Origin of the sequence: Pontibacillus salicampi, from assembly GCF_042434395.1 — a bacterium.
Taxonomy (GTDB): domain Bacteria; phylum Bacillota; class Bacilli; order Bacillales; family BH030062; genus Pontibacillus; species Pontibacillus salicampi.
In genome coordinates this window covers 1-461,373 of the sequence record NZ_JBHLTP010000003.1, presented here as the reverse complement: position 1 = coordinate 461,373, position 461,373 = coordinate 1, and the positions used below count along the sequence as shown (strand labels likewise).

Annotated in this window: 451 protein-coding genes, 9 tRNA genes, 2 rRNA genes, 1 other RNA gene, 3 riboswitches and 6 other annotated features (1 of these 472 only partly in view); of the genes, 87 read left to right on the top strand and 376 right to left on the bottom strand. The window is 40.1% G+C overall.

The genetic code is table 11. The features are described from left to right. From paaC to ACFFGV_RS03725, 7 genes are all read right to left on the bottom strand, one after another. Positions 1 to 501, bottom strand: the 5' portion of a protein-coding gene (gene paaC / locus ACFFGV_RS03755; RefSeq protein WP_377345235.1) for a 1,2-phenylacetyl-CoA epoxidase subunit PaaC. It extends 315 nt beyond the left edge of the window; 501 of the gene's 816 nt are visible here — the first part of the coding sequence; it begins with the start codon at positions 499 to 501; the stop codon falls past the left edge of the window. After that, entirely contained in the window at positions 498 to 851 is a 354-nt protein-coding gene (gene paaB, locus ACFFGV_RS03750) for a 1,2-phenylacetyl-CoA epoxidase subunit PaaB (protein ID WP_377345234.1), read from the bottom strand. Before paaB ends, paaC begins: the two co-directional genes overlap by 4 nt. A 14-nt stretch (positions 852 to 865) precedes the next feature. Continuing rightward, positions 866 to 1,834 (bottom strand): 1,2-phenylacetyl-CoA epoxidase subunit PaaA, encoded by a 969-nt coding sequence (gene paaA / locus ACFFGV_RS03745; RefSeq protein ID WP_377345233.1) that lies wholly within the window; start codon positions 1,832 to 1,834, stop codon positions 866 to 868. Positions 1,835 to 2,218: 384 nt separating this feature from the next. Continuing rightward, positions 2,219 to 3,019, bottom strand: a complete 801-nt coding sequence (locus ACFFGV_RS03740; RefSeq protein WP_377345232.1) for an MBL fold metallo-hydrolase — start codon at positions 3,017 to 3,019, stop codon at positions 2,219 to 2,221. Between the two features lie 263 nt (positions 3,020 to 3,282). Further along, on the bottom strand, positions 3,283 to 3,447 hold the full coding sequence (locus ACFFGV_RS03735) for a hypothetical protein (protein WP_377345231.1): 165 nt from the start codon (positions 3,445 to 3,447) through the stop codon (positions 3,283 to 3,285). A 34-nt stretch (positions 3,448 to 3,481) separates the two neighbouring features. Further along, the gene (locus tag ACFFGV_RS03730) at positions 3,482 to 3,868 is read right to left on the bottom strand and encodes an FAS1-like dehydratase domain-containing protein (RefSeq protein WP_377345230.1); all 387 of its coding nucleotides are present in this window, start codon (positions 3,866 to 3,868) and stop codon (positions 3,482 to 3,484) included. 118 nt (positions 3,869 to 3,986) lie between these two features. Continuing rightward, positions 3,987 to 4,715: a hypothetical protein gene (locus ACFFGV_RS03725; RefSeq protein ID WP_377345229.1), complete on the bottom strand. Its 729-nt coding sequence runs from the start codon at positions 4,713 to 4,715 to the stop codon at positions 3,987 to 3,989. 603 nt (positions 4,716 to 5,318) lie between these two features. Here ACFFGV_RS03725 and ACFFGV_RS03720 point away from each other — a divergent pair. Beyond that, positions 5,319 to 5,687, top strand: coding sequence for a PspC domain-containing protein (locus ACFFGV_RS03720; protein ID WP_377345228.1), 369 nt, complete (start codon positions 5,319 to 5,321; stop codon positions 5,685 to 5,687). On the opposite strand, the gene ACFFGV_RS03715 is transcribed toward ACFFGV_RS03720, so the two are convergent. Continuing rightward, a complete protein-coding gene (locus ACFFGV_RS03715) occupies positions 5,609 to 6,031 on the bottom strand; it encodes an organic hydroperoxide resistance protein (protein ID WP_377345227.1) in 423 nt (140 codons plus the stop codon). The genes ACFFGV_RS03720 and ACFFGV_RS03715 overlap by 79 nt on opposite strands. 209 nt (positions 6,032 to 6,240) lie before the next feature. Between ACFFGV_RS03715 and ACFFGV_RS03710 the strand changes: the two genes are divergently transcribed. Beyond that, positions 6,241 to 6,699: a MarR family winged helix-turn-helix transcriptional regulator gene (locus ACFFGV_RS03710; protein WP_377345226.1), complete on the top strand. Its 459-nt coding sequence runs from the start codon at positions 6,241 to 6,243 to the stop codon at positions 6,697 to 6,699. Between the two features lie 349 nt (positions 6,700 to 7,048). Here ACFFGV_RS03710 and ACFFGV_RS03705 read toward each other — a convergent pair whose 3' ends face one another. The 10 genes from ACFFGV_RS03705 to ACFFGV_RS03660 form a co-directional block, all read right to left on the bottom strand. Continuing rightward, positions 7,049 to 8,635, bottom strand: a complete 1,587-nt coding sequence (locus ACFFGV_RS03705; RefSeq protein ID WP_377345225.1) for a sodium:solute symporter family protein — start codon at positions 8,633 to 8,635, stop codon at positions 7,049 to 7,051. After that, positions 8,632 to 8,739: a symporter small accessory protein gene (locus ACFFGV_RS03700; RefSeq protein ID WP_377345853.1), complete on the bottom strand. Its 108-nt coding sequence runs from the start codon at positions 8,737 to 8,739 to the stop codon at positions 8,632 to 8,634. Before ACFFGV_RS03700 ends, ACFFGV_RS03705 begins: the two co-directional genes overlap by 4 nt. Before the next feature lie 195 nt (positions 8,740 to 8,934). Further along, positions 8,935 to 10,653, bottom strand: coding sequence for an assimilatory sulfite reductase (NADPH) hemoprotein subunit (gene cysI, locus ACFFGV_RS03695; protein ID WP_377345223.1), 1,719 nt, complete (start codon positions 10,651 to 10,653; stop codon positions 8,935 to 8,937). Positions 10,654 to 10,679: 26 nt separating this feature from the next. Continuing rightward, the gene (locus ACFFGV_RS03690) at positions 10,680 to 12,488 is read right to left on the bottom strand and encodes an assimilatory sulfite reductase (NADPH) flavoprotein subunit (protein ID WP_377345852.1); all 1,809 of its coding nucleotides are present in this window, start codon (positions 12,486 to 12,488) and stop codon (positions 10,680 to 10,682) included. 223 nt (positions 12,489 to 12,711) lie between these two features. Then, positions 12,712 to 12,828, bottom strand: a riboswitch (SAM riboswitch). 151 nt (positions 12,829 to 12,979) lie between these two features. Next, positions 12,980 to 16,306: a cell wall-binding repeat-containing protein gene (locus ACFFGV_RS03685; protein WP_377345221.1), complete on the bottom strand. Its 3,327-nt coding sequence runs from the start codon at positions 16,304 to 16,306 to the stop codon at positions 12,980 to 12,982. A 223-nt stretch (positions 16,307 to 16,529) separates the two neighbouring features. Further along, complete coding sequence (locus ACFFGV_RS03680; protein ID WP_377345220.1) at positions 16,530 to 16,919, bottom strand: hypothetical protein; 390 nt, start codon at positions 16,917 to 16,919, stop codon at positions 16,530 to 16,532. 169 nt (positions 16,920 to 17,088) lie between these two features. Next, on the bottom strand, positions 17,089 to 17,283 hold the full coding sequence (locus tag ACFFGV_RS03675; protein ID WP_377345218.1) for a helix-turn-helix transcriptional regulator: 195 nt from the start codon (positions 17,281 to 17,283) through the stop codon (positions 17,089 to 17,091). Between the two features lie 8 nt (positions 17,284 to 17,291). Next, positions 17,292 to 17,819 (bottom strand): DUF6773 family protein, encoded by a 528-nt coding sequence (locus ACFFGV_RS03670; protein WP_377345216.1) that lies wholly within the window; start codon positions 17,817 to 17,819, stop codon positions 17,292 to 17,294. 322 nt (positions 17,820 to 18,141) lie between these two features. After that, entirely contained in the window at positions 18,142 to 20,184 is a 2,043-nt protein-coding gene (locus ACFFGV_RS03665; protein WP_377345215.1) for a catalase, read from the bottom strand. A gap of 173 nt (positions 20,185 to 20,357) precedes the next feature. Further along, complete coding sequence (locus ACFFGV_RS03660; protein ID WP_377345214.1) at positions 20,358 to 21,134, bottom strand: 3-hydroxybutyrate dehydrogenase; 777 nt, start codon at positions 21,132 to 21,134, stop codon at positions 20,358 to 20,360. Between the two features lie 264 nt (positions 21,135 to 21,398). Between ACFFGV_RS03660 and ACFFGV_RS03655 the strand changes: the two genes are divergently transcribed. After that, positions 21,399 to 22,676: a GntP family permease gene (locus ACFFGV_RS03655; RefSeq protein ID WP_377345213.1), complete on the top strand. Its 1,278-nt coding sequence runs from the start codon at positions 21,399 to 21,401 to the stop codon at positions 22,674 to 22,676. Positions 22,677 to 22,806: 130 nt separating this feature from the next. On the opposite strand, the gene ACFFGV_RS03650 is transcribed toward ACFFGV_RS03655, so the two are convergent. The 8 genes from ACFFGV_RS03650 to ACFFGV_RS03615 form a co-directional block, all read right to left on the bottom strand. Then, complete coding sequence (locus ACFFGV_RS03650; RefSeq protein ID WP_377345212.1) at positions 22,807 to 24,108, bottom strand: dihydrolipoamide acetyltransferase family protein; 1,302 nt, start codon at positions 24,106 to 24,108, stop codon at positions 22,807 to 22,809. Positions 24,109 to 24,128: 20 nt separating this feature from the next. Further along, positions 24,129 to 25,112 carry an alpha-ketoacid dehydrogenase subunit beta gene (locus ACFFGV_RS03645; protein WP_377345210.1) on the bottom strand — a complete coding sequence of 328 codons (984 nt, stop codon included), beginning with the start codon at positions 25,110 to 25,112 and terminating at the stop codon, positions 24,129 to 24,131. A 13-nt stretch (positions 25,113 to 25,125) separates the two neighbouring features. Next, positions 25,126 to 26,124 carry a thiamine pyrophosphate-dependent dehydrogenase E1 component subunit alpha gene (locus ACFFGV_RS03640; protein WP_377345209.1) on the bottom strand — a complete coding sequence of 333 codons (999 nt, stop codon included), beginning with the start codon at positions 26,122 to 26,124 and terminating at the stop codon, positions 25,126 to 25,128. A 15-nt stretch (positions 26,125 to 26,139) separates the two neighbouring features. Next, positions 26,140 to 27,558 (bottom strand): dihydrolipoyl dehydrogenase, encoded by a 1,419-nt coding sequence (gene lpdA / locus ACFFGV_RS03635; RefSeq protein WP_377345207.1) that lies wholly within the window; start codon positions 27,556 to 27,558, stop codon positions 26,140 to 26,142. Positions 27,559 to 27,571: 13 nt separating this feature from the next. After that, complete coding sequence (gene buk / locus ACFFGV_RS03630; RefSeq protein WP_377345206.1) at positions 27,572 to 28,663, bottom strand: butyrate kinase; 1,092 nt, start codon at positions 28,661 to 28,663, stop codon at positions 27,572 to 27,574. Positions 28,664 to 28,691: 28 nt separating this feature from the next. Then, positions 28,692 to 29,786 carry a branched-chain amino acid dehydrogenase gene (gene bcd / locus ACFFGV_RS03625; protein WP_377345204.1) on the bottom strand — a complete coding sequence of 365 codons (1,095 nt, stop codon included), beginning with the start codon at positions 29,784 to 29,786 and terminating at the stop codon, positions 28,692 to 28,694. A 15-nt stretch (positions 29,787 to 29,801) separates the two neighbouring features. Continuing rightward, complete coding sequence (gene yqiS, locus ACFFGV_RS03620) at positions 29,802 to 30,707, bottom strand: phosphate butyryltransferase (protein ID WP_377345202.1); 906 nt, start codon at positions 30,705 to 30,707, stop codon at positions 29,802 to 29,804. A gap of 113 nt (positions 30,708 to 30,820) precedes the next feature. Beyond that, positions 30,821 to 32,902 (bottom strand): sigma 54-interacting transcriptional regulator, encoded by a 2,082-nt coding sequence (locus ACFFGV_RS03615; RefSeq protein ID WP_377345201.1) that lies wholly within the window; start codon positions 32,900 to 32,902, stop codon positions 30,821 to 30,823. 138 nt (positions 32,903 to 33,040) lie between these two features. Between ACFFGV_RS03615 and ACFFGV_RS03610 the strand changes: the two genes are divergently transcribed. The 3 genes from ACFFGV_RS03610 to ACFFGV_RS03600 all read left to right on the top strand — a co-directional run bounded on the left by ACFFGV_RS03610 (position 33,041) and on the right by ACFFGV_RS03600 (position 36,038). Next, positions 33,041 to 33,271 carry a DUF2627 family protein gene (locus ACFFGV_RS03610; protein ID WP_377345200.1) on the top strand — a complete coding sequence of 77 codons (231 nt, stop codon included), beginning with the start codon at positions 33,041 to 33,043 and terminating at the stop codon, positions 33,269 to 33,271. A gap of 118 nt (positions 33,272 to 33,389) precedes the next feature. Beyond that, positions 33,390 to 35,303: a DUF294 nucleotidyltransferase-like domain-containing protein gene (locus ACFFGV_RS03605; protein ID WP_377345199.1), complete on the top strand. Its 1,914-nt coding sequence runs from the start codon at positions 33,390 to 33,392 to the stop codon at positions 35,301 to 35,303. After that, positions 35,304 to 36,038, top strand: a complete 735-nt coding sequence (locus tag ACFFGV_RS03600; RefSeq protein WP_377345198.1) for a 3'-5' exonuclease — start codon at positions 35,304 to 35,306, stop codon at positions 36,036 to 36,038. A 27-nt stretch (positions 36,039 to 36,065) separates the two neighbouring features. On the opposite strand, the gene ACFFGV_RS03595 is transcribed toward ACFFGV_RS03600, so the two are convergent. From ACFFGV_RS03595 to ACFFGV_RS03460, 28 genes are all read right to left on the bottom strand, one after another. Continuing rightward, positions 36,066 to 37,415 carry an aspartate kinase gene (locus ACFFGV_RS03595; protein WP_377345196.1) on the bottom strand — a complete coding sequence of 450 codons (1,350 nt, stop codon included), beginning with the start codon at positions 37,413 to 37,415 and terminating at the stop codon, positions 36,066 to 36,068. Positions 37,416 to 37,643: 228 nt separating this feature from the next. Beyond that, positions 37,644 to 38,429, bottom strand: coding sequence for a sporulation transcription factor Spo0A (gene spo0A, locus ACFFGV_RS03590; RefSeq protein ID WP_377345195.1), 786 nt, complete (start codon positions 38,427 to 38,429; stop codon positions 37,644 to 37,646). Positions 38,430 to 38,822: 393 nt separating this feature from the next. Continuing rightward, complete coding sequence (gene spoIVB / locus ACFFGV_RS03585) at positions 38,823 to 40,112, bottom strand: SpoIVB peptidase (RefSeq protein WP_377345851.1); 1,290 nt, start codon at positions 40,110 to 40,112, stop codon at positions 38,823 to 38,825. A 214-nt stretch (positions 40,113 to 40,326) separates the two neighbouring features. After that, positions 40,327 to 42,057, bottom strand: a complete 1,731-nt coding sequence (recN, locus tag ACFFGV_RS03580) for a DNA repair protein RecN (protein ID WP_377345194.1) — start codon at positions 42,055 to 42,057, stop codon at positions 40,327 to 40,329. Positions 42,058 to 42,084: 27 nt separating this feature from the next. Continuing rightward, complete coding sequence (gene ahrC, locus ACFFGV_RS03575; RefSeq protein ID WP_377345192.1) at positions 42,085 to 42,534, bottom strand: transcriptional regulator AhrC/ArgR; 450 nt, start codon at positions 42,532 to 42,534, stop codon at positions 42,085 to 42,087. A gap of 105 nt (positions 42,535 to 42,639) precedes the next feature. Beyond that, positions 42,640 to 43,455: a TlyA family RNA methyltransferase gene (locus ACFFGV_RS03570; protein WP_377345191.1), complete on the bottom strand. Its 816-nt coding sequence runs from the start codon at positions 43,453 to 43,455 to the stop codon at positions 42,640 to 42,642. Between the two features lie 6 nt (positions 43,456 to 43,461). Then, positions 43,462 to 45,354, bottom strand: a complete 1,893-nt coding sequence (gene dxs / locus ACFFGV_RS03565; protein ID WP_377345190.1) for a 1-deoxy-D-xylulose-5-phosphate synthase — start codon at positions 45,352 to 45,354, stop codon at positions 43,462 to 43,464. Positions 45,355 to 45,373: 19 nt separating this feature from the next. Continuing rightward, complete coding sequence (locus ACFFGV_RS03560; protein ID WP_377345188.1) at positions 45,374 to 45,970, bottom strand: hypothetical protein; 597 nt, start codon at positions 45,968 to 45,970, stop codon at positions 45,374 to 45,376. 718 nt (positions 45,971 to 46,688) lie between these two features. After that, the gene (locus ACFFGV_RS03555; protein WP_377345187.1) at positions 46,689 to 47,573 is read right to left on the bottom strand and encodes a polyprenyl synthetase family protein; all 885 of its coding nucleotides are present in this window, start codon (positions 47,571 to 47,573) and stop codon (positions 46,689 to 46,691) included. 1 nt (position 47,574) lies between these two features. Beyond that, the gene (locus tag ACFFGV_RS03550; RefSeq protein WP_377345186.1) at positions 47,575 to 47,823 is read right to left on the bottom strand and encodes an exodeoxyribonuclease VII small subunit; all 249 of its coding nucleotides are present in this window, start codon (positions 47,821 to 47,823) and stop codon (positions 47,575 to 47,577) included. Beyond that, positions 47,801 to 49,171: an exodeoxyribonuclease VII large subunit gene (gene xseA, locus ACFFGV_RS03545; protein ID WP_377345185.1), complete on the bottom strand. Its 1,371-nt coding sequence runs from the start codon at positions 49,169 to 49,171 to the stop codon at positions 47,801 to 47,803. The genes ACFFGV_RS03550 and xseA overlap by 23 nt, the downstream gene beginning before the upstream one ends. Positions 49,172 to 49,173: 2 nt before the next feature. Beyond that, the gene (gene folD, locus ACFFGV_RS03540) at positions 49,174 to 50,040 is read right to left on the bottom strand and encodes a bifunctional methylenetetrahydrofolate dehydrogenase/methenyltetrahydrofolate cyclohydrolase FolD (protein ID WP_377345184.1); all 867 of its coding nucleotides are present in this window, start codon (positions 50,038 to 50,040) and stop codon (positions 49,174 to 49,176) included. Positions 50,041 to 50,065: 25 nt separating this feature from the next. Then, positions 50,066 to 50,455: a transcription antitermination factor NusB gene (gene nusB, locus ACFFGV_RS03535; protein WP_377345182.1), complete on the bottom strand. Its 390-nt coding sequence runs from the start codon at positions 50,453 to 50,455 to the stop codon at positions 50,066 to 50,068. 756 nt (positions 50,456 to 51,211) lie between these two features. Next, a complete protein-coding gene (locus ACFFGV_RS03530; RefSeq protein WP_377345181.1) occupies positions 51,212 to 51,622 on the bottom strand; it encodes an Asp23/Gls24 family envelope stress response protein in 411 nt (136 codons plus the stop codon). A gap of 19 nt (positions 51,623 to 51,641) precedes the next feature. Next, positions 51,642 to 52,997, bottom strand: coding sequence for an acetyl-CoA carboxylase biotin carboxylase subunit (accC, locus tag ACFFGV_RS03525; RefSeq protein WP_377345180.1), 1,356 nt, complete (start codon positions 52,995 to 52,997; stop codon positions 51,642 to 51,644). 12 nt (positions 52,998 to 53,009) lie between these two features. Next, entirely contained in the window at positions 53,010 to 53,498 is a 489-nt protein-coding gene (accB, locus tag ACFFGV_RS03520) for an acetyl-CoA carboxylase biotin carboxyl carrier protein (RefSeq protein WP_377345179.1), read from the bottom strand. Between the two features lie 499 nt (positions 53,499 to 53,997). Further along, positions 53,998 to 54,579: a SpoIIIAH-like family protein gene (locus ACFFGV_RS03515; RefSeq protein ID WP_377345178.1), complete on the bottom strand. Its 582-nt coding sequence runs from the start codon at positions 54,577 to 54,579 to the stop codon at positions 53,998 to 54,000. A 14-nt stretch (positions 54,580 to 54,593) separates the two neighbouring features. Beyond that, entirely contained in the window at positions 54,594 to 55,247 is a 654-nt protein-coding gene (spoIIIAG, locus tag ACFFGV_RS03510) for a stage III sporulation protein AG (protein ID WP_377345177.1), read from the bottom strand. Beyond that, entirely contained in the window at positions 55,247 to 55,873 is a 627-nt protein-coding gene (gene spoIIIAF, locus ACFFGV_RS03505; RefSeq protein WP_377345176.1) for a stage III sporulation protein AF, read from the bottom strand. The genes spoIIIAG and spoIIIAF overlap by 1 nt, the downstream gene beginning before the upstream one ends. Positions 55,874 to 55,886: 13 nt before the next feature. Beyond that, positions 55,887 to 57,065, bottom strand: coding sequence for a stage III sporulation protein AE (gene spoIIIAE / locus ACFFGV_RS03500; RefSeq protein ID WP_377345175.1), 1,179 nt, complete (start codon positions 57,063 to 57,065; stop codon positions 55,887 to 55,889). A 31-nt stretch (positions 57,066 to 57,096) separates the two neighbouring features. Next, positions 57,097 to 57,486 (bottom strand): stage III sporulation protein AD, encoded by a 390-nt coding sequence (gene spoIIIAD, locus ACFFGV_RS03495; protein ID WP_377345174.1) that lies wholly within the window; start codon positions 57,484 to 57,486, stop codon positions 57,097 to 57,099. Between the two features lie 15 nt (positions 57,487 to 57,501). Next, positions 57,502 to 57,705 (bottom strand): stage III sporulation protein AC, encoded by a 204-nt coding sequence (spoIIIAC, locus tag ACFFGV_RS03490; RefSeq protein WP_377345173.1) that lies wholly within the window; start codon positions 57,703 to 57,705, stop codon positions 57,502 to 57,504. Positions 57,706 to 57,912: 207 nt separating this feature from the next. Next, entirely contained in the window at positions 57,913 to 58,425 is a 513-nt protein-coding gene (gene spoIIIAB, locus ACFFGV_RS03485; RefSeq protein ID WP_377345850.1) for a stage III sporulation protein SpoIIIAB, read from the bottom strand. Next, a complete protein-coding gene (gene spoIIIAA, locus ACFFGV_RS03480) occupies positions 58,370 to 59,347 on the bottom strand; it encodes a stage III sporulation protein AA (RefSeq protein WP_377345172.1) in 978 nt (325 codons plus the stop codon). The genes spoIIIAB and spoIIIAA overlap by 56 nt, the downstream gene beginning before the upstream one ends. 330 nt (positions 59,348 to 59,677) lie before the next feature. Then, positions 59,678 to 60,241, bottom strand: coding sequence for an elongation factor P (gene efp / locus ACFFGV_RS03475; RefSeq protein WP_377345171.1), 564 nt, complete (start codon positions 60,239 to 60,241; stop codon positions 59,678 to 59,680). A 50-nt stretch (positions 60,242 to 60,291) separates the two neighbouring features. Further along, positions 60,292 to 61,353 (bottom strand): M24 family metallopeptidase, encoded by a 1,062-nt coding sequence (locus ACFFGV_RS03470; RefSeq protein WP_377345170.1) that lies wholly within the window; start codon positions 61,351 to 61,353, stop codon positions 60,292 to 60,294. Next, the gene (gene aroQ / locus ACFFGV_RS03465) at positions 61,331 to 61,798 is read right to left on the bottom strand and encodes a type II 3-dehydroquinate dehydratase (RefSeq protein ID WP_377345169.1); all 468 of its coding nucleotides are present in this window, start codon (positions 61,796 to 61,798) and stop codon (positions 61,331 to 61,333) included. The genes ACFFGV_RS03470 and aroQ overlap by 23 nt, the downstream gene beginning before the upstream one ends. A 91-nt stretch (positions 61,799 to 61,889) precedes the next feature. After that, positions 61,890 to 62,468: a YqhR family membrane protein gene (locus tag ACFFGV_RS03460; RefSeq protein WP_377345168.1), complete on the bottom strand. Its 579-nt coding sequence runs from the start codon at positions 62,466 to 62,468 to the stop codon at positions 61,890 to 61,892. Positions 62,469 to 62,559: 91 nt separating this feature from the next. On the opposite strand from ACFFGV_RS03460, the gene ACFFGV_RS03455 reads away from it, so the two are divergent. Then, a complete protein-coding gene (locus ACFFGV_RS03455; RefSeq protein WP_377345167.1) occupies positions 62,560 to 63,519 on the top strand; it encodes a DUF1385 domain-containing protein in 960 nt (319 codons plus the stop codon). 32 nt (positions 63,520 to 63,551) lie between these two features. Next, positions 63,552 to 63,953, top strand: coding sequence for an SA1362 family protein (locus ACFFGV_RS03450; RefSeq protein ID WP_377345166.1), 402 nt, complete (start codon positions 63,552 to 63,554; stop codon positions 63,951 to 63,953). 53 nt (positions 63,954 to 64,006) lie between these two features. Here the strand turns inward: ACFFGV_RS03450 and ACFFGV_RS03445 are convergent, their stop codons facing one another. The 4 genes from ACFFGV_RS03445 to ACFFGV_RS03430 form a co-directional block, all read right to left on the bottom strand. Continuing rightward, positions 64,007 to 64,897, bottom strand: a complete 891-nt coding sequence (locus tag ACFFGV_RS03445; protein WP_377345165.1) for a patatin-like phospholipase family protein — start codon at positions 64,895 to 64,897, stop codon at positions 64,007 to 64,009. 115 nt (positions 64,898 to 65,012) lie between these two features. Continuing rightward, positions 65,013 to 65,453, bottom strand: coding sequence for a transcriptional regulator MntR (gene mntR, locus ACFFGV_RS03440; protein ID WP_377345164.1), 441 nt, complete (start codon positions 65,451 to 65,453; stop codon positions 65,013 to 65,015). Between the two features lie 80 nt (positions 65,454 to 65,533). Further along, a complete protein-coding gene (gene splB, locus ACFFGV_RS03435; protein ID WP_377345163.1) occupies positions 65,534 to 66,565 on the bottom strand; it encodes a spore photoproduct lyase in 1,032 nt (343 codons plus the stop codon). Positions 66,566 to 66,707: 142 nt separating this feature from the next. After that, complete coding sequence (locus tag ACFFGV_RS03430; RefSeq protein ID WP_377345162.1) at positions 66,708 to 69,266, bottom strand: vitamin B12-dependent ribonucleotide reductase; 2,559 nt, start codon at positions 69,264 to 69,266, stop codon at positions 66,708 to 66,710. 470 nt (positions 69,267 to 69,736) lie between these two features. Here ACFFGV_RS03430 and ACFFGV_RS03425 point away from each other — a divergent pair, with 470 nt between their 5' ends. Beyond that, positions 69,737 to 70,108: a rhodanese-like domain-containing protein gene (locus tag ACFFGV_RS03425; protein ID WP_377345161.1), complete on the top strand. Its 372-nt coding sequence runs from the start codon at positions 69,737 to 69,739 to the stop codon at positions 70,106 to 70,108. A 49-nt stretch (positions 70,109 to 70,157) separates the two neighbouring features. On the opposite strand, the gene gcvPB is transcribed toward ACFFGV_RS03425, so the two are convergent. From gcvPB to gcvT, 3 genes are read right to left on the bottom strand one after another with little or no spacing between them, the layout of a single operon-like run. Continuing rightward, positions 70,158 to 71,612 (bottom strand): aminomethyl-transferring glycine dehydrogenase subunit GcvPB, encoded by a 1,455-nt coding sequence (gene gcvPB / locus ACFFGV_RS03420; protein ID WP_377345160.1) that lies wholly within the window; start codon positions 71,610 to 71,612, stop codon positions 70,158 to 70,160. After that, a complete protein-coding gene (gene gcvPA, locus ACFFGV_RS03415) occupies positions 71,605 to 72,951 on the bottom strand; it encodes an aminomethyl-transferring glycine dehydrogenase subunit GcvPA (RefSeq protein WP_377345159.1) in 1,347 nt (448 codons plus the stop codon). Before gcvPA ends, gcvPB begins: the two co-directional genes overlap by 8 nt. A gap of 21 nt (positions 72,952 to 72,972) precedes the next feature. Continuing rightward, entirely contained in the window at positions 72,973 to 74,076 is a 1,104-nt protein-coding gene (gene gcvT, locus ACFFGV_RS03410; protein ID WP_377345158.1) for a glycine cleavage system aminomethyltransferase GcvT, read from the bottom strand. 204 nt (positions 74,077 to 74,280) lie between these two features. Further along, a riboswitch (glycine riboswitch) is annotated at positions 74,281 to 74,373 on the bottom strand. Positions 74,374 to 74,588: 215 nt separating this feature from the next. Here gcvT and ACFFGV_RS03405 point away from each other — a divergent pair. Further along, positions 74,589 to 76,256, top strand: coding sequence for a DEAD/DEAH box helicase (locus tag ACFFGV_RS03405; RefSeq protein ID WP_377345157.1), 1,668 nt, complete (start codon positions 74,589 to 74,591; stop codon positions 76,254 to 76,256). Continuing rightward, positions 76,234 to 77,100 (top strand): YqhG family protein, encoded by an 867-nt coding sequence (locus ACFFGV_RS03400; protein WP_377345156.1) that lies wholly within the window; start codon positions 76,234 to 76,236, stop codon positions 77,098 to 77,100. The genes ACFFGV_RS03405 and ACFFGV_RS03400 overlap by 23 nt, the downstream gene beginning before the upstream one ends. A 27-nt stretch (positions 77,101 to 77,127) precedes the next feature. Here the strand turns inward: ACFFGV_RS03400 and ACFFGV_RS03395 are convergent, their stop codons facing one another. Both ACFFGV_RS03395 and ACFFGV_RS03390 read right to left on the bottom strand, forming a co-directional pair. Next, on the bottom strand, positions 77,128 to 77,304 hold the full coding sequence (locus ACFFGV_RS03395) for a YqzE family protein (protein ID WP_377345155.1): 177 nt from the start codon (positions 77,302 to 77,304) through the stop codon (positions 77,128 to 77,130). Between the two features lie 46 nt (positions 77,305 to 77,350). Beyond that, entirely contained in the window at positions 77,351 to 77,851 is a 501-nt protein-coding gene (locus ACFFGV_RS03390; protein WP_377345154.1) for a shikimate kinase, read from the bottom strand. Between the two features lie 161 nt (positions 77,852 to 78,012). Here ACFFGV_RS03390 and comGA point away from each other — a divergent pair, with 161 nt between their 5' ends. The 8 genes from comGA (at position 78,013) to ACFFGV_RS03350 (ending at position 82,050) form a co-directional block, all read left to right on the top strand. Further along, positions 78,013 to 79,008, top strand: coding sequence for a competence type IV pilus ATPase ComGA (comGA, locus tag ACFFGV_RS03385; RefSeq protein ID WP_377345153.1), 996 nt, complete (start codon positions 78,013 to 78,015; stop codon positions 79,006 to 79,008). Next, a complete protein-coding gene (gene comGB / locus ACFFGV_RS03380) occupies positions 78,974 to 80,035 on the top strand; it encodes a competence type IV pilus assembly protein ComGB (RefSeq protein ID WP_377345152.1) in 1,062 nt (353 codons plus the stop codon). The genes comGA and comGB overlap by 35 nt, the downstream gene beginning before the upstream one ends. Before the next feature lie 32 nt (positions 80,036 to 80,067). Continuing rightward, positions 80,068 to 80,388, top strand: a complete 321-nt coding sequence (comGC, locus tag ACFFGV_RS03375) for a competence type IV pilus major pilin ComGC (protein WP_377345151.1) — start codon at positions 80,068 to 80,070, stop codon at positions 80,386 to 80,388. Then, positions 80,375 to 80,827, top strand: a complete 453-nt coding sequence (gene comGD, locus ACFFGV_RS03370) for a competence type IV pilus minor pilin ComGD (RefSeq protein WP_377345150.1) — start codon at positions 80,375 to 80,377, stop codon at positions 80,825 to 80,827. The genes comGC and comGD overlap by 14 nt, the downstream gene beginning before the upstream one ends. Further along, a complete protein-coding gene (locus tag ACFFGV_RS03365) occupies positions 80,811 to 81,158 on the top strand; it encodes a hypothetical protein (protein WP_377345149.1) in 348 nt (115 codons plus the stop codon). The genes comGD and ACFFGV_RS03365 overlap by 17 nt, the downstream gene beginning before the upstream one ends. Further along, positions 81,127 to 81,570: a competence type IV pilus minor pilin ComGF gene (gene comGF / locus ACFFGV_RS03360; RefSeq protein WP_377345148.1), complete on the top strand. Its 444-nt coding sequence runs from the start codon at positions 81,127 to 81,129 to the stop codon at positions 81,568 to 81,570. Before ACFFGV_RS03365 ends, comGF begins: the two co-directional genes overlap by 32 nt. Further along, a complete protein-coding gene (locus ACFFGV_RS03355) occupies positions 81,542 to 81,916 on the top strand; it encodes a hypothetical protein (protein ID WP_377345147.1) in 375 nt (124 codons plus the stop codon). Before comGF ends, ACFFGV_RS03355 begins: the two co-directional genes overlap by 29 nt. 62 nt (positions 81,917 to 81,978) lie before the next feature. Further along, positions 81,979 to 82,050: transfer RNA gene (locus ACFFGV_RS03350), tRNA-Gln, on the top strand. 63 nt (positions 82,051 to 82,113) lie between these two features. Here ACFFGV_RS03350 and ACFFGV_RS03345 read toward each other — a convergent pair. Further along, a complete protein-coding gene (locus ACFFGV_RS03345; protein WP_377345146.1) occupies positions 82,114 to 82,500 on the bottom strand; it encodes a Spx/MgsR family RNA polymerase-binding regulatory protein in 387 nt (128 codons plus the stop codon). Positions 82,501 to 82,818: 318 nt separating this feature from the next. On the opposite strand from ACFFGV_RS03345, the gene ACFFGV_RS03340 reads away from it, so the two are divergent. Further along, complete coding sequence (locus ACFFGV_RS03340) at positions 82,819 to 83,061, top strand: DUF2626 domain-containing protein (protein WP_377345145.1); 243 nt, start codon at positions 82,819 to 82,821, stop codon at positions 83,059 to 83,061. Positions 83,062 to 83,140: 79 nt separating this feature from the next. Here ACFFGV_RS03340 and ACFFGV_RS03335 read toward each other — a convergent pair whose 3' ends face one another. Together ACFFGV_RS03335 and ACFFGV_RS03330 are read right to left on the bottom strand one after the other, a co-directional pair. Continuing rightward, positions 83,141 to 84,184 carry an SAM-dependent methyltransferase gene (locus ACFFGV_RS03335; protein ID WP_377345144.1) on the bottom strand — a complete coding sequence of 348 codons (1,044 nt, stop codon included), beginning with the start codon at positions 84,182 to 84,184 and terminating at the stop codon, positions 83,141 to 83,143. Positions 84,185 to 84,255: 71 nt separating this feature from the next. Beyond that, complete coding sequence (locus ACFFGV_RS03330; protein ID WP_377345143.1) at positions 84,256 to 84,882, bottom strand: MBL fold metallo-hydrolase; 627 nt, start codon at positions 84,880 to 84,882, stop codon at positions 84,256 to 84,258. A gap of 243 nt (positions 84,883 to 85,125) precedes the next feature. Between ACFFGV_RS03330 and ACFFGV_RS03325 the strand changes: the two genes are divergently transcribed. Then, positions 85,126 to 85,308, top strand: a complete 183-nt coding sequence (locus tag ACFFGV_RS03325) for a DUF2759 domain-containing protein (RefSeq protein WP_377345142.1) — start codon at positions 85,126 to 85,128, stop codon at positions 85,306 to 85,308. Between the two features lie 70 nt (positions 85,309 to 85,378). Here the strand turns inward: ACFFGV_RS03325 and ACFFGV_RS03320 are convergent, their stop codons facing one another. From ACFFGV_RS03320 to ACFFGV_RS03280, 9 genes are all read right to left on the bottom strand, one after another. Next, complete coding sequence (locus tag ACFFGV_RS03320) at positions 85,379 to 86,158, bottom strand: ABC transporter permease (protein WP_377345141.1); 780 nt, start codon at positions 86,156 to 86,158, stop codon at positions 85,379 to 85,381. A 39-nt stretch (positions 86,159 to 86,197) separates the two neighbouring features. Continuing rightward, positions 86,198 to 86,893 carry an ABC transporter ATP-binding protein gene (locus tag ACFFGV_RS03315; protein ID WP_377345140.1) on the bottom strand — a complete coding sequence of 232 codons (696 nt, stop codon included), beginning with the start codon at positions 86,891 to 86,893 and terminating at the stop codon, positions 86,198 to 86,200. Beyond that, complete coding sequence (locus tag ACFFGV_RS03310; RefSeq protein ID WP_377345139.1) at positions 86,894 to 88,009, bottom strand: YqgU-like beta propeller domain-containing protein; 1,116 nt, start codon at positions 88,007 to 88,009, stop codon at positions 86,894 to 86,896. An 88-nt stretch (positions 88,010 to 88,097) separates the two neighbouring features. Continuing rightward, on the bottom strand, positions 88,098 to 88,961 hold the full coding sequence (locus tag ACFFGV_RS03305; protein WP_377345138.1) for a M14 family metallopeptidase: 864 nt from the start codon (positions 88,959 to 88,961) through the stop codon (positions 88,098 to 88,100). Positions 88,962 to 89,066: 105 nt separating this feature from the next. Continuing rightward, positions 89,067 to 90,944 carry an LTA synthase family protein gene (locus tag ACFFGV_RS03300; RefSeq protein WP_377345137.1) on the bottom strand — a complete coding sequence of 626 codons (1,878 nt, stop codon included), beginning with the start codon at positions 90,942 to 90,944 and terminating at the stop codon, positions 89,067 to 89,069. A gap of 567 nt (positions 90,945 to 91,511) precedes the next feature. After that, positions 91,512 to 92,471, bottom strand: coding sequence for an ROK family glucokinase (locus ACFFGV_RS03295; protein WP_377345136.1), 960 nt, complete (start codon positions 92,469 to 92,471; stop codon positions 91,512 to 91,514). Positions 92,472 to 92,481: 10 nt separating this feature from the next. Beyond that, positions 92,482 to 92,682 (bottom strand): YqgQ family protein, encoded by a 201-nt coding sequence (locus tag ACFFGV_RS03290; RefSeq protein WP_377345135.1) that lies wholly within the window; start codon positions 92,680 to 92,682, stop codon positions 92,482 to 92,484. Between the two features lie 65 nt (positions 92,683 to 92,747). Then, a complete protein-coding gene (locus tag ACFFGV_RS03285) occupies positions 92,748 to 94,154 on the bottom strand; it encodes a spore germination protein (RefSeq protein ID WP_377345849.1) in 1,407 nt (468 codons plus the stop codon). Positions 94,155 to 94,279: 125 nt separating this feature from the next. Further along, positions 94,280 to 95,326 (bottom strand): M42 family metallopeptidase, encoded by a 1,047-nt coding sequence (locus tag ACFFGV_RS03280; RefSeq protein ID WP_377345134.1) that lies wholly within the window; start codon positions 95,324 to 95,326, stop codon positions 94,280 to 94,282. Between the two features lie 81 nt (positions 95,327 to 95,407). On the opposite strand from ACFFGV_RS03280, the gene ACFFGV_RS03275 reads away from it, so the two are divergent. Beyond that, a complete protein-coding gene (locus ACFFGV_RS03275; RefSeq protein WP_377345133.1) occupies positions 95,408 to 96,301 on the top strand; it encodes a hypothetical protein in 894 nt (297 codons plus the stop codon). Here the strand turns inward: ACFFGV_RS03275 and ACFFGV_RS03270 are convergent. From ACFFGV_RS03270 to rpmG, 5 genes are all read right to left on the bottom strand, one after another. Beyond that, the gene (locus ACFFGV_RS03270) at positions 96,277 to 97,824 is read right to left on the bottom strand and encodes a rhomboid family intramembrane serine protease (protein WP_377345132.1); all 1,548 of its coding nucleotides are present in this window, start codon (positions 97,822 to 97,824) and stop codon (positions 96,277 to 96,279) included. The genes ACFFGV_RS03275 and ACFFGV_RS03270 overlap by 25 nt on opposite strands. A gap of 283 nt (positions 97,825 to 98,107) precedes the next feature. Beyond that, positions 98,108 to 98,290 (bottom strand): protein YqgO, encoded by a 183-nt coding sequence (gene yqgO / locus ACFFGV_RS03265; RefSeq protein WP_512700583.1) that lies wholly within the window; start codon positions 98,288 to 98,290, stop codon positions 98,108 to 98,110. A 63-nt stretch (positions 98,291 to 98,353) separates the two neighbouring features. Next, on the bottom strand, positions 98,354 to 99,316 hold the full coding sequence (locus ACFFGV_RS03260; RefSeq protein ID WP_377345130.1) for an L-lactate dehydrogenase: 963 nt from the start codon (positions 99,314 to 99,316) through the stop codon (positions 98,354 to 98,356). A 125-nt stretch (positions 99,317 to 99,441) separates the two neighbouring features. Next, the gene (locus tag ACFFGV_RS03255) at positions 99,442 to 99,996 is read right to left on the bottom strand and encodes a 5-formyltetrahydrofolate cyclo-ligase (protein ID WP_377345129.1); all 555 of its coding nucleotides are present in this window, start codon (positions 99,994 to 99,996) and stop codon (positions 99,442 to 99,444) included. A gap of 93 nt (positions 99,997 to 100,089) precedes the next feature. Beyond that, positions 100,090 to 100,239, bottom strand: coding sequence for a 50S ribosomal protein L33 (rpmG, locus tag ACFFGV_RS03250; protein ID WP_138600785.1), 150 nt, complete (start codon positions 100,237 to 100,239; stop codon positions 100,090 to 100,092). Positions 100,240 to 100,449: 210 nt separating this feature from the next. Between rpmG and ACFFGV_RS03245 the strand changes: the two genes are divergently transcribed. Both ACFFGV_RS03245 and ACFFGV_RS03240 read left to right on the top strand, forming a co-directional pair. After that, entirely contained in the window at positions 100,450 to 100,836 is a 387-nt protein-coding gene (locus ACFFGV_RS03245; protein WP_377345128.1) for a hypothetical protein, read from the top strand. Positions 100,837 to 100,843: 7 nt separating this feature from the next. Next, positions 100,844 to 101,317: an endolytic transglycosylase MltG gene (locus tag ACFFGV_RS03240; protein WP_377345127.1), complete on the top strand. Its 474-nt coding sequence runs from the start codon at positions 100,844 to 100,846 to the stop codon at positions 101,315 to 101,317. 37 nt (positions 101,318 to 101,354) lie between these two features. Here the strand turns inward: ACFFGV_RS03240 and phoU are convergent, their stop codons facing one another. The 15 genes from phoU to ACFFGV_RS03165 all read right to left on the bottom strand — a co-directional run bounded on the left by phoU (position 101,355) and on the right by ACFFGV_RS03165 (position 113,463). Continuing rightward, positions 101,355 to 102,014, bottom strand: coding sequence for a phosphate signaling complex protein PhoU (phoU, locus tag ACFFGV_RS03235; RefSeq protein WP_377345126.1), 660 nt, complete (start codon positions 102,012 to 102,014; stop codon positions 101,355 to 101,357). Between the two features lie 34 nt (positions 102,015 to 102,048). Then, entirely contained in the window at positions 102,049 to 102,789 is a 741-nt protein-coding gene (gene pstB, locus ACFFGV_RS03230) for a phosphate ABC transporter ATP-binding protein PstB (protein WP_377345848.1), read from the bottom strand. A gap of 109 nt (positions 102,790 to 102,898) precedes the next feature. Further along, entirely contained in the window at positions 102,899 to 103,777 is an 879-nt protein-coding gene (pstA, locus tag ACFFGV_RS03225) for a phosphate ABC transporter permease PstA (protein WP_377345125.1), read from the bottom strand. A 1-nt stretch (position 103,778) separates the two neighbouring features. Then, on the bottom strand, positions 103,779 to 104,723 hold the full coding sequence (pstC, locus tag ACFFGV_RS03220; protein WP_377345124.1) for a phosphate ABC transporter permease subunit PstC: 945 nt from the start codon (positions 104,721 to 104,723) through the stop codon (positions 103,779 to 103,781). 111 nt (positions 104,724 to 104,834) lie between these two features. Further along, positions 104,835 to 105,845, bottom strand: coding sequence for a PstS family phosphate ABC transporter substrate-binding protein (locus ACFFGV_RS03215; RefSeq protein WP_377345123.1), 1,011 nt, complete (start codon positions 105,843 to 105,845; stop codon positions 104,835 to 104,837). A gap of 244 nt (positions 105,846 to 106,089) precedes the next feature. After that, positions 106,090 to 108,228, bottom strand: coding sequence for a peptidoglycan D,D-transpeptidase FtsI family protein (locus tag ACFFGV_RS03210; protein ID WP_377345122.1), 2,139 nt, complete (start codon positions 108,226 to 108,228; stop codon positions 106,090 to 106,092). Positions 108,229 to 108,305: 77 nt separating this feature from the next. Next, positions 108,306 to 109,568, bottom strand: a complete 1,263-nt coding sequence (locus tag ACFFGV_RS03205) for an MFS transporter (RefSeq protein ID WP_377345847.1) — start codon at positions 109,566 to 109,568, stop codon at positions 108,306 to 108,308. A gap of 222 nt (positions 109,569 to 109,790) precedes the next feature. Next, entirely contained in the window at positions 109,791 to 110,405 is a 615-nt protein-coding gene (locus ACFFGV_RS03200) for a superoxide dismutase (protein WP_377345121.1), read from the bottom strand. A gap of 439 nt (positions 110,406 to 110,844) precedes the next feature. After that, positions 110,845 to 110,917 (bottom strand) — tRNA-Phe (locus tag ACFFGV_RS03195). 41 nt (positions 110,918 to 110,958) lie between these two features. Next, a tRNA-Ser gene (locus ACFFGV_RS03190) sits at positions 110,959 to 111,051 on the bottom strand. Positions 111,052 to 111,065: 14 nt separating this feature from the next. Then, positions 111,066 to 111,142, bottom strand: a tRNA-Ile gene (locus tag ACFFGV_RS03185). A gap of 20 nt (positions 111,143 to 111,162) precedes the next feature. Beyond that, positions 111,163 to 111,238, bottom strand: a tRNA-His gene (locus tag ACFFGV_RS03180). Between the two features lie 35 nt (positions 111,239 to 111,273). Then, positions 111,274 to 111,350, bottom strand: a tRNA-Met gene (locus ACFFGV_RS03175). A 2-nt stretch (positions 111,351 to 111,352) separates the two neighbouring features. After that, positions 111,353 to 111,427 (bottom strand) — tRNA-Asn (locus ACFFGV_RS03170). Between the two features lie 380 nt (positions 111,428 to 111,807). After that, positions 111,808 to 113,463 carry a Na/Pi cotransporter family protein gene (locus tag ACFFGV_RS03165; protein ID WP_377345120.1) on the bottom strand — a complete coding sequence of 552 codons (1,656 nt, stop codon included), beginning with the start codon at positions 113,461 to 113,463 and terminating at the stop codon, positions 111,808 to 111,810. A 215-nt stretch (positions 113,464 to 113,678) separates the two neighbouring features. On the opposite strand from ACFFGV_RS03165, the gene ACFFGV_RS03160 reads away from it, so the two are divergent. Beyond that, entirely contained in the window at positions 113,679 to 114,170 is a 492-nt protein-coding gene (locus ACFFGV_RS03160) for a DUF1189 family protein (protein ID WP_377345119.1), read from the top strand. A gap of 50 nt (positions 114,171 to 114,220) precedes the next feature. On the opposite strand, the gene ACFFGV_RS03155 is transcribed toward ACFFGV_RS03160, so the two are convergent. Both ACFFGV_RS03155 and ACFFGV_RS03150 read right to left on the bottom strand, forming a co-directional pair. Beyond that, positions 114,221 to 116,023 (bottom strand): methyl-accepting chemotaxis protein, encoded by a 1,803-nt coding sequence (locus tag ACFFGV_RS03155; RefSeq protein WP_377345118.1) that lies wholly within the window; start codon positions 116,021 to 116,023, stop codon positions 114,221 to 114,223. Positions 116,024 to 116,117: 94 nt separating this feature from the next. Further along, complete coding sequence (locus ACFFGV_RS03150; protein WP_377345117.1) at positions 116,118 to 116,750, bottom strand: NfeD family protein; 633 nt, start codon at positions 116,748 to 116,750, stop codon at positions 116,118 to 116,120. A gap of 137 nt (positions 116,751 to 116,887) precedes the next feature. On the opposite strand from ACFFGV_RS03150, the gene yqfZ reads away from it, so the two are divergent. Next, complete coding sequence (gene yqfZ, locus ACFFGV_RS03145) at positions 116,888 to 117,280, top strand: protein YqfZ (RefSeq protein ID WP_377345116.1); 393 nt, start codon at positions 116,888 to 116,890, stop codon at positions 117,278 to 117,280. A 101-nt stretch (positions 117,281 to 117,381) separates the two neighbouring features. After that, complete coding sequence (gene ispG, locus ACFFGV_RS03140; protein WP_377345115.1) at positions 117,382 to 118,467, top strand: flavodoxin-dependent (E)-4-hydroxy-3-methylbut-2-enyl-diphosphate synthase; 1,086 nt, start codon at positions 117,382 to 117,384, stop codon at positions 118,465 to 118,467. A gap of 54 nt (positions 118,468 to 118,521) precedes the next feature. Here ispG and ACFFGV_RS03135 read toward each other — a convergent pair whose 3' ends face one another. Together ACFFGV_RS03135 and ACFFGV_RS03130 are read right to left on the bottom strand one after the other, a co-directional pair. Beyond that, on the bottom strand, positions 118,522 to 118,974 hold the full coding sequence (locus ACFFGV_RS03135) for a hypothetical protein (RefSeq protein WP_377345114.1): 453 nt from the start codon (positions 118,972 to 118,974) through the stop codon (positions 118,522 to 118,524). Positions 118,975 to 119,312: 338 nt separating this feature from the next. After that, positions 119,313 to 120,053: a lytic transglycosylase domain-containing protein gene (locus ACFFGV_RS03130; RefSeq protein ID WP_377345113.1), complete on the bottom strand. Its 741-nt coding sequence runs from the start codon at positions 120,051 to 120,053 to the stop codon at positions 119,313 to 119,315. A 190-nt stretch (positions 120,054 to 120,243) separates the two neighbouring features. Here ACFFGV_RS03130 and ACFFGV_RS03125 point away from each other — a divergent pair, with 190 nt between their 5' ends. Next, a complete protein-coding gene (locus ACFFGV_RS03125; RefSeq protein WP_377345112.1) occupies positions 120,244 to 120,525 on the top strand; it encodes a DUF2624 domain-containing protein in 282 nt (93 codons plus the stop codon). A 101-nt stretch (positions 120,526 to 120,626) separates the two neighbouring features. After that, positions 120,627 to 121,526: a deoxyribonuclease IV gene (locus ACFFGV_RS03120; protein WP_377345111.1), complete on the top strand. Its 900-nt coding sequence runs from the start codon at positions 120,627 to 120,629 to the stop codon at positions 121,524 to 121,526. 183 nt (positions 121,527 to 121,709) lie between these two features. Here the strand turns inward: ACFFGV_RS03120 and ACFFGV_RS03115 are convergent, their stop codons facing one another. After that, positions 121,710 to 123,026, bottom strand: a complete 1,317-nt coding sequence (locus ACFFGV_RS03115; protein ID WP_377345110.1) for a DEAD/DEAH box helicase — start codon at positions 123,024 to 123,026, stop codon at positions 121,710 to 121,712. 167 nt (positions 123,027 to 123,193) lie between these two features. On the opposite strand from ACFFGV_RS03115, the gene ACFFGV_RS03110 reads away from it, so the two are divergent. Beyond that, entirely contained in the window at positions 123,194 to 124,144 is a 951-nt protein-coding gene (locus ACFFGV_RS03110) for a 4-hydroxy-3-methylbut-2-enyl diphosphate reductase (protein ID WP_377345109.1), read from the top strand. A 132-nt stretch (positions 124,145 to 124,276) separates the two neighbouring features. Then, positions 124,277 to 124,465, top strand: a complete 189-nt coding sequence (locus ACFFGV_RS03105; RefSeq protein ID WP_377345108.1) for a hypothetical protein — start codon at positions 124,277 to 124,279, stop codon at positions 124,463 to 124,465. A gap of 294 nt (positions 124,466 to 124,759) precedes the next feature. Here the strand turns inward: ACFFGV_RS03105 and ACFFGV_RS03100 are convergent, their stop codons facing one another. From ACFFGV_RS03100 to rpsU, 22 genes are all read right to left on the bottom strand, one after another. Beyond that, positions 124,760 to 125,884, bottom strand: a complete 1,125-nt coding sequence (locus ACFFGV_RS03100; protein ID WP_377345107.1) for a Nif3-like dinuclear metal center hexameric protein — start codon at positions 125,882 to 125,884, stop codon at positions 124,760 to 124,762. Continuing rightward, positions 125,874 to 126,587 carry a tRNA (adenine(22)-N(1))-methyltransferase gene (locus tag ACFFGV_RS03095; RefSeq protein ID WP_377345106.1) on the bottom strand — a complete coding sequence of 238 codons (714 nt, stop codon included), beginning with the start codon at positions 126,585 to 126,587 and terminating at the stop codon, positions 125,874 to 125,876. The genes ACFFGV_RS03100 and ACFFGV_RS03095 overlap by 11 nt, the downstream gene beginning before the upstream one ends. 150 nt (positions 126,588 to 126,737) lie before the next feature. After that, the gene (gene cccA, locus ACFFGV_RS03090; RefSeq protein ID WP_377345105.1) at positions 126,738 to 127,118 is read right to left on the bottom strand and encodes a cytochrome c550; all 381 of its coding nucleotides are present in this window, start codon (positions 127,116 to 127,118) and stop codon (positions 126,738 to 126,740) included. Between the two features lie 100 nt (positions 127,119 to 127,218). Further along, positions 127,219 to 127,758 (bottom strand): hypothetical protein, encoded by a 540-nt coding sequence (locus tag ACFFGV_RS03085; protein ID WP_377345104.1) that lies wholly within the window; start codon positions 127,756 to 127,758, stop codon positions 127,219 to 127,221. Positions 127,759 to 127,978: 220 nt separating this feature from the next. Then, entirely contained in the window at positions 127,979 to 129,103 is a 1,125-nt protein-coding gene (gene rpoD, locus ACFFGV_RS03080; protein ID WP_377345103.1) for an RNA polymerase sigma factor RpoD, read from the bottom strand. Between the two features lie 47 nt (positions 129,104 to 129,150). Then, entirely contained in the window at positions 129,151 to 130,953 is a 1,803-nt protein-coding gene (dnaG, locus tag ACFFGV_RS03075; protein WP_377345102.1) for a DNA primase, read from the bottom strand. A gap of 538 nt (positions 130,954 to 131,491) precedes the next feature. After that, entirely contained in the window at positions 131,492 to 132,304 is an 813-nt protein-coding gene (locus ACFFGV_RS03070) for a pyruvate, water dikinase regulatory protein (RefSeq protein WP_377345101.1), read from the bottom strand. A 21-nt stretch (positions 132,305 to 132,325) separates the two neighbouring features. Continuing rightward, positions 132,326 to 132,955, bottom strand: a complete 630-nt coding sequence (gene ccpN, locus ACFFGV_RS03065) for a transcriptional regulator CcpN (RefSeq protein WP_377345100.1) — start codon at positions 132,953 to 132,955, stop codon at positions 132,326 to 132,328. A 141-nt stretch (positions 132,956 to 133,096) separates the two neighbouring features. Then, a complete protein-coding gene (recO, locus tag ACFFGV_RS03060; protein ID WP_377345099.1) occupies positions 133,097 to 133,852 on the bottom strand; it encodes a DNA repair protein RecO in 756 nt (251 codons plus the stop codon). A 79-nt stretch (positions 133,853 to 133,931) separates the two neighbouring features. Then, positions 133,932 to 134,075, bottom strand: coding sequence for a YqzL family protein (locus ACFFGV_RS03055; protein ID WP_377345098.1), 144 nt, complete (start codon positions 134,073 to 134,075; stop codon positions 133,932 to 133,934). Positions 134,076 to 134,308: 233 nt separating this feature from the next. Beyond that, complete coding sequence (gene era, locus ACFFGV_RS03050) at positions 134,309 to 135,214, bottom strand: GTPase Era (protein ID WP_377345097.1); 906 nt, start codon at positions 135,212 to 135,214, stop codon at positions 134,309 to 134,311. A 218-nt stretch (positions 135,215 to 135,432) separates the two neighbouring features. Continuing rightward, entirely contained in the window at positions 135,433 to 135,804 is a 372-nt protein-coding gene (locus tag ACFFGV_RS03045) for a diacylglycerol kinase family protein (RefSeq protein ID WP_377345096.1), read from the bottom strand. After that, entirely contained in the window at positions 135,779 to 136,246 is a 468-nt protein-coding gene (ybeY, locus tag ACFFGV_RS03040) for an rRNA maturation RNase YbeY (protein WP_377345095.1), read from the bottom strand. Before ybeY ends, ACFFGV_RS03045 begins: the two co-directional genes overlap by 26 nt. Beyond that, entirely contained in the window at positions 136,246 to 138,378 is a 2,133-nt protein-coding gene (locus ACFFGV_RS03035) for an HD family phosphohydrolase (protein ID WP_377345094.1), read from the bottom strand. The genes ybeY and ACFFGV_RS03035 overlap by 1 nt, the downstream gene beginning before the upstream one ends. A gap of 59 nt (positions 138,379 to 138,437) precedes the next feature. Next, positions 138,438 to 139,403 (bottom strand): PhoH family protein, encoded by a 966-nt coding sequence (locus ACFFGV_RS03030; protein ID WP_377345093.1) that lies wholly within the window; start codon positions 139,401 to 139,403, stop codon positions 138,438 to 138,440. A 3-nt stretch (positions 139,404 to 139,406) separates the two neighbouring features. After that, positions 139,407 to 140,594: a sporulation protein YqfD gene (yqfD, locus tag ACFFGV_RS03025; protein ID WP_377345092.1), complete on the bottom strand. Its 1,188-nt coding sequence runs from the start codon at positions 140,592 to 140,594 to the stop codon at positions 139,407 to 139,409. 17 nt (positions 140,595 to 140,611) lie between these two features. Then, complete coding sequence (gene yqfC / locus ACFFGV_RS03020) at positions 140,612 to 140,896, bottom strand: sporulation protein YqfC (RefSeq protein ID WP_377345091.1); 285 nt, start codon at positions 140,894 to 140,896, stop codon at positions 140,612 to 140,614. Between the two features lie 52 nt (positions 140,897 to 140,948). Next, complete coding sequence (locus tag ACFFGV_RS03015) at positions 140,949 to 141,518, bottom strand: YqfB family membrane protein (RefSeq protein ID WP_377345090.1); 570 nt, start codon at positions 141,516 to 141,518, stop codon at positions 140,949 to 140,951. Positions 141,519 to 141,543: 25 nt separating this feature from the next. Next, complete coding sequence (gene floA / locus ACFFGV_RS03010; RefSeq protein WP_377345089.1) at positions 141,544 to 142,539, bottom strand: flotillin-like protein FloA; 996 nt, start codon at positions 142,537 to 142,539, stop codon at positions 141,544 to 141,546. An 18-nt stretch (positions 142,540 to 142,557) separates the two neighbouring features. Continuing rightward, the gene (locus tag ACFFGV_RS03005) at positions 142,558 to 143,892 is read right to left on the bottom strand and encodes an NfeD family protein (protein WP_377345088.1); all 1,335 of its coding nucleotides are present in this window, start codon (positions 143,890 to 143,892) and stop codon (positions 142,558 to 142,560) included. A gap of 155 nt (positions 143,893 to 144,047) precedes the next feature. After that, positions 144,048 to 144,494, bottom strand: coding sequence for a GatB/YqeY domain-containing protein (locus tag ACFFGV_RS03000; protein ID WP_377345087.1), 447 nt, complete (start codon positions 144,492 to 144,494; stop codon positions 144,048 to 144,050). 16 nt (positions 144,495 to 144,510) lie between these two features. Further along, entirely contained in the window at positions 144,511 to 144,684 is a 174-nt protein-coding gene (gene rpsU / locus ACFFGV_RS02995) for a 30S ribosomal protein S21 (protein ID WP_377345086.1), read from the bottom strand. 363 nt (positions 144,685 to 145,047) lie between these two features. Here rpsU and ACFFGV_RS02990 point away from each other — a divergent pair, with 363 nt between their 5' ends. After that, entirely contained in the window at positions 145,048 to 145,983 is a 936-nt protein-coding gene (locus ACFFGV_RS02990; protein ID WP_377345085.1) for a Na/Pi symporter, read from the top strand. Between the two features lie 41 nt (positions 145,984 to 146,024). On the opposite strand, the gene deoC is transcribed toward ACFFGV_RS02990, so the two are convergent. The 13 genes from deoC to gpr all read right to left on the bottom strand — a co-directional run bounded on the left by deoC (position 146,025) and on the right by gpr (position 161,554). Then, positions 146,025 to 146,696, bottom strand: coding sequence for a deoxyribose-phosphate aldolase (gene deoC, locus ACFFGV_RS02985; RefSeq protein WP_377345084.1), 672 nt, complete (start codon positions 146,694 to 146,696; stop codon positions 146,025 to 146,027). Positions 146,697 to 147,130: 434 nt separating this feature from the next. Beyond that, positions 147,131 to 148,489, bottom strand: coding sequence for a tRNA (N(6)-L-threonylcarbamoyladenosine(37)-C(2))-methylthiotransferase MtaB (gene mtaB / locus ACFFGV_RS02980; protein WP_377345083.1), 1,359 nt, complete (start codon positions 148,487 to 148,489; stop codon positions 147,131 to 147,133). Between the two features lie 4 nt (positions 148,490 to 148,493). Next, positions 148,494 to 149,246: a 16S rRNA (uracil(1498)-N(3))-methyltransferase gene (locus ACFFGV_RS02975; protein ID WP_377345082.1), complete on the bottom strand. Its 753-nt coding sequence runs from the start codon at positions 149,244 to 149,246 to the stop codon at positions 148,494 to 148,496. A gap of 44 nt (positions 149,247 to 149,290) precedes the next feature. Continuing rightward, positions 149,291 to 150,229 carry a 50S ribosomal protein L11 methyltransferase gene (prmA, locus tag ACFFGV_RS02970; RefSeq protein WP_377345081.1) on the bottom strand — a complete coding sequence of 313 codons (939 nt, stop codon included), beginning with the start codon at positions 150,227 to 150,229 and terminating at the stop codon, positions 149,291 to 149,293. Positions 150,230 to 150,258: 29 nt separating this feature from the next. Then, positions 150,259 to 151,389, bottom strand: a complete 1,131-nt coding sequence (dnaJ, locus tag ACFFGV_RS02965) for a molecular chaperone DnaJ (RefSeq protein ID WP_377345080.1) — start codon at positions 151,387 to 151,389, stop codon at positions 150,259 to 150,261. A 197-nt stretch (positions 151,390 to 151,586) separates the two neighbouring features. Further along, positions 151,587 to 153,407, bottom strand: a complete 1,821-nt coding sequence (dnaK, locus tag ACFFGV_RS02960) for a molecular chaperone DnaK (protein WP_377345079.1) — start codon at positions 153,405 to 153,407, stop codon at positions 151,587 to 151,589. Positions 153,408 to 153,450: 43 nt separating this feature from the next. After that, on the bottom strand, positions 153,451 to 154,017 hold the full coding sequence (grpE, locus tag ACFFGV_RS02955; RefSeq protein WP_377345078.1) for a nucleotide exchange factor GrpE: 567 nt from the start codon (positions 154,015 to 154,017) through the stop codon (positions 153,451 to 153,453). A gap of 205 nt (positions 154,018 to 154,222) precedes the next feature. Continuing rightward, complete coding sequence (hrcA, locus tag ACFFGV_RS02950) at positions 154,223 to 155,269, bottom strand: heat-inducible transcriptional repressor HrcA (RefSeq protein ID WP_377345077.1); 1,047 nt, start codon at positions 155,267 to 155,269, stop codon at positions 154,223 to 154,225. 119 nt (positions 155,270 to 155,388) lie between these two features. Continuing rightward, positions 155,389 to 156,534, bottom strand: a complete 1,146-nt coding sequence (gene hemW / locus ACFFGV_RS02945) for a radical SAM family heme chaperone HemW (RefSeq protein ID WP_377345076.1) — start codon at positions 156,532 to 156,534, stop codon at positions 155,389 to 155,391. A 66-nt stretch (positions 156,535 to 156,600) separates the two neighbouring features. Further along, positions 156,601 to 158,427, bottom strand: coding sequence for a translation elongation factor 4 (gene lepA, locus ACFFGV_RS02940; protein WP_377345075.1), 1,827 nt, complete (start codon positions 158,425 to 158,427; stop codon positions 156,601 to 156,603). 433 nt (positions 158,428 to 158,860) lie between these two features. Continuing rightward, complete coding sequence (locus ACFFGV_RS02935; protein ID WP_377345074.1) at positions 158,861 to 159,211, bottom strand: DUF3679 domain-containing protein; 351 nt, start codon at positions 159,209 to 159,211, stop codon at positions 158,861 to 158,863. Between the two features lie 13 nt (positions 159,212 to 159,224). After that, positions 159,225 to 160,388, bottom strand: coding sequence for a stage II sporulation protein P (gene spoIIP / locus ACFFGV_RS02930; protein WP_377345073.1), 1,164 nt, complete (start codon positions 160,386 to 160,388; stop codon positions 159,225 to 159,227). 74 nt (positions 160,389 to 160,462) lie between these two features. Continuing rightward, positions 160,463 to 161,554 (bottom strand): GPR endopeptidase, encoded by a 1,092-nt coding sequence (gene gpr, locus ACFFGV_RS02925; protein ID WP_377345072.1) that lies wholly within the window; start codon positions 161,552 to 161,554, stop codon positions 160,463 to 160,465. A gap of 184 nt (positions 161,555 to 161,738) precedes the next feature. Here gpr and rpsT point away from each other — a divergent pair, with 184 nt between their 5' ends. Beyond that, positions 161,739 to 162,005 (top strand): 30S ribosomal protein S20, encoded by a 267-nt coding sequence (rpsT, locus tag ACFFGV_RS02920; protein ID WP_377345071.1) that lies wholly within the window; start codon positions 161,739 to 161,741, stop codon positions 162,003 to 162,005. Between the two features lie 93 nt (positions 162,006 to 162,098). Here rpsT and holA read toward each other — a convergent pair whose 3' ends face one another. Then, the gene (holA, locus tag ACFFGV_RS02915) at positions 162,099 to 163,136 is read right to left on the bottom strand and encodes a DNA polymerase III subunit delta (RefSeq protein WP_377345070.1); all 1,038 of its coding nucleotides are present in this window, start codon (positions 163,134 to 163,136) and stop codon (positions 162,099 to 162,101) included. 305 nt (positions 163,137 to 163,441) lie between these two features. Here holA and ACFFGV_RS02910 point away from each other — a divergent pair, with 305 nt between their 5' ends. Then, positions 163,442 to 163,579, top strand: a complete 138-nt coding sequence (locus tag ACFFGV_RS02910; RefSeq protein ID WP_377345069.1) for a YqzM family protein — start codon at positions 163,442 to 163,444, stop codon at positions 163,577 to 163,579. 123 nt (positions 163,580 to 163,702) lie between these two features. Here the strand turns inward: ACFFGV_RS02910 and ACFFGV_RS02905 are convergent, their stop codons facing one another. The 3 genes from ACFFGV_RS02905 to ACFFGV_RS02895 form a co-directional block, all read right to left on the bottom strand. Then, entirely contained in the window at positions 163,703 to 165,931 is a 2,229-nt protein-coding gene (locus ACFFGV_RS02905; RefSeq protein WP_377345068.1) for a DNA internalization-related competence protein ComEC/Rec2, read from the bottom strand. Between the two features lies 1 nt (position 165,932). Then, positions 165,933 to 166,520, bottom strand: coding sequence for a ComE operon protein 2 (locus tag ACFFGV_RS02900; RefSeq protein ID WP_377345067.1), 588 nt, complete (start codon positions 166,518 to 166,520; stop codon positions 165,933 to 165,935). Between the two features lie 66 nt (positions 166,521 to 166,586). Continuing rightward, positions 166,587 to 167,180, bottom strand: a complete 594-nt coding sequence (locus ACFFGV_RS02895) for a helix-hairpin-helix domain-containing protein (RefSeq protein ID WP_377345066.1) — start codon at positions 167,178 to 167,180, stop codon at positions 166,587 to 166,589. A 75-nt stretch (positions 167,181 to 167,255) separates the two neighbouring features. Between ACFFGV_RS02895 and comER the strand changes: the two genes are divergently transcribed. Continuing rightward, entirely contained in the window at positions 167,256 to 168,077 is an 822-nt protein-coding gene (gene comER / locus ACFFGV_RS02890) for a late competence protein ComER (RefSeq protein ID WP_377345065.1), read from the top strand. Positions 168,078 to 168,170: 93 nt separating this feature from the next. On the opposite strand, the gene ACFFGV_RS02885 is transcribed toward comER, so the two are convergent. From ACFFGV_RS02885 to ACFFGV_RS02850, 8 genes are read right to left on the bottom strand one after another with little or no spacing between them, the layout of a single operon-like run. Next, positions 168,171 to 168,920 (bottom strand): class I SAM-dependent DNA methyltransferase, encoded by a 750-nt coding sequence (locus ACFFGV_RS02885; protein WP_377345064.1) that lies wholly within the window; start codon positions 168,918 to 168,920, stop codon positions 168,171 to 168,173. Between the two features lie 2 nt (positions 168,921 to 168,922). Then, on the bottom strand, positions 168,923 to 169,291 hold the full coding sequence (gene rsfS / locus ACFFGV_RS02880; RefSeq protein WP_377345063.1) for a ribosome silencing factor: 369 nt from the start codon (positions 169,289 to 169,291) through the stop codon (positions 168,923 to 168,925). Positions 169,292 to 169,313: 22 nt separating this feature from the next. After that, entirely contained in the window at positions 169,314 to 169,877 is a 564-nt protein-coding gene (yqeK, locus tag ACFFGV_RS02875; RefSeq protein ID WP_377345062.1) for a bis(5'-nucleosyl)-tetraphosphatase (symmetrical) YqeK, read from the bottom strand. After that, entirely contained in the window at positions 169,855 to 170,433 is a 579-nt protein-coding gene (locus tag ACFFGV_RS02870) for a nicotinate-nucleotide adenylyltransferase (RefSeq protein WP_377345061.1), read from the bottom strand. The genes yqeK and ACFFGV_RS02870 overlap by 23 nt, the downstream gene beginning before the upstream one ends. Before the next feature lie 13 nt (positions 170,434 to 170,446). Then, entirely contained in the window at positions 170,447 to 170,737 is a 291-nt protein-coding gene (gene yhbY, locus ACFFGV_RS02865; protein WP_377345060.1) for a ribosome assembly RNA-binding protein YhbY, read from the bottom strand. A gap of 2 nt (positions 170,738 to 170,739) precedes the next feature. After that, positions 170,740 to 171,579 (bottom strand): shikimate dehydrogenase, encoded by an 840-nt coding sequence (gene aroE, locus ACFFGV_RS02860; RefSeq protein WP_377345059.1) that lies wholly within the window; start codon positions 171,577 to 171,579, stop codon positions 170,740 to 170,742. Positions 171,580 to 171,596: 17 nt separating this feature from the next. Continuing rightward, complete coding sequence (gene yqeH, locus ACFFGV_RS02855) at positions 171,597 to 172,697, bottom strand: ribosome biogenesis GTPase YqeH (RefSeq protein WP_377345058.1); 1,101 nt, start codon at positions 172,695 to 172,697, stop codon at positions 171,597 to 171,599. After that, on the bottom strand, positions 172,685 to 173,215 hold the full coding sequence (locus tag ACFFGV_RS02850; protein ID WP_377345057.1) for a YqeG family HAD IIIA-type phosphatase: 531 nt from the start codon (positions 173,213 to 173,215) through the stop codon (positions 172,685 to 172,687). The genes yqeH and ACFFGV_RS02850 overlap by 13 nt, the downstream gene beginning before the upstream one ends. A 462-nt stretch (positions 173,216 to 173,677) precedes the next feature. Between ACFFGV_RS02850 and ACFFGV_RS02845 the strand changes: the two genes are divergently transcribed. The 9 genes from ACFFGV_RS02845 to ACFFGV_RS02805 all read left to right on the top strand — a co-directional run bounded on the left by ACFFGV_RS02845 (position 173,678) and on the right by ACFFGV_RS02805 (position 180,518). After that, the gene (locus ACFFGV_RS02845) at positions 173,678 to 173,818 is read left to right on the top strand and encodes a sporulation histidine kinase inhibitor Sda (protein ID WP_377345056.1); all 141 of its coding nucleotides are present in this window, start codon (positions 173,678 to 173,680) and stop codon (positions 173,816 to 173,818) included. A gap of 285 nt (positions 173,819 to 174,103) precedes the next feature. Next, on the top strand, positions 174,104 to 176,437 hold the full coding sequence (locus ACFFGV_RS02840; RefSeq protein ID WP_377345055.1) for a Na+/H+ antiporter subunit A: 2,334 nt from the start codon (positions 174,104 to 174,106) through the stop codon (positions 176,435 to 176,437). 1 nt (position 176,438) lies between these two features. Continuing rightward, positions 176,439 to 176,777, top strand: a complete 339-nt coding sequence (locus ACFFGV_RS02835) for a Na(+)/H(+) antiporter subunit C (protein WP_377345054.1) — start codon at positions 176,439 to 176,441, stop codon at positions 176,775 to 176,777. Beyond that, positions 176,770 to 178,251 (top strand): Na+/H+ antiporter subunit D, encoded by a 1,482-nt coding sequence (locus ACFFGV_RS02830; protein ID WP_377345053.1) that lies wholly within the window; start codon positions 176,770 to 176,772, stop codon positions 178,249 to 178,251. Before ACFFGV_RS02835 ends, ACFFGV_RS02830 begins: the two co-directional genes overlap by 8 nt. A 7-nt stretch (positions 178,252 to 178,258) precedes the next feature. Beyond that, positions 178,259 to 178,735: a Na+/H+ antiporter subunit E gene (locus ACFFGV_RS02825; RefSeq protein WP_377345052.1), complete on the top strand. Its 477-nt coding sequence runs from the start codon at positions 178,259 to 178,261 to the stop codon at positions 178,733 to 178,735. A 29-nt stretch (positions 178,736 to 178,764) separates the two neighbouring features. Then, positions 178,765 to 179,046 carry a Na(+)/H(+) antiporter subunit F1 gene (locus ACFFGV_RS02820; RefSeq protein ID WP_377345846.1) on the top strand — a complete coding sequence of 94 codons (282 nt, stop codon included), beginning with the start codon at positions 178,765 to 178,767 and terminating at the stop codon, positions 179,044 to 179,046. Beyond that, positions 179,036 to 179,383 carry a monovalent cation/H(+) antiporter subunit G gene (gene mnhG, locus ACFFGV_RS02815; protein ID WP_377345845.1) on the top strand — a complete coding sequence of 116 codons (348 nt, stop codon included), beginning with the start codon at positions 179,036 to 179,038 and terminating at the stop codon, positions 179,381 to 179,383. Before ACFFGV_RS02820 ends, mnhG begins: the two co-directional genes overlap by 11 nt. 145 nt (positions 179,384 to 179,528) lie before the next feature. Next, positions 179,529 to 180,242: an RNA polymerase sporulation sigma factor SigK gene (gene sigK / locus ACFFGV_RS02810; RefSeq protein ID WP_377345051.1), complete on the top strand. Its 714-nt coding sequence runs from the start codon at positions 179,529 to 179,531 to the stop codon at positions 180,240 to 180,242. Between the two features lie 114 nt (positions 180,243 to 180,356). Beyond that, complete coding sequence (locus ACFFGV_RS02805) at positions 180,357 to 180,518, top strand: hypothetical protein (protein WP_377345050.1); 162 nt, start codon at positions 180,357 to 180,359, stop codon at positions 180,516 to 180,518. 194 nt (positions 180,519 to 180,712) lie between these two features. Here ACFFGV_RS02805 and ACFFGV_RS02800 read toward each other — a convergent pair whose 3' ends face one another. From ACFFGV_RS02800 to ACFFGV_RS02790, 3 genes are all read right to left on the bottom strand, one after another. Next, positions 180,713 to 180,949 (bottom strand): YrhC family protein, encoded by a 237-nt coding sequence (locus ACFFGV_RS02800; RefSeq protein ID WP_377345049.1) that lies wholly within the window; start codon positions 180,947 to 180,949, stop codon positions 180,713 to 180,715. Between the two features lie 76 nt (positions 180,950 to 181,025). Next, positions 181,026 to 181,718: a 5'-methylthioadenosine/S-adenosylhomocysteine nucleosidase gene (gene mtnN, locus ACFFGV_RS02795; protein ID WP_377345048.1), complete on the bottom strand. Its 693-nt coding sequence runs from the start codon at positions 181,716 to 181,718 to the stop codon at positions 181,026 to 181,028. A 30-nt stretch (positions 181,719 to 181,748) separates the two neighbouring features. Next, positions 181,749 to 182,405 (bottom strand): YrrS family protein, encoded by a 657-nt coding sequence (locus ACFFGV_RS02790; RefSeq protein ID WP_377345047.1) that lies wholly within the window; start codon positions 182,403 to 182,405, stop codon positions 181,749 to 181,751. A 371-nt stretch (positions 182,406 to 182,776) separates the two neighbouring features. On the opposite strand from ACFFGV_RS02790, the gene ACFFGV_RS02785 reads away from it, so the two are divergent. Further along, a complete protein-coding gene (locus tag ACFFGV_RS02785) occupies positions 182,777 to 183,025 on the top strand; it encodes a hypothetical protein (RefSeq protein ID WP_377345046.1) in 249 nt (82 codons plus the stop codon). Here the strand turns inward: ACFFGV_RS02785 and ACFFGV_RS02780 are convergent. The 18 genes from ACFFGV_RS02780 to ACFFGV_RS02695 form a co-directional block, all read right to left on the bottom strand. Further along, positions 183,022 to 184,743 carry a peptidoglycan D,D-transpeptidase FtsI family protein gene (locus ACFFGV_RS02780; RefSeq protein ID WP_377345045.1) on the bottom strand — a complete coding sequence of 574 codons (1,722 nt, stop codon included), beginning with the start codon at positions 184,741 to 184,743 and terminating at the stop codon, positions 183,022 to 183,024. The genes ACFFGV_RS02785 and ACFFGV_RS02780 overlap by 4 nt on opposite strands. A gap of 144 nt (positions 184,744 to 184,887) precedes the next feature. Next, positions 184,888 to 185,364, bottom strand: coding sequence for a transcription elongation factor GreA (gene greA, locus ACFFGV_RS02775; protein ID WP_377345044.1), 477 nt, complete (start codon positions 185,362 to 185,364; stop codon positions 184,888 to 184,890). A gap of 194 nt (positions 185,365 to 185,558) precedes the next feature. Next, complete coding sequence (gene udk, locus ACFFGV_RS02770) at positions 185,559 to 186,203, bottom strand: uridine kinase (protein WP_377345844.1); 645 nt, start codon at positions 186,201 to 186,203, stop codon at positions 185,559 to 185,561. A 344-nt stretch (positions 186,204 to 186,547) separates the two neighbouring features. After that, positions 186,548 to 187,123 carry an O-methyltransferase gene (locus ACFFGV_RS02765; RefSeq protein ID WP_377345843.1) on the bottom strand — a complete coding sequence of 192 codons (576 nt, stop codon included), beginning with the start codon at positions 187,121 to 187,123 and terminating at the stop codon, positions 186,548 to 186,550. A 190-nt stretch (positions 187,124 to 187,313) separates the two neighbouring features. Beyond that, positions 187,314 to 188,438, bottom strand: a complete 1,125-nt coding sequence (mltG, locus tag ACFFGV_RS02760; protein WP_377345043.1) for an endolytic transglycosylase MltG — start codon at positions 188,436 to 188,438, stop codon at positions 187,314 to 187,316. A gap of 355 nt (positions 188,439 to 188,793) precedes the next feature. Next, positions 188,794 to 189,075, bottom strand: a complete 282-nt coding sequence (locus ACFFGV_RS02755) for a DUF1292 domain-containing protein (RefSeq protein ID WP_377345042.1) — start codon at positions 189,073 to 189,075, stop codon at positions 188,794 to 188,796. Between the two features lie 5 nt (positions 189,076 to 189,080). Next, positions 189,081 to 189,497: a Holliday junction resolvase RuvX gene (gene ruvX, locus ACFFGV_RS02750; protein ID WP_377345041.1), complete on the bottom strand. Its 417-nt coding sequence runs from the start codon at positions 189,495 to 189,497 to the stop codon at positions 189,081 to 189,083. A 1-nt stretch (position 189,498) separates the two neighbouring features. Continuing rightward, complete coding sequence (locus tag ACFFGV_RS02745) at positions 189,499 to 189,762, bottom strand: IreB family regulatory phosphoprotein (RefSeq protein ID WP_377345040.1); 264 nt, start codon at positions 189,760 to 189,762, stop codon at positions 189,499 to 189,501. 89 nt (positions 189,763 to 189,851) lie between these two features. Further along, entirely contained in the window at positions 189,852 to 192,497 is a 2,646-nt protein-coding gene (gene alaS, locus ACFFGV_RS02740; protein ID WP_377345039.1) for an alanine--tRNA ligase, read from the bottom strand. A 369-nt stretch (positions 192,498 to 192,866) separates the two neighbouring features. Then, the gene (locus ACFFGV_RS02735; RefSeq protein WP_377345038.1) at positions 192,867 to 193,934 is read right to left on the bottom strand and encodes an AI-2E family transporter; all 1,068 of its coding nucleotides are present in this window, start codon (positions 193,932 to 193,934) and stop codon (positions 192,867 to 192,869) included. A gap of 75 nt (positions 193,935 to 194,009) precedes the next feature. Continuing rightward, positions 194,010 to 194,153, bottom strand: coding sequence for a YrzQ family protein (locus ACFFGV_RS02730; RefSeq protein ID WP_377345037.1), 144 nt, complete (start codon positions 194,151 to 194,153; stop codon positions 194,010 to 194,012). Between the two features lie 23 nt (positions 194,154 to 194,176). Further along, positions 194,177 to 194,365 carry a YrzR-like zinc ribbon domain gene (locus ACFFGV_RS02725; RefSeq protein ID WP_377345036.1) on the bottom strand — a complete coding sequence of 63 codons (189 nt, stop codon included), beginning with the start codon at positions 194,363 to 194,365 and terminating at the stop codon, positions 194,177 to 194,179. Between the two features lie 133 nt (positions 194,366 to 194,498). Further along, positions 194,499 to 196,829 carry an SF1B family DNA helicase RecD2 gene (recD2, locus tag ACFFGV_RS02720; protein WP_377345035.1) on the bottom strand — a complete coding sequence of 777 codons (2,331 nt, stop codon included), beginning with the start codon at positions 196,827 to 196,829 and terminating at the stop codon, positions 194,499 to 194,501. Positions 196,830 to 196,845: 16 nt separating this feature from the next. After that, positions 196,846 to 197,517, bottom strand: coding sequence for a tetratricopeptide repeat protein (locus tag ACFFGV_RS02715; RefSeq protein WP_377345034.1), 672 nt, complete (start codon positions 197,515 to 197,517; stop codon positions 196,846 to 196,848). 159 nt (positions 197,518 to 197,676) lie between these two features. After that, positions 197,677 to 198,789 carry a tRNA 2-thiouridine(34) synthase MnmA gene (mnmA, locus tag ACFFGV_RS02710; RefSeq protein ID WP_377345033.1) on the bottom strand — a complete coding sequence of 371 codons (1,113 nt, stop codon included), beginning with the start codon at positions 198,787 to 198,789 and terminating at the stop codon, positions 197,677 to 197,679. 13 nt (positions 198,790 to 198,802) lie between these two features. Then, complete coding sequence (locus ACFFGV_RS02705; protein WP_377345032.1) at positions 198,803 to 199,948, bottom strand: cysteine desulfurase family protein; 1,146 nt, start codon at positions 199,946 to 199,948, stop codon at positions 198,803 to 198,805. A 36-nt stretch (positions 199,949 to 199,984) separates the two neighbouring features. After that, on the bottom strand, positions 199,985 to 200,404 hold the full coding sequence (gene cymR, locus ACFFGV_RS02700; RefSeq protein WP_377345031.1) for a cysteine metabolism transcriptional regulator CymR: 420 nt from the start codon (positions 200,402 to 200,404) through the stop codon (positions 199,985 to 199,987). Continuing rightward, positions 200,337 to 201,071, bottom strand: coding sequence for a YczE/YyaS/YitT family protein (locus ACFFGV_RS02695; protein ID WP_377345030.1), 735 nt, complete (start codon positions 201,069 to 201,071; stop codon positions 200,337 to 200,339). The genes cymR and ACFFGV_RS02695 overlap by 68 nt, the downstream gene beginning before the upstream one ends. 255 nt (positions 201,072 to 201,326) lie before the next feature. Between ACFFGV_RS02695 and ACFFGV_RS02690 the strand changes: the two genes are divergently transcribed. Then, positions 201,327 to 202,601: a replication-associated recombination protein A gene (locus tag ACFFGV_RS02690; protein ID WP_377345029.1), complete on the top strand. Its 1,275-nt coding sequence runs from the start codon at positions 201,327 to 201,329 to the stop codon at positions 202,599 to 202,601. 184 nt (positions 202,602 to 202,785) lie between these two features. After that, on the top strand, positions 202,786 to 203,490 hold the full coding sequence (locus tag ACFFGV_RS02685) for an RsfA family transcriptional regulator (RefSeq protein ID WP_377345842.1): 705 nt from the start codon (positions 202,786 to 202,788) through the stop codon (positions 203,488 to 203,490). A gap of 54 nt (positions 203,491 to 203,544) precedes the next feature. Here ACFFGV_RS02685 and ssrS read toward each other — a convergent pair. From ssrS to ACFFGV_RS02665, 4 genes are all read right to left on the bottom strand, one after another. Further along, positions 203,545 to 203,735: non-coding RNA, 6S RNA (ssrS, locus tag ACFFGV_RS02680), on the bottom strand. Positions 203,736 to 204,154: 419 nt separating this feature from the next. After that, complete coding sequence (aspS, locus tag ACFFGV_RS02675) at positions 204,155 to 205,948, bottom strand: aspartate--tRNA ligase (protein ID WP_377345028.1); 1,794 nt, start codon at positions 205,946 to 205,948, stop codon at positions 204,155 to 204,157. Positions 205,949 to 205,951: 3 nt separating this feature from the next. Continuing rightward, positions 205,952 to 207,223, bottom strand: a complete 1,272-nt coding sequence (gene hisS / locus ACFFGV_RS02670; RefSeq protein ID WP_377345841.1) for a histidine--tRNA ligase — start codon at positions 207,221 to 207,223, stop codon at positions 205,952 to 205,954. 82 nt (positions 207,224 to 207,305) lie between these two features. Beyond that, positions 207,306 to 207,528, bottom strand: a binding site (T-box leader). 108 nt (positions 207,529 to 207,636) lie between these two features. Further along, entirely contained in the window at positions 207,637 to 207,813 is a 177-nt protein-coding gene (locus tag ACFFGV_RS02665; protein WP_377345027.1) for a hypothetical protein, read from the bottom strand. Positions 207,814 to 207,957: 144 nt separating this feature from the next. Here ACFFGV_RS02665 and ACFFGV_RS02660 point away from each other — a divergent pair, with 144 nt between their 5' ends. Next, positions 207,958 to 209,616 carry an N-acetylmuramoyl-L-alanine amidase family protein gene (locus ACFFGV_RS02660; RefSeq protein ID WP_377345026.1) on the top strand — a complete coding sequence of 553 codons (1,659 nt, stop codon included), beginning with the start codon at positions 207,958 to 207,960 and terminating at the stop codon, positions 209,614 to 209,616. Between the two features lie 74 nt (positions 209,617 to 209,690). Here ACFFGV_RS02660 and dtd read toward each other — a convergent pair whose 3' ends face one another. From dtd to ACFFGV_RS02625, 7 genes are all read right to left on the bottom strand, one after another. Continuing rightward, entirely contained in the window at positions 209,691 to 210,149 is a 459-nt protein-coding gene (dtd, locus tag ACFFGV_RS02655; protein WP_377345025.1) for a D-aminoacyl-tRNA deacylase, read from the bottom strand. 12 nt (positions 210,150 to 210,161) lie between these two features. Next, positions 210,162 to 212,375, bottom strand: a complete 2,214-nt coding sequence (locus ACFFGV_RS02650) for a RelA/SpoT family protein (protein WP_377345024.1) — start codon at positions 212,373 to 212,375, stop codon at positions 210,162 to 210,164. A gap of 233 nt (positions 212,376 to 212,608) precedes the next feature. Beyond that, positions 212,609 to 213,121 carry an adenine phosphoribosyltransferase gene (locus ACFFGV_RS02645; RefSeq protein ID WP_377345023.1) on the bottom strand — a complete coding sequence of 171 codons (513 nt, stop codon included), beginning with the start codon at positions 213,119 to 213,121 and terminating at the stop codon, positions 212,609 to 212,611. Further along, entirely contained in the window at positions 213,111 to 215,462 is a 2,352-nt protein-coding gene (recJ, locus tag ACFFGV_RS02640) for a single-stranded-DNA-specific exonuclease RecJ (protein ID WP_377345022.1), read from the bottom strand. Before recJ ends, ACFFGV_RS02645 begins: the two co-directional genes overlap by 11 nt. Before the next feature lie 64 nt (positions 215,463 to 215,526). Beyond that, positions 215,527 to 215,859 (bottom strand): LapA family protein, encoded by a 333-nt coding sequence (locus ACFFGV_RS02635; RefSeq protein WP_377345021.1) that lies wholly within the window; start codon positions 215,857 to 215,859, stop codon positions 215,527 to 215,529. 411 nt (positions 215,860 to 216,270) lie between these two features. Then, a complete protein-coding gene (gene secD / locus ACFFGV_RS02630) occupies positions 216,271 to 218,637 on the bottom strand; it encodes a protein translocase subunit SecD (protein WP_377345020.1) in 2,367 nt (788 codons plus the stop codon). A 111-nt stretch (positions 218,638 to 218,748) separates the two neighbouring features. After that, positions 218,749 to 219,075, bottom strand: a complete 327-nt coding sequence (locus ACFFGV_RS02625) for a post-transcriptional regulator (protein WP_377345019.1) — start codon at positions 219,073 to 219,075, stop codon at positions 218,749 to 218,751. 212 nt (positions 219,076 to 219,287) lie between these two features. On the opposite strand from ACFFGV_RS02625, the gene spoVB reads away from it, so the two are divergent. Beyond that, positions 219,288 to 220,844 (top strand): stage V sporulation protein B, encoded by a 1,557-nt coding sequence (gene spoVB, locus ACFFGV_RS02620; RefSeq protein ID WP_377345018.1) that lies wholly within the window; start codon positions 219,288 to 219,290, stop codon positions 220,842 to 220,844. A 76-nt stretch (positions 220,845 to 220,920) separates the two neighbouring features. On the opposite strand, the gene ACFFGV_RS02615 is transcribed toward spoVB, so the two are convergent. The 3 genes from ACFFGV_RS02615 to ACFFGV_RS02605 form a co-directional block, all read right to left on the bottom strand. Then, positions 220,921 to 221,601: a class I SAM-dependent methyltransferase gene (locus ACFFGV_RS02615; RefSeq protein WP_377345017.1), complete on the bottom strand. Its 681-nt coding sequence runs from the start codon at positions 221,599 to 221,601 to the stop codon at positions 220,921 to 220,923. A gap of 69 nt (positions 221,602 to 221,670) precedes the next feature. After that, complete coding sequence (locus ACFFGV_RS02610; RefSeq protein WP_377345016.1) at positions 221,671 to 222,330, bottom strand: YetF domain-containing protein; 660 nt, start codon at positions 222,328 to 222,330, stop codon at positions 221,671 to 221,673. A 62-nt stretch (positions 222,331 to 222,392) separates the two neighbouring features. Beyond that, entirely contained in the window at positions 222,393 to 223,694 is a 1,302-nt protein-coding gene (locus ACFFGV_RS02605; protein WP_377345015.1) for an ArsB/NhaD family transporter, read from the bottom strand. Positions 223,695 to 223,818: 124 nt separating this feature from the next. On the opposite strand from ACFFGV_RS02605, the gene ACFFGV_RS02600 reads away from it, so the two are divergent. Continuing rightward, complete coding sequence (locus ACFFGV_RS02600; protein WP_377345014.1) at positions 223,819 to 224,196, top strand: TIGR04086 family membrane protein; 378 nt, start codon at positions 223,819 to 223,821, stop codon at positions 224,194 to 224,196. A 50-nt stretch (positions 224,197 to 224,246) separates the two neighbouring features. On the opposite strand, the gene yajC is transcribed toward ACFFGV_RS02600, so the two are convergent. The 35 genes from yajC to ACFFGV_RS02425 form a co-directional block, all read right to left on the bottom strand. Continuing rightward, a complete protein-coding gene (gene yajC / locus ACFFGV_RS02595; protein WP_377345013.1) occupies positions 224,247 to 224,513 on the bottom strand; it encodes a preprotein translocase subunit YajC in 267 nt (88 codons plus the stop codon). A 21-nt stretch (positions 224,514 to 224,534) separates the two neighbouring features. Next, positions 224,535 to 225,671 carry a tRNA guanosine(34) transglycosylase Tgt gene (gene tgt / locus ACFFGV_RS02590; RefSeq protein ID WP_377345012.1) on the bottom strand — a complete coding sequence of 379 codons (1,137 nt, stop codon included), beginning with the start codon at positions 225,669 to 225,671 and terminating at the stop codon, positions 224,535 to 224,537. Between the two features lie 27 nt (positions 225,672 to 225,698). Next, positions 225,699 to 226,724: a tRNA preQ1(34) S-adenosylmethionine ribosyltransferase-isomerase QueA gene (gene queA, locus ACFFGV_RS02585; protein WP_377345011.1), complete on the bottom strand. Its 1,026-nt coding sequence runs from the start codon at positions 226,722 to 226,724 to the stop codon at positions 225,699 to 225,701. A 20-nt stretch (positions 226,725 to 226,744) separates the two neighbouring features. Then, positions 226,745 to 226,945: a DUF2905 domain-containing protein gene (locus tag ACFFGV_RS02580; RefSeq protein WP_377345010.1), complete on the bottom strand. Its 201-nt coding sequence runs from the start codon at positions 226,943 to 226,945 to the stop codon at positions 226,745 to 226,747. Next, the gene (ruvB, locus tag ACFFGV_RS02575; RefSeq protein WP_377345009.1) at positions 226,942 to 227,943 is read right to left on the bottom strand and encodes a Holliday junction branch migration DNA helicase RuvB; all 1,002 of its coding nucleotides are present in this window, start codon (positions 227,941 to 227,943) and stop codon (positions 226,942 to 226,944) included. Before ruvB ends, ACFFGV_RS02580 begins: the two co-directional genes overlap by 4 nt. Positions 227,944 to 227,958: 15 nt before the next feature. Beyond that, positions 227,959 to 228,573, bottom strand: coding sequence for a Holliday junction branch migration protein RuvA (ruvA, locus tag ACFFGV_RS02570; RefSeq protein ID WP_377345008.1), 615 nt, complete (start codon positions 228,571 to 228,573; stop codon positions 227,959 to 227,961). A gap of 471 nt (positions 228,574 to 229,044) precedes the next feature. After that, positions 229,045 to 229,590: a BofC C-terminal domain-containing protein gene (locus ACFFGV_RS02565; protein WP_377345007.1), complete on the bottom strand. Its 546-nt coding sequence runs from the start codon at positions 229,588 to 229,590 to the stop codon at positions 229,045 to 229,047. Positions 229,591 to 229,683: 93 nt separating this feature from the next. Then, positions 229,684 to 230,406: a YebC/PmpR family DNA-binding transcriptional regulator gene (locus ACFFGV_RS02560; RefSeq protein ID WP_377345006.1), complete on the bottom strand. Its 723-nt coding sequence runs from the start codon at positions 230,404 to 230,406 to the stop codon at positions 229,684 to 229,686. 339 nt (positions 230,407 to 230,745) lie between these two features. Further along, positions 230,746 to 231,384 (bottom strand): YhcN/YlaJ family sporulation lipoprotein, encoded by a 639-nt coding sequence (locus ACFFGV_RS02555; protein ID WP_377345005.1) that lies wholly within the window; start codon positions 231,382 to 231,384, stop codon positions 230,746 to 230,748. A gap of 100 nt (positions 231,385 to 231,484) precedes the next feature. Beyond that, positions 231,485 to 232,228, bottom strand: coding sequence for an NAD(+) synthase (gene nadE, locus ACFFGV_RS02550; RefSeq protein WP_377345004.1), 744 nt, complete (start codon positions 232,226 to 232,228; stop codon positions 231,485 to 231,487). A gap of 51 nt (positions 232,229 to 232,279) precedes the next feature. After that, positions 232,280 to 233,236 carry a phosphotransferase gene (locus ACFFGV_RS02545; protein WP_377345003.1) on the bottom strand — a complete coding sequence of 319 codons (957 nt, stop codon included), beginning with the start codon at positions 233,234 to 233,236 and terminating at the stop codon, positions 232,280 to 232,282. Positions 233,237 to 233,240: 4 nt separating this feature from the next. Continuing rightward, positions 233,241 to 234,326: a SafA/ExsA family spore coat assembly protein gene (safA, locus tag ACFFGV_RS02540; RefSeq protein ID WP_377345002.1), complete on the bottom strand. Its 1,086-nt coding sequence runs from the start codon at positions 234,324 to 234,326 to the stop codon at positions 233,241 to 233,243. A 501-nt stretch (positions 234,327 to 234,827) separates the two neighbouring features. Continuing rightward, complete coding sequence (gene pheA, locus ACFFGV_RS02535; RefSeq protein WP_377345001.1) at positions 234,828 to 235,718, bottom strand: prephenate dehydratase; 891 nt, start codon at positions 235,716 to 235,718, stop codon at positions 234,828 to 234,830. Between the two features lie 14 nt (positions 235,719 to 235,732). Continuing rightward, a complete protein-coding gene (thrR, locus tag ACFFGV_RS02530) occupies positions 235,733 to 236,182 on the bottom strand; it encodes a transcriptional regulator ThrR (RefSeq protein ID WP_377345000.1) in 450 nt (149 codons plus the stop codon). Positions 236,183 to 236,205: 23 nt separating this feature from the next. Then, on the bottom strand, positions 236,206 to 237,486 hold the full coding sequence (gene obgE / locus ACFFGV_RS02525; protein WP_377344999.1) for a GTPase ObgE: 1,281 nt from the start codon (positions 237,484 to 237,486) through the stop codon (positions 236,206 to 236,208). A 5-nt stretch (positions 237,487 to 237,491) separates the two neighbouring features. Continuing rightward, a complete protein-coding gene (locus ACFFGV_RS02520; protein ID WP_377344998.1) occupies positions 237,492 to 238,022 on the bottom strand; it encodes a Spo0B domain-containing protein in 531 nt (176 codons plus the stop codon). 196 nt (positions 238,023 to 238,218) lie between these two features. After that, entirely contained in the window at positions 238,219 to 238,509 is a 291-nt protein-coding gene (rpmA, locus tag ACFFGV_RS02515) for a 50S ribosomal protein L27 (protein WP_377344997.1), read from the bottom strand. A 14-nt stretch (positions 238,510 to 238,523) separates the two neighbouring features. Then, on the bottom strand, positions 238,524 to 238,856 hold the full coding sequence (locus ACFFGV_RS02510; RefSeq protein ID WP_377344996.1) for a ribosomal-processing cysteine protease Prp: 333 nt from the start codon (positions 238,854 to 238,856) through the stop codon (positions 238,524 to 238,526). Positions 238,857 to 238,869: 13 nt separating this feature from the next. Further along, positions 238,870 to 239,178: a 50S ribosomal protein L21 gene (gene rplU, locus ACFFGV_RS02505; RefSeq protein ID WP_377344995.1), complete on the bottom strand. Its 309-nt coding sequence runs from the start codon at positions 239,176 to 239,178 to the stop codon at positions 238,870 to 238,872. Between the two features lie 12 nt (positions 239,179 to 239,190). Further along, positions 239,191 to 239,261, bottom strand: a sequence feature (ribosomal protein L21 leader region). Between the two features lie 35 nt (positions 239,262 to 239,296). Beyond that, the gene (locus ACFFGV_RS02500) at positions 239,297 to 240,757 is read right to left on the bottom strand and encodes a ribonuclease E/G (protein ID WP_377344994.1); all 1,461 of its coding nucleotides are present in this window, start codon (positions 240,755 to 240,757) and stop codon (positions 239,297 to 239,299) included. Positions 240,758 to 240,773: 16 nt separating this feature from the next. Next, positions 240,774 to 241,643 (bottom strand): site-2 protease family protein, encoded by an 870-nt coding sequence (locus ACFFGV_RS02495; protein ID WP_377344993.1) that lies wholly within the window; start codon positions 241,641 to 241,643, stop codon positions 240,774 to 240,776. Next, a complete protein-coding gene (locus tag ACFFGV_RS02490) occupies positions 241,630 to 242,424 on the bottom strand; it encodes a peptidoglycan DD-metalloendopeptidase family protein (RefSeq protein WP_377344992.1) in 795 nt (264 codons plus the stop codon). The genes ACFFGV_RS02495 and ACFFGV_RS02490 overlap by 14 nt, the downstream gene beginning before the upstream one ends. A gap of 107 nt (positions 242,425 to 242,531) precedes the next feature. Further along, positions 242,532 to 243,329, bottom strand: coding sequence for a septum site-determining protein MinD (gene minD, locus ACFFGV_RS02485; RefSeq protein WP_377344991.1), 798 nt, complete (start codon positions 243,327 to 243,329; stop codon positions 242,532 to 242,534). Further along, positions 243,322 to 244,008: a septum site-determining protein MinC gene (gene minC, locus ACFFGV_RS02480; protein ID WP_377344990.1), complete on the bottom strand. Its 687-nt coding sequence runs from the start codon at positions 244,006 to 244,008 to the stop codon at positions 243,322 to 243,324. The genes minD and minC overlap by 8 nt, the downstream gene beginning before the upstream one ends. Positions 244,009 to 244,151: 143 nt before the next feature. Beyond that, a complete protein-coding gene (gene mreD, locus ACFFGV_RS02475; RefSeq protein ID WP_377344989.1) occupies positions 244,152 to 244,691 on the bottom strand; it encodes a rod shape-determining protein MreD in 540 nt (179 codons plus the stop codon). Further along, a complete protein-coding gene (gene mreC / locus ACFFGV_RS02470) occupies positions 244,688 to 245,593 on the bottom strand; it encodes a rod shape-determining protein MreC (protein ID WP_377344988.1) in 906 nt (301 codons plus the stop codon). The genes mreD and mreC overlap by 4 nt, the downstream gene beginning before the upstream one ends. Positions 245,594 to 245,605: 12 nt before the next feature. After that, a complete protein-coding gene (locus ACFFGV_RS02465) occupies positions 245,606 to 246,652 on the bottom strand; it encodes a rod shape-determining protein (protein ID WP_377344987.1) in 1,047 nt (348 codons plus the stop codon). A gap of 273 nt (positions 246,653 to 246,925) precedes the next feature. After that, positions 246,926 to 247,615 (bottom strand): RadC family protein, encoded by a 690-nt coding sequence (radC, locus tag ACFFGV_RS02460; protein WP_377344986.1) that lies wholly within the window; start codon positions 247,613 to 247,615, stop codon positions 246,926 to 246,928. Positions 247,616 to 247,635: 20 nt separating this feature from the next. Beyond that, positions 247,636 to 248,238, bottom strand: a complete 603-nt coding sequence (locus tag ACFFGV_RS02455; RefSeq protein WP_377344985.1) for a Maf family protein — start codon at positions 248,236 to 248,238, stop codon at positions 247,636 to 247,638. 213 nt (positions 248,239 to 248,451) lie between these two features. Beyond that, the gene (locus ACFFGV_RS02450) at positions 248,452 to 249,450 is read right to left on the bottom strand and encodes a hypothetical protein (protein WP_377344984.1); all 999 of its coding nucleotides are present in this window, start codon (positions 249,448 to 249,450) and stop codon (positions 248,452 to 248,454) included. Positions 249,451 to 249,728: 278 nt separating this feature from the next. After that, positions 249,729 to 250,493, bottom strand: a complete 765-nt coding sequence (locus tag ACFFGV_RS02445) for a hypothetical protein (RefSeq protein ID WP_377344983.1) — start codon at positions 250,491 to 250,493, stop codon at positions 249,729 to 249,731. Further along, positions 250,483 to 251,064 carry a PilN domain-containing protein gene (locus ACFFGV_RS02440; protein WP_377344982.1) on the bottom strand — a complete coding sequence of 194 codons (582 nt, stop codon included), beginning with the start codon at positions 251,062 to 251,064 and terminating at the stop codon, positions 250,483 to 250,485. The genes ACFFGV_RS02445 and ACFFGV_RS02440 overlap by 11 nt, the downstream gene beginning before the upstream one ends. 34 nt (positions 251,065 to 251,098) lie before the next feature. Next, positions 251,099 to 252,079 (bottom strand): type IV pilus biogenesis protein PilM, encoded by a 981-nt coding sequence (pilM, locus tag ACFFGV_RS02435; RefSeq protein WP_377344981.1) that lies wholly within the window; start codon positions 252,077 to 252,079, stop codon positions 251,099 to 251,101. An 8-nt stretch (positions 252,080 to 252,087) separates the two neighbouring features. Continuing rightward, positions 252,088 to 252,846: a prepilin peptidase gene (locus tag ACFFGV_RS02430; protein WP_377344980.1), complete on the bottom strand. Its 759-nt coding sequence runs from the start codon at positions 252,844 to 252,846 to the stop codon at positions 252,088 to 252,090. 14 nt (positions 252,847 to 252,860) lie between these two features. After that, positions 252,861 to 253,328, bottom strand: coding sequence for a prepilin-type N-terminal cleavage/methylation domain-containing protein (locus tag ACFFGV_RS02425; protein ID WP_377344979.1), 468 nt, complete (start codon positions 253,326 to 253,328; stop codon positions 252,861 to 252,863). Positions 253,329 to 253,582: 254 nt separating this feature from the next. Between ACFFGV_RS02425 and ACFFGV_RS02420 the strand changes: the two genes are divergently transcribed. The 3 genes from ACFFGV_RS02420 to ACFFGV_RS02410 are packed head-to-tail and all read left to right on the top strand — an operon-like array spanning position 253,583 to position 256,302. Then, entirely contained in the window at positions 253,583 to 254,125 is a 543-nt protein-coding gene (locus ACFFGV_RS02420) for a type II secretion system protein (RefSeq protein ID WP_377344978.1), read from the top strand. Continuing rightward, a complete protein-coding gene (locus ACFFGV_RS02415; RefSeq protein WP_377344977.1) occupies positions 254,067 to 254,708 on the top strand; it encodes a PilW family protein in 642 nt (213 codons plus the stop codon). The genes ACFFGV_RS02420 and ACFFGV_RS02415 overlap by 59 nt, the downstream gene beginning before the upstream one ends. A gap of 25 nt (positions 254,709 to 254,733) precedes the next feature. Then, positions 254,734 to 256,302, top strand: coding sequence for a hypothetical protein (locus ACFFGV_RS02410; RefSeq protein WP_377344976.1), 1,569 nt, complete (start codon positions 254,734 to 254,736; stop codon positions 256,300 to 256,302). Positions 256,303 to 256,341: 39 nt separating this feature from the next. On the opposite strand, the gene ACFFGV_RS02405 is transcribed toward ACFFGV_RS02410, so the two are convergent. The 10 genes from ACFFGV_RS02405 to ACFFGV_RS02360 form a co-directional block, all read right to left on the bottom strand. Beyond that, the gene (locus ACFFGV_RS02405) at positions 256,342 to 260,007 is read right to left on the bottom strand and encodes a vWA domain-containing protein (RefSeq protein WP_377344975.1); all 3,666 of its coding nucleotides are present in this window, start codon (positions 260,005 to 260,007) and stop codon (positions 256,342 to 256,344) included. Positions 260,008 to 260,082: 75 nt separating this feature from the next. Next, entirely contained in the window at positions 260,083 to 261,288 is a 1,206-nt protein-coding gene (locus ACFFGV_RS02400; protein ID WP_377344974.1) for a type II secretion system F family protein, read from the bottom strand. Position 261,289: 1 nt separating this feature from the next. After that, positions 261,290 to 262,330, bottom strand: a complete 1,041-nt coding sequence (locus tag ACFFGV_RS02395) for a type IV pilus twitching motility protein PilT (protein WP_377344973.1) — start codon at positions 262,328 to 262,330, stop codon at positions 261,290 to 261,292. 14 nt (positions 262,331 to 262,344) lie between these two features. Beyond that, positions 262,345 to 263,964: a GspE/PulE family protein gene (locus ACFFGV_RS02390; protein WP_377344972.1), complete on the bottom strand. Its 1,620-nt coding sequence runs from the start codon at positions 263,962 to 263,964 to the stop codon at positions 262,345 to 262,347. Positions 263,965 to 264,035: 71 nt separating this feature from the next. Further along, positions 264,036 to 265,340: a VanW family protein gene (locus ACFFGV_RS02385; protein ID WP_377344971.1), complete on the bottom strand. Its 1,305-nt coding sequence runs from the start codon at positions 265,338 to 265,340 to the stop codon at positions 264,036 to 264,038. Positions 265,341 to 265,360: 20 nt separating this feature from the next. Then, positions 265,361 to 266,140, bottom strand: a complete 780-nt coding sequence (locus ACFFGV_RS02380) for a PRC-barrel domain-containing protein (RefSeq protein ID WP_377344970.1) — start codon at positions 266,138 to 266,140, stop codon at positions 265,361 to 265,363. A 41-nt stretch (positions 266,141 to 266,181) separates the two neighbouring features. Then, positions 266,182 to 267,450, bottom strand: a complete 1,269-nt coding sequence (locus tag ACFFGV_RS02375; RefSeq protein ID WP_377344969.1) for a hypothetical protein — start codon at positions 267,448 to 267,450, stop codon at positions 266,182 to 266,184. Between the two features lie 163 nt (positions 267,451 to 267,613). Beyond that, a complete protein-coding gene (locus tag ACFFGV_RS02370) occupies positions 267,614 to 269,350 on the bottom strand; it encodes a GGDEF domain-containing protein (protein ID WP_377344968.1) in 1,737 nt (578 codons plus the stop codon). Positions 269,351 to 269,482: 132 nt separating this feature from the next. Next, positions 269,483 to 270,754, bottom strand: a complete 1,272-nt coding sequence (locus ACFFGV_RS02365) for a bifunctional folylpolyglutamate synthase/dihydrofolate synthase (protein ID WP_377344967.1) — start codon at positions 270,752 to 270,754, stop codon at positions 269,483 to 269,485. A gap of 86 nt (positions 270,755 to 270,840) precedes the next feature. Continuing rightward, a complete protein-coding gene (locus ACFFGV_RS02360) occupies positions 270,841 to 273,489 on the bottom strand; it encodes a valine--tRNA ligase (RefSeq protein ID WP_377344966.1) in 2,649 nt (882 codons plus the stop codon). Positions 273,490 to 273,615: 126 nt separating this feature from the next. After that, positions 273,616 to 273,851 (bottom strand) — a binding site (T-box leader). A gap of 197 nt (positions 273,852 to 274,048) precedes the next feature. Here ACFFGV_RS02360 and ACFFGV_RS20870 point away from each other — a divergent pair. Further along, the gene (locus tag ACFFGV_RS20870) at positions 274,049 to 274,237 is read left to right on the top strand and encodes a YszA family small membrane protein (RefSeq protein WP_512700582.1); all 189 of its coding nucleotides are present in this window, start codon (positions 274,049 to 274,051) and stop codon (positions 274,235 to 274,237) included. On the opposite strand, the gene ACFFGV_RS02355 is transcribed toward ACFFGV_RS20870, so the two are convergent. Then, a complete protein-coding gene (locus ACFFGV_RS02355) occupies positions 274,234 to 275,262 on the bottom strand; it encodes a phosphotransferase (RefSeq protein ID WP_377344965.1) in 1,029 nt (342 codons plus the stop codon). The genes ACFFGV_RS20870 and ACFFGV_RS02355 overlap by 4 nt on opposite strands. Positions 275,263 to 275,349: 87 nt before the next feature. Beyond that, on the bottom strand, positions 275,350 to 276,378 hold the full coding sequence (spoVID, locus tag ACFFGV_RS02350) for a stage VI sporulation protein D (RefSeq protein ID WP_377344964.1): 1,029 nt from the start codon (positions 276,376 to 276,378) through the stop codon (positions 275,350 to 275,352). Positions 276,379 to 276,515: 137 nt separating this feature from the next. On the opposite strand from spoVID, the gene ACFFGV_RS02345 reads away from it, so the two are divergent. After that, entirely contained in the window at positions 276,516 to 276,674 is a 159-nt protein-coding gene (locus tag ACFFGV_RS02345; RefSeq protein ID WP_377344963.1) for a hypothetical protein, read from the top strand. 147 nt (positions 276,675 to 276,821) lie between these two features. Here ACFFGV_RS02345 and hemL read toward each other — a convergent pair whose 3' ends face one another. Genes hemL through hemA form a run of 6 tightly spaced genes read right to left on the bottom strand, consistent with a single transcriptional unit; the run spans position 276,822 to position 283,090 of the window. After that, positions 276,822 to 278,114, bottom strand: coding sequence for a glutamate-1-semialdehyde 2,1-aminomutase (gene hemL, locus ACFFGV_RS02340; RefSeq protein WP_377344962.1), 1,293 nt, complete (start codon positions 278,112 to 278,114; stop codon positions 276,822 to 276,824). A gap of 20 nt (positions 278,115 to 278,134) precedes the next feature. Continuing rightward, positions 278,135 to 279,112 (bottom strand): porphobilinogen synthase, encoded by a 978-nt coding sequence (gene hemB / locus ACFFGV_RS02335; RefSeq protein WP_377344961.1) that lies wholly within the window; start codon positions 279,110 to 279,112, stop codon positions 278,135 to 278,137. A gap of 46 nt (positions 279,113 to 279,158) precedes the next feature. Then, positions 279,159 to 279,935 (bottom strand): uroporphyrinogen-III synthase, encoded by a 777-nt coding sequence (locus ACFFGV_RS02330; RefSeq protein WP_377344960.1) that lies wholly within the window; start codon positions 279,933 to 279,935, stop codon positions 279,159 to 279,161. Then, positions 279,935 to 280,864, bottom strand: a complete 930-nt coding sequence (gene hemC, locus ACFFGV_RS02325; protein WP_377344959.1) for a hydroxymethylbilane synthase — start codon at positions 280,862 to 280,864, stop codon at positions 279,935 to 279,937. The genes ACFFGV_RS02330 and hemC overlap by 1 nt, the downstream gene beginning before the upstream one ends. A 21-nt stretch (positions 280,865 to 280,885) precedes the next feature. Beyond that, positions 280,886 to 281,704, bottom strand: coding sequence for a cytochrome c biogenesis protein (locus ACFFGV_RS02320; RefSeq protein ID WP_377344958.1), 819 nt, complete (start codon positions 281,702 to 281,704; stop codon positions 280,886 to 280,888). Positions 281,705 to 281,719: 15 nt separating this feature from the next. Beyond that, positions 281,720 to 283,090 (bottom strand): glutamyl-tRNA reductase, encoded by a 1,371-nt coding sequence (gene hemA, locus ACFFGV_RS02315; protein ID WP_377344957.1) that lies wholly within the window; start codon positions 283,088 to 283,090, stop codon positions 281,720 to 281,722. A 237-nt stretch (positions 283,091 to 283,327) separates the two neighbouring features. Here hemA and ACFFGV_RS02310 point away from each other — a divergent pair, with 237 nt between their 5' ends. Continuing rightward, the gene (locus ACFFGV_RS02310) at positions 283,328 to 283,816 is read left to right on the top strand and encodes a LiaI-LiaF-like domain-containing protein (RefSeq protein ID WP_377344956.1); all 489 of its coding nucleotides are present in this window, start codon (positions 283,328 to 283,330) and stop codon (positions 283,814 to 283,816) included. A gap of 62 nt (positions 283,817 to 283,878) precedes the next feature. Here the strand turns inward: ACFFGV_RS02310 and yihA are convergent, their stop codons facing one another. The 21 genes from yihA to ACFFGV_RS02205 all read right to left on the bottom strand — a co-directional run bounded on the left by yihA (position 283,879) and on the right by ACFFGV_RS02205 (position 305,964). Next, positions 283,879 to 284,463: a ribosome biogenesis GTP-binding protein YihA/YsxC gene (gene yihA / locus ACFFGV_RS02305; RefSeq protein WP_377344955.1), complete on the bottom strand. Its 585-nt coding sequence runs from the start codon at positions 284,461 to 284,463 to the stop codon at positions 283,879 to 283,881. Then, positions 284,463 to 286,778, bottom strand: a complete 2,316-nt coding sequence (gene lon, locus ACFFGV_RS02300) for an endopeptidase La (RefSeq protein WP_377344954.1) — start codon at positions 286,776 to 286,778, stop codon at positions 284,463 to 284,465. Before lon ends, yihA begins: the two co-directional genes overlap by 1 nt. A 167-nt stretch (positions 286,779 to 286,945) precedes the next feature. Next, on the bottom strand, positions 286,946 to 288,619 hold the full coding sequence (gene lonB, locus ACFFGV_RS02295; RefSeq protein ID WP_377344953.1) for an ATP-dependent protease LonB: 1,674 nt from the start codon (positions 288,617 to 288,619) through the stop codon (positions 286,946 to 286,948). A 266-nt stretch (positions 288,620 to 288,885) separates the two neighbouring features. After that, positions 288,886 to 290,163 (bottom strand): ATP-dependent protease ATP-binding subunit ClpX, encoded by a 1,278-nt coding sequence (gene clpX / locus ACFFGV_RS02290; RefSeq protein ID WP_377344952.1) that lies wholly within the window; start codon positions 290,161 to 290,163, stop codon positions 288,886 to 288,888. A gap of 540 nt (positions 290,164 to 290,703) precedes the next feature. Next, entirely contained in the window at positions 290,704 to 291,990 is a 1,287-nt protein-coding gene (gene tig, locus ACFFGV_RS02285; protein WP_377344951.1) for a trigger factor, read from the bottom strand. 216 nt (positions 291,991 to 292,206) lie between these two features. Then, positions 292,207 to 293,205 (bottom strand): tetratricopeptide repeat protein, encoded by a 999-nt coding sequence (locus tag ACFFGV_RS02280; RefSeq protein WP_377344950.1) that lies wholly within the window; start codon positions 293,203 to 293,205, stop codon positions 292,207 to 292,209. A gap of 279 nt (positions 293,206 to 293,484) precedes the next feature. After that, positions 293,485 to 293,558 (bottom strand) — tRNA-Arg (locus tag ACFFGV_RS02275). Positions 293,559 to 293,664: 106 nt separating this feature from the next. Continuing rightward, positions 293,665 to 293,738: transfer RNA gene (locus ACFFGV_RS02270), tRNA-Gly, on the bottom strand. 95 nt (positions 293,739 to 293,833) lie between these two features. Beyond that, on the bottom strand, positions 293,834 to 294,361 hold the full coding sequence (locus ACFFGV_RS02265; protein ID WP_377344949.1) for a metallophosphoesterase: 528 nt from the start codon (positions 294,359 to 294,361) through the stop codon (positions 293,834 to 293,836). 11 nt (positions 294,362 to 294,372) lie between these two features. Next, complete coding sequence (locus tag ACFFGV_RS02260) at positions 294,373 to 294,966, bottom strand: XTP/dITP diphosphatase (RefSeq protein WP_377344948.1); 594 nt, start codon at positions 294,964 to 294,966, stop codon at positions 294,373 to 294,375. Between the two features lie 18 nt (positions 294,967 to 294,984). Beyond that, positions 294,985 to 295,749 (bottom strand): ribonuclease PH, encoded by a 765-nt coding sequence (gene rph, locus ACFFGV_RS02255; RefSeq protein ID WP_377344947.1) that lies wholly within the window; start codon positions 295,747 to 295,749, stop codon positions 294,985 to 294,987. A 208-nt stretch (positions 295,750 to 295,957) separates the two neighbouring features. Next, positions 295,958 to 297,043: a GerMN domain-containing protein gene (locus tag ACFFGV_RS02250; protein ID WP_377344946.1), complete on the bottom strand. Its 1,086-nt coding sequence runs from the start codon at positions 297,041 to 297,043 to the stop codon at positions 295,958 to 295,960. 269 nt (positions 297,044 to 297,312) lie between these two features. Continuing rightward, entirely contained in the window at positions 297,313 to 298,131 is an 819-nt protein-coding gene (racE, locus tag ACFFGV_RS02245) for a glutamate racemase (RefSeq protein ID WP_377344945.1), read from the bottom strand. 21 nt (positions 298,132 to 298,152) lie between these two features. Then, positions 298,153 to 298,620 (bottom strand): MarR family winged helix-turn-helix transcriptional regulator, encoded by a 468-nt coding sequence (locus tag ACFFGV_RS02240; RefSeq protein ID WP_377344944.1) that lies wholly within the window; start codon positions 298,618 to 298,620, stop codon positions 298,153 to 298,155. Positions 298,621 to 298,754: 134 nt separating this feature from the next. Continuing rightward, positions 298,755 to 298,979: a helix-turn-helix domain-containing protein gene (locus tag ACFFGV_RS02235; RefSeq protein ID WP_377344943.1), complete on the bottom strand. Its 225-nt coding sequence runs from the start codon at positions 298,977 to 298,979 to the stop codon at positions 298,755 to 298,757. A gap of 109 nt (positions 298,980 to 299,088) precedes the next feature. Beyond that, positions 299,089 to 299,751, bottom strand: coding sequence for a response regulator transcription factor (locus ACFFGV_RS02230; RefSeq protein WP_377344942.1), 663 nt, complete (start codon positions 299,749 to 299,751; stop codon positions 299,089 to 299,091). Beyond that, entirely contained in the window at positions 299,748 to 302,102 is a 2,355-nt protein-coding gene (locus ACFFGV_RS02225) for an ATP-binding protein (RefSeq protein ID WP_377344941.1), read from the bottom strand. The genes ACFFGV_RS02230 and ACFFGV_RS02225 overlap by 4 nt, the downstream gene beginning before the upstream one ends. Positions 302,103 to 302,171: 69 nt before the next feature. Further along, complete coding sequence (locus ACFFGV_RS02220; protein ID WP_377344940.1) at positions 302,172 to 302,642, bottom strand: acyl-CoA thioesterase; 471 nt, start codon at positions 302,640 to 302,642, stop codon at positions 302,172 to 302,174. Positions 302,643 to 302,743: 101 nt separating this feature from the next. Beyond that, on the bottom strand, positions 302,744 to 303,511 hold the full coding sequence (sdhB, locus tag ACFFGV_RS02215) for a succinate dehydrogenase iron-sulfur subunit (RefSeq protein ID WP_377344939.1): 768 nt from the start codon (positions 303,509 to 303,511) through the stop codon (positions 302,744 to 302,746). Positions 303,512 to 303,529: 18 nt separating this feature from the next. Beyond that, positions 303,530 to 305,281 carry a succinate dehydrogenase flavoprotein subunit gene (gene sdhA / locus ACFFGV_RS02210; RefSeq protein WP_377344938.1) on the bottom strand — a complete coding sequence of 584 codons (1,752 nt, stop codon included), beginning with the start codon at positions 305,279 to 305,281 and terminating at the stop codon, positions 303,530 to 303,532. 71 nt (positions 305,282 to 305,352) lie between these two features. Further along, positions 305,353 to 305,964 (bottom strand): succinate dehydrogenase cytochrome b558 subunit, encoded by a 612-nt coding sequence (locus tag ACFFGV_RS02205; RefSeq protein WP_377344937.1) that lies wholly within the window; start codon positions 305,962 to 305,964, stop codon positions 305,353 to 305,355. Between the two features lie 359 nt (positions 305,965 to 306,323). Here ACFFGV_RS02205 and ACFFGV_RS02200 point away from each other — a divergent pair, with 359 nt between their 5' ends. Then, positions 306,324 to 306,755, top strand: a complete 432-nt coding sequence (locus ACFFGV_RS02200) for a DUF2507 domain-containing protein (RefSeq protein ID WP_377344936.1) — start codon at positions 306,324 to 306,326, stop codon at positions 306,753 to 306,755. Between the two features lie 106 nt (positions 306,756 to 306,861). Here ACFFGV_RS02200 and ACFFGV_RS02195 read toward each other — a convergent pair whose 3' ends face one another. The 13 genes from ACFFGV_RS02195 to zapA all read right to left on the bottom strand — a co-directional run bounded on the left by ACFFGV_RS02195 (position 306,862) and on the right by zapA (position 322,354). Continuing rightward, on the bottom strand, positions 306,862 to 308,079 hold the full coding sequence (locus tag ACFFGV_RS02195) for a hypothetical protein (protein WP_377344935.1): 1,218 nt from the start codon (positions 308,077 to 308,079) through the stop codon (positions 306,862 to 306,864). Positions 308,080 to 308,256: 177 nt separating this feature from the next. After that, entirely contained in the window at positions 308,257 to 310,065 is a 1,809-nt protein-coding gene (gene uvrC, locus ACFFGV_RS02190) for an excinuclease ABC subunit UvrC (RefSeq protein WP_377344934.1), read from the bottom strand. 392 nt (positions 310,066 to 310,457) lie between these two features. Then, the gene (trxA, locus tag ACFFGV_RS02185) at positions 310,458 to 310,892 is read right to left on the bottom strand and encodes a thioredoxin (RefSeq protein WP_377344933.1); all 435 of its coding nucleotides are present in this window, start codon (positions 310,890 to 310,892) and stop codon (positions 310,458 to 310,460) included. Positions 310,893 to 311,020: 128 nt separating this feature from the next. After that, a complete protein-coding gene (locus tag ACFFGV_RS02180; RefSeq protein WP_377344932.1) occupies positions 311,021 to 312,001 on the bottom strand; it encodes an electron transfer flavoprotein subunit alpha/FixB family protein in 981 nt (326 codons plus the stop codon). 29 nt (positions 312,002 to 312,030) lie between these two features. Beyond that, entirely contained in the window at positions 312,031 to 312,804 is a 774-nt protein-coding gene (locus tag ACFFGV_RS02175; RefSeq protein ID WP_377344931.1) for an electron transfer flavoprotein subunit beta/FixA family protein, read from the bottom strand. Between the two features lie 19 nt (positions 312,805 to 312,823). After that, positions 312,824 to 313,597: an enoyl-CoA hydratase gene (locus ACFFGV_RS02170; RefSeq protein WP_377344930.1), complete on the bottom strand. Its 774-nt coding sequence runs from the start codon at positions 313,595 to 313,597 to the stop codon at positions 312,824 to 312,826. 14 nt (positions 313,598 to 313,611) lie between these two features. Then, the gene (fadR, locus tag ACFFGV_RS02165) at positions 313,612 to 314,202 is read right to left on the bottom strand and encodes a fatty acid metabolism transcriptional regulator FadR (protein WP_377344929.1); all 591 of its coding nucleotides are present in this window, start codon (positions 314,200 to 314,202) and stop codon (positions 313,612 to 313,614) included. Between the two features lie 141 nt (positions 314,203 to 314,343). Further along, positions 314,344 to 316,038 (bottom strand): AMP-binding protein, encoded by a 1,695-nt coding sequence (locus ACFFGV_RS02160; protein WP_377344928.1) that lies wholly within the window; start codon positions 316,036 to 316,038, stop codon positions 314,344 to 314,346. A gap of 893 nt (positions 316,039 to 316,931) precedes the next feature. After that, entirely contained in the window at positions 316,932 to 317,336 is a 405-nt protein-coding gene (locus ACFFGV_RS02155) for a DUF350 domain-containing protein (RefSeq protein WP_377344927.1), read from the bottom strand. 20 nt (positions 317,337 to 317,356) lie between these two features. Continuing rightward, positions 317,357 to 319,699, bottom strand: a complete 2,343-nt coding sequence (locus ACFFGV_RS02150; protein ID WP_377344926.1) for an endonuclease MutS2 — start codon at positions 319,697 to 319,699, stop codon at positions 317,357 to 317,359. A gap of 24 nt (positions 319,700 to 319,723) precedes the next feature. Further along, entirely contained in the window at positions 319,724 to 321,448 is a 1,725-nt protein-coding gene (gene polX, locus ACFFGV_RS02145; RefSeq protein WP_377344925.1) for a DNA polymerase/3'-5' exonuclease PolX, read from the bottom strand. A 77-nt stretch (positions 321,449 to 321,525) separates the two neighbouring features. After that, the gene (locus tag ACFFGV_RS02140; RefSeq protein ID WP_377344924.1) at positions 321,526 to 322,086 is read right to left on the bottom strand and encodes a CvpA family protein; all 561 of its coding nucleotides are present in this window, start codon (positions 322,084 to 322,086) and stop codon (positions 321,526 to 321,528) included. Beyond that, positions 322,079 to 322,354 carry a cell division protein ZapA gene (gene zapA, locus ACFFGV_RS02135; RefSeq protein WP_377344923.1) on the bottom strand — a complete coding sequence of 92 codons (276 nt, stop codon included), beginning with the start codon at positions 322,352 to 322,354 and terminating at the stop codon, positions 322,079 to 322,081. The genes ACFFGV_RS02140 and zapA overlap by 8 nt, the downstream gene beginning before the upstream one ends. A 143-nt stretch (positions 322,355 to 322,497) precedes the next feature. On the opposite strand from zapA, the gene rnhC reads away from it, so the two are divergent. Further along, complete coding sequence (gene rnhC / locus ACFFGV_RS02130) at positions 322,498 to 323,439, top strand: ribonuclease HIII (RefSeq protein WP_377344922.1); 942 nt, start codon at positions 322,498 to 322,500, stop codon at positions 323,437 to 323,439. Positions 323,440 to 323,617: 178 nt separating this feature from the next. On the opposite strand, the gene ACFFGV_RS02125 is transcribed toward rnhC, so the two are convergent. From ACFFGV_RS02125 to ACFFGV_RS02105, 5 genes are all read right to left on the bottom strand, one after another. Then, positions 323,618 to 324,118: a hypothetical protein gene (locus tag ACFFGV_RS02125; RefSeq protein WP_377344921.1), complete on the bottom strand. Its 501-nt coding sequence runs from the start codon at positions 324,116 to 324,118 to the stop codon at positions 323,618 to 323,620. Between the two features lie 36 nt (positions 324,119 to 324,154). After that, entirely contained in the window at positions 324,155 to 324,988 is an 834-nt protein-coding gene (locus tag ACFFGV_RS02120; protein WP_377344920.1) for a YitT family protein, read from the bottom strand. A gap of 332 nt (positions 324,989 to 325,320) precedes the next feature. Next, positions 325,321 to 327,753, bottom strand: coding sequence for a phenylalanine--tRNA ligase subunit beta (gene pheT / locus ACFFGV_RS02115; protein WP_377344919.1), 2,433 nt, complete (start codon positions 327,751 to 327,753; stop codon positions 325,321 to 325,323). 15 nt (positions 327,754 to 327,768) lie between these two features. Next, the gene (pheS, locus tag ACFFGV_RS02110; protein ID WP_377344918.1) at positions 327,769 to 328,803 is read right to left on the bottom strand and encodes a phenylalanine--tRNA ligase subunit alpha; all 1,035 of its coding nucleotides are present in this window, start codon (positions 328,801 to 328,803) and stop codon (positions 327,769 to 327,771) included. 56 nt (positions 328,804 to 328,859) lie between these two features. Then, positions 328,860 to 329,107, bottom strand: a binding site (T-box leader). 52 nt (positions 329,108 to 329,159) lie between these two features. After that, positions 329,160 to 329,897, bottom strand: coding sequence for a TrmH family RNA methyltransferase (locus ACFFGV_RS02105; protein WP_377344917.1), 738 nt, complete (start codon positions 329,895 to 329,897; stop codon positions 329,160 to 329,162). 124 nt (positions 329,898 to 330,021) lie between these two features. Here ACFFGV_RS02105 and sspI point away from each other — a divergent pair, with 124 nt between their 5' ends. After that, complete coding sequence (sspI, locus tag ACFFGV_RS02100; protein ID WP_377344916.1) at positions 330,022 to 330,240, top strand: small acid-soluble spore protein SspI; 219 nt, start codon at positions 330,022 to 330,024, stop codon at positions 330,238 to 330,240. Positions 330,241 to 330,488: 248 nt separating this feature from the next. Here the strand turns inward: sspI and ACFFGV_RS02095 are convergent, their stop codons facing one another. From ACFFGV_RS02095 to ACFFGV_RS02080, 4 genes are all read right to left on the bottom strand, one after another. Continuing rightward, positions 330,489 to 330,899: a hypothetical protein gene (locus ACFFGV_RS02095; protein ID WP_377344915.1), complete on the bottom strand. Its 411-nt coding sequence runs from the start codon at positions 330,897 to 330,899 to the stop codon at positions 330,489 to 330,491. Between the two features lie 189 nt (positions 330,900 to 331,088). Then, positions 331,089 to 331,289, bottom strand: coding sequence for a cold-shock protein (locus tag ACFFGV_RS02090; RefSeq protein ID WP_377344914.1), 201 nt, complete (start codon positions 331,287 to 331,289; stop codon positions 331,089 to 331,091). 329 nt (positions 331,290 to 331,618) lie between these two features. Next, entirely contained in the window at positions 331,619 to 332,704 is a 1,086-nt protein-coding gene (locus ACFFGV_RS02085; protein ID WP_377344913.1) for a M42 family metallopeptidase, read from the bottom strand. Positions 332,705 to 332,778: 74 nt separating this feature from the next. Further along, entirely contained in the window at positions 332,779 to 333,267 is a 489-nt protein-coding gene (locus ACFFGV_RS02080) for a dUTP diphosphatase (protein WP_377344912.1), read from the bottom strand. A gap of 236 nt (positions 333,268 to 333,503) precedes the next feature. Here ACFFGV_RS02080 and ACFFGV_RS02075 point away from each other — a divergent pair, with 236 nt between their 5' ends. Continuing rightward, a complete protein-coding gene (locus tag ACFFGV_RS02075) occupies positions 333,504 to 333,887 on the top strand; it encodes a sigma-w pathway protein ysdB (protein WP_377344911.1) in 384 nt (127 codons plus the stop codon). A gap of 21 nt (positions 333,888 to 333,908) precedes the next feature. On the opposite strand, the gene ACFFGV_RS02070 is transcribed toward ACFFGV_RS02075, so the two are convergent. From ACFFGV_RS02070 to citZ, 26 genes are all read right to left on the bottom strand, one after another. Then, positions 333,909 to 334,670 carry a GNAT family N-acetyltransferase gene (locus tag ACFFGV_RS02070; protein WP_377344910.1) on the bottom strand — a complete coding sequence of 254 codons (762 nt, stop codon included), beginning with the start codon at positions 334,668 to 334,670 and terminating at the stop codon, positions 333,909 to 333,911. A 154-nt stretch (positions 334,671 to 334,824) separates the two neighbouring features. Then, positions 334,825 to 335,403, bottom strand: coding sequence for a TVP38/TMEM64 family protein (locus ACFFGV_RS02065; protein WP_377344909.1), 579 nt, complete (start codon positions 335,401 to 335,403; stop codon positions 334,825 to 334,827). Positions 335,404 to 335,445: 42 nt separating this feature from the next. Next, a complete protein-coding gene (locus tag ACFFGV_RS02060; protein ID WP_377344908.1) occupies positions 335,446 to 335,715 on the bottom strand; it encodes a DUF1294 domain-containing protein in 270 nt (89 codons plus the stop codon). A gap of 114 nt (positions 335,716 to 335,829) precedes the next feature. After that, on the bottom strand, positions 335,830 to 336,186 hold the full coding sequence (gene rplT / locus ACFFGV_RS02055) for a 50S ribosomal protein L20 (RefSeq protein WP_377344907.1): 357 nt from the start codon (positions 336,184 to 336,186) through the stop codon (positions 335,830 to 335,832). 41 nt (positions 336,187 to 336,227) lie between these two features. Next, positions 336,228 to 336,425 carry a 50S ribosomal protein L35 gene (gene rpmI, locus ACFFGV_RS02050; protein ID WP_377344906.1) on the bottom strand — a complete coding sequence of 66 codons (198 nt, stop codon included), beginning with the start codon at positions 336,423 to 336,425 and terminating at the stop codon, positions 336,228 to 336,230. A gap of 44 nt (positions 336,426 to 336,469) precedes the next feature. Beyond that, positions 336,470 to 336,976: a translation initiation factor IF-3 gene (infC, locus tag ACFFGV_RS02045; protein WP_377344905.1), complete on the bottom strand. Its 507-nt coding sequence runs from the start codon at positions 336,974 to 336,976 to the stop codon at positions 336,470 to 336,472. Between the two features lie 86 nt (positions 336,977 to 337,062). Then, positions 337,063 to 337,188, bottom strand: a sequence feature (ribosomal protein L20 leader region). A gap of 365 nt (positions 337,189 to 337,553) precedes the next feature. Continuing rightward, positions 337,554 to 339,491: a threonine--tRNA ligase gene (gene thrS / locus ACFFGV_RS02040; protein ID WP_377344904.1), complete on the bottom strand. Its 1,938-nt coding sequence runs from the start codon at positions 339,489 to 339,491 to the stop codon at positions 337,554 to 337,556. 379 nt (positions 339,492 to 339,870) lie between these two features. Then, positions 339,871 to 340,734 (bottom strand): sporulation protein YtxC, encoded by an 864-nt coding sequence (ytxC, locus tag ACFFGV_RS02035; RefSeq protein ID WP_377344903.1) that lies wholly within the window; start codon positions 340,732 to 340,734, stop codon positions 339,871 to 339,873. Positions 340,735 to 340,964: 230 nt separating this feature from the next. After that, complete coding sequence (gene dnaI, locus ACFFGV_RS02030; protein ID WP_377344902.1) at positions 340,965 to 341,891, bottom strand: primosomal protein DnaI; 927 nt, start codon at positions 341,889 to 341,891, stop codon at positions 340,965 to 340,967. A 37-nt stretch (positions 341,892 to 341,928) separates the two neighbouring features. Continuing rightward, positions 341,929 to 343,341 (bottom strand): replication initiation and membrane attachment family protein, encoded by a 1,413-nt coding sequence (locus tag ACFFGV_RS02025; RefSeq protein ID WP_377344901.1) that lies wholly within the window; start codon positions 343,339 to 343,341, stop codon positions 341,929 to 341,931. Positions 343,342 to 343,443: 102 nt separating this feature from the next. Beyond that, the gene (nrdR, locus tag ACFFGV_RS02020; RefSeq protein WP_377344900.1) at positions 343,444 to 343,908 is read right to left on the bottom strand and encodes a transcriptional regulator NrdR; all 465 of its coding nucleotides are present in this window, start codon (positions 343,906 to 343,908) and stop codon (positions 343,444 to 343,446) included. 32 nt (positions 343,909 to 343,940) lie between these two features. Beyond that, positions 343,941 to 344,342: a cytosolic protein gene (locus tag ACFFGV_RS02015; RefSeq protein WP_377344899.1), complete on the bottom strand. Its 402-nt coding sequence runs from the start codon at positions 344,340 to 344,342 to the stop codon at positions 343,941 to 343,943. A 232-nt stretch (positions 344,343 to 344,574) separates the two neighbouring features. Next, the gene (gene speD, locus ACFFGV_RS02010; RefSeq protein ID WP_377344898.1) at positions 344,575 to 344,952 is read right to left on the bottom strand and encodes an adenosylmethionine decarboxylase; all 378 of its coding nucleotides are present in this window, start codon (positions 344,950 to 344,952) and stop codon (positions 344,575 to 344,577) included. 242 nt (positions 344,953 to 345,194) lie between these two features. Further along, a complete protein-coding gene (locus tag ACFFGV_RS02005; RefSeq protein WP_377344897.1) occupies positions 345,195 to 346,226 on the bottom strand; it encodes a glyceraldehyde-3-phosphate dehydrogenase in 1,032 nt (343 codons plus the stop codon). A gap of 169 nt (positions 346,227 to 346,395) precedes the next feature. Then, a complete protein-coding gene (gene coaE / locus ACFFGV_RS02000) occupies positions 346,396 to 346,998 on the bottom strand; it encodes a dephospho-CoA kinase (protein WP_377344896.1) in 603 nt (200 codons plus the stop codon). 15 nt (positions 346,999 to 347,013) lie between these two features. Then, a complete protein-coding gene (gene ytaF / locus ACFFGV_RS01995) occupies positions 347,014 to 347,673 on the bottom strand; it encodes a sporulation membrane protein YtaF (RefSeq protein ID WP_377344895.1) in 660 nt (219 codons plus the stop codon). A 331-nt stretch (positions 347,674 to 348,004) separates the two neighbouring features. After that, complete coding sequence (gene mutM / locus ACFFGV_RS01990) at positions 348,005 to 348,844, bottom strand: DNA-formamidopyrimidine glycosylase (protein WP_377344894.1); 840 nt, start codon at positions 348,842 to 348,844, stop codon at positions 348,005 to 348,007. A 12-nt stretch (positions 348,845 to 348,856) separates the two neighbouring features. Then, complete coding sequence (gene polA, locus ACFFGV_RS01985; RefSeq protein ID WP_377344893.1) at positions 348,857 to 351,496, bottom strand: DNA polymerase I; 2,640 nt, start codon at positions 351,494 to 351,496, stop codon at positions 348,857 to 348,859. A gap of 235 nt (positions 351,497 to 351,731) precedes the next feature. Next, the gene (gene hflC / locus ACFFGV_RS01980) at positions 351,732 to 352,667 is read right to left on the bottom strand and encodes a protease modulator HflC (protein WP_377344892.1); all 936 of its coding nucleotides are present in this window, start codon (positions 352,665 to 352,667) and stop codon (positions 351,732 to 351,734) included. Further along, positions 352,660 to 353,646, bottom strand: a complete 987-nt coding sequence (hflK, locus tag ACFFGV_RS01975; RefSeq protein WP_377344891.1) for an FtsH protease activity modulator HflK — start codon at positions 353,644 to 353,646, stop codon at positions 352,660 to 352,662. The genes hflC and hflK overlap by 8 nt, the downstream gene beginning before the upstream one ends. A gap of 290 nt (positions 353,647 to 353,936) precedes the next feature. After that, on the bottom strand, positions 353,937 to 355,688 hold the full coding sequence (gene pnpS / locus ACFFGV_RS01970) for a two-component system histidine kinase PnpS (RefSeq protein WP_377344890.1): 1,752 nt from the start codon (positions 355,686 to 355,688) through the stop codon (positions 353,937 to 353,939). Further along, positions 355,681 to 356,391 carry a response regulator transcription factor gene (locus ACFFGV_RS01965; RefSeq protein WP_377344889.1) on the bottom strand — a complete coding sequence of 237 codons (711 nt, stop codon included), beginning with the start codon at positions 356,389 to 356,391 and terminating at the stop codon, positions 355,681 to 355,683. Before ACFFGV_RS01965 ends, pnpS begins: the two co-directional genes overlap by 8 nt. A gap of 322 nt (positions 356,392 to 356,713) precedes the next feature. Continuing rightward, positions 356,714 to 357,190 (bottom strand): MaoC/PaaZ C-terminal domain-containing protein, encoded by a 477-nt coding sequence (locus ACFFGV_RS01960; protein WP_377344888.1) that lies wholly within the window; start codon positions 357,188 to 357,190, stop codon positions 356,714 to 356,716. Between the two features lie 87 nt (positions 357,191 to 357,277). After that, a complete protein-coding gene (gene mdh / locus ACFFGV_RS01955; RefSeq protein WP_377344887.1) occupies positions 357,278 to 358,216 on the bottom strand; it encodes a malate dehydrogenase in 939 nt (312 codons plus the stop codon). Positions 358,217 to 358,246: 30 nt separating this feature from the next. Then, positions 358,247 to 359,518, bottom strand: a complete 1,272-nt coding sequence (icd, locus tag ACFFGV_RS01950; RefSeq protein ID WP_377344886.1) for an NADP-dependent isocitrate dehydrogenase — start codon at positions 359,516 to 359,518, stop codon at positions 358,247 to 358,249. Positions 359,519 to 359,635: 117 nt separating this feature from the next. Further along, positions 359,636 to 360,751 carry a citrate synthase gene (citZ, locus tag ACFFGV_RS01945; RefSeq protein ID WP_377344885.1) on the bottom strand — a complete coding sequence of 372 codons (1,116 nt, stop codon included), beginning with the start codon at positions 360,749 to 360,751 and terminating at the stop codon, positions 359,636 to 359,638. Positions 360,752 to 361,483: 732 nt separating this feature from the next. Here citZ and ytvI point away from each other — a divergent pair. Beyond that, positions 361,484 to 362,620 carry a sporulation integral membrane protein YtvI gene (gene ytvI / locus ACFFGV_RS01940; RefSeq protein ID WP_377344884.1) on the top strand — a complete coding sequence of 379 codons (1,137 nt, stop codon included), beginning with the start codon at positions 361,484 to 361,486 and terminating at the stop codon, positions 362,618 to 362,620. 52 nt (positions 362,621 to 362,672) lie between these two features. On the opposite strand, the gene ACFFGV_RS01935 is transcribed toward ytvI, so the two are convergent. From ACFFGV_RS01935 to dnaE, 8 genes are all read right to left on the bottom strand, one after another. Next, positions 362,673 to 363,065, bottom strand: coding sequence for an FxsA family protein (locus ACFFGV_RS01935; protein WP_377344883.1), 393 nt, complete (start codon positions 363,063 to 363,065; stop codon positions 362,673 to 362,675). Between the two features lie 217 nt (positions 363,066 to 363,282). Next, the gene (pyk, locus tag ACFFGV_RS01930; RefSeq protein ID WP_377344882.1) at positions 363,283 to 365,043 is read right to left on the bottom strand and encodes a pyruvate kinase; all 1,761 of its coding nucleotides are present in this window, start codon (positions 365,041 to 365,043) and stop codon (positions 363,283 to 363,285) included. Between the two features lie 82 nt (positions 365,044 to 365,125). Next, positions 365,126 to 366,085: a 6-phosphofructokinase gene (gene pfkA, locus ACFFGV_RS01925; RefSeq protein WP_377344881.1), complete on the bottom strand. Its 960-nt coding sequence runs from the start codon at positions 366,083 to 366,085 to the stop codon at positions 365,126 to 365,128. Positions 366,086 to 366,459: 374 nt separating this feature from the next. After that, positions 366,460 to 367,422 carry an acetyl-CoA carboxylase carboxyl transferase subunit alpha gene (gene accA, locus ACFFGV_RS01920; RefSeq protein ID WP_377344880.1) on the bottom strand — a complete coding sequence of 321 codons (963 nt, stop codon included), beginning with the start codon at positions 367,420 to 367,422 and terminating at the stop codon, positions 366,460 to 366,462. A gap of 2 nt (positions 367,423 to 367,424) precedes the next feature. Further along, positions 367,425 to 368,279 (bottom strand): acetyl-CoA carboxylase, carboxyltransferase subunit beta, encoded by an 855-nt coding sequence (accD, locus tag ACFFGV_RS01915; protein ID WP_377344879.1) that lies wholly within the window; start codon positions 368,277 to 368,279, stop codon positions 367,425 to 367,427. A 91-nt stretch (positions 368,280 to 368,370) separates the two neighbouring features. Continuing rightward, complete coding sequence (locus ACFFGV_RS01910; protein WP_377344878.1) at positions 368,371 to 368,994, bottom strand: FadR/GntR family transcriptional regulator; 624 nt, start codon at positions 368,992 to 368,994, stop codon at positions 368,371 to 368,373. 44 nt (positions 368,995 to 369,038) lie between these two features. After that, positions 369,039 to 370,247, bottom strand: a complete 1,209-nt coding sequence (gene ystJ, locus ACFFGV_RS01905) for an NADP-dependent malic enzyme (RefSeq protein WP_377345839.1) — start codon at positions 370,245 to 370,247, stop codon at positions 369,039 to 369,041. Positions 370,248 to 370,443: 196 nt separating this feature from the next. After that, positions 370,444 to 373,785 carry a DNA polymerase III subunit alpha gene (gene dnaE, locus ACFFGV_RS01900; protein WP_377344877.1) on the bottom strand — a complete coding sequence of 1,114 codons (3,342 nt, stop codon included), beginning with the start codon at positions 373,783 to 373,785 and terminating at the stop codon, positions 370,444 to 370,446. A 174-nt stretch (positions 373,786 to 373,959) separates the two neighbouring features. Between dnaE and ytrH the strand changes: the two genes are divergently transcribed. From ytrH to ACFFGV_RS01885, 3 genes are all read left to right on the top strand, one after another. Beyond that, positions 373,960 to 374,292 (top strand): sporulation membrane protein YtrH, encoded by a 333-nt coding sequence (gene ytrH, locus ACFFGV_RS01895; protein ID WP_377345838.1) that lies wholly within the window; start codon positions 373,960 to 373,962, stop codon positions 374,290 to 374,292. After that, positions 374,292 to 374,810 (top strand): sporulation membrane protein YtrI, encoded by a 519-nt coding sequence (ytrI, locus tag ACFFGV_RS01890; protein ID WP_377344876.1) that lies wholly within the window; start codon positions 374,292 to 374,294, stop codon positions 374,808 to 374,810. Before ytrH ends, ytrI begins: the two co-directional genes overlap by 1 nt. Before the next feature lie 106 nt (positions 374,811 to 374,916). Further along, positions 374,917 to 375,111 (top strand): YtzJ family protein, encoded by a 195-nt coding sequence (locus tag ACFFGV_RS01885; RefSeq protein WP_377344875.1) that lies wholly within the window; start codon positions 374,917 to 374,919, stop codon positions 375,109 to 375,111. Positions 375,112 to 375,175: 64 nt separating this feature from the next. Here the strand turns inward: ACFFGV_RS01885 and ACFFGV_RS01880 are convergent, their stop codons facing one another. Next, complete coding sequence (locus ACFFGV_RS01880) at positions 375,176 to 376,129, bottom strand: DHH family phosphoesterase (protein ID WP_377344874.1); 954 nt, start codon at positions 376,127 to 376,129, stop codon at positions 375,176 to 375,178. Between the two features lie 127 nt (positions 376,130 to 376,256). Between ACFFGV_RS01880 and ACFFGV_RS01875 the strand changes: the two genes are divergently transcribed. Then, on the top strand, positions 376,257 to 376,562 hold the full coding sequence (locus tag ACFFGV_RS01875; protein WP_377344873.1) for a YtpI family protein: 306 nt from the start codon (positions 376,257 to 376,259) through the stop codon (positions 376,560 to 376,562). Positions 376,563 to 376,640: 78 nt separating this feature from the next. Here ACFFGV_RS01875 and ACFFGV_RS01870 read toward each other — a convergent pair whose 3' ends face one another. The 10 genes from ACFFGV_RS01870 to ACFFGV_RS01825 all read right to left on the bottom strand — a co-directional run bounded on the left by ACFFGV_RS01870 (position 376,641) and on the right by ACFFGV_RS01825 (position 385,475). Beyond that, complete coding sequence (locus ACFFGV_RS01870; protein WP_377344872.1) at positions 376,641 to 377,954, bottom strand: DRTGG domain-containing protein; 1,314 nt, start codon at positions 377,952 to 377,954, stop codon at positions 376,641 to 376,643. Between the two features lie 80 nt (positions 377,955 to 378,034). Beyond that, positions 378,035 to 378,271 (bottom strand): hypothetical protein, encoded by a 237-nt coding sequence (locus ACFFGV_RS01865; RefSeq protein WP_377344871.1) that lies wholly within the window; start codon positions 378,269 to 378,271, stop codon positions 378,035 to 378,037. A 241-nt stretch (positions 378,272 to 378,512) separates the two neighbouring features. Continuing rightward, positions 378,513 to 379,193, bottom strand: coding sequence for a metal-dependent hydrolase (locus ACFFGV_RS01860; RefSeq protein ID WP_377344870.1), 681 nt, complete (start codon positions 379,191 to 379,193; stop codon positions 378,513 to 378,515). 75 nt (positions 379,194 to 379,268) lie between these two features. Next, positions 379,269 to 380,816, bottom strand: a complete 1,548-nt coding sequence (locus ACFFGV_RS01855; RefSeq protein ID WP_377344869.1) for a polyamine aminopropyltransferase — start codon at positions 380,814 to 380,816, stop codon at positions 379,269 to 379,271. Positions 380,817 to 380,903: 87 nt separating this feature from the next. Next, positions 380,904 to 381,299: a DUF350 domain-containing protein gene (locus ACFFGV_RS01850; protein ID WP_377344868.1), complete on the bottom strand. Its 396-nt coding sequence runs from the start codon at positions 381,297 to 381,299 to the stop codon at positions 380,904 to 380,906. A 26-nt stretch (positions 381,300 to 381,325) separates the two neighbouring features. Beyond that, complete coding sequence (locus tag ACFFGV_RS01845; protein ID WP_377344867.1) at positions 381,326 to 381,991, bottom strand: DUF4247 domain-containing protein; 666 nt, start codon at positions 381,989 to 381,991, stop codon at positions 381,326 to 381,328. Positions 381,992 to 382,073: 82 nt separating this feature from the next. After that, the gene (locus ACFFGV_RS01840; protein ID WP_377344866.1) at positions 382,074 to 382,742 is read right to left on the bottom strand and encodes a PspA/IM30 family protein; all 669 of its coding nucleotides are present in this window, start codon (positions 382,740 to 382,742) and stop codon (positions 382,074 to 382,076) included. Positions 382,743 to 382,756: 14 nt separating this feature from the next. Then, positions 382,757 to 383,272 (bottom strand): DUF4178 domain-containing protein, encoded by a 516-nt coding sequence (locus tag ACFFGV_RS01835; protein ID WP_377344865.1) that lies wholly within the window; start codon positions 383,270 to 383,272, stop codon positions 382,757 to 382,759. Positions 383,273 to 383,479: 207 nt separating this feature from the next. Beyond that, a complete protein-coding gene (gene ald / locus ACFFGV_RS01830) occupies positions 383,480 to 384,595 on the bottom strand; it encodes an alanine dehydrogenase (protein ID WP_377344864.1) in 1,116 nt (371 codons plus the stop codon). A 112-nt stretch (positions 384,596 to 384,707) separates the two neighbouring features. After that, positions 384,708 to 385,475: an SDR family oxidoreductase gene (locus ACFFGV_RS01825; RefSeq protein ID WP_377344863.1), complete on the bottom strand. Its 768-nt coding sequence runs from the start codon at positions 385,473 to 385,475 to the stop codon at positions 384,708 to 384,710. Positions 385,476 to 385,541: 66 nt separating this feature from the next. Between ACFFGV_RS01825 and ACFFGV_RS01820 the strand changes: the two genes are divergently transcribed. Further along, positions 385,542 to 386,891, top strand: a complete 1,350-nt coding sequence (locus ACFFGV_RS01820) for a purine-cytosine permease family protein (protein ID WP_377344862.1) — start codon at positions 385,542 to 385,544, stop codon at positions 386,889 to 386,891. Positions 386,892 to 386,912: 21 nt separating this feature from the next. On the opposite strand, the gene ACFFGV_RS01815 is transcribed toward ACFFGV_RS01820, so the two are convergent. Next, complete coding sequence (locus ACFFGV_RS01815) at positions 386,913 to 387,071, bottom strand: hypothetical protein (RefSeq protein ID WP_377344861.1); 159 nt, start codon at positions 387,069 to 387,071, stop codon at positions 386,913 to 386,915. A 118-nt stretch (positions 387,072 to 387,189) separates the two neighbouring features. Between ACFFGV_RS01815 and ACFFGV_RS01810 the strand changes: the two genes are divergently transcribed. After that, complete coding sequence (locus tag ACFFGV_RS01810) at positions 387,190 to 387,636, top strand: universal stress protein (RefSeq protein WP_377344860.1); 447 nt, start codon at positions 387,190 to 387,192, stop codon at positions 387,634 to 387,636. A 64-nt stretch (positions 387,637 to 387,700) separates the two neighbouring features. Here ACFFGV_RS01810 and ACFFGV_RS01805 read toward each other — a convergent pair whose 3' ends face one another. The 9 genes from ACFFGV_RS01805 to ACFFGV_RS01765 form a co-directional block, all read right to left on the bottom strand. After that, positions 387,701 to 388,054: a helix-turn-helix domain-containing protein gene (locus ACFFGV_RS01805; RefSeq protein ID WP_377344859.1), complete on the bottom strand. Its 354-nt coding sequence runs from the start codon at positions 388,052 to 388,054 to the stop codon at positions 387,701 to 387,703. Positions 388,055 to 388,132: 78 nt separating this feature from the next. Beyond that, positions 388,133 to 388,291: an anti-repressor SinI family protein gene (locus ACFFGV_RS01800; RefSeq protein WP_377344858.1), complete on the bottom strand. Its 159-nt coding sequence runs from the start codon at positions 388,289 to 388,291 to the stop codon at positions 388,133 to 388,135. Between the two features lie 25 nt (positions 388,292 to 388,316). Continuing rightward, positions 388,317 to 388,404, bottom strand: a riboswitch (cyclic di-GMP riboswitch). Between the two features lie 313 nt (positions 388,405 to 388,717). Further along, a complete protein-coding gene (locus ACFFGV_RS01795; protein ID WP_377344857.1) occupies positions 388,718 to 389,215 on the bottom strand; it encodes a MogA/MoaB family molybdenum cofactor biosynthesis protein in 498 nt (165 codons plus the stop codon). Continuing rightward, entirely contained in the window at positions 389,215 to 390,042 is an 828-nt protein-coding gene (locus tag ACFFGV_RS01790) for an EcsC family protein (protein ID WP_377344856.1), read from the bottom strand. The genes ACFFGV_RS01795 and ACFFGV_RS01790 overlap by 1 nt, the downstream gene beginning before the upstream one ends. A 136-nt stretch (positions 390,043 to 390,178) precedes the next feature. After that, entirely contained in the window at positions 390,179 to 391,375 is a 1,197-nt protein-coding gene (locus tag ACFFGV_RS01785; protein ID WP_377344855.1) for an acetate kinase, read from the bottom strand. Between the two features lie 128 nt (positions 391,376 to 391,503). Further along, positions 391,504 to 392,487, bottom strand: a complete 984-nt coding sequence (locus tag ACFFGV_RS01780) for a class I SAM-dependent methyltransferase (protein ID WP_377344854.1) — start codon at positions 392,485 to 392,487, stop codon at positions 391,504 to 391,506. A gap of 146 nt (positions 392,488 to 392,633) precedes the next feature. Beyond that, positions 392,634 to 393,134 (bottom strand): thiol peroxidase, encoded by a 501-nt coding sequence (gene tpx / locus ACFFGV_RS01775; protein ID WP_377344853.1) that lies wholly within the window; start codon positions 393,132 to 393,134, stop codon positions 392,634 to 392,636. A gap of 109 nt (positions 393,135 to 393,243) precedes the next feature. Continuing rightward, positions 393,244 to 393,759 carry a GerW family sporulation protein gene (gene ytfJ, locus ACFFGV_RS01770; RefSeq protein ID WP_377344852.1) on the bottom strand — a complete coding sequence of 172 codons (516 nt, stop codon included), beginning with the start codon at positions 393,757 to 393,759 and terminating at the stop codon, positions 393,244 to 393,246. Between the two features lie 21 nt (positions 393,760 to 393,780). After that, positions 393,781 to 394,431: a DUF2953 domain-containing protein gene (locus tag ACFFGV_RS01765; protein WP_377344851.1), complete on the bottom strand. Its 651-nt coding sequence runs from the start codon at positions 394,429 to 394,431 to the stop codon at positions 393,781 to 393,783. 334 nt (positions 394,432 to 394,765) lie between these two features. Between ACFFGV_RS01765 and ACFFGV_RS01760 the strand changes: the two genes are divergently transcribed. Further along, on the top strand, positions 394,766 to 395,569 hold the full coding sequence (locus tag ACFFGV_RS01760; RefSeq protein WP_377344850.1) for an NAD kinase: 804 nt from the start codon (positions 394,766 to 394,768) through the stop codon (positions 395,567 to 395,569). Positions 395,570 to 395,637: 68 nt separating this feature from the next. On the opposite strand, the gene ACFFGV_RS01755 is transcribed toward ACFFGV_RS01760, so the two are convergent. From ACFFGV_RS01755 to refZ, 7 genes are all read right to left on the bottom strand, one after another. After that, a complete protein-coding gene (locus ACFFGV_RS01755) occupies positions 395,638 to 397,221 on the bottom strand; it encodes an amidohydrolase (RefSeq protein WP_377344849.1) in 1,584 nt (527 codons plus the stop codon). A gap of 125 nt (positions 397,222 to 397,346) precedes the next feature. Then, positions 397,347 to 397,541, bottom strand: coding sequence for an alpha/beta-type small acid-soluble spore protein (locus ACFFGV_RS01750; RefSeq protein ID WP_377344848.1), 195 nt, complete (start codon positions 397,539 to 397,541; stop codon positions 397,347 to 397,349). A gap of 76 nt (positions 397,542 to 397,617) precedes the next feature. Beyond that, positions 397,618 to 398,823 carry a tRNA uracil 4-sulfurtransferase ThiI gene (thiI, locus tag ACFFGV_RS01745; protein ID WP_377345837.1) on the bottom strand — a complete coding sequence of 402 codons (1,206 nt, stop codon included), beginning with the start codon at positions 398,821 to 398,823 and terminating at the stop codon, positions 397,618 to 397,620. 6 nt (positions 398,824 to 398,829) lie between these two features. Next, positions 398,830 to 399,969, bottom strand: coding sequence for a cysteine desulfurase family protein (locus ACFFGV_RS01740; protein ID WP_377344847.1), 1,140 nt, complete (start codon positions 399,967 to 399,969; stop codon positions 398,830 to 398,832). A gap of 137 nt (positions 399,970 to 400,106) precedes the next feature. After that, complete coding sequence (locus tag ACFFGV_RS01735; protein WP_377344846.1) at positions 400,107 to 400,412, bottom strand: hypothetical protein; 306 nt, start codon at positions 400,410 to 400,412, stop codon at positions 400,107 to 400,109. Positions 400,413 to 400,422: 10 nt separating this feature from the next. Beyond that, positions 400,423 to 402,117, bottom strand: coding sequence for a septation ring formation regulator EzrA (gene ezrA / locus ACFFGV_RS01730; RefSeq protein ID WP_377344845.1), 1,695 nt, complete (start codon positions 402,115 to 402,117; stop codon positions 400,423 to 400,425). A gap of 473 nt (positions 402,118 to 402,590) precedes the next feature. Beyond that, complete coding sequence (gene refZ / locus ACFFGV_RS01725) at positions 402,591 to 403,229, bottom strand: forespore capture DNA-binding protein RefZ (RefSeq protein ID WP_377344844.1); 639 nt, start codon at positions 403,227 to 403,229, stop codon at positions 402,591 to 402,593. 139 nt (positions 403,230 to 403,368) lie between these two features. Here refZ and msrC point away from each other — a divergent pair, with 139 nt between their 5' ends. Beyond that, positions 403,369 to 403,848, top strand: coding sequence for a free L-methionine (R)-S-oxide reductase MsrC (msrC, locus tag ACFFGV_RS01720; RefSeq protein WP_377344843.1), 480 nt, complete (start codon positions 403,369 to 403,371; stop codon positions 403,846 to 403,848). A gap of 74 nt (positions 403,849 to 403,922) precedes the next feature. Here msrC and ACFFGV_RS01715 read toward each other — a convergent pair whose 3' ends face one another. Beyond that, positions 403,923 to 405,815, bottom strand: coding sequence for a sensor domain-containing diguanylate cyclase (locus ACFFGV_RS01715; protein ID WP_377344842.1), 1,893 nt, complete (start codon positions 405,813 to 405,815; stop codon positions 403,923 to 403,925). A gap of 137 nt (positions 405,816 to 405,952) precedes the next feature. Continuing rightward, a complete protein-coding gene (locus ACFFGV_RS01710; protein WP_377344841.1) occupies positions 405,953 to 406,567 on the bottom strand; it encodes a hypothetical protein in 615 nt (204 codons plus the stop codon). Between the two features lie 295 nt (positions 406,568 to 406,862). On the opposite strand from ACFFGV_RS01710, the gene rpsD reads away from it, so the two are divergent. Together rpsD and ACFFGV_RS01700 are read left to right on the top strand one after the other, a co-directional pair. Next, positions 406,863 to 407,465: a 30S ribosomal protein S4 gene (rpsD, locus tag ACFFGV_RS01705; RefSeq protein WP_377344840.1), complete on the top strand. Its 603-nt coding sequence runs from the start codon at positions 406,863 to 406,865 to the stop codon at positions 407,463 to 407,465. A gap of 110 nt (positions 407,466 to 407,575) precedes the next feature. After that, on the top strand, positions 407,576 to 409,873 hold the full coding sequence (locus tag ACFFGV_RS01700) for an ATP-dependent DNA helicase (RefSeq protein WP_377344839.1): 2,298 nt from the start codon (positions 407,576 to 407,578) through the stop codon (positions 409,871 to 409,873). A gap of 100 nt (positions 409,874 to 409,973) precedes the next feature. On the opposite strand, the gene tyrS is transcribed toward ACFFGV_RS01700, so the two are convergent. Further along, positions 409,974 to 411,242, bottom strand: a complete 1,269-nt coding sequence (gene tyrS / locus ACFFGV_RS01695) for a tyrosine--tRNA ligase (RefSeq protein WP_377344838.1) — start codon at positions 411,240 to 411,242, stop codon at positions 409,974 to 409,976. Positions 411,243 to 411,299: 57 nt separating this feature from the next. Beyond that, positions 411,300 to 411,509: a binding site (T-box leader), on the bottom strand. Positions 411,510 to 411,633: 124 nt separating this feature from the next. Between tyrS and ACFFGV_RS01690 the strand changes: the two genes are divergently transcribed. Beyond that, complete coding sequence (locus ACFFGV_RS01690; RefSeq protein ID WP_377344837.1) at positions 411,634 to 414,729, top strand: transglycosylase domain-containing protein; 3,096 nt, start codon at positions 411,634 to 411,636, stop codon at positions 414,727 to 414,729. A 243-nt stretch (positions 414,730 to 414,972) separates the two neighbouring features. Then, positions 414,973 to 415,797: a bifunctional hydroxymethylpyrimidine kinase/phosphomethylpyrimidine kinase gene (gene thiD, locus ACFFGV_RS01685; RefSeq protein WP_377344836.1), complete on the top strand. Its 825-nt coding sequence runs from the start codon at positions 414,973 to 414,975 to the stop codon at positions 415,795 to 415,797. 125 nt (positions 415,798 to 415,922) lie between these two features. On the opposite strand, the gene ACFFGV_RS01680 is transcribed toward thiD, so the two are convergent. Beyond that, complete coding sequence (locus ACFFGV_RS01680) at positions 415,923 to 416,486, bottom strand: CGNR zinc finger domain-containing protein (protein WP_377344835.1); 564 nt, start codon at positions 416,484 to 416,486, stop codon at positions 415,923 to 415,925. Positions 416,487 to 416,610: 124 nt separating this feature from the next. Here ACFFGV_RS01680 and trxA (ACFFGV_RS01675) point away from each other — a divergent pair, with 124 nt between their 5' ends. The 4 genes from trxA (ACFFGV_RS01675) to ACFFGV_RS01660 all read left to right on the top strand — a co-directional run bounded on the left by trxA (ACFFGV_RS01675) (position 416,611) and on the right by ACFFGV_RS01660 (position 419,778). Beyond that, entirely contained in the window at positions 416,611 to 416,925 is a 315-nt protein-coding gene (gene trxA / locus ACFFGV_RS01675) for a thioredoxin (RefSeq protein WP_377344834.1), read from the top strand. A gap of 382 nt (positions 416,926 to 417,307) precedes the next feature. Further along, the gene (locus ACFFGV_RS01670) at positions 417,308 to 417,958 is read left to right on the top strand and encodes a GNAT family N-acetyltransferase (protein WP_377344833.1); all 651 of its coding nucleotides are present in this window, start codon (positions 417,308 to 417,310) and stop codon (positions 417,956 to 417,958) included. Between the two features lie 3 nt (positions 417,959 to 417,961). Further along, entirely contained in the window at positions 417,962 to 418,606 is a 645-nt protein-coding gene (locus ACFFGV_RS01665) for an acetoin utilization AcuB family protein (protein WP_377344832.1), read from the top strand. Further along, complete coding sequence (locus ACFFGV_RS01660) at positions 418,603 to 419,778, top strand: acetoin utilization protein AcuC (protein WP_377344831.1); 1,176 nt, start codon at positions 418,603 to 418,605, stop codon at positions 419,776 to 419,778. The genes ACFFGV_RS01665 and ACFFGV_RS01660 overlap by 4 nt, the downstream gene beginning before the upstream one ends. Before the next feature lie 269 nt (positions 419,779 to 420,047). Here ACFFGV_RS01660 and motS read toward each other — a convergent pair whose 3' ends face one another. From motS to ACFFGV_RS01625, 7 genes are all read right to left on the bottom strand, one after another. After that, on the bottom strand, positions 420,048 to 420,851 hold the full coding sequence (gene motS / locus ACFFGV_RS01655) for a flagellar motor protein MotS (protein WP_377344830.1): 804 nt from the start codon (positions 420,849 to 420,851) through the stop codon (positions 420,048 to 420,050). Next, entirely contained in the window at positions 420,841 to 421,665 is an 825-nt protein-coding gene (gene motP / locus ACFFGV_RS01650) for a flagellar motor protein MotP (protein ID WP_377344829.1), read from the bottom strand. The genes motS and motP overlap by 11 nt, the downstream gene beginning before the upstream one ends. A 51-nt stretch (positions 421,666 to 421,716) precedes the next feature. Beyond that, positions 421,717 to 422,715, bottom strand: a complete 999-nt coding sequence (gene ccpA, locus ACFFGV_RS01645) for a catabolite control protein A (RefSeq protein WP_377344828.1) — start codon at positions 422,713 to 422,715, stop codon at positions 421,717 to 421,719. A 337-nt stretch (positions 422,716 to 423,052) separates the two neighbouring features. Continuing rightward, the gene (locus ACFFGV_RS01640) at positions 423,053 to 424,108 is read right to left on the bottom strand and encodes a bifunctional 3-deoxy-7-phosphoheptulonate synthase/chorismate mutase (protein ID WP_377344827.1); all 1,056 of its coding nucleotides are present in this window, start codon (positions 424,106 to 424,108) and stop codon (positions 423,053 to 423,055) included. A gap of 399 nt (positions 424,109 to 424,507) precedes the next feature. Next, a complete protein-coding gene (ytxJ, locus tag ACFFGV_RS01635) occupies positions 424,508 to 424,831 on the bottom strand; it encodes a bacillithiol system redox-active protein YtxJ (protein WP_377344826.1) in 324 nt (107 codons plus the stop codon). 74 nt (positions 424,832 to 424,905) lie between these two features. Continuing rightward, positions 424,906 to 425,406, bottom strand: coding sequence for a YtxH domain-containing protein (locus ACFFGV_RS01630; protein WP_377344825.1), 501 nt, complete (start codon positions 425,404 to 425,406; stop codon positions 424,906 to 424,908). A 31-nt stretch (positions 425,407 to 425,437) separates the two neighbouring features. Further along, positions 425,438 to 425,860 carry a DUF948 domain-containing protein gene (locus tag ACFFGV_RS01625; protein WP_377344824.1) on the bottom strand — a complete coding sequence of 141 codons (423 nt, stop codon included), beginning with the start codon at positions 425,858 to 425,860 and terminating at the stop codon, positions 425,438 to 425,440. A 450-nt stretch (positions 425,861 to 426,310) separates the two neighbouring features. Between ACFFGV_RS01625 and ACFFGV_RS01620 the strand changes: the two genes are divergently transcribed. Then, positions 426,311 to 427,429: an aminopeptidase gene (locus ACFFGV_RS01620; RefSeq protein ID WP_377344823.1), complete on the top strand. Its 1,119-nt coding sequence runs from the start codon at positions 426,311 to 426,313 to the stop codon at positions 427,427 to 427,429. A gap of 40 nt (positions 427,430 to 427,469) precedes the next feature. On the opposite strand, the gene murC is transcribed toward ACFFGV_RS01620, so the two are convergent. From murC to ACFFGV_RS01585, 7 genes are all read right to left on the bottom strand, one after another. Then, on the bottom strand, positions 427,470 to 428,762 hold the full coding sequence (murC, locus tag ACFFGV_RS01615; protein ID WP_377344822.1) for a UDP-N-acetylmuramate--L-alanine ligase: 1,293 nt from the start codon (positions 428,760 to 428,762) through the stop codon (positions 427,470 to 427,472). A gap of 288 nt (positions 428,763 to 429,050) precedes the next feature. Next, the gene (locus ACFFGV_RS01610) at positions 429,051 to 430,166 is read right to left on the bottom strand and encodes a nicotinate phosphoribosyltransferase (protein ID WP_377344821.1); all 1,116 of its coding nucleotides are present in this window, start codon (positions 430,164 to 430,166) and stop codon (positions 429,051 to 429,053) included. A gap of 104 nt (positions 430,167 to 430,270) precedes the next feature. Then, positions 430,271 to 433,090 (bottom strand): DNA translocase FtsK, encoded by a 2,820-nt coding sequence (locus ACFFGV_RS01605; RefSeq protein ID WP_377344820.1) that lies wholly within the window; start codon positions 433,088 to 433,090, stop codon positions 430,271 to 430,273. A gap of 280 nt (positions 433,091 to 433,370) precedes the next feature. After that, complete coding sequence (gene ytpR / locus ACFFGV_RS01600) at positions 433,371 to 433,976, bottom strand: YtpR family tRNA-binding protein (RefSeq protein WP_377344819.1); 606 nt, start codon at positions 433,974 to 433,976, stop codon at positions 433,371 to 433,373. Positions 433,977 to 433,993: 17 nt separating this feature from the next. Then, entirely contained in the window at positions 433,994 to 434,809 is an 816-nt protein-coding gene (locus ACFFGV_RS01595; RefSeq protein ID WP_377344818.1) for a DUF1444 domain-containing protein, read from the bottom strand. Positions 434,810 to 434,964: 155 nt separating this feature from the next. Further along, a complete protein-coding gene (locus ACFFGV_RS01590; RefSeq protein ID WP_377344817.1) occupies positions 434,965 to 435,282 on the bottom strand; it encodes a thioredoxin family protein in 318 nt (105 codons plus the stop codon). 14 nt (positions 435,283 to 435,296) lie between these two features. Beyond that, complete coding sequence (locus ACFFGV_RS01585) at positions 435,297 to 436,331, bottom strand: PTS sugar transporter subunit IIC (RefSeq protein ID WP_377344816.1); 1,035 nt, start codon at positions 436,329 to 436,331, stop codon at positions 435,297 to 435,299. A gap of 263 nt (positions 436,332 to 436,594) precedes the next feature. Between ACFFGV_RS01585 and ACFFGV_RS01580 the strand changes: the two genes are divergently transcribed. Continuing rightward, positions 436,595 to 438,670 carry a methyl-accepting chemotaxis protein gene (locus ACFFGV_RS01580; protein ID WP_377344815.1) on the top strand — a complete coding sequence of 692 codons (2,076 nt, stop codon included), beginning with the start codon at positions 436,595 to 436,597 and terminating at the stop codon, positions 438,668 to 438,670. A 35-nt stretch (positions 438,671 to 438,705) separates the two neighbouring features. Here the strand turns inward: ACFFGV_RS01580 and ACFFGV_RS01575 are convergent, their stop codons facing one another. Further along, the gene (locus tag ACFFGV_RS01575; RefSeq protein ID WP_377344814.1) at positions 438,706 to 439,260 is read right to left on the bottom strand and encodes a hypothetical protein; all 555 of its coding nucleotides are present in this window, start codon (positions 439,258 to 439,260) and stop codon (positions 438,706 to 438,708) included. A 168-nt stretch (positions 439,261 to 439,428) separates the two neighbouring features. Between ACFFGV_RS01575 and ACFFGV_RS01570 the strand changes: the two genes are divergently transcribed. Continuing rightward, complete coding sequence (locus ACFFGV_RS01570; protein ID WP_377344813.1) at positions 439,429 to 439,869, top strand: YtoQ family protein; 441 nt, start codon at positions 439,429 to 439,431, stop codon at positions 439,867 to 439,869. 41 nt (positions 439,870 to 439,910) lie between these two features. Here ACFFGV_RS01570 and ACFFGV_RS01565 read toward each other — a convergent pair whose 3' ends face one another. Both ACFFGV_RS01565 and ACFFGV_RS01560 read right to left on the bottom strand, forming a co-directional pair. Continuing rightward, positions 439,911 to 440,423: a DUF84 family protein gene (locus ACFFGV_RS01565; RefSeq protein WP_377344812.1), complete on the bottom strand. Its 513-nt coding sequence runs from the start codon at positions 440,421 to 440,423 to the stop codon at positions 439,911 to 439,913. 87 nt (positions 440,424 to 440,510) lie between these two features. Next, on the bottom strand, positions 440,511 to 441,578 hold the full coding sequence (locus ACFFGV_RS01560) for a M42 family metallopeptidase (protein WP_377344811.1): 1,068 nt from the start codon (positions 441,576 to 441,578) through the stop codon (positions 440,511 to 440,513). A 144-nt stretch (positions 441,579 to 441,722) separates the two neighbouring features. Between ACFFGV_RS01560 and ACFFGV_RS01555 the strand changes: the two genes are divergently transcribed. Further along, a complete protein-coding gene (locus tag ACFFGV_RS01555; RefSeq protein ID WP_377344810.1) occupies positions 441,723 to 442,037 on the top strand; it encodes a PepSY domain-containing protein in 315 nt (104 codons plus the stop codon). A 38-nt stretch (positions 442,038 to 442,075) separates the two neighbouring features. Here ACFFGV_RS01555 and ACFFGV_RS01550 read toward each other — a convergent pair whose 3' ends face one another. Together ACFFGV_RS01550 and trmB are read right to left on the bottom strand one after the other, a co-directional pair. After that, positions 442,076 to 442,924 (bottom strand): YtnP family quorum-quenching lactonase, encoded by an 849-nt coding sequence (locus ACFFGV_RS01550; RefSeq protein WP_377344809.1) that lies wholly within the window; start codon positions 442,922 to 442,924, stop codon positions 442,076 to 442,078. A gap of 75 nt (positions 442,925 to 442,999) precedes the next feature. Then, entirely contained in the window at positions 443,000 to 443,644 is a 645-nt protein-coding gene (gene trmB / locus ACFFGV_RS01545; protein ID WP_377344808.1) for a tRNA (guanosine(46)-N7)-methyltransferase TrmB, read from the bottom strand. Between the two features lie 660 nt (positions 443,645 to 444,304). Between trmB and ACFFGV_RS01540 the strand changes: the two genes are divergently transcribed. After that, complete coding sequence (locus ACFFGV_RS01540) at positions 444,305 to 444,466, top strand: hypothetical protein (protein ID WP_377344807.1); 162 nt, start codon at positions 444,305 to 444,307, stop codon at positions 444,464 to 444,466. A gap of 177 nt (positions 444,467 to 444,643) precedes the next feature. Next, complete coding sequence (locus tag ACFFGV_RS01535) at positions 444,644 to 444,925, top strand: YtzH-like family protein (protein WP_377344806.1); 282 nt, start codon at positions 444,644 to 444,646, stop codon at positions 444,923 to 444,925. On the opposite strand, the gene ACFFGV_RS01530 is transcribed toward ACFFGV_RS01535, so the two are convergent. Both ACFFGV_RS01530 and ACFFGV_RS01525 read right to left on the bottom strand, forming a co-directional pair. Further along, on the bottom strand, positions 444,915 to 445,718 hold the full coding sequence (locus ACFFGV_RS01530; protein ID WP_377345836.1) for a phosphotransferase: 804 nt from the start codon (positions 445,716 to 445,718) through the stop codon (positions 444,915 to 444,917). The two genes, ACFFGV_RS01535 and ACFFGV_RS01530, sit on opposite strands and share 11 nt — an antisense overlap. 225 nt (positions 445,719 to 445,943) lie before the next feature. Then, on the bottom strand, positions 445,944 to 446,879 hold the full coding sequence (locus ACFFGV_RS01525; RefSeq protein WP_377345835.1) for a diacylglycerol/lipid kinase family protein: 936 nt from the start codon (positions 446,877 to 446,879) through the stop codon (positions 445,944 to 445,946). A gap of 233 nt (positions 446,880 to 447,112) precedes the next feature. Here ACFFGV_RS01525 and ACFFGV_RS01520 point away from each other — a divergent pair, with 233 nt between their 5' ends. After that, positions 447,113 to 448,120 (top strand): EAL domain-containing protein, encoded by a 1,008-nt coding sequence (locus ACFFGV_RS01520; protein ID WP_377344805.1) that lies wholly within the window; start codon positions 447,113 to 447,115, stop codon positions 448,118 to 448,120. Here ACFFGV_RS01520 and ACFFGV_RS01515 read toward each other — a convergent pair. Genes ACFFGV_RS01515 through ACFFGV_RS01495 form a run of 5 tightly spaced genes read right to left on the bottom strand, consistent with a single transcriptional unit; the run spans position 448,107 to position 453,181 of the window. After that, positions 448,107 to 448,970: a nuclease-related domain-containing protein gene (locus tag ACFFGV_RS01515; RefSeq protein WP_377344804.1), complete on the bottom strand. Its 864-nt coding sequence runs from the start codon at positions 448,968 to 448,970 to the stop codon at positions 448,107 to 448,109. The genes ACFFGV_RS01520 and ACFFGV_RS01515 overlap by 14 nt on opposite strands. Then, positions 448,971 to 449,537 carry an RNA 2',3'-cyclic phosphodiesterase gene (gene thpR / locus ACFFGV_RS01510; RefSeq protein WP_377344803.1) on the bottom strand — a complete coding sequence of 189 codons (567 nt, stop codon included), beginning with the start codon at positions 449,535 to 449,537 and terminating at the stop codon, positions 448,971 to 448,973. 13 nt (positions 449,538 to 449,550) lie between these two features. Then, positions 449,551 to 450,738, bottom strand: a complete 1,188-nt coding sequence (locus tag ACFFGV_RS01505) for an MFS transporter (RefSeq protein ID WP_377344802.1) — start codon at positions 450,736 to 450,738, stop codon at positions 449,551 to 449,553. Between the two features lie 23 nt (positions 450,739 to 450,761). Next, on the bottom strand, positions 450,762 to 452,162 hold the full coding sequence (gene pepV / locus ACFFGV_RS01500; RefSeq protein ID WP_377344801.1) for a dipeptidase PepV: 1,401 nt from the start codon (positions 452,160 to 452,162) through the stop codon (positions 450,762 to 450,764). Beyond that, the gene (locus ACFFGV_RS01495; protein ID WP_377344800.1) at positions 452,159 to 453,181 is read right to left on the bottom strand and encodes a potassium channel family protein; all 1,023 of its coding nucleotides are present in this window, start codon (positions 453,179 to 453,181) and stop codon (positions 452,159 to 452,161) included. The genes pepV and ACFFGV_RS01495 overlap by 4 nt, the downstream gene beginning before the upstream one ends. A 166-nt stretch (positions 453,182 to 453,347) precedes the next feature. Here ACFFGV_RS01495 and ACFFGV_RS01490 point away from each other — a divergent pair, with 166 nt between their 5' ends. Then, the gene (locus tag ACFFGV_RS01490) at positions 453,348 to 453,566 is read left to right on the top strand and encodes a DeoR family transcriptional regulator (RefSeq protein ID WP_377344799.1); all 219 of its coding nucleotides are present in this window, start codon (positions 453,348 to 453,350) and stop codon (positions 453,564 to 453,566) included. Between the two features lie 166 nt (positions 453,567 to 453,732). On the opposite strand, the gene ACFFGV_RS01485 is transcribed toward ACFFGV_RS01490, so the two are convergent. After that, entirely contained in the window at positions 453,733 to 454,470 is a 738-nt protein-coding gene (locus tag ACFFGV_RS01485) for a pseudouridine synthase (RefSeq protein WP_377344798.1), read from the bottom strand. Between the two features lie 13 nt (positions 454,471 to 454,483). Next, positions 454,484 to 456,118, bottom strand: a complete 1,635-nt coding sequence (locus ACFFGV_RS01480; protein ID WP_377344797.1) for a putative polysaccharide biosynthesis protein — start codon at positions 456,116 to 456,118, stop codon at positions 454,484 to 454,486. A gap of 111 nt (positions 456,119 to 456,229) precedes the next feature. Here ACFFGV_RS01480 and ACFFGV_RS01475 point away from each other — a divergent pair, with 111 nt between their 5' ends. After that, entirely contained in the window at positions 456,230 to 457,489 is a 1,260-nt protein-coding gene (locus tag ACFFGV_RS01475) for a BaiN/RdsA family NAD(P)/FAD-dependent oxidoreductase (RefSeq protein ID WP_377344796.1), read from the top strand. Positions 457,490 to 457,548: 59 nt separating this feature from the next. Here ACFFGV_RS01475 and ACFFGV_RS01470 read toward each other — a convergent pair whose 3' ends face one another. Both ACFFGV_RS01470 and ACFFGV_RS01465 read right to left on the bottom strand, forming a co-directional pair. Then, complete coding sequence (locus ACFFGV_RS01470; protein ID WP_377344795.1) at positions 457,549 to 458,715, bottom strand: acyl-CoA dehydrogenase family protein; 1,167 nt, start codon at positions 458,713 to 458,715, stop codon at positions 457,549 to 457,551. A gap of 79 nt (positions 458,716 to 458,794) precedes the next feature. Then, positions 458,795 to 459,973, bottom strand: coding sequence for a macrolide family glycosyltransferase (locus ACFFGV_RS01465; protein WP_377344794.1), 1,179 nt, complete (start codon positions 459,971 to 459,973; stop codon positions 458,795 to 458,797). Between the two features lie 170 nt (positions 459,974 to 460,143). Between ACFFGV_RS01465 and ACFFGV_RS01460 the strand changes: the two genes are divergently transcribed. Further along, positions 460,144 to 460,785, top strand: coding sequence for a fumarylacetoacetate hydrolase family protein (locus ACFFGV_RS01460; RefSeq protein WP_377344793.1), 642 nt, complete (start codon positions 460,144 to 460,146; stop codon positions 460,783 to 460,785). 239 nt (positions 460,786 to 461,024) lie between these two features. Here ACFFGV_RS01460 and rrf read toward each other — a convergent pair. Continuing rightward, positions 461,025 to 461,139: ribosomal RNA gene (gene rrf, locus ACFFGV_RS01455) — 5S ribosomal RNA — on the bottom strand. A 120-nt stretch (positions 461,140 to 461,259) separates the two neighbouring features. Beyond that, positions 461,260 to 461,373: ribosomal RNA gene (locus ACFFGV_RS01450) — 23S ribosomal RNA — on the bottom strand; the annotation flags it as partial.

Below are 461,373 nucleotides of genomic sequence, written 5' to 3'. Positions count from 1 at the left end.
TGTTAATTGAGTAAACCACGTTTGCCAGTGCATGAGATGATAATGTAACTCCATATTTACCTTCACAGCTATATGGGCTAAAGGTTCATAAGAGGATTGCTGCAAGGAAGCCATTTTCAGCTTTTTAGCTAATGTATAGCAATAATGTCTCGCAACCGCAAAAGCCCAATCATAATGTGGTTCTTTTAGATAATGCCCTGGACCATTTACTTCCTCTACGAGAATTGCGTTCTTTCGTTCAGCAGCAGTTCTCCCGTGGGCTAAATCGTTAGCCTTCCCCTCCCCTAATTGTTCTAATAGTTCATAGAACATAGTCGCATGCCCCATTGTATCTTGACTAATGGAGGAAAAAGCCACATCCTCCTCAATATGAGGAGCTAAGCCAAGCCATTCCGATCCACGATACGCTACCATAAAATCATCGTCCGCTAATTGATACAATAAATCTATCAGCGCTTTTTTATAGGAAGGGTTTGATAACAAATCCGTAGTATCCGTCATTTACTTTGGTCACCTCCCCACGATAAAATCTCTTTCTCATCCAGCATTTCTTGTTCATACTGACGCCATTTCTTTTTTAAATAGCCATAGCCTTTACTGTTTCGGTAGTCCTTATTGTCCAGCCGTTGCAGAGCTTGCCTTTCTTCCTGATCCATTTTCCTAATGTCAGATCTCTTCACAACCCAAATGTCGACTACTGGCTCCCTTCGCATGAAATTCTCCTGCGCCATCACCATAGCAATCTCTTCATTTGGTGCCAGTAAGCTGAACTGATGCTGAAAAGCTGCTTTATAGGTACGTTTACTAAAAACTTCATACTCCTGATAAAATGCTCTCTTCTTATCCTCCAAGCTGACGCTCCCCCTTACATTGCTTCGTTTGCTGGACTCAACGCTTCTCTTACCCATTCGTTATTATGATAGGACAATTCTCTTAAACGAAGACGTTCCTTAGATTTTGGTCCATTATTTTTAACAATCTCTTTAAAATAGTTCCAATCAGGTTGTTTATATACCCATAGCTCTGTTTCTTCATCGTAATACATAGAAGAATCAGGAAGATCTAAACCAATCGAAAGTGCTCTTGTGATATATTTGTTAAAGAAATCCTGACGGAGCTGTTCATTCGTTTTTGTTCGTATCTTATATTTAATTGTCGTATCCTGCTTAGATGACCCTGTGGTAGAAGCTTGCGCGGGACCAAAGAACATTAACAATGATTCCCACCAGCGATCCAATGAATCCTGAACCATCTTGCGCTGTTCATCTGTTCCTTCAGCCAACGCCATAATAATCGCCTCTCCGTGCTGTGCATGGAACACCTCTTCTGCACAAATACGCTGCAATGCTCTTGCATATGGACCGTAAGATGCGTTCAACATGTTTGTCTGGGTCATAATAGCAGCTCCATCAACAAGCCACCCTATTAAACCAGCATCCCCCCAGGTTGGCGCAGGCATATGGAATACATTATGGAATTTTAACCTTCCAGAAAAAAGATCCTGCATAATATCCTCACGATTTCTACCATATGGCTTCATTAAATCTTCAGCCACTCGAAGCAGTAATTGGCCATGCCCCATTTCATCCTGTACCTTTGCCATAATACCCAGTTTCCGTCTTAAGGTTGGAGCCTTTGGAACCCATTCCTTCTCCGGAAGCGCACCCATAATCTCACTTATGCCGTGCATAGAAATGAGCTTTATGAGTGTTTTACGATATTCTTCCGGCATCCAGTCATCCGCTTCAATCTTCTCCCCTGCATCTATCCGCTCCATAAAATGGGCGTGTTTCTCTTCTTCTGACAGTCGTTCAAATGTGGTAGTTATAGACATTCAAAACACTCCTTGATTAAATCTCCACGAAGCTATGAAGCCTTCATAGGTATTAAAGCGCTTTCATAAGTGAGCAAAAAAATAGCCCTTTCCGCTTATATAACGTTATATTACCGAGGCGCTTAATTTGTGTTATATTATTTACTTTAAAGATACAGGTAAAAAGGTAGTGTGTCAATACACTTTTCTGAAAATTAAAACAGAATGACCTGCACTACACATCGGAAATACATTTGGTTAAAGAGAGCTATTATTCCCTCCTTAACATGTTGAAACCACAGTAAGGGCGCTTTTACAGTAACTACAAAAGTCCACTAAAAAGGCACAGAGTGTGGCCTCTGTACCCTCCCATGTTCCTTTATTACAATTGTATAACCACATTTGTTACGTTTCTTGTAGAATCGATCGAATGATATGTTTGGAATCCCACTGCCGACTAGAATAGTATATTAAAGAAGGATTTTTCGGAAATAACTCTTTATTAATTTCAGATACCGGCTTACCTTGGTTATACATGTGATGTACTTTATCGCTTATTTCTTCTAAATACCTAAGCTTCATCGCTATCATCTCTTTACCATTAGAATGATAGCCAGAATGACAGCAATACATTTCCTCAAAGTCTAATTGTTGAACCGTTCTCAGGGAAGATATAATCTGAGGTATAGATTCTTCCTCCATTATTAACTTTGTTTTTGGAGTAACAAATAAATCCCCTGTGAACAATCTGCCATTCTCTTTATTAAATAGACACACATGGTGTTTTTCGTGACCAGGTGTTGGTATAATAGACCATTCATGATTTCTAGTATTTATCGTCTCTGGATAAGGGTGAGCATGAAAAGGCAGACGTTCTCCCCACATTAATTTTCTGTATAAAGGATAAGCTGCCTTCTTAGTACAATCCTCTATTGCACCTTCATGGATATAAATGGGAAGGTTATACTCCTTCTGCAGCCAAGCTGAGGTACCTGTATGATCCTCATGATTATGCGTGATACTAACAAAGTCAATATCATTAGAATATTCCTTATAAAATGGTATAAGCTTCTTTAAAAGCTTTGGTGCCCCTCCGTCAATTAACATCCCATCTATTATAAATTGATAAACGGACATGGAATAACCCAAAAACGACACTCTATTTAATAGTGCTGTAGTATGGTTAAATTGCTTAACTTCAATCATGGATGCATCCCCCCACACAAAACCTCTAATTCTATCCATTATGTTGCTGCTGAAGCTTCTTTGTTCTAATCTTTCCATCTAATCCAATAGCATCGCTGCTCTACTGTTGTTTTCTCCCTTCGAGCCAAAACTGATCTTATCAGCTATTTCCATAGGTCCCATTCAGAGCCAATAAAGTCTTCTACTTCCTCATACGTCATTCCTTGATCGATTTTGTCCTATTCTTTTACACATTTCACTGGCGAATATTCTGTATTTTCTTCTTATTCTACTCTCTTTAGTTGGGTGGATAATTCCTTAAGCAGATAAATGATTCTCACTAAACAGCCAAAGATAATGCCAAACCCAATGATGGAACCAAGTTCATGTAAGCTTAATAATAAGAAGCCGATTATACAGCCGGTTACGATTAAAAATGCTAAAAACACTACAGTACATCCTTCCTATAGACAATCTAGCATTTTATTGTAACACATCTTTAATAATGCCATAACTCGAACCTTTCATTACTTCCTTATTATCTTGGTTCGTATAAACAGTCTTCATCTCTATCTTTTTGTATCCTTCTCGTTGTTCTAATTTGTGTAAAGTCAATGCGCATGTAATAGTGTCTCCCGTAAATACAGGGAGGATAAATTCACTTACCATCTCTCTAGCAATATAATGTATATCTCCACCTATTTTCGTTCCGACACTGGCTGTTAATAATCCTTGTACCATTAGTCTCCCTTCCTCATCCGGCTCCACATGATGCCTGCCTAAATCTCCGGAAAGCTCCCCAAATGTTTGTACGTCTTCTTTAGTGAAGGTTCGGCTCCATGTAAATACGTCTCCCGCCTGAATATCCATTTATATTCCTCCTCCTATTTCGCTAATCTTACTATAGCACAAAAAATGAATGAATAATCAGTCATTTTATTCGTAAAAAAAGTATTTCTATAACAGAAATACTTCCTCCAAGCGTATTTTAATGAGAGGGATTCACAAGTTCACTATATTGTTGATGGATCGCATTAAGTAAAATGCGGACTACCGTTCCCTTAAATTGATCTGACACAGAAGCTTTCAAAGGGTTTTCATAATAGTATGCATTTAAGTCACTTCTATACATAAACCCGAGACTCTCCAGACCATGTACGATAGACAATGGTAAGCTGTCTAAACCTGTACGTGCTGTAAAATAGTGCGTAGGGTAAATCTTTACACCAACGTCATTTACAGTAGAGTGAATCACAAATAAATCGGTTGGCTGTTGTGTTATCCAAACACCTTTTGAAGAAATAGAAATACCAAAATATTCAATATTCGATATTTGTGCCAAGTTTATTCCATATATATCTAAGATAACTTGCATGGCTTCTTCTGCATAATCTTTATTATTTTTACCCTCAAAATAATGCTTCAGCACATCTGATTTTTTCATCTGCATAATTGCTTCATTTTCCTTTATCGTGTTAGGAAGATTCATGTTTTGCCGAACAGATGCCATTATCTCTTCTGGATAACGTGCCTTCACCAAAGACTGGTTCGTTGCCTTAGAAAATTCGTCACCCTCTGAATAATAAAGATAGGAGGATATTTCGTTCAAATCATATCCGTATATAGCAAGAACCGCCTTCTTAACCTCTTCTACTACTTCAGCTTTATTCTGGGATATGTAGTACGTTTCAAGCACTTCTACTTTAGGTTTATTCATCATAACAACTTCCTTTACAGTAGAATAATAATGTACAGCTTTTCCTTTTGATGCTGAACTGTTTACATTAATAAATAGATAGGAAGTGACGATCCTTGCCTAACTGATGTGAAATCTGTTTTTCAGGTAGTTATCTAATAGGAAAAAGTCCTCCAAATGAACCATTGCAATTTTCGAGAAACTTAAACAAAAATCATCATTATTTTTATTGTAACCTGAAATTAGTGAAAATGTAATATTATTTTTTGGGTTTTTTTATGAAGTTTGTATAAATAAATGAGGAAAAAGACCCCTTCACTATTCATAATAGGCAAATAGATTTCTCCATGTTAATACAATTACTCAAGCTTACCTATTTGTTTAAGAGTTTTTCATTCTCTTTTATTACTTATTTCTGTATTCGTATTTCCACGGGAGTCTCCGTGATCCAGCCCAATCAACTGCTCTTTCTATATTCCTTCCAAATTATCTCGAATCCAAGTCTTCCATTATATGATTTAACTTAACACCAAACAGATATCCTAAAAAGTATAAAAAAGGGTATTTATAGAAAATACGGAATTAGTATAATGCACTTCAGTACTTTGATGAGGAAGAGGCGGCATGAAGGAGAAAGGAGAGGATGGGTTGAAAATGAAAGTATGTAAAGCTCGAAAGGACAGGGCTATTAGCGGCGTTTGTGGAGGGATAGCAGCGTATTTCGGAATTTCTTCTTTTGCAATCAGACTATTATTCATTTTCCTGCCAGGAAATATAATTTTATACTTACTTCTTACTTATATCATGCCTGATGCTAGTCCCTCACTATTAATAAAAGAGGTAAAGCTTGTTGTCAACAAAATAACTAGAAGACACATTAAAAGGGATGTCGAAGCATCCCTTTTTTTGCTTATTTATTTAGTTTTGGTATTCAATGTAACCTCTATATTATTTCTTGTAGCTCTTGAATATGGGCATACCTGGTGGGCTTGATGAACAAGTTCTTCTGCTTCTTCCTGAGTTACTCCGCTGATTTCTGCATCGAGTTGAACTGCTAATCCAAATCCATCGCCTTCTTTACCAATACTTACTTTTGCAGTAATAGCAGATTCTATTTTCTTCTTGCTTTTGGAGGCTACTAATTGTAAAGCACTATCAAAGCATGCGGAATATCCTGCAGCAAATAATTGTTCTGGATTGGTTGCTCCCTCTTTTTCTTCACCGCCTAGAGACTTGGGCATGGATAAAGAAAAATCAATCGTTCCATCATTTGAGTTTACCGTACCTTTCCTTCCTCCTTGAGCTGTTGCTTGTGCTGTGTATAATGCTTTTTCCATTATAATCATCCTCTCTACATAATTGGTTTTGCACAATTTAATTTACTACAATCTTTTTACTTTGTCAAAAATTAAATTGCTCACAATGTAAATGGCGGCAATATTGTTATGTCACCTTACCTTTTGTATAATGATGGGAGAGCTCTGTTAAAAACCCATATTCATAGTCGGTGCATTTGATAGAGTTGATAAGAAAGGAGTGATTCCTTATGTCAGAAGATCATTTGAAATTAGAAAATCAAATCTGTTTCTCCGTCTATGCCACAGCACGGGAAATAACGAAATTATATAGACCTTTATTACAAAAACTTGATATTACCTACCCGCAATATCTGGTGTTGTTAGTATTATGGGAAGAGGATCAACTAACCGTAAAAGAGTTAGGAAGAAGATTATTTCTAGACTCGGGGACATTGACGCCAATGCTGAAGCGTATGGAGAATGCTAAGCTGTTACAGCGAAGACGATCACAAAACGATGAACGCAGTGTAATCGTCAGCCTTACTTCTTCTGGGAAGGAAGCTCAAAAGGAAGCGGACCTAATACCGCAGCTTCTATTAGATAATTTTGATATAGATGCTGACGAATTAACATCCATGAAGAACACACTATCGAAGCTGTTGCACTCTGCCTATGAAAAGAATACATCGTCATCAGAACACCTATAAGGGTTAAAACCCAATCATGGGAGAAGATAAGCCTATCGTTTCCCATTTCCAAGAGGTTAAATACTCGTATGTAGCATTGACATGTTTTTTCATTTTAGATAGTAACGAACTACCTGCATTCATAATCATAGAAGATTGCCAAAAATTAAAAACCAATATGAAAAGCTCCCTTTCCGCTTGAAGGATTGGGAGCTTTTTATGGCACTGATACATCTAATCATGGGGCAGCTGAAGAGTCGCTGTATAAAAACGTGCCAACTTACTACGTACGAATGATAAGCAAACAGCGTGCAGAAAAACAAAGGTTTTTCACCTGCTTAGGGAGACAAGCCTCATCCCAGTTTGATTATTACTTGGAAGAAACGACGTCTTTATGATGTGGATACTCTACACTAGTATTTTTGTCTACCATACTAACTACCACGAAAACCAATGTAGAGAGAGGCAGGGCATACATTAATGGGTCTATATGTGTCCAGGGGTATGCGAGCAGTGCTTCTTTTCCAAATATTGCATTAGATAATCCAATGACACCTGATTCTGAAACATGTAAAAACAAAAAGCCGAATACACTAATGGTAAACCCTGTAATAATACTAGATATTGCTGCTGCTTTTGTAGCACCTTTCCAGAATAGCGCTCCGATTAAAGTGGGTAAAAATCCTGCTGCACAAATTCCGAACCAGAATGCTGTCGCTCTAGCAATTACTCCACCAGGCAGGACATAAGCTAATAAAATAGCTGCTGCTACGCCTACAATTACTCCTAACCTTGTCATGCTGTGTTTCCCTTTTTGCTGTCCTATGTTTAACGTTCTCATAATATCCTCTCCGAATGCGGAGGCCTGTAGATGGATTAAAGAACTGACTGTCGTTATAGTAGCGGATAATAAGGTTAACGTAAATAAATAGATAAACCACTCGGGCATTACTTCATTAATATATCTTGGGATTACCAAGTCTGAATTACCACCTGCTGCAGTTATTGCTAATTGATTACTTGTTTCCACGAAATAAACGTTACTTAATGGTCCAATAATAAATGCAGATCCAGTCATAAAGAAAATAAAGATGCCACCAATTAATACAGAGCGATACAGTGCCCTGTCGTCTCTTACAGTCATACATCGCATCATTAATTGTGGCTGAGCTAATACTCCAATGCCTACGCCCATGATAATAGTACTTACGAGTGTCCACCATAAGGGCGACCCGAATACAGGCATACTAGTCCAGCCTTGATGCCCACCTGAAGAAAGAGATTCTGGAACCATGTTCTTCAGGGAGCTCAAGGCAGCATGCCCATCCATTACACCTCCAACAGCTTGATAGGTCACAAACAATAATACTACCATTCCAATAAGCATAATTACCGCCCCAAAGGCATCGGTGTACATTACAGCCTTTATCCCACCACTGATAACATACAGAGCAACTATGGCAGCGAGTAGAAATAATGACACATTGAAATTAATAGACAGGGATTCTTGTAAAAAACGACCGCCCCCAATAAGAACGATACTCGTGTAGGCAGGCATAAAAATAAAAATCATTGCTCCAGAGAAAATAGTAATAAATTTTGAATTATACCGTCTTCCAAGCAGCATAGGAAATGTAGTTGCATCTAGATCTAACGAAAGCTTCCTGATTCTCGTCCCAAACACAGCAAAAGCCACAAAAATCCCAAGAACAATATTTAAGAAGGCTAGCCACATTAGTCCCATACCAAATATGGAACCAACTCCTCCAAAGCCTACTAGAGCACTTGTGCTTATAAATGTTGCTCCATAGGATAATGCCATAACAACCGGGTTAATATTTCTTCCTCCTACTAAATAATCTGCCTGTGAGGTTGTCTTTTTATAGCCATAGTAAGCCAGCCCTGACATGATTCCAACATAGATAATGACAAGAGGGATTAGAACTGACATATTCATTCTTCATTTCCCCCTTTATTCCACATAATTAACCCAAATAGAATACAGCCAATGGAAGATACAATGGTTAACAGCCATACTAATGCAATAGACGTACTCTCCATTCCCAACACCTGCAACGCCTCCCCTAACATAGTGAATTAATAATTACCATTCATTTATCTGAATATTCTAAATTCAAGTGTAGCATTGGTTCTATAATAAAACCAATACGCAAAACATAGTTTTGTCATACGAAAAAAGTATAGAATAATAGAAAAAGCCTATGATGATCACTCATCATAGGCTTCGAATGAAAATTAACTATGAAATTCTGTGCCGGAATATACAGGCTCTACATACCCCGCTCTTACTACATAATCTCCAAAATGTTCATTGTCATTTCTGTGCTTAGCATATTGAGAGATAATAGGCTTGAGCGTTTCTAAAATTTCTTCTTCCCCAATATTCTCTCGATACATCTTATTAAGCCTTTCTCCGCTGAATCCAGCTCCTAAATACAGATTGTATTTTCCTGGGGCCTTACCGATAAAAGCAATTTCCCCAAGTGCTGGCCTGGCACATCCGTTAGGACACCCTGTCATACGAATTGTAATTTCTTCATCTCGCAGCCCTTCCTCTTCTAAGAGGGCTTCTATTTTATCCACTAAGGATGGAAGATAGCGCTCTGATTCTGCCATAGCCAACCCACAGGTAGGAAAAGCAACACAAGCCATCGAATTTTGACGAAGAGCTGAGTTCTGCTTTCCATCCGTAAGTCCATACTGATCTACGATTGCTTGAATTTCTGCTTTTTTATCGTCTGTTACGTTGGCTATAACCAGATTCTGATTAGCTGTCAATCGGAAATCCCCTGTATGGACGTGGGCTATTTCCCTGAGGCCCGTCATTAGCTTATACTCTTCTGTATCCTTAATACGCCCGTTCTGGATAAATAATGTTAAATGCCAGTTTCCTGCACCTTCTACCCAGCCATAACGGTCCCCGTTATGATCAAAATGATAGGAGCGTGGCTCTTCTATTTTCCAGCCGATACGTCGATCGAGTTCTTCTTTAATCCAGTCAACGCCCATACGGTCCACTGTGTATTTAAAACGTGCATTTTTTCGTTCTGAACGATTCCCGTAATCCCGTTGGATGGTTACGAGCTTTTCTACGACATCAACGATTTGGTCTACTGGTGTATAACCAATGACCCGTGCCAGTTGAGGATATGTGTTCGTGTCCCCATGGGTCATCCCCATACCACCACCAACTGCAACATTAAAACCGACAAGCTTTCCTTCTTCTAAAATTGCAATTAAGCCGATATCCTGTGAGAAGACATCCACATCATTAGAAGGTGGTACTGCAATACCTATTTTAAATTTTCTTGGCAAATAAGTTGGTCCATAAATGGGTTCTACCTCTTCTTCAGCCTCTCTTGTATCAAGAACTTTCTCCTCGTCTAACCAAATCTCGTGATAAGCCATCGTCTTAGGAATAAGATGATTACTAATGGCTTTGGACCATTCATACACGTCTGCATGAACCTCTGATTGATATGGATTAGGGTTACACATAACGTTTCGGTTAACATCTCCACAGGCAGCAATACTATCCATAAGAGCTGCATTCATTTGCTGAAGCGTATTTTTCATATTCCACTTCAAAATACCATGGGTTTGAAAGGCTTGACGTGTTGTTAATTTTAATGTTTCATTTCCATATCTGTTAGCGATATCGTCCATAACAAGCCACTGCTCCGGTGTCGCAACTCCGCCTGGAGTTCGAACTCGTATCATAAATTGGTAGGCTGGTTCTAGTTTTTTCTGCTTTCGCTCATTTCTCACATCTCGATCATCTTGCATGTAGCTTCCGTGGAATTTTAATATTTTTGTATCTTCGTCCGGAATACTGGCCGTAATTCTGTCCGCAAAGCTTTCCTCAAGCGTTCCACGTAAATAATTACTTTCTGTTTTAATGTGCTCCATTGCACTAGGAGGGCCGTGCTCTGTATGCTTCTTATCTGTAGACATCATACTACTCCTTTCAAGTTAGAATCTTAGTACACGTCACGTTGATAGCGTTTATCTTTTCTAAGCGTGGTGAGATACTCTTCTGCTTCTTCTTCACTCATGTTCCCTTCTTGTTCTAATACTGTTCGCAATGCTTTGTGTACGTCTTTAGCCATGTATGTTTCATCTCCACAAACATATACATGTGCCCCGTTCAAGAGCCATTGATATACGTCCTTACTTTTTTCAAGTATTCTGTGCTGCACATACACTTTCTCTTCTGTATCTCTGGAAAAGGCTACGTCCATTCGTGATAAGACTCCATCCTTTAACCATTTCTGCCATTCAATCTGATAGAGGAAGTCGGAAACAAAATGCTGCTCTCCAAAGAATAACCAAGTCTCTGAAGCGGATTCTTTTTCTTCCAGCTCCTCAAGGAATGCTCGATATGGAGCAACACCTGTGCCTGCGCCAATCATTATAACTGGTGCGTCTTGAGTTGGAAGCTTAAAATTCGGATTTTTCTGTACAAATATTGGCAGAGAATCACCTGGCTCTGAGCGCTCTGCACACTGGACAGAGCAAACGCCGCTTCTAGCTCTGCCGTGAGCATCATACCTAAGGGCCCCAATGGTTAGATGAACTTCATCCGGATTTGCAGCACCACTGCTAGCAATAGAGTATAACCTTGGTGGTATTTTCCTCAATAGGTTCACGAAGTCTGTAGGCGTTAGTGTCCATGGACCAAAATCTTTAAGTACATCGATAAGGTCCCTGCCATACATGTAGGTTTTCAGCTCTTCGTTTTGCTCCTCTTGTAACAGGGATTGCAGTTGTTCATGCTCTGTAAACTCCACCATCTTCCTTAATACAGGTTTCGTTACACTAGTGATTTCATAAACCTTTGTCAATGCATAGTGAAGAGGTTTCGTACTTCCTTCTTTATCGACTGGAACAGGCTGCTCTGCATCCCACTCCATTACATCTATTAATGTTTGAACTAATATCGGATCATTTTCAGGGAAGATACCAACTGCATCTCCTGGTTCATAAGTAATCCCTGAACCTTCCAAATCTAACTCAAGGTGACGAGTTTCCTTGTTAGAGCCCCGCCCATTTAAATAAATATTTTCTAGTATTTCAGCATGATATGGGTTACCTCGAGAATGTACAGCCTCGTCTTGTAGTGGTTTTGCCTCATCTGGCTCCTCTATTGATGCAGATGAAGGTGCCTCTACAACAGAAAGTACGGAGGAGAACCAAGCTTCAGCGGGCTCATCAAAATCTAAATCACAATCGACTCGTTCTGCGAGACGTTCTCCGCCTAACGCCTCTAATGTTTGATCAAAATCAATTCCGGTCTGACAAAAAAATTCATAAGAGCTATCACCAAGTGACAAGACAGAGAAACGCACGTCTTCTAATTGAGGCGCTCTCTTTCCACGCAGAAATTCATAAAATGATAATGCATTATCCGGGGGATCGCCATCCCCATGGGTACTAGTAATAATAAGAAGATCCTGTACCTTTTTCACATTTTTCGGTTTCATTTCATCCATGGAGGAGACAGTTACAGGAACATCCTTACCTTGTAGTCTATTACCAAAATCCTCTGCCAGCGCCTGAGCATTACCTGTTTGAGAGCCATATAAAATGGTTACCTCCCGTAACGGTACAGCAGATGCCTGATTATTTGCTTCCTCTGACCCCACCGCTTCACCTTCGGCTGGAACCTCGGTAACTGCAAGGTATCCGCTGAGCCATAATTTTTGTTTTTCATTTAATGAAGGAACAAGTTGATTTAATAGATCCGCCTGCTCTTTCGTAAAAGGACTATTTGATACTTGAAATGCCACCATACTCACCTCTCAGATTCATAATTTCACTAAGCTTTTCCATTGGTAACCTCATTATTCTTCTCAAAACACCCTAATCCAAGCAGTTTAGTTGGTTTTTTAAGTTAAAAGCAACCTGTGCTTCCACACACAGGATTACCTACTGCTATTTCATTTCCAAAACAAAAATACCTCTCTACCTAAAGCAAGAAGAGAGGGGAACATTTTTATGTATTCACAGCTCTTCTTATCTTTACAAGTACGATGGCACCTGCTGGAATTGGCACAGTATCCTTCTTCATAAAAATGACCCGTTGCCGAGGCTTCACCGGGCCAGTCCCTCCACCTCTCGAGATAAGAAAACATATATTAACTTTGTTAAATAATATGGATTACTGAAAATCTTATGCCTAATTTTAAGAAATGTCAATATATTATGATAAAATTCCTCTCATAAAATAAAAGAAAAGAAGAGAGCAGACTGCTTCAGCCAGCTCTCTTCCCCTTTCGTTCTAGTCTAATAGATTCACAACTTTTTTCACTGCATGCTTTTTCACTATACCGCCTGAAACCTTCACATGGTCTACTACTGTCTGATCACCAAACTCTGTTAAGAAGTGGGCCATTTCTTCCGTAACTTGATTTTTAATAAGCACCAAAGGCGCTTTGGAAGAGACCGCTAGAGAAGAAGCAGTTAACGCATCCGGAAAATTCTTACCCGTTGCAACAACGACTGTATCCGCTGGTGTATCTGCTCTGAACTGTTGAAGAAGCTTCACTAGCGTACCGTAGCGATCGGCTCCAGCAATTCTCTGCACCAGTTTATCTCCATTTTGTTTATGAATTTTGTCATACACCTTATTATCAATAACACCTGTTCCACCCGTAACCACTACTTGCTTATCTGCTAGGTAATTCAATGCTTCATTAGATACCTTCTCTTGCTTGGTTAATAGGATTGCCCAATCATCCGCTGCAGCGATAGGGGCAGCAGAGAGTGCATCTGCATATTTTTCTCCTGACGCAACAAACACTCCGTTTACCTCATCTAATGCATCTACAATTGCCTCATTTGTTTCATATCGATTATCCCCATGAATTCTTGTCACACTATAGGACTGTTGAGTTAAAGCCGTTTCTATAGCAGGGCTCACTGCTCCTGGTCCTCCAACAATGATAACCTCTTCTGCCTTAAGTCTTTGCAGTTCGTTCATCACTTCTTTGTTTAATTGCTTATCCGTTAGTAAGAGCGGTGCGTTTCCATATTGAGCTGCCAGTGGACCCGCTGACAATGCATCTGCAAAATCGCTTGATGTAGAAAGTACAACCGTTTTGAGCTGCTTATCCTTTGCAAATCCTTTTGGATAAAGGTCCTTCGATATCTCCACTGCCGTCTCTACCCTATTAGAACCTGCTAGCTCCTCCACTTCCACTTTGTGGTCATTGCTAACAATTTGAACTTTGGAAGTATGATATCCTTGCTCGTCCTTCTGTGGATCATACCCCCTCTCTATATTACCGCTAGCATCTACAGAGAACCAATTGATCATCGTAGATTCTGTTATAGTTAAAGTTTCTGCATCTCCTCTAATTCCATCTACTTGAATCGCTTTCGATTCCAATGTCGGCTTCGAGCCATCCATCGTGTAAAAGACGGTCGCAGGTTCGCTTGTTTCAAAGCTGACCTCTACAGCTCCCTTATATCTCCCGCTGCCTGGGAGCATGTTAGAAGTAGGGCCCTCCTTATCCTCCCCATACTTATTTGCAACTTCCATTAATCCGATTAGCCCATTTGAGAATTCCATCGCCTCTTCATATCCTTCTGCAAATTCCGGCTGGAATCCTACTAGTTCCCATTTGTTTTCCTCTGCGTTCCATAAATCCGCACCAACTTCAAAATTCCACGTGTAAATTCCTTTATCATACCAAAGGTTATCTGCGGAGTTTCCTGCCGCAGAATATAATACATCAGGTATCGGACCTGTTCTGCTTGGAAGAATGACGGTTCCTCGGTGCTTCTGAATCTCTTCTAAAATATGTCTGGATGCAGACCAGAAATAAGCTTCTTCCCCAGCGGTAGGACGTGGAAGCGTTTCTCTAGTTTCCGGCTTGTATGCTCCTGGCGGCCACATAAAATAACCACCATAGCTGTGTATGTTCATAGCAAATTTTATGTTGTCGTATTGATTAGCGAGCCAATCAAGGTTTTGTGCCTCCGGTTCCGAAAGCTCTTCTGGGCCAGCAAACCCATAGCTTGTACAATCAGTAGAAGCACCTGCATATCCGTCATATACAGACCCAACTGGGTGATTACGATTTAAATCTACACCCCAATAATTTCTAGCATTAGGATCTGTATAGGTGCCGTCTTTACAATAATTAGTCATGTTCTTCCGCTGCCAATTATAGTCATAGAAACTGTAATGTCCTCCGTCAGGATTTACGGTCGGAACAATGAAAATATCAAGGTTATCTAGTAATTCTTGTGTATCTTTATCATGCTGATAGTTTCTTAGTAATCGCTCCGCTGTCTCAATACTCACGAGGGGAGTAACCCATTCTCTAGCGTGTTCTTGGGAATAGGCTAAAACGCCAACCTTTGAACCATCCCGCTGTTTTCCTATTCTAATAGCTTTAACCAGATAAGGGTCATGGGTTACTTCATCAGGAGCACTTAAGCTATCTGTTAGTGTAGACTCCACCTCTTCAGCGATCCCTTTTCCTTCATTGTCGCGATATGTAGAAGCTTCTACTAAATCGCTGGCATTCTCATTTATTCCCTTTACTACATCATTAGCTGTGCTAATTGCCTTTCCATCCTTATCAGTTGCAAGGTTAACTATGATGTGATTACTGTTAACCTGTATAGATAACGGAGCATCCGCTTTTTCAGAAGCTTGGTGAGTCACTTTAATATCATTTCCACCTTCATGCCCGTAGGATTTGGATGTTACCACAACGGCAGTGTCTGTTTGCTCACCAAGAATAGCTTGACTATGCCTCCGATACCCATTTGTTTTATATGGCATCTCAATAATCTCAGCCAACTTAGGGAACTCTCTTGCTAATTGTTCCATTCGATTAGTTATTTCAGTAGGAGTCATATAGTGGTCAATAAATCCGGTGGCATAGTGATCATCCTTCACTGGCTTTCCATCTCCAAGCCAATTATTCACTTCATGAGTGGAAAAGCCACCAAGATTACTGGATATTTTCACCTTATCTGGTCTATAGTCAACAGGTACTAGAAAAGAATGATACATATACGTATTTTCATCTGATTTTCTCGACAGCGTGGCACTTCCTCCGTCACCTATTTTTGTGCCAGCACCTTTATCCCAAGAGCCAGTTAAAGCAACACTGGCAGCATCACCTGCACTAGTTTTCGCCTCGACGTATAGAAATGACCCATCTTGATTTGTAAAATAATCTGCTCGAATAACATCTACACGGTCAACAGTAGAAAGTAATTCGGCTTCCTTTTCCGCAGCCTGCTCTCTTTCCTTCTTAATTTTATTTATCTCTTCTTTCGTAGTGACCGTGGTGGTTTCAAACCCTTGCTCTTGTAAGTCTTTAAGCTGTGATGGAGTAACTAATACATCCATTTCATAGCCATCCCCATGTTCATGTAAATGTTCCATCACATCTGCCCCAGTTGCTATTAACTTGTCAAGCTCATCCCGATCCTCCAAATGAATACGAACCAGGTCCGCCTTCTCTTCCACGATTTTTTCCGACTTAGTCGTACTAGCAGTAAGCTTTGAAGAAGGTCCATAAGGGAATAGCGCAGCTAACATTAATACGAAAATAAGCCCGACACTAGCATACTTTCTATTCATCAAATACATCCACCTCCGGTATTTTATAGCTCCTATTCTTCCCTCCTTCCAACTATTTCGGAGCACGAAATAAGTATAATAGAATTCGTTGAAAAAAATTGTCGAAATAATCAATAAATTAAAGAAAAAAAGAAATCCATTCCTAAGCACTACATCACAGACTTAGAAATGGATATATATTACTATTCACTATACACCTATTCATTAAGTTGAATAAAATAGGTCAGGAAGGCACTTTTTGGCTCCATTTTCTTTTATAAACAATACTTTTAACCACTTTATTCAAAAGTACTGTAATCCCTAACAAAAACAAGATAGTCCAAATCATCGACAAAAGCCATGTCAGCCATTCAAAAGGAATCATTGTAGCAATGAGGCCATTCACACCCATAACCCCAGCCGTGGTAATTGCTACACCAGCCATAAAGATAAGTAAGATCGCCCCTACTTGCCATATTCGCAGCTTTCTAATTTCCTCCCATTGCATGGTACAAATTCCAACAATAGTAGCACCTAGAGAAATAAAATGAAGCCATGGATAGTCCCATACCCAGCTTGAAATGGAACAAACTGCTATAATCCCTAACATACTACTGATGATTTTAAATTTCATATGTATTCCCACCTTCAGTGTAAAATGGATAAAGTAATTATAGGAAATCGACTAATAGTAACTATTTCCATTAACCATCATCTTATCGAAACAAGCTTGTAATGACTAGTCCCAAACCGTTTATAAACAAAAAAGCAGCCTTTTGTCTCATAGGCCGCTTCCCTATTCATTACTCATCCCAAAATAGGTCATCCAATGTCTTATTTAACGTCTTACAAATAGAAAGACACAGCTGCAAGGTAGGATTGTATTTCCCCACTTCAATTAATCCAATGGTTTGTCTAGAAACTCCCACCTTCTCTGCCAGCTGCTGCTGTGATAAATCATGTTCTACTCGAGCCATTTTCAATTTTTTATTTTTCATTTTATCCATCACCGCTTATGCTCTATATCGTCATCCTGCTCTTCTGTAGCACTCGTATTTACCGCATCACTTTTTCGTTTAGCTAAACCGTATGGTAATACTATTATTAAAAACATTACAGGAAGATAAAAAGCTAAAGTTCCAAAGAACACAATTAAGAAATAGTACACCAATTCCGATCTAGTATCTGAAAATAGGATGGAATTCGTTGTTGCAAACACTAACGCAAGGAATACCCCTATGAAAACACTGAATATGACGGTCTTCGTATTCATATTCAGCTTATTTGTCCTATCATGTAATTCTACCTCATCTGACAATATCCCTAGCATTGCCGACCTCACCAAATAGTACACACTACTTGCAGCTAGGATAATTATTTCCGTAGTTGCATGTTCATTCGGATTGTTGCTTACTAGAAGCTTGTACCCAGATGACAATAGACATATAGCAATAATTATTACATATATTTCTCGATAAATCTTATTTTGCAGGTTTACAATTCTTTCATCCTGCTGTTTGTTACGAAACCACATTGTTTCTCCCCCTTTAAATGTCTTTAAGTAACATATTCGGTTTACATATTATGTATTATACTTTATATTTAACTTTTTGCAATATATATTGTACATAATGTTTATTATTTTTGTCACTTTCTATATTAGTTTAGAAAATGTTAAAAAATCCAGATACTCTATGACAAATACATAGGACCCATTCCTTAAACTACCTCGAACCTATGGCCTTCCCTATCTCACCATTATCTTCATTAACCTAATCTCAACAAGGTCTGGAATCGTCACAAAAAAACGACCTAGGCTTTTGCCCAGGTCGTTGTTGAACTACTCTTTTATAAACTTATACGAGCTCTCTGTCAAAGAATCGGTGGGACTTGATAGCTTCTGCAAACTGCGTAACGAATGCTTGTTTATCGTCTTCTGTTACAACTCCTTTGGCATTAGATACTCCGGCATTGGATAACAGCTGTTTTCCATCATGAGTTGCTGCTATTGGTTTGAAATGGGAGAAAGCCTCCTGCACAAAATACGTAGCATCTTGCTTGAATTTCTTGTTACTCTGTTCACCGCTTGCTACATAAATAGCATCAAAGAGTACAGATTCAGCTGTGAGGAATGTTGCATCCACTTCCACTTTCACGCCATCTTTACCTTCTTTCACACCTAGCTTGTCACTAATAATGTGAGGATTTACTCCTTTATTCTTCAAGTCAACAAGAATATCATGTACTTCTTGACCTTGGAAGCCATCGTCTACGATTACTGCAACGGCACGAGATTGAAGAGTGTACTTCGTAGTCGTCTGGCTAAGTGCTGGAGAACATTTTGTCACAGAAGAGCCGCCTTCCGTTGGTTTGGAAACTCCAATATTCTCCGCAACTGATTGTGCCAAATGTAGATTAATATGGGCAAGCATATTCACTACCTGTTGCTGTACTGATTCACTTACTACTTTACCTAGCTCAAAACTGTATGCGTTAATGATATGCTCTTTTTCATGGTCAGCCATACTGTTCCAGAATAGAGTAGCTTGACTAAAGTGATCTTTGAAGCTTTCACTTCGTGCCCGAATTTTCTTCCCTTCCACTTTTTCCTGATAATGAACATATCCGCCTTCTTCCTCTGATGCAGGGGCTGGTGTATTATCAGCTAATGAATTATTATGATAGGCTACAGAGCCTTTATTAATAGTCATTCGGTGCATTCCATCCCGTTGGTTATTATGAAATGGGCATTTAGGTCTGTTAATCGGAATCTCATGAAAATTTGGTCCACCAAGACGGGTTAACTGCGTATCTGTATAAGAGAACAATCTCCCTTGCAGTAGTGGGTCATTGGAAAAATCAATGCCAGGAACTACGTGTCCAGGGTGAAATGCTACTTGTTCTGTTTCAGCGAAGAAATTATCCACGTTCTGATTGAGAGTCATTTTCCCAATAATTTGTACTGGTACTTCTTCTTCTGGCCACACCTTAGTAGGGTCCAGAATATCAAAATCGAAGCTGAACTCATCTTCTTCTTTAATAATTTGTACGCCTAGTTCATATTCTGGATAATCCCCTTGCTCGATGGCAGTATATAAATCCTCACGGTGGAAGTCTGTATTTTTACCTCCTAATTTCTGTGCTTCATCCCAAACAATAGAATGAGTACCTAGGACAGGCTTCCAATGAAATTTCACAAAATGTGCTTCCCCTTTTTCATTAACTAAACGGAATGTATGCACTCCAAAGCCTTCCATCATACGATAGCTTCTTGGCAAAGCACGATCGGACATAGCCCAGATAGACATATGGGCAGATTCCTGATTATTTGCTACGAAATCCCAAAATGTGTCATGAGCAGAAGCAGCTTGCGGAATACCACTATTTGGTTCTGGTTTGACAGCATGAATTAAGTCAGGAAATTTAATAGCATCCTGGATGAAGAATATCGGCATATTGTTCCCAACTAAATCGAAATTACCTTCATCTGTGTAAAATTTCGTCGCAAAGCCACGTACATCTCGAGCTGTATCAGGAGATCCCTTAGAACCAGCAACAGTAGAAAAGCGCACAAATACCGGTGTTTGTCTCGATGTATCTGTTAGAAATCCTGCTTTTGTATATTCCTCGATAGATTCATATAGTTCAAATACACCATGTGCTGCGGAACCTCTAGCATGAACCGCACGCTCAGGAATACGTTCATGGTCAAAGTGAGTCATTTTTTCACGAAAATGAAAATCTTCCATCAAGGTAGGACCACGCTCTCCTGCTTTTAAGGAAAATTCGTCTTCACTCACTTTTAGCCCCTGGTTTGTCGTCATGTATTTATCTTTATCATTTACTTTAAACTGCTCCAGCTGCTCCACTTTCTTGCTCTGGTTTTCTTTATCACTCATATTGAGTTTCCTCCTATCATATGTAATCTTTTCTTTAATTTTCATTCCCTTTCATTATTTTCTAAAACTTGTTTTATTGATTATTTTTTAATAATCATTTTAATATAATCCTTTTATCAACATAACAAAAACCCCATGGGATACTACGCCCACGGGGTTTCGCGAAATCTATCTTATTGTGCAGTGTACCCACCATCTATGACGATTGCTTGTCCAGTTACACTTTTCGCTTTTTCACTAGCAAGGAACATCGTATAATCGGCTATTTCCTCTACTTCTAACAAACGCTTCTGCGGAACAAGTGGATAGATAACCTCTTCTAGAACCTTTTCTAATTCTACTCCACGATCTTTCGCTAGATCCTCTAGCTGGCCTCTAACGAGTGGAGTATCTACATAACCTGGTGCAACTGCATTAACCGTTACACCATATTCAGCCGCTTCTAGAGCTGCAACTTTTGTAAGTCCAATAACACCATGCTTAGCGCTATTATAGGCTGCTTTTCCAGAGAATCCAATAAGCCCATTAATAGATGCCATATTAATGATCCGGCCATAGCCCTGTTCCTTCATGATAGGCATTGCGTGCTTTGTAGCGATGAATGGGGCTGTCAGCATAATATCCTGCATCAATTTAAACTTTTCCGTTGGGAATTCTTCAATTGGAGATACGTGCTGTAAACCAGCGTTATTAATGAGTACATCTAGTCGACCAAAGGTTTCAACTGTTTCGTCAATGGCTGCTTTTAATTCAGCTTCATTCGTTACGTCAGCTTTAATCCCTTTCGCTTCATACCCTTTATCCTGAAGAGTTTTAGCTGCTTCTTGGACGCCATCTTCGTTTACATCAGAAAGGACGACCTTCGCTCCATTTTGTGCGAATACCTCTCCAATTTGATAGCCAATTCCTCGCGCGGAACCAGTAATAAATACAATTTGATTGTTTACCATAATGGAAACCTCCTGTAGTTCTACTAGATTGATAGTATATATTTCCTCTTAGGTACAAAGTACATTCTAGAACAGATATACCCCCAATTCCAAATAATTAAATCTTACATATAAAATTTTTAATATTAGTCGAATTAAGAATTATAGAACTTTCTTTAAATAGGTGCATGAGGATTTACCACCAGCCAAGACAGGTATACCATTAGGCGTGGTGTTTCTTAATTCATATAAAAATTTTATTACTATCAAGAGGAGGCAGACGATATGCTATCAATTTTAGTTGGACTAATCGCTCTCATGATAATGGCTTATCTTGGGTGGTCGATTTTATGGATTGCTCCCATTGCCGGTGCCATCGTAGCGATTTTATCTGGTATGAACGTATTTGAAGCATTTACTGGAGATTTCATGAAAGGATTCGCTGATTTTGCACAGGATTTCTTTCCTGTCTTCATGTTTGGTGCTATTTTCGGTAAATTAATGGAAGTGACAGGAAGCGCAAAATCTGTAGCAGAATCTATTACAAAGGTAGTCGGAGAGCAGCGCGCTATTTTAGGAGTACTGCTTGGGGCAGCCATTCTGACATATGGCGGAGTAAGCCTATTTGTGGTTGTTTTTGTTATGTATCCTTTATCTATTAATTTATTTCGAGAGGCAGATATCAGTAGAAAGCTCATTCCCGGAACGGTAGTGCTAGGTGCATTCACCTTCACAATGACAGCCCTACCGGGTACAGCGCAGGTTCAAAACTATATTCCGACGGAGTATTTTGAAACAACCATGCTTGCAGCTCCTATAATCGGCATTGTAACAGGACTTATTATGGCTGTAGGTGGATATTTCTATTTATCCTACCGTGCGAACAAATTAACTAATAATGGTGAAACATTTACAGAGCCAAATGAAGGGAAACAAGACACGAAAGACCGACAGCCAAATGTCTGGTTATCCTACTTACCCCTATTATCTGTTGTTATTAGTATTAATTTATTTAACCTAGAAATGGTTAAAGCTCTATTTATTGGTATTGCCCTTATTTTATTATTGAATCTATCCGTATTCCGCAGTTTTGTTGGCGCTATGAATGACGGCGCAAAGGGTGCAGTTACTGCAGTTGTAAATACGGGTGCCGCAGTAGGTTTTGGTGCCATAGTTAAAAATGCTCCAGCCTTTCCTGCAATCAAAGAAGCACTTCTAAATATGAAAGGCGGACTGTTATTCTCAGACGCAATTGCTACACAGGTTCTTGCTATGATTACAGGCTCAGCTTCAGGTGGGATGAATATTACCCTTAACGCGCTTGGATCTGAATATTATCAGCGTGCACTTGACATTGGCATGAACCCTGAGATTCTCCACCGTGTCACAGCCGTCGCCTCTGGGGCATCTATTCTGCCTCATAACGGAGCACTCCTAACTGTTTTTGCCATTACTGGTATGACGCACAAAGACTCTTACAAAGACATCTTATTTGTGGGACTCATCATCCCTATGATTGCCATGGTAGTTGGAATCTTGCTTGGCATGATTGGCATCGCGTAATACAATAGAAGACCATTAAAAAGCTATCCACTTGTATGTTGCATACAGATGGATAGCTTTTTTTATAATACTTATGGACAGGAGGGCTGAGAGATTACCGCCATGCTCCAGCGCTTTCTGCCATGCTGTCTTAATAAATGGAAGTGTTGTCTTTTGTCATGTTCTCTAATATTTCTTTCACGCGGGCTAAGAAGTTGCCAACGATTAATCCATCTAGGACACGATGATCAAGAGACAGGCACAGGTTCACCATGTCTCGAGCGGCGAACATGCCGTTCATGAAGACAGGACGCTTCACAATGGACTCTACCTGCAGAATAGCAGATTGTGGTGGATTGATTACGCCCATGGACTGAACAGAGCCAAAGGAGCCTGTGTTGTTGACTGTAAACGTTCCACCTTTCATATCGTCGTTAGTCAACTTACCATTTCTAGCTTTGTTGGCAAGCTCTGTAATGTCCTTGGCGATACCTTTAATACTTTTGTCATCTGCATTTTTGATAACAGGCACGAATAGCTCATTATCTTTTGCAACGGCGATGTTTAAGTTTATATCCTTGCGTTGGATGATTTTATCACCTGCCCATGTGCTGTTAAGCTCTGGGTATTCTTTCAGTGCCTGCGCAACTGCTTTTACAAAGAACGAGAAGAAGGTAAGACTGAAGCCTTCTTTTTGCTTGAATTCTTCTTTCAGCGAGTTTCGCATTTCCACCATATTGGTTACGTCTACTTCGACCATCATCCAGGCATGCGGGATTTCCGTTTTGGATTTGACCATATTTTGTGCAATTAATTTGCGTACACCTGTAACCGGGATTTCCACATCACCTGCCTGAGCAGACGGTTGTGGAGCAGCTGGTGCTTTTGTTTGTTGCTTTTCAGCAGCTGGTTGTGCAGTAGTGGGCTGTTCCGTTTGGGCTGGTTCTTCTTTAGGTGGTGCCGCTTCTTTAGGAATTTCACCAGATTCGATGATCTTCTCAATATCTTTGCGGGTTATTCGACCGCCGCGTCCTGACCCTTTTACTTGTTGTAAGTCAATGTCGTTTTCTTGTGCCATGGTTAGCACTGCAGGAGAATAGCGTTTTTTCATTGGCTTATCTTCCTCAGCTTCCTGCTCCGCTACAGGCTCTTTCTCCACAGGTGCTTCTGGCTTATCCTCTGTGGAAGAACCTTCTTCCTCTGCACCTGCTTCTTCTGTTTCGATATAGCACATTAGCTCTCCAACCTCGATGGTGTCCCCTTCTTGGGCTACTAATTCTACAATCTTACCAGAATAAGAGGATGGGACTTCTGCATTCACTTTATCGGTCATAACCTCAGCAATCGGGTCGTATTTCTCGATGGTGTCTCCAACTGAGACAAGCCAGGAACTAATCGTCCCCTCCGTTACACTCTCTCCGAGCTGAGGCATATTAATTTTTTCTTTCGCCATTCCAAACCCTCCTTAACCTATTAAAATTCAGCTAAATCACGCATGGCTTTCTCCACTTTATCAGGATTCATCATAAAGTATTTTTCCATCGTTGGTGCATACGGCATCGATGGTACATCTGGTCCCGCCAGACGCTTAATTGGTGCATCTAGGTCAAAGAGACAGTTCTCTGCTACTATGGCGGAGACTTCTCCAATGATGCTTCCCTCTAGGTTGTCCTCAGTAATAAGCAATACCTTCCCAGTTTTCTTGGCTGCTTCAATGATTGCTTCTTTATCAAGGGGATAAACGGTACGAAGGTCGAGTATATGGGCGTCAATGTCATCCTCAGCCAGTTTTTCTGCTGCTTGAAGGGCAAAATTCACACATAATCCGTACGTAATAACCGTAATGTCAGACCCTTCTCGCTTTACATCCGCTTTCCCAATTGGCAATGTATAATCTTCTTCAGGTACCTCACCTTTAATCAGACGATAGGCGCGTTTATGTTCAAAAAACAGGACAGGATCGTCATCACGTATAGCAGCCTTCAGTAACCCTTTCGCATCATATGGGTTTGACGGCATAACGATCTTGAGACCTGGTGTGTTTGCAAACACTGCTTCAACTGACTGCGAGTGATACAATGCACCATGCACTCCACCACCATAAGGGGCGCGAATAGTGATTGGCGTATGCCAATCGTTATTAGAGCGATAGCGGATTTTTGCAGCTTCAGATAAAATCTGGTTCACCGCAGGCATAATAAAGTCAGCAAATTGCATTTCTGCTACTGGACGCAGCCCATACATAGCTGATCCAATTCCAACACCGGCAATAGCAGATTCAGCAAGTGGGGTATCAATAACTCGAGCTTCACCAAATTCATCATATAACCCATCCGTCGCGCGGAAGACTCCTCCGCGCTTACCAACGTCTTCCCCTAGGACGTAAACTTTATCATCACGAGCCATCTCTTCATGAAGCGCTTTAGTTATGGCTTGGATATAGGACATTACTGGCATAATCTTCGCCTCCTTACTCTTTCGCCGCATATACGTACTTCAGAGCACTCTCTGGTTCCGCATAAGGGGCGTTTTCTGCATAGTCAGTTGCATCATTAATTAGTTTCTTCAGCTCTTCCTCCAGCTGTTGTTCCTTCTCTTCTGTTAAAACACCAACTTCTTGAAGGTATGCCTTAAAGGTGATTAGCGAATCTTTTTTCTTCGCTTCCTCAACCTCTTCTCTTTCCCGATAAGTACGGTCATCATCATCACTGGAATGGGCTGTTAATCGATACGATACAGTTTCAATCAACGTAGGACCTTCGCCATTTCTTGCACGATCTGCCGCTTCCTTCACTGCTTCATAAACTGCTAGAGGATCATTTCCATCGACAGTGTACCCTGGCATGCCATAGCCTTGAGCTCGATCAGAAACCTTCTCACAGGCAATTTGCTTTTCAACGGGTACGGATATGGCGTATTTATTATTCTCTACCATGGTAATAACAGGGAGCTTATGAACGCCTGCAAAGTTTAATGCTTCATGGAAATCTCCTTGGTTGGATGACCCTTCCCCTAATGTTGTCAGGGTAACAAAGTCCTTTTGCTGCATTTTCGATGCTAAAGCAAACCCAACTGCATGAGGAACCTGTGTTGTTACAGGTGAAGAGCCCGTAATAATTCTGTTCTTCTTTTGTCCAAAGTGACCTGGCATTTGGCGTCCACCTGAGTTTGGATCCTCAGCTTTCGCAAATCCAGACAGCATTAAATCCTGTGCTGTCATACCAAAGGATAATACAACACCCATGTCTCGATAATATGGTGCTACGTAGTCTTTTTCCCTGTCTAGTGCGTAGGAAGCCCCTACTTGTGCAGCTTCCTGACCCTGACAGGAAATAACGAACGGTATTTTACCGGATCGGTTTAATAACCACATCCGTTCATCTATTTTTCTGGCCAGTAGCATCGTGCGATACATGTCTAACACTTGTTCATCTGAAAGACCTAATTGGTCGTGGCGATTTTCAGCCATCATAGTCCCTCCTTATTATCCGTGAATTTGTTTTCCATCCACTGCTAAAGCTGCTTCCCCCATTACCTCTGACAGTGTCGGATGTGGATGGATGCTTTCTGAAATTTCCCATGGCGTTGCGTCTAATACCATAGCCAGCCCGGCCTCTGAAATCATATCTGTCACATGCGGTCCAATCATGTGGACTCCTAAAAGATCATTATTTTCCTCATTGGAAATAATTTTGACAAACCCATCTGATTCACCATAAACAAGTGCTTTACCTATGGCTTTAAAAGAGAACTTGCCCTTTTTCACCTTATAGCCTTGCTCCTTAGCTTGTTCCTCTGTCAGCCCAACACTCGCAACCTCTGGATTGGAATAAATGCAGGATGGAACCTGATTCATATCCATAGAATGAGGGTTTTGGTCGGCCATATGCTCTACAGCTGTTATGCCTTCATGAGAAGCGACGTGCGCAAGCTGCATGCCGCCAATTACATCCCCAATAGCATAAATGTGAGATTCCTTCGTCTGATAAAATTCATTCGTTACGATAGCACCATTCTCGACTTGAATATCCGTGTTTTCAAGACCAATATTCTTCACATTAGGAGATCGTCCTACTGACACAAGCATCCTGTCCGCTGCATATGATTTCGTCTCGCCTTTATGCTCAGCCTGGACTTCAATTCCATTGTCTTTCTTTAAGGTTTCAGGCAGCACCTTCGCACCTGTAACCAGTTTAACCCCTTTTTTCTTCATTAGACGGGTCATTTCCTTGGCAATTTCATGATCTTCAGTAGGCAATATACGCTCTGTATATTCCAGTACGGTTACTTCTACGCCAAAATCAGAAAGCATGGATGCCCATTCTATTCCGATAACTCCGCCTCCAACGATGACAATGGAGTTCGGTAATTCTTGCATACTCAACGCTTCGTCAGAGGTCATCACATACGATTCATCCACATCAAAACCTAGAGTACGTGGACTTGAACCTGTTGCTATGAGTACATTTTTAGGGATAAGCATCGGATTTTCTTCCCCGTTATTCAGTTCAACAGAAATGGTCCCGGCTGAAGGGGAGAAAATGCTTGGTCCAAGTATCCGTCCATACCCTTCATACACATCAATTTTCCCTTTTTTCATTAACCCTTCGACACCTTTATGTAAGGTATCAACAATGGATTGCTTGCGTTCCTGAACTTTCAAAAAGTTTAACGTAGGCTCGGTCGTTTCTACCCCATATGTATCTGCTTCCTTCGTTTGCTTAAAGACTTCAGCACTCCTAAGCAACGCTTTAGATGGAATACAACCTCTATGAAGACACGTTCCTCCAAGCTTTCCGCTTTCCACGATAGCTGTTTTCAAACCTAGCTGTGATGCGCGAACAGCTGCTACATAACCTCCTGTTCCGCCACCGAGAACTACTAAATCATACTCTTCTGCCATAGTTTTTCTCCTTTCACCCAATAGGGTTAGGATATGTTTTAGGTTGCTCTACTTCTCGAAGCACACGTAATGCTCCTTCATTCAGTGCTTGTAGTTCATTTTCTCCCGGATATATAAGACAGTCAGCAATCCAGTTTACTCTTTCTGTGATCATTGACACGAATTCTTTACCATAAGCTAGTCCACCAGTTAAAGCAATCGCATCCACCTTGCCGTGAAGAACGGAACTCATGGAGCCGATTTCCTTGGCAATTTGATAGGCCATAGCGTCATATACCTCTCTAGCTACCTCGTCGCCGGCTTCGATTCGCTTTTCCACGTCTAAAGCATCATTGGTCTCGAGATATGCCATTAATCCACCCTGTCCAACTAGCTTTTTCATAATTTCTTCTTTATAATACTCTCCTGAAAAGCACATAGAAACAAGGTCTCCAGCTGGGACGGTTCCAGCTCGTTCAGGGGAATAAGGACCATCTCCATGGAGACCATTATTCACATCAATAACCTTGCCTTCTTTATGGGCACCAACCGTAATACCTCCGCCCATATGGGTTACGATTATATTCAATTGGTCATACGGTCTCTCTAAATCCTCTGCCACTTTTCTTGCTACCGCTTTTTGGTTAAGGGCATGGAAAATACTTTTCCTCGGAATTTCAGGTACGCCAGAAAACCTAGCAATCGCATCCAATTCATCTACTACAACCGGATCTACGATAAAGGCAGGGATATTTAATCCGTTGGCTATTTCCTTAGCTATAATACCGCCAAGGTTGGAGGCATGTTCTCCATTATAGCCAATTTTCAAATCATGAAGCATATCTTCATTAACCAAATAGGTCCCACCTTCAATCGGTCGAAGCAGCCCTCCTCGCGCACAAACCGAATCTAATTTGGAGATGTTGATGCCCTCATGGTCGAGAGCATCAACAATCGTTCTTTTCCGAAATTCAAATTGGTCTATGATACGGTTATACTGAGAGGTTTCCTCTGTTTTATGCCGGATGGTTTCTTCAAAGATACACTGTTCATCTGCAAAAACACCGATTTTCGTAGATGTAGATCCAGGATTAATCACTAGAGTTCGAAAAGATTGTGTGTGCATCATCATTACCTCCAATGACTTGTTCCGTTTAGCGACGGCTTAAAATGTTATGACCATTTTGCAAAAAGGTGCTCTTTGTCTTACGCATTTTCTCAATACGCTCCTCTGCCATACGGTCTGCTGCTTTATATGTTGGGATATTGTCACGACGTGCAATCTCAAATACGCGGCTGACATTGTCATAAATAGCTTCCACGCGCTTCATCGCACGCTCACGGTTGTAGCCGTACAGCTCATCAGCAACGTTAATTACCCCGCCGGAATTAATAACGTAATCAGGTGTATAAACGATACCCATTTCATGGATACGGTCTCCATGAGTTGTTTCTTTCAGCTGATTATTAGCAGCTCCTGCAATTACTTTAGCCTTTAATTGAGGGATGGTATCGTCGTTAATAGTTGCCCCTAGCGCACAAGGAGCATAAATATCACAATCAACACTATATATATCTTCTGTATCGACTGCTTTAGCGCCAAACTCTTCTACTGCGCGATTTACGGCTTCCTTGTTAATATCCGTAACAATAAGCTGTGCACCTTCGTCATGCAGATGCTTACATAGGTTGTAGGCAACATTTCCCACACCCTGAACCGCTACTACTTTACCCTCTAGATTATCAGAACCAAAGGCTTCCATTGCAGCAGCTTTCATGCCACGATATACCCCATAAGCTGTTACAGGTGATGGGTTACCAGAAGAACCAAAAGCAGGCGAGATCCCTGTTACATAATCGGTTTCCTCATGAATAGTATCCATGTCGTACACGGTTGTTCCTACATCCTCCGCAGTAATATAGCGGCCATTTAAGCCTTGAATAAACCGGCCGAATGCACGGAACATCTCTTCGTTTTTATCTTGCTTAGGATCCCCGATGATGACTGTTTTTCCTCCACCAAGATTTAAGCCTGCAGCGGCATTTTTATAAGTCATTCCCTTTGCCAAACGAAGAGCATCTACAATGGCATCCTCTTCAGAAGCATAAGTCCACATTCTCGTCCCGCCAAGAGCAGGGCCAAGCGTAGTATCATGAATCGCGATAATTGCCTTCAGCCCAGATTGTTCATCCTGACAAAATAGTAATTGCTCGTAGTCATACTCTTTCATATAGTTAAAAATCTCCATTATTGTTTTCCTCCTCTATGATCTTTCAGATGTAAGTAACGCTAAGGCTAATGAATATAATTTACTCTCTGCTGTATCAGCGCGAGAGGTTAAGACAATCGGTGCTTTCGCTCCACTAATGACGCCTGCTACCTGTGCCTTGGCAAAATATATAAAAGATTTATAAAGTGCATTAGCCACTTCAATGGAAGGAGCAAGTAATATATCAGCTCTACCTGCAACCTCAGATTGAATCCCTTTTTGCTCAGCCGCTTCGATGGATACGGCGTTATCAAATGCCAGCGGACCATCGACGATGCAGCCCTTAATTTGACCGCGCCTTTGCATTTGGGAAAGGGTAGCACCATCCACGGTAGCAGACATTGCGGTGTTCACCACTTCTACTGCCGCCAGCGGAGCTACTTTTGGCATTTCTATTCCAATTGCATGGGCCACCTGTACTGCATTAGAAATAATTTGTGCTTTTTCCTCTAGGGAAGGCTCTATGTTCATACCAGAATCGGTTAGAATCGTAAACGTATCACGGTCGGGTACTTCAAACACAGCAACATGGGATAGGACATTACGCCCTCGTATGCCATATTCTTTATTTAACACCGCTTTTAGCACCATTTTTGTCTCTATGTTACCTTTCATCACTACATCCGCATTTCCAGATGATACAGCTTGTACTGCCTCTGTTGCTGTATTGTTGATATCTGGAACAGATAGAAGCTCTATTTCATCTCTTGTCACGTCCAAATCAATCGATGCTGCTATGCGCTGGATTTGGTCCACATCCCCAACCAATGTAAAATTGGCAAGTTCATGACCTAACGCAAGCTGAACAGCTTTCAAAACCCCTTCATCAGCTGCTTGTGCGATAGCTACTCGTTTTTTATGTTGTTTATCTACTTTGGAGAGTAACTGCTCTAATTTCATTTCTAACCCCTTCCATACATGGTTCACCATTTACATATGCAAAAAGCGTGCCAAAGTCTTTATATTTGAAAGCGCTTTATTTCAGCGTTTTACACCTTGCAATAAATTGCATGCTATGAAAAATCTTGCATGCTATTCTTGTCAATTTCGTACTTTTCCAGCTTGTAATACAAATTACGAATCGATATCCCGAGACTTTCTGCTGTTCGCGTTTTGTTAAATTGATTATAGCGATACGCTTCCAAAAGCACCTTCTTTTCAAAAGAATCAAGGGTTTCCTGCAACGCTTTACCATTCCAGCCTTCGACACTTGTAGGTTCCTTTAGATCTACGTTTTTCGGATGATTCCATAGCTCCGGTATATGACTGAGCTTTACCTCTTCTTCATGCATCGTCATATAAATCATAGCGCGACCAATAATATTCTCTAATTCTCTCACATTTCCAGGCCAGTCATACGCCTTTAAATAGTCCATTGCTTGCTCATCCACTTCATTTACATTCCTTCCATATTCCTGATTCAGCTTTTGAATAAGATGATTGACGAGAAGAGGAATATCTGACCTCCGCTCTTTCAATGAAGGAATAAAGATAGGGAGCCGGTTTAAGCGGTAGTATAAGTCTTCTCGAAAAGCTCGATTCATAATCGCCTTCTCTAAATTAACATTTGTTGCTGCGATAATTCTTACATCAATGTTGACCGGCTTCGTTCCACCTACACGAACAATTTCCTGCTCCTGCAATGCCCGCAACAACTTAGCCTGCATATTTAAGGACAGCTCTCCAATTTCATCTAAAAAAATACTTCCATTGTTCGCTTCCTCAAACAAGCCTCGCTTCCCACCTCGCTTGGCTCCCGAGAAGGCCCCTTCTTCATAGCCAAACAATTCACTTTCAAGAAGTGATTCAGCTATGGATGCACAATTGACACGAATAAATTTATTATGTCTCCGTGTACTCTCGTTATGAATGGCATGGGCAAACAATTCCTTCCCTGTACCAGACTCTCCTCTTAAGAGCACCGTGGCCGGCGTTTTCGCTCCAACCTTCGCTTGTTCAAGAGCGAGCAGCATTTCTTGGGATTGTCCGATAATGTCATGGAACGTATATTTAGCCTCGAGGTTTCGAATAATCTGCCGTGCTTTCCGAAGCTCACTCGTCAGGGATTGTATCTCTGAAACATCATGCAGAACACCTACACTACCTTTGAGCTTTCCGTCTACAATCACTGGGGCTACATTGACCAGAACTTCTTTTTTCGATGGGCCGACGCTCATGCGAACTCCCCGCACAGGTCGTCTTGTTTTCAGCACCCGCAAGTGCATACTCTCCCCTTCTGAAATATCTACCGTCGCCGGCTTTCCAACAATGTCTTTTTCAGTCAAACCAGTAATACGACTATAGGCAGGATTGATCATGATGCCCATACCATGCTCATCCACAACAGATATCGCCTCTTCTGAAGAATGAATGATTGCTTCTAGCATCGTTTTTACTTCTTTTAAGTCCGTAATCTCTTCCGCTAAATTTACGACTTCGGTAATATCCTTGAAAACCGAGAAGGCTCCCATCATTTCATTTTCAGCGCCAATTAATGGGATTCTAGTTGTCACAATCTTGCGGCCATTCTCAAGAATTAGCTTTTGGTTTACTTCTTTACGGCGCACCTTCATAACCGCAGGTAATCTTGTCGATGGGATTAGCTCTTGGATGCTTTTTTCTTTTGCTTGCTCTTTCTTCACATCTAAAATTCTTTCCGCACTTCGATTGACAAATGTCACCTGCTCATTAGCATCAATGACAACCATGCCATCATGTATGGAATTCAAAATAAGCTCTTGATTGTCCGTTTGTCGTTTTAATGCGGACAATAAGCTGTTCTTCTCTTCTAACAGCTCCGAGGTAATGTAAGCTACAGAGCCAGGGATTACTACAGTTTTCTTAGACCTTGCCTGAAGCAGCTCTTCAAATACTTCCTCATCTCCGGTTGCTTCAATGACAATGTCAATATCATGCTGAAGCCACACCTTCCAATTTTGGCCCGTCTGAATCCCTTTTTCCTTCGCTAACCGAATACCAGGAGCATCCTCTTTTATATCAATGACAGCTACGATATCCATCTTCTCTGTACCGCTTAACAGGGTTAGAAGAGCTGTTCCACCTTTACCGCCACCAACCACAAGTACTCTTTTCATCCGCATCCTCACCTTGCAAGTATTTGCATGATTTCACTATATCGGAACCTGCATGAATTAGCAAGCATGAATATTCTTTTCGCTTTACCATGCAATTTGCTATACTACAATGGAAATACTTATGAGGAGAGACCTATTATGGCCCGTTTGATTGCAGTGCTGATTTTATTTATTCCTGGTGCATTTTCTGTATTAGGAATTAAAATGATGAGAGATACGCTATTTGCCATTGAGTATCCACTTTTTTTTAGTCTATGGTTCCAATTTATTGTCGGTTTTTTATTATTTTTATTAGGTTTATTTTTTATCGGCGGTTTTATTTTATACCGGGATCGGAAGCAAGGTAAAACGAAAGGACGCTTTAAATAAGAAAGATAGGAGGATACATCTTTCCTCCTATCTTTAATCAGGCCCCGGGCTGTGACATTGCTATTCATACCATTATTTGCATACCGTTGCAGAACATATCTATATAGGAGGAAAGCTTTTGGAAAAATACTTAGAAATGTTTCAACATCAGCACCCGTTTAATTTATTAACAGATGACCAGCTGCAAAGAATGTTCAATGGAGCATCTTTGCAAACCTTTTCCTCCAATCAGTTTCTTTTTCATGAGGATGAACCTGAAGAGGAGATAAACATTCATTTTGTGCTGACCGGGCTTGCTAAAAACATTATGCACAAAATAAATGGCCAACAAGTATCCGTACGCTTTTACTATCCAGGAGATATTGTTGGGATTATGATTATGCTCACAAGCGGGGAGATGAAGTTCTCCGTACAAGCTATCGAGGAAACCAGTACCCTCCGCTTTAACAAGGGTAATTTCTTAGAGGTTATGTCTGAAAATCAAGCCTTTTCCAAAATAGTTATGGAGGGCATTAGCAACCTTATGCAAAGTTTGTATCATGAGGTGAAATATAAAACAAAGGATGCAAATGAGGATCAGCACGACCGTGAATTATTTAAGCAGCGCGTGGACACCTATGCAGAAGCGCCTACGCTTATCAATCCTAAAACTCCTCTAGTAGAAGCTGTTGAAAAGATGGAGGAATATAAAGCCGGCGGTCTCATTGTATGTAATGAGGAGCAGGAATTGATTGGTGTGTTGAATTACCAGGATATCTTTAAAGCATACCGTAACCATGATTTCACTAGTCTAGTGGAGGATTATGTGAAGGAAGAACCTTATTTTGTAGCAGATCGCGACTTCATTTACGATGCCCTATCCTATTTAAAGCACAATCCAGCGAGTATTATTCCGGTTTTAAACCGATTCAAAGTAGTAGGGCAGCTCCGTCAAACCTCGTTCTTAAATATGCAAGATTCTATATACTTCGATTTACGCTATCGCGTACAAAAAGCCCGCTCACTAGAAGAGGTGAAGGGCCTCTCACCAATGTATAACTCCTCCTTCCAACGGTTCGTATCTCAACTTCTGGAGGACCACATGCTGGCCTATGATGTGTGTGAGCTTATTTCGAGCTATAACGATGAAATTCATAATCAAATTATCCACCTCGCAGAACAGCAAATGCTGGAGGATGGATATGGCACCCCCCCGATTAACTATTGCTTTATTGTAATGGGAAGCGAGGGTCGTAAAGAGCAAGCGTTTAGTACGGATCAGGATAATGGAATTATATTAGACAACTATGAGCATATGGAAAATAAAGAAGAGATTGAACAATACTTTGCGAAATTCACGAAGAGCATCAACTATATGCTAGAGGAGTGCGGCTACCCCTTATGTAAGGGAGGTATCATGGCTAAAGAACCGAAGTGGCGGCAATCCTTGCAAGGATGGTTTACGTCTCTTCATGAATGGCTGGAGAAAATGGATGCGGCAGAAATTAGAGACTTCACTATTTTCATGGATTTTCGACCGATTGTTGGTGACTTTACGCTCGCCTACGAGCTTCGGAGCTATTTAACCAAACGGATGGAACGATCGCTTAACCTTCAGCAATTATTAATGAAGGATACGCTTCGATTCCGTGTTCCGATTCAACCATTTGGAAGAATTACTGCAACCGGAAAAACAAGAATGCTCAATATAAAGAAGGCTGCTATTATGCAAATTGTCAACGCTGTCCGAATTTATGCCGTTAAATATGGCGTAGAGGAAGTGAATAGCATTAAACGGCTGGAAGTATTAGTGGAAAATGAGCGTTTTCATCCAAGAGATGCTGAAAATGCCAAGCTCTCGTTACACCGGCTATTAAAATTCCGGCTGGAACAGAATTTAGAGGAGATACAATCAGAAGGTCCACTGACTAACGATATTAGCATTAATTCCCTTTCCCGTTCTGACAGAAAAATATTACGAGAAGCACTATTAATCGCGAAACGCCTCCAGCAAGTACTAGAGCTAAGCTATAATCGAAATCGGGTGGTCTAAATGTTTCCTATTGACTTGGAAATATTAAAATATGTACTATACGAAAGATATATCTTTGCCATTAAACAACGTCCCTTTCGCAAGACAGATGATTATATTTCTTTACAGGAAACGCTGGTCCATTACCGTAGAAAGAGAAGCCTGTTAAAGGAGCCGATACAAACTGCTCCATTTACTATTTTTGATCTAGAGACGACAGGTCTTTTTCCAGAATTAGGGCACGAAATTATATCGATAGGGGCTATAAGAATCAATGGTACACAACCATTAACCTATCAACGATTTCATCAGCATATTAAACCCATTCGACCTGTCTCAAAGCGCACAAGGGATTTAACAGGACTGACTAAAGAAGATTTAGCAAATGCCCCAAGCTTTCCGAAGGCATTTCAGGAATTTCTTCAGTTTTGTGAAGGCTCTATTCTTGTTGCCTATCCAGCAGCATTCGATATGCACTTTGTAGAAAAAATGCTGAAGCGCTGGAAGCTCCCCGTTACAACACCATACACCATTGATGCACAGGCTATAGCGAAACAAATATACCCTAACCAACGGACTCAGTTAGACCGAATGATCGCGGAGTTAGGCATACAGAAACTAGGGCGGCATCACGCTTTAAACGACGCCATAATGACTGCAGAGCTGTTTCAAGTATTATTAAACGAATGCCATCAACGAGATATCCACACGACACACGAACTAATGGAAATAGCTCAATCAATAGGAAAAAGCTGAATGCGGGAACACCCACATTCAGCTTTTTTACGCTTCAAAAAACGTTTGATATAACGATTGTACAGCCGCTTTGATACCTTCTTCTTTAATACCAAACATCATGGATACCTCAGAGGAACCCTGATTAATCATTTCTATATTGACTCCTGCGCTTGAGAATGCAGTGGATGCTTTACTCGTTACACCAATCGTGCTATTCATACCTTCTCCAACAATCATAACCATCGCAAGCCCTCTCTCAATGGTCACAGTATCTACACGAAGCTCTTCCTGAATTCGCTTCAGAACAATTGCTTCTTTTTCAGAGGATAGCTGGTTTTCCCGAAGGATAACTGACATGTCGTCAATCCCAGAAGGCGCATGCTCAAAGGAAATATCCTCTTCCTCTAAAATCTGCAGTAAATGCCGGCCGAAGCCCTTCTCTCTGTTCATTAAATACTTACTTACATAGATGCTTAAAAATCCGGCGTCACTCGCTATCCCTACCACAGGTCCATTCGTTAAATCTCTTGAAGCAGATATCATCGTTCCTCTGTTATCAGGATGATTTGTGTTCTTGATACTTACAGGGATCTTTGCTTTAAACGCTGGAATCAATGCTTCATCATGGAACACAGAAAAACCAGCATAGGAAAGTTCCCGCATCTCTTTATAGGTTAATTCATGAATTTCTTTTGGTTGATCGACAATATTTGGATTTACACAGTAAACAGAATCTACATCTGTAAAGTTCTCGTACAGGTCAGCTTTTACTCCAGCTGCCACAATAGCTCCTGTGATGTCAGATCCACCTCTCGGGAAAGCCATCAGCTTATTATCCTTTGTGTAGCCGAAAAAGCCAGGAATAACCTGGATCCCCTCCTTATCACGAAGACGATATAGGCGCTCATAGCTCTCCTCAAGCACCTGGGCCTTACCAGGTTCATCGCTTACAATAATTCCAGCTTCCTGCGGGTGTACGTAAGAGGATGGATGTCCAAGACTGTTTAAGTATAGGCTTAGGATTTGTGCTAATGTATCTTCCCCAGTCGCCTTCAAAGCGTCCATTTTATGAGTGTACACTGTTTCGCCATCCATGATGGACTGCAGCTTATCCCTTACCTCATCCACTAAGGTAGTCGGTAGGAAGAGTTCCTCCAAAATTTCTTGAAATCGAGCTAATATCGATTCCAGAATTGTACGATAATCTTCATTACTATTACTCAAATTCCCTAGTTGAATGAGCAAATCCGTTACCTTGGTGTCCTCCGCAAACCGCTTGCCTGGAGCGGACACAACAACAAATTTTCGTTCCGTATCTCTTATCAATATATCTGCTACTTTTTTCAGTTGAGACGCACTCGCCACAGAGCTGCCTCCAAATTTTGCTACTCTCATTATTCTCACCACTTCTTTACTTTTCATATAATTCATAATCTTATCATGAAAGCACAAAACTTGTCAGTTATTTTTTCCTAAATATTTTATTTCTCTACCACATTTATTTGTTAAAGGATTCACACTACACAAAAAAAGCCCGGCATGAACCGAGCTTTTTCGAATACTAATTATAATACGAATCAGGACAACCTGCACTATTGCTATAACGTATTGCTTCAGTTAAGTCTATACAGCCATATGCTCCAGACGTAACTTATCCGCCACCATGGCAATAAACTCAGAATTAGTTGGCTTTGCTTTGGTCATGGAGACCGTATAGCCGAACAAGGAGGAGATGGAGTCAATGTTGCCACGGCTCCAGGCTACTTCAATGGCATGACGAATTGCTCTTTCCACTCTTGAGGCTGTGGTGTTGTACTTTTTGGCGATGTCTGGATAGAGTACCTTGGTAATAGAACCAAGTAATTCGATATCGTTATACACCATAGAGATTGCCTCACGAAGGTACATATAGCCCTTTATGTGTGCTGGTACCCCAATCTCATGAATGATGTTTGTGATACTAGCATCCAGGTTTAATTTCTTTTCTGGTTTGCGTTCCTTGTTCATGCGGCTTCTACTTTCAAACTTCGGCTGTAATCCATGTACTTGCTGGATATGATCACGCAGATTATCTAAGTCAAATGGCTTAAGTATAAAATAGGAGGCACCTAAATCGACGGCCTTTTTCGTTACCTCTTCTTGACCAAAGGCTGTTAGCATAATAACGTTAGGAAGCTTTGCCTTGCCAAGCTCCTTCATACGGCTTAATACCGCAAGACCATCTACATGAGGCATAATGATATCTAAAACTAGAACATCTGGGTCAAGTTCCTCCAGCATGTCTAGGCACTCTTGTCCGTTGTAGGCAGAACCAATTACTTCGATTTCTGATTGTTCATCGAAATAATCCTCCAACATATTAACTAATTCTCTATTATCGTCAGCCAAGCACACTTTTATTTTTTCCACCACAGTTCCTCCTTAATCGGTTTTCTCTCCCGAATTCCTACTCAAACTGTTCGACACAAGTTCGAAAAACCCTTTAATATATTGAAAAATTAGTGAATATATCCTGTTTTCTACAGTATCCTCCATCATTCGTCGATTTTCGATAAGCAGCAGCATTCCCTTCACCGGTAAAACAGTTTGTCGAATTTTCTTTGTCTGTACCATTATGTTCATTATAACACGATGGTTAAGATTGGCAACGCGAACAAAGGGAGAACATACAGAAAAGTGAAAATTTTTATAAGAAACCAGTAGTCCATATTGTTAATACATCGGAAAACCGACTTTATCCGAACCTGTTTGTCCTTTCATGTTCTAATAAAAAAAGAAAAAGACAGGGAATTTTGCCTGCCTTTAACTCGCTTTATCTTGTTCATCTTTTTTATAAATATCAATTCCAGCTTCACTAAGCATCCATTCGATATGCACTCCATACCCGGAGGTTGGATCATTTACAAACACGTGTGTAACTGCGCCTACTACTTTTTCATCTTGAATGATGGGACTGCCACTCATTCCTTGTACAATACCGCCAGTCATTTCCAATAATTCAGGATCTGTAATTTTAATAATCATCCCTTTGGTTGCGGGGAATTTCTGAGGAACAGTACTAACTATTTCCACATCAAATTCTTTAACCTTTTCCCCTTTTACAACAGTCAATATTTTAGCAGGTCCTTCTTTCACCTGATGAGAGAGCGCGATAGGCATTGGATTGTCTCTGAGTCCATTGTTCACTTGCTTGTCTAACTTTCCAAAAATCCCAAACGGGCTGTTTCTTGTAATAGAACCAATCCGTTTCTCCTCTGTGGAAAATCTGGCATGCTTTTCTCCAGGAACTCCATTACTGCCTTTATTAATGGAGGTCACATTGGAGCGCACGATAGTTCCTTCATGAATCTCAATTGGCTTTTTCGTATCCATATCCGATATCACATGTCCTAATGCCCCATACTTTTGAGAGTCAGGATGGTAAAACGTCATGGTACCTATTCCTGCTGCGGAATCACGTATATAAAGACCGATGCGGTATTTTTTGTCCTTCTCATCATAAGTTGGCGTCAGTGTCGTTTGGATCGTTTGTTCATTTCGTTTTATCGTTAAGGCTAAATCGTTTTTGTTCTTCCCTGCCTCTTCCACAAATGGTGCAACATCCTTCATGTCGTTTATTTTTTCACCGTTAATTTTGAGCAGGATATCTCCTACCTCAATATTGGCATCTTCTCCAGGAGAAATTTTCCCTTTTGATGTTTCGACAAGGTGATGGCCAACAATTAAAACTCCAAGGGTGTGTAGCTTGACCCCAATAGATTGACCACCTGGAATTACTTTAAAGTCTTCTAACACATCGACATTTACCTTCTTTATCGGAAGACCAGCCAAATCATACATAACAGAGGATTCGCCTGCCTGGTTGCCTATGAGTGCATTCGTCTCATTTTGAGCTTCAACGATATCATCCCCTGCTTTAACAGTAACTCCACTAGATGCAAGGGTTGGAATACTTTGTTCTTGATGCTCGAACATAGTAATTTCTTTTGGTATGGAAAGATATTGGTTAACCGTCTTAGAGAACGGTAGAGCTAGCATTACTATCAGGAGCAGGAGTCCTATAGTGATTCGACCTATATTTGTTGCTTTCAATAAGTTCACTCTCCTCGCTCCTAACCCATATCTAATTTTTCTTTATCTGTATTTATAATGTGACCTTCGAGCACCTGTTTTAAACCCTGCAAACTTGAGAAAAACAAGGTAACTTTTCCTTATTTGTCTCTCCTTAACCAAAATGCCATCACAATTGGATATTTCGATATTAAACCTGAGAAAGCAAAAAAACTGCCAGCATGTGGCAGTTTTTTTAAGCGTGCTGTTTAAATTTGTCTGCTAAATCAAGCAGCTCTTTTGCATGAACCTTAGTCGTCTCCGTTAATTCAGCTCCGCTAATCATTCGGCTCAGCTCTTCCACCTTGCTATGTACGCTCAATTCTTCCACAATGGTCTTCGTTCGATCTTCTTCTACTTCTTTTCGAATATAAAGATGGGTATCTGCCATGGCTGCAACTTGTGGCAGATGAGATATGCAAAGCACTTGAGAGGCCGAGGATATGCCATGAATTTTTTCGGCTATTGCCTGGGCTACTCGTCCGCTAACCCCTGTATCAACCTCATCGAATATAACGGAGGTTACCCCCTGATGCTTTGAAAAGATTCGCTTTAATGCAAGCATAATACGCGATAATTCTCCTCCGCTGGCGACTTTATGAATGTCTTTTAACGGTTCACCCGGGTTCGTGGTAATCATAAATTTGACTTGATCATATCCATTAGGTCCCATTTTGACATGCTGGCTGTTCACCACTGGATCCTTATCGGTACCTTGAACTTTATCAAAATCAACATCAAATGCAGCCTTCTCCAAATATAAGTCCTTCAGCTCTTCCTGTATAGCTTTCCTTAAATGGTCTGCCGCATGTATCCGCAAATCATGTAAATGCTTTCCTTCCAAGGCAACATCTTCCGCTTTTTCCTTCATATCTGTTTCCAGCTTTTCCAGATGAGTATCCTTATATTTAATTTGATCAATTTCTTCTTCAATTTTGGCTGTAAGCTCAATAATTTCGTCAACGGACTGTCCATATTTCTTCTTTAAACGATTGATTTCGTTCAGTCTTGATTCAATTGAATCTAATTCTTCTTCATTGAACTCTAAGCTATCTAATTTATTTCGTAATTCATAAGAAAGCTCTTCTACCATATAATAATGGTTGGACAGCTCTTCAGCCTTTTTTGATATGTCATCATCATATTCGCTCGAGTTTTCTAAAGAGGATAAAGATAAGGAAAGCCAATCTAACGCCTTCTGTTCTCCGTGAAGAGCATAATAGGCATCATTTAATGATTTGTAGATTCGTTCAAAATTAGCTAACTGATTACGTTGTTCTGTAAGCTGTTCATCTTCTCCAGGTGACAAATTTGCCTCCTGTAATTCATTGTATTGAAATTCTAGCAGGTCCAGCCGCTGAGCCATTTCCTGTTCATTCTCGCTTAATTCCTTATGTCGTTTCTTTAAGGATTCGAATTGCTTGTACAAATCATTATAATCATGCTTTGCTTGTGGAATTTTATCCTGATCATATAGATCCAGAAGCTCGATATGTCGATCGACATCCATCAATGATTGCGTTTCATGCTGTGTATGTATATCAATGAGAGTACTGCCGAATTCCTTTAAAATAGCTAACGTGACTAGCTTTCCGTTAACCCGGCATATACTTTTTCCATTTGCACTAATTGTTCTGTTCAGCACAAGCATTCCGTCTTCCGAAATTTCAACGCCGAAATTCTCCGCTTTTTCATAGACCTTATGGAGATTATTGTCGACGAAAAATAGCCCTTCTATTTCTGCCTTTTTAGTCCCATAACGAACATACTCCGCAGAACCTCTTCCACCAGTTAACAGTTGAATAGCGTCAATGATAATGGATTTACCTGCTCCAGTTTCTCCTGTCAGTACGGTCAGTCCCTCTCGAAAGGAAATAGAGACTTCTTCTATAATAGCGAAGTCCTTTATGGATAATTCAGCTAACACAAGCTTGCACCTCGACTTTGTTTAGATTTACAGCATCTCCAGGAAGCGATCGCGAATGTACAGACTATCTTCCTCAGAACGGCATATGATCAAACAGGTGTCATCCCCACAGATGGTACCTAAAATCTCATCCCAATCCAAGTTATCCACTAATGCACCAATCGCATTAGCATTGCCTGGTAAGGTTTTCATCACTATGAAATGACCTGCTGTATCAATTCGGACAAATGCATCCACCATTAACCGTTTTAACTTCTCAAAGGGATTGAAACGCTGATCTGCCGGAAGGCTATACTTATACCGCCCATCCACCATTGGTACTTTCACCAGATGTAATTCTTTTATATCGCGGGATACGGTAGCCTGCGTCACGTTGTACCCGAGACTTTTCAACCTATCCACTAAATCATCTTGTGTTTCTATATCATTCTCCGCAATAAGCTCTCGGATTTTGATATGCCGCTGCCCCTTATTCATACTATCTCCCTCATTTCTTCCTGATTTAAACATACTACAGATTGATTACACTATCTACATCCGTCTCGAAAAAAGGGGCCACGGTATTGTAGCCCCTTTTATGCTTTATTTATGTGCATCATGTGCTTGTTTTACTACATCGTCGATATCAATAGTTGGTTGTATCTTTGGGGTACCTTCATCGCTTAAAGTAAGATGGGCAAGAAATTCAATGTTACCGTCCCCTCCTGTTATAGGAGAGAATGTTACATCCTCTACCGTGTACCCTGTCTCCACAGCAAACGAAAGAATGTCCTGCAAGACGTGCTTGTGCACTTTAGCGTCGCGTACAATACCCTTCTTACCTACTTGCTCTCTTCCCGCTTCAAACTGAGGCTTGATGAGGGTCACTACATCTCCACCAATGTGTAACAACGTCGCAAGTACAGGTAGGATAATTTTCAGGGAAATGAAGGAAACATCAATGGAAGCAATCTCAGCGTATCCTTCGGTTAAATCCTCAGGGGTAACATAACGAAAATTAGTCCGTTCCATCACAACGACTCGTTCATCATTCCGAAGCTTCCAGGCTAATTGATTATACCCAACATCAATAGCATAGCTTTTCACGGCACCATTTTGTAATGCACAGTCGGTAAATCCCCCAGTAGAGGAGCCAATATCCATCAATATTTTCCCCTCTACACCTATATCAAAGGTTTGAAGGGCCTTCTCAAGCTTGAGGCCTCCCCGACTAACGTAGGGAATAGCTTTCCCTTTTACATGTAATGAAATATCATCATTTACTTTTACACCTGGTTTGTCCATTGCGACATTATCTGAAAAGACAAGACCCGCCATGATGGTCCGTTTTGCTTTCTCTCTTGTTTCAGCAAGTCCCCTGTTGACCATGAGTGTATCTAGTCTTACTTTATTTGGCATTTATCTTCAAGCCCTTTGCTTCTTTTTTGGTAGCATTTCTTTTACTTTATTTTGAATTTCCTCTTGTGTTAAACCAATCTCTTGATAAAGGTCCTTGACACTGCCGTGCTCTATATATTTATCTGGAATACCCATTCTTTCAATGATTTGACCATAATATTTATGCTCTTCAACAAATTCAAGTACTCCAGAGCCGAAACCGCCTTTTAATATGGCTTCCTCAACGGTCAAAATCGGCACACCCTGAGTCATTAAGTCATGTAGCATTGCTTCATCCATTGGTTTAATAAATCGTGCATTGATTACTTTTGCATGGATGCCCTGTTTCTCCAGTGCCTTACTAGCTTCTAAGGCCATTGAGATGGTTGTACCAAATGTTAAAATGGCAGCATGCGTTCCTTCTTTTAGTACTTCCCAGGATCCAATCGGAATGGAATTGAATTCCTTGTCCATCTCCACACCTAAACCATTTCCTCTAGCATACCGTAACGCAATCGGCCCTTCATTATATTCCAAAGCCGTATGGACTAAATGCTGTCCCTCATTTTCATCCTTCGCCATCATCACTACCATATTTGGCAAGGAACGGAGGAAGGAAACATCAAAAACACCCTGGTGCGTTTCCCCATCAGCACCTACCAATCCAGATCGGTCGACACCGAAAAATACGTTTAAATTCTGTCGACAAACATCATGCACCAATTGGTCATAAGCACGCTGAAGGAATGTAGAATATATCGCTAAGAACGGCTTCATTCCTTGTGTAGCAAGACCAGCTGATAGGGTGGTGGCGTGCTGTTCTGCAATACCTACATCAAAGAGACGGTCAGGAAATTCTTCTTTAAATTTCTCTAACTTCGATCCCAAAATCATTGCAGGGGTAATAACTGCAATTCGTTCGTCGGTACGAGCCTTTTTACGAACAGCTTCACTAACCACCTCACTCCAAGCAGGAGGTGCGTCCGTTGGTTTAATCTTCTCCCCTGATTCAATCTTGTACGGCCCTACTCCATGCCATTTATCTTTCTGATCATTTTCTGCAGCATGATACCCTTTGCCCTTTTGTGTCATAACATGGATTAATACAGGACCATCCGTCTTTTTTGCATATTGAAGGTTTTCCATTAAATCATCAAAGCTGTGTCCGTCCACAGGACCATAATAGGTGTATCCCAGCTCTTCAAAGAACATGCCAGGTACCATGAAATACTTCATAGTATCCTTCACTCGTTCTGCTGCTGTAGCCAGCCTTCCTCCAACAGCAGGGATACGCTTTAATAACCATTCCATTTCGTCTTTAACCCAATGGTATTTCTTTGCACTTCTCATACGTCCTAACACATTATGAAGTGCTCCTACGTTATGGGCAATAGACATCTCGTTATCGTTTAAAATGACAATAATATTCTTCTTTTCATCACCTATGTGATTCAAAGCCTCTAATGCCATCCCGCCTGTCAAAGCTCCATCACCGATAATCGGTAAAATAGAGTGATCTTCTCCTTTCATATCCCGTGCAATTGCCATACCCATTGCAGCAGAAAGAGAAGTGGAACTATGACCTGTTTCCCAAATATCATGTTCGCTTTCATTCCGTTTAGGGAATCCACACAGCCCTTTATATTGGCGGAGCGTATCAAATTGGCTTGTACGTCCCGTAAGAATTTTATGAATATAGGATTGATGTCCGACATCAAACAATAGCTTGTCTTTCGGACTTTCAAATACAGCATGCAAGGCCAGGGTTAATTCTACCACGCCTAAGTTTGCACCTAAATGCCCGCCAGTAACAGACAGCTTCTCAATTAAAAACGTACGGATAGTCGCAGCAAGCTCCTCTAGCTCTTGATTAGAATACTGTTTTAAAAATGTAGGGTCTTTAATCTTTTCTAAATCCATTTCGGATCACTCGCCTTCATCATGAATTTCTTGAGTTTTTCTTCCCCTTAGAGATGATTGTTATCTTTAGTTTCCGTTCAATCAGAGATATAACACGAGCTGCAAAGAAAATAATAGCTGTTGAGTTATGCACTGCGAAAAACTTACCTAAAGCTTTGCCTCCTACGGTCATGGCTGCCACTATACTGGTAAAAATCACAGAAATGATGAGCTGTGTGCTCGACCCTTCCGTTTGCCCAAGTATGAAGGTAATTCGAATAACCACTAATGTAGAAGCTGTACCACTTATAACCCCTGCAATATCTCCAATCACATCGTTACAAAAACTTGCAAATCGATCCGCATTACGTACAATGGTTATTGCTTGTTTGGAACCGTTTACTTTTTCTGCTGCCATTGCGTGGAAGGGTACTTCATCAGCGGCAGTAGCTGCTATTCCAAGCATATCAAATAGCACACCGACGCATACAATAACAAATACGATAATAATACCAATTAGGTAATAAACATCGTTTAATATATAGTTAGAAATAACTGAAAAAATAGCCGCTAACACAAACGTGATAACGGCAATACCTAAACTGAAATGTATCGATTTCTTTAATTGTGTCTTCATTAGATAAACCTCTATCTGTTTATTAAATCACTTGTTTTATGTAGGAATAAATAATAACAGGATGGTAACCTAAAGGATAAAAACTGCGGCTTAGGTCCAGTAGGTTTTCCCAAGCAAATACCGTGTGTTGCCACATCGGAGGTTCCCCTTTAAATCTGCCTTAGCTCCGTCACCGAAAGCTAGACTGGATTGCCACTTAGTCCGCACTATAATCCCCTTTAGGTTTCCATCAGAACAGTCTAGGAGATTTCCTCGGCAGCCTTTAACTGATTCCTAGCCTCTTTTGCAGCGCTGATTTCATATGGTGGAGTAGACACCTTTGTAGTGGCCATCCACAAAGGTGTCTATAAACCATAATCCCCTCAGAGCCACTCAAGGCAGGCTACGCTGTGGGTGGTTTTTCCCAAAAAACCATCTCACAGGTTCATACCCCATTTCATAGGAGACGTTTGAGAACAGCCTCCCACGAGAATGGGCCTCCGCGGAAGCAGGGTCAACGCCCACATGCCATTGTGGATCGCCCCGCGACCTTAACTCCCAGCATCGACCCAAGGCTGGGCGCCTCAAGCCAACACAAGGAACTTCATCGATGTGCCCTTTGGCGGATTTTTAGGCCCGCCTTCAGAATCAGAGGGCCGACTAGAATACTGCACCATCCTGTTTTGTAATAATAATATATCATATTTTATTCATTTACTCAATCTACATAAACGTCTATTTAGTTGTTTCTGTTGCTAATGTAGTCAATTATATCCTCCAGATACGTACTATCTACTCCTGCTTTCCATAGAGCTTCTTTTGCTTTTTGGGCATAGTGTTCTTTTTGTTCTATTGCCCCTTCTAGACCAAGTAATTGAGGATAGGTGCTCTTGCGGTTGGATTCATCACTGCCAACCGGTTTCCCTAAATCCTGTTCATCCCCAATAACATCCAGTATATCGTCTTGAATTTGGAATAATAATCCTAAATAGCCTGCATATACCTCTATTTCTTTTAATTGGCTGTCAGTTGCCCCGCCAATATATGCACCACCAACTGCCGAAAAACGAAGCAGCTCTCCGGTTTTACGTTTGTGTATGGCTTCTAAATGCTTAATATCAAGTCTTTTATTCTCACCCTCCATATCCAGCATTTGTCCTGCCACCATACCCTCAGGACCACTGGCCTTGGATAGCTCTTTAATCAGATAAGATTTTTCCTGATCTGTTAATGCGTCCTGATTAGCGATTACATAGAAGGCCGTTGTTAATAACCCATCACCTGCGAGAATTGCAGTTGCTTCATCGAACTGCTTATGGTTAGTGAGCTGTCCTCTGCGAACATCATCATCATCCATAGCAGGAAGATCATCGTGAATAAGAGAGTACGTATGAATCATTTCCACAGCGCATGCCACTGCGAGAGCTCTATGGCTGGATTCCCCATACGCTTCACAAGCAGCAAGCATGAGAATTGGACGTATCCGTTTTCCACCAGCTCGTATTGAATACAGCATAGACTCCTGGAGCCTGGCCGGGATCTCCAGAGCATATACAAACTGCTCCAGCTGTTGGTTAATAAGCTCCATTCGGTTATCCATATACGTTTTTAGAGATTGGGTCACGTCATTCTTCCTCCTGTACGGAGAAGGACTCGAATTCACCTTGCTCGTTCATAACCTCTTGCATTTGTTTTTCTACATTCACTAATTTGTCGTTACAGACTTTAGAAAGTTTCATACCTTCCTGATAATAGGTTATGGCCTTTTCCAAAGGGACATCACCTTCTTCCAGCTTTTCCACAATTTCTTCCAATTGCTTCATCGCCTCTTCAAACGTAACCTCTTCTTGCTCAGTCTGTTTGTTTTCCGCCATGAAAATCCTCCTCCTCAATACCCCATACTTGGCAATCTAAAACACCGTCGTTGACCCTGACCTGCATCGGATCACCTGGCTGAATATCTTTAATGGACTTAATTACGCTTCCTTGTTCGTTAAACGGTACGGCAAACCCTCTTTTCATAATCTCTAACGGATTTAACAAAGTTAGCTTATTCAATACTTGTTGATAAGCATGAGATTTGCTTTTCGCCTGCTGCAGCATACTTCTTTGTAAACGCTTGGTTGCTAATTGAAGCTCCCCTTGCGCTCTGCCTTTCATTGTTTCTGGATGCTGCTGTTTTAAACGATTATATAGATTACGGAATCGCTCTCTTTTAATATTGGCTATATTCTGGTTGGCTTTTTGGAATTGTTCTACTAGACGGTCCAATTCCTGCTCTTTCTGTCGCAGCATTTGCTCTGGATAACGAAACGCATACGATTTTCGGAACCGGTTAAGCTGGTCCTTCCCTTGCTGCAACTCTAAATCAACAGCCCGCTGTAACCTTTTTGTCAATGTCTGAACAGTGTTGGCTACTTCTATTTGTGATGGTACAGCAATTTCTGCTGCTCCGGTAGGGGTCGGTGCTCTATAATCGGCTACAAAATCACTTATTGTAAAATCCGTTTCATGTCCAACTGCTGAAATCACAGGGATGACAGACTCACTTATGGCCCTTGCCACTTGTTCCTCATTAAAGGCCCAGAGCTCCTCAATAGATCCTCCCCCTCTACCAGCTATCATGACGTCATATCCGTTGAGCTCATTCACATAACGTATCATTCTTGCTATGGAAGGTGCTGCATTGTTACCTTGCACAAGTACGGGAAATACCGTTACCTTTGTCATAGGAAAACGCCGCTCTAGAGTGGTAAGGATATCTCTAACCGCAGCCCCTGTCGGGGAGGTAATGACAGCTATAGACCTTGGGAAGGGTGGCAGTGGCTTCTTCCTAGACTCATCGAATAAGCCCTCAGTGGAAAGCTTTTTTTTCAATTCTTCATAGGCTAAATAAAGAGCCCCTAAACCGTCGGGCTCCATTTGCTGAATATATAATTGGTACTGCCCAACTGGCTCATACACACCAATCTCTCCACGGATTAGGACGTTCATACCATTTTCCGGCTTAAACTGCAGAGAACGATTATTGCCAGCAAACATTACAGCATTCACTCGTGATTTATCATCTTTAATGGTTAGGTACATATGACCTCTGCTGTGATGTTTGAAATTAGAAATCTCACCTTTTAACCAAACTTGTTTCAAATGAGGGTCTGTTTCAAATTTACGCTTTATGTACTTGGTTAACGCTGAAACAGTTAAATAACGATTCTTCACCATTCTTAGCTCCTTGTTGTTACCTGATTCTTAAGCTTCGCTGCTTTTATGGTATTTTGCAGCAGCATAGTAATAGTCATTGGTCCAACACCTTTAGGAACAGGTGTGATATAAGCCGCTTGTTCAGAAGCGGACTCAAAATCAACATCTCCGGTAAGCGTCCCGTCCTCTAATCGATTAATGCCAACGTCAATAACAACTGCCCCTTTTTTCACATGCTCTCCTGTAATAAAGGCCGGCTTTCCTATAGCAACAATTAATATGTCTGCTTGGCGCAGCACATCGGCAAGGTCCTTGGTGCGTGAATGGCAATACGTTACGGTAGCATTCCGGTTCAATAGCATTTGCCCTATTGGCTTCCCAACAATGCGACTTCTACCAAGAACAACAGCATGCTTTCCTTCTATATCAATATTCTTTTCATCAAGCATAGTGAGAATACCCAAAGGCGTACATGGCAAGAAGGTATCCTTTTGTGCCATCATGCGACCAATACTAATTGGGTGGAATCCATCTACATCTTTGTCTGGGGATATGGTTTCAATCACTTCATCTTCGTTAATGTGTGCAGGAAGAGGGAGTTGTACCAATATACCGTGCACTTCATCATTACTATTTAGTTGTTGGATGAGGTGTAACAACTCTTGGTGGGAAGTAGTTTCAGGCAGCTCTATTAAGTCGGAGTGAATACCAATTTTGTGGGAAGCACGCTTTTTACCTCTTACATAGGAAAGAGAGGCAGGATCTTCTCCAACGATAATAACAGTAAGATTAGGGACAATCCCCTGTTCACTTAACTGCTCTACATCCTCTTTCATGCGTTCTCTCAATTCATCAGCTAGTTCTCTACCATTGATTATTTCTGCAGACATGTAACATATCCCCCATCTGTATATATTAGTCAATCATTTTACTTAAAACGCCGTTCACAAAGCTGCCTGACTTGTCATCGCCAAACACTTTCGCAAGCTCAACCGCTTCATTTAATGTTACTTTTTCAGGAATATCTTCTTCATAATCTAGTTCATAAACCGCCATACGAAGTAATGTCTTCTCTACTGATGCAATACGATTAAACGACCATTTCTCTAAGTGGTCCGTAATCTTCTGGTCAATCGTTTCTTTATGTTCTGCTACTCCGAATACGAGCTGATTCACGAATGCATCGTGGACTGGAAGCTCCTCTTCCTCCATAACATTCTGAATCGCTTCTTCTGGCGTAGCTTCATTCATATCCATTTGAAAAATTGCTTGAAATGCTTTCTCTCTTGCTGTATGACGATTCATAATCCATTCTCCTTTAAACGTATGTTTCCGTAAGAATGATACCATTTTAACAAAAGAAAAGCTAGAAAGAAAAGTGAAGGTTAGTTCGTCTGCATTCCCCAACACTAAATAATGGTGATCAGCTTACTGTTTGCTAATACGTTAACAAGTACCCTACCACGAACCACTTCATCCTTGCTAACCTGTCTTAATAACATTCTTCATCTTGAATTATTATAAACCCATTTATATGGGGTCTTGTGAATATATCTATACAGCTTCTTTGTGTGGAAGATTTGAAATGGTTATGTGTTATTTTTTTAATCACTTAGCTTGGTTCAAGAAATATTGTTTTAGCACATTTGGTTTAACACTATATAAAGATGGAGCATTTTCTTTGGCGTTGAGTGATTGGAAATAGCGTAGACTCCCTCGGAAAAATGTAGGAGACGAGACCTTGCAAGAAGAAAAAGGAATAACTCCTTTTCATTCTGAGGAGTGTTGGCCGAAGTAAGGAGGTTCGGTTAAACCCCTACATCCTATAGCAACACCGAACTACCCTACGTCGTGTGAGGCAGCGGAAAGCGAGCGCTTTTCAGGCCAAACCTTTCCCTGATAACCGGATAGGACCCATCCCTGAAAGCCATCCCGAATCCAAGTTTCTACTAATAAAGAAAAACCTGAAATCAATAATGATTAACCTATACTAGGAATGTAAATAAACTAAAAAAAGAACCAGAAAAGGAGTCCCCCCTGTTTCTGGTTCTTTTATAATATCTATTCCTCTTCTTCTGTTTCTTCCTCTGCGCTCTCTTCTTTTGGCTCCATTTGGACACCTACAATATGCACATTTATTTCTTTAATTTCTAAAGCTGTCATATTCTTTAATGCTTGACGAGCGTTGTCCTGAATTTGTTGAGCTGTTTGAGGAATAGAGATTCCAAAGTCCATTACTACATAAATGTCAATAACAATCCCATCTTCCGCAAGCTCCACCTTTACTCCCTTACCGTGATTCACTTTACCGAGACGTTCTGCTACACCAGTTGCAAAATTGCCACGCATGCTGGCAACTCCAGCTACTTCAGAAGCTGCTATACCAGCAATTACCTCAATCACTTCTGGTGCAATTTCGATATCCCCTAAAGTGGAGTTTTCCCCAACGTTCAATAGTGGTTTATCGCTCAAATGAACTCTCTCCTTTCTGTTATTCCTCTTCCATTATAGTATAAGTTTCAAGGAATTTTGTATTAAAATCGCCTTCTCTAAAGACGTCATGAGACATCATACGGTAATGGAAAGGAATGGTAGTATGAACACCGTCTATAACAAATTCATCCAGTGCTCTTTTCATTCTATCCATTGCTTCCTCTCGTGTATTTCCATATGTTACAAGCTTAGCAATCATAGAATCATAGTAAGGTGGAATCATCCATCCTGGATAAGCTGCACTGTCCACTCGTACACCGAATCCACCAGGAGGTAAATACATGTCAATTCTTCCAGGAGAAGGCATGAAATTCTTGAATGGGTTCTCCGCATTGATACGACACTCAATGGACCATCCTTCAAACGTAATTTCCCCTTGTGTATAGGTAAGTGGTTCATTGTTTGCCACATGAATCATTTCTTTAATAAGATCAACGCCTGTAACCATTTCTGTAACAGGATGCTCCACCTGTATGCGAGTGTTCATCTCCATGAAATAGAAACTTTCATTTTTCTTATCAAAGATAAATTCCACTGTACCAGCACCAGAATATCCAACAGCTTTTGCAGCCTGAACTGCAGCATCGCCCATTTCCTGGCGTAGATCAGGACCTAGAGCCGGAGAGGGGGATTCTTCAATTAATTTCTGCAATCTCCGTTGTATAGTACAATCTCGTTCTCCTAAATGGATTACATTTCCGAAGTTATCTGCCATTACTTGAATCTCAACATGGCGGAAATCTTCTATGTACTTTTCAATATAAAGCCCTGGATTTCCAAAGGCAGTTTCGGCTTCTTGCTTGGTAACCCGAACTCCCTTGATCAGATCTTCTTCATCTCTTGCAACGCGGATACCTTTACCACCACCGCCGGCTGTAGCTTTAATAATAACAGGATATCCAATGGATTCTGCAATTTGTTTTGCGTCCTCTTCATCCTTTATTAACCCTTCAGACCCTGGCACTACTGGAACACCTGCATCGCGCATTGTTTCACGAGCGACATCCTTTGTTCCCATCTTCCGGATAGCTTCGGCGCTTGGTCCAACAAAGGTGATGTTACATTCATTACATAACTCAGCAAAATCAGGATTTTCCGATAAGAACCCATAGCCAGGATGGATCGCATCTGATTCTGTCAATTTCGCTACACTCATAATATTGGTGAAGTTTAAATAGCTTTCACTGCTTGCTGTTGGTCCGATACAATAGGCTTCATCTGCAAGCTGGACATGAAGGGATTCCCGGTCAGCCTCTGAATAAACAGCAACCGTTTCAATTTCCATTTCCTTGCAGGCTCTTATTACACGAACCGCAATTTCTCCTCTATTTGCCACTAAGAGTTTCTTAATCACGTTTCCAACTCCTTACTTGGACTTTACTCGGAATAATGGTTGGCCATATTCCACTAATTGGCCGTTTTCAACTAATATTTCAACTACTTCTCCAGCTTGTTCTGCTTCAATTTCGTTAAATAGTTTCATTGCTTCTACAATACACACTACAGAATCCTGCTGTACCTTGTCGCCTACTTTCACAAATGGTTCTTCTCCTGGAGAAGAAGCCTCATAGAAAGTTCCGACCATTGGTGCTACTATTTCATAGTCGTAATTGCTAGCTGCTTCTTCTTGTGACTCTTCTGAAACAGGAGCAGCATTTGCAGGCACTTCAGTCTGTTGCGCTGGCGCCTGAACCGGCTGAGGGGAAGGCTGTGACTGTACAGGAGAACGCTCGATTACTTCTGTCTTATTCTTTTTCAAGACTACAGAAGCTCCTTCGCTCTCATATGTAAATTCGTCAATAGAGGATTCATCAATTAATTTAATTAGTTCTCTTATTTCTTGGATTTTAAGCATTTCTGTGCACCCCTTTGGATTTTATAGCTCTTAAAGATTTTATTAAGGAATTATGAAGACCTTATAACATTTTACGATAAAGGTACAATAAACTTCAACCTCATAGAAAGCGTTTTCTTCACTCTATCCTTCCTATATACTGGGTTGTCTGGAAAATATAAGATTATACCATAGTATACGTATTATGTGTCATTATAACCCATCATCCACTATTCTTTCTAATCATATCATATTCTAACCCCAGACCTCCCATTTAACCGACATCACATAAACTTAAAATCCATCCCCCCTAAAATTAATATCATGAAAAATATCGCCTTTGATACGAACCAAAAGAGATAAATACATAATCCCATGTAAGACATATGTTGACTCCAGATTGCTTTACCTCTCCATCCTGTAACAGCCCCCATTAGAGAGCCACGCTTTAGATACTCCTTTCATCTCATTCTTTACCGGAGTTTATGTTAAAAGAAAAAACCAGGCTGGGTACGCCTGGTTATTGCTCGTATGGTTGGAATTCCACATCGACTACCATGTTATCCCCAAATTCATCCTGCACCATATTCATAATGGTGACCGTTTCACCTTTTGATAGCTCATTTGCTTTTACTGTTACGAATACCTTGCTTTCTTGCGCTCTTACAAGCACGTCTGGATATTCTGCTTTAGCTTGAATGCTTTGTTCCACCAAGTCTTCCTTCGTGTTTAATTCCTCAATCTGACGAATTTGCGCAACTACTTCATTTGCTTCTGTAGCGGATACTTGTTCGGAGGAAAGAATTCCTTCTAACTCTTCCTTAAGTCTAGCTCTACTATCTTCAATCTGCATTCTCATAGATACAAAATATTCATCACTATTTGTTCCAGAAGCAAGATCTTGCCCTTCTGTCTGTGCTTCTGCTTCGCCTTCTGTTCCATCCTGGTTGTTATCAGCATTAGTCGGCTGTTCTTGCTGCTGTTCATCATCGACAAGTATCGCTACTTGATCTTCTGAAGGAGAGGTCATGTAATATACACTCAATACAATCATCAAGCTAAGCATGGTTAACAGCCAAACCGTTTGTTTCTTTAACATCATATATAATTCCTCCTTTATTTTCTCGGCATTACCGAGATGCGATGTGTAGGCACATCCAAGCTTCTAGATACTGCTTCTTTTATTGATTGCTGGATTTTCATATGATCTGCTCCTTTAGCAACTACCAGAACTCCTCTTACTTGAGGTTTTTCTGTTTTAATTAGGATTGGAGCCTCCTGATCCCCTTGCCTAGCAAGGACAACTTGTTTATCCTCTGTTACGTCTTCAATTTTTCTCTCTCCACCGCTCTTATCTGTTTCTTCTGTGGTTTGGGTACCGACGGTGGTGTTCTTTTCATACACTTTCACTTCGGTAGATTCCAGATTGACCATGACGTCTACCTCTGACACCCCTTGCATGCTATCAAGTAATTTTTCGAGCTCCTTCTCGTAATAGTCTTCCTTTTGGGAGAGAGAGCTCGTTTCTGCTTTATCTTTTTGAAGGAACGTTTCTTGGTCTGTTGCCTCGTCTTGTGTGGAGGGCTGCGTTACATCGGTAGGCTGTTGTTCTTCTTGACGTCCTCCAGGATTGAACATGTCACTTACAATAAGGATTAATAACCCAAATAAGGCAACAAGGATAACATAGGCCATTTTGGTAGGCTTATTTCCATCTTCTGACTTAAGTTTAAGTAATGATGTAAGCTTCTGTAATAGATTCTTTTTCATTAAACCCCTCCTTCCCACTGTAACGTTATTTTATCTTCAGGTATTTCCCATACCTCAGCGAGAAATGGTTTGACCGGGTGGGAAGTGTCAGGTTCGGGCTTCTTATCATTCTGGGAAGATTCCAAATTAATTTGGATTTGCTCTATTTCATCTCCCTGACGATCCATCGGCTCACTCGCTTCATTGGACAATACCACAGTGAGCTGTTCTAGAGTTTCAAGAGTAAGTTCTTCTTCAGATGCAAACTGGAAGGAAAAGTCTAGAATTTCGGCTTCATATTCATTCATCAGCTCCTCCTTCGCTTCCTTTTTTAGTTGGACAGCCATCTGTTCTAAAATATATGCACGTTGCGAGGCTTGTATTTCATTTTTCTTCACATCTATTAAATTTTCCATTTCTTCTACTTCAGATTGTTGATTCCATCCGTTTATTTCTTTAGAGAAAAAACGCTTCATATCTACCTCAAACAAATCAAAAATAGGTTGCATGAAGACTAGGATAAGTAACAAACCAACTACTAGCTTGATATATTTCCGGAGAGAAGAGTTGGGTAACAGAAGGTCTGTTACTAATGCTAATAAAAGAAAGAGTATGACCTGTGTAACCCAATTCATAATATAATCCAAATTACTCCCCCCTTTACCGAATCATCATAGTTAGGTTACTTGCAGCTACCAGGATCACAATCGCTAGGAAAAACATAAAGGTTACTACTAACAAAGCAGCAAAAACATAAAGGATATGCTTGCTTATGATCTCCATTGAACTAATTACCGGGCCGCCGCCTACAGGCTGAAGAATGGCAGCTGCTATTTTATATATAAGTGCCACAGCTAACACCTTGATAGCTGGAAATAATGCAAGCGCTAAGATAATTAGTACTCCGACCAGTCCGACTGTATTTTTCAATAACAAGGACGCACTCAGTACAGTGTCAGTAGCATCGGTAAACATTCTGCCTACGACAGGTACAAAGTTGCCGGTTACGAATTTTGCTGTTTTCATGGCGACACCATCCTGTATGGCAGATGTCGCTCCTTGAACTGAAATTACCCCTAAAAATATTGTCAAGAACACACCCATGATTCCCATCCCTGCATTTCTAAGAAGCTGGGCCAGCTGGGTAACTTTATATTCCTCATTTATTGTACTTACGATGCCCAGCAAAGCAGACAAGAAGAATAACGGCAAAACAACGGTTGATATTAATATACCGCTAGTGTTTATTAGAAAAATAATAACGGGGTGAAAAAAGGAAACGCTCATTAAATTTCCAAAGGTAGCCATGAGACCAAGCATTAATGGGAGCAGGGCAATCATAAAGCTACTCATCATTTCAATGGCATCCTTGGCGTAGGTGACTGCTAAATGAAAACTATTCAAGGCTAGTACAATGAGAACCATATAAATAATGGCATAAGCCACTTTACTAACCGCCTGATTTTCAAATGCGTTTTGCAATGACTGCAGAATCATACAGAACAAGGTGAGGAATAGTAAAGTTCCTAACAGCTTTCCGTTCATGAGGAACTCATAAAATAAATATCGCGCCAAACCTGTAAGCCATTCCTTGATAGATACAGAGTCTCGATGCTGCATAAACTCCAGAAATGTTCCTTTCCGAACCTCCGGTAAATACCCACCATACTCATCTACTACCTTTGTCCAGTACCCTTCGATTTCTGAAAACGATATATTCGATAAATTCGTGCTTGTCCATTCTGTTCCAGATGTCTGTGCATGCGTCAGTATATCAGGGAGGAAGATGAATGGAAGCATTACGAGAACAAGGAGCCAAACTTTATTTGTTCTACTCATGCCTCTTTCCGAAACTCCTTCCTTACAATTCTTAGGCTGGGATGAAACCAAGAATTGTTTCAATCACTGCCGTTAAGATGGGAACAGCTAGCACGAGGATAAATACCTTCCCTGCAAGCTCGATTTTGGATGCAACGCTGCCTAACCCAGCATCTCTCGTGATTTGTGCACCAAATTCGGCAATGTAAGCTATACCAATGATTTTAAGAATTGTCTCTACATACATTCCATTTACGTTTGCTTTTTGAGCTATATATTCTAATAATGAAAAGACCTGAGCAATTTGCTGTATCAACACAAGAAAGATGACAATACCTGTGAATAAAATGACGAAAAAGGCAACGGATGCTTTTTGATCTTTTAATACAACGACAATTAGACTGGCGACCAACGCAAAGGATACAATTTGAAAGATCTCCATTCCGACACCTTCCTGCTACTGAAATAAAAATACTGATTTGATTTGCTGAAATAAGTCTGCCAGATTGTCCATGACAATAAACAACACAATGATGAATCCAACTAGCGTTGCCCAATGAGCAATATCTTCTTTGCCCATCTGCTTTAATACCGTATGAATCATAGCAATAACGATGCCAATTCCTGCAATTTGAAATAAAATATATGCATCCCCAAGCATTCCTTGTGCCCCTTTCCTTCCTTCATTAAATAAGGCTCTACCCGTGTAAATAGTTCAAACAAATACGTTAGTAGGATAATAGGAACCAAGAATACTCACCCTTTCAGGCGATAAAATTAAATCCCTTGGCTATCCCTTAATGAATCAGCTGTGACTCTTATACCTTTCCCACCAATCCACCTGTACTAAGAGCTGCCTCTACCATAGCTAAATAAACAACAAAATGATTAATAATCCAGTTAAGAATCCTAAGCTTTTCACCATATTACTGTACCGCTGCTGCTGTTCCTGTGATTCCTCAAGCTCTCGCTCTAAATGAGACAACGCTAGCCGAATATGCTTCTGCTGTCCTGCGAAATCATGTTGACCTAACGTCTGGCCAAACTGTCTCATAATTTCCTTCTCGCCTTCTCCAAGAGAGCTCATTGCCCAATAATGATTTAATTTTTCTTCCCACACATCATATAAAGAGGCACTTGGCTGTTTTAATGCATCACTGAATTCCTTAAAAAACCAAGACATTGGGGCAGGGATTTGCTGGGATACTTTCTCACAGGCTACTGTAACGGGAGACTGTCCATACAAAATCTCTGCTTCTAGCACCTGCATTGCGTTTTTCAATTGGCGTATTTGCTTGGGTCTTTCGGTTAGGCGTCTCGCAAATTCAAACCCTCCCCACGTTGTAGCGCACAGTAGGATTATGGCGCCGATCCATTTCATCATCGATGCACCTCTTTTTATCTGAAATAGGTTGTCCCTGATGGTCTAGAATATGATGCTTAAACCCATTTGTATGCCACCCGCCAAGGACGATATATCGTTGAAACACGTTTTGTTGAAACAAGGGGCGGAGAGAGGGGCGTCTCGCAATTTGTTCATAGCTTTCTCCATGAACAGTAGATATCACCATCACCCCTGCATATACTGCCTCCATTAATGCCTTTACATCTTCCTCACTCCCTATTTCGTCCACCACTAGCACCTCTGGAGACATAGAACGAATCATCATCATCATTCCTTCTGCCTTTGGACAGGCATCCATCACATCTGTCCTAAACCCCAATTGATGCTGGGGCACCCCTTGAATACTTCCGGCTATTTCAGAACGCTCATCAATAATGGCTACTTTTTGCGCTGGATGTTTTGGAGTCCCTTCGCTAATAATTCTGGCTAAATCCCTTAGTAGTGTCGTTTTTCCTGTTTGAGGAGGGCCTATAAGAAGTGTATTAACATAATGATTTGGATATAATCTTGCAATGACATCGTTTGCAATGCCTATCTTTTCTCTGGCAATACGTATATTGAAGGAAGTGACGTGCCGAATGGCCTTCACATTGCCGTTCTCTGTGTTGACCTTCCCTGCTAATCCTACTCTATGTCCACCAGCGATCGTTATATAGCCTTCTCGCAATTCATCTTCTAAACGATAGATTGAATAGTCCCCTAATTGATTCAATACATGCTGACTATCCGACTGGCTTGGAATAATGTGAGGTAAGACCTTGTGTTCTCTGTTAAATACTAATTCCAGCGGTCTAGCAACTCTAAAACGGATTTCCTGCAGAGCTGACCACTCTTGTAGAGTTAATAGATTTAATTGCTGTTGAATAGACGAAGGCAAAATTCGGAGTATTTCCTCCACATACTTCCCTCCTTACACTTACATGCTTTTACTGTAATTTATGCCAGCTTGACCAATTTATGACCTGAAATGATAGAAGATAGGATGGGTTAGAAGAAATGGAAAGGAAACCTGCGGAAATCTCTGATAAAGAACTAGTCAGAATCAGCATGAGGCGATGAATGGGGAAGTGATAAGTAATTTGAATTCGATATATTGTATTAAAAAGAATTAGTAGTGTTTATGGGAGGACCTGCAGGTTTGTAAGTGAAAATACCTTCTGAACAATCTTTATCAAAAAAAACGCATACCCCAGAGGGATATGCGTTTCATTCTATTTAATGTAATTGCTTATTTATTGGAGCGTGATACATATTTCCCGTCACCAGTGCTAACGATGATTTTTTCTCCCTCATTAATAAAGAAAGGTACTTGTACTGTTAGACCTGTTTCTAATGTTGCCGGCTTTGTTCCACCACTTGCCGTATCACCTTTAATACCAGGCTCTGTTTCAGTTACTACAAGCTCTACGTTATTTGGCAGCTCTACACCAATCGTTTCTCCCTGATAGAATTGGATATTTAATTCCATATTCTCCTTCAGGAAATTTAACTCGTCTTGAATTTGATTCGTACGAAGTTCTACTTGCTCGAAAGTATCACTGTCCATAAAGGTATGCACATCATCTGCAGAATAAAGGTACTGCATTTTGCTGTTTTCAATATGAGCTCTGTTTACTTTCTCGCCTGCACGAAATGTTTTTTCCTGGATTGCTCCCGTACGGAGGTTACGCAGCTTGGAACGAACAAATGCTGCTCCTTTTCCTGGCTTAACGTGCTGGAATTCAACTACTTGCCAAATTCCGTTATCTACTTCAACCGTTAATCCCGTCTTAAAATCGTTTACTGAAATCATCTGATGTCCTCCTTAGTATAGCAATTAAGACGCCTTTCTATCAGGCTATCTTAAAGCTTAATGAGTTCTTTCGTGGATGTAGACAATCGTTCATTTCCATGTTCTGTTATGACCGTATCATCTTCTATACGACAACCACCAACATCTGGAACATATATGCCTGGCTCAACGGTTACAACCATGCCCGGCTTTAATGTTTCCTGTGAGCGGAAGGATAAGCCCGGTCCTTCATGCACATCTAGACCAATACCATGTCCTGTGGAGTGTCCAAAATAGGAACCGTATCCTTTTTCTTTTATAAAGTCTCTAGTTAGATCATCTGCTTCTTTAGCTGTTATACCTGCTTTTAATCCTTCCATTCCACGGAGCTGTGCCTGTAAAACAGTGTCATAAATAGTGTGAAGCTCATCGCTTATTTCACCAACAGCTACCGTACGCGTAATGTCAGAGCAGTATCCTTTATAAAGCGCACCAAAATCCAGCGTAACAAGTTCTCCTGACTGAATTACTTTATCAGATGCTACGCCATGTGGTAAAGCAGACCGATAACCAGAAGCCACAATTATATCAAAGGAAGAGGAGGTAGCTCCTTGCCTGCGCATGAAAAACTCCAGCTCATTTGACACTTCTATTTCTTTCACACCAGGTTTTATGTAGTTGAGAATATGTTCAAATGCCTTGTCTGCTATTTCAGCAGCTTCCTTTAATATCTTAATCTCATCTTCTGTCTTTATCAAGCGCAATTTTTCTATCTGACCACCTGTTGGTACGAATTCCGATTCCAGCACTCTTTGATAGGTTTCGAATTCAGCATAGGTTAAATGCTGTTTCTCAAAACCAAGGCGTTTGATCTCAAGCTCTTTAGCAATGCTTGCTACCTCTTCCTGAATCGGACCGGTATGCTGAACAATCTCATATTCGCTCACTTGCTCTGCAGCCTGCTTCGTATATCGGAAGTCTGTGATCAATATCGCTTTTTCCTTTGTGATGAAAACGACTCCAGCTGTTCCGGTAAAATTCGTCATATACCGACGGTTTTTACCATCTGTAATTAGTAAACCATCCAGGTTTTCCTTTTCTAACGCTTCTCTAATTCTTTGTATTTTCCCCATGCTTCTCCTCCTTATAAATATGGTCCAATAGCGCTTGTGCAGCTAATGAGTATCCCAATGAACCTAGCCCTACAATTTGACCAAATGATACCGGTGCTAACAAAGAGGTATGACGGAATGACTCCCGTTTATGTACATTAGAAATATGCACCTCAATCATTGGCAGCCCTACACCGGCGATAGCATCACGCAATGCTACACTGGTATGGGTGTACGCCCCAGGATTAAAAATAATACCACTCGCCGTGTTCATAGCCTCGTGAATAGCGTCTACCAGTGCTCCTTCGTGATTCGATTGATACGCTTTCACTGTCACACCATGTGGGTCACAAACAGATTGAACTTGCCGCTCAATATCCTGTAATGTGACTGTCCCATAAACACTAGGTTCTCGTGTTCCTAATAAATTTAAATTGGGACCATTAAGTAATAGTATTTCCTTCATACTTCCTCTCCTACTGTCATTCTGTGTTTATGCATTACAAAAAATATTCCGACACTTTCTTAGCATAACACAATCATTTTTCTTTAGGATACTAATTTCCACCTTTAGTCCTGCTTTCCCTTTGTTCATATTCATTATATTCATAAGAAATGGAATACCCGATAAAAGTTCCATATAAAATATATAAACACAGAGTAGTTACAATGGTATTACTGTCCATGTCTACAACAGAGGGTACTGCAGTAAAGATTGGATTAAGGACATAAAAAATAACTCCCCATAACGCTACTCCAAACAATATGGAGGGCATTAATCCTTTCCTTTTCCGCAGCAAACCAAAAAACAGCAAGGCTGTTCCAATAGACAGAATGCCAACCCCTATAATACCGATTAGTTCTGCCAAGAAGCCACCCGTCCAATCCGTTTGCAGCCAGGAGCGTACGATAAAGGAAGCCGCAGATACACTACTAAAGCTAATATAATACGTTATTGCTCCTATAAAACTCCATAACAGACCACCTATAAGACCCGTTAATACTGCTCTCGTAAGGGCTGACATCGGCTTCTCTTCTTTGTTCTGCTCTAATTGTTTACTTTGAAATTGTTGCTCTTGTTCTCCCATTTCCATCACCTCTATTTTGGTAGCATAGCCCAAAATGATAAATATCATGCTTTTTACCTTGAGGACTAGAGGATATCTCCATTTTCTAGTAAAATAGAGATTACAAAGCAATAACCAAACATCATAGGATGGTGGAGATATGAGCGAATCAAAACAAAACGTGTACGGCGGGCAGGCGGTTGTGGAAGGCGTGATGTTCGCAGGGCAATCCAGCTATGTTACAGCCGTTAGACGTAATGATGAATCCATTGAATATTTTGAACTAGAACGGAAAGACTCTAAAATAGCAAAGCGTTTAAAAAAAATACCATTCTTACGGGGGCTTGTTGCATTGGTTCAAGCTAGTGCGAATGGAACGAAACACCTCAATTTCTCAACAGAGCGGTATGATGTAAATCCAGAAGATGATGACACCATCCAAAAAGAAGAAGATACTTCAAAGCTGGCCATGATTCTAGGTGTAGGAGCTGTCGGTGTTCTATCTTTTATTTTCGGAAAGGTTATCTTCACTTTAACTCCAGCATTGATAGCAGAATTCTTTCGAGGAATAGTACCTGGAGAAACGGGGCAAGTACTACTGGAAGGATTGTTCAAATTTATCTTCCTACTTACTTACATCTATCTTATTTCACTCACACCATTAATTAAACGAGTATTCCAGTACCACGGTGCTGAACACAAAGTGATTAATGCATATGAAAATGGATATGATCTAACAGTAGACAATGTTCAGAAGAATTCCAGACTACATTACAGATGTGGCTCTAGCTTTATTTTGTTCACTGTTTTTGTTGGTATTTTAGTTTACTTGCTACCATTCATCGCAACAGAGCCGCTATGGTGGAGAATGGTCAATCGCTTGCTGCTATTACCCTTTGTCATTATGATTTCATTTGAAGTACTTCAGCTCACCAATAAGGTTCGTCACGTACCTGGATTAAAGCTATTAGGCTACCCTGGATTGTGGCTGCAGCTGCTTACCACGAAGGAACCTAAAGACGATCAGGTTGACGTTGCAATTCATTCTTTCAAAAAAGTACTAGAAAATGATAAAAAAGCAGCTAAAAGTGGTATACAAGGTAGTAAGGTAATCTCGTAACGGGATGTACATGCAGAAGGGAGGAAAACCTATTGTTTCAAAAGTTTGCAAAACCTCTTTTTTATACTATTATCAGCTTAGCGATTATTGGTATAGCATATAGACTATTTACAGATACCCAAGGCTTTTTTAAGCAAGTATTGTTCACAGTGGGATTTGCTGCTCTCATTATCGGAGTGGTTTACTTCTTTATCAATAGGCGTTCAGGTGGTCAATCAAATGAAATGAAGCGCTATCGAAAAGCAGTCCGTCAATCCAAGCAGAAATATGGAAAGACGAATTCCTCTAGCATTGCAAAAAAAGTAAAGCCTTCTACCCTTAAGCAAAAAGTTACATCTAATAAGTCGAGTAAATCCAAAGGGCGTAAAGATGTGCCTCATCTTCGCGTCATTGAAGGAAGCAAAAATAAAAAGAAAGATCGGGCATCCCTTTAGCAGATGCTCGATCTTTTTTTGATATAAAGGAAATGGCAAAGCACTGGCTTTTCCTATGGAAGCCAGCTTCTTAAAAATAAGTCCGCTTGTATCTCACCTAGTGTAATCAACTTCTGCTTTTGCTCATCTGACATATCAAAATCCGTCGTATCAACATCCTCCACTGGAATGAAAATAATGTCCACCGCTTCCGCCTTTGATATATGCCTCGCATCGTGCGCCTTCTTCATCGTACTAAAGAGAGCCTGGAACATCTCTATGGCATTCTTAATTTTTCGAGGTGGAATGTTATCTGTCGAGGTGCTTAGCTTCATGCCTAATATAGGGCGTATTCTTCTTTCGTTTGGGGAGGTAAAAACCCAGATAGGAAAATTACTCAGCAGTCCTCCATCTACCATTACACTCTTCACCGTACTCTTCCCCTGCAATCGTTCTGGAATAAAAAAATAAGGAAGGCCTGCGCTAATACGTACTGCTTTGGCGACAGAAAAATGATTTGGGTCAATTCCATACAGCCTTTCTAAATCGTCTGGGATGACTACCATTCGACCAAGGGTTAAATCCGATGCTATCACTTTGAGAGAACCTTCGGGCAGATCCTTAAAGGTATAAATATTTTGTTTGCCTAACTCCTCATAAATCCAATCCTCCAGCTTCTGACCTTTATTGATTCCTAAACGAAAATATAAGGAAAGCCATTTGGAGAAAGGAAACCAGTTTCCCATCATAGGAGGATCTAACAGCTTATCTAATTGGAGCGTATCAAAGAAGTTCCTAATTTGAGCACTGCTATAACCAGCTGCTATAAATGCCGCTATAATTGCACCTGCGGATGTTCCTGCTACACGATCAAACTTATACCCCTTCTCCTCGACCACTTTAAGGGCTCCAATGAAGGCAATTGCTTTAACACCACCGCCGGAAAACACACCATCAATGTTCACTCTCATCCCCCCTTGCCCACGTGCTTACCATTATCTATAGTGTAGGGAATAAGGAATTAGAACTGGTGGATAAGCCCTATTTAAACACAAAAAAATAACAGCCGATAAACAGCTGCTATTCCTCTATTTGTTCTTCTTGTTCTTCATTTTTTTGCTGTACTGCACGTAGCTGTTGAACACATTGTGGATTTTCCTCGAAGAATTGAACTAAGTCTCCAATACGATCTATGGAGTTCCAGCTTAAATGATGCTCTATTCCTTCTACATCATTATAGATATTCTCCTTGTTGACTCCTATAGTTTGGAGAAACTGTTCTAACAATTCATGTCGGTACACCAAGCGTTTACCGATTTTCTTCCCTTTAGCTGTCAGAATTAGTCCTCGATATTTTTCATAATTTAAGTATTGGTCTTTATCTAGTTTTTGTACCATTTTTGTCACAGATGAAGGATGGACTTCCAGGTTCTCAGCAATGTCGGATACTCTTGCGTACCCTTTATCTTCAATCAACATATATATTTGTTCAATATAATCTTCCATACTTGGTGTTGGCATGATAATCCTCCAATTCTGCCGTCCGATAATTCCTTAACTGTTAAAATGATACACTAGTTTAGACGGACTGACAAGATTTCTTAAGTAAAGTAAGAAATCTTACTCTTTGGAAAAAATTCATCCACATACTCTTGCATAACTTGTTTTATTTCCTCTTGTTGTTCTGTTGGATATACGTACTTTCCGATTCCATACCGGCCCCATTTATATTTACGCTGGTCCTCATCCATTTCTAACTTTGATTTAGGGTATCGCTGCAAAATGACTCGCTTTGCGGGCTTCGTAAAACGGTGCTGAATTAACTCAAACGTTAAATCTTCCTCGTCTACAGCACTTCCCTTCAATTGCTCATGGAGATTTTTAAACAATTGATAATAGCCTTCTTTCCAATCGTCCCCATAAATATAAATAGGAGCAACGATAAAGCCAAGCGGATAACCGGCATCTGCTACTTTTCGTGCAGCTTCCAGTCGTTTGTCTAGGGAAGAGGTGCCAGGTTCAAAATTCTTAATCACATAATCAGCATTGATAGAAAACCGAAATCGTGTATGTCCATTATGCTTAGCGTCTAGTAGATGATCGACATGATGATATTTCGTTACAAATCTGAGACGACCTTTTTCTTGTTGCCCCATGAATTCAATGGTTTTCTTTAATGAATGCGTTAAATGGTCAATGCCGACAATATCGGAGGTACATGCTGCTTCAAAGCGGGTAGGTTCGTCCCGCTCTGCAATATATTCTAAAGCTTGATTGAATATATCATCCAAATTCACATACGTTCGGATATACGGTTTTTTACCTAGAGTAGTCTGTAAATAACAATAGTGACAATGTCCCATACAACCTGTTGCTAGAGGGATAGCGTATTCAGCTGATGGTTTGGAAGTATCGAATTTCAATGTTTTGCGAACACCAATAACAAATGTATTTTTCGCATTGGCATATTGTCGAAGCTCATTGTCACCAGGAATACCACGTACCTGGTTGTGTGAGGTTGTTTCTCTAATTTCTATGCCTTCATCCTTAAATTTCTGATACAGCTCCTGAGCCAGCGGATACTCCATAGCGCGCGGCTCTATATAAACCAATTTCGGTGTAAATGGCTTCATGCAACATCACTCCTTTTAGGAGTAGTATGGGCAATCACTTCAGCTTTTCCTCTGGTAATGTCTGCATATGGTACTTAGAGGTAAAGGGCTTATGCACAAAAAAGCCTAGAGAAACCCCTTGGCATCTCTAGACTTCCATTCATTATAATCCACACTTCAACTGAGCACCACAGTTGGTACACGTATTACATCCTCCAGCATCTTGAATCTTCCCTTCTCGACAAACTGGACACGTGTTTCCTACCTCTGACCCAATGGTTACATCGGTTTTATCTAACTCATGGACTGTATCCATTAGAACAACACGAGGCTCTTCCTTCTCAAACAGCTCCTGCTGTTCTTCTAGTTGATTATCCTCTGCCTTTAACGTTAATACCTGTGCATCGCGACTTCCGTCCACATAAACGGTTCCGCCTTTTGCACCTCCCCTGTATAGACGCTGGTACACCTGCTCAACCTGCTCAACGGTGTAGCCTTTTGGAGCATTTACAGTCTTCGAAATAGAGCTGTCGACCCAGCGTTGAATAACGCATTGCGTATCAGCATGTGCTTCCGGAGAGAGCGTCATAGCTGTTACAAACCATTCAGGTAAATCTTCCGGATCCTGTTCAGGATGCTTGTCTAGATACTCTTGCACGATATCCGCTTTTACTTCAATGAATTTCCCTAGTCTCCCGCTTCTGAAATAAGAGAAGGAGAAGTATGGCTCGAGACCAGTGGATACGCCAACCATTGTTCCAGTAGATCCAGTTGGAGCTACTGTTAATAGGTGAGAGTTGCGTATTCCGTGATCGAGTATTCCTTGACGGATATCTGCTGGCATCCCTTCCATGTAACCTGTATCAATAAAGTTCTGACGAAGTGTGCGTGTTTCTTCCTCTGTTTCCCCTACTAAGAACGGGAAGCTGCCTTTTTCTTTAGCAAGTTCAATGGAAGCACGATAAGCAGTAGTTGCTATTGTTTCAAAAATCTCGTCAACTAACCGATTCCCTTCTTCAGACCCATAAGGTGTTTCTGTATATATCAATAGGTCGTGCAAGCCCATTACACCAAGACCCACGCGACGTTCTCCCAATGCTTGCTTTTTGTTTTCCTCCAGGAAGTATGGAGTTGCATCGATAACATTATCCTGCATACGAACGCCTGTTTTCACAGTTGCCTTAAGTTTTTCGTAGTCTACTTCCTTTGCCTCTTTATCCGCAAAGGAGGCAAGGTTTACCGCCGCCAGGTTACATACAGAGAATGGTGCTAATGGCTGTTCCCCACAAGGGTTTGTTGCTACAACCTTCTGTCCATAGCTTGTAGCATTCGTTTTCTCGTTAGCATTGTCAATAAAGAAAATGCCTGGCTCTGCAGAATAGGTTGCACAAATGTTAATTAAATCCCAAAGGGCACTCGCTTTCATCTTACGGTGTGTTTTCACGTTGTAGCCCATTGCTTTCCATTCACGAACATCCCCAACCTCATGCCACTTTTCGTTATATACCTGCATGTCTTCTGGAGAATAATTCTCTACATCTGGGAATCGAAGTTCATGGAAACTACCGTTCTCAACTGCTTCCATAAAATCATTCGTTAAACAAACAGAAATGTTGGCTCCTGTAAGGAATTCTGAATTGTGAACAGAATAGCTTCCGCCTTCCCGAAGCTTTTCCTCCGCTTCAGCGATTGCTTTATTCGTAAATCCACCTTGTCCTTCAATGGTTTTGTAGTTGACTATTCCTTGATATAAATCCCGTTCTGTTTCGGTAAGAGGTGTGAATTTCAATTTCGCCTCTGCCTTACGCTTAATTTCTTCATCCTCTGTTGTCTGTATCAGGAAACGAAGAATGCGTGGATTTTGCATTTTAGAAATAATAAATTCAATAATATCTGGGTGCCAATCTGCCAGCATAATCATTTGGGCTCCTCGTCTGGAGCCTCCCTGTTCTACAAGGTGAGTTAACTTTGCAATGTCATCCAACCACGATACAGAACCAGATGATTTGCCGTTTACACCTCTTGCCAGCGCATTACGGGGACGAAGTGTTGAACCGTTTGTTCCTACTCCCCCTCCTCGGGACATGATTTCCATTACCTGCTTGCGGTGATCGGAAATACCTTCTCTGGAATCTTGAACGAATGGCATTACATAGCAATTAAAATACGTAACATCTGTGTTAGCACCAGCACCATAGAGAACACGTCCGGCTGGGATAAAGTTCAGCTGAGATAGCTCCTCATAGAAATGCTGAAACCATTGCTGCTTTTTCTCTTCATCCGTTTCCACTTCAGCTAGCCCCGTTGCATTACGAAGAGCGATTTGCTCATAGAACACCTCTAATGGCTTATCAATTATATCTAAGGAGCGATTAATGATGCCTGTTTCCACTTCTTCCGGATTATCGAGTACGTTTACAAACTCAGGTTCTATCTTGACTGTAGCTCGGGAAGCTTCCCAATCTACTGTTTGAATATATCCAAGACCTCTGGCTGGGAACTTAGGATCTTCTTTTATGGTAAGAACGACGAAATCACCACTAGAAAGTGTTACTTTTTCGGTATCTTTAAATGCATATCGATCTAGCATTACTAAGCGTGATACCCCAGAATGGGTAATCTTCATATCTTCTGTAACGGGGTGAACTTGAGGGAACATCCCAATATCTTTGTTTAGTCGGTCCATATCTAACTGTTTCATGGTTTCATCCACGGCTTGCATCGACTCATCTCTCCTCTACCGTATATAGTCCGTTGAGTTTATGTATCTGTGTTGTAATGGATAGTATGAATGCTCAACTTTTACTATATATAACTTATCATAGAGACTAGCTTCTTTTCAATATATTGTGTTCGACATATTTATTTTACACTATATATTGTGTTTTTGAACAAAGGTGTCGCTATTTGTCAATTAAGAAAATCGGCGAAAATCAATGAAAATGGGAGAGAATTTGATGCTGGGTGTTCAAATTGGAATACATTACACTTTTTTTATATTTGCATGTTCAGCCAGAATGTTCCTTCTGATAATAGCGAAGACATTCTTCTTTCAGCAGATTTAAAAAATCTAAGTCATACGTTATAATGAAGAATGGTACAAGCATCATCCACGGGATGAAAAAAACTTTGAAAGTTGTTACACACAACACTATAATTAAGAAAGATGATAGAGAGATAGGGGGAAAAACAATGTGGTTTCTGTTAATTGCAGCTGCATTAATTATCGGCTATGCCGTAATCAGATATGTAAATCAGCGACGCTATCTTACTACGCTTACATCCGAACAATTTCGTGAAGGGTATCGGAAGGCTCAGCTTATAGATGTACGAGAGCCTAATGAATTTAAAGGTGGACACATCCTAGGCGCTCGTAATATTCCGGTTACGCAATTAAAGCAACGCTTACAAGAAGTTCGGAAAGACAAGCCTGTATATTTATATTGTCAGAACCAGGCTCGTTCTGCACGTGCAGCAAACATTTTGCGTAAAAATGGCTATCAGGATCTAAATCAGCTTCAGGGTGGCTTTAAAAAATGGGATGGCAAAATTAAATCAAGCTAAAAAAAACTCCTGACCACTCTTTGGTCAGGAGTCTTTGCTTTAGGTCATCCTATTTCTTACCATGACGGAGCACTGGCTTTCTTGCTGCTGTCGTTTCATCCATACGACTAACAACCGTCGTATGAGGGGCTTCCTGAACCATCTCCGGATTTTCTTCCGCTTCCTTTGCTATACTTCTCATCGCATCTATAAATTCATCTAGCGTTTCTTTCGCTTCCGTTTCGGTAGGCTCTACCATTAGGGCTTCTTCGACATTAATAGGGAAATAGATTGTTGGCGGATGATACCCGAAATCCAGCAAGCGTTTCGCCATATCCAGTGTCCTTACCCCTAATTTCTTCTGTTTCTTACCAGATAGTACAAATTCATGCTTACAATGCTGCGTAAATGGCAAGTCAAAATGCTTCTCTAGCTCCCTCATCATATAATTAGCATTGAGTACAGCATATTCACTTACTTGTCTTAACCCTTCAGGGCCCATCGTCCGGATATACGTATATGCACGGACATTTATACCAAAATTACCGAAATACGGCTTGACCCTTCCAATTGAATCAGGACGATCCTCTTCAAACACATACACGTTCTCTTCTTTTTTCAATATTGGCTTTGGCAGGAACGGCTCTAATTCTTCAGTTACTCCAACAGGTCCAGATCCAGGTCCGCCTCCACCGTGAGGACCGGTAAACGTTTTATGCAAGTTCAAATGTACAACGTCAAATCCCATGTCTCCCGGTCTGGCATAGCCAAGTATGGCGTTTAAATTAGCCCCATCATAGTACAGTTTTCCACCAGCTTCATGAACAATGGTTGCCATTTCCTGAATATGCTCTTCAAATAAACCAAGTGTGTTTGGATTAGTAAGCATCAAGGCTGCTGTGTGCTCATCCACTACTCGTCTTAAGTCCTCCAAATCTACTAACCCTCGTTCATTGGATTTTACAGTAATGGCTTCAAACCCGGCGACAGTAGCGGATGCAGGGTTTGTACCATGAGCAGAATCAGGAACAATTACTTTGGTACGGTGGTAATCGCCATTTTTCTCATGCAAGGCCCGAATCATCATTAAACCCGTCCATTCTCCATGGGCTCCTGCTGCTGGCTGGAGTGTTACCGTATGCATTCCTGTTATAATTTCTAATGAGGACTGTAGGTCATACATTAACTCTAGAGCACCTTGTACCGTTTCCGGCTGCTGTAATGGATGAATGTGACTAAATCCAGGCATCCTGGCAACATCTTCATTTATCTTTGGATTGTATTTCATTGTACACGAGCCAAGTGGATAAAAGCCGGAATCGACTCCATGATTTCGCTTAGATAGTGCAGTATAGTGACGCATTATTTGTAATTCACTTACCTCAGGAAGATCTGCATCTTCCGTTCTTACATAAGCATCCTCTATCTCTATATCCACTTCTGGAACATCTAGCTCAGGTAAGCTATATCCAACGCGGCCTGGTTGACTTCTTTCAAAGATAACTGGAAAATCCTCATTAAACATGAACATCCCTCAATTCTGTAACAAAGCTATCTATTTCTTGTTTGCTTCGTAATTCCGTAATAGCTACCAGCATACAGCCTTCCAATTGACTAGAAACAAGTCCTAAATCAAAGCCTCCGATAAAGCCTTTTTGCTGGAGGATGCGGTTAATATGGGTAACAGAATGCTTGCAATCCACTACTATTTCATTAAAGAACGGTCCAGTAAATCTCATCTCAAAGCCAGCTGCTTGCAATGTTTTATATGCATAGCGAGCTTTCTGCATATTCTGATAGGCCATTTCCTTTAAGCCTTGTTTACCAAGTGCTGTTAGAGCCACTGACGTAGCAAGTGCATTTAACGCTTGATTAGAACATATATTAGATGTAGCTTTATCTCGACGAATGTGCTGCTCTCTTGCTTGTAAGGTTAGTACAAACCCTCTTCTGCCTTCCTCATCCTTAGTTTGGCCTACGAGACGGCCAGGTACTTTTCTCATCAATTTACCTGTAGTAGCAAAATACCCGCAATGTGGTCCACCGAATTGTCCAGGGATGCCAAACACCTGGGTGTCCCCTACGACGATATCAGCACCGAAATCTCCTGGTGGTGCAAGATACCCAAGTGACAATGGATTACTAGATACGATAAACATTGTTTTATTCTGGTTGTGAAGCAGGGTCTGTACTTCTTTTAACGGTTCGATTTGTCCGTAGAAATTTGGATACGAGATAACCACACTAGCTGTATCCTCCAGCTCTTGTTCTAATGCAGCTAAATCTGTGAGCCCGTCCTTTTCATCAATTTCAATGACTTGGAGTCCTTGCCCTTTAGCATACGTATGAATAACCTCGATGGACTGTGGATGGGTTGTCTTGGAAACTAGAATTTTCTTACGTTTCGTATGACCCGCACTTAAGGTAACTGCTTCCGCTAGCGCTGTTCCTCCGTCATACATAGAAGAATTTGATACTTCCATTCCTGTAAGCTCTGAAATCATCGTTTGAAATTCAAAGATGGCTTGCAGCTCTCCTTGTGAAATCTCAGGCTGATATGGAGTGTAGGCAGTATAAAACTCTGAACGAGATAGAACATGATTCACGATGGACGGTATGTAATGATCATATACACCCGCCCCTAAAAAAGACACATTTTGCTTCGTATTGCTATTCTTTTCAGCCAAAGCGGCTAACTCATTCCACAATTCTGGTTCACTTGGCGCTTTCTTCAATGGTAGCTGCTGCCTGTATCTTATTTCTTCCGGAATATCTGCAAATAACTCCTCGGTAGAAGTAACACCAATAGACGAAAGCATTGCTTCTTTATCCTGATCTGTCATTGGTAAATATCTGTAGGTCATTCTTCTTATCCCCCTTCGTCATTACGACCGCTTGTATAGCGGTGTAGGCACTACTTTTGCCCGTAATGTCCTCTTTCTAATTTGCACGTTCACCTCTTGCCCTACCTCAGTGTAATGCGTTTCGAGTATAGCTAGACCAACCTTCTTATCCAATGTAGGTGAGTGAGTCCCAGTAGTAACAAACCCAACCTCTTCCTCTTCCACTAATACTGGATATCCATAACGGGGGATACCTTTCTCCAGCATCTCAATACCGACCAATTTCCTTGCTGGACCATGCTCTTTTTGATGCTTTAATACTTCTTTCCCAATAAAATCTGCTGCCTTATTTGTTTTAACTGCAAAGGATAGACCAGCCTCTATCGGGGTTATGTCGGCACTAAGCTCTTGCCCATACAACGCCAAATTAGCTTCAAACCGGAGGGTATCTCGAGCTCCCAGCCCAATTGGCTGTACTCCTTTAGCTTCTCCTGCTTTTAGGATGGATTGCCATAACGGCTGTCCCCCTTGAGGGGATAGGTAGATTTCAAAGCCATCCTCGCCCGTGTAGCCAGTTCTCGATACAATAGCAGGATAATCTATACCTTTAAAATAGACATGCTGCTTAAATCGGAAGAACTTAATTTCAGACAAGTCTTCTTCTGTTAATGTCTGTAAGATGTCTTCTGCTTCAGGGCCTTGTAAAGCCAATTGGACATAATCTTCTGACCGGTCGCCTACCACTACATTCTCTGTAGCGTGCTTTTGAAGCCATGTAAAGTCTTTCTCAGTGTTCGCAGCATTGACGACTAACAGGTACTCATTCTCTTTTAACTTGTACACGAGAAGGTCATCTACTGTTCCTCCATTCTCGTAACACATAATGGTATATTGAGCACGATTTGGGGTTAGTTTCGATACATCATTGGTGAGCATTTTTTGTAAAAACGCTTCGCTGTCAGGTCCAGTAACGAGGATCTCCCCCATGTGGGATACATCAAACAATCCTGCCTTATTACGAGTTGCATGATGCTCTTCCATGATAGAAGTAAACTGAACAGGCATTTCCCAGCCACCAAAATCTACCGTTTTGGCACCTGCCTTCGTAAATTCTGGATACAAGGGTGTTCTTTTTAAATGAGACATATACTACCTCCTGCGATTTGTTCTATCTGTAGTATGACTAGCATCACAATTTTCTGAAAATAATCCATAAAAAAACAGGGAAGCACTAAAAAGTGTCATTCCCTGTCCATGCACCAGAAAGTTTCGCAGTCATACGGAACATTTAAATCGATAACTGTTTTCTTCTTGGGTGGTCTGATTTCTATCAGACGCTCTCCAGAGCTGCGTCCTACAAGAGTCTTTTTGCCTGAGAGATTCGTAATGATAACTTGCTCCTTCGGCGCTGCATCATAGTGCAGTCTCTCCCCTTGTAATCATTCGCAATTATGAAAATGTAAAAAATAGGGCAACCTATTTCATATATACAGTAAAAATGTAAACAATAATTAAAAATTGTGTGAATGTACTGTCATTATATCATAGCAATTTGACGGTGTGTACCTATAAAACAAGGCATGTTTTTTTCCTGATTATGTATGAAGCCCATACCATTCCCGAAAGTAGTAGATTACTTATGACAAGAGGTGAACCCCATGACAAATGAGATACGCTGGAATACCACTCTAGATGAAAAGCTGGAATCAGACCTTCTATCGGATGGTCCTTTCTGTTCTTTTGAATTATTTAAGATGGCTTATGAAACGTCTAAAAAGCTAGCAACGCCTGACTTCAAGGGACTCCACTCGCCTCAATACTTACCTCAAATTGAATTTCTGCCTCACCAAATAAAAAGCGCTCAGACCGTGATTGAACAAATGAACGGCCGAGCTATTCTGGCAGACGAGGTAGGATTAGGAAAGACAATAGAAGCTGGATTAATTTTGAAGGAGTATATGATAAGAGGGCTAGTGAAAAAAGTGCTCATTCTAGCACCAGCTTCCCTAGTAAATCAGTGGGTTGGAGAGATGAATCAGAAATTTTATATACCTGCAGCTGCCCAAAGAAAGACACATATATGGGATTATGAGGTTGTTGTATCTTCCATAGATACAGCAAAACGTGCTCCACATCGGGAGATCATTTTAGATACGGAATATGACATGATTATTATTGATGAAGCTCACAAACTGAAAAATCATAAAACAAAAAACTATGAATTTGTTCAGCAGCTTAAGAAAAAGTATTGTCTGCTATTGACTGCTACACCTGTACAAAATCACTTAGTGGATATCTTTAATCTCGTATCTATACTAAAACCGGGACATCTAGGAAATTACGAAGACTTCACCAAGCAATTTGGAAAAAATAGAAATCAATTATCCAACGATGAACATCTAAAATCCCTCGTCAAAAAAGTTATGATCCGACATCGCAGGGAAGAAACTGGTGTCGATTGGACAAAACGCCACGTAGAAACTATTTCTCTCGAATTTTCAAAAGAAGAACAAGAAGCATATGATTTCCTATCCCGAATTACAAGTGGAGGTTTTGCATTTGCTAACATTACACTACTGAGAGAATTATGCTCAAGTCGCGAAGCATGCTTTCTATCTATTCAGAACATGCTAAAGAATGAGGACATTCACCCTGAACGGGCTGAACAATTAAAAGAGATGGTTCACTACATTGAACAAATGCCGCATCATTCCAAAGCTAAGAAAGTAGTGGAATTCCTATCGAACGCCAAGAAGGACGAAAAATTTATCATATTTACAGAATACCGCGCTACCCAATATTATTTGCAGTGGTATTTACAACAGCACGGAATAACCTCTGTACCTTTCCGAGGCGGATTTAAAAGAAGCAAAAAAGACTGGATGAGACACCTGTTCCAAACTCAAGCTCAAGTCCTTATTGCTACTGAAGCAGGCGGAGAAGGAATTAATCTGCAATTTTGCAGTAACATCATAAACTACGATCTACCTTGGAATCCTATGCGGTTAGAGCAGCGTATTGGCCGTGTGCATCGATTTGGACAAAAGGAAGATGTCCATATTTATAACTTCGCCGTACAACATACGATAGAAGACCATGTATTGTCCCTTTTATATGAAAAAATTAACTTATTCCAAAGAGTAGTTGGTAATCTAGATGCCATATTAGAGAAATTACATTTAAATGATATGGAAAGCGAAATTCAATCCATAATTTCCAAAGCGAGCTCACCTGGAGAGATGAAGGTACAGTTAGAAAACCTATCTTCTGTCATCTCCTATGCTCAGGACCAGGAGGTACAAGATGGAACAAGCGGAGCTTCATAACTTTTTAACGAATTATTTTATCGCTAACAATTGCGACATAATATGTAACCAAAACGGGGTTATAGAAGTACAATTGACAGAAGAGATGGATGAAATACTAATGAATCGCCCATTCTATTGGAACTATGTAAAAAGAGTGGGTGGTAAAGGAATACCGATGAAGGCAACATTTATTACGAACCCTGCTCGAAAGGAAGAAAAGGGGGAGTGGCTGCACTTTGGATCTCCCCGCTTGCACCAAATGTTTCAAACCTTAAAGAGCAAAGGGCATATAACGAAGCAGTTCGAACAAGTTAAAGGAACTGCTCAAACCCCGCTAGCTCCCTGGCTTTGTCTAAATGTGGCAATCCACTATCAAGGCAATCAGAAAAAGAATGATATACGATCCATTGGTATTCATCTAATTAACGGTGCTATCGTTCCTTCCTTTATGGAAAGAGTAGAACATGTACAGCTCTCTTCCACTATTGAGGATTATTGCTTCAAGCTTAGTCCAATTATACGGGTTGGAAGTGCTTTGAAAAGGCTAGAACAATACTTGCATCAAGTTATTCAACAAACGGATTTGTCTTGGGTGCAAGAAGCTCATCAAAAGATGGAAGAAGAGAAAGAGTTACTTGATTATTTTTATCGGCAGCACATGTCCGATGAATATCTCGAAGAAGAGGAAGAAGCTACAAGACAAACAGCACGTCAACAATATAAGGATGAACTTCACCATTTAGAAAATAGATTTCATCCCACCATTTCTTTGGAAGTGATCAATACCGGCTTATTTTATATAAGTCAGACAACAAGTACAGAAATGATGCACACCAACGAAAAGAAGGCCCGGATACACTAGTATCACGGGCTTTCTCGACGTATGATGTTATCGTTTTTTGAATAACGTCTTAAGTGCAAAAGGAAGCATACCAAACATTTTGTAGCTGACAGGCTCTTTATACTCCTGTTTTGTCCTTTTGCGCTCCTTCTTCTCATCTTGCGGCATGTCCATATAACGAACAATTTCCTGTGTCATAAACTTCACATAATCATTTGTAGACAATGCACTCACCTCTTGCTGAGCGTTTATGATTAGTATGTCCGCCTGACTAGGATTTCATAAGTAAGCTGTTTATTTTTTCTACAATTGCTTCCACGTCCATGTCATCGGTTTGGATAACGTAATCAGCCCATTCCTTATAGCGAGGCAGTCTTTTTTCATATAATGCTTTTCGCTTCTCCAAGTCCTGATTCCATAGGGGCCGCGTTTCATCCTCTTTTAATCGATCCACAATCGTTTCAAATGCTGTATGTAGATATATAATTATGCCGTTTTGGTTCATTATAACCTTGTTTTGAGGGCGTTCAACAATACCTCCCCCGGTTGAGATAACAGCATCCTTCATTGCCGCTCGTTCTAAAGCTGACGTTTCTTTCACACGAAAACCAGCTTCTCCTTCCCGGTTGAAAATGGCAGGGATAGTTTCCTGATTTACTTCTTCTACCAACTTGTCACTATCTAAACTTGGCTTATTTATCTGTTTTGCTAACGCTTCACCTATACTTGACTTACCGCTTCCCATAAACCCAATAAGAAAAATGGTTTTCATTACAGTTCTCCTCTCTTGCTTATGCTTTCGAATTATAATAAAGAAACAGGCAGATTTCCACCACTGAACAATTTTTTTATTTTTTTTTGAAATTAGGAGGATATAATCTATTTATGTCGAAAAGTAGTATCAAACCAAAAAAGGGAGGTGCATAACAACACATGAGCATCGCAGATCAATCAAAACAATTGTTAGCTGATGCCATCACTAGTATGGCTACGGACATTCATTTTTGTCCATACGGCACACAGGTATATATTTATTACCGCGTCCATGGCGGTAGGTTACACCGAAAGACCATAGCCCTATCTCTATATGAGCCACTGTTATCCTACTTCAAATTTGCTTCTGGCATGGATATTGGAGAAATACTCCACCCTCAAAATGGAATTCTCCCCTATGAGCATAATCATCAACACTACTCCCTACGATTTTCTACCCTGCCTGTTCAATCAACGGAAAGTCTCGCCATACGAATTTTGCCACAAAAAGCAGTTCCTTCACTTCGAGAATTATTTCTTTTCCCACATCAACTCCACCGCGTACAATCGTGGATTCGTTATGGAGCCGGTCTAATTTTATTTACTGGACCGACCGGGAGCGGCAAGACTACTACCCTGTATGCGTTATTACAGACTCTTTTGCGAGAGCATTCTTATCAAACCATTACTCTGGAGGACCCAATTGAAAACCAGCTAAAGGATATACTGCAGGTTCAAGTAAATGAAAAAGCAGGAATGGATTATAATGCCGGCTTAAAAGCCGCATTAAGACATGACCCAGACATACTGATGGTTGGAGAAATACGGGATGCTTCTACTGCCCATTTCGCGATTCGCGCTGCCCAAACTGGTCACCTTGTATTATCCAGTCTCCATGCAAAAAACGCATATGGTACCTTATTTCGTATGTTAGAAATGGGAATCTCCAATTCAGATCTTCAACAGACCCTCATCGGGATAGCATCACAGCAGCTTATTTCTATTGAAACAACCTCGAACATACAAAGATCCGCTATATTAGAGCTGTTAGAAGGAAAGCAGCTGGAAGAAGCACTTCTTGGCATTTCTCCGTATAACAGCCCTCATTACGTTACCTTTCATCAGCTAAGGAGGAAAGCCTATGCTCTTGGCTACCTATCGAAAGAAAGGGTTTAACCATTCAAAAAGAAAACCACCCCCTCTTTCATTACAAATTAAACTACTTACTCGACTCTACACTTTACTGCAAAGAGGATATCCGCTTCTGAAAGCACTCGATATTATGACACTGGACAGCTCGTTAAGAAAAATGGTGCTGGCAATAGAAGGAAGGTTAACAAACGGACTTCCTCTTCATACTACCTTTGAGGAAGCTGGCTTTTCTAAGTATGTTGTGTCATATTTGTATTTTTCCAATTCATATGGAAATGTACAGCAAGCTCTTCTGCAAAGCAGCTATTTATTAGAAAAGCAGCAATTATTCACTGCTTCCCTTCGCAAAGCTCTACAATACCCCTTGTTTCTTCTAGTTGTTATGAGCACTCTCCTTGTCTTCGTTAAATCTACACTCCTTCCTTCGTTTTTAGATTTATTTTCTTCCATGGAAATAAACCAATCTGCATTGCTTACTTTATTACATTCCATGAATGCCTTCTTATATGGCCTCCTCATTTTTTTATTTCTGAGCGGTCTCTCTTTGCTACTATGGAAGGCTTTATCACCACGAATCCCTTTATCTAAACGATTAAGCTATTATCAGCGAATACCGTTGTGTGTAACCATTCTGAAAACAGAGACGACGTTTCTATTCTCGTATCATCTCGGCTCCTTATTGGGAGCTGGATTATCCATTCAAAATGCCCTCAAAGTTATGCAGCAGCAAGGCCAGTTCCCCATATTACAGTGGTATGCCCAGCATTTGTATAAAGATTTAAGCGAAGGGAAGAGCTTTGCGGCTATCTTAAGAGACTATCCTTATTTCAGAAAAGAGCTAAGTGACATGGTTATGCGTAACCAAACCGATGGGAAATTGGAGATGGACTTAGATATGTATGCTGCTTGGATACTCGAGGAAGCCGTTAAAGTAACGAACACGATTCTTAAATGGATACAGCCAATCATGTTCCTTCTTCTAGGAGGGATGATACTGGCCATTTATGGTGCGATAATGATGCCGATGTTCCAATGGATGAATCAAATGTAATGTAGCCATTATGCAGAAAGGATGAATATAAAATGACCCTCTATCGAAACAATAAAGGCTTTACGCTCATTGAAATGCTCATTGTATTGATGATCATCTCTACTCTTCTGCTTGTTATGATTCCTCATATTTCCAAAAATAATGGGGTAGTGCAATCTAAGGGGTGTGAAGCATTTATCAAACTTGCAGAATCTCAGGCCTTTTCTTATAAAATGGAAAATGGCACATTTCCAACCTCAATGGAAACACTTGCTACCGAAGGTTATCTTCAAAGCTCCACTTGTCCAGGGGGCGAATCATTGCTAATTGGGACAGACGGAACCGTAACGGTACAAACTAGTGAATCCTCCTAAACAGGACAAGTCCTCTGGCTTTACTTTTCTCGAAATGTTAATCGTATTAGCTATCATGGGGGTATTACTTACTATTTCAATCCCTATGACAAATCGGTTGCAAACTTCATATAAAGAGCGCATGTTTCTGGAGCAATTCAAGGCAGATGTACTATTAACCCAGCAGCAATCCATGACAACGGGTGATCACTATAGGATTATCTTGTATGAACAAGAACGATATTATCGGCTATATTCAGAGAACAATCATCAGCTTATCCAGGAAAACCACTTACCGGAAGATTGGATTCTTCAAAGCTACACCATAGACAGGAAAATTCAATTTGATTCGAATGGTCGTATCCGCTCGCCTGGAACACTCTTTCTACGAACGCCCCAATCAACCTATCGAATAATATTCCCTTTAGGAAAGGGACGGTATTATGTTAAGGAATCATAAAGGGTTTATTGCTTTACAAAGTATATACACATTCTCCCTCTTCCTTCTCCTTACGTTAACATTGCTTCCTTTACTATTACTGTTGCAAAAGGAACATCAGCACTTACAAGATACAAGAATTGCCTATCATCATATTCAGGACACGTTGTATGATGCCATTCACGATGCTTCCAATACCTACCCGAAGCAATCGGTAAAAGATATTACAGAAGATTCGTACATTCTTATTACAATAGACCGCAAGGAAGGACTATTAGAAGGATGTGGAGAGTGGCGGTCCTATCGAGGAGGAGTAGCTCGTGCGTGCTTTTATGCTAAAGAAATATCATAATCAAGTGGGGTTTACATTAGCAGAATCACTATTTTCATTGTTCATAACATTGATGATTGTGTCTGCTCTTCCTTCCATTTTGCTAAACGTCAGTCACCATACGCCTTTTTCCTCCAATGCAGAAATGACAGTTAGACAATTTTTCCACTTCATTCAGGATGAGCTTTTATACTCTACTCACCACAACATAAGGAGTGACGGAATCGATTTTCAACAGCCGGATGGAACTACAGTCACCATTGACACATATGGCACGGTCCTTAGAAGAAGAGTCAATGGTGAAGGATATGAGACGTACCTCCATGAAGTAGCTTCCTTTCATGTGAAGGAACATAGCGAAAAGGAATTCACACTGCAAGTTGAGATACAAGGTGGTCATGTATATGAGAAAACGTTCTTCTCGTTTAAATAACAATTCAGGTGATGCTCTCCCACTCCTTCTGGTCATCCTGACATTTTTGTTTTTCCTACTTTCTGTCCTTCTCTATGAGCATAAGCATATTCAAGCTTTTACCACCAATGAAAAAGAATTAATCAGATTAAATACCCTCTTTCAAATGACCACTGCTACTGCTATGGATTCTATCTATAAAGCTTCTTTCAGCGAGCAACAAACGTATGTCTATTCTTTCCCTTACGGAGAAGGAACGGTGAAAGGACATCGTGTAAGCGATGGTAGATGGAGGTTAGTGATCTCTGTAGAAACTACGCAGCATAGTAAAAAAGCAATGACCTTGTACAGAAACATTCCATATTAAAAAAATGCTCCATGTATGTATAAGTCATAGGAAAGGATGACATGATAAGGTTGTAATCTTTTTGGGCTATAGCCAAGCGGTAAGGCAGCGGTTTTTGGTACCGTTATGCGCTGGTTCGAATCCAGCTAGCCCAGTACAACCTACAAGAAGAACCCTGACGCTTTCACAAGCAGCATCAGGGTTCTTCTTGTAGATTGTTACGAAATATTTGATAGCAGGAAATTTTCCTTCATATGTGTGATGCTGCGCAGTCCATCTTCATTATATCCAATTACAAGCTTATCTCCATCGGTAACAATAGGACGGCGTAATAGCTTAGGTTCCTTCATGACAAGTTCAATGAACTCAGAGATGGTTAGATCGTTTACATCTACGTCTAACGATTTATATGTTTTTCCCCGTGTGGCCAATATTTCATCTATTCCATTAGTGGTTAATCGTAAAATGTGTAATAGCTCATCGTAGCTTGGTGTTTCTCGAAAAATATGTCTTTCCTTAAACAGCACATTCTGATTGTTCAACCATTGCTTCGTCCTTCTACAAGATGTACAGCTTGGATAGGTAAAAAAAGTAAGTCCACTCACACTTCATCGCTCCCCTTCATGTAATTAGAAGTATCGTTTAGGTTATGTATATTGTATAACCGTTGTACAATATTTGTACACTTATTTGCCTTAAGTTTTTTCAAAAATATGTAGTTTATTTTCATGAAATAAGGGTAGGGTAATAAACATCAAGCCAATATTATTACTATTCAACACACATTAATGATCCATCACGATGGCCATAAGATTGTCAGAAAAGTTCATGATAAGGTTTTCACGTACTCATTTACATTTCCGCACCAGTCGTTTATAATTACGATGATAAGTCACCTTTGTGTTAAAGGAGGGGGATTCTATATGGATCGTATGTTTCGCGTCCTAGGTTTCTGGACAGGTATCTTTACGGTCATGTTTTTCGTCGGTGAACTACATGACGCTGCAATGCTTAGTTTAGTGCAAACCGTATTCTTTGTAGCTCTTAGCTATTTAAAACTATCTGAGCGTATGTACATGTACATATTTGGTGCTTATTTAACGCTATTCTTCATTGGATTCACTTACTACTCTTCATTTATTCTCACGCCGTCTTTCGGACACTAAGAATGGATGTAAACTGGAATAGCCAAGCGTGCACGAATACATGCTAAAACCCCTTAACGGTTTCACGTTAAGGGGTTTTTCATGTGATACCTTTTTGGTGAAGGCTTACATCAAAGGAGTTTGCAAGCTGGTCTCCCATTATAAAGGTGCGAATGGCTCTGTTTTGTTTCTGTTGTTCACTGAAAGGATTATGGGTTGAAGCTAGTTGAAGATGCTCTATAATCCCTTGCTCCATGAGGAATTCTTGTTGCTTAAACCGTCCCATATTTATCAACCCAACCTCCTCACATGCTTGATCCCACGTGTCCCAATGGACGTGATGAGTTAAATCCATAGAAGTGTGGTTGGATAGATAATCCTTGTATTGAATATGGTTTTGATAGCCCCTCAATGTACCTTCGCGCCGGGCAGGATGCTGTAATTCTGTATGGGTGTACCCATAATCTATTGTAGCTACCACTCCCCTTTTAAGCAGTGTAGCCAAGGATGCCGCGTAATAGGGCATATAAAGAGGAACCTCCAGCCGAAACCCTTCCGGCAGAATATATTGGTATTTGTTACAGAAATCCAATAACAAGTAGTCAGCCGGTCGTTTCATTTCTTGAAATTGTCCTTCCACTTCAGAAATACCTATTTCAAAGAAGGTGTCTCTCATTCTTTCCAAGACTTTTACAGGTTGAGCATCCAGCCATTCATTAGAGAATACGATCCCTTCCCAACCATCGCTCTCTTCCATTAGTTGCTCCAGACTCTCGTAAATAGTGCAGTATGTGAAATCCTGCAATACTTTCGCTGCCTCATCTCGGTGTTGATTGCTTCTTTCTACAAGAAAGTAATGATATTCTAGCTGATGTTCTTCTATGGTTGTACATACCTGCTTGGCGAAGCTACCATCTCCTCCTCCTATTTCACAAATATGAAGAGGAAGGGAATACGTTCTACTGGTTCGTATAAAGTAGAGAGCCATCAGCTGAGCGAACAATGGACTAATCGATACAGAAGTATAAAAGTCCCCAGCTTGTCCAATTTTCGCCTCTTTTTTTTCATAAAAGCCCTCTTGATGATACAATGCTCGCTCGATAAAAGTGTCGTATGGAATAAATGTGTCTTGTATAGGAATCACATCCTTATTATTCCAAAAATAAAAAGCAGCCTGTTAGGGCTACTCTTATCTATATGATTAGATATATTGTTTTATGATAGGAATGGATTACTTTGTTTTTCTTCGTCAACTGTCGTAGTGCTTCCATGACCAGGACAAACCGTGAAGGTACCAGGCAAGGTTAATATTTTTTGCTCTATACTGTCCATAAGCGTATTCATGTCGCCCCCGGGAAGGTCTGTTCTACCAATTCCGCCTTGAAATAAAGTGTCCCCTACAATAGCGATATGATCCTCCTGAAATAGGAAGGTTATACTGCCTGGTGAATGACCTGGTGTATGTCGTACTTCAAAGGAAAATTTGTCAATTGTCTGTGTCCCTTCTGTTAAGAAGTAATCTGCTGGTCTTGCAGTAACCGGTGGAGTCGCCATTGGGAAGAAGGAGGATCCGTTTTGATTAGCATCCATTAACCAATCCTTCTCAAGTTCGTGTACATACACGTCTATATTATAGCGCTCTCTTACTTCATCTACTGCTCCAATGTGATCAAAATGAGCGTGGGTTAAGAGAATAGCTGCAGGTGTAAGCTTTCTCCTCTCCACCATCCTAATTAACTTTTCTGCATCTCCACCTGGGTCTACAATTAATGTACGATCTCCTTCTACAAGTAAATAACAATTAGTACCGAGTGGTCCAAGGGGAAGCTGTTCTATTTCCATGGTATTCCTCCTAATATAGTGACAAATTGAATTTTTCGTAAGCGATTACGATTCCCGCGCTTACGGTATTTTCGTTGTTCTAAGTACTTAAAAAAAATAATTCCGAAAACTGCCATCTGTATCTCGACAAACAAACAAAAGTCGTTTAAAATGTATGAGGAGAATAGAAAAGATACATATTAATTGTAATAAACAACCACACCGTATTCAACGGTGATAGTGTAAAAGGGAGGTTTATCAACCATGACTTTGGCTATTATGATGCTACTTGTAACCATTCTTTGTGCATTGGCAGTATTCCGTGAATTTAAAACAAGAAACATGTTTGCTGTTGCATTCGCAGGTATTTCTACCCTTGTATTTGGATTCTTTTCCATCATGACGATTATCTCACAATTTACAAGCGGCGGCGGTGGCGGTCATTAATCCGCACCATTTATACGTTCCGTAACCATCCTAGTACAAGCACCTGTACTAGGATTTTTTATGCATCTTTCTAAGACGACGTTTCCGTACCCATATCTATTAATTGCATTCGGTCGTTATAGAAGTAGCGGTAGCTCATTAAGGTGACAAATATGGTACTTAGGGTGACCGCAGAAAAAATACTTAACGATATTACGAGCTGATACTTTATAGCGATAACAGGTTCTACCCCGCCTAGAATTAACCCTGTCATCATCCCTGGCAGCTGGACAAGCCCAATGGTTTTCAATTTATCTACATTAGGAATAAGCGAGGCATTCAATGTCTGTTTAATCAGTAACTTGGATGATTGGTTCGGTGTAGCGCCAAGGGCCAACGCTGCCAGGATTCTTCCTTTATTCTCTTTGAATTCACTTTTCATCCGATCAAGCGCTAACCCCATAGCCACCATACTGTTACCAATTACCATCCCGCTCATCGGTATGACTTCAGAAGGCGTAAACTCAATCATATCAGCTACTAACCACAGGGAGAGAACACTTCCTTCAATGAGAACAAGCCCCAATAAAATGGTCAGAAGGACGTTAGGGATGCCAGCCCCTTTCTTTCTAGCATGGAAGCTTGCTACCAACAACATTATTGTCAACATAAGCGGGATTCCAACTAATGGTGGAAGATCGAATAAATAGGTTAATGCGTAACCAATTAAAAATAGTTGCACCGTACCTCTAAGGGAGGACCAAATAATATCCTTTTTCAAACCAAGCTGATAATAATAGGATAAAGTTAACGGTACAAATACAAACACTAATAGAAATAATAAGGACGTGTTAGAAATATCCGGCGACATCTTCTTTCTCCTTCCGTTTATATTAGGTAGATGAACGTGCTAAGCTAAAAAATATTTCAAACTCTCTGATTGCGGGTTGTCCAACAGCTCATCAATGGGACCAACCTCCTCAATCCTACCATCAGATAGGAAGATTCCTTTATCTCCAAGTCTTCTAGCTTGCCGTAAATTATGGGTTACCATAACCATCGTTAACTGGTGTACTCGAATTAAGTTATTCAACACTTCTTCTATATCTTCCATTGTGTGTTGGTCTAATGCACTGGTTGGTTCGTCCAACAATAATACGTCCGGTTCATTAGCTAACGTCCTTGCTAAGGACACTCTCTGCTTCTCTCCGCCAGACAATTGGTCCACCACTCGGTGCAACATTTCCTTTGGAAGCTGCACATATTCTAATAATTTTTCTGCATATTCATCTTTCCACCTTTTGCATAGCTCAGGTCCATACTTGATATTGTCGAGTACCGTCCCAGGAAACAAATTAGGAGCCTGCAGTACTAACCCCGCTTCACGACGCAACGTTGGGATTTCGTATGTAGTAATATCTTTTCCTTTAAATAGGATAGTTCCCTCTTCTGGATCCTGAAGTCTGTTAAATAGATGCAACAGCGTACTCTTACCAGCTCCAGAAGGACCAAATACCACTACTTTCTCCTCTTTCTTCACCTGAAAACTAACATCTTGTAATGTATGTTTATGTATGTGTTGAAAATGATACAGAACGTCATCCATTTACCTTTCCCCTTCCTCTACATGCTGTATAACCCCACTCGGCACGTGCAGCACCTTTGTTCCTCTTTCCCCTACTAAACAAAGATTATTCGTGGAGCAAACTATCGGGGTATGAGTGGTATCTGTTACAATAACCTCTTCCCTATTTCTATCAATAGAAAATTGAATCAGCTCATATGGCTCGTTATATTCCAGCACAGATGCGGACCTTTTTGGTGCAAACGTATAAAAGTGGTTAGTATCAGGATTCCAATCATACGATGGAAGCCAGTAGTGTCCAGAATGGGTTTGGAGCATAGGGATGGAAAAACTGGCTACTATTTCGGAAGTTTGTTTATCCCAGAACTGAAAATGCAAAGTACCTTTATCATTTTCCCCTTCAGGACGAACAATCATGTAATAAGCTTTTTGTGCTTCAAAAGCAAGGACGTCTCTTTCAAAAGTGGTAGTAGTGCCTGTCAGAGTATCATATAACTCTAGATCCGCTACAAGGTTCAATCCTTTTCCCCAATTAAAACTTATTAGTTGGTGTTCATTCATCCATTTATTATAAGCATGCACTGGTAGTGGAGAATCTATTACCTCATCCTCCTGTATGTGAATATTGGTGACGCTTGAAGCTCCTTCTTCTAAATATGCTGTAAGCACACCACTCCCCTTTTGAAAGGAGTTCCAATTCCAGTCTGTTTCTAATGCTTGTATGCTCTGTTGATGAATGACCTTTCCATCATTATTAACAATGGTAATTAAAGAACCGCCATTAGGTGTTTTTTCCTCCATAAAAGTGTACATGAAATGTGGATCAGGCCGGACAGTTACTATGGGATTTTCCGTTTGATATATAGATGTAATCTCACCTGTTTCAAGTGACATTGTCTTTACGTGCCATCTTTCTCTTATAGAGGAATACACAATTGTGTCATCACCTATAAAACCATGTACGCTGGCAACACGACCATAGGGAATGTGTTGTATTTTCTGTGTAAGAAAAGAGGGGGACAGCTCCTTGTGAATTATAGACATCGTTTTTTGTTCGACATTATCACCTTGATGAATGACTGTTTGACATCCTGCAAGCAACCATAAAAAAAGAAGAAGCATTGTCGCTTTCTTCATCCAAGCTCACCTCTTTATATTTTCCTTTCCATGAAAATTATAACATTTCTCCTCCATTAGAAGGGAAGTTATTGCTTCTCGTCATTGATCAGTTTAGTTGTACACTTTTCAAACAAATCTCCTTGACTTGGTAGAAATACGTGGAAAAGCTTGATGTTGGTAACGGGTTAATCCCTTTTCCTACTTCTATCGTGTACCCTTCTTGCTGAAAATGATGAATAAACCAATCCTTATACCCAGCATGACTGTCCACGCCATGGACAGGTATGTATGCACTACATGCTCCAAGCTCACCTGCCACTGCATGGGATCGGTCTGGCTCCTGATGGTTGTATCCCCAATAAATGACCTCCCCTTGTGAATGAAAGCAGAGCATCCTGTGCCAGCAATAGCAATTCGTTAACTCATACATTGCTATACTTTCAGGCTCTGACAAAGGAGAGTACCCTGGAAAGTCTCGAAAAGATGGTTGCTTTGGCTTTCGTTGTTTCTCTAGCTCCCAGCCTGCTGGAAATTGGTTATTTAAATCAATTCCTCTAATATTTGCTTTCCAGCTTGTGTACGTTTTGTGCTGCTCCTTTTTATTAATTGATTCCACTAATGATCGATATTCAGCAGCGGCAGAAGACCCATAATGGACGAGGTCTACACCATCTGGGTTAACCATGGGAACTATAGACAAAAATGCATCGTTTTCATTCAAAATCATGCATATCTCCGTCCCATATACCTCTAACACATTCATTAATAATGGGGTAGTAATCCACTCATTCGCATGAAACGCCCCGTTCCAGTGGATTCCTTTCTTTCCACTCCCAAGCTGTAATTCGACTAATGGTTTCCCAAGTACAGAAGCACCTATTATTTGGGTGCGCATCGTTGGGTATAGTATCCCCAGCCTATCTATTTGTTCATACAAACGACTAGAGTCGTATAGGGTAAGAGATGACATAATATACACACTCCTCAATACATATTGGTTTGCCATATTATATGGAAAGCCACGGTATACAGAACAAAAAACATGCTACCCTTGGGGTAACATGCTTTTTTATACTTATTTAGTTTCCGTTTCACTTGATTCTTTATATTCAGCATTGTAGAACCGCAGTAAATCACCATAAATGACACTGTCGGAATAATCCAGCTCTGTTTGGGCTTTTGCCTTGAATGGTTCGCAATGAGTAGATTCCACCTCTTCCCCTGAGTCACGGTCATAGCATGTATCTCTCGTGTACAGATAATTTTCCGTAATAAAGCTTCCATCCCGCAACACAACGAAAGGATCGACATCATTAGTAAACAAGTCAGTACCGAAGCTGACGCCTTGCTCGCTGTCTATCCCCATCATATTTAGAATAGTTGGTTTTAAGTCCATTTGACCGCTAACCTTTGAAATAGTGCGATTATCCTCATGCCCAGGTATATGGACTATTAACGGAACACGCTGTAACTGCACATGCTCGTAAGGAGTAATTTCTTTGCCCAGGAATTGGCTCATAGCTTTATTATGATTTTCACTGATGCCATAGTGATCCCCATAAATAACAATAATAGAATCTTCGTATTCCCCAGCATCCTTTAAGTTTTGAAAGAATTGCTCTATTGATTCATCCATATACTTCACGGTTGTGAAATAATTATTCAGCGTACTGGAGCTGGAATCATATTTATCAATAGTTTGCTGCTCCTCAGGCATTTCAAATGGGAAATGGTTGGTGAGCGTAATGAATTTGGTATAATATGGTTCCTCCAGAGATTTGAGATGCTTAATAGATTGTTTGAAAAAGTCTTTATCACTTAAACCCCAGCCGATGGAGTTGTCCGGTGTTACCTCATACGCACTTTCTGAAAAGAATTCATCATATCCCAATGTGTCATACATCACACTCCGGTTCCAGAAACTTTTGTTATTGGCATGGAATACCGCCGAGGTGTATCCATGGTTACTAACAATCTCAGGTACTGCATTGGTTTCATTCTCAGAGTGTGTGAAGAATACAGCACCTCTTGAGAGCGGATAAAGTGAGGTTTCTACTACCCACTCCGAATCAGATGTTTTTCCTTGCTCTGTTTGATGGTAGAAGTTGTTAAAGTAATAACTGTTTTCAATTAAGTCGTTTAAGAATGGAGTAATTTCTTTTCCATTAATCTTTTTATTAATTACAAAGCTCTGAATCGATTCTGCTGATATATAGATGATATTCTTGTCTTTTGCTACTCCTTCCAATGGAGAAGGCTGATCGCTTTTCATGTGCTTATCTGTGTACTCTTCAATTTGTTTAATTTCACTTCCATCTGCCATAACACGTTGAGCCTTTGATTTGGAATGCAGTGCGATATCATACAGATGATAGTTGAAAACCCCTATATTCTTCACCAAATACTCACGATCAAACGTACGTACAAATAACATAGGACGCTCAATTTCTGCCAATACCACATTCCCTACTAATAATGCTACAGCAATAACTGACGCCCGTAGCTTAGCCTTCGTATGAAGTGGCTGCATATCTCGAGACACATACCTACTTAGAACATAAATAACAATTACATCTAAAAACATCCATATATCCTGAAGCTGGATGAGGGTTGTTATGCTTGAACCCAGATCTCCCACATTATTCGTTTGGAATAATACTGGAATCGTAAGAAAATCCGAAAAGGATCGGAAATATAATACGTTAAAATATAAAATAAAGGATAATAGCACAGCGATTCTTCTTGTATATTTAATTTGTCTGTTTACATTAAACCAGACTACTGCTGTAAACAACACCAATGCTGTAGCTACAGGATTAACTAACAGGATAATTTCCTGGAGGAAGTTGTCTATATCCAAATCAAATGTAAACCGGTATACCATATACGTTTTCACTGCGAATAACAACGCAGCTATAGCATAAAAGGGTAGCTTATTTTCTAAAGGCTTCATGTTACCTTTCCTCCTAAAATGTAAAAGGTCCATTAAGTTCAAATTAAGTTCCGTATAATTCTAATTAAATAAAGTACCACATAGCATAGTATTCTAAACAGGGTACTCTCTATATGACGGTTTGACCTTCAAAAAAGTTTCATAAACTCTTAACTATTTTTTTACATTTTCATCATACAATCCTGATTGTATAAAATTTCTCCTTAAAAAGGAACCCCCTATTTCACCTATAGGGCAACGTACTTGCTTATCCAACGTTCTTTAAAGGGAATGATACTATCCAGGTAATGAGGAAATGGGTTACAGTGAAAGATTTGGTCTCGAGATGGTTTTGCCAGAGGATTTTGAAAGAGCTTGTTGATGGCAGGGGCTGCGGTGTGTCCCCACACGAGATGGAGACGGCCATTGTTCCTGCAGGATGTAGCGACTTTAGGTGAACCTCCTTACTTTCGGCTTTTTCTCCTTTGTCTCCCACATAAGGGAGTTGTACAAAAAATCAACAGCAGGCTTAACTAGAGGCTTACATTAAAAACTCGCCAGATGTATTTCTGACGAGTCTTGTCCTACTTATTTTCTTTTGGCGAGGTATGCTGCTCCGATAACACCTGCATCATTACCGAGGGAGGCAATTTCAAATTCAACAGCCTGGGATGTTCTGGTTAGAGCGTAACGGTCGAAAGCCGCTCTTAATGGCAGCAGCAATTGATCTCCAGCCTTGGAAACACCACCACCAATAACAATTTTTGAAGGATTTAAAGCAATAGCAAGATTGGCAACTGCTCTACCAAGGTGGTCGATAACATATGCAAGGACATCCTGGGCTACTTGATCTTCTTCAGAGGCTGCCTGAAATACATCTCTTGCAGTAATAGAACCCTGTCTATCTAATATACTTGAGAGTTTAGTAGATTTACCATCTTTAATCTCTAAGGTTGCAATCTTAGCAATGCCACTAGCAGAAGCAACCGTTTCCAGACAACCATCCTTACCACAATTACATGGAAGAGGGTTTTCTGTCTCTACGGTCATATGGCCAATTTCAGCAACTGTTCCGTTCGAACCATGTAATAGCTGACCATTAGCAATAATTCCTCCCCCTACGCCTGTACCAAGTGTCACCGCAAGCATATGTTGGGCCTGATCTCCAGATCCTTTCCAATTCTCACCTAGTGCAGCCAGATTAGCATCATTCTCTACCCAGACCTTAAAGCCTGTGGCCTCTTGCAATTTCTCACTTAGGTGATAATTCTTCCAGCCAATATTGACGGCTTCGTGAACAATACCACTTTCCACATCAATAAAGCCTGGTGCCCCTACTCCAATTGCTGCAAAGTCTTTAGATTGAAGTGACTGTGCTATTAGTTGTTCCTCTATAGAAGCAGCGATATCCGGTACAATTCCAATTGCGCCCTCTTCCTTATCGGTAGGGATTTCCCATTTATGAAGAATATCTCCTTTATATGTAACGAATGCAATTTTAACAGTGGTGCCGCCAATATCGATCCCAATTAAATGCTGTTGACTCATATCCATCACCTCAGTTATTATCTTTTAATCTCGATGCTTCTTGCCTCAGCAGGAGTGTACTCATTTGAAACTCTTCTTTCGTAATACATTGCGCCTGAAATAAGTCCTTTACTTCTTGTTCCATCATTTCCAGGTCAGCCAACCGGTCACCTATGTAAATAAATGTTCCAAACCTTTTTAATAATTGTTGCACATCATATATTGTTCTCATTTATAATCACCACATTTATTATAGCAAGCGTGTTAAGGAAAAGAAACACAAGACCCTGATTCTGTTTACTTATCAGAGTCTCGTGTATGAAGAAAGGAAGGTCGCTTGTTTTTTAGTGGCATTGGAGAACGGAGCAACACGTCCCTTAGCGCTCTGTAGTTGAATGGTATAAACGGCCATAGATATGCAGTTCGAAAGGTGTTCATCCAGGTTAGATATAAAATCCAAATCGTTACTCCAATCATTAACCCCTTTACGTGGAAGAATGCAGTCAGAACAAGCAAGAACAGCCTTGTTAATCGATTTGCCAAACTCAGCTCATAGCTTGGTGTACAGTATGTGCCAATGACGGCTACTGCAAGATATAGCACTACTTCATTGGAGAATAACCCAACCTCAATTGCAACCTGCCCTATAAGAATTGCTGCTACAAGACCCAGTGCCGTAGCAAGTGCAGAAGGAGTATGAATCGCTGCCATGCGCAACGTATCTATGCCTATTTCTGCAATTAGGAATTGCGCAATTAAAGGCAACACCCCTATTTCAGAAGGACCGATGAAAGATAATTCCCTGGGTAATAAGGAAGGTTCCATGGAAAACAAATAATAGAGCGGTAAGATGAATAGGGAGGCGAATACTGCAAAAAATCTAACGATTCGTAAATATGCTCCCACGGAGGGTTTTTGACGGTACTCCTCTGCATGCTGTAGATGGTGCCAAAACGTGGCAGGGGTAATCATTACACTTGGTGATCCATCTATCATGAGTAAAATATGACCTTCGTATAAATGAGCAGCAGCTGTATCCGGCCTTTCGGTGTACCTGATTGTTGGATACGGGTTCCAATGCCTTCCACTTAAATACTCTTCTACTGTTTTTTCTGCCATTGGCAATCCATCTGTATCTATCAACTCTAAATTACTCTTTAAATGTTTTACATTATCCATATCCACTATATCTTCTATATAACAAAGACAAACATCCGTTTTAGACCGTCTGCCTATTTGCATGTATTCCATCCGTAAAGATCTATCTCTAACACGCCTCCTAGTCAAGGCTGTGTTAAAGATAATGGTCTCCACAAACCCATCTCTCGCTCCCCTGACCACTCTTTCCACATCAGGTTCCTGTGGGCCTCTCACTGGATAGGTCCTTGCATCAATTGTGATAATCTTATCATTCATACCCTCGACGAATAATGCTGTAGGACCTGCCAGCACCCAATCAGCGGCTTCATTTAAATCCTCTTTATAATCTAATTCGACGTATGGTAAATGAGTTCTTAATAACTTTTCGAAAGGGTCTGGCTCTAATTGTTCTGGGGAAAGCCTCGATAACAACTCCATCAAATAGTGCAATATCTCATCTTTGACAAAACCATCAATCATGAACATTGCCATACGTCGTCCAGCATATTCCAAGTCTAATTGAATAATATCAAAGCTCTTATCGACGCCCATTCTTTCTTTCATGTACTCTACATTATCATCGAAATTATCAAATAGCGGCTGTTTCCTTGTATCTTCCAGCAATCTCCTCACCTGACTTTTAAAAGGTTTAGTCTAAGTGTTTGCCCAAACCTATAAAAGCATACATCCTACACAAGTTCGGAAAAGATATAAAACCATAATAGCTGATACGTATGGTGGAGGGAGAGAACATGCGTCCTCTCTAATGCATGAGAGGCATCTATACCAGGTCCTACGAGCCCATGCTTCACATCTGCCCCAGCCCTTATAGCTGCAGAAGCATCGGAACCATAATACGGATAGATGTCTACTTCAAATGCTACGCTATGCTTTTGGGCCAGATGGACAAGATGTTGGCGCAAACCAAAATGGTACGGACCAGTAGCATCCTTTGCACATATAGAAGCTACATACTCTGTCGTTGTTTGACCATCTCCTATAGCGCCCATATCGACTGCGAGATATTCCACTGTTTGCTCAGGTATGGTTGCATTACCGCCATACCCAATTTCTTCATTATTAGAGATATAAAAATGAGTCGTATAAGGTAGAGTTTTGTTTTGCGCCTTTAGTTGAGCAGCAAGTTCCATAAGTATTGCAACACTGGCTTTATCATCCAGGTGTCTTGACTTAATAAACCCACTCTCTGTCCTCTCAAAACGGGGGTCAAAGGAGATAAAATCTCCTACATGAATTCCTAACTGTTTTACATCTTCCTTCGATGTAACTTGCTGATCTATTCGCACCTCGATATTCTCTTCATCCCGTTTAACCTGATCTCCATCCTTATATACGTGTACAGAGGTTTGATGCAAGAGAATCGTCCCTCTAAAAGCATGGCCACTAGCGGTATGGATAGTACAATATTCCCCCTCCACGCTATTCCACCGGAAGCCACCTATCATAGATAAGCGTAACGTTCCATCGGATTTTATTTCCTTCACCATAGCCCCTAACGTATCGACATGAGCCGTTAAGAGACGATGATGTTCCTGATTCTCGCCTTCCATTGTAGCAATGAGGGCGCCTTTATTCGTAATAGAAGTACTTGCTCCTGCTTCCTGAAAGAAACCCTCACAGTATTGAATGATATCTTTCGTATATCCTGACGGGCTAGGCATGTGGACTAATTTTTCTAAATATGTAGTTATGTGCTCCACTTCTTTAACATTCATTTTCAAAACCCCTTTCATATCTACTTATTCCTTATCATACATATGAAACACAAAGGATGTCCAAAAAAAAGGGGAAGAACGATGAAAAAAGCATATATGTATGTTGGGATTGGCATAGCTCTCTGCATCATTTTACTAGTAGTATCCAAACAATACTGGCTTCCGTTGGATGAAACAGTTGTAAAATATTTCCCATTAGATGACACAAAACAATTGGAACAAAGCTCTACTTCTTTAACCTTATTATCGGAAAGCGACAAAGACGAATATGATATTCAATGGAAAACCAATTCCACTTTAGCTGAACCTATTTATTTAAGACAGGATATTTCGCTTCTATATGCAAATGGTCATTTACGAGGCATATTGAGTAAGTGGAAGGAAAGCGGTCAAAATGTAGCTCTGGAATTGAATGTTCATGGAGAGGATAGCGGACATTACCAAGCGGTTACCTATCATCACGGAGAGGTTCATTATCCAGATGATAAAATAAAAAGCATCCAGGATATGTCACAAGCTGAATTGTATGTTGTGGATTCACCAATGACACCGCTGGAATCCTTTCAAAAACCAGAAAATAATACCCAAAGCGAATGGAAAAAGACGTTAGATCATGCTACAAATCAGCAGCTTTTATACGAATGGAATCAATTAATTAACCATTTTCAAATACCGAAGAATGATTACGAAAGTATTCCGTTAACTTCTTTACCTGATTATATATCAAAGCCCTTCCCGCAACTCAATCAGCAACAAACACAACAAGTGATTGGCCAGCTATGGGAAGGACTTTACAAGAATTATGTGTTAGATTTCGCAGTGGAAAGTCAAAAATCGTCTGATCAGACGTTCAAAAGTTATATCCCTCTCATACTCGCTGACAAAGGAGGCACACATCTGCTTGTCATATATGAAAATAGCAAGGGGAAGAAAATAAAACTCACGCAGCGCTATCCAGATTCTCCCAAAGATTGAATGATCTCTTTAGCTTTTTCGTTTCCAGGGTCAATACTCTGCGCTTTTTTTGCAAGCTTCAAAGCCTCTGATTGATTCTGTTCTACATCGCGGTAAATGATACTTAAATTGATATAGGCTTCAAAACGATTAGCGTTTAAGGAAATAGCTTTCTGATAATCAGCTTTTGCCTTCTCGTACTCCTTTTGACCATAATAGCCATTGCCACGAACGAAGTAGAGTAAATCGTTGTTTTCTTCGGTACGGGGTAACGCACGATTCGCTATATCAATAGCCTTATCAAATTCATCATTCTGAAGATAACCACTACCGACCTGTGCCTGAATAGCAGCATCATAATGATTGTCGGAATGGTTCAACCCATAATAGCCAAGCCCTGCAGCAACTACAGCAATAAGAGCTAAACTACCCAACTGTCTTCCCCAAGCTTTATTACGAGGGAGATGGACCATGCTGGATGCTAGGAAGCCGCCAAGTAAACCGCCTAAATGTGCGCCATTATCCACCTGTGGCATAACGATACTAAAGCCAATATTTAATACTAATATGATAATGACGTTCATCCCTATCGTTTGGAAGAATAATTTACGGTACACGACTCCAAAGAAAAGCAAAGCTCCAAATAGTCCGTATATAGCCCCAGATGCGCCGGCAGCAACGTTTGGTGTAAATGCGAAGCTTGCTAGTCCGCCAACAATACCGCCTATAAAATATATGGGAAGGAACCTGATACTGCCATACATTCGTTCCACTACACTACCGAGAACATACAGTGCAAGCATATTTAGCGTGATATGGAGAAAGCCGATATGGAGGAACATACTCGAAACAATGCGCCACCATTCCCCATCAATTATAGCTGGATTATACTTAGCTCCATACTCCACCAGTGTGTAAGTATCCGTGCTGCCACCATTCCACTCGATTATAGTGAACATTATCAAATTAATAGCAATAAGAAGATAAGTCAAAATTGGCTTGCCAAAAGCAAAGATCTCTTGTCTTTCTTTTCGTTTACGTTCATGATTATTCTTTATGGATTGCTGTAAATAGCCAATCATTTGCTCCATTTCCATTTCGGATGGCTGCTGGAAGTCTGGTTCAGGTAACGATAATGTATGATACAGCTTTTTCATTTCCTCCGCTCTTCCCATATGATCCAAATAAAACGTATGAAGTGTAATATTCTTGTTTTGATTTAGATTTCTCGTTTTACTTACTTCTTCCCAATCATCGACAGGAGGATATTGAGCAATATATACATTATGTATGACAAGTTTCCTACTCGCTAAAACCTTTTTAACTCGATTAACATTTTGCTCTAATAGACGTTGATCCTGTTTGATCTGATTTGCCCAATCAAAGGATTGGTGAGAAAGGCGAACAACATAGCTTGTATTTTTATCTCTTCTTTCCAACCATATTTCCTCTTTGTTCTCATCTAGCTGCAGCACTTCAAATTCATGATTGATCATAATATCTGAAGCTAATCTCCAAAAATAATAAGACTCTTCTATATACATATTCACCCTCCTCTCTTTATCTTATCATGGGATCAATCCTGTTATGAAAAAAAGACACTCATCTTTTTCCCTCTTCTCTAGAAACCCAACACAGTTTTTTAAAAAAAGATGTCTTCTTAATCGGCAGTCACGTTTCATTGTACATACATGTGGTCTTACAAATGATTTAGTAAATAGCTTTATCCATCATCCTCATTGATGATATATGTAAAAGCAGCTTTCTGTACTAAAAAACAAAAACCCCGTACACAAATTTGTACAGGGTTCTCTACATCCTATCATGTTACAAGGTGGATCTGCCCAAAATAGACGGTAGTATTTTCTCTCTTACATAAGGTACGCGCATGCTCCAAGAAACAGCTACCTTCCTCAGAACGTCCACGGTTAAAATCCCATTTAGAATCTTATATTTGTACCGGTTAATCATGACAGCACCGACTATTAGTAAAGCTAACCAAATAAGCATTCGCACTACTAACATCCTCCTGTTTCTGTTGGATAATGATAGTATGTGGTGGAATCAAGCTTCTTATTCTACCGGAGTTTTTTGTAAAACAGGAGCTAATGTTTCTTTTAACACATTGGCTGAATGAGTGAACTGTTCTTTCTCTTTTTCGTTCAATGTCAATTCCAGAACTTCTCGGACTCCGCTTCTATTCACCACGGCTGGAACCCCGATATAAATGTCATCCTGGCCGTATTCCCCGTTCAAATAAGCAGAAACAGTCAAAATGGAATTTTCATTATGAAGAATAGCTTTAGTCAGACGAACTAACCCCATAGCTATGCCATAATAGGTCGCTCCTTTTCGTTCAATGATATGATAAGCAGCATCTCGGACTCCAATAAACAAGTCCTCTAGATCCTCTTCCTTGTACTTTTCAGGATTATCTCTTATCACTTCATGGATAGATCGACCGCCAATATTCGCCTGGCTCCATACAGGAAGCTCAGAATCGCCATGTTCTCCCATGATATAACCATGTACGTTACGAGCATCTACTTCGAAATACTCCCCTAAGCTATAACGCAGTCTTGCCGTATCTAAAATAGTTCCAGAGCCTATAACTCGATGACTTGGTAAACCAGAGAACTTCCAGGTCATATGCGTCAGTACGTCCACCGGATTGGTTGCCACTACAAAGATTCCATTAAAACCGGCACCCATCACTTGGTCTACTATAGATTTAAAGATAGTTGCGTTCTTTTCCACTAAATCCAATCTTGTTTCCCCTGGCTTTTGATTTGCTCCAGCTGTAATGACTACAATATCAGCATCTTTGCAATACATATAATCTCCATACCAAATTTTTGTATAATTTGGCGCAAATGCTAAGCCGTGGTTTAGATCCATGGCATCGCCTTCTGATTTATCCTTGTTCAAATCAATCATCACTAATTCATCAGCTACCCCCTGGTTTAGCAAAGCAAATGCGTAGCTGGAGCCTACAAACCCTGTACCAATTAAAGCAACTCTATTGACTCTTTCCATGACAATCATCCTTTCGGGGAAGTATTTCGATCTATACTTAGATTGTACATTATTTCACAAACTATAAAAAGAAGCGAAAGCGCCTTCAATGTTGCAATTTTGTTAACATTTAACTTCTTACCTTTTTAATACAGCTTTCCCTTCTCTGTTACAAGGTGATCCACAGGAATGTCAAACGTTTCAAAGGGGAGATTTTCAGTTACTTGAGCATTTGCGGCCAGTGCGACGGTAGTATTAGGAAAGTCACTCAAATATCGATCATAATACCCTCCACCATATCCAATACGATACCCACTATAATCAAACAGCAGCCCAGGTACAATCATTAAATCTATGGCTTCCTTGGAACACTCCTTCGTTAGTTCTACCTTAGGCTCCTTTAATCCGTAAAAGACAATTTCTAATTGTTCAAAGCTTGTTAATGTGTAAAATAGCAGTTCATTTCGTTCAGGATAACATTTAGGAACCGCTATTTTCTTTCCTTCTTCCCAAGCTTTATGTATCAAAATGGTGGTATCCAATTCATGTTCTTGTGGGATCGTTGTGCCGATAACGTCAGCTCGCTTCCACATGCTAGTCTGAAATAGATTATCCATTATGGAGACAGAAAGCTCCTGTCGTTCTATAGCTTCCATTCCTTTCAGCAATTGGATGCCTTTCTTGCGCAGCCTTTTTTTCATTCCTATACCTCCTCCATGCTAAACCCAACACAAATAGCTTTTGTTATAGTAAAAAAGATAATAAAAAAACAGTAGGAGAATATCCTACTGTTCTTATTTAGTCTCGCGGTGAAGAGTATGCTTCTTCAAACGCGGGCTATATTTCATTAGCTCTAAACGCTCTGGGTTTTTACGCTTGTTTTTAGTAGAAATATAATTACGATCTCCAGTTTCAGTACAAGCAAGTGTAATATTTACACGCATTGTTATCCCTCCAGTTAAACTTTCATAGTAGGTCATGTAACCATTCTATCTTCAGACTTACTTATAGTATCAAAAAAACAGGGACATTTCAATATAAACCAACAAGTTTCCCTCATTTTTAAATTTCATTAAAGGATTAGTTTCCCTTGTTTTCACTATACCTGACTTATGATATAACTAACAAAGAGAGGAAAAAATGAGGTGACCTATTTGCTTTATACTATACTTACGTTATTTGTAGTATCCTTTGCTCTATACCTTATATCATTTGCAATGAAAAACAAATATAAGGAATTGGAGGACCAAGTGGAACAAATATCGATTTCCACCATGCAGGAGAATTATCAGTTAAAGAAGAAAATGAAGGTTTTGGAGGAAGAGCTGCTCATCGATGATTATTCCAACTCCTCTTACTCAACCAAAAAACAAGAATCTGTTCTAAAGAGTTCACAACCAGGCAGCTCACAGCCACCATTAGTCCAACGAGTATTACATATGTATGAACAAGGGTACACGACGAAGGACATTGCACAAGAAACATCTCTTCATGAACATGACATATTAACCACCTTAAGGCAATATTCCACGAAAGGGTAGTGTATGAATGAAACACACCATTAGAGCATTCGCATTCGGCCTATGTACAGCTACTGCTTTACTAGCCTTTACCTATTATGAAACACAAGAGGGCAGCGCCTCTAGTACTCCTACAGAAGAAGATGCCAGGCAGGTGTTAAAACAGGAGGGCTACCACATATTATCCACAAAAGATTACAAGGAGTTAGAGGAAGCTGCAAAGCAGGCTCAAAAGAAGCAAGATGATAATCAAGAGACGAATTCCGAGAAATCAGAATCAGGAAATAAAAAAAACATATTCTACTCCCTCACTATTGATAAAGGAATTTCCTCAAGCGAGATTAGTAAAAAGCTAATGGAAACAAATATTATTGAAGATGAAGAGGCATTTAATCAATATTTACAAATGAATGATTATAGTCGATTTATTCAAGTAGGGACATATGAAGTACATAACAACATGTCGTATAAACAGATCGCTAAAACCATTACGAATAAATAAAACGAAACCTGGGATGCTCCAGGTTTCGTTTTATTTATTATTCATTCAGATCAAAGGTTTCCCCTTTAACAATATAGAAAATATTCTCGCCAATATTCGTAATATGATCCGCAAAGCGTTCGATATACCTTCCAACAAAGGCTAATTGCATAATATGCTGGATATTTTGAGGATGATCAGCGGATAGCTCCATCAATTCTTTAGTAATCTTTCCATACATGTTGTCTACTTTATCATCCATATCTGCAAGAGTTCTCGCTAAGGAAATGTCTTCATGTTCGAATGCCTTCGTAGCAACATCAACCATTTCCATAGCCTGATTTGCCATCTCCCTTAAAGCGGGATTAATAGGAAGGTCATGTTCTTTCCCTAAATGAATCGTACTCTTCGCGATGTTAGTCGCATGATCAGCCATTCTTTCTAAGTCAGTAGACGTTTTAATGGCTACAATAAGCCTTCTTAAATCCGTAGCGACTGGCTGCTGTCTTGCAATTAAAAGAATAGCTTTCTCATTAATAGCAACTTCCTCTTGGTCTAAATATTGATCGTTCTCAATGATCTGCTGTGCTTTTTCCACATCGTGATCATATAAAGAATCAATGGACTGCTCAAATGCATTAACACAATTTACGGCTAACTTCTTAATATTAAATTGTAAACTGGCTAACTCATCATAAAATTGACCTCTTAACGCCATTGGTTAACCCCTTCCCAGGGCTACACTACTCTAATTAACCAAAACGACCTGTAATATAATCCTCAGTACGTTTATCTGATGGAGTAGAGAATAGTGTATTCGTATTTGCGAATTCTACTAGCTCTCCATTTAAGAAGAAGGCAGTATTGTCAGAGATACGTGCAGCCTGCTGCATGTTGTGAGTGACGATAATAATACTATAGTTTTCCTTTAATTCTTGAACTAATTCCTCTACTTTCGCAGTGGAGATTGGGTCTAATGCAGATGTAGGTTCATCCATTAGAATGACATCTGGTTCAATGGCTAAACAACGGGCAATACATACACGCTGCTGCTGTCCGCCAGAAAGTCCAAATGCATTTTCATGAAGTCTATCTTTTACTTCATCCCAAAGAGCTGCACCTTTTAAGCTTTTCTCAACGATTGCGTCTAATGTTTTCTTATCCTTGATACCATGTATTCTAGGACCATATACAATGTTTTCATAGATGGATTTAGGGAATGGGTTTGGATTTTGGAACACCATACCCACTTTTGTGCGTAAATCCTCTACTGGGTAGTTTTTATCATCAAATATATTTTTTCCACGATAATCTATTTCTCCAGAAGTTCTAACAACAGGGACCATTTCTACCATTCTATTGAGTGTTTTAATAAAAGTAGATTTACCACAGCCAGAAGGACCAATAATGGCAGTAACTTCTTTTTCCCCAATGTCCATATTAATATCATAAAGTGCTTGACTCTCTCCATACCATAGATTCAAATTTTTCACGGTATATACAGAGTCAGCAGCTTTGGTTTGTTCTTTCGGTGTTTGTGATTCCTGTTTATTTACTTGCGCCACGGGAATTCCTCCTCAAAAAATTCAAAGTATAATCTTCTTAGAAGCGTTTAGAGAATTTGTTACGAATTACAACAGCTATAGAGTTCATCACTAATAAGATTGCTAGTAATACGATAATACCAGCTGACGCAACTTCTTGGAAAGCCTGTTGAGGCTGTTGTGTCCAACTGAAAATTTGTATCGGCATTGCTGTGTAAGGATCCATAATATTGCCTGGCAGCGTGAATATTGCTGTAGATGCACCGACGATAAGCAATGGAGCTGTTTCTCCAATAGCACGAGATAGAGCTAGGATACTTCCCGTCAGTATTCCAGGAATAGCAGCTGGCAGCACTACACGACGAACGGTCTGCCATTTCGTAGCACCAAGTGCATAGGATGCTTGTCTGACATCCTGTGGTACAGAACGAACTGCTTCCTGTGCAGATACAGTAATAACTGGTAATACTAATAAGGCTAGGGACAATCCCCCTGCTAACACAACTTCCCCAATATTAAACACATAAACAAAAATAGTTAGACCTAGAAGACCAAATACGATAGATGGTACTCCTGCAAGGTTTTGAATATTAAGTTGAATAAATCTCGTTAATTTATTTTGCCGTGCATATTCTTCCAGATAAATTGCTGTACATACACCTAATATTATCGTAACTGGTGCTGTAACGGCCATCAGCCATAAAGAACCTATCACACCGGCTTTAATCCCTGCTCGCTCTGGGGATGCAGAGGTAAAACCAGATAGAAACTGCCAATCCAGTCCACCAATTCCTTGAGTCAATATGCGATAACCTAATGCGCCTAAGAAAATTAATCCTATTAACGTTGCAAAGAAAAAGACCCATCTTCCAATTTTATTCTTTACGATACGTTTCCCCATATTAGTTTTTACTGTTTGTTCGTCAACGTAATTCATTTTAATACTCCTCTCTGTATCGACGAGAAATATACTGTGCTATTAAGTTCATGACAAGAGTAAACACAAATAGTGTTGCCCCGACAGCATAAATACTGTAATAAATTGTACTTCCAAATCCAGCATCACCTTTTGCAACCTGAACAATGTATCCTGTCATCGTTTGAATAGACTGTGTAGGATCCATCGTAAATTTAGGGGTAGCACCTGCTGCGATAGCAACAATCATGGTTTCACCTATTGCACGAGAAATACCTAGTGCAAAGGAGGCTACAATTCCAGATAAGGAGGCTGGGAGCACTACTTTAAAGGTAGTTTCTAACCGTGTAGCACCTAATGCCATAGCACCTTGGCGCATAGTATTTGGAACAGCACTCATCGCATCTTCCGTTAACGAGGCAATCATCGGTACAATCATAATACCAACCACGATACCTGCACTTAATGCGTTAAAGAAAGATAGTCTTGGAATGATACTTTGTAGCACAGGAGTTACAAACGTCAATGCAAAGAAACCATAAACAACAGTAGGTACACCTGCTAGTACCTCTAATAAAGGCTTTAAAATTCTTCTCCATTTATCACTTGCATACTCACTCAAGAAAACGGCTGACGCAACACCAATCGGTATAGCTACAAGCATTGCAATTACCGTAATTAAAAGTGTTCCACTGACTAAGCCCATAATTCCAAATTCACCCTGCCACGGGTTCCAATATGTGCCGCTAATAAAGCTGAAGAAGTTTACTTGATCAAAGAAAGTAAATGCTTCACTTAGCAAAGTATAAAGGATACCTACTGTAACTAATACGGAAATAATGGAAGCTAGTAATAGTAATTTAGGAACTAGTTTCTCAATAAACATGAGGGAGCCACGATTCTTTCTATTCTCCTCAATGATTGCACCTACTGATTTTTCATTCATCTGCTTAGAGGTAGATGACATAAGTTTGAAATCCCCTTTCATCTCATTAACATAGCAAAAGCGAGGGGTACTAGCTCACCACTAGTGCCCCCTCACCCGAACCATTATAGTTCTATTAATCTTTTTCTTTAATTATTCAGATGGAGCCATTTCTTTTACTTTGTCAATTTGCTCTTGGTACTTCTCGTCTGGAAGAGCAACATAGCTTACTTCTTGAGCTGCTTCACCAGCATTGTTTAAAGTATAAAGAGTGTAATCTAGAACTTGTGGCTTTTCTAGAGCACTTTCAACAATGTAAGTGTACAATGGACGAGATAGTGGAGTGTAAGATCCATCTTGAATTGTTTCAGGGCTTGGCTTAACAGCTTCTGCATCTTCACCATCTTGGATTCCTAGAGCTTTAAGAGAGTCTTTGTTTTCTGCATAGTATGCATATCCAAAGAAACCAATAGAATACTCGTCGTTCTTAATACCTTGTACTAGAGTATTATCATCTTCAGATAGTGTTACGCCACTGTCTTCACGCATTGAATTTTCTTCAAGAATTGCTTCGTTGAAGTAGTCAAATGTACCAGAATCATGTCCTGGAGCATAAATTTTAATTTCTTCGTCTGGCCACTCAGAGTTAATATCAGACCATTTTGTTTTACCACTGTCAGCTAGGAAGATTTCTTTAAGCTGAGAAACAGTTAGTTTATCAATGAAATCAGCATTAGGATTTACTGCAACAGTAAGACCATCGTAAGCTAATTCTAGTGGATGAAGGTTAATTCCGTTCTCTTCTGCAATCTTTTTCTCTTCTTCTTTGATTTCACGAGAAGCGTTAGAAAGATCAATTTCACCCTTAGTAGATTTCTTGAATCCACCACCAGAACCGATAGAGTCAACTGTTACGTTTACTTCTGGCTGCTCTTTCTGATATTGCTCAGCAATGTAAACTGCCATTGGATAAACTGTAGAAGAACCTGCAACCTGAACTGTACCAGAAAGTTCTTCGCTAGAACCCTCTTCGGAGCTTGTGTTTTCACCTTCTGAACTACTATCAGATTCGCTGTCTCCACCTTCACTGCTTCCACAAGCTGCAAGAGCTGTAAGAGCAAGAATTAGAGTAAGTAGAAGTGCTAATTTCTTGAAACTCTTCATTTCAATTTCCCCCTAAAATGTTTGTTGAATTTTGTTGGTTGATTGCTTTATCAACTCACAATTCATATCTTAACCATACTCTTTTAATTCTATATAAACGAAATGTTAAGGTTATGTAAATGTGGTCAGGAAATTATGACATCTACCCTATTTTTTACACTGTTTCCATCGTTTTCTTTTCGACGTTAAAAGGCAGAAAGTTGCATATACTGCAACTTTCTGCCTTTATTTTTTAAAGATATGTTTAATCGGATGTACTTTCCGCAACTTCTTTTTCTTGTGAAACCTCATCTCCTGATGAGCGCTTCTCTTTCAGCTCGAAGTAACCGTCTAAAATATCCCTGCCTATCTTTTTGTTTACCTGATATTGACCATTAACAATGCCTGTATTCGGAACTACAACCGCAAAGGCTACCTCAGGATTATTGTAAGGAGCATAGCCCACGAGAGTGAGGTTTTCAATTTCCTTCGGTTCATACCTTAGAACATCCCCTTCACTGTCCCTTATCGGTTTCCAATAATTTGCCTGAGCTGTACCAGTTTTTCCAGCCGCCTCATACTCTGCATCCCGGAAATAATAGTGTGCTGTACCGCCCTCTGTGAATACTTCTCTAAAACCTTTTTGAACTTGCTCAATATATCTTTGCTCCATCGATACCTTGTTTAATACATTCGTATTGTAGGAATTCACAACCGGGCCAATTTGATTGCGTTCTGTAGTAGGCTCCCTTACTTCACTTACAATCCTTGGCTGCACACGATAGCCATCATTTGCAATGGTGGAAACATATTGGGCTAGCTGCATTGTTGTGTAGGTATCATACTGCCCTATCGCCAAGTCCATAATATTACCACCCATGAAATTATCACTTTTCTGTCCTGAGCCTTCCGTGTTGCTAGGAATATCGACTCCCGTCTTCACACCGAGACCAAATTGACTGTAATAATTTCGGAACACTTGAAAGCGGTCCGGGTAGAAGGTTAGCTTTTCATTTGGCTGATAGCTTTCGTCTCCACCCATTCTCATTCCAACATGATACATATATACGTTCGATGACTTCTTTAAAGCCTCAATATCTGTCACGTTCCCTAAATTCTGATAGGAGCTTTTCACAGGGGTGCCTTTCAGCTTTATGGGAGAATCATAAAACGATTGACCAAGGTCTATGACACCATAATCATACCCTGCCAAAAGAGTAGCTCCTTTGACAACGGAGCCTGGTGCTACTGGTGCGCTCACTGCTCGAATTCCACTATCATAAAACTCCTTGTCTTCTTTATCCCAAGTCTGACCTGATATGGCAAGAATTTCTCCTGTGTCAGGATCCATGGCAACTGCCATTGCTTCATTTAAGTATTGATTTTCCGTTGGGAATTCGCTTTTGGCTGCTTTTATATGTTTTTGCAAAGATTCATCCATTAGCTTCTGCAATTGGATATCTAAACTTAAGACAAGATCTTTACCTCGCTGCCCTTCCTGGACAACAGTTTCTTCGACTAAATTGCCATTTCTATCGGTCGTATATTGTATTTGTTTCTTCTGTCCTTTTAACAAGGACTCATACTCTTCTTCTATTCCACTTGTTCCTACACGATCGTTCCTACTATAGTTTCTGGACATATAGTATTCCAATTCATCTTTCGGGAGACCATCTGTAGTTATACTACCCAGATAATCCGTAAACGTCTGCTCGTAAGGATATTTGCGTTTCCAGTCTGTTGTAGCATTGATTCCTGGCAGTTCACTTAAATGCTCCGCTACCGTTGCGTATTCTTGCTGAGTAACATCTTCATTTTTAATGACGTGCGGTGTAAGGGAATAAGCTTTATCCAATTCCCTCTTAATCGCTATAACTTCAAGCTCTTTCTCCTTAAACGTCAAATCCTCCTCCGGATCAATACGCTCTAATAATATTTCATATGGAGAAGGTTCCCCTGCATTTTTTTCATCTTCCGTTCGTTCTTGCTCATCCTCAGTGAGACGATTTGAATAAGGATCATCTTGTGTTAATATCCAATAATCCTTCTTATCTCTTATCGTGACATCCCCAGTATCCATCTTAATCATTCCAGCCAGTTTTTGAGCAAGCTCCAAATGCTGCTCCTGCGTTGGTGATTGAGATGGTGTATAGGTAATAGAATATAACGGTTTATTATCCACGACAACATTACCGTAACGGTCGAACATCTTGCCTCTAGGTACTGGTATCTTAGTTGTTTGATTAGTTGTTTTATCAATTTCCTCTTGCGCATCGGCTCCAAATAAGATTTGTACAACGCCTAGTTGCAAAATCAAGCCAGCAAATAGCAAAAAGATGGCAAAAAAGAGAACATTTAACCTAAAGGGAAGATGAGATTTTTTCTTTTTATGCTTTGATGCCATTTCTCTCCCCCTAACTCAAAAGTACTTCATTATTATAGCATCTCAGCCTCCACTATACTATGCACCAGAATTCCCGATTACCTATTATCATTATCAGCAAGTTTATTTTTTACAAATACCGCTTCCTCACTTGTATCCTGTGTGAAACGGACGTCCTTTATAAAGAAATATATAACAAAGTGTCCTGCGCCTACAATCATTAGTACATAAGGAATAATTGTAGCAGGATCAAACAATGTCACAGCAATTAAGAAAAGAATTATTGATAACACCCTGCCCAGATTTAGGTATAGTTCTCTTACTACAATATATTCTATTCGCATTTCAGCAGCATGCCATGCTTTTCCAATAACGTCATAAGTTAAAGAAAGGTAAGGGACATAAATAATTGGATAGGACATACCAATAATTGCGGCGTATATTAACAACGTCGTATAGCTTAAATGGATGAGAATAAGGAATAAAGCAAGGTAAAGGGAAAGACCACCTATAAAGATAGACCATTTACGCAACCTCGGTTTAACTAAACGTGTAACTAGGTAGTAAAAGAGGAAAGCAAACCCCGAATAAACCAAATTAAATGTACCGAGCGCGAATTCACTCTGAGTTGTAATAAACACCCAAATGGCAATAACAAAAAGAAACGTGCCTTCTCTTAAACCTTGAAATATATGGGCATTCAATATTTTTTTCCAATTGTTATCACGCTTTCTTTCATGAATAATCCTTCTAAACGAGAAGTTCCCTTTCGCTGAACGACGTTTCAAGAAAAAGCTTGCAACGACTGCAATAATAAATAACGACAGAGAAATAGAAAATATGATGGTGTACCCTGTATTGGCCGTCATGCGAGAAATAACATATCCAGCTAACACAGGTCCTACCATACCACCGAAGGATTGAAGCAGTCCTAGAAAACCATTAAAAAAATCTCTAGTGTCTGGCTCTGTTATTTCAAACGTTAATACATTAAATGCTAACCAATAAAAACCATACCCTATACCAAGCACTGATCCCAAAACCAGCTTGTAGGTGGCTGCCTGCTCCCCGGCAAAAAGAACAGTGAGAAAGAATAAGGAAAGGAAAATAACCCCTAACCGAAGTACAATGACACGATCGATTCGCTTTGCCCATTTACCAGCAAGAATAAAGGTAAGAGGCTGCATTATATATATAGATAAATTATATAAAGCAATAGACACGTATTCTCCTGATTGCTTCCATAAATATATATTCACAAATGTATTAGATAAGAAGATGCCAAGGGCGTATAAGCCACCAATAAATAATAATAAAAGTAAATCCCTTGTTACCTCGACCTCACCAAGTAACGCGTTCATTCTTTTTTTCACATTCAACGCCTCCTGTTTCTCTCCATTAGTTTTTTGCAAAAGGTGTGGAGTTATGCAAAAGAGGAGTTGAATGTGACCGGCTTGTAGTTGACCTAATAATAGAAATATTATATAATTTGCATTAAGGAAACATTTATTCCTCGACGCAAAATAGAGCGCATAAAAATAACGCAGACCATCAAGGCCTGCGTTATTAGAAGGAAACAAATATTATTTTGCTTCGCTATAACGGCGTTCTACTTCATCCCAGTTTACTACGTTAAAGAATGCATTTACATAGTCTGGACGACGGTTTTGATAATTTAGATAGTATGCGTGTTCCCAAACATCAATACCGAAGATTGGAGTCTTACCTTCCATAATTGGAGAATCTTGGTTAAGAGTGTCCATCACTTCAAGCTCTCCGTTGTTATTTACTACTAACCAAGCCCAGCCAGAACCGAAACGACCAAGAGCTGTGTTAGTAAATGTTTCTTTAAATTGGTCAAAGCTTCCGAATTTCTCGCTGATTTTTTGAGCTAGCTCACCAGAAGGCTCGCCTCCTCCATTTGGAGACATGATAGTCCAGAATAGAGAGTGGTTAGCGTGTCCACCGCCATTACGGCGAACAGCAGTACGAATATTTTCAGGAACTGCATCAAGGTTGCCGATAAGCTGTTCAAGAGACTTGTCTTGCAGGTCTGCATGACCCTCAAGTGCACCGTTTAACTTAGTAACATACCCATTGTGGTGCTTAGTGTGGTGAATGTTCATCGTTTCCTTATCAATATGAGGTTCTAGAGCATCATATGCATATGGTAGTTCTGGTAGTTCAAATTTAGCCATCTTGAATCTCCTCCTTTAAAAATATGTAGCTTATTGGTTTTACACCATCAACTAAATGATGATAACCACCATTGTAAGCGTATCAAACGTCCTTGCCCCTTGCAAATAAAAAGCTTTAAAAGAAGCAATGCAACGTCCCATAAATATAGTATCCCAATATGAGGATATTAAAACATCATAAATGTTTGTTGTTTTTCAGTATAGCTTCCTTAAGTGGAAGACTTGAAGTTGAGGTATTATTTGTCTGTTGCTGAAAGGCGAGTTGAGTGATCGGAAATAGCACCACTTTCGATGCCATACGTTTCCCTGATAGGACCCATCTCTGAAAACCATCTCGAATCCAATTTTTTATACCAATTAAATGGATTAATTTAACATTCATATTGATATGTAAGAGCAAACAAAAAAGAGTAAACACATAGTGTTTACTCTTTACGTATGGCTCGGGACGGAATCGAACCGCCGACACACGGATTTTCAGTCCGTTGCTCTACCGACTGAGCTACCGAGCCGTTGTTACCAGTAATAATGTTTTCCCACAAAAATAAAAAAATGGCGGAGGAGGAGGGATTCGAACCCCCGCGGGGCGTTAACCCCCTGGCGGTTTTCAAGACCGCTCCCTTCAGCCAGACTTGGGTACTCCTCCGTACATAATAAAAATGGTGGACCCTGCAGGACTCGAACCTGCGACCGATCGGTTATGAGCCGATAGCTCTAACCAGCTGAGCTAAGGGTCCAACAACATATATTACGGTAATGGGGCGATTGATGGGGATCGAACCCACGTATGCCGGAACCACAATCCGGTGCGTTAACCACTTCGCCACAACCGCCATGATGTGTATGTACCTGTTTAACAATTATGTAATGGTAGCGGCGGAGGGAGTCGAACCCACGACCTCACGGGTATGAACCGTGCGCTCTCGCCAGCTGAGCTACGCCGCCATTGGCTCCAACGGCAGGATTCGAACCTGCGACCAATCGGTTAACAGCCGATTGCTCTACCACTGAGCTACGTTGGAATAAATATGTAATAACGGAAGTCCTTCTTACTGCCCGTTAAAATCGAAGCATTATTTATTTTACCAGCATTGATGCTGTATTGCAATAATAAAATAAATAATTTGTCTGATTTTGTATGTAGCAATAATAATTGCCTTCGTCTTTCAACGACGTATTCTAATATACCATCTCTTTCATAGGCAGTCAATACTTTTTGCAGGAATAAAATTTATCAAATAAAGACTCCATTCATTTCATCACTGTTAACGAAGACTTCTTCTGGATATTCATAGTAAAAAGTACTTATGTGGAGTAACAGAACACCCATATTGTCCTTTAAATGAGCCAACATAACAAAAGAAAGAACCCGCTGTTATGAATGCAGGTTCTTTTCTTATCATTATCTATCCTCTTTATTAAGAATTTCTTCTGCAATATTAACTGCATGATCTCCTATGCGTTCTAAATTACTTATAATATCAACAAACACAATTCCAGCAGGTCCTGAGCATACACCTTCATTCATGCGAATAATATGCTTCTTCCGATATGACCTTTCGTACTGATCAATTTGTTTTTCTTTTTGGATTACGGATAGCGCTTCTTCTCTATTCATTTCTCCAAGCGCCTTCATGGCCTGCTTTACTGTAACCAATGTCAAGTTTATCATATCATTTAAATCTTCACGCGCTTGTTCCGTTAAGTCAACTTTATTAGATATCTTATAATCCACTAGTTCAATAATGTTCTCAAAGTGATCCCCTATTCGTTCTATATCTCTGACAGAATCGATTAAAGCAGAATGCTTTGCACTTTCTGCATCAGTTAAGGAGGTAGCTGACAGTTGTACTAAATAATCGGTTATCTTTCGATCCAGATTATTGAGTGCTTCTTCGAATTGTAATGCCATATCAGCGTGTTTTCGTTGATGGCTATTTAAATAATGATTCGTTTCCTCCAGGCCTTTATATGCAAAGTCGCCCATCCTCATTACTTCTTCTTTAGCCTGATCTAACGCTATAGATGGAGATTGTTCGATAAAGATTGGATCAAGGTGTTTCGGTTTTTGGTCGACCGTCGTATCTTCACCCGGAATTAATCTCGTCACAATATAAGCGAGTAATCCAATAAACGGGAACTGTATTATCGTATTGGAAAGATTAAATATCCCGTGCGCAAACGCAATGGTCATTGGTTCATTTAACCCAATGACATCTTTTAAATAGTCAATGAAGGGAATATAAATCTTCAATATCGCTAAGAACAGAACCGTTCCCACTAGGTTAAAAATTACGTGTGTAAAGGCTGCACGTTTTGCAGCAATACTAGCACCTATGGCAGCAAGAACTGCTGTTATAGTGGTACCGATATTATCGCCAAATAAAACAGGTAAAGCTGCTCCTATATCAATAGCTCCCTGTTCATACAGCCCTTGCAGTACTCCTATGGTAGCACTGGAGCTTTGCACAATTACGGTAAACAATGTACCAATTGCTACCCCAAGAATCGGCTGCTCGCTCATACTTACCGTTAAATCCTGGAATGCCTCTAAGCTTCTTAATGGCTTCATTCCATTACTCATAAGCTTTAAACCATAGAATAATGCTCCAAAGCCGAATAAGGTTTGTCCAATATACGTAGTACGATTACTTTTAAAGAAGAATAATAAGAAAGCTCCTGCTGCTAAAATAGGCAAGGCGTATTCTTTAATTTCTATACCAATAATAAATGCGGTAACAGTAGTTCCAATGTTCGCACCCATTATCACACCAATTGCCTGTCGCAGGGTCATAAATCCTGCATTTACCAACCCAACGGTTAGGACAGTAGTTCCTGAGCTACTTTGAATTAATAAAGTGACTAGTATCCCTGCTAGCACTCCCATAAAAGGGTTTGTGGTAAAACGATCTAAAATATCCCTAAGCCGGTCACCTGCAGAGCGCTGTAAGCCGTCCCCCATAAACTTCAGACCAAATAGGAAGATCCCTAAACCACCAATAAATTGAAATATTATCTCTTGCACATTGATAGCTTCCAATGGTTTAACTCCCCTCATCCAAGTGTTTGTCTTAAATTGTAGTTTTTTGTTTAAAACCCTCATACATTATTGATTAAATATTAACCATTTGTAAAGGTATTTCCGAGATTTTAAAGCTATCTTTACACTAAATTTACATTACTCCTTGAATTGCACCATTTTAATTGATTTTCTATGGGTTGCTCCGATATGATGAAATAGAATAATCTGAGTAAAGAACAGGTGGGCCATACTTGAGAAAATTACCTTATTACAAACAGTTCCTTTATAGCATCTATTCTATCAAACGTCTATCCGCATTTCGTCTCTTATCGATTGGGAATGCAATCATGTATCTATTTATGCTAATGCTGCTAAGCTTCGCCCCCCGTTTAATCGGAGAATGGATGGGAACATACAATGGGAATGAGCTTGCAAGCTTACCGTTACCATTACCTATCTCCTTCTTATTTGTTTACTTTTTTACAACGGGCTATAAATTCATTGAGGTTTCTATATTAGCGGCACTCGGTTTATTATTTGTCTCCTTTATGAAAAAAAATCTTTCTTATAAGCAGCTTTGGGTCATATCTGCCTATGCTATTACCGCCCCAACCATCGCCCTTTCTATTTTCGAAGGATTCGGGAGTATCATTCCTGGTGGTGCGGCACTGCTATGGTTAGCTTCTGCTACTTATCTATTTTTAGCCGTTCGTGCCATCCCCAATCCAAAACAAAACAAATAATGAACGGGCCACCCATTTGGGCGACCCGTTCGTTTTTAGCCATGTGTACTCTAATGTTTTAACGTTTGATGATCCACCGTTAATGTGGTCAATTCTTGAGAAAGTGCCATTAATTGATGACGTGCCTTGTCCGTTTCCTCCATCTGCTGCTTTTGCATTTCAGCAGTCGCAAACAGTTGTTGCGCAGAGGTTAACGTTTTTTGTGTTACTTCGTGAAACTCTGAAAAGGCTTCTTCCATTTTCGGTACCATTTCACCTGCTTTAGCAACTTCATCCTTGGATTGAGCGAGATGCTCATTCATTTGATAAATGTTGTTAGACAGGTTTGCAAAAGATTCCTTTGAAGACTGGGCATCATGAAGATGACTTGTCAATTGGTTATACATATGATGAAATTCTTCTCCTAGATACTGACTAATTTGCAATGTTTGCTTCATTTTTTCATCAATATCCAGCGCAGCCTCTCTAGAATTCTCAGCTAATGTACGCACCTCACCAGCCACTACTGCAAATCCTTTTCCATTTTCACCTGCTCTTGCTGCTTCTATTGTGGCATTAAGAGCTAATAGCTTAGTTCTTTCCGCAATATCTTGAATCATTTTTCCTGCCTGATCAATGTTTACGGTGTGCTTTTCAAATTCTTCTATTTTAGAGGTCATCTGCCTGAAGGCATCGTGGTATGCTTCTAAGGAATGCATGATGGAGGATACACTAGTGTTTCCTTCTTCTATTGAATCGTTCATAGCATCCTGGTTATTATACATTTCTGTAAAAGAATTCGTAAGCGTATATAGAAAATACTTGAGCTCTTCAAACACCTTTCTTTGATCTTGAAATGTCCCCTCTGTTTCCTCAGTCCCTGATATTACTTCCTGTAATTCTCGCTTCATATCATCCTGAGAATGATCCAGTTTATCAGAAGAAACTGCTAATTCATCACTGGTGGATGTCAATTGATTTGCAGCAGTTTGAATATTAGAAAGCATATGTACAATTTGGTCCATTAAATCCTGATAACTGTTAGAAAGGGACCTCATTTCAGGTATAGTTGTATTAATGCTAGAGGTATCCTCAAAGTTACCTTCTCTTGCATTCTTCATAATGGTTTGAAGTCTTCGCAACGGCTTAACCATTCTGCGAATAAAAATGAATACAATAATAATTATGAGTGCAAAACTGATAATTCCAACGGTTAACGAGTATTTAGCTAATTGATTGGCAGAGCTCATAAATTCCTCGGCAGGCACACTTATTACGTATATTCCTTTTAATTCTTGAATTGCCCCGTAGGAGAATAAATACTCTTCCCCCTTCCACTCTGCTACTGTTGACCCATCTTCCTGACTAATAATAGTATCCATTAGCTGTTTGTTAAAGACATCCTCATTTTTCTGCCTCTTAGGTAACGATTGGACGGAATCATCTTGAATTAAAAATACATTAGCAGAAAACCCATCATAATTCATTTCTACCTTCTGAGAGGTTACTACCTCCTGAATTTGGTTATTAAAGGAATCCTGATCTCCCACAAATGCGAACATTAATCGTTCCGCCATGTCCTTCATGACAAAGATTTCTCTTTCCAATCTATTTTGTACGAGGTCCATTTGACTTTCTTTCGCTTTGGAATAAGATAGCCATCCCACTGTACTAATAGATGCAAGGACAAGAATGCCAACTACTATAGAAAGCCTTGCCTGGAACGATAATGGAAATATGCCATTTCTCTCATAAGGTTTGTCCTTCGTTCTTTTTATGTCCCTTTCCACGTCCATTGCACGAACAGAAGTCTTCCTCCAATTCACTGTAGGGATTTTGTGAGCAATTTTCCTTAGTATCCCAGGTGATTTCAACTAAAAACACCCCATTATATAAGTTTGTGTCGTTCTCCAAAGCCGAGTATGACACGCTTATATTAATGGAGTGTAAATACTTGCTAAACTTTCGTTAATTTTCTACCTTTTTGACCAGGATTTTAGTCCCATCCACTCGTTCCACCACTACCTTTTCATTGCGTTTCATCCAGTGACCATTCGAGACGACACTATACTCCTGATTATTTATGGAAACAGTACCTACTGGTCTTAAATCAGTCAAAGTAATCCCTTCTTTACCTATTAAATGCCGATACGATTCATTCATAGAATTATACCCTTCTTCAGAGGAGAGCTGGTCTAGCAAGGTAATCTTGGACCACATGTTGCGCTTTGGAAAAACCTTCAAAAACAAAAGCGAACCAAAGCCACCAATTAGAACCCCACTAACACCATATAACCCGGTAACCCAATCGTTCGCCGCCATCCCTATCGTAAATAACATAGAAATGCTGCCTATGGTGGTCAAAGTCCCATCGTTCAAAAAATTCCCATCTATAATGATAAGAAGCAAGCTAACTAAATATACTATTCCCATAATGAAAAACATGGAGGTAGATAAATGAGACATAAAGTAAAACATAATAAAGGCCAATCCTAATACCCCAAAAACCCCCCGCATATTAACTAACAATTCTCCAAACAGAAATAAAGTGCCAAGTCCCGTAATGAGTAATGCTATCCAAGCAGCATCTATAGCAAACATTATAATCCCCTCCCCAAGTAGAAAAGCTGATATTACTATTATTTAACTGTACGATTAAATCCTCAAAATGTTTCAAAAAAAGAAGGATATTTCCCCTTTTGTAGAATGTAATACAATATAAAGAAAGGGGATTGTACATGAATAAAACGATTAAGAAAGTTCTCTTTATTATTATTATAATCCTTTTCATTGCTAGTTTGTCTCATGATTTAACTACGGGAACGTTCCCTAACGCAACCTCCAAAGAAAAAACAACAGAGGAAACCGCCATAGAGGAAAGCTCTCAGGATACCAATACAACTGATTCGAAACAATCAAACAAACGATATGAAGTAATACAATATGAAGTAAAAGCTGGGGAAACGGTATTATCAATACTAGAAATATTGAATGAGAACGGCCCCCCAGTTACGATAAACCAAATGCTGGAGGATTTTGAAGGCTTAAACGATCAGCAAAACCCTCATCAAATTCAGACAAATACCCCCTATTACTTTCCTGTATATAGACAAATCGAAAAGGATATGTAAAAATAATGCTCGTTGCTTCATATTTTTTTGCATTGCATTTATAATGATTATGGTACTTTTTATAGATTTAGGATTATCGCAATTACTAAAGGAGCGATTATATGGCTATTACACATCGTAAAGATACACGCCCTGTTAAAGTGGGAGACCTCGTTATTGGGGGCAGTAACAAAGTAGTTGTGCAATCCATGACTACAACTAAAACGCACGACGTAGAAGCAACTGTAGCAGAAATTCATCGTTTAGAAGAAGCTGGCTGTCAGGTCGTACGAGTAGCTTGTCCTGACGACAGAGCTGCAGATGCTATCTCTGAAATAAAAAAACGTATTAATATTCCACTTGTTGTGGATATACACTTCGATTATAAAATGGCTCTTAAAGCAATTGAAGGCGGCGCAGATAAAATACGTATTAACCCAGGTAACATCGGAAAGCGTCGTAAAGTAGAAGCCGTAGTAAACGCTGCAAAGGAAAAAGGTATCCCAATCCGTATCGGGGTGAATGCCGGCTCTCTTGAAAAGCATTTACTTGAGAAATATGGGTATCCAACAGCAGACGCGATGGTGGAAAGTGCGTTACACCACATTTCTATTCTCGAAGAGCTTGATTTCCATGACATCGTTGTTTCTCTTAAGGCTTCTGATGTCAATCTTGCTATTGAAGCTTACGAAAAAGCAGCTGAAGCAATTTCCTACCCATTGCACCTTGGAATTACAGAAGCTGGTACACAATTCGCTGGAACCGTTAAAAGTGCGGCAGGGTTAGGAGCAATCCTAAGTAAAGGAATTGGCAGCACCATACGTATTTCCTTAAGTGCAGACCCTGTTGAGGAAGTAAAAGTAGGCCGAGAGCTTTTAAAAACATTCGGCTTAGCTGACAACGCAGCTACACTCATTTCTTGTCCTACGTGCGGACGAATTGAAATTGATTTGATTTCTATCGCAAATGAAGTAGAAGAATATATCTCAACCATTAAAGCACCTATCAAAGTGGCTGTATTAGGCTGTGCTGTTAACGGCCCTGGTGAGGCTAGAGAAGCTGACATTGGAATAGCTGGTGCTCGAGGTGAAGGTCTCCTCTTCCGTCACGGTGAAATCATCCGAAAAGTACCTGAAGAAACAATGGTAGAGGAACTGAAAAAAGAAGTAGATAAAATTGCAGAAGAATATTTAGCAGAAAAGAAATAAAAGCACAGACAAAGAGCAGCCAAACTGGCTGCTCTTTTTTTCCTTGCTAAACACCTATGAAAAAGGTGCGAAAAACAAGGTTAATACAATGGAAATAGCTCCTGCTGCTATAGCAGTATTCCCTAAGGTATCTGCACCTCTTCGCTTAGACATAAATCCAAGCACTATGCCTGCTGCTCCTAATACGACGGGCAATACGAAAAAAGAAACGACGGCAAGGATGACAGCTAGCCACCCAAAACCAGTCTGCACCTCAGATTGCATATCGCTTTCTCGTTCATCAGACTTAATTGGATCTCTTACATGATTTATATCTGCTGCTGCCTCCTGAGCAATTTCCACATCATCAGTACCAGCATATAAGCTTTGGCTCTCTGCAAGTGAGTATTTGCTTTCTTCTTCTAGTTTGGCATCAAGTTCATGATGCTCTACAGCCTTAAGCTCACTTTCCTTTTCCTTACCATATTGCGGGGCTTCTTCTACATGGTCTTTATCTTCATGTTCCATTCGATTATTCTCCATAATGGGACCCTCGCTTTCTTTTAAAAGGTGCATATTTAGTGTATGGACTTTCTGATAAAAATAACGTGGTACATTTCCCCAAAGTTATACCTAGTGATACTTCATCAAAAAACATCCCCATAAAAAACTAAATAAGGTTTGATACTGATGTTTTCAAAAGTAGTAATACATTATTGTTACGAAAGCTAAATGAGCTAGTTATACATGAAGAACAGCTTTCCTCTGAGCATATTTGCTAAATGAATGATAAAGGTGCACAAAAAAGCTTGTAGAGAATCCTTTCTCTACAAGCTGACGAGAACGAAGAACGTATTATACTCGGACTAGTTGACAACTGCGTATGACTCATGCGTTTTTGCGTTCGCTTGAATTTCTTCGGCATACCAGCTTTTGGCATGGCCATTATTCGAAATATAGGTTTCCAGTCCACCAACCCCTCTATGGTATGCTGTTAGGGCTTCATTCCAATTACCATACTTATGATGAAGATAGTCCAGATAAATTAAAGATAATTGCATGGAATAATAAGGATCAAATAAAAGTTCATCATCGTATGGCAAGCCGCCCATTTCTGCTATCCAAGGTGCTGTGTTTTTCATAAACTGTGCCATCCCATAAGCTCGTCCATATTTTGTTTCTGGACCTACTAGCTCAGGATCAAATGTTCCTCCTGTTTCTACTTTAAGAAGTTCATAAACTAAATACGGGTCAATTTGATATTTCTCAGCCTCTCTCACTAAGTATAATGCCCAGGATTTATTAAAGTTTCCTTCGCTCTCTGTAACCATGCGCTCTGCTACTTTATCAAGCTGTGTCCATTTTTTAAAGCTTACCTCTTTATTGTTATTACTCATCTTCTGTGTATTTATATAACTTTTTTCCATTTCAAGCTGGGCGTTAATCGCTGCAAGCTGTTTTTTTTCAGCTTGGAGTGTATCATTTTTTTCTTTCAACGTTTGGGCTTGTTCGTTAAAGAAAATCCCCATCACCATAAAGGTAATAGTTATAAATAAGAAAGCAATAATGGCCCTTGTATATGGTGTAAGCTGGTGTAATTGTTTCATTCACTTATCTTCCTTTCCTATCTTATTCGTTCTAGCATGGTTTAGAAAACACTTGGACTATATTAGAGAATTTCAATCTATATTGCAAAAATTAAACTCACCTGAGCGTTTTCTTCTGTAAGTTAAATGCACATCTTTTCCATATAAGTCATACGATTGTATATACACTCTCGGAAATGGGGCGAGTAGAATGAAGAATATGATTAAACAAGTTGTACATCAAAAATTAAAAAATATCACCGCAGAGGACCTCATAGCCTATGGGAAAGAATATGAAATTCAGTTAACCAAGGATCAAGCGAAAGCAATTGTTGCATACTTAAAGCAGACAGATTTGAATCCTTTAGAGGAAAAGGATCGCCTGAAAGCGTTGAAGAAGCTTGCTCAAATTACGGATCCCAAAACAGCTCAAAAAGTAAATCGTATTTTTCAGCAAATGATTAAGGACAATGGCTTATCTCATTGGTTTTAGACCAGCCTCGAGCTGGTTTTTTATTTGTCCTAGTTGACCAATACTCCATATTTTTTTATAGTATGATAAGCAGGATATGCAGCTAAAAAGGAGTTGTCAGCATGTTAAAATTAGGATCTCATGTTTCCATGAGTGGTAAGAAAATGCTTCAAGGTGCTAGTGAGGAAGCTGCTTCCTACGGTGCCAATACGTTTATGGTTTATACTGGTGCCCCGCAAAACACCAGAAGAAAGGCCATTGAAGATTTAAACATAAATGCTGGTTTAGAGCATATGGACAAGCATCAGATACAGGAAATCATTGTTCACTCTGCTTACATTGTGAACATAGGAAATACGATAAAGCCCCATGTATTTGAATTAGGTGTTGATTTCCTATCTAACGAAATTGAGCGTGTAGAAGCGCTTCAACGAGCGAATCAAATAGTGCTTCATCCAGGCTCTCACGTTAATCAAGGTGCTGAGGTTGGTCTGCAAAAAATTATTGAAGGTTTGAATGAAGTTTTTGCAAACAAACCCGATACACATTGTCAGATTGCACTCGAGACAATGGCTGGCAAAGGCAGTGAAATTGGTCGTTCCTTTGAGGAATTGGCTGCCATCATAGATGGTGTAGAGCAAAATGACAAGCTTTCCGTATGCTTTGATACATGTCACACACACGACGCAGGCTACGATATTGTTCATGACTTTGATGGTGTTCTTAATCATTTTGACAAAGTTGTTGGGCTAGACCGCCTGAAGGTACTCCATATCAACGATAGTAAAAATGAAAGAGGAGCCCAAAAAGACCGACATGAGAATATCGGATATGGTTACATTGGATTTGATGCTCTGAATTATATCGTGCACCATCCACAGCTTGCAGATGTACCCAAAATCTTAGAAACACCGTATGTAGGACATGACAAAAAGAATAAGAAGCCACCATATAGTTATGAAATTGACAATTTCACCAAACAAACCTTTACGGACTGGCGTAAAGAATTACTTGGGGAATAATACCTGCTAGGAGGCTTATCCTTTGGTATGCTTTCCTCTATATGTCTCATGTTAAACCCTTTTTTTATATAATGTTATCCCTTCGACAATAATAGTGCTAGTTTTACAAATGCTTACAAAATCAATAAAAAACCTGCTATATGACATTAGCAGGTTTTTTTACATTATATTATCCAACTTTTATTACTTACGGCGACCCGTGTTACGTTTCATTTGTTTCTTAATACCTTCTGCCTCTTGCTTCATTTTCTTCTTATAGCCAGGCTTTACCTTTTTCGGTTTTCTAACCCGTTTCCAGGCTTCCTTCTCTGTTTCATTGTTTTGCTTTTGCCTATCGGCGCGGTCTCTCTCATTCTTAAGTGGCACCCAATCTCCCTTTTTGATGTCAAAGCGTTCAAACCGAAGCTTTCTCTTCTCAAGCTTCGAAATTAATAGCTCGTCTTCCTCCTTATAGAAGTTAATCGCCGTACCTTCAAGACCAGCCCTTGCAGTTCTTCCAACTCGGTGGATATAGAATTCCTCTTCCTTTGGCATATCTGCATTGATTACGTGACTGACACCTTGTATGTCAATCCCTCTTGCCGCTAAATCGGTAGCTACAATGTATTGGTATCGAAGGTTTTTAATATCTTTTATAACTCTTTTTCTTTCTCGCGGAGTCAGACCACCATGGAGAATACCTGCTTCAAGGCCTTGTTCATTTAATTTCCGGTACAAGTCATTCGCTCTGTCTTTGCTATTGGTGAATACAATTGCTAAATATGGCTGAATGAGCTTGGAAATACTCATTACCAGGTCAGCATTTTCCCGATCTCGTATTGGTATAAGGATGTGCTCCATTTTCTCGGGTGCCGGTCTGTGCTCATCCGCTACGATGAATGTAGGGTTTTCTAAATATTTCTTTAGAAACGGTTGTAATTTTTCTGGGATGGTAGCGGAGAAGACGAGTAATTGAATATCCTCTTGCATTCTTACTAGTATTTGATCGACTTCTTCAATAAAACCCATTTCCAGCATTAAATCTGCTTCATCCACAACGAAGGAGGTCGCTGTATATGGATTTAATGCTTCTTCTTGGATAAGATCGAGAATTCGACCAGGAGTACCCACTACTATTTGTGGCTGCTCTCTCAGCTTCTCTATAGTTCTTTGTTTATCTGTGCCGCCTATTAATAAGCGAGCCTTCCATGATTCTTGCTTTTCTCCCAGCTGAATCATTTTTCTAATCTCATCATATAACTGTATCGCTAATTCACGAGTAGGCGCTGTTATAATCATTTGCACTTCTTGTCTTGTTTCATCGATCATATCTAACAAAGGGATTAAATAAGAGTGTGTCTTTCCAGACCCGGTGTGCGATTGACCAATTAGACTTTCACCTCTAAGTACAGCAGGGACTACCTTCTGCTGGATAGGGGTTGGTTGTTGAAAATCCAGTTTATTGACTATGTCTAAAGTGATTGGCGAAAGGGCGAACGATTGAAAACTTTGATTTGCCATAATTCTTACTCCTTTACATACGTACTGCTTTTACATTATAGTAGAGTTTTCATCAATAATCCATCTTTTAAACGAGATACTTTGTGTTATCATTATTTTCCCTTTATAATAGGTTAGAGAAACTTGAATCTATTATTAATTCGAGGATGTAGAGAGGGGACCAATAAATGGAAGTAATTAAAATTGCTCCTAGAGGGTATTGCTACGGAGTTGTTGATGCAATGGTTATTGCACGCAACGCCTCCAAGGATCCAAACTTACCTCGTCCAATATATATTTTAGGAATGATTGTGCATAATCAGCACGTAACTGATGCGTTTGGAAGCGAGGGTGTGTACACCTTAGATGGTAAAAGCCGTCTTGATTTACTAGAGGGTATCGAGGAAGGTACTGTTATTTTTACAGCCCATGGGGTTTCCCCTGAGGTAAAAGAAAGAGCGGAAGCGAAAGGACTAACTGTCCTAGATGCTACGTGCCCCGATGTAACCAGAACCCATGATTTAATACGAGAAATGACTGGTGAGGGATATGAAATCGTCTATATCGGAAAGAAAGGCCATCCTGAGCCTGAAGGGGCTGTTGGCGTAGCTCCAGGCCACGTACACCTGATTCAAAATGAAGAGGATATCAAGGATCTTCATCTCACTTCGGATAAAATTATGGTCACCAACCAAACGACTATGAGTCAGTGGGATGTGTACGATGTTATGGAAATGGTAAAGGAAAAATATCCGCAAACTGAATTTCATCAGGAAATTTGTATGGCAACGCAGGTTCGCCAGGAAGCTGTTTCTGAACAAGCTGGCGCAGCAGATTTAACGCTTGTAGTGGGTGACCCTAGAAGTAATAATTCCTGTCGTCTCCAACAGGTTTCTGAAGAAAAAGCAGGAACGAAGGCCTACCGTATTGCCGATGTAAGCGAAATTGATTTGTCATGGCTAGAAAGCGTAGAAAAAGTGGCTATTACAGCGGGAGCCTCCACCCCTACACCACTTGTTAAAGAAGTAATTAAATTCATTGAGGCATATGATCCAAACGATGAAGCAACATGGGATCGAACTTCTAAAGTAGAACAACGAAAAATTCTTCCAAAGGTTAAAACGAAGAAATCATCATAAAAAAAGAGCGATGCAGATCGCTCTCAGGCTGTCGAGAAAGTCTCGACAGCCTTATTTATTTCTTTTTACTTTCATTATTCACCGCGTTAATTTGTTATAATAGTTATATATTCTCTAACGAAAGGTGATTCGATGTTTCAATCCAAAAAAGAGCGTCAAAATGAAATCGAAATGGTCACGATTGAAGAGCTTGTTCCTGAAGACCATCTCCTCCGTTATTGTCGCCTGCGCGGAAAAGAAAATGTGCGCGACACAGGCGTTACGGACAGCTGCCTGTCAGAACATGAAGAAAATTGCCCTTCACCTATCAAGGGTGTGTAGTGAAGGGGAGTCTTTTTCGGTGAAGGGCTGGCAAATACCAGGAGACTCCTGCGGAAAAACGGGCGATCCGAGACCCCCGAGTGTGGGTTTCACGAGGAGGCTCGGGCGTTCGTCCGCGGAAAGCGAGTGGTATTTGCCAGCCCGCATACATGAAAAAAGCTTGTAGGAAACAAGGGGGTTTCTCTACAAGCTGAGAGCGATGCAGATCGCTCTTTTTTTTTTGGATTAATACTCTTCTCTGCTGCATTCTCATAAAACCGCCCTTCCCCTTTCTTCAAAAAGGGAAGTAAATTTTTATAAAAATTGGAACGGTTCGGTGTTTGCTGTAGACACTATTACCTCTGTTTCCATCTGCTTCTCTTTACATTCTTGAATTAAATACTCCTGTACCGCCTTTTTCATAACTTTTTCAACATGATGTCCTGGATCAATGATATTCAGACCCATTCCGAGCGCATCGTGAGCAACATGGAAATATACATCACCTGTTATAAATACATCGGCTCCTGACCGTTCGGCTTGATGGATAAACTTGTTCCCATCACCGCCAAGCACAGCAATTTTTTTCACTTTCTGCTCCATATCTCCTACTACACGTAAAGCAGGAACATCAAATGCTTGTTTCACATGCTCAGCGAAGTCTTTTAATAGCATCGGCTTCTCTAGATCGGCTACTCTTCCTATCCCTCGCTTTGCCCCCTCATTTTGTAATGTGTACACATCGTAGGCAACCTCTTCATAAGGATGTGCCTCTTTCATGGAACGCAGAACAGTAGACAATACATGTTCTGGAACAATTGTTTCCATTCGAACCTCTTCCACTTTTTCCAATTCACCTTGGTCCCCAAGATGAGGGTTGCTCCCTTCCAACGGTTTGAAGGCACCGGTTCCAGGTGTTTGAAAGGTGCAATGGCTATAGTTCCCAATATGTCCTGCCCCAGCGTTCCCCAGAGCTTCTCGTACCTTCTCTTCATGGGTAGCTGGTACATACACGGCAATTTTGTATAGAGTTTCCTGACCTGTTTCAACTAAGATATCTTTTGGATCGAGACCAAGGGCTTCGCACATTGCATCATTTACTCCTCCTTCAGCCACATCCAAATTAGTATGAGCAGCATAAACGGTAATGTCGTGCTTTATTAGCTTTTGTACTATGCGTCCCTTCTCCGTATCTGGGTTAATTTGCTGCAGAGGTTTAAATAAAAGCGGGTGGTGGGCAATAATTAAATCCACTTCATTCTCTATCGCTTCATCTACAACATTCTCTAACACATCCAACGTTACCATTACTTTATGTACCTTTTTATGTAAAGTACCTACGTGTAGACCAATTGGGTCCTTGTCCATCGCCAAGTGTTTTGGAGAAAACGTTTCAAATATGTCGATAATTTCCTTTCCTGTTGCTACATTATGTTTCATTTCCAATAACCTCCTCTATCCACTGGAGTTGTCTAGTAAATTCGTTTATTTTAACTTGGTCAGGCTGGGAAGCTTTCTTCATTTCCCCAATGACACGAGTTAGTTTGTTTTTTTCCTGTGTCCATTTTTGAATAAAGGGCTCTGAACAATCTCTTAATAAAAATGGTCCAAGATACAGCTCTTTCTCCATATCCTCCACTCCATATGGATTGCTGGATGCTCCTTTGTCTGCCACTAATACTTCATAGAAATGACCTTCCTCTTCGATGACGTCCTCTGAAACAAGCTCATAGCCATTTTCTAAAAACCATTTCCTTAATACGATGGCATTAATATTGGGCTGGACAATAATTCTATGAACACCCGTCAATTTACGTTTTCCTTCTTCCAGAATAGTAGCAATTAGTGTGGCTCCCATACCAGCAATCGTCAATTGAGAGACTTCTTTCTCCTCAATAACAGCCAAACCATTACCTTTTCTCACTTCTATTCTGTCTGATAATCCCTGTTGCCTTACTTCCTTTCTTGCAGATTGAAATGGTCCTTCATTTACTTCCCCGGCTATCGCAGTCGCTTCTTCATCATGCAGACACACATAACAAGGAAGGTAAGCATGATCGGAACCAATATCAGCAAAGTTCGCTTTCTTAGGTAAATAAGATGCTACAATCTTTAATCGATTGGAAAGTTGTAAGCTATTCACTTTATGATCACCACTTTTTTATCTTGTTCTTTTATTTTACTGCATTTTTATTCCGATTAAAACGGTACGTTTAACCAACCCTTAACTTCCTGCATCTTGCAGCATTAGAAAAAGCCTTCCGTAGAAACAGAAGGCCTTTCATTCAAAACATTATTTCTTTTCAGCAAGCCAAGAGGCTACGGCTTCTTTTTTCTCGCCACTGATTAAACCAGGAGGCATGCTGCCGCGTCCATTAGTAATAATTCCTGAAATATCCTCTTTAGATAATTTGCTTCCTACTTGTTTTAAGCCTGGACCTGCACCGCCGGACAAATCACTGCCATGACAGGATGCGCAATTATTTTGGAAAATTTGCTCAGGATCAGCAGAGGATTCGCCTCCACCTTCACTTTCTTCCTGCTGATTGTCACCGCCATGAGGGTCCTCTTTAGCCTTTTCCCCTTGATTAAGACCTACAAATGAAACAATAATCATAAGAGTAATACCTAACACCGCAATAAGTGCATACGGTATAACTGGGTTTCTTTTCATGCCAATTTCCTCCTTATGTACCCCTTTTCTCTATCACTAGGACAAACTATAATTATTTTACTTGAAAACGCTACATTAGAAAAGGGTTTAACCTTCTATTCTAAAAAAAGATATAGATTGTCCCTAGAATTAATCCTATAATGCCAGAAGCCGCTAAATAATATACACGTTTCCAAAATCCGATACCAATCCAACCAAGGCAATTCACTATGATGGCTCCCTGAATAACGAATGGCGACATTTCACTAATTTTGGCTATATATACTGATGTTAACAGCAATAGGAGAAAAAATACAACTATTGCGATATGAATGTAGTAGGAGTGATATCGTTTATAGTAAAAAATACTGCCCAAGGCAGCCCCTATAAATAAAACTAACAAGGTAAGTTGCAATGAGATGGATATTTCAGTAAAATAAATCACAAGAAATGATATCGGTAACATAACCAGTAATATTATTACATGGAGTGTACTCAGCCATTTATTTATGGGCGCTGATGAATCAGCAAGAGATGGTTCCTCCCCTGTTCCTTCCGTATAAAGCGCTAACAAGAAATCGCAATACTCAGAAGGAATTAACTGATGAGTTTTCCAATAAGCTATTTCATCTAGAACGATTTTCTTTCTATTAGGGTCCATTCTTTTCACTCCAACTTGGAAGCTCCTACAAAAAAGAGCGTTGGTTTTCTTCATTATATCTTGTATCACGACTATATTATGTACAAAGTGGAACCAAAAAGAAATAGGTCGAAAGATTGGTCGTACGATATTTTATACGATTCCATAAAAATACTCAGTCATTAAGCGCTAATGCAAGCTTAATGACTGAGGTTATCCATTATAAACACACACTGTTGTTCTATTCTAGGAAGTCTTTTAATCGTTTGCTGCGACTTGGGTGACGTAATTTTCTAAGTGCTTTTGCCTCTATTTGACGAATACGCTCTCTTGTAACGCCGAAGACTTTCCCTACTTCTTCGAGAGTACGGGTACGACCGTCATCTAATCCGAAGCGCAGGCGAAGGACATTTTCCTCTCGATCGGTTAAGGTATCCAGCACATCTTCCAATTGTTCCTTCAGCAGCTCATAAGCCGCGTGATCGGAAGGTGAGGTAGCTTCCTGATCTTCAATGAAGTCACCAAGGTGAGAGTCATCTTCTTCACCAATAGGGGTTTCCAAAGAAACAGGTTCTTGAGCAATCTTTAGGATTTCCCTTACCTTGTCAGGAGTTAATTCCATATCTTCTGCAATTTCTTCAGGAGTAGGTTCGCGCCCTAAGTCCTGCAGTAGCTGACGTTGTACACGAATTAGCTTGTTTATGGTTTCCACCATGTGTACGGGGATACGAATCGTTCTAGCCTGGTCTGCAATTGCACGAGTAATAGCCTGTCTGATCCACCATGTAGCATACGTACTAAATTTGTACCCTTTGCGGTAATCAAACTTTTCTACTGCTTTAATCAGACCCATGTTTCCTTCCTGAATCAAATCAAGGAATAACATGCCGCGCCCTACGTACCGTTTAGCTATACTAACTACTAAACGAAGGTTCGCTTCTGCCAGACGGCGTTTCGCTTCCTCGTCCCCATCTTCAATACGTTGAGCAAGACTGATTTCTTCTTCAGCAGAGAGAAGATCTACACGACCGATTTCTTTCAAATACATACGGACAGGGTCATTTATCTTAACGCCCGGAGGTACGCTTAAGTCGTTCAAATCGAATTCTTCTTCTTTGTTTAGTTGCTGCATACTAGGGTCTACTTCAGAGTCTCCAATTACTTCAACACCCTGATCATTTAGGTACTCATAAAATTCATCCATCGCCTCTGAATCCAGTTCAAAATTAGATAATCGTTCTGCAACTTCTTCATAGGCTAATATTCCACGTTTTTTCCCTAACTCAAGCACTTGCTCCTTGGCCTGTTCTAGGGTTAGCTCATTCTCAGTGGTTTGTTGTTTTGAATTAGATGGCTTCTCTGCCATGAGTCCCCCTCCTTCCAAACTTCCTAACATCATGTATATACAATGTGTTATGCTTTTTTCATTTCTAAGATTTGCATGGCAATCTGTGCAGCTCGAACGTGGTCTTTCTGACGCTCGGCTTCTTTCTGTTCAGCTTTCAGGGAAGAAATACTTTCCTGATGCTTCTGTAAATCAATTTGCTTTATATAATCTTGAATCTCTCCATCACTTAAGTCAGAAGAAAGCTTCATCATCGCAATTTCAGATACAAGGTTTTGAACACTATCATCTGGAAGCTGCTCCATAAAGTGACTTGGATTAGGGGAGTGCCCTTCTTCATAAAATGCATACAAATAGGTAACAATAACTTGGTGTTCAGGCAAGTTAAATGCTCCTCCAAGCTGATCCTGCACTTTATGTGCTACTGACATGTTGTGCATCATATGATGAATTAAATGCCTTTCAGCATTATGGAAGGCAGGGAGCAATCTAGATTGCTTTTTCTTAGGTTCTTTGTAACTAGTATAGCTCTTATACTCGTTATTATCCTTCCCAAGCCCTTGCTTTTTTCTTCGATCTATGATTTCCTTTTCCAATGCTTCCACAGAAAAGTCATGTTCAGCTGCTAATTCCCTTACATAATAGTCCCTTTCGATCGGTTTTTCCATCTTGGAAACTTCATCTAATACCTTTTCGATATAAGCAATCCGATCTCCTTCATTATTCATATTATATCCACGTTTTAGATATTGAATAACGAATCCCATATAAGCATAGCTGTTATCCAGTACTTCATTCCTAAATGCATCACTTCCATAATGACGAATAAATTCGTCAGGATCCATGCCATCACGTATGGACGCTACTCTTACTTCACATCCTGCTTTCCGCAAAATGTTAGCAGCTTTATAGGAAGCTTCCACACCAGCATTATCGGAATCATAACAGATAATAACCTTCTCTACGTACCTGCGAATTAATTTCGCCTGTGTTTCCGTTATGGCTGTACCAAGCGTTGCGATTCCATGCTTAATGCCTGCTTGATAAGCTGATATAACATCCATTTGTCCTTCTAGTAATACAACTTCCCCTTGTTTTCTAATTTCACCTCGAGCAAGGTCAAAATTATAAAGAAGCTTACCTTTATGAAACAACTCGGTTTCAGGACTGTTTAAATATTTCGGGTCGCCTCCATTAACGCTTCTTCCTGCGAAGGCAATTGTTTTTCCCTGATGGTTACGAATAGGAAAAATCACACGTCCTCTAAAACGATCAGAGTACTGACCATCATCATTATAGGACAACAACCCTGCTCTAACCATGGATTGAGGATGGTATCCCTTATTCTCTAAAAATTTCTTTGTAAAATCTTTAGAATTAGGAGCAAATCCTAGCTGAAACGTATCAATAGTTTCATCGGAAAGACCTCGTTCCTGTAAAAGTTCATATCCATCTTTTCCTTCTTTTGTATGCCGAAGCAAATGATGGTACAATTTAGCTAACCAGGTATGTGCCTCATACATATTTTGTATTTCAGGATTGCCTTGTTTGGCGTCCTCCTGACTAATCGCACTTTCTGGCAGCTGATGTCCACTTTTGTCTGCTAACAGCTTAACAGCTTCCTGGAAAGATACGCCTTCCATTTCACGTATGAAAGTGAAAACGTTCCCTCCCTTCCCACAGCCAAAGCAGTGGAATATCTGCTTATCTGTCGAGACTGAAAAAGAAGGGGTCTTTTCGTTATGAAAGGGACATAAACCGAAATAGTTCCGACTTTTTTTTGTCAGTTGTACGTATTCCCCTACTACATCAGCGATGTCTAAGGAATTACGTAACTCTTCGACGACTTCTTCTGGAATTCGAGTTGACATGTTATCACCATGTTTACAGTTTATTCTATATCAAGGGCCGAATCCCTTCATGTTTCGACAATTTTTTCAGAATCCAAAGCTTCCTCTTGCAAGAGTATTAAAGGATTACTGGAATCGTCTCACAGGATAACGGCAAGACATTCTGTAACAATCTAGAAGAATGTATAGATTGTCTTCCCTAAAAGGGCTCTTTCATAAACCTCTGGTAGCTTTTAAAGCACCCTCAATGAGTAAAATAAACACACCCTCTACACCTTTCGACAAATACCGCGAGATTTAGAGATGTGTTATAGTGTTACTTTCTACATTGATAACTAGATTCCTTCTTCTTCATTTAAGTTTAAACTTTCTGAAAAATACTACATCCTATAAGGCAGTCTAGCTATCATTATCCTCTTTGCTAATAACTATAAACATTTTTTTCACAAAAAATAATTATAATACAAAAAACTGATAAATGCCATGAATTTTTTTGTAAATCATAAATTTATTTTCATTTCCTTCTATACAAAGAGAAAACACAGGCAAAATACCTGTGTTAGCTGTTTTCTCTTTTTCTCTTCACGTTTAATATGGTGTTAGCTGTTTCTTCCACAGCTTTATTGGATACATCGATTACCTCGCAGCCAATTTTATCCACAACATTTTGGAAGTGATTTAATTCTTGTTTGATACGCTCCATGTTAGCATAAGTAGCTTGATCATCCAAGCCAAGTGCTTTCAGACGTTCTTTACGTATATCATTGAGCTTCTGTGCACTAATTCGTAATCCAATGCATTTGTTTGGGTTCACTTTAAATAATTCCTCTGGTGGATCTACCTCAGGTACAATAGGTACATTGGCTACTTTTAACCTTTTATGGGCCAAGTATTGGGACAGGGGTGTTTTTGACGTTCTCGACACTCCAATAAGTACGATGTCAGCCTTCAATATCCCCCTGGGATCTCGCCCGTCATCATACTTGACCGCAAATTCAATAGCTTCCACCCGTTTAAAATAATCCTCATCCAATTTATGTACCAATCCTGGCTCTAATCTGGGTTTCTTCCCGTACAATTTCTCCATCTCATCAATCATAGGACCAATAATATCAATTGCTGGTACATCATGTTCTTTTGCTGTTTCCAATAGATGGCTGCGAAAGTCTGGTTTAACCAGCGTAAAACCAATTAATGCATTATGTTCTTTCGCCTGTAGAACTGCCTCTGTCAACGTTCCAGTATCCTCTATATATGGAATACGATGAATTTCAAAATTACTGTTGTTGAATTGACTAATGGATGCTTTAACAACGAGTTCTGCTGTTTCTCCTACTGAATCAGACACTACATAGACGATTGGCTTACTCATCCCTAAAACCCCTCCTACTCATTACATTATTTGATCTCTTCCTAATTCCACTAGTGCTTTAGTAAGGTTTGTTTTGGTTAATCTTCCCATGACCTCATATCCATGCTCTACCTCTTTCACCACTGGCAATGCATCGATTTGTCTGTCAATTAAGCTTTGGCCTGCTTCCAGCAGCAAATCATCCTTATAGCATATTGTAACATTTGGCATTCTTGTCATGATGATATGAACAGGAATTTCTCTTAAATCTTGATTTCCAATGCTTGCTCTCAACAAATCCTTCCGTGATAACACCCCTGCAAGAAGAGCCTTGTCATTAACGACAAAGAGAGTACCTACATCTTCAAGAAACATCGTACATATAGCATCATACACTGAAACATCCTCGTTGACGACGACAGGAATAGATTGAAACTCTTGGACTGTATATTTTTTTAGCTTCTCCGTTAATAACTCTGAACCTGTTTTTCCAGTAAAGAAATAACCAACCCGAGGTCTCGCATCTAAATAGCCAGCCATAGTTAAAATAGCAAGGTCTGGTCTTAAAGTAGCTCTCGTTAAATGCAATCGATCTGCGATATTCTCGCCAGTGATAGGTCCGTCTTCTTTTACAATATCCAATATTTGGTACTGACGATCCGATAAATCCATGTCTTTTCACCCTCATTATATGTGACATACTAGTCTAAATATTATATACTATTTCTTCAATTAAAGAAAGGGAAGCAGCTTAGTCAACTGCGCACAAAAGAAACCCTATCTGATGGAATGACAGGGTTTTTAATACTTTTATTATTTTGTATCCCTTAACCAGTCTAACTGATTGAGAAATTTCTTTGATTTTAAGAAATAGCCTCCATACCGCTCATAATATAAATCCAATATGTTGCGCACCTGCTCTTTTGTTTCCTGTTTGACGGAAATATTGCCTACTCGCTGAATATCAACATGCAGACACATTTGCAGGATTTTGTGCAGTTTTTCAGAAAGTGTTACAGATTCAGGATCTATATGGGAGCATCTCTTGCATAGTACGCCACCCTCTATAATGGAAAAGGAAAAAGGAGGATTTTGTTGTTGACCACAATTAACACATTGCATTAATTGCGGGGCAAATCCACCTTTTTTGTACATCTTTAATTCATACATATAGAGAAGAATATCTAAATCTTTGCCTTCTCCCATCCATTCCAGCGTAAGTAAAAATTGTTCGTATAGGAATGGGTCTGGTTCATTTTGTTCAATGAGTTTATCTGTTAACTCTGCCATATAAGACGCATAGGCTGCTTTTTCAATATCTTCGCGAATAGCTCGAAACGATTGCATGACTTCCCCTTGATGTAAGGTACCCATGTTCGACCCCATTTGCACTAAATAACTAGCCTGAACAAACGGTTGAGTGATAGATGTCATTCTAGATTTAGGCTTTTTGGCCCCTCTTGCCATAACAGCTATTTTTCCTTTTTCTTTGGTAAACAAGGTAACTATCTTATGTGTCTCCCCGTAGTTACCTGTTCGTATTACTATCCCTTCTAACTTCTCTAGCACGTATGGTCACCTTATCTTTCCTTGTGAACTTAGCTACAGTAATAAGCCATCCCCAAACTCCTCTAACGATACATCTGCTTTACACTTGATTGTCTATTTCAGCAAATTGTTCATTGTGCTCTCTATTCATGGCATCTTCAGGATTTGTTTCCATTTCTTTTAATAATAAATAGGTTTCGATGTTCCCTGTCTGACTAAAAATCTTCCAAGTAAAGTCTCGCACAAGAAACCACACCTTTCTTTTATTAATATTTAGGACATGCCAATCCGTATGGAAAGCGAGTCATTCGGTCATGCACTTCATTCTTTCTTTACAGGAAGTACCAAACCAAAACCATTATTGCTACTCTTAAAACGACCTGCCATCCTAATACGATGAACAGCCTTTGTCAAAGATATTATGGAACTTAGTTTTGCCTATCGTACCGGTCCTATGATATTTAATATTTACCATTATTAATATTCGTCTTCACTATAGCCAAAGTCTGTTAGTTGTCCTTCTCTGTTTCTCCAGTCCTTCTGTACTTTAACCCATAAGTCAAGGTATATCTTTGTCCCTAATAAGGTTTCAATATCTTCTCTTGCTCTTTGCCCAATTTCCTTCAGCATCTTCCCTTGCTTGCCAATTATAATACCTTTTTGACTAGAACGTTCCGTAACGATAGTAGCCTGAACATACACCGTATTTTTATCTTCTCTTGGCTCAATGGAGTCGATAGCTACCGCAATAGAGTGAGGAACCTCTTCTCTGGTTAGATGCAGCGCCTTTTCTCGGATTAACTCACTAATAACAAATCGTTCTGGATGGTCCGTAATGTGATCCTCCGGGTAATATTGTGGACCCTCTGACATTTCATTCACCATTGTTTGTAAGAGGTGATCAACATTGTTTCCTTGCAATGCAGAGATTGGTACTACTTCTTTGAAATCATATTTAGTTCGATACTCTTCAATAATGGGGAGGAGTTCATCTGGGTGAACTTCATCAATTTTGTTTATCACAAGGTAAACGGGCTGGTTTACTTTTTCAAGGAGATTAATAATAAATTCGTCTCCTCTTCCAAAACCCTCTTTAGCATTAATCATGAACAGAACTAGGTCCACTTCATTTAAGCTTTGCGTCGCTGTATTTACCATGAAGTTCCCAAGTTTGTGCTTAGGCTTATGAATTCCAGGTGTGTCAATAAACACTAACTGGGCATCATCTGACGTGTACACGCCTTGAATTTTGTTTCTAGTCGTTTGAGCTTTATCACTCATAATGGCAATTTTTTGTCCAATTACCCGGTTCATAAATGTAGATTTCCCTACGTTAGGTCTTCCTACGATTGCAATAAATCCTGATTTAAAACTTTCAGACATGTTGTTTCCTCCGTGTAGTATAATTTCTGTTTGAATTGTTGATGTTCATCTATTTTACTACAAAACCGTTTCTATTTCATACAATCGACAAAAGCAGTATAAATTAGAAGTTTTGACATGCAAACATGTATCATTCGACAGGGACATTCTATTTCCTTCTTACCCTAGTTCCCTCTTTTCAAACAAACATGCAAAAAGCCCTGGCTAAGCACCAGAGCTTATATAAAATATGGAATAAATATAAAACACCCTATAATAATAGCGGCAATAGCAGTAACTAGTACTGCTCCTGCTGTAATATCCTTTATTTCGCCAACTAATGGATGCCACGTTGGCGAAAGAAAATCCATTATCCGTTCAACGGCAGAATTGATTAACTCCATGGTTAACACAAGACTCACTGTCAAGGTCAAAACAGCCCACTCTATGAAGCTGACTCTGACGATAGCAGCAAGAATGCAAACACATAGAGTGGTCATTAAATGAATACGAAAATTCCGCTCGGCTTTACTAACTGCTTTCAATCCATTCCAGGCAAAGGTAAACCCTACCAGTTTCCGCTTTTTATTTTCTTTGGAGTCCAAACTCATGTAAGATTTCCTCTTGTCTATTAAACATAGATTGTTCCTCTTCTGTGGACTGATGATCGTAGCCGAGTAAATGCAAGAATCCATGTAACGCAAGAAACCCAAGTTCTCGTTCTAAAGAATGATCATATTCGCTTGCCTGTTCCTTCGCACGATCAACGGAGATAACAATATCTCCAAGAAGTACTGGCATTTCATCACCTAGTATTTTCAATTCATCCTCTTCCTGTTCTTGCATTGCGAATGAAATTACATCTGTTGGCTGATCTTTTTGTCGATAGTTCCGATTAATAATTTGGATTTCATTATCATCCACAAATGAAACAGACATTTCTGCTTCCTCTGTTACACTCTCCTGCTTTGCTGCGAATTGTAGAATTCGATGTATTAAGTCAATGTAGTTTTCTTCAACTGAGTTAGTTTTATCGTGAAAGTCAATATACATTATGTAGCCTCCTTAACAGTCTGTTTATTTTGTGGATATTGGATTCTTGAGTGGAATATCCCATTTAGGGTTTCGCATATGGCAACCTGCACTTTTTCTAGATCCTTTAACGTCAACGGACTAGCATGGAGTTGTCCGTCTAGCAATCGGTCTCTTATAATCGATTGTACAAGCTCTTCAATTTCGTGCGGTGTTGGCTGCTCTAATGATCTTACAGCAGCTTCCACAGAATCGCAAATACAAACGATTGCTGCTTCTTTAGATTGTGGCTTTGGACCTGGATAACGGAATTGATGTTCCGAAACGTGTTTCTTCTGTTCCTTCGCCTTATAATAAAAGTACTTCAGCAAGGTGGTACCATGGTGCTGCTCTGCAATATCAATTATCTCCTGCGGCATTTTATGCTTTCTTAATGTTTCAGCGCCTAAATAAGGGTGCTCTATTATTATTTCCGCACTTTGCTCCGGTTCAATCATATCATGAGGATTTTTTATTCCCATTTGATTTTCGATAAAGTATTGCGGTTTATATGTTTTTCCTAAATCATGATAATAGGAACCTACCCTCGCTAATAGACCATTAGCTCCAATGGCCTCACAGGCAGCCTCACTTAAATTGCCGACCATAACACTATGGTGATAGGTACCTGGTGTTTCTGTTAAGATTTTTCTCAATAATGGATGGTTAGGATTTGCAAGTATTAACAATCTTGTATCTGTTAACATACCCAACCCAGCTTCAAAAAATGGGAGTAATCCATAAGTTAATACAGAAGACAAAAATGCTGCAATACCTCCAAAAAGCAACAGTAAAGCGAAAGAAGATAATGTAGTTGGTTCATAACTTAACAGCACTAATAATACTACTAATACAATATTGACTACTGTCACGCCAAAGCCTGTCTTTAATATCTGCAAGCGGTCCTGCACATCTGATAAGAGCATTACTGCGCTTATTTGCGAAAATAACAAAAATAATCCGGCTTCTAAATTCAATGTTCCCGGTATTTGTTGATTGAAAAAAATAGTGCCAAAAACAGCGTAAACAACTGATAGGACAATTGCAATCCTTTCTCTAATTAATATTTTTAATAAGAGAGAAGAAGCTGCTAATGGCACTGCAAAATACACATCATGCCAGCTGGACTGAAAAATGGAGCCAATTTTCATAAATAAGAAGGACATTGCACTAATGAGGAGGACAGTAAGCAAAGTACCAGGCTGTAATGTACCTCTTCTAGAAAGTAATGTCAGCTCATATGCCATCATCCCCATAGATAGAACGATTAATAAACTTAGTCCTATATATGGGAAAATATTATTTTTATTATCCAACAGACCTACTAACTCTAATCGCTGGTAAATATCACTTGATATCCGTTCACCCTGCGATACCAATACTTGCCCTTGGCGAATCATGACTGGCTCCACTTCATTTGCAGCTTGATTCTTAGCCTGGCTTGTTTTGGAAAGATCTAAGAAATTGTTCTCTACTGTTGCAAAGGCGGCGATATCATACACTGCTTCTTTTAGGTCTGTCCCAAAGCTCGACAAGTTCAATTGCTCCTGCACAAGCTGTCTTGCCTCTGGGACTTCCTCTTCTTTTATTCCAGCGTTCATAACTTCCTTAATTTCTTTCATAAGGAGCTCTCTAACAAGCTGTCTTTGCTCAACCGAGGCTGCAATTAACTGATCGAATACCGACGCATCCAAATTACTGGTAATTTCTTCTGGCAGTACTTTGGTTAGCTGTTGATCTTGCGACAAACTCTGATCATCAGTGGATGTATTGCCTTCTTTATCTTGTATGGTTTCAATCGCTTTAAATAAATCGTTTACATAGTTTAGTTGTTTCGTAGTTACAGACTCATCAACTGAATAGATATCCTCTACAGATTGAAAAGCTTGGCTCTTTTTTTCGTTCGTTTTTTGCTTATCTTCTATTGTGATAGGTGAAAGAATGGTTTCCTTAGCTCGCTCAAACCTTTCTATATCGTACGTTTTCGTCTGAACATTCGTATAGGTTAATCCAAATAACAGAAAGGCTAGTAAAAGAAGGGACCCGCTGAGTTGCAATCCCTTATGCTGAACCCATCCGATATTCTTCCATTTTTCCCACCATACCTTTACCATGGTTTTTCACCTCATTATTTCTGTCCATACAGAAATAAGACCCGGCAAATGGGTCTTACTTATGCTTGATTTCCTTCCTCATAGGCATCAATTACACGTTGAACTAATGGGTGACGAACAACATCGGATTGCTCTAGGTAGTGAAATGCTATGCCATGTATATTGGAAAGTTTTCTTTCTGAAGTTTTTAATCCAGATGTTACACCTTTAGGAAGGTCTACCTGAGTGATATCACCTGTAATAATCATTTTCGAACCAAAACCAAGACGGGTGATAAACATCTTCATTTGTTCTGGTGTTGTATTCTGAGCTTCGTCTAATATAACAAATGCATCATCCAATGTTCGACCTCTCATATAGGCAAGCGGCGCAATCTCAATAGTTCCCCGTTCTATGAGTCGGGCTGTATGTTCCGTGCCTAATACATCATGAAGTGCATCATATAACGGTCGTAAATAGGGATCAACCTTTTCCTTTAAATCACCAGGCAGGAACCCTAAACTTTCTCCTGCTTCTACTGCTGGTCGTGTAAGAATAATGCGTTTTACCTGTCCATTTTTCAACGCTTGAACTGCCATTACAACGGCAAGGTATGTCTTCCCTGTTCCAGCTGGGCCAATACCAAAGACCAAATCATGCGTCTTAATTCCTGTTACATAGTTTCGTTGCCCGAGCGTTTTAACCCGGATGGATTTCCCTTTGGCATTTTTAGTAATTTCATCTTCAAACAAGGTCTCAAACTGCTCGATTTTATCCTTTTTGGCCAAATCAATTGCATAAATGACATCTCGTTCTGAAATCGTTAACCCTTTCCGGATTACCTTAAGTAAAGCGTGAAATACATTTTCAACAAGCAGTACATGCTCCTTACTGCCTGAAACACTCACATGCTCCCCTCTTGTTATGATGGAAACATGAAGCTGCTCTTCCATTTGCTTCAGGTTGCGATCCCGATTACCAAATATCGCTAATGCTTCATTAGGATTATCTAATTTTATGTCAATCGTTTGTAAATCTTCCTGCATTCTTCAGTCTCCTTGAGTGATGGGGTATGATGTTACAATATTTTCATGTACTTTAAAATATAGGATTAATTTTACTTTACCATTCTCTTTCTGTTGGTGCAAAATTTTTTCAGAAATTATTTTGGAATCAATTGGAAGCTTGTTCATTAATTCTTGCTTTGCTTGTTGTATTCCTTCCTTTACTGCTTCTGATACTGATCTTTGCTCCTTATAGGATTCCTGTTCATGAATATTCTTTGTGGACAGTGTAACAGGAAATCTCCAGCTGAAGAAATGAACATCATGCTCTTTCTTTTCTACATGCTTTATGGTGTAATCAGGCTCTTTGAAGCCCCATATAGGGATAGCAACATTAAATAGATTTAAGAAGTAACGCTTCTCCTCTTCTCCAGTTAGAACTTGATATTCCGCTTCAAGCGGTACTGATAATTCACTTGTGTACCACGTATCAGCGATAACCTCCCCTTCTGCTCGAACAGATTTCTGTTCTTCTTCTCTTCCTATTAATCCCGAGACCAGCATATCTCCAGGCTTTACAACATCATTTATCTCTACTTTGGGTTCTCCCTTTTCAATATACATATACACAATTGTTCCCTTTTTCTTCGCTACCAGATGTTGAGGTCCCTTTGCCTCTTCCTTTTCTACAATAGTTTTTTCAACGCCTTGTAAATGGTAGGTTGTCCCTTTTTCAGTAATTCCAATCCATAACAACTCCGGCACATCATTCAACAGCTTTTGCTGCATTTCACTAGGTGAGTCGAGCGATAGCTTCCACGCTCCCTTTTTCACCCCGTAATTGGACAGGCTTTCTTCAATTTTGTGCTCAATTTCTGGAGTAACCCCCTCGACATCAATGCCCCATACCATGTTCGACAAAATAAAGATTAAAGCTAAGCAGAACAGAAAGCCAATAAGTAAAGGTTTGCGCTTCCATACCGCCTGAAACAAAAATGGCATACCAATTCTGGAATGAAAATGCACTTTGTAAGGTGTTTTATAACGGAGTTTTTTTAATCTCGAAACATCCTCCAGCTTCACGTTTGCTTCACAGGTAGACTCGTCTATCTTCTTAACATTCCATACCACGATTCCCTTATCTACACACCGATTCAAAAAAAATTCAGGGAACTTCCCTTTCACTCTAATCGTCGTATAGCCTTTTACAAATACCCCTTGTGTACGTTTCATAAGTGCCTCCTAAACCTTTAGTCTTGGTCAATAAAGGAGATGTTCTCTATCGTACCTTCCAGAAGAATCTCTTCCGGGAGCATCATACGAAGCACAAAGTTGTTGCCGGTTATTTTTAGCTGACCCCTTTTAAGCTTCAAGCGGAGTTCGTGATCAGAAAAAACTAATAATCCCTTATGATTTTCTATGTATGCGTGGATTTGTCCAATTGTAGTAATTCTCGGTAGCTCCAGGACCACATCAGATGGAAGATCAAGGTGCTGTGCAATCCACGTGCCGATTCGCTGCTGCCATTTATTCATCACTCCGCCCCCTCTCTCCTACATGTGTATGAAAAAAGCACGAAATGTATCACTACATTTCGTGCTTTCTCATTGCTTTTTGTGTGAGGACAGAGCGATATGGCCGTTGTGACCTTGGAGGTCCAAGCACCTCCGCCATAACGATGCTTTCCATTAGCTTCTTTTGGTTTATTTGTGAGCTTAAATTAGTTCTGTGCTTATGTTTAGACAGATAAGGCTTCTTTTGGGGGCGGGAATACTGATTGCCTCCAATTTCATCTGGAAGAGCGTTATGTTCGCTGTCTTCTCCAGCTGGCGAAGCGGTGTGAGTATATTGGTCTGCCATTTCCTGTTGACGGCGTCTCATTTCCTCGTATCGTTCTTTCTGAGATTCCTGTAAGGTTTGACGCTTCGGCTCTTGTTGCTCACTAGCTTGTATCGTCCTGCTTGCATCTCGTTCAGATGATGCTTTCTCTTCTGTATTTGTGGTGGAGCCCCCGAAGGAAGGCATTGGTTTAGAATTAGGTTTACCAGTTGTTTTTTTCTTTTCGTCGTTATTACCTATGAACACGTTGAAAAGAAAGACAATTATACCACCCACAATAATTGCATTGCTTAATAGGAACTCTATTAAATCACCCATCGGGATCCCTCCTTATGAGAGAGCATTAGGATTTGTCCTCTTCTTCATGTTCCCCTTTATTCATTTTTCCGATTACGTCACGCATATCTGTATCCGCTTCAATATTTTTCAGGTTATAGTAGTCCATAACTCCAATGTTTCCGGAACGAAGCGCTTCTGCCATCGCTTTAGGAACTTCTGCTTCGGATTCCACAACTTTCGCCTGCATTTCCTGAACGCGAGCAACCATTTCTTGCTCTTCAGCAACTGCCATTGCGCGTCGTTCTTCTGCTTTAGCCTGTGCGATATTTTTATCCGCTTCAGCTTGATCCGTCTGCAGAATAGCACCAATGTTCTTCCCGATGTCGATATCAGCAATATCAATGGAAAGAATCTCAAAGGCAGTACCAGCATCCAGACCCTTTCCTAACACGTTCTGAGAGATCATGTCTGGATTTTCCAACACTTTGTTATGATCCTTGGAACTACCAATTGTACTTACGATACCTTCTCCTACTCTGGCAATGACAGTATCTTCACCTGCACCACCGACAAGACGGTCAATATTAGCTCGTACTGTAATTCTTGCTTTCGCTTTTACTTCAATACCATCCATAGCCACACCTGCAATAAATGGTGTTTCAATAACCTTAGGATTAACACTCATCTGCACAGCCTCTAATACATCACGGCCTGCTAAATCGATTGCCGCAGTTCGTTCAAAGCTTAATTCAATATTGGCACGGTGGGCTGCAATTAATGCATTTACAACTCGGTCCACGTTTCCGCCTGCTAAATAGTGACTCTCCAGTTGGTTTGTCGTTACATCAACACCTGCTTTATGTCCTTTAATTAATGGATTGATGACACGATTTGGGACGACTCTACGTAAACGCATCCCTACCAGCGTAAAGATATTAATTCGCACACCTGCTGCTAGCGCACTAATCCATAGCATTACGGGAATGAACGTAAATAATACAGCTAGCGCGATAATAATAATACCAATTAAGATAATAGGCATAATAATTTCTTGGTTCATGTTTGTTTCCTCCTTTTTTTATTCCTGTTCTTTAATAATTTCTCGGACAATAACGCGAGTTCCTTCTGCTTGAATTACTTTTACAGCTTTACCGGAGGCAATAAATCCTCCCTCTGTCACAATATCAATACGTTCTCCATCAAATTCTCCAGTCCCTGAAGGTCTCAACGGGGTTAAAGTTGTTCCTTCTAATCCAATTAGTTCTAATCGGTTTTTAGAAGAGACATACCCTTTATCAGTAGATGTAGCATCGTTTAAAATAATATTTTTCATGAACCCTCTCTCAAATCCCATGAATTTAAAGAGTAGAATGGAAGCGATGATAGCTACCATAAGTGCGATTCCAATACTCATAGCCATATATCCCGCATCATCCGTTGCCATGAAAAGCGAACCGATTACTGCACCTACACCTATGATCCCCAATATGCCCCCAGGGACAAATAACTCTAGGATAATACAAATGATGCCGAGCGCAAAGAAGATAATGGTTTCGTACCCGGCAAGCCCGGCAATGAAGTGTCCATAAAAGAACAAAATTAAAGCAACTAATCCCATTGTACCAGCAATACCGAAGCCTGGGGTATATAATTCTGCTACAAAGCCGAGACTCGCTAACGATAACAGGATAGGAACAACTACTGGATTGGTAATCAACCTTGCTATTTGCTCAGTTAGAGTTGGATTCGTTTCTTTAATGGTTGCATCTTCTAAGCCTAATTCTTTTAATAACGCTTCTCGATCTGCGACTACCCCTTCTGCATAACCAATCTCTTCAGCTTCTCCCGCACTTAAAGTTAAATATTTGCCCTCACCAGCTTGGTATTCTGGTAAGTCAAGATCAGGGTTTGCCATAGCTTCTGCAAATTTCGGGTCTCTTCCTCCTGTTTCTGCCGCACTTCTCATCGCTTTAACCCAATTAGATTGAGCTTTTTTACTCGCTGCATTACCATCAGAAGTAATAACACCAGCCGCCCCCATCGTAGCACTTGGCGTCATATAAATAGAATCTGCGTTAAGTGATATGTAGGATCCAGCGGATAGTGCCTCTTTCAGCACGAAAGCAGTATTGGGAATATCTATATCCTGAAATGTTTTTGCAATAGAGCTCGCAGCATCTACAGCGCCACCTGGAGTATTCACTTCAAAAATGATGTGGTCAGCATTTTGCTCCTCTGCCTCTTTAATGCTTCTGTTAAGAAAAGACGCTAGACCTTTTTCCACCTCTTTTTGAACGGGTACAACATAAACTGTTTTTCCATCCCCTTCAGCTTGCAGAGATGTGGACATTATGCTGTGTACTGCTAGCAGTACAAGTGATAGCAACATGACGGCTCTCGCTATCCTTCTCATCACACCCCTCCTTTCTCCTATATTCTTCTACGTTATCACAACCCAAAATGTTTCAAAAATATGAAAATGCAGCACTACATTTTCTTACACTAGTGTACCCTTTCTGAAGCAACTCATAAAAAAAACCGCCGATAGGGCGGTTTTTTGCTTACATCTTAGGACAGGTGTTTCTGCACAAGTTGATTAATTTGTGAGCCATCCGCCTGGCCTTTAACCTTTGGCATGACAGCACTCATGACCTTACCCATATCTCCTTTAGAAGTGGCTCCAACCTCATTAATCGTTTCCTTAATGATAGCATCAAGCTCTTCCTCAGAAAGCTGAGCAGGCATATATGATTGAATGATTTCAATTTCTTTCAGTTGTTTATCAGCCAAGTCTTCACGACCAGCGTCTTTAAACTCTTGGAGGGAATCTTTTCTTTGTTTTAACTCACGAGATAAAACAGTCAATTCTTCTTCCTCTGATAGTTCGTCTTTACGCAGTTTCAACGCTTCGTTTTGTAAGGCGGCTTTCACCATCCGGATAACCGATAGCTTTTCCTTGTCCTTACTTTTTAAAGCCGTTTTCATATCCTGGTTAAGACTTTCCAGTAATGACATTCAGCTGTACACCCTCTTATTTACGCTTTCTTGCAGCTTCGGACTTTTTCTTACGACGAACACTAGGCTTCTCATAATGTTCACGCTTTTTGTATTCAGCCAATGTACCATTTTTAGATACACTTTTCTTAAAGCGACGTAGAGCATCTTCAAGGTTCTCGTTTTTGCGAACGCGAGTTTGGTTTGACATGCTATATTTCCCTCCCTCCAAAGCAAACAGACAATTTCTAATCTCGCATATGTATCAACATATGCCTTTTGCAATTATAATATATTCAAATCGTTAGTTCAACTTTTTTCATCATCTTTATTATATTAATTACGAAGGCTTTGTTTATGCTTATGTGGAAGCTGATTTTCTAGAATGGTATTCTTCTGCTTTTCCACTCATATGAAGACAACTATCAACTGGTTATGGACTTCAACAGTGGGTGATTTTTAAAAAGGTCTTCCACTTTCCTTACATACAGTCCCCTAACATGGAATAGAGATTATAAATATTTTAATCATGATTTTCCCGCTTGTCCATAGGATGATAAAGAGGTGAACAAGCATGGGAGACGTTTTAACGTTATTTGTTGTATTTTTATCCATGTTTCTTTTCGGGATGGCTATTTTACGCATCGGATTGTATCAGCTTTCTTATCAGAACATGCGGAAGCTCCTTGCGCGTTTTGCAGATAATCCTGTAAAAGGAATGCTGGCAGGGCTACTAATGACGGCCGTGCTCCAAAGCAGCTCGTGCACCATGGTATTAACCGTTGGATTAGTTGCTGTAGGGGTTCTTAATTTCAAACAATCTATCGGAGTCATATTAGGCGCTAACATTGGCACAACGGTAACAGTGGAGCTGCTTTCCTTACAGCACTCAATCCCATTATGGCCAATGCTGATTATTGGAGCTGTACTTCTCTTATCTAAAAAGCAATCAACCTTTGGTATCGGCTCTCTGCTTTTTGGTTTAGGGACGATATTTGTTGCTCTGCATGGTTTTTCTACTCTAGCTGAGCCTCTTCAACGTTTTCCTATTGTTCAGGAGTCTCTTACTGCAACAAACAGCTATCCTGTCTTAAGTATCGTTGTGGGAGCGGTGGTCACAAGTATCATTCAATCTTCTACGGCAGCTACCGGAATTGCTATGGCATTCCTGCAGGAGGGGTTATTTACGATGCCTTCCGCTATAGGGATAATGCTAGGGGCAAATGTAGGAACTTGTATCACGGCATGGATAGCATCTATTGGCACGAATACCGAAGCGAAACTGGTTGCAATGGGCCATATCTGGCTTAATATTTTCGGAGTAGTCCTATTTGCTCCCTTTCTTCAGGAGCTTTCGGCTTTCTCCGTGCTGCTTGCCCATACTGTATCTCAACAGCTTGCTCATATTTCTGTACTCTTTAATGTGCTGTCTTCCTTGATTTTGTTACCTTTTATCACCCCATTTTCAAAGATGATTATATATCTTCACGGTAAGAAAAGAACACCATAAAAAAAGAGATCATGCCTAAGCATCATCTCTTTTGGTTGCTATTAATAATCAGAAGAGCCTTGGCCACCTGATACAATTTGAACACCAGCACTTGCTCCGATACGTGTTGCTCCAGCTTCTACAATATCGTCTGCGCCTTGACGGTCACGCACTCCTCCAGAAGCTTTTACGCCCATCTCTTCGCCTACTGTTTTTCGCATTAAGCGAACGTCTTCCACAGTAGCTCCTCCACCAGAGAAGCCAGTAGATGTTTTCACAAAATCTGCTTCTGCTTCTTTTGCAAGCTCACAAGCTTTCTCTTTTTCCTCATCTGTTAAAAGGGATGTCTCAATAATTACTTTCGTCAACGCTTTACCTTCTGTAGCACGTACTACGGCTTCGATATCGTGCTTCACTGTTTCATAGTCTCCGCTTTTTAGTGCCCCAATGTTAATTACCATATCAACTTCTGTTGCGCCATTTTCGATTGCTTGTTTTGTTTCATATGCTTTTAGTTCCTTTGTATTAGCTCCTAACGGGAAACCAATTACTGTACATACTTTAACATCTGTACCTTCCAGTAACTCAGCGCATAATGTTACCCAATAAGGATTTACACAAACAGAAGCAAAGCCGTACTCTTTTGCTTCCTCGCATATCTGTTCAATTTTCTCTCTTGATGTATCCGGCTTTAATTGTGTATGGTCAATCATTTTCGCAAGTTTTGCGTCCATTATAATCTTCCTTTCTATGTTTGTATCAGTTGTCCGTACCTCTTCCATGATAGCATTATTCCAAAAAAAATGCTATGTTTCCTTCTAGAGGCCTCCTTTATTATTAACGAAAGCATCCATTTCATGCCTTTTCTAGAAATTTGAAAACAGAAATACAATAGCCTTCATTCTCCTTTAAGGTGGCATTGCAATATAAAAATGGTGCTGTAAAAAATCGCTGCAACCTGTAGCAGCACCGAACTACTCTACATCTTGTCGGGCATCAGTAAAGCAGGTGCTTTCATGACCGCTTCTTTCTCCTTTAGAGTAACAGATCAACAATAACTCGAATACAAACCTTCTTGTTTAGGGTCTTTTATATAATGCAATCTACATACATTAATGGACAACCGACTTAAAAAAGCCCTTTTCCAAAGGAAAAGGACTTTTCGTCATTAAGAGGATAATTCCACTCTAGTATTTAATTGAGGCTCCTCTAACACACGAACGAACTCTCCAGTATTATAAGGGTAACCTGCTTGTGTTAGCTTCACGCGGACAATTTGACCAATCATATCATCACTACCCTCAAACACCACTTTTAAGTAGTTGTCCGTATATCCTACATAGCGATTGTCCTCACCATCATCTTTAAACTTCTCTTCTGGAATAACTTCCAGCACTTCCCCTTCATACATTGAAGCGTATTCCTTCGCCTGCTGATTAGATAATTCGATAAGCTGATGAACACGTTCTTGCTTCGTTTCATCTGCAACCTGATCGTCCATACGGGCAGCAGGAGTACCAGTACGCTTGGAGTATGGGAATACGTGTAATTCCGAATAACCAATCTCTTGAATGTAACGGTACGTTTCCATGAACTCTTCCTCTGTTTCTCCAGGGAAGCCTACAATCACGTCAGAAGTAATCGCTAAGCCTGGCAATGCTTGCTTGATTCGATCAATCCGTTCTTTATAAAACTCTGTCGTATATTTCCGACGCATCCGCTTTAGTACTGTGTTTGAACCAGACTGGAGTGGAATGTGGAGATGACGGACTATTTTATCCGAATCATTTAAGACTTGAATAACGTCATCTGTAATCTGACTCGCTTCAATGGATGAAATTCGAATACGCTTTAGACCTTTTACTCTTACATCCATTTCCCTTAACAGCTTAGCAAGGTTATAATCTTTCATATCCTCCCCATAGCCGCCAGTGTGGATTCCAGTGAGTACAATTTCCTTATACCCCGCATCTACTAGCTGTTGAGCTTGCTTAATAACATCTTCTGGCTCACGAGAACGTAACAATCCGCGTGCCCAAGGAATAATACAAAATGTGCAAAAATTGTTACAGCCTTCTTGTATTTTTAACGATGCACGAGTTCTGTCTGTAAAAGCCGGTACGTCCATTTCTTCAAAGACACGGGTCTTCATAATATTTGAAACGCCATTGATAGGCTGTCGTTCCTGCTTATACTGCTCAATATAATCAAGCATTTTCTTGCGATTTTGAGTACCTACCACTACATCGACACCAGGTATGTCCATAATTTCACCTGGGGATGTTTGAGCATAACAGCCGGTTACACAAATGACCGCATTATCATTCTTACGGATAGCACGACGAATTACCTGACGGCTTTTCTTGTCACCCGTATTGGTTACAGTACATGTATTAATGACGTACACATCTGCTTGGTGGTCAAATTCAACACGCTCATATCCTTCTTCTTTAAACATCTGCCAAATTGCTTCTGTTTCATAGTGGTTCACTTTACACCCTAGTGTATGAAAAGCTACAGTTGACATTGTTTCACCTCAATTCTTCTAGTTGGTAGGAAATAGCCGACAGAAAGTATGAAGGAGCTGTTTCCGTTCGTAGGATTCTTGGGCCTAATCGGACCGATTGGAAGGAGGCTTGTTTCAATCTATCGACTTCCTTCTCACTGAATCCACCTTCTGGTCCTATCATCATCATGACACGCTGAGAGGGTTTAATGTGAGGAATGACTTCTTTTAGGGATTGAAATGCATCTGTTTTTGCCTCGTCTTCGTATGCGAATAACTTCCATTCATAGCCTTCACTAGCTGTTATTACTTCTTGTACTGAATGGATACTCTCTACTGTAGGAACCTTAGTGCGATGAGATTGTTCGCTGGCTTCCTTAGCAATTTTTTGGTAGCGGCTAATCTTCTTCTCTGCCTTCTTAGCGTCCCATTTTACGATGGAGCGTTCCGCTTCAAATGGAATAAATGCAGCTGCGCCTAATTCTGTTCCCTTTTGGATAACGAGCTCCATTTTATCTCCTTTGGGCAGTCCCTGGACGATGGTAATATGAGCAGGGAGTTCCTTTTCCTCATCTAACCATTGTACTATGTAACATGTAACGCTGTCATCTTCGATTTTCCTGATTTTACATTTAGCAGCATGACCATCTGGTGTACAGCAAATAATTTCTTCTTCCTCTTTCATTCGCATGACTTTCTTAATATGATGGACGTCTTCACCAGATAGGTGCACCTGCTCTTCTTCCCAACCATCATGGGGCACAAAATAACGCTGCATAGTATTCACTGCTTTCTCTATAATATCTTCCCTAACTCATGGTGTTAAGGCTTTTTAGCAATGATACAGGTCCAGTCTTCCATTTGATTGATTTCTTCTATTTCGAAACCTGCACGTTCTAGATCTTCCTTAACGTCCTGACGTTTGTTTTTAATAATGCCAGAAGTAATAAAGTACCCTCCAGATTTCACATTTTCAAACGCTTTATCTGTAAACCGAACAATAACTTCTGCCAAAATATTCGCTACAATCATATCAGCTTCAAAATCAACATAATCTAACAAATTATTTTGTTTAGCATGTATGTGTTGCTCAACCTGATTTAATTTAGCATTGATGGTGGTACTTCTCACAGCAATATCATCTAAATCGTATGCATACACTTCTTTTCCGCCAAGCAATATAGAAGCTATACTGAGAACGCCAGAACCTGCTCCTACATCAATTACCACATCATCAGGCTGAATATATTGCTCGATTGCCTGTATGCTTAGAACGGTAGTAGGGTGTGTACCTGTTCCAAATGCCATGCCTGGGTCGAGTTCCATGATTATCTCATCACTGGAAACCGGCTCATATTCTTCCCAAGTAGGGATGATGGTGAATTTTTCAGAGATTTTCACTGGCTTATAGTATTTCTTCCATGCAGTTGCCCAATCTTCCTCGTTCAATTCACTTATCGTTATCGTATTGCGACCAATATCGATTTCATGTACGAGTAAATTATTTATTGCGCTCTTAATTTCCTCTACCGTCTCTCCTAAAAAACTATTAACAGGAAGGTATGCTTTCACATACACACCTTCCTCTGGATAGTCTTCTGGATTCAACTCGTAAATTTCTCCCATATAGGTTTCGCGCTCTTTCATCAATTCCTGGGCATCTTCAATAACTACACCACTTGCTCCTGCTTCATGAAGAATATTAGAAATAGGTTCGATTGCTTCGTTGGTTGTATGAATACATAATTCTGACCATTTCATGGGATTAACCTCACTTCATTTGTGAAATATTATGATTCACCTTTAAAGGCGCGTTTTACTCGTTGAAAAATATTATCATGCTGTTCTTCTGTTGCTTCATGGCCACTAATGTCATGGAATTCACGCATCAATTCCTTTTGACGGTCCGTTAAGTTGGTTGGTGTCACTACACGAATCTTCACATGCTGATCGCCATAGCCACGACCACGTAGATCAGGTACACCTTTGTCCTTCAGACGGAATGTCTTGCCATGCTGCGTTCCAGCTGGTACTTTTAGTTTCACCTTCCCATGGACGGTTGGGACTTCTATTTCATCCCCAAGGGCTGCTTGAGTGAAAGTAATTGGCATTTCACAGAAGATATGGTCTCCCTCACGCTGGAAGAATTCGTGCTGACGGATTTGCACCACTACATACAAATCACCTGTAGGACCACCATTTGCTCCAGGCTCCCCTTGTCCGGATACACGGATTTGCTGGCCTTCATTAATTCCCGCTGGAATGGAAATATGAATAGTTTTGCGTGTTTTCACTTTTCCATCGCCGCCACAAGTATTACATTTGTCTTTAACATATTTACCAGTTCCCTGGCAATAATGACAAACTCGACGGTTTACTACACGGCCAAATGGTGTATCTTGTTCCTGGTTTAGCTGTCCTGCACCTTTACAATGCGGACACGTTTCTGGTTGAGTACCTGGTTTAGCACCAGACCCATCGCATGTATCACAATCTTCTTCTTTAGGAATTTGAATATCTGTTTCTTTTCCAAAGATTGCTTCTTCAAAATCAAGCGTCATCGTGTATTGAAGATCGGCACCTTTTCGTGGAGCGTTAGGATCGCGTCGGCGTCCTCCGCCAAAGAACATATCAAATATATCACCAAAGCCTCCGAAGTCTTCGCCGCCGAAGCCTCCAAAGCCTTGCCCGGCTCCACCGTTCATACCGGCGTGGCCAAACTGATCATACTGCTGACGCTTTTGCTCGTCACCCAACACGTCCCAAGCTTCTTTTGCTTCCTTAAATTTCTCCGAAGCATCCTCTTCCTGACTTACGTCTGGATGATATTGCTTGGCAAGCTTACGATAAGCTTTCTTAATTTCATCCTTAGATGCATCCTTTGAAACACCCAGGACCTCATAATAGTCTCGCTTACTCACTGAAGATCACTCTCCCGACTCTTACTGCATAAAGTTTATACTAACATTGATTGGTATACTATACAAAGGTTCGTTGTATGTTGCTTGGAACTCATAAGTGGAAGTAGGGAGGGCACTCTGTTCTATCTTCCCCTTACGAGTAAAAAAGTCAAAGCCAAGAAAACCCTGACTTTGACTTTGTCCTACTTGTTACTTAACTACTCTTTCTTGTCGTTTTCGTTTACGTCTTCGTATTCAGCGTCAACGACATCTTCTTCAGAGCCTTCTTGGCTTTGTTCTTGCTGTGCTTGTTGAGCTTGTTCATACATCTTAACAGAAAGCTGCTGAACCTGCTCTTGTAGTGCGTCTTTCTTCGTGCGGATTTCTTCTAGATCTTCGCCTTCAAGCGCAGTTTGAAGTTCTTGCTTCGCTTCTTCAGCTTTTTGTTTCTCTTCCTCTGTTACACTTTCACCAAGATCGTTAATCGTCTTGTCAGTTGTGAACACAAGCTGATCAGCTTCGTTACGAAGCTCTACTTCTTCACGCTTTTGTTTATCTGCTTCAGCGTTCTCTTCCGCTTCGTTTACCATACGCTCTACTTCATCGTCAGACAGACCAGAAGATGATTTAATGGTAATGGATTGTTCTTTGTTAGTACCAAGGTCTTTCGCACGAACGTGTACAATACCGTTATTATCAATATCGAATGTAACTTCGATTTGTGGAACGCCACGTGGTGCTGGTGGAATATCTGTTAATTGGAAACGTCCAAGGGTTTTGTTATCCTGTGCCATTTCACGTTCACCTTGTAATACGTGAATATCAACTGCCGTTTGGTTATCTGCTGCAGTAGAGAATGTTTGAGAATGGCTTGTAGGAATAGTTGTATTACGTTCAATAAGTTTCGTTGTAACGCCGCCCATTGTTTCGATACCTAAAGAAAGTGGTGTAACGTCAAGAAGCACAACGTCTTTTACGTCTCCTTGCAACACTCCGCCTTGAATGGCAGCACCAAGGGCAACTACTTCGTCTGGGTTAACACCCTTAGATGGGTCTTGCTTAACCTCTTTCTTGATTGCTTCCTGAACTGCTGGGATACGAGTAGAACCACCTACAAGAAGCACTTTATTAATGTCGCTTGCAGACATGTTGGCATCTCTTAGCGCGCGACGAGTTGGTTCCATGGTACGTTCTACAAGATTAGCAGAAAGTTCTTCAAATTTCGCACGAGTAAGGTTCATTTCTAAGTGTAGAGGACCAGCTTCTCCAGCAGTGATAAATGGCAGAGAAATTTGTGTTTGCGCTACACCAGAAAGGTCTTTCTTTGCCTTTTCAGCAGCATCTTTAAGACGCTGAAGAGCCATTTTATCCTGAGAAAGGTCAATTCCGTTCTCTTTTCTGAACTCTGCAACCATGTGATCAATGATAACCTGGTCAAAGTCGTCTCCACCTAGTTTGTTATCTCCTGCTGTGGCAACCACTTCAAACGCACCGTCACCGATATCCAGAATAGATACGTCGAAAGTACCTCCACCAAGGTCATAAACTAGAAGCGTTTGATCCTGCTCTTGATCAATGCCGTACGCAAGCGCTGCTGCAGTAGGCTCATTAATGATACGCTCTACTTCTAGACCAGCAATCTTACCAGCATCTTTTGTAGCCTGACGCTCTGCGTCATTAAAGTAAGCTGGAACGGTAATAACCGCTTTTTCTACTGTTTCCCCTAGGTATTCTTCAGCGTAAGATTTGATGTGCTGAAGGATAATAGCAGAAATCTCTTGAGGAGTGTATTCTTTTCCTTCGATTTCTACTTTATAGTCAGTGCCCATATGACGCTTAATAGACTGAATCGTATTTGGGTTAGTAATCGCCTGACGTTTTGCAACCTCGCCTACCTGACGCTCACCGTTTTTGAAAGCTACAACAGAAGGAGTTGTACGATTACCTTCTGGGTTTGGGATTACCTTTGATTCGCCACCTTCCATGACAGCGACACAAGAGTTTGTTGTTCCTAAGTCAATACCAATAATTTTACTCATGACTAAATATCCTCCTTACTAATAACGTATGTAGTTTATTTGTTTATTGATTAACCTTCACCATGGAAGGCCGGATTACACGATCTTTGAGTTTATATCCTTTTTGCAGTTCCTCAACTACTACATTGGAACCGAAATTCTCATCCTCCACCTGCATAACTGCTTGGTGTAATTCAGGATCGAACTCTTCTCCTACAGCAGGTATTTCTTCTACCCCTTGTTTCTCTAATGCATCTTTCAGTTGTCTATATACCATGTTCATACCATCTACAAACGTTTTTGCAGATTCATCCGGTATTTCAGTATTTAATGCACGTTCAAAGTTATCTACTGCAGGCAATAGCTCTTCAATTACGTCTTGAGCTTTATATTTTAAGTCGTTTTCTCGCTCTTTTTTAGAACGACGACGGAAGTTATCGTAATCAGCCTGTAAACGAGTGAGACGCTGGTATAATTCATCTTTCTCCTGCTGCAGCTTCTCTACTTCATCATTAGCTTCATCTTCTTCCACAACTTGTTGGTCTGGGTTATCAACGACCTCTTGATCTACCACATCTTCTTGCTGCTCTTCATTTATTTCCTCAGTACGTTGTTGTTTATCTTCACTCACGATTGTCACCTCCTCTTGAAAAATCCGCCTTACGGACCAAATAAGAATATATCAGAAAATGGTTTTAATCTAAACCATAAAAACTTATTTCACATAAACACTTATTGGTAGTAATCCTGTAAATACAAGACACCTACTCATACCCTGCTTTTACCGGATTAAAACACAAAAAGAGGGAGGGAAAATCTGGTTCCCCTCAACTTTATCAGTTATGCCCATTCTGTTCATTTTGATACCAAGAATGAAAGGTCTGGGTCATATTACTGGATAAAACATTTAATAAGGAAATTACTTTAGAATATTCCATCCTAGTCGGGCCAATTAACGCGATTGTTCCCATTTGTTCTTCTCCAAGAGAGTAAGAAGCTGTAATTAAACTGCAGTCTTTCATCGCATTTACTTCATTCTCCCTGCCAATGGTAACTTTAATATCTTCTGTATCATTGCGAAGTAATTGAGCGATTTCCACTTCTTCTTCAATCATGGAGTATAGATTTCGAACTTTTTCGATGTCTTTAAACTCTGGCTGCATCAAAATATTGGTTTTTCCACCTACATAAAGCTTCACTGGCTGCTCTTCAAATAGGGCAGATTGTAAATATTGATACGCCTTGTCGTATTCATTCGTATGAGCCTTTAACAGCTCGGCAATCTCAGAGTTTAGCTTCTGGTGAAGATAAATGATAGGCACCCCATACAGTTTATCATTGAGGATATTTACCATCTTCTCCAAGTCACCCGGTTGAATATCCACGGGTATCGTAAAGGAGCGATGCTCTACATGTCCAGTATTCGTAACGAGTATAGCAACCGCTGAATGAGTCGATAGTGGTATAATCTGCAGCTGCTTTAGTTTCGTTTCATACACTTCTGGTCCAAGAATAATAGAAGTATAATTCGTTAGATCAGAAAGAACCCGCGCAGATTGCTGCACCACTTTTTCAAACTCTACCAAATGATTTGTAAAAGCGTGCTGTATAAACGTTTGCTCCGTCCTGGATAAATCAAAGGGAGACATTAAGTAATCTACATAGAATCGGTACCCTTTTTCTGAGGGAACACGTCCCGATGACGAGTGAGTTTTCTCTAGATACCCTAACTCCTCCAGATCAGCCATTTCATTTCGAATAGTAGCCGAACTATAGGTAATGGTATCTTTCTTAGAAATGGCCCGCGACCCTACTGGTTGCGCAGACTGGATGAAATCATCAATAATCACTTGCAATATGAGTAATTGTCTTTCTGTCAACATGATGATCACCTCTGTTAGCACTCGATTCCTTTGAGTGCTAAATCTAATAATAAGTTATCAAATGCCTTTATCGTTGTCAACAAATTTAACAAAGAAGATTGGCATAAAGAAGAAGCTTATTACAACTGATCATCTTCGAGTAAAAATTCTTGAAATACATTGTTTCCAAATAACCTTCCATTTGGAGTGATACGTATATAATCTCCCGCTTCTTCAATCCAGTCCTTTTGTTTTAAATACTGTAGTTCATCATTATATAGATTCTGTATCGCATATCCATAGCGCTTTTGAAATTCACTCTTGGAGACTCCAGCCGCTTTTCGAAGTCCTAAAAACATCTGCTCCTCCATTTGTTCCCTTATGGTAATCGGCTCTTCGTGGAGGATAGCATTCCCTTGTTCATGTACTTGTTTAATATAATGTGGTAATGGTCGAAGATTTACCGTTCGTTTCCCTGGGAGATACCCATGCGCACCAGAACCGAATCCAAAGTAGTAATTATTATCCCAGTATGTCAGATTGTGTTTACTTTCATAACCCGACTTGGCGAAGTTACTAATTTCGTATTGAGGTGTGCCGTTTTTCTCCATCTTGTTTACGAGCATCTCATACATCATTGCTTCTTGTTCTTCTACAGGCTTTTCCAATTTCCCTTTTTGGTGACGCTGGTAGAAAACAGTTTTTGGTTCAATTTGCAAGGAGTACGTAGAATAGTGAGGTAAATCCAAACGGATAGCTTCTTCCAGCGTGGCTTGAAACCCTTCTACTGTTTGATCTGGAAGTCCATAAATTAAATCAATGGATACATTCTGAAAATCATATTTATCAAATAGCTTCAGATTGTCGTACACATCCTGAACCCTATGAAGCCTGCCTAGCTTTTCCAGCATCGTGTCATCAAAGACTTGAACTCCAAAGGAAATCCGATTCACTCCGTAATATTTTAAAAGTGATAATTTTTTCTCATCAAATTCTCCAGGATTTGCTTCAAATGTGTACTCCTCACACTGTTCCACATCAAAGGAGGCAGCGATTGTTTGCAACAACCTCTCTAGCTGGGCGTGATTTAGTGCAGTTGGAGTGCCACCGCCCACGAAGATTGTTTTCATATATTGCTTACGTTTTCCCACTGCTTCTGTCATTTCCCTGTCTAACGCATCAAGGTAATCATCAGCTAATTTCTCGTTGTAGAAGAATTTAGTAAAATCGCAATAATGACAAATTTGCTGGCAAAACGGAATGTGAATATAAGCTGAAGTTATCATAGTTGCTCACGTTCCTTTAAAAAAGTGTAAAAACCGCAAAGAATACCTCCTTGCGGTTTCATAACGTTAATCGTTATCTGAATCCATTTCCAGTACAGCCATAAAGGCTTCTTGAGGTACCTCAACCGATCCTACCATTTTCATGCGTTTTTTACCTTCTTTTTGCTTCTCTAGAAGCTTACGTTTACGCGTAATGTCACCGCCATAACACTTAGAAAGTACGTTTTTACGCATTGCTTTAATAGTAGATCTTGCTACAACCTTATTACCAATAGTTGCTTGTATCGGTACTTCAAATTGTTGTCTTGGAATGAGGTCCTTTAGTTTGTTCGCTATTGCTTTTCCTCGATCATACGCGAAATCGCGGTGTACGATAAAGGATAGAGCATCAATGGTATCCCCATTCAGGAGTATATCCATTTTCACCAAATTAGAAGGTCTATATCCAACTAATTCATAATCGAAGGAAGCATAGCCTTTCGTTTGAGATTTAAGCTGATCAAAGAAATCATACACAATCTCTGATAATGGAATTTCATACGTTATGTTAACGCGATTATCATCCAAATACTCCATATCCTGAAATGCGCCGCGTTTCTTTTGACAGATTTCCATAACAGGACCCACGTAATCATTAGGCACCATAATCGTAGCACTAACAAATGGTTCTCTTACTTCATTAATGGACTGGGAGTCTGGCATTAAGGATGGATTATCAATTAGTATTTCTTCTCCGTCTACCATCTCCACCTGATAAATTACGCTTGGAGCTGTAGTAATCATTTGAATACCGAATTCCCGTTCAATTCGCTCCTGTATAATTTCCATATGAAGAAGACCTAAAAAGCCGCAGCGGAAACCGAAACCTAAGGCTTGAGATGTCTCAGCCTCATACTGTAAGGAAGAATCGTTCAATTCCAGCCTCTCAAGCGCTTCTCTTAAATCATTATAGTTACTTGCTTCCACAGGAAACATTCCGCAGAAAACCATCGGATTCATTTTCTTATACCCTGGCAGCGGTTCTGGTGCTGGGTTAGTGGCACTAGTTATCGTATCCCCAACTCGAGAATCACTTACATTTTTAATAGAAGCCGTTAAGAAGCCAACATCCCCAACCGTTAACGAATCCTTGGAGGTAGGCTTCGGATTAAAGACTCCTAGCTCGTTGACTTCAAATTCCTTGCCTGTTTGCATCATTCGAATTTTTTGACCGACTCGTACTGTACCTTCCTTAATGGCAATGGAGGCTATTACACCGCGATAAGGGTCGTATAAGGAATCAAAAATTAACGACTTCAACGGGGCATCAGGATTTCCTTCTGGTGCTGGAATACGTTCTACAATTGCTTCTAGTATTTCTTCAATCCCTTTACCTGCTTTGGCTGACGCTAGAATGACCTCGTCTTTTGTTACCCCAAGCAAATCCTCTAATTCCTGTGTTACTCGTTCAGGATCAGCAGCCGGTAAGTCTACTTTGTTAATGACTGGAATAATTTCTAGATCATTATCCAAAGCAAGGTATAAATTGGCCAGTGTCTGTGCTTCAATACCCTGAGCCGCATCTACAACGAGGATAACTCCTTCACAGGCTGCAAGGCTTCGTGACACTTCGTATGTAAAATCGACGTGTCCTGGAGTATCAATCAGGTGGAACAAATAATCCTCATTCGTCTTTTGGGATTCATACTTCAGTTGGACTGCATTTAGTTTAATTGTAATGCCTCGTTCACGTTCTAGGTCCATCGCATCAAGGAATTGTTCTTTCATTTCTCTATCCGTTAATGCCTTCGTTTTCTCTAATATTCGATCGGCTAATGTTGATTTACCGTGGTCTATATGAGCTATGATAGAAAAATTTCGTACGTTCTCTTGCTTAATTATGTCGTTACTCACATTATCACTCCTACTTTGGTTCCCGACATTCACTAGAATTGATTATAGCAATGTAAAGCCAATTCTTCAACGAAAAGTAATATTAGCATATAATCGAATACACGTATTAATGGTTAGCCTTGCCAGTTTGTATATCATCTTTAGTCTTCAGGGCTTTTTCACGGTTGTACATTCATGATGGTAGCTTAGCCATAGTATGGAGGTCCAGCTAAAACCGCTCCGCCCTATAGCAACTGCGCCCCACGACGGAGCCAATAGGAAAGCGATGGTCTGCAGGCGATAGCTTCCTCTCATAACATAACAGACCTTTATTAATACACAGGAGCTTGAATGTAAGCCTTGTGTACTATCCCCATACCTTTCATCTTGATGTTTAACAGAGTAAAACAAATAAAAAGCGTCTGACCTTTATGGACAAACGCTTGCCATCCTATCATGAATAAAAAATCTGGACAAATTGGTAGACAATAAAGATTATGGTGTTGTACACCCATTTGACAGCTTTCTCTAAAGCAAAAGCAAGCTTTTGAACACCGTGGTCGGTCTGCATTTCAGCATATGCTTTTTGTTTCTCCTCTACTGAAACTTGTTCAAACCCTTGCCCTAACACTTCCACTTCGTAGGAGGAGCCTTTAGAGGGATTTGTTTTTACCGCTTCCTGCAACGAGTCATTAGAAAAGCCCCGCATTTCTATAATCCCTAAACTTGCTTGGTTCATACCGAGCAATACACCGCTTAAAAATAATATAATTAACAGAAGAACCGTTGTGGTGAAGCGTATCATTCCAATCCCTCCTTTAGTTAGCGTTTACTTTTTCAGCCTTCCAATAAAAATCACTGAACACATCTGCAACTGCATCAGCGCTTCGATATAACTCATCTAAATTATTTTCAAGTCCGCCAAATTCAATGAGGATGGCGTTTGGTGATAAATCCTGATTGTATTTTCCATTAGAGCCTGCATCTTTTTTCGTGTACACTCCCCTGCTTAATCCTGGGTACATTTTTTCTACTCGCTTATGAAGCTCATTGGCAAGCTTTAAATTTTCTTCGTGCTTTGCAAATTTACCACCAATGACGAAAAAGATCCTTGCATACGATTTACCATGTATTTTCGTCGTAGTAATGTCTTTCGGAAGGGAATCCCGATGCAAGTCAAAATAGTATTGTAAGTTATCATCCTGCTTCATCGCTGTCTCTACCACTGGTCGAGAGGCATCATACGATTCATAATAATTAAGTCCTTCCTCCTTCAAAATACTAGGTATATCTGTCTTATCTACAGTTGCTCCAATACCATTATTTTGTAATCCCTTTGCAAGTCTTTCGCCAACTAATGTTATATTTGCCTCCGAATGGTATGCTTCGTCCGGTTTTGTGCCTTTTGGTAAAAGAGGTAAAAAGGATTCACGATTATGAGAATGGTATATAAATACAACATTCCGATCCCCTGTAGACTGGGTTGGTTCCTGCTTTTCTTTACTTTCCTCTTCCTCTTCCTGCTTAACAACTGCTTCCTTCTCTTGATCAAATACGTCCATGGGTGGAGAGGATTCAATTGGCATATTCGTGTAATCGGTTCCTTCTCCAGCGACAATAATTTCGCCATCAAAGACGGAAAATCCAGGAATCTCTCTTCCAAGCAATGTTCGTGGGTCCGTTAATTTGATACTGGTAACGGTTTGAAAGACGAGCTCAGACATTTTTATTTCTTCTTGCTCATCTGGATATGCCTCAATAAAAATGCGATTCTCCATCCCCATCAATCTAAGGAAGGAGGCACCATTTACTTGACTTGTCCAATGGTGAAGCGTAGAAGACGAAAGTCGATAGGCTGGTTGTATAGAGGTTAGAATTCCAATAAGGAGAAACACCATTACAATGCCTAGTAAGTAAAAACTACTTCGTTTATACCATTTGTTCATTTCCTTCTGGATAGGGCTGATGCCTTTCGTTTTCATGGTCCCATCCTTTCCCTTATTACTTCAGACTCTAGTAAATTCTATGAGCCTTTAAGAGAAAGTAGAACCGCTTCCTATCTTGTAAATGATTCTTCGTTGTCTGGATTTACAGTTTCATGGAGAGCAGCATTCATCCCTGTTGCGATGACGTGCGCCATATCCTTCATAAAGCCGTCTACCTCCTTAGGAGTTACCATTAAATTGTGACCCAACGGATTTAACACTTCATGGATTAGCTTTCTTTTCTCATGTTCTGATAAGGTTCCAATCATCCCTAACACAGATTGTCTTTGCTCCTCATTGGGAAGATCCTCTTCCGTTAATTCCTTTCTTTCTCCAAAATCCATGCCTGCAGGGGTTAATGCTTTGGATGCTTTTCCCTTTTCATTCCACTCCCTGCCAAAATGCTTCAATAAATAATCAATCGTATCACTGGTTATGGTAACAGCATCGACTACAGTTGGAACCCCTACAGCAATAACTGGAATCCCTAACGTTTCCATACTTAATTCCTTCCGTTTGTTTCCTACTCCTGATCCGGGATGGATTCCCGTATTGGATAACTGAATGGTTGCATTCACACGATCAATTGACCGTGATGCAAGAGCGTCAACTGCAATCACAAAATCAGGCTTCACTTTATGAATTACACCAAAGATAATATCACTCGTTTCAATTCCCGTTACCCCCATCACACCTGGGGTTAAAGCAGATACTGGACGATATCCTTCTGCAACTCTCTCAGGCTGCAATGCAAATAAGTGCTTCGTAACAAGTACTTTCTGCATAACCATGGGCCCTAGTGCATCTGGAGTTACATTCAGATTTCCCAGACCAACTATTAAACAGCTAGCATCTTCTGGCAGTTTCTCCTTCCCTATCAACTCTTCTAATTCTCTAGCAAACACAGTGGCGGTATGATGCTGCAATTGAGCATCGTGCTGTCGAATTCCGGCAGATTCAATCGTCACATAGGACCCTGGCTTCTTGCCAATTTGTTCCGCCCCCGCTTCATCCACATCTACATAGGTTACTTTTATCTCGCCTTCCCTTTTTTCTTGTACGTGTACACCACTCTTCCCCTTTGTGCTCTTATCTTCTACCATGTCTTTTGCTTCTACAGCAAGGTCAGTACGTACTTGATATTTCTCCAAATCAATTGGCATGTAGGAAACCCTCCGCTTTTTTCATTAGCTTAAACAGGAAGGTTCTCTTTCATACATTCAAGAGAATTTACTTAACAAGGTATGATTTATATTGAAAACTTCTTGTGGCTTTGATAAAATGTCTTTTGTTCGAGTAATTGCTTATAATACAAGCAGGCTTAAACTTCCAGGGAGGTGAAACGATATGGCAAATATCAAACAAGCTAAAAAACGCGTTGTAACGCAAAGTTTCCAACGCGCTAAAAACCACTCCTTCAAATCAGACATGCGTTCTGCAGTGAAGCTAGTTGAAGGTCTAATCAGCGAGAATAAAAAAGAAGAAGCGCAACAGGCTCTTCTAACAGCAACTCGTAAAATCGATAAAGCTGTAGGCAAAGGTATTATCCATGCAAACAATGGTAACCGTCATAAATCTCGTCTAACGAAAAAAGTAAACGAGCTTACTGCATAAGCATATTCCCGTTTATGACCAACAAACGATCCAATCAGGATCGTTTTTATTTGCAAAAAAGCACGGACTGATGAAGCATCAGCCCGTGCTTTTTTAACTGCTTTTTTTCTTCACATTAATTAAGCGGTATAATAATAACTCAAAGGATAAATTCTTCTCCATTTTCCCCTGCTTCATGGAAGCATCAGCCTCCGTCAATAATTGTGTAATACTTCCCAATTGGTTGTTACTAAACCCTCTCTCCCTCTTTAAAGCCATTTTAATAGCGAAAGGATGAGCTTTGATTTGCTGAGCCATTTGATTTTGCGTATAGCCTTTTTGTTGGAGTAATTTTGTCTGTTGGATTAAACGGAATTGAGAAGCAAGCAATGCTAACAACGCAATGGGCTCCTCATTTTGCTTCTCTAAATCCTTATATAGTAATATAGCCCGCTCTACATTCTGATTCATAACAGCATCCACTAATTTCAACGCCGAAGCTTGCGGATTATGGGAAGACAATAATTCAGCTGTTGCTTTATCAACTGTGCCACTCTCACCCACATATAATGCCATCTTTTCTAGTTCCCGTCGAATGGACATGAGGTTTGTCCCATTTTCTTGAATAATGATATCAATGGCAGGGGACTCTATGTTTATGTGTAATTCTTTAGAGATAGAGTATATCCAGTTAGTCATTTCATGTTCCTTTAGCTGCTGGCACGGAACCACTTTTCCTGACTTCTTAATTTGCTTTACTATTTTCTTTCGTTCATCCACCTTTTCATAAGGTGCAATGAACACCATTATGGAATACTCGACAGGGTTCTCTAAGTATTGCTGAAGCACACTCATGTCATGCTCTACCTGTGTTTTATCCGGCTTCGCTTTAAACAGACTGGCATTTTTACAGAGCAATATTTTCCTTTCCCCTAGAAAAGGAAATGTCTCTGCATCCATCACGACTTCTTGAATTGGAAACTCTTCCAAATCGTAAACGGACAAATTCACGTCCTGTTCATCCTGCTTTAGACCATTCTGGATGATGGCATGCTGTATATCTTCTATAAGATAACTTTCTGTTCCATATAGTAAGTACACGGAATCTAACTGTTGTTTCTTAATTGCCTTTAAAGTGTCAAAATAGACCATCGATTTTCCCCCAATTTACATCTAAACTTATGGTATATGGAATATCGGAGGCTTTCAAGAGAAAAGAGAAAGGGAAATGGCTTAACCATTCCCCCCGGCATCTATATAAACGCTTGAACAACAGCCCCAGGATACTGCAATTCAAACGATGTTTTGCTTTACTTATAGAATAGCCAAAAAAGAAAAAACTATGGATGTTAACTCTTGTCAACAAAGCCAGCTAATTGGCACAGAATTTCTGTACGTTGTGTAGATTTTTCTGGTATAATCACTTATAGTAGGAAATGGCATAGGAGGGGTCTTTTATGAACGAATTTAAAAAAGAAGTGCAATCACCGACAAACGATGTTATTGATTCTGCAAAAGGGTTTGTTTTCTCTTTCATTTTCTTCTTCATCATTTTCGCAATCGGTGTAGGGGTAAATCTAATTAGCATCTTGTAAGTAAGCGCCATCAGACGGAATACTTAGTCGGAAAAGAGACTGTTAGAGCAGTCTCTTTTTTTATGTGGAGTACGCATTACTTTGTTTCATTCAGCGATTCCTGGGTTAGAATACAATGCTATCCTATGGAAGAAAGGTATGGAATGTTCCTGTATTGTTCGAAAAAGTGTAGGAGACTGCCCCATGTTTATCTGTGCGATATATCGGGATACCTCTATCCTCATACGTAGCAATAATAGTAGGATGGGGATGTCCATATCGATTCATCTTGCCAACAGATATCCAGGCAGCAGCGGGCATATAGTGATTTACAAATACAGATGAACTGGACGTTTTACTCCCGTGATGGGCTACCTTCAAAACATCTACTTGTTTATCTGGGTATAGCGTCATGATTTCTTCCTCTATGGGTGTACTTATGTCACCTGTAAACAACCATCCTTTCCCGCCCATGTGTGTGTAAACAACTAAAGAGTTATCATTCTTATCTCCTTGTTCATTATCAGGGTTCAATACTTCAAATAATTGATTCTCAATAGTAAATTCATCTCCACGCTTGAGACGGTGAATGGAACGTACTCCTGCTGCGTCACCAGTGTCCCATTCATAATAGGGACTGACTAAAATCGTATCCACATGGAATTGCTTCAACACCTCCTCCATACTTCCCATATGATCGTGATCTTTGTGAGAAATAAGCATTGAATCCACCTTTTGAATACCCCTGCTGTGTAAATAAGGCATAATATTATACATAAAAATTTCTTCTTTGTCAGAGAATACCTTCCCAGCTGCATCAATTAACATAATATGCTTCCGATGAGGCCACTCCAAAATAAAGGTATCACCTTGTCCAATATCCAGCATCGTTACTTTCCCTTCTGAGGAAAGGTAAGGAAGGGAGGAATGAAACATAAGGATGCTTACCATTAAGACACCGTACCACAAAGACTTAAGGAGATACTCATTCTCCCAACACCTCATAAAGGTAAGAAACAGTACATAATACATAATAATAAACAAAAGACCCATTTCCCCTAGTACCCACTCCAACAGAACATACTGATCCATATAATCAACCATACTCACTGTGAAGTCAATTACATAACGGAAGAGTGTATCCAACCATAAAGCAAGCTGGATAGGGAATAACAACATTACTAAGAGCAATAAACAAAAAGGAATGATAATAAAAGAAAAGAGGGGGACAATGAATACATTAGCAAAAAGCGAAACGGGGTTTAAAACATAAAAATAGAGGACTTGCAACGGAAGGAGAATTAGCTGACTTATTAGGCTGATTCGGAGCAGCACAGTAACCGGGCTAACATGATGGAACAGCTTAGGAGAGAATAATAAGGAAAACGTAACCAAAAATGAAAATTGAAAACCTATATTAAATGCCAGCAATGGATTCACCAACAAGAACCCAACTACTAGTAAGCTTAGTACATCAACAATCGAAATGCGAAGGCGCAGAAAGGAAAGAAGTATTGCTGCCTCTGCCATACTTGCCGCTCTCATAACGGAAGGAGCTCCCCCTGCCAGTATTACATAAATGGGTAAAATCACCAGCAACAGACCCTTAAGCCATTCCTTTGAGAGCATTCCAGCTCGCAGGCATATGAAAGAAAATATAGCTATGCACAATCCTACGTGAAGACCCGAGATGGCAAGTAGATGAGATAGGTTCCACCGACGAAACAACTCCACAGTTTCCTCCTCTAGATATCTATCCTCTCCTAACAGTAAGGTCATCACCCACCCAGCTGTAGATGTTGAGTAGGTTCGTTGGAGTTCTTGGATAATTCCCTCTCGAACTTCATGTATGAAGTGTCTTGGGGAAGAGCCTTGGCAGACGATGTCTTGTTTCTGAATAGAAATTCTCCCCTGAATCCCGCTAGTGCGTAGAAAGTTACTATAGTGAAATCCTCCGGGATTGCGACTTACAATAGGTTCTTCTACAATTCCTGACACGTGGCATGTAGCACCTATTTTAAGGTCTTTGGAAACATCTTCCGTCTGGACCAAACCTAGCCACTTGTCTCCCTCTTTCTCTTGTATTTGAATTTGAACCCTTTCCTTTTCTACTGACGGATGGGAAATAACTCTTCCTTCAAGGCTGATTTCTTTATTCCATGAGGTTAGCGGTTGTGGGGTAACGAAGGGTGTGTACATATAAAAGAGGGTGCAGAGAAGGAGAGCGAGCAATAGGAAGTAGTACGGAATCATGCAACGAATTAGCAGTGTGGTATAGGCTGCTATTGCAACACAAAACCATATAAAAGGGGCGGATGAGATATACACTCCTAATAACGCCCCTGTAGCTAGTAAGTATTGTTTGCCGTTCATGTTAGTTCTCTTCTGATGGTGCGATGGAGGTGGAGAACAAATATGTAGCTTCATCCTGTAAGGCCTTTACTTCTTCAGCTGATGCATTTGTTTTTTCCAATCGATGTAACAATCGGTTCACATACTGAAGCTTTTCCTGGGCATTCGTATCAATAATATGCTGGTGGAGCTCTACTTTTTCTGTATGAACCCCTGCCTCGTTAAATAACTGGATTGCATACGGATGATTCTTATAATCTTGCGCAAAATAAACCGTTTGGATCCCAGCCTGAATTATAGCTTTACAACAGTGCAAACAAGGGAAATGAGTCACATATATTTCCGCTCCCTCTGTCAGCACCCCAAATTTAGCACATTGCAGGAGCGCATTCATTTCGGCATGAATTGTTCTGACACAATGACCGTCAATGACGTAGCAGCCATCGTCAATACAATGTACACTGCCTGAAACACTACCATTGTATCCCCCAGCGATGATGCGTTTATCTCTTACTATCGTTGCTCCGACGGAAAGACGTTCACATGTGCTTCGTAGTGCAAGTAAATGACTTTGCATCATAAAATATTGGTCCCAAGAAATACGGTTCATGATTGTTCCCCTTTTCTGAATTTTTCTTATCTAGTGTACTTTCTATTCCATTTAGCGTCAACTAGGCTACGGCACCTGAACAAGCTCAGCAAATCCCTCTACTGTTTTTTCGCCAATGCCACTTACGCTTGTAAGGTCATCAATATTACTAAAAGGTCCATTTTCTTCACGGAATTGTATAATAGCAGCGGCTTTACTTTCTCCAATTCCAGGCAAAGTTTGCAGCTCTTCTACAGTTGCTTGATTAACCGCAACTTTTCCTTTTACAGAAGAAGTACTGCTGGATTGGCTTTGTACTTCTCCTCCCCCTCCCTTAACTTGAACCGTTATAACCATTTCATCTAAAAGTTTCTGTGCTAGGTTTACGGAAAATGGGTCTGCTTGCTCTGTCATTCCTCCAGCTCTCTCCATGACATCTTTCACTCTTTTTCCTTCTTCCATTTTATATACACCAGGTTTATCAACTTCCCCTTTAACATCTACATACACATATGGGCTAGCCTTAGGGGAGTCTCCTTCGTTCCCTGGAGCATGGTGGTGTACCGTTGATTCAGTCGAAGTTATTTCTACCGGTTCCTTCTCCTTGTTAAATACGAATGCAACTACGATTAAACAGCAAACCCCAACAATGAGTAGTGGTGTCTTTCCTAATCGATTCATAATTGTACGACCTTTCTTCATATAGTAGTAATGGAACATATTTTGTAGAGAGTGATTGTAAAGGAGGGACTGCCCATGAAATGGGGCGTCATTGGGACAGGGAATATGGGGCGCATTTTAATTGAGGCGTGGTTAGAGGCTGGAGTGATGGAGCAACAAGATCTGTATATAAGTAATCGCTCTGCACATAAATCATCCCAACTGAAGGAGCGATTCCCCGATATACATGTAGCGGCAGATAACGCATCGTTAGCAGACCAAGTCGACATATTATTCATATGCGTAAAACCTTTGGATATCCACCCCCTTTTATCTGATATAAGCAATCATTTACATCATCAACAGTGTCTAATTTCGATAACTAGTCCTTATGCGGTTGAAGAATTGGAGGATTTGGTTCCATGTCAGGTTGCAAGAATTATCCCAAGCATAACAAACAGGGCTCTTACCGGTGTCAGTCTGCTTACTTTCGGAAAAAGAGTTTCCCCTATTATGAAAGGGTTCATTGAACAAAGTGTCAAACTATATTCTGTTCCACTCGAAATCGATGAAACGATCACTCGAGTTTCATCAGATATAGTTTCATGTGGTCCTGCTTTTTTCAGCTATTTAATTCAACAGTTTATTGATGCTGCCTGTGACGAAACACTCATTACCAAAGATGAAGCGACAGCGATGATGACAGAAATGCTAATTGGTTTTGGAACATTAATGAAGCAAGGGCATTATACGCTAAGCTCACTACAGGAAAAAGTGTGTGTGAAAGGCGGTGTAACCGGAGAGGGGATTCAGATTTTGGAACAGGAATTAGGAGATATGTTTAATCAATTGTTCCAAAAAACACATGACAAATACGCTGAGGATAAACGGGAGATATCAGCTCAATTAAAGGTGTAGTATGATATTCGACAGGAATTACCGTAATCCTTCTTTTCCTGCAAAAAATTACAGACGAAAAACGCAAGCAGGGAATCTGTTTAATAAGACTCCTTACTTGCGTTTTTGTGCTGTGAAGAATATTCGATCATTTTGTTGTTCATCATAGCCGGGATTCGTATGAAAATCAGCTGAAATTTGAATTAGCTCCAACCCAGCTTCCTCCAGCCATTTTATATACTCCTCCACAGGGTGCGTTTGTTGTACGTGTATTTCTTCAAACCGGTCATATTGATTCCCATTTTTCACAAAGAAGGTCAGGTCATGCTGTACGGAGTACGGCTTTTCCTGCTCCTCACAAAACCAAATATACGTAACCTCATCGCCTACATGTCCAAACGTTTGATTTGCCAGGAATTCATCTACATAACCAATAGAATGTACATCAAATAACAACAAACCATTCTCATTTAGCAGCTGATAAGCGTTAGCGAAAAATTGCTTTAGTGCTTGTTCTTCGTGAATGTAATTTAAAACGTCACAGTAGCTGATGACAGCATCGTAAGATCTGGTTAAAGCCATATCCGTTATATCCATGTGAAGCCACTGTACAGGAGCATTAGCTTGCTGTGCTTTGTGCTGGGCTAGAGTAAGCATTTCCTCTGATAAATCCACGCCAGTAACCTGGTACCCCCGTTGACTAAGCCTTATAGCAATCTCACCAGTACCTGTGCCGAGATCCAATATATGCTCTACAGGAGTGTCCAGCTGCTGAAAGAAATGCTCAGTATAATGAACCCAACTTTCATAAGGTACATCCTGCATTAATTGGTCATAGACTTCAGCGAACCGTCTATAGCTCATGCCTACGCATAATCCTCTGGAGGCTCAATATCCTGATAGGTGTACGTTGGAGCATCTCCCCACAGTCGCTCTAGATTGTAGTACCCTCTATCATCCTCGTGGAATATATGGCACACCACATCACCTAAATCGACAAGAATCCATCTGGAATGCTCAAAACCTTCCAGCCTCTTCACGTCAATACCTACTTCTTCTACTTCTTCTTTAATACCACGTGCTATTGCTTGGACCTGTCGTTCATTACTACCATGACAAATTAAAAAATAATCTGCAATAAGAGAAACATTTTGCATATCTAGTACAACAATGTCCTCTGCTCTTTTATCATCAGAAGCCTTCGCGGCTAGCTGCATTAATTCTTTGCTTTCCATGTACACATTTCCTCCAACAATATTATTTGACCATCCGTGTAAATGCGTTATACGCGTGGAACGTTTCCGGATAAACGGGCTGACTTTTACTCATGAGAAAGGATACTGTGTTTTGGGAAGCGAGCCAGCACCCTTTGTTTATATCCTCCCATGCAGCTTTACGAACCTCTTCCAGCCCTGGAAATTTCCGTCCTGGTTCAATGTAATCCGCCAAAAAAATAACCTTATCCAGCATAGTCATATGAGCTCGTCCTGTTGTATGGTACTGGATGGCATCCAAAATTTCCCGATCATGAATTCCTACTTCTTTTTCCACAAGCTTTGCTCCAACTGGACCATGCCATAGTTCATGGTGATAGTGTAGCAAATCCTTAGGCAGATAAGTACTTTTAATCCAACGCTTCAGCTCATCCAAAGGACGATTTTTGGCATAATCGTGAAAAATCGCAGCTATTTCTGTCTTCTTTACATCGACATTATAGGTTTGAGCCAGTTGAATGGCAGTTTCCATAACACGGACAGTATGATCATATCTTTCTTGTTTTAACTGTGGCTTTAGGATATCAAGTGCCTCGTTTCGTTCCATATAATCCCCGCTCCTTTATATAGGTTTCAACGGTTTCCGGTAATAAATACCTGGCAGTTTCCCCAGATTGGAGACGCTCCCGGATCAACGTAGAAGAAACATCGAACATAGGAATTTCAACCTTCACAACAGGATACTCACACGAAAGCTCATAACCATAGCGTTGGACACCGACAAAGGACACCAGCTCATTCAATTGATCAATTCTTTCCCAATTTGGAAGATATTCCACCATATCTCCCCCCATAATGAAATAAAAAGATGTGTCCTCATGACGATCGACGAGATTCTTTACCGTATCCACTGTATAGGAGGTACCGGATCGCTCCATCTCAATAGTATTAAGGTGGAAGTGTTCATTATCTTGGACCGCTATCCGGGTCATTTCTACTCTGTCTTCTGTTTTCGTATCGGATGCATCCTTATGCGGTGGATTATTGGAAGGTATAAACCAGACGCCATCCAAATCCAGTGCATGATATACTTCTTCCGCAATGAGTAGATGCCCGAGATGTGGAGGGTCAAACGTCCCTCCTAATAGTCCAATTTTTTTCATGCTATACCCCTTTTTACGGTAGTTGGATTTCCTTGTTCTCGGTAGATTCTTTGTATAATACAATGGTATTTCCGATAATCTGGACCACTTCAGCCCCTGAGCCTTGAGCTAGCTCATTTGCTACTTCATTTTTATCATCAAAATTATTCTGTAGAATACTGATTTTAATTAGTTCTCGTTTCTCTAACACATCAGCAATCTGGTTAATCATATTATCTGTTACACCCGTCTTGCCTACTTGAAATATAGGATTAAGGTGGTGAGCTTTAGAGCGTAAAAATCGTTTTTGTTTACCGGTTAGCATAATTAATCACCTTTCAATTGTTGTTCAAATTCTTTAAGGAGTTGGCTGGCTTCGACATGTGTTCCTGTCCATAATTCAAATGCCAACGCTGCTTGATATACAAGCATGCCATGTCCATGCAGGATATTTGCACCTTTTTCTCGCGCTTCTTGTAACAGCACCGTTTCGAATGGTTTATATATAATATCAGCAACAATTGCTCCGTCTTTCACATGATTTAAAGCAAACGGCTTTGCCGTATCGTTCGGTGTCATCCCAACTGAAGTCGTTTGAATGACAATATCATACTTGGCAAGATTATCCTCTGCTTCTTGAAAAGATAATGCGGAAGATGATGCACTAGAGGTATTTAAAGGCAGCAACGCCTCTGCACGTTCCTTCGTTCGGTTTGCAATATCTACTCGCTGCATATTCTCCTCTAATAAAGCTGCATATATTCCCCTTGCCGCTCCACCAGCACCTATAAGCAGCGCTTTTTTCTCCGATAAACGAGTATGTGGATATGTTTCTTGGAGCGAACGAACAAAACCTCTTCCATCCGTATTGTAACCAATCCACTTACCATCTCGCAAAAGTACCGTATTAACTGCACCTACTTTTTCGGCGTAAGGATCAATTTCGTCCAAATAATCCATCACTTTTTCCTTATATGGTACCGTGACGTTAAACCCATCTACAGCCAATTTTTTCATGGAGGATAACGTGTCTTTGAGCCCTTCAGGAGACGTTTCCCAAATCTGATATGCACCATGTAAGCTTTGTTGATCCAAGAAATGCTGATGAATCCAAGGAGACTTTGAGTGTTTGGCAGGATACCCAATTAATCCGAAAAGATAATTCATACTGTACTCCCTCCTGCTTATATTAATGATGAACGCAAGGAAACTCGAACTCCTTCAGGGGTATGTGCCGTAATAGAGACTCCTCCCTCTGGAACGGTAATCCATCCAAGCCCTGAAAACACAATATCTGTTTTTCCATCTTCAACATAAAAGGATTGTGCTTTTAATGGAGGTAATTGGGATCTTGTTTCTTCATCTGGAGGACTCAGCATGTCTCCTACCTGTTTCTCATACAATTCATCTGCATTTTCTAGTTTTGTGCGATGAATGAGTAAATCATTAGAGAAATAGCACACAAAGGAGTGCCTTTCCCCCTTCTCAAAATCAAGACGAGCTAACCCGCCAATATAGAGGGTTTGATTTTCATTTAATTGATACGTTTTAGGCTTCACTTCTTTATTAGGTGTAATCTGCTTCAAATCGTTTCTCGATACATAATGGGCCATCTGATGATGATTAATAATACCAGGCGTATCAAAGAGAGAAGAGGAATCATCCAATGGTATATCGATAAAACCTAGTGTGGTACCAGGAAAATAGGAAGTTGTGATAGCTTCCTTTTCTCCGGTCGAGCTGTGTATAAGATGATTAATAAACGTAGATTTTCCTACGTTCGTACAGCCAACTACATATACATCCTGCCCTTTCCTCAGCTGGTCCATTGCATTTGCCGTATCTTGCATACCTTCTCCGCTTTTGGCAGATACGAGATGAACATCTGTTACCTTTAGACCCTGATCTTTTGCAGATTTTCTCATCCATTGCTTTACTTTATTAGGGTTCACCGATTTAGGTAATAGATCCACTTTATTACCAACTAACAGAATCGGTTTATTCCCTGTAAATCGAGGCAGGCCCTGGATAAAGCTACCGTTAAAGTCAAAGATATCGATAATTTTAACAATGATACCATTTGCCTCACCAATCTGATTTAACATCTCCAGAAAGTCATCATTCGTTAAATCAACGTCCTGAACCTCATTATAATGCTTCAAACGAAAGCAGCGTTTACAGATAATTTCAGTTCGCTGCAATGCTGAAGCAGGAGCGTATCCTGGTGCGCTTTGGTCCTCGGTCTGAATTTCTGCCCCGCAGCCCTGACAAATCATTTTTTCCATTTCTGTTCCTCCCATGAAATCTTTCCTCGTTTTCGGAACCAGTTCAACAAACGGCGCTCTATTTTACGATTAAATCTAGTAATAAACCCGTCTGTCTGGACAATCGGAACGACTAATATCGTGTACAAATTAGCACGATTTCCTCCTAGGACATCCGTCAATAACTGATCACCAACTACTGCTATTTCCCCTTTTTCCAGGTTCATGGATTTCCTTGCTTTTCGGAAGGCCTGTCTAAGTGGTTTTCTGGCACTATATATAAATGGAATATTCAGCGGTTCTGAGAAGGTAGTGACACGATTTTCATTATTGTTCGATATAATGGTTACTTGAATACCATTATCCTTCATCAGCTTAAACCACTCGACAATTTCAGGTGTAGCATCTCTTTGGTCCCACGCCACAAGCGTATTGTCTAAATCTGTGACTACACCTTTAATGCCCTTCTCTTTCAGCTCAGAAGGTCGTATTTCAAATATAGATTCAACATGTTCATTTGGTAAAAACATTTTCAACACAAGGTTCACCTCATTAATTCCGGACAATTCACCACTTACTCATGATATACAATTTAGCTTTCCCTTTCAAAAGAAACTTTAACTTTTTTATCTTTTTTCTTCTCCTATAGCACATAAAAATGATTAGTAGATAGCATATGGTTGTCGAAAGATATTCATTGTAAGTCTGTCTAATAAAAAATGCAAGAAAGTGTTCGACAAATTCCTACAAATTTGAAAGTGTGGATAACTTGCTCCACATTACCCACAGCGTAACCATGGTTTATTCTTCCAATATTTTCGCGTTATTAACAAGTTATATACAATTGCCTGTGGATATCATGGTAGTTGTGGGGCTTTGTAATTCATGATAAAGTTAATTTACATTCAAACAATCACTTGTACGAACAACTCTTTGAGATAAACGGTTACATGTATTTCCTATAGGAGGTGTGAGCCTGTCTTTATTGCTGGCGAGTTCATATGGAGCATTTGTCTGACGAACTGTTAGTAGAGTCCTATCAAAAAGCCATTGAATTGAATTTAAGCTCTGAATTTATTCAGCTTATTGAAGAAGAACTACAACGAAGATCTCTCACCTACCCTATTAGAAGAACAAGTTAGGCAATTCTTCTATACCTTATCACTTAATTGTGATAAGGTTTTTTTTGTAGTTAATAAACATATTAAGATTACTCAACGACTCTCTTTATGGGTAAACTGAATCTTATAGTTTCTTTAGATAGTATCCATTCCTTTCCCAATTGCATTCCAATAGCGTTTGGTAGGTATCATTAGTTGAATCGAACCACATTTTTTGATTACAATGGAATGGATATAAATACAACACGAAATTCGTATGTGAGAGGAAATATAAACCTTTACACAACGTGGGAGGATTAAGGCTGAATGTTAATTGCTGTATTTTTACCTTTACTTTTTGCGATTTTTATACCTTTATTAAGCAGGCTCAAAGATAAAATACACACAGGCTGGTTTGTTTTGCTAGTTCCTTTAAGTGTGTTTATTTATCTTATCTCGAAGGTCGGGAGTGGATTCTCTCCAATAAAAGAATCCTATCCATGGATCCCGTCCCTCCATATTAACTTTTCTTTTTATATCGATGGCTTGGGGCTGCTGTTCGGTTTACTTATTAGTGGAATCGGTACCCTTGTTGTCCTGTATTCCGTGTATTACTTACATAAAACAGAACAATTAGCTCATTTTTACGTGTATTTACTCATGTTTATGGCTGCTATGTTTGGAGTGGTATTCTCCGACAACATTTATGTTCTGTACACATTCTGGGAGTTAACGTCCCTGTCTTCCTTCTTATTAATTGGATATTGGAATCATCGGAAAGGCTCCCGCTATGGTGCATTAAAATCCATGCTTATTACGGTTTTTGGTGGTTTGAGTTTACTGGGCGGTTTAATCTTATTAAATATTGCAGCCGATACGACTAGTATCCAAACTATGATGGAACAGAAGGATGTTATTTTTAACAGCCCATACTTTGGGTGGATTTTAGGGTTTGTATTTCTTGGTGCGTTTACTAAGTCAGCTCAGTTTCCATTCCACATCTGGCTGCCAGATGCTATGGAAGCACCAACTCCTGTTAGTGCCTATCTGCACTCAGCTACGATGGTTAAAGCCGGTATCTTTCTTATCGCTCGCTTTTTACCGATTTTCGCACAAAGCGAGTGGTTCTTTATCATCGTGAGCAGTTTTGGTATTGCTACCCTTTGCTGGGGCTCCTTTATGGCTGTTCGACAGACAGATTTAAAAGGGATTTTAGCTTATTCTACAATTAGTCAGCTTGGAATGATTATGGCAATGCTTGGCTTTGGTACGAGTACAGCCATTTTTGCTGCTGTCTTTCATATTCTGAACCATGCTACCTTTAAAGGAAGCCTCTTTATGGTAGCAGGCATAGTCGACCATGAAACGGGTACAAGAGATATTCGAAAGCTTGGCGGGCTTATGACATTAATGCCCATAACGGCAACATTAGCGTTATTCGGTACCTTTTCTATGGCAGGAGTGCCGTTGCCATTCTTAAATGGATTCTATAGTAAAGAATTGTTCTTTGATGCATCTGTACACTTAGCGGAAGAGGTTTCTTACGCTTCCTTGCTTTCAACCATCTTCCCTTATTTAGCAGTACTTGGCAGTATTTTTACTTTTGTGTATTCCATGTATTTATTCTTTGGTACTTTCAGAGGAAAATATCAAGAAGAGGAGCTTCCGAAGAAGGCACACGAGGCTCCATTTGGAATGCTAATTTCACCAATTATTCTAGTATTAGGTGTTATTATCATCGGTCTATTCCCTCATTTCGTTAATGAACCGCTTCTTGGTCACGTGTATGAAGCCATTAACGAAAAAGAAACAGACAAGCACATCAAATTCTGGCATGGATGGAAACCACCGCTATTTATGTCCTTAGCTGTGGTCGCAATTGGTACCCTGCTTACTATGACTCGAACACGATGGAATCGGATTTACTCCGTATTCCCAGGAACCTTGAGCTTTAACAGGGTATATGATTGGCTGGTTGATAAAGCAGAAAGCTTCTCCTCAGCATTGACTAAAACCTATATGACTGGGTCTATAAAGCATTATGTACAATATGTACTATCTGCCATCATAATAGTTACGTTTGCCGTGCTGTTCTTAACAGAAGGTATCAGCCTCCAAGGGACAGCCACAGCTTCCATTACTATACCGGAATTATTAGTAGTAGGAATGATGATATTCGCAGCCATTGCTACAATATTTACCAACAACCGTATCGCGGCCATTCTCATCCTGGGTGTTGTCGGTTATGGATTATCTATACTATTTGTCTTGTATAGAGCACCTGACCTTGCCCTAACACAATTGATCATTGAAACGGTCACTGTTGCATTGTTCCTACTAGCCTTTATGCATCTTCCTAAGCTTGAAAAAAGGCAGGAATCCTTTGGGACGAAATTATTGAACGGAACCATTGCGATTGCATTTGGAGCTATGATGACGCTGGTTGGAATTTCTTCTTATAACAGTAAGTGGTTTGAGCCTATCTCTGATTATTTCTTAGAAACCTCCAAATCACTCGGTGGCGGTAAAAACGTTGTAAACGTCATCCTTGTCGATATGCGTGGACTCGATACGTTATTCGAGATTGCTGTACTCGGCATTGCAGCTCTTGGCATCTATGGAATGATTAAACTTCGCCGTGGTAAGAAGGAGGCCGAATAAGATGGAAATAGTTACTTCCATGTTAGCTGGTATATTATTTGCCACTGGCATTTACAACCTACTTCAAAAGCAAATGCTTCGTATTGTTATAGGTACTGCATTATTATCTCACGGAGCACACTTGTTTATCTTAACAATGGGTAAGCTAAAGCGAGGGAAACCTCCTATTTTAGTAGAGGGTGTAACAAATTATGTAGACCCTCTACCTCAAGCTCTCATTTTGACCTCTATCGTAATAAGCTTTGGTGTTACCAGCTTTTTACTAGTGTTGGCTTATAGAGCTTCTCAATTAAACGAAACAGACAATATGGACGAATTAAGGGGCAGCGATCATGAGTAATTTAGCCGTATTACCTATACTAATACCACTCCTATCGGGAATCATAGCGGCCTTCATTCCTCGGAAGCTTACATTCGTGCGATTATTCTCGAAAATTATGGCAATTGTAAGTTTAGCTATAGCATTATACCTTGGATATGAAGTGTCAATGAACGGATCTGTCATACTAGAAACAGGTGGATGGAAAGCTCCCTACGGTATTATCCTTGTAGCGGATATGCTTTCTGTTCTACTAATTATTACTACCAATATTATTGGAGTAGCTTGTGTATTCTATGCCTCAAGAAGCTTGTCAGAGAAACAGGAATCCTTCTACTTCTATACCTTTTTCTTTCTTCTCATCACTGGCGTTTCCGGTGCTTTCTTAACCGGCGACCTCTTTAACCTATTTGTTTTCTTTGAGGTGCTGCTTATGGCCTCATACGGGTTAATTGTGTTGGGTTCAGGGAAGGTTCAATTAAGAGAATCCATTAAATACGTGCTGTTAAATCTGTTTTCCTCCATTCTTTTTGTTACTGTAATTTCTTTCTTATATTCAGTAGTTGGTACAGTCAACATGGCTCAAATTGGAGAACGTGTACAGCAAGTGGACCAAAAAGGAATCTTAACTACAATCGCTATACTATTATTCTTTGTGTTTGCTACGAAGGCAGCGATTTTCCCACTATATTATTGGTTACCTAAATCCTATATTGTTCCTAACCCTGTAGTATCTGCATTGTTTGGAGCTCTCCTAACTAAAGTGGGCATCTATTCTATTATTAGAGTGTTTACGATTATATTTGTACATGATACCGATATAACACATCAGTTATTTTTATGGCTAGCTGCCTTTACCATGCTCTTTGGAGTAATTGGCGCGTTATCCACACACAATATTAAACTAATCGTAGCGTACAATATCATTCCTGCAGTTGGGTTCATGCTAATGGGCATTGGCTTAAATACGGAAGCCTCACTCTCTGGCTCTGTTTACTATTTAGTACATGATATGATTGTAAAAGGATCACTGTTTTTACTTGTTGGAGCTATTGCTGCTCTTGCAGGTACGAGTGACTTACGAAAAATGGGTGGATTAATTCATCACTACCCTGTACTTGGCTGGTTGTTCTTAATCGCTTCTATCACTCTGGCAGGCATACCGCCGTTCAGCGGATTTATTGGCAAACTGCTATTATTGCAGGCTGGTTTAGAACAAGGCAGAATAGCTCTGGTTATAGTAGGTTTAATTACGAGTCTGTTGATTCTTTTCTCCATGATTCGAATCTTTATCCAAGGATTCTGGGGAGAGAAAGATGACACAATCACTCCGAACCTCACCTTGTCCAAGAAATACACTTGGCCGATTGCATTCCTAGTTTTCTTCTCAGTGTTCCTTGGGGCGGGCGCAGAGCTGGTTTATCCATTTGTAGAGGATATTTCCACCTATTTACTAGACCCATCCGAATATATTGAATCCGTATTAAAGGAGTAAACTACTTATGCCTTTTCAAATTGTATTAAATATAACAATAGCCATCATGTGGATGTTCCTGAATGAGAGCTATTCATTTAGCAACTTCGTCCTTGGTTATTTATTGGGAATTGTCCTCCTGTTCTTATTGCAGAGATTTATCCCAGATGAGTTTTATATGAAGCGTTTATTTAAGATTGTTTATTTGGTTTTATTGTTTGCGAAGGAATTAATACTCTCCAACATCTCCATCCTCAAATGGGTGTACAAACCAAACCTGAACATGGAACCTGGTATTTTCGCCTTACCGATTGACTTGAAAAGCAACTGGGAGATTACCCTATTGGCTAATCTTGTTACGCTTACTCCAGGAACATTATCCATTGCGGTTTCAAATGATCATTCCTATATATACGTTCATGCTATGAATATAGAGGATGTTGAGGAAGAAATCAGTGCCATTAAAGATTCCTTTGAACGTGCCATTAAGGAGGTGACAAGATAGTGAAGGAAGCTCTAGAGCTTACAGAGACCATTCTCTACAGCGTAACGGAAATTTGTATAGGAGTTGTATCCATATCCATCATTTTGCTTCTCTATCGTGCCATTAAAGGTCCTACTAACCCAGACCGGGCCGTTGCGCTCGATACGATTGGTATTAACCTTATGGCGTTAGCTGGCCTTATTGCCATCTATCTTGTCACTACTAAATTGAATGATGTTATATTATTGATTGGTATTTTGTTATTTATTGGTACTATAGCCATTGCAAAATTCCTAGAAAAGGGTGTTATCATTGAACGAGATGTTGATTGAAATGTTATGGCATATCGTTATCATTATCTTTCTCATAAGTGGAACTTTCTTTATATTGTCTAGTTCCATTGGCATCATTCGTTTCCCAGATGTGTACACTCGATTACATGCTGCAACTAAAGGGGCAACGCTTGGTGTTGCGGGAATTATGATTGGCGCATTCTTATTTATGTTCATTGAACATGGGATAGTTAGCGGTAAATTAATTCTTGGTATTATCTTCGTATTACTTACTGCCCCTGTATCAGGTCATATGATTTCCAGAGCCGCATATAGAAGTGGTGTAAAACTATGGGACCGAAGTGTGAAAGATGATTACCATAAAGCAATTAAATAAAGATTAAAAAACCTGACACCCCGTTGTGTCAGGTTTTTTTCATTGGTATCCTCCTCTTTTTCACAAGGACAGACACAATTCTTAATATCTCGCATAAGGTGACTATATAGGCAATTGCCTAAAGACCTATGTGGAGGTGCATGCGTTGTCCACTTTGTTGTCTGCTCTGGTATATCTCTTCAAAGAAACGATATTTTTTGTATCCTATGTAAAAAATCATGCCTTCCCACAACCTCTTAGTCCAGAAGAAGAAGCTAAATGTTTAGAGGATATGCAAAACGGTGATGAAGATGCCAGAAACAAATTGATTGAACACAACCTTCGTTTAGTTGCACATATCGTAAAGAAATTTGAAAACACCGGCGAGGATAATGAGGATTTAATTTCTATTGGAACAATTGGCTTGATTAAAGGCATTGAGAGCTTTTCACCAGGGAAGGGTACGAAATTAGCTACGTACGCAGCAAGGTGTATAGAAAATGAAATATTGATGCATCTAAGGGCGTTGAAAAAAACGAAAAAGGATGTCTCTCTTCAGGATCCAATTGGTCAGGACAAAGAAGGGAATGAGATTAGTCTCATTGATATCTTAAAGGCAGAAAACGCTGATGTAGTGGAGTTAATTCAATTAAATATGGAAGTGGAGAAGATACAGGAATACTTACAAATTTTAGATAAACGAGAGAAAGAAGTAATAATTGGAAGATACGGACTGGGTCTGAAAGATGAACTAACCCAAAGAGAAATAGCAAAAAAATTAGGCATTTCCAGAAGCTATGTTTCTCGCATTGAAAAACGAGCTTTAATGAAAATTTTTCATGAGTTCTATCGAAAAGAAAAACAAAAATCTTCCTCTTAACAGACACCAGCACTCTTTTTCATCAAACTCTCTTCTACTAGGCTCCTCCCCAAACGTTTTGCTGCTCCACTCATATCATGGTTATAACTATGATATATTTAAGGAGGGAGCAAATTGAGCTATTTGGGATATGGATGTTACCCCTATACCCCTTATCCAGTACCCTATGGCTATCGCCCATATTATGGCGGCTATGCTTTAGCACTGTTAGTCGTATTGTTAATTCTATTACTTGTCTTTGGTGGTTTTTATTACTATAGCTCGTATTACCGATAAGCTGCTGGGAGCTCAGCAGCTTTTTATATAGTACCTATTGATGGAAAGTTAATAAACTGAATCTTACGTGATAATTCCATTACCGCTTCTAGATCAACATGAACTCGGGCACAAGGTTTCCATATAAGGAAGCACCAAAGAAACGTTCCTCACCGTAAAGCCATAAAAAAAGATGCCCTATTTTGGACATCTTTTTATGCTTCCATTTCATGTAGCTGTTTATTTAATTTCTGCCATCGTTGTACAAATACACCAGCAGCTACAATACTTGCAATCGTTATCCCTAACAGAAGCAGGTTATAGCCACTTGGGTGAATAAACGTTGTAATGATAGTTCCCATGTAAAAATATACACTTAGGATAATTAAAGTCAAAATAAATCGCTTATAGTCTTCTACTTTTCCCTGTAATTGTTTGGTTAGTTGTTCCACGTCATCACCTCTCCCCTGATTAGCATGATAACATGGAATGATTGCTAGGTTAGATGGTAATTATTAGTAGCAGCGTTTACATCTTTGTTACCATACGCTGAATAAGGCTAGCTGCATTTTTTGCTGCTTTTTCTAGGTATTGATCAAAGGAGACATTCGATTCCTTCCCAGCAATATCGGATAAGGAACGGATAATAACAAACGGAGTGTTATATTGTACACAAACTTGTGCAATTGCAGCAGCCTCCATCTCAGCTGCTTGCAAAGTTGGAAACTTCTCTCTTACAAATTCAACACGTACTGGGTCTTGCATAAATGAATCCCCAGTAGCAATTAGCCCTCTCTTACAATGTATAGCAGGGACTTCAGCAGTCGCTTCCTCTGCCAAACTTACCAACGTTTCATCTGGTATATAGGCAGCTGGCATATTCGGCACTTGTCCGTACTCATACTGAAATGCTGTAACATCTACGTCATGGTGACGTACTTCAGAAGAGATAACGAGATCTCCCACCTGTAAATCATGAGCAAAGCCCCCAGCGGAACCTGTATTAATAATATGAGATGGGCGATAACGTTCCTGAAGAATAGTAGTAGCCATTGCGGCGTTTACCTTACCAATGCCAGACTTGAGTAAGACTACATCTTTCCCTTCTAATGTTCCTATATAGAAGGAGCAATTTGCAATTTGCTCTTCTTTTTCCAAATCCATATTATGCTTTAGAATTTCTACTTCTTCATCCATTGCACCAATTATACCAATTCTCATGCTCTCTCTCCCTTTTACACTTCTTTATTCTTAATTGTATGTTGGAGCGTCATTTTGTTTTAGCACTTCTACTTTTACAGGTTTCCAGCCTTTCCCTTCCACCCACTCAGCATACACTTTGTAATGATTCGTTTTAGATTGATCAGAGATGGTACCGACTACGCTCTGATTGTCTTTCCATCGCGAAGACCACCAATTAATCATGTTGTCTTTACTGATACCAGTAGCTTTACTAAATGCTTGCTCCATCTCTTCCCAGTCCTTTGAACCTTGCTGAAGAATAGAACCATGATTGGATTGCTGTGTAGGCACTGGCTCCCAATCCTTTGTTCTTACCTCTTTTACATTCTCATCATCTGACTGAGAGATTTTAATATCTTCCTCTGCATTTTCTTCCTCATTACTGCTTTCTTCTTTATCCTGTGAAGCATTGTCTTCTTCTTGTGAATTGTCTCCCTCAGTCTCATCCGATTGTTCCGACTGGTCATTAGTATCCTCTTCACTTGGTTGCTCGTCCTGCTCTTCTGTTTGGTCTGAAGCTGCTGGCGAACCATTCCCTCCAAATGGAAGCAGAATAATTAGCAGTAATGCGACTGCTAACAGCCCTCCTGCTACACCTAAATTGGTAATAACTTTTGTATTCTTTCGACGTTTATCATAACGATGTACTCTGGATTCATCACTCATCGTTCCACTCCTCCTTAAGTCCATTATACTATGGGCTACACGCGTAACCAATGCTTCTTCTTTCATGTTTTACTTATAGAAATCAGTCGTTGATACATTCTAATATACTTACTTGTTTCTTTACTTGAACAGTTCTATCTAAAATAAAACAACTAAAGCGCATAAAACTATTTCTTAGATACTAGCCAGTACGTTCTATCCTATTATGCCAAACATAAAACTATATGGGAAGGATGACTGATGTATCTACCTCCAAGTCTATTAGTTGCAAATACACATTAGTATAATTATACTACTAGTTAAAAGAAGGAATTTTCTGAAATTTGTCTAACTATATAGATTACTACTTTTCCGTAAAGGAGGAATGGCATATGAAGGTGACGACATTTGATCGCAAAAAATGGGGGCTGTTCACATTCGAGAAAATTGGATATGACCGTTCATCCCAACTGTTAATAGTTTTTTACTTAGATGGCTCTATGCTTGAAATATGCCCAATAGAAGAGCATAAAATTTTTGAACTGCTTCTCTCCACCGATAAGGAAACATTAATACACGAACACTTCCAAATTAAATACCCTTCCTTTGTTCATGAAAAAAGGACCTTCTTGTTAGCTTAGAAGGTCTGGTCGTTAGCATAAATAAATTCCACCATATCACGAAATACATTATAGGTCGGTATTTGGGAAGTGGACTGTAAATCCAATACCACCATGGCGTACCTTGGTTGCTCATAAGGAAAGAAGCCGGCAAACCAATGATAATCGTTACTTGCACCGTCATCTTCGGCTGTTCCAGATTTACCAGCCACTTCGAGACCCTTTAACGCTTTGCCTGTTCCTTGTGGATGTTCTGTAACTTGATACAATAATTCCTTTAATTTTAATGCATTATAAGCTGAAATCCGATTATCGTTATCCAGCTGTTCCTCAAACACCTTCATGGTGGCACCATTTTGGTATAAAATGCGCGAAACTCCTCTCACTTGCTTTTTAATACCATCATCAGCAATGGTCGCCATCATATTTACAACAGATAGTGGTGTCCATCTAACATTTTGCTGTCCAATAGCTGTGTGAGCAATCATATTGTCATCTTTCTTATGTTCTTCGCTTGCCCACATTTTATTTGTCTCTTCTTCCGGAAACTGTTCAAAATCCTGAAAATGATAAAGATTTCCTTCCCAGCCCACTGTTTCATTTAATCCTAATTTAGCTGCATAGTGGTCCAAAATAGCAGGATTTTTCTCCATCATTTCCTTAGCTAATTCTACAAAAGTATTATTACAGCTTCTTGCAAAACTCTCTTCAAAGCTAAGCATCCCAAGCTCCCTGGATGCTTCTCTTCCATTTATTCCAATATCACAATCATACTGCCTATACACATTTATTGTCGGATGCTCTAAAGCTGCTGAGGTGATAAGAGTCTTGAATATAGAGCCTGGCATAGTAGCTTTTAATGCATAGTTGTGCAGTGTATCATCGTGGGGATCATCTATGTTCTTGTATGGATTTGTATAGTCAATAGCTGGTCTACTAACCATAGTTAATACATCGCGACTTTGTACGTCCAAGATTATCACTGCGCCTTTGGATATTTGATGCTCATCCATTACCGCTTCGGCCTCTTCCTGGAATGGCATGTGTATTGTAGTTTTGAGCTGAACGGGATAAAATGCGTCCTGTAACCCTTGGTATTTTACGTTCAGGCCAAACATAGGCTCTCCGTGCCCATCCACATGGTAGATTAGCTTTTCGTCACCCTCAGGCTCTAAAAACGGTTCAAATGCCTTCTGAATGCCAGAAAGCCCCATTTTCTGTATTTCTTGTTCACTTGCCTGCTCTCTGACAAGACCAATAAAATGAGATGCACTTACGGGATCATCTGTTAATTGCCTTTGAACGGCATACACACCAGGATAACGCATGTCCTGAATTCGTTTAAATGCTTCTTCGGTAAGCTCCTGATCTATCATATCCGTTATGTAGAAGGGCTGCTCAGCGTTCTGCAAATAAGATTGAAGCGAATACTCATCTATGCTTAACACAGAAGCAATCTCTCCTGAAGGGAAATCAATATCTTTTAAGAAAGGGAAAAACACGACATCTTGTGCGGTAGGGTGAGAAATGGGGATATTATTTCGGTCCACCATTGTACCTCTTCCATCAGAAATCGTAATTTGTTCTGAACGTTGTGCTACACTGGCTTCTAATAAGTTAATGTTGGAAAGTCCGAAGCTTTCTGTTTTCCATAACTGTATAATTGCTAACCGAGTAAATAACACACTAAAGCCTATAAAAACGATACAGGCAATGACTATTGCCCTTCTTTTCTTCATCACACCTCACCTCCTCCTCCATTATGTCCGGGAAGAAGAGCTGGTAAACCAATCTTGCAGCAGGAAAAGCATCGTTACCTAGATTGGTTATTGTTCAAAAAAAACAGCAGCCTGTTTAAACACAGCCTGCTGTTTTCTTAGTTTCTATTGTACTTTGATAATTTTCACTTCAATGTCGCCACCTGGTGTAGCCACTGTTACTTGTTCTCCAATTTCATGGCCAATTAGGCTTTTCGCCATTGGAGATTCATTAGAAATTTTACCTTCGAATGGATCTGCTTCAGCACTACCGACGATTGTGTACGTTTCCTCATCGCCTTCTGGCAGCTCTTGGAATGTTACTGATTTACCCAATTGTACTTCATTGCTATTTCCAGTATCATTCTCAATTATGACTGCGTTACGAATCATATTTTCAACGTGAGAGATACGGGACTCTACAAAAGCCTGCTCGTCTTTTGCTGCATCATACTCAGAGTTCTCTGAAAGATCCCCGAATCCACGAGCAATTTTAATACGTTCTACTACCTCTTGGCGCTTTTCTGTTTTAAGGTAATGCAGTTCATCTTCTAGCTTCTGCTTCCCTTCTTCAGTCATATAATAGTTTTTTTCTTCACTCATTTTGACATTCACTCCTTAACTTCTACGAAAGAGTCTCCAATCCCTATATAAAAATGAGCGGCACTTTATGTGCGCTCATTTTTACGTGTATTCCATTTTATATAGCAAATTGGTCTTCTAGAACTACTACCACATATAATGGCAGATTTTCGGATTCTTTTCAATATCTTTTTACTAATCAGCAGGCTTTTTACCTAGTTAGAATAGGTTTTTTCTTCTAGAATGGTCTTAATCTTAGCTGCCATGAGATCGATGGCTACATGATTTTGGCCACCTTCAGGAATGATGATATCCGAATAACGCTTTGTAGGCTCTACGAATTGAAGGTGCATTGGACGAACTACATTGACGTATTGTTCAATAACCGAGTCTATGGTTCTTCCTCTTTCTTTAATATCACGTAATAGTCTGCGAATGATGCGCACATCAGCGTCTGTATCTACAAACACTTTGATATCCATTAAGTCTCTCAGACGTTCATCCTCTAACACCATGATGCCTTCTACAATGATGACATCTTTCGGTTCTGTATGGATAACTTCCTCTGAACGAGTGTGCAGCTTATAATCATAAACTGGCTTTTCTATTGCCTCTCTATCGATTAACTTCTTTAGGTGTTCTATCAATAAGTCATTATCAAACGCCAATGGATGATCATAATTTGTCGATAACCGTTCCTCGAAAGGAAGATGACTTTGATCTTTATAATAAAAATCCTGTTCCAACATTAGGATTGTCTTGTCTGTAAATTGTTGAATAATAGATCTTGTTACCGTGGTTTTTCCTGAACCAGTACCTCCGGCTACTCCTATTACTACAGGCTTCTCACTCATTATTATTTGCGTCTCCTTTCTTAATTGCTTTTTATCTTGGTGTATATGGGAAGACTGGTTAACCTTTGCCTTTGCTATTCTATTGATGAGAAGGGAATTGTGCTGTATATAATTCTGTATGAATCCCAAACTGCAGGTCACGACTTTAGGGAACCAATCGAAATAAACCTAAAAGTCGTTTTACCTCTTCCTGTATGAAAGATCCCCGTTGTATCGTTGCTATATGAGTATGCTCATCATAGGCAGTCACTAAACCCAGAAAGAAAAAGGATATGCTAGCTGTACTTATCTGATTTACTTACACTAGATGCTACTAGTAGCAGAACGACCCTGTTGCTTAGTCATAAGCTTCATCTCTTGACGCTTAAGGCAATACCATCACCAATGGGCATGATGGTTGTTTTGAATTGAGGATGTGCTAAAAGCCAGTCATTATAGCTTCTTATCTTACTTGCAATCTTAGCTGTATTGGAACCATCTGCTGAATGATTGGCAACATATCCTTTAAATAATACATTGTCGGATAGAATAAAGCCATTGTCTTCTAGCATTGGTTTATATGTTTCAAAAAATCGCTGATATTGCCCTTTGGCGGCATCTATGAACAGCATATCAAAAGGTCCGTGTACCTTAACGGTATCACTCACTTCTAAAGCATCCCCCTGGATAATCGTAATACGCTTCTCTAATTGGGCGCGAGCAATATTACGCCTTGCTTCATTATACCGATCCTCATCACGTTCAATCGTGGTAATATGAACATCTGGGTTACTGTATGCCATTTGAATGGCTGAGTATCCAATAGCTGTACCTATTTCCAGAATACGTACTGGCTCTTTTAAACGAATCATTTGCTGTACAAACTCCATGCCTAAGGGGTCCATAATGGGAACGTGATTTTCTTTCGCATATGCTTCCAGTTCCATCGTTAAACTATCTTTAGAATCAATCGTTTGAGTTAAGTACTGCTCTAATGCAGGATCTAGCAAAAGATAACCTCCTTATAGGTATATGGGATGTACGTTAATAATCTAATGACAACCCTATTATTGTAACACATAGAAAGAAAGGAATGCGAGGGACTTCGCATTCCTTTTTCTTCTTAAATTATTATTTTTACGAGTCTTGTTTTAAATATTTATCCACTTTATTTTGGTGTTCTTTATAGCTCTTCGAGTAATAAACTTCTCCATCTGGAGCAGCAATAAAATACAAATTGTCCGATGCTTTTGGATTGATAACAGCTTCCAATGAATTCTCAGCAAAATTAGATATAGGTCCCACTGGTAACCCTTTAACCTTATATGTGTTATATGGGGATTCTACATCCATATGCTTATGGAGCTCATCCTTCTTCTCTCTACCTACTGCGTATATTACAGTGGGATCGGTTTGAAGAGGCATATCTTCCTCTAATCTATTAAAAAACACACCGGAAATTAGTTTTCGATCATCCGGTTCAGGAGCTTCATTTTCAATTAGAGATGCCATGGTAATAGCTTCATGGACAGACATATCTTTCTCTTTAATACTATCCAGTTTAGGTCCAATGACCTTTTTGGATTTTTGGAGCATTTTTCTTACTACTTGATCCACACTCGGTTTTTCTTCGTAGTAATTGTAAGTCGCCGCAAACAAATACCCTTCTAGGGGAGTTTTAACTTCAGGTTTTAATATAGCATCACTTAGAAAGGATGGATATTGTTCAATCAGCTTTTCTACGTAGGCTTGATCATTCACTTTTGTAAGAAACTCTTCCTTGGAGAAAGACATCTTCTTAGCGTATAGACCAGCTATCTGCTCTACAGTCTTACCTTCAGGAATTGTCACAGTGAAGGTAGGATCCTGAGCAACTTTTCCTGTTTTCAAAGAAGCAATCAATTCATCCATCTTCATGGAAGAGGAGAATTGATAATCGCCAGCCTGGAAGCCTGATTCGTTTTTAAATTTTATATAGTAACGAAATACTCGGCCATCTTTAATAATATTATTTTCTTCTAATATGTTGGATATCTGGGAAACGGATGAACCAATTGGTATAGTTACCTTTTTGGTTGATTCGTCACTAGGGTCAACTGGTTTTAACGCTGAATTAATATAAAAATACCCGGAAATACCAACAACTAAAATAATAAGTGCAATAGCAGAGATAGTTATACCTACGATTTTACGCACCGTCTTCACTTCCTCTTGCCGATTGCCTTTACCATTTGGTTGGTCGCCTTTATTCGACGAAGACATGACAGCTCCTCCTTTCATCCGCTTCATTATACTATAAATCAACAGGATCTATCTATTATTTACCGATATTTTGTCCTTTTCAGAGGAAATTGTATCATGCATTGTCGTATTTTGAAAAAAGCTCCGTTATTGCTTGATATCCATTTTTGTTTAGCATCATTATGTAAAAGACTGGAAATTAAAAAATGGTCGTCGTTAATGGAAGAGTTAATTGGTCATAAATAAAATAGCTGCACTTTCCTGCTATACCACAAGAGGGGGAAGCTACTTTTCCCACAATCTTTCCTTTATCCCGTGCGCTTTTAAATTGTTCTCCCTAATAAAAAAAGAGCCTGCGCTACAGGCTCTGTTTAAATTATTCTTGTTCTTCTGTTAGGGTATTGAGGACTTCCTCAACCATTTCCCACTCTTCGTCTGATTCGATTTGATACAGCGCTAAATCATCTTCATCATTTTCCTTCTCTACATAACGAAAAGCAAATACTTCTACTTCCTCACTCTCCTGTTGTTCTACTGGAGCTACTGCAATGTAGGAATGACCTGTTTGATCTACATCGAATTCAAACAGTACTTCAAATAAATGCTCTTCTCCATTTTCATCAGGAATAATAATTCGCTCTTTTTCTTCCAGTGCCATTTTATTCATCCTTTCGCATCTAAATAACTTTGTAAAATCATAACGGCTGCCATCTTATCAATGACCTTCTTCCGTTTACTTCTACTTACGTCCGCGTCTAATAAAACACGCTCTGCTGCCATAGTTGTCAGCCGCTCATCCCATAATTCAACAGGTAATTGAAAGTATGCTTTCGCTTTCTCTGCAAACAATTGGCAAGCTTCTCCACGTTCGCCGATTGTACCATTCATGTTCTTAGGAAGTCCAACGACTAGTTTGTCCACTTCATGTTCTTTCATGTATGGATCAAGCTTTTGAAAAGCATCATCGAACTCACCTTCAGCCCATCGGATTGTAGTTATACCTTGTGCAGTCCATCCGAATGCATCGCTTATAGCAACGCCTATTGTTTTTTCTCCAACATCTAATCCGATTTTTTTCATGCTATCCCTCTTGCTGTTCTAAATAAAATTTAACTAATTCCTCGATTAGTTCGTCTCGTTCCATCTTTCGAATCATGTTCCTTGCATCATTGTGACGAGGGATATAGGCTGGGTCCCCGGAAAGCAGATATCCTACAATTTGATTAATAGGATTGTACCCTTTCTCTTTCAAAGCTGTGTGAACGGATAACAACACCTCTCTGACGTTGTCATCGAACGGTTCTTCGTTAAAATTAAACTTCATGGTCTTGTCCATGGAACTCATTGTATCACCTCATTAATAGATGTACCCGCTCATCCTATCCATGTATGCATGCATGTGACAGTAGCACGTATTTCTTCCATTATAACGGATTATTGACTAGAAGAAACAGATTGAACATAGGTTTTTGCATATTCTAGAGCTTCTTCTAATTGTTCAGGGTTCTTTCCACCAGCTTGAGCCATGTCTGGACGACCTCCTCCGCCGCCGCCACAGCGGGAAGCTACTTCTTTAATTAAGTTTCCGGCATGATATCCATGCTCCATTAAATCTTTGGAAACTCCAGCAGCTATTTGGACCTTTCCATCATTTACTGCTCCTAAAAGGACGATGCCTGATTCTATTTTCTGTTTTACATCATCGACCATACTACGAAGACCATTCATGTCAGAAACATCCACTTTCCTAGCTAATAAGGATACTCCATCCACGTCTTCAAATTGATCTAGAATAGAGGAGGCCTCCATATTGGCAAGTTTTGCTGCTAAGGATTCTTTTGCCCGTTCTATATCTTTCATTTCTTGATAGAGTCCTTCAATCCGTTCTGGAACATTCTCTGGTTTTGTCTTCAATTTATCTGCTGCTTGATGTAGTAGGGTTTCTCTACCGCTCATAAATTGATAAGCGCCTTTACCTGTTACTGCTTCTATACGTCTAGTTCCTGCACCAATACCTGTTTCAGAAATTATTTTGAACAAGCCTACTTCTGCTGTATTGAAAACGTGACATCCTCCACATAGCTCCACGGAGTAATTATCCACTTGGACAACACGAACAGTATCGCCATATTTCTCTCCAAATAAAGCCATAGCTCCCATTTCTTTTGCTTCTTCCAGGGAATGCGTATCTATTGTTACAGGGATAGACTCCCATACTTTTTCATTTACAAGCGTTTCTATTTGGGCGAGCTCTTCTGCAGATACAGAGCCAAAATGGGAGAAGTCGAACCGGAGGCGGTCAGGAGTTACTAATGATCCAGCCTGGTTCACATGGTCGCCCAGCACATCCTTTAATGCTTGATGTAATAAGTGTGTAGCCGTATGGTTTTTAACGGTATGAGATCTGGAGCCTCTTTCAACAGATGCTGTAACGCCTTCCCCTTTTTGAATAGTGCCTTCTTGGACAGTCGCACGATGGAGATGCTGTCCATTCGGAGCTTTTTGTACATCATGTACCTCAAGCGTTGCATGACCTGTCTGTAACCATCCACGGTCAGCAACTTGTCCACCACTTTCTGCATAGAAAGGAGTTTGTTCAAGAAATACATATACCTCTTCGCCTTCGGTAGCTTCTGAAGCGAAATCCTTTTCCTTTACCATTTCGGTAATGGTTGTTTCTACTTCTAGCTCGTTATATCCGATAAACTCACTAGCTACCGACACTTCTCCGAGAACTCCTTCCTGCACACTCATGGAATCTACCTTCTGCCTAGCATTACGAGCACGTTCTCTTTGGCGTTCCATTTCCTGCTGAAACCCTTCTTCGTCCAACGTAAATCCTGCTTCATGCACGTATTCTTCTGTTAATTCTTTTGGAAATCCATAGGTGTCATACAAACGGAATACTTCGGTACCAGGAAATACATTTTTTCCTTTTTCTGTTTCCTCTTTAATAATATTGGTCAGGATTGCTAATCCGTCATTTAATGTTTCGTGAAAACGTTCTTCCTCTGTCTTAATAACATTTTGAATGAAGTCCTGTTTTTCATAGACTTCTGGATAGAAATCATACATTATATTTGCTACTTGTGGAACAAGCTGATACATAAATGGCTTATGAATGTCTATTTGCTTTGCATAACGTACCGCTCTTCTTAATAATCGACGTAGAACATAGCCCCTGCCTTCGTTTGATGGAAGAGCACCATCTCCAATGGCAAAGGTTACACTACGAATATGGTCGGCAATTACTTTGAAGGAAACATCCTTCTCCTGGTCATCTCCATAGCTGTAATCTGCATACTTCTCTGTTTCTTTAATGACGGGCAGGAAGAGATCGGTTTCAAAGTTTGTCTGGGTATCTTGAATAACACATACCATTCGTTCTAAGCCCATGCCAGTATCAATGTTTTTCTTTGGCAGCGGAGTGTACGTATCGTCAGGATTGTGGTTGAACTGAGAGAACACTAAATTCCAGATTTCAAGATAGCGTTCATTTTCTCCACCGGGATATAATTCAGGATCTTTTTCATCATTTCCATAGAATTCGCCGCGATCATAAAAAATCTCCGTATTAGGACCACTAGGACCTTCCCCTATATCCCAGAAGTTCTCCTCTAATCGAATGATCCGTTCTGTCGGCAGCCCGACTTTATCTCTCCAAATCTCATAGGCTTCGTGGTCTTCAGGGTGAACAGTGACACTTAGTTTTTCAGGATCAAACGCAACCCATTTATCACTTGTTAGAAATTCCCAAGCATATTCAATTGCTTCTTCCTTGAAGTAATCACCAATGGAGAAATTGCCGAGCATCTCAAAGAATGTATGGTGCCGAGCCGTTTGCCCAACATTTTCAATATCATTAGTCCGAATAGACTTTTGGGCGTTCACAATACGGGGGTTCTGTGGAATCACACGCCCATCAAAATATTTCTTTAGCGTAGCAACTCCACTATTAATCCATAAAAGCGTTGGATCCTCATGTGGCACTAGAGAGGCACTTGGCTCTACATCGTGTCCCTTCTCTTTAAAAAAATCTAAAAACATTTGTCGTACCTGAGCAGATGTCAGTAATTTCATTTCTTCTTCCTCCTTCTCCTGTATCGAATAATAATGGGATTTATACAAACAAAAAACTCCCGTCCTGCATTTCTGCAGGGACGAGAGTTTAGTTTCGCGGTACCACCCTGGTTATGAATGATATAAACCATTCATCACTCCATAGAGAATATATAACATTCTCCTAACGCCATAACGAAGCGCACCGGCGGTGATTAAACCGCACTCCGGACTAGCAGCTGCATAACCCTTCATCCGAAGCGCCTCTCAGCCAAGGGTGCTTCTCTCTGCATATGGATGGTCTGTTATGGAGGGGGTCCATCAACGTGTTATTCATTCGATATAAGTATTGGTATCAAAAATTATAGACAACCCCAATCTAAATGTCAATCATTCCGTGCGATGCAAGCGAACGTGGTGAATGATGACACGAACGATTGTTAAAGCAGGCACAGCTAGAATCATTCCTGCAATGCCAGCAACCTCGCCCCCTACTAATAAAGCAAAAATAATTAATACAGGGTGGATGTGAAGACTTTTCCCTACAATATAAGGAGATAAAAGGTTGCTTTCAATAAGTTGGACAATAAATACAACAACGATTACAAACAACATCATTTTTGCATTAATAGTGAAGGCGATAATAACAGCTGGAATTGCTCCAAAAATCGGACCAAAATAAGGAATAATATTCGTAACACCCATGATAGCTCCAAGGACAAGTGGAAAATGCATGCCAATCAGCCATAATAATAAAATGGAAATAACTCCAACGAATAAGCACACCAATAATTGTCCTCTAATATAGCCGCCAAGGCTTTCATCTATCTCAGCTAGCATCTGCTTCCCTTCGTTCCGAAATTTACGTGGTGTCAACTGCCATAACAGTCTCTTCATCATAGGATAATCCTTAAGCATGTAAAACACGAGTACAGGAATAACCGCCAGCAGAATAATAATATCTAGCATACCAGTAATTCTCGTGCCGAGAGAGGCAATTAAATCCTCCCCCATTCTCTCAATGTTAAGGAGCATTACGTCCATACGGTCATGGACCGACTCAGGCAGAAAGGAAGTTCTCTCATACATTCCATAAATCCAGCTTCGGTACGTATCTACAAAGCCAGGGAGATTGTTAATCAGTTCCCTAAGCTGTTTGATGAAAACAGGATACATCTTATAGAGGACGTAACCAATCCCACCAAAAAACAAAATATAAATGAGGGAAATAGCTAACCACCTTGGCAGATTTTGTTTATATAATGCTTCAACCACAGGGTGCAATAAATAAGCAATAAACATCGATATTAAGAATGGAATTAGTAACGTAAATAATAAATGAAGAAATGGTTTATAGAAAGGAAATAATTTTACTAGCAAATAAACAATTAATAGGACGAGCACCGCAAGAATGGCTCTATACATCCATTTAACAGTTGAATCCTTCCAGTTTGCCACGGTTTCGCCACCACCTTATTAGTTGTACATACATAAAAAGGACAGACTCTTTAGTTAAGAGTCTGCCCAATTGTATTAACGAAATGCTTTTCTTACTCTCTTTCGCATACGCTTCATCGATTTTTGAGAAAAGAGGGTATTGTCTTTTCCTCTTCTTGAACGGGAGTAGACAGCTGCACCCAATCCAAGAGCCATAAGAGATGTGAACGTCCTATTCACTCGCTTCACCACCCTGAATGGATTTACCACTGGGCTGCTTGCTCTTCTTCTCCAAACAAATCGTCTAGAGAGCTTAGGGAACCATCTTCCTCTACCTGATGTACATGAACCTTTCCCTTTGTAAGAGAAAGCTCGATAAAACAATTCCAGCAATAGAATTGATTTGTACCTATTTTACCGATATCCTTACGATTACAATTAGGACAGTGCATTCAGATGGCAACTCCTTACCGATTAATTCCTTCTGAATAGCATTGTTTCCCAATTCCTACAAAATATACATCAGGCAGATCATGGACCCAGGTGGTAGGTTCACATAACGTGTGAACAATAATTAGTATACCTTTATTCCATAAAGTCATAAGGGGAAAGTTCTTCCTCATCCTCTGCTTCTGCTTGTACCTCTGTATGAGACAGCATGATTTCTAGTCGTTCCTTCAAACTCGTATATCTTCGGTTAGTATCGACTGTCTGCACACCTCTTCGAAAGGCTTCTTCGTCGCCGCAAATAATTAAGGAGGATTTGCTACGTGTAACAGCAGTGTACAACAAATTACGTCGAAGCATGCGAGCATATCCTCTAACAACAGGGATAATAACAATAGAAAACTCACTACCCTGTGACTTATGAATAGAGGTACAATAAGCATGCATTATTTGGCTAAGGTCTTTGCGTAAATATTCCACTTCTTTTCCATCGAAGGAAACGATCAACTTCTCTTTCTGTTCCTTTGTTTCATCCTCTTGAAAAATAGCTGCAATTTCCCCAATATCTCCGTTATATACCCCTGATTCTGCTTGATTGACGAGCTGAATTACTTTGTCGCCTGTTCGAAAGGTTACTTCTTTCGTCTTCATTTCTCGGCGTTGATTGCTTGGTGGATTGGCTAGTGCTTGAATGTCTTCGTTAAACCGATGAATACCCAGCTTGGTGCGATACATAGGGGCGAGTATTTGAATGTCACGAACTGTATGTCCTTTTTCCATAGCTCGTTGATAAACTGTTTGTACTACCTGTAACACTTTTAGTTCATCACACGAGATAAAGTTAAAATCCTTTGCCTTCGCAAGGGATTCCTCATTACAAATCCCATCTTTCATATCATGGGCAAGCTGAATAATTTTAGAACCTTCTTTTTGCCGATACACTTCTCTTAATGGAGTCGACGGAACTGTATTCATCGACAATAAGTCGGATAATACCTGTCCTGGTCCTACTGAAGGCAATTGATCTTCATCCCCCACCAATAAAACACGCATATCCGATGGGATAGCACGAAACAGTTGGTTCGCGAGCCAAATGTCTACCATAGAAAACTCATCAATAATCAGTATTTTACCACTTAACGGGTTGTTATGATCATGTTCAAAAGCCTCACTACCATTCCAGCCCAGCAGGCGGTGGATGGTTACCGCAGGGATGCCTGTTGATTCATTCATTCGTTTAGCAGCGCGTCCTGTTGGTGCTGTTAATAAGAAAGGAAATGGCTCGTCCTGCATATAATCTGCGGGCTTTAAAGATTTCCTGTTTAGCTTAGCATAGGCTGTGACAATACCTTTGATTACAGTCGTCTTCCCTGTACCTGGACCACCAGTTAATATCATCACATTGGAATGCAAAGCTTTTTCTATGGCGTCAAATTGCTCTTTACCATAACTAATCTCTTCTTCTTCCTCAATCTCCCCAATCACCTTCATTAACTCTGCCTGACTATATTCTTCTTCCACTTCCTCTATTAACAGCCTGCTTAATTGCTCCGCAAATCCGGATTCTGCATAGTATAAAGATGGAAGATAGAGGTTCCCTTCTTCTTCAATGAGTTTATCCTCCTCAGCCAGGCTGTTTATTTCTTGGGAAATGATATCAGGTGTTACTTCTTGTTCGCCTGTGTTCAATACAGACTGAACTTCATTCATTAGCACCTGTTCTGGTGCATACACATGTCCTTGTTGCGACCATTCATTTAATGTGTACATACATGCAGCTTGAATACGAGTAGGATGATCAAAAGCTATATTGTGACGAGATGCTACTTCATCTGCCCGTTTAAAACCGAATCCATTAATGTCAAAGACGAATTGATAAGGATTCTCCTGCAGTATTTCAAGAGCTCGATCGTTATACGCTTCGTAGATTTTCTGAGCCATTTGTAATCCAAAGCCATATTCGGAAAGAGATATGACAATATGCTCGAAGCTTTGATGCTCTTTTAAATCTGCAACGAGCTGCTCCGCTTTGTCTTTATTTAAATGGGGGACTCCATCTAGGACAGAAGGGTCCTTCAATATTTTGGGAATAGCTTGTTCGCCTAGCACTCCAACGATTCGCTCAGCTGTACGCTTTCCAATACCGTAAAATAAATCACTAGATAAATACAGCACTACTCCCTCTCTCGAAGTCGGTATTTCCTTTTGATAATGATCAACCTGATATTGGTCGCCAAACTTCGGATGGGTAGTAACATTCCCATAGAATATGTAATGCTCCCCTTTGTCTAAAGGAGAGAAGTGCCCTTTAATCACTACTTCTTTTTCTTCAATGGTTTCATTCGTTTCCAATATCCGAATTAGAGCAATGGAAAAGTGTTCCACATCATTTTGGTATATCATTCGGACAAGCTCTCCTTTGATATAGCCCTTTTCTTCTTGGAATTGTTCTTCAATTTGCTTTTCCATTGCGCTTTCTCCTTTACTACTCCTCGTTATGGCCGCTTAATGCCTCTTCCACTTTTGCTTTAGCATGGGAGGCCAGAATGTGATCCGGTTGAATTGTTAATGCTTTATTGAAATGGTCTAACGCTAGATGCGCCTCCTCCTTAAATAAGGCAGACACACCTAAATTATAATGAGCATCACTGTGACTTTCGTTCAGCTCGAGCACTCGGTGAAATGTGGTAATAGCTTCGTCAATCATATCTAACTGTGCAAGACACAACCCATACTGAAACATTTTCTCCTCATCCTCTGGAGTCAGTTCAGTCGCCCGTAACAAATAAGGCATGGCAGGCTTGAATTGTTCCTGATACAGCAAAGTTAAACCAAGCATATAATAAGCGTCACTCTCTTCCAATCCATACTGTATAGCTTGCTGGAAAGGAGCCATTGCTTTAGCGTACTCTCCTTGCTCATAATAGACATTTCCTAACCCATAGTATGCTGTAGCAGCTGATTCATCTAATTCAATGGCTTTTTCAAAAAAACGCGCTGCTCGCTCTAAATCATTCATGTGCATTAATAAGTTACCGAAATTTATATAACCAAGCGGCTCCTCTGGTTTCTCTTCAATTGCTTGTGTGAACTGCTTTGCCGCTTCTTCGTATTCTTGATCTTGCATGTATTGTATGCCTTTCTCCAGGTAATCCATCCTAATTCCTCCGTATCGCTTTGTGCTTTTCTGTTATTACCATTCGTCCATGATAAAATCTATATCTATTTTATCATAGTATGAAAAATCCTAGCATCACCTTTCCGATGCTAGGATTCCTCTCTCCCGATAGAGAGCAGCTATAGATACAGGTAAATATTATCCGACATACGTTAAATATTCGTCCTGCTTTACTACTTCATCAATGGTTCCGCCACCTAAACAAACCTCTCCATCATAAAACACGACTGCTTGTCCTGGTGTAATAGCGCGTTCTGCTTCATGAAACTCTACCTTCGCATGAGTACCATCTACTGGTGTTACTGTAACTTCACTATCATCTTGACGATAACGAAATTTCGCTGTACACGTAAACGGTTCTGTTGGAGCTTCACCAGATGTCCAATTGATTTCAGATGCTTCCAGTCCGTTTGAATAGAGATAATCATTGTGGTAGCCTTGACCGACATAAAGGATGTTATCTTTGACATTTTTACCAATAACAAACCATGGTTCACCGGGACCGCCAATACCTAACCCCTGGCGTTGACCTAATGTATAATACATAAGGCCATCATGCTTTCCTTTCACTTCGCCATCCATTGTCACCATATTTCCAGGCTGCGCTGGAATATATTGACTAAGGAACTCCTTAAAATTACGCTCTCCAATGAAGCAAATACCAGTAGAATCCTTTTTGGCAGCTGTTGCTAAATCATTTTCTTTTGCAATTTCCCGTACATCACTTTTATCCAAATGCCCAAGCGGGAACATAACTCTAGCTAGTACGTCTTGTGACAATTGATTTAAGAAATATGTTTGATCTTTATTATTGTCTTTCCCACGCAGCATTTCATAATGTTCTCCATTTTTGCGAACCTGGGCATAGTGTCCAGTTGCTACGTAATCTGCTCCTAGAGCCAGAGCATGGTCAAGGAAAGCTTTAAATTTAATTTCCTTGTTGCACATAACGTCCGGATTAGGTGTACGTCCTGCCTTGTATTCGTCAAGAAAGTACGTGAATACTTTATCCCAATATTGTTTTTCAAAATTGACAGCAAAGTAGGGGATGTCTAGTTGGTTACATACTCGAATGACATCATCATAGTCTTCGGTTGCTGTACAGACACCATTTTCATCTGTATCATCCCAGTTTTTCATAAATATACCTACTACGTCATAGCCTTGTTGTTTTAATAACAGCGCTGCAACAGAGGAATCTACACCACCGGACATACCAACGACAACCCGTGTGTCTTTAGGTTCTTTCATGCTTGTCACCACCTTATGATGTTTTCGTTAAACGTTGTACAATACTGGCTACTTTTCTCGCACCTTCTTGTACATTCTCTTCTGTATTGGCAAGTCCGAAGCTAAATCGAACCGAACTAGTTGTACGTTCATGACCTTCCCCAAACATCGCACTCAACACGTGGGAAGGTTCTACGGATCCTGCTGTACATGCGGAACCACTTGAAGCAGCTATTCCATCCAAATCAAAATTGGTAAGAAGCGTCTCCACGTTTGTCCCTGGAAAGTGTATATTAATAATAGACGGAATGTTAATTCTCCCTCCGTTGATGTCGTAATCTACACCTTCTTCCCTAAGTGTATCAAGAAATAGCTTTTTGTAGTGCTTATATGCTCGCAGGCGTTCTTTTTGATTTTCCTTTACTGTTTGCACCGCTTGAGCAAAGCCATGTGCTGCTACTGTATTTTCAGTACCAGGTCTCCGTTTTCGCTCCTGTTCTCCTCCATGCAGAGAAGGATGCAACGAAAGCCCTTCTTTAGCATACAATGCTCCAATTCCTTTAGGACCATTAATTTTATGCGCAGTAATAGTAAGCATGTCCACATTTAACGTTTTTACATTAATAGGCATAGCTCCGAATGCCTGTACCGCGTCTGTATGAAGCAGCGCCTGATGATCCTCTAGAATGGAACCAATCTCTGCGATTGGCTGAATACTACCTGTTTCATTATTCACATACATTACAGATACTAAAATCGTGTCCTCTCTTAAAGCATCCTTTAATTCATCAATTGATATTAAGCCCTCCTCATTAACAGAAAGGTAAGTAACATCAAATCCTTCTTCTTCCAAGTATTCAGCGGGATGCAGTACTGCATGGTGCTCCACCTGCGTAGTTATAATATGCTTTCCGAGATGTTGATGAGCTTTTGCTGCTCCGATGAGTGCCAGATTGTCAGCTTCTGTTCCACCGCTAGTAAAGATAATTTCCTTCTCCACCGCTCCCAGGGCATTTGCGATAATTTTTCTGGCGTCATCTAGAATTTTACGAGCTTTTCTCCCATAAGAATGAACACTTGATGGGTTTCCATAAACCTCTTGATAGATAGGGACCATTGCCTCGACGACCTCTGGACTGACCGGTGTCGTTGCGGCGTGGTCTAAATAAATCGATGCCATAAAGATCCCTCACTTTGTAAATTAAATAAATCGGCATTAAATATAGAACATATATGCTTCTTGATCGTCATCCTCGTCATGCTCTGCCAGATCATATAGAGTAGTGGTATCTAATACATCTTTGACAGCATCTCGCACTCTCATCCATAAAGCCTTTTTGGCAGGCTCCTCATCTTCAATCCCTTCCACCGGGCTGATGGGTCCCTCCAGGACACGGATAACATCGCCTGATGTTATTTGATCTGGATTACGAGTAAGCATGTACCCCCCATATGCTCCTCTGACACTCCTTACTAAGCCAGCGTTTCGCAATGGAGCAATGAGCTGTTCTAAATAGTGCTCTGATAAATGATGATCTCGTGCAATAGATTTTAATGAAATAGGACCTTCACCGTATTTCTTGGCTAGCGCGATCATGATGGTCAGTCCGTAACGACCCTTTGTTGAGATTTTCATTTCTTTCACCTCTTTGAATACAAATATCTAACCATTTTTTCGTTTGTGGTAATGTATATCCTACTAAGCTTCCTAAGAAAAAAGCAATAATAACAGTACCTACTCCAACCGGTCCTCCAAGGAGCCACCCTAGAAGGAATACCGTTATTTCAATACCATTTCTAACCCATTGAACTTTCCATCCTGTCCTATCTCTAATAACGAGCATAAGTCCGTCTCTTGGACCTGCACCTAGCTCCGGTGCCACATAAATTCCTATTCCATAAGCTAAAATAACCAGTCCAATTGCAAATATTATAATAGAAGATAATAGCGTTTCAGGCTCTGGGAGCAAGAAAGAAAAAATATCAATAAATACCCCAATAAGCACCATATTCAAAATAGTACCAATTTGTGGGAGAGTCTTGGTTATAATAGAGGTAAAGCCCACTACTACTATGCCAGCAATAATAGACCAGGTTCCAACAGTTAAGCCTAGCTGTTTATGGAGCCCAACATGAAACACATCCCATGGACCTATCCCAAGCTGCTTTCCTTTAATAGTCAACGCAATTCCGAAGGCAAGAATAATTAAGCCTATGACAAAAAAAGCCCAGCGTATAAGCTGTTCCCTTGCACCTCGCTGCTTTTGTTTCATTGTACCATGTATTACTTGTTGTTGTGTCATATCGCTAACCCTTTCTGCGATTGGATCCTAAAGTATGCAAACATTGCTATTATAGCATGAACGACACTTCCCTTGCATTTTATGTGCTGTATCTTTAAGCTAAAGAATAACTTTAGGAGCTCACGTTCCTTCATTATAATGTTTAAGAGGAATGCAAAACGTACATGTACCATATACACCAACTATTTACTATAAATCTCCAGACAAAGAAAGTAAAGATTTAGATAGAAAAACAGGATGTAAGGAGTTTCTATGATGAACCAACAACCATTAGCGTTTCGAATGAGACCGCAGCATATTAATGATATTATCGGACAGCACCATTTGGTCGGAGAAGGAAAGATGATTCGGAGAATGGTAGAAGCAAACCGCCTAGCCTCTATGATTTTATTCGGACCCCCTGGTACAGGAAAAACCTCCATGGCCATGGCATTAGCAAAAACATTACACTTGAAGGCGAAAACCTTAAACGCAGTTACAGATAAGAAAAAGGATATGGAAATAGCTGTTGAGGAAGCTAAAATGTCTGGACATTTGGTCATTATCCTTGATGAAGTACATCGGCTTGATAAAGCCAAGCAAGATTTCTTGCTTCCACATATCGAAAGTAACCTTCTTACCTTGATAGGATGTACCACAAGCAATCCATATCATTCTATTAATCCAGCCATACGAAGTCGTTGTCATTTATTTGAAGTGGAAAAGCTCGAGGTAGGCGATGTAAAGGAAGCTTTGCAAAAAGCTATAAAGGATGAAACATATGGTGTAGGTCAATATACAATTGATATAACAAAGGAGGCTATGAACCATTTCGCTTTTTCCTCAAACGGAGATTTACGAGCAGCTTTAAATGGCCTAGAGCTAGCTGTATTCTCTACACCTGAAAATAACAATGGTGTAGTTTATATCGATTTAGAAACAGCAGAGCAGTGTATGCAGAAGAAAAGCTTTTCTCATGATAGGGATGGAGATGCGCATTATGATGTATTGTCTGCTTTTCAAAAGTCCATAAGAGGAAGCGATGTGCAAGCTTCCCTCCATTATTTAGGGAGACTAATTGAAGCCGGAGACTTAGATAGCATCGCTCGAAGGATGATTGTCATTGCTTATGAGGATATTGGTCTTGCCAATCCCCAAGCAGGTCCAAGGGCCATCGCTGCTGTAGAAGCCGCAGAACGGTTAGGCTTCCCTGAAGCAAGGATCCCTCTAGCCAACTCGATTGTGGAACTAGCGCTATCCCCTAAATCAAATTCAGCATATAAAGCGTTAGATGCAGCACTTAGCGATATTAGAAAGGGAAAAAGCGGAGACGTACCAAAGCACTTAAAGGACAGCCATTATAAAGGTGCTGAGTATCTCGGCCACGGTATTGAATATAAGTATCCTCATAACTACGAAAATGCCTGGGTGAATCAGCAATATTTACCGGATTCTATTAAAAACGCTGTCTACTATTCACCGAAAAAGACAGGAAAGTTCGAAAAAGGACTGAGTCAGGTATATGAAAGCATAGAAAATAAGAAAAAATAACAAATATCTCCATAGGAAAGGTATATTTTCCAATTATCCGTTAACAATAGACACTAAAGAAAACAGCCAACCACATCACGAACATGATAATGTCAGAGATTTTGGTACAGCTGACAACTCACATTCACAAACTAGTTCTATTAAATTACAAAAGGATAAAGGAGATACGGAGATGGAAAACAATATGGTTAAAGTAAGGCAAGACGCCTGGTCTCATGAGGATGATTTACTTTTAGCAGAGACGGTATTACGTCATATTCGAGAGGGCAGCACACAGCTAAAGGCATTTGATGAGGTGGGAGATCACTTGAATCGTACCTCAGCTGCATGCGGATTTAGATGGAATGCAGAGGTACGCAAAAAATATATTCAAGCTATCGATATAGCAAAACGACAGCGAAAAGAGAAAAAACGAGCTATAGCAAGCCAGCAAAAGGTAGACAGAAAACCATTTACTTCTACGATGGTATTCTCGGAAGAGGACCAGGAAGAAATGGGCTGGAAGCCAGCTACCCAGAAAACATCTGAACCAGCTGCACCTATTTCATACCAAGAGCCCGTGTATCAAAACCAGGAAGAAGAAATTACCTTTGAACACGTTATACGACAAGTAAAAGCACTAAGAAACCATTATCATGCTTCTAGTAAGTCTCAATCTAAAGCTATGGAACTAGAACAAGAGAATGCTGTGCTGAAAGAAGAGAAAGCCAAGCTAGAGCAGAAAATACAATATATAGAAAAGCAATATAATGCAGTTCAGGAAGACTACCAAGTATTAATCCAGATAATGGATCGCGCACGTAAAATGGTGGTCTTCGATGAAGACGATCAATCTAAAGCAGCGTTCCGAATGGAGAAAAACGGTAATTTAGAGCAAGTTGCTAAGTAACATAGACACACGAAAGGCCTTGAGGATACCCTCAAGGCCTTTTTATGTACAACAACCAATCCCAATCGTGCCGTCTTAAAGCCAATGTTTTGAACCCGCACGCTGGCAGGTGGGTGCCCTGTTCCGAAGCTTGTGCGTCCTCTCGTTAGCAACGAGGCTTGCACGCCCTTCGGAAACACCGGGTTCCCGTAAATAAAATGTTCGGTCAAAACGATTTGGATGCTTAACGAACACATCAGGATTGGTTAAGTTTGTATAAGTATCATAGCATACAACTGGTATTCTATCAACTGCTTCGCACTAGTAATTGAAATTGGGTTTTTATACTCATTTCTGAAACAACGTCTATACAAAAGGATAACCTCTTTGCCTCTTTCTCTTCTCCTTCCTCCCTCTTCCTAAGTGTCTCAGATGTTCGTATATTTCCGAGGAGTGTGGATAGGAAACAATACCTAATGCCCCTTCCAATAACCCTCCCCTCCTTCTCAGCTGCTTATCCAGTACAAAAGGGTCAGAGCGAATAAATACGAATGTGTAGAGCTTTCTCAAAGCAGTGTTTAAGGAGTCCATATACAAATATTAACTATCATCATAATAAAAAAAGCTTGTAGAAAAACTTATGTTTCTCTACAAGCTAAAACCGTCTTAAACGAGAATTGGTTTCTCATTCCTGTTCATTTTGTTTTTGCTTAGCTTTGCCGTTTAATTCTAAATGTAGCTCGTGTAATTGCTCCGTACTCACACTGTCAGGAGCTTCTGTTAGTAAGTCTGACGCTGATGCTGTTTTAGGGAATAGGATGGTGTCACGAAGGTTAGTGCGCCCTGCCAGAATCATGACAAAACGGTCAAACCCAAGTGCAATCCCACCATGTGGTGGAGCTCCATATTCAAGAGCTTCGAGCAGGAAGCCGAATTGCTCTTCTGCTTCCTCTTTACTGAATCCAAGCACTTCGAACATTTTGTCCTGCAGCTCTTTTTCATAAATACGCAGACTTCCTCCTCCAATTTCATATCCGTTCAATACCAAGTCATATGCCTGAGCTCGTGCTTCGCCAGGCGCTTCTTCCATTTTAGGAATATCTTCTCGCTCTGGCATAGTGAACGGATGGTGGGCTGCAAAATATCGACCTAAGTCTTCATCGTATTCAAACAATGGCCAATCTGTTACCCAAAGGAAATTAAATGTACTATCATCGATAAGGTCTAATTCTTTTGCAAGCTTTTGACGCAGTGCACCAAGACTCTCCTGGACAACAGATGTCTTATCAGCCACAAACAGCAGCAGATCGCCATCTTCTACATTCAATACAGAACGTAGATTTTCTGCTTCTTCCCCTTGTATAAACTTGCTAATTGGACCCTGGAATGCCCCTTCATTGTGTTTAAGCCAAGCTAGACCTTTAGCGCCATAAATGCTCACAAACTCCGTCAGCTTATCAATGTCTTTTCTAGAGTATTCAGATGCTTTTCCTTTTACATTAATAGCACTTACACTTCCACCTTGTTCTACAGCTGTTCTAAATACTTTAAAATCAGACTGCTTCACAATTTCTGAAATAGTAACCAGCTCTAAACCAAAGCGAGTATCAGGTTTATCAGAACCATAGCGCTCCATTGCTTCATCATACCTTAAGCGAGGAAATGGAGTGGTAATATCAATGCCTTTTACTTCTTTCATAACCTTCTTCATCATACGCTCTGTCATGTCTTGGATATCTTCCTGAGTCATAAAGGAAGTCTCAATATCAACTTGCGTAAACTCTGGCTGGCGATCAGCACGTAAGTCCTCATCCCGGAAACAACGTGCTATTTGGTAATACTTCTCAAACCCAGACATCATAATGAGCTGTTTGAAGATTTGCGGTGATTGTGGAAGCGCATAGAATTCACCAGGATGTACACGGCTCGGTACAAGATAGTCACGAGCCCCTTCAGGTGTACTCTTAGTCAGCATTGGTGTTTCCATTTCAAGAAATTCTTCATTATTCAAGAAGGTTCGAATTGCTTGAGTGGCTTGGTGGCGTAATTTAAATGTTTCTTGTAATGGTGTACGGCGCAAATCTAAATAACGATATTTAAGCCTTAGCTCTTCCGATGTATCTGTCTCATCCTGAAGCAGAAAAGGAGGGTTTTTAGACTGATTCAAGATAGTAATCGAATCTGCTAATACTTCAATAGAGCCAGTAGCAAGATTTTGATTTACTGTAGCCTCGTCTCTCGCGATAACACTTCCCTCTATTTCAATAACGTATTCTGATCTTACTTTTTCAGCAGTCTGTAGTGCTGTACTGGAGACCTCTGGATTAAAAACGACTTGAACAATTCCAGAGCGATCGCGAAGATCAATGAAGATAAGCCCTCCTAAATCACGTCGTTTTTGCACCCAACCTTTTAATTTTACCTTTTCATCAATTTGGCTTTCACGTAAATAGCCACTCATTTGTCTCTCTAGCGCCATTATTTAGTCCTCCTTTAATTCCGATCTCATGTGCTGAACTACTTCTTGAATAGCTATCGTGTTTTGTTCCCCTGTTTCCATGTTCTTTACGTTTATTTGATTATTTTGTAATTCCTCTTCCCCTAACACGAGAACGTATCGAGCTTTCAGGCGATCAGCTGCTTTAAATTGAGCCTTCATTTTCTTACCTGCGTAATCTTTGTCTACTTGAATACCTTCCTGACGAAGTTTATAAATGATACCAGCTGCTTCTTGCTTCGCCTCATCTCCAAGGGTTGCTAGGTAGCAATCCAATTTCTCATCTATAGGTAATTCAATTCCTTCTGCCTCTAACGCCATCAACAGGCGTTCAATACTCATGGCAAAGCCAATTCCTGCTGTTTCCGGTCCACCAACTTCTTCTACCAATCCATTATATCGACCGCCACCGCTTAATGTAGTGATAGCACCGAACCCTTCTGACTCACTCATAATCTCAAAAGCAGTATGGTTGTAGTAATCAAGTCCCCGAACAAGATTAGGATCGATTTCATATGGAATACCCATGTTATCAAGTACAGCTTTCACTGTCTCAAAATACTCACGAGAATCGTTATTCAGATAATCCAAGATAGATGGGGCTGTTGCCATCGCTGGATGATCTCTATCCTTCTTACAGTCAAGAATACGCATTGGGTTTGATTCAAGACGCAATTGACAATCTTCACATAGTTCCTCTTTGTGTGGGGTGAAGTGTTGCTTTAATGCTTCTCTATGCCTGTTCCTGCTTTGTTTATCTCCAAGACTATTGATAACCAGCTTCAAAGAAGTAAGCCCTAATTCCTGATATGCATTCATAGCAAGAGCAATAACCTCAGCGTCAATGGCGGGATCGTCACTTCCTAGTGCCTCTACACCAAATTGTACAAATTGACGCATTCTCCCTTGCTGTGGTCTTTCATAACGAAACATAGGTCCAAAGTAAAACAACTTTGTTGGTTGATTGGGAGAACCGTACACCTTATGCTGCACAAACGAGCGTACAACAGAGGCAGTTCCTTCGGGGCGAAGCGTAACACTTCTACCTCCTCGATCTTCAAATGTGTACATTTCTTTTTGTACGATATCAGTGGAATCCCCTACTCCACGTTGAAACAATTCTGTATGTTCAAAGATTGGGGTTCTTATCTCTTTATAGTTGTAACGATTGCAAATATCCTGAAGCACCGTCTCGACATATTGCCACTTTTCAACCGAACCTGGTAAGATATCCTGCGTCCCTCGAGGGCCTTTCATATTACTCATATATATCCTCCTTTAAATGACTAACTCTTATGAAAAATAAAAATATCCCGTCCCTTATTCGACTTCTGCATCGAATAGGGACGGGATATTCCCGCGTTGCCACCCTAGTTGAAGCACATTTGTGCTTCCTCTTTAGCAGTTAACGCCTGCGTACGTTCTACACCTACTACCGCTGGGTTCGATGAGAAACCTAAGAAATGTCTTTCATTAAAGCAGCTTGCAAAAGTGCTTTCAGCCAACGGCACTTTCTCTCTAACCAACTGTCCTTTAATTACTTTTTCCCTCATTGGATCTAATTCTTATAGCTTTCATGTGTTTATATTCTCATAGCTTGTTACAAAGCATGTTTGGTTGAAAATAAAAGATTGAATTGATTACTATCATAAGGAGTAAATCACAACCTGTCAACCACGTTTCATATTTTGTTTCACAGTTTCTATATCATCTCTTGTAACTCCATAGCTTTCTGCCATAGTGATTTTACTATAAAATGAATCTGTCTCACAAGTTTTATGATATGTCATGCCAAATATATCCTGAGATGCTTGTTTCATGCTCCTTTGTTTGTAGCTTTCCTTCATATGTTACCCCTTCTCCAGCTCTTTTTGATTAGTTTTCCCTAAACGTAAAATTTTTTTCATGACGGAAGGAATTTTTTTTAGTATGTCGAACGTGTGTAGAGTAAATACTATACTGTTCTATCCAATTAAAGGGGGTAAGACAATTTGCACCAACAGCTACGAGTACTTCTCTTTATCCTAATGCTTTTTACAACCTTCACTGCTACTACAGGTTCATCTGTTTCAGCTGAAGGGCAAGTAGAAGTAAATGCTGAGCCCTTACAAGTTAGGGAAGGTCCAGGACTTAGCTACAAAGCAATAGGAGAGGTACATAAACAGGAATCCTATACAATCCTCTCTCAAGAAAATGATTGGATTAAAATTCAAGCGGATAGCGATACTACAGGCTGGGTTGCCAGCTGGCATGTCAGCATCACAGAGGACTCATCATCCACTATTACTTCAAATGCCGATGAATTACGAGTAAGAAGCGAAGCCTCTTCCTCCAGTAGTGTTATCGGAGCACTACAAGAAGGAGAAGAAGCCCCTCTTCTACAACAGAAGGAAGACTGGGTGCAAATCAGCTATAAGGGAGAAACAGGATATGTTTATAAGAATTACATCAGCATCACCTCTTCTTCTCCCCAATCCAGCACTATCATTAATGCAAACCATTTAAATGTAAGAGAAGAGCCTAGCACCTCTTCATCTGTGTTGGACCAGCTAAATAAAGGTATGTCTGTAGAAATACTGGAAAAGAAAAATACATGGACCAAAATAGCCTACCAACAAAAACAAGGCTGGGTTGCTAATGAATTCTTAATAGCAAATGCAAATGCTTCTAATAAAACAAATCAGTCAGGAACCATAACTGTGGAAACACCTGTTTTACATGTAAGAGCAAAACCAAACGTACAAAGCGACCTCATTGGAAAAGTAAAGGAAGGAACCAGCCTCTCCTTTTCCAAAGAGGAAGACGGCTGGTATTACATTACTCTCTCAAACGGAACTTCTGGTTGGATAGCCAGCTGGCTAGTATCTCAAAAAGGGGAAACGGCGAAGCAAGAGGACTGGATTACGTTTTTATATAATGCCACCAATATTCGAGAAGGTCCTTCTACCGATACATCAATAGTAGGCCGTGGTGGTACGGGAGATCAATTTAAGGTGTTGAATCATGAAGATAATTGGTACGAGATTGAGTACAATGGCCATTCTGCATATGTAGCCGATTGGATTGTGTCCCCAAGCGACGGATATATTAACGAGCCGTCTTCCCCTGGTTTACGGAATAAAACAATTGTCATAGACCCTGGTCATGGCGGACGAGATGTTGGAGCCATTGGCGCAAGTGGGATATTCGAGAAAGAAGTCGTATTAAGCACAGCGAAACACTTAGAGAATCGATTAAAAATGGCCGGAGCAAATGTTATTATGACGCGATCAACAGATTCATACGTGGCCTTGAGCTCAAGAGCTGCCACATCGAACATCCAAGATGCAGATGCATTTCTAAGCCTTCATTATAACAGCTTTCCAGAGGCCCCTTCTGCTAACGGAATTGGAACCTTTTATTACGATAGTCATCACCGCGAGCTTGCCAAAACGGTACAGGCCGCTATGGTAAAAGCCACAGGCCTAGACGACCGTAAAGCAAAACAAGAAGATTTCCACGTTATTAGAGAGAATCGTCAACCTTCCTTGCTGTTAGAGCTTGGGTTCCTTTCTAATAAACAGGAAGAAACGTACGTGCGTACCAACGATTATCAAGAGAATGTCTCAAAGGGAATTACCACTGGGTTAATGGAGTATTTTTCTAAATAGGCTGTATCCAAAAAAAGCTCAGCACATATATAATGTGCTGAGCTTTTACTGCTCTATATCATTAGACTGAGTCCTCAGCCTTTTTTATGACGGTCTTCACTGTCCACAATTAAAGTAACCGGTCCTACATTGGTAAGCTGAACATCCATCATTTCTCCAAATGCCCCTTTTTCCACAGGCACTCCCTGTTCCTCAACCAATGTATTAAACGTTTCATAAAGCTCTTTTGCAGGACCCGGCTTGGCTGCCTTCATAAAGTTAGGACGCCGACCCTTTTTCGTCTCCCCATACAAGGTGAATTGGGAGATAGAAAGCAATTGACCTTCTACATCCTTCAATGAATCATTCATCTTCTCCTCTTCATCTTCGAAAATGCGGAGATGTACAATTTTATCTGCGAGATATTTTGCATCCTCTTCTGTATCATCATGTGTTACACCCAAGAGTACAACTAAGCCATTTTTAATAAAGCCTGTCTGTTCTCCATTTACTGTAACACTTGCTTGTTTTCCTCTTTGAATAACAGCTCTCACCTTGAATTCCCCTTACTGTAGCATTCTTCTAACGGTATATACATCTGGTATTTGTTTAATACGATCAACAATTTTCCTCAAATGACCAATATTATGAATAAGGATCGTCATATGAATGGTTGCCATCTTGTTACGGTCTGATTTACCTGAAACAGCCGTTATATTAGTTTTCGTTTCATTTACTGCCTGTAGCACCTCATTCAGCAGGCCACGGCGATCATAGCCGGAAATTTCGATATCGAGGCTATATTGCTTACTATCCTCTCCTGTATTCTCCCACTCAACAGGTAACAAACGATGCTTAACATCCTCTGTATGAACGTTCGGACAGTCAGAGCGGTGAACAGATACACCACGACCTTTCGTGATATATCCTACAATATCATCTCCTGGAACAGGGTTACAGCATCGCGATAAACGGACGAGGAGGTTGTCTACTCCTTTCACCTTCACACCAGAATCCTTTTTCTTAGAGGCAGGCTTTGAAGGTGTTGCCTTCATTTCATTTTGAACTCCTTCAAGCGTTTCCTCTAAATCTTGCGTCTTTAATGGCTTCTGGCGCATCTTATCTGTGAGACGAGTTGCAATTTGAGCTGCTGTTATACCGTGATACCCAACAGCAGCATACATATCCTCATCATTGTTAAAATTAAACTTCTCGGCTACTCGCTTCAGATTATCCGATGTTAGTACTTCCTTCGGTTCAAGGTCCATGCTTCGAATTTCTTTATCAACGAGTTCTCTTCCTTTAGCGATGTTCTCATCCCGTCGCTGCTTCTTGAAAAACTGTTTTATTTTATTTTTAGCCTGGGATGTTTGACTAATCTTAATCCAGTCCTTTGAAGGACCATAGGAATGCTTAGAAGTCATTACCTCTACAATGTCGCCTGTTTTCAGCTTATAATCCAGAGGCTCCATCTTGCCATTGACCTTTGCCCCTATCGTTTGATTCCCTACCTCCGTATGAATCCGATACGCAAAGTCGATTGGTACTGAACCAGATGGAAGCTCAATGACATCTCCTTTTGGAGTAAACACATACACCATGTCCGAGAACAGGTCGACCTTAAGGGACTCCATAAATTCTTCTGCATCATGCGTTTCATTTTGCCATTCTAAAATTTCCCTGAACCAGCTTAACCGCTCATCAAAGGATTGATTGCTCTGATCAATATTCTTGCCTTCTTTATACGCCCAATGAGCAGCAATTCCATACTCAGCAATATCGTGCATGTCCTGGGTACGAATTTGTACTTCTAATGGATCGCCCTTTGGTCCAATAACAGTCGTATGAAGCGACTGATAAAGGTTTGGCTTTGGCATAGCGATATAATCCTTGAATCTACCAGGCATAGGCTTCCAGCATGTATGAATAATGCCTAGTACTGCATAGCAATCCTTAATACTATTTACAATAACCCGAACAGCAAGTAAGTCATATATCTCATTGAATTGCTTATTCTCTAAGACCATCTTACGATAAATGCTATATAAATGTTTTGGACGACCAGATATGTCCGCAGTAATCTTAACATCATCTAATTGATTGTTAATTTCGTCCATGACTTCCCCAATATAATGCTCTCGTTCATTTCGTTTCTGCTTCATTAAATGAACGATACGATAGTATTGCTGAGGATTTAAATAGCGGAGGGCAGTGTCCTCCAGCTCCCACTTAATGGTCGAAATACCAAGGCGATGTGCCAGCGGAGCAAAAATTTCTAACGTTTCATTAGAAATTCGTCTCTGTTTTTCAGGCGGAAGATGTTTGAGCGTTCTCATATTATGCAGACGGTCTGCTAACTTAATAAGAATGACACGTATGTCCTTAGCCATCGCTACAAACATTTTACGGTGATTTTCAGCTTGCTGTGCCTCTTTCGACTTATATTTAATTTTACCAAGCTTCGTTACACCATCCACGAGCATAGCGACTTCCTGGTTGAAATCATTCTCAAGATCCTCAACGGTTACATCGGTGTCTTCTACTACATCATGTAAGAAGCCACCTGCAATCGTCACAGGATCCATCTCAAGCTCTACTAGTATTCCAGCTACTTGGACAGGATGAATGATATAAGGCTCCCCTGATTTCCGATATTGCTCCTTATGCGCTTCTTGTGCATATTCATATGCACCACGAATAAAAGAAGTATCTTCGTCGGAAAGGTACCCGCTCGCTTGTTCCACCACTTCATCTGCTGTCAAAATTTTATCTTTAGACATCCTATCACCTTTATGAGTAAAATTCGTCAACAAGACCGTTTGCTCTTAACCTAACTATAATAAATGTTATATTGATTGTATAGAAAATTATTAGTAATATAAACCATTTTGATTACAATTGAAAAATACGACTTTTACCTATGTTGGTAAAAGTCGTGGAATGTATTTATTATATCACTTTTTCATTAAATACTATAGGAAAAGAGTACTCGTTACAGAGCACTCCTCTTATCTTAATATTGCATAAGCGTTAAAATGTCGTAGCCATCCAGCTTTTCACGTCCATGAAGGTACGTTAATTCAATTAAGAATGCACAGCCGACTACAACACCGCCTAGCTGTTCAACTAAATTAATAGTAGCTTCAATTGTCCCGCCAGTAGCTAATAAATCATCTGTAATAAGAACACGTTGACCAGGCTTGATAGCATCCTTATGGATAGTCAGGACATCCTTACCATATTCTAAACCATAATCCACTTTGATTGTCTCTCTAGGAAGTTTTCCTTCCTTACGTACCGGGGCGAATCCAGCTTCCATTGCATAGGAAACTGGGCAGCCAATAATAAAGCCACGAGCTTCCGGACCTACAACAAGGTCAATTTCCTTCTCACTCGCATACTCCACAATTTGATCTACCGCTGTTTTAAATGCTTTTCCATTATCCATTAAAGTGGTAATATCTTTGAATTTAATTCCCTCTGATGGCCAATCTTCTACCACTGTAACATAATCTTTAAGGTTCATTGATTACTTCCTCCTTAGGGTGCGCACCCTGATTGAACTGCTCTTCCAACCAGGCTCTTAACTGTCGATAGGATGAAAAATATAATGTTTGCTCGACGGTTAAATAGTCATGTTTAGATTGATATAACGTTGATTCTGACAAATCCTTCTTAGAAGGATTGTCATGTAGCGTCACAAGTCCATTCTCTATTCTAACAAATTCAAGTTCAAAAAACACGTTTGTAATAAATTCCACAGCATCGACGGACCAGCCTTTATGTGCAGCAAGCTTTGGTCCTTCATTCTGTAGATGGAATTGCTTTCGTTTCATTAACATACCGTAGAACCATTTGAAATGTTCTCTTGTTGGAACTGTTTTTAGAAAAGCCGCATCATCTGTTCGGTAACAGGCATAAATGTTCTTTGGTGCCAGTTTATGAAGGAGAGTAGATAAACGCTCCAGTGAGGGTGGAAGATCCATAATAAGTAAGTGATCTACTTCCTCTAAAGGTAAATCATCAGCCATCTCATCCTCGACAACCTCTAACACATCAAATGTACCAAACATCCATTCTTCCTCTCGTGGAACTGGGTGATGATACAGTGCTAACGTATTGTCCTTGGGTACATCCTGTACTGTTTTTTGAAGATGTCGATTACCCCGATAATCAAATAACTGCCATTCATCAACTTGCAGGTCCTTCATCATTAACTGGGGTTTTTTTCGCCCATTCCATTCATTTATCGAAAGCTCTCCAACAATGGTCAACCTCGACTTCGGAGCAATACGCGTGTACACATCTCCCAGTCCAAATCCAACCGCATCCATTTCCTTGCCATCAGCAGATAACTTTACCTTTAAGTGGTTTAACTTGCTGCCAATTTGCCGAATTTCCGACGGAGTTTCTTTCTCTAGAGCAAACAATGGCTTCGGATTTCCCATACCAAAAGGAGCTAATTTATTCACATCATCAATAGCTTCCAACGTGATGGACTGTATCTCTAGAGTCTGATCAATGTTTAGTACTTGCGCAAAATCCTCTGGTGCTAATTGAGCGTCAGCCTTTGCAGATAGCTCTTCACGCACAATATCAACATGGTTCAATGGCAGTGTCATTCCAGCCGCTTGGGCATGTCCTCCGAAATGAGTGAATAAATCTCGTACTTCCATACAATTTGTAAATAAATCAAATGCATCTATGCTTCGTGCGGATCCTTTAGCCGTATTATTTTCTGAATCTATCGAAAGAACGATAGCAGGTCTATCGTATTTCCCTACCAATCTGGAGGCAACTATACCTAATACACCTTGATTCCATCCTTCTTTAGCCACAACAATAACAGAAGGTAGAATATCCCCTTCTGCTTCCAGCATTGCTTCTGCTTCTTTGGCAATATCTGCGACAATTTGTTGACGCTCTTGGTTCAATTCGTGAATTTGATTGGCTAGCATAGCAGCCTCATCATTGTCTTCGGTAAGCATTAGTTCGACAGCCGGAGAAGCATCCTGAAGACGACCAACAGCATTGAGACGCGGACCGATAGCAAATCCAATATCTTCTTCTGTCATCGTTCCTTCCAGACTGCAAACCTTCTTTAACTCTTGAATTCCAGGTCTCAACGAACGGGTTAGAGCCTGTAGACCATAGTAAGCTAAAACTCTGTTTTCCCCATGTAAAGGCACTAGGTCTGCAATCGTCCCAATAACAACTAAATCTAGTAAATGCTTGGGTAAATCACCTAACAGTGCGTGGGCAAATTTAAATGCCACCCCTACACCCGCAAGCTCTTGAAAGGGATAAGAAGGAGAGCATTTAGGATGTACCACAGCATATGCTGCTGGGAGAGTTTCTTGAATTTCGTGGTGATCGGTAATAATTAAGTCGATACCTAACTCTTTGGCTACCAGAGCCTCATGGTGAGCTGCAATCCCTGTGTCTACCGTAATAATAAGGGATATTCCTGCCTCACTTGCTTTGTGAAAGGCTTGCTCATTTGGCCCGTAGCCTTCTGTAAAACGGTTAGGGATATAGTAGTCTACTACAGCGCCTAATTCTCTCAACGTTTCTATTAATAAAGCAGTAGAACTTACCCCATCTGCATCATAATCTCCAAATACTAATATACGTTCTTCATTTGTAATAGCTTCTTTCACTCGCGATACCGCTTTATCCATATCATGGATGAGCATCGGGTCATGTAAATGATTAAGCTTTGGGGATAAAAAATAATCCGCAGCTTCCTTTGTATGAATACCTCTTTGACGCAACAATTGATTAGTTAATGCCGATAACGAATCATCTATTGGCATGGCATGCTCATCACTTTGAACATAATTCCATTTAGCTTTACTCCGTAACATAGATTCACCCCTGACCTACTAATTATACAAGAGCGGGTCAGGGGTAGTAAACTGCCTTTCTATTTTAACTATTTTTGGATGGTTCAGACTCTTTTGAGCGCTGTTCTTCATCGCTTGTGTCTACCGTAGAGCTATGATGCGTTTGTTCAAGCTCATATTGTTTCAATTGCTGTTCTAGTGTTCTTTTTTCTCGTTGTAATTTGTATAAGCGCACCATCCCAAATGTACCAGCGATAAGACCTCCCATAAGAACTGAACCCAATATGACCAGCACAAGCGGTGCCTGCCCGGATCCAAATAGATAATTCACTTCTACTGGGTCCACATTAATAACAGCAAAAATAGCAACAATTAACGCAAAAATCAGTGCAAATATAAAATTCTTTTGACCTTTCATTCTATTACTCCTCTCCTAGTCCATCCCATCCATTTATTCCTTTACTTTACTATACTATTCCCAGCTGAAAAAGAACTAAAAACGAAGATAGAAAACTTCATTAAACAATGTTTTTATAAATACGAAGGAGAAAACAATAGGCATCATGCGCATTATAGCTGGTCTGTTGTGGAAAGATGAGTTGAGTGGTTGGAATAGCTTCGCTTAATTCGTCTTTACACGACAGGCAGAAAGCGAGTGACTTTCAGGCGATACCTTTCACTGTTAAACGCTTGACCCATCCCTTCAAACTATCTCGCACCAAGGTCTTCCACTATCTCCTTATTCGGAACAATATAACATCATTAATGCTAATGCACTATAAAGCCCCTGGAATAGCATACGCCATTCAGGGGCTTATAATAGGTCATTTTATACTTGTGGACCAGAAGGTTTCTTTTTCTCTTCGTATTTGATTGGCTTTTTCTTAAGCATGCTGCCTCTCCAAACTAACCACAGCTGAGCAGCGATGAAGAGGGAGGAGTACGTACCGGCTAGTAATCCAATCACTAGAGCGAAGGAGAAATTAGTGATAGAGGTAGCTCCAAATAATAACAGCATTAATGCAGCAAATATGACGGTTAGGACCGTATTTATACTACGTGCTAGTGTTTGCATTAAGCTTCGATTGACAATCTCAGATAGTTCCTTGAATGTCTTGACACGCTTTTTCTTCTTCAAGTTTTCCCTAATCCGGTCAAAGGTAACAATGGTATCGTTGACGGAATACCCGACGATTGTCAGTATTGCAGCGATAATAGTAATATCAAACTCCAACTTTGTAATACTAAACAGTGCCACAATGAAAAAGGCATCGTGTAAGAGCGCCACAATCGCTGTTAAAGCAAAGTAAATTTCAAATCGTATGGTCACATAGATAATGATACCAATAGAGGCAATCAGCACAGAGTAAATCGCATTCTTCACGAGCTCTTCCCCTACAATAGAGGAAACGACACTTGTACTAACATTCTCAGCACTGCTGTATTGCTTACCAATTTCACTCTTTATTTCGGCAATTTCTTCTTTAGTTAACACTTTATCAAAGCGTACGACCGCCACATCTTTGTTATCCCCAGAAGCAACTACCTTCTTCGGTGCGTATCCAAGATCTTGAAAATCTTGTTCTACATCCTCAGCAGTGACTGAATTATCTGCTTGTATTTGGACACGCGACCCACTTGTAAAGTCAATGCCCACATTCAAGCCCGTAAAGGATATAAATCCTACCCCAAATACAACAAGTAATATAGATATTGCAAAAAACTTATTACGGTGCTTCACGAAGTCAAAGGAACGCCCGAATACTTTCGGCTCCACTTCCTCATCATCAGCAATATCTTGGATATCCTTTTGCCGGACACCAAAGAAACCAGGCTTCTTATTTAATGCTTTACTGTTTACCCACAAGCCTAATAGCAGGCGGGAACCATACACAGCTGTAAGGAAGCTTACGATTATACTTAATATTAGCATGGTCGCAAATCCTTTAACGGAGCTTGTACCGAAGCTAAATAGAACAATCGCTGCTAATAGAGTTGTTATATTAGCATCCAATATTGTACTTAATGAGCGACTGTTACCCGCTTTAAAAGCAGAAATAGTTGATTTACCAGACCTCAACTCTTCCTTTATCCGTTCATAGGTAATGATATTAGCGTCAACAGCCATACCTACTCCTAGTACGAGTGCCGCAATACCAGGTAATGTTAACACTCCGTTCATCCATTCAAATACTTGCAGAATTAAATAGATATACACACTTAATGTGATAGTGGCTACCACACCAGGGAGACGATAGTAAAGCATCATAAAGACAAATATTAAGCCAATACCAATAGAACCAGCAAGAATGGTTTTATTCATTGCCTGCTCACCAAACTGCGCTCCCACGGAATTGGAATATAACTCCTCCATGTTAACGGGAAGCGAGCCAGCATTTAATATCTTGGCAAGCTCCTGAGCCTCTTCCTTCGTAAAATCTCCGTTAATTTGAACATTGTTAGTCATTAAGGTTTGGTCAACATTAGGTGCAGAAATATATTTGCGTTCATCTGCTGGTTTTTGTAATTCTTCAACAAAAGAATCGCCTTCCTGATAGTCCATCCATATTACCATTGCATTTGGCGAATATGGTACAGAGACGTCGGAATTCACAAGAGATTTCACCTTTTCTGTAACACTCGCAAAATCGTTAGCGTCCTTCACCTTAAGTGTAACGATAGGGGCACCAGATGGGCCAAATTCTTGCGAAGCACTTCCTTCCACGAGATCGTTCCCGTCGAAGATTTCCCCTTCTTCAGTATCAGGAGAGGTGTCTGTAGATTCTTCATCCATTTCCAGGCTTAATGGTTTATCGTTAATGCGAATCTGATCATCATCAATTGTCCGGAATGATAATCTTGCAGATGTTGAGAGAAGCTCTCTCGCTTTGTCTTGATCATCAATCCCTGCCAATTGCACACGAATTCGGTCTTCGCCCTCAATATTTATGTTAGTTTCGCTAATACCGAGTACGTTAACACGGTTTGTAAGTAATTCTACTGTATCCTCTAACACATCTCTGTTTAGATCCTGATCTTCTTCAATTGGTGTGACTTCATATAGTATTTCAAAGCCGCCTTGAAGGTCGAGTCCTAATCGTATGTCCTTCGTAATCCCTTGTATCGTTGTACTTATTGTTCCTGCAAAGAGTAGTATGAGGAGGAAAAATGCAACGATACGTCCCCGCTTAATCATGAATAAAAGTGCCTCCTTCGATTTCCAAAACCATATATATCTTCCGTATTTACGATTCATTCACTGACTTTATGCTAGTAAAGCAATTATAGAGAGGTTGTACTAGTGATGTCAATGCGCGTTCTCATCCGTCTCATCTTGCTGCTCATGAATTGGCCCGCTTAAAGCTTTTATGGAAGTCATTAAGTCTTCATTCCCTTGATAAGCTTGAATCGTCAAATAGCTCATATAAGTACCAATATTTAGATGGAAAATATCTTGAACAATTTGGTGCAGGCGCTTCTCTGGCTTTCCTTTCCATACTTTCTCTACCATACACTTCCATATACCTTCTTCATGAGCATTAGGGTAGCCTAGCAATTGAAATTCCTCCACTTTACTGTGCAACACTGGATAAACCATCCGCTTCCATTCCATTACATTTTTACTTTCTTCCAAGTGGTTCCCCTCCATTAACAATTTGTAATGATGCCACTACATATCATCCTAACCCTTGTATCCATTCTGATTGTCCTATGTACAGAATAAAGCCCACCCGTCTTAGAGTGGATTCGAAAAACATTCTATATGCTTGTCATGCTTGGCTACCTTTTTCGCATATACATTCATTGTATATGAATTTCAATTTTTTGAGAAGGTAGGGCTTTAATATGACTAAGCAAACCTTTCTACAGGGGACGCTGATTCTTATAGCTGCTGGCATGATTACTAGATTCCTTGGCTTTGTGAATCGCATTGTTATCGCGAGGATCATGGGAGAGGAGGGAGTAGGACTTTACATGATGGCGATTCCTACTCTTATTCTCGTTATCACGCTCACTCAATTTGGTTTACCAGTAGCCATTTCTAAACGAGTAGCAGAGGCAGAAGCACACGGAGATCTATTGAAGATAAAAAAAATCCTCGTCATCTCCCTTGTCATAACTGGAATACTAAGCATTATTTTCACAGCTGGTATGGTGATGCTTGCCCCTCTTCTTGCTAAAACACTATTAACGGATGAAAGAACCTTGTATCCGCTTCTTGCAATCAGTCCTATCGTTCCTATAGTAGCTATTTCATCTGTACTTCGAGGCTATTTCCAAGGTCGGCAAAACATGAAGCCTCAGGCGTATTCTCAAGTTATTGAGCAAATTGTACGCATTTCGTGTGTCGCTTTTTTCACAAGTGCGCTAGCTCCCTTAGGGGTGGAATATGCTGCAGCCGGTGCGATGATTTCTGTTGTGCTTGGAGAGTTCGTCTCCTTGTTATATATGATTCGGATGTTTAAGGTGAAAAAACGGATAAAAATACGCAACAAATTTTCCAATTATTTAAAAGAAGGAAAAGAGACCCTTCAGGAATTAATGTCCATTGCACTGCCTACCACAGGGAGTAGACTTGTAGGCTCTCTCTCCTTCTTTCTGGAGCCCATACTCGTAGCACAAAGCTTAGCGATTGCAGGCGTACAAACAGCCATCGCAACAAAGCAATATGGGGAATTAACTGGATACGCTCTTCCATTGCTCATGCTGCCAACCTTTATTACGCATTCCTTGTCGGTAGCTCTGGTACCTAATATCAGTGAGGCAGGTGCGAAACAAGACAAGCAGCTCATTCATTATCGGATTCACCAGGCAATACGTCTTTCCTTTGCCTCAGGTGCTCTAGCTACCGTCGTTATCGCGTTATTTGCAACACCTATATTGAGCTTTATGTATGGCAGTAGTAACGCTGCCCGATTTCTTGTTCTAATGTCGCCCTTCTTCCTACTACTATATTTTCAAGCTCCGCTACAGGCTGCTTTACAAGCTCTTGACCTAGCTAAAGCAGCCATGTGGAATAGCCTAATAGGAGCCGTAGTGAAATTCGGGGTGTTGCTTGCTTTAGCTACACAGCCTGATTTTGGCATAATGGGAGTCGCCCTAGCTATAGTAGTTGGAGTGATTCTCGTCACCTTCCTACATCTGTTTACGCTAATGAAGGCTATTGAATTCCGTTTACCATTTATTGATATTTGCAAAATGGTTAGCTTAATTATCATGACCTGGCTTGGAGGAGAATGGCTGCAAGACCTATTCCCCCATGCAACCAATCATGTGTGGTCATTCCTTGTCCTGCTTGTCGTGTTCACTATTGGCTATACTGCTCTACTATTCTTATTCCGTTTTATTACGAAAGACGAGCTGAAACAGCTTCCATTCTTCAAAGGATTTATCAAACCATGATTTCCCATGCATCATCATGATACATGGCTTTCTATAAAAAAATCAGCCGCTCGATGGAAAGCGGCTGATTGACATTCTATTGCTTCACTAGCATAGATAACCACATAAACGTTAATGCTTGTTGCAGCGGCCTAGCTAATGCTTCCGTATGGGCTGTTGTTACCCCTTCTTTATAGACAGGCTCCCCATCCTTGATTCTAAAGCCATTCTCAGCGGCAAGCTGCTCCAGCTCCCATGGCATCATCGTGTTACATATAACACTTTCTCCGTATAACCGATTATAGCTGTTCTGACGAGGTCCAGCAGTTGGTCCGAGCAATCCGACACATAAATGACCTCCAGGCTTTAACACCCTTCTCATTTCTTGTAGAGCTAGAAGCGGAGTCTCCGTCCATTCCATTGAGTTAATTGCAATTAATCCATCAAAGGAATGGTCTTCAAAAGGTAACGATGATAGATCCCCAACTTGAAACTGCAAGCCTTCTTGCGCTTGCTGATTTGCATATTCCACCATTTTTGGTGATATATCTACGCCAATAACAGAAAAGCCTGCTTGGTTCAGCTTGTATGATCCATATCCATCTCCACAGCCTACGTCAGCAACTCGACTCCCTGCTTCCACATGCTTCTCAAAAAAAGGGACTATGGAAGAACGACTCCCATTCTCCCACATGTCCTTACTCTTATCTGACCAGAATTGAACATTTCCGTCCCACCGTTTTTCTACTTCTTTATGCCAATTAAATTCCATACTCATGTATGCTATCCCCCATAATCTAAACTTTCCTATTTTATGATAGGTTCTCTACTTAAAAGGTATACTCCTTTATTGTTCGTTATTTTTGTCAATATACCATTTATTCTGCTGATCAATTGTTAGGAAAGAAATATCCCGAATCTCCTCATACCCTTTTTCTTTCAGCCGCTCCCTAAGCCAATCCTCATTTTTATGGTTTTGCTTCAGATTATCGTGGAGGATTTCTCCATCAACAATAAGGGGAAGGACAAACCCTTCATGCGGCATTTGCGGATCCTTCTCAAATATGGAAAGCTTCCCAGAAGGTTCTAACACAGCATAATCCACATCTCCAACATTTCTAGTTCCATTCTCCCGCAGCTGCATCATCAAATCATCGAAATTGTACCGCTGCCTTCTCATTTCATTTTCGTCTATTTTTCCTTTACGAATGATAACAGAAGGTTTTCCATCGACCAGATCTCTAAATCGCTGATTTTTCAAGGAAACCCAGGCAGTTCCTCGTTGAATGAACAATAAAACGACCATAGGGATAACAGCATGTATAAATTCGTCCTTTGGTTCTTCAATGGAGAATACTCCTATTTCCGCCAGCATAATGAATACAACTAGATCTAATACACTTAATTCCCCAATTTCCCGCTTTCCCATGAACCGAAAGATAATTAAAATAACAAAATAGGTTCCAAAGGTTCTCGCTATAATAATGAAAATTTCGTTTGCATCCACGTTCGTTCCCACTCTCTGTACACAATATGTTCTTAGTGTGAACTAAACGAATAGAGTTATGCCTAAAGAGAGTTGTGTAGAAACGGAAGTAAGTACCGGATGTACACATAAATTGTGGAAACAAGTAAAGAAAAGATAACCACAGGAAATCCATATAACAAAAACTTGACAAAGCCTATTGGATGCTTAGCACTTGATGCTAAGCCAGCAACTACTACGTTTGCAGATGCACCGATTAATGTACCGTTCCCGCCTAGACAAGCCCCAAGCGCAAGTGACCACCACAATGGATCTAAATTAGTAATGCCGTAAGACTGAAATTCCTGAATAACAGGAATCATAGCAGCAACAAAAGGGATATTATCCACTATGCCAGAGAAAATACCCGAAATCCATAATAGAAGCAGAGCCGTTGATGGTAAATCCCCTTCCGTAATCCACATAATCCCCCTTGCTAGCTCATCAATCACACCAACTTGTTCCAACCCGCCAACTAGCATAAACAGCCCGATAAAAAAGAACAGCGTAATCCACTCTACTTGCTTAAAAATTTCCTCTGCTTCCGCTTCCTTTTGTGTCAACAAAAGCAATAGCAATGCACCACAAACCGCTACGGTAGTCAACTCCACATGAACAAAGGCGTGGAGTGAAAATCCGCTCACCGTAAGGGAAAGGACTACTATGGATTGATACAGCATAGGAGTCCTAATGAGATAGCTTTCTGCATTCATATCCATTAATTTCATCCTATATTCTTCCTTCGTATGTAACTTCCTCCGAAACATCAATGCTAAGCAGCAGACCGTTGTAACAAATATAACTAGGACTACTGGTCCTAGATGAACGACAAACGAGAGGAAAGTAAGGTGTTCTACAGCCTGACCAATCATAATATTGGGAGGATCGCCTATCAACGTTGCCGTACCACCAATATTAGCGCTTAAAATAACTGTAAGCATATACGGAAATACCGGTAATTGTAACAAGTTCGTCAGCGTAAGCAGAATAGGTACAAACAAAAGCACAGTAGTTACGTTATCAAGCAATGCCGACCCAAGCGCCGTTAACACTGCTGTTACGACCAACAATGGAACAGGGAATCCTTGCACTTTCTGAGCCATTAGAATAGCAATGTATTCAAACAAACCTGTTTTTTTCGTAATAGAAATTAGCACCATCATGGAAAATAAAAGGGTAATCGTCCCCCAATCAATGAAATCTGTATAAGCATCTTCCCATTTGTATATCCCGCTCAATAGCATTAAAAAACCACCCGCCAAAGCGACCAGGGCACGATTTATTTTTTCTGTCATTATAAATATATAGCTAACTAGAAAGACCGCGATAGCCAGGGTTGTCTCCATTTGCAGTTCCCCTCTTCTTGTCCATTTATACTAATGTATTCAGGGGAGTAGGCGAAATATTTTATTCTATTTCAACTTCTTGTGCATATGTTAGTAGAAAATGGACAAACAGGGGGAAATCACAATGACAAAGGACCGCTTGATGGCTCTAATGTACGGGTGGATTGCCATTTTTATTCTAATGACTGTATCAAGCCTTATACTAGCAATCATCCTCCGCTTCTCTGAAATGACAGAATCGACATTGCAGTGGACAACACTCGTAATTGGATTACTAACCTTATTCGCTGGTGGCTTTATATCAGGTATGAAGGGGAAAGAAAAAGGTTGGCTGTTAGGGGTGCTGACAGGCGCAGGCTTTACCCTCATCGTCTTATTATTTCGTTATCTCGGTTATGAAGAAGGAATGGGATTAACGCAAATGCTCTATCACTCAGGATATGTTGCTATCGCATTGCTTGGTGGCATGATTGGTGTGAACATGAGCAGCAGTACTCAATAGGAATCTCTCCATAAAAAAAAGCACTATTCCGAGGAATAGCGCTTTTTTTATTAGTCTTTATTGACAACTTCTCTTACAGAAGATCGATCGAATGTTAATTTCGTTCCATCTTCTACGATAAGTACAATAGACCCTTCATTGATGGCATGTACATCTCCATGTAATCCGCCAATCGTAATTACTTTATCGCCTTTTTGCAAGTCAGCTTGCATTTGCTGTACTTGCTTTTGTTTTTTCTGTTGTGGGCGAATCAATAAGAAATAGAAAATCACAAACATTAAAATCAAGGGAATAATTGAAGCTAAAGTTCCACTCACGTTCCATTCATCCTTCCAATATTAAAAGTTTTTAGCATTAGGTTTATTAAAGCCATATTGCTCGAAGAACTCCTCGCGGAAATCCCCGAGGCGATCTTGCCGGATGGCTTCTCTAACTTGCTCCATTAAGTTTAACAGAAAATAGAGGTTATGATAAGTTGTTAGTCTGAAGCCGAATGTCTCATTTGCTTTAACAAGATGACGAATATATGCTCGAGAGTAATTGCGGCATGTATGACAATTACAAGCTTCATCAATTGGCCGGAAGTCCCGTGCAAATTTCGCATTACGCACGACGAGCCTTCCCTGAGATGTCATACACGTTCCATTCCGAGCAATTCTTGTTGGTAATACACAGTCAAACATATCTACACCGCGAATGGCGCCATCTATTAAAGAGTCTGGTGATCCTACTCCCATAAGATACCTCGGCTTATCTTCTGGAAGCAGTGGTGTAGTAAAATCTAGCACGCGGTTCATTACGTCTTTCGGCTCGCCAACAGACAATCCACCTATAGCATACCCGGGAAAATCAAGGGATGCAAGGTCTTGGGCACTCTGACGGCGTAACTCTTCGTATTCCCCGCCCTGGACTATGCCAAATAAGCCTTGGTCATGAGGGCGCTTGTGAGCGTCCAGACAACGTTCAGCCCAGCGGCTTGTGCGCTCTACAGATTTTTTCATATAATCAAAGCTCGCAGGATATGGTGGACATTCATCAAACGCCATCATAATATCAGATCCTAGTGCATTCTGGATGTTCATTGCTTTTTCAGGTGAAAGAAATAGCTTTTCCCCATTAATATGGTTACGGAAATGTACCCCTTCTTCTTTAATGTCCCTCAGTTTACTAAGACTGAAAACTTGAAACCCACCCGAATCTGTCAGGATTGATCCATCCCAGTTCATGAAGTTATGCAATCCACCAGCTTCCTCGATAATATCCTCTCCAGGACGCAGCCAGAGGTGGTAGGTGTTTGACAGAATAATGTTGGCACCCATTTCCTTAAGCTCTTCTGGAGCCATCGTTTTAACTGTTGCAAGCGTACCAACCGGCATAAAGGTTGGGGTATCAAAGGAGCCATGAGGTGTGTGGACACGCCCTAGTCTGGCACCCGTCTGTTTATCTGTTTTAATGTGTTCGTATTGTATTGCCATAATTCTATCCTTTCTCGTTGCGCTGAATTACTTAATAAACATGGCGTCTCCGAAGCTAAAGAATCGATACTGTTGTTCAATTGCTTCTTGATAGGCGGCCATAACGTGCTGCTTGCCAGCAAAGGCACTGATCATCATAATCAATGTTGACTTTGGCAGATGGAAGTTTGTAATTAAAGCATCGACCGCTTTAAATTCATACGGAGGATAGATAAAAATGTCCGTCCACCCTCTTGCCTCGGTATAATCGCCATGATCACGAACAATAGTCTCCAGCGTTCGTGTGGAGGTTGTACCCACAGTAATGACACGTCCGCCTCTTGCTCGTGTTTGCTTTAGCTTTTCAGCTGTCTCTTGATCCATCTCGTAAAATTCTGCATGCATGTCATGCTCTTCTACTGTTTCTGCACTGACCGGGCGGAACGTTCCTAATCCAACATGAAGGGTGATGTAAGCAATCTCCACTCCCATAGCCTGGATCTCTTGCAGTAGCTCTGATGTAAAATGCAGACCTGCAGTTGGAGCTGCTGCTGAGCCCTCCTCCTTGGAATATACAGTCTGATACCGCTCACGGTCCTCCAGCTGCTCTTTAATGTATGGAGGAAGTGGCATTTCACCAAGGGACTCCAGCACCTCTAGAAAAATACCTTCATACCTAAAGCGTACTATTCGTCCGCCATGCTCTTTAAGCTCTGTACATTCTGCTACTAATTGTCCATCCCCGAAAGTAATTCTAGTTCCTTCTTTCACCTTTTTGGCAGGCTTTACAAGTACTTCCCACACATCACCTTCTTGCTGATGAAGAAGCAGAACTTCTACCTTCGCACCTGTATCCTCTTTTGTCCCGAATAACCTGGCAGGCAATACGCGAGTGTTGTTTAACACGAGACAATCGCCAGCCTCCAGATAGGAAGGCAAGTCATAAAAATGCTGATGGTTTGTCTCCCCTGTCTCTTTATCGAGCACTAGCATACGAGAGGATGTTCTATTTAATAGTGGTGTTTGAGCAATCAATTCTTCAGGCAAATGAAAATCAAATTCTTTTATATCCATAATTCTCTCCCTGTTCTATATCAACGAAACTTACCAATTATATAAAAAATTAATGATAGCACGACGCTCACAATAATGGAAGTCATGATAGGAAAATAGAACGTTGTGTTTCCTTTCGTAAACGAAAAATCACCCGGCAATTTGCCAATAAACGTCCATATTAGCCCTACTACGATAAATATTATACCAATAATGATAAAGACCTTAGAGAATTCTGTCATTCTCCCGGAACCTCCCTATTGAAATGCGCATAGGCTTTATTGGTAACCAGTCTTCCCCTGGGGGTACGTTGTATAAACCCCATCTGCAAAAGAAATGGTTCATAAACATCCTCAATGGTTTGGGACTCCTCTCCAACAGTGGCAGCAATCGTATCAAGGCCCACTGGACCACCTTTGAAATGATCCATAATGCCTAATAACAGCTTATGGTCAATATGGTCAAGACCTTCCTGATCGACCTGCAGCATTCCTAAGGCGAGTTGAGTCGTTTCAAGGGAAATAACCTCTTCCCCTTTCACCTGTGCAATATCCCGCACACGCTTCAATAAGCGGTTAGCAATACGAGGAGTTCCTCTAGCTCTTCTGGCAATTTCTAATGCTGCATCCCTACCGATTCTCACATGAAATATTTCTGCCGTCCGTTCTACAATGGCACATAGATCTTCTTTGTCATAGTAATCAAGACGACTTAACACCCCAAAACGATCTCGAAGCGGAGCAGATAATAACCCCGCCCTTGTCGTAGCACCTACCAACGTGAATGGGGGCAAATCCAATCGTATAGAACGCGCTTCGGACCCTTGACCAATTACGATATCTAAACAAAAATCCTCCATCGCAGGATAAAGCACCTCTTCTACGGAACGGGGCAAACGATGTATTTCATCAATAAAGAGAACGTCTCCTGGCTCCAATGAGGAAAGAATAGCTGCCAAATCACCAGCTCTCTCAATCGCAGGGCCGGCAGTTGTACGAAACTGACCTCCCATTTCATTAGATATAATAGAAGCAAGTGTCGTTTTACCAAGGCCAGGTGGGCCATATAATAATACATGATCCAATGGCTCATCGCGCATCCTTGCTGCTTCAATGAAGATTTTTAAATTTTCCTTCGTTTTCGTTTGTCCGATATATTGTTGTAATCGTTTAGGACGTAGGCTTAATTCCACAGATTCATCATCCGCCTGGAGATCCCCACTAACCATACGATCCTCCATATTGTACCTCCTTTCTTACTTTTGCATCATCAATGCAAGACCAGCCCGAACAAGCTCATCAATGGAAGCATTCTGCTTCTGGCTTAAGGAAGGTTTTATTTTCTTTAATTCCTTATCAGAATAGCCTAGTGCTTTCAGCGCTTCCAACGCTTCATCCACTTGTTTATTACTTTCGTCATTTGTTTTTCCTTCGTAGAATAACGTTTCCTCTTCCTGTTCAACTGGCAGCCATTCCAACAGCTTCCCTTTCAAATCTAAAATCATTTGTCGAGCTGTCTTCTTCCCTACCCCAGGAAATTTCGTTAAGAAAGCGTCATCCTCCCGTTCCACAGCCGATACAAATTCTCCTACTGAAGTGGCGGCTAAAATAGCTAATGCTCCCTTTGGACCTATTCCAGAGACGTTTAATAGCTTTGAAAACAATGACTTTTGTTCCGACGATTTAAAACCGTACAGCATCTCATTATCTTCCCGAACGTAGTGATATGTATATATACGTAATGTTTTGTTCAATTGACTTTGGAAAGCATATGGGTTAGGGCATGCAATATGATATCCTACGCCATGTGTTTCGACAATGATACTCTCTGCATCTACAGAAGTAATCATGCCATGAATATATGCGATCATCTCATTAACTCCTTCTCTCTCACTTTACCTTTTCTTATTTTAACACAAAAGAGAGGTTTACTCGACGTAGAACATCGGACATACGTTCGTACGCTTAATTTCGAAACAAAAGAAATTTTTCGAAAATATTTGTTGACTGACTGGTCATTAAAACTTATCATAGAAGGTAGAAATGTCTCAAACAGTTATGAGGTGTTCTAGAATGAAAACTATTGATCGCATTATTCAATATCTAAAATCTTTAGGTGTGAATGCAGAGAAAGTTACTAGACAACCTAAGAGCTCTCGATAGCCCTCCCTTATACATATGATAAGGCGCAGCAAAGAAGAGAATACTATGATTCCATTAATACCGTAAAGCCTATAAAACCGTCCAGGAAAGCCCGGACGGTTTCTTTATGATCCATTCTGATTATAATAGCAAAGGGAGCACCACATGGGTACTCCCTTCTCCGTATCATTTTAGGACTTTCATTGATTCGAGATGGAGTACTGCTCGTACTCCTTAATCAAGCTTAAATATTGATCCTTCGAATTAATTTTTATCCCTTTTTGTAACTCTTCTGATTTTCTACTTTCGAGCTTGTCCGTATCAATATAAAAGAAGGATTGAATAGCCTTCTGGTTTTCAGGAATTCCATCGAATATGGTAAGCTCTCCCTCGTCATTCACACCAAAATACCCGTTCTTCTTAATAACTGGAGACAACTCATTCATTTCTTTTCCGAAAATAATCTGATTATCGGACTGATTAATAACCTCCCAGCCATCGTACGTAGCCCAAAAATCCTCCATTGCCCAAATGGTCTCCTCCATCCTTTCCTCCGTCACCACTCCATCCATGTAAGAACGCTGCAGCACCACTTCCAACACTAGAGGGTCCTGTTCCCAGGACTTAGCTCCATCTGTATCACGGGGCGGCTGATTCATAGATTCACTACCCTCAGCCTTCTGTTCTCCGCTATAAATAAACAATCCAACTAACAAAATTGCCATCATCGGATATAATCTCTTCATGCCATCCACACCCCCACGCAGGTTATGTCACTAAAAAAACTTCTAATCTCAGTATGACCTGAGTTTAGAAGTTTTATCCCTGTGAGGAAGGTATTATTTATGATTATGATATACTTCTTGAACGTCTTCCAAATCCTCAAGCATATCCACAAGTTTTTCCATCTTCTCTTTATCATCGCCCTCTAGATGAGCATAAGTTTGAGGGAAGAAAGTAACTTCAGCCTCTTCTAAGGAATAGCCTTGCTCTTCTAAGGAAGAACGAACGTCTTGAAAAGCTTCGGGAGTTGTATAAATTCCGAAAGCTCCTTCTTCTGTTTCCATCTCGTCCGCTCCGGCTTCAATAACCTCAAGCATCAGCTCTTCTTCGTCCACATCATTTTCTTCACTGCTAATGGCGATATATCCCTTTCGATCAAACATGAAGGAGACACAGCCATTTTCTCCAAGGTTTCCCCCATTCTTACTAAATGCGTGACGAACTTCAGAAGCAGTACGGTTGCGATTATCGGTTAACACCTCTACCATTACCGCAACGCCATTAGGGCCGTACCCTTCATACATGGCCTCTTCATAATTCGCTCCATCCAAATTTCCGGTTGCTTTATTTATCGCACGATCAATATTTTCGTTAGGTACATTATTTGCTTTGGCTTTATCAATTGCTTGACGGAGAGCTGGGTTTGTTTCTGGATCTCCGCCGCCTTCTTTCGCTGCGACATACAAATCCTTCGCTAGCTTCATAAAGATTTTCCCGCGTTTTTTATCCTGCGCACCCTTACGATGCTTAATATTGGCCCACTTAGAATGACCAGCCATAGGACATTCTCCTCTCTCTTTCCATAATTGCACATTCCTATATACTATAACATAATCACCTAACCGTTAAAAGATAACTAAAATCGCTGCAAATCCTCCCTTTCCCTATGTCCATGTTCCTGCTTAGCTGGCAGCTTGAAACCGAGATAATGATGGTTCGTTACCTTTATAGGAGAAAGGTATGGCCAGGAAAGGGCAGTTATTCCCCAACCATCAACACGGATTTTTAAAATCCTTCTGCAAAACTATCGCAAATTTTATAATCCCGCTATCTCCCATTTAATGGGTTACTTTTTAACAGAGTCTTCCATAAAAAAAAGGAGCATCCTTCTGCTCCTACTAGCGATAATTCTTATCTCTATGCTGATCGATTCCTTCAGGCATTTCCTCATCCTGATGAATTCTGCTCTTTAAATCCTTCATTCGGTCCCAATAGCGTTCATCCGTATAGATTACCACTTCTTTTCCCTTAACTTCAGGCATTTCCCTGACCATTTTGCGCACTTTTTCCGCTACGTCTACTCTTGTATAAGTAGCTCTTGAAGGTTCCTCCACTGCAACTACAACGGTATCATTGGTTACAACGACCTGTGCTGTCATCACAAACCTGGACTGTGCTAGCCGTTTGGAGATGGTTCTTGATTGTTGGTCGTAATCCTTATTGTTAGTAGACATAGCGTGAGGGTCAGATTTAGGTGTATTCTTTTTCGGATATTCATTACCAGTTGATTTTTGTCTTGCTCTGTTTAGTTCATACTGATTATGTTCTGAGTCCTCATTAGTTGTATATGAAGGCTCATTCTTTGCTTTTTCGGATTGTCCGTCCTCCATCATCTTTTCTTCAGACATATTATCCAATTCTGTGGAAAGAGATTCCGGCTGTAGATCAGGCTCAACAATGGATTCTTCCTGTATTCCACAACCAGCTGCAGACATCACTACCAATATACTTCCTAATAAGGCAAGTTTCTGTATCATATTAAAGGACCTCCCTTCCATTCTTAGCATGGATGAAGGAGGTCCTTTCTACTCAAGTTACTTTTAGGTAATTCCTCTTCTATTGACTAAAAAGATGTCATTAGTCAAAAGCTTTAGGAGCTGCAGCAAGCTGCCGTTTATGCTCTGTCCGTTTATGCATATCATCAATAATTTTCTTATCTTCTGCCGGGATTTCCTCACCTTTTAGGTAGCTGTCAATAGTATCGTATGTTACGCCCATTTCCTTCTCATCTGTTTGTCCTTCCCATAAACCAGCACTTGGAGCTTTATCAACAATTTCTGAAGGAACGCCAAGCTCTCGAGCCAGGTCACGAACTTCCCCTTTCGTCAAGTGGAGGAGAGGGACAAGATCCACACCCCCGTCTCCATATTTAGTGAAGTAGCCAGTGTGCCATTCCGCAGCATTATCTGTGCCAACGACAAGATACTTATAATTTGTCGCAAGAGTATATAGCGTGCTCATACGCAAACGAGCCCGAAGATTGGCATCTGCTAATCGCTCTTGATTTTCGTTGTAGTCTCCTTTAGTCTCTAGTTGTTGTTGCACTGTCGAATAGAGTACATTATGGGTTTTTGTTAAATCTACAGTGAGGGATTCAATACCACAGCTTTCTATTACTTTATAAGCTGCCTCCTGATCCCCTGGATTGCTCTTGCATGGCAGCACTACACCTAGGGACTGCTTAGGGAAAGCTCGTTGGATTAAATGAGCGACCACTGCAGAGTCAATACCTCCGCTAATGCCGACAAGGAGACCATTTACCCCTGCATCCTGAACCTGTTCCTGCAGCCACTCTACTAAATGATTTACCTTTTCTTGCATAAGTATATATCTTCCTCTCGTAGCAAAAATTATGTTAAGTTTTCTTTCATATTATGTTAGCACATGTTTGTAGTTGGCGACAAATGATTGGTGAATGTGCCATTGGTACTCTAACAATCGAATTCGCTTTGCTCTCTCTTCTGATGTCGGCTCCTTTAACAGAAAATGATTCCATTCTCTTATGATCCAAGCTGGAAAGGACAATCCATGATAAAACCATTCACTTCTATAAACAGGTTGGAATAGCAGCATTTTGCTTATTTCATCGGCACTGCTACCACCAGCAATGAAACGATGGCCTAGCTGAAGCTGATCATGGACAACAGGCCCACGATGCAGAAGATCAAAATCAATCAATTTAATATCATTGTGCCTCGTTATCATAAAATTATGAGAAGCTACATCCCCATGATTCCAACTTATATTATCCGCTGACATAAATGGATTAACGACTTCCTGAAGTTTAATAAGCTTTTCCTTAGCATATTGAATGATTTCCTGGTACATCTCCCGTTTACCTTCCTGGATAAAATACCGCTCGGTCAACTCGAAATCGAGCACTCTCCGTTTCCACTTTAGTAGAAGGGTTGGCCTTTGGATGAGGTCTGGGACGTCGATCTTTTTAGCTTTCTCGTGAAAAAATTGAAGAGACTGTTCTGCTGCATGTCGATGAACTGAATTGGAAAAATGAAGCCGATTGCCTTCAACAAATGGCATAAGGACCCATATGTACCCATCAGCATCATACAATGACTCCCGGTAGGTAGGGAACGAAATAAAAGGAACAATTTCCGGGATGGATTGCGCTCGAAAGAAATACCATTGCTGCTTTACAGGCATAATAGATGTATATACCTTTGTAATAAAGGGTCCGTGTGAAGTATTCAGTTTCCAAACCCTTTGATTTATTTGGGCTCGTTGGTGAATGATTAAACCACCTTGAAGATGAAAAAGAGAAAAGGGAATGTCAGGTACGACGTCCCCTTCTCTCTTATTAGTAGGAATCATATTATTATTCCTCATCATGATCGTAACGAGGCATTTCAAAAGAACCAAAAGGCTGGTTTCCACCAGGACCCATAAACGGCAACGGGTACCCATTATTAGGCATCATATTAGGCTGATTATTCATCATCCCTTGGGGCATGGAACCATCATTTTGCATAGGCTGCTGTTGTGGCTGCATACCGTTGCCATAGCCCGGCATATTCCCACCTTGTTGGGGTGCGCCATATCCGTATGGAGCCATTGGCATTCCGTAGCCGTATGCAGGCATACCATACCCGCTATGCGGCATAGGCTGATATCCTCCATATCCATCATCGCAACCACAATCATCTTGTTGATGCATACCTTGCATTTGCGGCATATCCATATCAGAAGATTCCATCATATACTGATCTGGTCCACCCTGCATAGCAGGACTCACCTGATTCATTGGACCATCTTGATAGCAATGCATTTCACTACCTAGATATTGCGGCATAGGCATACATGGAGGCGGCGGACAAGGATGACATGGGTGACACGGCACACAAGGCATGTAATGCATTTGTGGATAGTGATAAGTAGGCTGCTGCATTTGTGGCTTTACTTTTTCAGCAGGCTTCACTGCTTCCTTCTTCACTGGCTCTTCTTTCGGCTTTTGGTAGGTAGGCATCTGTGGAATGTTAACAGTTGTGTAATAATTTTGCATCTGCTGCTCCATAGTCGGGAATTGCATCTGTACCGGAGGCATTTGCGGCTGTTGCATTGGCATCATCGGTTTTTCTTTTTGCACCGGCTTTTCCTTCGGCTTTGGCATTTCCTTTTTTGGCATCTCTTTTTTCGGCATTTCCTTCGGCTTCTTCTCTTCTTTTATAACAGGAATTGGTTTTGGAGATTCATCTTTATAAGGATGCTCGGAAGGATATTTCCCTTTAGACATTTCTTTCTTTACTGGCTTAGAGTCGGCTGGGACTTTAATCTTCATCCCTGGCATTATCATATCGGGATTACTCAACTGAGTATTCATCGCTTTTAGCTCTTCAAAATTAACGCCATACTTTTTAGCGATTTTCCACAGTGTATCACCTTTTTGAACAACATGAATTTTCACCGCTGTTACTCCCTTCTTTCTGCTATTTTTCAAACAGGCTGATAAATAACAGTTCAACTCATTAAAAGCATATGCGACAACCTGTAAAAGGTTGATGAAAATGCCTAAAAAAATTGAAAAGGAAATGCATATAGCTCTATCATACACCTATACAGCTATCCTACATTATGGATAGTTGCCATAATACCAAGCTGAATATATGATTTAATCTTTTTGGATAGCTCCCTTATATGAAAGAGTTTAAGTGAAGTTGTTTTATTGAAGATGGGTCCGTTACGTTTATCTAAAGAAAGGAATGGGAGAAACGGCCTTCTCAACTTTCTTGATTCCATGATGATTTTTTGAGACTCCCTCTTCAAAAACGAATGAGCAGAGACTCCAGCTCAGGCGTTCTTTGCCGACTGAGGAAGCGGATTAACTTAACATGAACATGGAGCATGCATAATACCACAAAAAAAGAGCAATGGTTGGCGTAGGTACCAATTCATTGCTCTTGTCGCTTTATTTGTTTTGTAACGGAGACGGTTCTGTTACCCCTGGTGCTTCCACTTTGAAACAAGGGTACGTTCCAAGAATTTTGATTTGACAGCCTAATGCTGCAAGTTCTGCTTGAACAGCTGGGAACAGTACCGCGTCGTATGGCTGGTTTACATCGATGATAAAGAAATAGTTGCCAAGCCCTGTTTTCATTGGCCTGGATTCGATCTTGGACAGATTCATCTTCCGCCAAGCAAAGGCAGATAGCACTTGATGAAGCGCACCAGAATAGTCACTCGGCAGTGTTACCATCACGGTAGTTTTATGCGTGATTGCCGATAAATCTCTCATAGCCACCGGTTTTTGCTCCTTTTGCAATACAGCAAAGCGAGTATGATTATTGTCATAATCATGAATATTATGTTCTAGCACCTTCAAGCCATATTCCTTTGCTGCTAGCACATTTCCTATCGCTGCGTACCGAGTAGAAGAGGCTCCTACCATAGCTGCAGCCTCACCAGTTGAAGAGCTATATTCAACCTCAGCACCATTCATATGCTGATGTATATACTGGTGGCACTGGGCAATGGCATGAGTATGAGAGTAAACTTTTTCCACATCACTCGCATCTCCATCGAAATCTGGGTGCACCAGTAGATGCTGCTCAATTGGAATAACTACCTCTGCTATAATTGGAACATCCACTTGGTGGATCAAATAGTCAATCGTTAAATGAACTGTCCCTTCAATAGCATTCTCCATAGGAACGACTGCTAGATCAATATTCCCTTGCTCTACTGCATCCAGGCACTCTGGAATCGTTCGATAGCTTTTGGCGTTTACATTCTCGAATAGTGAATCAACGGCAACATTAGTGAATGTCCCTTTTGGTCCTAGATATCCTATAGCTGTCATAACAGTTCCCCCTACTAAGCTCCACTACTTAAAATTTCAACTCGATCAATGAATTCCAGTCTCTTAAAATCGGCAATCATCTCTTCAATCGTTTTCGTCATTGCGGTTGTATTTAATGAAAGCGTTACGTTCGCTTTCCCTTGAAGCGGTATTGTTTGGTGTATCGTAAGCACATTACATCCGGCATTTGCCACCATAGCCAATAGCTGGGACAAAGTGCCAGAGCGGTCTTCCAGATGGAAAAAAAGCGTTATGATTCGTTCCTTCACCATAGCTTGAAATGGAAAGACAGCATCGCGATATTTATAAAAGGCGCTCCTGCTCAAATCCACCTGCTGAACAGCTTCATGAACGGAATCCACTTTCCCTCTCTCTAGCAGTTCCTTAGCTTCTAAAGTCTTCTGCATAGATTCTGGCAGCACATCATTGCGCACTAAATAGAATTTCTCATTTCTCTGAACCATTGCTGATTCCCCTTAAGAATAGTCTATTCGACAAATTCGAATTCGTACCCCAATAAGCGGATGGTGTCCCCATCCTTCGCACCACGTTCTCTAAGTGCTTCGTCCACTCCCATTCCTCTTAATTGACGAGAGAAACGGTTAATTGTTTCATCACGAGAGAAGTCCGTCATCTTGAACAGCTTTTCAAGCTTATCTCCATGCAGGACAAACGCTCCGTCTGATTCTCTTGTAATGCTAAATGGTTGTTCTTCTTCTTTGAATTTATATAGAACTCGTTCATCTTTCTCTTCTATAGGTGTTTCCTCTTTTGGTACGGTTTCTAACAGATCAGCAATAGCGAAAAGCGCTTCATCTAGGCCTTCCTTGGTAATAGAAGATATAGGAAAAATGGGTACCCCTTCGCCGACCTTACCGCGAAATTCTTCGAGTCTTTCTTCTGCTTCAGGCATGTCCATCTTTGTAGCTATTACCATTTGAGGACGATGTTTAAGCCGCTCATCATACTGAATTAATTCCTCTTGAATGGTCTTATAATCCTCATAAGGATCCCGACCTTCAAGGCTTGCCATATCCACTACATGGACAATGACCCGAGTCCGTTCCACATGGCGAAGGAATTGAAATCCTAAGCCTACTCCTTCATGAGCTCCCTCAATTAAACCTGGCAGATCTGCTAATACAAAGCTGCGTTGATCCTTTGTTTCTACCACACCTAAGTTGGGTGCGATTGTTGTAAAGTGATACTCTGCAATCTTCGGTTTGGCCGCACTAACGACGGATAAAAGAGTAGATTTCCCTACACTTGGATATCCAACAAGCCCTACATCAGCCATTAATTTCAGCTCAAGCGTAATATCTCTGTCAATTCCTGGTTCTCCTTTTTCGGCCAACTCTGGTGCAGGATTGCGAGAACTAGCAAACTTAATATTACCTCTTCCGCCTCGCCCACCTTTGGCAATAACAGCTGTCTGTTTATGCTCTGTCAAATCAGCGAGAATCTCCCCTGTTGCAACATCCTTCACAGTTGTACCGGGCGGGACAGGGATAACGTAATCCTCAGCATTTTTACCATGAGCACCTTTTCCCATCCCGTTTTCTCCACGTTTCGCTTTAAAGTGACGTTGATAACGGAAGTCCATTAAGGTACTTAATCCTTCATCAACTTCAAAGACAATATCGCCGCCGTTACCGCCATCTCCACCGGCAGGTCCTCCTTTAGGAACATATTTCTCACGACGGAAGGCAACAACACCGTCCCCACCGTCTCCTGCTTTGATGTATACTTTTACGGAATCTACAAACATGTCTTTCACCTCTCCTTCGTCTTAATTGAAATAATATATAGAGTTTCATTTCTTTCCATGGTCGTATTTAGATCCTGCACATTTTCAAGAGAGGATATTCGTTCACAGAAGGCTTCTTCATTGTGAAGGGAACCATTCATCCGAATATGTACACATCCCTCTTTACCTTTCCCAATGTCAACGTGAAGCTGTATAAGGGAAAGCGTATCTTTATGGTCTTTTATAACAGAGACGACATCTGTGCACGTTTCAAATAAGGATTGATCTTCATTTGAAAAGTCCACAGTTGCCGTAACGTTATAGGTTAATCGAATATCTTGATGCATCATGTTAAACTGGATGAGCCACAAAGCAAACTGAGGAGCATGCAAGCTCATTAATTTGGATTCTTCCCGAGAAGCATCTATAATGGCTTGAACCTTTTCTTTCACTTTATCCATTTTATCCATAGAAGCATATCCATGCACCAATTGAAGCTGATTCATCCAATCATGACGATAATGCTTCAATAAATTCGTTACCTCTTGTATTTCCATACTTACGGTCCCTTTTTACTCATAATAGTAAAAGTATAGCAAATATAGCTATTGCCGGAAAGATGAAATACTGCTACTTCTCCTAGTATAGTGCGATAAACACCTTATCTTAATTCCTAAATAACAACTATGTTGTGATGAAAGAATCCTAAGATTAAAAAAACTCTAACCCGCAGGCTAGAGTTTTTTGAAAGGCTTACGCTTCTTGAGCTACTGGATAAACGCTAACCTTCTTACGGTTACGTCCGTAGCGTTCAAATTTAACCACACCATCTACTTTAGAATATAGTGTATCGTCGCCACCGATGCCAACATTAGCACCTGGGTAAATCTTTGTACCGCGCTGGCGGTAAAGGATTGATCCAGCTGTTGCAAACTGGCCATCTGCACGCTTTGCTCCAAGACGCTTGGAAATGGAGTCACGACCGTTCTTCGTACTACCTGTACCCTTTTTCTGGGCAAAGAACTGTAAATCAAGACGTAGCATTGGGCTGCACCTCCTTATGGTTCAGTAATTGTGATATATTCACCATAATCATATTCAATCGTTTTTAACGAAACCATCATCCCTTCAAGCAGGACACTCGCTTTGTGGAATGTTCCTTCTGGGAGCGAATTTGGAATTTGCACATGCAAATATCCTCCTTCTCCTCCTTGCTCAATGGATGGTTCAAATGTACATAGTTCCATTAATGCGTTTACTGTTCCAAACGTTACGGCTGAAACAGCTGCACACACTAAATCATGGCCATACGGTCCACTTTCAGCGTGTCCGCTAACTTCAAAATCGACTATATGTGATTCTGAATTTCTTGTAACAAGCACCTGTATCATCGTATTCGCCTAATTAGCTGTTGATTTTTTCAACAGTTAGTTTAGTGTACGGTTGACGATGACCTTGTTTACGCTTGTAGTTCTTTTTAGGCTTGTATTTGAAAACAGTAGTTTTCTTTTGACGACCTTGCTTCTCTACTTTAGCAGTAACAGAAGCTCCGTCAACAAATGGTGTACCGACTTTTGCATCGTCGCCACCTACTACAAGTACTTTATCGAACGTCACGCTTTCACCGTCGGCTGCTTCTACTTTTTCAACGAAGATTGTTTGACCTTCTTCTACTTTAAGCTGCTTGCCGCCTGCTTCAATAATTGCGTACATACTTGCACCTCCTTAATCACTCAGACTCGCCTTGCAGGTGCCTCTCGGGCTTTAATACCTGTTCGGAGCGGTTGTAGCATCGGGTGCTACGAGACATAACGTATTGATGTTACCACGTTTAAAACACCCTGTCAATAGAGTTGTGAAGATAGAATTCTCTTTCCTCCAGTGTTTCCTTTTCCCCGATAAAAAGGACTCTATAGGGAACATCACTTGTACCATTATTCAGGACATAAAAAGCTTTGTAAAGGGTAGATTTAAGATGCTCTAGATCTATTACCTCTTTAAATACCTCCAGCACTCTAGTATTGACCTCCATAGCAATTACACTTTGATCATATCGCTTGTAGGAGAGCAGTTCTCGTTCCAGTTGATATGCATATGTAACAGGTGAAAGAGAAGCTTCTTGTTCCAGAACGGGTTCTTGGAGCAAAGCAGGCAGCGAGCGCCCCTCTCGCTTTCTCGTCATCTCGACTAATCCTAATGCCGTGAACCCAAATACTTCTGTGCGAATAGGATCATTTCTCAAGGCTTTCTTTAAGGTTTGTATTACTCGGTCCCTGTCTCCTGCTTTCTTCATACTGATAAAGTCAATAACAATCATCCCGGAAAGGTTACGCACCTTTAATTGATGAGCAATTTCTTTGGCAGCCTCTTCATTGGTTTTTCGAACGGTCTGCTGTTTTTGATGTTTAGTGAATTTTGCTGTGTTTATATCAATGACGACCATAGCCTCTGTTTGGTCGATCCGAATTTCACTTCCATTGTCCAACGTGACGATGGGGGAGGTTAAGTTTCTGCTTAATTGGGCTAGTGTAAAGGGTAACAGACCCTCTATGTCTGACTGCCAGGAGCACTTATCATGTAACCTTGGCATATGTTGCTTTATTTCTTTCGCTTCCCGCACCTCATCCACATAAATATGCTCAACAGCATAGTCTGGATATTTCCTTAACAAGCGAAAAGGGATGTCTTTATCCTCCCATAAAAGCTTTGGAGGTTTTTGGTTTACAGATGATTGGTACAATGCTGTCCACCACTTTCGTAAATAATCTAATTCTGCTTGCCAACTGGCAGCTTCGATAGTGGCAGCACTGGTTCGAAACAGGATTCCTTCCTGCTCTTCTGTCACCTCATCAGCATGAGCTTTAAGCTCCTTTTGCCTTTCCAAATCTATTTTTTTTGAAGTTGCGTGGTAATTTCCAAACGGTAAATAAACTACATGTTTACCTGGAACCGTCACATTTGCTGTCAATTGGGCCCCTTTTTGATCAAATGCATCTTTCGTAACCTGCACCACAATAGACTGTCCTTCATGAACTAACCGTTCCATGGAAAGGGAAGCATCTATTCTCGCTTCCGGAAGTTCGTTCTTTCTGAGAAAACCAAGTTTAGGCTGCCCAAAATCAACGAAGGCAGCCTGTAAGCTTGGTTCTATGTTAACTATTCGTCCTTTATATAGATTCCCAATCTGACTTTTTGAATCTGGACGGTCAATCGTCACATGCTCGACACGGTTTCCATCCATAACAATGCCCCATTTTTCAGTAGAGCTTGTATGGATATATATCCTCTTCATGGTTCTAATCCTCACTTTACACTGCACACCATTCTGCTAAATCCTTCGCTTTGGCGGAAGACTGTTTTAAGGTGAAATAATAGTACAAGCATTCCCCTTCATCAATCACCACTCTCGTTTGATTAGGCACAATCACAAATATGTGATGATGCGCCCCTCTTCTAAACGATTTGAATATGTGCCCTATCGGCATATCGCTCGGCACATGGATAGACTTAATGTCACGCACGGGACTCTTTTTCTCCTCATACCGCTTTAGAAGATAGCGCAAGAAGGTGTACTGTCTTTGCTTCCATTCTAGACGATTTTCCCATAATAAGAAACATGCAAGAAAAATAGTACTTAACGAAAAAGGCAGAAACAATAATCCTAGCATCGTGCTTATGACAATCATCATAACGGAAACATATAATACATACCGTTGCGCTTGGACGAAGGGAAGCTGATAGGACAATAGCAGAAACAATATCTTTCCTCCATCAAGCGGCCAAATAGGTAATAAGTTAAACACCAGTATCCACGTATTATATAGCAACAGCATTTCTATCATTCCAGAAGAGACAAGCTCCCATTTCCCAACAAGAAAAATCAGGCCGTATAGCCAAAAGTGTTGAAGCGGACCTGCCACAATAACTGCTAGCTCTTCCTTTAAGGGTCTAGTATGGTATTCATCTGTTTCCATCACTCCCCCAAACGGCCAGAGCATAACTGTACGGACTCGCCATTTAAAAAAGACAGCTGCTGCGTAATGACCTACTTCATGAGCAAAAATGATAACAAAAATAGCCAAAAGCTGAGGGAATGATCCTGTAAGAATACCTATTCCAATCATCCCCCACATAATAGGATGAATGTGAATGTCTCTCCACCAATTAAGGCTGATCATGGACTTCAATCACCTGTATAGGGTCAATAAATTGATTCCCTTTTTGAATAGCGAAATACAACGCCGCTCTCTCTCCTTCTGTGGTGGGGGTCATGATACCAATAGCATTCCCATTCGAGACTTGCTCATATTGCTCCACATCTATTTTACTCAGGTTTCCATAATAGGATTTCGTACCATCTGCGTGCTGAATAATAATCGTCTTTCCTGTATCTTCTTTATTCCCAGCAAAAAGGACGGTTCCATCCCTAGATGCCTTTACTTGTGCTTCCTGACTGGTTGCTAACAGGATACCTTGTCCATTAGTTTGGAACGATTCTTGAATGCTGCCATTCACGGGCAATGCATAATCCTCTCCAGTGGTAGCTACAGTTTGACTATTTTGTTCTGTTGCTTTAGGAAAAGTTGGCAGGAAGGCAAATGGTTCACCAAATTTCTCCTGATACCATTGATTTACAGATGCGAATTGAAACTCTTCTGTAACAGCTTTTTGCACGACAGATTTCGGCTTCTCTAACACTTGGCTGTCCATTTGATACACAATAGCAACGATAAAAAATAAGACCGCAGCCACAATACTTCTCAACAGAAAAGCCGTAAAATAGTTCTCCCCCAATGTTCCTTTGACTTCCGATGATGAAAAAGGCATGTATCCAAATTTCTCTTCGTCCTGAACAGGGGAAACAGCTGTGGTAGTCGTTCGCTGGTGTTCCCCACTTACTTCCCTTTGCTTCTTTCGTTGAGCAATAGATTTTCGAATATCACGTACATCTTTCTTCATCGTCTCTCCTCATTTCCTTCTCCATACTTTGTACAAGTTTATGAGAAGGATGGACAAGATATGAGAATTCAAAAAAAGTTCTGCTGACTAATCAGCAGAACTTTTTATTAGGAACGTATTCCAAAGAATTTCTTCACCTTCGCAAAAACACCTTTGTTCTCTTCTAGAGAAAGTAGCGGGACAGATTCACCAAGAATCCTTCTAGAAATATTACGATAAGCAAGAGATGCTTTTGTATTTGGTTGAAAAGCAATTGGCTCTCCATGATTGGATGCTTTAATAACTTCATCATCATCAGCAACGATACCTAGCAACTCAATAGAAAGCACCTGGACAATCTCGTCCACATCTAACATATCCCCTTGCTCTACCATATGATTACGAATACGATTAACAATTAGTCTTGGAGCCTCAACATCCTCCTGCTCTAACAAACCAATAATACGGTCAGCATCCCGAACGGCAGACTTTTCCGGTGTTGTGACCACGATGGCCTTATCAGCACCTACTACTGCATTTTTATAGCCTTGTTCAATACCAGCAGGACAGTCGATCAATATGTAATCATATTCCTGCTTCAATTCCTGAACAATAGCCACCATACCTTCTGGGGTTAGATCACTTTTGTCACTCGTTTGAGCAGCGGGCAATAAGGATAATGCCTCGAATCGCTTATCTTTAATTAAGGCTTGCTTCAACTTACAGCGCTCCTGTATTACATCAACAATATCATAAATAATGCGATTCTCCAGACCCATAACAACGTCTAGATTACGAAGGCCTATATCCGTATCAACAAGACATACTTTCTTTCCCATTAAGGCTAATGCTGTTCCTAAGTTTGCTGTGGTTGTTGTCTTTCCAACTCCACCTTTTCCTGAAGTTATTACTATCGATTCACCCATTCAGCATCCTCCTTTCTAAGCCTTTCAAATCTGGTCGCTTCTGGTAAAGAAGTTGGAGGCGGTCTATGATGATCTTCCCTTGATTAGAGTCTATGTATCCACATTCCATATACACACCGTCTACGTCATAATCAGGAGAACGGCTTATATAATTTGCAATTCTCAGCTGACTAGGCTTCATAAAGGAAGCTGCGATAACCGCATTTGTATCCCCATTCACTCCGGCATGAGCAATCCCCCTGAGATGGCCCATTACAAATATATTGCCAGTAGCCACCAACTTCCCGCCCGGGTTTATGTCACCAATTAATAGCACATCGCCACGGACGTTTTCTACCTGTCCACTGCGTACCACTTTGAACAAAGAGGTTACTTCAGTATCCTTCTTCCATTCCAATGCTTCTTCTTTTGTTACAACATCCGATTCGATGGACTGTACAACTAGTTTATTATGGGAACGGATGACATTTGTTAATTGATCCTTTTGATCTTCCTTCAAATAACGGTTACCTAATTGAATGGTAACCGTTATCATCGGCTGGTCTTCTCCTACGTCATTATGTGATAATTTACGATCTAACTCTCTTAGCACTTCTTCAAATGAACACGTATCATCAATGTGTAACGTTAATCCTTCTTTTGTCCCTTTTATGGTTACAATTTGCTTCTTGTTACTCACGGAAGCTTCACCTCAAACAATATATTCAACTAAAGAATGTCAAAATCCTTTAATTTTTCCTAAGACATATTACTTTTGTTGGAGTACTTGTTCTCCACGCATGTTACAAAACGTTCGTGCAAAGATGTACATTTATGACTCTCTTATATAGATTTGGAGTTTTTTAATTGAGTCTCAGACCACTCTTGTAATTTCCTAGGGAATATCGGAAATAGCACAAGAGCAAATAAGAGATTAGCAGCAAGAGTAGGCAATAAGCTTCTATATAAATAGCTTTCCCACGCTAGTGTCGTAGCCTTAATGAAAGAATAAAATACGTATATAGCAATATCAGCAAAAACAATAGCGACCACTGTTAATAACAACGTGACAAACACGTTGGAGTGGAGCATCTTCTTCACCCCATGTATTACATATACGACCAGACCATACGTAAACATATACACTCCGAGCATGTCCGTATAAATTAAATCAATCAATAAACCAAAGATAATGCCATACATGACGCAATAATACGTAGAGTCATAATCGTAGAAGATCGCCATGAATATTAAGAAGACCAACACCCAATGAGGAATAAAATGAAAATCCGCTAGCAGCCACTTTGTGGGTAGAAAATCCATAGCAGTTCCTTCTAAAACTAACAAGACAAGCAAGGAGAGAGGGAGATATAAACGCTTCATTCGCTCCCCTCCTCCTGTTCAGCAGAATCGGATTCTACATCTAGAGTGGAGGTGATTTTTCTATCTACTACCGCCACGTGGTTAATATCATACAGGTCAGCAGCTGGCTCGATGTACGCTGTTTGCGTAAGACCATACTCATCGACAACCACCTCATCTACTTTACCAATAAGCAACCCTTTCGGGAATACTCCTCCCATACCGGAGCTCCTTACTGTTTGACCTTTTTTAATTTCAGCTTCATATGGAATTCGTTTCAATTGTAACAAATCCTTTTGTTCCTCATCTGACGATTCAATTAAACCGAAATGATCCTTGCTGCCTTCCCCTTCAGCTTGAACCATCGCATGAATAACATTGGATCGATCAAACCCGCTCAAGAGTTGAACTTTAGAAGTATATTTAGATGTTGATTGGATTTTCCCGATAAGACCCTCGCCCGTAATGACAGCCATATTGGCCTTAATACCATCTTGCTTTCCCTTGTTAATGGTGAGTTGCTTAAACCATCTCGGTTCTGGACTTCGAGCGATTACCGTTGCATCAATCGTATCATACTCTGTGATACTTTCCTGCTTATCAATCAATTTTTGGAGATCTTTATTTTCCTGCTCCAAATTTTGAGCTTGGAATTTTAAATCCTTGAATTCATGGATGCGTTCCCTCAATAGTTGGTTTTCTTTATAGGTGTTACGTAAATCTTGAATGTTATCAATCGTACTTGTCACAAAATCAATTGGTGCATGAAAAACGGTTTGTACACCGCCAATAACATCCTGCATTAATTGCTCAGGTAACGTCAAATTATCACGATCTCTCATCGTAAAGCCAATTAATGCCACCAGGAATATTAAACTTACCAGAATAATAATGAGTCGTTTGTTACGAAAAAACGATGGCATGATTACACCTACTTACTCCATGTTTGTTCTCGTAGCGACATTTGGCTGGGACTTAAAGTGATGAATGTACTCAAGCGCCTTTCCTGTCCCGATGGCTACGCAATCTAAAGGGTCCTCTGCGACAAATACAGGCATCTGCGTTTCATTACTAATTACTTCGTCCAGATTTTTCAGGATAGCTCCGCCGCCAGTCAGAACAATCCCTCTGTCCATGATATCCGCTGCAAGCTCTGGAGGCGTCTTCTCAAGCGTTACTTTTACAGCATCTACAATTTGATCGACTGTGTCTTGCAAGGACTTGGAGATTTCTTTAGCCGTAATCTTGATGGTCTTCGGCAAGCCAGTAACTAAATCTCGACCACGAATATCCAGCTCTTCATCCTCTTTAGGTTCACCTGCTGTACCAATTTCCATTTTCAGTGTTTCAGCAGAACGCTCCCCAATCATTAAATTGTACTGTTTACGAATATATTGGGTAATAGCATCATCCATCTCATCACCAGCAACACGGATGGATTGACTGGTAACGATACCGCCTAAGGAGATGATAGCTACCTCTGTCGTACCTCCCCCAATGTCCACGACCATACTACCGGTAGGCTCCCAAACTGGCAATCCTGCGCCAATCGCAGCGGCAAAAGGCTCTGCAATAGGATAAGCATCTCTTGCGCCGGCTTGCTTTGTTGCATCAATAACAGCTCTCTCTTCCACCATAGTAATTCCAGAAGGTACACAGATCATCACATTCGGCTTTCTAGCAAAGGAGGAGCGATTTTTTTGTGCCTTTTTAATGTAATATTTCATCATAGCGGCAGTTGTATCATAATCTGCTATCACACCATCCTTCATTGGACGAATAACAGAAATATTAGCTGGAGTACGGCCTACCATATTTTTCGCAGAATTCCCCACTGCTTCAATCTGGCCGGACGTCATATTCTTCGCTACAACAGAAGGCTCGCGAACAACTACACCTTTTCCCTTCACAAAAACAAGTGTATTTGCTGTTCCTAAATCTATACCAAGGTCTTGAGAAAATCCAAAACTCACCACATTCATCTTCCTTTCTAATGTTAAAGCCATATAGGTTCCAATTAAGGTACGAAGGGTATTCCCTTTTTCCCATGTGTATGTATTAGCATGTATAACTATCTCCAAAATTCACGTTAAGAAGCGCCAAACGTCAAAATTTCATAACGAATGGCGCTTTAACAGATATTTTGATATCTCAATTATACGAAAAAATGTTAAAAATAGATAGTGTTATCCTGTGGCTTTTTCAGAAGTAGGAAGAAAGACAGGATTGTAAAGGTTTTCAGATACTTCATCTCCCTACAAATACCCTTTCTCCTTCAAGGAAATGTACTTTCGATCTCCAATTACAATGTGATCCAATAATTCAATTCCAAGCATCTTTCCGCATTCCGTTAATCTTCGTGTAACATGAATGTCTTCCTGGGATGGGGTTGGGTCGCCGGAAGGGTGGTTGTGGGCGCAAATAATCGAAGCAGCAGAGCGTTTGACCGCTTCCTTATATACTTCCCTGGGGTGAACAATGGAGGCGTTTAAACTGCCTATAAAAATGGTTTGTCGGTGAATGATCTGGTTTTTCGTGTTAAGGAAAATGCAAACGAAATGCTCCTGATGGAGATCTCTCATTTCTTCCATTACATAATCCGCTGCATCATCGGGGCTTTTTACCGCATAGCGTTCCCCGGGTCGTTGGTTATGCATGCGTTTCCCAATTTCAAGAGCGGCAATAATAACTACTGCTTTTGCGGTACCAATACCCTTTATAGCAGTAAGCTCTTCTACGGTTGCATCTCGCAATAGGGACAGCCCTTCAAAATGAACTAATACACGCTGAGCTACAGACATCACCGATTCGTTCCGAAGGCCGCTTCCGAGCAATATGGCTAGCAATTCTTGATTGGAAAGGTGTTTCGCCCCCAGCTCCATTAATCTTTCTCTCGGCCGATCAGACTGGGGGACATCCTTAATTAACACAGAGGCTTCTGTCAAAGATTCACCTCCTGTCCTGTTTAATTCCCTGTAACCTTTTGTTCTGGTTGAGCAAGGTCTGGATAAACACCGTATGCACGTAGGGAACGGACCACTCGAGATAATGGAAGACCAACAATATTGTAATAATCTCCTCTAATTTCTTTCACAAAAATAGATCCCTTAGATTGGATGCCATACCCTCCTGCTTTATCGAATGGCTCCTCCGAATCTAAGTAGTCATTAATCTCATCTTTTGATAGCGGCCAGAATTCAACAGTTGTTTTCTCCACAAACACAGTTTCTTGTTCTACAGAACGAATCATAACGCCCGTATACACCTGATGGACATTACCACTTAACATCGATAACATTTCAAAGGCTTCCCGACGATTTGCTGGCTTGCCAAGAATGTTGCCTTCAAAACTAACAATGGTATCCGCACTCATGATTACTTCATCGTCAACGGAGAAAGGGACAGATCGTCCTTTCTTCTCTGCAAGGGCTTGTACATAAGCACGTGGACTGCGACACGTCATGTTAGATTCATCGACATGTTGTTTACGAGTTTCAAAAGGAATATTCACTTGATTCAGCAAGTCTTTTCTTCTCGGAGAAGAAGAGGCAAGAACTAATTGTGTCATAATATACCATCCTTTAACTAAGTTGTTTTCGGTAACAGGGTATGTTCATCATAACTTGATATTGTTTCCAACTGCAAAGGCATAAATCCAAATTTTACACAATTTACACCATCTTAAAACTACATTGTTGGTGGAGGAAACTAGTAAACACATTCCTGTCGCTCCTGAAAAAAAAGAAAGGCATAGTACTGCCTTTCCTTCGCCCTTGGAATGTTACTCAGGCTTAATAAACGCTTCGTAGCCATGCCACACTTGTAGAAGCTCCTTTTGCATCTTCCAAAGCATAGCATCATCGGCAGGGACGGCTTGTCCACTCTCCGCAATGTTCGCTAGCCCTTCTGATAGAAAGGCTGTTTGTTCGGTAGCTTCATTTGGCATTTCCTTCCTCCAAACAGATACCGCCTTCGCATCCAGTGACTCCGAACTGGTACCAGCCAATAGTCTCGCCGACGCTCCAACCATTTCTTTCCATTCGCTCATTCCATCCACAATCCAGTCACCTTCTTTACTAGCGGATTGTCGATTCTGGCTCGCCACCGACCACTCTTTCACATAAGTTTCAAATCCTTCCTTCTCCAGCAAGGACGCTATCGCCTTCCCTTCTTCCTTCGTAGAGGCCACACCAGCTAACAGATAAAATTGGCCACCCTTCTCCCATACATAACTAGAGAACCCTTCGGAGGATAAAGCTTTCTGTCTAATTTCCGCATTAACCTGTTCGGAAAAAACTCCTCTTTGAATAACAAATGCAGAAACTTCTGGAAAGCTAAATACACCCGGCTGACTAGTAGCTGCGTTTCCTTGACTTGTATTAACAGGAGGAGTTGCAGGTAAGGAGGTATTTTGCTGTGCTGCCGTATCAGCCTCCATCCCTACTAGCAATCGTAATATGATAATACCTAAAATTACACTTACGAAAATGGCAGAAACACCGGACATGAGAATTTGTTTCATATTTGCCGGCATGGTTAACTTCTGTTTTTTCCATTGGGAATGCTGAAACAGTGTAGCAGGTCGCTTCTTGGAATTTTTAGAGGAAAGAGGCTTCGACTTCTTGTCCTTTTTCTTGGCTTGCTCCTCCATCCAATCTTCCATAGCAGAAGCTTGTTCTTCCTTGCCTCCTATAATTTCCTCCTGTGCTTCTTGTTCTTTTGGGTTAGTATTATGCTTATCACCGTTAATGCGAATTGATACTTTATTAGAATCACGCATACTTACCCCTCATTTCTCGTAATAGGTTTGTTTAACCCTATCACAGCAACGAAAAAAAAGAAGACGAGTTTTGTCATCTACCATTCTTCTCTTTTCGGCAAAGTATTTCAATCAACGAAAACGGTACTCTTTCGTTAGCTTCCAAACACAATCTTCCGCTAATGATATCTATCGAAGGACGCTGTCATAACCTGCATGGGATGGTATAACACTAATTTGCTTCGGGAGAGAGTGTGTATAAAAAAAGCTTTCCCTATCTAGGAAAGCTTTTTTCACAGCTATTGACTATCAGAAGAAGCACCGATTAGAGGATTATCTTTAAAGGATGGACTGCCGTAGTGATATTGTGGTAGTTCGTCCACCAAAATGGCATTGGACGAATCATAAAAGATGGAAACTGCTACTTCGTATTGCAGTAGGTTATTAGATGTGTTGATAGCTTGCTCCTTTTCTTCACCTGCTGAAGTGTCATTAAAAGAAACAGAAGTAATATCGACCATTCGTGGTAATGATTTAAGCTCCTGCAGGAACTGCACTAATTGTGAAAAATTTGGCGATTGGACAGATAATTGTACATTCATTTGATTGACGCCGACAATATTTTCTTCGCTCGCCTCCTTACTGGTCATCTCTTCCTCCTTCTCTTCTACGGAGGTACCCTTTTCTAGAGACGTTTGCTCTTGGTTGGATTTTGAAATATTGATTTCATTGGAGCCTTCCTGCTTAAATGATGTTACAAGGCTATTCGAGGCAATTTCTGATCTTTCTAATGCAATAAAAAACTGATCTATCACTGGTTCAACAGGTAACTTTCGTTGGATGTCTCGAGAGGATTCCTCGTTAAAGCTCTCTACACTTGTCGTTTTTTTCTTTTGTAGTGTAGTAAGAATTGTCTCCTCTGTTTCTAAAGAATCCTTAACGACTGCGAGATCTTCTCGAACAGGATGGATATACAATCGATCAGCCAACAAATATAAGGCGAGAACTCCAAGAAGCAAGACAATAGACCACATTATGTAGGCACGAGACCATTCAATCTTCATTTGTATCCTGCCCCTTTTCATATTTGGCTTCTTCCATTTGAATGGAGTAATGCGCCAAATACCGTGGCAGTATTTCCCCTCCATTTTGGGTCTCTAGTACATCCTGCGTTTCCATGCTGACTGAAACATCATCTATATAATCTTCCTGGTTTAAGGCGTTCGTGTACTTAGCTAGATCTTGCATACTATCAAATTGTGTATCTATCGTAACCTCTCCGCTTCCTTCATAAGCATATGTTAAGAAATAACCATCCTTTGGCAGTAATGCAACCATTCGTTCTAACAAATCGACGGTCGGAAACAAGGTAGCCTCTACCGTTATTGCCTTCTCCTGTAAATCGTCTCTGGCTGCTTGTTTATCGTTACTATTAGTTTGCTGTAATAGCTTTTGCTCTGTTTGAATCCTGCTTATACTTTCCTCCACAGACGCCTTTTCTTCTTGCAAATGATTATGACTAGTCATGATGAACAAACTCATACTTAATACCATGACAATAGTACAGAATAGAAAAAGGTAGGGAGCTATATTCCGTTTTTCTTTTTCATCTAATAAGTTAATATCAACCATCATGAGTTAATCACCTCCAGTTACAACAAGTAGCGAATTATGGCTTTATAGCAAGGCCAATCGTTTCAGCAAGTGTTGCGGGAAGCTGGTTCCCATCCTTATCTAGAAAATGCTTAGGCTCTAATACATTCACTGGAACAGAGAAGCGCTCCTGACTCCTATGTACTATTCCCTCTATATTAGGGAAATCTCCTATCATTATCACGTTGGTGATGGATGCTTTCCCTTTTGAGACAGAATAGCGATAGAAATCCATTAATCGCTCGATTTCCATTAGCTGATCATGTATGTAGGCATCCACATCTTGAAACTCTCCCTGAAATTGGAGTGGAGCTAAAGCATCACCCATTTGAGCAAAGGAGGATTGCTCTAAAGGAGTAGTCATATAGTTAGTAAATATTGGCCGATGTTCATGAAAAACGCTAACAACACCCCCGTCTATGTTCCACTGCACACACATAATGTGATCCTCTGCAGCAGCTACCCCTGATTCTTCAAATAATCTATATAAGGACAGAGAGGATATATCGGCTGCTTTTGGCTTCAATTTCACCTCTTCAAAAACACGCTCATATAGCCGTATATGCTCTTCCGGATAAGCGAACAACAGAATATGGGTGCTTTCCTCTCCCTCTTCTATTATATGAAAATCAAAAACAGGGTTATCAAATGGCAAATGAAGACCCTCCCCAAGCTGCATATAGAGATAACCTTTCATTTCAGAAGCTTCTATTTTGGAAGGAGCTTTATGCTCCTTAATGACGACAGACGCATCAGGCACACAGAAGTACAATCGTTTTCCCTTCCATTTATACTCCTCTACCATCTCTTCCATAATGGCTGAAAAGGCAGCTGCATCTTGTACTCTTCCTTCCTTGATTAACCCTGAAGGAAGCACATACTCACCATAATATTGGATAGCGTCCATACTATTGGAATCATTATAACTGAAACGGAGAACATGATCTTTCACCACTATATTCACCCGCTGCTTGGCTGGGTTATAAAACAATCGCATCGTATCACTCACCTAAATAGCGTAGTAACATACCAGTCTATCATGCTTTCTCCAACCAAATAAGCAACGATAGAGCCTAGTATGATATATGGTCCAAAAGGGATTGGTTTCTTTCGATCGATAATCCCCATAATGACAAGCATCCCACTAATGACCGCTCCGGTTAGGGTAGAAAGGAACAGTGCTAAAAGCACCTTTTTTACTCCCAGCACGATACCAAGTAACGCAAAAAGCTTCATATCCCCAGCACCCATACCACCTTTACTGACAATGATAATAATGGCAAGCAATCCACCACCGACAATTGCTCCAAGGATGGAGGCATACCAGGGGGATAAAGGCTCAAGGAATCGAAGAATAACAAAGATAGGGAGGAAAAACAGGAGTACTTTGTCCGGGATAATCATGTAGGTCATATCAGATACAAACACAATCATGAACAGCGACATAAGTGCTAAAGATAACCAAAGCTCCATTTGAAAACCAAACATCATCAAGCTTACAACAAACAACACAGCCGTGGTTACTTCTACTAGTGGATACAAATAAGAAATACGAGTAGCACAGCTGCGACATTTTCCCCTTTGTAGCAAGAAGGAGACGACAGGAATCAGCTCCACCCAGCTTAGCGTATGCCCACATCGAGGACACCTAGACCTAGAAGAGAAGAAGCCTTCGGATTGAGCAACCCGAAGGCCTACAACATTATAAAAAGAACCGAACATAAGACCGATTAGAAAAGTGTAGGATGTTAGAAATGCGGTCATGGGAGAAGTCTCCGTTAGGAGCCACTATTGCTTGTATTAGAATCTTGGAGTTGGGATAGGGTTTGTGCAGGAACATAGGTTTTAGCAGTTCCACCCCCAGTTGTACCTTTTAAAGTTACAGTGTACGTGCTACCGTCAGTACCTATTGCAACAAAACTATTCGCTGAATCGTAAGTACCTCCATCAGGGTTATCCGGTGTACCTTCCAAATAACCTGCAGCAATTAGTGTTTTCATATAATATCCATCTTTATCTGTATCAACAGTCTCGGTATCCGTACCACTTGCATAAGCAATTCTAGAAGCTTCTATCATTGTAATAGCGTTTGCATTGTGAGCTTCATCCTTTGTGTTACCAATAATACTCCCAATAGCAGGTACAGCAATCGCAGCAATAATTCCTAAAATAACAATAACAGCTAACAATTCGACGAGTGTAAAACCTTTTTCATTACCAAATGAGTTACGCAACTTTTTTACCATAGCAATCTCTCCTTTTTACTATTTTCATCGACAAAAACAATGTAAATGTTTACATTTATTTATGTATTTTTTAATATATTAATGCAAACACGCAACTTTATGCCCATATTTATTATAAGTACTTATTACTCATATGGAAAGCAATATTTGATAGATTAGTACATTTTTCTTTTGTAAACGACAAGATTTCCGTTATGGAAAACAGTACATTTGAGCTATAATGAAAGTAAATTATGACAATTAGGGTGGAAGCTATGAAACTATCTTTTTTCTCTGAAAAGGGGTACACATTAATCGAAATTCTGGCTGCAGTGGCTATTTTTACGACGGTTTGTTCCTTATTTCTTTCGATATTCCTTCAAGCATTTGATTTTTCTAAGGGGAATCAAAGTAAGTCTGTAGGGATTCAGGCTGCACGTAATGCAGTACATTATTTGGAAACTATTGATTTTGATATTGTCCAAAGTCATGTCGATCAAACAATCTCGGCTAGTGATTGTGGGGAAGTTGATTTGTTTCCATCAATCGAGCAATGTAGAAGCCTGTTAAGTCCAGTGGTAAATAATGTGGAATACAATGTGGAGCTATCTATTGAGGGATATAGCGTGAAGGATCTTGGTATTCCAAATGAGCTATCCTCTATATCAGATACACTAAAGGCAATGAAGAGCGATTCGGATTCAACCGTATCCAATCTGTTCGTTCAAACAAGAGCCAGCATTGATTGGGAGGAGGGGCATGATGGAAGAGAAACGTCACAGATTACCGGTTATGTCATGGACGAGCGTCTTCGATAAAAGATTTCGTAACCAAAAAGGAATTACGTTAGTTGAGTTACTTGCTGCATTGGCTATATCCACTCTATTTATGGGAATTATCGGTACTACCCTTTTTATCGGATTACATACCTATCAACAAGCCAACGGAAAAAATGACCTCCAAAATGAAGCGGATTACATCGTAACTTCCATCATACGAGAAATATATGAATTTTCACCGGATTACATTGAGAATACGACCAATGGCATCATAGCTAGAAAATACCAGGATGTAGCGATTTCCGATAACGGAGTTCTGAGAAGCTCCAAAGGAGAGGCACCCACGGAGTCCCTTGTCATAACAGTAAAAGAAGTTGATTCCTCCAACCAGTATCAAATAACAATTGCTCATGCTGGTTCAAGTACGAACAAGGTGCTGCAGGGAGAAGGTGCTGTACGGATTAGCAGGGATGAAAATGGTACAGAGCCTTCCATTTCTGCACAGTTCTCATCCAAAGAAAGCAGTGATACTTATCAGGAAACAGGAATCATAACTGTCAATTTATTTTTATCTACAGAGTCATTAGAACCAATGGCTATGGCAAGTTCATTTGGGTTTTAGCAAACTAACAATGGAGGGCATGTCTTTGTTTACTAACGAAAAGGGATCCGCGCTTATTTTCGTCTTACTTATGGTTGTTATGTTCTCTATACTTGGATTATCCGTCCTTGGTGCAACAGTGTCGACAGGGAAAAGAACAGAACTCCAGGAGGATCAGGTGGAATCCGTCCAACAGGCTAAAAAAGCAATCCAGCAAGGAGTTGTTCTGCTTCAATCCTACTTTGAAGATTATAGCTTAAAGGATATGAAAGCGTATAATAACGAAGTAAAGTCCTTTGAGGATATCGAGCTTTCTTATTCAGAAAACGGCTCACATGTAACCTATACCATTACCAATGTAACAAACGAAATTCCATCTATTGATCCAACCACTAATTATACAAGAGTATTTGACATTCGATCTGAGGCTTCCGTAGACGGAACAGGCGGTGCTCCTCCTCAGGTACATTCCTTTTCCAAACGAGTCTTTTTGTCCGCAACTCCAACAGCACTTCAAAATGGCATTGGATCTAAGGAGACGCTCACGTTGAATGGGAGTCCTTCCCTTATTGGAAATGTATATGCTGGAAAGCTCCTTTTGTCAGAGACGGGGAATTACATCTTTGGGAATACACAACCTGCCTTTAAAACGGAAGGACTCGCAGTGGTTACACCTGCATCCAGTACATTCCTCCAGCAACAGCAAGCGATCGTATCCATAACCAATACCGCTAACTTCCTGACAGTTCGTCAAAATGATGAGTTTCTAAGTAATGAGAACAGTGAATTCGCCTTAGAGAATAGTTCTGGTGAGAAATATCAAGGCATTGATGTGCAGAAAACATTTCAAGATAAATCCACTCAGCATAAGCCACCTATTTCAGAAGAGACGTGCATCGCTTTCGACACATTCGGCAATATCATACAAACTCCATCCAATCAGGAGGCCTACATACTTAGCAGCGCTTGTCCAGGAGCACCAGAAGGAATTAAGGACTTTGTTCTTTATGAGAGTGATAAATTAACAGGTGCGGATAAATGGCTTTATGTAGAAGGAAACTTAACGATTTATGGTTCCAAACCTGATGCTGATGGTGATGACGTCATGAATATTGAACAGAACATCCTAATTGATGGTGATTTGAACATTACAGGCACAATACGGTTTAATTCTGCTATTTATACTACGGGAACTAGTGAAATCTACAATACGAATATTATTGGAGATGAAACCGAGCAGCTTGCTCTTTTCAGTAAAGGAGATCTCACGATTTCTAGAATAAACGAATTTGAGAATCCAGTAGAAAAGGGGAGTTCCTTAAAATCGTTTTTTTATAGCGAAAAGCAGATTGAATTGTATGCGGTTGGGTCGTATATCCATATAATCGGCGGCATCTTTTCGGCTAAGGACTTAACAGTTAATGCCGCTCGTGGAGTAGTAGGCTATAAAGATGTCAAGGCTGGACGTCCTATCGGCTTAACAGATGGCCTGCCTCGACTTAAAATAGACTATGACCCTACTATCGTTTTCAACAAGTCCACAGCCCTTCCCAGGGTGGAGCGATTACAGGTATTCTCTAATTCACTAATAGAGCATACATACTCGTCCCAATAACCAAAAGCTCCTGGCATACTGCTGCCAGGAGCTTTGTTTTTACCATTTATTATGTTTGTTTTGCTCGGTAGTAACTTGAATAGTAAGAGAAGCCTTAATTCCGGAATCTAGCGTTAAGACTATTTCTGTGCTCCCTAATTTTTTTGCTGCGAGCGCTGATTCAGAGTCAATAATGGATACGATGTGAGATTGCACCACATCCCAATTTACTATTTTCGTTTGATGTAGCAATGAGTTATTTCTTTGTAATTGCTGATGAAGTGATTCAAAACTCCTCTTCTCCCCTAAAGACATGGAAACGGTACCGAGAGTAGGTTGAGTAACCTCCACCGGCACTCCAACTGGTTCAGTACTTTTAGTATCAACAACTAACGTTACGAAACCCGGCTTATTAGCTTTTAGAGTTGATTCATCTTGAGACACAATCTCTCCCTCGTTATCTCTTATGGACCAGGTCACATCTTTGATTACATTGTCAGCAGGGGTAAACAAAAGTTCCGATAGAAAATCTCTTGTTTCTCCTACACTCATATAATAGTTGTCCTTTTGAAAGGTTACATTTGTAGGAGCTTGCATTTTAGACTGGACTACGAACTCAGCTTGTTTAGAGCTATCCGCAAATCCTCCCTTTGCTGTTACGACAACTTGTTGATAAAGAGGTTGGAAGGAACGAACTGCTTCATAGCTCTTCTCCTTACTTAAGAAACCGCTGTCTACCAAATCACCACTCTTGTTAAACACCTCATACTGATATGATACTTCCTTTGTAGGAGGTATAAGATTATTAGGTTGCTGTTGGAAAGAAAATTGATCTCCTGTCCATTCAAAGAATGGTGATGATGCAATAGGAACTTGATAGGATTCTCCTTGCTCATTTTGTGCAGTAATCACAGGAGCAAGGTTAATTATGCGCTTCACACCATCTAAATAAGTAACCTGAATAGAAGCTTGATTTTTACCGTACATAATATCTGTGACAATGCCAGGGTAAGGGGCGGCAATGGCTACAAATTTGGACGTTGCCTCTGTATTGCCTGCTAACTTAGTGATCATTCCGTCTTGTAATGTTTTATAGAGCGTATAGAAATCATTCGCTTCATGTTCAAGCCACACTTCGTAATGGACAGTTTCATTAGGTTGGCCAAGCTGATTCATAAGCCTTCCAGCACTGCTATCGACATATCTTATTTCAGCAGCAGGTAAACGTGTCGTCACGGCTCCTACAGCTTCCAGCGGCAATGATGCAGACAGCTTTTCAGGAGTATAAGAGACTTCCCCTGTTGTATGGATTCTTATAGAAACAGGTTTTAGCTGATATGCTTCTTTCCATATGGAATTCCCCTCCAAGCCTGTAATATAAGTTGAGGTTTCATCTGCAAAAACAAGCTCTACATTATAGTCCCTATTATAGTTTTGATTTGTAACCAGCTCTAATTTCCAATTGTCTTGGTTTGTCTCTATAAGGGATATACTCGTAAAACCAAGCTGTTTATTGGTGTTGTTCCCTTCCATAAGGTCGATACTCTCTGGTTTTTCATTTGATAACTGACCATGATAAGCAACCGTATTCTGTAGGGAAAGTTTCGCATAGGTTATGCCATTCTCTTGTACAACAGGAATAGATTGATCCTTGGGGAGAATGCCAGAGGGCAGTGGTTGATATAGGACTAACTCTCTTAACTCTCCTTCTCCTATGCCGCCAATAGCCTGTAGCGCATAATCGACTGTGAAGGTGTTATTGATCTCGAGATTACCAGTTTCATCTCGAATGTTCCTTAACGATTCAACCGCTTCCCCTTCTCTAAAGCTAGCTGCTCCATTAAATCCAGGTGCAGCTTTTTCTACTACAGTAATAGAAAAAGGATCAAGTTTATGATTTTGTCGCTCTCCTTCTACATCTACATAGGAAAATTGAAGATCATCAAACGAGTAGGAGCCTGCTTTACTGAAGGATAACGGGAGATTATGTTGATAAACATCCTTCAATGCTCCTTCCTCTGTAAAAGAGATGTCCTCCAGACGAATCACAGCATAGTCCCCTTCCAATGTTGCGTTGGAGCCGCTTTGAATGGAAACGTTTTTAGGCAGCCTTACTCGCATGTTAATTTGGGAGATAGCTAATTCATTTATTTCCTTACTAATTTTATTGATTTCTGACTTAATAAATGCTGTAGTAGCATGAGAGGCTCTTCCTCCGGTATAGGAAGAAATCTCTTCTAAAAAGCTCATGTCCACATTTTCCTTTTCACCAAACCCAACCGAGTACAGCTTAATATTATTAGCTGCAAGCCTTTTCGCTGCGTCAACAATATGTCCTTCTATGCTTGCTTTTATCTGACTATATGTAAGGTCATATCTCCTTCGCCAGCTTCCATCGTATAAGTATTCCACTTTTGTTGTATTGTTGGTATATATAGTATAACGATGAGGCGCCTCAATCGTTATCTCCTCACGGTCATATATATCCTCACACCATCTACCAAAAAGGGTCCAGCGGCAATCTTCACCTACCTTCACCCATTTCTCATGTTTGACAATATCAGTCCCTTGCGATTCAGTAGGTTCTCCATCTGTTAAGAATATTACACTCTTGGTGCGCCCTGATCCCTCAAATACGGTATTTGCTTTTTCCAGCGCCTGAGTATAATTAGTACCGCCATAGGCTACTAATTCTTTTGCAAAGGTATTAATCGCATCTAAATTCTTCGTTAACTCCACAATATCTGTATTCTCATATTTCACACCATAGGACGTTCGTGAGATAATATCTACTTTCCCCACATCGCTAGAGAATGGTATGAAGGCGAAGCGATCATCAGGATGACCATTCTCTTGAAACTCGTTTACTGCATTAGTTAAGGCGGCTTTAGTATCGGATAACTTCGACCCATCGTTCATAGAACCCGATACATCAAATACAAATGCTACATCAATTGGCTGTCTTCTTTCTGAGGACAATGCACCTTCTGGTGATACTTCTAATTGAACGAATCCTTCTGCTGGACCATTAACTGGTTTGATGATACTTTTCTGAGAAGGGAAAAGAGTGGCATGAAGTGATGGCTTCCGCTTGTCGTCTGACGTTCCATCAGGACTTCCCTTTTCTATCTCCTCCTCTATGTTCTTTTCTGTTTCTCCATTTTTATTCTCTACCTTACTTGCATACATTCCGTTACCTGTACAAGGTCCTTCATGCACGTAGTCTGGCTTTTCTCCGGAATAATAAATGGTTCCTTCAACACATATATGACTGTTATTCCCCTTAAACGAAAAGTCCTGATCTTCTTCAAGGTATAAGTCCTTCTCCACCTTCCATTCACTATTCCCGGTAAGCATTCCGCCACCGTATAAATGGACGTGATTTCTTACAGTAAAGTCAGGAGTACCAGATATGGATATTCTTTCGAAGAAATACGCATCACCCTGTATCGTCATCGTTGGAGTTCCACTCATGGAAAAACCTTCTACGAAAGCTGCAGATTTAGTTACGACGGTAGGGTTACCAGCAATACTAAAAGACTGACTGAACTTATAATCTTTGGATGCGGTATAGCTGCGATTATCACTAATGTTATACTGTGGAGCTTCGTCCATTTCTACTAGAATGTCTTCCTTTGTTGCTGATTCTCCTTGAGGTACTCCAATTAATAGCGATATAACTAATAAAAAACAAAACGAATAACAGATTCTTTTTGGTACACTCAACAGTTCCAGCCCCCTTGCGACGCTAATATGTAATTTAATAGCACCACACACATGAATCCAAAGACCTATACCCACCTAATTTATCTGCTCAAATATAGAGAACATAGGTATAGCAATGGAAGCGACAATGGTGCCGACAATAATAGCAAGCATTGTAATCATTAATGGTTCTATCAGTGTTTTTAATCGATCAGTAGAATGGTCCAGCTCTGACTCATAAAAGTCAGCAACTTTTGACAGCATCTTGTCTAAGGAGCCCGTTTGTTCACCAACAGTAATCATTTGGGTAACTAAAGGTGGGAAAATCCAATGACTTGAAAACGGCTGCGCCATTGACTCTCCTTTCTCCAGCTGTGTTCTAGATTGGACTAATACCTTCTCTATAACTCTATTTCCTACTATCTTCTCTGTAATTCGAACAGATTCTAAGATGGGAACAGAACTGTGGAATAAAGAGCTTAAGGTACGTGTCATTCGTACAAGAGCTGCTTTTTGTAGTAATGGTCCGAAAACAGGGAGACGCAGTTTAAGATAATCCATTCGATAGGAAATAGCATCTACATGGCTCATATACTTCCATACCACCAAAGTAATGAAGGGCAGAAGAAGGAACAACCACCAAATTTTCTTTGTGATGCCTCCTAATTCTATGACAAACTGAGTAATCCACGGCAGTTCTCCTCCCATGGTTGCAAACATATCCGTAAATTGAGGAACGACTGAACTTAGTAGAAAAATGATAATGCCAATGGCAATAATCAGAACCACAGCTGGATAGGTAAGTGCTGATATTACTTTTTGCCTCATTTCGTTTTGTTTCTCGTAATAGTCAGCCATTTGTTCTAATATCTCATCCAAATTTCCACCCGCCTCCCCAGCTCTTATCATATTTACAAATAGAGATGGAAATACCTTGGGATGCTGTTCAGCGGAGTAGGAAAAAGATTGTCCACTTTCTAATTTACTTCTCACATCCATTAACGTATTTTTCATTATTTTGTTAGAAGTCTGTCGAGATAGTATCTCAGTAGACTGCACTAGAGATACTCCAGAATCAATGAGCGTAGAAAATTGTCTTAAATAAACGACAAAATCCTTGGGCTTAACCGCATTCCCTATCTGAATGTCTTTATAAAGAATACTGTTTATTTCTTGAATGGATGTGATAGACAAGCCTTCCGCTTTCAAAATCTCCATTGCCTCTCGTTTCGTATCTGCTTTTACTTTGCCTTGCTTTTGCTGCCCTTGCCGATTTCGGCCCTTATATCGATAATGAGCCATTTTATCCGTTCCTTTCTTCAAGATAAGGAGTTGCAAATTCCTCTGAAATAACCCCATCATCCAGCAATTGTTTAACTGACATTTGCAATGTATGCATCCCTTGGGATTTAGAGGTTTGCATAATATTAGGGATTTGGTGAATTTTTTCATTTCGGATTAAATTTTTTACGGCTGCTGTGTTTTTCAGTATTTCCGTTGCTGCCCTTCTGCCCCGCTTATCTGTAGTTTGAAACAGCCTCTGGGACACAACTGCTTGTAACACACCAGCTAGTTGTATTCGCACTTGCGGCTGTTGATTAGGCGGAAAGACATCAATGATTCGGTCGATGGTAGATGCGGCATCCGTGGTATGAAGCGTTCCCAGCACAAGATGGCCTGTTTCCGCAGCTGTTATAGCAGTCGCTATCGTTTCTAAATCTCTCATTTCACCAACTAAAATGACATCAGGGTCTTGGCGCAAACAAGCTCGAAGACCATTGGCAAAGTTTTGTGTATCAAACCCAACCTCCCGCTGATCTATAATACATTGATTGTGTGAGTGCAAGTACTCTATTGGGTCTTCTAAGGTGATGATATGCTTTCTTGATGAATAATTCATGTAATCAATCATCGAGGCAAGAGTGGTGGATTTTCCACTCCCTGTAGGACCGGTTACTAGGACAAGACCTTGAGGGCTTCTGGCAATGTCCTTTAAGATAGGCGGCATTTGTAAGTGATCCAGGGTGGGAATGCTCGTTGGCACAATACGTACAGCAAGAGATATACAATTGCGTTGATGGTAGGCATTAATTCTAAATCTGGAAATTCCAGGAATGCCGTAGGAAAAATCGATTTCCCCTTTTTCCTCAAACTTCTTTCGTAATGTTTCGGAAAGAATTGCGTCAAGCATGCGTTCCGTGTGGTCTGGTGATAATTTCTCCTTGCCGTATTGCTTCAAATCACCATGCACCCGAAAAACAGGTGGCATGGCTACCGTTAAGTGAATATCAGAAGCATGTAATTCAAATGCACTTGATAATAACTGATCAAACCGTTCCTTCATTGTTACCCACCCTCTTAGTTTCCTTGAGCTACTCGCAGTACTTCTTCTGTTGTAGTTAATCCTTGTTTCACCTTCAGCAACCCATCATCCACTAAAAAAATCATGCCATTTTTATAGGCGTAGTGATGGATTTCATTTATGGATTGATAATTCATCATCATTGTTTTGATAGAATCGTCGATGGTTAGTACTTCATGTATTGCCATCCTTCCTTTATAGCCTGTATATTGACAGCTGTTACAGCCTTTCCCTTTATATACATGGTCAAGCTGAATACCACGTTTAGCGAATTGTTTTTGTTCCATCTCTGTTGGAGCTTGCTCTGTTTTACAATCTCGACATATCTTCCTTACTAGCCGCTGCGCTACAATACCAGAAAGTGCAGATACGACAAGGTATGGTTCGACATCCATATCAAAGAGTCTTGGAATCGTTGCAATAGCACTATTGGTATGTAAAGTGCTGAAAACCAAGTGCCCCGTCAAAGAAGCTCGAATGGCAATTTCAGCTGTTTCAGAATCACGTATTTCCCCAACCATTACGATATTCGGGTCCTGCCGTAAAATGGATCGTAAACCCTTCGAGAAAGTAAGCCCAACAGCATTATTTACCTGTACTTGATTAATTCCTTCAACTTGGTACTCAACAGGGTCCTCTACGGTAATGATATTCACATTTTCTGTATTCAACTGGTTTAAAGAGGCATATAGCGTCGACGATTTCCCTGAACCAGTCGGTCCTGTAATGAGCACTAACCCTGATGGTTGATTAATTAATTCTAAAAACCGCTGGGAATTAATTTTATTAAACCCAAGCTCGTCTACTTTGCTTAGAGCCCCGCCTAGGTCCAAGATACGTATGACGATTTTTTCACCAAAGACAGTGGGGAGGGTAGAAATGCGCAAATCAACCGGATTTCGATCAATCGTTGTTTTTATTCTTCCATCCTGAGGAAGTCTTGTTTCTGTGATGTTCAGATTAGCCATAATTTTCACGCGGGCAGTTAAAGAGTTTTGGAATGATTTTGGCAGCGTTCTTTCTGTACGAAGAATGCCATCTATACGATAGCGAACAATGACCGTCGTCTCTTGTGGATCAATATGTATATCACTAGCCTTTAATTGCACTCCAGCCTGCAGCATTTGATTCATCAGCCGTATGGCAGGAGCATCGTTTGGGTCATCAGATTCTTGTAAGTCTTTATCCTGTAAGTTGTAGTGCCTGTTAATAGCTTGCAGTATTTCATCTTTCGTAGCAATAACAGGTGATATTTGAAAACCAGTGGAAATCTTCAAATCGTCAATTGCAAAATAATCCATTGGATCATTCATCGCAACAATTAACTGATTTCCTTCTTTATTCAATGGTATTAATATGTTCCGTTGAGCAAGCTCTTTCGGGACCGTATTAATAATGGCAGGATCAATGGGATACTGGTATAAAGAGATATGAGGAATACCTAGCTGGAATTCCAACACTTCAATAAGTCGTTGTTCGGTAATAAAACCCTTTTCTAACAAAGCATCCCCTAATTTTTGATCCTCTTTCTTAGTAGATATGGTATCTTGAATTTGTTCTTCGGTAATTAATCCTGCTTCTTTTAATAAATCCCCTAGTCTCTTCCGCTGTGCCATATGTCCCTTCCTCCCCCTTAAGAAAATGCGAACCCTAGCAAAAGGATTCGCATGTGTCACCAGGTGCTTTCTTATTTCTCAGGACTATCCGTAATGTCCCATCCATCCCCAGAACGAGCGTCTGTATTCTGTTCGGGGCTGGAATCGGAATTTAATTGATTCTCCTCTGACTCTGTACTGGTATTATCATGAGAAGATTGGCTATTTGAGTTGGTTTCATTATTCAATGCACCTTCTTGTTTACTAGCTCGTTCATATCTTACTTCCACCCTATTAACAGGCGCATAGTAATCCTCTGAAATAAACTCATCCAGCTTTTCATTATTTTCATCTACGCGAATGCGATGGACCTCAAATACTTCTCCGCTTGACCCTTTTTGCTTTAGCTCTGTTTCATAGGAGCTATCAGAATAGTGAACAATAGTACGAGGCTTCACTTCTTTATCATTCCGTATTTGTACCATATACTCATGAGGTAATGGATAGCCAATCCATTTTGCAATTACTTCCTCATCCGTTTGTTTTAGCTCTAACGTATAGGTGGCGTTGTTCTTATTTTGAACAATCAAATCATGTCCTTCTTCCATTTTAACGCTAGCTTCTCTCCCTTTTTCAATATACTCAGGACGATGCTGGTTAATATGACGCTGATTTATGGAGAAGTTAGTTTCTAAGACTGCACCATATATAGCAGAAGCGACAACGTTTAAGGCTGTTTCATTATGAAAAGAAGCACCCTTTGCGTGTTGTAAAATGGAAAAGGATTCAGCTCCCTTTACAGATTTGCCATTCAATTCTCTAACATAATAGCTAGGATCAGCATCATCTGGTATTGGTACTCGGAACTCGCTAACGGTTGTATATAACGCTTCTGTTTCCGGCTCTACATAATCATATATAGAGAAGCTAAGAGACGTTGCGGACAATGTTTGTGCTTTATTACGTATATCCTCTTGAAGCTTTTGCAGCAATACCTTCTCAAATATACGTACTCCTAAATCAGGTTGAAGTTTATTTAAATGAGTTTGATCGATAGACACAGATAAAACAGCATTTTCTGGTGAGTAATTTGCTATTGTATTTTCCAGGTGAAATTGAACAACATCTACAGATATAGGAATGTTCCGATCTTTGGTTTCTATGTTGATGACAGCTTGTTCTTTCCACTCCTGTACTCGTTTTTCCAGCTTCAACAGTGCCTCTGACTCCGTTAAATTGCTAATGTCAATTCCACTTATCTTTGTCTCTTTAGAATACGTTTGAGGTCCTGAGGTCACAGATTCATAGGCTAAACTTCCACCCGACATGATAGCCAACAGAAAGAGGGACATAGTTATTACAAGTAAGAAGATTCTGATACTACCCTTTTTAACCACTATAGTTCATCCTCACCCTATTACTCTGAGACATTCATCGTTACATCGACTACGACACCAGGCCCTTGACCTTGCACTTGTTTCACATCTTCCTCCGATAAATGGTGACCAGCATGAAACAACAATTGTCCATTCATTCCATAAATATCTTTCTGAACTACTTTTCCTTGGAGCAATTCTATCTGCTGCCTTGCCACCGTCCCTATTTGGGCCTCCACCTGCTGTTGGTCATTATCCGATGGAGGGGAGGATACGAGTGGAGGGGAAGATAAGTCTGTATCAGCTGATTCCGGGGCAGCAATACCAAAATCGTGTAAGGAGGTTATAAAAGAAACATAATTCTGATCTGTAATGATGGTGATATTCTCTCCATAAGTCATAATCCCATCTTGTTCTAAAACGGCTGCTTCTCCATCATATGGAAAAACAATCCCTAATACTTTCCCAGTTTCTTCATCGATATAGTACTCCTCGGCTTCCCCGAGTAGTTCCCCTTTACGCGTTACTAGCTTTGTGCTGGTAATATGTACATTTTTACTTATTAGTTGATTCGCAATCGGGATTTCATTCAAATCAAGAATGGAGGATTTACTCTCAATCATGACAGCGTATTCCCCAATACCAACTATTTTCTTGAATGGAATTGCCTTCACACTAACTTGCCAATTGACATGCTCAATGGTTATAAAATCTGCAGAGCCTGTTTCCGGATTTATTACCAGGTTTTTCACCAGGCCAATTTCGTCTCCATCCTCTATACTCACAATCGGTAAGTTTATAACTTGATTACTTTTTTTCATTGTCATCATCACACCTATGCTGTTTTATTTATACTAGATTGCTAGACATATTCTAGACATTGCTGTTCGTACAGCTCTATGTGCTGCAATAGTAGCGGACTGTTGTCATACTTTGTTCTTAAATCACCCGTTAAGGAAGCTAATTTGGTATATTCCATTTGGTTCATGTAGTGTTGCATAAGCATTGTGGCAAAGGTCAAATACTCTTGGTCAGGTAAGGAGTCATGCAGGAATTGTTGAATATAGTGTTCATATTGTAAGGAGGATAATGTCTCTTGTTTTAATTGTATATCTCTAATAAATGTAAGAAACATCATTTCTTGTATTGGGTTCCTCTGCTTTAGGGAACTTTTTACACCAGTTTCTGGGTTGTCATCAGCGGCATCAAGGTCTGACCCTACTTCCACATTCCTTTCTAGATTTTCCGTTAAGCTAAATAGTGATTCCTCTAATGGCTCTAATGTATCTTCATCCAACCATACTAGTCCTTCGTCTTCTTCGGGGTTTTCCTTAATTAAATCCGCCGCTTCCGAACTCTCTTCTTTTTCATCTGCTTCATACAACCTCTCCTCTAGGAATGGAGTATCAATTCTGTGTAAAAGCAGTTCTTCTACTACTAGCTGCTCCTCTTCATTGCCTAATTCTTCTTGCACATTCAGGTCGTTCATAGAGTATTGCTCATTATGGTCCGTCTCATTCCGATGTGCAACTAACAGTTCCTCAGGAGATATTGCTTCTGTATATGACATACCTTCATCAATGATATCCCATTCTATTGGCTCTTCTAGTTGATTCGCACCATCTTCCAATCTCTCCGTGTCATGAGGCGATAGGGTTTCTGTTATAAGTTCTTGTTGGTCTGATATTGAGTCCATTGGAGGGTTAAACGTTTCCAGAGATTCAGCGATATCTAGTTCGTTAGGTATAGGTGGTGTAGAGGGAACTTCTTCTTTTTCTTTTACATCGTCTGTTTCTAGTAATTCTTTAGCACTTATTTGTAATTCTTTTTCCATCTCTGATTGATTATTCTCATTCGGTACATTCGAATGAAAATGGGTTCCTTCGGGTAATGAAAATGGGACTACTGTACGGTGCATAACTGTTGTGATTAGTCCGGACAGTAGAATCAGTACTAGACTACTTTGCCATAAAGGTACTATTAAAAACGAAGCATAAGTGGCCAGCGCTACTATCAATGCACCTCCTATGACGTACAAGTTCCCCTTTTTTGTTAACTGGGTTACGGTAGGAAACAAGGCTATACACGTATAAATTAGCAAAACTCCAATTCCAGCAAACAACACTGGCACATCTTCACCCCCAATTCATTCAAAAAATGGATATTCTACGACTATGCTATATGGTTCATTGTATAATAAACCACATATAATGGGAAGGTTTACTTGCTACTTTTTACCCATTTCCTCTTAATGAACGGTGTTCGCTGCCAATAAAAAAAGAGTAGTACAAAAACTACTCTGCTGTCTCACTTAACCTTTCATAGCTTGCTACTTTGTTTCTTCCTTTTCGTTTTGCCCCCATATACATTGCTCGATCAGCGTGTCGTATCAACTCCACCGGCTCTTGACAATCATCTGGATAGGTAGCTACCCCTATGCTCGCTGTAATGTGGGCTTCTAATGGACCTTTCTGTTCCAATATGTGTTCGTGTAAAAAAAAGGGTTCATTTGCAATCTTTCTTCTGACATGCTCTGCAATGTGAAGAGCATGTTCTTGACTCACGTTAGGCAGCAATATAATGAATTCTTCTCCACCATATCTTGCAACTGTTCCTTTATCTCCAATAATAGAGGTTAATCGATTTGCTAGCTCGATTAGTGCTTCATTCCCGCTTTCATGACCATACTTATCATTGACCTGCTTAAAATGATCCAAATCAATTAACACTAATGACATAGGCTTTGGAGAGTCATCCTCTTGCATATATTGAAAATGCTCCTGCAATTTCTTCTCAAAATATCGGTAATTGTACAAGCCTGTTAGCGGGCAAATCTCACTCTCCCTTTTCGTTTGTTCATAGTTCCTTGCATTTTCTATAGCCACTGCTAAATAATTTGTAAGTATGTTAGCAATCATATATTGGTATTTCTCATATGCCCTTTTTTTCGAAGAAGCTAAGGTTAGTACTCCAACCACTTGTTGATTGCGGTCTATCGGCAGGGAGATGATGCTTTCTACATCCTCAGGAACATACTCCGGTGCGATACTAGCCCATTGTTTTCGATAACGGTAATATAAGCCACGCTTATTCCCCAAGACTCTACCACTTACTCCTTCAAATTTATGAAGCGTAACTTCTGGTAGCTGCTTTCTTTGATGCTTATCATGAAACCGAATGAGAGAAAGCCTCTCTTCCTTTTCCGCATCAAATACATAGGCATAATCCACTTCTAATAAGGAAGAAATGTTATCGACAAACCGATCCAAGACTTCAGATACCTCTAGCTTTTCTGTTAATGCATGTCCAATATCACTTGTTCGCTGTAAATAACTATTTATGCGCCGGCTTCGATAATACAGCATTAAAATAATGGACAGACTGATAAAAGGAACACCCACATAGAAGAGCGCTGCAATGCCTATTTCTATATATAAAATGTACAGCACTAATCCAACTGGTAAAACAAAGAGGTTGTTCACCAGTTCCCAAATTAAACTCTTATCTATCATTCTTACCTGTTGCTGAAATAACAAGCGTTTAATGCCAAGCAGAAAGAGTTGATTAATGCAGATTACAGCAAGGGGGTATACAAGGACTGGTAGCAGCTCTTGTGCAGAACGTATATTTATGACCCCGTGTGTTCCACCCAAAAGATAATACACAGCAGCTGATCCAAGGGAAACAAACATGAACATGAGCAGATTTAAAGGTATTTTGTAATGGTCTTCTTTCGCTAAACGAAGCTTGATAAACAAGACAAGATACGCAAGCTGTGTCAGCATCATCTCAGCAAACAAACCAAAATAGAGAAATACGACCAGACTAATTCCATGGATAAAAAAGACGGGGGTATCATTCACTATGATTGGAAACAAGGCTACAATAAACATAAAAAACGCAAAAAACAATATATCTAACCCTGCATCCTCGAATGCGGGAGCTTGTGTTTGGTAGACGAGCATGATGATTGCAGGCCAAATAACAGCCCAGATAATCCATAGCGATATCTTTTTCTGTTTTGTAATCATGAGACGCAACTCCTCGAGTTCAGCTTTTACTACTTCAAAACTCCCCTAGCATGTCTAATTAGTTGATGTCTCCGCGCTTTTTTGAAAATTAAGGAAATAATTAATACAAATATCTTAGCACAATATTCCTACTTATTCAAAAAATTTCCTCACTTCTGAAATGAAATACAAAGATCCTGAAATAATCAGCACATCATCTGCCTCCAACACTTCTACATAGTTATTCAGAGCTTTTTGCCAACTTTCCAGCTCCCTCTTATTTGGATGATCAGATAAGGCGCTCAGTTCTTTAGCACTAATAGCTCTAGGAAAATTAAAGCTTGTAAAGGTGACCTCATAAAATACATCATCAAAATGAGCAACCATATTGGCCAGCGGCTTATCGGATAACGCTGCAAACAGAACGTATTTCCTCTGTGTTGGAAAATGGCTCTGAACAGTTTTCACCATAGCTTGTATGCCCTCTTCATTATGAGCTCCATCTATGATGATAGTAGGCAAAGTGGAGACCTGTTCAAAACGTCCTACCCAACTTGTTTTTTCTAGTCCACTAATCACGTGTTCCTTCTTTATATCAGGGACCACTTGTATTACCCCTTCTACCGCAAGCGCTGCATTTCGCACCTGATGATAACCCTTCATTTGTATGGAAAGCTCTCCCCACTCTTTATCCTTGGATTGATATGAGAATATCTCACCGAATGGTGTAGTATCATCATGTTTAACAAAGAAATCATAATCCAGCTGTTGAAACGGTGCATTTTTATCCATTGCTGCTTCTTTGAGTATAGCTTGAGCTTCACTTTGCGTTACTCCTGAAAGGACAGGCCTCTCTTCTTTAATAATACCTGCCTTTTCCCATGTGATTGCTTCCACACTATCTCCTAAAATATGCATATGATCCTTGCCGATACTAGTAATGATAGAGAGCTCTGGTGTAATGATATTTGTGGAATCCAGCTTACCGCCAAGTCCGGTTTCTACAAGAGCATAATCAAGCTCAGCATAACCAAAGTAGTCATATGCCATAGCGGTTACTACTTCAAATTCTGTAGGAGGACCTAACTCCGTCTTCTCAAGCTCCTCTACAATCGGTTTTATTCGCTCGACAAGACTGACCCATTCCTTATTCTCTAGAAACACCCCATTGATGCTAATGCGTTCATTAAAATGAATAACATGAGGGGAAGTAAAAGTACCAACTCTCCAACCCGCTTCTCCTAATATGTGTCTTAGGAAAGAGATAGTAGACCCCTTCCCATTTGTCCCTGCCACATGAATAGCCTTGAACTGCTGTTCAGGGTTTCCCAATTTGTCCATTAACCAATGCATTCGGTCTAAGCCTGGTCGAATACCAAATTTATGGCGGCTATGAATCCAATCTAGTGCCTCTTGAAAATCCATACAATTTCTACCTCGTTTCCCATGCTTCTATGTAGTAACAAAGACGAACCCAAATGGATCCGTCTTTATACGCTGTCTTGTTTACATTAAGATTTTAATTCTTGAATTCGTTCCTCCACTTTGGAACGCTTTTCCATGTAATCTTGTTCCTTTTCTCGCTCAGCCTGCACAATATGCTCTGGAGCTTTATTGACAAATTTCTCATTAGATAGCTTTTTCTGAACAAGATTTACTTCATCGTCCCATTTCTTACGCTCTTTTTCAAGACGTGCAATCTCTTCCTCAATATCAATCAAGCCTTCTAAAGGCAAATAAATTTCTGCTCCTGTAATAACTGCCGACATCGCTTTTTCTGGAGCCTGAAGAGTGGAATCAATAATAAGATCACTCGGGTTACAGAATCGTTCTAGATAGTGACGATTGGTATCTAGTTGTGCTGCTACCTTTTCATCAGAGGCCTTAATCATTAATTGAATTTGCTTGGACATTGGCGTATCTACTTCAGCTCGAATGTTACGAACGGAACGGATAATCGATACCAGTCGTTTCATTTCTTCAGAAGCTTGTTCATTGTGCAAGTCTGCACGGCCCTCTGGCCATTGAGCAATTGTAATAGAATCTCCCTTAGTCGGTAACGCCTGCCAAATCTCTTCCGTAATAAATGGCATGAATGGGTGAAGCATACGCATTGTGTGATCGAGTACATAAGCAAGAACAGAACGAGTCGTTTGTTTCTTAGCCTCATCCTCTCCATATAACGGCAGCTTCGCCATTTCAATATACCAGTCACACAACTCATCCCAGATGAAATTATATAAATGACGACCTGCTTCACCAAACTCATATTTATCAATATTCTTTGTTACCTCTTCAATGGTTTCATTCAATCTTGTTAATATCCATTGGTCAGCAAGGGATTTCTCACCCTCTAGATTAATTTCATCATACGTAATGTTCCCCATATTCATGAGGGCAAATCGAGAAGCATTCCAAATCTTGTTGGCAAAGTTCCATGTCGCCTCTACTTTATCCCACATGAAACGTAAATCCTGGCCTGGTGTAGAGCTCGTAGAAAGGAAATAACGAAGGGAGTCAGCACCGTATTTATCAATTACATCCATAGGATCTACACCATTACCTAGTGATTTACTCATTTTTCGGCCTTCCGCATCTCGTACCAATCCGTGGATTAATACATCTTCAAATGGACGACGACCAGTAAACTCAATAGATTGGAAAATCATGCGAGATACCCAGAAGAAAATAATATCATAACCAGTAACTAGCACACCGGTTGGAAAATAGCGATTGTAATCTGAGCTTTCTTCATCTGGCCAGCCCATCGTAGAAAACGGCCATAACGCTGAAGAGAACCACGTGTCGAGTACGTCATTGTCTTGAACCCAGTTTTCTAAGTCCTTCGGTTCCTCCCTGCCTACATACAATTCACCTGTTTCTTTATGATACCAGGCAGGTATACGATGCCCCCACCATAACTGACGGGAAATACACCAGTCTCTAATGTTCTCCATCCAGCCAAGATATGTTTTCTCAAAACGGTCTGGAATAAAGTTGACTTTATCTTCCCCTCCTTGCAACTCAATTGCCTGATCGGCAAGGGGTCCCATTTTTACGAACCATTGTGTAGACAAATACGGCTCCACGACAGCCCCGCTCCGTTCTGAGTGACCAACTGAATGCATGTGCTCTTCAATCTTGAATAATACTCCCTCTTCTTGAAGATCCTTAATCAACCGCTTTCTGCATTCAAACCGATCCATCCCCTGGTATGAACCAGCTCTCTCATTCATCGTACCATCTTCATTCATGACGAGTACACGTTCTAGGTTGTGCCGATTCCCAATCTCAAAATCGTTAGGATCGTGTGCTGGTGTAATCTTAACAGCCCCGCTGCCAAATTCCATATCCACATAATCATCTGCTACGATTTCGATTTCGCGACCAACAATTGGCAGCTTTACTTTTTTGCCAATCAAATGCTGATAGCGTTCGTCATCCGGGTGAACAGCAACTGCTGTATCTCCTAGCATGGTCTCTGGTCGAGTCGTTGCAATTTCAATATGGTCACTGCCATCTACTAAAGGATAGCGCATATGGTAAAAGTGCCCTTGTACTTCTTGATAAATAACCTCTATATCGGAAAGTGCGGTTTTCGTATCAGGATCCCAATTAATGATATATTCCCCTCGGTAAATGAGACCTTTCTCATAAAGGGTAACAAATACTTCTCGAACCGCTTTTGACAACCCGTCATCCAGTGTGAAACGCTCCCTCGAATAATCTAATCCAAGTCCAAGCTTCTCCCATTGTTGACGAATAAAGCTTGCATATTCCTCTTTCCAATCCCAAGCCTGTTCTAGGAATCCTTCTCTGCCAAGATCATAGCGACTCTTCCCTTGTTCTTTCAGCTTTGCTTCTACTTTGGATTGAGTCGCAATTCCAGCATGGTCCATCCCCGGTAACCACAGTACATCATAGCCCTGCATCCGTTTCACTCGAGTAATAATATCTTGCAGTGTTGTATCCCAAGCATGACCAAGGTGTAAACGACCTGTTACGTTAGGGGGTGGAATAACAACGGTGTAAGGTTCCTTAGAAGCATCATCCTTTGCCTCAAAGAACTTTCCTTGTACCCAAAAATCGTAGCGCCCTTTCTCAATCGTATTAGGATCATATTTAGTCGGTAATGAAACATCCATCTGTTCGTTATCCATATCAGATTCCCTCCTCAAATTATTGCCTTCCCGAAGTTTTGGAAGGAGTGGCATGAATAGCAGCAACGCCGTATTTCCTGTTATTTTATGACATTACGCTAAACAAAAAAGCCCTTCTCATCCTATGTAAAGGACGAAAAGGGCTTCGCGGTACCACCTTTATTTCTAGATATGAGGATAGACTTCCCCCTACCTAAACACTTCCATTGTTAACGGAATATTATCCGGCTTCTTCTACTAGCTCTTCAAAGAAGCTGCATCTAGGGCGACCTTCTGTACTCAAGCACCTAAGAACTTCTCAGCAAATCGTTCTCTCTCTGCAAGGGTTTGATGTACGTACTCTTCCCCGTCACGGCATTTCGCATCTTAATTGTATTTATATTTTATCCACATTTACATCATTAAGTCAATCCTTGCTGCAAAAAACTTTCATTCACCAACAAGGGCGTATTCTTCATAAGATAGGGTAGAGGTAGGATATTTGCTGACAGGCAAGCTATTTTCTTACGTAACACTCTTATCGTCTTCTCGTGAACTCTTATAAAGGAGGTTATAGGTGATGGGGCAATATTATCGGTACAAACTTCCTCCCTGGTGCCGCCAGTGGCTGCTAATATTAGAGAAATGCTGTCTCCCTATTTTAATATTCCAACTATGCCGCACATTGCTGTTCCCAACCACATTCGATGTTTTTATTTTAGGTGTATGGCTTGGGTTATATTTTGCCTTCTACCTTAAATGGATTTAAGCTTCTTCACTTTGTTCCTCTTGCTGTTGAATAAATGTTCTTGCATTACTAAGCTGCTCCTGTACACTCAATGCATGCTGAAGAACAAAGTAAGAGCGTTCTAATTTCTGAACAAGAAATGGCTGCCCGCTGTCTCGGGCGCCTCCTACATAAGCATCGACTTGATCTATATAATGATCAGTATTTAATATATAAAGGGCAAATAAACATCGCTCTGAATTCAATAAATTAAATTTATCTTCATAAGAAGAAAAGGTAGAGATCAATTGCTCTACAGGTGCATCATGATAACGAATAATATTCCAATAATAAGAGGTTAAGTCAAAAACAGCATAGTTCCAGGATGCTCTTTCCCAATTCAGCAAATACGGTTTATTCTCATCATAAATAAAATGACTTGGCTTTAAATCCCCATGACATAAAGTAAGGCGGATTTTCTTGTCCTCCTCGATATCCTCAAGAAACCTGTCACACCATTCCTCAGACATTTCGTAAATCCGCAATAAATCTCTAAAGTGAGTACACACCTGTAATTCCAAAGGAGCCATATAATGATGCTTCTCAAATTCGATAACATAGCTTTCTAGCTTATCGCGATCCTGCACAATCCTTTGCTTCTTCTTCTCCATACGCTCTTCGAAATCTTCTTTTTTCACAACATGGGTTTTCGCTGTTTTTCGATGGACTTCTCCTAGAGTAGAATAAAACAATTCAAACGGATAGGGCGGTGAGTCCCGGTGAGGTGCCTCTATCCATGGCATTACATAATACGTTTTGTCCTGATGGTGCACGAAGAATTCCTCCCGAGGAGTCATATATAATGGAATAATACTCGGGACCTGATGTTCATTTGCACCTTGATATGCTGTAATAAAGTCAAGCTGCTGTTCCTGGGTCATACTAGTTTCCTTCACTGCTATGTTACCGATAGATGTAGATACTTTATATAATTTATCTGTCTGTTTCCTTATATCATTAGGATAGAAACCATAATGAGCAAGGACTTCTTGTAACGGTTCACTCATCTCCTTGTCTCCCCTTTTTGTGTTCACCCGTTTGCTTTACAGGAAAAGAGGCTGACGCCTATTCGACTGTCAGCCCCCTGCTCCTTTTTATGCTTTAGATGGTATATATAAGATCTGTCCTGCTGAAACATCGTCATCGCCCAAATTATTGACACGACTTAAATGAGTAGGAGGAATTTTATATTTCTGCGCCAATGAACCCAATGTATCACTGTCTTGAACTATACACATCCGCATCTTTGTGTACGGCTCTTCTTCCCCACCAAACATAGAGGTTAAATACCTTGCATCTGGAGGCACTGCTTCTTCCGTTCTATCATACTCCTCTTCGTCCTCTTCCTCGTATTCATACTCATACTCTTCTTCCTCATCGTCCACGTCAGGTGTATCAGCCTTTTCCAGATTACCAAAAAACTCAGAGAACGACTGAGATTTGGTGAAATTCCATCTGCCTCCTTGGGCCTGTTCTTCTTCCTCTTCCTCAACATAATCAGGCTCTTCTAGAGAAGAGGGAGGTGTGTACGTATTTCTTTCTTCTACTTCTGCTTGCGGTTCATCTTCGTACTTTACATCAAAATGAAATCGCTGACCTAAATCTTCATACCCACCATAAGACGGGATAGACGGGAAGGATGATGCTGACTCTTCTGGTGATGAAGCAGCCCTCTCCTCTTTTACTCCATGGATGGCAACTGTAGCATTTAGCTTTAACTGACCTTTTTCCGGAAGCTCATAATCGAAGGCATCAATACTTACTGTTACATCATCCACACTATCTATTCTGTTTCTTGGAATAGATATTTCCACAGGAAAACGATGGTAGCATTCACTTACTCCGTCTTCATGTGTCTCTACTTCTTCTATTAAACGCTTGGATGCATGGTCTCTGAGGGATAGCACTTGATGTTCCTCTTCTTCCAATTGCGATGAACTTACCTGATAATATTCACCAGTTAATTCGATCACGCCTCTAATGGAAACCGTATCTCCGTATTCATGAATGGCGATATCAGGCTCTAAAGAAACTCCCATGAATTCATCTACTTCCTGTCCCTTTTGGAACCAAAGAGATTCATTCAAATGAAACGAAAACACATTCTGTTCATCATATGACAAACCTTTCTCCTCCCTTCAATCCACTAAAACATCACAACTCTCGTATCATTAAAGATATATGTAACTGCATGGTCAATTATGACAAAGGGACATACAGAACCTACATTGTTTCCGTTTCATCGAAAGAGGCTAGGGTAATGAGTCAATTTGATGGATGGTTGATCCATCAAGTGGGGAGATTGTGGAAGAGTTGGATTCGAGATTGTTTTATTAGAAAAGGGTCCGCACTGTTTAGCGGAAGATGGTATCGCCTGGAAAACGCTCGCTTTCCTGCTGCCCCGCACGACGTGGGGTAGCTCGGCTTTGCTACACGATGTAGCGATTTTAACCGAACCTCCTTACTACGGCCAAGCCTCCTCGAAGTAATGTGAATTAAGAGGGAAAAAATGAGTCTTTCATAATAATACCCCCCTTACCACTAGAATAGGTAAGGGGGGTATAAGTTAGGATTCTGAAATTGCAGCAAAGGCATTTCTTGCTGCTTTTATCGTTTTTTCAATATCTTCATCTGAGTGCTTTGTAGATAGGAAGATACCTTCATATTGGGACGGTCCAAGATAAATGCCTTCTTCAATCATGTGACGGTAAAATGTTGCAAACAACTCTGTGTCCGCAGTTTTGGCAGTCTCGTAGTTATATACCTCTTGGTCTGTAAAGAAGAAGCAAACCATAGAGCCAGCTCGATTAACCGTCAAGGGAATGTCATGTGCTGATGCCGCTTCTGTGAAGCCTTCGATAAGACGGTCTACTTTTCGATTAATCTCCTCATAAGAAGCCTTAGACAGAGCATTCAGTGTTTCGTAGCCTGCAATCATAGCAAGAGGATTACCGGACAATGTGCCTGCTTGATAAATCGGGCCGGTTGGGGCAATCATTTCCATAATTTCTTTCTTACCCCCGTAAGCTCCTACTGGGAGTCCTCCTCCGATGACTTTACCAAGACACGTTATATCAGGAGTTATTCCATATTCCCCTTGTGCACTATGATAGCCTACACGAAAGCCGGTCATTACTTCATCAAATATTAGCAAACTGCCATGTTCTTCTGTAATACGACGAAGTTCTGACAGGAACTGTTCTTTTGGAGGCACTACACCCATGTTACCGGAAACTGGTTCTACAATGACACCGGCAATATCATCTCCATACTCTTTAAAAGCATAATTCAGGCTTTCTAAATCATTGTATGGAACCGTGATCGTATTTTTTGCAATTCCTTCTGGTACACCTGGAGAATCGGGGAGTCCAAGTGTAGCAACACCAGATCCTGCTTTGATAAGAAGAGAATCGCCATGACCATGGTAGTTCCCCTCAAACTTCAAAATTTTATTTCTACCTGTGTATCCCCGGGCAAGACGTAAGGCACTCATAGTTGCTTCGGTTCCAGAGTTGACCATTCTGACCATTTCAATAGAAGGTACGCGTTCAATAACAAGCTCCGCAAGTTTGTTTTCTAAAAGAGTAGGCGCACCGAAGCTAGTCCCTTTAGATGCTACATCTTGCAGCTTATTTACTACATTGTCATCAGCATGTCCTAGAATAAGTGGACCATAGCTTAATACATAATCGATATACTCATTTCCGTCGATATCGTATATTTTGGAGCCTTTGCCGCTTTCCATAAATATTGGGTCCATTCCTACTGATTTAGAGGCTCTCACTGGAGAATTAACCCCACCAGGCATATATTGCTCAGCCTTTTGGAATGCATCCTTTGATTGTTTCATTTCACGCATCCTATTCACTCCTTCAACCATTATTCACTTAACCATCGTGCTGCATCTTTTGCAAAATACGTTATGATTAAATCTGCTCCCGCTCGTTTCATAGAGGTTAATTTTTCTAAGACAATTTCTTGTTCATTGACCCAGCCATTTTGTGCTGCTGCTTTAATCATGGAATACTCTCCACTTACATTATAAGCAACAAGTGGAAGGGAAAAACGATCTTTAACCTCTCGCATAATATCAAGGTAGGCTAAGGCAGGCTTTACAATTAAGAAGTCTGCTCCTTCTTCTACATCCGATTGAGCCTCTCTTATAGCTTCCAACCGGTTGGCAGGATCCATTTGATAAGCGCGGCGATCTCCAAACTGTGGAGAGCTATGAGCCGCATCACGGAATGGACCATAAAAAGAGGAGGCATATTTCACTGCATAGGACATAACAGGCGTATGGACAAAGCCAGCTTCATCTAAGCCTCGTCGAATAGCTGCAACGAATCCGTCCATCATATTAGATGGAGCGATAATATCAGCGCCCGCTTTTGCCTGGCTTATGGCAGTCTCTACAATAAGTTCAAGGGATTCATCATTAACAATTTCCCCTTCTTTCACGATACCGCAATGTCCGTGATCAGTATATTGACATAAACATGTATCAGCAATCACCGTTAATTCCGGTACATCCTGTTTAATTTGGCTGATTGCACGCTGCACTATACCATGCTCACAGTAGGCTTGAGTACCTTTCTCATCTTTTTCTTTCGGTACTCCAAATACAATGACAGAACGAACGCCTAAATCACGTAATTCTTCCATTTCAGGGGTTAAATAATCTAGGGATACTTGATGAACTCCCGGCATAGATGAAACTTCATTTTTTACCGCTTCCCCTTCTACAACGAAAATAGGGAAAATCAAATCATCTTTTCGTAAATGAGTCTCTCTTACAAGAGAACGCATAGATTCTGTGGTTCGTAAACGTCTGTGTCGATCGAATTGTAGATCATTCATAAATGCATCTATTCCTTTCTTCCATTTTCCATTTAATTAAGACATGCTACTGTGAATGCAACACATATTCTACCATTACTTCCATCATGCCTTCTACAGTGTATTGATTAGGGGCTAGTATAGATTGAAAGCCATAGTGTATAGCTGCTTCTTCTGTAGTAGGACCTATACAAACACAAGGAAGGGTCGCAACCTTTTCACCCCATTCTAAATCAGCCAAATCTATGAATGCTTTAATAGTAGAGGGACTTGTAAAGGTAAGAATATCCACCTCACCTGCCTGTAGTGTTGTTTTCAGCTTCTCCTTCATTTTAACATTTACGTTTGTTTCATACAGGATTGCCGTTTCAACATGGAACTTCTCATCTGTAAGCTCTTTTACCACTGCCTGTCTCGCTAAATTCCCTTGAATTACCAGCACTTTGTTTTCATTGCTTACTTCCTGCGCAAAATGTTTCCCCATAGATTGCCCCGTAAACGTATGAGGGACAAATTGTGCTGGTACCCCTTGATCTTGAAGCGCTTTCTCTGTCTTCGTTCCAACTACAGCACAATTCATTTCAGATAACTTCTTACGATTGATCTGGTAATAATCCAATAAAGTGAAAAAGAAATGAACACCATTGGCACTTGTAAAGAACAGCCATTCAAAATCTTCTATGCGTTCCAGCAGCTTCTGATTCTCCCTGCTATATAAAGCATGAAAGTGAAGAAGCGGAATTTCTATAGAAATTCCGCCTTGTTGTTCAATAAGGGAGGTGAGAGTGTACGCTTTATCAGCATCTCTAGTAACCAATACTCTCTTATCCTGAAGAGGCATCATTAGTTATCGATCTCCTCTTTTGCCTTTTCGATAATCTCTGCTCCACCACGTTCCCGAATTCGATCAGCGGCAATTTTCCCTACTTCATAATAGTCAGAACCACGTACTTCTTCTTTTAGTATCGTTTTTCCATCTGGGCTTCCAACCATAGCTGTTAATACAACTTCTTTCTTATCTAGATAAGCATAAGCTCCGATAGGGATCTGACAGCCTCCATCTAATAGGTCAAGGAAGGTCCTTTCAGCCATCACTGTATTATACGTGTATGCATGGTTAAGATGGCTGATGAGCTCAAGAATTTCTTTGTCTTCTGCTCGGCATTCTATAGCAAGAGCTCCTTGTCCCACTGCTGGCACGCATACGTCTGGCTCCATGTATTCAGTTATATATTCATCGGTCCAGCCCATTCTTCTTAATCCAGCTGTCGCAAGAATAATAGCGTCAAACCCTTCCTCTTTCAATTTTCTCAGGCGAGTATCGATATTACCTCGGATGGATTTTATGTGTATGTCTGGACGAGCTGCCAGAACCTGTGAAGCACGGCGTAAGCTGCTTGTCCCTACTACTGCTCCTTCAGGTAATTCATGAAATGGCACGTTGTCATTTGCTATATAAGCGTCCCGATGATCTTCCCGGATAGGGATACAGCCAATCGTTAACCCTGGAGGGGTTTCTGCTGGCACATCCTTCATACTGTGAACAGCAAAGTCGATTTCTTCCTTATACATCGCATCTTCTATTTCTTTCAGAAATAAAGCTTTGCCTCCAACTTTGGAAAGCGTGACGTTTTGTATTTTGTCCCCTTGTGTAACGATTTTCTTTACCTCGTACTCGTAATCGTAATCTAATTTTTGCAGCTGCTCGATAACCCAATTGGTTTGAGTCAAAGCCAGCTTACTCTTTCTAGTTCCAATTACAATTTTTCTCATAACCGTTCCTCCTGCCCATCACTAAAAATGAAAGTTTGATAACGTTCCAAATAAGAAAAAGTTAACTAATAAAAATAGGAATGCTCCTGTATTATACCAAGACATTGCTCTCCCCTGATACCCTCTCACTACACGTAAACCTAAGTACACAAGGTAAATTATAAGGACGGAGAAGGATCCTATTGTCTTGGAATCAAATATATAAAACTCATCAGAGGATGTGTACCCCCAAATAACTCCCAAAATATTTGCAATTAAAAGTAAAGGTGTACCTAGAACAACAGCTATATAGGAAAAGCTGTCTAATTGCCCAAGATCCCCTAATCTCAACAGCCATTTGTTCCATTTCTTTTGCTTCAGCAAACGATACTGCAACAGATACATTAATGAAAATATCGCTGAGAATGTAAAGAATCCATAAGAAACGATGGCAAGGGTTATATGGGTCACCAGTAATTCACTAACGAGCCTCAAAGATTGTTCTGTAGCATTTGCACTTGCTCTGGTGAAAATGTGTAAAACCATTAAGAAAAATGCCAATACATTCGTAAAGAAAATAAAGAAATCAATCCTAAATAAACGATTAATAACTAAAGAGAATGTAATGAGAATCCATGCGTAAAAATATAGTCCGTCATAAATGGTGGAAATCGGAAATTCTGAATTTCCTAACATTTGAATCAATAAAAAAAGGGTTTGTAACCCCCAAACCATACTAAGTAACCAGAAGGCAATTCGATTAGCCTTCCGGTTACTTTGAATGAAATCTATAAAATACCCTATAATACTGAGACAATACAAAATAATGATAAGTTCATATAGCCATTTTAATTCGTACATAAGGAATGTCCTTTCTTAAGAATTCGCTACATTTGGAGTTACTTGAAAGGATAGTTCCTCATCTGCATCTAGAACAGGTTTCTGGTTTTTTACTCGTTGCTTTTCTAATTCCTCTTGTACTTCCTCTTCAATGCCGAATATGTCTTTAAACATTTCGAGGTGCTGATCAGCTTCAGGATGAGCAGCGTATTCTTTCGCTTGGAGAATTGGCTGCTTCAGCATTTGATTAATAATGCTTTTTGTGTGTTTGTTGAGCACTTTCTTTTCTCGTTCTGTCAAGTCTGGCATTTTCCGCTCGATACTTTGCATCGTGTCAGCCTGAATAGTAAGAGCCTTATTTCGAAGGGCAGAAATGACAGGAACGACCCCAATCGTCTGCAACCATTCTTTAAATGCAACGATTTCAGCTTCAATCATCATTTCGATTTGCTCAGCCGCTTCTTTTCTAGCTTCTAAATTAGCATCAACTATTCCTTGTAAATCATCTATATCGTATAGGAAGACGCTGTCTAATTCATCAATAGCTGGGTCTAAATCCCTTGGAACAGCAATATCAACAAGGAACAACGGACGCCCTTTGCGCTGTTTATGCACTTGTTCAATCGTTTCCTTGTTAATAACGTAATCCTTAGACCCTGTTGAACTGATTAAAATGTCCGCAGAAGCTAGTACATCCGATAACTCCTCAACAGTTTTAGGTGTACCGTTGAATTGCTTGGCAAGTGTAATAGCTTTTTCTTTAGTTCGATTGACCACTGTAATTTTTTCTGCACCTGAACCGTGCAGGTTTTTAGCGGCAAGCTCGCCCATTTTTCCTGCACCATAAATGACAACATGCTTGTTTAGCAAATCACCAAATATTTTTTTAGACAATTCCACTGCGGCATAGCTGACTGAAACAGCATTTTCACCGATTTCGGTCTCTTTATGAGAACGCTTAGCTAACGTTACTGCCTGCTTAAATAACTGGTTGAATATGGTCCCTGTAGTCCCACTCTGCTGTCCAGTGAGGAAAGCTTGTTTCATTTGTCCTAAAATCTGTGTTTCTCCAAGTACCATGGAATCTAAACCACTAATAACCCGGAATAGATGTTCCATTGCACCATCTGTTTCGTATATGGATAAGTATGGAGAGAATTCTTCTTTATCAACGTTGAACCAATTGGCTAGAAATTGTTTTATATAATAACGGCCGGTATGCAGCTGATCTACGACTGCATAGATTTCCGTACGATTGCATGTAGAAATAATAACATTTTCAAGAACACTTTTTTGTTCGTTCAATGCCTTCATCGCTTTAGCAGTTTCCGTCTCAGGAAACGTCAGCTTTTCTCTAATTTCCACAGGGGCCGTTTTATAATTTAAGCCAACTACTAATATATGCACACCTTACACCCCCAAAACGACTTAAGAACGTACGACTTTTTATATCACATATTATTATAACATGTCTGCCTAGTTTGTTACGTTGGAAAAATGTGAACAGTTAATGAAAGGTTATGATACCATAGTATTGATATAACTTTGTTACTCTATTGACTAGTTCACACCGTATGTACCTTAACATAAGCTTAACAATCAAGCAAGAAATCCGTCTATTCCTAGATGCAGGGAGGAACGACTATGACGAAACAAAATACTTTCAGCGGAATCTTTCTCATCGGTATCGGACTTTATTTTCTTCTAAAGGAATTAAATATCCCGATCATTACTAATTTCTATTCCTGGCCTACTATTCTCATTATCATAGGAATTGCTATGATGCTGCATAGTTATCTATCCCGTGATCACGATAAACTCTTCCCTGGGACCGTAGTCCTTGGACTGGGAATTCATTTTCACGGTGTACAGCACTTTCGATTTTGGATCGATCATTGGGGCGTGTTTCTTTTCATAATTGGCATTGCCTTTCTAATACGCTATCAAAAGACAAGAAGTGGTTTATTCTCAGGAATCATACTAGTAGGACTATCCTTATTCACCATTTTCGTGAGCAATAAGCCTAGTTGGTTTCATTGGATTAACGCTCTAGTAAACATGATTGAAACATTCTGGCCCCTTCTCCTAGTGTTAACAGGATTGTATTTATTATTCTTTAAAAAGCGAACATAGGTGGTTCTTTACACGTTTTTAACCTATTAAAAAATGCAAGGAGGGAGCACCTCCTTGCATTTTTATTGAATATAAGCTTTAATTGTTCGCCAAACGTCTTCTACGCCTTCTCCAGTTTCTGCTGAAAATGGAATCAAGGTATCCTCAGGCTCTAGCTCTAACACTTCCATTATTCGCTGCAATTGCTTAGAACGTTGACCTTTCTTAATCTTATCCAGCTTAGTTGCGATGACAGTTATTGGTAAATTATAATGCTTCAAAAAGTCATACATAAGCTCATCGTCTTCTGATGGATCGTGGCGTATATCTACAATCATAACAACCATCCGCAAATGATCTCTGGTGGAGAAATACTCCTCCATCATTCTTCCCCATTTTGCCTTTTCCTTTTTAGACACTTTAGCGTATCCGTATCCAGGTACATCTACAAATAAAAAGCTCTCATTAATTCGATAGAAATTTAACGTGGCTGTTTTCCCTGGTTTGGAAGATGTTCTAGCTAATGCTTTACGCTGAATCAGCTTATTGATAAAAGATGATTTCCCCACGTTTGAACGACCAGCAAGTGCAATTTCAGGCATAGGTTCTTCCGGGTATTGTTGTTGACTAACGGCACTTATTACAAGCTCCGCATGATTTACCTTCATTATTTCTCCTCCACTAATGCATGTTTGAGCACTTCATCCAGATGATCAACTGGGATAAAATGCAAACCCTCTCTAATACTTTCTGGAATATCCTCTAAATCCTTTTCATTATCTTTTGGAATAATGACTGTTGTTAATCCAGCACGGTGCGCACTTAAGGACTTCTCCTTTAAACCACCAATTGGCAGGACACGGCCTCGAAGGGTGACTTCTCCCGTCATCCCAACTTCCTTTCTCACAGGTCTCCCTGTTAAAGCAGACACAAGAGCCGTTGCCATCGTTATACCCGCAGATGGTCCATCCTTAGGAGTAGCTCCTTCTGGCACGTGGATATGAATGTCGTTCTTATCATGAAATTCCGGATCAATCTTTAATTCTTCGGCTCGAGAGCGGATGTAGCTAAACGCCGCTTGCGCTGACTCCTTCATCACGTCGCCAAGCTTCCCTGTTAAAGTTAATTTACCTTTTCCTGGATATAAGGAAACCTCTATCGACAAAGTATCTCCTCCAGCAGAGGTGTACGCAAGCCCAGTAGCTGTGCCTACTTGGTCCTCAAGCTCTGCCTGTCCATAACGGAACAATGGTTTTCCTAATAACGTTTCTAGTTGCTTCTCTGTTACTACTACCCTTTTCTTATCTTCAGAAACAATAATTTTTGCAGCCTTCCGGCATACAGCAGCTAATTGACGCTCCAATCCCCTTACTCCAGCTTCTCTGGTGTAGCGGCGGACTAATTTAAGGAGCGCATCCTCTCTAACTTGTAACTGACTCTTTTTTAAGCCATTTTCTTTAATTTGCTTTGGTAATAGGTGTTCTTTAGCGATATGAAGTTTTTCTACCTCTGTATAGCCAGCAATAGAAATAACTTCCATCCGATCTAATAGCGGCCCTGGAATAGTATTCATATTATTAGCAGTAGCAATAAACATAACATTAGATAAATCATAAGTTTCTTCAATAAAATGATCACTAAATGTATTATTCTGCTCTGGATCTAATACTTCTAACATGGCAGAGGATGGATCTCCTCTGAAGTCACTAGCCATCTTATCAATTTCGTCAAGTAAGAATACCGGATTCACAGTTTCCGCCTTTTTCATCCCCTGAATAATTCGTCCTGGCATAGCACCTACATACGTTCTTCGATGCCCACGTATTTCAGCGTCATCTCTAACCCCGCCAAGTGAGGCGCGGACAAAATTACGATTCATAGAACGAGCTATAGAACGAGCTAGTGAGGTTTTTCCAACTCCTGGAGGCCCTACCAGGCATAGAATAGGTCCTTTAATAGACTCGGTTAATTTCTGAACCGCAAGATATTCAAGAATGCGTTCTTTTACTTTCTCTAAGCCGTAATGATCTGCATTCAAAATATCCTCGGCATGAGGGATGTCTAAGTTATCAACGGTTTCCTCGGTCCATGGCAGTGCAATTAACCATTCAATATAATTCCGAATAACCGAGCTTTCTGCTGAACTGCTCGGTATTTTCTCATATCTTCCCAGCTCTTTCTTTGCAACAGCTTCAATACGCTCCGGCATGTTCGCATTCTCAATTTTTTCAGTTAACTCAGCAACTTCACCAGATTTACCGTCCTTGTCGCCAAGCTCTTTTTGAATAGCTTTCATTTGTTCCCGAAGGTAATATTCCTTTTGAGTCCGTTCCATAGACTTCTTCACTTGCTGTCCGATCTTTTTCTCTAGATTCATGACTTCTTTCTCATTATTAATAAGTTCAATGATATGCTTCAATCGCTCAGGAACATCTGCAATTTCAAGAACCTTTTGCTTATCTTTTATTTTGAGTGGAAGATGGGAGGTAACAATATCAGCCAAGCGCCCAGGTATATCAATATCTTTAACGGAAGATACCGTTTCATCGCTTACTTTCTTGGACACTTTTATGTATTGTTCGAATTGCTCCACAAGACTGCGCATTAACGCTTCTTCTTCATTCCTGTCTCCATGCTCCTCTTCTAATTCAGAGATGCTCACTTTAAAGAATTCATTGTTTTCCATGTGATCCTCAATCTGAGCACGGTAAAGTCCTTCTACAAGGATACGAATGGTACCATTGGGTAGCTTCAGCATCTGTTTAATTTTCGCAACAGTCCCAATGTTATATATATCATCTGTAGATGGCTCATCTACACTTACTTCCCTTTGAGCAGAGAGGAATATCTCATTATCCTCCACCATTGCTGTTTCAATCGCAGCGACTGACTTATCTCGACCAACATCCAAATGCATAACCATGGAAGGGTACACCAACAATCCTCGTAAAGGAAGGAGGGGGATGTTATTTTTGTTTGTCATCTTATCTTACACCTCCGTATATAAAATTCCTAACGAGAAAACAGAGCATGGTCCTCCTAGAACAACACGCTCTTCCTTCTCCTTACGATAAGGTTCTTTAAAAGTATATAGAAAACCCATTCCTTTGTAAAATGATTCAATCAACCCAGTTTTCTGCGCTGGTTTCTTTACATAGTACCAGAGGAAGGATTAACGCTAGAACGAATACGTTTACTTGGCAGCAGTGCTTGAATATCCCCTGCAAGACTATAGGTCAATGCCTCTTGAATAGTATGAACAGGCACAACAGTAATCCCTTCTAACTTGTCAAACATCGCCTGCACATTATCAGCTGGAATCAGTACCTTGTTAGCCCCAGCCTTTCGAGCTGCCTTAATCTTTGCCATTACACCTCCTACAGGCTTTACATGACCATGAATACTTATCTCTCCCGTGATGGCTATATCATGCCGGACGGGCACTTTGTGGATAGCAGAATAAATCCCCACTGCCATTGCTATTCCGGCGGAAGGGCCATCTACTGGAATTCCACCTGGAAAGTTAACATGGATATCATATTCATGTGCAGGTATCCCAAGAGAACGCAGCACAGTAATGACATTTTCAATCGAACCCTTTGCCATACTCTTTCTTCGAATAGATTTACTTTGACTTCCTATACTTTCTTCTTCGGCAATTCCCGTAATATTTATAGCGCCTTCCTGATTAGTCGGTAACACACTGACCTCAATCTCTAATAATGAGCCCGTATTTGGACCATAAACCGCTAATCCATTCACAACCCCTATTTGGTTATGCTCAAAAACCTTCTTCTCATATCGTGGTGATAATTGAGACGCATCTACGACCCATTCAATTTCCGCCTGGGAAATAGACTGTTTATTCGACTTTTTCGTCAGACCAGATGCAATTTGAATCATGTTCACTGCTTCCCTGCCATTTCTAGCATAGTTGGCTAACGTCTCCACCCCTTTATCTTCTATTTCAAATTGTATCTTGCCCGCCGCTTTACGAGCAATTTCAATTACTTCAGGGTGCTCTAAATCCTTGAAAAAAACTTCAAGACACCGGGAACGGATGGCAGGTGGAATTTCATTAGGCATTCTAGTGGTCGCACCTATCATTCGAAAATCAGCCGGAAGCCCTTTTTTGAATATCTCATGAATATGTAAGGGAATTTGCTGATTCTCAGCACTGTAATAGGCACTCTCATAATAGACTTTTCTATCTTCTAACACTTTCAACAATTTATTCATTTGTATAGGATGTAATTCCCCAATTTCATCTATAAAAAGAACTCCTCCGTGTGCATTGGATACAGCACCCGGTTTAGGCTGGGGAATGCCAGCCTGTCCCATAGCACCGGCACCCTGGTAAATAGGATCGTGAACAGAACCAATTAACGGGTCCGCTATCCCTCGTTCATCAAAGCGAGCAGTAGTAGCGTCCAGTTCTACAAATACAGCATCAGGTTGAAACGGGGAAGCCTTCTCCTGTTTCGCCTCTTCAAGCACTAACCTGGCAGCAGCTGTCTTGCCTACACCTGGGGGTCCATACACAATGACATGTTGCGGGTTTGCTCCACATATTGCAGCACGAAGCGCTTCAATTCCGTCCTCTTGTCCCACAATATCCTCAAATGTCTTTGGTCTTACTTTTTCGGATAATGGTTCACTTAACTTTATCTGACGCATTTTTTTTAAGTCTGCCAATTCTTTTTTGGATTCCCGATCAATGGTCACTTTTTGTGATCGTTGGTTCTTAAGCAGATTCCAGAAATATAACCCAATAATCACCCCAAAAAATAGTTGAACAAACAAAGCAATACCAGCTAATGTCATAACGAATCCTCCTGAGCAAATCATCATTAATATTATCAGCTAGTATCTCCCCATTACGTCACATTAAACCCTAGAATTCATAAGGGAATTAGAAATAAGATTCAGAGCTCACCAGTCACTCTTCCGCTATCTCTAGAGGATTCCATCGAATACGGAACACAAGAAAAACTCGCCACACAGGGCGAGCTTTACTGGTTAGCACTCTTTTACGTTTGAAGAAGAGCAGCAACTGTACTAGGTAGCTGCTGCTCTGCTATGAAAAGTAATTATGCACTTTCCTTCGGTGTTTCGTTCTCATCTTTCACAGTACCGTCATTAAGCACAAACTTAGGACGTCCGTTTTCCTTCGTAACGGTATCGGCTGTAATAATGCACTGCTCTACATCATCACGGCCTGGCAGTTCATACATTACATCGAGCATAATACCCTCTATGATGGAACGCAGTCCACGAGCACCAGTTTTACGCTCAATTGCTTTACGAGCAATTTCACGAAGCGCTTCCTCTTCAAACTCCAACTCCACGTTGTCGATTTGGAATAGCTTTTGGTATTGCTTCACTAGTGCATTTTTAGGCTTAGTAAGAATTTCTACCAATGCGTCTTCATCAAGAGGCTCTAGAGCACCAATGACAGGTAGACGACCGATAAATTCAGGAATCAGCCCGTAACGCAACAAGTCTTCTGGAAGTACACTTGTTAGAAGGTCACCCTTATCCAAATCCTCTGCACTCTGGTCTTCAGAACCGAATCCAATTACCTTCTTACCTAAACGGCGCTTGATAATTTGGTCAATACCATCAAATGCACCACCAACAATAAACAATACATTACCGGTATCGATTTGGATAAATTCTTGATGAGGATGTTTACGACCGCCTTGAGGAGGCACACTTGCAACAGTCCCCTCTAGGATTTTCAGCAATGCTTGCTGTACACCTTCACCGGAAACATCACGAGTGATAGATGGATTTTCTGATTTACGTGCAACCTTATCAATTTCATCAATGTAGATAATACCTTTTTCTGCTTTTTCCACATCATAATCAGCAGACTGGATTAATTTAAGAAGAATATTTTCTACGTCTTCTCCTACATAACCAGCTTCTGTTAAGGATGTAGCATCTGCCATAGCAAATGGTACATTTAGAATTCTAGCCAATGTTTGAGCTAGTAACGTCTTACCGCTACCAGTCGGTCCAAGCATTAGGATGTTACTCTTAGCCAGCTCCACATCATCCTGCTTTTGGACAGCATTAATACGCTTGTAGTGATTGTAAACGGCTACAGACAAGGATTTCTTAGCATAATCTTGACCAATTACATAGTCATCAAGAATAGAGTTGATTTCTTGAGGCTTTGGCACCTCTTTAAATTCAACTTCCTCCTCATTACCTAGCTCTTCCTCCACAATTTCTGTGCAAAGTTCAATACATTCATCACATATATAAACTCCTGGTCCGGCTACAAGCTTACGGACTTGATCTTGAGTTTTTCCACAAAAGGAGCACTTTAATTGCCCTTTCTCTTCATTAAATTTGAACATGCTTTTCACCTCTCAAAGTAAAGTCACAACTATCTATACATAAACTTAACAAAAAATTATTAATCGAACCAAAACGTTCCTTTACGACATCATATCAAATAATAGATACGACTAAAAGTATAAATGCTTCAGCTACTGCATTTTTCCTATCTGCCATTTGTATTCATTATGTACATGAGTTAAAAAGAAGTCAATAAAAGCGCAATATCTCTGAGGTTAGGCAGCCAATTTGAACGGTTATGCTTAGCTGGTTCATAACCTTTGGCTATTGGTATGTATGGTTTTTCCTAACAGGATGGACTGTTTAGATGAAACCTGCACATGAGTATGGTTCTGATGTATAGCAGAAAAAAAGGGGTGTTGTTATATGTATTTTTCCAAAATGACGAACATTCCATACACTAATCTTTTAAATTAGAAAAATAACTATAGCATTAAAATATGTAAATAGGGAATCTCCGTAAGTCATTCTGATTACTACATTACTAATTATGTGTAAAAAAACAAGGCACGATCATATCGCGCCTTGTTTAAATGATATTATGCAGATTTGCTTTCCGCTACAAGGAAGTCGATCGCTTTTTTAATTTTCAGGTCTTCTTCTACCATGTCTGTATTACCACCAAGCATTTGCTTCAGTTGGTCTACATCCGTTTGGTACATAGAAGCCATATTCTCAAGTTCTTCGTTCACATCTTCATCAGTTACTTGAACACTTTCAGATTCAGCGATTGCTTCTAGAACAAGATTTGTTTTCACACGCTTAGAAGCATCTTCACGCATTTGTTCTTTGAGAGCATCCTCATCTTGACCAGAGAATTGATAGTACATATCTAACGTCATACCTTGCATCTGTAGACGCTGCTCAAATTCTTTAAGCATACGGTCTAACTCTGTATCTACCATTGCGTCAGGTACGTCAATTTGTGCGTTGTCTGTTGCTTGGTTTACAAGCTCTTCACGCATTGTATTTTCTGCTTCACGGCTTTTCTCTTCTTGCAGGCGAGTTTTCGTCTTCTCTTTAAGCTCTGCAAGCGTTTCTACTTCCTCATCTACATCTTTAGCGAACTCATCATCCATTTCAGGAAGTTCTTTTGTTTTCACTTCATGGATTGTCACTTTGAATGTCGCAGCTTTACCAGCAAGCTCTTCAGCATGATATTCCTCTGGGAAGTTAACTTCAACCTCTGGTTCTTCACCAGATGCTTTACCGACTAGCTGTTCTTCAAAGCCTGGAATGAATGTGCCAGATCCGATTTCAAGAGAATAGTTATCTGCTTGACCACCCTCAAAAGCTTCACCGTCTACGAATCCTTCAAAATCCATTACTACGGTATCACCGTTCTCAATTGTACCTTCTTCTTTTACAACCAGTTCAGCTTGTTGCTCTTGTTGTTTTTTAAGTTCTTCTACTACATCTTCATCTGTAACTTCTGTGTCCTGCTTTTCTACTTCAAGACCTTTGTAATTGCCTAATTCTACCTCAGGCTTAACCGTAACCTTTGCAGTGAAGATAAGATTAGAGCCTTTCTCGATTTGATCCACATCAACTTCCGGACGATCTACAGGAGTGATACCCGCTTCGTCAATAGCGTTTGAATACGCCTCTGGAAGAATGATGTCTAGCGCATCTTGATATAAAGATTCTACTCCGAAGCGCTGTTCAAAAATTGGACGAGGTACTTTTCCTTTACGGAATCCAGGCACCTGAACATCTTTTACAACTTTTTTGAATGCTTGATCTAGGGCACGGTCAAATTCCTTTGAATCTACTTCTATAGTTAATTGACCTTCGTTACCCTCTAACTTTTCCCATTTTACTGACATGATATTCCCTCCAACATCTATAAATTCCATATCATTGTGTGTTTAGGTTGTTCTAAAAATGAATAAAAGAAGGTAGTTTAATTCGCAACCACCTTATTATAACATAATCCATATTGACTTCAACACTCATACTTGATATCAAAATAACAATCCAAGTCATATCTAGTCTCTATGCTTTTCTATTTCAAACTATCATATTTTACAGTTACCGCAAAATTAATTACTGTCCAGCACAGAAAAGTAATGAAGCTCATAGTATTCTATTTGCTGCTTCCAAACATTCACTTCTTCTTCTGGAAGAGCCATTTGCATGGGAAACTTCTCATTTTCGAGCTGCATGTATGTTTTACTTAACTCAAATAATGCTTTCGCTATGTAAGGCAGTTCTTCATCTTCCGGTACAATCGGGAATCTAACATACATGTAACGGAAAAGTAACTGTTGGATAAAATCGAACAAAGTAGGGTTATTTTGCTCTACTTCATTCAGCAAATGCAATATATGTATAGAGGCTGGATGGGATAACACGTCCGGTAAATCATTTGGTGTAACAACGGTTGTATTTCCCAGCTTTTGAATTTGTACCTTCCGTTCAACACCAGATACCTGCATCCATTGCAATAAAGCTGTCTTAATGACAGGCTGCACCTTTTCAAGCTCTAAGAACGGAACTAGCTGATCTACATAAGGTTTAACATCTACCTTTTTTAACTTCGATATTAACTGCCATTGAAGCTTTGTATCTTCTGTTTGAAGAGCAAGAACTAATTCATCCAGATTTTCAGCCTGTTCGGATTGAGCTTCATCTACCTTCAGCTTATCTGTTATTTCATACAGCTGCCAAAACTGCTGACGTATGTCATGTGGTATATCTGTGCTTTCAAACACTTCATCTAATAATTCTAACAGTTCATCGTATTGACCTGTTTGAAACAATACAGTTAAATAAATATGTAAGTATTGAAAATAATGATCGTCTTCTCTATGCATCAATTCCCTGCACAATGATTCCGCTTCTTTATATCTGCCAAGCTCCATTAAAGAAACCAGTTTTCCCGTTAACACTTCCGAGCTGGCAGCATCAAATTCTATTAACGTATCAAAGGATTGGATTGCTTGCTCGTATTTTTTTGACTTAAGAGCTGCAAGTCCCTCACTCTCCAGCGTCGATTTCCATTTCGGAAACAACACCACGTCGCCCTTTTCGTTGCTCATACCTTTACCTCCCTTCGCTATATTATTGTCTGTTATCCATTAGTATGTATTCCACCCCCTATTCTTCATACATAAACCTCTAACCTTCCTTATATGAATTTCGATATAAAGGACCAAAGTCCTTTAATAAACCTATCGTCTTTTCATGTAATACTTTCAAACATCATAACATTATTAACAGAAAAAACAATAACGATACCCACTTGATAGCCTAATAGAAGAGGATAAAAAAACAGACGTTAAGCATTTATGCTTACGTCTGTTTTTTACATAATAGAATGTCCCAGGAGAGATTCGAACTCCCGACCTACGGCTTAGAAGGCCGTTGCTCTATCCAGCTGAGCTACTGGGACATAATGATAACCGGTATTCAGTTGATTTAGTAAGAACTTGCTTTTATCAATCAAATTCTCAACTTAAACCATGTGGTGAAAAGGAACTATCCACCAGTATATGTAATGGAGCGGGTGATGGGAATCGAACCCACGACATCAGCTTGGAAGGCTGAGGTTTTACCACTAAACTACACCCGCAAATAGTGTTTCGTATGTAAGTCCTATCGAATGGGACAAAAATTATTATATGAGTTATTTGTTCATATGTCAATGGATTTGGGCAGAAGAATTTTTTATTCTTCTGCCGTTAAGTCTACATCCACTGTCATATCAGGGATTATAATACCTTGATCGGAATAAAATTCAATAGTCGCTTCGCTTGGTTCTTCCCAATAAAGGGTGGCATATGTTTTTTCATCTCTACCCCTAGGTAAACGTATGCTGCCAGGATTTATAAATAATTTGTCTTTCACCTTTTCGGCAGCTGCTGTATGAGAATGTCCGAAGCAAATAATGCTGGCACCTAATTCATCCGCCCGATACGATAATGGCATTAATGTGGATTTTACATTGTGAAGATGTCCATGTGTCGCAAAAATGCTCACATTCCCAACATCAATACTCACTTCCTCAGGGTATCGGTTATCCATATCGCAGTTACCTTGTACTTTATAGTAACCATGCATTGGTTCGGCATCATATGCAAGCTCTGAGTCTCCGCAATGGATCATAATGTCTACTTCGTCAGCGTGACGTTCTTTAATAGCTTGTACTTCATCTGTTAAGCCGTGACTATCGCTAATGATTAATACTTTAGGCACACTATCTCTCCTTATACCCTATTAGATTGAATGAATTCTTCCATCTGGCGTAATGCATCTGCTCTGTGACTAATCGCATTCTTTTCCTCTGCAGTTAGTTGGGCCATGGATACCTCATATCCTTGGGGCTGGAAAACTGGGTCATACCCAAACCCATTCTCCCCTTTCGAATGATACAGAATAGATCCTTCACACGTACCTCTTTTTAATACGGTTTCCTGACCGGGAACAGCAAGTGCTAATACACACACAAACCGAGCAGCCCTATTTTCTTTATCGCTCATTTCCTCTAATACCTTCTCAAGATTACGCTGGTCGTTTTTGTCCTCCCCCGCATACCGAGCAGAATATACGCCAGGTGCTTTATGAAGTGCATCTATTTCAAGACCTGAATCATCAGCAAGTACAGGAATCTCTAATAAAGAGGAAATTGTTTCTGCTTTTAACGCTGCATTTTCTTCAAAGGTAGCTCCTGTTTCTTCAACATCAGGAATATCCTTATCCAGCTCCTCTAATCCTACTGTTTGTATATTATATTTCGCAAATAATTCTCTGAATTCTTTTACTTTACCTTGGTTTTTAGTAGCGATAATAAAAGTTTCCATACTTATTTATCCTTTATCTCAAGATTGATTTTGGTTTCTATTACGATCAATGTGAGCAGTCCATTCTCCTAGCACCGCTTTTTGTTGATCAAAAATGTCATTCATCCCTTTTTGAGCCAGTTCTAGCATCTTTTGCAGTTGATTATAAGAAAAAGTAGCTTCTTCTCCAGTACCTTGCAACTCCACAAATTCTCCATTTCCTGTCATTACGACGTTCATATCCACTAATGCTTCCGAATCTTCTTCATAGCACAAATCCAAAATCTCTTCCTGATTAGGAAGTACACCTACGGAAGTGGCAGCCAAATAATCCTTAACAGGTAATTCTTTAATAGACTTGCTTTGTATTAATGTACCGAATGCCAGCACCATGGCCACATAAGCACCTGTGATAGAAGCTGTGCGCGTCCCTCCATCAGCCTGAACGACATCACAATCAATCCAAAGTGTACGCTCTCCAAATTTCTCTAAATCAACGACTGCCCGAAGAGCACGACCGATTAATCGTTGAATTTCCATTGTCCGGCCAGAAACTTTCCCCTTGGAGGATTCTCTTATATTACGTTGCTGGGTTGCACGTGGGAGCATAGAATACTCAGCAGTTACCCACCCCTTGCCTTGCCCTCTCATGAAAGGGGGTACACGATCTTCAATACTTGCGTTACATATTACTTTCGTATCTCCTACGCTAATTAACACCGATCCTTCAGGGTGTTTAACGTACCCTGTTTCCATATGTATAGCTCTTAACTCATTCTGATTCCGTTCGTCCGTTCTTTTCATGACTTGCTCCTCCTTCATCATATCCTTGCTCATCGTAACATATTTTTGAACAAAAGTTTAAATAGAACTACTTTATCTACATGTGAAAAATAGCCTGTCTCCGAACAGACCTTGGTTCCATCCATACATGTACTCTTCTAGTAACAAAAAAGGAAAGAGGCTATTATATTCTAGCCTCTTTATCCGTAGTATGTTATCTTTTCCTCGTTTAAAAACTACCAGTATTAACCATATCAGGCCTGGACACAGGTTTCGATAATACTGCTCCTTGCTCCGTATATACTTGATCGTTATTCTCTACCTTCACATCCACCGCCTCTACACCATCCTGCTCTGTCAAAGATAGCACCAGGGAATCCATCACCTTTTGGGAGAGAATTGATTGATCCTCGAAATTATTTAGAATATGCTCATTAAAAGTTAAGGTGAGCACTCCATCTTTGTATTCCGGATTTTCTAACAGCTCTACCCCTTCGTTAAAAACACTTAATAGATTTAAATCATACGAAGGGCCATTCACTAATGATTGGACCACTGCTTTATATTCTTCCCCTTCCACAACATCCATGCGTTTTGTGACTGGTACATAATAAAAATGCTCATCATGCTGAGATGGATAATAAACTGTTACCGATTTACTATCCGTTAAATCCATGACATCTCCCACATGAATATTGATACCGTTTGCCCGAGAATATCCATCCTTCATTGGAGTACCATTAACTGGCATTTCCTCTGTAGCATGACCATTTATTTGCAGCATGACCTTCTTTACATTATCAAATTGAGTAAGCGTATAAGTCATCGATTGGAGTATTTTCAATTCATCTTCCGGTCGATACTCAGCAAATTCTTTAGAAACATCCACCACTAGTGTTCCATCTTCTTTTAAATTCAACCCGTTAATTTGGGTTCCAGCAGGAAGAACAGCTTGGAAGCCATTAGGGAGTACTTCTGTAACAGGCCCGCCTTTTACTAAAAACTCTAGCGCCTGCTTCGCTACTTCATTGGAGTCCGTTTTCGGTAATGGAACGGATCGAGGCACCACCATTCCATTTTGATCTAATAAGTATAATTGTCTATCTATGGTTTCTGAAACTACTTCCTCTTCTGCCTGCCCTTGTTCAGATTTGGAAGAGGCCTCAGAATTCTTATCTTCATTTACTGCTTCATTGGTTGTCTCGTCTTGAGGAGCGTCCATTTCTTCCAGTGTCTGCTCACCCTGGAACACACACCCTGATAAAAGTACCGCACTAAAAGCTATTCCTATAAACGATAAAGCACGCTTTCGCATGTTTTCCCCTCCTATGATGGTTTGTACTACCATATATACGAGCTCTTTTATAGTTTTAGACCATGGGATAGATTATTTTTGCAGGGAAGGGAGAAAGGATAATGAAAACAGCACCGCCCACTTGCTCATACGGACGATTTACCACTTTTAAATATAGATTAGCTCAAACATCACACTCATCCACAGCTAGAATTCATACTTAAATTAAGCTGATCGCCAATGTAGTCCTTCTAAACACATAAAAAAGCCGGCATAAAACATGCCGGGCTTTAATTATGGGTATTGATACCTTCCAAATCAAGCAAGCGTATGTTGAAAATTGGTTCATCAAACCAATCATTTGCCACTTGTTCAAATAGGTCCTTATCTCCTGTTGCGTAAAAGTGGTGCTCTGGAACACGCTCGCCTTCGTATAATGAATTATAGTAGTCTAGAATAACGCTCACTTCACGAGCTGTTTCATCTCCAGAACATATGATAGTTATTTGATCGCCCATTACTTCCTGAATCGTATCCTCCAGCAATGGGTAATGGGTACACCCAAGTATCAGTGTATCAATGTGATTGGATTCCTTCATTGGCTGAAGAGTTTCGCTCACAACATGTTTTGCCCGCGGCCCTGATAGTATCCCCTGCTCTACAAGCGGCACAAAAGGTGGGCAGGCTAAGCTGTTCACATGTATATGAGCATTAATGTGCTGAAGCGCATCCGTATATGCTCTGCTCGATATGGTGCCTTCAGTTCCTATAACGCCAATATGTAGATTTTTAGTGGATTTAATAGCCGCTCGTGCCCCCGGTTGAATGACACCGATAACAGGGATATCCAGCTCCTTCTTAAGCTCTTCCAATGTAAAGGCTGTCGCTGTATTACACGCTATTACTAGCATTTTAATATGCTTGGTTAATAGGAAGTTTACCATTTGCCATGTGAATTCTCTTACTTCTTGTTCGGGTCTTGGGCCATAAGGACAACGTAACGTATCGCCAACATATATCAGTTCTTCGTTAGGAAGCTGTCTCATTAACTCTCTAGCAACCGTCATGCCACCTACTCCCGAATCTATGACGCCAATAGGTCGGTTCAAAAATAATCGCCTCTTTTACTTTTAATCGGTATTAACTTCGGCTTGCGGATCCATCATTTCATCATGCATGGCGTTCAGCAGTTGCCGGAATAAGGAAACCTGTTCCTCAGAGAAAGTTCGTAACACTTGTTCTAGGTATGCCTGTCGTTTCTCAATTACTTCATGAATAATTGCTTCACCCTTCGTCTGTAGATGAATACGAACTACCCTTCTATCTTTTTTATCTCTAATTCGTTTAACTAACTCATTATTTTCCATCCGGTCAATAAGATCAGTTGTAGTGCTGCAGGCTAGATACATTTTATTAGATAATTCTCCAATTGTCATATCACCAGACTCTAACAGCCACTGAAGTGCAACAAATTGAGGAGGGGTTATCGGATAATGGTGTAATATTTCTCTACCCTTTTGCTTAATGTCACCGGCTATATATCGTAATTTTTTTTCAATATCAGCTATGGATGCTTCTGTTGTTGTTACATGATCCAAAGGACGTTCCTCCTTCTGAACTAGTTATACTCATTGTTACGGTTTTTCACTAAAATTGCAAGAAAGGAACATACCATTTGGTTCATACTAATGGAAAAGATAGAAACCGACTTCCGTCAGAAGCCGGTCTCCAACTATAACTTGAGTTCCCCCATACGAAGGAGCTCAACAACAGCCTGAGAACGCCCCTTTACGCCAAGCTTTTGCATAGCGTTAGAAATATGGTTTCGTACGGTTTTTTCAGATATGAAAAGTTCTTGAGCGATATCTTTAGTCGTTTTGTCCTGCACTAGCAATTCGAAGACCTCTTTTTCCCGTTTCGTCAGTAGTTGCTTCGGCTTATAGTCTTTGTCCTTCAAATGTAAACCCCTCCTTGCTGACTTAGAGCTGCATAAACGAGGGTAGTTATTTAGTCTTTACATCTTATGAAGGAACCGCCGCTGCTGTGCCACGATATAGAACCTCATTTTACGATTCTGAAATAAGTCCAAGCTCCTTTGCTTTCATTAACGCTTCTGTTCTGGAGCGAACCTCTAACTTGTTAAAGATTCCAGTTAGGGTGTACTCCACACTTCGTTGAGACATATGTAGGTTTTGAGCAATATGCCGATTGGTAAGCCCTTTAGACACCTCAATTAAAATACTTTGTTCCTTCTCATTTAAGGATATGGATTTAGTTTGTGTTTCTTGTTCATCATCCAAGGAAGGCGGACTAGCCTTCGCCTCCACTCTTCTCAACTGTTTAAATAAGTGTACCGGAACTACAACTTCTTCCCTAAGGGCGCAATGGATTGCCGTCACTAGTTGTTCTTTAGACGCGGTTTTACTCACGAAACCGGATATATTCGCTTCTACAAGCAGATTGAAGTGCGTATTTAAATCAAATCCAGTATAAATAAGAACTTTTAAATCAGGGTATTGTAGCCTTATTTGTTTTGTGAGTTCAATTCCATTCAGCCCTGGCATATACAAATCAAGTAATACAACATCATATTGATTTGCTTTAATTTGCTCCTCTGCCTCTAAGCTATCAGAAATCACATCCACTTCCATATCTTCTTCCTGCTCGAGCAGTGTTTTGGTTCCAGTCCCGACAGCTGGATGGTCATCAACAATTAATATACGAATCATAATGGTCTCCTCCCCCCATGATTGACAGCTTGATACAACACAACGTTTAACTGAAATCCTTCGTTTGGCTCTGAATATATGGTAATTTCCCCATTTAAACCGTTTACTCGCTGTTCAATACTAGATAGACCCATATGAGCAAAGGAATCAATGGGGGCCTCCATGTCCATCCCAACTCCATTATCAATATATTGCAGTTCTACATCTCCATTATTTTCTTTCAACGATAGCATGACCTTACTCGCTTCAGAGTGTTTCATTGCATTTGTCAGCAGCTCTTGCACCATTCTGTACAAACCAAGTACGTATTCACTATTTAACTCAGCACGAAAATAACTGCTGTCAAATTGAACCGTAAAGTTAGAGCGCAGCTGATAAACCTCAATAAGGTTTTCAAGAGAAGGGACAAGACCCATTTCTTCTAAGAAGGGTGGACGAAGCTCGTTACAGGTTTCTCGAATAAGATGGATATTGTCCAACATTTGCTCTCTCAAATGTACTAATTTCTCCTCTACATCTTCTTGTAGTGTGGAGTCATATCGGTTAATAAAATCATCCATCTGCCGATACAGAAATAATTGTTCCTGCAGAACTGTATCATGAAGATCTACTGCAATTTGCTTGCGTTGATTCTCAGACAAGGAGAACAATAATCTGGAAAGCCACATCGGATAGTGTTGCTGTGTATCGTTTTTCACCAGCTGTAACTCCTGAAATAAGTCTTCAATCAATAACAGATTTTCAAAGGCGATATTTGCATTATAGGACATTGTTTGCAGATAAGATTTTTCATCTAAGTTCAGTACTGTTTTGTTTGGTTTTTCAGAACAATATAGGTATGTTATTTTACTAACTGTGTGCCCAACGATTAGCACGTAACCCTCGTGCTTCTTCAAATACACAAGTGTTCCAGCCTCAGCACTCTCTTCCTTAATTCGTTGTTCACATTCCCTCATCAATTCCTCAGAAATGGAGTAATACACACAAAAATAATTAGAGATAGTATTTTTCGAGAAGATATGTACCATCTCCACCCCAATTACATCGAGCAATTCTCTGCGGAGTCTGGTGAATAGGCCTATTGCATGCTTCTCTGACTTCATTTCCTGCACAAAGCGCTGCATACTATGATTGTAATTGTTCTTTTCTGTAAAGAGATTTCGCTGGATGCGAAAGTCAAAGATTTCCTTTACATATAAGAATACAATTAGCATAAACCAGATACTGAAAAACAATTGAAACACGTGCCGAATTTCCCAATTAAAATCAATTAACAGCATAACGAGCAATAGCAACAAACTAGTGGGCACTACAGAAACGTACGCATAATACCTCACTCTTCCTATTACAAAGTCAATATCGAACAGCCGCTGAGCTGTAATAAGATAGATAAATGTAATGGGTAAAGCCAATAAAAAGATCAAAGTAATTTCAGCAGAAACAATGTTAACTTGAAACATGTATTGGGGAAGCAGCGAGAAAAAAGTAAATGGTATAAAGGCTGCAAAAATACCATACACCAAGTATTGAAGAATAGGTGCATATGGTGTTTTCCGAAACAATATATACCCTTTCACTACAATAATAAGAGCAGTCATGGCGAATGCCACAAATAATACTGATATTAATTGAGGATACCAGCTTGGATACCATTCCACATAAAAAAAGAAGGCTTCTATTATTGCTGCTAGAAGAGCAATTACTTTCATACCCTGAAAGGTTGCCCTTGAAAACCACCGTTCACGGAACGTCTTGAAGTAACTGTCTATGAAATCAAGCAGCAGCGCTGGTGTAAGTAAGAACATCAAAGTATTGGTGAAGGTCGAAACATATTCTCCTCTTGCTGTGCCGCTTCCTGCCAAGTAAGCCAGACCGATTGCCAGAAAGAAGAGCGTCAATCGGTTTCCAGCTTCATCATATCGTTTATGCCAAATAATAAAGAGGGAGAGGAGCAGCATTATAACCATAAATATGGATGGGAAAATAATATAAAACAGCCATTGGTCTAAACTGACCTCCTGCTCTATCCTTGTGAACGTGGTTGGCTGCCCTAATAGTAAAGTGATTGAGGAAGCCTTCTCAATGGTTTGAAACATTAATACTGTAGAATGTTCTTCTGGTGATTTCCCATCAATGGCCTGTACGATGGTGCCCTTTTCAATGTCATGCTTATCTGACCAACTGTGAGGTGCAACGCCTTCTACCACCCACTGCCCACTAGCATTCTCCTCCACATCAATTCCAATATAAGGGTACATTAAAATAACCCCTATTAAATAGGCAGACAGAAGAAGCACACATCCAATTAATATAAATAGTCGATTATGACGAAGTGATTTCGCTGTGAACATACACGTACCTCTTTTAAGTGTTTGTTTCTTTATCTAACTGTTAATTTAATCATATTCTACGTATCTCTATCAACTAGAGCTGGTATTTCCTACTTCCATTAGTGCTGCAGCCTCTTTTATTTCCCGGGGAATTTCGACAGGCTTCCCTGTATTCGGATTTATTTGCACGATTCTCCCCCTAGCTGTTAAACACACCTCTTCTTTTTCATTTATTGCCATGTAATGAAGGTCATAGGATGTATTTCCAATGTAATGGATTTTGACAAAAACCTTCAGTACTTGATCAAAATAAACTTGTTGTAAAAAGTCACACTGAAGATCGGCAGCAACAGGAACACTCTCTGCTTCCTTATGTATTTCCCCAAATGTTCCATAGCTTTTAAGAAATTCTATTCTCGCTTCCTCGAAGTAAACAAAGGGAGCAGTATTATTCATATGACCAAGCATATCAGTTTCGGAGAATCTAACTTTAACTGGTATGTAGAAGGAAAAACCATCGTACCATTCTTGCATATTTTCTATATAGGATATTTTCTTCATTGTATCCTACCTCCTGTTATACTCGTTATCTCAAGACACATATAAATCCTAGCACATCGATTGTGCTAGGATTTATTATGTTCGTAGTAAATCGTTTATGGTTATACTTTATGGTCACTTCCGAAAAAGCTCTTAAAGGAGTGCAGAGTAGTTTCCCGGTTCATGGATGCAATAGAATCAGTTAAAGGAATTCCTTTAGGACACGATTGCACACAGTTTTGAGAGTTACCACACTCTGCGAGGCCTCCCTCATCCATCAACGCTTCGAGTCGCTCATTCTTATTCATCGCACCAGTCGGATGAGCATTCATTAACCGTACTTGAGAAATGGCAGCAGGGCCGATGAAATCAGATTTACTGTTCACATTTGGACATGCCTCTAAACATACACCACAAGTCATACACTTAGATAACTCATAAGCCCACTGGCGGCGGTTTTCCGGCATTTTTGGACCTGGGCCAAGGTCGTATGTTCCATCAATTGGCACCCACGCTTTAACTTGTTTAAGTGCGTCAAACATACGACTTCTATCCACTGCAAGGTCACGTGTTACTGGGAAGGTTGTCATTGGAGCCAATCGAACTGGCTGCTCTAGCTGGTCTACTAGTGCGGTACAGGATTGGCGCGGCTTTCCGTTTATGACCATGGAGCATGCGCCACAAACCTCTTCCAGACAGCCCATATCCCAATATACAGGAGTTGTATCCTGACCATTAGCATTTACAGGATTACGACGAATTTCCATTAGGGCAGAGATAACATTCATGTTATTTCTGTATGGCACATGAAACGTTTCTTCATAAGGTGCTGACTCCGGATCATCTTGACGAGTAATAATAAGTGTAATATGGTTATTTTCTTCACTCATTATTTGTTACCCCCTTTACTATTTACTCTTCGAGTAGTCTCTCTTCCGTGGTTCAATTAAGGAAGTATCTACATCTTCATATTCAAATACCGGTGAGTTCGTTTCCGGATCAAACGAAGCTTTTGTAGTTTTCAGCCATTCTTCATCATTACGGTCAGGAAAGTCCGGTTTATAGTGAGCTCCACGGCTTTCATTTCGGTTATACGCCCCAATTGTAATGACACGTGCTAGATGAAGCATGTTCTCTAATTGACGGATGAACATTGCACCCTGGTTACTCCATCTAGTTGTATCATTCACGTTAATATCCTTGAATCTTTCTTGTAGCTCTTGTATTTTCTCATCGGTCTGCTGAAGTTTATCATTTTTACGGACAACGGTAACATTATCGGTCATCCACTCCCCAAGCTCTTTGTGGATTTGATACGCATTTTCTTTACCATCCATTTTCATGATTGCTTCAAACTTGTCTTGCTCTTCCTTAAGCTTCTGGTCAAATAAATCAGAGTGCATATCTTCTGCAATATGGTCTAGACCTTGCACATATTTTACAGCGTTTGGCCCTGCTTCCATCCCACCAAAGATGGATGATAGTAAGGAGTTGGCACCTAGACGGTTACCGCCATGCTGTGTATAATCACATTCCCCTGCTGCAAACACTCCAGGTATAGTGGTCATTTGATCATAGTCCACATACAACCCACCCATAGAATAGTGAACTGCAGGGAATATTTTCATCGGCACTTTACGAGGATCATCACCGACAAATTTTTCATAGATTTCAATAATACCGCCAAGCTTGACATCCAGCTCTTTAGAATCCTTGTGAGAAAGGTCTAAGTAAACCATGTTCTCTCCATTAATTCCTAGCTTTTGATTCACGCACACATCGAAAATTTCTCGAGTTGCTATATCACGCGGAACCAGGTTACCATAGGCTGGATATTTTTCCTCTAGGAAATACCAAGGCTCGCCATCTTTATAAGTCCATACACGTCCGCCTTCACCACGAGCGGATTCACTCATTAGGCGAAGTTTATCGTCTCCTGGTATGGCTGTAGGGTGAATTTGGATAAATTCCCCGTTTGCATATACTGCCCCTTGTTGGTACAGAGCGGATGCAGCGGAGCCTGTATTAATAACTGAGTTAGTAGATTTACCAAATATAATTCCAGGTCCGCCAGTTGCGATAATAGTAGCGTCTGCAGGAAACGCTTTAATCTCGTGGCTGTTTAAGTTCTGTGCTACTACACCACGACTTATACCTTCTTCATCGGTAATAGCAGAAAGGAATTCCCAGCCCTCATATTTCGTTACTAAACCAGCCACCTCATGCCTACGTACCTGCTCGTCCAACGCATACAGCAGCTGCTGACCCGTTGTTGCACCAGCATAAGCTGTGCGGTGGTGCTGTGTTCCACCGAAACGGCGAAAATCAAGAAGTCCTTCTGGAGTTCTATTAAACATAACTCCCATACGATCTAACATATGAATTATACTTGGTGCAGCATCACACATAGCTTTTACTGGAGGCTGATTAGCCAAAAAGTCTCCACCGTAAACTGTATCATCAAAGTGCTCCCAAGGAGAGTCTCCCTCTCCTTTAGTATTAACTGCTCCATTAATTCCACCTTGTGCACACACAGAGTGAGATCGCTTCACTGGTACAAGTGATAACAAGGTGACATGGACACCTGCTTCAGCGGCTTTAATGGTAGCCATTAAGCCTGCCAGGCCTCCGCCAACAACAACGATGTTTTGATTACTCATGGTACTGCTCACTCCCTTTCATTCGCGTTACGAACGACAACTTATATAAACGAAATAATATTAGTTTATGATTATACAAATGCAAGAATAGCTCTTACACCAATGACACTTAGTACAATAAACACACCTAGTGTAAAGTACGTGGAAATCTTTTGAGAACGAGGAGACAATGTGATACCCCACGTAACAAGGAAAGACCAAAGTCCATTGGAAAAGTGGAATGTAGTAGAAATGACACCCACTAAATAAAAAACAAGCATGATAGGATTACTCAAAATACCCTCCATTAAGGAAAAGTTAACTTCTGTATTCCCTAATGCATATTGAATACGCGTTTCCCAAACATGCCAGGTAACGAAAATTAACGTTATTACTCCGGAAATACGCTGCAAATAAAACATCCAGTTTCGGAAATAACCATATCTTGACACGTTATTTTTCGATGTAAAGGCTATGTACACACCGTAAATAGCGTGGAAATACAGTGGAATAAAAATAATGAATAGCTCAAGAAACACTCGGAATGGAAGAGCTTCCATAAAGTGAGCTGCATTATTAAAAGCTTCTGGTCCACGTGTTGCAAAATGGTTGACGATTAAGTGCTGGATCAAAAAAATTCCAACTGGTATGACTCCTAGTAATGAATGTAATCTGCGAAAGAAAAACTCTCGATTTGCTGCCATTTGTGACGTTTACCCCCCTCAAGAATAAATAACCCTCTAACAATATGCACTTTTCAGACAATAAAGCGCTTTAAATAGATGCAAAAAAAATTTAACATCATTATTTGTCGGCATTTGTCTGTAAAAATGTAAAATTTGTAACACGTATATTGTACTCCTACCCATTGGAAGCGTCAAGGAAACTTGTAGTTTATGATGGGTCAGAAGGTAGTTCTCGCTTTATTTCCCACTAAATCCATCTATTCACTTATCTATATAGTAACATGTACCAAAAACTTATGCTTAAATCATGCTTTCTACCATTGCACTGCACCTAGTTTGCCTGTAATAATTATTAGTAGACAGAGAGGATGAACACAATGAACGATCAGATTGCCAATTTATTTGACCAATACAAAGATATCCCTTCTACCCTTATTGGACACGAAGTTTTACGCACTCAACTGCTTCCTGAGCTTCTTGGTAAAGATCAAGACACTATCCTATACATAATGGGAAAGAATCTAGCTCGCCATTATCCGTGTGATTCGTTAGATGAACTCCAAACCTTCTTTGCTGCTATGAATTGGGACCAGCTTATGATTGAGAAAGAGAAAAAAAAGGAGTACTTTTTTACTTTAACGGGAGAGCTAACAGAAAAACGCCTATCTTATGACACTCCATACTCTTTTAAATTGGAAGCTGGGTTTCTAGCCGAGCAAGTAACGTTGCTCACAGAAAAGCAAGCCGAGTGCGCCTATGAAATATTAAAGAAGAAAAAGGGAGTAAGCTTCCACGTTCTTACCGTATAAAGAGGAGCGAATACTCTGCAATAAATAGACACAAGAAGAAGACTACTCTAATAAAGATAGAGATAAGCTAAAGAAGCTGCATGTATTACGTGCAGCTTCTTCTAGCTTAGACTCCTATTTGATTTAACGTTGTAATAATTTCCTTACTTATCTTCGAAGCTTTTTCAGCCTCTCCATCAGTAATCCATTCCATCCATCGCTCTGTTTTCTTTAATGCAGTGGAGGTCGCTTCCTCTCCCAGTTTATCTTTCATAGCTAATTCTATTGTTTTTGTTATCATATTGGCTTCCATTGCCTGTGCACGAGCAGAAGATATATTTCCTGAGGCCACACTTTCCGCAGCCTCTGAGTGGAAGCTCTGTACCCTCCCGACTAGTCCTTGCACAAATAAATGTCGTACCTTACCTGCGTCTATGGAGGATACATCTGTTTTATTTAGGCTAAGGAGGGTATTAATCTCATCAGCTGCATTTCCATCAACAGTGGATATAGAGCCTTTAATGGCCTGATAAAGCCCCCACGCCTTTGCTTGCAATGCAACAAGCTCTTCCTCTGTGCCAGTCTCACTAGACACCTCTTGCTCTATTTTTCCCACCGTTGATAGAACCGTCAAATAATAGCTACGATAAACGGAATGATGAGTAATCTGCTTATTAATACTAAATTCCTCTGAATTTGCATTTTCCACATTCCTTTTCTGAGCAGCCAATCCGGATTTTATCTTTTGGACTATACTAGAATCACCGTTCAATCCATAATATTCATCTTGTTTTTCTGCTATCGGGATAAACACTCGATCTGCTAAGTGTTTAAGCTGCTCCAACTGCTGAGAAGCTTGTGTTGTGTTATTTTTGTCCAGTAAAGTCTTGATGTTGCTATGCATGTTATGCTGCTTTTGATAAAAGTAGGATTGCGTTACAGTAACTATTAACCCTCCTGCAGCATTTTCATCTAAATTACCTTCTGAACCAGCTTCCATTGCTAAGGTTATCGCTTTATCGTAAGCTACATTCATTTCCGTTACGACAGGTTGTAATCTGTCCTCATAAAGAGACTGAACTCGATTCCAGTTCACTTCCTTATTTTCATTTATATGGTTTAATTCGTTAGTAATTTTATGATAAGCATTTAACTGTTCACCGATAGGAGAACTTGTTATGTCGAAAGAGCTAGATGCGGTTCCCTTTTCATGTTGTGAGGATGTCTTCATCTCATTCCCCATAGAAGTTTCAGCATCATTACTCTTTTCGATTGCACAACCTGCAATCATTAAGGAAAAAGATAAACTGCTAATTACGACTGCCTTTTTCCATTTAGTGGACATTCTGTTTCCCCCTACAAAGATGATAACCGTTTTCAAATTACGTCTCTGATTATATAGAGGCCTATTTTCAATGTCAAAGGGAATATGACAATTTATTAAATTCCCTTTAAATTCATTACAATCCTTTTACACCAAGCAGAGAGAATATAAAAAGACTGCCCACACTTGAGTGGACAGTCATAGTTCTTCTTCATTATCTTCCTCTGAAGATTTCGGCTGGTTTAGATGATGAATAATATCCTCCGCTGTATTACGGGGTATTCCTAGCTTAGCGATATCGTCAATGGATGCCTGCTTAATGTTCTCAACAGACGAGAAATGCTTTAACAGCAAGCGTCTTCGTTTTTCACCGACTCCTTGAATGCTATCAAGCTCCGACTGTATGGCTCCTTTACCACGTAATTGTCTGTGAAACGATATAGCAAATCGGTGCACCTCATCCTGAATTCTTTGAATGAGATAAAATTCCTGCGACTGTCTCTCCAAATCTACTACTGCGGGCGGGTCGCCGTAGAGAAGCTCACTTGTGCGGTGTTTGTCGTCTTTCGCGAGACCACATAACGGAATATCCAGACCTAATTCATTTTCAAGCACTTCCTGAGCAGCACTCATCTGGCCTTTTCCACCATCCACAAGGATCAAATCTGGTAAGGGTAGGCCCTCCTTTAACACTCGCTTGTACCGACGACGCACAACCTCTCTCATCGTATCGTAGTCATCTGGTCCTTTGACGTCTCTAATCTTATATTTTCGATACTCTTTCTTATCAGGCCGACCGTCTGTAAACACAACCATGGCGGAAACCGGGTCTGCTCCTTGAATGTTAGAGTTGTCAAAGGCTTCTATTCGATGAGGTGTTTCAATATGAAGCTTCTCTCCGAGCTCTTCTACAGCTTTAATGGTTCGCTCTTCGTTTTGCTCAACAAGAGAGAACTTCTCTTCCAGGGCAATTTGAGCATTCTTATGAGCAAGCTCTACCAACTCCTTCTTCCGTCCCCTGAGAGGGACATGGACGTCAATTTCCAGCAATTCTTTCAGCATATCTTTATCTGCTCCTACAGGAACTAGTACTTGCTTTGGTTTAATATGATTTTGGTGCAAATAGAAACGACCAATGAAGCTCAAAAATGTCTCTTCTGGATCATCAAAGAAAGGGAAAATAGAAACGTCACGCTCAATCAACTTTCCTTGACGCACAAAAAATACTTGAATGCACATCCAGCCTTTATTGTAAGAATATCCAAATACATCTCGATTTACTTGATCATTCATCGTCATCTTTTGCTGCTCCATGACAGAATCGATGTGCTGCATCTGGTCTCTTAATTCCTGAGCCCGTTCAAAGTCCATCTCCTCAGAAGCTTGATACATCTTTTGCTCTAAATCCTGTTTAATCTCCTTATGACCTCCACTTAGGAACTTGCTTATTTCATTCACTATTTCCTGATTTTGCTGGTCTGTAACAGTGTATTCACATGGTCCTAAACATTGGTTCATATGGTAATATAAACAAACACGATCAGGCATCGTATTGCATTTACGGAGCGGGTATAGGCGATCTAATAATCGCTTCGTTTCTCTGGCAGCAATTACATTCGGATAGGGACCAAAGTATTTCCCTTTATCCTTCTTTACATTTCGCGTCACGATTAAACGAGGATGTTTTTCAGACGTAATCTTTAAATATGGGTAGGTCTTGTCATCTTTTAACACTACATTATACTTTGGATCATACTTTTTTATTAAGTTCATTTCTAAAATGAGCGCTTCTAATTCTGAGGAAGTGACAATATATTCAAAATCAACAATCTCCTGAACGAGACGCTGCGTTTTCATATCATTCGCTCCAGTAAAATAAGAGCGCACTCGATTTTTCAATACTTTCGATTTTCCTACATAGATAATAGTCCCATTTTTATCCTTATATAAATAACAGCCGGGCTGGGCAGGCAGGACAGCCAGCTTCTCCTTTATCTTATCTAGCATTGCCTCATCACTCTCCCGCTTTCTATTCCTTAACACTTCTACTTGTATTCCTATATGTGTATCATACACTATTCTCTCTATGTACCAAACGTCTTCTGGCGCATAAAACAGCTACATATCCCAGATGTAAGAAGGTGAATACAATATTTACCATGAAATAGCTTTTTCAATTATTCTTAATCAGATATGCTCTGAAAAAAGCGACCTTATGTGGAAGACATGATTCGAGATATTATGGGTTACCTAAGTGAGAATGGATACACATTGTAATATCTCGAATCAAGTTTTCCACTTATTTTCTATTTATCTGGAACAAGCTAATGCCTACCGTGGGTATTGACATAGCCAATAAAAAAAGCCTGGAGAATTCCAGGCTTTTTGGGGTAGCGTTATTAGGAATGTTTATTTACTAGTTCAACTAGTGCTTCTTTCGGTTGGAAACCTACTACTTGATCCACTACTTTACCGTCTTTGAAAAGTAATAGTGTCGGAATACTCATTACTCCGAATTTACCAGCAGTTTCTTGGTTTTCATCAACGTCAAGCTTAACAATCTTAACTTGCTCGCTCATTTCTGTATCCATTTCTTCAAGTACAGGAGCGATCATTTTACAAGGTCCACACCATGGTGCCCAAAAGTCTGCCAATACAAGACCTTCTCCTGTTTCTTGTGAGAAGTTTTGATCAGTTGCATGTGTAATAGCCATAAGGGAATTCCTCCTCAATTGCTCATAAGAATTAAATTTCTTTTCAAAGTATATCACTTTTATTAGCCTTATGCTAATAATCTGTTCACTTTTACCATGCCCTTTAGGTAGGAGGTTCATTCCTTACCTAAATGAGCTTACTTTTATTTCAACAAACATTGACTTACATTGCAACCTAACTGCTTGCGCGTTAATAGTACAGAAGAAAAAGCACTGTGATATTCTATATCACAGCACTCCTCTCTCATTTAAGCATTAACTTTAATCTGCTTAATTTGCTCTGTCAATTTAGGGACAACATCAAACAAATCTCCTACGATGCCATAGTCTGCAACATTAAAAATATTAGCCTCTGGGTCTTTGTTAATGGCTACAATAATTTTAGAATTGGACATTCCAGCTAAGTGCTGGATAGCTCCAGAAATCCCGACAGCAATATAGAGGTCAGGAGTAACAACTTTTCCTGTTTGACCGATTTGGAGTGAATAATCACAATACCCAGCATCACAAGCACCTCGAGAAGCACCAAGAGCTGCTCCTAGAACATCTGCTAATTCCTCCAAGGGTTCGAAACCTTCAGCGCTCTTCACCCCACGTCCACCAGCAACGATGATGCTTGCTTCTGAAAGGTCAACTCCATCTGTAGATTTACGAATTACGTCTTGTATAACGGTTCTTAAATCTTTCATTTCAACAGACTTAGCTGTAACTTCACCGCTTCGGCTGTCATCTCTCTCCAGCGCTTTAATATTATTTGGCCTTATAGTAGCAAACAGTAAACCGTCGGTAATAATTTTCTTCTCAAAAGCTTTACCAGAATAGATAGGTCGAGTGAATACCAGATTCTCTCCTGTTTCTTCAATTTGGATAGCATCTGAAATTAAACCGGATTCCATTTTACTAGCTAGCTTAGGAGTAATATCTTTGCCGATTGCAGTATGCCCCATAATAATACCCTCAGGGCTTTCCTCATCTATTACCGCTAACAGTGCCTGACCATAGCCATCAGAGGTATATGTTTTTAACTGATCATTTTTAACGGTTATTACTCGGTCAGCTCCGTAATAAATCATCTCTTTTCCAGCCGCTTCCAAATCATCTGCACCGCATATTACCCCAACAATTTCACCGTCTGTGCTAACTTTCTTAGCGGCTGCAATTGCTTCAAACGTTACATTACGTAAAACTCCATCACGTGCTTCACCAATAACTAACATTTTTCTACTCATACCTATTCCCCTTTCTAGTCAACGTTCTATTAAAGGACTTTAGCCTCGTCACGTAAAAGCGTTACCAATTCTTTCACCTGGTCATCAATTTCCCCTTCTAGCACCTTACCGGCTTCTTTTTCAGGCGGAAGATAAATTTCGATCGTTTTGGTTTTCATTTCAACATCATCTTCCTCTAGATCTAAATCATCGAGCTCCAGTTCCTCTAATGGTTTCTTTTTCGCTTTCATAATACCTGGTAAAGAAGGGTAGCGCGGCTCATTCAGCCCTTGTTGACACGTTACAAGAAGAGGCAGTGAGGTATCTACCTTTTCCACGTCCCCTTCCACATCTCGTTCGATATGGACAGTGGTTCCTTCAATTTCAATATTCGTAATAGTAGTAACGTAAGGAATATCCAAACGCTCTGCTAAGCGTGGTCCTACCTGGCCACTTGCTTCATCAATAGCGACATTCCCCGCTAATAACAAATCGATTTCTTTATCTTGAAAGAATGCCTCTAGTATTTTCACTGTCGTGAATTGGTCGCCATCTTCCACATCATCTTCTGTGTTAATTAGGACAGATTTGTCAGCACCCATGGCTAACGCTGTTCGAAGCTGTTTTTCCGCTTCCTCGCCGCCTATGGTCACTACTGTCACTTCTCCACCATGCTCGTCACGCAATTGGATAGCTTCCTCAACCGCATACTCATCATATGGATTAATAATGAATTCTGCGCCTTCTTCCTCAATTTGACTATTATTAATCACAATTTTCTCTTCTGTATCAAACGTACGTTTCATTAATACATAAATATTCATCACATTACCCCCTTAAGGACTATTGATCATTAAATTGTGGTTTACGTTTTTCAATAAAGGCTTGAACGCCCTCTTTAGCATCTTTGTTCCCAAAAACCTTTCCAAATTCTTCTCCCTCACGTTTTAAACCGCTTTCAAAATTAGATGTAAAGGAGTATGGAATTAGACGCATAACAGCGTGAATGGAAGGTCCACTTTTTGCTGTAATTTTACTTGCCAGAGCCATAACGGTTGATTCTAATTCTTCTTCTGCAACTGCCATGTTTGCTAATCCTAAAGAAGCAGCTTCGTTACCAGTGATTGGTTCTCCAGTCAGAATCATTTCATATGCTTTCGCTTGGCCAACATAACGAGGTAATCGTTGTGTCCCCGCAAACCCAGGGATAATACCCAAATTCAGCTCTGGTAACCCAAGTTTCGCAGAGTTTGTCACAATTCTCATGTGGCAGGACATTGCCAGCTCAAGCCCCCCGCCTAATGCTGCCCCATGAATTGCTGCTATAACCGGAATGTGGAAGTTTTCTAATCTTGTGAATAAATCTTGGCCTTTTGTTGCTAGATTACTAAATTCACTTTGTTCTTGAAGAGAGGTGAATTCTTTAATGTCAGCTCCTGCTGAGAAGAACTTCCCTTCTCCCTTCAAGACAATCGCTTTAACTGACTGATCTTCTTCCAATTGATCAAGAGCTTTAGACAAATCCTTTAAAATGTAAGATGCCAACGCATTAGCTGGTGGACTTTGAATCGTTATCACAGCTACATGCTCTTTTTTTTCCAAATGAAGATAGTCCAACCGTAGTACCTCCTTTAGTTCGTTTTTTGTGCTAACCCATTTATTAATAATTGGTGGACACCCTTAGACTGCTTCATCAAATCATATTTCTGATCATTCATCACCCAATTTGTGACCGTTTCATCTAATGTCCCGAACACTAATTGGCGTACAAGTCTCATATCGAGGTTCTGATCGAAATGTTTTTCTTCCATTCCTTCCTCAACAATATGATCGATGACTAGCATATAACGCTTGAGTACATCATTAATCTTCAATCGAAGTTCCTTATTGGATTGACGCAACTCCAACTGTGTTACAATCGCTAAATGATGATTATGGGCCAACTGCTGGTAATGCATTTCTATCAGAGAAAGAAGCTTCTCTTTAGCATTCGACTTTGTTTTGATTTCTTCCTCTATTTTTTCGATAAATTGCCCCATTTTTTGTTCAAAAAGGGAGACTAATATATCTTCCTTATTCTTGAAATATAAATAGATAGTTCCATCTGCCACACCCGCCTTACGGGCTATTTTTGAAACCTGTGAGGCGTGATAGCCATTCTCTGCTATCACTTCTACTGCTGCATCGATTATTTGCTTGTACTTTGGTTTATTTTTCTTCATAGTAATCCCCTAACTCCATAACATTCCTGTCGAAAAAATGAATGAATCATCATTCACTATCATTGTACAGAAAGGGTTGTAGTATGTCAATACAAACCATGGAAGGTAACGTTTTTAAAAAAAATAAAAAGAGCCAGAGGCTCAGATAGTTTTTTGATTGTGCTCCTCTACCTTCTTTTTCTCTTCGTCTACCAGTGCTCTTCGCAAAATTTTTCCAACAGCTGTTTTAGGAAGCTCTTCTCTAAATTCATACATGCGAGGTACCTTGTATGCCGCAAGATGCTTTCGGCAATATTCATTTAACTCTTCTTCCGTTACATTGCTACCTTGTTTCAACACAATATAAGCCTTGACTGTTTCTCCTCGGTATGGATCCGGAATTCCTGCCACAACAGCTTCCTGAATAGATTCATGCTCGTATAGTACTTCTTCTATTTCCCTTGGATATATATTAAATCCCCCTGCGATAATCATGTCTTTCTTTCGATCTACAATATAAAAATAACCTCGTTCATCCATATAACCTAAATCACCAGTCAGGAACCATCCATCCTTCATAACGTTAGCTGTTTCTTCCGGTCTATTCCAATATCCCTTCATCACTTGCGGACCTTTAACAGCAATCTCACCAATTTCGTCTACATCCGCTTGCTCTAACGTATCGGTTCTAAATATTGTACTATCCGTATCAGGCCAAGGAACGCCAATACTTCCACCTACCCTAGTCCCCCAGACGAAGTTAGAATGAGTAATTGGAGACGTCTCTGTTAAACCGTAGCCCTCTACTAACTTACCATTAGTTACCTGTTCAAACTGCTCTTGCACCTCTGCGGGCAGTGGAGCCGAGCCACTAATACAAGCCTCGATAGAAGAAAGGTCATATTTGGATAAGGAAGGGTGATTCAATAACGCAATGTAAATAGTAGGTGCTCCCGGAAACAAAGTAGGCTTTTCTTTATGAATCGTCTTCAAAACGTCCTTCGCCTCAAATTTAGGCAGTAAAATCATTTTTGCTCCGATTGAAATGGAGTAGTTCATTACTGCTGTCATTCCATATACATGGAAAAATGGCAGGATTGCTAATATACTCTCTTCTCCCTCCTTGGACTTATACAGCCAAGCGAGACTCATTTGCGCATTGGCAACTAGGTTAAAGTGTGTAAGCATAACCCCTTTCGGATACCCTGTGGTACCACCTGTATATTGCAATAAAGCTAAATCTTCTTTTGAATCAATATCAACAGGAGTAACATCACCGTCAGACTCTAATATAATCGACTCAAACAGATGTGTATCTCCGCCGTGCTCAGGATGCACTACCATTTTATATTGACGTTTTTGTATCATTGGATAAATCATGTTCTTTGGGAAAGGTAGATAGTCCTTAATTCCCGTTACGATAACATGTTCTAAATCCGTTTTCCCTTTCACATTGGTCACTTTCGGATAAAGAATATCAAGACACACAATCATCCTAGCTCCAGAGTCCTTTAATTGGTACTCCAATTCTCTTTCCATATACAAAGGATTCGTCTGTACCACAATCCCCCCTGCCAGCAGAACCCCGTAATAGCTAATTACTGATTGGGGAGTATTCGGAAGCATAATCGCCACACGATCTCCTTTTTCTAAACCTAGACCTTGAAGATAACTAGCGAAGGAACAAACCTGTTCGTACAATTCCCCATACGTAAGTTCCTTCCCTAAAAAATGAAGCGCTTTCTTTTTTTCGTACTTTGCAGCGCTATCCTGTAAATAAGCATACAACGGTTTCTCATCGTATGAGATAGAAGTAGGTATCTCCTCCGGATAATGCTCCAACCAAAGTCTCTCCACCACATAACCCCCTTCACATAGACTTACTACTATTATACCGGTAAACCCTTGAATTTGAAATATAATTTACAATATTTCGAAAATATTAAATATAAAGCGAAGGGGGCCGTTTAGCGACGTATGGGTTGGAGGGCCGCGCATGAGATAAAGGAAACACGATGAACAACGTGAATCGATGTTGACTTATCGCAAGGAGCGGACCGAAACCCATACGTCGCTGGACACCGCAGCTGGATTAAATATAAAGCGGAGGCGACTGCCCAGCTCCGTACGCATAAGCAAGATTCACGCAGGAGGCGAGAAGCCTCTGGAGTGAAGATTGCTTATGACGCTAGGAGCTAGGAGCCACAGCTGGATTCCATATATAAAGCGGAGGGGTCCGTTTAGCGACGTATGGGTTGGAGGACCGCGCATGAGATAAAGGAAACACGATGAACAACGTGCATCGATGTTGACTTATCGCAAGAAGAGGACCGAAACCCACTAGTCGCTGGACACCGCAGCTGGATTAAATATAAAGCGGAGGCGACTGCCCAGCTCCGTACGCATAAGCAAGATTCACGCAGGATGCGGGTAGCCTCCGAAGTGAAGAATGCTTATGACGCAAGGAGCTAGGAGCCGCAGCTGGATTCCATATATAAAGCGAAGAGAGTCCGTTTAGCGACGTATGGGTTGGAGGACCGCGCAAAAATAGCTCCCTATCCATTAAACGGAAAGGGAGCTTCTCTACAATAGGCTTCTGATGCTTTCTCGTTAGTTGGAAGCCTAAGGAATACTTCTTATTCTTTCGTTCTTTATGCAAAGAACATCATATAGATAACACCTATGAGTGCAAATACTATTGCTACTACAGTTAGAACTTTAGCCAGGGTTTCCACAGTTCCTTCTCTCCCTTATCCTATGTTTGCTCCTATTACAAAAGAAAGTCCGACAGATATAACCATTGCAATAAATCCTACAGCTCGGTTGTCTTGCTTTATCTCATTATCTATACGGAAGCTAGGAGTAAGAAATTCAAAGATAAAATACCCCATTAACAATAAAAGAAATCCACCAAAGCCCCAGCTCATCATTTCCAGGAGAGAGTCATTGTGTTGGATGGAGAATCGAAAAATATTGGCAATCCCAAATATTTTCCCTCCTGTAGCCATAGCAACAGAAAAGTTTCCTTTTTTAATCTCATCCCAATTATTATAGCCTGTTACGATTTCGAATACGGCAAGACAGACAATTGCACAGAGTACTACGACGCTGTAGCTGGCAGCCGTCTCAATGAAAGGGTTCTCCCAAAAATTCATCTAACCTCTCCCTCTTTTATCTAGCGAAGCTCTAATACGGTAACACCGCTTCCACCTTCGTTCATTCCGCCGGACCGTGCAGCAGCTATAGATCGATGTCGTTTCGCAAACGCCTCTACCCCTTTACGGAGGGCACCTGTCCCCTTCCCATGAATGATAGAGACTTGGGGATATCCAGCCAGAGTTGCGTCATCAATATATTTCTCGAGTCGTTTTAAAGCATCCTCATATCGCTCCCCGCGAAGATCGAGTTCTGGTTTGACATGATAGCTCGATCCTTTGACTGTCGCCATTGGCTTTTCTTTTAACGGCTCTTCCCGTTTAACAAATTCCAGATCATTTGCTTTTACCTTCATTTTCATTATTCCCAGCTGCACCTGATATTCCTTATCGCTGATTTTCTCAATGATATGACCGGTTTGATTCCATGAGATGACTTTTACTTCATCCCCTTGTTGCAAGGAAGGCAGTGATTGCTTTTTCTGCTTTGGTTGTGCCTGTTTTTTAGCAAGCTCTGGTTGAGCCTCGTCTAAATGTTTTCTTGCTTCAATCCATTCATGCTCTTTCAATTCAGCCTGATTTTTCATTTGGCGCATTTCTGCTACGATATCTTCTGCTTCTTTCCTAGCTTTATCAATAGCTTTTTGAGCTTTTTCTTCCGCCTTTTGATACAATTCTTCTCGCTTTTGCTCAAACAATTCCCATTTTTCTTCCAGATCGCGATGAAGCTGTTGCGCCTGTTGTAGGTGCTCTTCTGCTTCCTCGTAATCTCTATCGGCGCCGCGCTTCGATTCTTCAAGAGAAGCAATCATATTTTCTACACTTTCCGACTCTTGCCCCATATGTCCCTTGGCTGTTTCTATAACGTTCTCTTTAAGTCCAAGCCGCCTGGAGATTTCGAAAGCATTACTTCGGCCCGGAACACCAATGAGAAGTCGATAGGTTGGCTGAAGCGTTTGTACGTCAAATTCAACGGAAGCATTAATAACGCCATCTCTATTGTATCCGAAGGCCTTTAATTCTGGATAATGGGTAGTGGCAATTACTGTTGCTCCTCTGTTTACTACATCGTCGAGTATAGACATAGCTAGTGCGGCACCTTCCTGAGGATCTGTCCCTGCTCCTAACTCATCAAACAGAACTAGAGATTTATGGTCTACCTTACTCAAAATATCCACGATATTCGTCATGTGGGAAGAGAAGGTACTCAAGGATTGCTCAATGGATTGTTCATCTCCAATATCAGCAAATACATTGTCAAATATCGTCATTTCACAGCCATCTAGAGCAGGTATTTGAAGGCCAGCCTGCGCCATTAGAGAGCATAACCCTACGAGCTTTAGCGTTACTGTCTTACCACCTGTATTTGGGCCTGTAATGACAATGGATGAATAATCTTCTCCTAGTTCAATATCGTTTGGCACGACATCTGAATCATCAATTAAAGGGTGTCGTGCTGACTTCATTTTAATTATCCCTTGATCATTCATTTTTGGTTTAGCACCTTTGATACTTTTAGAGAAGCGTGCTTTTGCAAACATAAAGTCTAGCTGCCCTAGAATAGTCACATTTTGGTATAAAAAGGATTCGTCATTTGCGATCTTATCGGATAATTCCATAAGAATACGCTCTATTTCATGCTTCTCCTGCACTTTGGCTTCTTGTAATTGATTATTCAGTTCTACTACTGCCTGAGGTTCAATAAATAAGGTTGCTCCAGAGGAGGATTGATCATGTACGATTCCTCCCATCGCTCCTCTGTATTCTTGCTTTACAGGTAGAACATACCGATCATTACGGATAGTAACAATAGCGTCCGATAGCATTTTACTCTTTGACTTTGTCCATCCCTCTAATTTATCCCGGACTCGACTTTCATTTGATCTAATTTTACTGCGGATGGTTCTTAATGTATCAGAAGCTCCATCCATTACTTTTCCATGATCATCAATACAGCTCTTTATCGCTCTCTCTAAGTCATTTAATGGTACAATATCCTCTACTAATTCATTCAATATGGGCAAATAAGCATCCTCAATTTCCTCTATAAAGGATTTCATCACTTTTCCGCCATAAATTGTACTGGCCACATCTAAGCATTCTTCTGGCTGCAGCATACCTCCGATGGTAGCTCTCTTTAAAATTGGTTTAATATCAGAAATACCGCCTAATGGTACATGCCCTTTTAATCGCAGTACATTAGCAGCTTCGTCTGTATCATTTTGCCGCTTCCGAACAATTTCAAGATCGCTGGAGGGTTTTAGCCCCTTTGCCTGCTCTCTCCCCAATGAAGAAGAGGCTTGCTGGGACAGCTGCTCTATAATTTTGTCGTATTCTAAAACATGAAATATACGATCATCCATGGTTTGAATCCCCTTTGTATCTGTCTATTGTTCTTTTTGCTGGTTCATAAAGGCTGTCAGCTGATCCTTAGTCCAGGTGTTTAACACATTCTCTTTACGTAACCACCCTTTTCTACCAACCCCAACGCCTATCTTCATATGATCTAACATAGGAAAATTGTGTGCATCTGTGTTAATAGCTATCTTAACCCCTCTATCCTGTGCTTTAATTACATTCTCCCAGGATAAATCGAGGCGGTTTGGATTGGCATTTAACTCCAATGCGGTATTCGTTTCGTATGCCCATTCCATTAGTTGATCCATATCAACTTCATATCCCGTTCTTCTACCGATTAACCGGCCAGTTGGATGGGCAATTAAATGGACATACGGACTATCCATTGCTGTTCTAATCCGATTCATAATTTGTTCTCTCGATTGACTGAAATTAGAGTGGATGGATGCTATGACAAAGTCCATTTCCTTAAGGAACTCATCGCTGAAATCCAGTGATCCATCTGGTAAAATATCCATTTCAATACCTGCAAATATATGAAACGAATCAAAGGTTTCATTTAATTTATCTATCTCTTCTTTTTGTTTACGTAAACGAGCTTCATCTAGCCCGTTAGCTACCTTTAAGTATTTGGAGTGGTCTGTAATAGCAATATACTCATATCCCATTTCTATAGCTTTATCTGCCATTTCCTTTAAAGATTGAGCCCCATCACTCCATGCAGTGTGCATGTGAAGATCACCTTTAATATCCTCCTGCTCCAGAAGAGTGACCTCTTGTTGAAATGCTTCCACTTCGCCTTTATTTTCCCTTACTTCAGGTGGAATATAATGTAAACCAAAATGAGCAAAAAACGCATCTTCTGATTTAAACGTCTTCATTTCTTCAGTTTCTATATCTTCAACCCCATACTCACTAATCTTTTCATTTTGAGCCTTCGCTAACTGGCGCATAGCAACATTATGATCCTTGGACCCTGTAAAATGATGGAGAGTAGAGGCAAATTCATGAGGCTCCACTAACCTAAAATCGACTCCAATATCATATCCTTCAGCCAGCACTAACGATACTTTTGTATCTCCCTTAGCTACTACTTCTTTAATCGACTCTATTTCTAATAGTTGCTCTCTAACCGCCTCATAATCATTTGTGGCGATGATAAAATCTATATCTTTGATGGTTTCTCTCATTCTTCGCAAACTGCCAGCTCTCGAATATTTTTCGATAGCACGCATGTTCGTTAAATGAGCTTCAATCTTTTCTGCTATTGGCAGCATTACAGCTATAGGTAACCGCTCTGGGCGCTTAGTAACGTCTTCTAGAGCCTGGAGGATTTTCTCCTCTGTTTTACTCCCGAACCCGCTTAATTGCTGGACCTTTCCTTCTTCACACGCTTGTTTTAAGGAAGCAGCATCTGTCACACCGAGCTCTTGGTAAAGCTTTGCCAGCTTCTTCCCACCAAGGCCCTGTAATTGGAGTAATGGAACTAAACCTGAAGGCACATCCTCTTCGAGTTGGGTTAACGTAGCTGATTCACCTGTTTCCACTAATTCATTAATAACAGCTGCCGTTCCCTTACCGATTCCACTCATCTTCGTGAAATCATCAATTTCTGATAGGGATCGATCATCTGTCTCTAATGCTTGGGCAGCCTTTCGATAGGCAGAAATTTTAAAAGGGTTTTCCCCTTTTAATTCCAGGTACACTGCAATGCGTTCTAATTTTTTAATTAATTCTTTTTTATCTATACTCATGAGTTCACCCATTTTCTTATAATTTCTTCGTGATAGTTTTAACAAAATTATCCAATAGTATAGAAAAAACTTCTCCATCAAGAGAAGTTTGGTAGGTGCTCTGCTACATGCTCAAACCATAACGTCTTGATTTGGTTAGATAGCAGCGGCGTGTGTTCAATAATCATTTGTGCTATAAAGGAGCCATCCACTGCATTTTGAATAAATGGAATTGGTACTAATGCTCCAAGATAAAGAAATAGGAAGACAATAAAATATATTTCAAGCAGCCCTAATACACCACCAAATAGGTTGTTTACCACATTCAGGACTGGTAAATCCGCCAGAAAATCAAGCATAGAAGCAATAATCTGCATTATTATCTTTATACCGAAGAAGATTATTGCAAACGCGACTGCGTTATAAAAGGCACTTTCTAGTGATACATTTTCTAAAAATATAGCCCATTGCTGGCTTTCTGGTAATTCAGGATAGGGAATCCATAAATCAAGCTTCGGGGACAAATCATCATAATATATGACGGCTACGACAAATGCGACAATAAAGCCCGTCATATGAAGAAGCTGAAGTACAAATCCACGTCGTAATCCAATTAGAAATCCTAATACAAATATGACAAGCAATAATAAATCAATCATGCTCTGTATGATCCTCATCTTTCTTTTTTTGTTCTAATAATTGATTGTAATCTTCTTTAAGTTTTATATAATCATTCATTGTATTTACTGCCGTTAAAACAGCTAGTTGAGCTGTATCTAAACGGGGGTTGGACTCTTGAATTTCTTTCATTTGTTGATCGACTAGACTCGCCACCATACGCATATGATGAATAGGCTCGTCTCCTACTATCTTATAGGTGCGGTTATGAATGTCAACCGTAGTTCGTTTTTTGTCAGATTGCGACACAGAGAAGCCCCCTCATCCACTATAGAATCCTAACGTATATATTAACATGAATATTATAAAGAAAAAAAGCATTATCATTCCAATCTTTCACATAACTATTTTTTTGATATACTGAATGAAACGCACTACAAAGGAGAAATAGCATGTCGCAATCTGTATTGAAGCTTTCGAAACAACAAATATACAGTATGAAAAAGCATTATTATACAAGTTTAAAAGGCTCCACCCCACCAGGCTCCATATTCTCTGCCAAGGTACAAGGGTGCTCTATTACTGCCTATCAATCTGGAAAGGTATTATTTCAGGGGCCTAATCATTTTCAGGAAGCAAATAAATGGGGAAATGCTGCCTCCTCTTCCCCTTCAAAAAAAAGCACAAAGCCCAATGCCGTAACACCCTATACTCCATCAGATAAAATCCTACAATCCAGTCATGTAGGCAGTGATGAAGCGGGTACTGGGGACTATTTCGGTCCTATAACCGTGGCTTGTGCGTATGTTACAGAGGAGCAAACACATGCCCTAAAGCAAATTGGAGTAAAGGATTCCAAACATTTAAAGGACCCGGAAATACAAAGAATCGCAAAGCGCATTGTCGAGATGAATATACCATATTCTCTAGTAGTACTAAGAAATGAGAAATATAATCAACTTCAGCAAAAAGGCTGGACACAAGGGAAGATGAAGACAATGCTGCATCATCAAGCTTATAAAAAATTAGTAAATAAACTGGGGTTTGAGCCGGAAGCTTGGGTAATTGATCAATTTGCCCAACCACAAGTATATAAAAAACACCTTGCTTCCGAAAAAGAGGTTTTACCGCCTAACACATACTTTCTAACAAAAGCTGAATCTCATTCTATAGCTGTTGCAGCAGGTTCTATCATTGCAAGATCTGCATTTGTAAAACAAATGAATAAGCTTTCTGAAGAAGCTGGGATGGAGCTATTAAAAGGTGCATCACAGCGAGTTGATCAAGTTGCTGCCACCCTTATCCAGCAACAAGGCTCAGAAGCTCTACAGGGATATGCCAAGGTTCACTTCGCTAATACAGAGAAAGCACTGGAAAGGCTGCACAAACGATAACGCTATTTATGAACGCATATAGATGATATGATCTTAAGCCTTGAAGGAGAAAATATAGAGGAATGGGAATAAAGTGGAGGGGCTGCACCGTAACAGAATATAGGGAGTAGGAAAGTTACCTATACATACAAAATAACCGTCCTTGTTAAAACAAGGACGGTTATTTACCTCTACTATTTTATTCATCAGCCGGTTCTTCGACCACTTGCTCTTCCGGGTGTTTTTCCGGAGGCTCTAATCCAATGACTCTCGTAATCCAAATAGGAATATCCGATACATCCGGGTCTCCTTGTTCATCTATATGATGGGTATGGATGTGCAATGGGACTTGAAGAGCTACTTTTCCGTCCTCACTTACATCATCCACATATACACCAACATAATACTCACCACTGTCCAGGTGTATGTCTACCCTTTCAATAGTCCGATTCACAAAATGCTCTGTAGCAAATTCTACAAATGGTTTCTTCTGGGTAGTATCTTCCGCTTTTTGGTTCTGCTCTGTCTTATCGGCAAACCTATAATGAACAGCTAATAATGGGCGTTTATCATATTGTATATATCCTCTAACCACCTCTGATACTTCAGGCTCATATACATTCGTTATCGTTTTACCTATTAACTTCTCCCTCATATGTTCTTCAATCATTGTTCCGTGCTTCTTTAAAAATGTATCCATTCCTATGTCTCCCTTCTCTTCCTATTTGCAGTATAGCTATTTAAATCCTCCACCAAACGCACCACGCACATCATGTATTACAACGAAAGCTTCAGAATCTACTTCTTCCACTAGTCTTTGCAGTCTAACCGTTTCTTGGAAATTAACAACTGCAAATAATACGTTCTTCTTTTCCTTGGTGTATCCACCTTGTCCATTAAAGACAGTCACACCTCTTGTGAAATTTTCATTTATTTTTTCTAATACTAGCTCAGAATCATCTGAAATAATAGTAACTGCCTTTCGTATATTCATACCATCCACAATAAAATCAATGGCTTTCGCCCCTACGTAGATTGCAATTAAAGTAAGCATTGCTTTTTTTTGTCCTATTACAAACACAGATGCCCCAATAACAAATAAATCGATTACAAGGGTAGCGCTGGCCATGCTCCATCCAAAGTATTGATTCAGCATTTTGGAGACGATTTGTGTTCCGCCTGATGTAGCACCAGAACGAAATGTTATCCCCACTCCTGCTCCAACGAATAATCCTGCATATATAGGTGCCAATAATGTATCATCTACAACAGGCTGTCCAATTCCTTCCGTTACCCACAAGGCAATGGACAGAGCAGCTACTCCATATAACGTATATCCCATCATATGCTTATCTAAAAACTTATACCCGATTCCAATTAGAATAATGTTAAGTATATAGGTGACGAGGCCTGTGGACCAATCCAACACATAGTGGAGTACGAGTGCAATCCCGATTACACCACCCTCTGCGAGTTTATTAGGAATAGCAAAATAATTAATACCGATTGCAAATATAAGCGACCCAATCGTGATCAGCACAATTCTAGACATTATTGACTTCACCGTCATCACCCATCCTTCCCCATATTAGTTTTTTATTAGATACTATTATGGGGGAAAAGACGTCAATCGTAAAATAGAATTCCTTGAAGGGCACATATACGAGGAAACTGTTTTCGATAATCATAGAAAAAGCTCCCAATCCTTTTCCGCTTGGAGGGGTTTGCGATTTTCTGGTGTGGTGCTCATAAATTTTGAAATTCGCTCATATTTTTTAAAATCAGCTTATAAATGTAAAAATTCGCCTATAAATGCTGGGAGAGCTGTTCCATCAGCCGTTCTTTTTCTAGTGTAGTGTACATGCTGAAAAACCCAGACAGGTTATACTGTCTGGGTTCTCTTTACCCTCTTAGCTCTGCATTAAATGACTCTTTTACTTTCTCAAGAATAGCTTGATGCGTCTCTTCTACCTCTTCGTCCGTTAATGTACGCTCAGGATTTAAATAACGAAGCGTGAAGGCAAGAGATTTCTTCCCTTCTGGTAAATGCTCTCCTTGATAAAGGTCAAAAACCAATGCGTGCTGAACCAATGGTTGTCCTGTTTCCATAATCGTACGCTGCAGCTCTGCTGCTTTTACATCTTCGTCCACCACTAGTGCAATATCTCGGCTGACAGATGGGTGGCGAGGGATTGGAGTATAGCTTTCTTCCTGTTCGGCAGCCTCTATCACAGCTTGTAGATCAATATCATATACAAACGTGCTCTTCAAATCGTATTGTTTTTGTAAGGAAGGATGAAGCTGACCGACGAAACCTATCGTTTGGTCATGCAGTATAACTTCTGCTGTTTGTCCAGGGTGCATTCCAGCTAATTTCGTTTGCTTAAAACGAACGGCTGATGTTACATCGAGGAAATGAAACAGTCCTTCTAGTATCCCCTTTGCCACAAAGAAATCGACTGCCTTCTTCTCTTGCTGCCATGCATGTGCTAACCAATTACCTGTCAACACACCAGCCAACCTTTCTTGCTCTATAGGTTGGGAAGTGAGCACTTCCTCTTCGGTCACATATACAGAACCTACTTCATAGAACATGACGTCCTGCTGCTTACGGGCGACGTTGTAGGATGCTGAAGCTAACAGCTCAGGAAGCATGCTTAAACGCAAATGACTATGCTCTTCACTCATCGGCATAGCCAAGTGAACGGGACGTTTGTTTCCTGTTGCCAGCTCAGGGGAAACTAATAAATTCGCTCTTTCATTTGTTGTTAACGAATAGGTAATAGCCTCGGATAAACCTGCCCCCTCGAGATAAGTGCGTACTTTCCGGCGCAAGGATTGATGATTCGTAAGTCCTCCAGCATTGGAAGCGCCTTGTGGCATAGTAAATGGAAGGTTGTCGTACCCATACATTCTTGCTATCTCTTCGACCATATCTTCAAAGATAGTTATATCCTGTCTGCGTGTAGGAACGTGTACTTCAAACGTTTCTCCATCTTGACTATACTCAAATTGAAGCTTACGTAAAATTTCTTTAATATCCTCATGGGTCATTTCAGCCCCGATAACATGATTCATCCTTGAAGTCGTAAAGGAAACCTTCTCCTCCTCATAGGATAGTTCATCAAAGTCGACGATTCCTTCTAATACTTCTCCACCAGCATACTGCACAAGTAATTGGCAGGCACGAAGTCCAGCACGTTTCACCCGGTCAGGATCGACGCCTTTTTCAAAACGGATAGAGGATTCACTTCTTAATCCATGAGCTTTAGATGTATTACGCACTGTTTGAGCATCAAAGTAAGCCGCTTCTACTAAAATGGTGCTTGTATCTTCTTGCACCTCTGAATCAGCCCCACCCATAACACCTGCTAGTGCAACGGGCTGTTGACCATTTGTGATTACCAACTGATCAGAAGAAAGAGTTCGCTCTTCATCATCGAGTGTACGGAATGTCTCCCCATTTACTGCTGTCCTTACAACGATCTCCTTCGAGCCAAAGCGGTCATAATCGAAAGCATGAAGTGGCTGACCATATTCCATCAATACGTAGTTCGTAATATCCACCACATTATTTATTGGACGAATACCGGCTGATATCAAACGATTTTTCATCCATAATGGAGAAGGCCCTACTGTAATGTTACGAATAACAAACGCCCCATAATACGGATTAAGCTCAGGATTCTCTACATTCACAGCGATAGCATCCTCCGCTTTCCTGTCTACTACTGGAACTTCTTCTTCAGGAAGGTGGAGCGGTTGATCCAATATAGCTGCTACTTCATAGGCTACTCCTAACATGCTTAATGCATCTGAACGATTAGGAGTCAAGCCAAGCTCTAAAATAACATCATCCAAATTCAGGAGTGCATTAGCATCTGCCCCTGTCTCTGCATCTTCCGGCATAACATAAATACCATCTTCGTATTCTTTTGGTACATATTTAGCATCAATACCAAGCTCTTGCAAGGAGCAAATCATACCATTTGATTCTACACCTCTCAGCTTAGCTTTTTTAATTGTAAAATTACCAGGAAGCACAGCGCCCGGCTTTGCCACTGCTACTTTCTGACCAGCAGCAATATTAGGTGCTCCACAAACAATTTGCAGCATCTCTTCTCCCACATTTACTTGACAGACATTTAATTTATCAGCATTCGGATGCTGTTCACACTCTTCAACATGGCCTACTACTAGCTGTTGGATATAAGATCCGAATGCTTCCACACCCTCAACCTCGATACCGGTTTTTGTGATTTTCTCTGCCAGCTCTTCTGGCGATAGCCCTTGTAGGTCTACATATTGCTTGAGCCAATTTAATGATACGAACATATGATTCCTCCTCCTTTACGCCTTATGGAATTGATTTAGGAAACGAACATCGTTGGTATAGAAATGTCTTATATCGTCGATTCCATATTTCAACATTGCTATTCTTTCCGGTCCCATACCAAAAGCAAACCCTGTATATTTGTTAGAATCGTAGCCAGCCATTTCTAATACGTTTGGATGAACCATACCTGCACCTAATATTTCGATCCATCCTGTCCCTTTACAAACTGAACAGCCTTCTCCACCACACATTTTACAGGAAATATCCATTTCTACAGATGGTTCTGTGAATGGGAAGAAGCTTGGACGAAGTCGTATTTCTCTCTCTTCACCAAACATTTGTTTAGCAAAAGCATTCAAAACACCTTTCAAGTCACTCATGCGAACGTGTTCGTCTACTAGTAAACCTTCAATTTGAGTGAATTGGTGAGAGTGAGTCGCGTCATCGGTATCACGGCGATACACCTTACCAGGGCAAATAACTTTCACAGGTCCTTTCCCCTCGTGCTTCTCCATGGATCTCGCTTGAACAGGAGAGGTGTGCGTTCTCATCAACAGCTCTTCTGTAATATAGAACGAATCCTGCATATCCCGAGCCGGGTGACCTTTTGGTAAGTTTAATGCTTCAAAGTTATAATAGTCTGTTTCTACTTCAGGACCTTCCGCGACTTCAAAGCCCATCCCTATAAACAGATCTTCTATCTCTTCAATGATATTGGTAAGGAGATGGCGGCCACCCTGCTGTACCGGCCGACCTGGCAACGTGACATCAATTGTTTCATCTTCTAACTGCTTTTCTAAGGCAGCTGCCTCAAGATTCGCCTGTTTTTGTTCAATAGCATTAGCTATTTCTTCGCGAACCTCGTTTGCAAGCTGACCAATTACAGGACGTTCTTCCGCAGACAATTTCCCCATTCCACGGAGCACTTCCGTAATAGGACCCTTTTTCCCAAGGTATTGTACTCTGACATCCTGAAGACCTTTCACGTCTGTTGCATGTGTTACTTTTTCAAGCGCTTCATGCTTCAGTTCCATTAACCTTTCCTTCATCACGTTTCCTCCTTTATAATCAAACCTATATACAAAAAAAAAGCCCCATCCCTATAAAAAGGGACGAGACTTATATATATCACGCGTTACCACCCTGGTTGACACTTGTATGACAAGTGACCACTCAATTTCATTGTTAACGGATTACAATCCGGAACACCTTTACTTACTATCGCAAGGTCCTAGTGTCAGCTCCAGAGTGAAATTTCAATGAGTACTACAGTAGAAATGCTCTCAGTCCATGACATTTCTTCCCTTTAACTGTAATGACGTAATCATTTACTAGCTCTTTCAACGCTTTTACGTATTATATTAACTTTAACTTATTATAGGGAAGCAAAGACAAAGTTGCAACCCTAGGAGCGTAAATAATACATTAAAATTCCGGAGGCAATTGCTACATTTAATGATTCAGCTTCTCCATAAATAGGAATGTGGACGCGTTCATCTGCTATCTCCAAGTAATCCTTCTGAACACCAGCTCCCTCATTCCCAACCATAAGTGCAACTGGTGTTACAGGTGGCAGGTGTTGGTAGGAGGTCGCTTCATCGAGAGCCGTTGCCCAGATAGCGAAGCCTTGTTGCTTTAGCTCAGCCGTCCATTTTGCTATGTCTCCCACATATATCGGTACATGAAACATAGAACCTTGCGTAGCTCGAAGCACTTTATCATTAAATGGATCTACCGTTCCCTGTCCTACGATTACTCCATCGAAGCCTGCTGCATCTGCCGTTCTAATTAAAGTTCCCAAGTTTCCAGGATCCTGAATAGAATCAAGCATTAACACTCGTGAGCCTCCAGACCATTCTATTTCCTTCATGCTAACGACTGCCGCAACACCCTGGGGATTTTCTGTTTGGGTAATTTCCTGAAATACCGCATCATTTACCTGAAACCATTTATAGGGCTGCCATTCGTTTTGAATATCGATACCCTCACGAAAAATTATCTCCTCCACTGTCCAATCGCTCTGTAACGCTTCTTCAAGCAGGTGGAACCCTTCAATAAGAAATGCCTGCTCCTTTTCCCTGCCTCTTTTACGTTTTAATTTTCGCCATTTTTTCACGTACCCATTTTGCAATGATGTAATCAAAGTCGCTCATCCTCTATCCTCTATTATGTCCCATAAGTTATGAAATCTAATCCATCATACATATTTCTAGTACGCTTGGTCAAACTATGCCCATACCGAACGTCTAAAGAAAAGAGGTGCGATGATGGATTTAAATCTTCGTAATGCCATTTTATCAAATGTTTCTGGAAATAATACAGATCAGTTGAAAGCAACAATTGTCGAGGCCATCCAAAGCGGAGAAGAAAAAATGCTTCCTGGATTAGGGGTTTTATTTGAGCTTATATGGGAAAATGCCGATGAAGCTGAAAAGAAAGAAATGCTGGAAACCTTAGAACAAGGGGTACAGCAAGCTGCTAAATAGACCGTGCTACACTGTTTATACCTTGGCTGTCGAGAAAGCCACAAGACCTTATTATGGTGAAAGCTCCCTTTCCGTTTACAGGATAGGGGGCTCATTTCGTCATGGCCTTATACAATAAAGCTCATCTATACATGCTATTGTGAGCTGCTCGATGAAAAAACGAGCCAATTCGTTCCAACATAGCGAAACACATCCATTTGGTTGATTGCCATTGCTTGATGGGACGTAGTATCGGGCGTCCTTTCTTATTAATTCAACCTTGTATTATCTCTACTCCGAATAACGATATCATACGACTGCCCATTTACATATTGTTCTACGATTTCATCTGCATACTGCTCCATCCTTTTCACCTCTATACTCCCCGATGTAAATAAGAGAGTGGAAAGATTGGTTCTTATAGTAATCACTAGATGATCACTGTTATAGGTGTGCTGTACTTCTTCAATAGCCTTAAAACTATTCATCAAACCATCCTCAACCTGTGAAATCATCAAAACCTTATCATGAACCGTTCCGTTCAGTACTTGTTCGTCTAAGGACAAATTATTTGTTTTGGCAATACTTCGCTTCTGTTCTCCATTTTCAGTTGACGTCAATAAAATGAAATATGATCCAAACAGTATCCCTGCGTATAGAAATATTGCTTTACGATTCATTCGAACCCTCCATTTCACTTTTTCAATCCAACATCCTCGCCAACTAATAAGACATCCCAGAGCATATAAAGCGCTTTCATTTAATTGTAGGTTTATATGGTAATATTGATTGTTGCATACGGAGCTTGTCAGCATCCTATATACAGAAAAAGACTCCCCTATAGTAGGAGAGTCTTTGTTGGTTAACAACTATTGTTTTTGAACGTTAGCTGCTTGTGGTCCACGGTTTCCTTCAACGATTTCGAAAGAAACTGTTTGATTTTCTTCTAGAGTTTTGAAACCTTCGCCTTGAATAGCAGAGAAATGAACGAATACATCGTCTTGACCTTCTACTTCAATAAAACCGAAACCTTTTTCTGCGTTAAACCATTTAACATTACCTTGTAACATATAGTTACCTCCTGCTGTGGATCAAGTCCACATTGTATTACTATTATTGCTCTGCATATTCATTCCAGACGAAAGTCACTTACAAGTTACTTTTTTCCTTCATTCGTAATCGAACAAGAATAATTAATTATTATTATAACGCCCTTTTTCTAAATCGTCAACTATTATTATAAATATAGTTAACTATCGCTGAGGGCTTTTATTTCCTTCTGATGAAAGGATACTGAGACTAACTTTACCGTTAAGATGTCTTATCCATAAAGCGACACCTCCATGCCGCACACACCACAAAGGAGCATTTCTATGCAGAAATGCTCCCTCGTTTACATTTATGAAAATGTTATTTCCTTTACTTTGTCACTATCTAGTCCCTTGATGACGTGGACTAGCAACTCTACAGCATGTTCAAAATCATCTCGATGAAGCATCGCTGCATGGGTATGAATATAGCGAGTCGCAATAGTAATGGCTAAAGCCGGCACTCCTTCTGCTGTTAAATGGATTGAACCTCCATCTGTAGCTCCGCCCGCTAGAACATCGTACTGATATGGAATATCATTTTCTTCCGCAGTATCCACTACGTAATCTCTTAAACCTTTATGAGATACTAGGGAAGCATCATACAGAATAATTTGAGGGCCTTCTCCCATATTACTGGCTGCTTCTTTATCTGATACACCTGGTGTGTCTCCCGCAATACCAACATCCACAGCAAACCCGATATCCGGGTTAATGGCATTCGTAGATGTCTTTGCCCCTCTTGTACCTACTTCTTCTTGAGAGGTTCCTACACCATAAACGATATTAGGATGGTTTTCTGTTTTTAGTCTACGAAGCACTTCAATTGCAATGGCACAGCCAATTCTATTATCCCATGCCTTCGCTAAAAGCATCTTCTCATTTGGCATTTGCGTAAATTCAAAATATGGAACAATAGCATCTCCTGGAGTAACTCCGAATTCCTTGGCCTCTTCTCTTGAAGCAGCACCAATATCGATAAACATGTCTTTTATTTCTACTGGTTTCTTTCTCTGCTCAGCAGATAGAATGTGAGGTGGTTTGGATCCAATTACACCAGTTAGCTCTCCTTTTCTTGTCATGATGGTAACTCGTTGAGCCAGCATTACCTGATTCCACCAGCCACCAACTGTTTGAAAGTATATAAATCCATGATCATCGATTCTCGTAACCATGAAGCCTACTTCATCTAAATGGCCTGCAACCATAATTTTCGGGCCGTTTTCCTCACCAACTTTTTTTGCTATTAAGCTGCCAAGGTTGTCGGTATATACTTCATCAGCGTAAGGTGTTATGTACTTCTTCATGACATCCCGCGGCTCTCTCTCGTTGCCGGGAATCCCTTTCGCATCTGTTAAATCTTTCAACATGGACAATGTATCATCCCATTTTGTCATGATTGATCCTCCTTATACACAAGATATTATTTGTTATTATATCTATATTTCCTAAGTTTAACAAAAGAATATATTTAATACCCTTGATCCTGCCTCTGGTGATTGACCTCATTCTTCAAATAATATGCCTCTTGAATTTCTCCTTCTTCAAATCCAAGCGTTTTTCCTAATCGTAGAAACTCATAAAATAGCTGCTCATAATGAGTAGAGGTTGGAGATTGCTGAAAAAGGTGAAGCTCTCCAAGTACTTTATGGAATTGAGTGGTCGTATCTTCCTCTTTGTCAAGCATGGTTCCTGTCCCCTGAAAGGATAATTGTTTTTCTAGTCCTAACGAGAGGATGAAATGCAGCCCATCCACATATTCCTCTAAAATAACCTTCTGTTCTTTTGCAGGTTTACTGCTCCAAAATTTGAAGCATCTCGTTTCATTTGCCAATTCTCCAAGCTCTACAAATAGTGCCATCACTTTTTTCGAGAAAAGGTCTTGATCAGTTAGGTGATGCTCTTCTTCTATTCGTTGATCCAGCTGCTGCTGCATTTGAAATAATTCCTTCCAATTCATGTCGAAGCCCCTTTTCTTTATATACTCCTCTCTATTATGTCAGAGTTCTTCTAGCGCATCCAATTGTTTTTAGCCGCTATATTCATTGTTTTGTAATAGCAGGGAAAATAAAAGCAAATAAAAAAGGCCCATCTAAAAAGTTTTTTATTTATGGTAAAAAACTTGAAACGTTTCCATACCTGTCCACGTACATACTACTACAGAATAGAAACCTGCTTAAAGGGAGTAGATTGCCCGTGATTATTCTAGTGCTTCGCCTGTTAATATTTATTGCGATGGTATTACTTATTTATACAGCTTATAAATATGTCATGAATCCTAAACGAAAACTGGAATTAGCTCAAGAAAAAAAACAATTTTATTACTATGATGATGTAGATAATGTAAAGAAAAATTTCCTAATCACATACAAGGGGGTTTTGTTCGAAGGAGAAAAATACCTAGGGACAACAGAAGACTCCTTTGAAGTCGTCTCCATAGCCATTTGGACAAAGCACCCTAATAAGCTTAAAGGTTTTGATAGACAAGATTTGTATTTCTTAGAAAAGGAAATTCTTATTCACTATCCTCACGCAAAAATAGAATGGAAGAATCCAATTGATCAATTATTGCTTACATGACTAAGGGTCCTTGAAGGAGCCTTAGTCATGCCACATTACATAGTCAGCCACTTTCTCAAAAGAAAGCTTTTCGTAAAAATGTTCTAGTTGTTTTTTATCAGCCTCATAAAATAAAAACGGTGTAATACCTTTATGAGACAAATGAACTCGTAATGCTTGCACAACTGCTCCTGCGTACCCCTTGCCTCCATCATCCTCATTGGTGTAAACTGCCCCTATTAATGCATATTCTTCTGTTTCAGAATGAGCAATGGCCGCCGACGCTATTGTCCCAGCTTCGTTTCTAACTACGAACACATTCCCCTGTGCTAACAGGCTATCCAGTAATTCCGCTAGCTCTAGTTGAATATTTTTCCCTTCATAAAAGGATAAGAGCTGCTGCTTGTCATTAAAAGTCGCCTGAGCCGCTACCCTCTCGTTAAACTCATCTTCTAATGGTGTTAAATATCCATAAGCATAAGGATGAGGACTACGATACGGAAATTCACCCATTTTTTCCAAAATATCTTTTCTGCCATACAAAAACGTGGAAGGAAGCGTGACCAATAAGTCATAAACTTCGTGTATGATGCCTTCTTCCTCTATAGCTACCCCCATGTTATAAGGGCTAAAATAAACAGCCGCTATTAATTGATCCTCTTTATATTTTCCATAAAACCCAAACCGGCTGTCGATATTAGACAAATAAGGGAGATACCCATAGAAGGGAAGATTATGTATCTTGTCCTTTTCCAGTAGATGAAGAAGGGCAGGCTCATCGTTTTTTTGTAATAAATGCAACATGTTACATCACTCCAACCTTATATTGTATGTTTAATGAAGACATAAGCAAAGTTACATAACAGGATGTACCTGTTTCTCAGGGAGACGCCTTACTCTGAATAGAATAACATAGTACTAACATAAAAAACGTCTGTTAGCACAGACGTTAAGAAACTTATTTCGCACCTTCAGCTGCAAAGAAATCCGCCCACTTAATAACGATTTCCTTTTTACGTAGAATATAGAACAGTGGCAGAAACGAAACGAGCACTGCAGCCATAATAATGGGTGATAAGCTTGATACCCATTGACCAACAGAAGTGTATAATACCGCTAAAGGTATATTAGTCAAGAAAGAGGTCTTCATATAGTCACGAAAATTAGTAGACATCTCAATAATACACAAGGATATTAAATGAAAATGAATGAACGGAACTAAGCGCAAAATAGCAATTTGACCTCTGGAAAAAGATGAATGCTTGCCAAAGAATTTATGCTTTAAAGAGACAAGCTTTTTAAGGGTTTTCGGCATCCACTCACTCATCTTATAAAACAACAGGCTTGACAAGGTAACTCCGACGACAGAATAAATAGAACCTGTTACAGTTCCAAACATAACTCCGCCAGATATACAAATAAAAGCAACAGGCAGAAATAATAAAGGACGAAGTAAATGAAAGCTAATGAACAATAACGGAGCAAACAAGCCGCTAGCTTCTACGATAGTCATCACAAGTGCTCCTAATTGCTGCACATATAGTCCTCCTCCCCTGGCAGTCAGCGGTCTATTACATGCTTATGACAAGAGACGAGCCTTTATGACAAAGTAAAGAATGATATGGATGATAAGGAGGATCGGCATTCCTACCACAAACGTCGTATGCTTTGTTTTATGGTGAAATACACTCATTCCAAGCCAACTCCCTATCGCTCCCCCTATCCAAGCAATCAACCATAATTTGTTCTCAGGTACACGCCACTCATGTTGCTGAGCTTTTCGCTTATCATATCCCATAGAAATAAATCCAACAACATTAATAATCAATAGATAGAAAACAACTATCATGCTAATCCCCCCTTACCTGGGAGCACCACCTATTCTTTATATTCCAAACAAGGGGCTGCCAGTTCTATACAAAAAAAGCCATCCCCATAAAAAGGAATGACTTCGTTGCCTTATTTATTTAAGAGCAGTTTTTGCTTGCTCTACAAGGTTTGCGAAACCTTTTTCATCTGTAACTGCTAGGTCTGCAAGCATTTTACGGTTAACTTCAATACCAGCTTGCTTAAGACCGTGCATTAGACGGCTGTAAGAGATGTCGTTCATACGAGCCGCTGCGTTAATACGTGCAATCCATAGACGACGGAAATCACGTTTTCTTTGACGACGGTCACGGTATGCATACTGACCTGATTTCATTACCTGCTGTTTTGCTTGTTTGAATAAAGCATGTTTCGAACCATAATAACCTTTAGCGAGCTTTAATACTCGGTTACGACGTTGGCGTGTAACTGTTCCACCTTTAACACGTGCCATAATAGTTCCCTCCTGTAAAAATATCTATTGTCGTGCTTTGCTTATTTCTTCGGTAGCATACTTTTAATACGCTTGTAATCACTGCGGTCTACAATGGTAGCTTTACGTAGCTTACGCTTTGTTTTTTGAGGCTTGTTAGCGAATAAGTGGCTTGTAAAAGCGTGGGAACGTTTCACCTTACCGCTACCCGTTTTAGAAAAACGTTTTTGAGAACCTTTATGAGTCTTCATCTTTGGCATAAGTAGTTCCTCCTTTAAGCTATTGGTTGCTGCTTTCTACTCCATTACTGCTTTTCGTTAACTGGAGCAAGCATCATAAACATATTACGACCTTCCATCTTAGGCTTTGTTTCAACCGTAGATAGGTCTTTACATTCTTGTGCCATACGATCTAGAACCTCTTGTCCTAGCTCTTTGTGGGTGATTGCGCGTCCGCGGAAGCGGATAGTCGCTTTCACTTTATCGCCTTTAGAAAGGAATTTACGTGCGTTACGAAGTTTTGTATTAAAGTCATGCTCTTCAATACCAGGACTTAAACGTACTTCCTTCACGTTAATTACCTTTTGATTTTTACGCTGTTCTTTCTCTTTCTTTTGCTGCTCAAAACGATACTTACCGTAGTCCATAATACGACAGACAGGTGGTTTTGCGTTTGGAGCAACCATTACTAGATCAAGATTAGCTTTCTCAGCGATATCCAACGCTTCGCTCTTTGTTTTGACACCTAATTGATCACCGTTTGCATCAATAAGGCGTACTTCACGAGCACGGATTTTGTCATTGACGATCATTTCTTTGCTAATAACCAGCCACCTCCAGGGTTTAGATAAAAATACTATTTTAGTCTCGACAAGTTATATGCTCATTCTGGAATGTAAACATTAAAAAAGTGTCGGTACATACTGCACCCACACGTCTCCCATTCACGTTCAAGATTGGAAACCCGTCAACTGTTCAGTAAGAACGTCAATCAGGTGAGAAGCGGGTGCTTCTACTTGTCTTTGACCAATATTTAATTTCACTTTTACTAATATAACACGTGGCTAGTAGTATGTCAACGATATCCCCAATAATCCTAATCGGCTTTTCCACATGACTTTTTATAGAATACATGATTTATTATCCACGCGCAAGTCCTTTTTCAACGATTTTAGGAGGTAGGTAGGAATAGTGGTTACAAAGTGAAGGTACCAAATAAAATAACGAATCTATCCTAAACGTCCGTTATAAATCAATTCTAGATTTTGCTAAGATATGATTAAAATTTTATGACCACTCACCTGCTATGCTAGGAATCATTGGATACTGTACACAATAACAGCGGTAATCATTTAGAAAACCTGAGCAGACGCGCTCAGGTTTTCCTGTTTATGCTTTATCATTAATTTCAGATTTCACTTTGTCTATAAACGTTTGAAGCTCCAGTGTTTCGGAGTCTTGCTCGCCGTAGCGTCGAACATTAACGCCGTCTTGTTCAATTTCTTTATCTCCTACCACTAGCTGGTAAGGAACTTTCTGCATTTGGGCTTCTCGAATTTTATAGCCGATCTTCTCGTCTCTTTCATCAAGCTCTACTCGTACTCCTGCATAGCGAAGGGAATCCTCGACCTTCTTTGCATAATCAAGATGAGCGTCTAAGGAGACTGGAATAATTTTGGCTTGAACTGGGGCTAGCCATGTCGGGAAAGCCCCTTTATATTCCTCAATCAGAAATGCTACAAAGCGTTCCATTGTAGATACAACACCACGGTGTATAACAACAGGACGATGATGATTTCCATCCTCACCCACATAGGTCAAATCGAAGCGTTCTGGTAAATGGAAATCCAATTGAACAGTCGAGAGGGTCTCATCCTTCCCTAATGCTGTCTTCACCTGAACATCGAGTTTTGGACCGTAAAATGCAGCTTCTCCTTCTGCTTCCACATACTCCAGCTCCATGTCCTCCATCGTTTCTTTTAGAAGAGCTTGGGCTTTCTCCCACATCTCATCATTATCTACATACTTCTCAGTATCATCCTTGTCACGATAGGATAAGCGGAAGTAATAATCATTCAAACCGAAATCCTTATACACCTCTTGAATCATGCGTACCACACGAATGAATTCATCTTTTAATTGATCAGGTCGAGCAAAGATGTGCGCGTCGTTCAAAGTCATCGCTCGAACACGCTGCAGTCCGGCAAGTGCACCAGACATTTCATAACGATGCATGGTTCCAAGCTCTGCAATACGTACCGGTAAATTACGATAACTGTGGAATTGACTTTTGTATATCATCATATGATGCGGACAGTTCATTGGACGAAGCACAAGGTCTTCATTATCCATTTCCATAGTTGGGAACATATCTTCCTGATAATGATCCCAATGTCCGCTTGTCTTGTATAAATCAACAGATCCTAATACTGGTGTGTAGACGTGATCATACCCCAGACGTTCTTCTAAATCAACAATATAACGCTCAATAGTACGACGAATTGTTGCCCCCTTTGGCAGCCATAGAGGAAGCCCTTGCCCTACCTTTTGAGACACAGTAAAGATATCTAATTCTTTACCAAGCTTACGATGATCACGCTCCTTGGCTTCTTCAAGCATGTGTAAGTATTCTTTCAAATGGTCTTTCTTCTCAAACGCAGTACCATAAATACGTTGCAGCATCTTATTATCACTGTCACCACGCCAATAGGCACCGGAAACACTCAATAATTTAACAACCTTTATTTTCGAAGTGGAGGGCACGTGAGGTCCACGACACAAATCAAAGAATTCCCCTTGTTTGTATATGGTCACTTGCTCTCCTTCTGGAATATCTTCTAGTAGCTCAAGCTTCAACTCATCTCCTATTTCTTCATACATCCGCTTTGCTTCCTCGCGGCTTACTTCCATGCGTTCAATTGGTAAGTTCTCACTTACAATCTTCTGCATTTCCTTTTCAATTTTAGGAAGGTCTTCAGAAGTGATTGAGTCCGATACATCCATATCATAATAAAAGCCATTTTCAATAACCGGCCCTACTCCTAAATGAACGTTCCCATACAACCGTTTGACTGCTTGAGCCATTAAATGAGCAGTAGAGTGGCGTAAAACCTCAATTCCTTCTTCATCTCGTAATGTTACAATTTCAATTGTTCCGTCTTCGAATAGCTCTCGTTTCAAATCAAGTAATTGCCCGTTTAACTTCCCTGCTATAGCTTGCTTTTTCAAACCAGAGCTAATGGAAGCTGCTACATCTTCAGTCGTCGAACCTTTCGGGAATTCCTTTACTGCACCATCTGGAAATGTTAGTTGAATAGCTTCCGACATGTATTGTCACTCCTTCAATGTATTATAAATTATCTTTAACAGCACTAAAAAACGCCCATCCCTTGCATTGTAGCGAAGGGACGAGCGTTATACCCGTGGTTCCACCCTAATTTCCACCGCTGGAGGTGGCTTCATTAAGTACATCCTTAACGTGGACAAAGCGCTGTTAATTACTAAAGGTTCACTAACAGGGTTCAGAGGTGGTAAATAATAGTTCGTTCTTAGGAAGCTCGCAGCCCATATGGCTTCCCTCTCTGATAAGTCGAATGGTATTATTGTGATCCTCATCCTTACCGTATTTATATCAAGGAATAGTTGTTTTTTCGTTATGTTTTATATTATATGGCGTTTTATGCTTGAAAGCAAGTCCATTTTCCTGTTAGGTGGACAGCAATTCTTTATATGGAAATTGATGTATCGAATACATAGACGCCCTCTCCTGGAACACATTCATCACTGTCAGCGTTTTTGGGTCTGCTACATCACTTCCGTAGATGGATATCCGTTTCGGGGCTAACGCCATTATCGGTGTTAAATTCAACTCTTCCTGCCCTAGTCCAAATACAAAAAGGGGTTCCTGCTTTGCAAGCTCCTTAATCATGTTCTTCGTTAATGGCTTCCCCTCTTCTCCAAAAAATCTAAATGCTCCATCCTTTTGCACCACGTGTAACTGGTCAAGTCTTGGGCGCTTTGTTTGTAGGTATTCTCTCAATTGCTCAACATAGTTTTGATACTCTTCTTCTCTTTTATACTCATCAATTGCTGTGCCAACAAATTCAATTAGATCTTCATAGTACAATTGTAATCGAAAGGTAATGACAGAATCAAAGTGCAGCCTGTCTTTCTGTTCTTGAATAGCATTTTCCAAAACCCTCGATAACATCATGACGAGGCGTTTATGACTAATCTTCCCATTCAGAACATGTTCTCCTGCTTCTCCTTCCATAAAGGATCGGCAAACCTCTAGAATATGACCAATTTCATCCTCGTCCTGATAATAGTAGCAATCACGAATGATATCATGTAACCATATATGTTCTCTATGTAGTGTAAATACATGAATCAACCCTGTTACTATCTTATTCACTAAAGCCTGTCCATCTAGCTGACTACATTCTATGTGTACGGAATGCCCCCACTTTTTTGTATAATTCCAGCGAACAGTTGCTTCTAAGGAACTATTCATCATAAAATCACAAAAAGCTAAAGCCTCCCTTTTCTGTTCAAAGCAAACCTCTCTCAAGTCCATTCCCCCTCTCCCATGAAACTGTTACATTATATGGGATTAAGGAGGAAAACATGTACGTTTTTATTCATATTCCTTTATACAATAAAAAAAAACAACCTTTCATCAGGCTGTTTTTTTATTACTCAGAGGTTTTCGTTGTCATTCGCTCCAGTAGCACATTGAAACTATTACAGTAAACTAGATAATTACTTCTATCTAGCTTACTGAATCTTTGCTCAACAAGTCTATCCTCTTCTATTTTGACCTATAACCTCGACAGGCTTACTTACTGCTTTAATTCGTTCTATTATTCTCCCCGCTTTCAATTCTTCCACTTCACCACGTGTATTAGTCATTAGGTGTTTCTCGAGGTCCTTTAAGGAATAATTAGATGTAAAGAAAACAGGCAATCGTTCCATCATTCGGTATTGTAAGATGGAGCCTAACACCTCATCGCGGAACCAGGAAGACATGGATTCAGCACCAATATCATCTATCATCAGGACAGGAGTGGTCTTAAACTTTTCAATTTTTTCATTAAGTGTATTATCACCCAAGGAAGATTTCATCTCTCTTACAAACTCTGGCATATAAATGAGGTACGATGGTATACGCTTGTTGGCAAGCTTATTAGCGATGGCACCTAGAAGATGAGTTTTCCCCACTCCAAAACGACCGTAAAAGTAGAGCCCTTTTTGTCCGTTTTCGGAGTCATAGTTTTCCGTGTAATTCATTGCCTGCCGGATAGCCTCGTAGCGGTCATCCGGATCTAAGTCTTTAAACTTGGCTTCCAGAATGTCCTTTGGCATATGAAGGCTGCTAATAAAGGAACGCTTCTCTGATTGTTCTTGATGCTGTCTTTTATTTGGACACATTTCATACGTTAAACGCACAGATTGGCCTTCTACATGTAGACTTGGAGAATAACCTGGCACCAGATTTTTACACTCATTTAGAGAAGGACAATTCTCACAGCGTTTGGACTGAGATTCATATTCATAGAACTTAATTAAATGACGTTCTATATCTTGTTCGGTCAGATGAGGATTTTGTTCAAGAATTTGCTGAACATCTTTATCACGCAGTATAGCCTGACGCATACTGTCGTAATGCTGTTGAAAATTCTTACTTTCTCTCATCCATTTTTTCAAAGCTGTTTGGATCGGTTCCATGTCACTCATCCTTAAATCAATTTATTCGCTACTTCCATTAATCATCCATGTTCTTTAACGCTTCAGCCAATTCCTGTTTTTCCCTCTCAATATCTTCCGAGGATCTTTCATTTTCTTGCTGTTTCTCTGCTTGCTGCACTTGTTTTGAATTTTGTTCTTTTTGATGGTCTTTAAACCAATCTGGAAGTACTTCTTTATTATGTTTTCGGTTTCCGCTCTTCCGTTTGTTAGCTAATTGCTGATATTTTTGATTCTCGGATTTAGCTACCTGCATGGCTTCACGTACCGTTTTCACTTGTAATCTTGCCCAATGACCAGCAATGGTTTCCATATAGGGCTTGGAAAGCTTCATATCCGTTTTCAATAGGACATAATAAATCAACACATTCATAACACCCGCTGATAATCCTTGCTGTGTCATAATATCTCGAATGGTCTTTAATTCCTTCTGAGTGGGTTCACCACCATCTGATAAATCTACCAGCAACTGTCGAGGAGAAATGTGCTCTAATCTTTTAATTAGTGCCTCTCCTTTATCATCATCAGTGTTTTTTTCTTTAGCGGAGTCGCCGTTAACTGCTGAAACCCTATCCCGTCGCTCTGTCAGCTGTACACTACCTTGCTGTTGCTTAGATTGATATAAGTCGTGACAAGCTTCTTTTAATTCTGTCACATCCAGCTCATTTTCATCAGTCAAGGACCATTGAATAGCTTTCTCTAACTCAAATGTTGCTAACTGATATAATAATGTCAACTGATTCATAATCTTTTTATTATGCTCGGTAAATATAGTATGAACGGGAAGCATCCTTTGTTGCAAATTCTGTTGAAGCATATTAAAATCAATCATTGATTTTTGTAAATTTGCACCCATACTCTTCGATGTAACTATTCTGGAAGATTGGCCTTCTTCTTGCGCCTGGGGCATATCCTGCTGGTATTCTCCTAAAGAGAATACTTCTTCAAATGTAGAAGTAACTTCCGTAGAAGAATCTTCCACTATCACTTTCACATAAAACGCATCTCTTAAACGATAATATTTCTCTTCACCGATATGATGATACAGTAACAAAGAAAGCATATCATCTTCAAAGAATTCACTTGGAGTAAAGGGCTTTTGGAGAACATACGTATAAGTAGTCTCCTCTTCTGTTTGATGAAGAAATGTCCTCAACAACCCGATAGCCTCTAATCGCTTCCTTGCCTCATATAACTGATCTAGAGGTAAATGTAAATAACTCATTAATAAATGATGCGTTCTTGGATGACTCTCTCTCTGTTGCAATTCATATTCTGTTAACAATGTCTGATAAAAGGAAATGGCAGACATCCCTATGAGTGGTTGATATAAATGAGTCAGGGAGGTGGACATGTTCACCGTGATATTTAATGGTATTTGAACTTTAAATCCATCTACAGGCAACAATTTTCCGATATTTGTGTTATGCACAGTAGTTTACTCTCCCTTCTCTGCTGACTTTCTTCTGCATAAGTATAGTAGAGGGATGACTATAAATAAGAAAAGAGCCCGCTTTCGGCCCTCTCATAGCAATTACCCCTCTGAGTCGTGCTTAATTAAATCCTTTAATTCATCTAAAAAAACATTAATATCTTTAAACTGCCGATAAACAGATGCAAACCGTACATAGGCTACTTCATCTATTCCAGACAGGCGATCCATTACCATTTCCCCAATTTCTTTACTTTGCACCTCTGAAACACCACGATTGCGCAATTCCCGTTCCACATTTCCAGCAATATTCTCTAGTTCTTCCACTGCCACCGGTCTTTTCTCGCACGCTCGAATTAAGCCTCGCATCAATTTCTCTCGGCTAAACTCTTCTCGAGTGCCTTCCTTTTTCACAATTATGAGTGGAACTTCCTCTATGCGCTCAAAAGTGGTAAATCGAAAATTGCACTGGTCACATTCTCTTCTCCGACGTATGGATTTCCCTTCTTCCACAGGTCTCGAATCCAATACTCTTGTACTTTTGTAGCCACAATTGGGGCACTTCACTACATATCAACTCCAAATCAGTATTCCAGCTTCTATATTTTATGCGCCATTGATGTTTCTATAAAAGGAAGATCTTGTTTTAGCCATTTATATTGATTTTCTATTACCTTATGGCTGTATCCAAAGTCAATTGGTAATGCCGATTCTGTAGTAACAGAAAAATCTATAGCGGTGTGGTAAGGTCTTACCATGATAACACTTACAACCATAAAGGCTTTCTTACCTTGCTTAATTTGAACACTTATTTCCCCATGCTCTTCTGAAACAGAAACCGTATGGTAGGAATTGGAACGCTCATAGTACTCCTTCAATACTTTCATCGCTTTATCTTTTGTCGTTTTAAAATAATGCGTCTTTAAAGCATCATGACCATGGTCTTCCTGTGATTCAGAATGATTGGTGAAATATGTAGCTATCCATTGTTTTAGTTTCATACGTGTACACCTCTTATCTATTATATCAAAAAATAAAAAAGGTTAAATACATACATTCCAGTGAAATAATGAAGAATGAATGTGAACTAAAAGAGACAGAAGGTCGTTATAGTGGATTTTATTCAACTTTTTCAAACGTTGAAATACTAGTTGAAGGTATTTCCCATGTAAACAGAAGAGATAATAGGGGTGGCAAAAGAAAAGAGATGTACTCCTGTACACCTCTTTTTTATTATAAAACGTTATATTTTTTAACTTCTACAGGTCCCATTCCTCGCGGAACTTCAACTGTTTCTTTTGTTTTAGATTCTAGTGCATCTGCTATATGTTGTGCTGCCACATTGGGATCAATTCGATCACCACAAGTATACACGTCAATACTGGCATATCCATGCTCAGGAAAGCTGTGTATTGTTAAATGTGATTCAGAAATAATGACAACCCCGCTTACTCCATGTGGAGCAAATTTATGAAAGGCTACCTCACGAACTTCTGCACCTGATTTCAATGCAGCATCGACAAAAATCTGTTCAATTAAATTCATATCATTCAATTTGCTAATGTTACAATCCCAAAGTTCTGCAATTACGTGTCTACCCATTGTATCCATTGGGAATCCCCCTTTTACAAGCTATAAGTTTACTTCTTAAATGACTTACAAATGTACTACCACGGGGGAAAGTTAGTCCGATGAGGTCCTAACCCTTTAAGCAGCCATTCAACTATAATTCAGAAGTTCAAAAGTTAGTATATATGGTTTCCTTCCTTTTTGCAATACAAAAAGGCAAAGATTTTCGAAATCTCTGCCTTAATTTTACCAAATAAACCTTATTTTTCCTTGCATGAATGTTCTCAGGAAACACTAGCTTCTTCCTTTTTTTTCAGATGGCTGCCCACAAATTTAACTAAATCGACCACACGCTTTGAATATCCCCACTCATTATCATACCAAGCAAGCACTTTCACTTTACGATCCTCTATAACAATTGTGGATAGCCCGTCAATAATGGAAGAAAACTCGGAAGTGGTGTAATCAATTGATACTAATGGCTCCTCTGAATAATCCAATATGCCATCTAAGCTAGTTTTTGATGCGGTTTGAAAAGCATTGTTTACCTGCTCTGCAGTAACATCCTGCTTTACATCCACTACTAAATCTACAAGAGACACATTAGGGGTAGGTACGCGTAGAGCCATCCCATGCATTTTCCCATCTAAGTGAGGCAGCACTTGACCGAGCGCCTTCGCAGCTCCAGTGGATGTGGGTATAATAGATTGTGTACAACCTCTAGCACGGCGTAAGTCTTTATGTGGATTATCTAAGTTTTGCTGATCGTTAGTAAAAGCATGAACGGTAGTCATTAACCCGTTTTCAATACCAAATTGCTCATCTAAAATCTTTACGACAGGAGCTAGACAGTTTGTTGTACAGGAAGCATTAGAAATTACATGATGCTCTTCCGGATTGTAAACGTTGTCATTTACACCCATAACAATGGTTGCATCAACACCTTTGCCTGGAGCTGTGATGACAACTTTTTTCGCTCCTGCCTCGATATGTGCCCCGGCTGTTTCATTAGTTTTAAATTTCCCTGTAGCTTCAATAACAATATCAATCTCGTGCTCTGTCCATGGAAGCTTTTTAGGATCACGCTGAGCAGTAAGGAGAATTTTCTTCCCATTAACCTCGATACCATCCTGAAGCGCTTTCACTTCTCCTTCAAAACGACCATGTACAGAATCATATTTAATAAGGTGAGCTAACGTCTCTGGCGGATAACTCGCATTAACTGCTATTAAATCTATAGAATCATCCTGTACCGCAAGACGAAATGCCATCCTTCCAATTCGTCCAAATCCATTAATTGCTACACGTGGCTTCATAAAAACTACCCCTCTCCACTTATGTGATATACTACATTTATTTATGTACAATTAGTATAACACATTTCGATACTGGTGAGTGACATAATGTAAAAAAATCCACGAGAAACCATATAAAAAGTGCCGAGTCTTATCATCAAGAACTCGGCACTTAAAGGTAGCAAGGAGGCTATGCCACTATGCCCCACTTTCTAAGTATATGATCTAGCTGGTCATACGATGACTGTTTAGACCCAGAGTTATCTATAACTTCATCTGCTTTCTTTGCCTTTTCCGCTACTGGGATTTGAGAATTGATTCTGCTCATTGCCTCCTCTTCGGAACTCCCATCTCTTTCCATAAGACGACTAAGCTGCGTACCCTCATCTACATATACCACTAGCACTTTATCTACATAATCCATTAAATTACTTTCAAATAGAAGAGGAATGTCCAGTACAACCGCACGTACTTCTTTCGCAATGTAATCATCCCGTTTGGTCAGCATTCGCTCCCTTACAGCTGGATGGACAATACTATTCAATTGTTTTCTCTTCTCTTCATCTTGAAACACTATATTCCCTAAAGCTTTTCGATCAATCGTCTGGTCCTCCCGTAAAACAGAGGAACCGAACGTATAGACAATTTCCTCATACGCCTTTTCTCCAGGCTCCACAACCTCACGGGATAACTTATCTGCATCAATTACAGGGATGTTATAGTCATCAAACATAAGGGATACTGTACTTTTGCCACTTGCAATACTCCCCGTTAAACCAACAACCACTGTCATAATATATGCCCCCCTTTACGTCATTTTCATAACGCCTAATAATATAAGTAGGATACCCGGCAGGAAGGATAGCTGATTTACCCACCTCCAATAAGACAGTAAATAGCCACTCTTCAACCCTATCCATAAAAACGAACTACTCATAAAAGCTATAGTAAGTGCTGTATACACTGGCGGGAAGCCAAACATTGCAGCACCAATACCCGCTCCAAACGCATCTAATGACAAAGCCAGCCCAAGGAGAATCGCTTCGATTCCATTAATGGACCCAGATCGGTCCATATCCGCACTCATCGGCTTCTCCAGAATTTGAATCACAATCCCAAGCGACTGGATTTCCATTTTAAAGATATACGGCTCCTTAGATACTGGAGAAGAATTAGACCTATTACTCTTAAAAAATTGATAAATCACCCAAACCCCTATTAGGATGAGAATACTACCACCCAACACCTCTGTAATATGGGGCGATAAAATAAACGATAGCCCTTTTCCAATCATCATCGAAGCAAAAAAAGACAACGCCGAGATACAAGCAATCAAAAGAATAGCCCGAACCGACAATCCCATCTTCCGCATGCCATACGTAAACCCAACCGTAAAACTATCCAAGCTCACCGCAAAAGCAAGCAGAATTAACGTAATCAAATCATACAAATCCCCCGCCCCCTCCATACAAATATGTATCATAGTATATGGAGGGAGCATATTACACGAAACTTGTATTATATGATAAAAAGCGGAGGGGGTCCGTTTAGCGACGTATGGGTTGGAGGGCCGCGCATGAGATAAAGGAAACACGATGAACAACGTGCATCGATGTTGACTTATCGCAAGAAGCGGACCGAAACCCACTAGTCGCTGGACACCGCAGCTGGATTCATATAAAAAGCGGAGGGGGTCCGTTTAGCGACGTATGGGCTGGAGGGCCGCGCATGAGATAAAGGAAACACGATGAACAACGTGCATCGATGTTGACTTATTAGCAGGACAAGCAAGGAAGCATCTATTCACTCGCTTGTATTTTTTGGCATTTCAAGCATACATGTGTACCTCTTCCTCCAACCTTCATTTTGGAGACCGGCGTTGTACATACTCGGCATTCTTCTTCCTCTCGCCCGTAAACATATAACTGGTGCTGAAACATTCCTATTTGGCCCTGGGTATTCACATAGGAGCGAATTGTCGTTCCACCTTGTTGGACTGCTTCCTCTAACGTATCTATAATAGACTTGTGCAGAGCGTTTACTTCTTTTTCGTTGAGATCTGAGGAAACACGCATAGGATGAATAGATGCACGGAATAACGCCTCATCCACGTAAATGTTACCAAGGCCAGCTACTATGGTTTGGTCTAATAAAGCAGTTTTAACAAATCTGCTTGTCTTGCGTAAGCGTTGAGCTAGATGCTCCGTAGAAAAGGATACATCAAACGGCTCGGGGCCAAGCTTTTTTAATGGATCACGATTCCATTCTTCTCCAATTGGAAATACGTGCATCGTGCCAAATTTACGCACGTCGTGATAACGAAGCTCATATCCATCAGTAAAATGGAAAATAACGTGCGTATGCTTTGCTACAGGCGTACCTTCCTCAAACACACCATACTTGCCCTCCATACGTAAATGGGAGATAAGAATGTGTGTATCGAGGTAAAACAGTAAAAATTTCCCTCGACGACGCAGCTTCTGAATTGTTTGACCTTGCACAACGGTTGAAAAAGCACTTGTATCATCTGGTTCCTGCACAATATTTGGCCAAAACACGGTTACCCTTTCAATCGTTTTCCCTAATACTAAGTGTTCTAAAGTTTTCTTGATCGTCTCTACTTCTGGAAGTTCTGGCATGTTTCTCTCTCCTTACTTTGCATCATACCAGGTGTTCCCGTATGCATAATCTACCTCAAGGGGAACCTCAAGCGATACGGTCTCTTCCATCACTCTGGCAACTAATTCTTTTAATGTATCTAATTCATGTTCTGGAGCTTCCATAATTAATTCATCGTGTACTTGAAGAAGCATGCGAGCTTCCAGCTTTTCGTCCTCTAATGCCGCATACAAATCAATCATTGCTTTCTTTATAATATCAGCTGCTGTTCCCTGAATAGGTGTGTTCATAGCCGTTCGTTCAGCAAAGCTTCTTCTATTAAAGTTGCGACTTGTTATTTCTGGCAAATACCTGCGACGATTCATTAGTGTCGTTACGTACCCCTTTTGCTTTGCGTCCTGAACAACATCATCCATATAGGCCTTTACCCCAGGATAGCTTTCAAAATAACGCTCAATGAATTTTTTTGCTTCTCTTCTTGTAATCCCTAAGCTTTGGGATAATCCAAAATCACTAATGCCATATACAATTCCAAAATTAACTGCCTTTGCTTGTCTTCTCATCATATCAGTGACATCATCTTTCTCTACATGGAAAACATCCATCGCTGTTTGAGTATGAATATCTTCCCCGTTGTTGAACGCTTGAATAAGCTTAGTGTCATTGGAGATATGTGCAAGAACGCGCAGCTCAATCTGAGAGTAATCGGAAGAAAATATTCTCCATCCCTCTTGCGACGGAATAAATGCCTGGCGAATCTTTCTTCCTTCCTCTAACCGGATTGGTATATTCTGTAAATTAGGATCCGTAGAACTTAAACGTCCTGTTTGAGTTAAGGCTTGGTTAAAGCGGGTGTGGATTTTATGGGATTCTTGATCGACAACCTTCAATAAACCTTCAATATAAGTGGATTGTAATTTCCCTAATTGACGATACAATAAGATTTTAGGGATAATTGCATGTTGATCTCTTAGCTGCTCTAGCACATCAGCTGAGGTGGAATAACCAGTTTTGGTTTTTTTCACAACAGGCAGCTCTAATTTTTCGAACAGAATAGGGCCCAATTGTTTAGGCGAGTTTAAGTTAAAGGACTCTCCTGCCAGCTCATATACTTCTTCCTCAATATCTGCCAGCCGCTTCTGTAATTCCTCACCCATGTTCTCCAATCGTTCTACATCTAGAGACACTCCCGTATGCTCCATTACACCAAGTATAATGGACAACGGCATTTCCAGCTCATGATACAATTCCCATTGACTATTCTCTCTTAAATGTTCTTCAGCTTGCTCTTTTAATCCATACAGCATATTGGTTTTTCTGCCTACATGATCTGCCAGAATAGCTTGTTCAGGGACTTTGACCTTAGCTCCCTTCCCATATATATCTTCATCGAATGCGACTCCCTTTTTTTCCAAACGATGGCTAATGGAAGGAATGTCGTGATAATTTTCGGCAGGGTTAATTAAATAGGAAGCTATCAATAAATCGAATTCAATACCCTTCATATGAATACCTTGACGCTGCATTAATACAAACGTCTTCTTGGCATCAAATACCCACTTCTTTTTTGATTCGTCTTCTGCCCATTTTATAAATGTACTTGACTGAAACGCCATCTCCGTTGGGATGAAATACGCGCCGTTATCGTTAACCAGACCAATCCCTTCTATATTTGCATAATGGTAATTCTCTCCAAGCATCTCTACGACAAGAGCAGATGTCTCTGCAAGCATGTCTTCCGTTACTTCCTCTACTATTTTCACATCGAATGCTGGTAAAGCTTCTACAGCTTCTTCACTACGTTCCTCATCACTTTGAACTCGTTCTAATAGAGAATTAAATCCGAAGTCGCGGAAAACATGCGTAACACTTGGAGTTTCATACCCTTTATATATGACATCCTCTATCCCAATTTCAATGGGACTTTCTATATTTATCGTGACAAGATCCCTGCTCATATACGCTTCTTCTTTATTATTCTCTAGTTTCTCTTTCAGCTTCTTACCACTTACTTCATCTAAATTAGCATACACGTTGTCCAAGTTTTCAAATTGATTGAGTAATTTCACAGCTGTCTTTTCCCCTACTCCTGGCACGCCAGGGATGTTATCGGAACTATCCCCCATTAGCGCTTTTAAATCAATAATCTGCTCGGGGATAATATCCATTTTCTCTTTCATGAAAGAAGGCGTATAGTTTTCTACATTCGTAATCCCTTTTTTCGTAAGAGCAACAGTAATATGATTGGATACGAGCTGAAGTAAATCTCGATCTCCACTAATCACCTTTACTTCCCAATCTTCTTTTTCTGCTTGTCTTGCCAAAGTACCAATAATATCATCTGCTTCATATTGCTCTAGCTGATAATGGGAAATGTGAAACGCATCTAACAACTCATGCAGAAGCGGGAATTGTTCAGAGAGCTCTGGCGGAGTTTTTTGACGTCCGCCCTTATACTCCTCATAGGTCTTATGACGAAAGGTCGTTTTCCCCGCATCAAATGCTACTAGCATATGACTTGGACTTTCTTCCTCTAATATTTTTAGAAGCATTGTTGTAAAACCATATACTGCGTTTGTATGTACACCTTTATCATTATTTAACAACGGCAGCGCAAAAAAGGCTCGATAGGCAATGCTATTTCCATCGATCAACACTAGCTTTTTAGTCATTCGTAAAGCACTCCTTCATCGTTCTTCATGTTATTTGGAATATATAATAGTGAGGGCAAATCTTCTTCTCTTCATCTTCTCACAAAATAAAAACTTTAACAGGCTATAGTATTACTTTTTTCACGAGAAAAAAGAGACGCCATTTTCATCTATTTTACCATGATAAGGTATAGATGAAAAAAGACGCCCCTTGGACTATAGATTCTTGAGATAATCGTTTTGCCTAATTAAGCTCTTATTCTAGGTACCCTGCTAAGGTATTAGCATATGGGGAATCCTGCGGGAGAATAATTGTGGTCTCTCCATCAATGGTCTTCTTATAGGACTCCAGTGTTCTATAAAGCTGATAGAATTCTTCGTCCTTTTCAAAAGCATCATTGTAAATCTTTGCAGCTTCCTGCTCTCCTTGGGCTCTAATTTCAGATGCTTGTTTATTAGCTTTTGCGATCATTTCCTGAACTTCCCTGTCTGTCTTAGCAATAATACGTTTCTTATTCGCTTCTCCCTGGGACAAGTACTCTTGAGCTTTCGTTTCTCGATCAGATATCATATTCCGAAATACTGCCTGCTCATTCTCATCCGGAAGATCTGTTCTTTTAATCCGTACATCCACAACTTCAATACCGTAATTATCCCGCTTCAACAAGCTATTTACTTTTTCCGTTACGGTTGCATTTACATCCCCTCTGGAAGATTTCTCATCATTGACTATTTCCTCCAGATTCATCTGACCAAGCTGCGACCTTACGGTAGAGAAAATAAATTCTCCCATACGGGCTTCTGCATTAATGACCGTTTTGGCGTTGGTTATCATTTTTTGTGGGTCTGTAATACGCCAAACGGTATAGTTATCAATAATAATCCGTTTTTTATCTAACGTATTTACTTCCTTTTGGTCTACATCATACACCTGCTTCTTTTTCGGAAGGGTGGTAGCACTTTGGATAAATGGTATCTTGAATTGCAGTCCAGGCTTATCTTTAATGGAAACTACCTCACCAAATTGGCGAACTACCTTGTATTCCCCTTCCTTCACAATCATCATACTATTTAACAAAATACCAATTAGAACGATAAATGCTAGTATGAATACACCCGCTTTAATGTAATGACGATAATTACCACCGCCACCTGAGCCTTCTTTCATATCTACTACGTTCTCATCAGCCATTATTGTTCTCTCCTTCCTGATCCTCTTTCTTATCATCCTCATTTTCATCATTAGATTGCTGCGGCAAGGATTGTACTTGATTATTACCAATCGGCAAATATTTAACTGTATTACCGTCATCATTCATGATATAAATATTGGCTTTTGGCAATACTTCCTCTAGCGTTTCAATGACGAGCCTATCCCGAGTAACAGCAGGAGAGTTTGAATACTCCTCGTATAGAGCATTAAATTTAGCTACATCGCCCTTCGCTTCTTCTACTCGGGAAACTTTGTCGCCCTCTGCGCGGGAGATAACCGCATCTTTCTCCCCAAGCGCTTCCTCGTATTTCTCATTATTGTACTTGTCCGCTTCATTCTTTTTAGTATTTTTAGTTTCCTTCGCATCCTGTACCTTCGTGAAGGCTTCCCGTACCTCTTTATTTGGCAGGTCTACTTCTCGAAGTTTAACATCAATGATAGAAATACCGATTTTATAATCATCTATCAGTGTACTTAAAAGTTCTCTTACCTCGTTTTCAATCTCTGCCTTTCCAGACGTCAATGCATCATCAATAGTAGAGGTACCAATAATTTGACGAAGGGAGGATGAAGTAGCATTACTGAGTACCAGTTTCGGATCCTCCGATTGATATAAGTATTGAGCTGGCTCTGTTATTTTCCACTGTACCACAAGGTTTGCAAGTACTATGTTTTCATCTCCAGTAATCATCTGCACTTTATCAGCTGATTTTCCATCTGGATCTTTCGAAAATGTATAACTGAATGTTTCTTTAGATAATTTCTGTTTTTCTTGAATCGGCCAAGGCAGTTTAAAATGTAACCCTGGACTAGTTATGTTCTCTTCCGCCTTCCCAAATGTCAGGATGACAGCTTGCTCGGATTCATCCACCGTGTACCAACTTGTAACCCCTACAATAGCTAGTATGATAATCCCAATAACCATACCGACCCATGTATAAATCTGACGTAACGTCATGGCGTACTCCCCCTCTTTTTCTGTAATATATATACTTACGAGACAGTAATAGGAGAGGTTTCACATTTATAGGTATCCCTTCAACAAAAAAAAATCCTGACACAAATTGTGTGCCAGGAGTCCAGTACGATAGCTCACTCTATGCAGAATGAGTTACCTTCTAAGTATGCTAATGTTAATGAAAAAAGGACGGAAGCGGGATTGGCCTCCGTCACCATTAAAACGCCTTGGATGAAAGGGTTTCAATTTATACTATAGCAACAGTCTATAAAAGATAAATTAATGTAGTATTAACTTTTTGTAAATTTTTCAGGTAAATAGATCCGGAACGTTGTACCCTCCTGATGAGCGCTTTCTACTTCAATACTACCATGATGCCCTTCCACAATATGTTTTACAATGGCTAACCCTAGTCCTGTCCCGCCAGAGTTACGACTTCTCGCTTTGTCTACACGATAAAACCGTTCAAATATTCGTGGAATATCCTCCTCCGGGATACCTACTCCACTGTCTGAGACAGTTATTTTAACTTTATCGAAATGCTTCTCCAATGTAACGGTGACATCCCCATTACTAGGTGTATAATTAATGGCGTTCGTTACAAGATTAATGACGACTTGTTTTAAACGGGCCGAGTCCCCATCAATGATAGTATCGCTCTGCAGTTCTTGATGGAGCTTAATGTCCTTCTCTTCAGCCTGATGTTCTACAATGGGAATGATATCCTGGATTAGATCCTTCACGGATACTTGCTCGATATTTAATTCAAATTCTTCCTTCTCAAGCTTAGAAAGTTCCAGTAGATCGTGAATTAGCGACTGAAGACGCTGACTTTCTTTTAGAATTATTTTTATGAATTGCTCCCTTAAAGCATCGTCCTGCATAGCACCATCTAATAGCGTCTCCGAGAAGCCTCTAATGGAGGTGATTGGTGTTTTCAATTCATGAGACACATTTGCAACGAAATCCTTGCGCATCTGCTCCAAATTCTTGAGTTCCGTTATATCGTGGAACACAAGCACTACACCTTTCCATTCATTAGATTCGTTAATGATTGGTGCTCCGAGAACCTCCAGAAAGCGACGCTCAATTTGCAAACGACGGATGAAGGAATGGCGGACACGATCCTCTGTCATAAAGACTTCCTTTACAGCCTTATGAATCTCTTCTTCCTCAATGGCATGATAATATAAATGCCCGAGGTAATCGTTATACTCCCCGCCAAAGCTTTCAATAAAAGCCCTATTAACTAGGTGGACATACCCCTTTTCATCAATAAGGACGAGTCCATTACCCATGTTATTAATAACTGCTTCCAGCCTATCCTTTTGCATTTCTTGTACCATTGTCATTTCTTGCAGATTGCGTGCTAATACATTAATAGATGTAGTGAGCTGGGCTGCTTCCCCAAAGTTACCTTCATATGTTCTTGCCCGGTAATTTCCTTGTGCCAGTTCATCAGCCACTCTTGCTGCTGATCGAATAGGCTTAATATACTTCTCAAAAATACTTCTACCCAAGGTAGCCATGACCATAATACCTATTAGAACAGTTATTCCAATAATTAACCAGATATTTTTTGTTATATTCGTTAAGGATTGCACCTTGATGACCATTACTAGTGTTCCTGTTAAATTCTCATTGGTACTCGCCTGAAACGGATAATAAAACATATGGTCACGAATGTGGCCTTTGCTGTATTTACCCTCCTGCTCATTTAAGCTGGACAAAAAAGAGTCAATATTATTCGCCTCTTTTGGAGTAGGTTCTAGTATATCGTCGGTGGTATCTAAAACAATATCTCCGTCATTTCTATAAATCAACCCAATATCCAGCTGTTCACTCATACTTCTCAGCTGTTCTACATCTTCAGCAGAGTCAACAACTTCTACTAAATAACGTGCATCATTTTTAATCCTATCTTCGATGATATCAACTACAAAATTCTTTGTTAACTGCGCTAATACAAGCCCTAGCCCTAACATAAGAATAATCGCCAAAATGGAATAACTTAAAAAAGGGCGTGTATCATGTTTACGCATCCTTTGTTGGATCCTCCATTTTATACCCTAATCCACGGATAGTTTTAATATAAACTGGCTTTTTCGTATCGGGTTCAATTTTCTCTCTTAGATGACTAATATGCACATCTACAATACGAGTATCACCGACAAAATCATAATTCCATACGGCACTCAACAATTGATCTCGAGAAAGGACGCGCCCTTTATTCTTAGTCAGATACAAGAGCAATTCAAATTCTTTAGGGGTTAAGATTAGCCCTGCTCCTTTGACAGTTGCTTCATATTGCTCTGGATAAACCATAAGATCGGCTATTTTATAGCTTTCACTTTCCTGGTCCTCATCAGGAGAACGGTAGGAGACACGTCGTAAAATGGCTTTGATACGAGCTACCACTTCTCTCGGACTGAATGGTTTAGTTAAATAGTCATCTGCCCCTAGCTCCAAGCCTAATACTTTATCAAATTCATCATCCTTAGCAGTCAGCATAAGAATAGGGGTCTGTACCTGTGTTTGCCTCATCTGTTTACACACTTCCATGCCATCCATTTCTGGAAGCATTACATCTAATACAATTAAATCAAAGGATTGTTTACTAGCTTTATCCAATGCTTCACTTCCTGTGTAAGCCACATCGGTTGTAAAGCCTGCTTGTTCGATATTGTATTTCAATAACGTTACGATTGATTCTTCATCATCCACTATCAATATATGTTGAGCCATCTTCGATCACACCTCAGTTCAATTTCTATTTACATCATACAATGAAGATTAATATTTCAAAAGATATAACTAACAAAAGGCTACGATGTTAACAATAATTTTACATAGAATTTTCTTCACCTTAATATAAACAGTTGATTTCACCAAACTCTTCCTCTATATAAAGGATTTGTTTAATACTCTTTCCTTTCTATTCTCTATCAAACAGATATGTAATTATACCTGTCACGCACTTCCTACGCTTCTTCATTTTACCAAATAAAAAACCCCCTATGCTAAGGACAGCATAGAGGAATTAGATTATTACGCATATTAGAACTTCCTAATAAAAGTTCTCCAGTGATTTTGCATTCATAGATTCCGGCTCGTACGCAGGACATACAGTTACAGTTCCTTCGACAATCACCTTCGACTGGTCATCTGCTCCACGTACATGAACCGTAATCGTGTGTTCTTCTTCTTGAATGGAAGTTACCTCCAAATGAATCGTCACTTCTGCATAATGGTGAACCGGATTAGGATATTGAATAGATTGATCAATAATATGGGATCCTGGTCCAGGGAGATGCATGGAGATGGCAGAAGTTATTATTCCATATATCATTACTGGGGGAACGACTGGACGTTTGAAAGGAGTTTCTGACGCATAATCGTGCTGAATATAAAGTGGATTTGCATCATCAGTAAGACCAAGATACAACAACAAATCTCTATCCTCAATCTTGTGAGTAGTTGTGTAGGAATTTCCAAGCTTAATTTCTTTCAGCTTTTTCCCTAGCTTTCTCTTTTTTCCTAGCATGTAATCATCCCCTTTTTTTGAAAGCGTTTTCTTTTTTGTGGAAAGAAAAGCTCGGTACCTTACCGAGCTTTTCTAACCTTATTAAGCTTATTCTACTACTTTCATTACGTTTTTAACAGAATCTGCTGATTTATCTAATTGCGCTTTCTCTTCTTCCGTAAGATCAAGCTCGATAATATCTTCAATTCCATTCCCTCCAATGATAGTAGGGACGCCTAGATATATATCCTCGTACCCATACTCTCCCTGGAGGTAAGCAATAGCAGGAAGTACGCGACGCTGATCCTTCAGAATAGCTTCTGCCATTTCTGTCAAGGATGCCGCAGGGGCGTAATAAGCACTACCATTGCCTAGTAATCCTACTATTTCTCCTCCACCTTTACGAGTACGCTCTACAATCTCTTCTAAACGTTCAGGAGAGATTAATTTCTCTAACGGAATGCCTCCAGCATAGGAATAACGGATAAGAGGTACCATATCATCACCGTGTCCGCCTAATACAAATCCTGTGATATCCTTAACAGATAGGTTTAGCTCTTGAGCAATAAACGTGCGGAAACGGGCTGTATCCAGAACTCCGCTCTGGCCGATTACACGGTGTTTAGGGAAACCAGATTCCTTATACACGCTATATGTCATGGCATCAACTGGATTTGTCAGCACTAAAATGGTTGTTTCCGGTGAATGTGAAACAATTTGCTGAGTTACACTCTTCATAATTTTAGAGTTGGTAGCCACCAAATCATCACGACTCATTCCAGGCTTTCTTGCTATGCCTGCAGTAATAATCACAAGGTCTGATCCTGCCGTATCTTCATAGTTAGATGTACCAACAATATTAGAATCGAATCCTTGTACAGGGCTCGCCTCCAACATATCGAGAGCTTTCCCCTGCGTTGGTTTTTCCTGATCAGGAATATCTACTAACACAACATCCGCTAACTCTTTTTGTGCAATCATCAGTGCCGTAGTAGCACCAGTAAACCCAGCCCCTATAACGGATACTTTTCTTCTTGAAATAGCCATTGGTTGTCCACCTTTCTCTGCTTACTATTATTAATCCATGTTTTGAATGAGTGCGTCACCAAATTCAGAGCACTTCACTTCTGTTGCTTCGTCCATTTGACGAGCAAAGTCGTACGTTACTGTTTTGTTTCCGATAGTTTTATCCATAGATTTTGCGATTAGGTCAGCTGCTTCTCTCCATTCTAAATGCTCAAGCATTAACACGGCAGATAGAATAACAGAAGAAGGATTGACTTTGTCCTGACCAGCATACTTAGGTGCTGTTCCATGGGTAGCTTCAAAGATAGCGTGTCCTGTTTCAAAGTTAATGTTAGCTCCAGGGGCGATTCCAATTCCACCTACCTGTGCAGCTAATGCATCTGAAATATAATCACCATTTAAGTTCATCGTCGCCACTACATCAAACTCTTTAGGACGAAGTAAAATCTGCTGTAAGAAGATGTCAGCGATAGCGTCTTTGACAACAATCTTACCTTCGGCTTTTGCTTCATCTTCAGCCTTATTAGCAGCTTCTTTACCTTCTTTTTCTACAATCTCGTCATACTGCCTCCAAGTGAAAACCTTGTCGCCAAACTCCTGTTCAGCTACATCATATCCCCATGCTTTAAAGGAACCTTCTGTAAACTTCATAATGTTCCCTTTATGAACAAGCGTAACGTTTTCGCGGTTTTCACGAAGTGCGTATTCAATTGCAGATCGAACTAAACGCTTTGTCCCCTCTTCAGATATTGGCTTAACACCAATTCCTGAAGTCTCAGGGAAGCGAATGTTATGTACACCCATCTCTTCTTGAAGGAAATCAATAACCTTTTTAGCTTCCGGTGTTCCTTGCTCCCATTCAATACCAGCATAGATATCTTCTGTATTTTCACGGAAAATAACCATATCAGTGTCTTCAGGATGCTTAACAGGAGATGGCACACCCTGGAACCAGCGAACTGGACGAAGACATGTAAACAAATCAAGCTCTTGTCGAAGCGCTACGTTTAAAGAACGAATTCCGCCACCGATAGGTGTTGTTAGTGGTCCTTTAATTGCAATTTTGTAATCACGAATTGTATCCAACGTTTCATTCGGAAGCCATTCGCCAGTTTTATCGTATGCTTTTTGGCCAGCGTACACTTCTTTCCATTCAATACTTTTTGTATCCCCGTATGCCTTTTCCACTGCTGCTTCAATAACTCTGCTAGCGGAAGCCCAAATATCTGGACCAATTCCGTCCCCTTCAATAAATGGGATAATAGCGTGGTTTGGTACGTTCATAACACCGTTTTCTACTGTAATTTTTTCACCTTTTGACAATGTTCATACCTCCTAGTACAAATCTTTAAAATTGTTGCAATACAATATTATCATACGACATAAACACTAAAAGATAAATGGGACAGACTCAGAAGATGACTGAGCCCCCCTCCTTTATTACCTTTGTTCCATTGGAGTGTACTGTTGTTTTTTCGGTCCTACATATTCAGCACGCGGGCGTATGAGACGATTGTTTTCATATTGTTCCAGAATATGTGCTATCCATCCAGACACACGGCTTACTGCAAAAATTGGTGTGAATAGATCATGATCGATGCCCAGACTATGGTAGACAGAAGCAGAGTAAAAGTCCACGTTTGCAGGTAGACCCTTGTGTTCTTTAATATGCTCTTCAATTTTCACAGACATATTATACCATTTCGAATTACCTGTAATTTTAGTTAACTCCTTAGACATTTCTCTAAGGTGCTTCGCTCTAGGATCACCTTGCTCATACACTCGGTGGCCCATTCCCATAATCTTCTCTTTATTCTCCAGTTTTTCATTTATATAATCGATGGCTTTATCTTCCTCACCGATTTCGGTAAGCATGCTCATCACACGCTCGTTCGCTCCCCCGTGCAGTGGCCCTTTCAAGGCTCCAATTGCAGCTGTAATACCGCTGTATATATCAGAGAGGGTTGCTACACACACGCGAGCTGTGAATGTAGACGCATTTAATTCATGGTCTGCATGAAGCACAAGAGCTTTGTTAAACGCTTCTACTTCAAGATCCTTTGGTTCCTCTCCATTTAACATGTATAGGAAGTTAGCTGCATAGCTATATTCTTGCTTGGGCTGGATAGGATCTAATCCTTTACGAATCCGGCCAAAGGCTGTAACAATGGAGGAAATTTTAGCCTGAATACGAATGGCCTTACGATTGTTTGCTGATTCTTCAATGGTATCAGCTTCCTCATCATACAACCCTAAAATGGAAACAGCTGAGCGTAGTGCCGCCATTGGATGAACTGTACTTAAATCATACGACTGTAAATGATTAATAACAGCCTGGGGAAGTGTCATTTCTTGTGCTAAAGAGCTTTTAAATTGATTAAGCTCGGTCTCGTTAGGTAATTTCTTATTCCAAAGAAGGTAGATTACCTCTTCGAAACTAGAATTTTGTGCTAAATCATCAATATCGTAACCAACATAGGTTAGCTGGTCATCAATAATAGAACTAATAGAAGATTCTGTTGCAATAATACCTTCAAGTCCTCTAGTTACTGTCATGAACCTCTCTCCTTTTTACGATAAATTCCACTTAAGCGCATCTTCTTACGGAAGAAAACGCTTTATCGGCCTATTAAAATTTTTTCAGGTATTGTCCCCCAATTACAATTATAAACAAATATCAGATTTTTGTGAATTGAAACCGTTTAAATTATTCACATTTTCTATCTTTCTAAATATTCAAACTATTATAGGATCTATATATTGTTTTTAGCATCTTTGCCTATATAGGTTGGTTAATGAACAATAATGGGAGGGACATAAGCTGCACAATACCCTTATCCTTCACATCTCTATTAAAATTTTTCACTCTTTCCAACGATTTAAACCTAAAATTGGCAATTTTTTAAGAATCTGTTTCAAACCAATATCAACGGTAAGCAGATTTCCTTAAAGGAATGCTCGGGAAAGAATTGGATGACATTAGTTTTATTAGTGAATGGGCCGTACCATTGTTTGGAGTAAAATAAGACCTGTAAGCAACGAAGAACCGCGTCGTTTGGGTATAGAGTATTCCCAGTCCAGACAACTCTACTCAGGAAATGTTCTACTTATAGGATAGCTATTATGTCAAAATGTCTTTCAAAAAAAGAGCCTATACTGAAATATCTACACCGAATAACCATTCGTTTATAATAGGAAAACCATGTAAATAATAAAGTGTCAACCAACATACAAAGGAGTTTACTATTATATAATAGAAGTACATGTAGTAAGGAGGAGATAGCTTTTATGGACATGGATAAATTCTGGCTATATTTTTGGAGAATAGCTCGATTCTTTTTTGTAGCGTTAATTATTTTCGTAGGTTTCTATCTGTTTATTTATTTAGCACGCTATACATATCCATTTCTAATAGCTATTGTGATTGCCTTTGCTATTAACCCACTAGTCAATGTATTAGAAAGCAGGACCAGGCTCCCTAGAGCCATTGCAGTTCTATTATCCATTATTGTGATTCTAGCTATTATTATCGGAGCTATAACACTTTTGATAGTAGAGCTTATTGCCGGAACTAGATACTTATCAGAGAAGATACCAGAGCATTTTACCGACTTGGTAAATTATATAGAGGATTTCTTTACCTCACAGTTAATACCTATATACGATAGACTAACATCTCTTTTAAACGATTTAGACCCTAGCCAGCAGCAACAAATTATTAAACAAATAGAGAATATTGGAGAAACTATTGCTGCCAGTGGAGCAGCTATACTTGAGGGATTGTTGAGGTGGCTTCCAGATACTATTACCCAACTGCCAAATTTAGCAACGGTCTTACTATTTTCCCTGCTTGGCACCTTCTTTATAAGCAAGGACTGGTATCGTTGGAGCAAAAAGGTAGATGAAATTACTCCAGAACGTGTAAAGAATTCTGGAGGAAATGTATTTCGCGGCCTCCAGAAGGCTCTATTTGGGTTTATGAAGGCCCAACTGACCCTAATCTCTATTACGGCTCTCATTGTTTTAGCTGGACTACTCATTATGCGAGTCGATTATGCCGTTACCATTGCAATTATAACAGGTGCAGTGGATTTACTACCGTATCTCGGAACTGGACTTATCTTTGTTCCTTGGATTATCTATATGTTCTTTACAGGGAATTACTTCTTAACGATAGGCTTATCCATACTATACATTATCGTTATTATCCAAAGACAAATGATGGAGCCGAAGGTACTTTCAACTAATATTGACTTAGACCCTTTAGCAACCTTGGTTTCCCTATTTGTAGGCTATCAAATATTTGGGTTTCTTGGGTTAATTATAGGCCCAGTCACATTAGTAATTGTAAAAACTCTATACCAAACCGGAGTGCTTCATGAAATATGGCACTTTATTATGGGACCAGAGAGAACATCAAAGTAACTGCAAAGGAAAGAGGGTGCCCCTAATGGAATAAGGGACACCCTCTTTTTCTTTATCTTCTAAAAACAGTTATTCTACCACTTTCCATCATTCGTTTTACCACTTTCTGAAGCCCGCGCTTAATAGGCTGACGGGAATATGGTAAAAGAAGGGTGAACCCAATAGCGTCTGTAATAAAACCGGGGGTTAGTAGCACTACAGCCCCAATTAATATACAGATTCCATCAAATATTTCTTCTTGCGGCAGAATGCCCATTCGCATATTGTCTTGTGCTTTTCGCAGCGTTTCTAACCCTTGCTGCTTAGCTAGAAATGCACCTAAAATACCTGTTGCTATTATAAGCAGGATTACCCACCATGGTCCAATCCAATTGCCTGCCCATACCAAAACACCTATTTCTAAAGCTGGTACGATTAAAATAAATAGCAATAACCAGCGAAACAAATCCATCTTCCTTTCAATTCCATACTTAATCTTGTACTTGTATTATACATGAAAGATGACCTGCACGCGAATAGAAGAGCAACATCCTGCAGACGCAAAGAAATAAGAAAGGAGACCACTTCATATAACCCAGATAGAGCGCACTATTGAAAGAGGAACTAAGGGCAGAACACACCAAAAAAAGAAGAGGCTTAGCACCCCTTCTTTTTACAATCGTTTATAATACACTTGCGTGACCTTCATAAATATCGCCACGGGACGCATCAATTGTAATTTCTCCTGCATCCTGGATAAGTGTAGTTGCTTCTTTCACTCCCACTACAACAGGAATACCGAGGCTAAGCCCAACTACTGCTGCATGAGAAGTCAAACCGCCTTCTTCAGTAACTAATCCGCTCGCTTTTTCAATTGCAGGCATCATATCCTTATCCGTACTAATTGTTACCAGGATGTCGCCTTCATTTATATTCTCATTCGCTTCTTCAGCAGATTTAGCTACAGTTGCATTGCCAAAGGCTGATTTTTTACCAATTCCTTGTCCTTTTGCCAATACATCACCTACTACGTGTACCTTCATGATGTTCGTTGTTCCACTTTCACCAACCGGCACTCCTGCAGTGATAATCACACGATCGCCACGGTTAAATACGCCAGTCTTTAGACCACTGTCAATTGCGACAGATAGCATATCATCCGTTGTTTCAGAGGCTTCACCCATAACTGCTTGAACGCCCCATACAAGAGTTAGCATTCTATTTACACGCTCGTTGAATGTAACAGCCACAAGCGGTGCCTGTGGGCGATACTTAGAAATCATGCGTGCTGTATGCCCACTTTCTGTAGGAGCTAAAATAGCCGTCACATTTAGGTTCATAGCAGTATGCGTTACCGATTGGCTAATAGCATCTGTTATTGTCATATCACTAGTGCGAGAACGATTGCTTAAGATAATTTGATGGTCGAGTGCAGACTCAGCACGCAGGGCAATATTAAACATAGTTGTAACAGCTTCTACTGGATATTCTCCAGCTGCTGTTTCCCCACTAAGCATAATCGCATCTGTTCCGTCAAAAATGGCGTTTGCCACGTCACTAGCTTCCGCTCTTGTCGGGCGCGGGTTCCGCTGCATAGAATCCAGCATTTGCGTTGCAGTGATGACTGGCTTGCCGGCTGTGTTACACTGACGAATTAAATCCTTCTGTACAAGAGGTACTTCTTCTGCCGGAATTTCCACACCAAGGTCGCCACGGGCTACCATTAGTCCGTCACTTACCTCTAGAATTTCCTTAATATTGTCTACGCCTTCCTGATTTTCAATCTTAGGAATGATTTGAATATGGGTCGCGTCGTGCTTCTCTAGAAGCTCACGAATTTCAAGCACATCAGTGGCACGGCGGACGAAGGACGCAGCAATAAAATCGATATCCTGTTCGATACCAAAAATTATATCATTAGCATCTTTGTCCGTAATACCAGGTAAACTGACACTTACATTTGGAACGTTTACGCCTTTTTTATTTTTCAAAGGTCCATTATTCAAGACGCGAGTTTTTATTTCATTCTGGCTCTTTAGAACTTCCAATACTTCTAGCTCTACTAACCCGTCATCTAAAAGAATTTTGCCGCCTACATGAACATCATCAATTAGCCCAGGATACGTTACAGAAAAACGTTCTGCATCTCCTTCAATTTCATCCATAGTAACATGCGTAATAGATCCTTTTTCCAGGTAAACTTCCCCGTCCTTAAGAGTGCCAGTCCGAATCTCAGGACCTTTCGTGTCCAAGAGAATTCCTACGGTTTGGCCTGTTTGACGAGAAGCTTCACGGATATTCTTAATACGCTGGCCATGCTCTTCAAAGTCGCCATGAGAGAAGTTGAGGCGTGCAACATTCATCCCATTATTAATTAGCTCTACTAATGTTTCTACAGACTCTGAAGCAGGTCCAATCGTACATACAATTTTTGTTTTTTTCATCTTAATGATATCCTCCTCTAATCTTACTTTCTTATATCAAATCAAACTGAGAACGTTCCCACAGTTATGAGGATGTTTATTTTTATATAGAAAGTTCCTTCGATAGCTTATACATGCCTAAATCGAGCTCATGCTTAGTATCTAACGCTTCAATAATGTCATGGTTCACAAGTTGGTTGTTTTGAATACCTACCATGCGCCCTGCTTTACCTTGCAGCAATAAATCGACTGCTTCCGCACCTAGACGGCTGGCAAGTACTCTGTCAAAGGCTGTAGGTGACCCACCCCGCTGCGTGTGACCTAATACAGTGACGCGGGTTTCTAAGTCCGTTGCATCCTGAATGCGTTGACCAAATTCAAAGCCTGATCCGACACCTTCTGCAACAATAATAATACTGTGTTTTTTCCCGCGTTCATGTCCGCGCTTTAGACGATCCACAATATTATCAAAATCCTCATCTACTTCTGGTATCAGGATGGTCTCCGCTCCATCAGCAAGACCTGCCCATAAAGCAATGTCACCAGCATTTCTTCCCATAACTTCAATCACATATGTTCGTTCATGAGATGTTGCCGTATCTCGGATTTTATCAATTGCTTCAATTACTGTATTTAATGCTGTATCAAAACCGATTGTAAAATCTGTAGCAGGGATATCATTATCAATCGTTCCAGGAACTCCAACACATGGATAGCCTAATTCCGTCAGTTTCTTAGCTCCCATAAAGGAACCATCTCCACCGATTACTACTAAGCCTTCAATTCCATGCTTATTTAACTGTTCTATAGCCTTACCGCGACCTTCTTCAGTTTTAAATTCCGGACAACGTGCAGTGTACAGCATCGTGCCGCCCCGTTGAATAATGTCACCAACTGAGCCGAGCTCCATTTTTTCAATATGTCCATCAATAAGTCCTTGATATCCATGATATATACCATAGACTTCAACATTATGGTAGATACATTTACGCACTACGGAACGAATGGCTGCATTCATTCCAGGTGCATCTCCACCACTGGTAAGTACGCCAATTTTCTTCATCCCTCATCACCTCGTTTTACGGTATCTTCATCTCATTTAGTTGTCTCCCCATTCAAAGATAATGCTAAACACCTCTTTTGACAACCATAAAGAGCGAATCGGCAAAAGTTTCAACTTCAGAAATGTTCAGAAAACAACTATGTAATCGTTTTATTTCTTTTTATTACCATTACCTAATGCTATATGCATTCTTTTCTTCCTAATCGTTCCCAATAATGCTATATTTTTTTCTAATTAGTAAACCCTTTATCTTTTCTGGGAAAGAACACTTGCTGCCATTGTCACAAATCAAATCCCCTTGTGAGACGAGAAGTCGCGTCTCTCCAGGGGGATTTGACTTGTAAGTAAAGGCTCTAACAACCTAGCTGTATAGGCTAGGTTGTTGTATAAGAACCAATTTGTTTATATTTTTCCCATCTTTTCTCAAGTAATTCTTCTTTCGATAAATCTTTCAATTCCTTTAGTGAATTGGAAATGTATGCTTCTATATTTTTCGCTTGCTCTTCAACATCACGATGTGCTCCACCACGTACCTCTGGAATAATATCATCAATAACACCTAGCTTCTGTAGGTCGTAGGAAGTAATCATCATCGTTTCTGCTGCCTTTTGAGCCTGTCCAGAATCTTTCCATAACAAGGCTGCTGCCCCTTCTGGCGAAATAACAGAGTAAGTAGAATTCTCGAGCATATAGATTTTATCTCCTACGCCTAAGCCTAATGCTCCCCCACTTCCTCCTTCTCCAATTACGACGCAAATGACAGGCACAACAAGTCCTGACATTTCCATCAGGTTCCTTGCTATAGCCTCACTTTGTCCACGCTCTTCGGCCGCCTTTCCAGGATAAGCACCTTTTGTATCAATAAAGCATACGATGGGGCGGCCAAATTTTTCAGCCTGCTTCATATGTCGAAGAGCTTTTCGATACCCTTCCGGATGAGGCATCCCAAAGTTACGACGAATGTTCTCTTTCGTATCTTTCCCGCGCTGGTGACCCACTATAGTAATCGGCTGGCCTTGAAATTTGGCCACACCAGCCACAATTGCTTCATCATCTCCATAAAGACGATCACCATGGAATTCTAAAAAGTTCGTAAATATTTCATCGATATAGTCAAGTGTAGTAGGTCGTTCACTATGACGAGCCATTTGAACTCGGTCCCAAGGTTTCATGTTGTCATATACGTCTTCCTCTACTCTTGCTAATCGGTTTTCTAATGTTTTTATTTCATCCGTTAAATCCACATCACTCTCAGTGGTGAACTTTTTTAGCTCAGCAATTTTCTCACGAAGTTCTATTACAGGCTTCTCAAATTCCAAAATCTGTTTGTTTTTCATAGTTATTGTGTCCCTCCCTGGTGAAGGTCTAACAGAGTGGAAAGAACATCCTTCATCTCATGTCTGGGAATTACTTGGTCTAGTTGGCCATGCTTCAATAGAAATTCAGCTGTTTGGAAATCCTCTGGTAATTCCTCTCGTATAGTTTGTTCAATAATACGACGACCAGCAAATCCAATTAATGCTCCAGGTTCAGCGAAGTTATAATCGCCAATAGAGGCAAAGCTTGCTGATACACCACCTGTTGTAGGGTGTGTCATGACAGAAATCAATAGCTGTCCTGCTTCACTATGCCGCTTTATCGCTACAGAGGTTTTTGTCATTTGCATCAGGCTGAGTACACCCTCTTGCATACGAGCACCACCGCTTGCTGTAAAAATCACAAAAGGAATGTGAAGGTCTTTAGCATGTTCAATAGCATTAGCTATTTTTTCACCGACGACAGACCCCATGCTTCCCATGCGGAAACGAGAATCCATAATAGCACACGCTGTTTCTACTCCATCGATTGTCCCTTTTCCGGTTACAACAGCTTCATTAAGACCTGTTTTCTTCCGGTCCTTTTCCAGCTTCTCTTCGTATTCAGGAAATCCAAGAGGATTCTCCGAAATCATGCCTTGATCCCATTCTTCAAAACTTCCCTCATCAAACAGGCTCTCAATTCTTTCATAGGCCGGCATTTGATGGTGAAATTCACAGTTAGGGCAGACATTCAAATTCTTATCCAGCTCTTTGCGATAAAAGATTTTATGACATGAAGGGCACTTTTGCATTAATCCCTCAGGAATATCCTGTTTGGCTTCTTCCCTTGGTATGGATGCATATTTTTTCTTCTTGCTAAAAAAGTCTTTAAGCAAGGGGGATTCCTCCTTTAAAACAAATCGAGCCTGTCTATCTACTTTAGCTAATTCTGAATAAAAATGTTGTAGAATACTGTCTGCATTCTTTTTATTCTGTATCTACATATAAATTAGCACATAATGCATCTAATCTATCTACTTGCTTGTTCTCCAATGCATGTATGATTTGTTTGTACATTTGAATATCATACACTGGTTTATGGAAGGTTCTAGAGAATTCCTCCATCAGCCTCCATATTTTCATTAATAGCTGATTCTCAATCGAGCGGAAAATAATGAAAAAGAAATCAAAGTGAAAGGTCTCCACTCCAGGCTCAAATTGCTCTATTTTCATACGCAACGATTGGAAATCATCTTGATCTAATTGAGATACAGCTAGCTTAGCCGCTTCCCGCTCAATTAATTGCTTTGTTGTTTTTAAATTCTCTTTTGTTTTTGCCTCTTGAAGAATAAATGCGGATAGTATCTCTACCATGTGATAAGGACGATATGAGCTAAGGAATGTACCTTCGCCTCTTCTTGTTTCAATCAGGCCTAACAGCTCCATAGCACGTAAAGCTTCCCTTACTGAGGAACGGCCAGCTTGAAGACGGTCGGCTAGCTCGCGCTCAGAGGGAAGCTTATCACCAGGTGACAGTCCTTGATCTTCAATAAAATGACGTATTTCCTTTAATACCTCTTCATAGACCTTTGATTTAGATGGCAATGTCACGGATTAGGATCACTCCTTTAACAAATCCATGAAATAAATTTACATCATGATTCGTCTATTAAGGCTAACTGTCTAGTCTTTTCTGCTACTTGTTCAGGGTCAACATGGTGTCGAGCTACCCCGGATTCCATTGCAGCTCTGGCAACACTTGCTGCTACTGCAGGTGCTACGCGGGGATCAAAAGGCTCTGGAATAACATAATCTGCACTTAATTCCTCTTCACCTACAAGCGACGCAATAGCCTCAGCTGCTGCAATTTTCATCTTTTCATTAATTCTCGTTGCTCTCACATCAAGAGCTCCACGGAATATACCAGGGAAGGCTAGCACATTATTTACCTGATTTGGAAAGTCAGAGCGCCCCGTACCAATCACACTTGCTCCCGCATCCTTAGCATCCGATGGCATAATTTCTGGCTCTGGATTAGCCATTGCGAATATGATTGGATTATCACTCATGTTATGAACCATTTCCTTCGACAATAGTCCACCCACAGAAACACCGATAAATACATCTGCACCTTCAAGCATTTCCTCCATGGAACCTTCCTGCCGATCCTTATTCGTAATCTGAGCAATTTCATCCTTCACATCATTCATTCCATAGCTGCGTCCCTCGAAAATGGCACCCTTTGAGTCACACATGATAATGTCACGTACACCGAAATGATACAACAGCTTAATAATTGCAATACCGGCTGCGCCCGCACCATTAGCTACTACTTTAATGTCTGACCATTTCTTTTCAGACAGTTTCAAGGCGTTCATCAGCGCCGCTACCGTTACGATAGCTGTTCCGTGCTGATCGTCATGAAAGATAGGAATACTGGTTTCCTTCTTAAGCCTATCCTCAATGATGAAGCAATTAGGTGCGGCTATATCTTCCAGGTTCACCCCGCCAAAGGTAGGCTCCATCAGCTTAACTGTATTTACAATTTCATCTATATCATTGGTACTAAGACAGATTGGAAAAGCATCTACTCCTGCAAAGCTCTTAAATAACGCAGCTTTTCCTTCCATTACTGGTAAAGAGGCTTCCGCTCCAATATTGCCCAATCCAAGCACAGCTGAACCATCACTTACGACTGCAACCATGTTTCCCTTCATTGTGTAATCATATACCGTTTCTTTATGTTCATATATTTCCTTACAAGGCTCCGCAACTCCTGGAGAATAAGCTAAGCTTAAGTCCTCCTTGTTCCGAACTGGAACTTTAGAATGGGTCGCAAGCTTTCCTTTATGGACTCGATGCATGTGTAGTGCCTCTTCACGTAATTTTGACAACGATACCCGCTCCTTTTATATCTCAACAATAATTTCTTGTAAATTGGTCTGACCACTAATCTACTTCATTATAACAAATGGCTTTTCCATGTAAAGTATAGAATGCAGCGGTCCTGGAGCAAGAAATATCTTCTACTAATTCCCGTGAGGAGGATTCATGAACGGATTATTTCAATACTACATTATCTTTACCAGCTAGCATACTTATATTCTCCAAAGCATCTCTATTAGGTTCTACCGCATATTGAGAACTTAATTGGAAGGTTTCTTTCGTTTCAGCAATATGGATGATCATGGGTACCTCTCCTGGAAAGCGCTCGGCTATAGCTTTCACATGAGCTAATAATTCCTCCTTCTTCTCTTTTGAAACACGAATAAAGAGGCGTTGGTGTGACATCGGCTGTAATTCTTCCTGCTGAAATGGTCTCATTTGTTCTACAATCCATTGAGGATTCCCATTTCGCTCCTCTGTTCTTCCTTCAATAAATACTAGCATTTCTTCTGATAGCCATCTACGGATATCACGAAAGGCATCCGGAAATAGAACAGCATCCATTTCTGTCCTTTCATCACTAATGGTGAGAAAAGCCATTGGATCTCCTCTCTTTGTTCTAATAGTTTTTACCTCTTGAATAACTACGGCAGCTTTTAACCGCTTCTTTCGCTCCGAAGAGAGAACGTTTTGTAAGGAAAGAAAGCCTGACTGACGTAATTGCTCTCTGAAGGTTGCTAACGGGTGAGAAGAGACATAAAAACCCATTACCTCTTTTTCTAAGGATAGTTTCTTTAATTGGTCAAATGGTTCGGCTGAAACATAATGGGCATCCAGCTCAATATCCGTACTAAAGAAGGATTCCTGTCCACCCATATCGCTGAATAACTCGCCCTGCTCCATTGCTTGCTGAATGCTTGCTAGTAAGGATGATCGATTGCTAAAGGTTTCATCAAATGCACCAGCTAACACAAGTGCCTCCAATATAGAACGATTGATGATGTGTAAAGGGACACGCCTGCAAAAATCGAATATACTGGAAAACTCTTTCTCTTTTCTTGCCTCTAAAATACTTTGTATAGCGTTTTTCCCAACCCCTTTTATGGTAGAAAGACCCATTCTAATTCCGTGATTTTCAACTGTGAACTTGGCGAAGCTGTTATTGATAGAAGGAGGGAAGACTTCTATCCCTAATTCCTGCGTTTCTCTAATAAAACCATGCAATTTGTCATTTGAAACAGAACTCATTAGCTCCGACATAAAATGGGCTGGGTAACGCGCCTTTAAATACGCTAATTGATAAGATATAACACTGTAAGCAACTGCATGGCTACGGTTAAAACCATAATTGGAGAAGCGAACAATCCATTGAAATAGTTCTTCTGCTACTTCCTGAGCGTAGCCGTTTTGAATACAGCCTTCTATAAAAGCCTGCTTTTGCTGGTTCATAGTGTCCAGCTCTTTCTTACTTACAGCTCGTCTTAGTAAATCTGCTTGTCCTAGAGAAAATCCTGCGACACGATTGGCAATCTGCATAATTTGTTCCTGATATACAAGTACCCCATACGTTTTCTTAAGAATTGGCTCTAAATCCTCGTGTGGATAGGAAACCGCTTCTTTACCATGCTTTCTTTTAATATAAGTTGGAATATATTCCATAGGACCTGGTCGATACAAAGCATTTACAGCTACGATATCCTCAAAATGGGTTGGTTTTAGCTGTTCTAATACATCCCGCATCCCTTTCGACTCTAGCTGAAACACACCCGTTGTTCTCCCGCTTCGTAACAGGGCAAAGGCTTTCTCATCGGCCATTTCTTTCCCTTGGAACGAGGGGCTCGTTCCTTCCTTCTCATAAATACTTTTTACAATACGCTCGATTAGTGTCAAATTCCTTAGCCCAAGAAAATCCATCTTCAACAGGCCAATAGCTTCTAAATCATTCATTGCATACTGAGTCAGCGGTACTCCCTCATGCCCTTCTGTCAGCGGGACGTGCCGCTGAAGGGGAGACTGACTAATAACGACTCCAGCTGCGTGAGTAGAAGCATGGCGTGGCAACCCTTCTATTTTAGTCGCAATCTTAAATAGTGTTCTTAACGTTTGGGATTGTTGAATGTATTGCTTAAGATCTGAGGATTGCTGCACAATTTCTACTATTGATTGTGTAGTGGACTGAGGAATAAATCTCATTAGGTAATTGGTTTCCTGTTGGTCGACACTCATTACCTTCGTTAACTCTCTTATTACCGAGCGGGCGCCAAAGGTACCGAATGTAATGATTTGTGCGACATGATCGGCCCCATATTTGTCTGTCACATATTGAATGACTCTATCCCGTTTCACATCAGCAAAATCAATATCAATATCAGGCATAGATATACGCTCAGGGTTTAAAAAACGCTCAAATAATAAATCGTAATGAACAGGGTCCACGTCCGTAATACCTAGTAAATAAGCTACTAATGAACCAGCAGCTGACCCTCTTCCAGGACCCGTTGTAATCCCATTTCTTTTTGCATAGGCGATAAAATCCCACACAATCAGGAAATAATCGCTAAATTGCATTGATTGAATGACCTGTAACTCATAAGCAAGTCTGTCCCGTACTTCCTTTGATGGGGCACCGAACCGACGTTCCATTCCCTTTCGGCAAAGTTGCTCCAGGTAATCGTCTGATTTCCCATTTTCCGGAACAGGGTACGCTGGCAGCATCATTTGATGGAAGGAGAGCTCTACATTACAAGCACCAGCAATATTACCAGCATTGTACAGGGAGGAAGACGCCCAATCCTCAAACAGAACAGCCATCTCTTCTTTGCTTCGCAGGTGACGCTGCTTCATAGATGTATCCTCTATCGTTTGGGACCAACGCTTGTTCAACCGAATACTTTGCATACAATCATAAACGAGAGCATCTTGTTCGTGCAGGTACCTCACATCATTTAATGCAACGAGAGGCAGCTTGCCCTCCGCCATATAAGGCTCCAATGCTACATGAAGTCTTCTCTCCTCCTCTAGCCCATGATCTTCAATTCCTAAATAGAAGGAGTCTTTATCGATAGCTTCATACCAGCTGTTTATCCCACTCACTAAAGCATCCTTATCATTATGTAGAAGACTAGCTTCTATATGGGATTTAAAAATTGGTAAAATAGCAAAACAATGCTCCGTATAGGATGAAAGAACATCCATCGTTAATGCCCGTTCTTCCATCTGTAGTAAACTGCTTAGCGCTAATAAATTCTGATACCCATGTATATTCTTTGCTAGTAACACTAAGTCATTTGTTTCTTGTTCGTTTACAATAACAGGCACGGTCAAGCCTATTATTGGTTTTACGCCATACTCTTTACAGGTCTGATAAAATTCTACAGCTCCATGCATAACCAGCTCATCAGTTAAAGCAAGGGACGTATAGTCTAACTCCTTTGCTCTTTGGACGAGCTTACGGATAGTATTGGTGCTTTTCATAAAGCTATAGCCGCTTCTCACCTGTAAATGAACAAAATCCATACCTATTCCCGCCTCATCATTAAATTCTCTTCTATTATAGCTTACAACGGAAGCAGAACAAAAGTACACCAGCTCCCATTATCACTAATAGACGATTCACTGTCATAGGCAGCATTTTTCCCCCATAAGATGATAGTAAGGAAAGCTGGACAAACTATAAGGAGCGAAACCATGATGGAGGAACGCTTTTTTGCAACGATATTTCAATATTATTTTATTGCTCTTGGTGTCATGATTGGTGGAACATTAATTGGAAGCATTGGTGCATTTGCAGCGGGAGAAGCTCCTTTTACGTATATAAATCGCTTAGCAAAAAGTTTACGCATTTGGGCTATCGTAGCGGCCATTGGCGGCACATTTGATGCTATTACTAATTTTGAAAAAGGGTTATATGCTGGTTCAACCGTGGATATGTTCAAGCAGATTGTATGTATAATAGCCGCTATGGGTGGCGTACAGACAGCACTGCTTATTATAGAATGGCTAATTCAGGAGGAAATCACGTAATGCATATCCCTCCATATTATAAGAGAAGGGATTGGCAGCGTTTTTTAGCAGGGGTGTTTATTGGGGGAATTATAGCCTATGCATGCTTTTTGTTTATGTACGGAACCTATGTAGAAAACTGGATAGAGAAAAACCTAGAACTACATGAGAAGATTAGGGATTTAGAATCAACAAATGAAATGCTTATTCAAGATAAAGAAGAATTAAATAAGAAACAAAAAGATATTATCCAGGTGCATGCAGTAGATATTCAATTTTCTAATGAGAAGAAACTAATTGAGCAGCACTCTATTGATAAATTGACTGTGTTCAACCTTAGAAGGCTTGTGAAGGAGCAGACACCTGACTTAATTGGACAGGATACGAATTCTTTGTATGATAATGCCAGTTTAATCTATCGTGCCATTGAGGCCAGAACATATAAGGTAGATGACTTAAAATATGAAATGAAAGTAGAAAGACTGCTCATATCCCAAAATGTTTCCATCACCATCCGTATTGTTCCTGTTCCAGGGTAACAATTGAACAATATGTGAATAATTATGAAAACGATAGCATTTTTGCTAAACCTTGGATACAATAAAATTAGGTTAAAGATCTTCTACGAAAGTGGGGTGAGTGTTTATGTTATACATGAACCGGAGAAGGTTGCTAGAAGACAAGATTGAACGACTATTAAATGGTCAAACCGCTTATGCCGAATCACAAGAACTCATCCGTCTATTAAAACGGGAGCTGGACAAACGAAACATTACAGTACTAATGGATCAAACAGACAGTGGATGCTGGTTTATTCCTGAACATAGAAAAGCAAATTAATTTGTACACATAGGAACGTCTGGAATATATATTCCAGACGTTATTCTTTGTATATATATACAAATTAACTAGTATAGGCCTGACAGACATCCTTCAAGTCTGAAATAACATTCTCCATTTCATCCCAAGAGTAAATCGTTGCGCCAGAAGCCATTGGATGTCCTCCACCATTATATTTAGCTGCAACTTCGTTAATTACAGGTCCTTTCGAGCGGAGACGGACACGTATTTGCTCCTCTTCTTCTACAAAAATAACCCAAGCAAGAATTCCTTCAATATCCCCAAGCACACCAACCAGCGCAGATGTTTCAGTAGCGGTAATATCATATCTTTCTAATAACTCTTTGGTTAATTGTACTGTGCTTAAACCAGAATCAGATACAGTAAAGTTTTGTAATATATATCCTTTTAACTTGGCTATTTTGTGGCTCGTCCTATACATTCCATCGTAAAGAGAAGAACGATCAAAATCATAAGCCACTAGCTCAGCTGCAATTTGAAGCGTTCGCTTGGTAGAGCTAGGAAATAAAAAGCGGCCCGTATCCCCTACTATACCAGCATATAATAGGCGAGCAGCTTCTTCAGACATTGTTAATGGCAGTCCCGCTTCTTTACTATAAGCATACAGTTCGTACACCATTTCCGATGCAGAGCTAGCCGTCGTATCTACCCATTGAATATCTCCATAGGCGTCCACTTCAGGGTGATGATCGATTTTAATTAGCTTACTGCCTTGATTATAGCGCTGATCGCTTATTCGAGCTTGATTAGCTGTATCACATACGATGATAAGGGCATCTTGGAACACGTCATCCTCTATTGTATCCATTGTAGATAAAAAGCTTAAGGACTCCTCCGCTTCCCCTACTAAGTGCACTGTCTTGTCTGGATATGTATTTCGGATTAGCTCAGCTAAACCACTTTGAGAACCAAGTGCATCCGGGTCAGGTCGTACATGCCGATGTATGATAATGGTATTAAATTCTTGGATCGTTTTAATAATGGATTCTTTACACATATTGGGAAACTCCTTTGTCTGTTTGATTACTATTTAACCATATCAGGAAAAAAATCGGTAGCATATTTTTCTAAATATAGATACAATAGAAAAAGTTACGGTTACAAACGGAAAGGTTGATAAACATATGGTCATCTTCCCTATTATTATCGTGCTCTCTTTTGTTATTTACTTTTATTTCAAAGTAGCTATATGGCGTAGGAAAGATCCTCTCACTCAAGAGTACACCAACGCCAAAGCCCGAATTGCTCTTGGTATTTTCATGACGGCGTTTGGAATAAATCAATATGCTGCCCTTCAGTCCAAGTTAGCTTTATATATTTGTATTGTTTTTCTTCTTTTTGGGGTTACCCAATTAGTATATGGATATAAAACTACACGGTTTTACGGTAAACAGCTAAAAGAGAGAATGGAGCAAGAGAGTACTTCATAGAGAATCCTGGCAAGTGCCAGGATTCTCTTTTTATATACGGTTACACAACCTATAGCTTACTAATAGTATGAAGGCAGCTTATCGGTCGATAAGCTGTGCCATAATAAGCGCCTTCCCTACTAGCGCTTCTTCATTAAATACTTCCACATCCACTTTAGCTACTTTTCGCCCGACCTCCAGTATCCTTGGCTTAATTTCCAGCATGCTTTCTAATTGAACTGGTTTAATAAAGTAAACAGATAGATTCTCTACTACTAGGTCTCCCTTTTTATGTTGATGAAGCAGCCTGCTGCCTGCTCCGATTACTAAAGAGGTGAAGACCCCATAGGAAAGGGTACCCAGCTGATTGGTCATTTGCGGTGTAACCTCTGTCTGGTACATTGTTTCCTCATTTTCATCAACGGTTTCGACTAATTGACCTGTAGCAAGGTCGTCTATCGTTTCGCCAACTTGAGGCTGTCGCTGTAAATGCTGTAGAGCTTTTAAAACATCCTGACGTGAAATGAGCCCCTGAATTTTCTGATTCTGATTTACAACCGGCATTACTTCGATGCCTTCCCACACCATAATATGAGCTGCATTAGCAAGGGATGTATTAGTTTGTACGGTCATTGGCTTTCTGGTCATCACCTTCTCTACCAGCATGTTACGGTCTTTTCCGATAATATCTTTAGAAGTAACCATACCGACCACTCTCATTTGATTATCGACCACAGGGTAACGATTATGTGTAGTACGTTCATTCATTTCGTGCCATTTCTCTACTCTATCATCGGTGTAAAGGAAAAAGGAGTTTTCCAGCGTAGTATAAATATCTTCGACCAAAACGATTTCCTTTTTGATCATTTGATCATATATAGCTCTGTTTATCATCGTAGCTACTGTGAAGGAATCGTAGCTAGAAGAGATGATAGGCAATTCCTTTTCATCCGCTAACCGCTTCACATGTTCATCTGTGTCAAAGCCACCTGTGATTAAGACAGCAGCCCCTTCCTGAAGTGCCAACTCATGAGCGTTTGTTCTATTCCCAACAATTAGAAGAGACCCTGCTTCTGTGTAGCGCATCATGGCATCTAATTTCATCGCACCGATTACAAATTTATTCAGTGTTTTATATAGCCCTGCTCGTCCACCAAGAACCTGTCCTTCCACAATATTAACTATTTCCGCGAAGGTTAAGCGCTCAATATTATCTTTCTTTTTTCGTTCAATCCGAATGGTACCTACCCGCTCTATGGTACTTACTAATCCTTGATTTTCCGCCTCTTTAATGGCACGATAAGCCGTTCCTTCGCTTACTTGAAGGACTTTGGCAATACCGCGCACGGAAATTTTATTTCCAACCGTCAACGACTCTATGTGTTCTAAAATTTGTTCGTGTTTAGTTGCCATTCATTCACCAATCTTTCCTTTGGAAACTGTACTAGTCTATATGGGGTCTATTGTTATTATACAGATGAATGAAATGCGCTTCAATTTTTTCCATGAGATAGTTGCTTTTTGCCTTCAAGAGATGGCTCTTTAAACTTAGGTGGACTCGATAGTTGCAGTAGCAAGGCAAGATTTCCACCAGCTACTAATACGAAAAATACCATCCAGCCTATCCAAAAATAATTAGCCAGTGTCTCACCCTGTACCCTTAAGAAAGGCCATGCCATATATAACAAGAAACAAGCAAGCAGTAACCGAAGTAGTGCATTTTGTCTCATTATCTTTCCCCCTTAACGATAAAGAACCTCGTCCTAATGTATGCACACTTCACATAAATAATGCGTAATCATCCTTATTCAGCAATAAGCTTTTCTTTTCCGTTGCTCTGGTAACGACCTTCACTTAGTGTGAAACCGCAGGAGGCGTTGCTATTTCCTACCACTCAACTCGGTTACAGGTTAACGATTCTCATAAAAAGAGGCTGACGCTCTAGTAGCGTCAGCCTCTTTAATATTTCATTTATAAAGATATAGTTTCTCCGACTTCCATTACCTTACCTGTGTTATTTGCTAATGAATTAGCAAACGCCTTCCCATCCTGGTTTATGAGCGGGAAGGTATTATAATGGACAGGAACAACTTGCTTTGCTTGAATCCAATCAGCTGCAAGGGCAGCATCTTCTGGTCCCATAGTGAAATTGTCTCCGATTGGCAGGAACGCCAGATCTATGTCATTGCGTTCACCTATTAGCTTCATGTCAGAAAAGAGACCTGTATCTCCTGCATGATAGATAGTTTTGCCATTATACGTAAAGAGGATTCCAGTTGGCATTCCTGTATACACAATTGTTCCGTCCTCTTCTGTATAGGCAGAACCATGAAACGCTTGTGTGAATTTCACTTTTCCGAATTCGAACTCATGAGCTCCACCAATATGCATCGGATGAGTATTTAACCCTTGATTACCAAGATAGGTTGCTAGTTCGAATGGTGCCACTACGAAGGATTCATTGCGTTTCGCGATATCTACTGTATCTCCCACATGATCGTTATGACCATGGGTTAGTAGAATGATGTCTGCTTGAACAGTTGATGCATCGAGATCACAGGTTTCATTTCCTGTAATAAAAGGATCGATTAAAATAGTGTGTTCGTTTGTTTCCACTTTTACGACTGAATGTCCATGATAGGATACGTTCATGTATAACCCTCTCCTTTATGTTGTTTATGATCTATTGATACAATTCAATAGACTCTCCACTATTCCTCTACCCGTTTAATAGTCCTTCCATGCTTGTTCATATAATTCAATTAAATGCGGCTCAATTAAAGTATTTGGTTTCCATTGTACTCTAGATCCATTTTTATCTATTATAGAGTCCTCATCTTTACCGAAAAAAGTAAGCGAGGGAATCATTTCTGTCGTTAAGAAATCAGTCTCCACCGTTACCTCTAGACGTTCCTTTTCTATTGGCTCCCTGCTTGCGAGCACAAAGCCCCAATTACCGAAGCTTGGGATATCCACATGAAAATTCTCTACTTTGAGTCCTGTTGCTGCTATTGTTTCAGTTATTGTCCAATACACAGAGGTTGCAAACACAGGGCTGGTGGATTGCACCATCATCGCTCCATCCTCTGTTAGATGATTTCGCAGCAGGGAGTAGAATTCTTTTGTGTAAAGTTTGTTTAGACTTTCATTGTTCGGGTCAGGTAAGTCTGAAATAATAACGTCATACCAATCATCTGTTTGCTCGATATACTCGTATGCATCCTTGTGTACAACTGTAACCTTTTCATTTTGGAGTGACCCTTTATTCAATTTCAATAAGTGATAATTCGTGTTAGCTAATTCCGTTACTCTGGGATCCAGGTCAACCAGCGTGATAGAATGGATAGACTCATATTTCAGTAATTCTCTTACAGCCAGCCCATCTCCTCCGCCCAATATCAATATGTCCTTAGGTTCTGGAGCATGGGACATTGGAAGATGGACTAATAGTTCATGATAACGATGCTCATCCGATGAGCTGAATTGAAGAGCACCGTCTAAATACATGCGGGTATCGCCTTGTTCCTTGGTTAACACAATTCTTTGATAAGCCGATTCCTCTGTATGAATAATCGGGTCCTTGTATAAGTTCTTTTCGAAGGAATAGGCTGCTGCCTCCCCAAAGAACACTCCCCATATCAATCCAGCTCCAATTATCATACCAACTGCTGCCAATTTCTTAGGGTGGTTAATTTCTTTACGAAAGAGGTACAGTACTGTGAAAGCAACTCCTAAATTAATACAACCAACTACAAATGCACTCTGGACCATTCCCATTTGCGGACGAAGCAGGAACACGAATAAAAGACCACCAATTAATCCTCCCGCATAATCTGAAAAAAGGACACGGGCTGTGCTTTTATTTAGCTCCACTCCTAGTTCATTTGCTTTACGAATGAGAATCGGTAATTCAATTCCAGTTAGGCCGCCTACTAGAAAAGTAACCATATATAAATAAAATGCATCTGCACCACCTGCACTATAGGCAGTTACACCAAACATAGTCAGACTAGCGAAGCCCCCAATGAGAGCAACCGCATATTCCACCATGACAAACCGCGTTATTAAATGTCGGTTCACCCGTTCGCTTAAGGAAGCACCTACCCCCATCCCAGTTAAAAACAAGGATATGGTAAGGGTATATTGCTTAACGCCATCCCCTAATATGTATGAGCCTAATGCTCCAAACAAGACTTCAAAAATAATACCACAAATGGACACTATACCTGATGCCCAATAGATAATTGTACTCTTTCTTCTAGCAGTCGCATCCACGGGGTTCTCCCCTCCATTCCAAACCTTCGTTTATTACAAATAGTAAATCCCGCTACCATAAGCAGCAGGATTTGTTGGTTTCACGTATTAGGTAATAGAAGCTCCTACGACAAAGGCCAGCCCAATAGATACGCCCATGGAAACAATTCCCACAGCGATATTGTTTTCATGCAATTTCTCCTCCACAGAGAATTTACGGGTTAGTCCTTCAAAGATTAAGTAGGCTAACATTTGCAGCACAACACCGACAGCTCCCCAAATCAAGGTATCCCATATTTGCAATGAATTATAAATGGCAAAAGATAAAATAATACAAATTCCGATAATCTTTCCTGAAACGGACAATGCTACTGCTGTATTACCATTTTGAATTTCTTCCCAGTCTTTATACTTTCTTGTCAGATTTTCAAAAATAACAAGTCCAACGACAACCACTACAATAGCTGCAAAGAAAAATAACAACGTAAAAATTAAATCTTGCATATTAGTCACTCCTATCTAATCTATATTTACTTACCAGTACTTGGACCGCCACCTCTTGTACCAGAGGATCCACGGATGCCTCCTTGAGATGGGGCTTTATATTTACTTGCTGAATATCCACCATAACAACTGCCAGTCAAACAATTATTTTTTCGCTTTTTATGCCAGTCATCTACATCTAAAACCTCATCCAAAATCCATAGAGCTAACAATCCATCAAAGAAGTCTGGAGAATAATTATTCCGAACAAACTGATCGGATGCAATCTCCATTAAAACAGCATCTTCATTCTGCTCACTTTGCTGCAGCGTAATAAAGTAATCCGGGTAAATAAGCACCTTTTTCCCTTCCTTATTATCACTTTCTCTCTCTGGCTTGAATTGTTCTGTGACAATAGAGGACACTTCATCTATTGTAAACTGCCTTGTCACATAAATACGAGCTTCATCATTATTGTCCCCTTTCACATTATCAAATAATGGGAATGTACTGGACACCAGCTCCTTCGCAGAAGCATAACTCTTTTGCTGAATGGTTTGTTCAATACTGCTTTTCTCCGGTTCATCAGGAAATTCATATGTATCACTTCCAGAAATTCCACTATTTGTATTTGTGAAGCTTCCCTGAGCACAACTTGTAATAAGAAGCAGCATACTTAATAGAAGTGGCAGAAATGCTACCTTCCTTGTCATTTATGACTCCCTCCTTTCCTTACAAACAGACACAATAAAGGATTGGCCTCCAAATGGAGACCAATCATCTACAGATTATCTCTTATTCTTTCCCTAGCTTCTTTTTTAAGGCAGCCAATTCATCATCTACGCCATTCTTTTCAAGCTTCTCAAATTCATCATCTAGAGATCGACTAGACTCTGATAGATCTTCACTTGTTTCGGCTTCTGCTTCATACTGCATTACCTTTTCTTCCATTCGTTCAAAACCATGGCGCGATTCATCACTATTAATCCCTGACATAGTCCGATTCATTTTCGTACGGGTTTTAGCAGACTCAGCCCGTGCTTTTAAGGAATCCTTCTTCAGTTTCATCTCTTGATATTCTTTCTTCATCTCATCAAGCTTCTGACGAAGAGAGCTTGAATCTGCTTTTGCACGATCATAAGAGTCTTTTAAGGAGTTTGCCTGCTCCTCTTGATTATTTTTATCCTCCAAAGCTCTTCTCGCTAGATCTTCATCTCCTGCTTCAATTGCCTTTTCTGCCTGCTGCTGACGTTTTTCCACAAGAGCATGAGCATCATCATATTTTCGCTTCAGCATTTTTTCATTAGCTATTTGTTTAGCAACAGCACTTTCGGCTTCTCTGATATCCGCTTCCATATCCCGCATAAATTGATCAAGCATTTTCACTGGGTCCTCTGCTTTATCCAGCATAGCATTTAATTCAGAGTTAACAACTGTTCCTACTCGTTTAAAAAATTTAAACATGTAATATCCTCCTTTTATTGTGAACCTGCAATAATGGATACTTCAAATTCTTGAATGGCGTGCCCTACACTAACTTCTATTTCAGAGCCCCACGTTTCCAAGCTGATGAATTTCTCTTCAGTGTCATCTATATAATCGGCGTAGTGTGTAGTTCTGCCATTAATATTCTCGCTTCTTCCCTCTCCTGTAACACGCGCTTCCCCTTTTTCCTCTAAGTAGTAAGTTATTCCCTCATACTCCAGTTTTTCAGGAAAAGGCTTTGATACTTGTAAGGGAATGCTCCGATAGATTCCAAGCTCTAGAGATTCATCCATTTCAGCAGCGAGCCAGAGCGTATTACGTCCTTCTAATAATTGATAGGAATACCATTTATAGGAGCCATCCTGATAGATTATTTTCCCTACTACCTCATAATCCACAAGATCATAGGTTACAATATCCCCTATCTTAATGTTTAAAGGGGTTCGTTCTGTAACGGACGAGTTGTTGTTCGACTTTTTGTTTGAAAACAGCTTAGAAAACCATCCCATGCATTCACCTCTTTTCTATGTGACTTTCGTTTCAGTAATGTATTACGTATGCGTCTTAAGAAACGTTTCACTTTTTTAATATTTTGATGTATTTTTTGCTCGTGGTAAAAAAAGATTGATGAGGAGTAAGCAAACGGCACTTTTGTATGGAACAGCTATGGTAGGAGAGACATAATTAGGTGGACAAGCATTTGCTTGTCCACACACTCACGTTAATAAGGTATGGGCATCGCAATAATTCAAACCATGTGCTTCAGCTACTGCTTTAAAGGTAACAAAACCGTCTAGCGTATTAATTCCTTTTAATAACGCTTCATTGTCAGTACATGCTTTCTTATAGCCTTTCTTAGCCAACTGAAGGGCATATGGAACAGTTACATTTGTTAGGCCAATAGTAGAGGTTCGAGGGACAGCACCAGGCATATTAGCTACCGCATAATGAAGAACACCATGTTTCTCATAGGTCGGATTATCATGTGTAGTAATACGATCCGTTGTTTCGAAAATTCCACCCTGATCAATGGCAACATCTACAATCACAGACCCATCCGGCATTTGTTTGACCATATCCTCTGTAACTAGCTTTGGTGCTTTAGCGCCTGGAATAAGGACAGCACCGATAACTAAATCTGATTCTTGTAATGCTTCTGTTATATTTAACGGGTTGGACATCAATGTATTAATAGAAGAACCAAAGATATCGTCCAATTCTCTTAAGCGCTCTGGATTGAGATCGATAATGGTTACATCTGCACCTAATCCCATTGCTATTTTCGCAGCATTTGTACCTACTACTCCTCCGCCTATTACCGTTACTTTCCCTCTTCTAACACCCGGAATACCACCAAGGAGAATTCCCATCCCTCCTCGAGACTTTTCGAGGAATTGGGCACCAATTTGAGAAGCCATCCGCCCAGCTACCTCACTCATCGGTGTTAACAAAGGCAGGGTTCCTTTGGCTGACTGTACAGTTTCATAAGCAATACTAACTACTTTACGTTCAATAAGCGCTTTGGTCAGCTCTGGCTCTGCTGCTAAATGAAGATACGTGAAAAGCATGAGGCCTTCATGGAAGTATTCATATTCTTCTGGCAGGGGCTCCTTTACCTTCATGACCATTGGATGTTCCCATGCCTCTTTTGCGGTAAAAACTATAGTTGCACCCGCTTCTATGTATTCCTGATCTGTAAATCCTGACCCAGCACCAGCTGAAGTTTCTACATATAATTCGTGGCCCGCATCCTTCAGCGTCATGACTCCCGCTGGCGTCATCGCTACACGGTTTTCATTATTTTTGATTTCTCTTGGTATGCCTATTTTCATTTGTTACACAACCTCCCAGTATAAATCACCTTATTAGCATCCCCTGTTCAGATGAAAAAGCACGATTATTGTAAGCCTTTTCATTGTAACAAATTCCCTTCTTTTATCCTATCTATTTTTGCTTGCGATACTTGTGAATAACATCAACACCTCCTGTTACCTCCATTATGGTTCCAGTAATCATATCAGAATTATCATTACACAGGAACAGGATTGTTCTGGATATATCTTCTCCTGACCCAGGTCTTCCAATTGGTGTGTGTGGGTCATGATGCAATCTACTATCGGCTATAGCGCCTTCTTTCAATTCTCCTTCAATCTTACCAGGACATACCATATTAACGGTAATTCCATTTTCCGCTTCTTCATAAGCTACTGATTTTGTTAAGGACACTAACCCTGTTTTCGCAGCAGCAAATGCAGATCGATACACCCAACCTGGTGCTGTATTGGCATCTTGAAATCCATAATTAATAATTCGTCCGAACTGTTGATTTCTCATGATAGGAACCACTTTCTTCATAAGATGAAAAACAGCATCTAGGTTACCTCGAATCATATCATCCCATTCTTGTTCCCTATAATCCATCAACTTCTTTCTCTCAAAAATATACGGGCCGGCATTGTTTACAAGCACATCAATGCGTCCAAACACCTCCATCGCTTGATCTACTAAGGAGATAAGATCATTTTTCTTAGTTACATCAGCTTGTACACATTGAATACGGTTATGAAAGGCAGGGTATTTACTCCATAAGGCCTCTGCCTTTTCCTTATCCTGACGATAAGAAATGGTGACACTATATCCAGCTTCTATAAACTGTTCTGCTACTTTTCTCCCCAATCCCTTTGAGCCTGCTGTTATTAAGGCATGTCGCATCAAACTTTCCTCCTTACTAATTTACAATACTTCCATTATTTATGTACAATGAGGTGAGCTGAAGGAGTGAGTCAAATAAGTACATCAGAGCGAGCTATCCAATCAAAAGTCATAGAGACCATGGGATTAGAGGCAGTACCTTTCTCCTTGAGAACTACACCGTGGTACAGATATATGTTTATTCAGATTGCTATCTCTGCCAACGCTGGAAACTTTCTTATCCCTGCCCTTGCTGTATTAGAAGGTGGACTCTCGTTCACTTCTGCTATTGCAGCTACAAGTGTTGGCGCTATTATTGCATTTATATTCGTTTCCTATTTATCCTTACCTGGCGGGAGATATGGACTCCCTTCTCAGTATGCCATTCGAACGATGCTTGGCGGGAAAGGTGCACGATTTCTCGCCTCCCCTATTCGCAGTCTTACGTCCTTATACTGGTTTAGTGTCCAGACCATAGGAGGGACCTATGTCATTCAACAACTTATTGTAAGGTTAACAGGTACAGAGTATCCATTTTTAATGCTCTCTATCCCTATATCCCTCATCATGATATTACTGGCTATCATCGGTTTTGAAGCAGTAAAAAGAGCCACTACGTATTTCCTTCCTCTCTTATTAGCCGGGGAAGGGACAATGCTATATATCTACTTTACTACATCAGAAAGCAATCATTCATTATTTACGCTTACACCAGAAGGAGGACACGGTTCCTTTTCCGCTATGGCCTTTTACGCAAGTCTTGCCTTTGTTCAATATATTTCTGGTGTAAGTGCATCAGCAGATATGACAAGATATGCAAAGTCTCCTCGTCAAGGGGCCATTGGATTAATGCTTGGGAATAGCTTCGGTTTTATGCTGACGGCGATTCTTGGCAGCGGCTCTGCTTATTTATTCGGGGAATTAAATCCTTACGTTTCTGCCTCCGAGCATACTAGCATACCTATTTTTATTGCTATTATTACAGCGACAGCTATCCTATCAATGCTATCCATCAATATGAGTAATGCCTATACAGGAGGATACAGTCTGTTAAATACGTTCCCCTCCCTTACCAGGCTGCAGAGCGCTCTCCTATTCGGTATATTTGGAATATCGTTCAGCTCTGTTCCGGCATTAGTAAATGAGGCAGAGCAATTTATCTCGGGCTTGGGAGGGCTGATAATACCTATCTCAGCTGTAATAGTTATTGATTTCTTATATGTTAAGCGTAGCAGCATTTCAAATAGTGATTTACTCTCCATAAATGAAAACAACCGGATAAGTATTCTCCCCCTCATCTCCATTGGTCTCGGGACTATTTGTTATTTTGCTTTGCCCGTCGCCATATCACCAGGATTTATCACCTTTGTCCTTGTAAGTATTTTGTATGGTTTGCTTGCAAAAGCCAAATGTAAAAGCTCATCTTCCTTCGTTTAGGAGGAGGATGAGCTTTTCCTTTTACTTCATTCGTTCTTGACGAGAACCTTTTTTATCGGATTGTTTAGGTGGGTCAAATTCTTCTATTACACCACTTTGATAACTTTCTGAAAGCTGCTCAGACGTCATTTTTTCCCCGTCCGGATCAAATTGTAAGCCAAGTTTATTTTTTTCGCCCATTTTGGTGACACCTCCTTGTGATAGTATGTCACAAAACCTTCTGATTCTTCGTCACACCTTTTTCCATTTACCACCTTCCCCATGTTATAATAGAAAAAAGTGAAGGGAGAGAACCCATATGCCATTTGAATATAAACGAATTGTTGTCGCTATAGATGGTTCCGAGGCATCTGAACATGCTTTTGAGAAGGCTGTGGAGATTGCAAAACGAAATGATGCTACGTTATTTGTGTCTCATGTTGTGGATACAAGAGCTTTTGCAACAGTGGAGGCTTACGATCGTACCTTAGCAGAGCGTGCGGATAAATATGCAGCAGAATTACTGGCAAGGTACGAGAGAAAGGCTAAAGAAGCGGGCTTGCAACACATTCAGGTGGATATTGACTATGGATCTCCTAAAGTAAAAATCGCAAAAGAAGTCGCCCCAAAGTTCGAAGCCGACCTAATTATCTGTGGAGCAACAGGGTTAAATGCAGTGGAGAGGTTCTTTATAGGAAGTGTTTCTGAGCATATAACCCGGTATGCCAATTGTGATGTATTAGTCATTCGGCCAGATAAAGAATAGAAGCAAATAAAGAGAGAGCATCAATGGATGCTCTCTCCTTATTTGCTTCCTATATGATGTTTGTTCAGTTATCATTGGATTTATTGTTTTGGTCCTGGTTCAATTTCCATTTGTTAAATTCAAGAAATTCTTTAAATTGATCTTTCGTCACCCCTGAATGTTGAGCTTCTTTCACCAAATCAACCCAGTCCCGATCTAGATTTTCATCGTACTCATGAGGGTTATTACTATGTAGCAATTGTTCAAGAGGCACATTTAATACCTTAGAAATCTTCTCGAGAAATTGAATGGACGGGTTCTGTTGTAAATTTCGTTCAATGGAACTTAAATAAGACTTGGCCACGCCTGCTTTTTCTGCTAGTTCAGATAAGGATAACTTTTTTTCTTGCCTCATAGCTTTAATCTTTTCACCTATCATGGCACTTCACCTACTTCCTGAAATGAAGTATACCACATTTCGTTAATAGGTTTCATTCCATTTTTCAAACAATTCGTTTTAAAGAATATTATATCGATTCATTGCCTGTTTATTGTTCCCCGCCGCCTTCAAAAAAATGGATACTTCTTCTTTACTCAACCCCATTTCTTTGGCTTGCTTCATCAATTCAAGCCATTCTTGATCAAGTTCATACGTCTTAGTATTCATATCGCTCATATGGCCTCCTCCAAACCTGATTATTTCAGGTAGCCCAGCCGTCATGGTACCCTCTGTACGGTAGACCTGTGACTTTGCGACCCAGCCTTTCAGCTAGTATGCCTTTTTCTGAAGGACTTGTATGGAATTACTATACAGAACTTGTCTTAAAAATGATGTTGGAATTTGTCAGGAACATTAATTTTTGGAAAATTTTTTAAATGCCATAAAAAACTGTTATTAAATTAACTATATTATATACTGTTTCATAAAGTTAAGATAGTTTTATTAATACTTCTCCAAGCTCCAAATATTATCTTTGGTTATTAATTATTCAATATTACTGTCGATATAAAGAAGGGAAATTCAATTAACGGCAGCAAGGTTAGGTTGAAAAAGAAAAATGCTTCAATAAAGATTGCAGAGTACTAGAAGGCACACGTAGTGTTATTTTCTTACTTCTGTTACACAATGGTAAAGCTCTGGAAGGATAAGACGCTTCATAGCGAGAGTAACAGCTCCACTTGAGCCTGGTGCAGAGAAAATAACCGTCTCCGCTCTAACGCCAGCAATTGCCCTGGATAACATAGCTTTTGAGCCGATATCTTCCGTAAAGCTAAGCATGCGAAATAATTCTCCAAAACCGACCATTTCCTTCTCCAGCAACCTTCCTACCGTTTCAATCGTTACATCTCTCTTGGCTATACCAGTACCACCGCTTGTAATGATGACATCTATATGTTTATTCTGACAGCCTGCTAATACACTCTCTTCAATGGCTGCCTCTTCATCCTTTACAAGCTCGTAAGCAACAACATTATGGCCAGCACCCTCTACATATTCCTTTACAATCCTTCCGCTTTTATCGGTTTGCTCTGTACGTGTATCTGAAATAGTGATCACTTTACAATTTAGACCCACTCCATCTTTACTATCTATAGACATTATTCCCATTCTCCTTGCTCTAGTAAGTAACGATATTGATAAAACCTTAATGCAAACTCCGTAACCTGTCTCGTCAACTGATAATTGAGGGTAGCTCCTACAACCATGCTCACAATCGGAAGACCTTGAATCATTTTCTTTCTAAACATTAGAATGAACATGGACTTCATGCTTTGCTTCAATGGCTGTTCAAGCCATGTCTCATCTGTTAACGCATCCTCTCCTGCATATATAAAGGGAGAGGAGTAATGATTCAGCTCTTCTTTGAGTTGATCCCAAGCCCCTTTTTGTAATCTCTTTGGGAGGGTAGCAGCATGAAATATCTTAAGAGAAAGCATCATTTCATAGGGGTGATTTACTTCATAACCGAATGTAAGGCCTATTAACTGTACAGCTCGTAGATTTAAAATAATCATCATAGGAAAGTCCACTCCGAGCAGAAGATACCCTCCCGTGCCAGTTAATCCCCCTTGTGCAAAAGAGTACATCTTGCCTTTCGCAATATGTTGATACGCTAAATAGGTAAGCTGGTCAATGGATAATTCCTTCATATCCTCCAAATGTTCCACATCAGGCACAAAAATACGACCACTGGTGAGAATTCGTTCTCGCGCTTCATTTTGAAACGCAGTCCCTTGTATGTAGGAATGTGTATGGAATAACCATTGGTCCATGCGGTGGAAAAACGTTTTTTTATTCTTTCCCTTCATACTAGCAAATGCTTTTTGCATCCATTGTTCGTACAGCATCTCAAAGTCATTTGCCCTATAGTCCTTCCATTGATCTTCCCAATGCTTTATATCCTCCCACACTTTTTGCTCACTCACCTATAAACGCCCCCTAGTTCTTAGAGTATATATTTATTGTAGCTTATTTTCTTAGGTATGCGAACATGCGCAGCAAGGAATAAAAGATAAAACAAAAAAGCTGCCTACGTTATTATGCGCAAGCAGCTTTGTGTATCTATTTATTTTCTTCAATTAAACGAACCGTATCACGAGCAATCATAACTTCTTCGTTTGTTGGAATAACCATTACTTTTACTGGAGAATGCGGATAGCTGATAAATGCTTCTTCTCCACGGGTTTGGTTAAGAGCTGGATCCCAATATACACCCATAAACTCTAGACCTTTTAATATTCTAGCACGAATAGCATCGCTATTTTCGCCAATACCAGCAGTGAATACAATAGCATCCAATCCATGCATGCGGGCAGCATAGGAACCGATATATTTGTGAATGCGAGAGGCGAATACTTCAAGAGCTAGCTCAGAACGCTCATCCCCCGCTTCTGCTTTATCCTTAATATCACGAAGGTCACTGGAGAAACCTGAGATAGCAAGCATTCCACTTTCCTTATTTAAAACGTGAAGCACTTCTTCAGCTGATTTGCCAGTCTTCTCCATAATAAATGGAATTAACGCTGGGTCAATGTTACCTGAACGAGTTCCCATCGTAACACCTGCTAGAGGTGTAAAGCCCATGGATGTATCGACGGATTTTCCCCCTTCAATAGCTGCAATACTCGCTCCATTTCCAAGGTGACAGGAAAGAACCCGTAGCTGTTCAATCGGACGATTTAGCATTTCAGCAGCACGTTGGGACACATATTTATGGGAAGTTCCATGGAAGCCATACTTACGAATTCCATATTCCTCATAATATTCATAAGGAAGGCTGTAAAGATATGATTGCTCCGGCATGGATTGGTGGAAAGCCGTATCAAATACAACAACAGCCGGTACATTAGGCAAAATTTGTTGAAACGCACGAATGCCTGTAAGGTTAGCCGGATTATGAAGCGGAGCTAGGTCGGATACTTCTTCTATTTCCTTAATAACATCTTCTGTTACTAACGCAGAATCACTGAAGCGCTCTCCTCCATGTACTACTCTATGACCAATACCTTCTATTTCATCTAACGACTGAACAGCACCAGTACTAGTAAGTTTATCGACTAGAATTTCTACTGCGCGTTCGTGATTTGGAATATCTGTTACTGTTTTGTCTTTCTCGCCATTTATTTCAATTGTAAATACAGCGTCTTCTAAGCCAATTCGTTCTACTAATCCTTTAGTTACCACTTCTTCATTTGGCATTTCAATTAGCTGGAATTTCAAGGAAGAACTACCTGCATTAATTGCTAACGTTTTGCTCACTATTCTTCATCCCCTTATACTAGGTTCAAGTTTACCACTATCCATTTAAACACCCGTTATGAACCTTTTCAAGTCGCTTGTGAAATTGGCAACGCTTTCCGTCCAAAATCTTTATTTTCTCACAATTCTTACCCTCTATATTCTTTAAACCAAGCGTTGATTTTCTCAAGCATTTCATTCATTGCTTCAGCATCCGAGAAGGCGGGCAGCTTCGCTAATAATGCTTCCGTTGGCGCCTTGGTATGCGTACCTTTCTTCTGAAGAATTAGCACACTCTTTCCAAATTGCTCCTTCTTAAACATGGAATCCGGAAGCTGAAGTACACCTACGACGTGCACATGCTGCTGGAAATAATCGTGAAGCAGTTCAGATTGATCACTTTCAAATAAGAAGTTTGGTACTAAATATACACCAAAACCGCCTTCCTTCAGATAATTAATGCTTTGTTCCATCAACAAGTGGTGGGCAAAGGTATGGCCAGAAGGTGCTTTCATAGTAAATTTACTGGCTTGTACATCGTCAGGATAATACCCTACTGGAAGGTCCGCAACCACACTATCTACCGGCTCTAATAAGAATGGCTGTAAGCTATCCTGGTGAAAGAATTCCACGGATGTATGCTGCAAATCAGCATTCATTAAGGCTAGCTGTAATAGCGATTGATCTACATCACTACCATAGGCTTCCACATTTTTATCCAATTGATTAATAACTGCTGTTATTAAATTTCCGCTTCCTACAACAGGGTCAAATAACCGCAGCTCAGATAGGTCTGAGAGAAGCTTCTCCAAAATATATCCCATAAAAATAGCAACAGAGTCAGGTGTAATCATATGCTGCTGCTGAGTGTAGCCTTTCATCCCTTTTAATGTAGCAAGCTGAACAGCTTTACGTACCTCTTCCTTATTGTATTCCTCCAAGTTAATTACCGACAATTTATCATTCATGTACGCACGTAAATTATCACTATATTCCTCAGGAATTTGCTGCTCAAATAAAACACGCGCCGCCATCGGCAATAAATCTATATAAGGGTGGTCGTGTTCCTCCCCAATCTTCTCAGACACTTCATCTATCCAATTATATAATTGCTCTGTCATGGATTCTGTCAATTCATTAACCTCCTATCCTGTCTTTAACCTTCCCTATTCTAGCAAAAGATGATAGGTAGAATAAAGCAGAATACAATTTTTATTCCGTTTCACATTCAATTCTATCTCACAAGAAAGCCCGGCACGAGTGCCGGGCTTAGGTTAGCTTATTTTGCTTCTTGAGCTGCTTGAAGTGCTGCCTCATAATTCGGATGATCTGTTGCTTCGGGAACATATTCAGCATATACCACTTCATCTTCGCTATTCACAACAAATACGGCACGAGTTAACAAGCGCATTTCTTTAATAAGCACACCAAATGCTTCACCAAAATAAGCATCACGGTGGTCCGATAATGTGTCTACGTTCTCAATACCATTAGCTCCACACCAGCGCTTTTGTGCAAATGGAAGATCCATACTTACAGTAAGTACTTTTACGTTATCTAGCTTATCTGCTTCTTCATTAAATTTACGTGTTTGTGCATCACAAACTCCTGTGTCAAGAGATGGGACTACACTAATAAGCTTCACATTGCCTTTATAATCATCTAATGAAACCTCTGATAAGTCATTTGCAAGAACTGTAAATGCAGGAGCCTTTTCTCCAACCTTTACTTCGTCTCCTACTAGAGTTACTGGGTTGTTTTTAAATGTTACGTTTGCCACGATAATTCCTCCCTCATGATTATCATTCATTAGATTGTGCAGTTCCTATCAAAAACTGCCTCCATTTCTAATTATGAAGGCAGTTTTCCTATATGTCTAATCATATCCATTACCAGGAGTAATTTTGGTTCCCATTTCCTTCTCCGCCACTAGAGGAGGAGCGACCATTTTGGTGCTGGTCCGATTGATGTTTCTTACCAAGAGCTTCTTGAATCTTCTCCACAGCTTGAGGAGCAAGATCCAGTAAACGCTCATAGAGATGGGTATGCTCATCAAGATGAATCATCTTTACACCTGAAGTTTTATTCACAATTAGAAATGCGATAGGAGTAATTGAGACTCCACCCCCACTACCTCCACCAAATGGAAGCTCGCTTTCGCTCTGATTTCCTTGACCGTTGCTACCATTGTTTGATCGGCCTTGGTTCTGTCCATGTTTTTGCTGGTCCATGTAAAATTCACTACCACCTGCTGCAAAGCCGAATCCTACTTTCGAAACAGTAATGATTAAAGTACTGCCGTCTGGTGTTTCCACTGGATCACCAATTATGGTATTTACATCAATCATATCTTTCAAATTTTCCATTGCCGTGGTCATAAGACCTTGGATAGGATGTTCTGACATGATTATTCCTCCTTTAAGTAACTACGCCGTTTTTCTTCTCCACTTAGGTACCTTCCCGCGTGTGTACCGGACGATTTGAAATACTGCGAAAATAGCTTGCCCAAAACGAAACGAAATCATACACTCTAGTCTTGTATAGGAATGCGTTTGCTGAAAAAAAGGAGTCACCTTCATATCCGGTCTCGTTTTCAGCTGCATAAAATGAGAAAGCACTCCAACTACAGAGCCCTTAGCAGCCCAAATCGCCCCACATACCATTCCTGTAGTGCTGGCAGATGGTAATCCTACCTGCGTCTCCCATTGGAAGGAATGAATAGAGACTTTTCGTAGAAACCTTCTTATAATACGGTGCATCCCTACTACTCGTTGTAGAGCAGACTGAAACTCCTTTATACGATGCAGTATTTCTTTAGGGGTATAATTTTTACTTTCCTCTCCCTTATTCTGATTGCCCACTTCTGTCTTCTCTTCCGTTTTAATCGACATATCCTCTTTATCAAATGCAACTAATGGAATTTCTTTTTTTATTTTTACAAAATGAAGAAAGCGGAGCTCAAGCCTTACAAAATCCTTATCATCCTTATGTAGATAAAGTAACGATAAACGCAATTTAGACAGGATGATGATACAAAGATTTAAAATTAGAAATAAAATAATGCCAATCATCCACATACGTCACCCTCCTCACCTTCACAGTGTAAGCCAGTCTGCTACAGTTTAAACCTAAATCGTTATTTTAACGGGACTGCTAACGACTATTTGGAGGAGAATGATATGGTTATCGGGGAAAACGTAATTGTGAAAAAATATATAGAACAGGTTCGTTACGTTTATCGACGGAAAAGCACTCCATCCCTGCCTATATTTCCCCACTTTAAGACGAGACATTAAAGCTCAATACAGAACAAGCAATTACGTTTGCCAACCGATCACCTTAGCAGGAGTTCTATGAAATCGATTTCTTTTTTGGTATGATAAATGCAAATGATTCGTTGGAGGGATACATATGGCAGAAAGAAAGAATCTATACTTTTTTTACAAAAAAGATAAAGAATTACAGGAGAAACTTAATCCATTATTTGATTTAGCAGTAGAAAATGGCTTTCATATTGTCGATTCTGCTGAAGACGCAAACATTATTGTGAGCGTGGGTGGGGACGGAATGTTTTTACAGGCCGTAAGACAGACAGGCTTCCGTCAGGATTGTCTATACACTGGTATTAAGCATGCTGGTGCTGATGCCGGATTATATTGTGATTTCAATATGGAACACTTTAATGAGATGGTAGAATCGATGAAATATGAAGAGCTTGAGGTAAGAAGGTTCCCTGTTATTGAAGCTAATGTAAACAACAGCTCCTCCTTCTACTGCTTAAATGAAGTAAGCATTCGCTCTAGTTTAATTAAAACTATTAGCTTGCATGTATATATCGATGATTTGCATTTTGAGAGTTTTCGAGGAGACGGACTGATTGTAGCAACGCCTACTGGAAGTACTGCTTATAATAAATCCATCAGTGGTGCCGTTGTAGATCCTAAAATCCCTTGTTTTCAAGTATCAGAACTAGCTTCTTTAAATAATAATCGCTTTAGAACATTGGGCTCTTCCTTTATCCTTGGCGGAGAAAGAAAGCTTGTTCTTCAGATGGAGCAGGATGGTAATGATTACCCCATCATTGGAGTAGACAATGAAGCATTACCTATCCGCAACATGACGGATATAACAATTACGCTGAGTGACAGGATAGTAAAGACGATTAAGCTCAAGAATAACTCCTATTGGGAACGGGTAAAAAGAACTTTTCTATAAAATCAGATTAAAAAAGGACGACATTTTAAGGTCGTCCTTTTTTAATGGAATTCAACAAATGTATCGTTCTATATATTCTCATACATAATGGTTCCGTCTACAACGGTTTTGGTGACAGAAACTTGTAACATGTTTTCTGGGTCAATTGTGAACAAATCTCTGTCTAGAATCGTAAAATCTGCTGTGTACCCTTCCTGTATCTGTCCCTTTCTATTCGCCTGCCCGATTGCTTGTGCAGGAGCAGTAGTATATAATGAGACAGCCTCAAAAGGTGTTAGCCGCTGCTCTTCGCCATACACTTTATGGTCTAAGTAGGAAGTACGGGTAATGGCAGACTGAATGCCTTGAATTGGACTAATCTCTTCAATGGGTGCATCCGAACCACCGGCACATACAATTCCATGCTCTAAGAAAGTCTTCCATGGATATGCCTGTGGTTCACGATGCTGCCCTAATCGATCTAAAACCCAGGGGAAATCAGAGGAAACAAAAGTAGGTTGGATATCTATGATGATATTGCCCTGTTTTATCTTATCATACAGTTCATCCCTCATAACCTGCGCATGAATAATCCTGTCTGGGAGAGTAGATGTGGAAGGATATGCTACAAGCACATTAGCCGCTTCCTCTACTGCCCTATCCCCAATGGCATGTATAGCTATTGGCATGTGATAGTTCCTTGCCTGCTGTACAAGTGCTTCCAAATCTTTGGATTTATGTATCGGGATTCCTGTATTATTGTGATCATCTTGATACGGCTCTGATAACCAGGCTGTTCTCCCACCTAAAGCACCATCTGAAAACACCTTCATCGCTCCACACTCTACAAAGTCAGTATCTTGAACAATCCCGCAATGCTGCATATTCTCTATAACATCATGATGAACTAATAAATGGGTGCGAAACTTAATCTTATCTTCTGAAATAATGTTCTTAAATGCTTTATAGGTTTGGTCAAACGATCCATAATAGGCCAAATCTTCTGTATGTCCTCCTACAATTCCATGCCTTAGGAGATCCTCTACGGCTAATCGTATAGCATGTTCAATATAGCTTTGATTGAAAGAGGGCATTGCTTTCTTAATTAAATCCTGAGCTGTATCCAGAAATAGACCAGTCAATCCATTGGCATCCCTCTCTATTTTTCCACCTTGAGGATGAGAGGTTTGTTCGGTTATTCCAGCCAGCTCCATTGCTTTACTGTTAGCAAGTAAAGCATGTCTGCATACTCTAGATAGCATAATAGGATGCTCGGTTGATATAAGATCTAGTTCTCTTCGATGAATCGGTGTTGGTGTGTCCCATTGATTCTCATTCCAGCCCTCACCAATTAACCACTGTCCTGCTTCTAAATGTCTCACTTGCTGGGATAGAGCCTGGATTACTTCCTCTTTGGAAGTATAGTACGCTAAATGTAACCGCATCAGCTTTTCCCCATGGCCCACCAAATGAAGATGGCTGTCTACAAACCCCGGGTACATGACTTGCCCTTGTAAATTGATTTCTTGCAAGACACTAGCTTTGTAATGATTTCTTAGCTTATGTTCATCGCCCACAGCTTGTATCACACCATTCTCCACATAGACCGCTTCGACTGTGTCCTGCTCGTGCTCCATAGTATATATTGTTCCTCCAAACCACAATTCTCCCATGTTGTGCAACTCCCTTGTCATACTTTTTTGTTGTACCTTAGCATATACAGGATGAAAATGGAAGACAAACTATATAAAGAAGAAGAGCAGTGTTTTCACTGCCCTCCTAGCCAATCTTATTCGTATTATTTTCCGCTGTACTGCTGTTCAGCCATTTGTACTAGACGCTTTGTGATTTCACCGCCAACAGAACCGTTTTGGCGAGCTGTAGAATCTGGACCAAGTTGTACGCCAAATTCTTGAGCAATTTCAGTTTTCATTTGATCTAATGCTTGTTGTACACCAGGTACTACAAGTTGGTTAGAGTTGTTATATGCCATGATGAATTCACCTCCTTGTTACTAACTAGGGTGCGCAACCATAAGGGGTGAATACTAATCAAATTTTACCAATACATTAGAATAAGTCGGAAAATTCATTGACCTCTTCCGCTTCTTCATCATAAAACTCTAACACTTCAATATTTTCAATTGTTCTCTCAAATTCTTCTCCGTAGTCTATTTGTGCTTCTATTCCTGAAACCTTTTCTTTATCTGGCTTTGTTTTTGGTTGCTTCGGAACAAAGACAGTACAACAATCCTCGTATGGTCTAATGGATATGTCGTACGTATCAATTTTCTTAGAAATATCAATGATATCAAGCTTGTCCATAGCTACTAAAGGTCGGATAATTGGATAATTTGTTACTTGATTAATGGTGTGCATACTCTCCATTGTTTGACTGGCGACCTGCCCTAAGCTTTCACCGGTCGTAAAGCTCAGGATACCTTCTTTTTCAGCCACACGTTCACTAATTTGCAGCATGAGTCTGCGCATAATAGTCATGCCATAGTGCTGGGGTATTTGCCTGAACATTGATTGCTGCAATGCTGTAAATGGAACTACATGCAGCCTGACTTTATGTCCGAATCTTGTTAATTTCTTAGCCAAATCGATCACTTTTTGCTTCGACCGCTCGCTTGTGAAAGGAGGTGAATGGAAGTGTATTGCCTCAATTTCCACACCTCGCTTCATTGTTAAATACCCTGCAACAGGACTATCGATTCCTCCTGACAAGAGTAATAGGCTTTTACCAGCTGTCCCAACTGGCAGCCCGCCTGCCCCTTGAATTTTCTCAGAGGTGATATATGTCCCTTCTTTTCTAATTTCTACTGAAATTTCAATATCAGGCTGGTGGACATCAACTGTATATCCGTCTGTTGATTGAAGTAGGTGACCGCCTAGGACACGATTCATATCCTGAGAATTAATAGGAAATTGTTTATCCACTCTTCTCGTTGAAATTTTAAATGTTTTTACACCAGCTGGGTCTGTTAAGGTGTGTAATGCAGCCTCCTTAATAGCTTCTTCCTCGCTATTCACCTTTAAAGCAAGACTCATGGATTGAATTCCGAAGATATCCTTCAATACCTCTATAATGGGCTGTGGCTCCTCGCCGTTTAAGAGAACGTACATTCTGTCATGTGTTTTGGTCAGTTCAATATTTGGGAATTTCTTTAGTTTAAACTTAACATTGTGAGAAAGCTGACCAACAAAGTGCTTTTTGTTTTTGCCCTTTAACGCCATCTCACCGTATCGAATTAATATATGATTGTATTGCATCATTATCTACCCCATTACTCCACTTAGTTCGGTTAATACTTCCTGTAAAGCACTAACACAGTTGTTTACTTCTTCTTTTGAATTCTCATAGGACAGGCTAATCCGTAATGCCGAGGCAGAGAGCTCTCTACTTAGACCACACGCATTCAGGATTGCACTTTCATCCTCCTGTTTAGAAGAACAGGCTGATTTTGTAGAAATAAATATTCCTCTTTCACCCAAAGCATGAATCACTACTTCTGGCTTAAATCCCGGTACGGAGAAATTAAGGATGTGTGGCGCACCAGATTCAGGTGAATTGAGATACACATTTGGCAGTTGAGATAACTCACTGCGAAGCTTATCTCGCAAGCCCACAAGATGGTCGAACTTGTTCTTTTGCTTCTCCAGCACCATTCGCAATGCTTTCACCATAGAAACTATCCCTGCAAGGTTCTCTGTCCCTGCTCGGTAGGAGGCTTCCTGGCTTCCTCCGTGCAAAAGAGGGAATAAGGAGGTGCCTTTTTGTATATAAAGCATACCGGTTCCTTTTAAACCGTGAATTTTATGGCTAGACATAGTACATAAATCAATACCACTCTGTCTCATGTTTAAGGTTACTTTACCCAATCCTTGCACGTAATCAACATGAAAATATAATTTAGGATATTGATTAGCAACTTTGGCAATTTCATCTATAGGCTGAATCGTGCCTAATTCATTATTTACATGCATAACACTAATTAAAATAGTATCCTCTCTTATGGCATTTTGCACAGAGTCCACACTAATTCTTCCTTCACCATCTACTGGCAGATAGGTGATTTCAAACCCAAGTGCTTCTATAGATTTACATGCTTCTAAAACGGAAGGGTGCTCAACCTGTGTTGTGATAACGTGCTTTCCTCTATTCTGATGCTGAAGTGCAATTCCTTTAATTGCTAAATTATTTCCTTCGGTTCCTCCTGAAGTGAATACAACTTCATCTGGTTCTACTCCCAACAACTGACCTGCTTGTTTTTTGGATTGGAGTAAAAGTCGTTCTGCATCACTGCCGAACCGATGAATGGAAGAAGGATTTGCATAATATTGTTCCGATACGTGACGAAATGTCTCCAGCACTTCAGGGTATGGCTTAGTAGTTGCACTATTATCAAAATAAATCATGATGGTAACCCCTTTTTCATTTTTGCAATCTAATATGTTATCATACTTTCCTTAAACAATAAACATCCATACATCTAGCATAACATAGGAGTACCCCAGACCTGTTAAAGGTACTGGGGTACAAGATAATTCAAGCCTTATTGTGTAAAGGACTCAAGCAAGTCGTCAATAGATATCCTATTATCTCCAGGTTGACTCGCCACCCATTCACTAGTAATTCCTGCTTGTTTTATTTGGTTATCGCTTTCTTCAACATCTTTCATAGAAATGACCGTCAACCGTTCCACAAAAGTATCGGTTGTTTTGGTATCTGGATGAAATTCTTTTCCAGTATGTGGATTCGCTATATTCTTACCACTACCGTCCGTCACCAGAATGACGATGGTCAACATCCATACCGAAATGGAAAGAATAGATAAACCAAGGACGATTTTCTTTTGCACCTATTATCACCTATCCCACAGGCGTATTCATTATTTCTTTAATGCGTTCCACTGCACCCGGCTCAATTTCTTCAATTGCATAACTCGCTTTCCTTAACGCTTCATCATATTGATAAGCTCGAAAAGCTTGTTCTGCTTCATTTAATTGAGCGGCCACCTTTGGATATTTGCTGCGATATCGATTACCATATTGAATGGCTTGTTCTGCTAAATGCGCTTCATCCAATAAGGAATCCGTTTGCTCTTTGGCTTGTTGTACATCATGTAAAGCTTTATCTAATGTCGATTGGACCTGAGTCATATCAAGAGGCTGATCCTCAATCTTATATTGCACGTCCATTAGTGAAGCTCTGCTCTGCTCTAACACATCATCTATGTAGGATGGTACACCAGGGATATTACTTTTCTGCAGCTTTCGATAAACAGACATTAAATCTTGTTTGGCTTGGTGAATAGAATCCTTTGCTTCTCTTTCTCCTTTACGCAAGGTGTACAAGTGATCCTGATATTGCCTATGCTGATCTGTTAACTCTTGTAACTGACTGGAGAAACTTTCTACTTTGGAGCGGATTGTAATATAGGAAGTTTCATCATCATTAATATCCTGACGAATATCCTCTAGTTGGTGTGTTAGCTTGTTAATCCATTTTTCCAGACTTACATACATTTCGATATCTTTATCTTCTACATGATACATGTTCTGTAGTTGCTCAACTTCTTCCTTAGTATCGGCAATATCATCAGAAATGTTAGTTAAATTGTCTAAAAGCTGCTCTTGATGCTTTTCCACATAGCTCTTTGCTACTGCCTCTTTTTCCAATTCCGTGTACATTTCCTGAATTCTATTTTCTAATTCTGGAAGGTAGGATTGAGCTTCTTCTAGCTCTGCGTTTTCCAGTGATTCTACATACTCATCAATCTGCTGTTGATACTTCAATACCTCTTCTTCAAATCCATAATGGTCTATGCGAAAGCCATTTTCTTTCATTTCCTTAATTCCATTATTTAATTGCTCTAGTTGATCAGGAAGGTCCCGTTTATATAGTTTATATAACTCAGGGAACGCTTCTATCTTCTCCTGCAGCGTATCTAATTCCAGCTTAATCGATTCCACCATTTCGTATGCTTCAAAATAGTTTCCATATTCTACTAATTGATAGTAGCTGGCCATTTGCTGTTGAGCTTCGCTAATCTTCTCTTCGAATTTAGCCTCCGCTTTACCAAACATGTACCGTTGCTGAAGCAGCTTCTTCTTCAATTCCTTAATTTGAGGCTCAATAAGTTCTACATTTTCCCTGGAATTCTGTTCCGAGTTTAGCAGTGTATCTAATTCTTCCAGCATTGCATCAATAGACTGCTCTATAGATTGTAAGGATTGCTCAATGTCTTTCAGCACGCCGTTCGCTTTTCGGAAGCGGTAACGATCAGCATGTTCTTCTGCATAAAATAACCCTTCTTCTAAATCTGGGAGCTGTCTAGAAAGGATATCATCCCAATCGGAACGCCATTTCTCGAATCTATCCTGCGTTTCCCCGGAGAGGTTCAAATTCTTCACCTTTGATAACTCTTCCGTTACATTTCGATTAGATATATCTAATTTCCAATATTCTAAACGATCGACTTGATCATAGACTTTTTTGCGCAGGATTAGTCCGTAAATTACTACCACTACCATTGCAAGTAAAACAGCGATGACGTACTCCATAAAGGTCCTCCTAACTAGTGTCAAGTACATCTATATAAACGAACGACAAATTATGTATTCACGTTGATTTTATGATACCATGTAAACCTTCCTTTTGGCTAAAATTTTTCAAAATTATTAACTAAATTGACATAATTTCCCTCGAAATGAACTACTACACAAAAAAAGTACTGCTTCTTTGTGGGGAGCAGTACTCAACTTTTAGAGAAAACCCTATCTTGATAGGTGCCTACCTTTATTTACGAAGGCTATTTTGGTTTCTCTTATTTTGACTCTAAGGACAATTGGTTAAAGGGAAGAGATTCCGGTAAAACCGCTACGTCCTGTAGCAGATTGAACTACCCCACATCGTGTTGGGCAGCAGGAGAACAGGTGTTTTCCAGACCATACCTTCCTATCCATTAAACGGACTTTCATTATCTCGGAATGGAAGCTTATATTTTCACTTTATTTACATGGACCGGATGCAGCAGCTACATAACTTCCATTTCATAGCCTTTTGGAGTATTCATGCCGCAAATATGCTCCAGCCAATTAAATACTGTTTGAGAATATTGCTTTATAAAAAAGTCGTGAGAATGATCTGTAAGTACATACTCCTTCATTTCATACGTCATAAGAAACGGTGTCATTACCATCCCTTTTAAATGAATATAGTAATAATTTATTTTAATAGGTTTAATCCCCTGCGCCAGTAGGACATGTTTAAACAAATTAAACAAAACATATTTCTCTTTAGCTAAATAAGTAACCATCATCTCTCTCACAAACACATTGTCATGCGTCAATTCTCTATGGATGAAACACGTAAATTGATAGTGTTTCTGTTTGTATTGTATAATTGCTTCAATCATTTGACAAAGCTTTACTTTACTAGGATGATCAGTATCTACCTGATAAACGGATTCCAACATGTCAATATATCCTTCAAAGTACGTAACGATGAGATGCTCTAACAAACCTTGTTTATTTTTAAAATAGTAGCTGATTAAAGACACATTCACATTAGCTTTTGATGCAATGTCTCTCACCGAAGTGCCATTGTATCCTTGCGTATAAAAAAGGTAACTAGCAGCATCCATCACTTTCTGCTTAGTGGACGTCTTTGTCATGCTTATCCCTCCTACTTTGAATAATTCTTCTTCCTTCGTGAGGGGGATTCCTGCATGTTTCGCTCGTCAATAACTGCATGCATTTTGTCGAATTTTTACTAGAAATTATATAATATGAATATCTAAGGAGGAATATTGAATGTTTAATGTCGAACAATACAGTGGAAATAAATCTCAAAACTATGATCTTGTTATCAAACAGTTAAGGGCACTTTTAGAGGATGAACCAGACCAACTAGCAAACCTATCCAACGCCTCCGCGTTATTGAACCAATTTTTAGATGAAGTCAATTGGGTTGGCTTTTATATCTGGAAGCAAGATCAGTTGGTACTCGGTCCATTTCAAGGTCTCCCCGCTTGTGTTCGTATCCCAAGTGGAAAAGGGGTTTGCGGGACAGCTGTTTCCGAGGGGAAAACACAAAGAGTTGCAGATGTAAACCAATTCCCTGGGCACATCGCCTGTGATGCAGCTAGTCAATCTGAAATAGTAGTTCCCGTATTTAAGGATGGAGAGATATTTGGAGTCTTAGATATTGATAGCCCCGTTAAACATCGATTTGATGAACATGATGAACAATATTTAGAGCAATTTGTTCACGTGTTAAGTGAATTTATTTAGATAATGCCCTTTCCTATACAAACAAACCCCTGGAATGTGAATTGCACAATGTCAGGGGTTTCTTATTCTTCCTCTTAATTCCCTTTTTGAGTAACATCATAATGTTCTACTCTAACAGTATTTTTTCCAGCCTCTTTTGCTTTGTACAAAGCTTTATCCGCCCTCATAAATAAATGTTTCCCGTCTAGATGAACAGACGGATTCCAATAAGAAACTCCACATGAAACAGTAACACTAGGATTCGTATCAGCTTCAATTTTACCAACGATTTTCTGACCTAATTCATATCCTTCCTCTAACGTTAGGAAAGGTAAATAAACTGCTATTTCTTCCCCTCCCCACCTAGCACATATACCTAAACTTCCTACACACTCTTTAATAATGGTCGATACTTGGACAAGTATACGGTCTCCCGTCTGGTGACCATATACATCATTAACGAGTTTAAAGTTATCAATATCCATTATTATAAAGGAACCTTCATGCTCTAAATCGATATGGGTCTGAATCGCTTCATCTAAATATTTTCTCGAATGTAATTTCGTTAGATAATCCGTTCTAACCAACTGCTCTAATTCCTCTCTTAGCATGGAATTGGCAAAGGCTAAAGTGGAGTGATGAATAAGCGATTGCAATAGCTTGAATGTATCGAAGCTAAAGAAATATGGAGTCTGATGCAGCACCACTGCCATTCCTGTCAACTCCCCCCTTTGTATCATAGGGATAGCCATGATAGCCTGATAATTGGTTGACCATTTAGGAAATTTGCTTTGTACATCCCCAACGAATAATGGTTCACTCTTATTCTTTAATTGCATAGCCAGCCAATTAACTAGAGGATAGGAAGCTTCTTTGTCAAAGAATGTAGTGCTTCCCTTTAACAACTGGTAGCTACTACCATTTTGCTCATCAAATAGAATAAATCCTACTTCCTCGGCATTAAAAGAATATGTTATACGTTCCGTCATATAAGTAATGGTTTCAGACAAACGTAAATTGGAGTTCAATTTATGAGACGTTTCATTTATTAATTGAAGATCCGTAATAATTTTCCTGGATTGATGATACAATCTCGCATTTTCCAGAGAGTTTCCCGCAGCATTAGCTAACATTGTAATAAGCTCTATATCCTTTTCTGGAAATAGAATGAAACGTGGCGCTACAATCTCCAGCACGCCATAAACCCCTTGCTTCCCTTTAAGAGGGGCATAGAAGTAAGACTGTCTCGAACGATGACAATCCTCGAGCTGGTGCTCCCCTGTCAAATAAGCCTGTGTACTCGCTCTGGCCGTTTCATTTAAATCATATGACAATTCTTTGATAGGTAAATGTGGAACACTAGAATAATCATGGGATAAATGAAGATAGTAATCAAACTCTGCATAAAAATCCTCTAGCGTATCTATGATTTCCTTTAATATTTCTTCCAATTCCATAGTAGAATGAAAATTTTTCGTTACATTAAATAATTTCTCATACTTTCTTTCCTCTTGAAGCATAAAGCGCATGCCATTTAAACGCTGCATAAACTTGCGGATTTCTTCTCCTATATCTCTCAAAAGAACGTCAAACTCCGTATTATCTTGCTTCTCACGGAAGTCCAGAATAATATACCCTTGAGTATTTCCTTGTTCACACAAAGGAATAAGAGATTGCTGTCCATACCTCTCTATCGTGGTGCACGGCCGGGTTTTCATATATGTAATTAAGGGTGCATGGAGCTCTATAATGGAGGTCTGCTCCATCCTGCTACCAGGGAGATCCGCAACAGCAGTCAGAGAAAAGTCATCATCCCATTCATTGTATGTATATATAGTAGCTCGCTTCCCTTCGAGCTTTGCTCTTAGAAGTTTAGCTATTTCCTGTAAGGCTGTACAAAATGATACATTAGATAAGCTCATATAGATGTCGTACAGCTCCACCTTCACTTCCTTTATAATGTTTGAATGGTTTTGAAATGGCGTCATTCACACATCACCTATTTTTCCCCTTGGATTTCAATCTATCTACTCTTCCATTATATCTTTTATAGTCTATTTTTCCTATTCCTTTTTTATAAATTTACAAAAATAAATTATACTTGTTATTCTGTCGGCCTATTCGACTAGGAAGACTTCATAATGGTAGTATTAAAGTTATCAAACAGCACAATCCAAAGCTCTCTTCCTTCATCTAAAGGCACTGTACTTACAGGTTTTTGTTCAAAGTCCTGTTCCCAAACAGATTGTGAGGATTGTTTAACAGAACCTCTATACTTTCCGTTCTCCTCTAAAACCTTAAAACTGTATTTTTTCTCATTGTTTTTTTCAAATCCGGCACCGGAGTCCTGGACTTTTAGCTCCTCATTTAGTCGACTCCATTCACCCTTCCGCTTCATCCACAAATTCCCTTTTTCATCATACATAAGTTCCGTTATGATTAAATCTAAGGGAGTATATTCTACAGCGACAAACTTATTGTCTGCCTGTACGTCATAGGACACTAAATAGAAATCCCCTTCCCTCTTCCTAATCATTGCTACTTTCGTATTATGATTGGAAGGAATATGGGAGGCCATTAAAGGTTTTTGATTTTCCGATGAGGAGGAACCAAGGTGATGTAGTAATTGATTTTGAAAAAGTATAGCCCCTCCTACGATGAATACTAATACTATTATCAGAGTAACCCTTATTCGTCTAGATTGTTTTGTTTCCGATACGTTTCCCAGCATGACCGTCACAGTCCATCACCTCGCTCATTTCTGTTCATTCTATCATTGTAGCACAGCTTACTTACTCCTAATTCCACATTCCCTCTTGACTCATTCCCATAAAAACAGTACAATATTCTTTGTGTAAAATAAAAGGCAGCTTAGGTGGGCCACCGTTGTTATCATTTTGTTCCTCTAATTAGAGGTGTACTGCGTAACTCTCTGCTGCTGGGGCGAAGGTACATGAAAACAAAATGAGCAGCGCGAAGAGGACACACTGTTTTTATTTTATGCAAATATAAAATATAAAGGAGAGAAATTTCCAATGGCTCGTTATACTGATTCAACTTGGAAAAAGTCTCGTCGTCTAGGTATTTCTTTAAGCGGAACAGGTAAGGAATTAGAAAAGCGCCCTTACGCTCCAGGACAACATGGTCCAAACCAACGTAAAAAGCTTTCTGAATATGGTACACAGCTTCAAGAGAAGCAAAAATTACGTTTCATGTATGGATTGAACGAACGTCAATTCCGCAGCATGTTCGATATCGCTGGTAACCTACAAGGTATCCACGGTGAAAACTTCTTGATTCTTCTAGAATCTCGTTTAGATAACATCGTTTACCGCCTAGGTCTTGCACGTACTCGTGCTCAAGCACGTCAATTAGTTAACCACGGTCATATCACTGTAGATGGCGGTCGTGTAAACATCCCATCTTACCGTGTAGTTCCTGGTCAAACTATTGCCGTACGTGAAAAATCTCAAAAGCTTTCTGCTATCGCAGATGCTCTTGAAGCTAGCACATTCGTACCAGAATTCCTAACATTCGACGCAGAAAAACTAGAAGGTTCTTATTCTCGTTACCCAGAACGCTCTGAGCTACCTTCTGAAATTAACGAAGCACTTATCGTTGAGTACTACTCTCGTTAATTTCTATATAGAAAAAATCCCAATCGAACTTTCTCGATTGGGATTTTTTTATACTCTATCCCCTTCCGTGATATAATGACAGGTATCGTACGCAAAGCGAGGATTTTATTATGGACCAAGTTATCAGAACCTCCGTTAGACCACTTGTAGAATATGTATATCGTAGTGGTGATTTAACAACAGGTTTTAGAAGTACAAGTACAATGACTGAGGGCACGAAAGCTCATCAATATATTCAAAGTCAATATAAGTATGAGGATCAGAAAGAGGTTTTATTGCAGCTCACAACACCATTTCGTGATATTACCTTCCACATTGAAGGACGATGCGATGGAGTTTTATTCCAGAATGAATCTGTCATTATCGAAGAAATAAAATCTACTCAACAGCCACTAGATACCGTTTTAGAAGAAGACCATCCAGTCCATTGGGCACAAGCAAAAGTGTACGCGTATATATATGCCCTTCAGAACAAACATGAGAGTATAACCGTTCAGCTAACGTATATTCAAGTTGAAACATACGAGCAGAAACATTTTCGTTCCTCCTATACCCTTATTGATTTAGAAGATTTCTTCCAGCATATATTAGAGCAATTCTATCCTTATGCACAATTACTAACAAATCACCGTTATCATCGAACAACCAGCGCTAAAGCTCTCGAATTCCCCTTCCCTTCTTTTCGAGAGGGGCAGCGATATTTTGCAGGAGCTGTATACAAATCCATTTCAGAAGGGAAAGACCTCTTTGCCAATGCACCAACGGGTACTGGAAAGACCATTTCCACCCTTTTTCCTGCAGTTAAGGCTATGGGAGAAGAAAAGCTGGAGCAGGCATTTTATTTAACCGCTAAAACGGTAACAAGAGGCCTTGCAGAAGACGCCCTTTCTTCTATGATACGTAACGGATTGCATATAAAAGCTGTTACCATCACAGCGAAAGAAAAAATATGCTTTAAGGAAAAGGGCTGTACGAAGGAAGACTGCCCTTTTTCCCAAGGATATTTTGACCGCATTAACGATACTTTATTAGATGCGCTGGAACACGAGGATATAATGAATCAGGAAATTATTGAGCATTATGGAGAAAAGCATAGTGTATGTCCTTTTGAGCTTTCTCTAGACTTAGCCTATTCTGCTGACGTCATTATTGGTGACTATAACTACATTTTTGATCCAAGAGTAGCCTTAAAACGAATGAGCAGCGAAGGAAAGAAAAAAACAGCTTTATTAATGGATGAGTCACACAATTTGGTAGACCGCGCTCGAGAAATGTACTCTGCTGTTCTTTTCCATTCACCATTTAAGACAATACAGCAAATGTATGCTGGCACAAATGACTCAGTATCTCATGCAGCGAAAGAGGTTCATACTGCTATCGCTAGCAGATGGGATAACGGTAGTGATCATTCTCCTGTTTCAGTTGAAGCACCTGCCGCCATCTTAGAAGCTGTAAAACCATTCCTAAGTGCTGCCGAAGAAGAACTAGTGGAACCATCTCTTCCAGAAGAGGAGCATTCCAGTTTACTAGATGCCTACTTTGCCGCCAATACATTTCAAAAAATAGGTCAATTATATAACGATGCCTTTGTAACATATGTAGAAGCATGGAAGAATGAAATAAAAGTAAAAATGTTATGTGTAAAGCCCGCTACCCTATTACGGAGAGCAGGAAAAGATTTTATGTCTAAAATATATTTCTCAGCCACTTTGATGCCGATGGAGTATTATCGGGATATGCTTGGTTCGGATGAGGAGGATTACCAATTAGCTATACCCTCTCCATTTAATCCTGCGCATACTAACTCCTATATCCTTCCTATATCTACTCGGTACCGGGACAGGGAAGCGTCGCTCGAAAGCATTGCGCATACAATATACGAATTTACACACCAGCAAGGGGGTAACCATCTCATATTTCTTCCATCTTACGAATACATGTACAGATTATACGATTTATTTCAGGACCGGTACCCAGAAGTACACACGTTGCTTCAACAAAGCCAAATGAGTGAAGCTGAGCGAATACAATACCTTAATTACTTCCAGCCTTCCCCTTCCTCCCCTCTCATTGGCTTTGCCGTTCTAGGTGGGATTTTTTCCGAGGGCATAGATTTAAAGGGAGATAAGTTAAATGGCGTTTTTATTGTTGGTGTAGGATTTCCTCAAATTGGGCTTGAACGTAATATTATAAAGGATTACTTTAATACACGACAGCAGAACGGATTTGATTACGCCTATCGCTTCCCTGGGATGAACAAGGTGCTCCAGGCTGGAGGCAGGCTAATACGTACGGAAGAGGACGAAGGAATCATAGTCTTGCTAGATGACCGTTTCCTTCAAAAAGAGTACCAGAACCTGCTCCCTCCAGAATGGCGGGACTATACAATTATAAGAAACAGAAAATAACACTATCATGAATGCAACTATGCAATGGCCTGTTTGAATCATTCATTACACCACAACAAAGTGCGAAATTAATATAATTTCGCACTTTGCTTTATCTTTCTTATTTGTATGTGATCAGGTAGTATTTTTTCTTGCCTCTTCTAATAATGGTAAAGGCTTTATCAAGACGATCCTGATCTGTAATGGTATATTTCATATCCTGTTGACGCTCTCCATTAATGTAGATGGCACCGTTTTGGATATCTTCTCTAGCCTGTCGCTTAGAGGAGGAAATTCCTGCTTCTACTAGTAAATCAATAAGTCCCTTTTCCTCTTCTGTTACATTGTGAGATGGAACGTCTTTGAACCCTTGTTCAATTTCTTCACCTGTCAAACTCTTAAGATCACCACTAAATAGTGCTTCCGTAATTTTTTGAGCTTGCTGCAGCGCGTTTTCGTTATGCACCATTCGAGTTACTTCTTCTGCTAATCGGCGCTGGGCTACACGATTTTCCGGTTGTTCCTGCACTTCTTTTTCTAACTGCTTGATTTCATCCAGAGACAAGAATGTAAAGTAGTGAAGGAAGTTCACAACGTCTCGGTCATCTGTGTTAATCCAGAATTGGTAAAATTCATAAGGCGTGGTTTTTGCTGGGTCTAGCCAGATAGCCCCTCCTGCTGTTTTACCAAATTTACTGCCGTCAGCCTTTGTAATAAGCGGTACAGTCAACCCGAATGCTTTTGCGTTTTCTCCCTCTTCAGAGGTTCTGCGAATTAGCTCCAGCCCTGCTGTTATGTTCCCCCATTGATCACTTCCTCCTACTTGCAACGTACAATTCTCCTTACGAAAGAGGTTCATGAAATCATAGGATTGAAGAATCATGTAACTGAATTCTGTAAACGATATGCCTTGGTCAATTCGAGATTCAACAGAGTCCTTAGCCAACATATAGTTTATACCGAAGTGCTTACCGGTATCTCGTAAGAAATCAATGATAGTTAAATCCTTTAACCAATCCAAATTATTTCTAGCAGCGGCAGCATTTTCCCCTTTATCAAATTCCAAAATTTTGGCCAGCTGCTTTTCTATTTGTGCACTAAAATGTCTAACAGTATCTTCACTATTTAGCTGTCGCTCTGAAGACCTTCCACTTGGATCGCCTATCATTCCTGTACCACCGCCAACTAGAGCGATAGGTCTGTGTCCTGCCTGCTGAAATCTTTTTAACATCAGCACCGGGAGCAGGTGCCCAATATGGAGACTATCTCCCGTAGGGTCAAACCCACAATAAAGGGTAACCTGTTCCTTATTTAAATGTTCTCGCAATCCCTCTTCATCTGTTGTTTGATTGACTAATCCTCTAGCCTGTAAATCATCTACAATATGCATGGGTTTCACTCCTTATTAAAATTCACCTGTAAAAAAACAAAAAACCCCGCCCCTATAAAAAGGGACGAGGTTTGACTCGTGGTACCACCCTTGTTGCAACAATTATTAATCGTTACCACTCGGATATATAACGGCTATTACCGTCTTCTGATTTGGCAGAAGAAACTCCAGGACGTAATTCATACTATGCACCTTACTGACTCACACCAGCCGCCAGCTCTCTGAAAAAGATGTCATACTACTACTGCAACCTATCAACGTTCATTATATGTTTGTTTTTAATTTATAGCATATTTTTATCCTAAAAGCAACTAAATAAAGAATAGAATTATGTCTCCATTTAGCGGTTTATGGTATAATATTCGTTGTAATATTTAGGGGGGAGCGTTAAATGAGTAACAACCAACAAAACGGTTCTGATCCATCTCCATTCATGAAATGGTGGAAGTCAGGTCAAATCCACAAAGCATTTCGTATTACGTATGATGTGACGTGGAATATTATATTATTCTTCCTGATTGTAGGTGTGATTGGAGTATTCTTTGCCGGAGGAATTGGTGCAGGCTACTTTGCTTCACTGGTGAAGGATGAACCAATTCGTGCTGAAGAGGAAATGAAGGACAATATATATAACTATGAAGAAACGACCGAACTATATTTTTCTGGAGATAAATACTTAGGAAAAATTCGCTCTGATATATACCGAGAAGAAGTCCAGCTGAAAAATGTTTCTAAGCATTTACAGAATGCTGTTATAGCTACAGAGGATGAATATTTTGAAACGCACAAAGGAATAGTTCCAAAGGCTATTCTTAGAGCTATCTTCCAAGAAGTTACTAACGCCAGCACTAAAACAGGCGGTAGTACGCTCACTCAGCAACTAATCAAGAACCAAATCCTCACAAATGAAGTTTCCTTTGAAAGAAAAGCGAAAGAAATTTTACTTGCGATGCGTCTAGAGCGTTTCTTTGATAAAGAGGAAATACTGGAAGCATACTTAAACGTTGTACCATTCGGACGCAATGCTTCGGGACGCAACATTGCAGGAGTGGAAGCAGCAGCGCAAGGTATCTTCGACAAAAGTGCAAAAGATTTAAACGTTGCCCAATCTGCCTTTATAGCAGGTCTGCCACAAAGCCCATACGCCTACACTCCATTTACTAATGATGGCAAGGTAAAGAATAAAGGAGGGCTTCAACCTGCATTTGAAAGAATGAACACCGTTCTAAATCGTATGCATGAATCAGATATGATTACGGAGGCTGAATTTAAGAAGGCTAAAAGTTACGATGTAACGAAGGATTTCGCAAAGCCAGAACCTTCCTCTATACAAGAATATCCTTTCCTAACATTCGAAATTGAGAAAAGGGCAAAGGATATACTTACAACAGAATTAGCGAAACAAGACGGATACACAGAAAAGGATTTAAGCAACAATAGCTCCTTAAAGGAACAATATGAAGAATTAGCGGATCGAAACCTGCGCAGTAGTGGTTATAAAGTAAAGACAACCATTGATAAAAACATATACGATAAAATGCAACAATTAAAAGACCAGTACACATTATATGGACCTAAGAAGTCTAAGCAGATAACCAATGCTGACGGTAAAGTTGAAACTATTACCGAACCTGTTGAGGTTGGCGGTCTGTTAATGGAAAATAGCACAGGTAAAATCATTAGTTTTATTGGTGGTCGTGATTTTGAACGCCAGCAACTTAATCACGCAACCTCAGCACTTCGTCAAAATGGGAGTACGATGAAGCCTTTATTGGTTTATGCACCAGGAATTGAATTAGGAACTATCCAACCAGGGTCTGTAGTTGCAGACATTAATACAAGCTTCCGTGCCGGAGGTGAGATGTGGTCACCAACAAACTATTCCTTAAGGTACCATGGTTTAACCTCTATCCGAAATGCACTAGCCAAATCGTATAATGTTCCAGCTGCAAGAACGTACGCAGATATAGTGAATCAGAACCCTACCTCTTATCTGGAGAAAATGGGCTTCACTTCTCTTACAGAAGGTGACAAAACAAACCTCTCTATGGCTCTAGGTGGATTGACCAATGGCGTAACAATAGAAGAGAATACGAATGCTTATGCAACCTTTGGCAATATGGGAGAGTTTGTAGATGCCTATATGATTGATAAGATCGAGGATGCTGACGGCAATGTAATATATGAGCACGAAACGAAAAAAACGAAAGTGTTCAGCCCACAAACATCCTACCTGACATTAGACATGATGAGGGATGTAATAGACTATGGAACAGCAACCTATGCTAAGTCTCAGTTAAAGTATTCTGGCGTGGATTGGGCTGGTAAGACTGGTACATCCAATGATAAATATGATACGTGGTTTGTAGCAACTAACCCTAATGTGACCATGGGAATGTGGATGGGCTACGATCACAATATTGACCTAACCTGTTCGAGCTGCGGGCTTGGGTATAGTAATCGAAATGTGAAGCTATGGTCTCAAGTGGTTAATGCAGCTTCTGATATTAATCCGGACTTAATGGTTCCAGACAAAGGCTTCAATAGTCCAGGGGGAATAGTTTCAAGTTCCTATTGTGCTTCCTCAGGCCTTGCACCAACTCAGTTATGTGCTGACCTTGGACTGGTTAAAAGCGATATTTACGCTGCAGGACACGCTCCATCCAAAAAGGATAATAGCTTAATCAGTGCATCCTACGTGAAAGTAGGCGACACATCTTATGTAGCAGGGGATTCAACACCTAAAGAATTCACTTCCGATAACGGTATCTATTTCAACCCAGAATGGTTAAAAGCAAATGGATACGATAAATTGAATGATTTATCCCAGCTTGTTCCAAATAATAGTCGATGGGCAGATATCGGTGTACCTTCCGATTCTACTCCACCGGATGATGGCAAAGCACCAGCTGCTCCTGGTGGTGTCAATGTCAGTGGTGGTTCTATAAGCTGGTCTCCATCAGGAAGTTCTGACGTTGTAGGATATAGAGTGTATAAAGCAGCTTCACCAGGAGGATCCTTTAATAAGATAGGCAGCACAACTGGTACTTCTCTTGGAGCTTCCGGACAAGGTGTTTATATGGTAAAAGCAGTGGACTACTTTGGCAGAGAATCAGGCGCTTCTTCCGTATCTAAAGTTGGCGACTTCACCCCTGATAAACCAAAAGACAATAGTTCCGATAAGCAAAATAATAACAACGACAACAACAATAGTAACAATGACTCCAACAATAATAATGACAATAACAGTGATTCCAGTAATAATGGAAACAATGACAATGGAAACAATGATGACGGGGATAGTAATAACAGCGGGAACAATAACGGAGATAATAACTCTGGGGATTCTGGAGGTTCTAACAACTCTGATGACTCCAATAGCTCAGGGAATAACAATGGCAACGGAGAGAATAGCGGAAATTCAGAGAACGATAACTCTAATAATAGTTCCAGTAATGAAAACAATACAAATGAAGGCGACAGCTAAAGAAGAATACAAATAATTTGTAAAAACGCAGGATATTCCTTCCTGCGTTTTTTTATTGACCCTAATAAACTTCCTATCGGACTTCTCATTTCCATATTTCTAATACAGCATTTTTTTATTATGCTTTTTTCCCTGTAAGAGAAAGGAAAAATAGCTTTTTGTTTTAAAATATGACAAAACCCGTTAAAATAGGATAAAGTCTCTAATCAGAGAGAAGATTGTAGATGGAAGGGGAATGATAAGATGAGAAAAAGAGTTCTTACAATTGCTGGGTCTGATAGTAGCGGAGGAGCTGGTATCCAGGCAGATTTAAAAACGTTCCATGAGCATGGAGTGTATGGTATATCTTCACTAAGCACTGTTGTTGCAATGGATCCGCAAAACGGCTGGGCACATAATGTCTTTCCAATGGAGTTAAACACCGTTAATGAACAGTTAAAAACGGCACTTTCATTACAGCTAGATGCATTAAAAACAGGTATGTTGGGATCTCCGGATATTATTGCTCGAGCTGCTGAGGTAATAGATGAAACCAAAGTCCCTGCAGTGATTGATCCTGTTATGGTTTGTAAAGGAGAAGATGATGTCCTTCATCCAGAAAACTTGAAGAGTTTACGAGGAACGCTTGTACCAAAAGCGACTGTTACGACTCCAAACCTGTTTGAGGCTGCCAAACTTGCTGGATATCGCCTTATTACCAATGTAGAGGAATTAGAGGATGCAGCAAGAATTATTCATGAGTCAGGCGCTAAACATGTTCTGATTAAGGCCGGCAAGCTCGTAGATGATACGAAAGCTACCGACCTCCTCTTCGATGGAGAACAATTCCACTATATTCAGACGGAGAACTTTGAGACAACAAACGTACACGGTGCTGGCTGCAGTTATGCAGCAGCCATAACTGCAGAATTGGCAAACGACAAATCTGTAATGGAAGCCGTTATCTCAGCAAAAAAATTCATTACAAGCGCCGTCAAAGAAGGATTCCCATTAAACCAATATGTTGGTCCAGTTTACCAGAAAGGTATCCACAAAGAAGATATTGAAGTGACTACAACCACCAAATAAAAATAGATAAAAAAGCAGGCTTCCTGGAGAAGCCTGCTTTTTTATGAGGTAAGCTGCTATATACTTTTCCAATGCTATGAATCCGACCACGTCAGTAATTGAGCTATACCAAAGCACCTATCTCCTTAAGCTTTATTGGTTTTGGAATAGTAATGTTTTTTCGCCTTAGCACGATTGCCACAGACTTCCATAGAACACCATTTTCTCTTCCCTTTATTATTCACAAACAACGCCAAACATTGATTGTTTTCACATGCCTTTACTTTACTTACTATTCCGTCCTGCTCCTTTTGCAACAGGTCAAAGGAAAGAAGAGAAATGAGCCCCATAGTCCCCCCCTTCGACGGTATTGCGACCATTTCTTGTTCCATCACAAAGGAGAGCGGCACTTGCATTGTATGCTCCATCATGATATTCATCCATTCTTGTTTATTATCTAAATGGTAGAAATAATTGCGGCATACATCTCTAAAGTTACGAACCTTTTCTACATCGATGGATTCTTGCTTTATTGTAGTGACCTGGGAAGGCTGTAATAAACCATGTTCCTGCATAAGCAGAAGCCATTCCCATATATCCTCTTCACTATTTAACTGTTCCCCCTTTTTGTTATTGTCCATTTTAATAGTGTTCAGAAAATTAATAAACAAATAAGTAGAAAAGTGCGAAAACGTCATTTTTTTTGTCATACTGTGTACCTCCAAGTTTTTTCGTTGACATCTATTCTAACATAAAGTAACATTCTAACTGTTAGAAAACTATTTAGTGGTTATAATGTTTTTTTGTAACCCACACAATAAAGGAGGAACAAAATTGGCAATTACAAACGTTACAGACGAAACATTCGCAGCCGAAACAAGTGAAGGCCTAGTACTTGCAGACCTTGGTGCCCCATGGTGTGGACCTTGTAAAATGATTGCGCCTGTTCTAGAAGAAATGGATGTAGAAATGGGTGACCAAGTCAACATAGTGAAGCTAAATGTAGACGAAAGCCCTGAAACAGCTCAACAATACGAAGTAATGAGTGTTCCTACTCTACTCTTCTTCAAAGATGGAAAGCTAGTTGATAAAGCAACAGGCTTCAAACCAAAAGAAGAACTCGAGACCATTCTTAATAAGCATAAATAAATGTTAGTCAAGAAACGGCGGAAGTATAAGTACTTCCGCCGTTTTGTATCTCCAGAGTAAAATAATGCTTCGGTTAAATATATATCGTAGCGAAAATAGAAGGCTTGCTCTGTTAATATTCTTTGTTCTTGGGGCCTTTACATGTATCAGTGTACGATAGGGAATGCAAAATACCACCTTTCAGCAACGTATAAAATTTCCCTAACTAAGTTTACCGTTTATAGGAGCAATAACAGTAATAATCAATAACAAACATGTATTGTGCCGTTACATATCAAGATTGTACAAACTTTGTAACGAATTATTCAGATATTTGGGATTATTTTCTGAACTAAATCCTGTATAATGGTAAGAAATACTGGTTGTATAAAGGTGGTGTAGGATGAAGCACGTTAAGCAATACCATTCCAAAGAGATTGAGACGACTAATGGACTAGTTGTGGTGGAAGGTCCTCTTTCCTCTACTGATTTAGAACAATATTATTTTCACGAGCAATTGACGGCTTTTCGTCCAGCGGCCAAACAGTTCGAAGCAGTTAAGAAAATAGCTGACTTTGAGGAAGGACGTATAATTATAGCCAGAACAACCGATACCATCATCGGGTATGTTACGTATCTATACCCTGACCCTTTGGAAAGATGGTCAGAATTCCAGATGGAGGACCTCATTGAATTAGGAGCAATTGAAGTAGTACCTGATTATCGAGGCTACAAAATAGGCTCCTGGCTCTTAAAGGTTTCAATGATGGATGATGCAATGGAAGACTTTATTATTATTTCCACTGAATATTATTGGCATTGGGACTTATCTGGCACAAAGTTAAATATATGGAATTATCGTAAGGTAATGGAGAAAATGATGGGAGCAGGCGGACTTACGCCTTATCCAACAGATGATCCAGAGATAGTCTCTCATCCAGCAAACTGTTTAATGGCAAAGATTGGGGAAAGAGTTCCAGAAGAGTCTATCAAACGATTTGAACAGTTACGTTTTTTAACTCGCTATCAATATCGAAATTCCAGAGGAGGATAACTTATGCTTGTCGAGCAAATTATGAAGACTGAGGTGATTACGTGCAAACCTCACGAAACAATTGAAAGCGCTTTAAAACTCCTTCATGAACATCATATCCGCCATATCCCAATTGTAGACGACCATCAGCATGTGATTGGTATTGTATCTGATCGAGATGTAAGAGATGCCAGTCCATCTATATTCCATCCAGACCCTTCTAATGAATTAAAAAATGAGCTGCAAACCATAATGACGAGTCCTGTATTAACTATACATCCATTAGATTTCGTAGAAGAAATTGCCTCTATCTTTTATGAGCAGGAAATTGCTTGTTTACCAGTAACAAAAGCGAACAAATTAGTTGGGATTGTTACAGAGAAAGATATGCTATACACCCTCATACAGCTAACTGGTGTACATGTGCAAAGCTCTCAAATTGAATTAAAGGTCATTAACAAGCCAGGAATTCTGCCAGAAGTTACATCTGTCTTAGGCAGAAGAAAAGTTAACATAAATTCTGTTCTAATTTATCCATACGAAGCAGATCAGCGCTATAAGATTCTTGTTTTCCGCTTGCAGACTATGAATCCGACTCCGACGATTGAAGACTTACAAGCAGAGGGGTATGAGGTATTATGGCCAAATATGCCGGGGATAGAAACATGAGTTGTTCAGCTGCATTTGTCTATTCCGATCAATTTTCAACCTATCATTTTAAGGAAGGTCACCCTTTTAATCAGCTAAGGGTACAATTGACTTATGAACTGTTATTACAGGCAAGAAGTCTTATGGAGGAACATATTATTCCTCCTCGTATGGCTACAGAAGAAGAATTAAAACTAATTCATGATGCGAAATACATAGAGGCAGTGAAACAAGCTGGGGAAGGTCGATTATCAGAGGATGAGGGGTTCCCTTTTGGCTTAGGCACGGAAGATACCCCTATGTTTGCTCATATGCACGAGGCTGCCTCCTTATTAGTTGGAGGCTCTCTGGCTGCTGTTGATGCTGTTATGACTCAATCGGTAACGCATGCCCTAAATCTAGGAGGAGGCCTTCATCATGGATTTCAAAGAAAGGCTTCTGGTTTTTGTATCTATAATGATGGCGCTGTAGCTATTCAATATCTTCGAAAGCATTATAATGCAAAAGTATTATATATTGATACGGACGCCCATCACGGTGATGGAGTACAATGGGCTTTCTATGATGACCCTAATGTTTGTACACTTTCGATTCACGAGACAGGTCGGTATCTATTCCCTGGGACAGGTAACGTTAACGAACGAGGAATCAAGGAAGGGTATGGATTTAGCTTTAACATACCAATCGATGCCTTTACAGAGGATGAATCGTTCTCTGAAGTGTATGAACAGTCATTTAGAGAAATTATGGAATATTTTCAGCCAGATGTTATTTTATCCCAAAATGGTGCAGATGCACACGTCTTGGATCCACTCACCCATTTATGTGGTACAATGAATATTTTTGAATATATACCGAAGCTAGCGCATGAATTGGCACATGAGTATTGTGAAGGCAGATGGATAGCACTTGGTGGTGGCGGTTATGATATATGGCGTGTTGTTCCGCGAGCATGGGGACAAATTTGGAATGTCATGTCGGGTAATGATGTAATGACCGGTAACCTACCGGAGGCTTGGCTCACAAAATGGCAAGAGAAAGCGCCAGTACAGCTTCCATCAAAATGGCAGGATGCAAATCAACTCTATAAACCAATTCCCCGAAAGGAAGAAATAACGGAAAAAAATCAGAAGGCATTGGAAAAGTCATTACAATTTATACGCTTAAAATCGAAGGCTCCAAATTCTCTATAAAGCAGACAGTTCCTAAGTTATCGTAACTTAGGGACTGTCCTATTTCCCCTATAGAAAGGGGTAGGTCGCTTTCCATGATACATCTCTCCTGGAGAGCATGTACCACTCATAATAATTCCCCCCCCCTTAAACCCTTCTAAACTCTGACGACTCTTTCATTCCAGTTCAATCAGTTTCTCTTTCTGACCGCACTTCAAAAAAATCCACTCCCATTTTCTCAAGTTGTAACAGGCCATACTAAAAAAAAGAACCCTTTTTAATAGGGTTCTTCAGGACTCTGTTGATGGTTTGCTGGAATTGTCGTAGTTTGGATTTAGGATAACAATCTCTACTCTACGGTTTTTCTTCCAATTACTTTCGGAATCATTTGGTGCTATTGGTCTCGTATCACCATAACCAACAGCTGCAAAACGGCTGCCATCAAGATTTTGAGATGTTGTTAGAAAACGCAGCACACTGCTAGCTCTAGCAGAGGATAACTCCCAGTTCGAAGGATACCGAAACGTTGAAATAGGTCGATTATCTGTATGTCCCTCCACTTTTACGTGGTTTGGGATATTCTTTAACAGCGTCCCTACTTTATTCAGGAATGGCTTTCCTTCCTGAATAATTTCTGCTTGAGCAGATTCAAATAATACCTGTTCTTGTAGGCTAAGCACTACCCCTCGTTCGGTTCGATTAGCTGAAATAACGTTCTGTAGTTTATTTTCCTCCAGGAACGTTTGTACCTCCTGCACTAATTGATCAAGAGATTCATCATTATCCGTACTTCCTTGCTGCGCTTGCTGAATACTATTGCTGTCAGGGGATTCAAAGTCACTTTTATCCTTTTGCTCCAGAGGCTGATTTTTTTCTTCAGATGGATTTTCGAATTCTACCACACTAGGATAGAAATCGAAAATCGCTCTGCTTTTAAACGATTCAGCGACCGCCTTAAATTTCACCAGGTCAATTTGAGACATGGAAAATAGCAGGATAAAAAACACAAGGATCAATGTCATCATGTCAGAGAAGGTTACCATCCATTTAGGAGCCCCTTTTTCTACACGTTCTGAGCGTTTTCTAAGCTTCATTCGCTGTTTCCTCCATGAAGCTCTCCTCTTCTTGTGCATCCTCCTGATGCTTATCCTGTTCTGGAAGGAATGCACTTAGTTTCTCTTCCAAAACCTTCGGATTCTGGCCGGATTGAACTCCAATGACACCTTCAATAATAATCTGCTTCATGAACATTTCCTGATCTGTCTTGTTTAAGAGCTTACCGGAAATCGGCTGAAACACTAAATTGGCTAACACTGTTCCATAGAAAGTAGTCAAAAGCGCAATTGCCATATTCGGTCCGAGCGTGGAGGGATCTTCAAGGTTCTTTAGCATTAACACTAATCCAATTAATGTACCAATCATCCCCCAGGCAGGCGCGTATTCCGCTGCCTTCTCCATAACTGCTCTTCCACGACGATGACGTTCTTCTGTTGCCGTGATTTCCGCATTCATGATGTCATTGATTACTTCAGGTTCAATACCATCTACAGCCAGCAAAATCCCTTTCTTGATAAAAGGGTCCTCTACTTCATCCAATTCTGTTTCTAGAGCTAGTAATCCTTCTCTTCTAGCTCGTTCTGACAGATTAACAAACAAATCAATAAGCCCTTTTAAGTTCTGATCATCTTTAGAAAAAGCTTCCTTCATCACTTTGCCGGTTATCTTAATCTCATCTAAATTGAAATTAATTAATATGGCAGCAACAAGTCCGCCAAGTACGATGACAATGGATGATATTTGTACAAAGGATACAACTCCCGTTAATCCTCCGCTGGAGAAAATCCCAAACATTATCATCGTAGCACCAATAAATATACCGATTGGAGTTAACAAGTCATTTCTTCTCATCGTCTCTCTCCCTATATCAACCATGAAGATCTATTACTTGTATCGGCACATTTATTGTTTTGTTGAGTTTCTCTCAATATTTCGGTGAGGAAGAATTACATTTTGTTCTTCTACGTCTTCATTATTCATATATTTTGTCAGCAATCTCATCGATACTGCTCCAATATCATACATAGGCTGTACTACCGTAGATAGTGTAGGACGTACCATGGTTGCTAGACGAGTGTTATCAAAACCATACACCTCTATATCCTCTGGTACATTCAAGCCGCGATCTTGTGCACCATGAATCACACCCAATGCCATCTCATCAGAGGAAACAAAAATACCAGTTGGACGCTCATCCATCTCCAGAAGCTGCTCTAACGCTTCCATCCCGCTGTCATACGTGTAATCACCGCGAACAGTGTACTGATCTGTGTATCCTTTTCCTTGTTCCTCAAGTGCTTTCAAATATCCATTATACTTCTGGTCATTAATATTTGTTTCTATTGGACCTGAGATAAACGCTACATGGTTATTACCATGTTCAAATAAAGTTTTTGTCGCTTCATAAGCAGCTTGCTCGTAATTGATGTTTACAGACGGAACAGATTCCGTTTCATCTACTGTTGCAGCTAATACAACTGGAACAGATGCATTTTGGAATTCACGAATATGATCATCTGTAACTTTTCCACCCATAAACACTAAACCATCTACTTGCTTACCAAGCATAGAATTAATTAAGTGAATTTCTTTTTCCTTATTTTGATCAGAATTACTTAGGATAATATTGTAATTGTACATCGTGGCTATGTCTTCAATTCCACGTGCCAATTCCGCAAAAAAGATGCTTGAAATATCAGGTATGATTACACCAACCGTCGTTGTCTTCTTGCTGGCCAGTCCTCTAGCAACGGCATTTGGACGATATCCCAATCTTTCAATAGCATCTAGTACTTTCTTTCTTGTGGCTGGTTTTACATTAGGGTTGCCATTTACCACTCGGGAAACCGTTGCCATGGATACACTCGCTTCGCGAGCTACATCATATATAGTTACATTCATTTCCGATTACCTCCTAATATTACCTTATATCTTCGTTTTCCTTATTATATCTGTTAATAATCATACGATACTATATTTGATTGCGCAATAATTCACAACTTAACTAATAGCACCTATGTATTTTCCCAAAATGATTATATTCTAGCATAACTCAATAAATGGATTGCGATACATATTCTGACTACAAACAACTTCTATTATATGGTTGAAATTTATCCTAGAAAAAGAAAACGCCAACAGAGAGTTGGCGTATCATAACGTTTCAGAAGACGATTGACGCTAAAAAGCTTCATCTTCCTATAATATATGGCATTGTCGAATTTTGTGCAACAATAAACTATCTAAGTTCATCAATAAATTGATTGAACGTTTCAATATCCATTTGCTGGGCTGAATCAGAAAGTGCTACTGCAGGATCAGGGTGAACCTCAGCCATAACTCCATCTGATCCAATTGCTAACGCTGCTTTCGCAGTTGGAAGTAATAAGTCACGTCGACCAGTTGAATGTGTAACGTCAACAAGAACTGGCAGGTGCGTTTCCTGCTTTAAAATGGGAACAGCAGAAATATCTAGTGTGTTTCTTGTCGCTTTCTCATATGTTCTAATTCCACGTTCACAAAGAATAATATCTCCGTTACCTTGAGAATTAATATACTCAGCAGCATTAATAAATTCTTGGATGGTAGCAGACATCCCTCGTTTTAGTAGTACAGGCTTATTTACTCGACCAGCAGCTTTTAATAGCTCGAAGTTTTGCATGTTACGTGCACCAATCTGAATAACATCTACGTAATCTACTGCCGTTTCAATATCTGCCGGATTTACGATTTCGCTAATGACAGCTAAATCGTACTCGTCAGCCACTCGTTTTAGTATTTTTAAACCTTCTAGACCTAAGCCCTGGAAATCGTAAGGAGATGACCTTGGCTTAAATGCTCCACCTCTAAGTAATGTTAACCCTTTGGCTTTCACTGCTTTGGCAACTTCGGCAACCTGCTCGTAGCTCTCTACTGCACAAGGCCCCATAATAAAGTGAGGGTTTCCATCGCCAATCGTTTCCCCTTTTACTGTTACAATAGTATCCTCAGGCTTTTTCTTACGAGAAACAAGAAGGGCTTTCCGATGATCATCTTCTTGTAATTCTAAGCCTGCTTTAAAGATTTCTTTGAAAATATGCTGAACAGTAGAGTTTTCGAATGGACCATCGTTATGGGCTGTGATGGAGTCGAGCATATCTCTTTCTCGAACAGGGTCAAATCGGTTCATCCCCTGTTGCTTTTTAACCCTTCCAATTTCCTGTACTAACTGAGCACGCTTGTTAATACTTTTTAATAGTTCCAGGTTAACCTCGTCTAATTCTTGTCTAAGCTGATCTAATTCTTCGTTACTCATATTCTCGCCTCCAATTATAATTACTAGTGAGTATAATAAATTCTTAATAATTAGACATTATTATAGCTAACATTAATTTAGTTGTCACCAGTTGATTTTGAGAAAAAAGATAATAAATCTAAATTCTCCCAAATTCATATTCAAGGTAATCATTGTCTGTCCCTTATTGTATGAAACGTTTCAAAAAGATAGCAAGTCTATTTGGAATAAAAAAAAGAGAAAAATGCAAACAACCTTGCCTATTTATAAAGAAAGCTCTAGCCTTTTTTCATAGAGAATACGCTCCAAAAATGACATATAGCGTATAAATAAGATTATACGCTATATGTCATTTTTCCCTCTATCAACTTGTGGTAAGTTAGAGCCTGCTCCTAATAAGCCAGGTTTCCAATACCTAATTTATTCATCTGCTTTTTTCAACGAGTCTTTCGTTACATTAAAGTGGGATGCATTCCACGTAACCTGCTGTCCATTAAATAGCAATGCTTGAGGTGATTCATGTTTCACACCAAAATCGTCTGCTATTTGTCCAGAAAGCTCTCTAGCCTCCTGAATTGGCAATATATATGCAGGGGTTTCCGTATCCTTTGCATAGTCCTCAAAAGCATTTTTAGCACTTGCACTTATGGGACACGTTAAGCTGTGTTTTAATAGTAATAATTTGTCATGCTCTTGTATAGCTTTATCAAATGATTCTCTTGTTCGTAAAGTTTCCATTGTCATCAGAAATGCCTCCGATTAAAAAAAGTTGTTGGTATTAATGTAGCATACCAACAACTCATTTCAAACTTATTTACTTAGTACGTTGAAGTACTAGTAGATGTTTCTTGCTGTCTTTCCAGCTCTTCTGCTGCTTCTTCAATCGCCTCGGCTACTTCCTCTGCCGCCTTCTCTGCTTCATCATTCGTATTTCTAAAGCCATCTACTTTATCTTTCACACGTTCACCTAAATGCTGAGATTTTTCTGATACGTTCTTGGATAATTGTTGTGTTGATTCCTTTGCACGAGAACCCCACTCGTTCCCTTTTTCATAGGCAACATCTTTCCATTCTCCTGCACGTTCCTTCACATAGCTAGCACTCTGGTTCAATTCTTCTCTAACTTCTCTACCGGACTTAGGAGCAAAAAGAAGTGCTACAGATGCACCTACAATACCGCCAATTAAGGAACCAATCAAGAAGTCCTTACTATTGATATTATCATTTTGACTTTGAGCTTGTGTTTGATTTGGACTAGGTGTCTCATTCTGTGTTTGATTTTGCTTCGTAACCTTATTCATGTTCTGTTCGTTATTCATCCTTTATTCCTCCTCGTAGTTTTACACTCTTTTAATTTGTTGGTGTCTTTTCTTTTTGCCATTTCTTATATAGATCAATGCCTACTTTCCCCCACTTCAAAGCTTGGGTGGCATTATCTGATTGATCATTAGCGGAATCTTTTAAGTTTGAGGAAATAGTTCTCAACGATTGGTTAAAATCATTAACAGAATCACCTATACCCTTCACACCGTCTACTAATGTGTTTAATTTCTGAGATTTGTCTCCAATGTCATCTGCCAACTCATTAGTCTTATGTAATAATGAAGTTGTCTCTGTACTAATTCCTTCCATCTGTTTTTCAAGCCCACCTAATGTGGTAGCTACATTGTCTAATGTCCGTTGAGCGGCTTTCAAAGTTTTTGCTAGATAAACCACTAAGACTGTAAATGCCAGGGCAAAGATTAATGCAGCAATGTAAAGGATAATGATCATTCCCCTGCTCAACTCCTTCTATATATTTTGCTATATATTTTGTCCATTCCCCAAATGTTGTAGTACTAAAACTTCTACTTATGGAGTTTTCCTTAACTTTTATTATTCGACTTCCCTATCTATAAATCCTCCACATCTATTCCTTTTTTTATTTCAGGTGCTTCTGTATTATTAATAATGAATAGGCTCTATTCATGTTAATTCACCAAATGATGAAGGAAACGAAGGTTAGAATCCAAGATTATAGTCAAGCAAGAAGTTCAAATAAGCGTACTGACAAGTCGTGGATAGCATCGTTCCCCCTTTAATCGTAACGGTCCTTCACTAGCTCGAGCTCCAATCTTCTGCATAGAGAAGCTATACATAATGTCAAACATCCATGAAAAATTTTGCACATAACGAAGAGCTATCTCAAGATAGAGCCATTAGAAATAAGGAGGTAAATTTGTAATGAGAGATCCTAGAATTCAAAAATTAGCACAACAAATTGTTCAATACTCCATTGATTTACAACCCGGAGAGAAGGTATTAATTGAAAATACCGGAATACAGCAGGAATTAGTTTCTGCAATTGTTGAAGAAGCATACCAAGCGGAGGGGCTTCCTTTTGTTTCCTTAAAGCACCCAAAAATCCATCGCTCTTTACTGAAGGGTGCTACAGAAGAACAACTACATATATGGGCAGAAAACGAAGCTGGTCTTATGAAGCAAATGGATGCTTATGTTGCCATTAGATCCGGTGATAACATTTCAGAACTGTCAGATGTCTCCTCTAATTCCATGCAAATATATAATCAAATTGTCGGTCAAAAAGTGCATCGGGACTGGAGGGTTCCTAAGACAAAGTGGTGTGTGCTTCGATACCCAAATGAGTCAATGGCTCAGCTAGCTAACATGAGTACGGAAGCCTTTGAGAATTTCTATTTTAATGTTTGTACTTTGGATTATAACAAAATGGATGAAGCTATGAATGCACTAGTAAAACGGATGGAGGAAACGGATAAAGTTCATATCAAGGGCCCGAACACGGACCTCTCTTTCTCTATTAAGCATATTCCAGTAGTGAAATGCTCGGGCCACCTTAACTTGCCAGATGGAGAAGTGTACACAGCACCTGTGAGGGATTCGGTCAATGGAATTATTCACTACAACACTCCCTCTCCATACAACGGTTTTACCTTTGAAGACGTCTCCCTAACCTTTAAAGATGGGAAAATTGTAGATGCAACTGCAAATGACACACAAAGAATAAACAATATCTTCAATACAGATGAGGGAGCTAGATATGTTGGTGAATTTGCTATTGGGCTAAACCCTTATATCCAGCATCCTATGAAGGATATATTGTTTGATGAGAAAATAGACGGAAGCTTTCATTTCACACCAGGACAAAGCTATGAGACTGCTCCTAATGGAAATCATTCAGCTATACACTGGGACATGGTAAATATTCAACGGCCCGAATATGGAGGAGGAGAGATTTACTTTGACAATACTCTCATCCGTAAGGACGGGCGATTTGTTACCCCTGACCTGGACTCATTAAATCCAGAGCATTTAAAAGGATAAAAAAAAGGCTTGGCACTTAATTTAGTGCCAAGCCTTTATATTAAGAAATAGCTTCATATGCTTCCTGGAACTTCTGGATATCTCCTGCCCCCATAAAAATGAGCACACTATTTTCATGCCTTCTCAGCACATTGGTTTCCTCCACATCAAGCAGAAAGGAATCGTCAATTTTATTTTGCAAATCTTGTATTGATAGTTTGCCAGACTCCTCACGTGCTGAACCAAATATGTCACAGAGATAAACTACATTCGCTTCTTTTAAGCTGTCCGCAAATTCCTGTAGGAACATACGTGTACGTGTGAACGTATGAGGTTGGAAAATAGCAACAATTTCCTTGTTTGGATATTTCTTGCGTGCAGATTCAATCGTTGCTTCAATTTCTCGTGGATGATGCGCATAATCATCAATAATAACTTGATCATTAAACTGTTTTTCTGTAAAACGGCGTTTCACACCCTTAAACGTACCTATATGCTTTATTTCTTCTGAAGGAATTTGCTCATAATGACAAAGGGCGATGACAGACAGAGCATTCAACACATTATGGTTACCATACGTTGGAATAAAGAATTGATCATGGTATGTGTTACGAACAAATACTTCAAAGGTCGTTCCGTTTTCATCTTCTACGACATTCTGAGCTTGAAAATCATTTCCTTCATTAAAACCATAGTAAACGACAGGAACTTTTGCCTGAATTTGCTGTAGATACTCATCGTCTCCGCAAGCAATAATTCCTTTTTGGACTTGGGAAGCCATTTGCTGAAACGCATTAATTACATCCTCAATACTCGTAAAATAATCAGGATGGTCAAAATCAATGTTTGTCATGATAGCGTAGTCAGGCTCATAAGCAAGGAAGTGTCGACGATATTCGCATGCTTCGAATACAAAATACTGCCCGTCTTCGTGCCCTTTCCCTGTACCATCACCAATTAAGAAAGAGGTTGGTCTCACAGCACTTAATACATGGGATAACAGACCAGTGGTCGAAGTTTTTCCGTGGGCACCAGTTACAGCGATACTCGTGTACTGCTTAGCCCATTCCCCAAGAAAATCATGATATCTGTAAAATGGAACACCTAGCTCCATTGCTGCTCTAATTTCTTCATGATCGTCACCAAATGCATTTCCTGCTATAACAGTAACATCACTTGTAATATTGTCTTTCGTAAAAGGTAAAATTGTTATGCCTTTATTTTCTAAACTTTCTTGTGTGAAAAATCGTTTATCTACATCAGATCCTTGAACCTGTTCACCAGCATCATGCAGAATTTGTGCCAAAGCACTCATTCCTGTGCCTTTTATACCAACAAAATGGTAAGTTGTCATATTGTTAGAACCTCCACAATTAACAGTCATATCATTACATATATTATATGTAGGCAAGATAAACTTGCGCCTAATCTACTTTATTAGCCTTATTCTTCTTGTCCATTATAGCAAATGGAAGATATAGAATGAAATGGCATTCTTCATCAGGGATTTTCTCCATACATAAACCTAACACAAAACCGCTTTGGTTGAAAGTCAGTCCTTTCCTTCATGGCTACAAACCTATCTGTTAATGGGAAGCAAGGTATATTTTACTGTCAAAGAAAAAGGCTGACCTCGTTTATGTCAGCCCTGTTCTTTCACGTAGTCTACCTTTTCTAAACGAGGGTTAGCACGATAACGACGTCCTTCCTTCGCTTCCGCTTTTCCATTCAAGAGCACGTTATCCCCTGTAAAGGCTGTATTGATTTTCAATAAGCTGCTTCCTACTCCATATACATCAACAGGTACTTTAAGCTCTTCAAACTCACGTATTCTATCTTCTGTAAATCCTCCGCTCGCCACAATCTTGACGTGCTGGTAGCCTTCTTCATCCAATGCTTTACGAAGAGCAAATATAAGCTGCGAATTGACTCCTCGCGGGTCAAACGTCCCCATTAGATGCTGATTGCGAAGGAAGTATTTGTCTACCAATGTTCTAGAAGTATCTACTCGAACTCCTTTTAGCTGATTCCCAAACTCTCTAGCGACTTTAAGGGAATCTGTAATGACATCGTTGTTATAATCAACTAGTGCCATCAACTCATCATTAGGGAATTGCTGATAATATGCTTTACATGCTGCTACCACATCTCCATGGAACATCTGAATAAGGGCATGCGGCATGGTCCCCATACCTTCCTTCCCCCACCATTCGTTCATTGCGTGAGTGGCCTGAGCAGTAGAACCGCCAATGTAAGCAGCATAGCCGTCACCAGCCTGCTGTGTATAATGATCGTCTCTATCTCCCATGAAGATAATTGGCTTCTGGGTACCATTCGTACGCGCAGCCTTTACGACATGATACACATTGGTTGCGACTGACGTACGACGAGAAAGAATCCCATCAATAATCCCCTCCAAGTAACCAAAATATTGGTAAGGGCCTGTAACGGTCAATACAGATTCAAAAGGCTCTATTTTATCCCCATCTTTCAGGGAGTGAATTTCTAACTCTTCAGGATGGTCCGCAAATGTATGAATTAAAGCAATGGCTTCATCCGATCCACAAAGAACAGCATGTTGTTTTTGAAAAAATTGCATCGTAACATAATTATCCGGAAGACTCTCTTCGACAATTTCTTTCGTTTTAAGAAAATATACTGCAGAAAACCAGCCTTCTTTAATACGCTGATCAAATTTAAACGTTCTATTTGTTAATCGTTTAATTTCACCGTTCATCTTCTTTTCGATTTCTTTCATTTCCACGTAACTCCTTATTGAGTTTGCTCTAAAATTAGCTGCATGTCCTAATTATTAATAGTATAAAATTCTTCGGAAAACAACAACCTATCTGCGTCTATTTCTTAATTATTTTGGCGCATTTCTTCAAAACTAGCCTGGGTAACGAAAACATCTCGAGGCTTACTTCCTTTTGTTTCAGAGATGATTCCTTTCTCCTCCATCGTATCAATTAATCGGGCAGCACGATTATAACCAACCTTGAATCTCCTTTGCAGAAGGGATGCACTAGCTCCATTTTGTTGAATAACAAATTCAACCGCTTCTTCAAACAGGTCATCCTCGTCTTCTTCAAAATCAGTTTGCTGAATAAGTTCTTCCTGTTCAAATTCATATTGAGGACCCGCAATTTTCTTAACATGATTGGTCACTCTTTCAATCTCTTCATCTGATACAAACGCGCCTTGTAGCCGCTGAGATTTACCAGAGCCATTCTCTAAAAATAGCATGTCTCCCTTTCCAAGTAATTTCTCGGCTCCGTTCGTATCAATAATGGTTCTGGAGTCTACTTGAGAAGAGACACTAAATGCAATTCTTGTTGGAATATTTGCTTTAATTAATCCAGTAATAACATCCACGGAAGGACGTTGGGTTGCCACAAGTAAGTGAATGCCACAAGCTCTGGCCTTTTGAGCAATGCGACAGATGGCATCCTCTACATCTTGAGGTGACATCATCATTAAATCTGCTAATTCGTCAATGACAATAACAAGATAAGGCATTTTTTCATTAGATCTGCCTTTAGAGATAATCTTTTCATTAAAACGGTCGATATCTCTAACCCCTTCAGTGACGAATTTTTCATAACGATTTTCCATTTCCTTCACTGCCCATTTCAAGGCAGAGGTAGCAGCTTTCACATCTGTAATAACAGGAGCTACCAAGTGAGGAAGCTCATTATAAGGAGCAAGCTCTACCATTTTAGGGTCAATTAAAAGAAACTTCACATCTTCATAATGTGATTTATATAACAGGCTTAACAAAATAGTGTTAATGCATACACTTTTCCCGGAACCCGTCGCTCCTGCAATAAGCCCATGCGGCATTTTCCGAATATCAGTAACGACAGGCATACCACTAATATCCAGTCCTAGTCCTACGGATAATGGGGATTTATTGGCAGCAAAGGCTTCATCCTCTAGTATTCCTTGAAAAGCTACAGCTTGAGAACTCGGGTTAGGTACCTCAATACCAATTGCATTCTTTCCTGGAATCGGGGCTTCCATCCGAATATCCTTCGCTGCAAGATTTAACTTGATATCATCACTCAAGTTGGTAATCTTACTCACCTTCACCCCTGGCTCCGGCTGAACTTCAAACCTCGTAACAGTAGGCCCTTTCATAGCATTCACCACTTTAGCCTTCACATGGAAATGCTTTAATGTTGTTTCCAGTAATTGTTTTTGCTCTTCTATCCATTCTTCATCGTGCTCATTTTTCTCTGGTGCATCATTCAGAAGATGAACGGGTGGCCTTGAATCCTGCTTCACTTCCTTGATTTCTTCTTCTGGAGTTAAAGAGTGTTTCATAGGTTGAGTATTTTCTACGTTTGTTTCTTCGGTTTGATTAGTTTTTTTTTGCTCTGCAGCTGGTTTACGGTCTCTGTTTCGCTTATCACTTGGAGTCATGATGACATTAAAGGGTCTACGATGCTGTTTAGGTTTTGCAGGTTCTTGACTATTCTCCGTATCAACCTCATCTTCGTTTAACTCCTTGCGCTCATCAAGTTCTTCAGTGAACTGTTCTACATCATCCTGCTCTCCACGTTCCGCTTGACTGTCATACAGGCCTTCTTCCATGACCATTTCACGCTTAGCATCTAGTTCTGTCTCCTCAGGTACATCCCATACGAATTCCTCTGGAGCTTCTTCATATGTGGCAGAAATATTATGTGCTTCCTTCTCTTCATTTGGCTCCCCTTGTTGACTATGCTCTGCTGTATCCGTTACTAAATCATCCTGAGGCTCTTGCACTTCTGCTTCTTTTTCGTGCTGTTCTTTTTCTATATCCGTTTCACAACCAGAATCTACTTCCGTTTCTTTAGATAGATTCCAATTCGATTCCGCTGGTGTTTCCGAACTCTCTTCCTCCATCATAATGGCAACAGGAGAAGTAGCCTGCTCTTGATTGTGTAATAATCCTTGGTCTTCCTCAAATACTTCAGCCTCTGCCCGGCTCGCTTCCCTTTCGATTGGAGAGGTAGCTACTTCCTCAGAAGGTTCCATAGTAATGGAGGTACTTGACTCTTCATCAGCAGGAAATAACTCTACAATGTTATGCTCTTCCTTCGTATTATCCACATATTCATTGGCCATTTCCTCCTGTCCATCTGCAGGGATAAAGGCATCATTCGTCTTTTCTTCCTGATTTTGAAGGAAAAGGGGCTCTTGCTCTGTATCTGTTTCAAAGAATTTACCTTCCCTCTTTCCAAACCCATAAATAGGGGAAGGTACTTCAGTAGGGGAAAATGTGTTGTAGGGAATCGTCTCGTCATAAGAAGAGGAGGTCGAACTTCCCTGCTGCTTGGAAGAGCTAGTGTACGACTGCTCATCGTAGGTATATCGCTGCTTCTCTTTTGTATAAGACTGATCTCTCGTTTCTCTAGTTCGTTGTTGTCTTCGACTGGACGAGGACTGTTGATACTTTTCTTCGTTCCAATTCGAAGAGTCATTTCTATTCTGTCTTTGATGTTGACTTTGCTGTTGATCAGGAATAATGGGAAAACGAAAAGCTCCACGTTTAGGGTATTGATAGTACATTTTTGTCTGCAAATCTTCGCTGGATGTAATATTACGTTGATTATGCGGTTGTGGGGAAGGCTGATCGTATTCTTGCTCGTCCCAATCTTCCTGATGATACATTTTATCTTGAAACCATTTTTTCATCCGATCCCACATCGGCGCTCACTCTTTCTATTAAAAATTATGCTTATGATTACCATTTTAACAGGTTTCATCTGTAATTGGGGAGTGCCTTTCGGACATATGTTGAAAATCCACCTCTTTTGATTCACTTTTTTTACTATCACACCCACATGTTGGCTACGTATTAACCAAACCCTCCCGTTAACCAGAAGAACCAGCAACAGCAATTCCGCTCTGGGACAAAGCAAAAAATCCTGATCCATAAATCGGATCAGGATGAACCTGCTTGCACTCTATAATATTATTGTTCGAAAGGTGTACCAACTTGGTAAGAATCTTCAAGAACTAGAATTCCTTTCTCTTTAGGAGCGTCTGGCAAACCGAGTTCTTTTGCAGAACAAATCATACCATTGGAAGGAACACCGCGTAGTTCAGTTGGCTTAATTTCCATACCACCTGGCATTACTGCGCCTACTTTAGCAACAACTACCTTTTGTCCTTGATCAACATTTGGAGCTCCGCATACGATTTGCAGTTTGTCATCACCAACGTTTACCTGACATACGCTTAATTTGTCTGCACCCTCGTGCTGTTCCCGCTTTTCCACATAGCCGACAACAAATTTAGGAGTTAAATCAACCTCCAATGTGTCCTGTAACGAGTTCGATGTAAAAGCGTTATGAATAGAAGATAGAAGCTCCTCTGTTAAGGAGATGGCTCCTTTTTCTTCCAGCTGAAAATAGGTGGAAGCATTAAATATGTTATATCCAAGCAAAGAACCATCTGTATCTGTAATCTTGACCACATCATTATAAGTGGTTTGATTAAATTCATTACGGTCTTCCCCTTGCTTAATAGGAATAATTAGTACATTTCCGATTCCATCATAGTTATAATACACCTGCATTATTTCTACTTCCCTTCTTAAACATTTTCATTATTATTTGGTTTGTTCTTTGCAAGGATAAAGATTGGCTCTAATTTCTTGTCTTCGTATAAGAATGGCAGTGAAGTAATAGGAACTCGTCCTTCTGCAAAGAATTTCATCGTCATTTGTGCCAGAACATCATAGCCTTGTGCGTTACGAATGTCTGCAAAAATGAGTACGTCTCCATGTGGTACTGCTACAGCTAACTCTCCAACGCTCTGAGCCTTCATCTCCTCTAACAATACCTCGTTTAAGATTCGAGAGGCATCATAGCCGTCATTGGTAGAGAGAAAATAAAACATATTTCCGGCCACTTCATCTTGTTTCGTCTCCACTGAAAGAGAGCGGACATTAAAACGTGCTATCTCTCGCAAACGTTCCTGTTCAAGCCCCTCCTCCTGCAGCATATTCTCATCAATAAGACGGTATGATTTGCCAAGGTCTAGGGCATAGTACATTCTCGTTTCTGCTGTATGCTCATCAAATACGAGAGGAACTCCCTCATTTGACTCTGTTGGGAAGGAACTGGCTCTAATTACAGGGTAAATATCTTTCTCTTTCCCTACCAGCGTTTGCGTCTCTCTCATAATTTTTAACGCTTCACGGATATGCTCCTCTAAATCGTCAAGAGCTTCCTTATCCCTTTGCTCGTATTTAGCGATAATTCCAGGGAGAGATATTTCAATACCATCTTTGGTATCTTCCCATTCAATTCGATATACATCTTTATCCCTGTTAAAGGATGTACGCCAGTCAGGATGCTGTAAGCGCTCATCTAACATTTTTTTCATTTTTATACTTGTCATCTTCATCGGTTCTTCCTCCTTTTATGATTGAAGGAAACAATCTGCTCCTTATTTTAGCATGAAATTCTCTAGATAAAAAGATTCCCTCCCAATGGGGAAAATAGCAATGTAAACACATAATCCTGGTACACATAATAGTACCAGGACCTACAAGAAAGTGCTTATGTTGTAACCTTGGTAAGGAAATTCTCAATCTCATCTTGTGTTTTACGGTCTTTACTTACAAATCGCCCTACTTCCTCTCCATGGTTAAAGGCAACGAAACTAGGGATACCAAAAACACCAAGGTCTGCGCATAAATCAATGAATTCATCTCGATCCACATATATAAATGTGAAATCTTTATATTTCTCCTCTACTTCTGGCAGGAATGGTTCGATAACTCGACAATCCGGACACCAATTTGCAGAGAACATCAGTACTGTTTTACCGTTGTTCACTAATTGCTCATATTGCTCCATAGATTCTAGTTTCTTCATAATCATAGACCTCCTCAATAATCTATCCGTAAGTCTTCGTACTGGATCCATTTCTTTCTTCTAAACCATTCTGATAATATCAAAGTTATTACTGCTGGACCAACAATGTGCAATATTACTACTGACACAATAACACTTTGAGTAAAGCCCATTGTTTGAAATGTCATAATCTGGCCGACAAAACCGCTTGTGCCCATACCAGCACCAGAGTCATTGTTCACCATAACCTCGCCTAAGACTCCGAGGGAAGCAAATGGCGCTAGAATCGCTCCAGCTATTGTGGGAGGAAGAATAAGAAGAGGCTTCCTTACAATATTAGCAACTTGAAGCATTGAAGTTCCTATTCCTTGCGCCAACAAACCGCCAACACCATTCTCTCGATAACTCATAACGGCAAAGCCAATCATTTGTGCTGCACATCCTACTGTTGCCGCACCAGCCGCTACTCCTTCTAAATCAATCATAATAGCAATAGCCACACTAGAAATCGGGGCAGTTAACGCCCAGCCCATTAGTACAGCAACAATGATTCCCATAACAAACGGCTGTTGCTCTGTAGCCCATATAACTACATCACCGAAGCCCGTCATAAATGCATTAACAGATGGGCTTACAGTAATCCCTACTAAAAACCCTACTAGAATGGTGGTAAAGGGTGTTAAGAGAATATCCACCTTCGTCTCCTTACTTACCATCTTCCCTACTTCTACAGAAAGTAATGCAGCTATATAGCTTCCTGCTGGACCACCTCCAACAGTCGCACTGAAAGCACCACTAAATAGTGCTGCAAACACTACTAATGGTGGAGCATTTAGGCCGTAGGCAATTGCAACACCAATCGCTCCTCCCCAAATCTCTGGCTGCATGGCAAAGCTCCCCATTTGAGTAAGCGGTTCAAACCCTAACTCATCTCCAACCGTCTTAATAATCAGACCAATAATTAAAGAAGAAAATAGACCAAGTGCCATATAACTTAAGGCGGTTATAAAATATGTTTTAAAAGAAAGAGTTACCCCTTTCCTTTCTAAAAACGAGGAAAATGTGCCCATTATGTACCTCCTTGATTTTTCTCTTATTAACGTTATTATCCTACCGTATTCCCTCAGGAAACACAATTATATTAGAAATATACATTTTTGTATTAACAAATTTCTGAAAAGTCCGAAATAAGAACTATACTAGTCTTTCTTTCCTAGATGATAGCCAATATCCATGTTCTAGACTAGACAACGGTTCTATTAACCCTCTACTAAGAGAGAAATATTCTCTTTATGGGGATACAAAGTCACCCTAACATAAAGGAGGAAACATTGTGCACTCAATAAGAAATAGAGTTCGGCTTCTTGTTGGTATTAGTTTAATTAGTCTGGTTATTCTTATTTCCTTTTCTTTTTACTTCTTTCAGCAGCAACAAACCATGACGAAAGCTGTTAAAGATGCTGAGGAAGTTCGAATGAAAAGCGAAAACATACGATTTGCAATGACCGAAGTAAAAAATAGCAGAGATGCGTTTTTCTATGATCCATCCGAAGAGAATGGACAGGACATGAAACATTCCATTGAGGAAGTTATTCAAATGGCAGGTACATATGCTAAGGAATACCAATCAGCCGATAATGTTTCTGGATTATTCCAATCCATTGAGAAAACCGCTTCCCAGTACTTAGAACAAGTTGATCCCTTGGTAAATATGTATAGCTTAATTGGTTTTACCGACGAGGAAGGCATGTATCAAAATGTAGATAAGGCATACAAATCATTTGTCACCTATGTTCAAAAGGCGAAGGATGCTCGGCTCACTGAAGCCTTTCTAATGATGAAAATGGCGGAAGAAGAGTATTTGGAAGCTGGCTCTACAGAGGAATGGGAAGCATTTGAAGTACAAGCTAAAAACTTTCAATCGGTGGCAGAAGAAACTTCCCTGTCCCGTCAAGAGTTAGATGCTATTAATTCTCAATTTCTGAAGTATAATCAAACATTGAAATCGATTAACAACACAAAAGACCAGGCTGAAGGGTTGAGAGAGGAATTCATTTCGATTGCTTCTGGGGTAGATAGTTTAGTGAATCAAGTTTCTTCCGATGCTGTTTCCATTCAGGAAGACTTGAACAAAGAACAAAATGAAACCGCTACAAATTTAAGAATGGCATTAATCATTATTAGTGTCATAGCTGTTGCTCTCATGCTTTCATCAGGCGTTTATCTAATTAGGTCCATTATCCGCTCTATACATTCCTTACAAAATGGTGCAGAAATTATCGGCAATGGGAATCTTACCCACAGGGTTTCTATTCAGACGAGGGATGAAATGGCCACATTAGCCCAAACCTTTAACAATATGGCGGACAAGATGCAACACTCTTTATTAAAAGTAACAGATGCTTCCTCTGTTCTAGGTCAATCTTCTTCCCACCTGACATCTGTTTCTCGTGAGACCTCATCACAGGCTGAGGAAGTAAGCGCTGCTATACACCAAGTGGCTATTGGCTCTCAAGAACAGGCGACACAGATTGAAGAAAGTACGAGATTAATTGCAAAGGTATCTGATGCCATTCATCAATCAGAAGAAAAAACAGAAGATATTTCCCACTCCTTACGTAATGCTGATCAAGAAGGCAAAAAAGGGATTGAAACAGTGCACTCTTTAGAGGAGTCGACACAACACTTCATTACGCTGGCCTCTCATCTTACGAGTCAGGTGAAAGAGGCAAATGAACACTCCAAGCAAATTAACAACATTGTTGGAACCATTGAGGAAATTGCAGACAGTACAAATCTGCTTGCACTCAATGCCTCCATTGAAGCAGCAAGAGCAGGGGATGCTGGGCGAGGTTTTGCTGTAGTAGCAGAAGAAGTTAGAAAGCTGGCAGAACGTTCTAAACAAGAAGCTAAAGAAATTTACGCATTAGTGCGTTCCATGTCTGAACAAATGAGCACATTATCCTCTGAAGCAGAGAATTTTAACACGTATGAGATACAACAATTCCATTCTGTAGAGCAAACCAAATCTGCTTTTGAACGCATTGTAGCTCAAGTAACTACTATGTCCTCCCACATTGGTGATGTTAATCAATCCATCTCTCATGTAAGTGGCTACAATCAAAGCCTGAAAGATTTATTGCAGGATATCAGTGTTATTTCGGAGGAATCTGTTGCTACTGCTGAGGAGGTAGCCGCATCCTCTGAAAACCAGACAAGCTCCATTACTTTAGTTAGTAAGTCTGCTGTGGAGCTTCAGCTGCTGGCACAGGAATTGGAGGAGGAGGTTACACAATTCATTTTACAAGAGGAGGAGACAGGAGATGAAGCTGTTCAAGAAACTATCTCACCTAGCGTAATGGAGGAAGCCGCTGTCTCATACGACCAGAATGTTTTAGAGGATGAGTAAAGAATCCCCCTGACGAAAATGCGTCAGGGGGTTCTTTAAGAGGACGAGCTGGTTTGATTAGCTGTATATTGTATCGAACGAACCATCTTCATCATATCGCGAGCATCTTCTTCCATAGCTCGTTTTGTTGTTTCTGTAGTCATTTTCGCTCCACCAACTCCAACTTGCAGCTCATAAGCATTATCATCCAACGCAATAATACGAATATATCCGAATCTATCCTTCAATTCAAAGGAAGAAATTGAACGGATATCCTTAGCCTCTTTGGCAGATAGATAAAATGTATCGTTTGTTTGTTTTTCGAAGGGATTATAAAAGAGGATATACTTTTGATCATCTTCTTGTAAAATCAGATTATTCGATTCCTCAGATATAACGGCCATTTTTTCTGGTAGATACAAGGATATATCATCAAGCTCTTTATTTACCTTTACATCCTCACGTTTAACTTCCTGTTTCGCTGCACCAGTTGCCTTCTCTATAGCCTTTTTCTCTGTTGTAAATAAACCCGTGAACATCATAACGATAACAATAATGACTGCAATGCCACATAACCCCAGTAGTACCCATTTAGGCTGAAATTCCTTCACAAAGTCTCTCTCCTTGAATACACGATCTAGTATGAATAATTCTATACTAGTTATACCATAGAATAGGCTACTATGAATATATGGATTAGGAAAGTTCCTTATAGAATCTATGAATTATGCTAAGATGAATACAGGTACTGCTAACAATTGGAAATAGGAGGATAACATATGGAATTAACAGTTTATTTAGCTGGCCAAATTCATGATGACTGGAGAGATGAGGTTAAGAACAAGGCAAAGGACAGAGAACTTACTATCCAGTTCGTTGGACCACAAGAAAATCATGACCGTTCAGATTCTGTTGGAGAGGATATACTAGGGGAGCAGCCAAATAAGGTTCTAAGAGATGACGCTGCATCAAGTATCAATAACTTACGTACGCAAATTTGGTTGGGGAAATCTGACATTGTCATCGGACTTTTTGGAGAAAACTATAAGCAATGGAATACAGCGATGGATCTCAGTACAGCAATGGCTGCTGGAAAACCGACTATTCTCATTCGCCCCGTCTCCCTTCACCATCCTTTGAAGGAGTTATCTAATAAAGCAACTGTTACAGTAGAAACCATTGATCAGGCATTAGACATTCTCTCCTATATGTATGAATAACGAAAAAGTACCGCCTATTTCCCGGCGGTACTTTTTCGACCTTATTTTCTTTGTTGATGAAAGAACTCATATTGTCCCTTTAACAATAAAACAACATGCTCAAACATATCCATGCGGGACACAAGATTGTTCGTAAAAATGCCAATGGCACCTTCATTCAGACGAATCCCTTCTCGTTCCGCAAAGGCATCCATGACATCACCAAGTTCTCTTCCCTTTTCCAACTCCTTGGCAATTTCCTCCGGCAGGGGAATACGTGCTCCGCTTGCCGTAAAAGTATTTTCTTCTGCATCGACAAGAACTCCCCAGTTACAAAGATAGAGCTCATTTTCTAATTCCATTACGCCACCTTCGAGGCCGATACCCATGCATCCTTTTGCGCTATTGGCACACTCTCTAGCACGGTTAATAGCTCCTTCGTATGTTTCCTCATCCGAATATGGCTGCGAAGAAACCTTTGACCCCACTTCCATGCCTAATATTTCTTCTTCTGTAAAATGTTTCTTTACTGCGTTGACCTTGGCAGGATTAGTAGATCCTACTACGATTTTCATGGTCTCATCCTTTCTAGGACTGGCACTTACCTGTTGTTTCGATAGAAGGTGTAAATACTTTATCGAGGATAAGACCCCTTCTTGTCCTTATCCATTCTCTTTTATTTGATCCACGACATTTTGATCTGTTGTTTTAACTAATTTCGTAATTAGTTCTTTAGCAGCAGCGTAATCATCGATGTGAATAATCGAAGCAGATGTATGAATATATCTTGAACAAATACCAACTACTGCTGACGGAACCCCCTCATTAGAGGTATGAACACGACCGGCATCCGTTCCACCTTGTGAAATAAAATACTGGTACGGAATATCATTTGTTTCTGCAGTATCTAAAATAAATTCCCTAATACCCCGATGCGTTACCATCGTCTTATCAAAAATACGAAGTAATGCTCCTTTGCCAATCTGACCGAATTCCTTATCATTGCCAGACATGTCGTTAGCAGGAGAAGCATCCAGCGCATAAAAAATGTCAGGTTGAATCATATTAGCAGCTGTTTGCGCTCCACGCAACCCTACTTCCTCCTGTACAGTAGCACCTGAATACAATTGGTTGGGAATAGTTTCTCCTTGAAGCTCCTGTAACAGCTCTATAGAAAGACCGCATCCATACCGATTATCCCATGCTTTGGCTAAAATTTTCTTATCATTTGCCATAGGAGTAAATGGAGAGACTGGCACAATTTGCTGTCCTGGTCGAATCCCGATCTGTTTTGCATCCTCTTCATCATCTGCCCCAATGTCAATCATCATGTTCTTTATTTCCATCGGCTTCTTGCGCTGTTCTGGAGTAAGATTGTGAGGAGGAATAGAACCGATAACCCCTATGACAGGACCGTTCTCTGTCATAATCTGTACTCGCTGTGCTAGCAGGACCTGGCTCCACCAGCCCCCAAGGGTTTGAAAACGAATCATACCATTTTTCGTAATTTGCGTCACCATAAAGCCTACTTCATCCATATGGCCTGCAACCATTACTTTTGGACCTTTTCCCTTTTTCACCCCAAATACTCCTCCAAGACGGTCCTGGACTATTTCATCTGCATATTTGTTTAGTTCCGTCTTCATAAATTGGCGCACAGCATGTTCATTACCAGGAGCACCTTGTAATTCTGTTAATTGTTTGAATAAACTTAATGTATCTTCGTTCACCAAATCACTCCAATGTATGTAATACTTTCCTTTATTTTATCGAATGTTCTCAATCCTTGCCACAAAGACAGGATATTATTTTCTATTTTATGTTATTTTAGATATACTATCTATAAGATCTAAAATAAGGAGAGGTGTACAAACATGAGCTGGAAGAAATCCGTAGCTGCAGTTGGTGTTGGCGCCGTAGTTGGATACGCAGTTGCCAAGCAATTTAACGACCATCAGCAGCTCTCCCCAGAAAAAGCATTAAAGTTTGCGAAAGAATCCTTTAAACGACAAGGTCCTATCAGCGGATCCTGGATTCATATGAAAACAGAGGAACTAAATAAAGATGATCTCCCGTACACTGTGTACCGTGGTGGGGTATCCCGTTCAGTGGACGGTGAAACAAAGCAATATGAATTTTTAATTGATGCTCATTCTGGCACTGTACTTGATGTAAATGTAGTAGCATAGCAGCATAAAAATCCGCACACCGTGCGGATTTTTATTTTTTAAGATGATGTGTTTCGCTCTATTTTATTTATTGGCTCCCCTTCTTCATTAAACCGAAGAGCTCTGAAATGGGCATCATGATAAAAAGTGTACCACGCCTGCTTATGGTAACCATATTCCATCCATTTTTCCTTAGCGTGAACAGATGTTACAGGATAATCATCATATGCCAGCACCCAAAGCTTATGCTGATGGGCATGAGTTGGCATAATATCTGCCATATGGAGGAGAATATCATTATCCATTTCCATCCGAATGATAGAATGACCGTTGCTATGACCGCCTGTATGAATCATCTCCACCCCAGGTACTACCTCCACTTGATCTTGAAATGTTTTCACATCCTGCTCTATGGGCCGCCAATTTTCTTCCCAATACGTATTAGCAGAGCGAATATTAGGATCTTTCATTTCCTGCCATTCTATTTCATTCACAATAATTGTTGCCTTTGGGAATACCGGTTGCAGCTCTCCATTTTGCCACTCCGTCAATCCACAGGCATGATCAAAATGAAGATGCGTCATAAGCACATAATCGATATCTAATGCAGTAAGACCTAATGCATGTAAAGAATCGTGTATAGTCGATTCTTCTAAAGCTCCAAAGTTTCTCTTTTGTTTTTCTGAAAGCTTCCCTTTTCCGATTCCTGTATCAATTAAGAGCTTTTTCCCATCCAATTGTATTAATATGGGATCTGTTCTAAGTTCAATTTGATTATTATCATTAACTGGATATTTTTTTGACCATAGCGGTTTCGGCACTACACCAAACATCGCTCCACCATCTAAATGGGTCACTCCACCTTGTAACCAAGTCAAGACTGCCCGTCCAAAATTAAGTGTATCCATTCCAATCTCCTCCTTATCTTACTTAAGTTTAGCATAAAATAAGAAAGGTTTGAAAACGGTAACACTACTGGAATATTAGGAAGGGAAACGAACTACACAGCGGTATATAGGATACCCCTGCTCTGAAAATTTCTCTTCGTATTCTGTCATAACATTTGTCTCATCATCAAGACTATGCAAATCCATCGTCACTTCCTCCAATACACATCCAAACTGAGAAAAGCTAACTAAAGAATACTCAAAAAGGTGACGATTATCTGTTTTCATAACCAGCCTGCCTTCTGGTTTTAAAATGGACTGATATTGTTCAAGAAAGGTATGATAGGTTAAACGTCGCTTTTCATGCCGATTTTTAGGCCAAGGGTCAGAAAAATTCAAGTAAATTTGATCTACCTCATTTTCCTCAAACATCTCTCTAACATCATTGGCATTTTCATGCAGTAATCGTGCATTAGGAAGCTCGTGTTCTTTTACTTTTTTCAGGGCCATAACGATAACTGCTTTCACTCGTTCCATACCAACAAAGCTTACCTCTGGAAATTGCTCGGCCATCCCTTGGATGAATTTCCCTTTGCCAGATCCTATTTCTATATGAAGTGGTTGGTCATTACCAAAAGCCTCTTTCCACTTTCCCTTATTAACAAATGGCTCGTCTATTATAATGTGATGGTTTTCCTTTATATAATCATCTGCCCATGGCTTGTTTTGCCTTAATCGCATGACAGTCTCCTCCTTTTATTCATCATTTGATACCTTATCATGAATTATAAAAAAACTAAAGAAGTCCCCTTTACATTGCAATGTATTCTTAACAAAGACTTTGATAAAACCTGCAATGATATTTGGTTACGCTATATAAAAGGGGGATGGTGAATTAAAAGAATATTCAATTCCAAAAATATACACATATGGTAAACTTAAATTATCTTAGTTTAATGTATAAAGGTTATTTCTTTATGCAACTAACGGTGCAGTAGAATTCAATAAGGATGTTGGAAGACTAAATTTTATGTGTACGAGGTGATACGGGTATGGACATTATGTTAATTTTGGCGTTTTCTCTTGCCGCAGGTGCTGCAAGCATTGCATTGTTTGCATTTTCGAAAGTAGAAAAACTGGAAAAAAGAATTAAAGAACTTGAAGCCAAATAAACAGTAAAACTATAATATGTGTGAACCATTACACTTAAACCATCGGGTGCGTTAGATTAATAAGACAATTACACCAAACATAACTTCCAGTATCATGGAAGTTCTTTTTTCTATAAATATCAATATTATACTTTAAAAGAGTCATTCTAAGAAGAAAATTTGGAGTGGAAGCGCTTACTGAGTTATGCTTATGAACGGATAACATCGCTAAACTACAGGAGGTCATACGATGGCACAAAAAGCGTTTGAACTGCTTATTGTTATTATCTTTGCTCTACTATTTACAGCATACGCAGTATGTGTATATCCTTTCGAAAGACTGTACACAAGATGGAATAAAGATGTTCAAGCTAAACAGCTGCATTACGCCCCAACACCACACAAATCCTAATTGTCGAACAAAATCATATATACGCAAAGAAGCACTCCATATCTAATAGGAGTGCTTCTTTTATGGTTATACCTTTTACAATAAAGGAATACAATGCTCTGAAACATTCAAAAGGTTTTACATAATTCATGTTTTTCAGTGAAAAACTAATGGTACCAAGTGAAGGGGGGTATTGTCATGTTATCTGCTAAAGACCAAGTATCGTTATTATATGATTTAGTAAGTGAGCAATCAGAGGATTGCTGTGGCACTTTATCGGAATGCCAGCAAATTCAACGTATTGCCCGCTCTTTGCTTTCCCGTAAAAACATTAGTGATGAGAACGTGTTAAAAATTCTTCCTGCTATATACGAATATAGTTTACAAGCAGAATCAACTTCTGACTTGAATGAGCACATTACTTCAAACCAGGACCAATTAACAGAATGGGCTGCGTCCATACAAAATATTAAATATTAATAATTCCCAATTTCACCATGAGCCGCTTTAAATCTTCCAGCCAGCGAGCGGCTTGGTTTTCTTCTTTACGGTGTTTATGCCATTGAATGAATGATACTGTTTGAGCAATAATATACCAATGCATTCGTACTAATAACTGTTCATCAAACTCGACTCCATAAGTTTCCAACCACACATCCCATTCCTCTCTTGGAATGTACCAATGCAATATCATACCAAGATCCATGGCAGGGTCCGCCACCATAGCATTATCCCAATCAATTAAATACAATTGTCCAGAATTCGTTAAAAGCCAATTATTATGGTTCATATCACAATGACAAACAACCTTCTTCTGGTTTTGTACATAGGGTAATTGGTTTTCTAAATACCGGACAGCTTGATGAATTTCGATCTGGGTATTAATGAAACTGGCGTTCTGTTCATTATTTTTCAGTTCCTGTAATATATTCTCGGGATCTAAAGGTCTTTTTCCCAACCTCATTAACAAGTCTAATAGCTCAGAAGAATGGTGAATCTTACTTAACAGTTGGGCTACTCGTGGGTGCTTGATTTCCTCAGGGGATAATTCTCTACCTTCTAACCATTGTTGAGCAGTAATAACATCCCCATTTTCCATCCTTTTCGTCCAAACTAGCTTAGGAACGATTCCTTCCGCAGACAACACTGCTAAAAAAGGAGAGGAATTTCGTTTTAAGAAAAGGCGCTTGCTATCACGTTGAGCATAATAAGCTTCCCCCGTCGATCCGCCTGCCGGTGTAATTGTCCAATCTTGTCCGAGTATTTGTTCCAACCAATTCACCTTCAATTCCTCAAATCTTTGTAGGATTATTCAATAATAGCCTAAGGTATATTTTAGTATACCTTATTTCTATTCGAAGTACATCAAATATTAGTATATTGTATGATTTATATATGATTATATCCCTAAGACTAAAGACACCTATACAATGCCTGTCATTTTAGAGTCACGACAATAGATTAACGCATTTTATAGGTTGAATTCAAGTCTAAGCTTCTATTTTTTATATTGAAACACAGGTCGGGCATGCTCTGTTTTATGGACCTCACACCTCTTACAGCATCCATATTGTCCATCTACCTGATAAGCTATCTCCTCTTCACTACTTAATGCCACAGTAGAAACATCAACAATCTCTACTTCTTTAAAAGCTGTATGACTCCCCCGAAATACAGTCAAGAAAAGAAACAGCACCTTCCATTTAGAAATATTGTGAATGATTATCATAGACAGGTGCTTTGAGTTCATTCTGGCTTCTGGGATAATTTTCATTCCCCCTCCATAAAATCCATGAACTCCAACTGTAACCATCCACACGTTTTCATATTGTTTACTTTGTCCATCAATAGTTAGCTCCAATGTTTTTGGACGGTAGGAGAGGACAGTATGCAGCAAAGCGATGACATAGACAAGTGACCCTAATTTCCATTTATGAAGCCACTGTCTATATCGTGCAGAATGAGCTTTTTTTACTATTTCACCATCAAAACCGAAGCCAATACTATTAGCAAACAACCTGTGGGGCGTTATTGATGCCTTATCCGTTTTATAGGTACCCCCCCAATAATACACATAGTTAGGGTTTGTTATTATGTCCTGAAAAAGCTTCCGTTCCTCTTGCATGGTAGAAATACCTCTAGCAAAATCATTACCTGATCCAGCAGGAATAAACCCTAATCTCATATGAGGATATTGCTGTAATCCGTTCCATACTTCGTGAAGAGTGCCATCTCCACCAATAACAATGAAGCATGATATGGTCGAATCGGACAGTTCAACTGCATCACGAGCTATTTCTTCTGCATGTCCTGGATAGGATGTAAAATAAGTTACGCAGTCTGTTTGTTGAAATAAGGACGTAGCCTTAATAGATTCGTATACACGAAGTCCTTTTCCGGCTCCTGCGGCAGGATTTACTACTAGAATATACATCACTACTCCATACAGCTCCTTCCATCATAGATGAAATTAATTTGACCATCTATGATTTATACATTGTGTTCGTTAGCGCGATTGGCACGTAACCATTCGTATGTGTCCTTTCCATTCATTTTTATCAACGGCTATATATAACTCTGACAGTATCCCATCATTGAAGTTTGACAGATACTAGTAAAATAATTATATTCATGTAGTACACTAGACATATTGGAGTGATATATATCGTGGAACCATGTAAGCATTGCGGGACTTTTGCACCAATACCAGCAACAGGTTACATCCTAGTTGATACGTCTGAATGTAAATGGAAAAATGCTGATAAGATTGAAACTACTAATAAAACAATGCTGAAATTTCCTTTCCATTCTAGAGAAGACCTAATACATATGCTGGATATTTGGAAGGAAAATGAATCATTTCACCAAACAGTACAGATACTGAATGAATACAATACCCCATCACTGCCTATACGGTTACAACATTTGTGGGAAAGATTGAAGTATCCTCTTTTTACAGAAATTATTCAAGAAAGTGCTTTCACTTCATACCTGCAGCCAATCGTGAATTTGCAGAAGGAATCCATTTTTGGGTATGAAGCACTATTAAGAACTGACAACAAGAATGTTTCCCCAGCTGAATTGTTTTCTTTTGCTCAACGTGCCGGTTTGCATTCTATGCTTGATCAAAAGGCAAGAGAAGAAGCAGTTAAAAAGAAGGCAGCCTATATTCCAGCTGGGCAAAAATGCTTTATTAATTTTCTCCCTTCTACCATTTACGTTCCGGAATATTGTCTGCAGCACACTTTTCACATAATTAATCAGTACCATGTTGACCCTGCCGACCTAGTATTTGAAGTAGTTGAAACGGAAGAAATTACGAACATAAAACATTTAAAAAATATTCTTGAAGTATATCAGCAATCTGGTATGCATGTTGCTTTAGATGATGTAGGCAGCGGATATAGTACCTTAGACGTTCTGCAATTGTTAACTCCTGACATTGTAAAGATTGATCGCGATTACATACGAAATTGTCATGAGAGTGAACAAAATCAAGCCTTTCTCAAACAAATCATCCAAACGACCAAGCAACTAGATTTACTGCTTCTTGCTGAAGGAATTGAAACAAGAGAAGAATATGAATGGCTTCAGCAGGCAGGTATTGATTATGGGCAAGGGTATTATATTGGTAAGCCTTCCCCAAAGCCTGTCCATAAGTTTATTCATTCATAAAAGCATCCTGCTCTTCTTCTTCCCACTCCGGCCTTCTTACAGCCGTTGTCTGTGTATGCTCTAGTAGCGCAGCAACTGCTTTCAGCTGAGTAGATTTAATAGGAGATTGAAAGGACCTCATTCGCTCAAACCACTGTTCATATTGTTCCTTTCCCACGTATTCCGTAAGGTACGGCTCATAGTGGAAGGAAATCGTGTGATTTGGGGCAAGAACTATCTGTCTAACGGGAAAGTCAATTTCTTGATTATGTAGAATACTTTTAATAATTTTAGTAGATCGCTGTAGAGATACGAGTGGACTCAACATCCGACTCTGAACCATTTCTTTGTCCTGAAACCAGGTTCTTTGATTTTCAGGTAATAGTGTGATGGCTTCATCTTGAAAATCAAGGTACACAATGCAATAAATACCTTGGGGATGTATTAGCATATGATCCAATTCTATGGGAGCGTTCTTAATGCGAAATATAGGTTCATACATTAGTAGGTAGGTATCGGGAAACCGCTGAATAAAATACCGTAATAAACTATCCTGTTCATAGTAAGAACGGTCCAGAAAAGATTTCTCTCTTAGAGTTCTGGAAGCCCATTTCAGTTGAAAAGGCAATAATCCATCGAGAAAGTACTGTTTTAATTCAGTTTCATCAGCAGGTATTCCTTTTTGAAAAACGAAGGATTGTATTCCCTCCTCCACGTCATTACCTGTTACGCCTTTTTCCTTCAATTCGTCCCATACATGCTTAATCCGCTTCCAGTTTTGGTGCTTTAATTGCATAAAACGTCCGGGATAGCGATAAGGATCTGTGCCGTAGCGTGAGATATAATCTTGAACTTTGAGTAGCTGTGCCATTTACTTCTCCCCCTCCCCTTTCAAGGTTACCGTTTCTATAATTTCATATTTCGGGCTGTTCTGTGGGTGTATTTTAAATATACAAAAAGTATTTACTACTAGTTGTCCTATGGAGGAAGGAGCCATTTGCTCTATTTGGGTGGAAAGAGCAGCACTACTATTCCATTTTTTTGCTAACGTAATATGAGGTTTGTACGGTCTTTTATCTTTAGTGAATCCCTGCTCTTCTGTCACGTCACTTATATGTTGTTGCAATTCTACTAATGGTTGATTTCTTTCTACCCCTGCCCACATAACCCTCGGCTTAGCAGGATGGCCAAAGGTGCCGATTCCTTCCACGTTCACTGTAAATGCTTGGAGGTCTGTACACCGTCGGAGAGCATTCTGTAAACTTTCCATCCTCTCCTCTGATACACTACCTAGAAAAGCTAGAGTGACATGAAAATCCTCTTCATGAGTCCATGTTTTATATTCAACCTCTTGCTGCACAGTATTCTGGAGGTCTGCTAATGTTCTCTTCAGCTGTTCCCCAATAGGAATTCCAATAAAATAATGCGGATGTGACATTCCAATATCTCCTTTATTTATTGTAGCTTAGCGTATGGGATGGGACACTCACTTGTCCTCTTACGATGATGAGAATAATCATCCCTAAAAATGTCATCGCACCATAAAACCCATACATCCCATTTACATTCCACACATCTAATATAACTCCGCCCAGGAATGTAAAAAAAGCATTTCCCATACCATTCCCAACTGCTGAATAAATACCAACTGCTGTAGCTTGTACAGCATCTGGTGCCGTTTGACGAACAAATAACAAAGCTGCTGGGATATAAAGACCAACCGATATTCCTTGGACAATAGTTGTCGCATATACTAATGGAACACTCGGGTCCATAAAATAAAATAACCAGCGGCTAGAGGATACAAATGCACATAGCAACATAACAAGAGTGACATCAAACCGATTGATAATTTTTTGAGCGATAAACATAAACGGAGCTTCACTACCAGCTGCAATCAAGAAGGCGATTCCAACACCGCTTAACGTACCTCCTGCACTTAAGATGTACGTACCAAAGTAATAGTTGTTTGCTAATACCGGTCCAAATATTAAGAAGTTAGACACTAGAAACAAAATAAAAGTTCTTTGTTTCATTAACGTTTTGAAGCCTGTTCGAAAATCTAATTGTACATGCTGCCCCTGTTTCGGGAAGAAGCTCAACCCTATTACAGATACGATTAGTCCAAAACTAAATGCGTAAAAGATCCATGTTAAATTACCACTGATATCTGTCAATTTACCAACTATAAATACAGCTATGGCAAACCCCAACGCCCCAAACAGCCTAATGTTCCCATACTCTTTCTTATAGGCTTGCACAAAATGTAAAGAGAGACTATCTGACAATGGAACAATAGCAGATTGAAATAGTGCTATACCAATTATCCCTGTCAGCAATAATACAAATCCATCCAGCAGTACATAAGCAAGAGACAGGAAGCCTGCCATCAAACAGGAGATGAACAGTAATCTTCTTGGTTTTTTCGTGTAGTCACTCAGCATACCCCATATAGGCTGCATAAAGATCGTTACTAATGGGAGTGCAGCTACGACAATACCAATTTGAGTATGGTTTAGCCCTTTTTCGTTTTCAAGGTAGACACTTAATAATGGGAACAGAGAACCAAAACCGAAAAAAGCTAGCAAATAGAATAATTGAAAGAAACGATAGGTTTGTTGTGGTTTGGTTACTTGCATACTTCGAAACTCCCTTATGAGTATTATTCTGTAACTAATTCATATAGTACTTCTGCATAAATTATTGCAGCACGCATCAAATCACGAACGTACACATATTCATCTGGCTGATGTGCAGTATCGGGACTGTCTGGGAACATGGCTCCAAACGCTACGCCTTCCTTTAACGATCGAGCATAGGTTGCTCCGCCAATTGCGATGGGCTGGGAGGTATCCCCTGTATGCTTGTGATACACAGAAAGAAGCTGCTGTACCCTTGGATGATTTTTCGGAAGATAGATTGGTAGCAGATGTTCTACCTGATGAATACTAAATCCTTGCTCTGATACATAAGAGGAGAAAGCATCGTACCAATTCTCTAAGTCAGAGGTGACAGGATAACGTATATTTAATCCAAACGTGATCTCCCCTTCTCGATATTGTACAACCCCAACATTTATTGTAAGTGGACCAGATACAGTGTCTGCTTGTTGAATATGTAATGGTTCTCCTCTTGTGCTTCCTAGCATGATAGATACCCAGTTAAATGTATTTTGGACTGGATGTGAAAAAGGGAGCTGCTTCAAGAAATCCATTAGACCAATAATAGCGTTAACCCCATTGGCTGGCTCCATAGCATGTGCTGTTTTACCCGTAATTTCAATATCCCAAAGACTCCCTCTCCTGGATATGGTCCCTTCCCATCCCTTCTCGTTGATAAAGGACTTAAACAGGGAGGCAGGCGCATCACTTTTCCATTGAATTGTTGCTGTAGCTTTCTCAGGAACCATATTCAACCGCTCTCCACCTGCCATGGAGATAAGATGCACCTCTTCTTGTTCTTGAAATGAGAGTTGCTTTGTTAACTCTACATCATATAGACCTTTTTCTGCATGTATTACTGGAAAAGACGCGTCAGGAGAAAAACCAAAGGAGGGCATTTCTTCTACTTGCTCATAATGCTTCATACATTCCCAATTTCTCTCCTCGTCTGTTCCAACAATGAGTCGTATGCGCTTAGTCGGTTGTACCCCTTGGTCCTTTAGCCACCTCAAGGCCAAGAAGGCTGCCATGACCGGACCTTTATCATCCTGCGCACCCCTTGCAATAAGTTTGCCCTCTTCTAAACGTGGTTGAAAGGGAGACCCACTCCAGCCCTCACCAGGTGGGACTACATCAAGATGCCCTAAAATTCCGATTATCTCCTCTCCATGCCCCCATTCCACATGTCCTGCATATCCATCAACATTTTTAACGGTGAACCCCTCTTTTTCCCCTAACTGAAGCATCCAGGATAATGCTTGCTGGATGGGTTCTCCAAAAGGCTGCCCCTCTTTAATAGTGACTTCCTCATATACACTAGGAATACGCAGCAGCTCCATCGTCTTCTCGACCAAGTAGCTTTCTTCCGTTTGCATTGTGTCAACTATGAACTCTGGCCTCATGAGGACAACTCCTTCATTATATTGGCATAGGTGGCCTTGTCGCAGATAGCATATAGCTCTGCTTCCTTTGGAAGTTCCTCATCAAGCATTCGATTGATACTTAAATTCTGTCTATCCGCGATAAGAGTTGCCCCTCTTTCTAACAGAGCATCAAAAGCGTCTCTATATGTATTCCACTGCTGTTGCATTGGAATATGGAATAAGTCATCACCATGAGAACGCCTCATTAACTGACCATATATCCCTGAAATCCCTTTAGTAAAGGCAGAACGAACCGCCAAGGAAGAAATCGTTTCTCGAGAAAAGATGAACTCATCCACACTCGCATGCTCAAAGTTACTAATATGCTCTTCCTCCATTACCTCTACAACTGTATGTACATCTTGGGTCATCGATTCTACAGTGGAAGCAATGAGCAGCGTCTTACCATCGATTATTTGAGCGTCCCTTAATGTATCATCAGCAAAGATCAACACAGCTCTCGCCTCTCTTACATTTGCTTTTTCCAAAGTTTCCGTAGAAGAGGCATTTCCTCTTATGTAATGAATATTCTCTTGTAATAAGGGTGCCTTCTCTAAATCGTCGATAATAATAATTTCTGTATCTTCCATGGTTTCGAGCATCTCTTTCACTGCATAACGAGCCTTCTCTGACCAGCCGATAATAATGTAATGGTTTTTATCCTTATACACAATATTACCTTCCCTTCTCTTTTTCCTAAATACTGATAAGCCCTCTACTACTTTACCAATGACGACTCCAATGACACCAATCCCCACAATATACAGCAGAATGGCAATCCATCTTCCCCCTACTGTAGCGGGAGAATAATCACCATACCCCACTGTCGTAACGGTAGTCATGACCCACCAGAAGCCATCAAAATAGGTCGGAAAGGTCTCTGGTTCTACTAATACAATTAATATCGTCGATAACCCTACAATCAATAAGCTGCTAAAGAATAATATTGTGTTATTAATGTGGATTAATTTCAGTAGCACTTTACGAAAAAAAAGCATAACGTCCTCCTATATTAATTAGTTACTAACACAAGGTAAATAACGTGAATTCTCTGTAAATTTTAGTCGTTCTACTGGCTATTTTCCTCCGTATTATTGTAGAATTGACTTAACTTCCGAGATTCACAGGCACCACGCTTTAAACAAAACCTGAAGGAGTGGTTTTTTGAATCGTTCAACAGCTCGTATGCTAAGTCGTGTAAAGGATGTTTACCTCTATATTAGAGATAATGGGACGGTGACAACTACAGACTTGGCGGAAGCTTTTGGCATCACTGACAGAACTGTTCAAAGGGATTTGCATGTTTTACAATATAATGGACTGGTAACAAGTCCGAATCGTGGGAAGTGGACGATTACAGAACGTAAAGTGAAAGTATCATAATGTATGACCAATATACATTTGCGTTTGTTAATCGCTTTTTAGGAAGAATAGAATATAAATGATAATGCTATAAAATAATAGTTGATATGATAATACCCGGAGTTTTCGTCCGGGTATTTTTTTGACTGTAACATCAAAACACTTACCGATAGAGCTTGATCATCCGTTACATATCACTATTTTTGGATTGAGCAACTTGTTCTCGTAGAAAAGATAATTCTTCATCATTCATTTCTCGGTATTCTCCTGGCTCTAAATCCTCATCGAGCTCTAAACCTGCCATACTAAGGCGCTTTAAGAATGTAACCTTTTTCCCAACACTTTCAAACATACGCTTCACCTGATGGTATTTCCCCTCAGTAATGACCACCTCTATTTCAGACGTACTGCCTGAAGACAGGATATCTAATGTAGCAGGCTTTGTAACATATCCGTCATCAAGGGTGACCCCCTGCTCAAACGTTTTACGATCCTCCTCTGTCACTTCCCCCTCAATAACAGCGAAGTATCGTTTGCCTATTCCTTTCTTCGGAGATAATAGCTGATGTGTTAACTTCCCATCATTCGTAATTATCAAAAGACCTTCTGTATCCTTATCTAACCTTCCTACAGGAAACGGCTCAAACAATTGATCATCTGGTTCTAATATATCCACAACCGTCATTTCCTCTGCATCCTCTGTAGCGGATATAAGACCCTGAGGTTTATTCATGACAAGATAAATGTATTGTCGATATTCTACTACTTCTCCGTGCACCGTTACTTCCTGCGTCTCTGGATTTACATGAGTTTTTGGATCTTTTATTGGGGTAGCATCGACTCGTACTATCCCTGTCTTTAATATCTTTTTAACTTCTTTCCTTGTCCCGTAACCCATATTTGCTAACAATTTATCAATTCTCACGTACTATTTCCTCCTAGCTTTCCTTGCGTTTCAAGAAACGATCTAATCCTTTTATTCTATTCCCTAGAATTCTTTCTAATAAAGTGGTTTGATAAGCTGCCCATAAGTAAAACAAGCCACCTGCGCCTGCACAAATAAACAGCACGAGCACTGCTGATAATTTACCATTAGTATATTCCAAACCTGCTATTCCTAACAGCCAACGAAGAATGAGCACTAGCAGAGACATGAGTATCGTAATAATACCTATTAACGCTGACCTTTTCACAAATTGTTTCATAGGAAAAGCAACGGATGTTCTAATTTTGTAAAGGTTTAAAGCTACCGCCCCACCCATTGCGATACCTGTACCTATGACAGAACCATAAGCTCCTAACCATAATATAAGCGGGATGTTTAGTACAACCTTTAATAACACGCCTACTCCAAGACTGACCGTGGCAAATTTCTGTTCATTTATTCCTTGCAGCATAGAGGAGGTTACTGTAAATAGTGCAAAGATTAAGGCAACAGGAGCGTACCATCCTAGTAAACTGCCAGTAACCTGAATATGTTCACTATTATAAAAGGTAGTATAAGCTTCATTAGATAACAAAGAGATTCCAATAGATGCGGGAAGTACCAGCAACATGACAATCTGCAGTGCTTGGTTTATTTGTTGAAACAATTGTTTACGATTATTCTCGTTAAAAGAACGAGTCATGGTTGGCAATAGCGCCAGAGACAGCCCTGTCGCAAGCGTAACCGGGATAATGACAAGCTTATGTCCAAATAGATGAATCGCACCGTAGGCAATATCATTAAATTCATCTGTAAAACCTGCTAAGGACATAGAGCGGTTAAATGTGAGCATATCAATAAACTGCAGTAACGGTATTGCGATGCCCACCAAAACAAACGGTCCAGCATAACTGAACATCTCTTTATAGATATCTTTTAAATCGATATCATAATGTACTTTCTGCTCATCAAGACGCTGATCTAAATAGTGCCTCCTTCTTCTCCAATAAACATAGAGAACGATAGCACTCGCTATAGCCCCTATAAAAGCAGCAAAAGAAGCAAAGCCAACCGCAAGCCTTATGTCTCCTACTGTTTCCATTACATAGTATGAAGCAATTAAGAGAAAAGCGATACGAACTATTTGTTCCACTACTTGCGAGACCGCTGTCGGCCCCATCGATTCATACCCTTGGAAGAAACCCCTCGTAATACTCATCGCTGGGATTACGAGTAAGGCAAAGCTCACCATCTGAATTACCATTGCAATATCTTCTTGTGTGTTCCCCTTTGCGTTATTTCCTTTTATGATAGGTGCAAGAAGCTCTGCACCAAAGAATAACAGCAGAAAGGCAATAATTCCTGATAACCCCATAAGCTTCAAGCCCGACCGATACATCCTTCGCCCTGTTTCGTAATCACCAAGTGTATTATATTTGGAAACGAACTTTGAAACAGCTAAGGGGACACCCATTGTTGATAAACTAATTAAGATACTGTAAGGTGTATAAGCATATGCGAACAACGTTCCTCCCGTTGCTCCGACCAAAGCATGAAACGGAATAACATAAATCATTCCTAGAAATTTTGAAAGAAAGGAAGCACCACTTAGTAGCATCGTTCCTCTGAGAATTTTCGATTGTGCCATATTTTCACCTGCATTTATTTGTAGAATACAACCATTCTATTTTATCATATATAGGATGGATTACGATTTAATTCTGATGAATTTCAGATTCAGATAGAAAGGACTGTCAACATGAAATACGATGTAACGATTATAGGAGGCGGACCATCTGGCTTAATGGCGGCAATCGCTGCTGCAGAAAATGGAGCTAAGACCCTCCTTATTGATAAAGGAAAAAAACTTGGTAAGAAATTAGCTATATCCGGAGGCGGGCGCTGCAACGTAACAAACCGTCTGCCACAAGATGAAATCATTAAGCATATTCCTGGAAATGGACGCTTCTTGTATAGCGCCTTTTCGGTTTTTAACAACTACGATATCATTGAATTCTTTGAAAATCTAGGCGTAGAGCTGAAGGAAGAAGACCATGGCAGAATGTTTCCTGCAAGTAATAAAGCAAGGGATGTCGTTAATGCCCTCTTATCGAGAATGGACGAATTAGGAATAGATGTTAGAAAAGAAACTCCAGTGGAAACAGTTGAATATGGAGAAAGCACTCACGAGATTGTACTGAAAAGTAAAGAAACAATACAAACTACCTCCCTTGTCATATCTGTTGGGGGAAAATCCGTCCCGCACACTGGCTCCACTGGAGATGGATATGCCTGGGCAGAAAAGGCCGGCCATACTATCACCGATTTGTACCCAACGGAAGTGCCGCTTATTTCCCAGGAAACATTTATCCAACAAAAATCGCTCCAGGGTCTCTCCTTAAGAGATGTCGCTTTAACGGTTCTAAATAAAAAAGGCAAAGTCGTCAAAACGCACCGAATGGACATGCTGTTCACTCATTTCGGCATTAGTGGTCCAGCTGTACTTCGTTGCTCCCAATACGTTGTAAAAGAATTCAAAAAAGGACATAGACCAGTACCAATGCAAATTGATGCACTTCCAGACAGAAAAGAAAACGAATTGTTAGAGGAAGTAAAAACAGTAATACAAGCTCATCCTAAGAAAACAGTAAAAAACTTACTAAAAGGCTGGGTTCCAGAACGTTATCTGGATATGCTGTTAGAGAAGAATGACATTACACTGGAAGACAGGGCAACGAACACTTCCTTGGAAAAAATACAAAGTCTAGTACAGGATTTCAAGAAGTTTACTTTCCTCATCCATGATTCACAATCCATTGAGAAAGCATTTGTAACGGGTGGAGGAGTTAGCGTAAAAGAAGTTGTTCCGAACACAATGGCCTCCAAAGCAATGGATCGTCTTTATTTCAGTGGAGAAATATTAGATATACACGGTTATACTGGCGGATATAATATCACCTCCGCACTTGTTACAGGACGTATCGCAGGTACCAATGCGGCATATGACTCCTTTTCATAATGTATAACAAAAAGAGCAGCAGCCTAAATTTAGTGCTGTTGCTCTTTTCTGTACCTACATTATTTCTCACTATATTGGATAGCTTGTTTTGCTAGATTTTCAATCACAGAATCGTCAGCTGGAGGATTGTGCAATCCAGCACGAACATCCCGATAATACTTTTCAAAGTTAAACCGCTTAGAAAGTCCACGTCCTCCCGCAATTCTCATTGCTAAATCTACCACCTCATTAGCCGCATTAGTTGCAATTGTTTTAACTGCACCTAGAGCCTGGGCTAACTGCTGACGCCTCTCTGGGAAGCGGTCCCATTGTTCAGCGATAGAATACATAAATTGACGAGCGTGCATTAATTTCAAGTCCATCTCGCCTATTTTTTGGCGGATATGAGGGACCTCAGAAATCGGCGTGTCTAAACTGTTAGGCTGGAAGCTTTTTGCAAAATCGATAGCTTCATTTCTCGCTGCAATCGCAATTCCTAAATAACAAGCAGGAATATGTAGCAGCCAGCCTTTAGGTCCTGATTCTTTAGAAGCCATTTCTACGAGTGCTTCCTTCTCCATCTTGACGTTATCTAAAACAAGGTCATGACTTCCAGTTCCTCTCATTCCAACTGTATCCCATGTGTAATCAACCGCAATACCAGGTTCATTAGCACCTAATAAAAACCAGCCCACTTCATCCTTTTCCTCGACATAGGCAGACACTAGAAAGTAGTCAAGTGCACTAGCCATAGACGTAAACGTTTTTCTTCCGGTTATATAATATTTACCATCTATCTCTTTGGCTGTCGTCTCCGGTCTCCCACCTCTGGCAGGGCTGCCGGTAGCTGGTTCAGATGCTGCCCGATTAACCATTTTCTGTTCAGCTGCTACTTCTTTAGCTAATTGATCAAAATCGCTCGTCTTCCATAGATTTTCATCTCTCAGCTCCATCAATACTCCCATATGCCACCCAACAGAAAGAGAAGCCGCCCCATCGGCAATGGCAATACGCTCTTGAAGCAGCAAGAGCTCATATAAAGATATATTTTTCCCTCCATAGTTCTCAGGGAGAGGTAAAGCAGGATAGCCTGACTGCTTCATAGCCTGAAGCGTTTCCTTAGGAAAATCCGCCTGCTCATCTGCAAGCGGAGCGTGGGATGCAATTTCCTCGGCTAGCTTGTCAGCAATAGATAGTAAATCTTGTTGACGTTTATTACGTACATACATGGTATATAAATCTCTCATTTAACTCACCTCAATTTCTTCCTACTTAAATCATATTAAATTTATCGGAATAATGCTAATGATGAGTTTAAAGGAAAAGCTATTCATTCTTCAGGTAATCTTCTATTTGATTTACAGCATGCTTGGGCCCGGGGGATTGCTGGAAACTTTCTTTAATGCGGGCGATGCCTTGAGTGTACTCTGAATTATCTAATACCTCCTTTACCCCCTGTTGCAATAAAGCTGGTGTAAGAGTGGAAGGTTGTAAGGATTGTGCAGCCCCTAATTCCATCAAACGCTGGGCAACCATAGGCTGATCCTTATCATGAGGTATGATTAGCATTGGAACATTGTGCTGAATGGCTTCATTGACACTATTCATTCCACCATGAGTTATGAATATATCAGCATAAGGAAGCACTTCTAGTTGGGGTACGTAAGGATATATTAAAAAATGCTCAGGAATCTCTTGGAGTTTGTCATAATCTGCTCTTGCCCCTGTTGCCATGACAATCTTTCCGTCAAAATCCTTGAAAGCATCTATACATTTATTAAAAAACTCTTCCACATTGGAGAGGACAGTTCCTAGTGATATAAATATGACGTTGGATTCCTGAAGAGATGCTACAGGAAAGTTCTGAGTATGCTTCCGCTCAGGAAAAGAAGGGCCAATAAATATAAACTCTTCCCCAAACTGGTCCCTCTGTGGCTGAAAGTACGCACTTGTATATGCGAATGTTAAGGCTCCTTGATTATTCATGAATTGAAGCATATTCCTTGGAGCAACGCCGTACTCCTCTCTCATTTCTGCTAGCATTTGGTTGGCTTTTGCATCAAGCGGTGGTAAATGGTTAGGGTGAAGTGGAATGATATGCTTCCATTCTTCTGGTAAGACAAAGGATGCCGAAGAAGAAAAACCGGGGATATTTAAATAAGTACTAATGAGTTCCCCTGTACCAAAGCTGTCATAATACACGTAATCAAATGTAATTTCTTCCCTTAACCGTTTAACAATGGCTAATGTATCCAAAGCAATATGAAGATGAACATGTAAAAAGGATAATATCCCTTCCGATGATGCAGGATCAATATGAGCATGTTTTAAGTAATCATGATGTACATGCACAGATGCCCCTAGATTCTCTATACGCTCTTGATAATGGTCGGTTGTTATATAGTGAACACAATCTCCATTTGCCACAAACGCTTCAATCATACCAAGACTTGGATTAACATGCCCTTCAGCAGGGATGTTGAGCATTAAAATATTTCTATTCATAGTTGTGAATACCTCCTTATGGTAAGAGAGTGCTATCCCTTATCACCTAAATCGTTACTACGCTTTCACATCATTATCTTCCTTATAGTAACTAAAATTGAACTACCGTATGGTACCATAAAATATGATACACTACTAGAAAAATAGATTATCAGGGAGGAACGTTTCAAATGGAAAGCAACGAAGTAAAAAACATTTATTGTGTCGGAAGAAACTATAAGAATCATGCGAAGGAACTAGGGAATGCTATCCCCTCCTCCCCGTTAATTTTCACTAAGCCAAGCCATTCCCTACAGAGCTCCGAAGGGGAAGTGTCCTTACCTTTCCAATTAGGGGAAATACAGTATGAAGTAGAGATCGTAGTGAAATTAGCAGGTCCCTACCAAGATTATATGCCATTACATACTATTATCAAAGAAATGGCAATTGGTATAGATTTCACAGCTAGGGACCTTCAACATAATCTAAAGGAAAAGGGACATCCTTGGACACTAGCAAAAGGCTTTAAAGGTGCAGCGGTAATCAGCCCATTTATTCCCTTTCCAGGGGAGCAGACTTTCCAACAATTACAGTTTTCTCTATATAAACAGGAGAAGGTAGTACAAACTGGCTCCCCTCAGAACATGTTATTCTCTATTAGAGATATCATTTCCTATATAGACACACATCTAGGAACTGGCAAAGATGATATCATTTTCACTGGAACACCGGAAGGAGTAGGAGCAGTAAACTCAGGAGATTCATTTAAAATGGAATTAATAAATCCCATAGATGAACAAGTACACTATTTTGGACCACTAGTCATCTCATAAGTGTCCTATTTTTCTGAAAGCTGCTAAGGGAACGAAGCTTTAACCCAGTGTGAAAGGGAGCTTGCTTCATTTCACACTGAGGAGGATTGGCTATCCATTTGGTAAACGTAACGTTTTCTTCTCATAACCACCCAATTATAGAAATAAAAAAAATAAACAATGAACATGAACAACAGGTCCATCAATAAAAATATACGAAAAAAACCCCTTCCATATGAAACGGAAGGGGTTTTTCATGTGCATGGCGGCGTCCTACTCTTGCGGGGGAAAACCCCGACTACCATCGGCGCTGAAGAGCTTAACTGCTGTGTTCGGCATGGGAACAGGTGTGACCTCTTCGCTTAAGCCACCATACTTCGATTATGGAAGGTGAAGTACCTTCAAAACTAGATAAGAATCATTATCCGGCATCGAGATCTAGCTCCGGCTCCTAGGGGCGTATGCCCCTAGGAAGTCGCCTGCGCTTTTCATTTTTTAGTTAAGTCCTCGATCTATTAGTATTCGTCAGCTGCACGTGTCACCACGCTTCCACCTCGAACCTATCAACCTTGTCATCTCCAAGGGATCTTACTCATTTACATGATGGGA

Coding starts and splice junctions, on each gene's coding strand:
- paaA (WP_377345233.1), bottom strand. CDS start 1,834: ATGTCTATAACTACCACATTTGAACGACTGTCAGAAGAAGAGAAACAC.
- ACFFGV_RS03740 (WP_377345232.1), bottom strand. CDS start 3,019: ATGATTGAAGTTAAGCAATTTAACCATACTACAGCACTATTAAATAGA.
- ACFFGV_RS03730 (WP_377345230.1), bottom strand. CDS start 3,868: ATGGATATTCAGGCGGGAGACGTATTTACATGGAGCCGAACCTTCACT.
- ACFFGV_RS03725 (WP_377345229.1), bottom strand. CDS start 4,715: ATGAATAAACCTAAAGTAGAAGTGCTTGAAACGTACTACATATCCCAG.
- ACFFGV_RS03720 (WP_377345228.1), top strand. CDS start 5,319: ATGAAGGAGAAAGGAGAGGATGGGTTGAAAATGAAAGTATGTAAAGCT.
- ACFFGV_RS03715 (WP_377345227.1), bottom strand. CDS start 6,031: ATGGAAAAAGCATTATACACAGCACAAGCAACAGCTCAAGGAGGAAGG.
- ACFFGV_RS03710 (WP_377345226.1), top strand. CDS start 6,241: ATGTCAGAAGATCATTTGAAATTAGAAAATCAAATCTGTTTCTCCGTC.
- ACFFGV_RS03705 (WP_377345225.1), bottom strand. CDS start 8,635: ATGAATATGTCAGTTCTAATCCCTCTTGTCATTATCTATGTTGGAATC.
- ACFFGV_RS03700 (WP_377345853.1), bottom strand. CDS start 8,739: ATGGAGAGTACGTCTATTGCATTAGTATGGCTGTTAACCATTGTATCT.
- cysI (WP_377345223.1), bottom strand. CDS start 10,653: ATGTCTACAGATAAGAAGCATACAGAGCACGGCCCTCCTAGTGCAATG.
- ACFFGV_RS03685 (WP_377345221.1), bottom strand. CDS start 16,306: ATGAATAGAAAGTATGCTAGTGTCGGGCTTATTTTCGTATTAATGTTA.
- ACFFGV_RS03680 (WP_377345220.1), bottom strand. CDS start 16,919: ATGAAATTTAAAATCATCAGTAGTATGTTAGGGATTATAGCAGTTTGT.
- ACFFGV_RS03675 (WP_377345218.1), bottom strand. CDS start 17,283: ATGAAAAATAAAAAATTGAAAATGGCTCGAGTAGAACATGATTTATCA.
- ACFFGV_RS03670 (WP_377345216.1), bottom strand. CDS start 17,819: ATGTGGTTTCGTAACAAACAGCAGGATGAAAGAATTGTAAACCTGCAA.
- ACFFGV_RS03665 (WP_377345215.1), bottom strand. CDS start 20,184: ATGAGTGATAAAGAAAACCAGAGCAAGAAAGTGGAGCAGCTGGAGCAG.
- ACFFGV_RS03660 (WP_377345214.1), bottom strand. CDS start 21,134: ATGGTAAACAATCAAATTGTATTTATTACTGGTTCCGCGCGAGGAATT.
- ACFFGV_RS03655 (WP_377345213.1), top strand. CDS start 21,399: ATGCTATCAATTTTAGTTGGACTAATCGCTCTCATGATAATGGCTTAT.
- ACFFGV_RS03650 (WP_377345212.1), bottom strand. CDS start 24,108: ATGGCGAAAGAAAAAATTAATATGCCTCAGCTCGGAGAGAGTGTAACG.
- ACFFGV_RS03645 (WP_377345210.1), bottom strand. CDS start 25,112: ATGCCAGTAATGTCCTATATCCAAGCCATAACTAAAGCGCTTCATGAA.
- ACFFGV_RS03640 (WP_377345209.1), bottom strand. CDS start 26,124: ATGGCTGAAAATCGCCACGACCAATTAGGTCTTTCAGATGAACAAGTG.
- lpdA (WP_377345207.1), bottom strand. CDS start 27,558: ATGGCAGAAGAGTATGATTTAGTAGTTCTCGGTGGCGGAACAGGAGGT.
- buk (WP_377345206.1), bottom strand. CDS start 28,663: ATGCACACACAATCTTTTCGAACTCTAGTGATTAATCCTGGATCTACA.
- bcd (WP_377345204.1), bottom strand. CDS start 29,786: ATGGAGATTTTTAACTATATGAAAGAGTATGACTACGAGCAATTACTA.
- yqiS (WP_377345202.1), bottom strand. CDS start 30,707: ATGAAATTAGAGCAGTTACTCTCCAAAGTAGATAAACAACATAAAAAA.
- ACFFGV_RS03615 (WP_377345201.1), bottom strand. CDS start 32,902: ATGAAAAGAGTACTTGTGGTTGGTGGCGGTAAAGGTGGAACAGCTCTT.
- ACFFGV_RS03610 (WP_377345200.1), top strand. CDS start 33,041: ATGGCCCGTTTGATTGCAGTGCTGATTTTATTTATTCCTGGTGCATTT.
- ACFFGV_RS03600 (WP_377345198.1), top strand. CDS start 35,304: ATGTTTCCTATTGACTTGGAAATATTAAAATATGTACTATACGAAAGA.
- ACFFGV_RS03595 (WP_377345196.1), bottom strand. CDS start 37,415: ATGAGAGTAGCAAAATTTGGAGGCAGCTCTGTGGCGAGTGCGTCTCAA.
- ahrC (WP_377345192.1), bottom strand. CDS start 42,534: ATGAATAAGGGGCAGCGGCATATCAAAATCCGAGAGCTTATTGCGGAG.
- ACFFGV_RS03570 (WP_377345191.1), bottom strand. CDS start 43,455: ATGCCAAATAAAGTAAGACTAGATACACTCATGGTCAACAGGGGACTT.
- dxs (WP_377345190.1), bottom strand. CDS start 45,354: ATGGATTTAGAAAAGATTAAAGACCCTACATTTTTAAAACAGTATTCT.
- ACFFGV_RS03560 (WP_377345188.1), bottom strand. CDS start 45,970: ATGAAGACACAATTAAAGAAATCGATACATTTCAGTTTAGGTATTGCC.
- ACFFGV_RS03550 (WP_377345186.1), bottom strand. CDS start 47,823: ATGGCGGAAAACAAACAGACTGAGCAAGAAGAGGTTACGTTTGAAGAG.
- xseA (WP_377345185.1), bottom strand. CDS start 49,171: ATGGTGAAGAATCGTTATTTAACTGTTTCAGCGTTAACCAAGTACATA.
- folD (WP_377345184.1), bottom strand. CDS start 50,040: ATGTCTGCAGAAATAATCAATGGTAGAGAACTAGCTGATGAATTGAGA.
- nusB (WP_377345182.1), bottom strand. CDS start 50,455: ATGAATCGTCATACAGCAAGAGAGAAAGCATTTCAAGCAATTTTTCAA.
- accB (WP_377345179.1), bottom strand. CDS start 53,498: ATGCTTAAAATCCAAGAAATAAGAGAACTAATTAAATTAATTGATGAA.
- ACFFGV_RS03515 (WP_377345178.1), bottom strand. CDS start 54,579: ATGATGTTAAAGAAACAAACGGTTTGGCTGTTAACCATGCTTAGCTTG.
- spoIIIAG (WP_377345177.1), bottom strand. CDS start 55,247: ATGAAAAAGAATCTATTACAGAAGCTTACATCATTACTTAAACTTAAG.
- spoIIIAE (WP_377345175.1), bottom strand. CDS start 57,065: ATGAGTAGAACAAATAAAGTTTGGCTCCTTGTTCTCGTAATGCTTCCA.
- spoIIIAD (WP_377345174.1), bottom strand. CDS start 57,486: ATGGAGATCTTTCAAATTGTATCCTTTGCGTTGGTCGCCAGTCTAATT.
- spoIIIAC (WP_377345173.1), bottom strand. CDS start 57,705: ATGCTTGGGGATGCATATATTTTATTTCAAATTGCAGGAATTGGCATC.
- spoIIIAB (WP_377345850.1), bottom strand. CDS start 58,425: ATGAAATGGATCGGCGCCATAATCCTACTGTGCGCTACAACGTGGGGA.
- efp (WP_377345171.1), bottom strand. CDS start 60,241: ATGATTTCAGTAAACGATTTTAAGACGGGATTAACGGTTGAAGTAGAT.
- ACFFGV_RS03470 (WP_377345170.1), bottom strand. CDS start 61,353: ATGGGGAAAATACAAAGAATTAGAGAAGCGTTAGAAAAGGAAAACCTG.
- aroQ (WP_377345169.1), bottom strand. CDS start 61,798: ATGAAGGAAATACTATTACTTAATGGTCCCAATTTAAATTTATTAGGA.
- ACFFGV_RS03460 (WP_377345168.1), bottom strand. CDS start 62,468: ATGATATTTATCATTTTGGGCTATGCTACCAAAATAGAGGTGATGGAA.
- ACFFGV_RS03455 (WP_377345167.1), top strand. CDS start 62,560: ATGAGCGAATCAAAACAAAACGTGTACGGCGGGCAGGCGGTTGTGGAA.
- mntR (WP_377345164.1), bottom strand. CDS start 65,453: ATGCCAACACCAAGTATGGAAGATTATATTGAACAAATATATATGTTG.
- splB (WP_377345163.1), bottom strand. CDS start 66,565: ATGAAGCCATTTACACCGAAATTGGTTTATATAGAGCCGCGCGCTATG.
- ACFFGV_RS03430 (WP_377345162.1), bottom strand. CDS start 69,266: ATGCAAGCCGTGGATGAAACCATGAAACAGTTAGATATGGACCGACTA.
- ACFFGV_RS03425 (WP_377345161.1), top strand. CDS start 69,737: ATGTGGTTTCTGTTAATTGCAGCTGCATTAATTATCGGCTATGCCGTA.
- gcvPB (WP_377345160.1), bottom strand. CDS start 71,612: ATGTTTAATGAGGATTTTCCAGTTATCTTTGAAAGAAGTCAACCAGGC.
- gcvPA (WP_377345159.1), bottom strand. CDS start 72,951: ATGACCTACAGATATTTACCAATGACAGATCAGGATAAAGAAGCAATG.
- gcvT (WP_377345158.1), bottom strand. CDS start 74,076: ATGTCTCATTTAAAAAGAACACCCTTGTATCCAGAATTTACGAAGGCA.
- ACFFGV_RS03405 (WP_377345157.1), top strand. CDS start 74,589: ATGACAAATGAGATACGCTGGAATACCACTCTAGATGAAAAGCTGGAA.
- ACFFGV_RS03400 (WP_377345156.1), top strand. CDS start 76,234: ATGGAACAAGCGGAGCTTCATAACTTTTTAACGAATTATTTTATCGCT.
- ACFFGV_RS03390 (WP_377345154.1), bottom strand. CDS start 77,851: ATGAAAACCATTTTTCTTATTGGGTTTATGGGAAGCGGTAAGTCAAGT.
- comGA (WP_377345153.1), top strand. CDS start 78,013: ATGAGCATCGCAGATCAATCAAAACAATTGTTAGCTGATGCCATCACT.
- comGB (WP_377345152.1), top strand. CDS start 78,974: ATGCTCTTGGCTACCTATCGAAAGAAAGGGTTTAACCATTCAAAAAGA.
- comGC (WP_377345151.1), top strand. CDS start 80,068: ATGACCCTCTATCGAAACAATAAAGGCTTTACGCTCATTGAAATGCTC.
- ACFFGV_RS03365 (WP_377345149.1), top strand. CDS start 80,811: ATGTTAAGGAATCATAAAGGGTTTATTGCTTTACAAAGTATATACACA.
- ACFFGV_RS03355 (WP_377345147.1), top strand. CDS start 81,542: ATGAGAAAACGTTCTTCTCGTTTAAATAACAATTCAGGTGATGCTCTC.
- ACFFGV_RS03340 (WP_377345145.1), top strand. CDS start 82,819: ATGGATCGTATGTTTCGCGTCCTAGGTTTCTGGACAGGTATCTTTACG.
- ACFFGV_RS03330 (WP_377345143.1), bottom strand. CDS start 84,882: ATGGAAATAGAACAGCTTCCCCTTGGACCACTCGGTACTAATTGTTAT.
- ACFFGV_RS03325 (WP_377345142.1), top strand. CDS start 85,126: ATGACTTTGGCTATTATGATGCTACTTGTAACCATTCTTTGTGCATTG.
- ACFFGV_RS03320 (WP_377345141.1), bottom strand. CDS start 86,158: ATGTCGCCGGATATTTCTAACACGTCCTTATTATTTCTATTAGTGTTT.
- ACFFGV_RS03315 (WP_377345140.1), bottom strand. CDS start 86,893: ATGGATGACGTTCTGTATCATTTTCAACACATACATAAACATACATTA.
- ACFFGV_RS03310 (WP_377345139.1), bottom strand. CDS start 88,009: ATGAAGAAAGCGACAATGCTTCTTCTTTTTTTATGGTTGCTTGCAGGA.
- ACFFGV_RS03305 (WP_377345138.1), bottom strand. CDS start 88,961: ATGTCATCTCTTACCCTATACGACTCTAGTCGTTTGTATGAACAAATA.
- ACFFGV_RS03300 (WP_377345137.1), bottom strand. CDS start 90,944: ATGAAGCCTTTAGAAAATAAGCTACCCTTTTATGCTATAGCTGCGTTG.
- ACFFGV_RS03295 (WP_377345136.1), bottom strand. CDS start 92,471: ATGAGTCAACAGCATTTAATTGGGATCGATATTGGCGGCACCACTGTT.
- ACFFGV_RS03290 (WP_377345135.1), bottom strand. CDS start 92,682: ATGAGAACAATATATGATGTGCAACAATTATTAAAAAGGTTTGGAACA.
- ACFFGV_RS03285 (WP_377345849.1), bottom strand. CDS start 94,154: ATGAAAGAAAGAATGGGCGTCGATAAGAGCTTTGATATTATTCAATTA.
- ACFFGV_RS03280 (WP_377345134.1), bottom strand. CDS start 95,326: ATGAATGTTAAAGAAGTGGAGCACATAACTACATATTTAGAAAAATTA.
- ACFFGV_RS03275 (WP_377345133.1), top strand. CDS start 95,408: ATGAAAAAAGCATATATGTATGTTGGGATTGGCATAGCTCTCTGCATC.
- ACFFGV_RS03270 (WP_377345132.1), bottom strand. CDS start 97,824: ATGTATATAGAAGAGTCTTATTATTTTTGGAGATTAGCTTCAGATATT.
- yqgO (WP_512700583.1), bottom strand. CDS start 98,290: ATGCTTATTTGGTTAGCTTTACTAATAGTCGGTGCTGTCATGATTAAC.
- ACFFGV_RS03260 (WP_377345130.1), bottom strand. CDS start 99,316: ATGGAAAGAGTCAATAGAGTTGCTTTAATTGGTACAGGGTTTGTAGGC.
- ACFFGV_RS03255 (WP_377345129.1), bottom strand. CDS start 99,996: ATGAAAAAAAGGCTGCGCAAGAAAGGCATCCAATTGCTGAAAGGAATG.
- rpmG (WP_138600785.1), bottom strand. CDS start 100,239: ATGCGTGTAAATATTACACTTGCTTGTACTGAAACTGGAGATCGTAAT.
- ACFFGV_RS03240 (WP_377345127.1), top strand. CDS start 100,844: ATGAAACACACCATTAGAGCATTCGCATTCGGCCTATGTACAGCTACT.
- phoU (WP_377345126.1), bottom strand. CDS start 102,014: ATGGCGTTAAGAGGTCAATTTTATGATGAGTTAGCCAGTTTACAATTT.
- pstA (WP_377345125.1), bottom strand. CDS start 103,777: ATGAATTACGTTGACGAACAAACAGTAAAAACTAATATGGGGAAACGT.
- pstC (WP_377345124.1), bottom strand. CDS start 104,723: ATGTCATCTACCTCTAAGCAGATGAATGAAAAATCAGTAGGTGCAATC.
- ACFFGV_RS03215 (WP_377345123.1), bottom strand. CDS start 105,845: ATGAAGAGTTTCAAGAAATTAGCACTTCTACTTACTCTAATTCTTGCT.
- ACFFGV_RS03210 (WP_377345122.1), bottom strand. CDS start 108,228: ATGGCATCAAAGCATAAAAAGAAAAAATCTCATCTTCCCTTTAGGTTA.
- ACFFGV_RS03205 (WP_377345847.1), bottom strand. CDS start 109,568: ATGAACGCGTTACTTGGTGAGGTCGAGGTAACAAGGGATTTACTTTTA.
- ACFFGV_RS03200 (WP_377345121.1), bottom strand. CDS start 110,405: ATGGCTAAATTTGAACTACCAGAACTACCATATGCATATGATGCTCTA.
- ACFFGV_RS03165 (WP_377345120.1), bottom strand. CDS start 113,463: ATGAGGGGAGTTAAACCATTGGAAGCTATCAATGTGCAAGAGATAATA.
- ACFFGV_RS03150 (WP_377345117.1), bottom strand. CDS start 116,750: ATGTTTGCTATAGATGCTGCTTGGATAGCATTACTCATTACGGGACTT.
- yqfZ (WP_377345116.1), top strand. CDS start 116,888: ATGAATAAAACGATTAAGAAAGTTCTCTTTATTATTATTATAATCCTT.
- ispG (WP_377345115.1), top strand. CDS start 117,382: ATGGCTATTACACATCGTAAAGATACACGCCCTGTTAAAGTGGGAGAC.
- ACFFGV_RS03135 (WP_377345114.1), bottom strand. CDS start 118,974: ATGGAACATGAAGATAAAGACCATGTAGAAGAAGCCCCGCAATATGGT.
- ACFFGV_RS03130 (WP_377345113.1), bottom strand. CDS start 120,053: ATGAAACAATTACACCAGCTTACACCATATACAAGGGCCATTATTGCT.
- ACFFGV_RS03125 (WP_377345112.1), top strand. CDS start 120,244: ATGAAGAATATGATTAAACAAGTTGTACATCAAAAATTAAAAAATATC.
- ACFFGV_RS03120 (WP_377345111.1), top strand. CDS start 120,627: ATGTTAAAATTAGGATCTCATGTTTCCATGAGTGGTAAGAAAATGCTT.
- ACFFGV_RS03115 (WP_377345110.1), bottom strand. CDS start 123,026: ATGGCAAATCAAAGTTTTCAATCGTTCGCCCTTTCGCCAATCACTTTA.
- ACFFGV_RS03110 (WP_377345109.1), top strand. CDS start 123,194: ATGGAAGTAATTAAAATTGCTCCTAGAGGGTATTGCTACGGAGTTGTT.
- ACFFGV_RS03105 (WP_377345108.1), top strand. CDS start 124,277: ATGTTTCAATCCAAAAAAGAGCGTCAAAATGAAATCGAAATGGTCACG.
- ACFFGV_RS03100 (WP_377345107.1), bottom strand. CDS start 125,884: ATGAAACATAATGTAGCAACAGGAAAGGAAATTATCGACATATTTGAA.
- cccA (WP_377345105.1), bottom strand. CDS start 127,118: ATGAAAAGAAACCCAGTTATACCGTATGCACTTATTGCGGTGTTAGGT.
- ACFFGV_RS03085 (WP_377345104.1), bottom strand. CDS start 127,758: ATGGACCCTAATAGAAAGAAAATCGTTCTAGATGAAATAGCTTATTGG.
- rpoD (WP_377345103.1), bottom strand. CDS start 129,103: ATGGCAGAGAAGCCATCTAATTCAAAACAACAAACCACTGAGAATGAG.
- dnaG (WP_377345102.1), bottom strand. CDS start 130,953: ATGTCAACTCGAATTCCAGAAGAAGTCGTCGAAGAGTTACGTAATTCC.
- ACFFGV_RS03070 (WP_377345101.1), bottom strand. CDS start 132,304: ATGAGTAAGCCAATCGTCTATGTAGTGTCTGATTCAGTAGGAGAAACA.
- ccpN (WP_377345100.1), bottom strand. CDS start 132,955: ATGGATTTATCGGATCGTCAGTACCAAATATTGGATATTGTAAAAGAA.
- era (WP_377345097.1), bottom strand. CDS start 135,214: ATGTCTGAAAGTTTTAAATCAGGATTTATTGCAATCGTAGGAAGACCT.
- ACFFGV_RS03045 (WP_377345096.1), bottom strand. CDS start 135,804: ATGAGTTTGGACTCCAAAGAAAATAAAAAGCGGAAACTGGTAGGGTTT.
- ybeY (WP_377345095.1), bottom strand. CDS start 136,246: ATGTATATTGACTTTCACGATAAAACTAACTCAGTTGAAGAAAACTAC.
- ACFFGV_RS03035 (WP_377345094.1), bottom strand. CDS start 138,378: ATGGTAAAGGTATGGTGGGAAAAATGGAAGAATATCGGATGGGTTCAG.
- ACFFGV_RS03030 (WP_377345093.1), bottom strand. CDS start 139,403: ATGCAGGAAGATTTACAAACGATTGACATAAAATTAGATAATCCTAAT.
- yqfD (WP_377345092.1), bottom strand. CDS start 140,594: ATGAAACGTACACAAGGGGTATTTGTAAAAGGCTATACGACGATTAGA.
- yqfC (WP_377345091.1), bottom strand. CDS start 140,896: ATGAATAAATGGCAGCAGCGAATCGGCACGTGGATTGCACAGCACCTT.
- ACFFGV_RS03015 (WP_377345090.1), bottom strand. CDS start 141,518: ATGGGTGATTTAATAGAGTTCCTATTAAGCAATGCAATTATTGTGGGT.
- floA (WP_377345089.1), bottom strand. CDS start 142,539: ATGAACCAAGAAATTATTATGCCTATTATCTTAATTGGTATTATTATT.
- ACFFGV_RS03005 (WP_377345088.1), bottom strand. CDS start 143,892: ATGAGAAGGATAGCGAGAGCCGTCATGTTGCTATCACTTGTACTGCTA.
- ACFFGV_RS03000 (WP_377345087.1), bottom strand. CDS start 144,494: ATGTCATTACTGGAAAGTCTTAACCAGGATATGAAAACGGCTTTAAAA.
- rpsU (WP_377345086.1), bottom strand. CDS start 144,684: ATGTCAAACCAAACTCGCGTTCGCAAAAACGAGAACCTTGAAGATGCT.
- ACFFGV_RS02990 (WP_377345085.1), top strand. CDS start 145,048: ATGGGAGACGTTTTAACGTTATTTGTTGTATTTTTATCCATGTTTCTT.
- deoC (WP_377345084.1), bottom strand. CDS start 146,696: ATGGACGCAAAACTTGCGAAAATGATTGACCATACACAATTAAAGCCG.
- mtaB (WP_377345083.1), bottom strand. CDS start 148,489: ATGTCAACTGTAGCTTTTCATACACTAGGGTGTAAAGTGAACCACTAT.
- ACFFGV_RS02975 (WP_377345082.1), bottom strand. CDS start 149,246: ATGCAGCGTTATTTTGTGCCCCATGATGGTTGGGAAGAAGAGCAGGTG.
- prmA (WP_377345081.1), bottom strand. CDS start 150,229: ATGAAATGGTCAGAATTATGTATTCATACAACCAACGAAGCAATCGAA.
- dnaK (WP_377345079.1), bottom strand. CDS start 153,407: ATGAGTAAAATTATTGGTATTGACTTAGGAACAACAAACTCTTGTGTC.
- hrcA (WP_377345077.1), bottom strand. CDS start 155,269: ATGTTGACAGAAAGACAATTACTCATATTGCAAGTGATTATTGATGAT.
- hemW (WP_377345076.1), bottom strand. CDS start 156,534: ATGATAACTTCAGCTTATATTCACATTCCGTTTTGCCAGCAAATTTGT.
- ACFFGV_RS02935 (WP_377345074.1), bottom strand. CDS start 159,211: ATGATACGCTTCACCACAACGGTTCTTCTGTTAATTATATTATTTTTA.
- spoIIP (WP_377345073.1), bottom strand. CDS start 160,388: ATGAAAACGAAAGGCATCAGCCCTATCCAGAAGGAAATGAACAAATGG.
- gpr (WP_377345072.1), bottom strand. CDS start 161,554: ATGCCAATTGATTTGGAGAAATATCAAGTACGTACTGACCTTGCTGTA.
- rpsT (WP_377345071.1), top strand. CDS start 161,739: ATGGCAAATATCAAACAAGCTAAAAAACGCGTTGTAACGCAAAGTTTC.
- holA (WP_377345070.1), bottom strand. CDS start 163,136: ATGGTCTATTTTGACACTTTAAAGGCAATTAAGAAACAACAGTTAGAT.
- ACFFGV_RS02910 (WP_377345069.1), top strand. CDS start 163,442: ATGAACGAATTTAAAAAAGAAGTGCAATCACCGACAAACGATGTTATT.
- ACFFGV_RS02905 (WP_377345068.1), bottom strand. CDS start 165,931: ATGAACGGCAAACAATACTTACTAGCTACAGGGGCGTTATTAGGAGTG.
- ACFFGV_RS02900 (WP_377345067.1), bottom strand. CDS start 166,520: ATGAACCGTATTTCTTGGGACCAATATTTTATGATGCAAAGTCATTTA.
- ACFFGV_RS02895 (WP_377345066.1), bottom strand. CDS start 167,180: ATGAATCGATTAGGAAAGACACCACTACTCATTGTTGGGGTTTGCTGT.
- comER (WP_377345065.1), top strand. CDS start 167,256: ATGAAATGGGGCGTCATTGGGACAGGGAATATGGGGCGCATTTTAATT.
- ACFFGV_RS02885 (WP_377345064.1), bottom strand. CDS start 168,920: ATGAGCTATAGACGGTTCGCTGAAGTCTATGACCAATTAATGCAGGAT.
- rsfS (WP_377345063.1), bottom strand. CDS start 169,291: ATGGAAAGCAAAGAATTAATGCAGCTAGCCGCGAAGGCTTCTGATGAT.
- yqeK (WP_377345062.1), bottom strand. CDS start 169,877: ATGGAACGAAACGAGGCACTTGATATCCTAAAGCCACAGTTAAAACAA.
- ACFFGV_RS02870 (WP_377345061.1), bottom strand. CDS start 170,433: ATGAAAAAAATTGGACTATTAGGAGGGACGTTTGACCCTCCACATCTC.
- yhbY (WP_377345060.1), bottom strand. CDS start 170,737: ATGCTAACCGGTAAACAAAAACGATTTTTACGCTCTAAAGCTCACCAC.
- aroE (WP_377345059.1), bottom strand. CDS start 171,579: ATGAATTATCTTTTCGGATTAATTGGGTATCCTGCCAAACACTCAAAG.
- yqeH (WP_377345058.1), bottom strand. CDS start 172,697: ATGGAAAAAATGATTTGTCAGGGCTGCGGGGCAGAAATTCAGACCGAG.
- ACFFGV_RS02845 (WP_377345056.1), top strand. CDS start 173,678: ATGGAGCATTTGTCTGACGAACTGTTAGTAGAGTCCTATCAAAAAGCC.
- ACFFGV_RS02840 (WP_377345055.1), top strand. CDS start 174,104: ATGTTAATTGCTGTATTTTTACCTTTACTTTTTGCGATTTTTATACCT.
- ACFFGV_RS02835 (WP_377345054.1), top strand. CDS start 176,439: ATGGAAATAGTTACTTCCATGTTAGCTGGTATATTATTTGCCACTGGC.
- ACFFGV_RS02830 (WP_377345053.1), top strand. CDS start 176,770: ATGAGTAATTTAGCCGTATTACCTATACTAATACCACTCCTATCGGGA.
- ACFFGV_RS02825 (WP_377345052.1), top strand. CDS start 178,259: ATGCCTTTTCAAATTGTATTAAATATAACAATAGCCATCATGTGGATG.
- mnhG (WP_377345845.1), top strand. CDS start 179,036: ATGTTGATTGAAATGTTATGGCATATCGTTATCATTATCTTTCTCATA.
- mtnN (WP_377345048.1), bottom strand. CDS start 181,718: ATGAGAATTGGTATAATTGGTGCAATGGATGAAGAAGTAGAAATTCTA.
- ACFFGV_RS02790 (WP_377345047.1), bottom strand. CDS start 182,405: ATGAGTGATGAATCCAGAGTACATCGTTATGATAAACGTCGAAAGAAT.
- ACFFGV_RS02785 (WP_377345046.1), top strand. CDS start 182,777: ATGAAGGTGACGACATTTGATCGCAAAAAATGGGGGCTGTTCACATTC.
- ACFFGV_RS02780 (WP_377345045.1), bottom strand. CDS start 184,743: ATGAAGAAAAGAAGGGCAATAGTCATTGCCTGTATCGTTTTTATAGGC.
- greA (WP_377345044.1), bottom strand. CDS start 185,364: ATGAGTGAAGAAAAAAACTATTATATGACTGAAGAAGGGAAGCAGAAG.
- ACFFGV_RS02765 (WP_377345843.1), bottom strand. CDS start 187,123: ATGGAACTGGAAGCATATGCGAAAGAAAATCACGTTCCCATTATGGAC.
- mltG (WP_377345043.1), bottom strand. CDS start 188,438: ATGTCTTCGTCGAATAAAGGCGACCAACCAAATGGTAAAGGCAATCGG.
- ACFFGV_RS02755 (WP_377345042.1), bottom strand. CDS start 189,075: ATGGCACTGGAAGAAAAAGAGCGAATTATTATTCCTGATGAAAATGGA.
- ruvX (WP_377345041.1), bottom strand. CDS start 189,497: ATGAAAAAAATCGGATTAGATGTTGGAGAAAAAACAATAGGCGTTGCT.
- ACFFGV_RS02745 (WP_377345040.1), bottom strand. CDS start 189,762: ATGAGTTCCATGGACAAGACCATGAAGTTTAATTTTAACGAAGAACCG.
- alaS (WP_377345039.1), bottom strand. CDS start 192,497: ATGAAATTACTGACATCTGCTCAGGTACGACAAATGTTTTTAGATTTT.
- ACFFGV_RS02725 (WP_377345036.1), bottom strand. CDS start 194,365: ATGCACTGTCCTAATTGTAATCGTAAGGATATCGGTAAAATAGGTACA.
- recD2 (WP_377345035.1), bottom strand. CDS start 196,829: ATGGAAAAGCAAATTGAAGAACAATTCCAAGAAGAAAAGGGCTATATC.
- ACFFGV_RS02715 (WP_377345034.1), bottom strand. CDS start 197,517: ATGGATTACCTGGAGAAAGGCATACAATACATGCAAGATCAAGAATAC.
- mnmA (WP_377345033.1), bottom strand. CDS start 198,789: ATGAAAGAACCTAAAGACACACGGGTTGTCGTTGGTATGTCCGGTGGT.
- ACFFGV_RS02705 (WP_377345032.1), bottom strand. CDS start 199,948: ATGGCATCGATTTATTTAGACCACGCCGCAACGACACCGGTCAGTCCA.
- cymR (WP_377345031.1), bottom strand. CDS start 200,404: ATGAAAATCTCAACAAAGGGTCGTTACGGACTGACCATCATGATCGCG.
- ACFFGV_RS02695 (WP_377345030.1), bottom strand. CDS start 201,071: ATGACACAACAACAAGTAATACATGGTACAATGAAACAAAAGCAGCGA.
- ACFFGV_RS02690 (WP_377345029.1), top strand. CDS start 201,327: ATGAACCAACAACCATTAGCGTTTCGAATGAGACCGCAGCATATTAAT.
- ACFFGV_RS02685 (WP_377345842.1), top strand. CDS start 202,786: ATGGTTAAAGTAAGGCAAGACGCCTGGTCTCATGAGGATGATTTACTT.
- aspS (WP_377345028.1), bottom strand. CDS start 205,948: ATGGCGCTAGAGAGACAAATGAGTGGCTATTTACGTGAAAGCCAAATT.
- hisS (WP_377345841.1), bottom strand. CDS start 207,223: ATGAAAGGCCCTCGAGGGACGCAGGATATCTTACCAGGTTCGGTTGAA.
- ACFFGV_RS02665 (WP_377345027.1), bottom strand. CDS start 207,813: ATGAAGGAAAGCTACAAACAAAGGAGCATGAAACAAGCATCTCAGGAT.
- ACFFGV_RS02650 (WP_377345024.1), bottom strand. CDS start 212,375: ATGTCTAAAGATAAAATTTTGACAGCAGATGAAGTGGTGGAACAAGCG.
- ACFFGV_RS02645 (WP_377345023.1), bottom strand. CDS start 213,121: ATGAACCTTAAAGATTATGTTACAGTGGTAGAAGATTGGCCATCAGAG.
- recJ (WP_377345022.1), bottom strand. CDS start 215,462: ATGTTACGGAGTAAAGCTAAATGGAATTATGTTCAAAGTGATGAGCAT.
- ACFFGV_RS02635 (WP_377345021.1), bottom strand. CDS start 215,859: ATGAAAGGTCAAAAGAATTTTATATTTGCACTGATTTTTGCGTTAATT.
- secD (WP_377345020.1), bottom strand. CDS start 218,637: ATGATTAAGCGGGGACGTATCGTTGCATTTTTCCTCCTCATACTACTC.
- spoVB (WP_377345018.1), top strand. CDS start 219,288: ATGACTAAGCAAACCTTTCTACAGGGGACGCTGATTCTTATAGCTGCT.
- ACFFGV_RS02615 (WP_377345017.1), bottom strand. CDS start 221,601: ATGAGTATGGAATTTAATTGGCATAAAGAAGTAGAAAAACGGTGGGAC.
- ACFFGV_RS02605 (WP_377345015.1), bottom strand. CDS start 223,694: ATGGAGACAACCCTGGCTATCGCGGTCTTTCTAGTTAGCTATATATTT.
- ACFFGV_RS02600 (WP_377345014.1), top strand. CDS start 223,819: ATGACAAAGGACCGCTTGATGGCTCTAATGTACGGGTGGATTGCCATT.
- tgt (WP_377345012.1), bottom strand. CDS start 225,671: ATGGCAATACAATACGAACACATTAAAACAGATAAACAGACGGGTGCC.
- queA (WP_377345011.1), bottom strand. CDS start 226,724: ATGGATATAAAAGAATTTGATTTTCATTTGCCTGAAGAATTGATTGCT.
- ACFFGV_RS02580 (WP_377345010.1), bottom strand. CDS start 226,945: ATGACAGAATTCTCTAAGGTCTTTATCATTATTGGTATAATATTTATC.
- ruvB (WP_377345009.1), bottom strand. CDS start 227,943: ATGGAGGATCGTATGGTTAGTGGGGATCTCCAGGCGGATGATGAATCT.
- ruvA (WP_377345008.1), bottom strand. CDS start 228,573: ATGATCGCATATATTCATGGCATGATTACTTCTGTAGATGCAGAGAGT.
- ACFFGV_RS02565 (WP_377345007.1), bottom strand. CDS start 229,590: ATGAAGAGATTATATCCGATGATGGCAATTTTGTTAGTTGGATTGTTT.
- ACFFGV_RS02560 (WP_377345006.1), bottom strand. CDS start 230,406: ATGGCTGGTCATTCTAAGTGGGCCAATATTAAGCATCGTAAGGGTGCG.
- ACFFGV_RS02555 (WP_377345005.1), bottom strand. CDS start 231,384: ATGATACAGAAACTTGCCTTATTAGGAAGTATATTGGTAGTGATGTCT.
- nadE (WP_377345004.1), bottom strand. CDS start 232,228: ATGCAAGAAAAGGTAAATCATTTAGTAGAGTGGCTGCAGGAACAGGTT.
- ACFFGV_RS02545 (WP_377345003.1), bottom strand. CDS start 233,236: ATGATTCCTACTAATAAGAGAGAAGGGGACGTCGTACCTGACATTCCC.
- pheA (WP_377345001.1), bottom strand. CDS start 235,718: ATGACAGCTATAGGATATCTAGGACCAAAAGGGACATTCACTAATGTT.
- thrR (WP_377345000.1), bottom strand. CDS start 236,182: ATGGTTCAGAGAAATGAGAAATTCTATTTAGTGCGCAATGATGTGCTG.
- obgE (WP_377344999.1), bottom strand. CDS start 237,486: ATGTTTGTAGATTCCGTAAAAGTATACATCAAAGCAGGAGACGGTGGG.
- ACFFGV_RS02520 (WP_377344998.1), bottom strand. CDS start 238,022: ATGGAAATACAAGAGGTAACGAATTTATTGAAGCATTATCGTCATGAT.
- rpmA (WP_377344997.1), bottom strand. CDS start 238,509: ATGCTACGTCTTGATTTACAGTTCTTTGCCCAGAAAAAGGGTACAGGT.
- ACFFGV_RS02510 (WP_377344996.1), bottom strand. CDS start 238,856: ATGATACAGGTGCTTGTTACAAGAAATTCAGAATCACATATAGTCGAT.
- rplU (WP_377344995.1), bottom strand. CDS start 239,178: ATGTACGCAATTATTGAAGCAGGCGGCAAGCAGCTTAAAGTAGAAGAA.
- ACFFGV_RS02500 (WP_377344994.1), bottom strand. CDS start 240,757: ATGAAGAGGATATATATCCATACAAGCTCTACTGAAAAATGGGGCATT.
- ACFFGV_RS02495 (WP_377344993.1), bottom strand. CDS start 241,643: ATGATCAGCCTTAATTGGTGGAGAGACATTCACATTCATCCTATTATG.
- ACFFGV_RS02490 (WP_377344992.1), bottom strand. CDS start 242,424: ATGAAGAAAGATGTACGTGATATTCGAAAATCTATTGCTCAACGAAAG.
- minD (WP_377344991.1), bottom strand. CDS start 243,329: ATGGGTGAATCGATAGTAATAACTTCAGGAAAAGGTGGAGTTGGAAAG.
- mreD (WP_377344989.1), bottom strand. CDS start 244,691: ATGAAGCGTTTATATCTCCCTCTCTCCTTGCTTGTCTTGTTAGTTTTA.
- mreC (WP_377344988.1), bottom strand. CDS start 245,593: ATGCCATCGTTTTTTCGTAACAAACGACTCATTATTATTCTGGTAAGT.
- ACFFGV_RS02465 (WP_377344987.1), bottom strand. CDS start 246,652: ATGAATGTGGTGAGTTTTGGATTTTCTCAAGACCTTGGTATAGATTTA.
- ACFFGV_RS02455 (WP_377344985.1), bottom strand. CDS start 248,238: ATGACACAATTAGTTCTTGCCTCTTCTTCTCCGAGAAGAAAAGACTTG.
- ACFFGV_RS02450 (WP_377344984.1), bottom strand. CDS start 249,450: ATGCGTGATTCTAATAAAGTATCAATTCGCATTAACGGTGATAAGCAT.
- ACFFGV_RS02445 (WP_377344983.1), bottom strand. CDS start 250,493: ATGAAGATTGAATGGTCTCGTGCCTACATAATGTGGTCTATTGTCTTG.
- ACFFGV_RS02440 (WP_377344982.1), bottom strand. CDS start 251,064: ATGATGGTTGATATTAACTTATTAGATGAAAAAGAAAAACGGAATATA.
- pilM (WP_377344981.1), bottom strand. CDS start 252,079: ATGCGATTGTTTTATAACCCAGCCAAGCAGCGGGTGAATATAGTGGTG.
- ACFFGV_RS02430 (WP_377344980.1), bottom strand. CDS start 252,846: ATGACCGCATTTCTAACATCCTACACTTTTCTAATCGGTCTTATGTTC.
- ACFFGV_RS02425 (WP_377344979.1), bottom strand. CDS start 253,328: ATGGTAAAAAAGTTGCGTAACTCATTTGGTAATGAAAAAGGTTTTACA.
- ACFFGV_RS02420 (WP_377344978.1), top strand. CDS start 253,583: ATGAAACTATCTTTTTTCTCTGAAAAGGGGTACACATTAATCGAAATT.
- ACFFGV_RS02415 (WP_377344977.1), top strand. CDS start 254,067: ATGATGGAAGAGAAACGTCACAGATTACCGGTTATGTCATGGACGAGC.
- ACFFGV_RS02400 (WP_377344974.1), bottom strand. CDS start 261,288: ATGGCTCATTATCGATATAAGGGCCGAAATCGGCAAGGGCAGCAAAAG.
- ACFFGV_RS02395 (WP_377344973.1), bottom strand. CDS start 262,330: ATGAAGGAACGGTTTGATCAGTTATTATCAAGTGCATTTGAATTACAT.
- ACFFGV_RS02390 (WP_377344972.1), bottom strand. CDS start 263,964: ATGGCACAGCGGAAGAGACTAGGGGATTTATTAAAAGAAGCAGGATTA.
- ACFFGV_RS02380 (WP_377344970.1), bottom strand. CDS start 266,140: ATGAAAAAAAGTAATCAAGTTATAAACTTACCGATTGTGAGTATAGAG.
- ACFFGV_RS02370 (WP_377344968.1), bottom strand. CDS start 269,350: ATGATTACAAAACAGAAAAAGATATCGCTATGGATTATCTGGGCTGTT.
- ACFFGV_RS02365 (WP_377344967.1), bottom strand. CDS start 270,754: ATGGATTTTCAAGAGGCACTAGATTGGATTCATAGCCGCCATAAATTT.
- ACFFGV_RS02360 (WP_377344966.1), bottom strand. CDS start 273,489: ATGGATAACGAACAGATGGATGTTTCATTACCGACTAAATATGATCCT.
- ACFFGV_RS20870 (WP_512700582.1), top strand. CDS start 274,049: ATGGGGCAATATTATCGGTACAAACTTCCTCCCTGGTGCCGCCAGTGG.
- ACFFGV_RS02355 (WP_377344965.1), bottom strand. CDS start 275,262: ATGAGTGAACCGTTACAAGAAGTCCTTGCTCATTATGGTTTCTATCCT.
- ACFFGV_RS02345 (WP_377344963.1), top strand. CDS start 276,516: ATGAGTCAATTTGATGGATGGTTGATCCATCAAGTGGGGAGATTGTGG.
- hemL (WP_377344962.1), bottom strand. CDS start 278,114: ATGCGTGAAATGAAACAATCAAAGGATGCATTCCAAAAGGCTGAGCAA.
- hemB (WP_377344961.1), bottom strand. CDS start 279,112: ATGAATGATCTACAATTCGATCGACACAGACGTTTACGAACCACAGAA.
- ACFFGV_RS02330 (WP_377344960.1), bottom strand. CDS start 279,935: ATGATGCCTCTTCAGGATAAGAGAGTATTGGTTACTAGAGATGCTGAT.
- hemC (WP_377344959.1), bottom strand. CDS start 280,864: ATGAGAAAAATTGTAATTGGAACTAGAAAGAGTAAGCTGGCTTTGACT.
- ACFFGV_RS02320 (WP_377344958.1), bottom strand. CDS start 281,704: ATGTACGAATTAAAATGGCTATATGAACTTATCATTATTTTGTATTGT.
- ACFFGV_RS02310 (WP_377344956.1), top strand. CDS start 283,328: ATGACGAAACAAAATACTTTCAGCGGAATCTTTCTCATCGGTATCGGA.
- yihA (WP_377344955.1), bottom strand. CDS start 284,463: ATGAAGGTAAATCATGCGGAGCTTGTAATAAGTGCCGTTAGTCAACAA.
- lon (WP_377344954.1), bottom strand. CDS start 286,778: ATGACAAACAAAAATAACATCCCCCTCCTTCCTTTACGAGGATTGTTG.
- lonB (WP_377344953.1), bottom strand. CDS start 288,619: ATGACATTAGCTGGTATTGCTTTGTTTGTTCAACTATTTTTTGGGGTG.
- clpX (WP_377344952.1), bottom strand. CDS start 290,163: ATGTTCAAATTTAATGAAGAGAAAGGGCAATTAAAGTGCTCCTTTTGT.
- tig (WP_377344951.1), bottom strand. CDS start 291,990: ATGTCAGTAAAATGGGAAAAGTTAGAGGGTAACGAAGGTCAATTAACT.
- ACFFGV_RS02280 (WP_377344950.1), bottom strand. CDS start 293,205: ATGAGCAACGAAAAGGGCGACGTGGTGTTGTTTCCGAAATGGAAATCG.
- ACFFGV_RS02260 (WP_377344948.1), bottom strand. CDS start 294,966: ATGGAAACTTTTATTATCGCTACTAAAAACCAAGGTAAAGTAAAAGAA.
- rph (WP_377344947.1), bottom strand. CDS start 295,749: ATGAAAAGAACGGACGAACGGAATCAGAATGAGTTAAGAGCTATACAT.
- ACFFGV_RS02250 (WP_377344946.1), bottom strand. CDS start 297,043: ATGCGAAAGCGTGCTTTATCGTTTATAGGAATAGCTTTTAGTGCGGTA.
- ACFFGV_RS02230 (WP_377344942.1), bottom strand. CDS start 299,751: ATGATTCGTATATTAATTGTTGATGACCATCCAGCTGTCGGGACTGGA.
- ACFFGV_RS02225 (WP_377344941.1), bottom strand. CDS start 302,102: ATGTTCACAGCGAAATCACTTCGTCATAATCGACTATTTATATTAATT.
- ACFFGV_RS02220 (WP_377344940.1), bottom strand. CDS start 302,642: ATGAAGAAAATATCCTATATAGAAAATATGCAAGAATGGTACGATGGT.
- sdhB (WP_377344939.1), bottom strand. CDS start 303,511: ATGAGTGAAGAAAATAACCATATTACACTTATTATTACTCGTCAAGAT.
- sdhA (WP_377344938.1), bottom strand. CDS start 305,281: ATGAGTAATCAAAACATCGTTGTTGTTGGCGGAGGCCTGGCAGGCTTA.
- ACFFGV_RS02205 (WP_377344937.1), bottom strand. CDS start 305,964: ATGGCAGCAAATCGAGAGTTTTTCTTTCGCAGATTACATTCATTACTA.
- ACFFGV_RS02200 (WP_377344936.1), top strand. CDS start 306,324: ATGAACGATCAGATTGCCAATTTATTTGACCAATACAAAGATATCCCT.
- ACFFGV_RS02195 (WP_377344935.1), bottom strand. CDS start 308,079: ATGTCCACTAAATGGAAAAAGGCAGTCGTAATTAGCAGTTTATCTTTT.
- uvrC (WP_377344934.1), bottom strand. CDS start 310,065: ATGCTAGATAAGATAAAGGAGAAGCTGGCTGTCCTGCCTGCCCAGCCC.
- trxA (WP_377344933.1), bottom strand. CDS start 310,892: ATGAACCTCCTACCTAAAGGGCATGGTAAAAGTGAACAGATTATTAGC.
- ACFFGV_RS02180 (WP_377344932.1), bottom strand. CDS start 312,001: ATGAGTAGAAAAATGTTAGTTATTGGTGAAGCACGTGATGGAGTTTTA.
- ACFFGV_RS02175 (WP_377344931.1), bottom strand. CDS start 312,804: ATGAATATTTATGTATTAATGAAACGTACGTTTGATACAGAAGAGAAA.
- fadR (WP_377344929.1), bottom strand. CDS start 314,202: ATGAAGAAAAATAAACCAAAGTACAAGCAAATAATCGATGCAGCAGTA.
- ACFFGV_RS02155 (WP_377344927.1), bottom strand. CDS start 317,336: ATGAATTTTTGGGAGAACCCTTTCATTGAGACGGCTGCCAGCTACAGC.
- ACFFGV_RS02150 (WP_377344926.1), bottom strand. CDS start 319,699: ATGGATGATCGTATATTTCATGTTTTAGAATACGACAAAATTATAGAG.
- polX (WP_377344925.1), bottom strand. CDS start 321,448: ATGAGTATAGATAAAAAAGAATTAATTAAAAAATTAGAACGCATTGCA.
- ACFFGV_RS02140 (WP_377344924.1), bottom strand. CDS start 322,086: ATGATTGATTTATTATTGCTTGTCATATTTGTATTAGGATTTCTAATT.
- rnhC (WP_377344922.1), top strand. CDS start 322,498: ATGTCGCAATCTGTATTGAAGCTTTCGAAACAACAAATATACAGTATG.
- ACFFGV_RS02125 (WP_377344921.1), bottom strand. CDS start 324,118: ATGGATACATTTTTAAAGAAGCACGGAACAATGATTGAAGAACATATG.
- ACFFGV_RS02120 (WP_377344920.1), bottom strand. CDS start 324,988: ATGACGGTGAAGTCAATAATGTCTAGAATTGTGCTGATCACGATTGGG.
- pheT (WP_377344919.1), bottom strand. CDS start 327,753: ATGTTCGTATCATTAAATTGGCTCAAGCAATATGTAGACCTACAAGGG.
- pheS (WP_377344918.1), bottom strand. CDS start 328,803: ATGAAGGAAAGGTTAATGGAACTGAAGCATGAAGCGCTTGAAAAAGTA.
- sspI (WP_377344916.1), top strand. CDS start 330,022: ATGGATTTAAATCTTCGTAATGCCATTTTATCAAATGTTTCTGGAAAT.
- ACFFGV_RS02095 (WP_377344915.1), bottom strand. CDS start 330,899: ATGAATCGTAAAGCAATATTTCTATACGCAGGGATACTGTTTGGATCA.
- ACFFGV_RS02090 (WP_377344914.1), bottom strand. CDS start 331,289: ATGTTACAAGGTAATGTTAAATGGTTTAACGCAGAAAAAGGTTTCGGT.
- ACFFGV_RS02085 (WP_377344913.1), bottom strand. CDS start 332,704: ATGACAAAATGGGATGATACATTGTCCATGTTGAAAGATTTAACAGAT.
- ACFFGV_RS02080 (WP_377344912.1), bottom strand. CDS start 333,267: ATGAATTGGAAGGAATTATTTCAAATGCAGCAGCAGCTGGATCAACGA.
- ACFFGV_RS02070 (WP_377344910.1), bottom strand. CDS start 334,670: ATGTTGCATTTATTACAAAAAAACGATGAGCCTGCCCTTCTTCATCTA.
- ACFFGV_RS02060 (WP_377344908.1), bottom strand. CDS start 335,715: ATGATAGTTGTTTTCTATCTATTGATTATTAATGTTGTTGGATTTATT.
- rplT (WP_377344907.1), bottom strand. CDS start 336,186: ATGGCACGTGTTAAAGGTGGAACAGTTACACGCCAACGTCGTAACCGA.
- rpmI (WP_377344906.1), bottom strand. CDS start 336,425: ATGCCAAAGATGAAGACTCATAAAGGTTCTCAAAAACGTTTTTCTAAA.
- infC (WP_377344905.1), bottom strand. CDS start 336,976: ATGATCGTCAATGACAAAATCCGTGCTCGTGAAGTACGCCTTATTGAT.
- thrS (WP_377344904.1), bottom strand. CDS start 339,491: ATGTCGGAAGCTATTCAACTAACATTTCCAGATGGTGCAGTAAAGGAA.
- dnaI (WP_377344902.1), bottom strand. CDS start 341,891: ATGGAACCGATCCAAACAGCTTTGAAAAAATGGATGAGAGAAAGTAAG.
- ACFFGV_RS02015 (WP_377344899.1), bottom strand. CDS start 344,342: ATGAAACTAAAACAATGGATAGCTACATATTTCACCAATCATTCTGAA.
- speD (WP_377344898.1), bottom strand. CDS start 344,952: ATGGATACAATGGGTAGACACGTAATTGCAGAACTTTGGGATTGTAAC.
- ACFFGV_RS02005 (WP_377344897.1), bottom strand. CDS start 346,226: ATGAAGCCACGTGTAGCAATTAATGGATTTGGACGAATTGGAAGGATG.
- coaE (WP_377344896.1), bottom strand. CDS start 346,998: ATGACAGTGGTTGTTGGTTTAACGGGGAGTATTGCAAGTGGCAAAAGT.
- ytaF (WP_377344895.1), bottom strand. CDS start 347,673: ATGGAGGGGGCGGGGGATTTGTATGATTTGATTACGTTAATTCTGCTT.
- mutM (WP_377344894.1), bottom strand. CDS start 348,844: ATGCCAGAACTTCCAGAAGTAGAGACGATCAAGAAAACTTTAGAACAC.
- polA (WP_377344893.1), bottom strand. CDS start 351,496: ATGACTAAAAAGCTAGTGTTGATCGATGGAAATAGCATTGCCTATCGA.
- hflC (WP_377344892.1), bottom strand. CDS start 352,667: ATGGCTGATGAGAACGTAGTAGATATGAAAGAAGGCTCAGGTGGCGGT.
- hflK (WP_377344891.1), bottom strand. CDS start 353,646: ATGACGTTACGTCAGATTTATACATGGGTCGGTATGGTTATTGGGATT.
- pnpS (WP_377344890.1), bottom strand. CDS start 355,688: ATGCGTAAACATGATACACGCCCTTTTTTAAGTTATTCCATTTTGGCG.
- ACFFGV_RS01965 (WP_377344889.1), bottom strand. CDS start 356,391: ATGGCTCAACATATATTGATAGTGGATGATGAAGAATCAATCGTAACG.
- ACFFGV_RS01960 (WP_377344888.1), bottom strand. CDS start 357,190: ATGCTAGGAAAAAAGAGAAAGCTAGGGAAAAAGCTGAAAGAAATTAAG.
- mdh (WP_377344887.1), bottom strand. CDS start 358,216: ATGGCTATTTCAAGAAGAAAAGTATCCGTTATAGGGGCTGGGTTTACT.
- citZ (WP_377344885.1), bottom strand. CDS start 360,751: ATGACAGTAACTAGAGGACTTGAAGGTATTATTGCAACAGAATCTTCT.
- ytvI (WP_377344884.1), top strand. CDS start 361,484: ATGGACATGGATAAATTCTGGCTATATTTTTGGAGAATAGCTCGATTC.
- pyk (WP_377344882.1), bottom strand. CDS start 365,043: ATGAAAAAAACAAAAATTGTATGTACGATTGGACCTGCTTCAGAGTCT.
- pfkA (WP_377344881.1), bottom strand. CDS start 366,085: ATGAAGAAAATTGGCGTACTTACCAGTGGTGGAGATGCACCTGGAATG.
- accA (WP_377344880.1), bottom strand. CDS start 367,422: ATGAAAAACAAACAGATTTTGGAATTTGAGAAGCCTGTAATAGAACTT.
- ystJ (WP_377345839.1), bottom strand. CDS start 370,247: ATGCATCGAGTCCATAAAGGAAAGCTTGCGACCCATTCTAAAGTTCCA.
- dnaE (WP_377344877.1), bottom strand. CDS start 373,785: ATGGATTTTGTTCATTTACAGGTGAGAAGCGGCTATAGCTTTATGAAA.
- ytrH (WP_377345838.1), top strand. CDS start 373,960: ATGGAGGAACGCTTTTTTGCAACGATATTTCAATATTATTTTATTGCT.
- ytrI (WP_377344876.1), top strand. CDS start 374,292: ATGCATATCCCTCCATATTATAAGAGAAGGGATTGGCAGCGTTTTTTA.
- ACFFGV_RS01885 (WP_377344875.1), top strand. CDS start 374,917: ATGTTATACATGAACCGGAGAAGGTTGCTAGAAGACAAGATTGAACGA.
- ACFFGV_RS01880 (WP_377344874.1), bottom strand. CDS start 376,129: ATGTGTAAAGAATCCATTATTAAAACGATCCAAGAATTTAATACCATT.
- ACFFGV_RS01875 (WP_377344873.1), top strand. CDS start 376,257: ATGGTCATCTTCCCTATTATTATCGTGCTCTCTTTTGTTATTTACTTT.
- ACFFGV_RS01870 (WP_377344872.1), bottom strand. CDS start 377,954: ATGGCAACTAAACACGAACAAATTTTAGAACACATAGAGTCGTTGACG.
- ACFFGV_RS01865 (WP_377344871.1), bottom strand. CDS start 378,271: ATGAGACAAAATGCACTACTTCGGTTACTGCTTGCTTGTTTCTTGTTA.
- ACFFGV_RS01860 (WP_377344870.1), bottom strand. CDS start 379,193: ATGAACGTATCCTATCATGGACATTCAGTCGTAAAAGTGGAAACAAAC.
- ACFFGV_RS01850 (WP_377344868.1), bottom strand. CDS start 381,299: ATGCAAGATTTAATTTTTACGTTGTTATTTTTCTTTGCAGCTATTGTA.
- ACFFGV_RS01845 (WP_377344867.1), bottom strand. CDS start 381,991: ATGACAAGGAAGGTAGCATTTCTGCCACTTCTATTAAGTATGCTGCTT.
- ACFFGV_RS01840 (WP_377344866.1), bottom strand. CDS start 382,742: ATGTTTAAATTTTTTAAACGAGTAGGAACAGTTGTTAACTCTGAATTA.
- ACFFGV_RS01835 (WP_377344865.1), bottom strand. CDS start 383,272: ATGGGATGGTTTTCTAAGCTGTTTTCAAACAAAAAGTCGAACAACAAC.
- ald (WP_377344864.1), bottom strand. CDS start 384,595: ATGAAAATAGGCATACCAAGAGAAATCAAAAATAATGAAAACCGTGTA.
- ACFFGV_RS01825 (WP_377344863.1), bottom strand. CDS start 385,475: ATGCGACATGCCTTAATAACAGCAGGCTCAAAGGGATTGGGGAGAAAA.
- ACFFGV_RS01815 (WP_377344861.1), bottom strand. CDS start 387,071: ATGGGCGAAAAAAATAAACTTGGCTTACAATTTGATCCGGACGGGGAA.
- ACFFGV_RS01810 (WP_377344860.1), top strand. CDS start 387,190: ATGCCATTTGAATATAAACGAATTGTTGTCGCTATAGATGGTTCCGAG.
- ACFFGV_RS01805 (WP_377344859.1), bottom strand. CDS start 388,054: ATGATAGGTGAAAAGATTAAAGCTATGAGGCAAGAAAAAAAGTTATCC.
- ACFFGV_RS01800 (WP_377344858.1), bottom strand. CDS start 388,291: ATGAGCGATATGAATACTAAGACGTATGAACTTGATCAAGAATGGCTT.
- ACFFGV_RS01795 (WP_377344857.1), bottom strand. CDS start 389,215: ATGTCTATAGATAGTAAAGATGGAGTGGGTCTAAATTGTAAAGTGATC.
- ytfJ (WP_377344852.1), bottom strand. CDS start 393,759: ATGTCAGAACATCCTATCCAAGGTCTTATGACCACGGCAATGGAAAAT.
- ACFFGV_RS01765 (WP_377344851.1), bottom strand. CDS start 394,431: ATGTGGATGATTGGCATTATTTTATTTCTAATTTTAAATCTTTGTATC.
- ACFFGV_RS01760 (WP_377344850.1), top strand. CDS start 394,766: ATGGCAGAAAGAAAGAATCTATACTTTTTTTACAAAAAAGATAAAGAA.
- ACFFGV_RS01755 (WP_377344849.1), bottom strand. CDS start 397,221: ATGGGAGAATTGTGGTTTGGAGGAACAATATATACTATGGAGCACGAG.
- ACFFGV_RS01750 (WP_377344848.1), bottom strand. CDS start 397,541: ATGGCATATAACAACTCTAACCAACTTGTAGTACCTGGTGTACAACAA.
- thiI (WP_377345837.1), bottom strand. CDS start 398,823: ATGCAATACAATCATATATTAATTCGATACGGTGAGATGGCGTTAAAG.
- ACFFGV_RS01740 (WP_377344847.1), bottom strand. CDS start 399,969: ATGATTTATTTTGATAATAGTGCAACTACTAAGCCATACCCTGAAGTG.
- ezrA (WP_377344845.1), bottom strand. CDS start 402,117: ATGGAGTACGTCATCGCTGTTTTACTTGCAATGGTAGTGGTAGTAATT.
- refZ (WP_377344844.1), bottom strand. CDS start 403,229: ATGACAAAGACGTCCACTAAGCAGAAAGTGATGGATGCTGCTAGTTAC.
- msrC (WP_377344843.1), top strand. CDS start 403,369: ATGTTTAATGTCGAACAATACAGTGGAAATAAATCTCAAAACTATGAT.
- ACFFGV_RS01715 (WP_377344842.1), bottom strand. CDS start 405,815: ATGACGCCATTTCAAAACCATTCAAACATTATAAAGGAAGTGAAGGTG.
- rpsD (WP_377344840.1), top strand. CDS start 406,863: ATGGCTCGTTATACTGATTCAACTTGGAAAAAGTCTCGTCGTCTAGGT.
- ACFFGV_RS01700 (WP_377344839.1), top strand. CDS start 407,576: ATGGACCAAGTTATCAGAACCTCCGTTAGACCACTTGTAGAATATGTA.
- tyrS (WP_377344838.1), bottom strand. CDS start 411,242: ATGCATATTGTAGATGATTTACAGGCTAGAGGATTAGTCAATCAAACA.
- ACFFGV_RS01690 (WP_377344837.1), top strand. CDS start 411,634: ATGAGTAACAACCAACAAAACGGTTCTGATCCATCTCCATTCATGAAA.
- thiD (WP_377344836.1), top strand. CDS start 414,973: ATGAGAAAAAGAGTTCTTACAATTGCTGGGTCTGATAGTAGCGGAGGA.
- ACFFGV_RS01680 (WP_377344835.1), bottom strand. CDS start 416,486: ATGACAAAAAAAATGACGTTTTCGCACTTTTCTACTTATTTGTTTATT.
- ACFFGV_RS01670 (WP_377344833.1), top strand. CDS start 417,308: ATGAAGCACGTTAAGCAATACCATTCCAAAGAGATTGAGACGACTAAT.
- ACFFGV_RS01665 (WP_377344832.1), top strand. CDS start 417,962: ATGCTTGTCGAGCAAATTATGAAGACTGAGGTGATTACGTGCAAACCT.
- ACFFGV_RS01660 (WP_377344831.1), top strand. CDS start 418,603: ATGAGTTGTTCAGCTGCATTTGTCTATTCCGATCAATTTTCAACCTAT.
- motS (WP_377344830.1), bottom strand. CDS start 420,851: ATGAAGCTTAGAAAACGCTCAGAACGTGTAGAAAAAGGGGCTCCTAAA.
- motP (WP_377344829.1), bottom strand. CDS start 421,665: ATGAGAAGAAATGACTTGTTAACTCCAATCGGTATATTTATTGGTGCT.
- ccpA (WP_377344828.1), bottom strand. CDS start 422,715: ATGAATGTAACTATATATGATGTAGCTCGCGAAGCGAGTGTATCCATG.
- ACFFGV_RS01640 (WP_377344827.1), bottom strand. CDS start 424,108: ATGAGTAACGAAGAATTAGATCAGCTTAGACAAGAATTAGACGAGGTT.
- ytxJ (WP_377344826.1), bottom strand. CDS start 424,831: ATGACAATGGAAACTTTACGAACAAGAGAATCATTTGATAAAGCTATA.
- ACFFGV_RS01630 (WP_377344825.1), bottom strand. CDS start 425,406: ATGAATAACGAACAGAACATGAATAAGGTTACGAAGCAAAATCAAACA.
- ACFFGV_RS01625 (WP_377344824.1), bottom strand. CDS start 425,860: ATGATCATTATCCTTTACATTGCTGCATTAATCTTTGCCCTGGCATTT.
- ACFFGV_RS01620 (WP_377344823.1), top strand. CDS start 426,311: ATGAGAGATCCTAGAATTCAAAAATTAGCACAACAAATTGTTCAATAC.
- murC (WP_377344822.1), bottom strand. CDS start 428,762: ATGACAACTTACCATTTTGTTGGTATAAAAGGCACAGGAATGAGTGCT.
- ACFFGV_RS01610 (WP_377344821.1), bottom strand. CDS start 430,166: ATGAAAGAAATCGAAAAGAAGATGAACGGTGAAATTAAACGATTAACA.
- ACFFGV_RS01605 (WP_377344820.1), bottom strand. CDS start 433,090: ATGAAAAAATGGTTTCAAGATAAAATGTATCATCAGGAAGATTGGGAC.
- ytpR (WP_377344819.1), bottom strand. CDS start 433,976: ATGCAGGTGTATTATAACTATGATGGAATCGGAAATGTACTAATTATT.
- ACFFGV_RS01595 (WP_377344818.1), bottom strand. CDS start 434,809: ATGAAGATGACAAGTATAAAAATGAAAAAAATGTTAGATGAGCGCTTA.
- ACFFGV_RS01590 (WP_377344817.1), bottom strand. CDS start 435,282: ATGAAGAAACTAGAATCTATGGAGCAATATGAGCAATTAGTGAACAAC.
- ACFFGV_RS01585 (WP_377344816.1), bottom strand. CDS start 436,331: ATGGGCACATTTTCCTCGTTTTTAGAAAGGAAAGGGGTAACTCTTTCT.
- ACFFGV_RS01570 (WP_377344813.1), top strand. CDS start 439,429: ATGGAATTAACAGTTTATTTAGCTGGCCAAATTCATGATGACTGGAGA.
- ACFFGV_RS01565 (WP_377344812.1), bottom strand. CDS start 440,423: ATGAAAATCGTAGTAGGATCTACTAATCCTGCCAAGGTCAACGCAGTA.
- ACFFGV_RS01555 (WP_377344810.1), top strand. CDS start 441,723: ATGAGCTGGAAGAAATCCGTAGCTGCAGTTGGTGTTGGCGCCGTAGTT.
- ACFFGV_RS01550 (WP_377344809.1), bottom strand. CDS start 442,924: ATGGATACACTTAATTTTGGACGGGCAGTCTTGACTTGGTTACAAGGT.
- trmB (WP_377344808.1), bottom strand. CDS start 443,644: ATGCGATTAAGGCAAAACAAGCCATGGGCAGATGATTATATAAAGGAA.
- ACFFGV_RS01540 (WP_377344807.1), top strand. CDS start 444,305: ATGGCACAAAAAGCGTTTGAACTGCTTATTGTTATTATCTTTGCTCTA.
- ACFFGV_RS01535 (WP_377344806.1), top strand. CDS start 444,644: ATGTTATCTGCTAAAGACCAAGTATCGTTATTATATGATTTAGTAAGT.
- ACFFGV_RS01525 (WP_377345835.1), bottom strand. CDS start 446,879: ATGTATATTCTAGTAGTAAATCCTGCCGCAGGAGCCGGAAAAGGACTT.
- ACFFGV_RS01515 (WP_377344804.1), bottom strand. CDS start 448,970: ATGGCACAGCTACTCAAAGTTCAAGATTATATCTCACGCTACGGCACA.
- thpR (WP_377344803.1), bottom strand. CDS start 449,537: ATGTCACATCCGCATTATTTTATTGGAATTCCTATTGGGGAACAGCTG.
- ACFFGV_RS01505 (WP_377344802.1), bottom strand. CDS start 450,738: ATGCAAGTAACCAAACCACAACAAACCTATCGTTTCTTTCAATTATTC.
- pepV (WP_377344801.1), bottom strand. CDS start 452,162: ATGAGGCCAGAGTTCATAGTTGACACAATGCAAACGGAAGAAAGCTAC.
- ACFFGV_RS01495 (WP_377344800.1), bottom strand. CDS start 453,181: ATGCTTTTTTTTCGTAAAGTGCTACTGAAATTAATCCACATTAATAAC.
- ACFFGV_RS01480 (WP_377344797.1), bottom strand. CDS start 456,118: ATGGCACAATCGAAAATTCTCAGAGGAACGATGCTACTAAGTGGTGCT.
- ACFFGV_RS01475 (WP_377344796.1), top strand. CDS start 456,230: ATGAAATACGATGTAACGATTATAGGAGGCGGACCATCTGGCTTAATG.
- ACFFGV_RS01470 (WP_377344795.1), bottom strand. CDS start 458,715: ATGAGAGATTTATATACCATGTATGTACGTAATAAACGTCAACAAGAT.
- ACFFGV_RS01465 (WP_377344794.1), bottom strand. CDS start 459,973: ATGAATAGAAATATTTTAATGCTCAACATCCCTGCTGAAGGGCATGTT.
- ACFFGV_RS01460 (WP_377344793.1), top strand. CDS start 460,144: ATGGAAAGCAACGAAGTAAAAAACATTTATTGTGTCGGAAGAAACTAT.